Raw genomic sequence first — 396,630 nt, forward strand, 5'->3', positions numbered from 1 at the left:
AAAAGATTTTTTCAATCGATAATTCAATAAACCTAATAGCGCCTCAATCGTCGGAGGTTTTGTGCTTGTATTCACACAAGTCCTCGATCCGGCAGCTCCCGCATCGGGGCTTGCGGGCCAGGCAAACATAGCGGCCGTGAAGGATCAGCCAGTGATGGGAGTCGAGCAGGTACTCCCTGGGCACGAATTTCATCAGTTTTTTCTCGACTTCCACCACATTCTTGCCGGGAGCAATGCCGGTGCGGTTGCTGACCCTGAAAATATGCGTGTCGACGGCCATGGTCAGCTGACGGAATGCAGTATTGAGTACCACATTGGCGGTTTTGCGGCCGACGCCGGGCAGTGCTTCCAGCTCTTCGCGGGTTTGTGGCACTTCACCAGCGTGACGCTCGACCAGCAAGCGGCAGGTTTCGATCACGTTTTTCGCTTTGCTGTTGTACAGACCGATGGTCTTGATGTACTCCGACAGCCCTTCGACACCCAGGGCATGGATCGCCGCCGGTGTGTTGGCGACCGGGAACAGCCTGGCTGTGGCCTTGTTGACGCCGACATCGGTCGACTGCGCCGAGAGAATCACGGCAATCAGCAATTCGAACGCTGAGGAATAGGCCAGCTCGGTCTTTGGTTCCGGGTTGTCCTCGTGCAGTCTGCGGAATATTTCCAGACGTTTTGCGGCATTCATGGGCGGTGCGTTTCCTCGAAGGCAATCAATGTGTGGGCGCGGGGCGCCAAGCCTGCCAGGCGGCGATCAGCAGTCCGAGCAGTATGAACCCGCCAGGGACCAACGTGGCCAGGCGCAGACCGCCATCAGCCACCAGCACCCAGCCTTGCCAGTCAGTTGGCGTTGCGCCGATCGGCCACGATAGATGGTTTCCAAGTGTTCCGTTGCCGAAGAGTTCGCGCAGCAGGCCCAGCGCAATCATCAGCGTGGCAAACAGGCCATTGAGTCGCAGGCGTTGGCGCCAACCGTTCTGAAAGAACCCGGTGTGCTCCAGTACGACGCATTGCAAGGCGATCAGGGCGCCATAAAACCCCAGATGCTGCTGCCATTGCAGCGACCAGACTTGTGCCATGAGTTCCGCGCAACTGGTGAGCGTGGCCGCCAACAGGATGCTGGCCAGCAAGCGGGTCGCCGAGACCAGTCGGGACCGCAGGGCGCCCATGGCCAGGCTGAACAACTGGGTCACCACCATGAACATCAGGCACAGGCCAAGTGCGGCCATCAGCGAGTGGGTGGCGCCGATCAGCGGCGTCAGCATCAAGGCGTTGCGCAGGGTCGATGAGTTATCCATGGGCAGGGATTCCGAGCAGTTGTTGCCGGTGTTCATCGAAGTAGCGCAAGGCATCGTGGACGGCATTGATCACCGCTCTTGAGGTAATGGTCGCGCCTGCGATCTGATCGAACTGTCCCTGATCCTTTTTCAGCGCCCAGCCGCTGTCAACGGGGTCTGTTCGAGACTTGGCGGAAAAAACCTGGAGCCAGGTATTGGGCCAGTCGGCGATCCGTGCCCCCAGTCCTGGTGTTTCCGACTGTTTGAGGGTTTTGACGCCCAGCAACCTGCCGTTGGCGTCGACAGCGATCAACAGGTCGATGGCACCGGCGTAGCCAAGGGTTTGACTGCGCAGCAACACCGCGACGGGTTGATCGGCCCGGGTCGCCAGAAAACCACCCAGCAAGGTGCTGTTGGTCAGGGCGGTTGTTTCGATCCTGATGGGCTGTTCGAGTGGTTGATTGTCGTAGCTGTCCGGTGCGATCAGGTCCAGCAGATGACGGCTGTCGATCAGGCGCTGTTCGGCTGCAATGCGTGGCGCGCTGCCGAGCTGCACGAAGTACGTCACGCCAAGGCCCAGTGCGGCCAAAAGCACCACAAACGCGATGCTTGATGTCCGGCTCATGGCGCCTCCGGCTGTTGCCTGGCCGCCACGAACCGCTCCAGCGCCGGCACGCACAGGTTCATCAACAGCACGGCGAAGGCGATGCCGTCCGGGTAGCCACCCCAGGTACGAATCAGATAAGTCAGAAGCCCCACTCCAGCGCCGAATAGCAGCCGCGCGCCAGGGTTTCTGGCGCCGGACACCGGTTCGGTGATGATGAAGAACGCCCCCAGCATGGTCGCGCCGGTCAGCAGATGAAACAACGGCGAGCCATGGGAGTCGGAACCCGAACCGTTCCAGCACAGCAGGCTGATGATGAACAGACTGGCCAGCATGCCGACCGGTGCATGCCAGCTGATCACCCTTCGTTGCAGGAGAAACATTCCACCCGCCAAAAAGGCCAGGTTCAGCCATTCCACCCCCCGGCCGCCAAAGTGGCCGAATGCCGGGTTGCCGGCAAACAGTTCATCCATGGTCAGGCTTTTGTTGATCCGCAGACTGTCCAGTGCCGTGGCCTGCACCCAGGCATCCGGCGCATGGCCAGCACCGAACACTTGCTGCAAGCCGCTCAGCAGATCCATGCCATGGGATGACGGCCAATGGGTCATTGGTTGGGGAAAGGTCACCAGCACCAGAGCCAAACCGAGCATCGCCGGGTTGAAGGGATTCGAGCCGACACCGCCATACAAGTGCTTGCCAAACACCATCGCAAAAGCGGCAGCACTGAGGGTCAGCCACCATGGGCAGTAAGGCGGCAGCGCCAGAGCGAGCAACGTGGCACTGACCAACGCGCTGCCGTCACTCAAGGTTGGCCCCGGCGGTCGCTTGCGCCATTGCACGATGGCGGCCTCGACGGCCAACGCTGCAGCCGCCGCCAGAACCAGATTGATCAACACGCCCCAGCCATACAGCCAGAACGCCACCAGCATTCCCGGCAGCGTGGCCAACAGCACCAGTTTCATCGCCTGTTGCAGGCGATCATCAACCGCTTCAAGGGCTGGCATGGGCGTCCACCAGGCGTTCGGCTTCACCGAGTGCGCGCTCCAGGGCTTCGATTTGCTCCGCCGGTGCTTCGTTGGCCTGAGCCTTCTTGAGTTCGGCGCGGCGCATGGCCAACTGGATCTTGGCCCGTTTCAGATCGGCATCATTTGACGACACAGCTGCGACCGTCGGTGCAGGAGCCGATGGGGCGACGCTTTCCAGTTGCGCCAGGTTTTGTTCGGCGGCTTCGAACTGTTGTTGCAGGACGATCAACTGCGATTGCTGCTCGAAGGTCGGCGGATGCCCAAAGGCCTTCAGTGATTTGTGCAACTGTGCCCGACTCATCGCCACATCGATCTTGGCCTTTTTCAGCGCGGCATCGGCATTGGCGGTTTTCTGTGCGCGGACGCGTTCGAGGGCCGCCTGCACCGGGTCGGCTGTCGTCTCGGCAGGTTGCGCGGCTCGCTGCCTTGCCTGTCGCTCGGCGATTTTCTGTTGCTCCTCACGCTGCAAGCGGGCATTGCGTTGTTCGAAGCGGCGCCGTGCGTGATCGCGCTTGAGGGTGCGGGCCTGCCGCGCCTGCGGTGTGAGGGCCAGGCCCCCGACAACGGGCAGTACCGTGTTCGGCAGCAGTGGGCGCATTTCGATGCAGTCCACCGGACACGGTGCCACGCAGAGGTCGCAACCGGTGCACTCATCGATGATCACCGTGTGCATCAGTTTGGCCGCGCCGACGATGGCATCGACCGGGCAGGCCTGAATGCACTTGGTGCAACCAATGCACTCGGCCTCGCGGATATAGGCGATCTGCGCAGGTGCCGAGCCGCGAGTGATGTCCAGTTCCAGCACCGGCACCTTCAGCAGCTCGGCCAAGGCATTAATGGTTTCGTTGCCGCCTGGCGGACACTTGTTGATCGGCTCGCCATTGGCGATGCCTTCGGCGTACGGCTTGCACCCGGGGTGGCCGCACTTGCCGCATTGGGTTTGCGGCAAGAGTGCGTCGATGAGTTGAATCAGACTCATGTTTTGATCAGTCCGCTGAATCCGAGAAAGGCCACTGCGATCAGGCCGGCGCCAATCAGGTCGATCGGCAAGCCGCGAAAGGGCAGGGGAACATCGTTGTCGGCCGTGCGTTCACGCAAATCAGTGAACAGGCTCAACACCAGCCAAAAGCCCAGCCCAGCACCGAGGCTCAAGGCTGTGGCGTGAAAGAAGCCCTTGTCTTCCTGAGCATTGAGCAAGGCCAAGCCGAGCACGCCGGCATTGCCCAGCAGCAATGGCCAGAGGCCTTCGAACGGCAGTGCCGAAAACAACCGTGTCAGCAACTTCAGCAGTGGGCTGATCAGTAGCACGCTCAATGGCAGAAACACAAACAGACGCAGTGTCGTCAAATGCAGCGGCACCAGCAGCCATTGATAGAGCGCGTAGCCGAGCATGCCCACGACCAGCATCAGACATGTCGTCGCAATGCCCAAGGCATGGACCTGACGGCGCTGACCGGCCAACAGCGGATCGACGGCCAACGGCCAGTGCAACACGAGGTTGTTGATCAGGGCGGTGCTGATAAGCGTAAGCAGGATTTCGGTCATGATCGTCCATATCCGATGCTGGATAACTCCTACGAGATGAAGCCAGACCTGAGAGACAGTATGGGCCAGACATGAAAATCCCACAGCCGCGCCAGGCACGACTGTGGGATCGATTTGCCGCAGACCTTACTTGATGCGCTGGCCCGGCTTGGCGCCGCTGTCAGGGCTGAGCAGGTAGATCTCTTCACCGCCAGGGCCGGCCGCCATCACCATGCCTTCGGAGATACCGAACTTCATTTTCCGTGGCTTGAGGTTGGCAATCATCATGGTCAGGCGACCATCGAGCTTGGACGGGTCCGGATAAGCGCTCTTGATCCCGGAGAACACGTTGCGTTGCTCGTCACCGATGTCCAGGGTCAGGCGCAGCAGCTTGTCGGCGCCTTCCACGTGTTCCGCCTTGACGATCAGCGCTACACGCAGGTCAACGGCGGCAAAGGTGTCGAACTCGATTTCCGGCGACAGCGGGTCCTTGGCCAGTTCGCCATTGCCGGCAGGTGCGGCTGCGCCGGTGTCGGTCTGGCTGGCGGTCAGGTCTTCTTTCGAGGCGTCGGTCATGGCTTGCACCTTGACCGGGTCGATCCGGGTCATCAACGGCTTGAACTCGTTCAACTGGTGGTTGCTGAGCAAGGTCGCGTGGTCGTTCCAGGTCAGCGGCGCGACGTTCAGGAACGCCTCGGCGTCAGCGGCCAGCAGCGGCAGCACCGGTTTGAGGAAAATCACCAGTTGGCGGAACAGGTTGACGCCAGTGGCGCAGATAGCCTGGACTTCATCCTGCTTGCCTTCCTGTTTGTTCAGCGACCACGGTGCCTTGTCGGCGATCCAGGCGTTGGCGCGGTCCGCCAGGCCCATGATCTCGCGCATGGCGCGGGCGAAGTCGCGGGCTTCATAGGCGTCGGCAATGCCTGGCGCGGCGGCCAGGAAGGCTTCGGTCAGCTCAGGCGCGGCGTTGGTGTCGACCATCACACCGGCATTGCCCTTGTTGATGAAGCCGGCGCAACGGCTGGCGATGTTGACGACCTTGCCCACCAGGTCGGAGTTGACCTTCTGCACGAAGTCTTCGAGGTTCAGGTCGAGGTCGTCGACGCCGCGGCCCAGCTTGGCCGCGTAGTAGTAACGCAGGTATTCCGGCGACAGGTGGTCCAGGTAGGTCCGGGCCTTGATGAAGGTGCCGCGGGACTTGGACATCTTCTGGCCGTTGACGGTCAGGTAGCCGTGCACGTTGATCCCGGTCGGCTTGCGGTAGCCGGCGCCTTCGAGCATGGCTGGCCAGAACAGGGCGTGGAAGTTGACGATGTCCTTGCCGATGAAGTGGTACAGCTCGGCAGTGGAGTCCTTGCCCCAGAACGCGTCGAAGTCCAGCTCCGGCGTGCGGTTGCACAGGTTCTTGAAGCTGGCCATGTAGCCGATCGGCGCATCCAGCCACACGTAGAAGTATTTGCCCGGCTCGTCGGGGATTTCAAAACCGAAGTACGGCGCATCGCGGGAGATGTCCCACTGTTGCAGGCCGGCATCCAGCCATTCGGCGATCTTGTTGGCCACTGCGTCTTGCAGGGTGCCGCTGCGGGTCCAGGTTTGCAGCATTTGCTGGAAGTCTGGCAGCTTGAAGAAGAAGTGCTGGGAATCCTTGAGCACCGGGGTGGCGCCGGAGATTGCCGACTTCGGATCCTTCAGGTCGGTCGGTGCGTAGGTCGCGCCGCATTTTTCGCAGTTGTCGCCGTACTGGTCTTCGGTGCCGCATTTCGGGCAGGTGCCCTTGATGAAGCGGTCGGCCAGGAACATTTTCTTTTCCGGGTCGAAATACTGGGTGATCGAGCGCGTGGCGATGTGCCCGGCGTCACGCAGTTTCAGGTAGATCTGGCTCGACAGCTCACGGTTTTCTTCGGCGTGAGTGGAGTGGAAGTTGTCGAAGTCCACCAGGAACTCGGCAAAGTCGGCGCTGTGTTCAGCCTGGACATTGGCGATCAGTTGTTCCGGGGTGATGCCTTCCTTTTCCGCGCGCAGCATGATCGCCGAACCGTGGGCGTCGTCGGCGCAGACATAAATGCATTGATTGCCACGGTGCTTCTGGAAGCGCACCCACATATCGGTCTGGATGTATTCCAGCATATGGCCAAGGTGGATCGAACCATTGGCATAGGGCAGGGCGCTGGTGACGAGGATCTTGCGTGGCTCGGACATGGGGCTCGGCTACTTGATGAAACGGAGGTCGGCCACTATAAAGCGCCGGCGCATATTTTTCACCCTGTGAGCCTGTTTCATTGGATGAGTAACAGGTGAAGGTTCAACATCCCGCCGAACGCTTAGAACAGGTACGATACCCATCATCTTTTCCAGTCCTGATTTCGGAGTTGCCCATGAGCGCCGTCAATCGCGCAGCGGTGGAAGCCGTCCTTCGCCAATACACCGACCCTTACCTGAACCAGGACCCGGTCAGCGCCGGGTGCGTGCGCAACATCGACATCCAGGGCGAGCGCGTCAGCGTTCAGCTTGAACTGGGTTACGCCGCCGGGCTGTTCAAGAGTGGCTGGGCGCAGATGCTGGAAATGGCCATTCAGGGGCTGGATGGCGTGGCAAGTGCCAGGGTCGAAATCACCAGTGTGATCGCTGCGCACAAGGCTCAGGCGCAGATTCCGGGCCTGGCGAACGTGAAAAACGTGGTGGCCGTGGCGTCCGGCAAGGGCGGCGTGGGCAAATCCACCACGGCGGCCAACCTGGCCCTGGCCCTGGCCCGCGAAGGCGCCAAGGTCGGGATTCTCGATGCGGACATCTACGGCCCGAGCCAGGGCATCATGTTCGGCATCCCCGAGCGCACCCGCCCCGAGGTCAAGGATCAGAAGTGGTTTGTACCGCTCAAGTCCCATGGCGTCGAAGTGATGTCCATGGCCTTCCTCACCGATGACAACACGCCGATGGTCTGGCGCGGGCCGATGGTCTCCGGCGCCTTGCTGCAACTGGTGACCCAGACCGCGTGGGGCGACCTGGATTACCTGGTCATCGACATGCCGCCAGGCACCGGTGACATCCAGCTGACCCTGGCGCAGAAAGTGCCGGTGGCTGGTGCGGTCATCGTGACCACCCCGCAGGACCTGGCATTGCTGGACGCGCGCAAAGGCGTGGAAATGTTCCGCAAGGTCAACATTCCGGTGCTGGGCGTGGTGGAAAACATGGCCGTGCACATCTGCTCCAATTGCGGACATGCCGAGCATCTGTTCGGTGAGGGTGGCGGGGTGAAGCTGGCCAATCAGTACGGCGTCGAGCTGCTGGCCTCGTTGCCGCTGGCGATGGCCATCCGCGAACAGGCCGATGGCGGAAAACCAACTGTGATCGCCGAGCCGGACAGCCCGATTGCCCTGGTTTACCAGGAACTGGCCCGTCACGTTGGCGCACGGATTGTATTGCAGGAAGCATTGACGCCGGCGATGCCGAATATCAGCGTCAGCGACGACTAATAAGCTGAAATACGAATCCCTGTAGGAGCGAGCCTGCTCGCGATGGTGTATCAGTCGACACCGCGGTGCCTGACACACCTTCGCGAGCAGGCTCGCTCCTACAGTTGTTCTTTGTCGCGTCTTAGATCCGTAACCCGCCATCCATCTCCAGAATCCGACCGGTGTAGTAGTCGTTCTCAAAGATGTAAGCCGCCGAATGGGCGATTTCTTCAGGCTTGCCCATGCGCTTGAGCGGAATCCCGGCAGTCATCTTCTCCAGCGCTTCAGGCTTCATGCCCAGGGTCATTTCGGTTTCGATGAAGCCCGGTGCAATGCCGGCGACGCGAATGCCGTAGCGCGCCAGTTCCTTGGCCCAGGTCACGGTCGCCGCAGCAACACCGGCCTTGGCGGCGGAGTAGTTGGTCTGACCGACGTTGCCGGCGCGGGAAATCGACGAGATATTGATGATTGCGCCGCTGTTGTTCAGCTCGACCATCTTCGCCGCGACTTCACGGGTGCACAGGAACACGCCGGTCAGGTTGACGTCGATGACCGCCTGCCACTGGGCCAGGCTCATCTTGGTCATTTCTCCATCCTTGACCTTGAGCAACAGCCCGTCACGCAGGATCCCGGCATTGTTGATCAAGCCATGGATCGCGCCGAAGTCTTCAGCGACCTGGGCAACCATGTGGGTCACTTGCTCTTCGTTGGCCACGTTGCACAGGTAGGCGCGGGCCTCGACACCCTGGGCCTTGCAGGCAGCGACGGCGTCGTCGAGTTTTTCCTGGTTCAGGTCCACCAGCGCCAGCTTCGCGCCCAGGCCTGCGAAATACTCGGCCATGGAGCGGCCTAAACCCTGGCAACCGCCAGTGATAATGATTACTTTGTCAGTGAGTTGCATTCGCATGCCCCGGTAGCAGGTCTGAGTGGTTTCCTTTAGAGAGCCTCTCGATCTGCGCCTGACCTGGCTTGGCTGCACATGAGAACTGCCCCGATGGCGTGCTGGGACTTTCCACCAGCAGCTCGTCCGTTTTTCTGACGGATTCTATATAAGGAGTCATAAATTGAGCGTTGAAGCGGCTAAGCATGCACGAGAATTGCTCCTCAAGGAATACCGTGGGGTGCTCTCGACGCACTCCAAATCGATGCCCGGTTTTCCGTTCGGCTCCGTGGTTCCGTACTGCCTGGACGATCTGGGCCGGCCGCTGATCCTGATCAGCCGCATCGCCCAGCACACTCATAATCTGCAAAAAGACCCTAAATGCTCGCTCTTTGTCGGCGAACGTGGCGCCGAAGATGTTCAAGCCGTTGGTCGACTGACTTACCTGGCTGAGGCGCAGCAGCTCGAAGACGAAGCCGCCATTGACGCTGCTTCCGAGCGTTACTACCGCTACTTCCCGGAGTCGCAGGGTTATCACCGGGCCCACGATTTCGATTTCTGGGTGCTTGAACCTGTACGCCACCGTTACATCGGCGGTTTTGGCGCGATTCATTGGGTCAACGACCTGACCCTGGCCAACCCGTTCGCCGGCAAGGCCGAAGTGAGCATGGTCGAGCACATGAACGCCGATCACGCCAAGGCCATCGCTCATTACGTCGATCTGGCCGGGCTGCCGAAAAACGTGCCGGCGCAAATGGTCGGTATCGATACCGAAGGCATGCACCTGCGCATCGGCCAAAGTCTGTACTGGTTGCCGTTTCAAGCACCTTGTAATACGCCGACACAAGTTCGCGAAGCCTTGGTTTATCTGGCCCACGCCGAGCATTGGCCGAAAAATGAAGTGGCCGACGCTTGAATTCACGAAACGGCGACGTCATCTAAGGTGAACTGGCAAGGCATTCTTGCGTTGAGGAACCATTTGATGCGCCCTTTTTTGTTGCTCTTTCTGCTGTTCCCGGTGTTGGAGCTGTTCGTATTCGTCAAGGTGGCAGGGTCCATCGGGTTTTTCCCGGCCTTGCTGCTGATCATTCTCGGCTCGATGTTCGGCGTGTTCGTGCTGCGCATCGCCGGCCTGGCCACGGCCCTGCGTGCCCGTGAAAGCCTGAGCCGCGGCGAACTGCCGGCCCAGACCATGCTCGAAGGCCTGATGCTGGCATTGGCCGGTGGCCTGCTGATTCTTCCGGGTTTCATCAGCGATGTGATCGGTCTGTTCATGCTGCTGCCGTTCAGTCGTCGTCTGTTGGCCAATAAAATGCGCCAGCGCGCCGAAGAGCAGGCGATGCGTCAGCGAGCGTTCGCCGATGACCTCCAGGCCCGTGGCGGCCCGGCACCTCGCGAGCCGCTGGGCCGCGAGCCCAACGTGATCGAAGGCGAGTTCGAACACCGCGATACCAAGTAACACACACATCGACACGGCACCTTCGGGTGCCGTGTTCGTTTGCGGGGCAGCGAACTGAAAATTTTTCGATCCCAGCCCTTGTAATAAGCTTATGCGCCCTTATGTAACGGTCACCGCAAGGTTTCTGGCGATCACGCCAGACAGACTTCCGCGGTTCGCTTGACGAACCGCAACCGGCACCGCCGGCCTTTGTTAAACCCGCCGGGACTACACCGGCCGATGAAAACCACAATTAGGAGAGATCGACAATGAAGCTTCGTCCTCTGCATGACCGCGTCGTCATCCGTCGCAGCGAAGAAGAAAAGAAAACCGCTGGCGGTATCGTCCTGCCAGGTTCGGCTGCTGAAAAAGCCAACAGCGGCGAAATCCTCGCTGTAGGCCCAGGCAAAGCACTGGAAAGCGGTGAAGTGCGTGCACTGTCCGTGAAAGTGGGCGACAAGGTTGTGTTCGGTCCTTACTCCGGCAGCAACACTGTGAAAATCGACGGCGAAGACCTGTTGGTAATGAGCGAGAACGAAATCCTCGCTGTTATCGAAGGCTGATTTCCCGCTCATTTTCCCGCTACTACAAAGTATTTAAGGAATATCGATCATGGCTGCTAAAGAAGTTCTGTTTGGCGATTCCGCCCGCAAGAAAATGCTCAAAGGCGTCAACGTCCTGGCTGACGCGGTAAAAGCGACCCTGGGCCCGAAAGGCCGTAACGTGATCATCGAGAAGAGCTTCGGCGCTCCGACCATCACCAAGGACGGCGTTTCCGTCGCCAAAGAAATCGAACTCGAAGACCGTTTCGAAAACATGGGCGCGCAGCTGGTCAAAGACGTTGCCTCCCGTGCCAACGATGACGCTGGTGACGGTACTACCACCGCTACCGTTCTGGCTCAGTCGATCGTCAACGAAGGCCTGAAAGCCGTCGCTGCCGGCATGAACCCGATGGATCTGAAGCGCGGCATCGACAAGGCGACCATCGCCATCGTCAAAGAGCTGAAAAACCTGTCCAAGCCATGCGCTGACACCAAGGCAATCGCTCAGGTAGGTACCATCTCTGCCAACTCCGACAACTCCATCGGCGACATCATTGCCGAAGCCATGGAAAAAGTCGGTAAAGAAGGCGTGATCACCGTTGAAGAAGGCACTGGCCTGGAAAACGAACTGTCGGTTGTAGAAGGCATGCAGTTCGACCGTGGCTACCTGTCCCCGTACTTCGTCAACAAGCCGGAAACCATGGTTGCCGAGCTGGACAACCCGCTGGTTCTGCTGGTCGACAAAAAGATCTCGAACATCCGCGAAATGCTGCCAGTGCTGGAAGCCGTTGCCAAAGCCGGCCGTCCACTGCTGATCGTTTCCGAAGACGTTGAAGGCGAAGCCCTGGCGACTCTGGTCGTGAACAACATGCGTGGCATCGTTAAAGTCGCAGCCGTCAAGGCTCCAGGCTTCGGCGACCGCCGCAAGGCCATGTTGCAGGACATCGCCGTTCTGACCGGCGGTACCGTTATCTCCGAAGAGATCGGCCTGAGCCTGGAAGCAGCCACCCTGGAAAACCTGGGCAGCGCCAAGCGCGTGACCATCTCCAAGGAAAACACCATCATCGTTGACGGTGCTGGCGTAGCAGGTGACATCGAGTCCCGCATTGCTCAGATCCGTGCTCAGGTTGCCGAAACTTCCTCGGACTACGACCGTGAAAAACTGCAAGAGCGTCTGGCCAAGCTGTCCGGCGGCGTTGCAGTGATCAAGGTTGGCGCTGGTTCCGAAGTAGAAATGAAAGAGAAGAAAGCCCGCGTTGAAGACGCCCTGCACGCAACCCGTGCAGCCGTTGAAGAAGGCGTGGTACCTGGCGGTGGCGTTGCGCTGATCCGCGCTCTGGAAGCAATCCTCGACCTGAAAGGCGACAACGCCGACCAGGACGTGGGTATCGCCGTTCTGCGTCGTGCCATCGAAGCACCGCTGCGTCAGATCGCTGCCAACAGCGGTGACGAGCCAAGCGTTGTGGTCAACGAAGTCAAGAACGGCAAAGGTAACTTCGGTTACAACGCTGCGACTGGCGAGTACGGCGACATGATCGAAATGGGCATCCTGGACCCAACCAAGGTCACCCGTTCCGCGCTGCAAGCTGCATCGTCGATCGGCGGTCTGATCCTGACCACCGAAGCCGCTGTTGCTGATGCACCGAAGAAAGACGGCGGTGCTGGCGGCGGTATGCCAGACATGGGCGGTATGGGCGGCATGGGCGGCATGATGTAAGCCAGCCTTACCCCTGTACGAAAAAACCCCGCCTGCGAAAGCAGGCGGGGTTTTTTATTGGTGCGCCAGGCATGGCGCGTTGCGCGAAGCGCAACCAGCTTGGCTGTGGTGGCCTCGCTGGTGACTTGGAGGTGTAAGTCCTCTACACACCCGGCAAGGGGAAGTGTTAGCCAGAGGCAAGGGTGTCGCGGGCGACTGCGAATCTGAAGGAAGCCCGAGGCAAAATGCTGGCCTGACGAACAGGAAGCGGATAGAGGCGGCGCAGCGGGGTAAGAAGGCCAATATCTTCAAAGCCCAATACTTGCACGGAACGCTGTGACGTAGATCCGACAGGCATAAGCAGGAAGGTCGCGCGAATTACCCTGGGAGATCTGTTTAGCCTGCCATGTGCTACCGGCGTCGCGAGATGACGGGATGGGCGACAGAAGTCAGCAGAGGCCGTAGTAGTTGCTCGAAACCGGAGTAATGAAGGGCTGAACCTGCCATGAGTGGATAGTCGGGTGTGATCTCTGTTGGAGCGTAAAGCAGAAACTCCGCGTAGCGGAGGTCAAGACCATTAGGAGGTAGGAGCCGGAAGCTCCGAGGGCCGGTCTGGGCGCTTAGATACCGCAGGCGACACATCAACGGAACCAAGCTCGCTGACGTTGTTTGTCAGTAGGCAGGAACCGCCGTATACGGAACCGTACGTACGGTGGTGTGAGAGGACGGCGGGGGCAACCCCGCCTCCTACTCGATCTCGGACTTTGATGGACACATCAATCCCGTGTAGGAGCGAGCCTGCTCGCGATAGCGGTTTTACTGTCAACGAACCTGTTGACTGACACTCCGTCATCGCGAGCAGGCTCGCTCCTACAGGGAACTGCGAAATCCTGTGGGAGATTCTATGTTTGGGGGGAACCCCCAAGCGAGCCTGCTCGCGATGGGGCCGGATCAGACGCCGATAGGTTCAGCATTAGCCTCAGTTTCAGACTTCACAGCCGGCCGATACAGAATCCAGTAATACGACCCCAAACAGATCAGCCAGCAGAACACCGCCGTCCACAGGTTGTGCGAGAAGAAGTGCGCGCCCTGCATCATCCGCCCGATGGAGAACACCGAGCCGAGGGCGAAGGCGAAGACAAACGCTGCGCGAGCCATGCGCGGGCGACGGTCACGCAGTACGAAAAACAGGGCAAACAGGGTGAAACCGGTGGCCGCATGGCCGCCGGGCCAGCAACGCCCCGGTTTTTCGGTGTGCGGGCGAGGGCTCAACAGTTCGCTGTAGGTCTCGTGACCACCGAATTGCTCGAGGCTCCATGGGCATTGCACCGCGGTCACTGCTTTCATGGGCGTGACAAAGGAAGTCGCCAGGCCCAGGGACAACACCAGACAGCCCAGTTCGCGCTTGAGCGGTTTGAGCCTGGCCATGAAGAGCGAAGCGATGAAGCCGAGGATGGCAAACACCGAGAAGGCAATGACCACTTGCTTGGCGCGATCGTGCAGGATGTCCTCGAGGAAGTAACTGTGGCGCCCGATGAATTCCCCGGCGACCGGGTCGTAAAACAGCTTGGCCAGGTCCATGTCCAGACTGGTCAATTCGAGCAATACCAGAATGATCGCAGCTACGGCGGGGACTCCAAGGCACATCCGGAAATTGAGCGGACGAGGGGCAGGGCGGGCAAGGGTCGAAACCATGCTAGTTCCTTGATCAGTGAAATGTTCTCAAATGCGCAGCCGCGCAGAGTTTGAACCCGATTCTGTCGCCAGCGTGTGAATCGCTGGTGAAAAACTCGTTAAGGCTGTAACCGGTCAATTTCCACGCTTTTGCGCTTCACTCAGTCCTAGCCGTGAGCTGAACTTCGCCTTAAGCTGCGCGGGCCACGACGGCCGTTACTGTGGACGGAGAGATACCCATGCGAATTCTATTGGTTGAAGACAACCGCGATATCCTGGCCAATCTGGCCGATTACCTGGGGCTCAAAGGCTATACCGTGGACTGCGCTCAGGATGGTCTGTCTGGTCTGCATCTGGCGGCCACCGAGCACTACGATTTGATCGTGCTCGATATCATGCTGCCGGGCATCGATGGCTACACCCTGTGCAAACGCCTGCGCGAGGATGCCCGTCGCGAAACGCCGGTGATCATGCTCACGGCCCGCGATCAACTGGATGATCGTCTGCAAGGCTTCAAGTCCGGCGCCGATGACTACCTGATCAAACCGTTCGCCCTGTCGGAACTGGCAGCGCGTATCGAAGCGGTCATGCGCCGAACCCAGGGCGGCGGGCGGCGGACCTTGCAGGTCGGCGACCTGAGCTACGACCTCGACACACTGGAAGTCACTCGCGAAGGCCGGTTGCTGAAACTCAACCCGGTCGGCCTGAAGTTGCTGGCCGTGCTAATGCAGAAAAGCCCTCATGTGTTGCGTCGTGAAATTCTTGAAGAAGCGCTCTGGGGTGATGACTGCCCGGACAGCGACAGCCTGCGCAGCCATGTCCACCAACTGCGCCAGGTGATCGACAAGCCGTTCGCCAAGCCATTGCTGCAAACCGTGCACGGTGTGGGGTATCGCCTGGCCGAGGGCCGTGATGGAGTTTAAGCAGAGCCTTGCTCAACGCATCATCATTGCCTTTGCGCTGATGAGCGCACTGGTGGCGGGTGCCTTTGCCATGGGCATCGTGGCGACCGTGCACCTGGTGGAAGAAAAACTGATTTCGGCCGGTCTGGGCGGCGATTTGCAGCGTCTGTTGCTGATGGACAATGTCACGGACTGGAGCCATCGCCCCGAACCGGACCAATTGTTCTACTTCAGCAACGGGCCAGGCGATTTCAGGTTGCCCAAGGATTTGCGGCACCTGGAGCCGGGTTTCCACGAAGTGTTCCGTGAAAACCTGTCGTACCACGCCATGGTCGAAATCGTCGACGGCCGACGTTATGTGCTGTTGCAGGACCAGAGCGACTTCGAAGAGCGTGAGCGGGTGCTGTTTGCCGTGGTGCTGGTGGGTTTCGTGCTGAGCCTGGCACTGGCGGTGTTTCTTGGCTGGGTGCTGGCACGCAAGGTCATGGCGCCGGTGGTGCGGCTGGCCCGCCAGGTGCGCCATCGCGATCAACTGCTGGGTTTGGCTCCCCCTTTGGCGCCGGATTATGCCGCCGACGAAGTGGGCGAATTGGCCGTGGCCTTCGATGCCACCCTCGGGCGCTTGCGTCAGGCCCTGACCCGCGAGCGGTTGTTCACCAGCGACGTCAGCCATGAATTGCGTACGCCCCTGATGATCCTGGCCAGTTCCTGCGAGTTGTTGCTGGAAAACCCCGGTCTCGATCAGCGCGGTCGCGCCCAGGTCGAGCGCATCGCCCGGGCGTGTGAAGAAATGCGTGAGCTGGTGCAAACCTTCCTGATGCTGGCCCGCGCCCAGCGCGAAAACGCCAGCATGTCGCCGCAGCAGTCCCTGGGCCAGGTAGCCGAGGGCCTGGTCGGTCTGTGGCGCGAGCCCATTGAAAGCAAAGGGTTGAAGCTGATCTTCGAACCGGGCAACCCTGAGGCCAAGGGCTACAATGCGACACTCTTGCATGCGGTGATGGGTAACTTGCTGCGCAACGCCTTGCATTACACCGAACGGGGCTTCATCCGCCTGAGCCTGACGGGCACGGGATTTCTGGTCGAAGACAGTGGTGTGGGCATTCCCGAGGAAAAACGCGAGGCGATGTTCGAACCCTTCGTTCGGGGCACTGAAAAACGCGGGGAAGGCTTGGGCCTGGGGCTTTCACTGGTGCAGCGGATCTGTGAAAACCAGGGCTGGAATGTCAGCCTGACTACGATGGAACCCAGTGGCTGCCGTTTTCAGGTGGAGCTGTCCCGAGCTTGATCTGTTGAGTCAGGCGTCCAGCAAACCCTGTCAATTCCGTAAAGCCCTGTAATACTTCCGGGTTTCCCATAACGATATTTTCACAAATGGATGACCAGTCACCGACACCACGAAACCTAAGGTAGTTGCTATCAGAAGTTCAGGAGACCTGATGATGGGCGGCCCGATCAAACTCGATTTTTCCGAAAAGTACGACGATCAACACGCACAACGCTATTTGCGCAAACACCAGGAAGGTCTCGGCCGTCGATTGTCCCATTGGCGTGACGAACAACTGGCGCGCAAGGCGCTGGCTCTGGTTGGCGAGCCTGGTCTGGTCCTTGATTTGCCGTGCGGTGCAGGGCGTTTCTGGCCCTTGTTGGCGGAAAAATCCAACCGCGTGATCATCGGTGCCGATAACTCGCAGTCGATGCTGAAGATCGCAATCCAGGCGCAACCTGCCGACGTGGTGAAACGGGTACAACCCTTGCACACGTCTGCATTCGACATCGCCTTGCCGGACAACGCCGTCGACAGCATTTTTTGCATGCGCTTGCTCCACCACATCGGTGAAGCCGAGCATCGCATGGCTATTTTGCGTGAATTCGAGCGCGTTTGCCGTGACAGCGTGATCCTTTCGCTGTGGGTCGATGGCAATTTCAAGGCCTGGAAACGCAAGCGTTCGGAGAAAACCCGTGGGCAGGAAGGTTACCAAAACCGGTTTGTGTTACCGGCCGCTACCGCAGAGAAGGAATTTGAGCAGGCGGGTTTCCGCATCCAGGAACAACTGGACTTTTTACCGCTCTATGCCATGTGGCGAGTTTACGTATTACGCAAGAGGTAACAGGATGGCAGTGCAGTATGCAGCAGAAACGGAAGTCGCTCCCCAGGACCGCTTCGATTATTTTTGGAATCAGCGCGGTGAATGGGTGGAAGAACCCAACGTCCGTCGCGGTGGGGAAAGCGGCGTTCAACGCCTGATGGGCAGTGATGGTCAGCTGCTTTACGTCAAGCGCCAGACCGGGCATATCCATCGTAGCTTGCAGCACCCTTTCGGGCGGCCTACGGTTATGCGCGAGCATGCTGCGTTCATCGGTGTGACCGAGCTTGGCGTACGGGTTCCGCAAATCGTTTTCTGTGGCGCACAGCGCGATCCTGTACATAAGTGGCGTGCCTTGCTGGTCACCAAGTCACTCGACGGCTTCGAGGAAATCGATCGCTGGTACGCCGGTGGCGATCGCGAGCGTCATGGTGAAGCAATAAACGAACGAGTGCTCAAGGACCTGGCTGAAAACCTGGCTCGCATGCACAAGGGCCGCTGGCAGCACGGTTGCCTTTACGACAAGCACGTATTTGTTCGCGTGACCGGTGAGGGCGAGTCGGCCAAGGTCGAAGTGGCCCTGATCGATCTGGAGAAATGCCGAAAGCGTTTGACGGCCAATCGCGCAGCTGTCCATGACTTGAAGCAGTTGCGTCGCCACTCGTCGTTCAGCGACGCAGACTGGAAAAAGCTCATCTATTTTTATGAGACGGCGTTTGGCAGCGCTATCAAGGTTTTATAGCGATGAAACTCGAAATTGCACGAGGTCTGTTTCTGGTAGGAGCCTTGGCAGTTGCATCGATCGCGATGGCAACCTGGGAGCAACCGCGCCCCCAGGTTCTCAGCTCGATAAGCGCAGAAGAACATTGTCCATTACCACGGGTTGCAAAGGCATCCGTGGCCACCCGACCCGATCATGACTTGTTGTTGTTCATGTTCGGACTCTCTCAGGGATTGAGGCCACAAAGTTGAACCGATTGAAGCCCAAATGAAAGGCCTCGCTGATGCGAGGCCTTTTTTTTCCGTGATCCAGGTTTCAACGCTGACCTGTGTGGGAGCGGGCTTGCTCGCGAAAGCGGTGTGTCAGGCAACATCCTTGTTGAATGTTGAGCCGCATTCGCGAGCAAGCCCGCTCCCACAAGGTTATGGGTGTTCTTGAGGTTTATCCGGTTTAGCCAGAAACGTGTAGACGCAGGGCAAGACAAACAGGGTGAACAACGTCCCGATCGACATGCCCGTTGCGATGACCGTACCGATGTCGAACCGGCTGACCGCGCCAGCACCGGTGGCGATGATCAATGGCACCATGCCGAACACCATTGCCGCGGTGGTCATCAAGACCGGACGCAAGCGGATGGCCGCCGCTTCCTCCACCGCTTCCCGCGCTGTCAGGCCCTTGTCCTTGCGTAGCTGGTTGGCGAACTCGACGATCAGAATGCCGTGCTTGCTGATCAGCCCGATCAACGTCACCAGCCCAACCTGAGTGTAGATGTTCATGCTCGACCAGCCCAGGAACAGCGGAATCAATGCGCCGCAGATAGACAACGGCACGGTGACCAGGATCACCAGCGGGTCGCGGAAGCTTTCGAACTGGGCCGCCAGCACCAGGAAAATGATCGCCAGTGCCAGGGCAAAGGTGACCCACAGGGCACTGCCTTCCTGAACGTACTGCCTCGATGCGCCGGCGTAGTCGAAGGCAAAGCCGGCGGGCGCCTCTTCCCGGGCGATCTGGCGCACGAGGTCGATGGCTTCCCCCATGCTCACCAGCGGCACGCCGGACAGGATGGCCGAGTTGAGTTGCTGGAACTGGTTCAGCTGTCGCGGTCGAGCACGGTCGGTGACGGTGATCAGGGTCGACAACGCCAACAGTTCGCCCTTGGTGTTTTTCACGTAGTAATTGTTCAGCCAGTCCGGATTGTCGCGGAACGGCCGCTCGACCTGGGCAATGACCTTGTAGCTGCGACCTTCAATGGTGAATCGGTTGATCTCGCCTTCACCCAGCAGGGTCGCCAGGGTTCCCCCCAGGTCCTGCATGGAAACCCCCATCTGCGCAGCCTTGGCGCGGTCGATATCCACCACCACTTCCGGCTTGTCGAAGGCCAGGTCAACGTGGACAAACGCAAACTTGCCGGATTCTTTCGCACGTTTTTTTACCCGGTCGACCACCTGCAGCAGCAATTCGTAATCGTTGGCGGAGTTGATGACGAACTGGAACGGCACGCCTTCGCCGGTGCCCGGCAGTGACGGCAGGTTGAAGCCGAAAATCTGCAGCCCCGGGATCTTTTCCAGTTTGGCCTGCACCTCGGGCAGGATCGCCATTTGCGTGCGACTGCGATCGTCCCATGGCTTGAGCAGGAAACCGCCGATGCCCGATTGCACGCCGTTGAAACCGTTGATCTGGAATGACGAGTAGTACTCGGGAAACGCCTTGAAGATCGAGACGAACTCGTCGGTGTAGGTGTTCAGGTAGTCGAGGTTGGTCGGTTGCGGGGCGTTGGCTATCATGAAAATGATGCCCTGGTCCTCATCCGGCGCCAGTTCCGATTTGGTGAAACTGAGAAGGACCGGAATCAGGCACAACACGATCACGGCGAACACCAGCACCACCGGCCGGGTGTTGAGGGTGCCATGAAGCAGGCTCTGGTAGCGGCGCTTGAGGCTTTCGAAAATCATGTCCAGGCGATGGGCCAGGCCACTGGGATTCTCGTCGTGACGCAGCAGAAACGCGCACATCATTGGCGACAGGGTCAGGGCAACGATGCCGGAAATCACCACCGCGCCAGCCAGGGTCAGGGCGAACTCCTTGAACAGCGCCCCGGTCAGGCCGGTCAGGAAACCGATCGGTGCGTACACCGCCGCCAGGGTGATGGTCATCGAAACCACCGGCATGGCGATTTCCCGTGCGCCCTCAATGGCAGCCTCAAGCGGTGTCTTGCCTTCCTCGATGTGACGGTGAATGTTTTCCACCACAACAATCGCATCGTCCACCACCAGGCCGATGGCCAATACCATTGCCAGCAAGGTGAGCAGGTTGATCGAGTACCCCATCATTTGCATGAAGAACATCACGCCGATCATCGACAGCGGGATGGTCACCACCGGGATCACCACCGAGCGCAGGGCACCGAGGAACAGGAACACCACCACGATCACGATCAGCACCGCTTCGAACAGGGTTTTCACCACTTCGTCGATCGAGGCCTGGATGAACAGGGTGGCGTCGTAGGCGATTTCACCTTTCAGGTTCGGCGGTAGCTGGGCCTCCAGGTCCGGCATGATCTTGCGCACTTCCTTGATCACTTCCAGCGGGTTGGCGCCGGGCGTCCCCTTGATGCCGATGTACACCGAAGGGGTGCCACCGAACGAGCTGATGGTGTCGTAGTTTTCCGCACCCATTTCCACGCGCGCCACATCGCGCAGCAGCACACGGCTGTCGCCATCGACCTTGAGTGGAATTGCCCCGAAGGCTTCGGCGGACTTGAGTTCGGTATTGGCGTTGATGCTGGTGACCACGTATTCGCCTTTCACCTCGCCGGCGGCAGAGAGGAAGTTGTATTGGCGCACCGCGTTGGTCACGTCACTGGCACTGAGGCCGAAACCTGCCAGCTTCATCGGGTCCAGCCACAGGCGCATGGCAAAGACCTGGTTGCCGAGGATCTCGGCTTCGGCCATGCCGGGCAAGGTCGCCAGTTTCGGCTGGATCACCCGCGACAGGTAATCGGTAATCTGCGGGTTGCTCAATTCCTTGCTGAAGAAGCTCATGTACATCAGCACTGACGCATCGGCAGATTCTTTGCTCAGCACCGGGTCTTCAGCGTCCTGGGGCAGCTGGCTCTTGACCTCGTTGGCCTTGGCCAGCAGTTCGGTAAACAGACGGTCGCTGTTGGCGCCGACGCGCGCGTAGATCGAGATCACCGAGAAGTTCTGGCGACTGACCGAGGTCATGTAGTCGATGCCCTCGGCGCTGGCCAGGCTTTGCTGCATCGGCTGGGTGATATAGCCCTGGATGGTCTCGGCGTTGGCCCCGGGGTAGGCGGTCGTCACCGTGATCAGGGCGTTTTCCATTTGCGGGTACTGGCGCAGCGGCAGCTTGCTCCAGGCCTGGAAGCCCAGCAGCACGATCAACAGGCTGACCACCGTAGCGAGAACCGGACGGCGGATGAACGGGTCGGTAAAAGCCATGGGGATTCCTTGATCAGTCCGCGCGTGGCGGGCTGTTCTGCCCGGCCAGGGTCTTGTCGTCGCTGATGGCAACGCGTGAGCCGTTATCCAGTTTGAGCTGACCGGCGGTTACCACTTTCTCGCCGCTCTGCACGCCTTTGGTGATCATCACTTGCCCATCGCGGCGTTCGCCGGTCTCGACAAAACGCCGTTCGGCGATCAGCACCGGTTGGCCCTTGTCGTCCTTTACCAGGCTGCCATCCTCGGCCTTCTTTGGTACGGCCACATACACCGAGTTGCCGTAGAGCGTGTAGGTAATCGCGCTTTCCGGCACCACGATGCGCGGCTGCGGGTCGGGCAGGAGCACCTGGAGGCTGGCGAACATGCCTGGGATCAACTTGCCATCGGGATTGGCGAGGGTGGCGCGGACCTGCACGTTACGGGTGCTGTTCTCGACTTTAGGGTTGATTGCACTGATGGTGCCGGGGTACTCCCGGGTCGGATACGCCGCGACAATGACCCGCACTGGCTGGCCGAGCGCAATCTTCGGCACCGACTGCTCGGGCACGAAAAAGTCGACATACAGGCTACTGAGGTCTTGCAGGGTGGCGATCATGGTGCCACTGGCCACATAGTCGCCGACGTCCACCTGACGAATGCCGATGGTGCCGCTGAAGGGCGCGACGATGCTTTTTTTGCCGAGCGCAGCCTTGAGTTGATTGACCGTGGCCTTGCTCTTTTTCAGCACCGCCGAAAGTCGGTCGAACTCGCCTTTGGAAATGGCCTGGCTGCCGACCAGTTGGCTGCCGCGACCGTAATCGAGCTGTGCCAGCCCGAGGTCGGCCTGAGCAGTTTCCAGCAGGGCACTTTCCACGGCGCTGTCGAGGCGCAGGAGTGGTTGACCGGCCTTGACCTTTTGCCCTGACTCGAACTGCAAATCGATGACGGTGCCATCGGTCTCCAGGCTCAGGTCCACGCCCTGCAATGCCTTGAGCGTGCCAACGGTAGGCAGGCGGGCTTGCCATGGGCGCTCGGTGGCGGTGGCCACGGCAACGCTGACGGCCGGTCTGGGCACAGAGAAGCCTTGAACCATCGTGTAGATCGAGAAGGCTTTGTACGCGGCCAGGACCAGCACAATCAGTAGAACAACACCCAACATGATCAGCATGCGGCGACGCAGCATATCCAGTTCCTTGGAGAAAATCAGGTGAGACAGTGGGGGCACATTACCGGGAGTGTAGAGGGTAATCCAACTGCTGTTTTTACAGGTTGCGAGGTATTAGAGAGGTGAAAGCCTGAAAAGATTCGCCGCCTCGGGTCGCGCCAGCGGGGTGTACGTCATCCCGATGCAGGCGCGGCCCAAAGCGGCGACTTTTTCAATGATTCAGGCCATCAGATGCAGATGGTTGTCCCAGAGCCCTGCGGGTAGCTCCAGCGGTTTTGCAACAAGGTTTGTCTGGCGGCAGTCGTAGTAGCGGCAGCGTCCCTGGCCCGAGGTCACGACAAAACCATCGGCCACGGCACCGACCCCGGCGCAATCGGGCAGTGGCGCGTCCAGGCGTACTTCACCGCTGTCCAGGTCCCAGATGAAAAAACGGTTGCCCCGCGGTGCGGTCAACGCCACCAGGCGCAGGTCGCTGTGTACCGCGACGCTGGCGGTGTAGTGCCCCATGGCCTGCAACTGGTGCTCGGGCAGCGGGAACGCGACGAAGGGCTGACCGGGCCGCTTGATCGCCAGCAACTCCGACGACTCGTGGGCAGCACCCATGAACTGCTGGCTGGCGACGATGGTGCCGTCGCTGGCGATGGCCAGATGGCGCACGCTGTTCATCTGCTGGGCAAGGGTTTCCTTGCTCAGCAGGGTGCCGTCGCGGTGCATCAGGACCAGGCTTGGTTCCATGGCGTTGAGGTTCATCTCCACCCGGCTTTCGGCCTCGGTGCGAATCCCGCCGTTGGCCACCACCAGGGTTTCGCCATCGGGCATCCACGACACCTGGTGCGGACCGAGGCCGTGGGTGGAAATCTCACCGCTGTGCACCAGTCGTTCGCCTTCGAACTTATACACGCCGAGCAGGCCGCGACCCGGATCGGTGGTGTCGTTTTCGGTGGTGTACAGCCAATCGCCGCTGTGGTGAATGACCGCGTGTCCGTAGAAGTGCCGGTTCGGCTGTGACACCACGGTTTGCAGGAGCGCGCCGTCGCGCAGATCGATCAGGTAGCTCTCGGTACCCGGACGGCGAGCGACGAACAGCGCAATCGGCAGTGTCGGGTGGTTGACGATGTCGTGGCAACGCTGGCCGACCCGGGTGGCGAACACCTGGGTGCCATCGAGCCGATAACCGACGGCGTAATGCTGGCCGTCGGTATCGTCCCGCGCCGAAAGCAACAACGGACTCCTGTCCTTTTGCTTGAACAGCTTCCAGCCGCCCAGCGTCACTGCACCCAGCAGCAAACTACCTAATGTCAGAACCTGGCGTCGCAGCATGGAACCGGCCCTCATCAGTCACCGTCGTTGGCGTTGAAGCCCAGCTGGATGCCCAATGCCTTGGCCAGGTCGGCCTCGTGCAGGCGATGGACGACGTTGAGGCTGTCATACAGCTCGTTGAGTTGCTGGCGGCCGGCATCGTCATTGAGCATGTCGGTCAGCGAGCGCTGGTTGCCAGCAAACAGTTTCAGCGAGGCGGCATAGGCCGCATCGATCTTGTCGGCCAACGGCTTCTGCTCGCTCGGCAACAGGCTGCGCAGGCCTTTGTTATCCACACCTTCCCAGACGGTCCTGGCGGCCGCGAGGCTGGCTTCAAGGCTGGTCAGGGACGCCTGGCTGCGCCATGCATCGGCCTGGAACGGTTGCGGCACGCCCTTGCTCTGGCGGCCCATTGGCGTGCCGAGTTTTTTCTTCAGGGTGTCGATGGCGGTGACTTGCACGCGTAGCAGATCGGCGATCGCTTCGTGGGAGTCCGCATAGCGCTGGTTCGGGAATTTGCTCATTTGCGCGAGCATGCCGTCGGTGTTGTTCCAGGTTTGCAGAATCTCTTCGGCCAATTGCTTCTGGCGTTCGCCGATGGCGATCAGCAGCGGGCAGTATTTGCTCTTCTGCTCAGCGTTGGCCACGTCAGGCTTGCTGTCGAACAGAATGTATTCGTAGGCCGAGAGGCCCTGTACCACAACGCTGGACTTGGCCAGGGCGGCGGCATCGATTTGCGGCTGGGCGGTGACCAGTTGCTCGACCTGACGGCCGACCAGGTTTTTCTTGTCCGGCCAGAACTGCACTTGCCACGAACGGTTGCCTTCGGCCAGCGGCCCGATCAGCAATGGTTGCAGCTCGGCCCAGGCTTTTTGCGCATGCAGGAAGTCGGCACGGGCAGTTTCCAGGTTTTCCTTGCCTTCGCAGTAGGCGAGGGCGCTGACCGCTAATTGACGATCGGCTTCAACCCAGCGGGTGTAGGTCGGCAGGATCACCGACTTGGCAATGGCCGCCGACGTGACCGCTTGCGGGTCCTGGGGCGAGCAGGCGCCCAAGGCAAGGGCGGCAAGGCTGGTGAACAACAGTTTGGGACGGAACATGTCGGGCTCCCGCGAATGGAATGCGTGTTAAAGGGAATTCAGGAACGCCAGCAACGCAGCGCGTTGCTCGGCATTGAAAGACAAAACCTGTTGCTGCGCCGCTGTTGCCTCGCCGCCATGCCAGAGCACGGCTTCGAGCAGGTTGCGGGCGCGGCCGTCGTGCAGGAACTGGGTGTGGCCGCTGACCGCCTGTGTCAGGCCTATGCCCCACAACGGCGGGGTACGCCATTGGCGGCCGCTGGCCTGGAACTCGGTACGGTTGTCGGCCAGGCCGTCGCCCATGTCATGCAACAGCAGATCGCTGTAGGGGCGAATCACTTGATTGGCCAGTTCAGGTTCGGCGGCGTTGGCGGCGGTGGTGTATTTCGGTGTGTGACAGGACTGGCAACCGGCCTGATAAAACAGGGTCTTGCCGGCCAGCACTTCAGGTGCGCTGACGTCACGACGGGCCGGTACGGCGAGGTTTCGGCTGTAGAACAGCACCAGGCGCAGGATGTTGTCGCTGACTTCCGGCTCGCCATTGGGGCCGTTGCCACTGGGTGCCTGTTTGCAGGCCGTTTGCGCGTCCGTGCAGTCATCAACGGGTCTCAGGCTGGTCGTGAGTCCCATATCACCCGAAAACGCGTGGACATTCTGCTGATTGAGGTTCGGTTGTCCGGCTTTCCAGCCAAATCGTCCCAGAACGGTCTTTTGCTGGGCGTCATCCCAGACCCGGTTCGGGCGTCCGCTGATGCCGTTGTTCGCCTTGGCCTGTGCCTCGGCGTTGGCCTGGATTGCTTCGTCGGGGATCGCTTCGAGCAAGCCCAGGCCAATCATCGGCGGCGCCACGCGGGCCGAGAAACGGGTGTCGGGGTGCATCGGGCCGTAGCCCAGCTGGGTGATGTTCAGGCTCGGTTTGCGCAACTCGACTTCGGTGCCGTCCTTGAAGCGAACCGGCACGGCGGTGTAATCGACCCGCACTTTGCCTTCGGGGGCCACACCGGGGACGGACATGTCCTGGAACTGACCGCCGTAGACGGGCTCCGGCACTACACCGAGCTGTTCGATGACCTTGGCATACACCGGGGCGTCGGGAATCGACAGGCGTACCAGCATCGACACGGCGTTCACATCGTCGGGAGTTGGCGGATGGCCGCGGCCGTCCTTGATGTGGCAACCCTGGCAGGCATTGGTGTTGAACAGTGGACCGAGGCCATCGCGAGCGGTCGTCGTCGACGGGGCGATCACCCAAGGGCTGCGGAAGAAACTGTTGCCGACGCTGAAATCTACGCGCCGTGACGGCGGCAGGTTCGCCGAGGGCATGGAAAACGCGTTCTGATCGGTCTTGCGCACCGTCGCACTGCCGCCGGAGCGGGCTTCACCAGGCTCGGCCTGGGTGAATTTCGGGGCGTCATCGCAGGCACTCAGGCCCAGGGCCAGAAACAGTGCGGACAAGCGAAGAGGCAGCGAGGGCATCAGACATCCTGCAAGACGAGCAAAACAAGGGCGCAAAGTCTAACAGGGGATGGGAATTTGAATAAGAGGAATTATCGTTTGCTTGATGTGGGACAGGTAATTTGGCTTGCCCATAATCCCCTGTAGGAGCGAGCCTGCTCGCGATTGCAATGTGTCATCCAAAACTGATGTCGACTGACATGGCCCCATCGCGAGCAGGCTCGCTCCTACAGTTGTTTGTGTTATGGCCGACAAAAAAGGCGACCCGAAGGTCGCCTGATTACTCACTCAGCCAGCATTGATCAGAATTCGTGATCAGCGTTGTCCGGGTTCAGGTCGTTGATGCCCAGTTTGCCAGCGGCGGCTTCGATCGAACCGGTCTGCTTGACCAGGGAAGCGATGGCGTCACGGACGATCTGGTTGCCCGCGGTGTTGCCGGCAGCGATCAACTGGTCGTAGTGCTCACCCTTGTTGGCGTGGTCGACCATGACCTGAAGCTTGGCTTCGGTGGCGGCCAGGTCGTCTTTGAGCGCGGTGTCGGCAGCCGGGTCGGCTTTGGCCACCAGGGACGACAGGCTGGCGCCGGTCATTTTGGTGCCGTCGACGCGAGTGTATTCACCCAGGTACACGTTACGAATGCCCTTGGCATCGTAGAAGTGCGAGTTGTGGGTGTTGTCGCTGAAGCAATCCTGTTCGTCTTCCGGGGAGTTGGCTTCCAGGGAAACCTTCATGCGCTCGCCCGCCAGTTCGCCCAGGGACAGGCTGCCCATGCCGAACAGCATTTTGCGCAGGCCGGTTTCAGCCGGTTCCGCTTCCAGGGTGGCGCGGTAGTTGTCGGCCACGTTCGGCTTCCAGTTGCCGACCATTTCTTCCAGGTCGCTGACCAGCAGCTGAGTCACGGACTTCAGGTAGGCACGACGACGATCGTTGTGGCCGCCGGTAGCGCCTTTGCCTTCCAGGTAGTCCGAAGCCGGACGGTTGCCGGCGCCAGGGCCGGTGCCGTTCAGGTCCTGGCCCCAGAGCAGGAATTCGATGGCGTGGTAGCCGGTGGCGACGTTGGCCTCGGAACCGCCCAGCTCGTTCAGGCTGGCGAGTTTTTCCGGGGTGATGTCTTTGACATCGACCTTGTCTTCGCCGATCTGCACTTTAGTGTTGGCGATGATGTTGGCAGTGGCGCCCGGGTTGCCCAGGGCGTGTTCGTAGGATTTGTCGACGTAGTCGATCAGGCCTTCGTCCAGCGGCCAGGCGTTCAGCTGACCTTCCCAGTCGTCAACGATGGTGTTACCGAAGCGGAACACTTCGCTCTGCAGGTAAGGCACGCGAGCGGCAACCCAGGCAGCCTTGGCGGCTTTCAGGGTGTTTGCGTTCGGCTTGGCGAGGAAGGCGTCTACGGCGGTTTGCAGGGTCTTCGCGGTGGATTCGGCATCGCTGTAAACGGCGAAAACGATGTCGGCGTAATGGGCGACAACGGCTTTGGCGGCGGCTTCGTCGACTTTACCGGCAGCGGCAGGCGCAGCGGCTGGAGCAGCCGGGGCAGCGGCAGTGCTGGCAGCTGGCGCGGCAGCTTTTTCCTGGTCTTTACCTTCGCCACAACCGGCGAGGGAAATAGCGATGGCCAACAGACTGGCGGTAGCCAGAGGCATACGAATCATGGCGAACATCCTGCTTCGTTAGGGGTGGTGTCGTGCTATGCGCACGCAAAACTGCGACATAATGCAAATCTTTCGCATTATGTGTAAAGGGTTGTACCTGTAAATATTTCTTATTCACGGAGCGTGGCTCGCGGCCTTGTAGGAGCGAGCTTGCTCGCGAAGGACTACAAGGCGACGCGTTTTTTCAGGCCGCACGCGTTATCGTTCACGACCATCGCGAGCACGCTCGCTCCTACAGGAGGGGTGTATTTTTTACAAAATAGCGGCGTTGCTGCGTTGGGCTTGCTTCAGGTATAGGCCCAGTTCTCGTGCCGGCAACGGCTTGCTGTAGTGATAGCCCTGACCTTCGTGGCAGCCTTCGGAGATGATGTAGGCCTCTTGCTCGGCGGTTTCCACGCCCTCGGCAATCACCTGCATGCCCAGGCTCTTGCCCAGCTGGATGATGGCGCGAACGATGGTCGCATCGTCGTCGTCATCGAGCAGGTCCTGAACGAAGCTCTTGTCGATCTTGATCTTGTCCAGCGGCAGGCTCTTGAGATAACTCAAGGACGAATAGCCGGTTCCGAAGTCGTCAATGGCGATCAGCGCGCCGGAGCGGCGCAGGCTGAGCAAGTGCTGGGCCGCGGTGCTGATGTCTTCCATCAGGCCGGTTTCGGTGACTTCCAGTTCCAGGCTGCGCGGCGGCAGGCGATACATCTGCAGCAGGTTGTTGACCACCCGTGGCAGTTCGGCGTGGTGCAGTTGAACCGTAGACAGGTTCACCGCCATGCGCAGGTCGGAGAAGCCCTGGTCATGCCACTCGCGCAGTTGTTTGCAGGCCTGGTCCAGCACCCATTCGCCGATGGCAATGATGGTGCCATTCTGTTCGGCCAGGGGGATGAACAGGTCTGGCGGCACCATACCGTGCTCGGGGTGTTGCCAGCGAATCAGGGCTTCGACACCCACCACACGGTTGTCGCGATAGCTGATCTGCGGCTGGTAGACGAGGTAGAACTGATTGCGGATCAACGCATCGCGCAGGTCTTTTTCCAGCTCGCGGCGGCGGCGCATTTCGGTGTCGACGCTGGCGATATAGAACTGATAGCGGTTGCGCGAACGGGTCTTGGCCAGCGTCATGGTCTGCTCGGCCTTTTGCAGCAACTTTTCGGTGCTGTTGCCGTCCTCGGGAAACAGGGTGATGCCGATGGTGGCGCGCAGGCGGATCTCCTGATGGTCAAGGGCAAACGCCGCTTCCAGATCATCGAGAATGCTTTGCGCCAGCTCGGCGGCTTCGTAGGGCTGTTCGATGTCGGCCTGGACCAGGGCGAACTGGTCGCCACCTAGGCGGGCGAGGGCGCCCAGGCGCCCGCTATGACCGCGCAGGCGATCGGCCAAGGCCAGCAACAACTGGTCGCCGGTCTGATAGCTGAACTGCTCGTTGATGCCCTTGAAGTCATCCAGGCCGACACACAACACAGCGACCCGGCGCTGCAATTTGCCGGCATCGATGAGGATCTTGTCCAGTTGCTGCTGCAATTGCTGGCGGTTCGGCAGCCCCGTCAGGAAATCGTACTGGGACATGCGCACCAGGCTGTTTTCCGCTTCGTGGCGCAGATGGGTATTGCGTTCGATGGATTCGAGCAACTGGTTGGCGGTGTTGATCCAGATGCCCAGTTCGTTATTCTCGTGCCCCTTGAGCAGCGGAATCTTGTGTTCGCTGGGACGATCCGGATTGATTTCCGTGAGGTGCTCGATGATCCGCGACAGCGGCTTGGTCAGCAGCCAGTGGTAGACCAGATACAACACCAGCCCCATGGCGAGCGCGCGCAGTACACCGGAAATGAAGATGATCACCGAGCTGACAATGAACTCTTGGCCGTAGGTGGCGGTATCGAGGGTGATGCTCAGGTCGCCGTAATACTCGCTGTAAGGCCCGCGACCGACCAGCTGGGTGGTGAAGGTGCGTTCCTTGCCAAGAATCAGGTCGGTCAGCCAGCGACTGTTGGAGTGCTGCAATTCGCGGTTTTTTTGCGCGAGCATGGCTTCGTTGGGATGGCCGATGGAGGCCTTGCGCACGGCGGCGTCCTGAAACAGGCCTTCGATCACCTGCATGCCCATTTCCCGGTCCAGGCTATAGACGGCCTGGGTCGAGGGGTCGCGAAACATGTCGAGGATGCGCTCGGCATCGCTGGCGACGGCCTGGCGTGTTTTATAGGCATCGAACACAATCTGCGCACAGCTCAAGACCACGCCGACGATCAATGCCGACAGGAGCACGACCCGGAGCAACTTCACCGACAAGCTGTTCTTGAGTTCCAGCTTCAAAGGGCTATTCCTTGTTCCGTGCGGGTGGCATCAAGTTGCCATGAGTATTGGCAATCCCGTGATGGCAGTCAAAGGGACAATCATCCTTGGGGGATTTTGCCTTCAGCTTGGCCGATTTGCAGTTGTCCTGGCGAGTTAGCCTATTAGCACTGTGTCGGTTGTCGAGTCCTTCAACTTGAGGGGAGGGGGTGGAGATATTTTCCTTTTGTTGATGTTAGTCGTCCGCGGCGGGGGAGCAAGGGCCGGAAGACTTGTTTCATCGTCGAAAAATGCCTGGATTCTGTAGGTTGTTTTGGAGTTTTGACGGAGTACATATCCATTTCTTCGGTAACGGCGGCTTATGGTTTCGCCCTTACGGCGAGTCCCTTTTGGCAAACGCCCCAAAAGGAACCAAAAGGTCTCGCCCCTTACGTACGGCCCCTCGCTTAGGCTCGGGGTTCCTTCGCTCCGGCATTCATCCGGGGGCATCGCCCTCCGGTTGGCTTCGCTGGCACCTACATGCGATGTGTTCGACTGCGTCGAACGGCGCTGCGCGCCCATCCCCGGATGAACACCTCCACTCAGCCTGCCGAGGGGGCGGGTGGATCAAGATCAAAAGCTGCAGGCGAGCTAACGCTCGGCCTGATGAGTGGTGAGAAGCGACGCGGTGGTGTGGGCTGCTCTGCCTTTGCTCTTCTGTGGGAGCGAGCTTGCTCGCGATGGCGGCCTGACAGCCGACCTGGTTTTTGCAGATGTCCCCGATCCCTGTGGGAGCTGGCTCCGCGTTACGTTTTTGCGGGTTAACGCGGTGTAGGAAAGCGCCAGAAGTTTCCCACGCAGTTTTCAGGTTGTCCGTCGGAAGCGGGCTGAATAACCTTTGGTGATCGCTGAAATGCTTCAGCGATCGGGCGTGAGAACCCGCAAGAGAGTGTTAATCCAGCGCCAGTACCACCATAATTGCCGCCAGCTTATCCGCTGCCAGCAATGCTTTATGGCGGCTGTGTGCGGGCAGACCTCGGTCTGGCCGGATTGCTCTCTTGCCGGTTTCTCACTCCGCACATAGCTGCCACCTCTTCGCCCGCGTGAGAAACGGCGAGAGATGGCTCCAATCGATAAGGAGCATATTTTGGATAAGTTAATCCCCGATCCCCCCTACAACACCACCAAACCCTACAGCCCCCGCACCATGTTCACGATCGTCCCCGACATGGACACTGAAAGCCTGCTTGCCCACGCCTGTGAATCACTGGCTTCAGTCAATGTCATGGCGAGTGATTTCGCCACCTGCCTGACTGGCCCCCAGCGAAACACGGCGCTGGCCATTGCGCAGATTGTCATGTTGGCGGAGCTGGCGGTGAATCGCGCGTTGGATAACGTCGATCCACGGTAGTTGGCAGGCTGACCGCGTTATCGTTCTTCGCGAGCAGGCTCGCTCCCACTGGCTCGGTGGTGACCTGTGGGAGCGAGCCTGCTCGCGAAGACGGCGGGACAATCACCACCGTCCCTTTGCTCATATTCCTTCCATAAAAAAACCCGGCACAAGGCCGGGTTTTTGTCTGGCATCGAGCTTAAGCGGTGAAGGTTTTGCCTTCGAACTGCTCAGCCACGAACTTCCAGTTGACCAGGTTCCAGAACGCCTCGACGTACTTCGGACGCAGGTTGCGGTAGTCGATGTAGTAAGCGTGTTCCCAGACGTCGCAGGTCAGCAGCGGGGTGTCGCCGTTGGTCAGCGGGTTGCCGGCGCCGATGGTGCTGGCCAGGGCCAGGGAACCGTCAGCCTTTTTCACCAGCCAGCCCCAACCGGAACCGAAGGTGCCGATGGACGTCTTGCTGAACTCTTCCTTGAACTTGTCGAACGAACCGAAAGCCGCGTTGATGGCTTCAGCCAGAGCGCCGGTTGGTTGACCGCCGGCGTTTGGCGCCAGGCAGTTCCAGTAGAAAGTGTGGTTCCAGACCTGAGCGGCGTTGTTGAAGATACCGCCCGAGGAAGTCTTGACGATTTCTTCCAGGGTCTTGCCTTCGAACTCGGTGCCTGGCACCAGGTTGTTCAGGTTCACGACGTAGGTGTTGTGGTGCTTGTCGTGGTGGAACTCCAGGGTTTCCTTGGAGATGTGCGGCTGCAGGGCATCGTGTGCGTACGGCAGTGGCGGCAATTCGAAAGCCATGATGATTCTCCTAATCAGGTCAGTTGCGGTGAGCGCAAGGCCGATCACGGGCGGCCAGACAAGCGCCGGGGAGTTTGTACTCTTTGCGGCGCAGGGAGTCGGATCATAGCACCGGGGGGGCGGCATAACCACGCAACAACTGTGTGGAATAGAGGTTCCGCCAATCAGCTGGCCATGATCAACTGCAGTGCTACGGCAAACATCATCACCGCCACCAACAGATCGAGAATTCGCCAGGTGCTGGGGCGGGCGAGACACGGTGCCAGCCATGCCGCACCGAGGGCTAGGGTGAAAAACCACAGCAGCGAGGCGCTGGCCGCGCCGACGACATAAGCGCCGGGCTCGGTTTGTTGTGCGCCCAGGGAGCCGATCAGCAAAACGGTGTCCAGATAGACGTGCGGGTTGAGCAAGGTCACCGCCAGCGCACTGAGCATCACCGCCCGCAGTGAGCGTACGGTCTGGTTCTCGCCCTGCTCAAGGCTCTGCTTGGAAAAGGCCCGACGTAGCGCCTGGCTGCCATACCACAACAGGAACGCTGCGCCGCCCCAACGGGCGATGGCCAACAGCGTCGGGTTCTGCGCCAGTACGGTCGCCAGGCCGAACACTCCGGCGGCCACCAACAGGGCGTCGCAGGCCACGCAGAGCGCGGCCACCGGCAGGTGATGTTCACGGCGCAGGCTTTGCGCCAGGACAAACGCATTCTGGGTGCCGATCGCCATGATCAGGCCGAAGGCCACCAACAGGCCGTTCACATAACTTTGCCACATGATTTTTTACTCCGCGTTGGCTGCCAGATCCCGCAGCACTTGCAGGGCACGGTCGGCGTCGGCCTGGCCGACAAACAGATGGTCGTGGTAGTAGCCGGCAATCACGTTGCAGCTGATTCCTGCCTGGCCAAGCGCCGTGGCGAATGCGGCGGTCAGACCGACCGCTTCGAGGGCTGAATGTACGTTCAAGGTGATCCAGGCGGCGATGTAGTCGAAGCTGAACCCGGCCTTTACGGCACGGGAACGTTCGAGAATCACGGTCAGGCCTTCCTGCTCGCGAAAGCTGCCGACAATTTCCAGATCCGTAGGCAACTTGCCGTCGCGCAAAGTGCAGAACACGTATTCGCCGGCGTTGAGTTGCGGGCTCATGCTGCGCAGCAGCGTTGCCAATGAAGTTTCGCCAGCCATGTGGGTGATCCTTGTTCAAGAGTTCATGCTGGTCATTGTCCTTGTGAAGGCTGTATAAGAAAAACCAATCTTGCTGATCGCTCATTAGGAAAACTGATGTTCGACTATAAATTGCTTTCTGCCCTGGCCGCCGTGGTCGAACAGGCCGGTTTTGAACGGGCGGCCCAGGTGCTGGGCTTGTCGCAATCGGCGATCTCCCAGCGCATCAAGCTGCTGGAAGCGCGGGTTGGCCAACCGGTGCTGGTGCGGGCCACGCCGCCAACGCCGACGGAAATCGGTCGGCGGTTGCTCAACCATGTGCAGCAGGTGCGATTGCTTGAACGGGATCTGCAAAGCCTGGTGCCGGCGCTGGATGAAGAGGGCCTGCCGGAACGCCTGCGGATCGCCCTGAACGCGGACAGCCTGGCCACCTGGTGGGCGCAGGCGGTGGGCGAGTTTTGCGCGGAACAGCATCTGCTGATGGATCTGGTGGTCGAAGACCAGACCGTCGGCCTCAAGCGCATGCGCGCTGGTGAAGTGGCGGCCTGTGTCTGTGCCAGCGAGCGCCCTGTGGCTGGCGCGCGCAGCGTGTTGCTGGGGGCCATGCGTTACCGTGCGCTGGCCAGCCCCGCCTTTATTGCCCGGCATTTTCCGCAGGGCGTACGCGCCGATCAGTTGTCCCGGACCCCGGCGCTGGTGTTTGGTCCGGACGACTTCCTGCAGCATCGCTACCTTGCGTCCCTGGGCGTCGAGGGCGGTTTCGAACACCATTTGTGCCCGTCCTCCGAAGGTTTCATTCGTCTGACGGAAGCCGGGCTGGGCTGGGGGCTGGTCCCGGAACTGCAGGTACGCGAGCAACTGCAAAGGGGCGTATTGCAGGAGCTGCTGCCAGATAAGCCGATCGATGTGCCGCTGTACTGGCATCATTGGCGTAATGGCGGTCAGTTGCTGGGGCTGCTCACCGATCAATTGGTCAGCGCATCGAAGCAATGGCTGGTGCCCTTGGACTGACGCGCAGCGTCAAGATCTCACGTAATACGCAAAACGAAATATTCGGAGCAATTCATGAAGATTCTGGTTACCGGCGCAAGCGGCTTCATCGGCGGGCGCTTTGCGCGTTTTGCCCTGGAGCAGGGCCTGGACGTGCGGGTCAACGGTCGCCGGGCCGAGAGTGTGGAGCATCTGGTACGCCGCGGAGCCGAGTTCATCCCGGGCGACTTGAGCGACCCGGAACTGGCGCGCGAGCTGTGTTCGGACGTCGAGGCCGTGGTGCATTGCGCCGGGGCAGTCGGTTTGTGGGGACGTTATCAGGACTTCCATCAGGGCAACGTCCAGGTCACCGAGAACGTGGTCGAAGCCTGCCTCAAGCAACGGGTTCGGCGGCTGGTGCATTTGTCGTCGCCGTCGATCTACTTCGATGGTCGCGATCACCTGGGCCTGACCGAAGAACAGGTGCCCAAGCGCTTCAAGTACCCTTACGCCGCCACCAAGTACCTGGCCGAACAAAAAGTCTTCGGCGCCCAGGAGTTCGGCCTCGAAACCCTGGCCCTGCGCCCGCGTTTCGTCACCGGGGCCGGCGACATGAGCATCTTCCCGCGCCTGTTGAACATGCAGCGCAAGGGGCGCCTGGCAATCATCGGCAACGGTCTGAACAAAGTTGACTTCACCAGCGTGCAAAACCTCAACGAAGCGTTGCTCAGCAGTTTGCTCGCCAGCGGTTCTGCGCTGGGCAAGGCTTACAACATCAGCAACGGCACGCCGATTCCCCTGTGGGACGTAGTCAATTACGTCATGCGCAACATGGAAGTCCCACAGGTAACCCGCTACCGTTCCTACGGCCTGGCCTACAGCGTGGCGGCGCTCAACGAAGGGGTGTGCAAGTTGTGGCCGGGGCGTCCCGAACCGACGTTGTCGCGTCTGGGCATGCAGGTCATGAACAAAAATTTCACCCTGGACATCAGCCGCGCCCGGCATTATCTGGATTACGATCCCAAGGTCAGCCTTTGGACGGCGCTCGATGAATTCTGTGGTTGGTGGAAGGCTCAGGCTATTCGATGATGTCAGGACAACGACCCCTTACTGAACCGGATACGGGACTTCAGGGTCAATGGTTACGGCTGCGGGGTTTATACTGCGCGGCATAAAGCCATCATGTGTTTCACTAAGGTTTATTCAATGTCCATGCGTAACGATGCCAACGACGACTTCGACGATGTACCGAGCTTGCGTGCAGACGTTCTCGATGACGATTTTCCGCCCACTGCCCGCACGGTCGTGCATTCGCGCACGGCGCCAGTGGTGAAGGTCAAGGCGGCGAGCACCGGCCCCCTGTGGGCGTTGGTCGGGGCGCTGATCTTTGCGTTCGCGGGCCTGGCCTGGTGGAGCTTCCAGCAGATCTCCCTGATGGAACAGCAACTGGTGGCGACCCAGGAAAGCTTCGCGCGGATCAGTGAGGAAGCGGCAGGGCGCTTGCAGGATATTTCCGGAAAGGTTGTTGCCAGCCAGACCAACGTCACCACTGACAGCGAGGCCTTGAAACTGCAAATCCGCCAGCTGGAAAGCAAGCTCCAGGACCAGAGCGCCCAACAGCAAGGTGTTGCCGGCCAGGCCTCGGACCTGGACAAGCGACTGGCACAGATGACCGCGCAAACCAGCGAACTGGACAAGCGTCTGGTGCAGTTGACTGCCCAGGACACCGAACATCAGACGGCCAATACGCAATTGCAGGCCCAGGTCAAAGCCTTGAGCGCTGAATTGGCCGCCCTGAAAAGTGCCCCGTCCGACGCTGAAAAACTCGATGCACAGCTGAAAAGCCTGGGCGCCGATATTGTCTCGCTGAAAAAGCAAGGCAACCCGAGCGCTGCCATCGAACGTCTTGAGCAAGACATGATTGTGCTCAAAAGCGAACAGGACAATCGCCCGGCCGCCGCGCAGGGTTCGACCAACACTGCCGAGTTCGATGCCTTCCGCAGTCAGGTCACCCGCAACATCAATACCCTTCAGGCGCAGATCCAGAACCTTCAACAGCAACTGCGCGCCCGGCAGTAATTGACCGCTACAGGAACATCAGAAGGATCCATACAAATCCCATTGCGGTCTACGCTCTTGAAACATCACCAGGAACGAGGGATGCGCAATGGGGTTTCTGCATAGGTTCGCCTTGCTGTGCGGCATGTTTTTGCTGTGCCTGGGCCAGGTGCAAGCCGTCGGGACGGAAAAGGACGACAGCAAGGCGGCCATCGCTCTGCTGGAAAAAGCCCTGGCTTACTACCACGAGAATGGAGACAAGGCCTTTGCTGCGTTCAGCCGCCAGGGTGAGTTTGTCGACAAGGACCGATATGTCTTTGTGCTCGACACCAAGGGCGTGATGCTCGCCAGCGGCGGGCCGTCGTCGGCGTTGATTGGTCGGGACGTGTCGCAAGTGCTCGGGCCGGACTTGCAGAAAACTTTCAAGGACGCCCTGAAAGTGCCGGAAGGCAATGGCATTCAGCAGGCGGAATATCGCTGGCAGAACTGGAGCGACGGCAAGGTCGAGCGCAAGCATGTCTACTACCAGCGCATCGGCCAGCGAATTCTGGCGGTCGGTTATTACCTGCCACGGGCCTCCGCCGAACAGGCCATGGCCTTGCTGAATAAAGCGGCAACCGATCTGGCCAAGGACGAAAAGGGCACTCTGACAGCGATCAACTCCCTCAAGGGCGGCTACCTGCAGGATGATCTGTACGTATTTGTCGTCGACCTGGACACCCAGCGTTACGTGGCCCACGGCACCAACCTGCGGCTGATCAATACCGACTTCAGCAAGATCCTGGACCCGGAAGGCAAACCGGTGGGCGCGCCGATTCTGGCGTTGATGGCCCAGCAGGATGATGGCGAATACGAATATCGCTGGAAAAACCCGGTGACCGGCAAGGTCGAGAACAAACATGCCTACCTGAAGAAGGTCGGGCATTTTCTGGTGGCGGTCGGGTATTACAGCCCTTGAATGGTGGTGGCTGTTAGACAGCCTTCGCGAGCAAGCCCGCTCCCACAGTTGACCGCGTATTCATGAACAACTCGGTCTAATGTGGGAGCGGGCTTGCTCGCGAATACAGGCGACGCGGTCTGCCTAGCGAACCTTGTCCTCGCGCCCGCGCAACAACATGTTCGGCATGGCAATCGCCGCCACCAGCCCCAGCAATGAAACGGCGGCGCTGACCGTCAGCAGATGCCGGAACGTCAGCAACAATTCGGCACGCAAGGCGTTCTGCGCATCACCCGGCGCGGCATTCAACCCGTCCAGCAACACATTCCCCGAACTGCCTTCGGCAATCAGTGACGAACTGGCCAGGTGCGCGAAACTCGAATCCTGCAACAACGCCAACAGCAGCGCCGACATCAACGCCACACCCACGGCACCACCCAGCGAACGGAACAGATTGGTGGTGCTGGTGGCCACGCCGATGTCTCGCTGCTCCACCGAGTTCTGCGTGCCGACCAATGACGTCGGGAACTGCATGCCGGAGGCAATCCCGCAGAGAAGCATGAACAGACTGCTCAAGACGAACGCCTGCGGCGGGCTGAATGCCATGCCGATAATCGAGACAGGCATCAGCGCTGCACCGGCAAGGATCATCGGTTTGTAGCGCCCGGTCACCGAGGTGCGGCGGCCGGCGAAATACGCGCCAATCGGCAAGCCCATGGCCAGCGGCAGCAGGTGCAGGGCGGCGCTGTCGGCACCGGCGCCGGTGACGCTCTGAAAGCGCAGAGGCATCAATACGATCAGCGAGATGGCCTGGAAACTGGTGAAGAAAATCGTGCACCAGCACAGGATCGCGTTGCGGTTGGCGAACAGATGCATGGGCAGCAACGGCTCCCGTGCCCGCCGCTCGTGGACGACGAACAGCCCCAGCACCAGAACTGCACTAGCCAGCAGCGCCAGCACTTCGGCGCTGCGCCACGAGTGGCCCTGACCGACCTGGGTGATGCCCAGCAACAATGCTGTCAGCCCGATGATCATCAGCACGGTGCCCAGGTAATCGATGATCGGTTTGCGTTGCGGAATCGGCAGGCCCACCAGCGTGCGATGGGCCACCAGCCAGGCACCCAGGCCCAGCGGCAGGTTGATCAGGAACACCCAGCGCCAGGACAGGTATTCAGTCATGTAGCCGCCAAGCACCGGGCCGGCCACGCTGGCCACGGCATACATGCTGCTGAAATAGCCCTGATAACGACCGCGCTCCCGTGGCGGTACGATGTCACCGATGATCGCCTGGCTCACCGAAATCATCCCGCCGGCCCCGATGCCCTGGAGGATCCGCGCCAGCACCAGTTGCTCCATGCTCTGGGCCATGCCGCAGAACACCGACGCCAGGGTGAACAGGCCCATGCCAAACAGCATCAGCTTGCGCCGCCCGTACAGGTCGCCCAGTTTGCCGTAGATCGGCACCGCCACGGTCATGGCCACCATGTAGCCGGAAATCACCCAGGCCAGCAGGCTGACGTCCTTGAATTGCGCGGAAATGGCCGGCATCGAAACAGCGACGATGGTCTGGTCCAGCGCCCCGAGAAAGATCGCCAGCATCAGGGCGATCAGTACGCTGCGGATGGCCGGTTTGGGCGATTCAGGCTGGTGGAGATTGGTCACGGGTAAACCTGCGGGCAGTGATTGACCCGCAAGTAGCAAGGCGAGCGGGGATGCTCGCCAGTGTAAGTCGGTAGGAAGCTATTCGATAGCCTCATAAGGAAGCCCGACGTAGTTTTCTGCAATGGTCTTGCGACCCGCTTCGGAGCCGACAAAATACTCCAGCTCCGACTCGGCGATGCGCTGGCTAAAGGCATCGTGGTCATCGAAACGGTGCAGCATCGAGGTCATCCACCAGGAAAACCGCTCGGCCTTCCACACGCGGCGCAGGCAGATTTCCGAGTATTTCTCCAGCAGATCAAGGCGATCGTCGCGGTAAACCTTGACCAGGATGTTGAACAGCGTACTGACGTCACTGGCCGCCAGGTTCAAGCCCTTGGCGCCGGTGGGCGGGACGATGTGCGCGGCATCGCCGACCAGGAACATGCGCCCGTATTGCATCGGTTCGACGACGAAGCTGCGCAGTGGCGCGATGCTTTTTTCGATGGACGGCCCCGTTACCAGTTTGTCCGCCAGCTCTTGTGGCAGTCGCGACTTGAGTTCGTCCCAGAAGCGTTGATCCGACCAGTTATCCACATGATCGCTGGTGGGCACTTGCAGGTAGTAACGGGTGCGTGTCGGTGAGCGCATGCTGCACAGGGCAAAACCGCGCTCATGGCGGGCGTAGACCAGTTCTTCGTGGACCGGCGGGGTATCGGCCAGGATCCCGAGCCAGCCGAACGGATAGATCCGTTCGAAGACTTTCAGGCTGTCGGCGGGAATCGATTGTCGCGCCACTCCATGGAAGCCGTCGCAACCGGTGATGTAGTCGCAATCGAGACGATACCGTTCGCCGTCTTTCTCAAAAGTGACAAACGCTTCGTCGGTTTTCATGCCGTGGGGAACGACGTTGTCGGCTTGATAAATCGTCTGCGCGCCAGCCTCCCGACGAGCGGCCATCAGGTCGCGGGTGACTTCGGTCTGGCCGTAGATCATCACGGTCTTGCCACCCGTCAGGGCGTGCAGATCGATGTGTACCTGGCGTCCGTCGAGGGCCAGTTCGAAGCCGCCATGCACCAGTCCCTCGGCGTCCATGCGCTGACTCACGCCGGCCTGACGCAACAGCTCTACCATGCCTTGTTCAAGCACGCCGGCGCGGATTCGGCCGAGTACATAGTCCGGGGTCTGACGTTCGAGAATGAGGGTGTCGATTCCGGCGTTGTGCAGCAATTGGCCGAGCAACAAGCCAGAAGGGCCGGCGCCAATGATGGCGACTTGGGTTTTCAGCGTTTTCATTGTTCTTATGACTCGCAAGCTTCACGCGACCAGGGCCGGTGAATGATTTTTATGGATCGAGTGCTTGCATTTTTCCCTTGCGGGTCTGTCAATTGAAGGTGAAAACTGAGCCGATAGCTGTACATTCTGCCAATCGGTGCGATTATCGCCCACCATCTACTCCGAGGCCTGGATTGAAGTGATGAACAAGCCTGACCTGCCTTCGATTCCAGTGTTCAAGCTCTACGGTGAAAGCCTGGATTGGCCGACCCCGGACTTGCTGCACTGTGAAACTATTTCCAAACGCAGTCGCGAACATCATTGGGAAATCAAACCTCACCGCCACGCTGATTTGTGCCAGTTACTCTTCGTATTCAAAGGTCAGGCAGAGCTTGAAATCGAAGGCAAGCGAACGCAACTGGTGGAACCGGCGATCCAGATCCTGCCACCGCTATCGGTGCACGGCTTTCGCTTTTCCGAGGACGTGGAAGGGTTTGTCGTGACCCTGGCCGCGCCGCTGATCGCCCACCTGCAGATGCAGTTGGGGCAATCGGTCAATGCCCTGGCCCAGTCTGAAAGCTACCCGGCAGGCAAGGACGCCGAGTACCTCAACAGCCTGTTCAGTGCCTTGCAGAACGAATACACCAGCCATCAACCGGCGCGGGAAATGCTCATGCATTCACTGGTCAGCGTGATCGTGGTGTGGGTCAGCCGCCAGGTGATCCAGCGGCGCACCGCCATGGCGCGACCGCAGCGGGCCCGGGAATACCTCAATGGCTTTATTCAACTGGTGGAAGAGACCTATCGCCAGCACGTCAAGGTCGAGGACCTGGCGCACCGGCTGGGGATTTCCGTGTCCCACCTCAATGGCACCTGCCGTGAGCTGGCGGGGCAACCGGCGTTGCAGATCATGCACGAACGGCAATTGCTGGAGGCCAAGCGTTTGCTGACCTACACCAGCATGACCATTTATGAAATGTCCGACGTGTTGGGGTTTTCCGATCCGACCAACTTCACGCGCCTGTTCCGGCGTCGAGTGGGGATTTCGCCCAAAGCATTTCGTGACCGTTTGAAGGCCGATCAGGACAACGAAGCCTGACCCCCTTCGTTACCGGAGGGTGTTGAAGGTAGCGTTGTGGGGGATGCAGCGCTCGAAGTTGCAGCTCGCGGCTTCACGGGGCAGGTTGCGCAACTGCTCGACGCGCCAGGCCGCAGCGCCATACAGCCCGAGTGTGACCGCACAGGTGATGAAAATCGCGAGGTATCTTCTTGTTCTGATGTTCATGGCGTTGACCTCTGAACGAATACCTGTCGGTATTACTTTGAGCATAGGTCAGCGCCGGTGAGTTACCAGCAAAGCGGGTACGGCAATTGACGCGGTATTCAGAACATTGATGCCCCCCTTGTGGGAGCGGGCTTGCTCGCGAAAGCGGTATTTCACGCGCAAAATCTACGTCGGATGTACCGACCTCTTCGCGAGCAAGCCCGCTCCCACATTTTCGATTCGGTTACAGGCCGATATCCCACGCCGGTTCTTCCGGAAATCTAAGCACCAGAAAATCCAGCAAGCTGCGCAACGCCGCCGGCATGTGCTTGCGTGAGGCATACACCGCATACACGTTCATTTGCCGGGGTTCGGCCGTCGGCAGCAGGCGAATCAATTCGCCGCTGTGGATGTGCACGCCGGCCTGGTACGTGGGCAGCATCGCCACCCCGGCGCCGGCGATCGTTGCGCGCAGCAGCGTGCTGGCCTCGTTGGCGCTGATGTTGCCCTGCACCGGTACAGAAACCTGCTCGCCGTCCTGTTCGAAATGCCACAGGCTTTTGCCGAAGTAGGAGTGGGTCAGGCAATTGTGCAGGCTCAGGTCCTCGACCCGTTGCGGCGCCGGGTGCTCGCGCAAGTAAGCGGGGGACGCGCAGATCACCGAGCGGCAAACCGTCAGGCGGCGGGCGATCAGGTTCGGGTCCAGGTCGTTGCTGGTGCGGATCGCCAGGTCGATGCGCTCATCCACCAGGTTCACGGTGCGGTCGAGCATCTGCATGTCGATGCTGACGCCGGGGTAGCGTCGGACATAGGCGGCCATGGCATCGGCCAGTTGCGCCTGGCCGAAGGAGGTGCTGACGCTGATCCGCAGCAGGCCGCGCGGTGCGTCATCCGGTTCGCTGACGGCGGCCTGCATGTCCGTGGACAAATCGAGCATCTGCCGACAGCGGGGCAGTATCTCGTTGCCGGCGGCGGTGAGGCTCAACTTGCGTGTGGTGCGATGCATCAGGCGCGCGCCGATCCAGTCCTCCAGTTCCGCCAGATACCGCGATACCACTGGCCGTGACAGCTCCAGATGATCGGCAGCGGCCGACTGGCTGCCGAGGTCGACCACCGTGACGAACACGCGCATTGCTTGAAGACGATCCATGATTTGCCCGCTTTCAGAAACAAACTATGTTCAAGCATCGCATTTTTTGTACTGAGTCAGGCAACTAAGCTCTGTTCCTCTGTAGGAGCGAGCTTGCTCGCGATGGACGTTAACGATAACGCGGGTTACCGGTTAAACGCGGCGTCTTTGAGTCCATCGCGAGCAAGCTCGCTCCTACAAGGGACCACGACAGCCATTGGACAACGGAGCAACAGATGATCGGTTTCACCACTTTGAAGCGCATTTTGCTGGCAGGCGCCACCCTCGGTTTCGCCGCCCATGCAGCCGCCTCGACCCTGACGCTGGATGTCTACAACCCCGGCGAAAAAGCCATCTTCCCGGTGACCTCGGTGCTGGTCAGTGGCGAGAAAGAAGCGATCCTGGTGGATGCGCAATTCGGCAAGTCCCAGGCCGAGCAGGTGGTGGAAAAAATCCGCGCCAGCGGCAAGCAACTGACCACCATCTACATCAGCCATGGCGATCCGGATTACTACTTCGGCCTCGATACCCTGACGGCCGCGTTCCCCAAGGCCAAGGTCCTCGCCTCGCAGCCGACCGTTGACCACATCAAGCGAACCGTCGACGGCAAACTGGCGTTCTGGGGCCCGAAAATGGGTGCCGACGTGCCGGCCAAAACCATCGTGCCTGGTGTGCTCAAGGGTGACAGCCTGATCCTTGAAGGGCAGAAGTTGCAGGTGGTGGGTCTTGAGGGCCCGCAGCCGGATCGCAGCTTTGTGTGGATTCCGTCGATCAAGGCAGTCGTGGGTGGTGTCGTGGTGGCGCAAAACATCCACGTGTGGATGGCGGACACGCAAACGCCACAGTCCCATGCCGATTGGTTGGCTACGCTGCATTCCATTGAAACCCTGAAGCCGCAGACCGTGGTGCCGGGTCATTACCTCGGCGAGAGCGATGGCTCCCTGGCAGCCGTGCAGTTCACCGCCGCTTACATCAAGGCCTTCGACGAGGAAACCGCCAAGGCCAAGGATTCTGCCGCGCTGATCGCGGCGATGAAAAAACGCTTCCCGACCCTGGGTGATGAAAGCTCCCTGGAACTGAGCGCCAAGGTCGCCAAGGGCGAGATGAAGTGGTAACCCGCCTCAACTGAAATCCAAGAAGCTCAACCCGCTGGAGAACGTCATGAGCAAAATCGCAATCATCGGTGCCACCGGTCGTGCCGGTAGCCAACTGCTGGAAGAAGCCCTGCGCCGCGGTCACAGCGTTACCGCCATCGCCCGTGATACGTCGAAAATCGACCCGCGTGAAGGTGTGGCCGGCAAGGCCGTCGATGCCCTTGATGCCGCTGCGTTGCAAGCTGCAATTGCGGGCCATGACGTGGTCATCAGCGCGGCGCATTTCGCCACGCTGCCTGCCAGCGCAGTCGTTGGCCCGGTGAAAAAAGCCGGGGTCAAACGTCTGCTGGTGGTGGGCGGGGCGGGTTCGCTGCTATTGCCCGATGGCACTCGAGTGATCGATAGCGAAGGTTTCCCTGAGGCTTACAAGGCAGAGGCCAGTGCCGGTGCCGAATTTCTCGCGAACTTGCGTGAAGAGCGGGATCTGGACTGGACCTTCCTGTCGCCTTCGGCCGAATTTGTCGAGGGCGATCGCAGCGGGAAATTTCGCCTCGGTCAGGATGATTTGCTGGTGAGCAGCGCAGGGCGCAGCTGGATTACCTTTGCCGACTACGCGATTGCGATGCTCGACGAAGTGGAAGCGCCGAAGCATTCGCGGCAGCGGTTTACTGTCGGTTATTGAGTTGACAAGGTACCTGTGGGAGCGAGCTTGCTCGCGATAGCGGTTGATCATTCGGCATAGATGTCGACTGACCTGACGCCATCGCGAGCAAGCTCGCTCCCACAGGGTGATGTGTCAGGAATTTCCGGTTTTACCGCGACTGCGCCTGCTCCACCAACCAGCCCATCAATTCCCTCAACTTCGGCGAAGGCCCGGGTTTTTCGGGGAACACCAGGTAATACGCCAGTCCCGTTGTCACCTTCAATTCGAATGGCATGACCAGCCGCCCGGCGTTCAGGTCATCGCCGATCAGCGACCAGTCGCCAATCGCCACCCCCGTTCCCTGGGACGCCATCGACATCGCCAGGTCCAGTGTCTCGAAATGCTGGCCCTTGCCGACATTGGTCAGATGCACATCCGCGGCTTTCAACCAGGCCTTCCAGTCCCGCTCGTCGCGGGTCGGGTGCAGCAACAGGTGTTGTTGCAGATCCGCCGGTGTCTGCAGGGGCATGGGGCCTTCGAGCATCGGTCTGGAACACACAGGCGTGAGTTGTTCGTCGAAGAGTTTTTGCGACATCAATGAATCGTCCGGCGGTGCGCCGTACATCACCGCTGCATCGAATTGCTCGCGATGAAAATCCACGCCGTGCTTGACCGTGGTGGTCAGTTCCACCGGCACGTCCGGGCGTTCTCTTTGCCATTGCAACAGACGCGGCAGCAACCAGCGCATGACGCAGGTCGGTGCCTTGAGCTGCAGGGTTTCGCGCTTCTCGCCGATCTGTTCAACGGCCTCGTCGATCAGGCCGAAAATCTGCTGGACCCGTGGCAGCCATTCCCGTCCCTCGGCTGTCAGGTCCAGGCCTCGGGCCAGGCGGATGAACAGCTCATAACCCAGATGATCTTCCAGCCCGGCGATCTGCCGACTCACCGCGCCCTGGGTGATGTGCAGCTGTTCGGCGGCCCGGGTGAAATTGCAGCACTGCGCGGTAATCAGAAAAGTGTGCAGCGCCGGCAGGGGAGGCAGTCGTTTCATTGGGATCCAAGGTATGACGTGAGGACATGGCTAGTATGACTTTTTATCCATTGTTGCGGCTACCTGTCGCCCGTTCCAATGAGGCCATTCCCGGGCCTGCGAATCCATCATAAACACAGCGCATGCCCGGCGTCTCAAACGAACAAAAAGGGCAAAGACATGGCGACGTGCGGCGAAGTATTGGTCAAGTTACTCGAAAACTACGGGGTCGAGCAGGTGTTCGGCATTCCGGGGGTGCATACCGTGGAGCTGTATCGCGGGCTGGCCCGTTCGAGCATCAACCACGTCACGCCACGCCACGAACAGGGCGCCGGCTTCATGGCCGACGGCTATGCCCGCACCAGCGGCAAACCGGGTGTGTGCTTCATCATCACCGGCCCTGGCATGACCAACATCACCACCGCCATGGGCCAGGCCTATGCCGATTCGATCCCGATGCTGGTGATCTCCAGCGTGCAATCGCGCAGCCAGTTGGGCGGCGGTCGCGGCAAGCTGCATGAGCTGCCGAACCAGGGCGCACTGTGCGCCGGTGTCGCGGCGTTCTCCCACACCCTGATGTCGGCGTCCGAGCTGCCGGGCGTGCTGGCTCGCGCCTTTGCACTGTTCCAGGCCGGCCGTCCGCGTCCGGTGCACATCGAAATTCCATTGGACGTATTGGTCGAAGAAGCCGATGACCTGCTCAGCAGCCTGCCGGTCAATATCGACCGTGCCGGTGCTTCGCCGAGCGCTGTTTCGCGCATGACCGAATTGCTGGCCGACGCCAAGCGTCCGCTGATTCTCGCCGGTGGCGGGGCCATCGACGCGGCCGTCGAGCTGACTGAGCTGGCGGAACTGCTGGACGCGCCGGTCGCCCTGACCATCAATGCCAAGGGCATGCTCGCCTCCGGTCACCCGTTGCTGATCGGCTCGACCCAGAGCCTGGTCGCCACCCGTGCGCTGGTCGCCGAGGCCGACGTGGTACTGGCCATCGGCACCGAACTGGCCGAGACCGACTACGACGTGACCTTCGCCGGTGGCTTCGAAATTCCTGGCAAGTTGCTGCGCGTCGATATCGACCCGGACCAGACCGTGCGCAACTACCCGCCGCACGTGGCACTGGTGGCCGACTCGCGCAACGCCGCCCAGGCGTTGCTCAGCGCCCTGTCGCACAAGTCCCTGGCCGAGCGCCGCAACGATTGGGGCCAGGTGCGTGCCGCCCGTTTGCGTGAAGACCTGGCCGCGACCTGGGACGCACCGACCCTGGCCCAGACCCGTTTCCTCGAAACCGTTCTGCAGGAATTGCCGAACGCCGTATTCGTCGGCGATTCGACCCAACCGGTGTACACCGGCAACCTGACGTTCAACCCGGAGCGTCCGCGTCGCTGGTTCAACTCGTCCACTGGTTACGGCACCCTCGGCTACGCCTTGCCGGCGGCGATTGGCGCCTGGCTGGGTGGCCGCGTCGAAGGTGGCGCGCGTCCTCCGGTGGTGTGCCTGATCGGCGACGGTGGCCTGCAGTTCACCCTGCCGGAACTGGCCAGCGCCGTTGAAGCGCGCACCCCGGTGATCGTGCTGCTGTGGAATAACCAGGGCTACGAAGAGATCAAGAAATACATGGTCAACCGCGCCATCGAGCCGGTAGGCGTGGACATCTACACCCCGGACTTCATCGGTGTGGCCAAGGCATTGGGTTGCGCCGCCGAAGCGGTCAGCAGTGTCGAGCAACTGCGTGGCGCATTGCGTGTGGCCACCGATCGCCAGGGCCCGACCCTGATTGAAATCGACCAGACCCAGTGGATGCAGGCGGTGTCGAAATGACTTTCCCTACGACCCTGGATGGCCTGTACATCAACGGCCAATGGTTGGCCGGCAACGAACACCTGCGTGTGATCAACCCGGCGACCGAAGCCCTGTTGACCACCGTCAATGGCGGCGATGAAAGCGCGGTTGATCAAGCGGTGAGCGCGGCGACCCAGGCGTTCGCCGACTGGTCGAAAACCACGGGTGCCGAGCGTGGCGCGATCCTGCGCAAAATCGCCGCGGGCGTGCAGGCCAATCGCGAAAAACTGATGCACCTTCAGTCGAGCAACAACGGCAAGCCACAGTTCGAAGCCGCGATCGACGTCGATGATGTGATCGCCACGTTCGAGTATTACGCCGGTCTGGCCGAAGGGCTGGACGCGAAACAGGACAGCGCCATTGAGCTGCCGACCGACGACTTCAGCGCTCGCCTGCGCCGCGAGCCCTGCGGTGTGGTCGGCCTGATCGTGCCGTGGAATTTCCCGATGGTCACCACCGCGTGGAAACTCGCCCCGGCCCTGGCCGCCGGTTGCTGCGTGGTGCTCAAGCCTTCGGAAGTGACGCCGCTGCCGGAGCTGGAACTGGCGGCGATCATCGCTGAAGCCGGGTTGCCTGCGGGCGTGTTCAACCTGGTGTGCGGCACTGGCCTGGCCGTTGGCGCGCCCCTGTCGGCAGACTCGCGTATCGCGAAAATTTCCTTCACCGGTAGCAATGCGGTCGGCGTGCAGGTCATGCAACGAGCGGCTGAAACCGTCAAGGGCGTGAGCCTGGAACTGGGCGGCAAATCCTCGCTGCTGGTGCTGGCCGATGCCGATATCGACTTGGCGGTGGAAGTGGCCTGTGGCGGTGGTTTCTTCAACGCCGGGCAGATGTGCTCCGCCACCAGCCGCGTGCTGGTCGCCGATGAACTGGCCGATGAATTCCTGACTCGTGTGAAAGCCCGTGCCGAAGCTATTCGCGTGGCCGACCCGTTCGACCCGAACGTGGAAATGGGCGCCCTGGTCAATCAGGCGCAATACCAGCGCGTGCTCGGTCACATCGATCGCGGTTTGAGTGCTGGCGCCAAGCTGGTTTGCGGTGGCAATCGCCCGGCCGACCTGCCGCGCGGATATTTTTTGCAGCCGACGGTGTTCACCGAAGTGCCCCTCGACAGTGCGTTGTGGAATGAAGAGATTTTCGGCCCGGTGATCTGCGTGCGCCGTTTCGCCTCTGAAGCCGAGGCGATTGCCCTGGCCAACGACAGCCAGTTTGGCCTGGTCGCCAGTGTGGTGACGCGCAATGCACAGACCGCTGACCGTGTCGCCAACGCTTTGCAGGCGGGGCTTGTGTGGATCAACGCGCCGCAGGTGATCTTCCCGCAGACCGCCTGGGGTGGCTACAAGCAGAGCAGCATCGGCCGCGAATTGGGGCCGTGGGGCCTGCAGGCTTTCCAGGAAATCAAACACGTGATCCGGGCCGTCTGAAGGCACGAAAAAGGTGAGCGCATGCCTCCGGTTGAGGCATGCGCTGGCGTCATGGCTTCAATGAGTTTTTATCGATAGTCAGGTGTTTTACACGACCTCAGGATGAACTCGCTGGCTCAGCCAAGCCCCGAAAATACGAGGGCTAACGCTGGTCCGGTTGCGCGGATGCAACAGTTTCGACCTGCCTTATACCTACAAAAACAAAGGGAGTCCGTAATGGGCGAGCATGATCTGAACAGACGTCAATTTATCAAGACCGTGGGCGTAGCCTCGGTTGCAGCGGCCGCCATGAGCATGCCGTTCATCAAGGCCAATGCCAGCGACACACGTTTTGCCGGCAAAACCCTGCGTTTGCTGACCTGGTCCGATGACACCGGCCTGGCTGCACTGCGCAACATCGCCGCGACGTTCGAAGACAAGTACGGCTGCAAGGTCATCGCTGACCGCACCGGCAGTACCTCGGAAATGGTCGCCAAACTCAAGGCCGGTGGTGATCGTCCGCAGTACGACATCATCACCCTGGCAGGCGTAGGCGCCGAAGGTCTGGCCGCCGCCAACCTGCTGGAAAAGCCCGACCTCAACCGCATTCCCAACCTCGTCGATGTACCGGAGAAATACCGCACCGGCGCCAATGGCCACGGTATCGGTTACCTGCTGTGGTGCAACAGCCTGGTCTACAGCACCCGCACCCAGAAAGAAGCCCCGACCAGCTACGCCTCCCTGTGGGATGCCGACGCGGCGCCGAACATCTTCCTGCCGCCGCCAAACTGGACCGAGGCCATGGACCTGATCATCATCGCCGCCAAACTGGCCGGTGGTGACGAACACAACATCGAACCTGGCTTCAAGAAACTCGCCGAGCTGAAAGATCGTGTGGTGACCCTGGGTGAAAACCCGAACCAGATCGCCGAACTGTTCCGCACCGGTTCCCTGGACATGGGCGGCCTGTACGCACCGGCCTTCTTCCCGAAACAGATCCGCGATCCGGCCTACGGCCTGGGCGCCACGTTCGGCATGAAGGAAGGTTTCTACACCGACCTGATGCTGTCGGTGATGCCGAAGAACCGTCCGGGCGATACCGACATGGCCTACGCCTTCATCAACCACTCCCTGGACCCGCTGGTGCAGGGCAAGATGGCTGAAGACATCTACAACGGCCCGGTCAACGCCAAGGCGATCATCTCTGCCGAAGCACGCAAGAGCCCGTACATCCTCACGCCGGAGCAGATTGCCGAGAAGGCGATCATGCACGACAACGCCTTCCTGGCCAGCGTGCATGACCAATGGATTCGTCGTTACACGGAAATCTTTTCTTCCTGATCGAGTGACGTACACAAGCCCGTAAAGCACCACAAATCAGATGTGGGAGCGGGCTTGCTCGCGAATGCGGTGTGACATTCAACATTGATGTCGGCTGACACGGCCTCTTCGCGAGCAAGCCCGCTCCCACATTGGACATCGGTGTTGTCAGGTCTTGTGTCTGTCAGCTGCTTTCCATTGACGAGACCCTTTGCTATGGAACACCAACCTCTGACTCATCCGGTGAGTGCCGCCCCCGTGCGCGCCGTTCGGGGTGTTTCGCCAACGACGCGCGCCTGGCTTTTCCTCACGCCGTCGATGCTGTTTCTCGGCGTGCTGATCGCCGCGAGCCTCCTGGTACTGCGCATGAGCGTGGGCACCAAGGGCGCGGAATGGTCCGGGTTCAGCCTGGCCAGTTACGCCCAGTTGCTGGAACCCTATTACCTCAAGTCGCTGATGCTGACCCTGCGCCTGGCGTTGATCAGCGCGGTGATCGCAGTGATCCTGGCGATCCCGGTGGCCTACACCATGTCGCGCCTGACCTCGCCGTTCGTGCGACGGATCTTTCTTGCGGCGGTGTTGCTGCCATTGCTGGTCAACCTACTGCTGCAAAGCTACGGCTGGCTGGTGATCCTCGGCCCCGGTGGCATGCTCAACCAGGCGCTGATGGGCCTGGGCCTGATCAAGCGCCCGATCATGCTGTTGTACAACCAGAACGGCGTGTTGATGGGCCTGGTGCAAACCGCCTTCCCGCTGGCCGTGTTGCCGATTGCCAGCGCCATGCGCGGCGTCGCCCGCAGCTACGAAGAAGCTGCCGCCACCCTTGGCGCCAGTCGCTTCCAGGTGTTCCGCCAGGTGGTATTACCGATGAGTCTGCCGGGGATCATTACCGGTGCGACCCTGGTGTTCGCCTACAACGCCAGCAGTTTCGTGGTGCCCTTGCTGCTCGGTGGCCGGCGCGTGCCGATGCTGGCGGTGATGGTGCATGACCAGATCGCCCCGCTGATGAACTGGCCCGCCGCGTCCGCTGCCGGTGTGGTGCTGATCGTCACCACCCTCGCGATCATGACCCTGTCCGAATACATCACTGGCCGCCGTCGCCGCATGCTGGAGGCTTCGCAATGAGTACCCTGATCAAGAAGCGCCAGTTGTTGCCGGGTGATACCGGCAAGTTTGCCGGCATCCTCTCGGGCTTCATCCTGTTGCTGGCGGTGTTGCCGATCCTGACCATGATCGTGATGTCGTTCAGCGGCGCGTCGAACCTCGACTTCCCGCCGAGCAGCTACAGTCTGCAATGGTACAAGGCCGCCTGGCACACGTTTGTGTCGCCGGATTCCAGTGACGTGCTGAGCCTCGGCCAGGCCATGAGCTCCAGCCTGATGGTGTCGTGCCTGACCATGATTTTCGCCACGATCATCGCGGTGCCGGCAGCCTACGCGCTGACTCGTTGCGAGTTCCGCGGCAAGGCCGTGGCGCTGCAACTGATGTCGTTGCCGCTGGTGTTCCCGATGGTGGTGTTGGGGTTGGCATTGCTGCTGGTGTTCGACAGCCTGCCGTTCCACATGACCACCTCGCGCCTGGTGATTGCCCACGTGATCCTCGCGTTGCCGTTCGTGGTGAAGAACTGCACGGCGGCGATGCTCTCCATCGGCAGCGAAGTCGAGGAGGCTGCGCAAATGCTCGGTGCTTCACCGCTGCGGGCGATTGTCGATGTGGTGGTGCCGTTGATGAAGTCGGGGATCCTGGCGGGCATGCTGCTGGCGTTCATCGTCTCGTTCAACGAATTCACCGTGACCTATTTCCTCTACACCATCGACGTCATGACCGTGCCGATCTGGATGTACAGCCGCACCGTGTCTTCGCTCGACCCAACCGTATTTTCGTTTGCCGTACTGATCGTGCTGATCGACTTCGTCCTGATCTGGGCGCTGGAGAAGCTGGTCGGTGAAGGTGGCGTTTCGTTCTGATTTCTTGAGGTGATTCACATGTCTGGTCTGATTCTGGAAAACGTCGAGAAACATTACGGCTCGGCCTGCGCGGTAACGGATGTGAACCTGCATTTGCCCGAGGGCAAACTGGTGTGTTTCCTCGGCCCTTCGGGCTGCGGCAAGACCACCTTGCTGCGCATGATCGCCGGCCTTGAAACCCTGACCGGCGGCGAAATCCGCCTGGACGGCGAAGACATCGGCAACACCCCGGCGCACCTGCGCAACTTCGGCATGGTGTTCCAGTCCCTGGCGCTGTTCCCGCACATGACGGTCGGGGAGAACATCGCCTATCCGCTGAAGCTGCGCGGAGTCAGCAAGGCTGACCAGCAGGCGCGGGTGGTGGAATTGCTGGAGCTGATCCAGCTGCAAGCGATGATCAATCGTCCGGTGGCCAAGCTGTCCGGCGGCCAACGCCAGCGCGTGGCGATTGCCCGGGCGATTGCCTCGCACCCGAAAATCCTCCTGCTCGACGAGCCGTTGTCGGCGCTGGACGCCAAGCTGCGCGAGTCGATGCAGGTGGAAATCCGTCAACTGCAACAGCGCCTGAACATCACCACCATCATGGTGACCCACGACCAGCGCGAGGCCATGACCATGGCCGATATCGTGGTCGTATTGGGTGAGCACAAGGTGCAGCAGGTGGGCACGCCGATTGAGATCTACCGCCATCCGGCCAACGAGTTCGTCGCGGACTTCATCGGCTCGGGCAACATCTTCCCGGCCACGGTGCTGGGTAACGGCAAGGTCAGCTTGCCGGGCGGCGATGCGCTGCAAGTGCCGATCTGCAGCAGCATCGTGGTCGGTGAAAAGGTGAAGATGCTGATTCGCCCGGAAGACCTGCAACTGTCCGCACCCCAGGCGACCGCGGGCAACCGCCTACTGGGCAAGGTGACCTTCGTGCGCGATATCGGCGCGACCATCGAGACCACGGTGGAGTGTTCCGGGGTGTCGTTTACCGCGCTGAGCACGCCTTGCCAGGGCTTTGGCTTGAGCGTTGGTCACCCGGTTTCGGTGACCTTGCCGGTGGAGGCTTGTCGGGTACTTGGGGCCTGATCCAGGATTTGTATTGCCTGAACTGGCCTCTTCGCGGGCAAGCCCGCTCCCACAGGGATCGTCGGTGTTCACACAATTTGGTGACCACCAATAATCCCCTGTGGGAGCGGGCTTGCCCGCGAAGGCGTCAGTAGCCGCACCACTGGACCCGGATCAAACCGACAACCGCAACCGCGCCAGATCCCGCAACGGCGGCGCCCCGAACAACCGGCTGTACTCCCGGCTGAACTGCGAAGGGCTTTCATACCCGACCCGATACCCCGCCGCCGAAGCCTCCAGTCCTTCGGCAAGCATCAACCGCCGCGCTTCCTGCAGGCGCAACTGCTTCTGATACTGCAACGGACTCATCGCCGTCATCGCCTTGAAACGGTGATGCAGCGTCGACACGCTCAGGTTCACTTCCTTGGCCAGATCATCAATGCGCAACGGCTGTTCAAAATTGCCATTGAGCCATTTGATCGCCTGGCTGATGCGATGGCTCTGACTGTTGGCGATGGCGATTTCGTACAGCCGATGCCCCTGTTTGCTGCGCAACAGGCGATAGAGGATCTCCCGGCGAATCAGCGGTGCGAGCATGGCGATGTCTTTGGGCGTATCCAGCAACCGTGCCAGGCGCAGCACGGCGTCGAGCATCGCGGTGTCGAGTTTTTCGACATACAGCCCGCGCCCGGTCGGCCGGGTGGGCACGCCGAGGGGACCGGCTTCGGCGATCAGTGCGGTGATTTCCGTCGGGTCGATGTCCAGGCGCAAGGCCAGGATCGGTTCCTCAGGCGAGACATCCACCACCCGTCCACTGAGCGGCATCGAGACCGAGACCACCAGGTAGTTCAACGGGTCGTAGTTGAAGTACTCGTTGGCCAACTGAACTTCCTTGCGCCCCTGGGCCATGATGCACAGTGCTGGCTGCGCGAGCACCGGGGCGAATTCGTGGTTCTGGCTGTGACGGGACATGAACAGCGAGCCGATGGCCGTGGCATAACTGCCATCTTCGGCGGTGTTGCGGCGGATGATCGCCGCCAGTTCCGCACGCTGCTTTTCCATGTCGGTGTCCAGCGGGGCTTGAAAGTGATCGAGCGACGACATGCGCGGCATCCTCGGCAAGGCATGGAGGGAGTGGTGCAGAGCATAAGTTTGTGCAAGTGGCAGCGGTAGACACATCCTGTCAGATGCTTGCCTGATTCTGCCTGGTGGCGACCGGCGGTGTAGCCACTAGAGCCTCGTGTCGCAAGAACTTGCTTGAAAGTCGTGTGGCAGAACCGTGACAGGGTTTTACAGATTGTTACAGGCTGGCGATGCAGTTTCGCAGGATTGTGCAACGCGCCGGCAGGAATCGACTAACGAGACAGGCGTCGCGGCCCTTAACCTTTGATCCTGTCGCAGCCCGTCCCCCGGCTGCCACGCGACTCCCCGGGAGGGTTGAACATGTCCACGCAGATCCCCGTCAGTCATATGGCCTTCGTTCGAGCGCGCGCCGGGCGCTCGGCGGAACTCGGTGTGCGCCTGAGCGCCCTGATCGAACCGTCCCGCGCAGCGCCAGGCTGCCTGAGCTTTGCCTTGCAGCATTCGCAGTGTGATCCAGAGCTGTGGCTAGTGTCCGGTTTCTGGAGCAATCAACAGGCCATGACGGCGTACTTCAGCACGCCGGCGATGGAGATTTTTGCCGAGCTGGTGCAGGAGCTGGTGGTCAACAGCCTGGATTTCCACACCTTCAAGGATGTCTCGGTGGCGCAGGCCCTGGATCAGTCCGCAGTGGCGGTACACAAACTGGCCGGTTGAGGGTTTAATGACGGCATTCTCAACCAGCCAGGATGCGCGACATGGCACGTAAAGCCTTTGATCACTTCGAAGCTGTTTCCGCTGTAGTACCGGGCGAGGGTGGTTACCACGCCGCTATCGCCGTCAAAGCGCTGGGTGGTGCCGGCGCCCCGCGTTTTCACAAAGTGCTGGAAGGGCAGATTTTCAAGACCGCCCATGACGCCGACCTGGCAGCGGCCAAAGAGCTGACCCACCTCAAGGACGTCAAAGAAGACGCCGACCTGCTCTGGTAGTCACTTCACCGCCCCGGGCGGTACATCTTGAACAAGGCCTCAGGCCCCAGCTGGAAATAATCCGCTGGCCCACCGCCGCGCAGAATCGGTTCTGCCGCGGCGGTGTCGTATACCCCATCCTTCAACAGCCATTTGGCGATATGCACGGCGACCACTTCGCCGAGAATCAGCCAGCTCGGCACTACATTGCCGTCCGCCCGTTGCAGCTGAATGATCTGCGTGACCTTGCACTCGAAGGACACCGGGCTCTCGGCCACCCGTGGCACCTGAATGACCTTCGATGCTGCGGTCGTCAGCCCGGCCAGTTCGAACTCGTTGACCTCAGGTTTGACCATGGCGCTGCTCTGGTTCATCTGCTCGGCCAGCGGCCGGGTGGCCAGGTTCCAGGCGAACTCGCCGGTTTGCTCGATGTTGTTCAGGCTGTCTTTGCGCCCGACGCTGGAAAAACCAATGATCGGCGGAATGTAGTTGAAGGCGTTGAAGAAGCTGTAGGGCGCCAGGTTCAAGCGGCCCTCGGCATCCTGTGAAGAAATCCAGCCGATGGGACGCGGGCCGACGATGGCGTTGAACGGATCGTGGGGCAGGCCGTGGCCGTTGGCGGGTTCGTAGAAGTGGATGTCGTCGGGCATGGGATTTCCAGAGCTTTCGGGAGACGTTCATGGTGCAAGCGCGCGCCGCAGATTTCCAGTCGGATTCGGTACTTGAGTCGATGAGATCCAATGTGGGAGCGGGCAGGCTCGCACACAGGGATTGAGGGTGCACACAAGTTTTGTGACCGACTCAATTTCCTGTGGGAGCGGCGGTGCGACGATTCGACTTGCCCGCGAAGACGGCAGTACAGGCGCTACAAGAGCATCAGAACAACACCTTCGCCACATCTGCAAACTTCTTGGCAAAGTGCACGGTAATGCCTTCCTTCAGATACTCCGGCAGCTCCTCGAAATTGCCCTGATTCGCCTCCGGCAGAATCAGTTCGAAAATCTTCTGCCGCCGCGCCGCAATCACTTTTTCCCGCACTCCGCCAATCGGCAGTACATGCCCGGTCAACGTCAGTTCGCCGGTCATGGCCACGCCTTTTTTCGGTGGCTGATTGCGCGCCAGCGAAAGCAGGGCACTGGCCATGGTCACGCCGGCGCTCGGGCCGTCTTTCGGCGTGGCGCCTTCCGGTACGTGCAGGTGGACGAAGGCCTCGTCGAAGAACTTCGGATCGCCGCCATAGGATTTCAGGTGCGAACTGACGTAGCTGTAGGCGATTTCCGCCGACTCTTTCATCACGTCACCCAGCTGGCCAGTGAGCTTGAATCCACGGTTGAGGGTGTGGATGCGCGTGGCTTCGATCGGCAGGGTCGCGCCGCCCATGCTGGTCCAGGCAAGGCCGGTGATCACGCCGACACCCGACAGCACCTGCTCGTTGCGGAACACTGGTTTGCCGAGCGACGTTTCGAGGTCTTTCGGGCCGAGCTTGATCACAGCCTTTGGATCGTCGAGCAGTTTCATCACCGCTTTGCGCACCAGTTTGCCGAGGTTTTTTTCCAGCTGGCGCACGCCGGATTCACGGGCATAACCGTCGACCAGCGCCTTGAGCGCGCTGTCGCTGATGCTCAGGCTGCCCTTGGACACGCCGGCTTTCTCAAGCTGCTTGGGCCACAGGTGACGCTTGGCGATGGCGACTTTTTCTTCGGTGATGTAGCCCGACAGGCGAATCACTTCCATCCGGTCGAGCAGCGGGCTGGGAATCGAATCGAGGGTGTTGGCGGTGCACACGAACAGCACTTTCGACAGGTCCATCCGCAGGTCCAGATAGTGGTCGAGGAATTCGACGTTCTGCTCCGGATCGAGGGTTTCCAGCAACGCCGAGGCCGGGTCGCCCTGGTAGCTCTGGCCCATCTTGTCGATCTCGTCGAGCATGATCACCGGGTTCATCACTTCGACGTCTTTCAACGCCTGCACCAGTTTGCCCGGCTGCGCGCCGATGTAGGTGCGGCGATGGCCCTTGATCTCGGCTTCGTCGCGCATGCCGCCGACGCTGAAGCGATAGAACGGCCGGCCCAGGGTTTCGGCGATGGATTTGCCGACGCTGGTCTTGCCCACGCCCGGCGGGCCGACCAGCAGCACGATGGAGCCGCTGATTTCGCCTTTATAGGCACCAACGGCGAGGAATTCGAGGATGCGGTCCTTGATGTCGTCGAGGCCGGCGTGGTGTTTGTCCAGCACTTTGCGCGCGTGCTTGAGGTCGAGTTTGTCCTCGCCGTACACGCCCCACGGCACTGAGGTCGCCCAGTCGATGTAATTGCGGGTGACCGCATATTCCGGCGAGCCGGTTTCGAGGATCGACAGCTTGTTCATTTCCTCTTCGAGGCGTTTCTGCACCTGTGCTGGCAGGACTTTGCCCTCCAGCCGCTGTTCGAACTGTTCGAGGTCGGCACTGCGGTCGTCCTTGGTCAGGCCCAGCTCCTGCTGGATGACCTTGAGTTGCTCCTTGAGGAAGAACTCGCGCTGATGCTCGCCGATCTTGCGGTTAACTTCGGCGGAAATCTCTTTTTGCAGGCGCGCGACTTCGACTTCCTTGCGTAGCATCGGCAGGACTTTTTCCATGCGCTTGAGCATCGGCACGCAGTCGAGGATTTCCTGCAGCTCACTACCGGTGGCCGATGTGAGCGCGGCGGCGAAATCGGTCAGCGGCGACGGATCGTTAGGGCTGAAGCGGTTGAGGTAGTTCTTCAGCTCTTCGCTGTACAGCGGGTTGAGCGGCAGCAGTTCCTTGATCGCATTGATCAGCGCCATGCCATAGGCCTTGACCTCGTCGGTCGGCTCGGAGGGCTGATGCGGGTATTCGACTTCCACCAGGTACGGCGGGCGGTGATGCTTGAGCCAGGTCTTGAGGCGTACGCGGGTCAGACCCTGGGCGACGAACTGCAGTTTGCCGTTCTCGCGGCTGGCATGGTGCACCTTGACCAGCGTGCCGTAGAGCGGCAGGGCCGAAGTGTCGAAGTGGCGCGGGTCTTCCTGGGGGCTGTCCATGTAGAACAGGGCCAGGGAATGGTGTTCGGACTTGGCCACCAGGTCCAGGGTCTCGGCCCACGGCTCTTCGTTAACGATGACCGGCAGCACCTGGGCCGGGAAGAACGGGCGATTGTGAATCGGGATGATGTAGACCTTGTCCGGCAGGTTCTGGCCAGGCAGGGCCAGGCCTTTGCCAGGTTTGTGCTGTGGGGCGTTTTCCGGGTCGGCGTATTCGCTTGGGGCTTCGGGGAATTCCTGCTGGTCGCTCATGAGGGCACCTGCGCAATGGGTATGGGTCTTAGATGGGGCAGGTTGGCGGTGGTTTCAACGGTCATTTTCTGCGACGCGGTGTTTCGCAGGTGTGTTCAGCGCAGAGACAGGTTAGCTGAACCATGGCTGTGCGCGGTCGAAATGTGGGAGCGGGCTTGCTCCGGGCGGCGTTCCGACGAAAGCGGTGTGCCAGACAACATTTGCATCGACTGACACACCGCTTTCGCGAGCAAGCCCGCTCCCACAGGGGGGGCGGTGTGGCACAAAAAAAGGCGACGTCCTCACGGGCGTCGCCTTTGTTTTGACTGCCGCTAAAACTTACTCGGACAGTTTGTACGCAATCACATAGTCACCCATCTTGGTGCCCAGTGAGCCGTGGCCACCGACGACCAACAGCACGTACTGCTTGCCGTCCTTGCCGGTGTAGGTCATCGGCGTAGCCTGACCGCCAGCCGGCAGGCGCGATTTCCAAAGCTCGTTGCCGGTGTTGACGTCATAGGCGCGCAGGTATTGATCCAGCGTGCCGCTGAGGAAGCCAACGCCGCCGGCGGTGACCATCGAGCCGCCCATGCTTGGCACGCCGAGTGGCAGGCCGATAGGCAATGGCGAGCTGTCGCGGCTGGTGCCGTTCTTGCGTTTCCACACGACTTTGCTTGTGGTCAGGTCGATGCCCGCGACGTAGCCCCAGGCCGGAGCCTGGCACGGTACGCCGAACGGCGACATGAACGGGTGCATGATCACCGCGTAAGGTGCGCCGGTGTTCGGTTGCACGCCCGCGGTTTCGCTTTCGCGCTTGCTGTCGGCTGCGACTTCGGCACGAGGCACCATTTTCGAAACGAAGGCCATGTAGTTCGGGCTGGTGAACAGCATCTGGCGAACCGGATCGACCGAAACTCCGCCCCAGTTGAAGACGCCGACGTTACCCGGATAGATCAGGCTGCCCTGTTCCGATGGCGGGGTGTACTGGCCTTCGTAGCGCAGTTCCTTGAACTGGATGCGGCACAGCATCTGGTCGAACGGGCTGGCGCCCCACATGGTTTTTTCGGTCAGTTCCGGGGCCAGCAGGTTCAGGTCCGAACGAGCCTGGGTCGCAGCAGTGTGGTCACCTTTCACCGCGCCTTGCGGCACGGGAATTTCGCGGATCGGGATGATTGGCGTGCCGTCGCGACGGTCGAGGACGTACAGGCTGCCCTGTTTGGTCGGGGCGATCAGCGCAGGTTTCACGCCGTCGGCGGTTTTCATGTCCAGCAGGGTTGGCTGGCTGCCGACGTCCATGTCCCACAGGTCGTGGTGAGTGAACTGGTAGTTCCAGCGCACCTTGCCGGTGGCCAGATCCAGCGCGACCAGGCCGGCACTGAACTTCTCGGCGCCCGGGGTGCGGTCGGCGCCCCACTGGTCAGGGGTCTGGTTGCCCAGTGGCAGGTAGACCATGCCGAGTTTTTCGTCGACGCTGGCCAGCGACCACATGTTGGCCGAGTTGCGGCTGTAGTGTTCGCCCTCTGGCAGCGGTTCGGTCGCGTCGGGATTGTTGCTGTCCCAGTTCCACACCAGATGACCGTCGTGTACGTCAAAGGCACGGATCACACCGGATGGCTCGTTGGTCGACTCGTTGTCGGTGACGTGGCCGCCCATGATCACCAGGTCACGGGTGATCGCTGCCGGCGAGGTGGAGTAGTAGCCACCGGGGGTGAACGGCCCGATGCCCTGAGTCAGGTCAACCACACCGTTTTTACCGAAACCTTCGCAGACCTTGCCGGTGTCGGCGTTGAGTGCGATCAGGCGTGCATCGGCGGTTGGCAGGTACAGACGACGCGGGCAGGCCTGGGCGACGGCTTTGCCGGCCTCGGAAATCACTGCGGAGGCAGCGTTTTCAGACTTGGCGTAGGCCGCTTCGTCGTAGTACGACACGCCACGGCAGGTCATGTGGGCGAAACCCTTGAAGCCCACCGGGCTCTTGATCTGCGGGTCGAAACGCCACAGTTCCTTGCCGGTGTCCGGGTCCAGCGCCAGCACCCTGCTATGGGCGGTGCAGGCATAGAGCATGCCGTTGGCCTTGAGCGGGGTGTTTTCGTTGGTCAGTTCCACCGGGTCATCGGCGGTTGGCAGATCGCCGGTCTGGATACGCCAGGCTTCTTGCAGCTTGCCGACGTTAGCCGGGGTGATCTGCTTGAGTGGCGAATAGCGGTCACCGAATTCGCTGCGGCCATAGGCCTGCCAGTCTCCGTCAGGCATTTGTGGCGCAGTGCTGCTCATGTCAGCCGAGTCACGACCCAACTCGCCGAGAGTCTCGCCCGGATGGGTGAACAGGCTGGCCACGGCGGTGACACCGGCCAGGACCACGGCCACGCTCAAGGCGCCAGTGCCCATGGGGGCAGGGCCGTTGATCAGCAATGGACGACGCAACCACGGCAGCAGCATCACCACACCGAGGGCGAACCACAGCGCCAGACGCGGCACCAGTTGCCACCAGTCCAGGCCAACTTCCCACAGCGCCCACAGGGTGCTGGCGAACAGCACCAGTGCGTACAGGCCCAGCGCCGCGCGGCGGGCGGCGATCAGCAGGACGCCGCTCAGTGCAATGCCGATACCGGCCAGCAGGTAATACAGCGAGCCGCCGAGCATGCTCAGCTTGATCCCCCCGGCCAGCATGGCCAGGCCCATCAGTAGAAGCAGAATGCCGAGCAGGGTCGGCAACAGACGGCTTCGACTCAAGGCACTATCAGTGCTCATAGTGTGATTCTCCGTGACGTTTCAAGTAGTCCTGCGCAAGTTCACTGTAGATGACGATCTTGTGCGGGCATGGTTCAGATAAATCGATTCAGTTGACACATACCCTTGTAGGATCGAGCTTGCTCGCGAGAAACCTGAGAACGCCGCGGGGTGTCAGGCTCGAAGCGTTATCGTTGACGTCCATCGCGAGCAGGCTCGCTCCTACAGGGGGTTTGTGGTGTTTTTTAGAACGAGGACTGGACCTTGATCCCGCCGATCAGCGCGTCATCGACCTCGTTCACACCACCGGGGTGGCGGATGTATTGCAGGTTCGGGCGCACGGTCAGCCAGTTGGTCACGTGCACGCCGTAATAAAGTTCGGCGCTGTATTCGGTGTCCTGGGGTGGCAGGTAGGACGGATTGTCGTAGTCGAATACGGCGTTGGCCTGGTTGGTCGCCTTGGCATTCTTGCGAAAGGCCGGGTTGACGTGGACGCGAGCCATGGCGAAACCGATGTCGTCCCGGGCGCGCGCGTCGAACGGGCCTTTGTAGACGAGGCCGGCCTGGGCGTAGTTGTCGATGGCGTTGGTCTTCTTGTCGTGCATCGTGCCGTTGGCGAACAGGCTCAGGCCACGGGAGTGGTCGCTGGCGACGCTGGTGACTTGCTGCTGAAGGCCCAGCCACATGCCGTGTTTGCTCGAGGCGCTGCGGTAGGCTTCGCCAGTCAGGGCGGCAGGTTGGCCATTGCTGTCCTTGTAGACGTCGGTGGCGCTGGCGCTGCTGTAGTAGTAACCGGCGCGGTATTCACCCGGCAGGTCATTGAGTTTCGGCGTCCACACCAGCTCCACCGGCAGGACCGCGCCCTGGGTGCCGCTGCCGCTGAGCTTGAAGCCGTTGTCGCGGTCAAGGTTCGACGGGTTCTGCTCGTACGCGCCGACCTGTGCATAAAGCTCTGGCGTCAGGTGATATTTGACCCGCATCGCCCACTGGCTGACCGGCCAGTTGTACCAGATGTCGCCCGCCCAGTTGCCGACCTGGGAACCGCAGAACGCCAGGTTCTGGAAGTCGCAGGGGAAGCTGTTGAAGTCTTCGCCTTCGCCGAATCGGCCGACCTTGATGTCGAGCTTTTCATCGAGAAATTTCTGCTGATACCACATCTGCGTCAGGCGCCAGGTCTGGCCGCGGCCCCAGACTTCCTGGGCCGAGGTGAAGCCGCCGACACGCGGGTCGTTGATGCGGTCGTTGCTGATGTTGTTGCCGTTGCGTTCGGTGATGGTCAACTGGAACTCGGCGTCGTCCCAGCCGAGGATTTTCTGCAAGTCCAGGTGGGTGCCCAGGCCGAACTGGTCGCTGTAGCGGGCCGTGCGGTCATGGTCGTAGCCGCCGTGCAGATTGCTGCCCATTTCACCGGTGTAATCGACTTTGAAGTCGTAGCCTTTTTCCGCGAGTTCTGTGCGAGTGCCATTCCAGTCACCGAGCATCCACGGTGAATCGCTATCGAAAGCAGGCGCCGCCTGAACGCAGGAGGCCAGGCCCAGCGCGGTAAGGCCGCCGATCAGGGGCAGGAGGTTTCGGTGGGCAGCAGTTGCAAAGACAGCGCTGTCTCGCAAGGATTTAAAGTCAGGCATAGTGACGGAGTTCTTGATCTTTTTCTGGGGAATAAACGGAAAGCAGCAGGCGTGAAGTGAAAGCAGAAGCGTTTCAGCAGGCAGCGGGGCGCAAGGATAATGATCTGTTACAAATAGAGAAAGTGCTTTTGCTGACATGCATCGTTTCGGATTTGGTAACAGTGGCAAAAGATCGCAGCCTGCGGCAGCTCCTACAGGATACGTATTCCAATGTAGGAGCTGCCGCAGGCTGCGATCTTTTCCGTTTCACCTACATTTAACGTAAGGTGCGCGGCTTCCAATTCCCTCTCTGCTCAAAGGCCCGGCATGACCGAACACAACACCGATCCGTTGCATGGCGTGACGCTGGAACAGATCCTCACTGCGCTGGTTGAACACTACGAGTGGTCGGGGCTGGCCGAGCGCATCGATATCCGCTGCTTCAAGAGCGACCCGAGCATCAAGTCGAGCCTGACATTCCTGCGTAAAACCCCGTGGGCGCGGGAGAAGGTCGAACGCCTGTATGTGAAGTTGATGCGCACCAAACGACCGCTTTGAACATGGTCAATCCGTCTGCGTTACGCCGTCATTTTGTGGCCGTGGCCGCCATGCTCGGCTGGGCGGGATTGAGCATCCAGATGTACCTGATTTTCCATTCACGCTGGACGCTGGGTGCCAGCCTGATCGGCGGGCTGATGAGTTTTTTCAGCTATTTCACCGTGCTGAGCAACACCCTGGTGGCGACCGTGCTGACCTGTGAATGGACATCCCGCGAGTCAGCCGCGCGCCGCTGGTTCCTGCAGCCTTGGGTCAGCAGTGCAATTGCCGTGAGCATCGCCGTGGTGAGCCTCGCCTACAACCTGCTGCTGCGCCACTTGTGGCACCCCGAGGGCTGGCAATGGCTGGCCGATGAACTGTTGCACGACATCATGCCGTTACTGTTCCTGGGGTATTGGTGGCGTTGTGTGCCCAAGGGCACATTGCGCGTGTGGCATATCGCGCTGTGGGTGATTTATCCGCTGCTGTATTTCGCCTATGCGCTGTTGCGCGGGCATCTGCTGGCGGTTTACCCGTATCCCTTCGTGGATGTGGACAAACTCGGTTATCCACAGGTGTTCATCAATGCCGGTGGGTTGTTGGCGGGGTTTGTGGTGATTGCGTTGCTGGTGATCGGGCTGGATCGGTGGCTTGGGTCTCGTACCAAGAGTCAGCGTTTGTAGTGTCTGAGGCGCCGCCATCGCGAGCAGGCTCGCTCCCACATTGGACTGCGTACATCCGCCCTTTGTGGGAGCGAGCCTGCTCGCGAAGAGGCCCGCGAGCAGGTCACTCCTCGTCGCTGTTCCCCAACTTCCAGTACCCAACCGCCTTGACGAACTGCTCGTCCAGCCCATGCTCATCGAGCAACACCCGACGAATCTGCCGCGACACTTTGCTCTCGGTCGCCACCCACGCGTACAGGCTGCCGGCTGGCACCTGGATCTGGCGCACGGTGGTCAGCAGATTGTCCTTGCCACCTTCGCGCAACACCCAGATCACATTGACCTCGGCCGCACTGTGCAGCACTTGCTGCTCTTTGCCGTTTTCCACCTCGACAATCACCAACGCACGGCGGTTGGCCGCCAGGCCTTCCAGGCGGCGGGCGATGGCGGGCAGGGCGGTTTCGTCGCCGATCAGCAAATAGCTGTCGAAAATGTCGGGCACGATCATCGAGCCCCGTGGCCCGCCGATGTGCAGGAACTGCCCGGGTTGGGCCTGCTCCGCCCAAGTCGAGGCCGGGCCGTCGCCGTGCAATACAAAATCGATGTCCAGCTCCAGGGTATCGAGGTCGTAGCGGCGCGGGGTGTAGTCGCGCATTTCAGGCAGCGGACCGTTGTCCTTGCCGGCGCCCAGCACCAGGGTTTCCAGCGCCGCCGCTTGCTCGGCGTTCTGCGGGAACAACAGTTTGACGTGATCGTCCGTGCCCAGGCTGACGAAACCTGCCAATTCAGGGCCGCCCAAGGTAATCCGGCGCATGCGCGGGGTCAGGTCGACCACCCGCAGCACTTCCAGGCGACGGCGTTTGATGTCGTGCATGACACGGTGAATGGTGGTGATCACTTCAGTCATTCGGCGTTCTCCTGAACGGGTTGAACGGTGGGGCCGTCGACGATGGCTTTGGCGGTGTTGTTGAGCAGGTCACGTACCCGCAGGATTTCGTCCGGGCTCCAGCGCCCATGGTGCATTTGCAGGGCGTGGCGCAGGTTATGCACAGCCTCATGGATTTCCGCCGGGCGATCATGGCCGCGCAGCGAACGTTTGCTGACGTCGATGCGCATCCGCACGCCATCCAGTGCAACGGCTTGCTCTTGCAGGAACAGACGTCCGGCATCGGTGATGGTGTAGCGTTTTTTTCCGCCTTCGGCGTCGCCCAGGATCAGTTCGCTTTCTTCCAGGAACGTCAGAGTCGGGTAGATCACGCCGGGGCTGGGGCAATAGGCACCCTCGAACATGCCTTCGATCTGGCGGATCAGGTCGTAGCCATGGCACGGCTGTTCGGCAATCAATGCCGGCAGCAACAACTTCAGATCGCCGGGGGCAAACACCCGGGGCCCGCGGCCGCCGCGTTCGCGGGCGGGGCGTTTCTCGAAGCTGTCACGGCCATCGCCATGCTCACGGTGGGGGGAATGATGGTCTCTCATTTTTGCGTTCTCTCGTCGTGTTTAGATACAACTTAAGATATATCTTTACGGGAAGGCAAGACCTCCCGACCAGCGGCCACTCCCGGCAGCGGACTGGAAATCATCTTCAAATCACAAAAAATAAGGGTCAGCAGAGCAGGTGCAAATGCCAAAATTAGTGTTAACTCTCTAATCTGTTGTTTTGGTCCATTGTTTACGGGGAGTGTGGTATTAGTCTTACAGAAGCTACTTTGTTAATATCTCGCAGGTCATGGCGGTTAGAACGCTGTTTGTAGTCTGTCTCTTACAGCCAAACATTGAATTTATAGTTATTTCCGGTTTTTTCTTTCTACGGTCATAGCACTTTGGCTACGCACTTGCAGGAACTTGCCTGCTTACTTTCAAGATAAATTTCTCGATCATCTCTCGGCGTTGAAAGTTCAGCTGGGCAAATGGCTGCTCGTGACGGTTCTGTTCATCATGAACTTTCAGCGCTTATCCTTTTTAATGACAGGTACTGAAAGATGTTCAAGAAAATTGCGTTTGCTGCTCCCCTGGCCGTTCTGACACTGACCTCTTCGATGGCGTTCGCCGCCACTGAAGCCAAGCACTCCATCAGCCTGATCGCCCATGTTCCTTCCGACGACTTCTACGCGGTACCGGTTGATTCCGACCTGGTCAACAAGGACCAGGACATGAGTTACAACCCAGGTATCGACGCCATGAAAACCGTCGACGGGCATTTTGACGTCCTGCATACCGCCGGCAAGGTCAACGCGCGGCTCGAAGGCGTTCCAAAGCTGATTGCCGGTAGCCAAACCATCGATTTGAAAGTCGAACTCAATGGCAAGACGCTGACCACCACTTCGCAGGAGGTCGTTGGAGATACTGAATCCAATACTCGTTATCGTGCACCGTTCAAAATCAGTGCAGTTAATAGCGGCAAACCGGATGCCGGCGACTACACCGGTGTAGTCATGTTGGTCGTTGAACCTTCTGTTTAATTAAGGCATTCGACGTTAAAACGCTTACTTGTTCCAAGTGACGTACCCGGTCGGCAAATTTTCCGGTTTGTCGGCCGTGTTTTGACTTCTTTGTAATCAGAGTATTCGTTCATGTTCCCGATGACGCCCATCGCGGCGGCGCTTGCGCTGCTGTTATGTAGCAGTGCATTTGCGGCGCCCACCTCCATTGATAACACGCCGCGAAGTTTGCTGGCACAGGCCAAGGGCCTGCCGGCCGAGTTCGAGGAGCATTTCTTCGATGTACCATTGGCGGTTCGGGTCGAGCTCGATCAACAACCCCTCGGCGAGTCGATGATCGTGTTGTCCCGCGATGACCGGGTGACGTTGCTCGACTTCACCGACACCAGCGAAAGCCGCTTCAGTGCAAGTGAGCGCGAGACCTGGGCCGATATCCTCAAACCTGGCGTGACGCTGGGCGCCTGCAGCGGACAATGCCCGGAACAGATGCTGGCGGTGCACTACAACCTGGAAAATTCATTGCTGTCGATCGTCACCGAAAATGCCGAGCGCGACAGCGAAGCCAAGCGATATTACGAGCAACCGGAAGGCGGCAGTAGCGGCCTGATGGTGCGTAACCAGCTCAATCTCAATGGTGGCCAGGACCAGGACCTGGGCGGCCGTTTCGGCCTGGAGGCCAGCGGCAGCCTGGGCAACTGGACCCAGACCTTCAACCTGCAGCTGTCTCGTCTTGGCGGTCCGGACGACAAGACCTATCACGCGGTGCATGAGCTCTATAGCCAGCGCGAACTGGAAGGGCGTTTTTTTCGCCTGGGTTACTTCACCCCCAACTCCGAAGGCCTGACGCGTCAGCCCCGTTCGTTCGGCTCCAGCCCCGATACCGCCGTGGGAGTGATGTATGGCAGTTCCGACAGCCTGGCGATCGACAGCCCGAAACCCAGCGTGTACCCGGTTTATGTCACGGCCAACCGGCAAGGCTCCGTGGAAATCTATCGTGATGGCCTGCTGATCAACACCCAGTCAGTCCCGGCCGGTTTGCAAACCCTCGACACCCGTCCGTTGCCGGGCGGTATCTATGAAGTGGAAGTGCGACTGATCGAGGATGGTCAAATCACCTCGACCACTCAGGAGCTGATTTACAAACCAAGTAACTGGCGCAACTTTGATGAGCGCTGGCGCTACAACCTGTTCGCCGGGCAGGAAAGCAAATTGCTCAGCAACTGGGATCAACAGGCCAGTGGTGATGCCACCGTCGGCGCGGCGATCAACTACTTGCTGCATCCACGGGTGATTCTCGGGCTGTCGGCCCGGCAGGTGCGGGAAACGCTGCAATACGGCAGTTCCATCGACTGGACCCTGGGCAACAGCGTCAGTCTCTACGCCAACCTGTACCAGACCGAAGACCACGGCACCGGCGCCGACTTGCAAGGCCTGTACAACTATGGCGCCGGCAGTCTGGTGATCAGCCACAACCGCAGTTGGCTCGACACCACCAACACCTACGACACCTTGCCCGACGGCACTCGCGTGCGTCAGCGCAACGTGTTCACCGGGGAGACCAGCAATTCATCGCTGGCGCTCAATCACCGGATCAGCCGTAAAAGTTCGTTCAACGCGCGGGTGTCTCACAGCGAGGGCAACGTCGAAGGCGTGGGCGCCGACCTGGGCTGGACACAACGCACCGTGTTGTTCGGCAGCGACGCCAACTGGCGGTTGTCGCTGTTTGATCGTCCGGGCAGTTTCAGCAGCGGTGATGCGCGCAATCGTGGCGTCGACCTGAGCATCAACATGGCGTTGGGCGGTCCGGGGCAGCAGATTTCCGGCAGCATCGGCAGCCGCACGGCCCGCGATGGCAGCCGTGACAACAATGGCTCGCTCGGTTATCGCAAGGACCTGCAAGACCACGTGCTGCAAAGCGTCTCGGTGACGGCGCTCAGCGATACCTATGGTGTCGGTCTTTCGAGCCTGGCGAACTTTCGTACCGACGCGATCAACGGCGATGGCTTTATCCAGCGCTCGTCGTTCAACGACAACTTCACCGGCGGCCTGAACCTGGACAGCACGCTGGTGGTTGGTGCCCGGCGCATGGCCTTGACCAGCCAGCATCAGGGACGCGGGGCGGGGATGATCGTCGACGTCGAGTCCGACATCGATGGCATCGCCTTGCGCGCCGACGACCTCAGTGGCGGCAGCGCAGCCTTGCGTCCGGGGCGCAATTTCATCCCGCTCACGGCTTACAAAAACAGCTCGGTGAGCTTCGACTTTGAAGGCAACCATGTGCCGGCGGCAAGCATCGAACCAGCGCGTACCCGCTATCACCTGAACAAGGGCGGTGTGGAGTACCGCAAGGTGCGGGTGATGAAAACCCTGACCGTGCTCGGTCGGCTGGTCGATCCGCAAGGGCGGCCGCTCAAGGGGCACCACGTGATCAATCACGCCAGCCGCGGGGTCAGCGAAGTCGATGGCTTCTTCTCGATGGAAATGAATGCCGGCTCACCCACCCTGGAAGTGCGTTATGCCGACCAGTTGCTGTGCCAGTTCCGACTCGACGTCGATCAGCACCGCAGTGAAAACAACGTGCTGATGATCGGTGATCTGCGTTGTTCGCCGGACACGTTGGCGGATGCCACTTCCAACCGGCGCACGGCAGGTTGAGCGGCCCCGATTCCGATGTTCAAGAGAGTGTGATCATGAAACCAACGTCTACATGTTCCCGCCTGCTGCGACGCAGTCGCTGGTTGGGGATGCTGGCCGTCGTCGCGGCGCCTTCGGCGCAGGCGGTGAATCAGGAGATCCGGGCGCTGTTCACCCCGGACTCTGCCAGCCCGCAACGAAATCTGTTCGTTAATAAAACGCCGGTCAGTGGCTATTGTGCCGACTATCCAAGTGAATGCCGGGACAACGAGACCTTCAGCATTCGCCTGCCCATGCGTTTCGAGTCGGCGAGCCCCATGCAACCCAATGCGTCGCCGCGCAACAGTGCGATGTTCAGCATTCCGGCCCTGTGGCGTCCGTTAACGGTGACGAACAGGGAAACGGGCGAAATGGAAACCGTCGAGGTGCGTATTGCCGGTTTCGGTTCCCGATACATGCTCAGTGATACCGCGGTCAATTTGACAGGTGCCGCGACAGCCATTGAAGGGCATCGCGCCTTATGGGGCGGTCCGGCGGGAGGCTGGGTAAACGCGGCACCTCCGTGTACCTACAGTGGTGTCGGACTGTATTCGGACAACTACTACCGGTTCTTCTGGAAGACTCCGGTACAAGGGACTTGCGTCAAGACTGCGAGTTTTCCGATACCGGCCATGACTTATGACTACCTGGACTTCTCCTATGAACTTAAAACTCCCAATCCGTTGACGATGTCATCCGGTCTCTATACGGGGGACGTGAGTTATCGCATCGGCCCCGGAGGTGACTTCGACATGGGCGATGTGATGCTGCCGAACGATCCCGACCTGACCCTGAATTTTGTCCTGGATGTTCAGCACACCCTCAAAGTCGACATTCCCCCCGGTGGCGAAAAAATCCAGATGATTGCGCAAGGCGGCTGGCAAAACTGGTTGCACTCGGGGCGCAAGCCTGTGCGGATATTCCGTGACCAGACCTTCCACATCTCGGCATCGTCGCGTTTCAAGATGTTCCTGGATTGTCAGTTCGGCCCAGGAACCAGTTGCTACATAAATGACGGCAACAACATCTTCGTTCCCATCGTGGTGAGTGTCAGTTTGCCCGCGGGGTTGATGGACAGCAGTGGCAATCCCGTCAGACAGCAGCTCTTGAAGGTAGGAGAGGCAAACGGTGTCGTATTCCAGCCAAGCCAGTATGTCGATCGACAAAACGGGACGCTGCACTTTGAGCTGCACAAGGATGCAATTGGAATCGTACTCGCGCCAACCACGCCCAAACACTACTCCGGCACTGTCGTTGTGATCTGGGATTCGGAGGTTTAGTGCGCACCAATGAAATGTCCCCAAGCAGCGTTGTCTTGAACGGTCGAGGTCAGAAACAATGAAGTATTTGATGATGTGGATGTGTTGCGTGGTTTTTTCCTGCATGGCCAATGCCGGCCCGCAGATCAATGTCGGAACGGTTTACGACTATCTGGACAGCGACAAGAGCACCTACCTCAAGCGCGTGTTCAACAGTGGTGACAGCACGGCGTTCGTCAAGGTCAACATCCTGGAAATCGTTTACGACGCCGATGGCAGTCATCGTGAAATTCCGGTCAAGAGCCAGGCGGACGGCAGCGGCCGGGATGGCTTGATGGCCAGCCCGGCACGCCTGATCGTGCCGGCCAAAGGCATGCAGGGCACGCGGTTGCTGGTCATGGGCTCACGGGACACCGAACGGTATTTTCGCGTGCGTTTCGTGCCGGTGGTGCCGGAAAAGGAAGATGAGTTCGCCGTGTCGGCTGAAGAACGGGACGCCTACAAAGAGAACCTGTCGGCGGGCGTCAACGTGATGACCGGGTTTGGCACGGTGTTTTTCGTGCGGCCGAAAAACAGTCGCTTCGACACTGTAATCGACGACGGCGCCGGTGTTTACCTACTGCGCAACAATGGCAACACCGTGGTGCTGATCGATGAGTTCCGAAACTGTTCGCTGAAGAATGAAAGCGAGTGCGAGCCGGTCACCAAACATCACATTCTGGCGGGCAAAACCTTCGAGTTCGAAAAGAAACCCGGACGCGAGTATCGCTTCAATCTGGTCGAGGGCGCGTCGAAGAAAACGCTGCGCATTGCCAGCCAATAACACCGCAGAGGCGAGTCGCCCTGGCGCGCTCCCGGCATTTTTTGACGTAGCAGGTAGCAGACATGATCAAGCAATTGGCCGTCGCCATATGCGCAGGTGTTATGGCACTGGTGAGTTCCCTTGCGTTTGCCGCGCGGGAAGAACGCACCTTCGAGGTGTCGGTGGATATCCCGACCCTGGGGTTTTACGTGATACCTGCCGAGACGAACTGGATACATCGCGAACAGATATTGCCATGGAACATTCACACAAAAACGCTGGAGGGGCTGCGCAAGAATTTCGACGTCAAGCACGACACCAGTGCGATCGAGGCGCGGCTGGAGGCCGAGCCTTACTTGTCCAACGGGCGCGACGACCAGAACATCTATTTGCGCGTCAGCTTCAACGGCAAGGAATTGAGTCATGACCCACGACCGCAAGAAGTGGTGCCTGTGGCGCAGGCCATGGCGGGTGGACGCTTCCCGCTGGAGATCCAGCCGAAAGTGCCCGCTGGCGGTTACAAACCGGGCCATTACTACGGCAATGTCCAGTTGATATTCACCGCTGCCGCGCCTTGACGTGAGGCAGACTGACGGAGTTCATATGAACGTCTCGCGTTCTTTCGTTTCACGCCCTTTTTGTTGGTTGGCAGGCGCTTTGCTTGCTTGTGCAGTAGCAAGCCCGGTCGAGGCTCAGGTGGCTACGATCACCGCGTTATTCAAGCCGGACTCGGCGCGTCCGCACCTCAACAAGTTCACCAATACCACTCCGCCCAGCGGCTATTGCGCGAATTACCCGCAGCAATGTGAGGCGAATCAGTTTTTCAGCCTGCAGGTGCCGATTCAATTCAATTCCCGTGCACCGATCCCGGCCAACCATTCTTCCCCCAGGCAAGGGGCAATGTTGAAAGTCCCGGCGCAATGGCGCGAACTGACGGTGCATCACGAAACCACCGGTGACCCTCAGAAGGTCAGGGTGCGTATCGCCGGCATTGGCTCGAAGGCCGTGACGGATGATGTGAAGGAACTGGTGGGGGGCGCCGATGACTACCAGATTGCGCACAATCGATTGTGGGGGGCGAGTTGGGTGTATGCACCGTCACCCTGCCAGGCCAGTGGGAGTGGTTATTACGGCACGTACTTCTACTTGTTCTTCTGGAGAACGCCCATGGTGGGTGCATGTGCAAAACAGGCGAAATTCGACGTCCCCTGGTTGCGTTTCGATTACCTGGATTTCGGCTACGAACTGGAGACTCCCAATCCCTTGGGCATGGCTTCAGGGCAATATACCGGTTCGCTCACCTATAGCGTCGGACCCAATGGCGATTTCGATTTCGGCGATGTCCTGTTGCCGACCGATTCGGCATTGACCCTGGACTTCAACCTCGATGTGCAACACACCCTCAAGGTCGACATTCCTCCCGGTGGCGAAAAACTCCAACTGGTCCCGGCGGGCGGCTGGCAAAGCTGGTTGCACGCGGGACGCAAACCGGTGCGATTGTTCCGTGACCAGACTTTCCATATTTCAGCGTCGTCGCGTTTCAAAATGTATTTCGAGTGTGAGCGATGGAGTACTTATGATTGCGTGATCAAGGATGCAATCGGCAGGCGACCGGTCGAACTGCGGGTCAGCGTGAGCCTGCCCAATGGCTTGACGGATTTGTCCGGTCAACCGGTCAAGCATCAGCGACTCAAGTGGGGACCCGAAGGCGCGCAAATATTCCAACCCGGTTTCTATGTGGACAGGGCACCCGGCGTTCTGCACTTCGAGGTGCCGGAGTATGAGGTGGAGTGGATGCTGCAACAGCCCAACATCGCGAGCCCGTACACCGGTCGTGTCACGGTGATCTGGGATTCGGAAGTCTGACGGGCTGAGTATCAATGGCAAGCAGGCGGCCTGACGCTGTTGCCAGTCGTCAGGCCGCCCGCGGGTCATGTTGGGATGGTCATTGTCCCGCTTTACGCAGGGCCGCTCGGGTCAAGCGTCTGGCCAACTCCTTTTCACTGTCTCCGAGGTCGGAGAGCATCCTGTCGAAATTGGCTTCGCTGATGGGTTCATCGGCAAACACCACGGTCTCTGGAACGGGCAAATCGTTCATGAGTTCCCTGAGCCGGTTGCGCAGGTCGGCTTTCTGAACGTCGGACGTCGACTCGAGCCACTGAAACTGGGTCGTGCGCAGTTCCTCCAGTTTCTCGTATTTGCTCTGGTAGAGATGTTTGTTCGTCTCCGTGTCAACAGGCCACTTTTCACGCAAGTAACTCTCCCAGAAATCCTGTTCAAGTATCTTGTTGATCAGACCATCGCCTTCGCCCAAGGCCAGCACCGTGTCGTATGCCTGATCGATCATGCTGTCGGTGACGCCCGAGACTGGCCGGTAGAGCATGCCTTCCGATTGCCAGGGCAAGCCCAGGCGTTGTGCCAACCCGGTCTGATAAGCCAGATAGATTTCGACCTCGTCAGGATTGCCGCCACGGCTGGCGACGTCAGCCCGGGCAATGTCGTTCACTTGTTCCAGTCGCGCCGCACCTTTGGCCAGGGTCACCAGTTTCTGCTCAAGCTCTGCCGCATCAATGGAGTACGAGTAGGCCTCGGAGGCGAGCACATTGATGCCCATGTGGTTGAACAGCTGTGCGCCGGCATCGGCACAGTCCACGGGGGCGATTGCCATGGTGAACAGCTTTTCCCGCAAGCGGGTGTCGACATGCACGGCATCAAGCATGCGCCAGACCCTTTTTAGCAATTGATCCTGAGCCCGGCCGCCGGCCCGGTAGTCGGCAGTGTCTTTGGTGTTGAGCAGTACAGTCATGAACCGCTCGGCCTTGGGCTCGTCGATCAGTTCAGACCAAAGGTTGGCCCGATCGACGCCCCAGCCAGGCACATCATTCCAGTGGTCAGCGCTGTAGTTCGAGCTGATCATCAGCTCTGCCTGAGTGTTAGAGGGCACGATAGGCTCCGGAGGCAGCTCCATTGAGCGGCGGATTTCCTGGTAGAGCAACTGATTCGGTTCCGACAGATTGCCGACATCCAGCCGGGTACGCCCCACTACCCAGGCTTCTGGGGTGCCGGAGACCACGTTGGGAATCAGGCTTATCGGGTTGTCTCGAAGGTCCAGCAGGAAGCCGCGGGGTCTGGGATTGCTCAAAACGCCTTTGGGCCAGGTCATGATCACGGTGTCTCTCAACCCTACGACTTTCAGCCGGGGCATAAGTGAGATGTCCACAGACCGTCCCAACGGATTTTCATCGAGCTTGAGTATTTCCAAATAGGTCAGGTGCTTAAGTTTCTCCACTGCAGGGGCGTCCAGAACGATCTCGTTGTCACTCAAGCGCAGGCGTTCCAGCCGATGCATGGTGCCAATGTGTTCCGGCAGGCCTGTCAGCTCGCACCGGCTGGCGCTGAGCTCACGAAGGTTGGGGAAGTCTTTCAACAAGCCGTTCGCCTTGCCGGAAAAGCGCGTGTTGTCGAGTTTCAGGATCGTGACCTTGTCCAGGAACCTTTTTAGCTGCGGTCGTTCCGGCCAACCGGATTCGAGGTCCAGGGGCAGCAGGTTCTCTGACAGATCCAGCGCATAACGGTGCGGATCGGTACGGCTACCGAGATTGGTGTTTTTTCGCTCAAAACAGTCGAGCAAGCCCTTGGCAATGTGTTGCCGGACGCCACGCAAAGGAATCGGATTATCGGCATCCAGCCCGGCGGACTGGATCTCCCAGAGATCGACGAGTTTGCGCAGTTGGTCGAGATCGTTTTCTTGTTCTTCCAGAAGCTTCATTGGCTCGCCCTTTTCGATCAGGGCGTTGGCGAACGTATCAACCTCAGCCTCGCTGAAGTGCGGATGAAGATCCTGAATTCGTTCGTGCAGTGTTTTTCCTTCCTTGCTGAGGCCGCCTCCACGAACCAAAAGCATCGTTTCATGCTCGACAATCGGTCGGATGGGGGGCGTGGCGAGGACAGTCCTGCGCTCGCTGGGCGGTGCTGACTTTACAATGACCCACTGCCTGAATTGCTCGGCATCGCCCGGTTTGTATCCCAACGCTCTTTTACCTTCGTTGCCCATGGCATGCAGCAGGGCCTCAAAAAAGATATCAGCATCGTGGATAGATTGATTCGAGGCATCGCGCACCTGATATTTCCCCGAATTGTCTCGAATCAATACCCGAACCTGCGTTGCGTCCTCGGGCCCGGCACTGCAACGAAGTTCGCCATCGAGTGTTCCCTGACGGATTTCTATGCGCAGGTCGCCAAACATATTTGTATGGAGTCGCAACGCTCCGAATGCCAAGCGCTCGGTGTCGATATTGCTCAATGCATCGAGGTACAGACCTTGGGCTGCACGGACCGATTGCACTTCGAACTGGAGCTCTCGTGCCTGTGTTTTGAGACGCAAGGGGAGCCGAAGCTTTCGTTCAATATATTGATGCTCCGAGGGTGTTGCGCCCGCCATGATGTTTTCCACAACTTGGGCAGGCAGCTCGGGGAAGTCGCTGAACAGTAAGGTGATATCGGGAGATAGCGCGACGGGCGGGTTCACCGTTGCACCCAGCTGTTGCAGGGTGTCGGTGAGCAACGGCGGCGGTGGAGTGTTATCCACATGCATCCTGCGCAGCGCCGCTTCTTCAGTTCCGCTAATGAGGCGAATCCGTTCCAGTTGCACGTCATTGAAAGCATCGGTTGTATGGCCCAGTCGACGCATCAATGTCGTGCCTTCCCACTCGCGCGGGTTCTCCGTTTCGCTGACCCAGGCGCCATGGCTGTTGTGCCGCAGGTTCGGGGTATACGCGTCGGGGCGCTGTGGATGTTGAATGCGGTGTTGTCCGGTTACCGGGTCTGTTTGCACGGCGAACAATTGATCGTCCAGTCGAAGAATCTGTTGCCCTTGATGCTGGTAAATCCCCTGTGCATCGGGCTTGGCGTCTGTTGGCAAGGCCAGGTCCGATTGTTGATAGGGGCCGAGATCCGGGTTCCACAGGCGTGTCCGGCCATCGGTCGATTGCACCGGCTTGAGCCCTTCGAAGAACGGCGAGAGTTTCGCCCGCGCGACATTGCCGATCGCGCCTGCGGCGGCGAATGCACCCAACTGGACGATGCTCTCCAGCACGCCGATGGTCTGCTCACCGGCCTCGGCCAGGCGACCTTCAGCCAGATCGACAATGCCCTCGACCACTTCATTGGTGAGTTGATAAGCGGTGTACGCCAGCATCAGTTCACCCATGCCGGGCACCAGCGGCGTGACCACCAGCAACGCGGCGTTGAGGATGTCCGAGAGCATTTTTTCCAGGTTATCCCACCAGGCCCAGCGGGCCATGCGGTCGGTGTACTCGGTGGAAATCGCGATGTCCTGTGCGTCGTTGAGCACCTTGTTGATTTTTTGCCGGTGGAAGTAACCCCATAGATCGCCTTTGAAAACGGTTTCCCGATCGATCCTGACGCTCGACAGGCCAAATTGCAGGTTGGGGTTATCCACAGGCGTTTCACGCCAGCTCGGCAGGTTGGAACCGGGCGCAGCCGGTTGCCATTTGACCTTGCTCAGCCGGTCGTTCAGCCCGGCAAAGAAATGTCCGCGCTGCTGATGGGGCACGAACTGGCTGAAGAATTGTTGGTAGCTCTTGGGGGCACTGGCATCGCGCAACTGGCGCGTCAGTTCGGCCATGAATTCTAGCGACGACGGGTACTGCTTGAGCGGGTGCTGCGGGTCATGGGGAACGTAGGCGATCAAGGGAACGGGGCCGGTCGCGGCGTTTGTATCAGGGATGATCAAGACGATGCCGGTCAGTTGGATGTCCATCATCGACAGGTTGTAGCAGTCGATGGAGCGACCGTTCCAGCGCAGGTCCTTGCGGTCATCGAGCAGGCCCTGCACCACATCAAAGGCGTCCTGCTCGATGTCGTTTTTCATCAGCGCCATGTGCGCTGCGATGTTGAGCGCTGTCTTGTGGCTGAGGGTGACTTTGTGGCGCAGGACGTTGCTGGCCACGCGGTTGTGCGGCAGCAGGAATTCGTTCAGGTGTTGTTGGTACTGGGCGCCGATGTCCAGTTCGCGGCACAACGATTTGAACTGCTCGATGCTCAGTTTGTGCTTGAGATGCACGACGCCGAAATGCCCACGTCCGTCGGGGCGGGTGATGAACTCCGAGTCCTGGGTGAACGTCTCGTCACGGGAAAAGTTGTGCAGGGCAGCATCCAGCAGCGAGACGGTACGGCTGGTGGTCCCGCCGGAAAAGTCATGCACCCACCATGACGTTTTTGCCGGTGCATACAGCCGCAACCAGATCTCTTCGACGTCCTCTTCAACGCCGAAGCGGTCCTTCAGTGCCTGTTGCAACAAGGGTTTGGCGAAGGCGTAAACATCCTGCAGTTCGCTCAGGGCCCGGTCGACATCGTTTTGCGCGGTCCAGCCGAGTTTGATGCCCTGTTTCAAGCGCTCTTGCAGCGCCTGTGCAGCGTTCGCCTGCCAGTCGGGAATGCTCACGCGGTCAGTCTTCAGCGCAGTGATACGAGACAGTGAAGCTTCTGAGAGCCAGGAAGGGATGGTCTTCCTGACCAGGTCGAAATGAATGCTTTGATCCGCCAGGTCGTTGGCGAGCGAGTCTGAAATTCGATGTGGGTGGTGCATGGCCTGATCGTCCGTTGATCATGGATGGATCGAACAGTCTAGGTAGGCGGCAGCCCCAAAAAAAGCGCAAAAACAGGTTGATAAAGACGTCTGTTGCGCCTTGATCCCCGCAAAATCCAGGAGTTAAAAATACATAGTTACCGCCACGCAGGCGCGTCTGTCGATCCTTGCCTAGCGGCGGACGGTTGCCTCGGTTGTCGCGGTTGGTTGGCACATCGTGTGGGTGCCCGGTTGCAGGTACGGCGTCAGAATCGGTGCCATGCCCTTGAGCACCTGCACCGGCAACGCCGAGGTGAAGGTGAAGCTTTCCGCCGAGCGGCCCGGCACGAACGCGGTCAGGGTGCCGAAATGGGTATCGCCGATGTAGAACACGAACGTGGCCGTGCGGTTGAGCGATTTCGAACTCAGGATCCGTCCGCCGGAACCGACGGCCTCGATGCGGTTGTCACCGGTACCGGTCTTGCCGCCCATGGCCAGCGGGCTGCCATCCGGCAGTTTGAAACTGCCGGCCACGCGTTTGGCCGTACCGGCATCCACCACTTGTGAAAGGGCTTCGCGCATGGCGGTCGCCACCTCGGATGGCATCACCCGTTTGCCGACGTCCGGGTCGTTGATCAGTTGGGTTTCAAAGGGGGTGTTCGCGGCGAAATGCAGGCTGTCGATGCGCAGGGTTGGCATGCGCACGCCATCGTTGAGGATGGTGCCGATCAATTCGGCCAGGGCGGCGGGGCGGTCGCCAGAGCTGCCGATGGCGGTGGCCAGCGACGGCACCAGGTGGTCGAACGGATAGCCGACTTTCTGCCAGCGCTGGTGGATGTCGAGGAAGGCTTCGATCTCCAGCATGGTGCGGATGCGACTGTCGCGGGCGCCCTTGTGCCGGCTTTTGAACAGCCAGCTGTAGACCTCCTGGCGCTCGAACTGGCTGGCTTTGACGATGTCGCCCCACTTGGCATCGGGGTGATTGAGCAGGTAGCCAATCAGCCACAGGTCCAGCGGGTGAACCTTGGCGATGAAGCCTTGGTCCGGCAGGTCGTAGGAGCCTGGACCGTAGGCCTCGTAGAGCCGCACGAGACGCTCGTCAGTGAGTTTTTCCGTGAGCTTGGCGCCGGTGAGGTGCGAGCGCACGAAGGCGTTGAAGCTTTCCTGACTGGCCTGTGGCAGCAGGTAGCGGTGCACAGCGGCCATGCGGATCGGGGTTGGCCGCATGCTGTCGAGGAAGGTCTCGAGTCGGTCCTGGGTGTCCTTGTTCTTGTACTTCTTCCAGAACTTGAGCAGAAACGACGTGCCCTCGCGGTCGGCGAATTCGGCCAGGTATTCCTGGCGCCGCGGGTCGCGGTCGTCCTTGAGCAGTTCGGCACTGCTGTTCGGGCCGGAGTAGGTGGTGTAGCGCACCAGGTCACGCATCAGGCGAATGAACGGCAGGTTGATCGACTCGCGCAGGGCGTCGCGCAGGGGCGGTATCCGGCCGTTGTCTTCCTTGCGGAAGTTGTTGAACACGTGCAGGCCGCCACCGGTGAAAAACGCCTCGCCGGGGCTGGCGGAGTATTTGCGGTCCAGGGCTGCGCCGAGCATTTTTTTCAGGTCGCGGTCCTTGTTCTCGATCAGGTAATCGACCGCCCAGCGGCTCAGGCGGTCCTGGTCCGGTACGTCGACTTTCTTCAGTTCCGCAACGGCCATGCCGGCGTATTTGTCGTGCAGCTCGGCGATGATTTGCAGGTAGGTGGTCAGCACGCGCATTTTCGCCGTGGAGCCCAGTTCCAGTTTGCTGCCTTCGTTGATGTCGAATGGCTGGTCGGTGCTGTCGGTCTGTACCCGAACCCGCGAACCGTCCGGGGTCAGTTCGAACAAGGTGAAGCTGTAGCGTACCTGGGTGGTGCTGGTGGTGGTCAGGAGGCGTTCGCCGATCAGGCCGATTTGCGTGGCAAACTCAGGGTCGGCGAGTTTTTTCAGGTACTCGGTGGCCTCGCTTTGCAACTCGCCTTGCAGGGTGCTGGTGGCGGAGAGGTCAAGGCGGTCGAGGTCATACAGCGGACGGTTGAGCATGCCGGCCAGACGGCTGCGCGCGACACTGATGCCCTTGTTGGTTTCGATCGGTTGAATGGTCGGCTGGGTGGCCCAGTCGCGGTAGGTCACTTTGCTGGCCAGAGCTGCTGCGGCGAGCTGAGCATCGATTACATTGTTTTGTGCCAGCAAGCGAATATGGCTGTCGGTGAGGTCGGCCAGTTCATCATGACCCTTGGTCAGGTAATGCGACGGGCGGCGCTGGGCAATCATCAACGACAGCATCTCACGCAGGGCCAGGCCTTTTTCCGCGATGGTTTTTGGATCCGTCGCGGTGCTGGCAAGAGCTTCGTTGGCCTGATTGAAGTCGGAGCCGTACCACACGCGCAACCCTTCAGCCATGCCATGCACTTCACCATGGCCCGGTACGGCCGACAGCGGCACGCTGTTGAGGTAATCGCGAACCACGTTCTGCCGGGTTTCGAGGGTTTGGGGACCGGCCTGATAGGCGCGTACGGTAGCGGAAATCATCTGGCGAATTTTTTCCGCGCTGTTGATCGTCAAGCCATCGGGGGAATGTCGGTACTTCTCCAGTTGCGTGGCCAGGGTACTGCCACCGGCGGATTGGCCAGGCACGTGCAACATCTTGGCCAACTGGGACCACGCCGCCATGCCGAATCGCGGCCAGTCCACCGCCGGGTTGGCCAGCGGTTGCTTGGGGTCGAGCAGGAAGCGGTTCTCAATGAACAGCAGGCTGTTGACCACCACCGGAGGGATCGAGGCAAAGGTTGAATAGAGCTGCTGTGGATAGTTGTACTGGTACAGCGGCGCTGCACGGCAATCGGTGATTGACAGTCCGGCCTGGATTTTCTCGGCATAAGGCACGAACAGGCCCTTGTCGCTGTACTTCAACAGCGCCGGGGAAAAGCGGGTTTGCGCCTCGACGACGAAATCGCGCTTGATCAGGCGCGGCAGGAACTCGTCCAGCGAGCTGTAGCCCAGGCGCCGATCGAACGGACCTTCCCCCGGATAGCGAATCGCATCGCTGGGGCCGGGTTTGAGCTCATAGTTCAGGGACGCGGCGTATTTGCTGACTTCCTGGGCCTGGAACTTCGAGGTACGCATCTCCCTCGCGGCGGCAAGCCCCACGACAACCGCGATTATCAACAGCAATAGCCAGAACGCTCCCCATCCGTGCCTGGAGCGACGGGGTTTTTCAGGAATAGGCGCTTCATCCTCACATTCATTCGGAACCACGGTTTTACTCGAATCGGTTTGCCACAAAGCGCCCATAGTCGACTGATCCATTCACGCAGATTGATCGGACTTCACTGAAGCTTAGACGGTGGTTGGCGAGGGTGAAAAAAAATGTGAAAGGCAAAATGATGCACGGACGCACCGATAATCAGGCTGATTGAAGCACTTGTGATGAGGAGGGCTTGCCTCCTGTGATCGAGAGTCCGGTATTTGCAGTGGGTTTGACGCAACGGGGGGGATCTGATCAAGGGGTCAGTTTCGCAGTCAAACGGGCACTTCGGCAATCCAACATCCCCCTCGCTCCAATTGGCACGGGGGGAACGCGGCAGTTGCCTGTAATGGCCGCAATAGAGCCATTTCGAAAGTGAGTACGGCTTTCGTAGGGGCATGACGATGCACCAATGCTGTGCAATACTCCGCGCCCTTTAAATAGCGAAAATTCCTACATGATCTAGGTGATGCCCCTCCGCAAGTCGGGTTTTTGCCGGGATTTATGGCTGAATTTTGTGATTTATAGAGTGAATATCTCTGTCACCAGCTTTTTATACTGCACGACCCGCTGATCTTGCAGGTTTTGTCCTACAGGACGGTTCTGCTTACAAAGCAGGCCCGGTTACACGAAGCCATTGGCCTATCGGTCGGTGGCTTCAATGCTCGGTGGTCATATCCAACAACAAGATGAGGTGCCCCTTATGCCCGTAGGCAATCACCAGCCCAACGGCGAGACCGCTCAGGGCGGTCCGCTTAAACGTGAACTCGGCGAGCGGCATATTCGCCTGATGGCACTCGGTGCCTGTATCGGCGTCGGCCTGTTCCTGGGCTCGGCCAAGGCCATCGAAATGGCCGGTCCGGCCATCATGCTGTCTTACATCATTGGCGGTCTGGCGATCCTGGTGATCATGCGCGCCCTCGGCGAGATGGCCGTGCACAATCCGGTCGCTGGCTCGTTCAGCCGTTACGCCCAAGACTACCTCGGCCCGCTGGCGGGCTTCCTGACCGGCTGGAACTACTGGTTCCTGTGGCTGGTGACCTGCGTCGCGGAAATCACTGCCGTGGCGGTCTACATGGGCATCTGGTTCCCCGACGTGCCGCGCTGGATCTGGGCGCTCGCTGCGTTGATCAGCATGGGCTCGATCAACCTGATCGCGGTCAAGGCCTTCGGTGAGTTCGAGTTCTGGTTTGCCCTGATCAAGATCGTCACCATCATTGCGATGGTGTTCGGCGGCATCGGCATCATCGCCTTCGGTTTCGGCAACGACGGCGTGGCCCTGGGGATTTCCAACCTGTGGACCCACGGTGGCTTCATGCCCAACGGCGTGCAAGGCGTGTTGATGTCGCTGCAAATGGTGATGTTCGCCTATCTCGGCGTGGAGATGATCGGCCTGACCGCCGGTGAAGCGAAGAACCCGCAAAAGACCATCCCCAATGCCATCGGCTCGGTGTTCTGGCGGATTCTGCTGTTCTACGTCGGCGCGTTGTTCGTGATCCTGTCGATCTACCCGTGGAACGAAATCGGCACCCAGGGCAGTCCGTTCGTGATGACTTTCGAGCGGCTGGGCATCAAGACCGCGGCGGGTATCATCAACTTCGTGGTGATCACCGCGGCGTTGTCGTCCTGCAACGGCGGCATCTTCAGTACCGGGCGCATGCTCTACAGCCTGGCGCAGAACGGCCAGGCCCCGGCCGGCTTTGCCAAGACCTCGAACAACGGCGTGCCGCGTCGTGCATTGCTGCTGTCGATTGGTGCGTTGCTGCTGGGCGTATTGCTCAACTATCTGGTGCCGGAAAAGGTGTTTGTCTGGGTAACGGCGATTGCCACCTTCGGCGCGATCTGGACCTGGGCGATGATCCTGCTGGCCCAATTGAAATTCCGCAAAGGCCTGAGCGCCAGCGAAGCGGCCGGCCTGAAATACCGCATGTGGCTGTACCCGGTCAGTTCCTACCTGGCGCTGGCGTTCCTGGTGCTGGTGGTCGGCCTGATGGCGTATTTCCCGGACACCCGCGTGGCGCTGTATGTGGGCCCTGCGTTCCTGGTGCTGCTGACGGTGCTGTTCTACGTGTTCAAGCTGCAACCGACCAATGTTTCGCAAGGTGCGGCGCGTTCGGTTTCGTAAGTTGTAACGCCTGAAAGACAAAAGCCCCGGTCGAAAGGATCGGGGCTTTTTGGTTTTGAAGAGCAAAAGATCGCAGCCTGCGGCAGCTCCTACAGGGGAATGCGGTCTGATTCTGTAGGAGCTGCCGCAGGCTGGGATCTTTTGATTGTCTGGTTCAACCGCTTGTTGAACTCAAGCCACGCCGCCAGCAGCGCCATCAACCCGGCACCCACCAGCGCCGTGAAGATCTGCATGGCAACAGCGTCGTCGGTCAACGCATTGACCATGTCCGCCAATGGCGCCAGCAGCACGCCCAGACAGAAAATCTCCAGCGAGAAACGGCCCATGCGGCAACTTTGCTGCGCCAGCCAGTTTTGCGTCCATCCGCTGTCGGGAATCAGTTTCGCCGTGACGTAGGCCAGTGCGAGGAAATGCAGCAGGCGCACAGGCGACAGGTCGGTCTTGCTGATGGGGTACAGGACATTTTGCAGGTTCGCCGGCACCACGGCATCGTGTATGTCCGGCCAACGCCACAGCACGGTCAACACACCGGCGACCACGACATACAACGCCGCACCGACAAACAACGGCTGGCGAACCAATGGGCGCGTCTCGGGCAAGCGCGGGCGCTGGCTGTGAATCGCAGCGGCACCGCCGAGCACGAACAGCAACTGCCAGGCGACCGGGTTGAAATACCACACACCGTCCTTGATGGCCGCCAGGTTCCAGCCAGCCAGCGGCACCATCAGGTACAGCGCCAATGACATCGCGACCACCACCCAGGCCTTGCGCACCAGAATCGGCAGCACCAGGGGCAAGCCCGCCAACAGCACGATGTACAGCGGCAACGGGTCCATCAGGTTCGGCTTGAAGCGCAACAGCAGTTCATCGATCAAGGCCTGCTGCGGGTTGCTGATGAAGTGATGCATGCCCATTTCTTCCACCAGATCCCGTGTTTCCACGTGGCTGTTGGCGAAAAACACAATGCCCATCAGCATCGCCAGCAGGAAGATATGCACCACGTAGAGCACCCACGCCCGGCGCAGGATTTTCACGCAGGCGATCAGAAAGCCTTCGCGCGCCAGGACTTTGCCGTACGCCAGCACGGCTGCGTAACCTGCCAGAAACACGAAAACCTCGGCGGCATCGCTGAAACCGAAGTTACGCAGGGTGATTTGCCCCAAGGGGTTGTGGGGCACGTGATCCCAAAAGATGAAGATCAGTGCCAGCCCACGAAAAAAGTCGATCCGGTGATCGCGCGCTAACGTCATGACAGCAGGCTCGTAACAGCGGGTGAAAATGGGATTGGCCGCGGGCGCAAAGGCCGCGCGCCCAAGCAGCGGCGCGCAGGGTGGACTGATTCGCGGGCAATTGCAAAACCGGGATATTACCGGATGTCTCGGGTGTTGCCCCAAGGCTCAACCGCTGGTCTGAAAGGTCCAAAAACCTGCGATTTCTGACAGTAGACAGGCTCAAATAATAATGAGTGCAACGTACTGGAAACGGGAGCCTCACATGAGACTGTTGTGGAAGGGGCTGTCCAGTTACACGGTGATCGGGGTCGCCAACACCCTGATTCACTGGCAGATCTTTTTCCTGCTGAGCGTGGCGGTCGGCCTCAGCCAGGCGGTCAGCAACCTGGCGGCCTTTTGCGTGGCTGCGTCGTTTTCCTTCTACATGAACGCGCAATTTACCTTCGCCGCCAGTGCCACGGTCGCAGGTTACCTGCTGTTTCTGTTGGGCATGGGGACATTGAGCCTGGGGATTGGTCATCTGGGCGACGTCTGGCGATTGCACGGTTTGCTCACGGTGGTCCTGTTTTCGGCGTTGAGCCTGGTGTTCGGTTTCCTGTATTCCAAATACGTGGTGTTTCGCGAGCGTCATCAATGAAAATCTCGCTCATTGTCCCGGTGTTCAACGAAGAGCAGTCCATCAACCTGTTTTATCAGGCAGTGCGACGGGAGTTGAAGCTCAGCGGCGCCGAAGTCGAGATCGTGTTCATCAACGACGGCAGCTCCGACCGCACGGCCGAACAGGCTACGGCACTGGCCCAGACGGACGATCAGGTCATGCTGATCAATTTCTCGCGCAACTTCGGCAAGGAACCGGCACTGTTTGCCGGCCTGGAGCACGCCAGCGGCGATGCCGTGATTCCCATGGATGTCGACCTGCAGGACCCGATCAACGTCATTCCGTTGTTGATCGAGCAATGGCAAAAGGGTGCCGACGTGGTCCTCGCCAAACGCCGCAACCGGGCTGCCGACGGCTACCTCAGGCGCCACAGCGCGTCGATTTTCTACCATGTGCTCAATCGCATCGCCTACACCCGCATCGAGGAAAACGTCGGGGACTTCCGGTTGATGGATCGCAAGGTGGTTGACGTGATCCGCTCCCTGCCCGAGCACCAGCTGTTCATGAAAGGTGTGTTGTCGTGGGCCGGGTTCAACACCGTGGTGGTGGAGTTCGAGCGGCCAGGAAGGGTGGTGGGGAGCAGCAAGTTCAATGTCTGGAAGCTGTGGAACCTGGCACTGGAAGGCGTGACCTCGTTCAGTACCGTGCCGCTGCGCTTGTGGACTTACGTCGGTGGCGGCATTTCGATTTTCGCGGTGCTCTATGCGGTGTACATGGTGCTGGACAAGGTTTTCTTCGGCAACAGCGTCCCCGGTTATCCGTCGCTGATGACCGCCATCCTGTTTCTCGGCGGCGTGCAACTGATCGGCATCGGCATCCTCGGCGAGTACATCGGTCGCATCTACATCGAGGCCAAGCACCGGCCGCGCTATGTGATCAAAGACATCGTCGGCGGTAAAGACCGGGGCAGGCGTTAGCATGGGCCGGTTCAGCGACTTCTTCGTTCGCGAGCTCAGTCGGCATCAGGTCTGGCGGTTTTTTCTGTTCGCCACCCTGGTGTATGTCCTGCCGTTGATCCTCGCGGATTATCCCTACATCGATGACAACTGGCGTTCGCTGTCGGCGGGCATGGCCTGGGCCGAGCAGGGCCGACTCTTCACCCAGCTGTTCTACAACGCGCTGACCTTCAGCCATGCCGCGCCAAACATCTTTCCCTTGCCCTTGTTGATCGCCACGCTGGCCATGGCGTCGGCGCTGACCAGCCTGACGTTCCAATACTTTCACAAGCCAAGCGTCGCTTGTTGCCTGGTGCTGTTGCCGCTCTGGTACAGCCCGTTCTTCCTGCAGAACCTGTCCTATCAATACGACGGTCCCACCACGGCCCTGAGCCTGGTGGCGGTGATCTACGCCATCACCTTTCGTCACCCGTGGCGTAGCGTGCAATGGCTGGTGCCGGCGTTCCTGATTGCACTGGCGCTGGGGTTGTATCAGGTCAGCCTGAATGTGTTCCTGGGCCTGTGTTGCCTGGAGTTGCTCAGGGCTGCCAACGATAAAACGGCCCCGGTTCCATGGCGTGACCTGCTGGGCTGGAAAGCCGCCCAGGTCATCCTCGGCGGGTTGATCTACAGCGTCAGTGCTTATCTGTTCATGGACTCGAATCGCACATTGCTGCTCGATTGGACGGCGCATCCTTTGCTGCAGATCCAGATCAACATCGTCCGGGTCCTGGAAAAAGTCGTGCTGTTGTTCCATGGCGGATGGCTCTGGGTGTTCGGCGGGTTGCTGTTGCTTGCGATAGCCGGGGCGGTGCGGTTGGGATTGAACGTAGCAGCGCGTCAGGAAGGCGGGTCGAAGAAGCTGTTGATCGGCCTGATGTGCTTGCTGACATTGCCCTTGGTGACACTGCTGGTGTCCGGTGTCGCGCTGATTTTCCGCGACTTCAACGAAGGCGCCCGCACCTTGATGGGCTTCGCCGTGCTGCTGGTATTGCTGTTCTACCTGGGGCATCTGGCGCTGGCGTCGATCCATGAGCGCCTGCCGCTGCTGTTGATGATTCCTCTGCTGGCCATGTTGTCGCTGTCGTTCGCCTATGGCCGCGTGCTGACGGTGCAGAAAACCTTTGCGTCCACGGCGCTGGCCGGTCTTGCGTACGACATCGCCAGCCATCAGTCGCTGCGCGAGGCCAAGAGGATCTACATCTCGGTGAGTTATTCCGACTATTGGTTAGTGGCGGCGGCAGGCTCATTCAAGCAGTTGCCGGTGCTGCACTACCTGCTCAATACCGACTTTTACATGCTGGCCGAGAATCTGCCGAAAGCCGGGATCACCAACGTGGTGGCGGAGCGGGAACGGCGCAACGCGACACGGGTCGGTTTTCAGGGTTATCCGGCGCTGGTGGACAGCCAGTTCTACCGGATTTACCTGATCGGTGATTACGGTTTTATCGTGATGAAGGAACCGGCCCCGAGCAAAACACTGCGTTGGTGACACGCGGTTTTGATCGGGGTGGCGAGGTCATGCCGCCGCTATGTCATGGGGCTCGAAACTGTCGGCCCGGGCCATCTGCCACATCCGCGAGTAGAACTCGCCGTTCACTTCGCCGGTCAGCAACTCCCCCGGTTTGAGGAATACGTGCAGCTGCGAGAACAGCTTGATCTCGGTCGCCGACATGCGTCGCACCAGGTGCTTGGCCGACAGTTGCGACGGATGTTCGAGGCCGGCGGCGGCGAGCATTTCCGCCAGGGCCTTGAGGGTGTTGCGGTGGAAATTGAACACGCGCTGGGCCTTGTCCGGCACTACCAGCGCGCGCTGGCGCAGGGTGTCCTGGGTGGCGACGCCAGTCGGGCATTTGTTGGTGTGGCAGCTCTGCGACTGGATGCAGCCGATGGCGAACATGAAACCACGCGCCGAGTTGGCCCAGTCGGCGCCGATGGCCAGCACGCTGGCGATGTCGAAGGCGCTGACGATCTTGCCGCTGGCGCCGAGCTTGATCTTGTCCCGCAGGTTCAAGCCCACCAGGGTGTTGTGCACGAACAGCAGGCCTTCGCGCATCGGCACGCCGATGTGGTCGGTGAATTCCACGGGCGCGGCGCCGGTGCCGCCTTCCTTGCCGTCAACGACGATGAAGTCCGGGAGGATGCCCGTTTCCAGCATGGCCTTGGCAATGCCCATGAACTCCCACGGATGGCCGAGGCAGAACTTGAAGCCCACCGGTTTACCGCCGGACAGCTCACGCAGTTGTGCGATGAAATGCATCATTTCGATCGGCGTGGAAAACGCAGTGTGGCGCGACGGTGACACGCAGTCCTCGCCCATCAGGATGCCGCGGGTTTCGGCGATTTCTTTGGTGACCTTGTGCTTGGGCAGGATGCCGCCGTGGCCGGGCTTGGCGCCCTGGCTCATCTTGATTTCGATCATCCGCACCTGCGGCGTCCGGGCTTGTGCCGCAAAGCGTTCCGGGTCGAAGCGGCCATCGTTGGTGCGGCAGCCGAAGTAGCCGCTGCCCAGTTCCCAGGTCAGGTCGCCACCGTTTTCCCGGTGATAGGGGCTGATGCTGCCTTCGCCGGTGTCATGGGCGAAGTTGCCGAGCTTGGCGCCCTGGTTCAACGCGCGGATGGCGTTGGCGCTGAGGGAGCCGAAACTCATGGCCGAGATATTGAACACCGACGCCGAATAGGGCTGGGTGCACTGTGGGCCGCCGACCGTCACCCGGAAACTGCTCGGGTCGCTCAACGGCGCCGGACGCATGGAGTGGCCAATGAATTCGAAACCCGACTGGTACACGTCAATCAGCGTGCCGAAGGGTTTGTCGGCGGTTTCATTCTTGGCCCGGGAGTAGACCAGCGAGCGCTGGGCCCGGGAGAAGGGCAGGGCGTCGCTGTCGGATTCGAGCAGGTACTGGCGGATTTCCGGGCGGATGCCTTCCACCAGGTAGCGGATATTGCCGAGAATCGGGTAATTGCGGCGCACCGCGTGTGGGCTTTGCAGCAGATCGAACAGGCCGATCAGGCTGAGGACAGCGGTGACGGCGGTGATCGGCCAGAGCCAGTCATAGTCAAGAAAAGGCAGGCTGGCGAGGGTGAAGATCACGCAGACGGCAAAGAAGGCGTAGCGGCTCAGGAGTGACAGGCTCATACGGTTTCCTTGGGTTCGGACTCAATGATTGCAACGCTGCAGGTGCATGGATATGAAGATCCCTGTGGGAGCGAGCTTGCTCGCGATGGCGGCGGGTCAGTCAACATCAATGCTGAATATGAAACCGCTATCGCGAGCAAGCTCGCTCCCACAGAAAAGCAAAGCAATCCACATGCTGTTCAGGCATTTTGTGCCTGGAGAAAAATCGAAAACAGCTCGGACTGGGATTTGATCCCCAGCTTGCTGTACATGTGTTTCTTGTGGACTTTCACGGTTTCGACCGAGATTTCCAGCTTACGGGCGATTTCTTTACTGGAGCAACCGCTGAGCATCAAACGCCCGACATCCAGCTCCCGAGCCGTCAACTGCGCGCCTTTGAGCTGCTGCACCGAGGCCTCCAGTTGTACCCGCCAATCAGCTTGCGGCGTTGCGGGGGCCAGGGCCACGACTTCGTTGATTTCATAGGGTAGACGCTGGCGCAACAGGCCGAGCACCCACGGCTGGATCAACGACAACAAGGCGATCTGCTGGCCGCTGAAGCGCTGCGTGCTGCCCAGGGACAGGCACAGCGTGCGGTCGCCTTCGAGCTGGCAATTGAACTGGATTTCGTCGGCCACCACATTCAGACGAAAGTAGCGCTGGTAATACTCGGTCAGCTCGAAGTGCTCCGGGGCCACTTCCGAAAGGCGATACAGCCCGGTGCGCGACTGCTCGCGGCAGGCGATGTAGAAGGAGTCGAGCAGGTACAGGCCGCGCAGGTAATCCTGGAACAACTGGTCGGGGCTGCCGTCTTCGCCGGGGCATTCGGCGAACACCTGCGGGCGCTGATCGGCACTGAAAAGCAGCGCCACCCAGCTGTCGAAGGGCACGTACTGGTCCAGCAGGCGTACAAGCTGGGTCCAGAAATTGGGCTTGTCCAGGGCGTCGATCAGTTGCCCCACCGAGCGGTGCCAGGCGATGTCGTCCAACGAGAGTGTCATGCATCTACCCCTATCGTGTTACCCCAGCGGCGTAATTCCCCGCCCGGTTGCTTGCTGCGCATACTGGCGCACAGACACCGACCGGGCAATCTTTCTGCCGCCCGGCCCATGACAAGGAATACCCATGAAGGTCGAACTCGCCCAATTGGCAGGCCGTGATAACGACACGGCTTACAACCTCGAACGCACCCTGGCGGCGATGGCTGCGTGCGCAGCCGATACGCAGCTGATCCTGTTCCCCGAAGGCCACTTGATGGGTTTCCCTTCGGCCGAGTCCGTGGCCGAGGTGGCCGAGGCGCTGGACGGCCCGTCCGTCAGCGCGGTAATCGCCGCCGCCCGCGAGCGCAATATCGCCGTGGCCATTGGCATGGCCGAGAACGATAACGGCCGTTTCTACAACACCACGCTGCTGATCACTCCTGAAGGCATCGCGCTGAAATACCGCAAGACTCACTTGTGGGCCTCGGATCGCGGTGTCTACGAGGCGGGCGATCGCTACGCCACCTGCCTGTGGAACGGCGTGCGCGTGGGCCTGCTGATTTGCTACGACATCGAATTCCCCGAAAGCGCCCGCGCCCTGGCGCAACTGGGGGCCGAACTGTTGATCGTCACCAACGGCAACATGGACCCGTACGGCCCGACCCATCGCACCGCGATCATGGCCCGTGCCCAGGAAAACCAGGCGTTTGCGCTGATGGTCAACCGGGTTGAAGAGGGTGACGGTGGATTGTTGTTTGCCGGCGGCAGCGCATTGGTCGATCCGCTGGGCACCCTGTTGTTCGAAGCCGGACGCGAGGAAGGGCAGTTTGCGGTCGAACTGGACCTGAACCTGCTGAAGGCGGCGCGCCAGGATTATCGCTATCTGGATGATCAGCGGCTGAGATTGCCAGGGGAGGTGGTTGAGCATGTTTCCGGGGTGCGGGAGCTGCTGATTCCCAATAGCTGATCCAAATTCTTTTTGGTTTGTGCTGGCCCCTTCGCGAGCAAGCCCGCTCCCACATTGGTTGTGTGAACGCCCGAGATCAAATGTGGGAGCGGGCTTGCTCGCGAAGGGGCCCTGACAGACGACACACCTATTTGCCAGTTAAACCAAGAACAACAACGCAACACCCGTAACTTGCGCCGAACTCGGCTCTGCCATAAATCCAATAAAATCCGGAGTAGTCGCTCATGGCTCGTTTGCAACGCACCCTGTCACTGGGGTCGGTGGTGCTGTTTGGCATCGCCTACATGACGCCGGCCTCCTACCTCGCGGCGCTGGTGGCGATGTTTCCACCGCCACCAGCGCGAAACTCGGGTTCATTGCCTGTTGGGCGGTGCTGCTCGATTACCTGTTCCTGCCGATGGCGATCTGGCTGATCGGCGTGGTGTACCTGGCGGTGTTGACCGGTGGTTTCCGTCGTCAGCCGTCGGAGATAGATTTCCAGGAAGCGGTGTAAGCGAACAGCTTATGAGCTGATCACGCAGCGAAGTGCAAAAAAAAGGCGAACATCCTCAAGGATGTTTGCCTTTTTGTCTCAAGCACGAGTGGCTTGTTGTTTCAGACATTTTTTTCTTCGTGTTTTTGCTTGTCACGGGGAAGGGCGTTGATGCAGTAGTTGACGTAGTAGAAGGTGAAAAGTCCGGTATAGACCAGATTCATGCGCAGTTCGAAGTTGTGTTCAGCCAAGGCATATGCCCTTAACACCCTTCGTACACGGAAACACCAGAGCAGGGTCAGCAGTAAATATAGTATGAACAGAACACCTATAAGGGCGAATGCATAGTAGTGAGGTACCGAGCCGAGAGTTCCGATAGAACCAATGATGATCAGGTAGAAGACAAATAAAGCCGGGCTCATCGTCTTGATGTGAGTGACCTCCTCAAGTGCCGTGAAGGTTTTGTACATCCAGACATTTATATAGAGCCCACCAGACAATAGTCCCAGTAGAAGGAGAGGAAACGTCTTGGTGTTGATTTTTTCTTTCAGCGTTGAAATGTCAGACATGCGAGGCGTTCCAGTGGCGGCGGAGGGCGATTGACCGGTGAAGATCGGCAGAACACGCTACCAAAGTCGCTCGTGGGAAATTTCCGGGCTTGTTGGCGGAGAGTTCTGGATTCACTCTTGGCCGAGTTTTGAAGGCATGGGATTCTGTGCATCCCTCAACATGGACCTGTGGTCAGCGATGTCTTCTTCTATAAATGTTTCACTCAATCATTCCAGGCTCATCCGCATCGCCGCTGCCTTATTGATCGGCCCTGACGGCCGCACGTTGCTGGTGCGCAAGCGCGGTACCACGGCGTTCATGCAACCGGGTGGCAAGATCGAGCCCCACGAATTGCCGGTCCACGCCCTGGCCCGGGAGCTGGAAGAAGAGCTGGGTCTGGAGATCGATCCGGCGCAGGCCGCTTACCTCGGTCACTTCTCGGCACCGGCGGCCAACGAGCCGGGCTTTGTCGTGCACGCCGAGATTTTTCAGCTGCACATCAACGTCGACGTGACGCCCGCGGCAGAGATCGAAGAAGTGATCTGGATCGATCCGTCCAGCGATGGCGGTATCAGCCTGGCGCCATTGACACGGGACCTGATCCTGCCGTTTTATCGAGCATCGCTGACCGCGATCGCCTGATCATCACGCAAAGGACCTCGCCCATGATCCCGCTTCAAGACCTGCTGATTTTTGCCGCTGCCGCGTTGCTGATGGTACTGACGCCGGGGCCGAACATGATCTACCTGATCTCCCGGTCGATCTGCCAGGGACGCCAGGCCGGGGTGATCTCGTTGCTTGGGGTGGTCGCTGGATTCTTCGTGCACTTGTTTGCCGCGGCCGCCGGTTTGACCGCGGTGTTCCTGGCGGTGCCAATGGCCTATGAGGTGTTGAAGTGGGCCGGTGCGCTGTACCTGTTGTGGCTGGCCTGGCAGGCGATCAAACCCGGTGCGCGCTCACCGTTCGAGGCGCAGCAGTTGCCCCCGGATTCGTCCCGAAAGCTGATCACCATGGGCTTTCTGACCAGTGCCTTGAACCCGAAAATCGCGGTGTTCTATCTGTCGGTGTTTCCGCAGTTCATCACGCCGGAGCACGGCTCGGTGTTCAGCCAGAGCATCATCCTCGGCCTGACCCAGATCAGCGTCAGTTTCTGCGTCAACCTGCTGATCGCCATGTTTGCCGCGGGCATCGCCTCGTGGTTCGTCAACAATCCGACCTGGCTGGCGATGCAGCGCTATTTCATGGGCTTCGTGTTGTCGGCGCTGGCGCTGCGGCTGATGCTTGAGCAAAAACGGATGGCTTGAGGATGTGGATCGAACGACTGGATGCCAGCCATGCCCTGGACTACCGGGCGCTGATGCTCGAAGCCTACGACCTGCACCCGCAGGCCTTCACCTCGAGCGTGCGTGAGCGGGCGGTGATGCCGCTGAGCTGGTGGGAGTCGCGCCTGACCGGCAAGCTGGACGTGGTGCTCGGGGCCTTCGAAGAGGGCCAGTTGGCCGGCATCGTCGGCCTCGCGTTCGAGCCTCGGGAAAAGGCCCGGCACAAGGTGACGCTGTTTGGCATGTACGTGACCGCCAAGGTCCGCCAGCGCGGGCTCGGTTATCAACTGGTTCAGGCGGCATTGGCCGAGGCGCAGACCCATGCGGGTTTGCGCCTGATCCAGTTGACCGTCACCGCCGGCAACGATTCCGCGTTCAACCTCTACCAGCGCTGCGGTTTCGTCCAGTTCGGACTGGAACCGATGGCGGTGCGGGTGGATGAGGACTACTTCGACAAGATCCACATGTGGCGCGAACTCTGAAGTCACTGCAGATCCCCTGTGGGAGCGAGCTTGCTCGCGATAGCGGACTGACATTCAACACTTGTATTGACTGACACGCCGCCATCGCGAGCAAGCTCGCTCCCACAGGGATGTATGTCGCTCTATCGAACCGCGCTAACCCCATCCAGCGTCGAAAACGACGTGTCCTTGGCCGTCAGCAAGAAGTCACGCATGTAAGGCGCATCGAGCATGTCGGCGCGGATCGCCGCATACAATGTGGCGAACAAACCTTTCTCACCCAGCCGCTTGGCTTTCACATAACCCCGTGAACTGTATTCATGCAGTGCCCAATGGGGCATGCCGCACACGCCGCGTCCGCTGGCCACCAATTGCATCATCATCACCGTCAGTTCCGAGGTGCGGACCTGGGCCGGTTCGATGTCGGCGGGTTCGAGGAAACGGGTGAAAATGTCCAGCCGATCCCGTTCCACCGGGTAGGTGATCAAGGTTTCCGGGAGCAAGTCTTCGGGGACGATATAGGCCTTGCTGGCCAGGCGGTGCTGGTTGGCCACCGCGAGCATCGCTTCATAAGTGAACAGCGGTACATAGGTGATCCCGGCCAGGTCCACCGGATCGGAGGTCACCACCAGGTCCAGGTCGCCACGGGCCAGGGCCGGCAGCGGGGCGAAGGAAAATCCGGAGGCCAGGTCCAGTTCGACTTCCGGCCAGGCGTCGCGGAACTGGTCGATGGTCGGCATCAGCCACTGGAAGCAACTGTGGCATTCGATGGCCATGTGCAAACGACCGGCGGTGCCACCGGCCAGGCGACTGATGTCGCGCTCGGCGGCGCGCAGCAGCGGCAGGGTGGCGTCGGCCAGTTGCAGCAGGCGCAAACCGGCGCTGGTGAAGCGCACCGGTTTGGTCTTGCGCACGAACAGCGGCATACCCATGCGCTCCTCCAGTTCCTTGAACTGATGGGACAGGGCCGATTGGGTCAGGTGCAGGCGATCGGCCGCATCCACCAGGCTGTCGGCTTCGCGCAAGGCGTGCAGGGTCTTGAGGTGACGGATTTCAAGCACCGGGGGCTCCATGAGGAAAACTTGTCGATAAATCGAAAAGGTTGAGTTTGTCTCATGTTGATGCCGCTGTCGACCACAAGCACGGCGGAGCACATTGCGTGCCCCGCCGTTGTTACGTTACAGCGTGGAAAAGTGTTTGTTGCCCAGCGGTTTGCCGATGTCGCCGCGCCAGATCGCCTCGACCGTACCGCCACTGGCGGCCACGTCCTTCTGCCATTGCAGGCCCAGGTTGCGTTGTTCCGGCAGTTTCAGATGGCCTTTGACGAAGTCGCTGAATTGCGGCTTGGCCGAGGTGTAGTGAAAGTGCGCGTACCACAGGGTTTGCGCCGGTTCGCTGCGCAGGTCGCGCACCTCGTATTCCTGGAGGAAATCCCGTCGTCCGTCCGGGCGTTTGCCCAGGTCGCGCAAACCGCCTTCCTTGCGGATGTCCACCACTTGCTGTTCAAGCAGATAGTCCAGATAACCTTCTGTCGGGGTTTTGCTGTTCATGCTTTGATCGATGCGCAGGGTGCGCCCCGTGCGCAACATTTCATCCGCCCGATTGCGCAATTGCAGCGCCACGGCCTCGGCGGGGGACAAGCGTTCGATCTCCCGGGCACGCATGGTCAACTCCGTGGCCTCGCTGCTCATCATGTGCTCAAGGTCGACCGGCAGCATGTTTTGCTGCGCATAGCCTTTGACTTTGTTGGTATAGGCGTCCGCGGCCCCCAGCCTTTTTCCGGCCTCTGTCAGCAGCGGCCTGACATCGGTCGGCAATACCGGTTGCGTGGAGACAGCTGGTTCACTGAGGTGATATTTACCGTTGGAGCGGGGCAGCCAGGTTTCCGTACGGCCATCGACATCTTCGATGGTGAAGCGCTGTTGCCGAGTCACGACATCGGTACTGGGTTCGCCAATCAGCAATCGGTTGTCTTCAGTCTCGAACAGTTGTTTTCCGGTGCTTTTTGTCGGAGGTGGGGCTGCAGATCGATTTCCGATGGCATGGCGGGCGAGCGCTTCCATCTGGTCGAGGTCGTCTAGAAACGCACGGACTTGTTCCATATCCAGGTGTTGCGGATAGCCTAGCGTCCAAGCGCCAAGCTGGCGGCGGAACTCGCGGTAAGTGGTCAGGCATTCTTCGAAAACGCGGTTGCGCTGGCCGATATTGGAACGGACTTGTGGTAGTTGATATTGGGTGAATAGGACACGCCCGACCTTTTCGCGGGATTGTTTCAATCGCACATGGAAGTAAAGCCACGTAAGGTCGTCAACGGCTTCAAAATGGGGGATGGTCTCCAGGACATACGCCGTCCTCAAGTAACGGTAAGTCGAGTCACTGTGCGTGTCGTTTAGAAGCTGCATGGTCTTGGCCGCCTCCTCTTTTTGCGGGGAGTGAGTGATTCGACGGACCCATTGTCTGGCGTCTTCGACAGCTTGGTGTTGCTGGTCAAACTCTTTGATAAAGTCCATTCGGGCCTCCTTGCGCTCGGCCAGCAGTTTCAAGTGTGTGGAGGTATTGGTGTTAGGCGTTGCGCCCGAACGATCGACCAACTGATCGATCCTTGCGTTGTACTCATTCAGGCGTTCCATGGAGAGGGCGATCCGGTGGTTCTGACGGTAAAAGACAGTCGCGGCGCAAGTACTTTGGTTTCTGTTGATCAAGGCGCGCTTGTTGCCATGGCTTAACACTTTCAACTCGCCCAAAGTCAGGTACAGGGTCTGCGCGGCTTCGATATCTTCCAGAAAGGCACGGTCGACAGTCGCGAGAGGCGGACGCTGAGTACCTTCAGGCTTGGAGTAGCTCTTCAGTAAGGAGTCGGTGTTTCTGGTTTGAGATTTGAGGCGACGGATATTGGCGTCGACGGTGTTGTTCAGGGTCAACTGCCGACGCAAGGCACGATCGGTCCACCAGCGTGGCAGCCAGCGGCGAATGGCGACCGGCCAGAGTGGGTCCAATCCATCGGCCATGTGCCCAAGCACCGCGCCACCTCCGACGCCGCCGCCTTCGATCACGGTGCCGTACACCGCGTAGTGTGTGTTCCAGTGGCCGGATTCATCCAGGGCGATCGGCTGTTTGTAGGTCCGCGTGCTGGTGCCGCTCAAGCGCCAGCGCGGCGGATTGCCCGCCAGTTCGATGCGGTAGATACGGCCCTGGCTGAGCATGAAGTCGCCGTCGGCGTGGCGATACACATTGCGATAAACGCCCTCGGTGCCCGGTTGTAGACTTGCGAGGGAAATCGGTTTTTCGTATTCATAACCCTTGAAACGCTCCAGGGAGCGTCGCGCCTGAAGTGGCGTCGATACCTGCAAGGCACCCGGACTTTTGCCCAGCGCCCGCCACTGACGACTGCGCGTGGCGGCGCGGGCGGCAGCGGGTGCGGCACTGGTGCCGGGGAGAATGTCCATGGCCGCGTCGATCAGCGACAACAGCACCGCTTCCACCTCGGCCAGGCCATGGCCGACATCACCGCGCAGGAAGGCCGCAATGGCCAGGTTGGCGCTGTTCCAGGCGTCGTACAGGGCGATGGCCGTACCGACGAAGGGCAGCATGCCCAGGGCCATTTTCAGGTAATTGAACATTGCGCCGGACTTCAAGGCGACGTGCTCCAGGTACAACGCATCATTGGAGCGCGATGTCGCCCGATGGGCTTCGAGCAAACGGCCCATATGCGCGTTCAGCAGATGCGCCGCCAGGGAGGTGCTGGATGGCCAAGGCGTACCGACGCCGATCAGGCCGTCGAAGTTTCTCACTCGCGCCTCGTTGATTCGGCTGACGTGACGGGCGAACTCTCCGGTCAAGGCCCGTCCGGCGAGATAGGTGACCATCGAGCTGCGCAGGCAATCGTTGAACAGGCGCAGCCGTGCCTGTTCAAGGCTGTCGAACTGGCGCAGAAAAAACCCGTCGGGACTGTCGGGCAGATAAAGCAGGGTCAGGCCGCTGATCCGCTCCACGATAAAGGTGACGCCGTACAGGGTGGTTGGCCCCTGGCCAGAGGTGTCCTTGCCGCCCACCGTCAGGTGTGCCGGCAGCAGCTCGATGCGCTTGCCGTTGCGCGCAAAGGCTTCACGGCTGTTGGCATCGATGGCGATGTCCAGGACCTGTTGGCCATCGGCATTGATGTCTTTGGCGAGCACGGCGAACTCGCCTTGCAAACGCAGCATCAGGCGCCAGGGTTCACTCAGGCATTCGTGCCGGTATTCATTGTTGAACGTCGATGCCGTCGAGGAGCCGAGAAAGGTCTCGCGGATCAGCGTTTCATATTTCCCGGCCACATCCAGCTCGGTGACCAGCTTGCGCAGCCAGGACGTAGTGATGCCGCTTTTCACTTTCTGCCGTTGTACGGCGTCGGCACCGCTGACCTCGACCTGCATCAGCGACAGTCGCCACCACATTTCCTGATCGATGTTGCTCAGCGCCAGGTCGCCGAGAGACAGCTTGCTGCGCTGCTCGCTGGCGACCAGTACATTTTGCTGGGGGGTGCCTGGTGCGGCGCCTTCCATGACGACTTTGCGCCAAGTGGTGGAATCGGGAACGTCGAGCAGCACCTCCACCTGTTGAGTGAGGTCGAAGTCCTGGCGTAATCGGGCGTCGACAGCTTTCTTGCTGAAGGCTTCCCGAGGTGGCAGCTCGCGTTCCAGCCACTCGTGGGAGCGCTTCATCGCAGCGATGTAGGACTTGAACGACACCTTGAGTCGGTCACGCTGCACGGCGGAGAGTTCGCCATGCCACGACGGCAATTGGGCGGCCAGCGCACTGCTGCGGTTTTGTTCGAGGATGTGCGCGTACACCAACTCCCGGGCGGCGGACTGGGGAACGGTCAGGCAGGCAAGGGTCTGTTCGCGCAGCTTTTCCAGCTCTGCCGCGCGTTGGCTGGCATGAGACGGCACAGGATTGGTCGCCATGATCCGGGCAGCCTGTTGTTCACAGCTGTGAAGCTGAGTCTGCAAGGCGTATTCAAACGGCGGGCCGTTCAGCGGCAAGACGTGCAGGGCCAGGGTGTTGTCGTTGGCCGGACGTTTGAACAAGGTCTGTTCCAGTGCCTGTCGAGAGCTGAAACGCTGCAAACCACCGAAGCGCCCGGGCCAGTAGAGCAACAGGCTGTCGGTCGAGTCCGGCACCAACGCCGAGGCCTTGGTAAACAGCAGGACACCATCCAGTTCCTCGGTTTGCGTGCGGTGGGTATCGCCTTCGGTGTCCGTCGCCGACAGCACCAGGCGTGCGACCACCAGATCGGCCGCTGGGGCTTGATCGGGGGCATCCAGCACACGAGTGAGCCACTGATGCTCTTCAGTGTTGATCTGGTTCAGGCTCAGTTGCAGTTCAGCTTCGGCACGCAGACCGTCCAGGCGCGCCTGGTAAAGGGTTGCGTAGTGCGGGCGGTTTTTGTGGCGCAGTTCCAGCATTTTTTGCGCACTGTCGGTGTTCAGCAGCGCGGTTGCGGCGGTGGTGCTGGCCTGCTCGGTCGCGGTGAGGGCATCCATTTGCCGTTGCAGACGTTGCAGGCGCGGGTCAGTGTGGTCGCCCTGAAAGTTCTCGCCCAACAAGGCATCCAGTGCCGTGCGCTGTTGCTCCAGTGCCTGGCGACGGATGCCCAGTGGAATATCGGGGCTTAACTGGCCGAACAGGACATCGTCTTCGTTGGTATCCGCGTCCGGCAAGGTGGCGGGCAAGGCCAGGATCAATTCGTTACGCGGCCGATCGGCAGGGGTGACAGGCAATCGTGCCCACAAGGATTCAGCGCTGGTCTGCAGCACGCTGCGCTCAAGCTCTGTGTAATAAACCCTGAGGGTGCCTGTCGGTAGCCGGGGTTGGTCGAACATCTGCGGCTGATGTTCGAACAGCCAGCTTTCCATATCGACACGGTTCTCAAAGGTCATCCAGGCGGATGGCAGGGAAGGCAAGTACAGCACCTGAGCGACCGGTTGCTTCGTGTCCCGGGTGATGACCAAGGCGCCCGATAGTTCGATTGACAGGTCTTTGTCATCCTTGAACTGCATTTGCTCGACGTAAATCTTTGGAGTGGCAGGCGTTGCTGTCTGCGCGGGCGGGTCGATGATCGCCTGCAATGTCTGGACCTGCTCGGTATCCAGGATGCCCTGGGCAAAAGCCCATTGGCTCGACGCCTCGAAATGCTGGCGGTACAAGCGGTTTGCCTGTGCCTTGCGCGACTGATCCGTACCGCGCGCACGGGCATTCCACCAAGTGCCGGCGAGCGGCGACTGCGGGTTTTGCGCCATAAGTGCCCGCCACTGCTCACAGCATTCGTTCCAGCGTTCCGAGGCGCTCAGGGTCAGACCCTGATCCGGGTTCGCGGGCAAAGGGAAGGCAAGGCCGAAATCGGTCGTTAGGGGTGTGGTTTCGTCAACCATGACGATGAATCTCCAGAAGGCCGGACCGTGCCGGCGGGACGGGCATTAGGAGGCAGTCGCCAAACGGTAGGGTGGTACATAGTTATCGCTAGGCTGAATCTGCCGCCGGATGACCGCCCGGCACTCTTCATCAAACTGTCATGGAACTGTGGCAGCGCGCTTGAACAAACTTCATCAGACTCGCGCTCTACTGGGGTTCTGCGTTTTGGTGTTTTTTCATGGGTGCTTCATTCTTTTCACGAATCGTATTGTTGGCCGCGCTGTTGTTCGGCCTGCCGTCCCTGGCGGCTTCGCGTTGTGACGTCAATGTTCCGACCGAACGGGTGGATCTGGCCCAGGTAAGCCTGGCGTACCAGAGCATCGGCCGTGCGTCGGATCCGGCATTGCTGCTGGTGATGGGCCTGGGTGGGCAATTGATTCACTGGCCGGACGAGGTGGTGGTCGCCCTGTGCCAGCAGGGATTCCGGGTGATCCGCTATGACAATCGCGATGTCGGCCTGTCGACCTGGCGGCAAACACCGGCCGAAGCCAACCTGACCTTCGAAGTGCTGCGCTACAAACTCGGATTGCCGGTGTCGTCGCCGTATTCGCTGACCGACATGGCCGACGATGGCCTGGGCTTGATGGATGCCTTGCACATCGATCAATTCCACGTGTTGGGCGCCAGCATGGGCGGGATGATCGCCCAGCACATGGCGGCCATGGCACCGCAGCGGGTCGAGAGCCTGACCCTGATCATGACCAGTTCCGGTGCCGAAGGCTTGCCGGCACCGAGTGCGGCGCTGGTGCAGTTGTTGGCCCGGCGCGGCGCACCGAACCGCGAAGTGGCCCTGGAGCAACAGGCCGACTTGCTGGCGGCGCTGGGCAGCCCGATGGTCACCGACGATCGCCAGTCGCTGTTGCATCAGGCGGAGCTGTCCTATGACCGGGCGTTCAATCCCGAGGGCGTGAAACGCCAGATCATGGCCATTCTCGCCGAACCGAGCCGGGTGACCCTGCTCAATCAGTTGCGGGTGCCGGCGCTGGTGGTGCATGGCACGGCCGACCCGCTGCTGCCGGTGATGCACGGGGTGCATCTGGCGGCGCATCTGCGCGGCAGTCAGTTGGTCTTGATTCCGGGCCTGGCCCATCGCTTCCAGGAGGCGTTCAAGGCGCCGTTGCTGGGGGCGGTGTTGCCGTATTTGCGTGAGCACCGTGAAGACACTTCACATTGGGCGCAGATCGAGCCTGTGGCCGATCGCAACCTCCTCTAACCCCCGATCACCTGTAGGAGCGAGCCTGCTCGCGAAAGCGGTGTTTCAGCCAGCGATGATATCGACTGATCCGGCGCTATCGCGAGCAGGCTCGCTCCCACAGGAGAATGCATGGTCCATCAGTGGCTCAACCCGTACTTCTTTACCTTGTCGAACAGCGTGGTCTTGGCCATGCCCAGTTCCTGGCTGGCCTGGGTCAGGTTGCCGCCGCTGCGTTGCAAGGCATCGCTGAGCAGGTTGCGCTCGAAGGCCTCCACCGCTTCGGCAAAGGCCAGGCCCTGATTGCCGCCGCCGGCACCGGATTTCTTGAACGCTGGTAGGCCCAGGGCAAAGCGCTCGGCAACGTTGCGCAGTTCACGCACGTTACCCGGCCAGTCGTGGCTCATCAGGTTCGAAACGGTCTGGTTGTCCAATTCCGGCACCGTGCGGTCGAAGCGCAGGGATGACAGCTGCAAAAAGTGTTCGAACAGTTGCAGGATGTCCTCGCGGCGCTCGCGCAGCGGCGGCAGTTCCAGGGTCACCACGTTGAGGCGGTAATACAGGTCGCTGCGGAACTCGCCAGCCTTGCTCGACTCGACGAGGTCGGATTTGGTCGCCGCGATCACCCGGCAATCCACCGCTACGCTCTGGTTCGATCCGAGGCGTTCGAGGGTGCGTTCCTGCAACACCCGCAGCAGTTTGATCTGCAAGGGCAGGGGCATGCTTTCCACTTCGTCGAGGAACAGCGTGCCGCCGTCGGCGTGTTCGATCTTGCCGATCCGCCGTTTGCCGGCGCCGGTAAAGGCGTTGGCTTCGTGGCCGAAAATTTCACTTTCGAACAGGTTTTCCGGCAGGCCGCCGCAGTTCAGCGCGACGAACTGCTTGGTGTGTCGCCGACTGAAATCATGCAGGCAGCGCGCAACCAATTCCTTGCCGGTGCCGGTCTCGCCTTCGATCAGCACGTTGGCCGAGGTATCGGCAACGTTGGCGATCAGTTCCCGCAGGTTCTGCATGGCCGGCGAGCGACCGATGATCCGCCCTTCGAGGGAGTCGCGCTCGGCCAGTTGCCGACGCAACGACGAGACTTCTCGCGCCAGGCTGCGTTGCTCCAGGGCGCGGCGGGCGACGTCCACCAGGCGTTCGGGGGAGAAGGGTTTCTCCATGAAGTCGTAGGCGCCTTTCTGCATCGCGCCGACGGCCATGGAAATGTCGCCGTGGCCGGTAATCAACACCACCGGCAAGCTGCGATCACGCTCCTTGAGTCGTGTCAGCAGTTCCAGGCCATCGATGCCCGGCAGGCGAATGTCGCTGACGACGATGCCGGCGAAGTTGTCGCCGACCCGCTCCAGGGCTTCTTCGGCGCTACCCACGCCAATGCAGGGAATGTCTTCCAGGGTCAGCGCCTGTTGGCAGCCGAGCAGCACATGGGGGTCGTCTTCGACGATCAATACACTAAGGTCGTTGTTCATATTGGCTCGGCGGGAGTGGGGCTTACCAACGGTAAACTGAGGACGAATGCGGTACCACCGCTGGCCGGGTGCTCGACACCCAGGTGACCGCCGGTGGCGGCGGCGAGGCTGGCGGAAAGGGTCAGGCCGAGGCCCAGGCCCTGTTCGCCGGGTTTGGTGGTGAAGAACGGTTCGAACAGGTGCTTGCGCGCTTCGGCGTCGATGCCGTGGCCGTTGTCACGCACCCGCAGGCGATATTTGCCATCGAACGCTTCGCCTTCGAGCCACAGCTCGGGTTGCGGCTGCGCTTGCATGGCGTCGAGGGCGTTGCCGATCAGGTTGACCAGAATCTGCTCCAGGCGGGTCTGGTCGATCTGCACCTGCACATCGGTGAAATCGCGGTGCAGTTGCAGCTGAATGTTTTCCACCCGGCCGCCGAGCAATTGCAAGGCCGCGTCCACGCCTTTGCCGAGGCAGGCCTGGCCCTTGTCGTCCCCGCGCCGGGCGAACGAGCGCAGGCTGGCGGTGATCCGGCCCATGCGGTCGATCAGTTCGTTGATGGTCTTGAGGTTGGTGCTGGCCACGTCGAGCTGGCCGCGTTCGAGGAAGCGCACGGTATTGCCGGACAAGGTGCGCAGCGCCGCCAGCGGCTGGTTCAGTTCGTGGGCGATGCTGGTGGACATCTGGCCGATGGCCGCGAGTTTTCCGGCCTGTACCAACTCATCCTGGGCGCGGCGCAAGGTCTCTTCGGCCTGCCGGCGTTCGCGGATCTGGCCCTTGAGCCGTTCGTTGCTGGCGCGCAGGTCGGTGGTGCGTTCGGTAATCCGACGCTCCAGCTGATTGTTGGCTTCCTGCAAGGCTTCCCGGGCCGCGAGGCGGGTGGCGATCACCTTGCGTCGCTCGTTCCAGGCGATCAAAAGGAACGCCAGGAGGGCAAACGCCACGGCCACCAGGATCCCCTGGTTGATCGCTTCGCGGCGCAAGTCCTGGAGTGGCGTGAGCAGGGTGAAGTTCCACGGCGTATCGCCGAGCGGCCGGGTTTGCGCCAGGTAGCTGATGTTTTCATCGTCGGACACCAGTTCGCTGTTGGCCGGGAACGTGAGTTTTTCCACGCCTTCGGACAGGGTTTCCCGAGCCAGCGGCTGCAGTTCGTTGAGCGGGAACCAGTAGTACTGCAGGCTGCGGGCGAGTTTTTCCTTGGTTTCTTCGCTCAGCGGCACCACTGATTTCAAGCGCCGCGCCGGATCACTGGACAGAATGATGATGCCGTTTTCGTCGCTGACGAAGGCTTCCAGGCGTGCCCGTTGCCAGCGTTCTTCCATGGCTTCCAGGCGGACCTTGACCACCGCGACGCCGATGATCTTGCCGTGTTCTTCCAGGCCATGGGCCAGGTAGTAACCGGGTTCGCCGTTGGTGCTGCCGATGCCATAGAAGCGCCCCGGCTGACCGCGCACGGCGTTCTGGAAATAGGCGCGGAAGGACAGGTCTTCACCCAGGTAACTGTCGACATCGCGCCAGTTGCTGGTGGCCATGACGCGACCGGTGGTGTCCATCACGTAGATGGCCCGACTGCGGCTGCGCCGGTTCAGGCCTTCGAGGTAATCGTTGACCGTCTGCCGGTGTTCCGGGGTCGGGTCGGCCAGCAACTGCGGAACGCTGGTTTCGAGTTCCAGCAGGCTGGGCAGGTAGGTGTATTTGCTGATTTCGCTTTCGACGGCACGGGCGTGCAGTTCCAGCTGACGCTGGCCGTTTTCGCCAAGGCTGCGAATGCCGTAGTGCTCACTGATCCAGAAGCCGATATAGCCCAGGCCGATCATCATGGCGATGATCAGCGGCGGCAGGAACAAATGACGAACCAGACGGGGTTTCACGGCGAGTGATGGCATTGCTGCGCGATAAAGAGTGGGGTCGCATTTCATCACAGATGCCTTGGGTCAACCACAACACAAATCTGCAAGCCACCGCTGTCCCCTGTGGGAGCGAGCTTGCTCGCGATGACTTCATCACAGTCAACATTGATGTTGAATGTCAGTCCGCTATCGCGAGCAAGCTCGCTCCCACAGAGGATCGGTGTGCCTTCGGGCTATTGCCCACTGCTTTTAGTGCTGCAGAATCTTGTTGAGGAAGTGCTGCGTACGCTCGGCGCGGGCGTTGATGTCGCCGAAGAACTCTTCTTTCTTGCAGTCTTCGATGATCTTGCCCTGGTCCATGAAAATCACGCGGTCGGCCACTTTACGGGCGAAGCCCATTTCGTGGGTCACGCACATCATGGTCATGCCTTCGTGGGCCAGTTGCACCATCACGTCGAGCACTTCGTTGACCATTTCCGGGTCCAGCGCCGAGGTCGGTTCGTCGAACAGCATGACGATCGGGTCCATCGCCAGCGCACGGGCAATCGCCACACGCTGTTGCTGACCGCCGGACAGTTGGCCTGGATGCTTGTGGGCGTGGGCCGAGAGACCGACGCGTTCGAGCAGTTGCAGGCCTTTCTTGGTGGCTTCTTCCTTGCTGCGGCCCAAGACCTTGATCTGCGCGATGGTCAGGTTTTCGGTGATGGTCAGGTGCGGGAACAGCTCGAAGTGCTGGAACACCATGCCCACGCGGGAACGCAGTTTCGGCAGGTTGGTCTTCGGGTCGGCGATGGAGGTGCCGTCGACCACGATGTCGCCTTTCTGGAACGGTTCCAGGGCGTTGACGCACTTGATCAGGGTCGACTTGCCGGAACCGGATGGCCCGCACACCACGATCACTTCGCCTTTTTTGACCTCGGTGCTGCAATCAGTCAGTACCTGGAAGTCCCCATACCACTTGTTGATGCTTTTGATAGAGATCATACGGCGAACCTTTTTTGCAGACGCTTGACCAGCTGCGAGGCGGCAAAGCTGATGATGAAGTACACGAGACCCGCGAAAATCAGGAACTCATTGGAGCGGCCAATGATGTCGCCACTGGCGCGCGAAGCATTGAGGAAGTCCACCAGGCCGACGGCGTAGACCAGCGAGGTGTCCTGAAACAGGATGATGCTCTGTTGCAGCAACAGCGGCGTCATCTTGCGGAACGCTTGCGGCAGGATGATCAGGCGCATCATCTGGCTATAGCTCATGCCAAGGGCCTGGGCGGCGCCCATCTGGCCCTTGGGAATCGACTGCACACCGGCGCGGACGATTTCGCAGAAGTACGCCGCTTCGAACATCATGAAGGCCACGATGCACGAGGCGAACGCGCCGATCGGCGTGTCTTCGCCGGTGATCCAGCGCAGCACGAACGGCACCGCCAGGTAGAACCAGGTGATCACCAGCAGCAACGGGATCGAGCGGAAATAGTTGACGTACGCGCCGGCGATGTTCGACAGCAGCTTGCTGTGGGACAGACGCATCAATGCCAGGAGGGTGCCGAGGATGATCCCGCCGACCACGCCCATGGCCATCAGCTTGAGGGTCATGATCATGCCGTTCCACAGGCCCGGCAGGGACGGGATGATGCCCGAGAAGTCGAATTCCATCATTTACCCCCTACGGAGATCAGGCCCGGTACGGCGACTTTCTTCTCGACCAGGCGCATCAGCAACATCAGGCTCATGTTCAGGGTGAAGTAGATCAGCGTTGCCAGGGTAAAGGCTTCGAACAGGTTGGCGGAGAACTCGGCGGTCTGTTTGGTCTGCGCGAGCAATTCCATCAAGCCGATCAGCGAGGCCACGGAGGTGTTCTTGAAGACGTTCAAGAATTCCGAGGTGAGCGGCGGAATGATGATCCGGTAGGCCTGTGGCAGCAGCACGTTCCAGTAGATCTGCGGCAGCTTGAAACCCATGGCGCGGGCCGCGGATTCCTGGCCTTTTGGCAGGGCCTGGATACCGGTGCGCACCTGTTCGCAAACCCGGGCGGTGGTGAACAGGCCCAGGCACACGACGACGCTGAGGAAGGCCGAGGTGGTCGGGTTCAGATCCTGCTTGTACCACTCTTGCAGGTCCGCCGGCAGCAGGTCGGGTACCAGGAAGTACCAGATGAACAGCTGAACCAGCAGCGGCACGTTACGGAAGAGTTCGACGTAGCAGGTGGCGATGCCCGATACGATGCGGTTCGGCACGGTACGCATGACGCCCAGGATCGAGCCCAGTGTCAGGGCGATGATCCAGGCCGCGATGGCGATACCGATGGTCCAGGCCAGACCGGACACGTACCAGTCGAAATAGGTCTCGCTGCCCACGCCGGTGGACTTGAAGAACACGCCCCAGTCCCAGTTGTAATTCATTAGGGTCTCCCCTCAGTTCAATCGATGTACAAGTGCCCGCTTGGGGGAAGCTCCGTTCCCGCCTGACCTTGAGAGTCAGGCACACGCGCTCGGCTCGACAGCCACCGGTTCGAGTGTTTCCAGAAATGCCAGCAGGAAGTGACCACCTCCTGAAAGGGCGAGGGCCCTCTCAGGAGATAAGGTTAGTCAGAAATCAGGATTTCTTGTCGTCAGCCGCTTTATCAGTCGGTTTGGCGATCAGGACCTTGAGTTCTTCGCTCATCGGGAAGTTCAGGTTCAGGCCTTTTGGCGGGATTGGTTGCATGAACCATTTTTCGTAGATCTTGTTGATCTCGCCCGATGCGTAGGTGGCCTTGATGGCGTCATCCACAGCCTTTTTGAACGGCTCGTCGCCTTTGCGCACCATGCAGCCGTAGATTTCGTAGGACTGTGGAGTGCCGGTCACGGCCCAGTCACTGGCCTTCTTGGCCTTGGCAGCTTCACCGGCCAGCAGGGCGTCGTCCATCATGAAGGCCACTGCACGACCGGTTTCCAGCATCTGGAACGACTCGCCGTGGTCTTTGGCGGAGATGACGTTCATGCCCATCTGCTTGTCGGCGTTCATCGCCTTGAGGATGCGCTCGGACGTGGTGCCGGCGGTGGTCACGACGTTCTTGCCTTTCAGATCGTCGAAATCCTTGTACTTGGAGTCTGCCTTGGACAGCAGGCGAGTACCGATTTCGAAGATGCCAACGGAGAAGTCAACTTGCTGCTGACGCTCGACGTTGTTGGTGGTGGAACCGCACTCGAGGTCCACGGTGCCGTTCTGCACCAGCGGGATGCGGGTTTGCGAAGTCACCAGGTTGTATTTGACCTGGAGGTTCGGCATATCCAGGTCTTTTTTGATGGCTTCGACGACTTTCAACTGGATGTCGTGGGAGTAGCCGACCGGTTTGCCGGAAGCGTCTGCAATGTAGGAAAACGGAATGGAAGCGTCGCGATGGCCCAGGGTGATGGTGCCGGAGTCTTTGATCTTCTTCAGGGTGCCGGTGAGTTCGGCGGCGAAAACTGGCGTGCTGATCAGAGCGGCAGCAATGGCTGCGCCCAGGATATGGGGAACGATGCGCATCAAATTTTCCTCGACATTGTTTTTTTTATGGAGCCAGTTCACCGGCCCTTTTGTGCTGCAAAACACCTGAGCGCTACGATGAGTCGGCGCAAAGGACATTCGTCGAAGAAGTGTAGAGCATGACTCGTGCCAGACCAGTGCGAATTGATCAAGTCATTGATTTATAAGTGAATTAAATATTTTTTGCGTTGAGATTTCACTGAGATGATCCGGTTAACCGAACCGACCCGCAGGTCGCGTTCGGAAAACCGAATGGTGGCAGGGTGCTACCCGATCATCAGGTGTACTTGCGCTTGTCGGGAGCCGGCGGGAAGTACTGGTACAACCAGGTTTCACTCAGCGTGCGGTCGTTGGTGCGGATGAACAGGCGCAGCTCGACGGGCTCGACGCTGTCATTGGTCGGGTACCAGTCAAACAGGATGCGGTAGCCCTTGATGTCGTCGAGCTTGAGCACGCTGAAATCCTTGACCTCGCCGTTCGAGCAAGTGACTACCGGCTCGATGCCCGCGCCTTCAGGCAAGCGGTCCAGGCCGCCGCCGGTGAAGTCCACGGCAAAACGACGGGCCCAGACTGGCGGGTAATGCTCGCCTGGCGCCCAGCCTTCGGTGAAGCCGCCCATGCCCGAACGGGTCGCGTTGACCCGTGCCAACGGCGTTCCGACTGGCGGCAATGCGCTCCAGTAGAGCTTGTAGCCGTAGTTCAACGAATCCCCCGCAGCTACCGGTTTCTTCGGCGTCCAGAAGGCGACGATGTTGTCCATGGTTTCTCCGGTGGTCGGGATCTCCAGCAGATCGACCGAGCCTTCGCCCCACGCGGTGGTCGGTTCTACCCACAGGCTCGGGCGGCGGCTGTACCAGTCGACGGTGTCCTGATAACTGGCGAACTCGTGGTCGGTCTGCACCAGGCCGAAGCCCTTCGGGTCGGTATCGGCAAAGGCATTGAATTGCAGGGTCGCCGGGTTGTTCAGCGGGCGGCAGATCCACTCGCCGTTACCGCGCCACATGGCCAGGCGGTCGGAGTCATGGATTTGCGGGTGAATGGTGTCGCACATGCGGCGCTCGTGGGTGCCGCAACTGAACATGCTGGTCATCGGCGCAATGCCCAACTGGTCGATGGCGGTACGGGCGTTGACGTGGGCATCGACCTCCATCACCACGCGCTCGGCCTGGCAGTCGATATCGAAGCGGTAGGCACCGGTGGCGCTCGGCGAGTCGAGCAGGGCGTAGACCACGAAGCGGGTGCTGTCCTTGTTCGGTGTCTCGAACCAGAACTTGGTGAAGTCAGGGAATTCTTCACGCTTCTTGGCGTAGGTGTCGATCGCCAGCCCGCGGGCCGACAAACCGTACTGGCCGGTGGCGTCTACCGCACGGAAGTAACTGGCGCCGAGGAAGGACACGACATCGTGCTTGTCCAGTTCCGGGGCCTTGAACAGCTTGAAGCCGGAGAAACCCAGGTCGCCCTTGAGCTGTGCGGTGTCGACCGTGGTGTTTTCATAGTTGAACAGCGATGGGCGGAAATGCACCTCGCGGGCCATCCGGGTTTTCGGATCGACGCTGTACATGCGCACCGGCTGCTTGAACCCCATGCCGACGTGGAAGAACTGCACGTCCAGCTGGCCCTTGAGCTCTTTCCACAACGAATGATTGCCGTCGTAGCGGATCGCATTGAAGTTCTGCGGCGTCATGGTCGCCAGGGTCGGCGGCAACTGTTGCTTGGTGTCCTGGTAGCGATTGCTGGCGAGCTGTTTGGCCTGGAGCTTCAGCGCCTCGAAATCGAACGCGGTGGCTTCGCCGTCAGCGGTGCCACCGCCGGCGGCCCAGGCCTTGGCGGCCAACAGGCCCGTGGCGGACAAACCGGTGTAGGCCGCGATGGCCATGGAGGCTTTGAGCAAGTTCCTGCGGTGCATAAATACAACCTGTCGTGAACAATCCCGCGCCGTTCCTGGCACGTGCTGGATCAGAAATATCGGTTCGGACATGCCTTCGGCCAAACACAACGGACTTTTACACAGATGCCCGACAGCTTAAACCGTTCGATTGAAGAGCAAAATTGATTGGTGGCACTGCGCCGTCTCAGCAATGAAACAAGACATGTCGGGAAACAATTCCGACAGGGGTTTCTGATTTAGAGGGCATTTCTGCTTTTTTCGACTAATTACTCTAAAAACCGCTTTTCAGCGCCCGGAATATTTCTATTCTGTGCACATGACCGGTTTATGCCCGAAAGACCGGTGCGGTTCAGTCGGCACTATGCGGCTGCTGAAAAGGGGGAGGGCGATGCGGTTTTTTGCAGTTTTCTTTGACGTTTAGAAGGACATCGTCCATGTCGAAAGTACAAGGCATCACCGAAATGTTGGGAATCTTTCCGTGTCTGGCCCTGGGGCGACGAAGACGCCGACTCAATAGCGAGGAAATGAAACTGGTGGAACGCTATCGGGAGCTGTCGGAGAGCGACAGGATCGCGATGAGGTATCTGGTGGATGCGATGAGGAGTGTTTCGAGGTTTTAATAAGGCAAACCAAAGGGATGGACTGTGAAGTCTGTCCCTTTTTTATCAGCTCGATTTTTCCCTTCAGCGGCAAGTGCCAGCGATTGGGAAGGGACGCTGCACCTGCATCAACTCAGGCATGTCTCGCCACTTGATCCAGGCGTGATGTTGGTAATGCAGCAAGGGCACCGAGACTCCGGCCCAATTCAAGGAGCTCAGGCTTGGCAGGTTTTCCACAGGCTCTGATTTCGCATCACGCAACGAGGGTTTGACTTCGTTGCTCAACCACTGGCGCAGGTTGCGGTTTTCCGGGACGAAGTGGTGAACCAGCAAGGCGTACATGCCTGATTCGCTGACCATCAGGGTTTCGATTGTTTTGCCGTCCTTGCGCAGCCAGACGGTGCGACGTTGGTCGGGATCGAGTTTCAGGGTGAGCCGTTCATTCAGGGGTTTGCCCATCAGGCGCCCAAGGTCCTGAACACAGAACCAGGCTTGGTTGTCTTGCATAAAGGCGTGGAGGAAACGGTTGTGGCGGGTGAAGACGGCGGGGATGAAGCAGGAAGGAGTTTCAGTCGGATGTGATGTGTGCTTGTGCATTTCTCGACTCCATGTTGAAGAAAGGAGCCGCCACTAATCCTTCGAAAGATTTGGGTGGCGGACCGTGGGGCGTTCGAAGTCGGAACATTCTCGATCAACATGGAAGCCGAGAGGCCCGCGCCACACGGCCCGCCATAACGCGAAACTGAAAGGCTAAAAAATGCCCCAGCTCATATGGGGGCGCGGATGCGCCATGTTGATATGTTCCGGCTTCGACTCCGGGCCGCTGATTTGGCAGCGACGGAGCAAAGCCTATCGGTCAGGCGCTCGCGGCGCCAAGTCTACTCTGGGGACGCTTGTTGTAGGAATCGAGGGTTTTTCAGGAAGGCTGTATCTGTAGGAATTTCCTGTTTTTGCATCTAGCGAGGTGACATAGCGTTGCGCCCCTGATTTTTCCTATAACTTTTCCGGGTTCAAGAATGGACTGCAGATTTTTCTGCATTGATCGAGTTTCCAGCTAGTGCTTCTTCTATAAAACGCTTGTGGGAGGCGCGAGTTTTTTCAGAAGAGTCCAGCGAAAAAAACGTTCTTTCTACAAGTCAGGGAAGCAAATGCAGACGATCGTTGTCCGTTATCTCGAAACGGTGATCAATAAAACTACCGGAGGATCCAGCCAAGTCGTTCTGGGAACGGAAATTTACGAAGATATCCGTGAAACACTGATTCCAGGGATGCCGCGCTCCAAGCCGGGGACAGCCCCACACCCGGTTTTCCTGACCAAATGCTTCATCAATGACAGCAATCACCTTTGGCGACTCGAATCGATAAAGTCGACCGCCGCCACGGCAATGCGGCCCGCTGTTTTTTCGGTGCTGATTCAAAGACAGGATGTTTCTAAAGAGATTTTTCTGAATCAGACGCTGAAAAAAGACAAAAGCTTGAAGCTACAGAAACTTCTGGGGCGCCAAGGGAAACTGGTCGAAGTGGACTATGGGTTCGTGCAGCGAAGCGCACGCACAGATGCGTCGAGCAAGTCCAACAAGCGGTACATGGACACGCTGCTTGAGGCCGAGATGCATAAGCGCAGGCTTGCTGTCGTTGTGAAGGTGATATCAAAAAATCTTGTTCAGGTTGCCCCTGTGACATCAAGGGCTATTGCCGTCGAAGACAGGTCAGCCTTCAAGCTGGAACAGGCTACCTTGGACAAAATGCCTCGCTACCAAAACAGCGGAAAAGAAAGCTATGTGCTTTGCAGCATGCTTGAGTGCGTTTCGACCCAACGAATTTTGCCTCCAATCAGCTATTTCGGCGACGGGAGGGATACAGGGAGGAGCGTTAAGTACCCTGTTGCGCTGAGTGTCACCGAGAGCAAGTTGCTGAGGTCAGCGCTGATTCACGCCGTGGGAGCCTCCGGTTATGTTCCGTACAACGATTTACTTCAGGCTCAGCTTAAAGCTCAAAAGCTGCAGGAAGTCGTCGACCAACTCAATACAGAGTTGGACATTCGCAATACCGCATTGAGGCAGCTTGTTGCTGTCCAGGAGCTAGCCAAAAGGTGGGCGGCGGAAATGGGGCTTGAGTATGAGGATGAGCTCGAATTTCAACGAAATCTGGATGCTGAAAATGAAGTCGCGGCCACTGTTTTTTAACAAGCAAAACGAATTGACACCGCCTTCATCGGTTAATATCATTGGCTCACATGGCCTGGCAAAGAGAGCAGAACTCTACCCAGGCGACAGGGTTAATACCCTCTTCTGTGAAAGTAAAACCGCCTTTAGGGGCGGTTTTTTTATGTCTGTTCAAATGCTCAATATGTTTTAGCAACCTCAACCCTGCCCGCATCGCTGCGGGCAGCGCGTCCGATCAACGAACTATTACCGACTAACCTTCCACGCATCCCCCGCAGGCGCCTTCCCGTGGTCATACGGCTTGGCGATCCACATGTAGAGCAAACCCAGACCAATCACGATGGCAGTGCTCAGCACCATCGCGTAGTTGATGTACCACGCGGCGTCCGGGGTGCGTGGCCAGGCCATGTTGATGATGGCGCCGACACCATAGACCAGCGCGCCGATGTTCACCGCCCAACCCCAGGCGCCGAGGGTGAATTTGCCGCTCGGTTTCCAGCCCTTCATACGGGCGTACAGGGCCGCGAGCACGATCATCTGGAACGCCAGGTAGATGCCGATTGCCGCGAAGCTGACGATGGTGGCGACCGCGTCTTGCAGGAAGAAGCCGAGGATGATGATCAGTGCCGGCAGGACACCGGACACGAACAGCGCGGCAACTGGAACCTGAGTCGTAGGGGAAATCTTCTTCAGTAGTCGGCTGCCGATGACCATTTCATCACGGGCGTAGGAATACAGCAGACGACTGGCCGCCGCTTGCAGGCTGATCACGCAGGAGATGAAAGAAATCATCACCACACCCATCACTACTTTCGAACCCACCGGACCAAACGCGTTGCTGAGGATGGTGGTGACCGGGTCCTTGTCGGTGCCGTTGATCACCGCTTGCATGTCCGGCACGGCGAGGATCAGCGCCAGGCAGGCGAACATCGCCGCGATCCCGCCGATGTAGATGGTCATGCGCATGGCCACCGGGATTTTCTTGCTCGGGTTCGGGGTTTCTTCGGCCACATCGCCGCAGGCCTCGAAACCGTAATACAGGAACATCCCCGCCAGCGACGCGGTGAGGAAGGCCGGCAGGTACGAGCCGTCGACGCTGATATCGAAGGTGTTGAACAACACGCTGATGGGTTGATGACGCTCGAAAATCAGCAGGTAAACGCCGACGATCACCGCGCCCACCAGTTCGCAGAGGAATCCGAACATGGCGATCCGCGCCAGTACCTTGGTGCCGCTGAGGTTGACCAAGGTGGCGAACAGCGTCAGGAACAGGGCGATGATGATGTTGGTGTTGTTGCTCGGTTCAAAGCCCATCATGGCGGCGAGGTACGGACCGGCACCCACGGCAACCGCCGCGATGGTCACGCACAATGCGATGGAGTAGATCCAGCCGACCATCCACGCCCAGCGCTTGCCCACCAAGCGGCGAGCCCACGGGTACACGCCGCCGGAAATCGGGAATTGCGAAACCACTTCACCGAAGATCAGGCACACCAGCAACTGGCCGCAACCGACCAGCAAGTAAGCCCAGAACATCGGTGGCCCGCCCGCAGCCAGGCACAGGCCGAACAGGGTATAGACCCCGACGACCGGGGACAGGTAGGTGAAGCCCAGGGCGAAGTTTTCCCACAGGCTCATGCTGCGATTGAAGTTGGAGGTGTAACCCAGTTTGCGTAGTTGCTCGGCATCGCTGTCGGCAAGGGCTGGAGAGAGATCGGGTGATGCACTCATGTGTGATTGCTCCGGAAAATCGGCAGATTTCGGATGTCCGAAACCGTGGCGGAGCCTTGGGGGCGCCGCCCGGATCGGTGGTTATTGTTTTGTCTTCTTTGGGGTGGAGCCTGGTGGTGCCGGGTGTCGGTTTCTTCCTTGGAACCGTGGTGACCCATTTCGCGAGCAGGCTCGCTCCCACAGGGGAATGCATTCCAAATGTGGGAGCGAGCCTGCTCCGGGCGGCGATCCGACGAAGCTTTTAGTGCTTGAACATCACATGCCGTACAACGGTGTAGTCCTCCAGCCCGTACATGGACATGTCCTTGCCATAGCCGGACAGTTTCTGACCGCCGTGGGGCATTTCGCTGACCAGCATGAAGTGCGTATTCACCCAGGTGCAGCCGTACTGCAGACGAGCCGACAGGCGATGGGCGCGGCCGACGTCGGCGGTCCACACGGAGGAGGCCAGGCCGTAGTCCGAATCGTTGGCCCAGCCCAGCACTTGCGCTTCGTCGCTGAATTTAGTCACCGAGACCACCGGCCCGAACACTTCACGGCGCACGATTTCGTCGTCCTGCTGCGCATCGGCCAGTACCGTCGGTTCGAAGAAGTAGCCGTTGCCCTCGACAGCCTTGCCGCCAGTGATCAAACGAATGTGCGGCTGGGCGATGGCGCGCTCGACGAAACCGGCCACGCGGTCGCGGTGTTGCGCGGTGATCAGCGGGCCGAGTTCGGTCGACGGATCATCCTGTAAGCCGTACTTGATGCTGCTGACCGCCGCGCCGAGTTTCTCCACGAACTTGTCGTAGATGCCTGCCTGGGCATAGATGCGGCAGGCGGCGGTGCAGTCTTGCCCGGCGTTGTAGAAACCGAAGGTGCGGATGCCTTCGACGGCGGCGTCGATGTCGGCGTCGTCGAAGATGATCACCGGGGCTTTGCCGCCCAACTCCATGTGCATGCGTTTGACGCTGTCGGCGGTGCTGGAAATGATGTTCGAGCCGGTGGCAATCGAACCGGTCAGCGACACCATGCGCACTTTCGGGTGGGTGACCAATGGGCTACCGACGGTAGGACCACGGCCGAACACCAGGTTGAGTACACCGGCCGGGAAAATGTCCGACGCCAGTTCGGCCAGGCGCAGGGCGGTCAGCGGGGTTTGTTCCGACGGCTTGAGCACCACGGTATTACCGGCGGCCAGGGCTGGGGCGATTTTCCAGGCGATCATCATCAGCGGGTAGTTCCACGGCGCGATGGAAGCGATCACGCCCACCGGGTCGCGGCGGATCATCGAGGTGTGGCCGGGCAGGTACTCGCCGCCAGCCGAACCGCTCATGCAGCGGCTGGCGCCGGCGAAGAAACGGAACACGTCGGCAATCGCCGGGATCTCGTCGTTCAGCGCGGCGCTGTAGGGCTTACCGCAGTTGTCCGATTCCAGTTTGGCCAGCTCTTCGCCGTGGGCTTCGATGGCATCGGCGAGTTTGAGCAGCAGCAGCGAGCGCGCTTTCGGCGGGGTATGCGACCAGCTGTCGAACGCGGCGTCGGCGGCGCGTACGGCGGCATCGACCTGGGCTGCGCTGGCTTCGTTGATTTCCACCAGCACACGACCCAGCGCCGGGTTGAACACCGGTTGGGCGGGGCCTTCGCCGTCGAGCAGTTGGCCGTTGATCAAGAGTTTGGTTTGCATGGCTTTGTCCTCACTAACACTTTTATTTTTCTGCTGAAACCTGGCCCCCTGTAGGAGCGAGCCTGCTCGCGATGGACGTGAACGATGACGCGTTCAGTCTGGTTAAGCGCGGTGTGTTTGAGATCATCGCTAGCAAGCTCGCTCCTACAGGGGATCGGGTTCCTCCAGTTATTCGGTTACTTACCGCCACTACCCGCAACGCTCTCACCACCCCGCGTCAGGTAATAGGCGCCGAGAATCGGCAACATGGTCACGATCATCACCAGCATCGCCACTACGTTGGTCACCGGTACGTCCCGTGGGCGGCTGAGCTGGTTGAGCAGCCACAGCGGCAGGGTGCGTTCATGGCCGGCGGTGAAGGTGGTGACGATGATTTCGTCGAACGACAGGGCAAACGCCAGCATGCCGCCGGCCAGCAACGCCGAGCCGAGGTTCGGCAGGATGATGTAGCGGAAGGTCTGCCAGCCATCGGCGCCGAGGTCCATCGAGGCTTCGATCAAACTGTGGGAGGTGCGACGCAAGCGAGCGATGACGTTGTTGTAGACGATCACCACGCAGAAGGTCGCGTGGCCGACGATGATGGTGAACATCCCCGGCTCGATTCCCAATGTCTTGAAGGTCGCCAGCAGCGCGATCCCGGTGATGATCCCCGGCAGGGCAATCGGCAGGATCAGCATCAGCGAGATGCCTTGCTTGCCGAAGAAGTCCCGGCGGTACAGCGCGGCGGACGCCAGTGTGCCAAGGACCATGGCGATCAGGGTGGCAATCGAGGCGATCTGCAACGACAGCTTGATCGCTTCGAGCACGTCCGGCCGAGAGAACGCCACGCCGATCCACTTCCAAGTGAAACCCTTGGGCGGAAAGCTGAACGCCGCGTCTTCGGTGTTGAAGGCGTACAGGAAGATGATCAGGATCGGGAAGTGCAGGAACACTAGCCCGCCCCAGGCTGCGATGCGCAGACCCAATGAAGCCTTTTCAGAGTGCATCGAAGGCCCCCATTCGTTTGACGATGGACAGGTAGATGGCGATCAGCACGATCGGCACCAGGGTGAAGGCGGCAGCCATCGGCATGTTGCCGATCGCGCCTTGCTGGGCGTACACCATGCTGCCGACGAAGTAGCCGGGCGGGCCGACCAGTTGCGGCACGATGAAGTCGCCCAGGGTCAGCGAGAAGGTGAAGATCGAGCCTGCGGCAATGCCCGGGATCGACAGCGGCAGAATCACCTGCATGAAGGTCTGGCGCGGCTTGGCACCGAGGTCGGCGGAGGCTTGCAACAGCGAGGGTGGCAGGCGTTCCAGCGAGGCCTGGATCGGCAGGATCATGAACGGCAGCCAGATGTAGACGAACACCATGAAACGCCCCAGGTGCGAGGTCGACAAGGTACTGCCGCCGACGCCCGGAATGCCCAGCACGAACTGCAGGATCGGTTCCAGCCCCAAATGCTGCACGAACCACTGCGCCACGCCGCCCTTGGCCAGCAGCAGCGTCCAGGCGTAGGCCTTGACGATGTAACTGGCCCACATCGGCATCATCACCGCGATGTAGAAAAACGCCTTGGTCTTGCCGGTGGTGTAGCGCGCCATGTAGTAGGCAATCGGGAACGCGACAATGGCACTGGCGATGGACACCACAACCGCCATGCCCAGGGTGCGCAGGATGATGTCGAAGTTCGACGGCTGGAACAGCGCGGTGAAGTTCGCCAGGGTCAGGTCGGGGGTGACCGCCATGGTGAAGTCGTCGAAGGTGTAGAAGCCTTGCCATAGCAGCGTCAGCAACGAGCCCAGGTAGATCGCGCCGAACCACAGCAGCGGCGGCACCAGCAGCATCGACAGGTACAGGTTCGGCCGGCGATACAACAGGTTGGAAAACCTGCGCAACGGCGAGCCGCCTGACGAGGTTTGAGAAATGGCCAAGGTGCTCATCTCACACCCCGCCTGCAAGGGTGTCGCGCAACTGGACCATTGCTTCCCGCGCCCAGCGTGCGCTGAGGCGCTGCCCGGTCTGGTGTTGCGCGCTGCTGTCGATCCACTGATTGTTGGCCTGGCTGATGTTCAGGGTCTGGCCGTTTTCCAGTTTCAACTCATAACGGGTGGCGCTGCCCTGGTACTGGATGTCGTGGAGCAAACCGCTGACTTCGATCTCGTGGCTGGCCAGCGGTCCTTCGGCGAAACGCACGTGTTCCGGGCGAATCGAGAACGGCTGCGGATTGCCGCTGAGCTGCCAGGCCAGCTCGCCGCGAATCACGTTGGAGGTGCCAACGAATTCCGCCACGAAGGTGGTGGCCGGCTTCATGTACAGGTTGCGCGGGCTGTCGACCTGTTCAATGCGGCCTTTGTTGAACACGGCCACGCGGTCGGACATCGATAGCGCTTCGGTCTGGTCGTGGGTGACGAAGATGAAGGTGATGCCGAGCTGGCGTTGCAGCTTTTTCAGCTCGCCCTGCATTTGCTCGCGCAGCTTCAGGTCGAGGGCACCGAGCGGTTCGTCGAGCAGCAGCACCCGTGGACGGTTGACCAAAGCGCGGGCCAGGGCCACGCGCTGGCGCTGACCGCCGGAGAGCTGCACCGGCTTGCGCTCGCCGTAGCCGCCGAGGGCGACCATTTCCAGGGATTCCTCGGCGCGCTTGAGGCGTTCGGCCTTGCCGATGCCTTTGACTTTCAAGCCGTAGGCGACGTTGTCGCGAACGTTCATGTGCGGGAACAGCGCGTAATCCTGGAACACGGTGTTCACGTCGCGCTGGTACGGCGGCAGGCCGGTGGCCTCTTCGCCATGAATACGGATGGAGCCTGCGCTCGGTTGTTCAAAGCCGGCGATCAGACGCAAACAGGTGGTTTTGCCAGAGCCGGACGGCCCCAGCATGGAGAAGAACTCGCCGTCCTGGATGTCGATGGAAACCCGGTCTACGGCTTTCACTTCGCCGAATAGACGGGAGACGTTGGTGAACTGGACTGCAAGCGTCATGGTGCGGTGCTCCAAAAAGGCGAAGGCCGTCGCAGCGGCCCTGCCTGGACTTCTGAAAAAACGAACATCTTTTATCTGCCAGCCGAGTGCGGAAGCGGCAACGACGGTGATCAATTGTGGGAGCGAGCTTGCTCCGGGCGGCGTTCCGACGATGGCGGAGTGTCAGTCGATAGAAATACTGACTGTAATGCCCTCATCGCGAGCAAGCTCGCTCCCACAGGGGAGGGCGGGTTATCTACCGCCCATGATCGCGATGTAATCCTGGGTCCAGCGGCTGTACGGCACGAACTTGCCGCCTTCAGCCTGCGGGGTTTTCCAGAAGGCGATCTTGTCGAACTGGTCGAAACCGTTGGTCTTGCAGCCTTCGGCGCCAAGCAGTTCGCTCTCCTTGCACGCCGCCGGAACCGCTGGCAACGAGCCGAACCACGCTGCTACGTCACCCTGGACTTTCGGTTGCAGCGACCAGTCCATCCACTTGTAGGCGCAGTTCGGGTGCTTGGCCTCGGCATGCAACATGGTGGTGTCGGCCCAACCGGTGGCGCCTTCTTTCGGGATGGTCGAGGCGATTGGCTGCTTCTCGTTCATCAGGCCGTTGACCTGATACGGCCAGGCACCTGAGGCGACCACGCCTTCGTTCTTGAAGTCACTCATTTGCACGGTGGTGTCGTGCCAGTAGCGGTGGATCAACGGCTGCTGGGCGCGCAGCAGATCGAGCACGGCCTTGTACTGGGTTTCGGTCAGTTCGTACGGACTCTGGATGCCCAGTTCCGGTTTGGCGGTCTTCAGGTACAGCGCCGCGTCGGCGATGTAGATCGGGCCGTCATAGGCCTGCACGCGGCCCTTGTTCGGCTTGCCGTCCGGCAGGTTTTCCGCCTTGAACAGCACGCCCCAGCTGGTGGGCGCGGTCTTGAACACGTTGGTGTTGTACATCAGCACGTTCGGGCCCCACTGATAGGGGGCGCCGTAGGTCTGATTGTTGACCACGTACCACGGCGCATCTTTCAGGCGTGGGTCGAGGTTCTTCCAGTTCGGGATCAACGCAGTGTTGATCGGCTGCACACGCTTGCCGACGATCAGGCGCAGGGAGGCGTCGCCGGACGCCGTGACCAGGTCGTAGCCGCCCTTGGCCATCAGGCTGACCATTTCATCGGAGGTGGCAGCGGTCTTGACGTTGACCTTGCAGCCGGTCTCCTTCTCGAAACCGGTCACCCAGTCGTAGGCCTTGTCACTCTCGCCACGTTCGATGTAGCCGGGCCAGGCCACAATATCCAGTTGGCCTTCGCCCGCCCCGACAGCTTTGAGCGGCTCGGCGGCCTGGACACTGGCACTGGCCAGCAGCACGGTGGTGATTGCACTGAGCAGTGCGGTCTTGTGCACGAACATGGGAATTCCCTCTTCTTTAAATTATGGTCGGGGCAGTTGTGAACGTGGTGAAGCATGCCGTTGGCGGCTTGTTATTAGCGTAGTCAGAGATGCTCGCCATGGCGGGCCATGATGTGCCGCACCACGCTGTAGTCCTGAAGCGAATCGCTGGACAGGTCTTTGCCGTAGCCCGAACGTTTCAGGCCGCCATGGGGCATTTCGCTGACCAGCATGAAGTGGCTGTTGATCCAGGTGCAGCCGTACTGCAAGCGCGCCGCGACCTGCATGGCCTTGTCGAGGTTCTGGGTCCAGACCGACGAGGCCAGGCCGTATTCCGAATCGTTGGCCCAGTCCACCGCTTGTTCGAGTTCATCGAAGCGGGTCACGGTGACCACCGGCCCGAACACTTCGCGCTGGACGATCTCGTCACTTTGCTTACAGCCGGCGAGCAGGGTCGGCTGGTAATAGAAGCCGGCGCCGGAATGCACCGCCGCGCCGGTCACCCGCTCGATGTGCGGCTGGCCGAGGGCACGCTCGACAAAACTGGCCACGCGGTCGCGCTGGCGGGTGCTGATCAGCGGGCCGATTTCGTTGTCGGCGTCGCGTTTGCCGGCGAAGCGCAGGCTGCTGACGGCTGCGCCGAGCTCGGCCACCAGACGGTCATGTATCCCGGCCTGGGCATAAATGCGGCAAGCGGCGGTGCAATCCTGGCCGGCGTTGTAATAGCCGTAAGTGCGCACACCTTCGACCACGGCCTGAATGTCGGCATCGTTGCAGACGATCACGGGGGCCTTGCCGCCGAGTTCGAGGTGGGTGCGTTTTAGCGTTTTCGATGCCGCCTGGAGAATCTTCTGGCCGGTGACGATATCGCCGGTCAGCGACACCATGCGCACTTTAGGGTGATTCACTAGATGGCTGCCGACGCCTTCGCCACCACCGCAAACGATGTTGATCACACCCCGTGGCAGGATCTCGGCCAGCGCCGGGGCCAGGGCCAGGATCGAAAGAGGCGTGTGTTCCGACGGCTTGAATACCAGGGTGTTGCCGGCGGCCAGGGCCGGGGCGATTTTCCACGCGGCCATCATGATCGGGTAGTTCCACGGCGCAATCGACGCTACGACCCCGATAGGATCGCGCCGGACCATGCTGGTGTAGCCCGGCAGGTATTCGCCGCTGAGCTGGCCGGTCTGGCATCGCACGGCACCGGCGAAGAAGCGGAATACGTCGACCGTGGCATTGAGGTCATCCTGACGGGCCAGGTGCAACGGCTTGCCGCAGTTCATGGATTCGAGGCGGGCCAGCAGGTCGGCGTTTTTTTCGATGGCATTGGCGATCTCCAGCAACAGGTTCGAACGTTGTTGTGGCGTGGTCCGTGACCAACCGGCAAAGGCACGGTGGGCGGCGAGGATAGCGGCTTCGACTTGCTCGGTGCTGGCTTCGGCGATCCGGGTCAGGACTTCGCTGGTGGCGGGGTTGAGAATCGGCTCGACACAGCCTTGACCGGCAACCAATTCACCATCGATCAACAATGCGGTGAACAACGGGGTCTGCGCGCCAGTCATTTTTCGGGTTCTCGTTTTTTGTGTGGCTTCTTGTGTAGACATGGCAGCGCTCCCTGTGACTGGGGCCCGGCCGTCTTTATTGGATGCAACAAGACTAGTTCGCGGACCCGAGGACAACAAATACTAAATACTGAAGGTGGCGTTCGATTAAATAGATGGCTTGCGCCCGCCGTGGGGTTGTTCGCGGGCAACCGTGAGAAACGGGTCCACCAGCGCCGGTCGCGCGGTGCCGCGGCGCCAGGCCAGGCCGACATCGAGGGTCTGGCTGAGGTCGGCAATCGGCCGTGCTTCGATGATGTCGCCCTCCAGTGACCACGGGCGATAGGTCATGTCAGGCTGGATCGACACGCCCAATCCGGCGGCCACCAGGCTTCGCACCGCTTCGGTCGAGGCCGTGCGCAGGGTGATGCGCGGCTGCAAGGAGGCTGCCGACCACATGCGTTGGGCGTTGCGGTCCATTTCATCGACGTTCAGTTGAATCAATGGCTCGCGGGCCACGTCGGCGAGGTTGATGCTGTCGTGTTCCAGCAGTGGGTGCTGGGCGGGCAGCCATAGCCGGTGCGGCGAATGGGTCAACACTTCGGTCTGCAGGGCGTGGCGGTCTTCGAGGTTGGAGAGGATCAACACGCCGACATCGATCTCGCCGCTGACCAGCAAATGCTCGATGTACGGGCGCTCATCTTCCATCACGCGGATTTCCACGTTGGGGTAGGCGCGCTGGAAGCGGGTGAGCAGATCCGCCAGGTAATAACCGGCCACCAGGCTGGTCACGCCGACGATCAGTTGCCCGGCGACCTGGTCGGTGCTCTGTTGCAGGCTGCGCTTGGCGTTATCCACCGTGGCCAGGATCAAGTGCGCCTGACGCAGGAATTGATGCCCTTGGTGGGTCAGGGTCATGCCCTTGGCGTGGCGGCTGAACAGGCTGACGCCGATTTCCTCCTCCAGTTGCTGGATCGCCAGGGTCAGGGTCGATTGGGAAATGAACGCGGTTTGTGCGGCGGCCGAGATCGAGCCGGTCTCGGCCACGGCGATGAAGTGACGGATCTGACGCAAGGTCATCATGGGAAAGCACCCGGTGGGCTGTTTTTATCGATTGGCGAGAGTGTATATCGTTTTTTCTGATAGTCAGGTGCAAGCGGCAGCGCGGGCATTGAGGCAATGCAACATCTGGAAGCACTCTCGCCCACGGGACGTGGGCACTTTCGTTTTAGGCTGGTGGTCTTGGTTTCAGGTTAAACGTCTTGTGGAGGCGGTAAATGAACACCCGTGGATTGCTCGATCAACTACTCAAGTCCGGCCAGGAGCTGTTGCAGAGCAAGGCCGGCAGCTCACAGCAAAAGGGCGCGAGCGGTGGCAACGGTGCCCTCGGCAGCTTGCTCTCCGGCGCGAGTGGCGGGGCATTGGCGGCAGGCGCCATGGGTCTGCTGCTCGGCAGCAAAAAGGCCCGTAAAGTCGGGGGCAAGGTCGCGGTCTACGGCGGTCTCGCCGCGTTGGGCGTGCTGGCCTATAAAGCCTATGGTAACTGGAAGGCGCAGCAGGGCGGTGCAGCCGGTACGGAGCCGCAAACCCTGGACCGCGTGCCGGCTGCGCAAGTCGAGCTGCACAGTCAGGCGATTCTCAAGGCGCTGGTGGCCGCGGCCAAGGCTGACGGTCATGTCGATGAGCGCGAGCGTGCCTTGATCGAAGGCGAATTCACCCGGCTCGACAGCGACCAGGAGCTGCAACACTGGCTGCACGCCGAGCTCAACAAGCCGCTGGACCCGAGCGATGTCGCCCGCGCCGCCCGTTCTCCGGAAATCGCCGCCGAGATGTACATCGCCAGCGTGATGATGGTGGACGAGGAAAACTTCATGGAGAAGGCCTACCTCGACGAACTGGCGCGCCAGCTCAAGCTGGAGCCGGGGTTGAAAGCCGAGCTGGAGAAGCAGGTTCGCCAGGCTTCCCTGTAAACCGTCAGACTGCATTCGCGAGCAGGCTCGCTCCCACATCAGGTCTTCAGTGATCACAGATTCTGCGTACGCCAGAGATTCAATGTGGGAGCGAGCCTGCTCGCGATGGCGTTTTCAGTCACACCACCGCCCCAATGGCCATTCCACGGCCCCTTTCTACCCAATCACCCCTGGCACCCATCCCCTTCAATAGCGGACAGTCCCGCTCCAGAGCCCATCCCGCCTTTTTTCAACGGGATGAGAAGTGGCGCGCAACCGTCTTATAAATGAAACACCGCCCTCAGCTATACTCCCCGCATTTCGAATCAGGCCCGAGGATTGACTGTGAAGAACTGGACGTTACGCCAACGCATTTTGGCGAGCTTTGCGGTAATTATCGCCATCATGTTGCTGATGGTCGTCGTGTCGTATTCCCGTTTACTGTCGATTGAGTCCAGTGAGAACGTTGTGCGCTCGGACAGTGTTCCCGGGATTCACTACAGCTCCCTGATTCGCGGTGCCTGGGTCGATGATTACGTGCTGACCCAGCAACTGATCGGGCTGGGGGGCGGTCGAGGCATGACCCAGACTGACAAGGATATGTACCAGGGGATTGAGGAACGGCTGCAACGCGCGATGGCCAGCTACCAGGGTACCATCTTCGAAAAAGATGATCGGGCAAGGTTCGAGGAGTTTGAAAAGCTGCACGATCAATATGACAAGCTGCTCGAAGAGGTACTCGATGCCTACCAGCAAAAGGACTTCGAACAGGCCCGTCGCATCCTCGCCGAACAGATGACCCCGGCATGGGCTGCCGGCCGCAAACAGCTGGATGAACTCATTGAGTTCAACAGGGAGGCGGCTGAGGCGGCCACTGACTCGATCATTTCATCGGTAGCGGTGGCGAAGCTGATCATGGGCATTTCGTTGCTGGTCGCAGTCATTAGTGCCGGGTTGTGTGGTCTTTTGTTGATGCGCGCGATCATGGCGCCGATGAACCGCATCGTGAGAATCCTCGAAATCATGCGCACTGGCGACCTCAGCAGCCGCCTGAATCTGGAGCGCAAGGACGAATTCGGCGCGGTAGAGACCGGTTTCAACGACATGATGACCGAGCTCACTTCTCTGGTGTCCCAGGCCCAGCGGTCGTCGGTGCAGGTGACCACGTCGGTGACCGAGATCGCCGCGACATCCAAGCAGCAACAAGCCACCGCCACCGAAACTGCCGCCACCACCACGGAAATCGGCGCGACCTCCCGTGAGATCGCCGCCACTTCCCGGGATCTGGTGCGCACCATGACCGAGGTCTCCACCGCCGCCGATCAGGCTTCAGTGGCCGCCGGCTCCGGACAACAGGGCCTGGCGCGCATGGAGGAAACCATGCACTCGGTGATGGGCGCGGCCGATCTGGTCAACGCCAAGCTGGCGATCCTCAACGAGAAGGCCGGCAACATCAATCAGGTGGTGGTGACCATCGTCAAGGTTGCCGACCAGACCAACCTGTTGTCGCTCAACGCCGCCATCGAGGCCGAAAAGGCCGGTGAGTACGGCCGCGGTTTTGCCGTGGTCGCCACTGAAGTGCGGCGTCTGGCGGACCAGACCGCCGTCGCCACGTACGACATCGAGCAGATGGTGCGCGAGATCCAGTCGGCGGTGTCGGCCGGGGTGATGGGCATGGACAAGTTCTCTGAAGAAGTGCGCCGCGGCATGTCCGAGGTGCAGCAAATCGGCGAGCAGTTGTCGCAGATCATCCATCAGGTTCAGGCGTTGGCGCCGCGGGTGTTGATGGTCAACGAAGGCATGCAGGCCCAGGCCACGGGCGCGGAGCAGATCAACCATGCGCTGGTGCAGTTGGGCGATGCCAGCAGCCAGACGGTCGAGTCTCTGCGCCAGGCCAGTTTCGCCATCGATGAGCTGAGCCAGGTGGCCGTCGGGCTGCGCAGCGGCGTTTCGCGATTCAAAGTCTGATGAGCGAAATCACGGCCAAACGCTCTGTCGTGACGCAGGCGCTACATGCATTGTTTCTGGTGTTTCGCATCGGCAACGAGCGCTATGCCTTGAAGGCTATCGAAGTGGCTGAAGTGCTGCCGCGCCTGCCCTTGAAGCCCATTGCCCATGCCCCCGCCTGGGTCGCCGGGGTGTTCGCCTATCGGGGCACCGTGGTGCCGGTGATCGACTTGAGCGCACTGACCTTTGGTACGCCTGCACAGGCCCGTACCAGCACGCGACTGGTGCTGGTCAACTATCACCCGGATGAATCCGCCGAGTCGCAGCTACTCGGGCTGATTCTGGAACAGGCGACTGACACCTTGCGCTGCGATCCGGCGGATTTTCAGCCCTACGGCCTGGACAATCGCCAGACGCCTTACCTCGGGCCGGTGCGCAAGGACGAGCAGGGTTTACTGCAATGGGTACGCGTCGGCGATCTGCTGGACGATCAGGTGCGCGCATTGTTGTTCCCCTCGCCGCCAATGGATCCCGCGCTGCTGCAGGAGCGGCCATGAACAGCGACCAGCGTTTTTTCGACTTCCTCAAGGAAACCATCGGACTCGACGTGACCTCGGTAGGGCCTGCGATCATCGAGCGAGCGGTGCGCCAGCGCAGCATCGCTGCGCAAGCACCCTCGGCCGATGAATATTGGCGAACCTTGCAGGGCTCGCGGGACGAGCAGCAGGCGTTGATCGAAGCGGTGATCGTTCCGGAAACCTGGTTCTTCCGGTATCCGGAGTCCTTCGTCACCCTGGCGAAACTGGCGAGCAAGCGTCTGTCCGAGATCAACAGCCTGCGCGCACTACGGATTCTCAGCCTGCCATGCTCCACTGGCGAAGAACCGTACTCGATCGCCATGGCGTTGCTCGATGCCGGGCTCAAACCGCACCAGTTCAAGGTCGACGGCCTGGACGTCAGCCCGTTGTCAGTGGAAAAAGCCCGGGGGGCGTTGTACGGCAAGAATTCCTTTCGGGGTGACGACATTACGTTTCGCGACCGTCATTTCATTGTCGAAGGCGAGAGCTATCGCCTCGATCAGCGCGTGCTTGAGCAAGTGCGCCTGCAGGTCGGTAATCTGCTGGATCCGGCCTTGCTGGCCGGTGAGCCGCCCTTCGATTTCGTGTTTTGTCGCAACCTGCTGATCTATTTCGACCAGCCGACCCAGAAGCAAGTCTTCGAAGTCCTCAAGTGCCTGACCCACGTTGACGGTGTGCTGTTTATCGGGCCGGCCGAGGGCAGTCTGCTGGGGCGTTTGGGGATGCGCTCGATCGGTATCGCACAGTCCTTCGCGTTCAGCCGGCAAGGGATGCCGGACCCTGAACCCTTGCCGGCATTCGTTCCAGCGCCATTGCCAGTGCCGCAACCGCTGCGCAATCCACCGCCTGCGCCAGTGCGCAGCCGTCCGTTTGCCCGGGTTGCGCCGCTGCAGGCTGCGCCTGCAATCTCAGGTGCCGACACTGCCGCGCTGCTGGCCAATATCGCCGTGCTGGCCGATGAAGGCAAAAGCGCCGATGCGCGAGCGGCGTGTGAAAGCTACTTGTGCAGCCATGAGCCGGTGGCTCAAGTCTTTTATTGGTTGGGACTGCTTAGCGATGTGGCCGGCAATACCCTTGAAGCCCAGGGTTTTTACCGCAAGGCGTTGTACCTCGAACCGCAACATCCTGAGGCGTTGATGCACCTGGCCGGGTTGCTGCAGGCCCAGGGCGACGCGATGGGAGCCAGACGATTGCAGGAACGTGCCGCCCGCAGCGCACGCGCCGCCGACAGTGAGCGTAAACGATGATCGCCGCCGACACCTTTAGCGTCACCCGGGATGCCCAGGCCATCGACGATTGCTGGAACCGCATCGGTATCCACGGCGACAAGTCCTGCCCGCTGCTCAGCGAGCATATTCATTGCCGCAATTGTACGGTGTATTCCGCGGCCGCCACACGCTTGCTCGATCGCTATGCATTGCAGCAGGAAGATCGCGGGCCAGTGTCCGTCGCGGTCGAGAGCGAGGTGAAAACCCGCTCGCTGTTGATGTTCCGTTTGGGGGAGGAGTGGCTGGGGCTCGCGACCCGTAGTCTGGTAGAGGTGGCGCCGCTGCAAGCGATTCACTCTTTGCCGCATCAACGTTCACGGGCCTTGCTCGGTGTGGCGAATGTGCGCGGTGCGCTGGTCGCCTGCCTGTCGCTGGTGGAGCTGCTCGACCTCGACGGCACCAGCAACGTGGCACCCGGCGCGCGGGTCATGCCACGCATGTTGATCATCGCTGCTGATGGCGGGCCGGTGGTGGTGCCGGTGGACGAGGTCGACGGGATTCATGCCATCGATGAGCGCATCCTCGATGCCGCGTCGCGCTCGGGTGCTCAGGCCAGCGCCAAATACACCCGTGGCGTGTTGCAATTCAAAGGTCGCAGCCTGCGTTGGCTGGATGAAGAACAGCTGCTGTCCGCCGTGACCCGGAGCCTCACATGACCCCCGAGCAAATGCGCGACGCCTCTCTGCTGGAGCTGTTCAGCCTGGAGGCCGAAGCCCAGACCCAGGTCTTGAGCGCCGGCCTGCTGGCGCTTGAGCGCGATCCGACCCAGGCCGATCAACTTGAATCGTGCATGCGTGCGGCGCACTCGCTCAAGGGGGCGGCGCGGATCGTTGGCGTCGATGCCGGGGTCAGCGTTGCCCATGTGATGGAAGATTGCCTGGTCAGTGCCCAGGAAGGCCGCCTGTTGCTGCGCCCCGAGCACATCGATGCGTTGCTGCAAGGCACCGATTTGCTGATGCGCATCGCCACGCCGAACAGCACGCCGGGGGCCGCGGACATCGACGCCTATGTGGTATTGATGGCGGGGTTGCTGGACCCGGCGGCGTTCCTGATTGCGGCTGCTGCACCGGTGATGGCCGAGCTACAACTCGAGGCACCCGTGCCCAAGGTCGAGCCGCCGGCGCCTGCCATCGAACCGCCACCGGCACCAGCCCCGAGCAAGACCAAACGCACCACCGAAAACGGTGAACGTGTGCTGCGTGTCACCGCCGAGCGGCTGAACAGCCTGCTCGATCTGTCGAGCAAATCCCTGGTGGAAACCCTGCGGCTCAAACCGCACCTGGCGACTATGCAGCGACTCAAACGCATGCAGAGCAACAGCCTGCGCGCACTGGAGAATCTCAATGTGCATCTCAAGGATCACGTCTTGAGCCTGGAGGCTCAGGAGACCCTTGAGGATGCGCGGCGATTGCTCGCGCAATCCCAGCAACTGCTCATGGAAAAGAACGCCGAACTCGATGAGTTCGCCTGGCATGCCAGCCAGCGGGCACAGGTGTTGTACGACACGGCGCTGGCCTGTCGCATGCGGCCGTTTGCCGATGTGCTGACCGGGCAGGTGCGGATGGTCCGGGATCTGGGGCGCGATCTGGGCAAACAGGTGCGGCTGGAAATTGAAGGCGAAAAAACCCAGGTCGATCGCGACGTACTGGAAAAGCTCGAAGCACCGCTGACTCACCTGTTACGCAATGCGGTCGACCACGGCATCGAAACCCCGGAACAACGCCTGCTGGCCGGCAAGCCGGCTGAAGGTTTGATTCGCCTGCGCGCTTCTCATCAGGCCGGTTTGCTGGTGCTCGAATTGAGCGATGACGGCAATGGCGTGGATCTGGAAAAGCTCCGCCGAAGCATCGTTGAACGAAGTTTGTCGCCCGCGCAAACCGCTGCTCAGTTGAGTGAAGAGGAGTTGCTGACGTTCCTGTTCCTGCCCGGTTTCAGTCTGCGCGACACGGTCACCGAGGTGTCCGGTCGCGGCGTCGGCCTGGATGCAGTGCAGCACATGGTCCGGCAGTTGCGCGGCGCGGTGGTGCTGGAGCAGGCGGCAGGCGAGGGCAGTCGTTTCCACCTTGAGGTACCGCTGACCCTGTCGGTGGTGCGCAGCCTCGTGGTGGACGTCGGCGACGAAGCCTATGCCTTCCCGTTGGCCCATATCGAGCGCATGTGCGACCTGGAGCCGGCGGATATCGTGCAGGTCGAAGGCCGCCAGCATTTCTGGCACGAAGGCCGGCATGTCGGCCTGGTGGCAGCCAGTCAGTTGCTGCAACGTCCGGCCAGCCAGAACAGCGGGCAAACCCTGAAAGTCGTGGTGATTCGCGAGCGCGATGCCATCTACGGGGTGGCGGTGGAACGGTTTATCGGTGAGCGGACATTGGTGGTGCTGCCGCTGGATGAGCGTCTGGGCAAGGTGCAGGACATTTCCGCCGGGGCCCTGCTCGACGACGGCTCGGTGGTGCTGATCGTCGATGTCGAAGACATGCTGCGTTCAGTGGAGAAGCTGCTCAACACAGGTCGCCTGGAGCGCATTGCCCGTCACAGCAATCAGGTGGTCGAGGCGGCCCGCAAACGCATTCTGGTGGTGGATGATTCTCTGACCGTGCGAGAGTTGCAGCGCAAGCTGTTGCTCAATCGCGGCTACGACGTGGCGGTTGCGGTGGACGGCATGGACGGCTGGAACGCGCTGCGTTCGGAGGATTTCGACCTGCTGATCACCGACATTGATATGCCGCGCATGGATGGCATCGAACTGGTCACGCTGCTGCGTCGGGATAATCGCCTGCAATCGCTGCCGGTGATGGTGGTGTCCTACAAGGATCGTGAAGAGGACCGGCGCCGTGGACTGGATGCCGGGGCCGACTATTATCTAGCCAAGGCCAGTTTCCATGACGACGCCTTGCTCGATGCAGTGGTCGAGCTCATCGGAGGAGCACGAGCATGAGGATCGCAATCGTCAATGACATGCCCATGGCGGTGGAGGCCCTGCGCCGCGCCTTGGCATTCGAGCCGGCCCACGAGGTGGTCTGGGTCGCCGGCAATGGTGCCGAGGCGGTGCGCCAGTGCGCGCTGGACACGCCGGACCTGATTCTGATGGACCTGATCATGCCGGTGATGGACGGCGTCGAGGCTACGCGGCGGATCATGGCCGAGACCCCCTGTGCCATCGTCATCGTCACCGTGGATCGCCAGCAGAACGTGCACCGGGTGTTCGAGGCCATGGGTCACGGTGCGCTGGACGTGGTCGACACCCCGGCCCTCGGCGCCGGCAATGCCCAGGAAGCGGCCGCGCCGTTGTTGCGCAAGATCCTGAATATCGTCTGGCTGATCGGCGACAAGGGCAACCGCCCGCGCCCGGCGCCGGTACCGTTGCGCAGTTCGGGCTCTCGTCAGAGCCTGATCGCCATTGGCTCATCCGCCGGTGGGCCCGCAGCGCTGGAAGTCTTGCTCAAGGGACTGCCGCGTGATTTCTCTCCGGCCATCGTGCTGGTGCAGCACGTTGACCAGGTGTTTGCCGCCGGCATGGCCGAGTGGCTCGGCAGCGCCAGCGGCCTCGACGTGCGGCTGGCCCAGGAAGGCGAACCGCCGCAAAGCGGCGCGGTGTTGCTGGCCGGCACCAATCATCATATTCGCTTGCTGAAAAACGGCACGCTGGCCTACACCGCCGAACCGGTCAACGAGATCTACCGGCCCTCCATCGATGTGTTCTTCGAGAGCGTGGCCAGTTACTGGAGCGGTGACGCCGTGGGGGTTTTGCTCACCGGCATGGGACGTGATGGCGCCCAGGGGCTTAAACTCATGCGCGAACAGGGCTACCTGACCATCGCACAAGACCAAAGCAGCAGTGCGGTGTACGGCATGCCGAAGGCGGCCGCGGCCATCAATGCTGCCGTGGAGATTCGCCCGCTGGACAAGATAGCACCACGATTGCTGGAGATTTTCGCCAAATGAGCACCTTTTTCCTCATTCCTGGCTCAGGTAGTACTCAGGTGACCGCACATGACTGAATTACAGCTCGACGACTTCAAGACCGACGAAAACGCCGCCATGGTGTTGCTGGTGGACGATCAGGCCATGATCGGCGAAGCCGTGCGCCGCGGCCTGTCGAACGAAGAGAATATCGATTTCCACTTCTGCGCCGACCCGCACCAGGCCATCGCCCACGCGGTGCGCATCAAGCCGACGGTGATCCTGCAGGATCTGGTGATGCCCGGTCTTGATGGCCTGAGCCTGGTGCGTGAATACCGCAATCACCCGGCGACCAAGGACATTCCGATCATTGTCCTGTCGACCAAGGAAGACCCGCTGATCAAGAGCGCGGCCTTTGCGGCCGGGGCCAACGATTATCTGGTCAAGCTGCCGGACAACATCGAACTGGTCGCGCGCATCCGCTATCACTCGCGCTCCTACATGACCCTGCTGCAACGGGACGCAGCGTACCGCGCGTTGCGGGTCAGCCAGCAGCAACTGCTCGACACCAATCTGGTGCTGCAACGCCTGATGAACTCCGATGGCCTGACGGGATTGTCGAACCGTCGGCACTTCGATGAATACATGGAGCTGGAGTGGCGCCGTTCGCTGCGTGAGCAGAACCAGTTGTCGTTGTTGATGATCGACGTGGACTACTTTAAAGCCTATAACGACAGCTTCGGCCACCTGGAGGGTGATGAAGCCCTGCGCAAGGTCGCCGCGGCGATCAAGGATGCCAGCGCCCGGCCCTCGGACCTGCCGGCCCGCTACGGCGGCGAAGAGTTTGCCCTGGTACTGCCCAATACCTCCCAGGGCGGGGCACGGCTGGTGGCGGAAAAGCTGCGCATGACCGTGGAAGCCCTGAAGGTCCCGCACATTTCACCGAGCGAAGGGTCGAGCCTGACCATCAGTATCGGCCTGTCGACCATGACGCCGACAGCGGGCAGCAATTGCCGCGAATTGATCTCGGCGGCGGACAAGGGGCTGTATTCGGCGAAGAACAATGGGCGTAATCAGGTGGGGATCGGGTAACGGTACAACGCTTCGTAGCGCTGTAGCAGCTGCGGAGCCCGCGAGGCTGCGTCCGAAGACGAAGCCCTCGCAAACCCTGTGCATGAAGTTTGACTAAAGAAGCTTGTTGCATGATTTACGAGGGTTTTTGTACGGATAGTCGCTCCATACAATTATTGGTTGTTATTTAAGAATGCTGGCAGGTTTGCTTTCGAGTGTCTGAAAATAATCATGTCAGCTATTCATAAAGGTTTGGGGGTAGTGTCGTGTTTAATAAAAATAAAAGTGAATCTCACAATAAGTATTCTTATTCAAAATCTTCTTTTGGCATCTGACAATCTGGGCATAACCAATCTTCGGGCAGATCGTCCCAAGGCGTGCCTGGTGGTATTCCATTCTCAGGATCGCCCAGAGCGGGATCATACTCATAGCCGCAAACAGTACAACTCATTATTTTTTCTTTGTTTGACATGACTTTTCCTGAGGGGGGTTAAAGTGTGACGGTGGCGATCAAGCCAGTTGCTCCTAAGATGAAACCAATTAGAGCGCCTCTTTCTGGCAACTCCTTTAGCATTGCGTATATCACAATTGGTTCAAGAATAAGAAGGAGCGTCAAGGAAGCAACAGTTACTACCCAGATGTTTCCGGTTGCTTGATATCCTAGCCAGTACGCAAAAACTAGACTTATGCCAGCAATGCTGATAAGGACTATAGGTTTTACAAATATTAAAGGGTTTTCCAATGATCGGTCGGGAAGCTTGGAGGCATATACTTCGCTGTAAATCGTTAGTATCTCACCGAAAACCATCAGTATTAAGGAGGCAGCCATGTAGCAGTGATTTTTCATTTTTAACCTTTAGCTAGTATGGATAAAATGTCATTTACTACAGGGTCTCCGAGTTCGCTTGATTTTAGCAAAAAGTGAGGGCCGTCGTGATCAAAAAGAAATGTGTTCTGATAGGGCATATTTTCAAGCTTGGCAATGTTGTGAAGTATGTCTTCGGCTTTATGTAAGTTTGAAGAATGTTTGTGTTTTAGTATTTTTATTGCATTCCCGAAGTGTATGGCCTCGTCCGCAATCAGATTTTTAATCCATATGTTGAAGTTTTCGTGCCCGAACTCATTGTAGAATGTGTCTTTTTTATATGTTTTGACTGATGTGTATTCATCGTAAGCCAATAGAAGTAGTAGGTTGAATTCGCTTGTAAACATTTCTTGTAGTTGATCGAAATTCCCGGTTCTTGTTTTTAGTTGATCTATCAGTTCTTCCTCGGTTGAGCCAAATAAAAGGCGAATAAGCTCAAAAAAACCGTCGGAATGATTTTTTTCATCTGCAAACCATAGGTCGAGATACTGGACGAAGTATGGCGAGAATTTTGCTCTCTGTTGGTGTAAATTATGATAAAGATTGATGGCGTCATACTCAGAAAATAAGTCTGCCATAAAAAATTCTTTGTACTTTAAGTCAATTCCAGGGTTTGTCCATTCGCCACCAGATATTTCATTGAAAAGTGCTCTTGAACTCCAGTGTCTTTTTGTTAGAAAAAATGGGTTCATTTTTTTCTCCTGTAGTCCGGTTTATGCATTTATTTTTTTTATGATGGTGGGGATTATGAAGTCTCTAATTTCTTGTTTTTGAATAGGGAAGTCTGGCGTGTTGTGGTCCAGAACAAATGTTCCAGAGTAGTTTGGTTTCTCGAAGTCTATAGCGAAGATTTCTTCCAGGATTGAAGCGGTTTCATTAATCCTCTCGGGGAATAATTTTTTGGCTTTTTCGATAAAAGAGAAGAAATGATTGATTTCATCTTTTTTTGTTTTTCTGATCCAGTTCGAAAGCTGTGGAGATTCGAATTTATCGTACTTCACTATGCTGCGGTGGTAAACGTGTGTGGTAATAATTTCGTCGTAGGCCAGCATGATGAGAAGTTTGAATGTGTCATCAGTTATTGGGTTGATTGCACTGAAGTCTGGGTTTCTAACTTCAGCCTCCAGAGTAACTTGATCAAGGGGGATGCCTGTGAATGATGAATAGATAAGAGCAAAACCATAGGCATGGTCAATTTCGTCCCTGAGCCAAGGGTTTAGTACTCCCACTAGTGACGGAAAGTAAGTCGGGTATTTTGTCTTTAAATGCCAATAAAGTCGCCGTGCATCGTACTCAGTAATTATTGAGTCGAATAATATTTCCTTCCATTCAGTGCGCTCGATATTGCTTAATTTTGTATCAGGGAATCGGAAGTTTGCCAGCACCACGGCAGCATCCGGGGTCGAACGGGGGGGGATTCTGGGTTCTGTTGTTCTTGTTGTGTTCATGGTGTTTGACTTCCATTGTTTTATCAGTTTTTTTGGTGTACCCTAAAATTATGAAATTGTAGAGTGTCGCTGCAGTTTGGGCGCCAGTCAGTTTCTTGGATAATTATTGGCTGCCAGTACGGCTCTACGAAGTCGTAGATGTATTCCCAGTCTAGACTTTCGGATTCTAGAACCCCGGATTCTGAATTTTGCTCGGCCCACTTCATGCCGGCAAGGATGCTTGATGTGACTTGTAGGCTCGTCGCACTGTTGTGTTTTGCCATTTTTCTTGCCTTGCCTATTGAAAGATTAGAACCGAGCCAAAGTGATTTGTATTTTTTGCTGATCAGGAAAATGCCGAGTTCGTCGATGCCGGAAACTATATCGTCTTTCATTACTTCCTTTGATTCGATCTGATCTTCACTCCCACTGCAAAGTAAATGCATTGAATCTACTGCTTGGTCGCAAGGATGATATGCGTAGTATACGGTTGGTCGATATTTGGGTGCTGATGGGGTGTCTGAAGTTAAATATTCGGCGATTGATAGCGATTCATTATGTGTTAGTAGATATGCGTTAAATTCTAAGTAATTGGGAGACCAGCTTTTTACGATGACATTTCGGCCTTGTTCAATCAGTTCGAGTGAGTATCCGTTGTTCTTGGCGTTCAATGGAGCGTCTACTTCGTGAGATCCCCAGCCCAGCTCCGACGGTTGCAAGCACTCTGTAATCAGTCCGTCCACAGACCACGTGCAGATAAAGCTTTTTGGTTCGCGCTTTTTGGACGAAGTTTGTGTGTCTCGTTCTGATATTTGTATGACCTGTAATTCTAAGCGTTCTGATAGTTTGGCCCACTCGGGTTGTGTTGTTGGTTGTTCATGTATTCCATTTTTCAGTGCCATTTCAAGCATTGCTTTTTTTAGCAATATAGATATAAATCCAGGGTTTGCTCCGTGCCCAACAATTGCTGTTGTTGTGCTGGTCTGGGTTTGCGCATATTGCTTCAGGCTTTCCCTTAGCGAGTGATTGCTTTTTAAGTTGTTGTTGTTTTGATTTACGTACTCCCAAGGCTCTATGCACGTGTCTAAATATAGTGTGTTGAATTGCTGGGCTAAATTTATCAGAGCTAAGCTGGAAACAGATACCGCCAGATTTAAGAGAAAGCTGCTGTCACTTAATAATGGTGACAAAACACTGTGGAAGTTATTTGGGGTTATCAGCTTTTTGTTTAATATTGCGGAATACTCACTCGCGATATTTTTTCGAATTGTGTCGATTTCTTTATCGAAAATAATGATTTCTGAATTGTAGTTCTCTGAAAGTAGCGGTAGCAAAGCTTGGGCGATACTTCCAAAGCCTACAATTATTATTCTGTCGATTTTTTTCATGGTAGTCCTTTAATTGGTAAGTTGAGGTGACATATCCATGTTTTTCGGTGGTGCTGTAGCTTGCTTGGGTTTCTGATGATTAAGGTTTTCGATGATGGTGTTAGTAAAGTGTTGGTGGTTTTTTTGTGTTGCATAGTTATAGGGAAAGCAAGTGCATTGCGCAATTGCGAATTAAGTAGGATTGGTCCGTAATTTTTGAGGTTGTTTTCCTACAGATCGGTCGAGGTCTTAATCTTGTTGTTGATTAGTACTCTGGGAGATGTTTACGGCATCATCCTCAAGGACGAGTTGTTTGCAGCCATGGCAGTTGCGCGAGCCATACAGCCGCGCGACAGCGGTGCTATCGTGCAAACCGGCTGGTTGTGGGCCCAGCAGGCCATCAGAACCACACTGTCGGCGGATTACTTGGTCGTGAATGCCGGTGTGTATGTACAGCCGCGCAACCAGGCCCTCGAACGGGCTTCACCAAGCATTTGCATCAACTCAGTGGCCCCGGCCATGGTTGAATCTCTAGTCTAGGGCGCCTTCCTGGGAGTCGAGCCGGTCAAGGACGTTGCCAACCTTTAACCCTTTCCATCAACTGCGGCATAACGGTCAGCCCGCTGATGTAGCTTGGGTCATTCCGTTTCTGGTATCGAATCAGCCTTCGGGGATCACCGGCACTGTGCTTCCAATCGACAGCGGCATCACTGAAAGACATTAGCAGGGTGATGGCAGCGTTGATGGTTAATGTAAGGCAGGAAAAACTGAAACCATTCGCCGGTAAACCCGCCATGCGGGCTGCCGGGACCGCTTGATTACGGTATACTCGCCGGCTTTCAAAAGTTCGCCAACGAGTGCTGCCCGTCATGGAAATCAACCCGATCCTGAACACCATCAAGGACCTGTCCGAGCGCTCCGAAACTATTCGGGGGTATCTTTGACTACGATCAAAAGCATGAGCGTCTGACCGAAGTCAATCGCGAGCTTGAAGATCCGAGTGTCTGGAACAAACCTGAATACGCCCAGGAACTGGGCCGCGAGCGCGCTGCGCTGGCGCAGATCGTCGATACCCTGGACGAATTGAACACGGGTCTGGCCGATTGCCGCGACCTGCTGGACATGGCTGTTGAAGAGAACGACGAAGGCGCAGTGGGCGATGTCGTCGCCGAGCTGGCCCGTCTCGAGGAAAATCTGGCGAAGCTGGAATTCCGACGCATGTTCAGCCACGAAATGGACCCGAACAACGCCTATCTGGACATCCAGGCCGGCTCCGGCGGCACCGAAGCCCAGGACTGGGCCAACATCCTGTTGCGCATGTACCTGCGCTGGGCCGACAAACGCGGTTTTGACGCGACCATCATGGAACTGTCCGCCGGTGAAGTCGCCGGGATCAAGGGCGCCACCGTGCACATCAAGGGCGAATACGCGTTTGGCTGGTTGCGGACCGAGATCGGCGTGCACCGTCTGGTGCGCAAGAGCCCGTTCGACTCCGGCAACCGTCGCCACACCTCGTTCTCTGCAGTGTTCGTCTCGCCAGAGATCGATGACAAGGTGGAAATCGAAATCAACCCGGCAGACTTGCGGATCGACACCTATCGCTCCTCCGGTGCCGGTGGTCAGCACGTAAACACCACCGACTCGGCCGTACGTATCACCCACGTACCGACCAACACCGTGGTCAGTTGCCAGAACGAACGGTCCCAGCACGCCAACAAAGACACCGCCATGAAAATGCTGCGGGCCAGGTTGTACGAGCAGGAAATACAGAAGCGCAACGCGGCGTCCCAGGCGCTGGAAGACACCAAGTCCGATATCGGCTGGGGTCATCAGATCCGTTCGTACGTGCTCGATGCCTCGCGGATCAAGGATCTGCGCACCAACATCGAACGCAGCGACTGCGACAAGGTACTCGACGGCGATATCGACGAATACCTGGAAGCGAGCCTGAAGTCCGGGCTGTAAGTTACTGACACACCGCGATCCCCTGTAGGAGCCGGCTTGCCGGCGATCCCCGGCCGCAGGCCGGGGAAAACGAACCAGATGGAATATTTAAAGACATGAGCGACCTAGAACTCGACCCGCAAGCCCTGCAACAGGAAGAAAACTCCCTGATCGCCCTGCGCAAGGAAAAGCTTGCTGCCGAGCGCGCCAAGGGCAATGCCTTCCCGAACGACTTCCGCCGCGAAAACTACTGCGAACAACTGCAGAAACAGTACGCGGACAAGACCAAGGAAGAGCTGGCAGAGGCTGCGATCCCGGTCAAGGTTGCCGGTCGCATCATGCTCAACCGTGGTTCGTTCATGGTGATCCAGGACATGACCGGGCGCATCCAGGTCTACGTCAACCGCAAGACCCTGTCCGAAGAAACCCTGGCTGCGGTGAAAACCTGGGACATGGGCGACATCATTGCCGCCGAAGGCACCTTGGCCCGTTCCGGCAAGGGCGACCTGTACGTTGAAATGACCAACGTGCGCCTGCTGACCAAATCCCTGCGCCCGCTGCCGGACAAGCACCACGGCCTGACCGACACCGAACAGCGCTACCGCCAGCGCTACGTCGACCTGATCGTCAACGAGGACGTGCGCCAGACTTTCCGCGTGCGTTCGCAAGTCATCGCCCACATCCGCAGCTTCCTGATGCAGCGTGATTTCCTGGAAGTGGAAACGCCGATGCTGCAGACCATACCTGGCGGCGCGGCAGCCAAGCCGTTCGAAACCCACCACAATGCGCTGGACATGGGCATGTTCCTGCGTATTGCGCCGGAGCTGTACCTCAAGCGCCTTGTTGTTGGCGGGTTCGAGAAAGTGTTCGAGATCAACCGCAACTTCCGTAACGAAGGCGTTTCGACTCGTCACAACCCTGAATTCACCATGTTGGAGTTCTACCAGGCCTACGCCGACTACGAAGACAACATGGACCTGACCGAAGAACTGTTCCGCGAGCTGGCGCAGCTGGTTCTGGGCAGCACCGACGTGCCGTACGGCGACAAGGTGTTCCACTTCGGCGAGCCGTTCGTGCGTCTGTCGGTGTTCGACTCGATCCTCAAGTACAACCCTGAACTGACCGCCGATGACCTGAACGACATCGACAAGGCTCGCGCCATTGCCAAGAAGGCCGGCGCCAAGGTGCTGGGCTTCGAAGGCCTGGGCAAGCTGCAGGTGATGATTTTCGAAGAGTTGGTCGAGCACAAGCTGGAACAGCCGCACTTCATTACCCAGTACCCGTTCGAAGTGTCGCCGCTGGCCCGTCGCAACGACGACAACCCGAACGTCACCGACCGTTTCGAGCTGTTCATCGGTGGTCGTGAAATCGCCAACGCCTACTCCGAGTTGAACGACGCGGAAGACCAGGCCGAGCGCTTCATGGCCCAGGTGGCCGACAAGGACGCCGGCGACGACGAAGCCATGCACTACGACGCCGACTTCGTTCGTGCGCTGGAGTACGGCATGCCGCCAACGGCGGGTGAAGGCATCGGTATCGACCGTCTGGTGATGCTGCTGACCAACTCTCCGTCGATCCGCGACGTGATCCTGTTCCCGCACATGCGGCCGCAAGCGTAAGTGTTTCAAATAAAAAGCCGCCTTTGAGGCGGCTTTTTATTGCCTGTCTGGTACAAACGTATCAACTTGTTACTTTCATCTGAGAGGAAATACCTGTCGTGATTCGTGCAATAGCTCAAGAAGGTGCAGCGGGTGTCGCCACTGCGGTCGCTGAAAGTGTTCAGTACCAGGGCCGCAAGGCCAGCCGACAGGGCAGCGAACAGCGACGACAGGAAATCCTGGACGCCGCGATGCGCATTGTCGTGCGTGACGGTGTACGGGCCGTACGGCACCGTGCGGTGGCCGCCGAGGCGCAAGTGCCGTTGTCGGCGACCACTTACTATTTCAAGGATATCGATGACCTGCTCACCGATACCTTCGCCCAATACGTGGAACGCAGTGCGGCGTACATGGGCAAGCTTTGGGTGAACAACGAGGGCCTGCTGCGCGACATGATCGACAGGGGCGATGGCAGCCCGCAGGCGCGCTCGAAACTGGCGGACGACATTGCACGGCTGATGACCGATTACGTTCACCGGCAACTGGTCAATCGTCGCGAACATTTGATGGCCGAGCAGGCGTTCCGTCAGGAGGCATTGCTCAACCCGCGCCTGGCCGAACTGGTGCGCTCGCATCAGCAAATCCTGTTGCAGGGCTCTTGCCAGCTGTTCCAGGTGTTGGGCTCGCGCGAGCCGCATCAGGATGCCAAGGTGTTGACGGCGATTATCGGCCGGATGGAATATCAGGGCCTGCTCAACGTAGACGAGCCTGCCGCCGAAGAGGAAATGCTCGGCATCCTGACGCGCTACATGCACCTGGTGCTGGCGTCAGTGTAGGCCCTCCTGACTGGAGGCTACCCCTGTGGGAGCGAGCCTGCTCGCGAATACGGTCTGACATTCAACATCTCTGTTGCCTGACACTCCGCTTTCGCGAGCAGGCTCGCTCCCACAGAAGGGCGGTGTCCACCTCAGGGCGACGTATGTTCATAGGGAGTATTGAATGAAAGCCTGGCGTGTCGTTGTGATCGCCTTGTCGTTCCTGCTGCTCAGTGGCTGTCTGGTGACCTTCAAGGAGCCGCTGCCCACGAGCGAGCCCGCGCCCAAAGGGTTGCTCGGCAGGTGGACCAGCACCAGCGCCTGGGGCGAGCCCGTCAATCTGGAGTTGACCCGCATCGGCGACAATCGCTACCAGGCCGTCAGCTACTTCAAGGCCAATCCCAAGGAGCGTGAAGCCTACCCCTTCACCGTGTCGCGTCATGGCAACCGTTGGTACCTGTCAGCGAAGGTGCCGGCGCAGTTCGGCGGGCATTTCATCATCGGCGGCTTCGAGCTGACCGACCAGCGTGAACTGGTGCTGTACAACCTCGACCTCGAACAGATCAACCAGGCGCTGAAGCAAAACGCCCTGAGCGGCGAAGCGTTTCAGACTGACGACGGCGCAGGCGTATTGATCGACAGCAACATGGATCAAGTCGCTGCCTACCTCGACGACCCGGCCAATTCCGATGTGTTCGTCGAAGCCGTACGCTACCAGCGTCAGGCCAAATCCAAATAAGCAGCACAAACAGGTTTCTACAGGAGTTTCGCGTGGACGATTACCAACAGTCGATACGCATTTTGTCCGATCGCATCGTGTTGGCGCAGACGCCGATCCGCGTCCTCGATGCGGTCAAATGGGACGACAACATTCGTAAGGGTTTCCTCAAGGCCAAGGGCAAGGAAATGCCGGCGGTGGACCGCGACTACTACCTCAACCGGCCGCTGGCGTTCGACTCCAGCAAAGTGAAGCTGGAGTTCCAGAACATCGAGCGCGACATCACCCGCCAGCTCGGCCAGTTCAACCCGGTCGGCCAGATCATGCGCCGCATGTGCAAGGAATACCGCATGGTGGTGCGCATGCTCGAAGCGCGCGGCACCGAGGATTTCGGCCTGATTTCCCAGGAGTTGTACGGCGCCGCGTCCGACGCGTTCCACGCAGGTGACCCGACACTGTCCGACCTGGGCATGATGTTGTCCGAATACCTGAACAACATCGACGGCCGTGGCGACCTCAAGGATGAGCCGAAGACCCTGACTGCCAAGGATGCGGTCGACATGCTCCAGCATCGCTTGAACAAGGTTTTTGGCGAAGCCGAGGAAACCATCCGGGTGTTCGAGTCCGACGGCATCGTCGCCGATGCGGCGGCCGGCGCCGACTACATCAAGATCCGCTCCGACGCGATGTTCAACGACCGCGACGTGCGGGCGCTGGAAGTTCATGAAGGGCTGGTGCATGTCGGCACCACCCTCAACGGCCTGAACCAGCCGATCTGTACCTTCCTCTCCAAGGGGCCGCCCTCGTCGACGGTGACCCAGGAAGGCCTGGCGATCCTGATGGAAATCATCACCTTCGCCTCTTACCCGAGCCGCCTGCGCAAACTGACCAACCGCACCCGCGCCATCCACATGGTGGAGGAGGGTGCTGACTTCCTGCAGGTGTTCGAGTTCTTCCGTGAGCAAGGCTTTGAAATGCCCGAGAGCTACAGCAACGCCAGTCGCGTTTTCCGCGGCTCGGTGCCGACAGGTCTGCCATTTACCAAAGACTTGTCCTACCTCAAGGGCTTCATCATGATTTACAACTACATTCAACTGGCCGTGCGTAAAGGCAAGCTGGAGCAGATACCGCTGTTGTTCTGCGGCAAGACCACCCTGGAAGACATGCGTACCTTGCGCCAGTTGGTGGACGAAGGCCTGGTGGTGCCGCCCAAGTACCTGCCCGAACAGTTCCGCGACATGAACGCGCTGTCGGCGTGGATGTGCTTCTCCAACTTCCTCAACCACCTGAGTCTGGACCGGATAGAGGCGGATTACTCCAACATTTTGTAGGTCCGATGGGGTCACCTGTGGGAGCGAGCCTGCTCGCGAAAGCGGTGTGTCAGATAATAGAAGTGTTGAATGTCAGACCGCATTCGCGAGCAGGCTCGCTCCCACATTTGCTCCGTGTTTCAACTCCACACTGCGAGGTTTCAACGGATGAGAATCCTCGGCATCCTCTGCCTTTTCCTGGCCTTGAACGGTTGCAGTTCACTGCTGTTCTACCCCGAACCCGGCCAGTTGTTCACCCCGGAAAAAGCCGGGCTCGAATACCGCACCGTCACCCTGATCACCGCAGATGGCCTCAAGCTGAACGCCTGGTTGCTGCCGGCGAAGAAGGGGGTCGAGGTCAAAGGCACGGTGCTGCACCTGCACGGCAACGGCGGAAACCTGCCCATGCACCTCGGAGGGAGCTTTTGGTTGCCGAAAAATGGTTACCAGGTGTTGCTTGTGGACTATCGCGGTTATGGCCTTTCCGAAGGCGAACCCAGCCTGCCGGCGATCTATCAGGACATCGACGCGGCCTTCAAATGGCTCGACCAGGCGCCGGAGGTCAAAGGCAAGCCGCTGATCCTGCTCGGCCAGAGCCTCGGTGGCTCGATGGCCGTGCATTACCTGGTCCAGCACCCGGAACGGCAGAAACAACTGAAGGCTATTGTCCTCGACGGTGTGCCCGCCAGTTACCGAAGCATCGGTCAGTTTGCCTTGAGTACATCATGGTTGACCTGGCCGGTGCAGGTTCCGTTGTCGTGGCTGGTACCGGACGGCGACAGTGCGATCAACTCCATGGCGCAACTCAAGGACGTGCCGAAACTGATCTACCACAGCATCGACGATCCGATCGTGCCTCTTTCCAACGGCATCCGACTGTATCAAGCTGCGCCGCCGCCACGGGTGCTGCAACTGACCCGTGGCGGTCATGTGCAGACGTTCGCCGACCCGGTCTGGCGCAAAGTCATGCTGCGTTATCTCGATGACCCGCAACATTTCAACGGCCTGCGCCGCCTGGGTGAGATTCCCAATTACCCGGCACCCCCGAATTCAGAAAATGAACCACCAGAGAGCCCGCAATGAGTGAAGAACGCAACGCCATCCCGCTGATCATCACCGGTATCTGCAGCATCCTCGGCACCGTCGGTGCCCTGTGGTGGTACGGCTACCTGCACTTCGCCAAGCCTGAGGATGCGTTGCTGCTCAACGAATTCACCATGCTCAAGACCGTGCCGGGTGAAGACTACAAAGTCTCCCTGGAACCGGCCGCCCAAGTGGCGCAGTGCATCGATGGCGTGCTGGTGCTGTTCGACATGGAGCAGAAAGGCCTGACCGGCGTGCTGGTCGACAGCAAGAAAAAAGCCGTGCGCTGCATGGGGCAGGAGACGCCGCAGAAGCTGGAGCAGTAATCCGATTCTCACAGGCAACACAGAACCAATGTGGGAGCCAGCCTGCTGGCGATAGCGATTGTGCATTCAACATTGATGTTGACTGATACACCGCTATCGCCAGCAGGCTGGCTCCCACAGGTTTTTGTGTGATGTCGACTTATTGAGTGTATGAACTCACCGCCGAACGCGGCATCACCGGCTGACTGTCATTGGAAATGGTCACCTCCACCCGACGGTTCATCGCCCGGCCCGAGGTACTGCTGTTATCCGCCACCGGATACTCCTTGCCGTAACCCTGGGCGACGATACGCGCCGGATCAACGCCCATCTTCACCAGTGCCGCACGCACGGAGCCTGCGCGACGTTCCGACAGCGACTGGTTGTGCGACGCCGTACCGGTGCTGTCGGTATAGCCCTCGACAATCACTTTGCGCTCGGGGTTTTCCTGGAGGTACTGCGCCAGTTTGTTGATGTCCGCCAGGCCGTTGGGTTTCAGTTCGGCCTTGTCGGTGGCGAACAGCACATCACCGAAGGTCACCAGCGTCCCGCGATCGGTCTGCCTGGCGTTGAGGCTGTCCTTCAACTGTTTTATCTGCTGGTCCCGGGCGTCGAGGCGCGCCTGAGCCCGTTGCGCCGAGGCATCTTTCAGACTGGCCTCGGCGGTGCGCAGGGCAATGGTCTGCTTGGCCACTTCGACACGCTGGTTGGTCAGATAGGCAAGCTGGTCAACCTTGGCCGTGTCCTCCTTGTCCCTGTAGGCCTTATCGGCCAAATCCAGATAGTCGCTGGCCTCCTTGGTTTCCAGCGCAGCGACTTTACTGGCCTGCGGGTCGGCTTGCAGGCCGCTGTAGTTGCTGCGGGCCTGTTCGAGGTTGGCGTTCGGTGGTGTGGAGCAGGCCGCCAGGGCTACGGTGACAGCCAGCAGGGCAGGGATCATCAGTTGTTTACGTTTCATGATTTCGTCCTTTTAGTCGAGTGGGAATGCGTGGCGCCGCGCCGCTTACTGAACGGTGCGCTGGCTTTCCTGGCGCATTTCCTGGACGCCTTTCTGAGCGTCCTTCACTGATTGTTCGGCCTTCATCGCCTGGGCTTTGCGCTCGGCCACGCGAGCGTCCCATTCGGCCTGTTCGGCGAGCATCCGGGCCTGGTCGTATTTCTTGTCGTGCATGGCGATTTCGGCTTGCTTGAGCTTGTCCTGGGCCGACTTCATTTCCACGGCGGCAAACTCGGTGCCGCCGGCGCTCACGGCGTCGTTGACGGCCGATTGGGTGACAGCGTACTGCTCGGTCGGCGGGTTACCGGCGCAGCCGGCCAGGACCAGGCAGCTGCCCAGGGCCAGCGCCGCCAGTTTCAGGCTTTGTGAACAGGTAAATGAGGGGGTTCCGGTTCGGGTTTTCATGGTCTTCAACTCCATTGGGCCAGTTCCTGAAAAACGTCGAAGTCCACCCTGGGCAAGGCGCTGAAACCATCAATTGCGGGTTTTTTTGAAACGCTCGTCCCAGGCGTGGTTACTTGGGTTGACCCGAGGCTTTTTTTGAAAGTTCAGAGAATTTAGTCAGCTATTGAAAAAGCCGTGATCGAATGGACAGGGCTCTAAGACGGGGATTTACAGGACGCGAAGCGCTATGCCGGGCCTTTTACAGGTCCGGAGAAGCGCAATTTTCGAAGTGAAATACAGGCCAATGTGGGAGCGGGCTTGCTCGCGAAAACGGTGTATCAGTCAACGTAGATATCGAATGTTAAACCCCTTTCGCGAGCAAGCCCGCTCCCACAGGTTCTGCGGAAAGTCAGTGTTTCTGTTTGTCGTCAGGCATCGACAAATCATGCAAATGCCGACGGGACAGCGCCAGAAAGCGCGGGGTCGGCCCGATGTCTTCGTACAGCGGATCGCCTTCTTCATCGGTGGCGACCACGGTCGTGCCTTTGACGTACGGGAAGCTTCTTTCCAGCTCTTCCAGTGCGGCGCCGAGCAGATCGCCGAGCAGTTCTTCGGGATGCCGCTTGGGGTACATCTCGACGAGCGCGGCCAGGCGTGCGGCAGATTCCACGTCCAGATGAATCGAGTAGCCAGTGTCGGTCAGGCGACCCTTGGCGTTTTCTTCCCAGTGGTGGGCAAGCTCGCGGATTTTCATATTGACCTCATTGCGCGCCCGCTCGTGGCAGGCAGGGTGAGTGTCCGGCATTGGCCGGCGACAAGCGTTGTACGGCTTACCGTTCAGACTAGCCTCAACAGGCAAGGTTTACAGTCCCTTCGTCGTCTTGCTTGTAAGAACCTGTCTGGGGCGGCACTCTCTAGGTTCTTAGCCGCCCGGATTTTTTGCTGGAGACCTGCTGATGACCGATATTGATGCACGCTTGCGCGAGGACGTTCACCTGTTGGGTGAGCTGTTGGGCAACACCATTCGTGAGCAATATGGCGACGGTTTTCTCGACAAGATCGAGCAGATCCGCAAGGGCGCCAAGGCTGACCGACGCGGCTCCATGGACGCCGAACTCAGCGCCAGCCTCAACCAGCTGAGCGAAGACGAGTTGCTGCCGGTCGCGCGGGCGTTCAACCAGTTTCTCAACCTGGCCAACATCGCCGAGCAGTATCAGTTGATTCACCGTCGCGAGGAATCCCAAGAGGCGCCGTTCGAAGCCCGGGTGTTGCCGGAATTGCTCGCGCGCCTACGCGCCGAGGGGCATGGCGCCGACGCGCTGGCCCGGCAACTGGGTCGGCTGGAGATCGAGCTGGTACTCACGGCGCATCCCACCGAAGTTGCACGCCGCACACTGATCCAGAAGTACGACGCTATCGCCGCGCAACTGGCGGCTCAGGATCACCGCGACCTGACCAGTGCCGAGCGCGAGCAGATCAAAACCACCTTGCAGCGTCTGATCGCCGAAGCCTGGCACACCGAGGAAATCCGCCGCACGCGCCCGACACCGGTGGACGAAGCCAAGTGGGGTTTCGCGGTGATCGAGCATTCGCTGTGGCAGGCCATTCCCAATTACCTGCGCAAGGCCGATCAGGCCCTGCACGCCGCCACCGGCCTGCGCTTGCCTCTGGAGGCGGCACCGATTCGCTTTGCCTCGTGGATGGGGGGTGACCGCGACGGCAACCCGAACGTGACGGCGGCGGTTACCCGAGAGGTTTTACTGTTGGCGCGCTGGATGGCGGCCGATTTGTACCTGCGCGATGTCGATCGCCTGGCCGCTGAGCTGTCGATGCAGCAGGCCAGCGATGAGTTGAAGGCCAAGGCAGGAGACAGCGCCGAACCTTACCGGGCAGTGCTCAAACAGCTGCGCGAACGCCTGCGGGCAACGCGTAACTGGGCACATGCCGCCTTGTCGACGCCAGCGCCGGCACCCGCCGATGTGCTGCAAGACAACCGCGAACTGCTCGATCCACTGGAGCTTTGCTACCGCTCCTTGCACGAGTGCGGCATGGGTGTGATCGCCGACGGGCCGTTGCTCGATTGCCTGCGTCGGGCAGTGACATTCGGTCTGTTCCTGGTTCGTCTGGATGTACGCCAGGACTCGTCGCGTCACACCGCGGCGATGACCGAAATCACCGACTACCTCGGCCTGGGTCGCTACGAGGACTGGAGCGAGGAAGAGCGCATCGCCTTCCTGATGCGCGAATTGAGCAATCGTCGACCTTTGTTGCCGACGTACTTCAAACCCTCCGCCGACACCGCCGAGGTGCTGGCGACCTGCCGGGAAATCGCCGCTGCGCCGTCGGCATCCCTCGGTTCCTATGTGATTTCCATGGCCGGTGCGGCTTCCGATGTACTCGCCGTGCAGTTGCTGCTCAAAGAGTCTGGTGTGTTGCGGCCGATGCGCGTGGTGCCGCTGTTCGAAACCCTGGCCGACCTCGACAACGCGGGTCCGGTGATCGAGAAGCTGCTGCTGTTGCCGGGCTATCGCGCGCGCCTGCAAGGGCCGCAGGAAGTGATGATCGGCTACTCCGACTCGGCCAAGGACGCCGGCACCACCGCGGCGGCCTGGGCGCAGTACCGGGCGCAAGAGCGATTGGTGGATATCTGCCGTTCGCACGACGTCGAACTGCTGTTGTTCCACGGTCGCGGCGGCACTGTCGGGCGAGGCGGCGGCCCGGCCCACGCGGCGATCCTGTCGCAGCCACCGGGTTCGGTGGCGGGGCGTTTTCGTACTACCGAACAGGGCGAAATGATTCGATTCAAGTTTGGCCTGCCGGACATCGCCGAACAAAACCTCAATCTGTACCTGGCCGCCGTGCTGGAGGCGACCTTGCTGCCTCCGCCACCACCTACGCCTGAGTGGCGCCATTTGATGGACGAGTTGGCCGCAGACGGTGTCAGCGCCTACCGTGCCGTGGTGCGGGAAAACCCGCAGTTCGTGGAGTATTTCCGCCAGTCGACACCGGAGCAGGAACTCGGTCGCTTGCCGCTGGGCAGTCGTCCGGCCAAGCGCCGGGCCGGGGGGATCGAAAGCCTGCGGGCGATTCCGTGGATCTTCGGCTGGACCCAGACGCGCCTGATGCTGCCGGCCTGGCTGGGTTGGGAAGCGGCCCTGAGCAAGGCACTGGAGCGTGGCGAAGGCGAACTGCTGGGGCAAATGCGTGAGCAGTGGCCGTTCTTCCGCACCCGCATCGACATGCTGGAAATGGTCCTGGCCAAGGCCGATGCCGACATTGCACAGTCCTACGATGAGCGTCTGGTGGAGCCGAATCTGTTGCCATTGGGTGCGCACTTACGCGACCTATTGTCGCAGGCGTGCACCATCGTTCTCGGCCTGACCGGGCAGTCGCAGCTGCTGGCACATAGCCCTGCGACCCTTGAGTTCATCCGCTTGCGCAACACCTACCTCGACCCGCTTCATCTATTGCAGGCCGAGTTGCTGGCCCGTTCAAGAGTGCAGGACGTGGCGCAGGGCAGCCCGGTAGAACAGGCCTTGCTGGTGTCTGTGGCGGGGATTGCCGCCGGTTTGCGTAACACCGGCTAAGGTTTTTGCCGTGGGGTCAGGCATCCGGCAGGTGAGCCGGATGCCGCCGTTTGACGGGTGGAAAAGTGCTGTCAGGCGACAGTTAATGATGGGGTTGCGACTTGGGAAACTGTGCGCAATGGTCGCAAGAGGCAGCGGTTTCTCCGACTTTTGGCGTCTTGTGTGGGCGCAGCCTGCTGTGTATCTTGAGCAGCCTTTGACCGTTTGGGCGGTCACGACCCTATTTTTGAGATTGGCCCCACGAGGCGAATCTGACGTTATCCATATAAAAATTGAGGAGCACATCGATGCGCGTCATTCTGCTGGGAGCTCCCGGGGCCGGTAAAGGTACTCAGGCTAAGTTCATCACCGAAAAATTCGGCATTCCGCAAATCTCCACCGGCGACATGTTGCGTGCAGCGGTCAAGGCCGGCACCGAGCTGGGCATCAAGGCCAAGAGCATCATGGATGCCGGCGGCCTGGTGTCCGATGACCTGATCATCGCACTGGTCAAGGACCGCATCGCCCAGTCCGACTGCGCCAACGGTTTCCTGTTCGACGGCTTCCCGCGCACCATTCCCCAGGCTGAAGCCCTGGTGACGGCCGGCGTCGAGCTGGATGCAGTGGTGGAAATCGCCGTTGAAGACGAAGAGATCGTCCAGCGTATCGCCGGTCGCCGTGTTCACGAGGCCAGCGGCCGCGTGTACCACATCGTCTACAACCCGCCGAAAATCGCTGGCAAAGACGACGTCACCGGTGAAGAGCTGGTGCAGCGCAAGGACGACACCGAAGAAACCGTGCGTCATCGCCTGTCGGTCTACCACTCCCAGACCAAGCCGCTGGTGGATTTCTACCAGAAGCTGTCGGCTGCCAATGGCAAGCCGCAGTACAGCCACATCGAAGGCGTCGGTTCGGTTGAAGCGATCACCGCCAAGGTGCTTGCAGCCCTGAGCTGAAAAACCTGATCCGCTGCATCATCATCCACGGCCCGCTTGCGGGCCGTAGTTGTTTATACTGACGCACTTTTTTCTGATCTCTCTTGTGGATACATCGATGAGCACCTTGCTGGCCCTGGACACCGCGACCGAAGCTTGCTCCGTTGCCTTGCTGCATGACGGCAAGGTCACGAGCCATTACGAGGTGATCCCGCGCCTGCACGCGCAGAAGCTGTTGCCGATGATCAAGCAATTGCTGGCCGATGCCGGGACCACGCTGCAAGCGGTCGATGCCATTGCGTTCGGCCGTGGCCCGGGCGCCTTCACCGGCGTGCGCATCGCCATTGGTGTGGTGCAAGGCCTGGCGTTTGCCTTGGATCGCCCGGTGTTGCCGGTGTCGAACCTGGCCGTACTGGCGCAACGTGCGCTGCGCGAACATGGCGCCACTCAGGTCGCCGCTGCCATCGATGCGCGCATGGATGAAGTGTATTGGGGTTGCTACCGCGAAACGGCCGGGGAGATGCGCCTGATGGGTGCGGAAGCGGTACTGCCACCGGAGTCCGCTGGATTGCCGGCCGATGCCAGCGGCGAATGGTTCGGCGCAGGCACCGGTTGGGGTTATGGCGAGCGTATCGCCGTCAGCCTGAGCGGGCAGGACGCGGGCATGCTGCCCCACGCCGCAGACCTGCTGACCCTGGCGCGTTTTGCCTGGGAGCGCGGCGAGGGGATCGTGGCCGATGAGGCGCAGCCGGTTTATCTGCGCGATAAAGTGGCGACGCCTAAAGCTCGATAGTATTCAGGACCGAGTCGGTCCAATCGCGAGCAGGCTCGCTCCCACAGGTTCAGCGCAAATCCCTGTGGGAGCGAGCCTGCTCGCGATGCGATCTACCGGTTTTCACCAATCATCAGTTTCTAACCTCAGCTTTTAAACCTTTTGCCTTTTATGTGTTCTAGTTATCACTCGGCGGTTTGCGAAGTGGGTAATGCGCCACTAAACTGCCATCACTGATTCCGAGTATGCACCTATGCGTATAGACGGCGTTTCCTCTCAGTCCTACCCCATCAAACGCAAGCCTCGCAAAGGCCGTGTGGTGGAAGACGACGCCATTGATATCGAAGGCGAGCTGGAATTTCCGACTGAAGAGCAACTGGCTGCCCGCGCCGCCAAAGCCTCTGCGCAAAAATTGAGCAATCTTCCCGCCCGTCAGCAAGACATGATTTACCACCGTGCCATGAGCAAAAGCGTGGCGACAGCCCTGGCCAGCTACCTGAGCACCGCCGGTTTCGTCGATTGGGAAGCGGATGTGCTGGGTCTCGACCTGTACATCTGATGTTGCTGCCGTATTACCTCGGATGCCCGTCCTGGAGCGAAAACGCCTGGCGCGACTACCTGTATCCGCCGGACGCCAAACCCGCCGATTTTCTTGATCTCTATTCCCAGGTTTTCAATGCCGTAGAAGGCAACACGACCTTCTACGCGAGCCCGGCTGCCAGCACCGTGCAGCGTTGGGCCGACACCATGCCCGAACACTTTCGCTTCACCGCCAAGTTTCCTGGCGAGATCAGCCACGGCGGTGACCTGCGCGAGCAGCTGACCGCCGCCGAGACCTTCACTCAGTTACTCAGCCCGCTGGGTGAGCGAGTGTCGCCACTCTGGTTACAGCTGTCGAAAAGCTTCACGCCCCAACGTTTGCCCGAGCTGGCCGGATTTATCGATGCCCTGCAGCGACCGCTGGCCGTTGAAGTGCGGCATGACGAGTTTTTCGCCAAGGGTGACAGCGAGCGAATGCTCAACCGCCTGCTGCTGGATCGCGGAGTCGAACGCATCTGTCTCGATCCCCGTGCGCTGTTCAGTTGCACCTCGACCGAGCCCTCGGTGCTCCACGCCCAATCGAAGAAGCCCCGGGTGCCGCCGCGCCCTGCGGCATTCACGCAATTTCCGCAGGTGCGTTTTATCGGTCATCCGACGCTTGAGGCCAACGATACGTTCCTGGAGCCATGGGTCGAGAAAATCGCGTTATGGATCGAAGAAGGTCGCACGCCGTACATCTTCCTGCACACCGCCGACAACCTGCTGGCCGCGAAACTGGCGCAGCGTTTTCACGCCAGGCTGATGCTGCGTTTGCCTGGCTTGCCGGCGCTGCCTGAGCTATACAGAGAGCCCGTCGCCGAGCAACTTGGCCTGCTCTGAGGCGGATTCTTTCCCCTCTTCAGGAGCCTGCCCAATGGATGCGCAAACCCTTCGAGCCCAGGCGTTCAAAGCCCTTCATGAACGCCCCGGGGCTTTTGTGATTCCCAATCCGTGGGATGCAGGTTCGGCGAAAATGCTCGCCAGCCTCGGCTTTGAGGCGCTGGCGACCACCAGCGCCGGTTATGCCTTTTCCCAGGGCCGTGCCGATGGCGGATTGACCCTCGACGACACCCTGATGAACGTTCAGGCGATTGTCGCCGCCACCGACCTGCCAGTTGCCGTGGACCTGGAAAACGGCTTTGCCGACAACCCGGCCGACTGCGCGAAAAGCATCTTGCGCGCAGCAGAGGCCGGCGCCGTCGGTGGTTCGATCGAAGATGCCACCGGCCGCGAAGAAGGCCCGATCTATTGTTTCGAACACGCCGTGGCGCGCATCGAAGCCGCTGTGGCTGCCGCTCGCAGTTTGCCGTTCCATTTTACGTTGACTGCCCGGGCGGAAAACTTCCTGCATGGCAATCTCGACCTGGCCGACACCATCCGCCGTTTGCAGGCATTCGCCGAGGCCGGTGCCGATGTGCTCTACGCACCCGGCTTGCGCAGCGCCGAGGATGTGCTGGCGGTGGTGCGCGCCGTGGCGCCAAAGCCGGTGAATGTGTTGATGTCGGGCGGCTTGAAGCTGACGGTCGCGCAGTTGGGTGAGATGGGCGTCAAACGCATTAGCGTCGGTTCGGCGCTGGCATTGGCGGCCTATGGCGAATTCTTCCGCGCCGCCGAAGAAATCCAGACGTCAGGTACGTTCGATTTCACGTCCCGGTCGATGCCGTACCAGAAGGCCAATCAGTTTTTCAAAGGCTGAGGGAAGAGGGCGCGGCTGAGGATCAGGCGGCGATGCGCAGGTTCTGCAGGATGATCGGGCGCGCCCAGCCATTGTCGAAATCGAGTTGTTTCTGCTGCTCCCCCCGTTCTTCCAGTGAGAACGGCGGGAACGGCTTGTCGAGCAGGTCGAGTTCGAACTCAGCGATGGGCAGGTGCAGCGGGCGCGGTTGCGGGGCAGGGCCTGCTTCGTATACCGGCTGACCGGCTTTCAGCACAATCGGGCGAACCCAGCCGCTTTCGAAGTCCTGCTGTTTTTGCTGGGCGACGATTTCATCCGCCGGGAACGGTGGGCGTGGTTTGTCGGCCAGGTCCATTTCGAATTCGGCAATCGGCAGGAACAGTGGCTCGGGCGGGCGGATTACGTTGTCCTTCACCTCGCATTCACGCTGGGACACGATGTGCGCCAGCAGGTCGCTGCCAGCGGTGGGTTCAACCGGGCTTTCGAGATCGACCGGTGGGAAATTCAGCGATTGCGGCAGCACTTCACCCGACTGTTCGGCCAGCGCCCGGGCAAAGAAATCCTGCCAGATGTGGCTGACGCCGCTCAGTGCCTGGGTGTTTCGCAGGTTGTAGTCGCCGTAGGGCGAGATAAAACCTGTGATTGTGGGTTGAATGTCTGACATTTCTCTCGGTCGACGCTCAGCTCTGGCAAAATGCTCGATAGTTTTGTTATCGGCAGTTTTTGCCGATCATTAATTTTTTGAGCGTGTTTTCCGATGATTGATCAACCTGCGGCCTGCCGCATCCATGTCCAGGCCCTCGACGCGGCTTTCGAGCCACAAGCCGAGCAATGGGCTGAGCGCCTGGGCTTGCCAATGCAAGTGGCGGACGGCGAATTTGCCTTGCAGGTGGGTGACATGGGCTTGCAATTGCAACAGCTGGGGCCGGATGCGCCGGGGCCGGTGCGGGTGGACTTCGTCGAGGGCGGTGCGGCCCATCGCCGGTTGTATGGTGGTGGCAGCGGACAGATGATCGCCAAGGCCGTCGGCGTCGCCCAAGGCGTGCGCCCGCGGGTGCTGGACGCCACGGCGGGGCTGGGCAAGGACGCGTTCGTGCTGGCCAGCCTTGGTTGTGAGATGAGCCTGATCGAGCGTCAGCCGTTGATTGGTGCCTTGCTGGAAGACGGCCTGGCCCGTGGCGCGGAAGATTTCGACGTGGCGCCGATCGTGGCGCGCATGCGCTTGCTCAAGGGCAATTCGATCGAGGTCATGCGCAACTGGGAAGGCGAGCCACCGCAGGTGATCTACCTTGACCCGATGTTCCCGCATCGCGAGAAAACCGCGCTGGTGAAGAAGGAAATGCGCCTGTTCCGACCGCTGGTGGGCGATGACCCGGATGCGCCGGCATTGCTTGAGGCCGCGTTGGCTTTGGCCAGCCACCGGGTGGTGGTCAAGCGTCCGCGCAAGGCGCCGTGCATCGAAGGGCCGAAGCCGAGTCATGCGCTGGATGGCAAGTCCAGTCGGTATGACATTTATCCGAAGAAGGCTTTGAAGCCTTAAGACCGAGTCGCCTTCATCGCGGGCAAGCCACGCTCCCACAGGTTTTGTGTCGAGCCCAAGACTTGGGAGCAACTCGGACCCTGTGGGAGCGAGCTTGCTCGCGATGACGTCAGATCAGCCAGCCAATATCTGTCGGGCCTACTCAGGCCGATAAGCCCGCATAAACAACCCCACTACTTCCCGCACATGGCTCTCCGCCTCTTCGCCAACCAGAGGCTCGCCGCAGCCGTACAGCAAACGGAAATTCCCGGCGCCCTTGAGCAGGCAGAAGAAGTGCTCGGCCGCGTTGTGCGGCTTGTCGATGCGCAGCACGCCACTTTCATCGATCTTGCTCAGCAGGCGCTCCATGCCATGCAGCATGCGCTCCGGCCCGGCTTCGAAGAATATCTGCGACAGCTTAGGGTCCTGGCTGCCCAAGGTCATCATCAAGCGGTGCAGGTTCACCGATTCATCACTGTTGATCAGCTGGTGAAAACCGCGCGCGATATTCAGCAGCACGGTTTCCACGGCCACACCTTCCGGCAACTCGAAGAACAGCGGTGGCAACTGTTCCTCGCACTTGGCCATCACCGCAGAGGAGAACAGCGTCTCCTTGTCGTTGAAGTGGCTATAGACCGTCAGCTTCGACACACCGGCCTCGGCCGCGACGGCATCCATGCTGGTATTGGCATAACCCTTACTCAGAAACAGCGCTTTGGCCGCATCGAGAATCGCCTGGCGCTTGACCAGGTCCTTGGGTCTGCCTGGGCCATTGGGTGCTGAAAGATTGTTTGGCATATTCTTTTTTATTACTGGACTGGTGAGTTTGCTATTAATAACATACTGCTCAGTATAATTATTTAAAGCACCATTAGCGAAAGGTCCTTCACCATGTTCCGCTATGCCTTGCCCCTCGCGTTGCCAGTCACCCTGGCTTTTTTATTGTCTGCGTGTGGTCACGAAGAGGCACCGCAGGTCAGCGTGCGCCCGGCCATGGTGGTCCAGCCAGAGCCTTCGGCGCAGGCCATGGAAAGCTATCCCGGTGAAGTTCGCGCGCGGTATGAGCCGGACCTGGCGTTCCGTATCGGCGGCAAAGTCAGCCGACGACTGGTCGAGGAAGGGCAGCGGGTCAAGGCCGATCAACCCTTGGCGGAACTCGATCCCCAGGATGTGCGCCTGCAACTGGAGGCCACACGCGCTCAGGTCGCTGCCGCCGAAGCCAATTTGAGCATGGTGCGTGCCGAGCGCGATCGCTATAAAACCCTGATGGAGCGTCAACTGGTCAGTCGTTCGCAGTACGACAATCATGAAAACCTCTACCGCTCCGGTGAAGCGCGCCTCAAGCAGATCAAAGCCGAATTCAACGTCTCCAATAACCAGGCCAGTTACGCCGTGTTGCGTGCGCCGCAGGACGGCGTCGTGGCCAAGCGTCTGGTGGAAGTTGGGCAAGTTGTGGCCGCCGGGCAAACGGTGTTCACACTGGCAACCGATGGCGAGCGTGAAGTCTTGATCAGCCTGCCGGAGCAGAACTTCGGTCGCTTCAAGGTCGGTGAGCCGGTGTCGGTGGAACTCTGGACCCAACCCGATCAGCGATTCGAAGGGCGTATCCGTGAACTGTCGCCGTCGGCTGATCCAAAATCGCGCACCTTCGCGGCCCGCATTGCCTTCAGTTCCGGCAAGGCTCCTGTCGAACTGGGCCAGAGCGCCCGAGTGTTCGTGCAGGCCGCCGACGTCGTTCCTCTGTCCGTTCCTCTGTCTGCGCTGACGGCGGAAAACGGCGTGACCTATGTCTGGGTCGTCAGCGCCAACAACACCTTGAAAAAAGCCCCGGTGCGGGTCGGTGCCTTCGGTGAGAAAACCGTACCGGTGCTTGAAGGGCTCAACGCCAGCGACTGGGTGGTGGCCGCTGGTGTCCATGTGCTTCTCGAAGGGCAGCAGGTGCGCCCGGTGGATCGCTCCAATCGCGTGGTCAATCTGGCGGACAAGGAGTAAGCCCCGATGCGCTTCAACGTTTCCGAGTGGGCGCTGCGTAATCGCCAGATCGTCCTTTTCCTGATGCTGTTGCTGGCCGTTGTCGGCGCACTTTCCTACACCAAGCTCGGCCAAAGCGAAGACCCGCCGTTCACTTTCAAAGCGATGGTGATTCGCACCAACTGGCCGGGAGCGACTGCCGAGGAAGTCTCGCGCCAGGTCACCGAACGCATCGAAAAGAAGCTGATGGAAACCGGCGAATACGAACGCATCATGTCGTTCTCCCGCCCCGGCGAATCCCAGGTGACCTTCATCGCGCGCGACTCCATGCACTCGGTGGAGATACCGGAGCTCTGGTATCAGCTGCGCAAGAAAATCAGCGACATCCGCCATACCCTGCCGCCGGGGATTCAGGGGCCGTTCTTCAACGATGAATTCGGCACCACGTTCGGCAATATCTACGCCCTGACCGGTGAGGGTTTCGACTACGCCGTGCTCAAGGATTATGCCGACCGCATCCAGATCCAGCTGCAGCGGGTCAAGGATGTGGGCAAGGTCGAACTGCTGGGGGTGCAAGACGAGAAAATCTGGATCGAGCTCTCCAATGTCAAGCTCGCCACCCTCGGCTTGCCGCTGGCGGCCGTCCAGCAAGCCCTTGAAGAGCAGAATGCGGTGTCCACGGCAGGTTTCTTCGAAACCAGCAGCGAGCGATTGCAGCTACGGGTAACGGGGAATTTTCAGACGGTCGAAGAGATCAAGAACTTCCCGATCCGCGTCGGTGATCGCACCTTCCGCATCTCCGACGTGGCCGACGTGCGCCGTGGTTTCAACGATCCACCGGCGCCGCGCATGCGCTTCATGGCGCAGGACGCCATCGGCCTCGCGGTGGCGATGAAGGACGGCGGTGACATTCTGGTACTGGGCAAGGCGCTGGAAATCGAGTTCGCCCGCATCCAGAAAAACCTCCCGGCCGGTATGGAGCTGCGCAAGGTTTCCGACCAACCGGCTGCGGTGAAAACCGGTGTTGGCGAGTTCGTGCAAGTGCTGGTCGAGGCGCTGGCCATTGTGTTGCTGGTGAGCTTCTTCTCCCTCGGCGTGCGCACTGGCATGGTGGTGGCCCTGGCGATTCCGCTGGTGCTGGCGATGACGTTCGCCTGCATGTATTACCTCGGCATCGGCCTGCACAAGATCTCCCTCGGCGCGCTGGTACTGGCACTGGGCTTGCTGGTGGACGACGCGATCATCGCCGTGGAAATGATGGCGATCAAAATGGAGCAGGGCTTCGACCGGGTCAAAGCGGCGAGTTATGCCTGGACCAGTACCGCGTTCCCGATGCTCACCGGTACGCTGATCACCGCGGCCGGCTTCCTGCCGATTGCCACGGCGCAATCGGGTACGGGCGAATACACCCGTTCGATCTTCGAGGTGGTTACCATCGCGCTATTGGCGTCGTGGGTGGCCGCGGTGGTGTTCGTGCCGTACCTCGGGGAAAAACTTCTTCCGGACCTGGCGAAGATTCATGCCGCCAAACACGGTGCCGGCCAGCCCGATCCGTATGCCACGCCGTTTTATCAGCGCGTCCGGCGTCTGGTGGAGTGGTGCGTGCGCTGGCGCAAAACCGTGATCCTGGCGACCGTGCTGTTGTTCATTGGCTCCATCGTGCTGTTCCGCTTTGTGCCGCAGCAGTTCTTCCCGGCATCGGGTCGCCTGGAGTTGATGGTCGATCTGAAACTGGCCGAAGGCGCTTCGCTGAGCAACACCGCCGACGAGGTCAAGCGCCTCGAAGCGCTGCTCAAGGACAAGGCCGGGATCGACAATTACGTGGCCTATGTCGGTACCGGTTCGCCGCGTTTCTACCTGCCGCTGGATCAACAGCTGCCGGCGGCGAGCTTCGCCCAGTTTGTCGTCCTGGCGAAAACCATCGAAGAACGGGAAACCCTGCGAACCTGGTTGATCGCAACCCTCAACGAGCAATTCCCGGTGCTGCGTTCGCGGGTCACGCGCCTGGAAAACGGTCCGCCGGTTGGCTATCCGGTGCAGTTCCGCGTGACCGGGGAGCACATCGAGGAAGTGCGGGCGCTGGCGCGCAAAGTCGCAGCCAAGGTTCGCGAGAACCCGCATGTGGTCAACGTCCACCTGGATTGGGAGGAGCCGAGCAAGGTTGTCTACCTGAACATCGATCAGGACCGCGCGCGGGCGCTGGGCGTGAGCACGGCGAACCTGTCGAGGTTCCTGCAAAGCTCCCTGACCGGTTCCAGTGTCAGCCAGTACCGTGAAGACAACGAGTTGATCGAGATCCTGTTGCGCGGCACCTTGCATGAACGCACCGAGTTGTCATTGCTGCCGAGTCTGGCGGTACCGACCGATAACGGTCGCAGTGTCGCGCTGTCGCAGATCGCGACCCTGGAATACGGCTTCGAGGAGGGCATCATCTGGCACCGCAACCGTCTGCCCAACGTGACCGTTCGCGCTGACATCTATGGCAAGGAGCAACCGGCGACGCTGGTACAGCAGATCATGCCGACCCTCGATTCGATCCGCGCTGAATTGCCGGATGGCTACTTGCTGGATGTCGGTGGCACGGTGGAAGACTCGGCGCGCGGACAGAACTCGGTGAAGGCCGGGGTGCCGTTGTTCATTGTGGTGGTGTTGACCTTGCTGATGCTGCAGCTGCGAAGTTTTTCGCGCACGGCGATGGTGTTCCTGACGGCGCCGCTGGGGTTGATCGGGGTGACGCTGTTTCTGTTGGTGTTTCGCCAGCCGTTCGGTTTCGTGGCCATGCTGGGGACCATCGCGTTGTCGGGGATGATCATGCGTAACTCGGTGATTCTGGTGGATCAGATCGAGCAGGATATCGCGGCGGGGTTGAAGCCTTGGCAGGCGATCATCGAGGCGACGGTGCGGCGGTTCCGGCCGATTGTGCTGACGGCGATGGCGGCGGTGTTGGCGATGATTCCGTTGTCGCGCAGTGTGTTTTTCGGGCCGATGGCGGTGGCGATCATGGGGGGGTTGATTGTGGCCACGGCGTTGACGCTGCTGTTTTTGCCGGCGTTGTATGCGGCTTGGTTCCGGGTCAGGAAGGAGACCGTTTGACCGAGTGCATATCCATTTCTTCGGTAACGGCGGCTGGTGGTTTCGCCCTGACGGCGACTCACTTTTTTTACAAGCGCCTAAAAAAAGTAAGCAAAAAAACGCTCGCCCCGAACGTACGGCCCCTCGCCTGGGCTCGGGGTTCCTTCGCTCCGGTATTCATCCGGGGGCATTGCCCTCCGGTCGGCTTCGCTGCGACCTACATGCAATGAGTTCGACTGCGTCGAACGGCGCTGCGCGCCAATCCCCGGATGAACACCTCCACTCAGCCTCCCGAGGGGGCGGGTGGATCAAGATCAAAAGCTGCAGGCGAGCTAACGCTCGGCCTGATGAGTGGTGAAGAGCGACGCGGTGGTGTGTGCTGCTGTGCTTTTGCTTTTCTGTGGGAGCGAGCTTGCTCGCGATGGCGGCCTGCCAGCCGACCAATCCCTCACAGATGTACCCGATCTAATTGTGGGAGCGAGCCTGCTCGCGATGACGGCTTATCAGTCAAAAGTGTTTATCGTCCAATCAAACATTCAGACCATTCCCACAAGACTTTCAGCTTGCCCGTCGGAAGCACGATCTCTAGCCTTTGTCCGTCGCTGCCAATTCAGCGGCCGGGACTGCAAGCCCGCGAATAGTCGTTAGGCGCCTACTTTGGGAGCTTCGCAATGATCAATGACAGTCCTGATTACTCTGCCTCCGAATCCGAAAAGCAAACGAGAACTTCATACCGCCCCTGCCCAATTTTCACCATCCGCCCAGGCGTCAATTCCGAAACTCTCCTAGTCCATGCCTACGAAACCCTTGCCTCAGCGAATGTGATGGCAACCGAACTGTCGTCCATCCTGAGCGGCCCAACCTGCAATCTTGCACTCGGCATTCAGCAGATGATTGTTCTGGCGCAGCTATCAGTGAACCGCGTCCTCGATCAGCTGGATCCGCAGCAATAGCCAAGGGAAGAAGCCCGCTGAACCTGTACCAACCAGCGGGCCTTCATTGTTCCTACATTGATCTCGGACCCGTCTGATATTGAGGCTAAAAAGCTCAGGTGTTGTACTCAGGACCCAGTTTCACGCATGTTTGAGACAGCGCCATGAAAAATCCACCCACATTGAGGGGGCGGTCCGATCCGGTGTTTGATCGGCTGTTGCGATCGCCCCACAAGGAACGCCTTTCGCAATACCTCGCTTTGCTCAAGCCCCTGGACGATCAGGGGCGTTACCTGCCGTTCGATTCATTGCGCTACCGCTGGGCACCTGGACTGGATTCGAACCTGTGCTGGGCCTTGGTCAAGAAAGCGCGGACTGCACAGTATTCGAACCTTTTGCCATTGGGTGAACCGGCGTGCTGGCTGAAATTCATGCTGACGCCGCAGGCGCAAAAAGCCATTTCCGTAGTGGATCGTCAGGCGACAACCGCAGTGCTGGAATACATGACCGGCCAGATCGGCGAGCGTGCTCATTTCAGCTATCTGCTCAATGATCTGATCGAAGACGAGGCCATCAGCAGCAGCCAGCTCGAAGGTGCGGCCACCACGATGCGGGTGGCCAAGGACATGCTTAAGCGCCATCGTTCGCCGCGCACGCCGGATGAGCGAATGGTCATCGGTAACTTCAAGATGATGAACTTCGCCTGGGAGCAGCGTTACGAGCCACTGAGCCTTGAACTGATTGCAGCCATGCATCGAGTTGGCGTCGAGGGAATCGACGATTCGCAGTACTCGCCAGGAGCGTTCAGGGCCAACGATGACGTCGTAGTCCAGGATGGCGAGGGCAACACCGTACATTCGCCACCGCCTGCAACAGGGCTCGTGTCACGTTTGCAGGTGCTGGCCAAGTGGATCAACCAACCCCACAACAACCCTCATCAAGCGGACTACCTTCATCCATTGATCAAAGCCATCGCGCTGCATTTTGTCTTGGGTTACGAGCATCCCTTTCGCGACGGTAACGGTCGGGTAGCGCGCGCGTTGTTTTACTGGTTCATGTTCAAAAATGACTTCTCGGCATTTCGCTACATCGCCATCAGTGTTTTGTTGCGCAATGCACCGTTGAAGTACGGGCGGTCGTATTTGAATACCGAGGCGGATGACCTGGATCTGACGTACTTCATCGATTTCCAGTGTTCGGTGGTGTTGCGGGCTGTGGGCAGTTTTACCGGGACGTATCGGAAAAGTCTGGACGATGCGCAGCAATTTGATTGCTGGTTGCGTGAAAGTGGTTTTCTCGACCAGCTCACCGAGAAACAGCGGGCGTTGTTTCAAGTGGCCAGAAGCGGAATGGCCAAGGAGTTCACGGCGGTCAATGTGAAGGAGAATCTGGGTTGTTCCTACAACACAGCATCAGCCACGCTAAATGGGCTGGTCGCGTTGAAGCTGTTCGAGAAACGCAAGATGGGGCGCGAGTGGGTGTTCTTTCTAAGGCCCGTATCAGCGGTCTGAACCTTTGTGGGAGCAAGCCTGCTCCCACAGGGTTTGTATCGCGGCTCAGAGCGTGCCAAACACCTTCTTCGCCAAACTGGTCGCCGCAGCCGCCGGGTTCTGGCGGATGGTTTCTTCCTGTTTGCCGATCATCTCGAACAAGCCATTCAACGCCTGCTCGGTGACGTAGTTTTCGACGTTGGCATTCTTCGCATCCACTACGCCCATGGTCGCCGCTTGTCCGGCGAACGAGTTGTACTGCTGGGCCAGGCCAACCTTGTCAGTGGCTTGCTTGACGATGGGCAGGAACCTGGCACGGATCTGTTCGCGGCTGGTCTTGTTCAGGTACTGAGTGGCCGAGTCGTTGCCGCCGCTGAGGATGCCCTTGGCATCTTCCACGGTCATTTTCTTCACGGCATCGACGAGGATTGGCTGGGCCTGGGTCACGGCGGTTTCGGCCGCTTTGTTCATGCTGGCTTCCAGTTCATCGACCTGGTCGCCCATGCCGAACTGTTTCATCTTGCTCGCGACCTTGCCCAGCTTGCCCGGCAGTTCGATTTTCACGTCCGGGTCGTTGCTGAAACCACCCGGGGTGCCGAGTTGTTTTACGGCCAGTTGTGCGCCTTGGGTCAGCGCGTCCTTGAGCCCGCCGGTGGCGTCTTTCTGCGACAAGTCGCTGAGGGACAGCGCCAGGGCGCTGGCGGAGATCATCAAGCCTGCGCACAGGCCAGCAAAGCGAAGTGTAGGGCGGAGCATGAGAGCTTCCTTGTTCGAAGGATGAATTTAGCGGACGGCGTCGACGCGGATTTTCAGGGGCTGCGGGTCTTTGTCGTCGAGCTGCACGGCATGATGTTCGGTGGTGATGAACAGCAACTTGCCGTCAACTTCAATACGCGCGCTGACGGAGTAGCGATGACCCGGTTTGACCAGGGCCGGATCGTAACTCAGATGGAATGGCAGGGGCACCTGACCTTTGACCTGAGACTTCTGTTCGTCGATGACCACTGCCGGCGCGTCGGCCAGGGACACGTCCTGCAAGCTCACGCTCAGGATGGCGGTGGGGGGCAGGGCGCTGCGTTGCAGGTAAAAGACTTCGCCGTCGAGGCTGGCCTTCGGAGCAGATTGCATGGATTGACAGGCGCTTAGCAAGACAGCAAGTCCGAGTACGGAGAGTTTTTTCATGAAGCGGATCCTTGTCATTGGCGTTTGAAGAAGATCGGCGCCGACATTCGCCAGTTTGCAGATAAAAAACTTTACCATCCAGCGATACTTCAAGTCCGGATGTTGGGTGTTACCAGGCCGTTTTCGTCGATAGTCTTTTCAACCAGCGTCACAGACAACTTTGAATCGGCGGGTTAACCAGTCCAGGGCATCCAGTTTTTTTCGACTGCAATGCAGTCCACGGGACTCAAGAAGATGTCGGTATCTTCTTGGGCAATTGGTTTGTAGTGTGAATAAAACGGAAATATCCATGCTTTCCGTCAATTATCAGGAAAATGTCAGGTTTCAGGTGCTATTGCTGTTTTCGTCGCATCAATTGTCCAATGACCGGCGTGTCCAACTCAGGCCGTGTTGGACACGGGTTGTCGTTGGCACCTGGGGACGGGCGGCGCCAACGACAATTTCAGCAAAACTGCCGGTTATGCGCCTGGCGAAACACTAACGATGCTCACCACCACATCTTTGACCCACAAAAACTCCGCGCTCAAATCCAGCGGGGCATGTTCCGTGGAGGTGAAGACCACTTGGTCTTCATAGAGGATGCTTGCACTGATGGAGTAGGTGTGCCCGTACTGCAGTTTTGCAAGCTCGCAACTCAATGTGTAGTCCATGGCATCTTGATTCACATTGGAATAGATCTCTGTAGCCAGTGTTTTTAGAGCATTTGGCTGAGTGACATCCACTAAGCTGACATGGAGGGTCGAGCCAGGCAGAAGGCCAACTTTTTCGAGATAAATCACGTTGCCGGTAATTTCTTTTTCGCTATTCATTTTGATTTCCCTTTCAAAGAACCGTCGGTATTGACGAGTGCTAACCGTAGAATCGATACCAAGATTTTTATGTAGGGCAATTCCTGCAATCTGGGACGAAGAGCGGGTTTGATCTGGGAGAAATGTTCTTACTTCTGCCAAATACTCGAGGGGCATAGTGGCGTCACCAACTCCGCCGCATCTTCACTGCGATGTAACGCAAAAAAAACCGCTGGCCTTCACAGGTTCAGGGGGCTTCTCTGGTGTTGCCGTCAGCTAAAAATTACAACGTCCCAAATATCTTCTGCGCCAGGCTGGTCGCCGCAGCCGCCGGGTTCTGGCGGATGGTTTCTTCCTGTTTACCGATCATTTCAAATAAGCCGCTAAAGGCCTGTTCGGTGACGTAGTTTCCGATGTTTACCGGAGGCTGTTGATGTTCTGCTCCGCCGCATCCTCACTCCGATGCAACGCCACCTGCCGAATCGACAAGCGAATCTCCGCTGGCAACACCCGTTTGGCCGCACCTTCAGCCAGTTCACCGAGCAGTTCGTGATAGCTCAGCTTGCCCGCTTCATCACGTTTGAGCACGTCGAGGTCGAGCATGGTCTGGATGAAGTGGCGGAACAGGCTTTTGTCGAAGAATTCGGGGGCGTTCAGGCCATGCAGGATCGACAGGCGCTGGGCCATGACCGTGCACAAGTCCTCCAGCTCTTCGGCGCTGATGCTGTTCTGGCCACTGTTGAGCAGCAGGGACACGGTCATGTAGAAGCGCTGCAAAGTCTGGGCGATGCTTTTCGACAGCAGTGTCAGCAACACGAAATGCCGCGAGCTTGGCGCCGGACGCAGGTACACGTCGTTTTCGAAACGCAGCAGGCCTTGCTCGACGAACGCCTCCAGCCATTGATCGATCACCGCATCCAGTTCGTCCAGCGACCAGCGAATGAACAGCTCCGCTTGCAGGTACGGGTACAGCGCGCGGGTGTAGCGCAGGATCTGTTCGCGGCTCATGCGCGAAGCGCTCTGGAAGAAGCTTGCCAATAGCGCCGGCAGGGCGAAGATGTGCAGCACGTTGTTGCGGTAGTAGGTCATCAGGACGGCGTTCTGCTCGTCCAGGTACAGGATCTTGCCCAACGCATCGCTCTGCTCGGACAGCAGGTCCATGTCCTTCACGTGCTCGATCAGCGCCCGGCCATCGCCTTCCGGCAGGGTGGTGTGCGGCGAGTACGGCACCTTGCGCAGCAGCGCCAGGTACAGGTCCAGCACCCGCGCCATAGCCCGGTCATCCAGCGCTAGTCGGGTGGTCGACAGCAGCGCCAGTGCCACCAGGTTGACCGGGTTGATCGCCGCCGCTTCGTTCAGATGCCGGGCGACTTTCTCGCCAAGACGATTGGTGGTTTCGTTGAGCCAGGCGGGTCTGAATTGCGGGCCGAGTTCCTGTTGGCGCCAGTCCGGCTGTTCGCCGTCGAGGAATTCCGCCAGTTTGATCGGCTCGCCGAAGTTCACCGCCACCTGGCCGAAGCGCTGTTTGAGCGCGCCGATGACTTTGAAAATATCGAAGATCGACTCTTTCTTCTTGGCCGCACCGCGCAACTCGCCAAGATAGGTTCGACCTTCCAATACGCGCTCGTAGCCGATGTACACCGGCACGAACACGATGGGCATGCGTGATGAGCGCAGGAAGCTGCGCAGGGTGATCGCCAGCATCCCGGTCTTCGGTTGCAGCATGCGCCCGGTGCGCGAGCGGCCACCCTCGACGAAATATTCCACCGGGAAACCCTTGGTGAACAGGGTGTGCAGGTATTCGTTGAACACCGAGGTGTACAGCGGGTTGCCCTTGAACGTGCGGCGCATGAAAAACGCGCCGCCGCGACGCAGCAGGCCGCCGATCACGGGCATGTTCAGGTTGATGCCCGCGGCAATGTGCGGAGGGGTCAGGCCGTTGCGGAACAGTAGATAGGACAGCAGCAGATAGTCGATGTGGCTGCGGTGGCACGGCACGTAGATCACTTCGTGACCCTGGGCGACCTTCTGCACGCCCTCGATGTGGTTGACCTTGATGCCGTCGTAGATCTTGTTCCAGAACCAGCTCAGCACCACTTCCATAAAACGGATCGCAGTGTAGGTGTAGTCCGAGGCGATTTCGTTACCGTAGCGCAGCGCCTGGGCTTTGGCTTTCTCCGGCGAGATGTTCTCGCGCTCGGCTTCGTCGAGGATCGCTTGTTTGACCTGTGGCTGGTTGAGCAAGCCTTTGACCAGATTGCGGCGGTGGGAAATGTCCGGGCCGATCACCGCGGCCTTCAGGTTGCGAAAGTGCACCCGCAGGATGCGCTGGGCCATGCGCACGGTGCGCTCGTGGCCTTTGTCGTGTTCGATCAGTTCGCGCAGGTGGATCGGCGCGGAGAACTGCACGCGGGTCTTGCGTCCCAGCACGATGACGCTCAGCAAGCGCCGCAGGCGCCCGGTAACGGCCCAGCTGTCGGCGAACAGGAGTTTCCATGGGCTGTTTTCGCTGTCTGGCGACTGGCCCCAGAACACGCTGACCGGAATGATCTGCGCGTCTTCGGCGGCGTTCTGGCTCAGGGCGCTGACCAGGCGGGTCAGTGTCGGCGGTGCGCCGCGCTTGTCCTGGCGGCCGAGCCAGTCCGGGTCCGGCGTCAGGTAGAAGAACGCGGCAGGCTCCAGCAGGTTGCCCACCGACACCGGCAGCACCGGGCGTGGCAGGCCGGCCTTGCTGCACTCGGTGTCGACCACGGCGAGGTCGGTCAGCGAAGGGTTTTGCAGGACGTAGAACACCGGACGACTGCGGTCGAGGTTGAGGGTGAACGACGACTGGTTGATCGTCTCGGAGCGAACCCAGAGGTACAACAGTCGGCGCAGGGTGCCAAACACAAGACGGCGGAACGGGGAGCGGGTCATACGGCTTCTGCGTGAGTGAATAAAACCAAGCAAATGCTCGGGCGGCCGATAGTGTGCCGGATTCGTCGAAAATCGGCAAAAAAGCGCGGAAGTAAACTCCTGTTGAGAGTTTTAACGTCTGTCATATACTCGGCGCTCTGTCGCCGTTGCCCTCATGGGACCGGTATGCGCAGGCTGACGTTCCCGAGGCTTTCCTGCGAAAAGCCCAATCAATAATAAAAAGGGAGTATGAACAAATGGCAACACGCGAAACCGGCAATGTGAAGTGGTTCAACGACGCCAAGGGCTACGGCTTCATTCAGCGCGAGGACGGGGTGGACGTATTCGTGCACTACCGCGCGATTCGCGGTGAAGGCCACCGTTCATTGGCCGAGGGCCAGCAGGTTGAATACGCGGTGGTGGAAGGGCAGAAGGGGTTGCAGGCTGAGGATGTTGTAGGTCTGTAATCACACAAAACCACTGTGGGAGCGAGCAGGCTCGCTCCCACAGTGGACCTTCTTTGGGCAGGCCATTTGAGGCATACCCAAATCAGTTGTTAAGCTGTTTTCCAGGTGATCTCTTCTTCACCATCGACGCTGATGCGAATCCAGCGATCGGCGGTCTCTTCACCTTCTTCCTCGACCCAGGTGCCCGGTGCGCAACGCACTTCCACGTTCAGCGCGGCAAACGCGGCGCGGGCGCAGGCGATGTCGTCGTCCCACGGGGTCTGGTCGCTTTCCAGGTACAGGCTGTTCCACTTGCCGACGGCTTTTGGCAGCCAGGTCACTGGCACGTTGCCGGCCTTGCACTTGTAGGTTTGGCCCTTCTGGACCCAATCGGTGCACGGGCCCAATGCCGCACCGAGCCAGGCGGAAATGGCCTTGTGGTCGACGTCGGCGTCTTTCAGGTAAATCTCGATATCGGGTTGGCGCATGGATGTCCTCACTGCGGGTCTGAAAAATCCATTCGCGGATTTAGCCGGTCTCGGGCACTCGCCCGGAACCAAAAGTTATTGAAGAACGAAATAATCGTAGCGCATTGATACGGTGGTCTCGAACGGCTCGGCCTGTTCGATAACCGCTGTCCGGCGCTCGGCGCTGGCACGCCAGCCATGGGGCGTCATCGCCAGCAGGTTGGCGCGGTCCTGCGGCTTGTCCAGCGTCAGCTTGAACGTCAACGTCTCGCTGTGCGCCAGCGCCATGCCTTTCGGTACCAGGTCCAGATGCTTGTCGTCAATGTACTCGCGGACTTCGTCGTACAGCCGCTCACGCAGTTCCATCAGGTGGCCGCTGGTAGGCCCGACCTTCATCAGGCCGCCGCCGGGGCTGAGCAGGCGCTTGGCTTCTTCCCAATCCAGGGGGCTGAAGACACTGGCGAGGAACTGACAGCTGCCTGGCGCCAGTGGAACTCGTGCCATGCTGGCGATCAACCAGGTGAGCTGCGGGTTGCGTTTGCAGGCGCGTTTGACCGCTTCGCGGGAGATGTCCAGGGCATAACCTTCGGCATCCGGCAGGGCTTCGGCGATTTGCGCGGTGTAGTAACCCTCGCCACAACCGATGTCCAGCCAGTGCTGCGGTGCATAACCAGCAGCCAGCTCCGCCAGACGCTTGGCCACCGGGGCGTAGTGCCCGGCATTCAAAAAGTCGCGGCGGGCTTCGACCATCGCCTGGTTATCCCCAGGGTCGCGGCTGTTCTTGTGCTGCACCGGCAGCAGGTTCAAGTAACCCTGGCGCGCGCGGTCGAAACGATGCCCGGCGGGGCAGGCCACGCCGTTGTCCACCGCATTCAGCGGCTCACTGCAGATCGGGCACGCAAGCATCAGGCGAGCAACTTGATCAGGGTCTGGTAGTAGATCTCGGTCAGCACGTCGAGATCGGCGGCCAGCACGCGTTCGTTGACCTGGTGGATGGTCGCGTTGACCGGGCCCAGCTCAACCACTTGGGTACCCATGGTCGCGATGAAGCGGCCGTCGGAGGTACCACCGCTGGTGGACGCCTTGGTTTCACGACCGGTGATGTCCTTGATGCTCGCCGACACCGCGTCGAGCAGCGCGCCCGGTTCGGTGAGGAACGGCAGGCCGGACAGCGCCCAGTCGATGTGCCAGTCCAGGCCATGCTTGTCGAGGATGTCGGCGACGCGCTTTTGCAGGCCTTCGACGGTGGACTCGGTGGAGAAGCGGAAGTTGAACACCGCCACCAGGTCACCGGGGATCACGTTGGTCGCGCCGGTGCCGGAATTGACGTTGGAGATCTGGAAACTGGTCGGCGGGAAGAAATCGTTACCGTGATCCCAGTGCTCGGCAGCCAGTTCGGCCAGGGCCGGGGCAGCGAGGTGGATCGGGTTCTTCGCCAGGTGCGGGTAGGCCACGTGGCCCTGCACACCGTGCACGGTCAGCTTGGCGCCAAGGGAGCCGCGACGGCCGTTCTTGACCACGTCACCCACCAGGGTGGTGCTCGACGGTTCGCCGACGATGCACCAGTCCAGACGTTCCTTGCGCGCGGCGAGGCGTTCGACCACGGCCTTGGTGCCGTGGTGCGCCGGGCCTTCTTCGTCGCTGGTGATCAGGAAGGCGACTTTGCCCTTGTGATTCGGGTAGTCGGCGACAAAACGCTCGGAGGCGACGGTCATGGCGGCGAGGCTGCCTTTCATGTCGGCGGCGCCACGGCCGCAGAGCATGCCGTGTTCGTCGATCAGCGCGTTGAACGGTTCGATCTGCCAGGCCGTCACCGGGCCGGTCGGGACCACGTCGGTGTGGCCGGCGAAGCACAGCACCGGACCGTCGTCCTGGCCATGGGTGGCCCAGAAGTTATCCACATCTTCGATGCGCATCGGTTCCAGGGTGAAACCGGCATCGCCCAGGCGCTGCATCATCTGCTTCTGGCAATCGGCGTCGATCGGCGTCACGGACGGACGGCGGATCAGGTCGATGGCGAGTTGGAGGGTCGGCGAAAGGTCGGCGTGGGCCGTCATGGAAAACTCCGGAAGCTGTAAATGTGGGAGCGAGCCTGCTCGCGATAGCAATGTCACTGTCAACATAATGGTTGAATGTGACGGCCTCATCGCGAGCAGGCTCGCTCCCACAGGTATTGGGTCTGGCCCTAAGCCAAGCCCCGCAAAATGGCGCTTATCTTAAAGCAAAACGGCGACCATTGGCCGCCGTTTAGTGCATCCGCGCAGATTTAGACGACAGGTGCCGTTTCAGGCTCGGCGGTCGGTTTCGGCAGCGACGACAGGAACGCCATGATCAACGCCGCCAGGTACGGCAGCGACTGCACCAGCAGCATGGTCACCCAGAAGCGCATGTCGTTGCTCGGCATGCCGTTCACCAGGAAGATCCCCAAGGCAGCGCCCCACAACAGCAACATGATGAACATCTCTTCCCGGGCTTCCGAAATCGCCACCCAGAAGCCGTGGTTATCGGCATTCTTCGGCGTGCGGAAGAACGGAATGCTGCTGGTGAAGAAGCCGTACAACACCGCTTTGGCGATGGTGTGGGACAGCGCCAGACCGGCCAGCGCCGCGCAGAAGGCGTCCTTCAGGTTCACTCCGACCGCACGACGGTAGAGGAAGATGATCTTGGCGACCTTGAACACGAACAGCGCCAATGGCGGGATTGCGAAAATCAGCAGCGGCGGATCGACCCGTTGCGGCACGATGATCATCGCCGCCGACCACAACAGCGCGCCAACGGTGAAGAAGATGTTCATGCCGTCCGCCACCCACGGCAACCAGCCAGCGAGGAAGTGGTAACGCTGGCCACGGGTCAGCTCGGTGTCCTTGCCGCGCAGCAGGCTGGCGGTGTGGCGCTTGATGATCTGAATCGCGCCGTAGGCCCAGCGGAAACGCTGTTTCTTGAAGTCGATAAAGGTATCGGGCATCAGGCCTTTGCCGTAGCTGGTGTGGTAATACGCCGCCGACAGGCCTTTTTCGAATACCCGCAGACCCAGTTCGGCGTCCTCACAGATGCACCAGTCGGCCCAGCCCAGTTCTTCGAGCACCGAGCGACGGGTCATGGTCATGGTGCCGTGCTGGATGATCGCGTCACGGTCGTTGCGGGTGACCATGCCGATGTGGAAGAAACCCTTGTATTCCGCGTAGCAGAGCTTCTTGAAGGTGCTTTCGTTCTGGTCGCGGTAATCCTGCGGCGACTGCACCACGGCGATTTTCGGGTCGGCGAAGTGCGGCACCATGTGCTTGAGCCAGTTCGGGTGCACGCAGTAATCGGAGTCGATCACCGCGATCACTTCGGCATCCTTGGCGGTGTGCGGGATCAGGTAGTTCAGCGCGCCGCCCTTGAAGCCGGCCAGCGGTGCCACGTGGAAGAACTTGAAGCGCGGGCCGAGGGTTTCGCAATAATCGCGCACCGGTTCCCAGACCGCCGGGTCCTTGGTGTTGTTGTCGATGATCAGGACTTCGAAGTCCGGATAGTCGAGGTTGGCCAGGGCGTTGAGGGTCTGTTTGACCATCTCCGGCGGCTCGTTGTAGCAAGGCACGTGAATCGACACTTTCGGGCGATAGCTGGAGTCGCCTTCGACCGGCAGGAACTCGCGCCGGCGCTTGTGCACCCACACTGCTTCGGCCAGTTCATGGGCTTCGGTCAGCAGCACGATAAACACCCCGAGCGCACCGAGGGCGAGCAAAAAGCCCACCGTCAGGCTGAACCAGGTGCTGTATTGCTGGCTGTAGTCGTAACCGATCCACACCAGCACCGAACCGCACAGGAACGCAATGAAGGTCAGGAAGGTACGGCCACGCTGGCGCAGGGCCGAGCCGTCGATCATCAGCAGGGTCAGCGACAACAGCGCCAATACCACCGAACCAATGGCCAACACGCGCCATTGCGGAATCGCTACCACCGGGCCTTCGAAGTTGAACTTCTGCTGGCGCGCGGCGTTGAACACGCCCCAATAGGCGCCGACGGAACCTTCGTCGCTGGCTTTCCACGGCTGGTCGAACGCTTCGATCACGAAGTAGTTGAAACCCTGGCGGTTGAGCTTGTTGACCAGGGTTCGCAGGTAGATCGCCTGGTCCGCCGGGGAGGCATCGGCGCCACCGCGCATGCGGCCGTTGCTCGGCCAGCCCACCTCGGACAGCAGCAGTGGTTTTTTCGGGAACATCTTTTTCAGGTCGCGGGCGCGGTCGAGGACGAACTGCCCGGCCTTGTCCATCGGGACGAACTCCCAGTAAGGCAGGATGTGCGCGGCGATCAGGTCGACGTGCCTGGCCAGTTCCGGGTGTTCTTCCCACACGTGCCACTGTTCGGACGTGGTCACCGGCACTTTCACGGCAGCACGCACGCGATCGAGCATGACGCTGAGTTCCTGGGCGGTGATTTCCTTGCGGTAAATGGCCTCGTTGCCGACCACCACGCGAACCACGCTGCGCGAGGAGTTGGCGATTTCAATGGCGCGGGTGATTTCCCGTTCGTTGCGTTCCTGGTCCGGGCTGATCCAGATCCCCAGGGTCACCCGCAAGCCGAACTCTTCCGCCAGTTTCGGGATGTTCTGCAGGGTGCCATCGACCGAGTAGATGCGGATGTTGTCCGTCAGCTTGCTCATGATCTCCAGGTCGCGACGCATTTGATCGTCGGTCGGGTACTGGTCTTTCTGCGGGAACTGGCCCTGCTGGAATGGCGAGTACGAGAAGCCGGAGATCTGTTCAGGCCAGTTGGGGGCGGTGACCGGGCGGTTGATCAGCGCCCAGAAGCCGGTAAACAAGGCAGCGATGGCGAGCACCACGACCAGGTTGAGTCCAAATTTACGCGATGACATAGCTATTTCGGGTTCCAAAGGCTGTGGAACGAGGGGACGGTCGGCGGCCGTAAAGGGCGCGCATCCTACACCGGCGGTTCTCTGACCGTACAGCGGACAGGGAAATGCCGGACGTTGGGCAATCTGTATTCGCTAAAGTTCTGTCATTTTTGCTGTAGGGCTTATCGCCATCGATTTGTAGGCTATGTCGCCGCTCTGTGTAGGACTTGTTACCGTCTGGCCGTATAATACGCGCCGGTTTTTTAGGTAATGGTCATGAGTACAGAAGATCCGCGGTTTGCCGGCATCGCCCGCTTGTATGGCATCGAAGGGCTGGAGCGACTGCGGGCTGCCCATGTGGCGATCGTTGGTGTCGGTGGTGTCGGTTCCTGGGCGGCGGAAGCCATGGCTCGCTGTGGGGTGGGCGAGATTTCGCTGTTCGACCTGGATGACGTCTGCGTGAGCAACGTCAACCGTCAACTGCATGCGCTGGACAGCACGGTGGGCAAGCCCAAGGTCGAGGTGATGGCCGAGCGTCTGCGCGGGATCAATCCGGACTGCACGGTGCACGCGGTGCCTGACTTCGTCACCCGCGACACCATGGCCGAGTACATCACGCCGAACATCGACTGCGTGATCGACTGCATCGACAGCGTCAACGCCAAGGCCGCGCTGATCGCCTGGTGCAAGCGGCGCAAGATCCAGATCATCACCACCGGCGGCGCGGGCGGGCAGATTGACCCGACGTTGATCCAGGTCTGCGACCTCAATCGCACGTTCAACGATCCGTTGGCGTCGAAAGTGCGCTCCACACTGCGCCGCGACTACGGCTTCTCACGCACCGTGACCCGCCATTACAGCGTGCCGTGCGTGTTTTCCACCGAGCAACTGCGCTACCCGAAACCGGATGGCAGCATTTGTTTGCAGAAGAGTTTTGTCGGTGATGGGGTGAAGCTCGACTGTGCCGGCGGGTTTGGCGCAGTGATGATGGTGACGGCGACGTTCGGCATGGTCGCGGCGACCAAGGCTGTGGACAAGATCGTGGCGGGTGTGCGGCGGCCGGCGGAGCGGGTCAAGCCGCAGGCCTGATCTGTAAGGCTGATGGCCCCATCGCGAGCAGGCTCGCTCCCACAGGGATTTCGGTGATCCTGTAGGAGCGAGCCTGCTCGCGATGGGCTGCGAAGCAGCCCCTTTATAGAGCCAACTCCCGCATCCGCTGTAGCACTGCATTCAAACCATTGCTACGAGACTCGGACAACTGCCGCCCCAGTCCAAGCTGATTGAACCAGTCCGGCAAATCCACCTGTTGCAGCTCAGCCGCGGACAACCCGTTGACCCGCGCCAGCAGCAACGCCACTAACCCGCGAATCAACCGCGCGTCGCTATTGGCGCTGAATCGCCAATGGCCATCGCGCAACTCACCCATCAGCCACACCTGGCTTTCACAGCCGTGCACCCGATTGGCATCGCACATCTGCGCATCACTCAAGGCCGGCAGGCGCTCGCCCCATTGCATCAGCAGGCGTGCGCGTTGTTCCCAGCCGGCCGCTTTCTGAAAGGTCTCGAGTGCCACCACGGCATCGGCAGGCAGGTTCATCGCAATAGCTCCAGCGCCTGATCCAGGGCTTCAAAGAACCGCTCCAGGTCTTCGGAATCGTTGTACAGCGCCAACGACACCCGAATCGCCCCGGCCAGTTCGAAGCGCTTGAGCAGCGGCATGGCGCAGTGATGGCCGGCACGCACCGCGATCCCTTGTTCGGTCAGCAAATGCGCAAGATCGGAGTTATGCACACCCTCGACGGTGAAACTGGCCAGTGCCACTTGTGGCTTGCCCAGCAGGCGAATGCCGTTGCGCGCTTCCAGGCCCCTGAGCAGACAGGCATGCAGCGCCGCTTCATGGAGGGACACGGCGTCATGATCGAGCCCGGCGAGGTAATCCAGGGTCGCTCCCAGGCCGATCACACTGGCAATCGGCGGCGTCCCTGCCTCGAAACCCAGCGGTGCCGGGCGAAAGCGTGCGTCGTGGTAATTGGCATCGAGCACCATTTCACCGCCGAACTGCCAGGGACGCAGCTGCTGCAACGCTGTATTGCGCCCGAACAGCACGCCCAATCCATCGGGGCCGTAGAGCTTGTGGCTGGAAAATACATAGAAGTCGCAGCCCAGCGCTTGCACGTCGTGGCGGCCATGGACCACGCCCTGGGCGCCGTCGATCACGGTCAGGGCATTGTGCGCCTTTGCCAGTGCCAGTAATTCAGGCAGCGGCTGCCACGCGCCAATCACGTTGGACAGTTGACTGACGGCCAACAGACGCGTGCGTGGGCCGATCAAGCCGGTGGCGGCTTCAAGGTCGATCACGCCGTCGGCATCCAGCGGCAGGATCACCAATTTCAGCTCGCGACGGTGCGCCAGTTGCTGCCACGGCAGCAGGTTGGCGTGATGCTCCAGGGCGCTGATGACAATTTCGTCGCCCGGATTGAAAAGATGTTCCAGGCCGTAGGCCAGGAGATTCAGCGCGGACGTCGCGCCGTGGGTAAAGATGATCTGCCCGCAATCGCCAGCATTGAGCCATTGTGCGACTTTGCGGCGGCTGTCCTCGAACGCCTGGGTGGCGTGGGCGCCGGGCAAATGCTGCGCCCGATGCACGTTGGCCGCGCCGTTGGCGTAGTAATGCGCCAGGGCATCGAGCAGGGCTTGAGGTTTTTGCGTGGTGGCGGCGTTGTCCAGATAGGTCTGGTCTTGCCGTTGCAGGGCGGCGATGGCCGGAAAATCGGCACGCCAGGGAGAGAGAATCATCATGTGTTCAGCCCTGTGAACTTGGGCGGATGTACACCGGACCTTGTGGGAGCGAGCTTGCTCGCGATGGCGTCCGCAAGGGCGCCAAAAAGCATCGCGAGCAAGGCGAATCGTCGCACCGTCGCTCCCACAGGTGCCTGCGGCACTTAGTTGTGAGCGTGCAGCGCTTCGTTCAGTTCGATGGCCGATTTGTGGGTTTTGCATTCCACGGCACCGGTCTCCGAATTGCGACGGAACAGCAGGTCCGGCTGGCCGGCCAGTTCACGGGCCTTGACCACTTTGACCAGCTGATTGTTTTCGTCCAGCAGCGCAACTTTGGTGCCAGCGGTCACGTACAGGCCCGACTCGACGGTGTTGCGGTCGCCCAACGGGATACCGATACCGGCGTTGGCGCCGATCAGGCAGCCTTCGCCGACCTTGATCACAATGTTGCCGCCACCCGACAGGGTGCCCATGGTCGAGCAGCCGCCGCCCAGGTCCGAACCCTTGCCGACGAAGACGCCAGCGGATACGCGGCCTTCGATCATGCCCGGGCCTTCGGTGCCGGCGTTGAAGTTGATGAAACCTTCGTGCATCACGGTGGTGCCTTCGCCCACGTAAGCACCCAGTCGCAGACGCGCAGCGTCAGCGATACGCACGCCAGCCGGAACCACGTAGTCGGTCATTTTCGGGAACTTGTCCACCGAGAACACTTCCAGCAGCTCGCCGCGCAGACGGGCTTCGAGTTGCAGTTCGGCCAGTTCGCTCAGGTCGACCGCGCCCTGGCTGGTCCAGGCCACGTTTGGCAGCAGCGGGAAGATCCCGGCCAGGTTCAGGCCGTGGGGCTTGACCAGGCGATGGCTCAGCAGGTGCAGCTTGAGGTAGGCCTCAGGGGTGGACGACAACTGGGCGTCTTCAGCCAGCAAGGTGGCAACCAGCGGCTTGTGGCTCTCGGCCAGGCGGGTCAGCAGGGCAGCCTGGGCAGCGTCGACGCTTTTCAGCGCTTCAGCCAGTTGCGAGGCCTGGGCGGTGCTGAACGCGATGGCCTGATTGCCTTCGGTGTAGCCCAGGATCGGTGCGATAGCGGCGAGGATTTCAGCCGATGGCTTGAGTACCGGGGCGGCGTAGAACACTTCCAGCCATGCGCCTTGACGGTTTTGAGTGCCGACGCCGAAGGCCAGGCTGAACAGGGTAGTGGACATGTGTATACCTCTAACAAAATTGAACGGGCTGCTTACTTGAGCGCGGCCGCGTAGATATCTGGCTTGAAGCCAATCAGGGTTCGGTCACCGAGATCGAGCACCGGGCGCTTGATCATCGAGGGTTGTGCGAGCATCAGTTCGATGGCTTTCGTCTGGTCGAGATCGGCTTTGCGTTCGTCGTCGAGTTTGCGAAAGGTCGTGCCTGCACGGTTCAACACCACTTCCCAGCCGTGCTCGTTGCACCATTGGGTCAGGTGTTCACGGTCGATTCCGACCGCTTTGTAATCATGAAAGTCATAGCTGGCAGCGTGTTCATCGAGCCAGGTGCGCGCCTTTTTCATGGTGTCGCAGGCTTTGATGCCGAAAAGGTGCAACGTTTTGCTTGAAACGGTCAAGGAATTGCCCCCCTTGCAGGTGCCGTAAATATAAAGGTGACGGATTATGCCATGGGCATTGAGTTAAAACGCAAAACCTGTGGGAGCGAGCTCGCTCCCACAGGGATTGGCGCGGTCCGGGTGCGACATATGTGCAAGGGCCACCGGTAGTCTAAGCGGCTAATATGGCACTTCGATGCTGTCGATTGTCCGGGAACCACGCTTTATGCAAACCGCCTACACCGTCCTGATCCTGTTGATGCTGGTCGGCGTTTCGCGTCTGATCGGACGGGTGGTACCGCTGCCGTTGCCGTTGGTGCAGATTGCCGCTGGGGCCTTGCTTGCCTGGCCGACACTGGGCCTCCATATAACCCTTGATCCCGAACTGTTTCTGTTTCTGTTCCTGCCGCCACTGTTGTTCTCCGACGGCTGGCGCATGCCCAAGCGCGAATTCTGGCACCTGCGCGGCCCGATCCTGACCCTGGCAGTGGGGTTGGTGCTGTTTACCGTGGTCGGCGCCGGCTATTTCATTCATTGGTTGCTTCCCAGTGTGCCCTTGCCGGTGGCGTTCGCCCTGGCGGCCGTGCTGTCGCCAACGGATGCGGTGGCGGTGTCGGCCATTTCCCGCAATCGACTGCCGATCCCGTTGATGCACATTTTGCAGGGCGAGGCGCTGATGAACGACGCCTCGGGCCTGGTGACGTTCAAGTTTGCGCTGGTGGCGGCGGTGACCGGTGTTTTTTCACTGGCCAATGCCAGCCTGACGTTCGTGATGGTCGCCGTGGGTGGTCTGGCCATTGGGGTGGCCTTGAGCTGGCTGGTCGGCCGTTTGCGGGCGTGGATGATTGCGCGTGGCTGGGATGATCCGGCGACGCACGTGGTGTTCATGTTGCTGCTGCCGTTTGCGGCCTACGTGCTGGCCGAGCGCATGGACGTGTCGGGCATCCTCTCGGCAGTGGCGGCGGGAATGATGCAGAGCTGGCTCGACCTGCTGCCGCGCCAGACCAACACACGCTTGCTCAACCGTAGCGTCTGGTCATTGCTGGAGTTCGCCTTCAACGGTTTGATCTTCCTGCTGTTGGGTTTGCAGTTGCCGGACATCATCAAGGCGGTGGCCAGTCACGAAACTTCGCTATGGCCGACGTTGCTGTATCGCGGGCTGGACGTGGTGGCGATTTTCCTGGTGCTGCTGGCTTTGCGGTTCGTCTGGGTGCAGAGCATTTGGCGGTTGTCGGTACTGCTGCGGCGCTTGCGCGGCAAGGGTGAAGTGACCCAGGTACCGACGGCGCGATCCTGCTGGTTGTTGACCGTCGGCGGCGTGCGCGGGGCCGTGACGCTGGCGGGTGTGATGTCGGTGCCGATGCTCATTGGGGGCGGTGCGTTTCCCGAGCGCGACCTGCTGATATTCATCGCCGCCGGGGTGATTCTGCTGTCGTTGATTGCGGCCTGCATCGCGCTGCCACTTTTGTTGCGTGGCATCGAAGCCAGCCCGGACGACAAGCGGCGCAACGAAGTGCGCGACGCCTGGCGCAAAACCGCCGAGGCGGCCATTCATGCGCTTGAGACAGAAGAGGTCAACCCACAGGACGCCGCCCAATCCGCGCTGGCCGCTGAACTCAAGGCGCGGATCATGTCCGAGTATCGGCATCAATTGGAGGTGTTCAACGATTCCGCTGAAGCCCAGGCCTTGGCGTTTCAGATGGACTTGCTGGAACGGCGCTTGCACTTGAAGGCGCTGCGGGCGCAACGCCTGGAGTTGTATAGCCTCAGTCGTCATCACCAGATTGGTGATGACGTGTTGCGTGAGGTGTTGGGGGAACTGGATCTGAGTGAGGCGAAGCTTGGGGTGGTTAAGTAATTAAACACTACTGGATTTTTTTCATTGTTGTATAGCGGTGTATACCGAGGAATTGCTGAGACGAACTGGATCTGAAAGCGGTGGTTTGAAAACCTTACGTTCTAGCGAGAATTGCCGGTCAATGGCGCTTTCAGATGGTTAAGTAGTTCTGAAAATATCGTGAATATAGTTTTGTGAGGGTAAATTTTGCGAATTGTCTCCTTGTCTTTTTCGCTCAACGTACGATTTCTAGCTTGCTCCCAATTGTCTATGGTGACTTCGCCATCTATCTCGTAATGCATAATTGATAGGGGGTCGTAATCACTGTAGGTGACATTTGAATAGTAAGGAAGCGGCAGGACATCGGAATCAACACTCTTGCGGTCAAAGTTGTATTCTTTTTCATACCAGTCGTAGATTTTATCCAAATCCCATGGAATGGTTGCGTCTGGATGCTGGTGTTCATGATGAAGTCCCAGTGCGTGACCAAATTCATGCAGGACAGTCCCTTCGAATTCGTCGTCTTCCAGGGATAAACTTATGCGCATGGTTGGTTCTTCAGGGAGGTATTTCAAAGAGTCTGTGCCGAGCAAGGAATAAGAAAACCGGTCTTCACTTTCCTCGATCTTCAAGCGAATATCACCTGTCGCACCTGGTATGAATTCAAATTTTAAGTTGGCGTGCTCTAGCCATTGGCTGGCAATGTTTTTTACGATGTCGACGGTTTTTTGGTCCGTGTCATATGTCGCAATTTTCAGGGTGCGCCCGGGCTCCCAAAAACGCGTATGGAAAGCAACGCTTCTTTTCGTGCGTCTGGAGTTGCTGCGTTTTACATTGTCACTGCGCTCATTGATTGCGGCCTCATAAGAGGCAACGGGATCAATGCTTTTAACGATGCTGCAAATTCCATTTTTCATAGGGGGCGGTCCATACCTTTTATCGGTTGTGGTTTGATGAAAAACCGGTTTGTTGGTTTTTTATTTGCTCATTATTGGGGTGTAAAGATTTTTTGATATGACTTTTCAAGATTTTGAGTGTGGTGTTATCACTCGCCTTCTCGAAGTTTTAATTTGGTCAATGAATTGGTTTGGAGTTGGAGAATATTTAAATGAAAGCCGCGCTGTAAAGTTGCTGCTTGTTAGATGTTGTTGCCGGTGGGCGGCCTGTACTGCGTTGCACAGTACAGGCCTTGTTAGTGTCAGTTGCGGCGAGTGATGAAGTCGCGAATACGTTCTGCCGCTTCAACGCACTCGGATAATGGCGCAACCAGTGCCATGCGTACTCGACCCGCGCCTGGATTTAAACCATCAACATCGCGGGACAGGTAAGAGCCTGGTACCACGGTCACGTGCTCCTGCTCGAACAGGTCGCGGCAGAACACTGCGTCGTCACCGGCCACGTTCGGCCACAGGTAGAAGCTGCCATCCGGCCGCTGTACGTCCATGACCGGGCTGAGGATTTCCAGCACCGCATCGAACTTCTCGCGATACAGCGCACGGTTGGCGCGAACGTGCACTTCGTCATTCCACGCAGCAACGCTGGCCAGCTGGGTTTGAACCGGCATCGCGCAGCCGTGGTAGGTACGGTAGAGCAGGAAGCCCTTGAGGATGTCGGCGTCACCGGCAACAAAACCTGAACGCAGGCCTGGCAAGTTCGAACGCTTGGACAGGCTGTGGAACACCACGCAGCGCTTGAAGTCCTTGCGACCCAGTTCCACGCAAGCGCTGAGCAGGCCCGGCGGCGGGGTTTGTTCGTCGAAGTACAGCTCGCTGTAGCACTCATCGGCCGCAATCACGAAGTCGAACTCATCGGCCAGGGCGATCAGCTTTTTCAGGGTTTCCACCGGAATCAATGCGCCGGTCGGGTTGCCTGGCGAGCACAGGAACAGGATCTGGCAGCGTTTCCAGGTGTCCGGCGACACGGCGTCGAAATCCGGGTTGAAGCCGTTTTCGTCCAGGCATGGCAGGTAATGCGGCTTGGCCCCGGCGAGGAACGCGGCGCCTTCGTAGATCTGGTAGAACGGGTTCGGGCTGACCACCAGCGCGTCATCGCCACGGTTGACCACGGTCTGGGTGAAGGCGAACAGCGCCTCGCGGGTACCGTTGACCGGCAGCACGTTGCGCGCCGGGTCGATCCAGCCCTTGGGGACGTCGAAGCGACGCTCGCACCATGCCGCGATGGCTTCACGCAGCTCCGGGATACCGAGTGTGGTCGGGTACACAGCCATTTTTTCCAGATTGCTGGCCAGGGCCTCGGCGACAAAGCTTGGCGAACGGTGTTTCGGCTCGCCGATGGACAGCGCGATCGGGCGCTTGTCCGGGTTTGGCGTCACGCTGCCGAGCAGGGCGCGGAGTTTCTCGAACGGGTAGGGCTGGAGCTGGGACAGAGCGTTGTTCATGGTGGCCTCGTTCAATGTGGGAGCAGCGGTGCGGCGATCCGACTTGCTCGCGAAAGCGGTGTATCAGTGAAGTGTGTGTTTACTGACACACCGCTTTCGCGAGCAAGCCCGCTCCCACAGGGGAAAATTGTTTAGTTCAGATGCTGATGCGCGACAGTTTGATATCGGGTTCCTGGTTGACGCTCAGTTGTTCGACGATCGCATCCTGCAGGCGGCTGCACAGCAGCGGGTCGGACAACGGCTGATTATTGGCGTCGGTGATGAAGAACACGTCTTCCACGCGCTCGCCGAGGGTGGCGATCTTGGCGTTCTGCAGCGACAGATCGAACTCCAGGAATATCGTGCCAATCCGCGCCAGCAGGCCCGGGCGATCGGGCGCCGTGAGTTCCAGCACCGTCACCGGGCGCTGGGCATCGTTGTGGATCGTCACCTGTGGCGCAAAGGCGAAATGCTTGAGTTGACGTGGCACTCGGCGCTGGATGATGGTCGGGTAGTCGTCCGGGTTGCGCAGGGCTTCGGTCAGGCCGTCGCGGATCTGTTTGACCCGCGCCGGATTATCGCCAATCGAGTCGCCGTCAGTGTCGAGCACGATATAGGTGTCGAGGGTGAACTGGCTGCTGGAGGTGATGACCCGGGCGTCGTGAATGTTCAGGTTGAGCTGGTCCATCGCGGCCACGGTCACGGCAAAGAAGTCGTGCTGGTCCGGGGCATAGATGAAGATCTGCGTGCCACCTTCGAACTCACGCTGGGTGGTTTCCTTGATCAGCACCAGTGGCCCGCCGTCGACCGGTTGCTGGAGGATCGCGTCACTGTGCCAGGCCACGTCGCCGGCGGTGTGGCGCAGGAAATAGTCATCACCCAACTGCGCCCACAGTTGCTCGACATCGTCCGGGTCGGTGCCGCCGCGCACCAGGATATCCAGGGCGGCGCTCTGGGTCTGGCGGATCTGCTCTTCGCGATCCACCGGGTTTTCCAGGCCGCGACGCAGGGCGCGCTTGGTCTCGGTGTAGAGCTGGCGCAGCAGGCTGGCGCGCCAGGAGTTCCACAGGGTCGGGTTGGTCGCGTTGATGTCGGAGACGGTCAGCACATACAGGTAGTCGAGGCGGGTTTCGTCACCGACGATCTGGGCGAAATCGTGGATCACCTGCGGGTCGGACAAATCCTTGCGCTGGGCGGTGGTCGACATCACCAGGTGGTTTTGCACCAGCCACACGATCAGGCGGCTGTCCCACACTGGCAGCTGATGGCGCTGGCAAAACGCCTCGGCATCGACCGCGCCGATGTCCGAGTGGTCGCCATGCCGGCCTTTGCCTATGTCGTGGTACAGGCCGGCCATGTAAATCAGCTCGGGTTTGGGCAGCTTGCCCATGAGCTTGCTGGCCAGCGGGAATTTTTCCGACACCTGGGTGTACTGCAACTTACGCAGGTGTTTGATCAGGTTCAGGGTGTGGGCATCGACCGTATAGATGTGGAACAGGTCGTGCTGCATCTGCCCGACGATGAATCCGAATTCGGGCAGATAACGCCCAAGAATGCCGTAACGGTTCATTCGCCGCAGGTTGCGGTGGATGCCGATCTTGCATTTGAACAATTCGATAAACAGGCTGGTATTGCGAATGTCGTTGCGGAAGTCGTCGTCGATCAGGTGACGGTGTTCCCGCAGCAAACGGATGGTGTCGGCGCGAACGCCTTTGATTTCCGGCTGCTGTGCCATCAGCACGAAGATTTCGAGCATGGCGAACGGGGTGCGGCGGAAAACGTTGTCGTTGCGTGCCTCAATGTAGCCGTCATGCAACTGGAAGCGCGAGTTGATTGGCTGCGATGGCGCTTCGTCTTCCGGTGCGAGGATGACTTCCTCGAAGTGCTGGATGATCAGGTCGCTGAGCTGGGCGATGCTCATGACCACCCGGTAATATTGCTGCATGAAGTTTTCGATGGCTTGCTTGGCGTCGTCGCCTTTGAAGCCCAGCAGCCCGGCAATGGTGCGCTGGTGATCGAACAGCAGGCGGTCTTCGGAGCGGCCAGCCAGCATGTGCAGGGCATAGCGAACCTTCCACAGGAACTCCTGGGAGGAGGCGAGCAGGGCGTTTTCACTCTCGACCAGGAATCCTTCGCCAGCCAGTGCCCGCAGGTTCAGGGTGCCGTACTCGCGACGGGCCACCCACAGAATCGTCTGGATATCCCGCAGGCCGCCGGGTGAACCTTTGACGTTGGGTTCCAGGTTGTATTCGGTGTCATTGTACTTGTGGTGGCGGGCCTTTTGTTCGGCGCGCTTGGCCAGGAAGAAGTCCTTGCTCGGCCACATGTGCCCGGTGCTGGTGACGTCCAGCATGCGCTGGCGCAGATGCTCGGGGCCGGCGATGGTGCGGCTTTCCATCAGGTTGGTGACGACTGTCAGGTCGGCGCGGGCCTCGACGGCGCATTCGTCGACCGAGCGAACGCTCTGACCGACCTCCAGGCCGATGTCCCACAGCAGCGTCAGAAAACGCTCGATGGAATCGCGGAAAACCTCGTGGTCGGCACTGTCCAGCAGGATCAGCAAGTCGATATCGGAATAAGGGTGCAATTCGCCACGGCCGTAGCCGCCGACTGCGACCAGCGCGATGTCGGCGTCCTCGCTCCAGCTGAACTGCTCCCAGGCCTTTTGCAGGATGTTATCGACGAACCAGGCGCGATCCTCGATCAGCCGGCGAATGTCCCGGCCGTTGCGAAAGCGCGTGTCGAGCACCTCGCGGGCCTGGCGGATCGCCTTCTTGAAGGCCGCGATCGGGCTTGCCTTCAGGGCCAGTTCAGCCTGGAACTGGCCTCGGTCGAAGAGTTCGGGATCCACCTGCGGCATCGATTGGCTTTCCTTTCTATAGGCGAGGTTCGGTGTCGGGATCAGGCCGAAACGCGAGGGATGGTGTCATCGCCGCGCAGGGTGAAGATCTCGTAACCGGTTTCAGTCACCAGCAGGGTGTGTTCCCACTGTGCCGAGAGCTTTCGGTCCTTGGTGATCGCGGTCCAGCCGTCGCCCAGTACCTTGGTGTCGGCACGGCCCTGGTTGATCATCGGCTCGATGGTGAAGGTCATGCCGGCCTTGAGTTCCATGCCGGTGCCAGCGCGGCCGTAGTGCAGGATCTGCGGCTCTTCGTGGAACACCTTGCCGATACCATGACCGCAGAATTCGCGAACCACCGAAAATCCGTTCTTTTCCGCGTGCTTCTGGATGATTTCGCCGATGTCGCCCAGGCGGCAGCCGGGCTTGACGATTTCAATCGCCTTGTACATGCATTCCTGGGTCACCTGGGACAGGCGCTCGGCCCAGACCGGCACGTTGCCGACGTGGAACATGCGGCTGGTGTCGCCGTGGTAGCCGTCCTTGATGACGGTGACGTCGATGTTCAGGGTATCGCCATCTTTCAGCGGCTTGTCGTTCGGGATGCCGTGACAGACCACATGGTTGATCGACGTGCAGATCGACTTCGGATAGCCCTTGTAGTTGAGCGGGGCAGGGATGGCTTTCTGCTCATTGACGATGTAGTCGTGGCAGATCTGGTTCAGTTGATCGGTGGTAACGCCCGGCTTGACATATTCGGCAATCATTTCCAGCACATCGGCGGCCAGTTTGCCGGCGATACGCATTTTGGCGATATCCTCGGGGGTTTTGAGGGTGACGGTCATACAGGCTCTCTCTGCGCCCGACGGCGCTTACTAAACGGAAAGGGCATTGCGCGATCAAACTTCGCGGCCCTGAAAAATGCGATTCTACCAGACGATCAGCGCAAATCTGCGCCTGTGTGCATCGCTTCTCTCTATAGAATGGTGCATTCTTGGCGGATTCCTAGGGATGGAGCAAAGCACTCGCCAGGATTTCAGAATCCGGGTTCCGTTTTGCCCTGCCTTGTGATATAAAATGCGCCGCTTTCCGGGGATGTCCCGTAAAGCCTAAATCCACACACGTGTCGACACGATGACCTGGGTGCCTTCAGCTGATGCTGCTGGTTGGTCATTGGGATACGTGGAGGCCAAACCCGACTTATTAAGGAACTATCATGTCCCAAGTCAACATGCGCGATATGCTGAAGGCCGGTGTGCACTTCGGTCACCAGACCCGTTACTGGAACCCGAAAATGGGTAAGTACATTTTCGGCGCGCGTAACAAGATCCACATCATCAACCTTGAAAAAACCCTGCCAATGTTCAACGAAGCTCTGACTTTCGTAGAGCGTCTGGCCCAGGGCAAAAACAAGATTCTGTTCGTCGGCACCAAGCGTTCCGCTGGCAAGATCGTTGCTGAAGAAGCAGCACGTTGCGGTTCGCCGTACGTCGATCACCGCTGGTTGGGCGGCATGCTGACCAACTTCAAAACCATCCGTGCTTCCATCAAGCGTCTGCGTGACCTTGAAGTTCAAGCCGAAGACGGTACTTTCGCCAAGCTGACCAAGAAAGAAGCGCTGATGCGCACTCGTGACCTGGAAAAGCTGGATCGTTCCCTGGGTGGTATCAAGGACATGGGCGGTCTGCCAGACGCTCTGTTCGTTATCGACGTTGATCACGAGCGCATCGCGATCACCGAAGCCAACAAGCTGGGCATCCCGGTTATCGGCGTAGTCGATACCAACAGCAGCCCGGAAGGCGTTGACTACATCATCCCAGGCAACGATGACGCAATCCGCGCTATCCAGCTGTACATGGGTTCGATGGCTGACGCTGTAATCCGCGGTCGCAACAACGTTGCCGGCGGCACCGTAGAGTTCGCAGCTGAAGAAACTCAGGCTGCAGCTGAGTAATTGACGCCCTGGCGTTGACTCAGTAAGCAAAAAGGGGGCTTGGCCCCCTTTTTGCCACCTCGAAAACCATTTGTCGGCGCCCACCGCTCTATCTGTAACGTGCGGCAGCTAACAAGGGTGGTTGGGGAAGAATTGATCGCCCGTTCGATCGGGTGGAATGGTTGAAAACCTATCCAAGAGGATTTTGAAATGGCAGAGATTACTGCAGCGTTGGTCAAAGAACTGCGCGAGCGTACTGGCGAAGGCATGATGGACTGCAAAAAGGCCTTGACCAAGGCTGGCGGCGACATCGAGAAAGCCATTGATGACATGCGCGCTTCGGGCGCCATCAAGGCTGCCAAGAAGGCCGGCAACGTTGCCGCTGAAGGCGCTATCGCTCTGAAGGAAGACGGTAAGTCCGCCGTTCTGCTGGAAGTGAACTCGCAGACCGACTTCCTGGCCCTGCAGGACGACTTCAAGGAATTTGTTGCAGCAAGCGTTGAAAAAGCGTTCGCCGACAAGTTGACTGATGTTGCTCCGCTGATCGAAGCTCAAGAAACTGCTCGCCTGGTACTGGTCGGCAAGGTTGGCGAAAACGTCAACATCCGTCGTCTGGCACGCGTTGAGGGTGACGTTGTCGGTGGCTACCTGCACGGCAACAAGATCGGTGTTGCAGTTGTCCTGAAAGGCGGCAGTGTCGAGCTGGCCAAGGACATCGCTATGCACGTAGCGGCTACCAATCCTGAATTCCTGCTGCCATCGGAAGTTTCCGCTGAAGCGATCGAGCGCGAGAAAGGCGTGTTCCTGACGCTGAACGCTGACAAGATCGCCGGCAAGCCGGAAAACATCGTTGAAAACATGGTCAAAGGCCGTATCAGCAAGTTCCTGGCCGAAGCCAGCCTGGTTGAGCAGGCTTTCGTCAAGAACCCTGAAATCAAGGTCGGCGAACTGGCCAAGAAAGCCGGCGCTGAAATCGTTTCCTTCACTTACTTCAAGGTAGGCGAAGGCATCGAGAAGCCAGTGGACAACTTCGCAGAAGAAGTTGCTGCCCAGCTGGCTGCCGCCAAGCAATAAGACGGTTTTTTAACTGTCGCCCAGAAGAGGCTGCCCGCTCACGCGCGCAGCCTCTTTTCAGATGGGGCACCAATTTTTATTTGGTTTCCTTTTGGAACTGGCTTACAAAGCCATGTTCCGATGGCGCTGAAGCAGCGCCAAGCTAGAGTGAGCGCCAGCTGTAAACAGCTCGCAAAGAATTTTTAAAATACGCCGCAGGAGAGATTCGCAATGGCTCAGCAGGGCAGTGGTTATCAGGCTCGCTATAAACGCATTCTACTCAAGCTTAGCGGCGAGGCCCTGATGGGCTCGGAAGAGTTCGGGATCGACCCGAAAGTTCTGGATCGCATGGCATTGGAAGTTGGCCAACTGGTCGGCATCGGTGTTCAGGTCGGTCTGGTCATCGGTGGTGGCAACCTGTTCCGCGGCGCGGCGCTCAGCGCGGCGGGCATGGATCGGGTTACCGGTGACCACATGGGCATGCTGGCCACTGTGATGAACGCCCTGGCAATGCGCGACGCGCTGGAACGTGCCAACATCTCGGCCATCGTGATGTCCGCTATTTCCATGGTTGGCGTGACCGATCACTACGATCGTCGCAAGGCCATGCGTCACTTGAACTCCAAGGACGTGGTGATTTTCGCGGCCGGTACCGGCAACCCGTTCTTTACGACGGATTCGGCTGCCTGCCTGCGTGCAATCGAAATCGATGCCGATGTCGTGCTCAAGGCGACCAAGGTCGATGGCGTCTACACCGCTGACCCGTTCAAAGACCCGCATGCCGAGAAGTTCGATCATCTGACCTACGATGAAGTGCTGGATCGCAAGCTGGGTGTGATGGATCTGACGGCCATTTGCCTGTGCCGCGACCACAAGATGCCGCTACGCGTATTTAACATGAACAAGCCCGGCGCCCTGCTGAACATCGTGCATGGCGGCGCTGAAGGAACCCTGATCGAGGAAGGCCAACAATGATCAACGAAATCAAGAAAGACGCTCAAGAGCGCATGCAGAAGTCCGTGGAGTCGCTGGCGCACAACTTCGGCCGCATTCGTACCGGCCAGGCGCACCCGAGCATCCTGGAAGGCGTGATGGTGCCGTACTACGGTTCCGACACCCCGATCAAGCAAGTGGCCAACATCACCGTCAAGGACGCCCGTACCCTGCAAGTCGTTGCTTTCGAACGCAACATGCTGGGTGCCGTCGACAAGGCGATCGGTAGCGCGGGTCTGAACCTGAACCCGACCAACCTCGGCGAGCTGCTGTTGATCTCCATGCCTGCCCTGACCGAAGAAACCCGCAAGGGTTTCACCAAGCAGGCTCGTGACGTCGCTGAAGATGCCCGTGTTGCCGTGCGCAACATCCGTCGTGATGCCAACAGCCAGCTCAAGGATCTGGTGAAGGAAAAAGAGATCAGCGAAGACGAAGAGCGTCGTGCGACTGGCGAGATTGACGATCTGACCAAGAAGTTCGTGGCTAAAATCGACGCGGATCTGGCGCAGAAAGAAAAAGACCTGATGGCCGTATAAGGGTCGCGTTTTCATGGATAAGACAAAGCAGACTGCACCGTCCGCGGTGCCGCGCCATGTCGCGATCATCATGGATGGTAACAATCGCTGGGCGAAAAAACGCTTTATGCCGGGTGTCGCCGGGCATAAAGCGGGCGTGGATGCGGTGCGTGCGGTCATCGAGGTTTGTGCCGAGGCCAAGGTCGAAGTGCTGACCTTGTTCGCCTTTTCCAGCGAGAACTGGCAACGTCCGGCCGATGAGGTCAGCGCTTTGATGGATCTGTTCTTCAGGGCGCTACGTCGTGAGGCCAAGCGCCTCAACGACAACAACATCAGCCTGCGCATCATTGGTGACCGTTCGCGTTTTCATCCCGAGCTGCAGGCCGCCATGCGTGAAGCAGAAGCCATGACGGTTGGCGCCAATCGTTTTGTGCTGCAGATCGCTGCCAATTACGGCGGTCAGTGGGATATCGCGCAAGCTGCGCAACGACTGGCGCGAGAAGTTCAGGCCGGACACTTGCGTCCGGAGGACATCACGCCTGGTCTGCTGCAGACCTGCCTGGTCACAGGCGACCTGCCGTTGCCGGACTTGTGTATCCGTACCGGTGGTGAGCACCGCATCAGCAACTTCCTGCTCTGGCAACTTGCCTATGCCGAGTTGTATTTCTCCGACCTGTTCTGGCCGGACTTCAAACACGATGCCATGCGCAATGCGCTGGCCGATTTTGCTTCCCGCCAGCGCCGCTTCGGTAAAACGAGCGAGCAGGTCGAGGCTGGAGCCCGGGTTTAATGCTTAAACAACGAATCATCACCGCACTGATCCTGCTGCCGATTGCCCTGTGCGGGTTTTTCCTGCTTGAAGGTTCCGGTTTTGCACTGTTCATCGGGCTGGTCGTAACCCTGGGTGCCTGGGAGTGGGCGCGCCTGGCGGGTTTCGCCGATCAGGCGTTCCGCGTCGGTTATGCCGCTGTGGTCGCCTTGATGCTGTTCGTCATGTACATCCTGCCCGGCCTCGCGCCTTGGGTATTGGGCGCTTCGGTGCTGTGGTGGGTGGTGGCGACGTATCTGGTGCTGACCTATCCGCGTTCGAGCGAGCATTGGTCCAATGCGGCGACCAAGTTGGTGATCGGTCTGTTGATTCTCCTGCCGGCGTGGCAAGGTCTGGTGCAGATCAAGCAATACCCGCTGGGTAACTGGCTGATTATGGCGGTGATGGTGTTGGTCTGGGGGGCCGATATTGGCGCCTACTTTTCCGGTCGGGCCTTCGGCAAGCGCAAGCTCGCACCACAGGTCAGTCCGGGCAAAAGCTGGGAAGGCGTTTACGGTGGTCTGGCGCTGAGCCTGGTGATTACCACAATCGTTGCTCTGGTACGCGACTGGACGGTGGCCGAGCTGCTCAAAGGGCTGATCGGCGCTGCGCTTATCGTGTTTGTCTCGGTGGTGGGCGATCTCACTGAAAGCATGTTCAAGCGTCAATCCGGGATCAAGGACAGCAGTAATCTGCTTCCGGGTCACGGCGGCGTGCTGGATCGTATCGACAGCCTGACAGCAGCGATTCCGGTGTTTGCCGTGTTGCTGTGGATGGCGGCGCCATGAGCCGCCCGCAACAGATTACCGTTCTGGGTGCGACCGGCTCGATTGGCCTGAGTACGCTCGATGTCATCGCTCGTCATCCTGACCGTTATCAGGTCTTTGCCTTGAGTGGCTTCACTCGCTTGAGTGAATTGCTGGCGTTGTGCGTGCGGCATGTCCCGCGATTTGCCGTGGTGCCTGAGGTCGCGGCTGCCCGTACCTTGCAGGATGATTTGCGCGCGGCGGGACTTTCGACCCGTGTTCTGGTGGGTGAGGAGGGTTTGTGTCAGGTCGCTTCCGATCCGGAAGTCGAGACGGTCATGGCGGCCATCGTCGGTGCGGCGGGATTGCGCCCGACATTGGCGGCGGTCGAGGCTGGCAAGAAGATTCTCCTGGCCAATAAAGAAGCGCTGGTCATGTCCGGTGCGTTGTTCATGCAGGCGGTGCGCAAGAGCGGTTCGGTGTTGCTGCCGATCGATAGCGAGCACAACGCGATTTTTCAGTGCATGCCGCTCGATTATGCCCGTGGCCTTGAGGCGGTCGGCGTACGTCGGATTTTGCTGACGGCTTCCGGCGGTCCGTTCCGCCAGACGCCTATGGCTGAACTGGCGCATGTTTCTCCCGATCAGGCGTGTGCTCACCCGAACTGGTCCATGGGGCGAAAAATCTCCGTTGACTCGGCCAGCATGATGAACAAGGGGCTTGAGTTGATCGAAGCCTGCTGGCTGTTCGACGCCAAGCCATCCCAGGTCGAGGTGGTGATTCACCCGCAAAGCGTGATTCATTCGCTGGTCGACTATGTCGATGGTTCTGTCCTGGCGCAGTTGGGTAATCCGGACATGCGCACGCCCATCGCCAATGCCCTGGCCTGGCCTGAGCGGATCGATTCGGGTGTGGCACCGCTGGATCTGTTCGCCATTGCGCGCCTGGATTTCCAGGCGCCCGATGAAGAGCGTTTCCCATGCCTGCGTCTGGCCCGTCAGGCGGCCGAGGCGGGTAACAGTGCGCCGGCCATGCTCAACGCGGCGAACGAAGTGGCGGTGGCGGCATTTCTCGACGAACGGGTTCGTTACCCGGAAATCGCGAGTATCATCGAGGAAGTACTGAATCTGGAGCCCGTAGTGGCAGTGGATGACCTCGATGCAGTGTTCACGGCAGACGCGAAGGCGCGATTGCTGGCCGGACAATGGTTGAGCCGTCACGGGCGGTAAATGCTGCGGATAGTTGACACAGGCAGCAGCGGATAGGAATGCGGAGAAAGTAGATGAGCGCGCTCTATATGATTGTCGGCACCCTGGTCGCTCTGGGTGTGCTGGTTACCTTCCACGAGTTCGGCCATTTTTGGGTCGCGCGTCGCTGTGGGGTCAAAGTGCTGCGCTTCTCCGTAGGCTTCGGCACGCCTTTGCTGCGCTGGCACGACAAGCAAGGTACCGAATTCGTCGTCGCGGCGATCCCGTTGGGCGGCTACGTCAAAATGCTCGACGAGCGCGAGGGTGAAGTACCACTCGATCAGCTCGACCAGGCCTTCAATCGCAAATCCGTTCGTCAGCGCGTTGCCATCGTAGCGGCAGGGCCGATAGCCAACTTCCTGCTGGCATTTGTGTTTTTCTGGGCATTGGCAATGCTCGGCAGCGAGCAGGTGCGTCCGGTCATCGGGGCTGTCGAGTCTGGCAGTATCGCGGCCAGGGCGGGATTGAGCTCCGGCCAGGAAATCGTGGCCATTGATGGCGAGGCGACTTCCGGCTGGGCAGCGGTGAATCTGCAACTGATTCGTCGCCTGGGCGAAAGCGGTTCGTTGCAGATATTGGTTCGCGAGCAAGGCTCCACGGCCGATTCTCCTCGTGAACTTGCGCTGGACAAATGGCTCAAAGGGGCTGACGAGCCTGACCCTATCCATTCATTGGGGATTCGTCCGTGGCGTCCGGCATTGCCGCCTGTCCTGGCCGAACTCGATCCAAAGGGGCCGGCTCAGGCTGCCGGCCTGAAGACCGGTGACCGGTTGCTGGCGCTCGATGGTCGTACGCTGGATGACTGGCAGCAGGTCGTCGATACCGTCCGTATGCATCCTGATACCAAAATCATGCTGCGGGTTGAGCGCGACGGTGCTCAAATCGACGTCCCGGTGACGCTGGCCGCTCGCGGCGAGCGCAAGTCACCCAGCGGATACCTGGGGGCGGGGGTGAAGGCTGTCGATTGGCCGCCGGAGATGATCCGCGAAGTCAGTTACGGGCCGTTGGCAGCGATTGGCGAGGGGGCTCGACGCACCTGGACCATGAGCGTACTGACCCTTGATTCACTGAAGAAAATGTTGTTCGGTGAGCTCTCGGTAAAAAACTTGAGTGGACCGATAACCATTGCTAAAGTGGCGGGCGCTTCGGCCCAGTCGGGTGTTGCTGATTTCCTGAATTTCCTTGCTTATCTGAGTATTAGCCTGGGCGTTCTGAATTTGTTGCCCATTCCGGTACTGGATGGGGGGCATTTGTTGTTTTATCTGATCGAGTGGGCGCGTGGTCGTCCCTTGTCAGATCGGGTGCAAGGTTGGGGGATACAGATCGGTATCAGTTTGGTGATCGGGGTGATGTTGCTTGCTCTGGTCAATGATCTGGGTCGACTGTAACGCTTCGCTGAATTGCGAATCTGCCGCATTTTGCGGCAGTTTGTTTATTGCCAGTTGGAATAAGAAAGGACTTCATGAAACGTCTGCTGCTAACTGCGGTTCTCACCGTATTGATGATCGCCGAAGTTCACGCCGAGTCCTTCACTATCTCTGATATTCGCGTCAATGGCCTCCAGCGGGTCTCCGCGGGTAGCGTCTTTGGTGCTTTGCCGTTGAACGTCGGTGAACAGGCGGATGATCGCCGCCTGGTGGAATCCACTCGTGCGTTGTTCAAAACCGGTTTCTTTCAAGATATCCAGCTGGGCCGTGATGGCAACGTCCTGGTCATCACTGTAGTCGAGCGCCCGTCGGTCGCCAGTATCGAGATCGAAGGTAACAAGGCGATCTCTACCGAAGACCTGATGAAAGGCCTCAAGCAATCCGGTCTGGCCGAAGGCGAGATCTTCCAGCGTGCCACCCTTGAAGGTGTGCGTAACGAACTGCAGCGCCAGTACGTCGCCCAGGGTCGCTACTCGGCTACCGTCGACACTGAAGTGGTGCCACAGCCGCGTAACCGCGTCGGCCTGAAGGTCAATATCAACGAAGGTACCGTTGCGGCTATCCAGCACATCAACGTAGTGGGCAACACGGTCTTTCCCGATGAAGACCTGATCGACCTGTTCGAACTCAAGACCACCAACTGGTTGTCGTTCTTCAAGAACGACGACAAGTACGCCCGTGAAAAACTGTCCGGTGACCTGGAACGCCTGCGTTCCTACTACCTGGACCGTGGCTATATCAACATGGATATCGCTTCGACCCAGGTCTCCATTACGCCAGACAAAAAGCACGTCTACATCACCGTCAACGTCAACGAAGGCGAGAAGTACACCGTTCGTGACGTCAAGCTCAGCGGTGACCTGAAAGTCCCTGAAGACCAGGTCAAGTCCCTGTTGCTGGTGCAAAAAGGGCAGGTGTTCTCGCGCAAGCTGATGACCACGACTTCCGAGCTGATCACCCGTCGCCTGGGTAACGAAGGTTATACCTTCGCCAACGTCAACGGCGTGCCTCAACCGCACGATGAAGATCACACCGTAGACATCCTGTTCGCGGTCGATCCGGGCAAGCGTGCATACGTGAACCGCATCAATTTCCGTGGCAACACCAAGTCCGAAGACGAAGTGTTGCGTCGTGAAATGCGTCAGATGGAAGGCGGCTGGGCTTCGACCTACCTGATCGACCAATCCAAGACCCGTCTGGAGCGTCTGGGCTTCTTCAAGGAAGTCAACGTCGAGACCCCGGCCGTGCCAGGTGTCGATGACCAGGTGGACGTCAACTACAGCGTTGAAGAGCAAGCCTCCGGTTCGATTACCGCCAGCGTCGGTTTCGCCCAGAGCGCCGGACTGATCCTCGGTGGTTCGATCACCCAGAACAACTTCCTGGGTACCGGTAACAAGGTCAGCGTCGGCTTGACCAAAAGTGAATACCAGACGCGTTATAACTTCGGCTTTGTAGACCCCTACTGGACCGCCGACGGCGTGAGCCTGGGTTACAACGCGTTCTACCGCACGACTGACTACGATGATCTCGATACCGACGTCGCCAGCTACGCCGTGGACAGCCTGGGTGCCGGTGTGAGTGTCGGTTATCCAATCAGCGAGACTTCGCGTCTGACCTTCGGCCTGAATGCGCAACAGGACACGATCAAGACTGGCGTTTACACAGTCGACGAGATCTTCGACTTCGTTAACCAGGAAGGCGACAAGTATCTGAACTTCAAGGCTTCGGCCGGTTGGTCCGAGTCCACCCTGAACAAAGGCGTTTTGGCGACTCGTGGTCACTCTCAAAGCTTGACGGCGGAAGTCACCGTGCCGGGTAGTGACTTGTCGTTCTTCAAACTCGATTACCGTGGTCAGTTGTTCCAGCCGCTGAGCGAAAACTACACCATGCGCCTGCACACCGAATTGGGTTATGGCGACGGCTACGGTTCGACCGAAGGCTTGCCATTCTATGAAAACTACTATGCTGGTGGTTTCAACTCGGTTCGTGGCTTCAAGGACAGTACACTGGGGCCGCGTAGTACTCCGAGCCGCGGCGCACTCGAAACGGGCAACCCGGGTACTCTTGCTGACCCGGACCAGGATCCACTGCCGTTCGGTGGTAACGTCCTGATCCAGGGTGGTGCAGAGATTCTGTTCCCGCTGCCGTTCGTCAAGGATCAACGATCCCTGCGTACCTCGGTATTCTGGGATGTGGGTAACGTATTCGACTCCAAGTGCGAGCAGACGACCAATACCAACCCTGCGTCGAAGTCCAATACGCAGTGTAACGATGTCAGTCTGAGCAACCTGGCCAGTTCCGTCGGTGTGGGTGTGACCTGGGTCACCGCACTGGGGCCTCTGAGTTTCGCCCTGGCCATGCCAGTCAAGAAACCGGATGACGCTGAAACTCAAGTGTTCCAATTCTCTCTCGGCCAGACGTTCTAAGCGTCTGACCCAAGATAACGACAATGGATTTTGTAGGAGTGCATCGTGCGTAAGTTGACTCAATTGGTTCTCCTGGCAACCGTACTGGTAGCAGGTCCGGCGTTCGCCGACATGAAAATTGCTGTTCTGAACTATCAGATGGCTCTGCTGGAGTCCGACGCGGCCAAGAAATACGCCGTGGATGCCGAGAAGAAGTTCGGTCCTCAGCTGACCAAGCTCAAGTCGCTGGAAACCAGCGCCAAGGGCATTCAGGATCGCCTGATGGCCGGTGGCGACAAAATGCAGCAGGGCGAGCGCGAGCGTCTGGAGCTTGAATTCAAGCAAAAGGCCCGTGACTTCCAGTTCCAGTCCAAGGAGCTGAACGAAGCCAAAGCCGTTGCCGACCGTGAAATGCTGAAGCAGCTCAAGCCGAAACTGGACAGCGCTGTGGAAGAAGTCATCAAGAAAGGTGCTTTTGACCTGGTCTTCGAGCGTGGCGCAGTGATTGATGTCAAGCCTCAGTACGACATCACTCGCCAGGTTATCGAGCGCATGAATCAGCTGAAGTAACCCATGACCGTGACCATTAAGCTCGGCCAGCTGGCCGAGTTCCTCGGCGCCACGCTACGTGGCGACCCCGAGAAAGCAATTACTGGGCTAGCCACCTTGCAGGAGGCTGGCCCAGCTCAGTTGAGCTTTCTCGCAAACCCCCAATACCGCAAGTACCTGGCAGGCAGTCAGGCTGCAGCCCTGTTGCTCAAGGCCGCTGACGCCGAAGGTCATTGCGGGGATGTGCTGGTGGTACCGGATCCGTACGCAGCCTACGCGCGTGTTTCTCACCTGTTCGATCCCAAGCCCAAGGCGGCAGCCGGGATTCATCCGACGGCGGTGATCGCGGCGGATGCGGTTGTCGATCCAGCGGCGAGTATCGGCGCTTTTGTGGTGATCGAAAGCGGTGCGCAGGTTGCAGCCGGTACGACTGTCGGCGCGCATTGCTTCATTGGCGCTCGCAGCGTGGTGGGTGAGGGTGGCTGGCTCGCACCGCGGGTGACCTTGTATCACGACGTTCGCGTCGGCAAACGGGTTGTCATTCAGTCGGGTGCAGTGCTCGGCGGTGAAGGCTTCGGCTTTGCCAATGAAAAAGGTATCTGGCAGAAAATCGCCCAGATCGGTGGTGTGCTGATCGGCGATGATGTTGAAATCGGCGTGAACACGGCTATAGATCGCGGTGCGTTGGCCGATACGGTCATCGGTAACGGCGTGAAGCTCGATAACCAGATTCAGATTGCCCACAACGTTCAGGTGGGCGATCACACTGCCATGGCGGCGTGCGTCGGGATCTCCGGCAGTACCAAAATCGGCAAGCATTGCATGCTCGCCGGTGGCGTCGGGCTGGTGGGACACATCGACATTTGTGACAACGTTTTCATTACCGGGATGACCATGGTGACCCACTCGATTACCGAGCCAGGCGCCTATTCTTCCGGTACGGCTATGCAGCCGGCAGCCGAGTGGCGCAAAAGCGCGGCACGTATTCGTCAGCTCGATGACATCGCGCGGCGTCTGCGACAGCTGGAAAAGCAGGTAGGGGAAGTGACCCCTGACGGTAATGCTTCATCAGATGGCTGATACCATTTCCATATCAAGTGTGCACAGCCGCTAGACTGCCTCCTTGATTTGCTAGAGGAGTGCGCGTCAGTCGCGCGCTCCCAATCTTTACATAGGCTTCCCCCCGAAATGATGGACATCAACGAGATTCGCGAATACCTGCCTCACCGTTACCCGTTCCTGCTGGTGGACCGGGTAGTGGAGCTGGATGTTGAAGGCAAGCGCATTCGTGCCTACAAGAATGTCAGCATCAACGAACCGTTCTTCAATGGTCACTTCCCTGCGCATCCAATCATGCCGGGCGTATTGATCATCGAGGCAATGGCTCAGGCTGCCGGGATCCTTGGTTTCAAAATGCTCGACGTGAAACCGGCCGACGGCACCCTCTATTACTTCGTCGGTTCCGACAAGCTGCGCTTCCGCCAGCCGGTATTGCCGGGTGATCAGCTGATCCTTGAAGCCAAGTTCATCAGCTGCAAGCGTCAGATCTGGAAATTCGAATGCCAGGCTTCGGTCGATGGCAAGCCGGTCTGCTCGGCTGAAATCATCTGTGCGGAACGCAAACTATGAGTTTGATTGACCCTCGCGCAATCATCGATCCGACAGCCGTTCTGGCTGACGGCGTCGAGGTCGGCCCATGGTCGATCGTCGGCGCAGGTGTGGAAATCGGCGAGGGGACAGTCATCGGGCCGCACGTGATTCTCAAGGGCCCGACCCGAATCGGTAAGCACAATCGCATCTACCAGTTTTCCTCGGTGGGTGAAGACACGCCTGACCTGAAGTACAAGGGCGAGGAAACCCGCCTGGTGATTGGTGATCACAACATCATCCGTGAAGGCGTGACGATTCACCGTGGCACCATCCAGGACCGTTCGGAAACGACCCTGGGCGATCACAACCTGATCATGGCGTATGCCCACATCGGCCACGACAGCGTTATTGGCAACCACTGCATCCTGGTGAACAACACCGCTCTGGCGGGCCATGTGCATGTGGAAGACTGGGCAATCCTCTCCGGTTTTACCCTGGTTCACCAGTATTGCCACATTGGTGCCCACAGCTTTTCAGGCATGGGTACGGCGATCGGCAAGGATGTTCCTGCGTATGTCACGGTGTTCGGTAACCCTGCCGAAGCCCGTAGCATGAACTTCGAGGGCATGCGCCGTCGGGGTTTCAGCGAAGATGCGATCCACGCGCTACGTCGTGCCTACAAGGTGGTGTACCGCCAGGGCCTGACCGTGGAACAGGCGCTCGTCGAACTGGCCGAGCCTTCTGCGCAGTTCCCGGAAGTAGCGGTGTTCCGCGACTCCATCCAGTCTTCGACCCGCGGCATCACCCGCTAATCATGGCCAATCTGCGTATTGCGCTGGTAGCGGGTGAGGCTTCCGGTGACATTCTGGGTGCGGGTCTCATGCGCGCGCTCAAGGCTCGTCACCCTGCTGTCGAGTTCATCGGTGTCGGTGGTCCGTTGATGCAGGCTGAAGGCCTGACCTCGTATTTCCCGATGGAGCGTCTGTCCGTCATGGGCCTGGTGGAAGTGCTGGGCCGGTTGCGCGAGTTGCTGGCTCGGCGCAAAAAACTGGTCGCCGACCTGATCGAGGCGAAACCCGATGTGTTCATCGGTATCGACGCACCGGACTTCAACCTCAATATCGAACTCAAGCTGCGCCAGGCCAGGATCAAGACTGTGCATTACGTCAGCCCGTCGGTCTGGGCCTGGCGGCAGAAACGCGTGCTGAAGATTCGCGAAGGCTGCGACCTGATGCTCACGCTGTTCCCGTTCGAAGCCAGATTTTACGAAGAGAAAGGCGTGCCGGTGCGGTTCGTCGGCCATACCCTGGCCGATGCCATTCCACTCCAGGCCGATCGCGCTGCTGCGCGGGCCGAACTCGGTTTGCCCGACGGGCCGCTGGTGGCGTTGATGCCTGGCAGCCGTGGCGGTGAAGTTGGCCGGCTCGGTGCTTTGTTTCTCGATACAGCGCAGCGCCTGCGGGCAATGCGTCCGGGTGTGCGATTTGTCATGCCTTGCGCCAGTCCTCAACGCCGGACCCAGATCGAAGCATTGCTGGCCGGTCGCGATTTGCCACTGACCTTGCTCGATGGCAAATCCCATCTGGCCCTGGCCGCGTGCGATGCGGTGTTGATTGCCTCTGGTACCGCGACGCTTGAAGCGCTGCTGTACAAGCGACCGATGGTGGTCGCCTATCGCCTGGCGCCGCTGACGTTCTGGATTCTCAAGCGCATGGTGAAAAGCCCCTACATTTCGTTGCCGAACCTGTTGGCCCAGCGTCTGTTGGTGCCCGAGTTATTGCAAGACGACGCCACGGTTGAAGCGCTGGCCCAGACCTTGTCGCCGTTGATCGAGGGTGGGGAAGAGCAGACCCGCGGTTTTGACGAGATTCACCGGACCCTGCGTCTGGATGCCTCCAACCAGGCTGCGGACGCAGTGCTGAACCTGATCGGCCAAGTAAAATGAGTAAAACGAATATGCAGATGGGGCTGGATTTTACCTTGGTGGCTGAAATCGAAGAGTTGGTTGCCGGCGTCGATGAAGTTGGTCGCGGCCCGCTCTGTGGCGCGGTGGTGACAGCGGCGGTGATCCTCGATCCGAACCGCCCGATCCTTGGCCTGAACGACTCGAAGAAACTCACCGAAGCCCGCCGCGAAAAGCTCTACGACGAAATCTGCGAAAAAGCCCTGAGCTGGTGCATCGCGCGCGCCGAAGTCGAAGAAATCGACGAGCTGAATATCCTGCACGCCACCATGCTGGCCATGCAGCGCGCGGTCGCCGGGCTGCATGTCCAGCCGAAGCTGGCGATGATCGACGGCAACCGATGCCCGAAGCTGCCGATGCGCTCCGAGGCTGTGGTCAAGGGCGATAGCAAGGTTCCAGCCATCGCCGCCGCATCGATTCTGGCCAAGGTCAGCCGTGATCGTGAAATGGCTGCGTTCGAATTGATCTACCCGGGTTACGGCATCGGTGGGCATAAAGGCTACCCGACGCCCGTTCATCTGGAAGCGCTGGCACGGCTTGGGCCGACCCCGATTCATCGGCGTTCGTTTGCCCCGGTGCGGCTGGCATATGAGGCGCGGGAAGGTCTCACCGAGAGTTAGTCGCGAGGCTGATTTTTTTTACCAAGGCCCGGTACAATCCGGGCCTTGTTGTCTTCACGCTTACAGACAGGATCACTATGCCGGCTTCATTCGTTCACCTACGCCTGCACACTGAATACTCCCTGGTCGACGGTCTGGTGCGGATCAAACCGCTGGTCAAGACCCTGGTCGGCATGAACATGCCTGCCGTAGCGGTCACCGACCAGAACAACATGTGTTCCCTGGTCAAATTCTATAAAAACGCCATGGGTGCCGGGATCAAGCCGATCTGCGGTGCCGACCTGTGGCTGTCGAACAAGGATCCGGACAACCCGCTGAGCCGGATCAGCCTGCTGGTGATGAACGCCGAAGGCTATCGCAACCTTACCGAACTTATTTCCCGCGGCTTTATCGATGGTCAGCGCAATGGCGCGATCATCATCGAGCGCGAATGGGTTGCTGAAGCCAACTCGGGCTTGATCATGCTGTCGGCGGCCAAGGAAGGCGAGATCGGCCAGGCCATGCTCAGCGGAAACTCCGCCGAGGCCGAAACCCTGGCCCGCGAATGGATGGAAGTGTTTCCGGATCGTTTCTATCTGGAAATCCAGCGCACCAACCGCCCCAACGATGAAGAACAACTGCACGGCGCCGTGGCCCTGGCCGAGAAGCTCGGTGCGCCGCTGGTGGCGACCAACGATGTGCGCTTCATCAAGCAGGAAGACTTCGCCGCCCACGAAACCCGCGTTTGCATCGGCGAGGGCCGCGCCCTCGACGATCCGCGGCGTTCGAAGAATTACAGCGACCAGCAGTACCTCAAAAGCGCCGAGGAAATGGCCGAGCTGTTCAGCGACATTCCCGAGGCGCTGGAAAACACCGTCGAGATTGCCAAGCGCTGCAACATCGAAGTGAAGCTGGGCACGCACTTCCTGCCCAACTTCCCGATCCCCGATGGCATGACCATCGACGAGTACTTCCGCAAGGTGTCCTTCGACGGTCTGGAGGAGCGGCTTAGTGTACTGCTGCCCAAAGACACCACCGAAGACTACGAGGCCAAGCGTCAGGTCTATGTCGACCGGCTGAATTTCGAGCTGGATATCATCATCCAGATGGGGTTCCCCGGTTACTTCCTGATCGTGATGGACTTCATCCAGTGGGCCAAGAGCAACGGTGTACCCGTGGGCCCTGGCCGTGGATCGGGTGCCGGATCGCTGGTGGCCTACGTACAGAAGATCACCGACCTCGATCCGCTGGAATATGACCTGCTGTTCGAACGATTCCTCAACCCGGAACGGGTATCCATGCCCGACTTCGACGTCGACTTCTGCATGGACGGTCGTGACCGGGTAATCGACTACGTAGCCGAGAAGTACGGCCGCAACGCGGTAAGCCAGATCATCACCTTCGGTTCCATGGCGGCAAAGGCCGTGGTCCGCGACGTGGCGCGGGTGCAAGGCAAGTCCTATGGCCTGGCGGATCGTCTGTCGAAGATGATTCCGTTCGAAGTCGGCATGACCCTGGAAAAGGCCTACGAGCAGGAAGAGATCCTGCGCGACTTCATCAAGGTCGATGAAGAGGCCGCGGAAATCTGGGAGATGGCCCGCAAGCTCGAAGGCGTTGTGCGTAACGTCGGCAAGCACGCCGGTGGTGTGGTGATCGCGCCGACCAAGCTGACCGACTTCTCGCCGATCTATTGCGACGAAGCCGGTGATGGCCTGGTAACCCAGTTCGACAAGGATGACGTCGAGGCGGCTGGCCTTGTGAAGTTTGACTTCCTGGGTCTGCGGACCCTGACGATCATCGACTGGGCGCTGAAAACCATCAACCGTGACCGCGCCAAGGTCAACGAACCACCGCTGGATATCGCGTTCATCCCGCTGGATGACAAGCCGACCTACACCTTGCTGCAAAAAGCCGAAACCACGGCCGTGTTCCAGCTCGAATCCCGGGGCATGAAAGAGCTGATCAAAAAGCTCAAGCCCGACTGCCTGGAAGACTTGATCGCACTGGTGGCACTGTTCCGTCCGGGGCCGCTGCAATCGGGCATGGTGGACGACTTCATCAACCGTAAGCACGGCCGCGCCGAGCTGGCGTATCCGCACTCGGACTACCAGTACGAAGGCCTCAAGCCGGTACTGGCACCGACTTACGGCATCATCCTGTATCAGGAACAGGTGATGCAGATTGCCCAGGTCATGGCCGGTTACACCCTCGGTGGTGCGGACATGCTGCGTCGAGCCATGGGTAAGAAAAAACCCGAGGAAATGGCCAAGCAGCGTGGTGGCTTCATTGAAGGTTGCGCCACCAACAACATCGATGCGGACCTCGCCGGTAACATCTTCGACCTGGTAGAAAAATTCGCCGGTTACGGCTTCAACAAATCCCACTCCGCCGCCTATGGCCTGGTGTCGTACCAGACCGCGTGGCTGAAGGCGCACTACCCGGCGCCGTTCATGGCCGCGGTACTCTCGGCGGATATGCACAACACCGACAAGGTCGTGACCTTGATCGAAGAAGTGCGGACCATGAAGCTGCGTCTCGACGCGCCGGACGTGAACACCTCGGAGTTCAAGTTCACGGTGAACGACGAAGGCCGGATCATTTACGGCCTGGGCGCCATCAAGGGCGTGGGTGAGGGCCCGGTCGAGGCGATCACCGAAGCACGTCTGGCCGGTCCGTTCAAGGATCTGTTCGATTTCTGTGCCCGGGTCGACCTCAAGCGTATCAACAAGCGCACCCTCGACGGTTTGATCCGCAGCGGTGCCCTGGATCGCCTCGGGCCGTATTTCCACGACGAGCAGAAAGCCTACCAGGCCAACATCGACCGCAATCGCGCGGTGCTGCTGACCGCCATGGAGGAAGCGATCAAGGCGGCCGAACAGACCGCGCGCACCCAGGACAGCGGTCACTCCGACCTGTTTGGCGGTCTGTTCGTCGAAGAGGACGCCGACGTCTACGCCAATCACCGCAAGGCCAAGGAGCTGACCCTCAAGGAGCGCCTGAAAGGGGAAAAAGATACCCTCGGCCTGTACCTGACCGGTCACCCGATCGACGAATACGAAGGTGAAATCCGTCGCTTCGCCCGTCAGCGCATCATCGACCTGAAACCGGCGCGTGATACCCAGACTGTTGCCGGGATGATCATCGCCTTGCGGGTGATGAAGAACAAAAAGGGCGACAAGATGGGGTTTATCACCCTCGACGACCGCTCCGGACGGATCGAGGCCTCACTGTTTTCCGAGGCGTTCCATTCCGCGCAGTCGCTGTTGCAGACCGACGCGATGGTGGTGGTCGAGGGCGAGGTCAGCAATGACGACTTCTCCGGTGGCCTGAAGTTGCGAGTCAAGCGGGTGATGAGCATGGAGGATGCGCGCACCAACCTGGCCGAGAGCCTGCGCCTGAAGTTGCATGCCAAGGACCTCAAGGGCGATCAGCTACGCTGGCTGGGTGAACTGTTGAAGCGTCACCGCGGCGCGTGCCCGATCACCATGGACTACACCAGCCCCGATGCGAAGGCCTTGCTGCAATTCGGCGAAGGCTGGCGAATCGATCCGGCGGATGCGTTGATTCAAGCCCTGCGTGACCAGTTCGGGCGAGACAACGTCTTCCTCCAATACCGTTGACGGTCAGTGCTATCAGATTGCCCTGACCTTGACCTGAATTTTTAATCTCGACCTCAACGCGCCTGTCCCTTAAGGTAGGGCGCGAATAGACAACCGGCCGGCCCAAGAACCCTTGGGACTCGACCCAAGACGGACGCCTATGAACCCGAATTTTCTAGATTTCGAACAGCCGATCGCCGACCTGCAAGCCAAGATCGAAGAGTTGCGCTTGGTCGGTAATGACAATTCGCTGAATATCGGCGATGAGATCTCCCGCCTGCAGGACAAGAGCAAAACGCTGACCGAAGACATCTTCGGCAAGCTGACCAGCTGGCAGATCGCACGTCTGGCGCGTCACCCGAAACGTCCGTATACCCTGGACTACATCGAACACATCTTCACCGAGTTCGACGAACTGCACGGTGACCGTCACTTCTCCGACGACGCTGCCATCGTTGGCGGTATTGCCCGCCTGGATGACAAGCCGGTGATGATCATCGGTCACCAGAAAGGCCGTGAAGTGCGCGAGAAGGTTCGCCGCAACTTCGGCATGCCGCGTCCGGAAGGCTACCGCAAGGCTTGCCGCCTGATGGAAATGGCCGAACGTTTCAAAATGCCGATCCTGACCTTCATCGACACCCCGGGCGCTTACCCTGGCATCGACGCTGAAGAGCGTAACCAGAGCGAAGCAATTGCCTGGAACCTGCGTGTCATGGCCCGCCTGAAAACCCCAATCATCGCCACCGTGATCGGTGAGGGTGGTTCCGGTGGTGCATTGGCGATCGGTGTCTGCGATCAGTTGAACATGCTGCAATACTCGACCTACGCGGTGATCTCGCCGGAAGGTTGTGCTTCGATTCTGTGGAAAACCGCCGAGAAGGCACCGGATGCCGCAGAAGCGATGGGCATCACCGCCGAGCGCCTCAAAGGCCTGGGCATCGTGGACAAGGTGATTGGCGAGCCACTGGGCGGCGCGCACCGCGACCCGGCCACCGCAGCCGCATCGATCCGCGCCGAGCTGAGCTCGCAATTGGCGATGCTGAAGAAGTTCGATAACGATGCGCTGCTCAAGCGCCGCTACGATCGACTGATGAGCTACGGTCTCTAACTGACCTCGGCTTTAATGTGGGAGCGGGCTTGCTCGCGAAAGCGGTATAACAGTCAACCGGTATGTTGAATGTTCAGCCGCCTTCGCGAGCAAGCCCGCTCCCACATTTGGTTTGTGCTGAGTGATTGATATGAGCCATCCCATGAACGATCTTCCTGCCAGGCTTCTGCTGAGCTTGAACCCTTGGCGCAACGTTCCGACCTGGCACATCGCCTTCTCCGGCGGCCTGGACTCTACCGTCCTGCTGCACCTTCTTGCACACCTCGCAAAAACCGAATCCCTGCCGGCGCTCAACGCCATCCATGTCCATCACGGCCTTCAAGCCGTGGCCGATGCGTGGCCGGAACATTGTCGTGCCGTGTGCGCTGCGCTGGGCGTGCCGCTGCAAGTGGTTCGCGTGCAGGTGCAACCGGGTGCCAGCCTTGAACGTGCAGCTCGGGATGCGCGGTATCACGCCTTCACTGAAACCGTTCAGGCCAACGAAGTGCTGCTGACTGCCCAGCACCGCGACGATCAGGCGGAAACCCTGTTGTTTCGCTTGTTGCGCGGAGCGGGCGTGCGCGGATTGTCCGGGATGCCGCGTCAGCGCCCGTTGGGCAAGGGGCATCTGCTGCGGCCATTGCTTGATGTCACGCGGGCTGAACTGGAGGCTTATGCCAGTGCGCATGGCTTGAGCTGGATCGAAGATCCCTCGAACCAGGATCGGCAGTACTCGCGCAATTACCTGCGGCATCAAGTCATGCCCGTGCTGATCCAGCGCTGGCCGCAAGCGGTTGCAACCATGGCCCGCAGCGCGGCGCATTTGACTGAAGCGCAGGGGCTGCTCGAAGAACTGGCGGACATGGATTTGCGTGAGGCCAGCTCTGCCAGTGAGTTTGCCTGGCTGGGCTTGCGATCCCTTGAACTGGCGCCGCTTGCGCAATTGTCTGATGCCCGGCAGCACAATGCCTTGAGTCATTGGCTCGAACCGCTCACCCGCCTGCCGGACACTGACCATTGGTCGGGTTGGGAGGATTTGCGCGACGCTACCGGCGATGCCTGCCCGGTGTGGCGGCTGGCCGATGGCGAACTGCACCGTGCAGGCGGACGCATCTGGTGGCTGTCCGGTTGCTGGCTGCGCACTGTGCCTTCTGCTGGAGCGTGGCAAAGTCCAGCATCGCCGCTGATATTGCCGGATAACGGTGTACTGAGTGTCACCGGCCAAATCCCCGATGGCCCGCTGCATATCCGCTATCGTGAAGGGGGAGAGGTCATGGCATTGCCAGGCCGCGGCCATCGGGACCTGAAACGTTTGCTCAATGAAAGCGCTGTACCGTCCTTCGTACGCGGCAGATTGCCGCTGCTCTACAAAGACGGGCAATTGCTGGCGGTAGCGAACCTCAAGGGGCTCGATGGTGGTGCGCTCGGCGACTGGCATTTGCATTGGCAGCCACTGAACGAAGATCAAGGTTTGAGCTGAAAGGGGCTTTCCGGTAGACTACGCTCCCTTCTTGATACAACTTCTGTGGATTCGCCTGAATTGCAGGAGTTGCCGATTACCAAGCAGTCTTTGCTGGGCGATTCCAAAAAATGTGTAGCGAGCAACGAACCGGTGTTTCATTTTCCGGTCTGTCCCAACGCGGCGGTTTTTTCGAAAGGTGCACTGTGATTAATGCAGGTGATCGGGGGCTTCGGCCTTCCTTCGCTTTCCCCGGCGGCTCGGACCGCTTTAACGCAGACTTCTAGGGTTTTTCATGACGCGCTACATATTCGTCACGGGCGGTGTTGTTTCTTCATTGGGGAAAGGCATTGCATCGGCATCATTGGCGGCCATCCTGGAGGCGCGGGGACTTAAGGTCACCATGCTGAAGCTGGACCCGTACATCAACGTCGACCCGGGCACCATGAGCCCGTTCCAGCACGGTGAAGTGTTCGTCACTCACGACGGCGCCGAGACCGACCTGGACCTGGGCCACTACGAGCGGTTCATCCGCACGACCATGACCCAGAACAACAACTTCACCACTGGCCGTGTCTACGAACACGTCCTGCGCAAGGAGCGCCGTGGTGACTACCTGGGTGCAACCATCCAGGTGATCCCGCACATCACCGACGAAATCAAGCGCCGCATCATCAAGGGTGCCGGCGACGCTGACGTGGCAATGGTCGAGATCGGTGGCACCGTGGGTGACATCGAGTCGCAACCGTTCCTCGAGGCCATCCGCCAGCTGCGTTTCGAAGTCGGCGCCAAACGCGCGATGCTGATGCACCTGACACTGGTGCCGTACATCGCCACTGCCGGCGAAACCAAGACCAAGCCAACCCAGCACTCGGTGAAGGAACTGCGTTCCATCGGCCTGCAACCAGACGTGCTGGTCTGCCGCTCCGACCACCCGATCGATGTGTCGTCGCGTCGCAAGATCGCGCAGTTCACCAACGTTGAAGAACGTGCGGTGATCGCGCTGGAAGACGCCGACACCATCTACAAAATCCCGGGCATCCTGCATTCCCAGGGCCTGGACGATTTCGTCGTCGAGCGTTTCGGCCTGCAATGCGGCGGTGCCGATCTGTCCGAGTGGGAAGCCGTGGTCGACGCCAAGCTCAATCCTGAGCACGAAGTCACCATCGCCATGGTCGGCAAGTACATGGAACTGCTGGACGCCTACAAGTCGCTGATCGAAGCGATGAGTCACGCCGGCATCAGCAACCGTACCAAGGTCAACCTGCGCTACATCGATTCCGAAGACATCGAGAACCAGGGCACCGCGCTGCTGGAAGGCGTCGATGCCATCCTGGTACCTGGCGGCTTCGGTCTGCGTGGCGTTGAAGGCAAGATCACTGCCGTTCAATACGCTCGCGAAAACAAGGTTCCATACCTGGGTATCTGCCTGGGCATGCAAGTGGCCGTTATCGAGTTCGCACGTAACGTGATGGGCTGGAAAGACGCCAACTCCACCGAGTTCGATCGTGCAAGCGGTCACCCGGTCGTGGGCCTGATCACCGAGTGGGAAGATGCCACCGGCGCTGTCGAAACCCGTACCGAAACCTCCGATCTGGGCGGCACCATGCGCCTGGGTGCGCAGGATTGCCTGCTGGAGCCGGGTTCCCTGGTACACGGTTGCTACGGCAAGGACGTGATTGTCGAGCGTCATCGTCATCGCTACGAAGTGAACAACAACCTGCTGCCGCAAATCATGGAAGCCGGTTTGAAAATCTCCGGTCGTTCCGGTGATGGCGCACTGGTTGAAGTGGTTGAAGCTCCGGATCACCCATGGTTCGTCGCTTGCCAGTTCCACCCTGAGTTCACCTCGACGCCACGCGACGGTCACCCGCTGTTCAGCGGTTTCGTCAAGGCAGCGTTGGTTCAACACCAGAAGAAGGCGTAACCCCGATGGCACAGAAGATCATCCGCGTCGGCGACATCGAGATTGCCAACGACAAACCCATGGTGCTGTTCGGCGGCATGAACGTGCTGGAAAGTCGTGACATGGCCATGCAGGTTTGCGAAGAGTATGTGAAGGTCACCGAAAAGCTCGGTATCCCTTACGTGTTCAAGGCCAGTTTCGACAAGGCCAACCGCTCTTCTGTGACCTCCTATCGTGGTCCTGGCCTGGAAGAAGGCATGCGCATCTTCCAGGACATCAAGCAAGCCTTCGGCGTGCCGATCATCACCGACGTCCACGAGCCTGATCAGGCCGCGGTCGTCGCTGAAGTCTGCGACATCATCCAGTTGCCAGCCTTCCTGTCGCGCCAGACCGACCTCGTGGTCGCGATGGCCAAAACGGGCGCTGTGATCAACATCAAGAAAGCCCAGTTCCTCGCCCCTCAGGAAATGAAGCACATCCTGAACAAGTGCGTGGAAGCGGGTAACGATCAGTTGATCCTCTGCGAGCGTGGTTCGAGCTTCGGCTACAACAACCTGGTCGTCGACATGCTCGGCTTCGGCATCATGAAGCAGTTCGAATACCCGGTGTTCTTCGACGTGACCCACGCGCTGCAAATGCCTGGTGGTCGCTCCGATTCCGCCGGCGGTCGTCGCGCCCAGGTCCTCGATCTGGCAAAAGCCGGCATGAGCCAGTCCCTGGCTGGCTTGTTCCTCGAAGCTCACCCGGATCCGGACAACGCCAAATGCGACGGTCCTTGCGCCTTGCGCCTGGACAAACTGGAGCCATTCCTGGCCCAGCTCAAGGCTTTGGACGAACTGGTGAAGAGTTTTCCGACGGTAGAAACCGCGTAATCCTCAATTCTCCGGTAAAGTACCGCACGATTTAACGCTCGGGCCCTCGGGCCTGAGCCTTGTCGTCTGCAAGACTGCCCGCTGCACCCACTTGCCGACGATCAAAGATTTCCTACAGCTGCGTCGTTTTCGTCAACTTTGGAGTGTTTACAACAATGGCTAAAATCGTCGACATCAAAGGTCGTGAAGTTCTCGACTCCCGTGGCAATCCCACCGTGGAAGCGGACGTGCTTCTCGACAACGGCATCATCGGCAGTGCCTGCGCGCCGTCCGGTGCTTCCACTGGCTCGCGTGAAGCGCTCGAGCTGCGTGATGGCGACAAGAGCCGTTACCTGGGCAAGGGCGTCCTGAAGGCCGTAGCCAACATCAACGGTCCGATCCGCGACCTGTTGAAAGGCATGGACCCAAGCGACCAGAAAGCGCTCGATCTGGCAATGATCAAGCTCGACGGTACTGAAAACAAAGGTTCCCTGGGCGCCAACGCGATCCTCGCCGTTTCCCTGGCCGCGGCCAAGGCAGCAGCACAGGACCAGGACCTGCCGCTGTACGCTCATATCGCCAACCTGAACGGCACCCCGGGTGTCTACTCGATGCCGGTTCCGATGATGAACATCATCAACGGCGGCGAGCACGCCGATAACAACGTCGACATCCAGGAATTCATGGTTCAGCCGGTTGGCGCCAAGTCTTTCTCGGAAGGCCTGCGCATGGGCACCGAGATTTTCCACCACCTCAAGGCTGTACTGAAGGCCCGTGGCCTGAGCACTGCCGTGGGTGACGAAGGTGGTTTCGCACCGAATCTGGCGTCCAACGAAGACGCTTTGAAAGTGATCTCCGAAGCCGTGGCCAACGCCGGTTACAAGCTGGGCACCGACGTGACCCTGGCCCTGGACTGCGCGGCCAGCGAATTCTACGAAGACGGCAAGTACAACCTGTCCGGCGAAGGCCAGGTGTTCACCGCTGAAGGTTTCGCCGATTACCTGAAAGGTCTGACCGAGCGTTACCCGATCATCTCCATCGAAGATGGCCTGGACGAGTCCGACTGGGCTGGCTGGAAGATCCTCACCGACAAGATCGGCGAGAAGACCCAACTGGTAGGCGACGACCTGTTCGTGACCAACACCAAGATCCTGAAAGAAGGCATCGACAAGAAGATCGCCAACTCGATCCTGATCAAGTTCAACCAGATCGGTACCCTGACCGAAACCCTGGAAGCCATCCAGATGGCCAAGGCTGCTGGTTACACTGCCGTGATCTCGCACCGCTCCGGCGAAACCGAAGACTCGACCATTGCCGACCTGGCCGTGGGCACCTCGGCTGGCCAGATCAAGACCGGCTCCCTGTGCCGTTCCGACCGCGTTTCCAAGTACAACCAACTGCTGCGTATCGAAGAGCAGTTGAACGGCAAAGCCAAGTACAACGGTCGCAGCGAGTTCCGCGGTTAAGCGGTAACTGGTAAAAAGACACCGGATTGTGTCGAAAAAATCGCTATAGCGACGTTTTTGCCACTAATCTGATGCCTTATATGCACAAGCCTGGTTCTTCCAGGCTTCGTGCTATCAGAAGCTTCACGTTTTGGCATGGCTGTCTTTTTTCACTGGATACCTGATATTCGATGCGCAGTCCCAATTGGTTGTTCCTCGTCTTGCTCCTGCTGCTGGCTGGCCTGCAGTACCGCCTGTGGGTGGGTAATGGCAGCCTGGCGCAAGTGGCCGAGTTGACTCAGCAGATTGCGGATCAGCAGGCTGAGAACCAGGCATTGCTGGAACGCAATCGGGTGATGGACGCCGAAGTCAGTGAATTGAAAAAGGGCATGGAGACCGTCGAAGAGCGGGCTCGCCATGAGTTGGGCATGGTCAAGGACGGTGAAACCCTTTACCAGTTGGCCCAATGATTAATTCGTTACCGGCCTTCTGGGCCGTGATTCCTGCCGCGGGCGTCGGTGCCCGTATGGCTGCGGACCGTCCCAAGCAGTATCTGCAGCTGGGCGGGCGCACTATTCTCGAACACAGCCTTGGCTGTTTCCTTGATCATCCATGCCTGAAAGGGTTGGTGGTCAGTCTTGCTGTTGATGATCCTTATTGGCCGAACCTGGCGTGTGCCAGTGATCCGCGTATTGCCCGGGTCGAGGGCGGCGCCGAACGTTCCGGGTCGGTGCTCAATGCGTTGCTGCACTTGCATGCGCAGGGCGCCGACGATGAGGATTGGGTACTGGTTCACGATGCCGCACGGCCGAACCTCAGTCGTGACGATCTGGACAAGCTGCTGGCTGAACTGGCTGACGATCCCGTTGGCGGACTGCTGGCGGTTCCGGCGCGGGATACGCTCAAGCGAGTCGACAAACACGGTCGCGTGGTCGAAACCGTGGATCGCAGCGTGATCTGGCAGGCCTACACGCCGCAGATGTTCCGCCTTGGGGCGCTGCATCGGGCTTTGGCTGACAGTCTGGTGGCCGATGCCGTTATTACCGACGAAGCCTCGGCGATGGAGTGGGCCGGTTCGGCACCGCGCCTGATCGAAGGGCGGTCCGACAACCTCAAGGTCACGCGTCCTGAAGACCTCGAGTGGTTAAGACAGCGTTGGGCTAATCGCCGCTGATTGACCTTGGTTCTATGTTGTCCCCAATCGCGAGCAAGCTCGCTCCCACAGGGTTCAATAGTGTTCCCAGGATTTTTGGTCGACTCGAACCACTGTGGGAGCGAGCTTGCTCGCGATGGCGGTAGTCTGGGCACCGGTATCTTGCTGACACGCCAGCTAGCTTCGATACTCCGGCCTTTGAGCCAACCCCTCCTTTAAAAAGTCCACCAACTTGCGCACCTTCGGCGACAGATGCCGCTGCTGAGGATACAGCGCCCAAACCGCCGTGTTCGGTGGTTGATGCGCTTCCAGCAATGAAATCAACGCGCCGCTATTCAAATGCTCCAGCACGTAATAGTCCGGCAACTGACACAGCCCTACGCCTTGCAGCGCGGCATCCAGCACCGCTTGCCCACTGTTGCAGCGCCAGTTTCCCTGCACCCTCTGCGAAAACTCCCTCCCGTTCTGTTCCAGTTGCCAGAGGTCCGAACTGCCGATCAGGCAGTTGTGGCGGCTCAGCTCCGACAGGCTGTGCGGGCGACCGTAGCGTTCAAGGTAGGAAGGCGATGCACAGAGAAACATACGCCGCGGCGCGAGGCGGGTGGCGACTAGCCGTGAATCCTGCAAGCGCCCGAGGCGAATCGCCAGATCCAGGCCTTCGTGCACGAGGTCAAGCTGGCGATTGCTCAGTTCGATGTCGATGCGCAGTTGCGGATATAGCCCCATGAAACGGGTCACCAGCGGCACGATGAACCGTTCGCCGTAAGCCACGGCGCAGGTCATGCGCAGCATGCCCTTGGGTTCGCTGGTCAGGTCGCCGACCGCGCGCAGCGCTTCTTCGCGACCATCCTGCAAACGCTGGCAATGTTGCAGGAAGGTTTGCCCGGCCTCGGTCAGCGTGACCCGACGGGTACTGCGGTAGAGCAAACGAGTCTGCAAACGCTCTTCCAGGCGTACAATTTGTCGACTGATATGGGAAGAAGAAACCCCCAGGCGTTGCGCAGCAGCGGTGAACTGGCTGCATTCGGCAACCGCGACAAACTCGTCGATCCCTTCCCAGCGATTTTCGGACATCAATGATTATCCCTGTGCAGCAATAATATTTTGCATTTGCATCGATTATTCATCGTTGAGCCATGTATTACACTCCCTGTCTCGTTTAAATTCACCGGAGAATCACCATGATCAAGTCGCGCGCCGCCGTTGCCTTCGAGGCCAAGAAGCCCCTCGAAATCGTTGAAGTCGATGTCGCCATGCCCAAGGCCGGTGAAGTATTGCTGCGCGTGGTGGCCTCCGGTGTTTGCCATACCGATGCCTACACGTTGTCCGGCGCAGATCCGGAAGGCATCTTCCCGTCGATTCTCGGTCATGAAGGTGGCGCGATTGTCGAGGCCATTGGCGAGGGCGTGACCTCCGTTGCGGTGGGCGATCATGTGATCCCGCTGTACACCCCGGAATGCCGTCAGTGCAAATTCTGCCTTTCGGGTAAAACCAACCTCTGCCAGGCGATTCGCGCGACCCAGGGCAAAGGCTTGATGCCCGACGGTACTTCGCGTTTTTCCTACAAGGGCGAAACGATTTTCCACTACATGGGTACTTCCACCTTCTCCGAGTACACCGTGCTTCCGGAGATTTCCGTGGCGAAAATCGCCAAGGAAGCGCCACTGGAAAAGGTCTGCCTGCTGGGTTGCGGTGTCACCACCGGCATCGGCGCGGTACTCAACACCGCCAAGGTGAAGCCGGGTGACACCGTGGCCATTTTCGGCCTCGGCGGCATCGGTCTGTCGGCTGTCATTGGCGCTGTCAAAGCCAAGGCTGCCCGCATCATCGCCATCGACATCAACCCGGCGAAATTCGAAATCGCCAAACAGTTGGGCGCAACCGACTGCGTGAACCCGAAAGACTTCGATCGTCCGATCCAGGAAGTTATCGTCGACATGACCGATGGCGGCGTGGATTTTTCCTTCGAGTGCATCGGCAACGTGCAACTGATGCGCGCGGCGCTGGAGTGCTGCCACAAGGGCTGGGGCGAGTCGGTCATCATCGGCGTTGCCGGTGCCGGTCAGGAAATCTCGACCCGTCCGTTCCAGTTGGTCACCGGCCGCGTCTGGCGGGGTTCGGCGTTCGGCGGCGTGCGTGGCCGTACCGAGTTGCCGAGCTATGTGGAGATGGCCGAGACCGGTGAGATTCCGCTGGATACCTTCATCACCCACACCATGGGCCTGGAAGATATCAACAAGGCGTTTGACCTGATGCATGAAGGAAAAAGCATCCGCTCCGTCATCCATTTCTGAGGTCCGCCATGAGCCTGGAAAACATCTCCTGCCAGAAAAGCTTCGGCGGCTGGCACAAACGCTATCGCCATCGCTCGGAAGTGCTCGGCTGCGACATGGTGTTCGCCGTGTACCTGCCTCCTCAAGCGGAGCAGGGTGGCAAGCTGCCGGTGTTGTACTGGTTGTCCGGCCTGACCTGCACCGACGAGAACTTCATGCAAAAGGCTGGTGCCATGCGCATGGCCGCCGAGTTGGGGCTGATCATCGTCGCACCGGACACCAGCCCTCGCGGTCCTGATGTGCCGGGCGATCCGGATGGCGCCTGGGACTTCGGCCTCGGCGCCGGATTTTACCTGAATGCCACCCAGGAGCCTTGGTCGCGCCACTATCGGATGCATGACTATGTCGTGCAGGAATTGCCGACATTGGTCGAAGCCCATTTCCCGGCGTCGGACAAGCGCGGTATCAGTGGCCATTCCATGGGCGGCCATGGTGCGCTGGTCTGCGCATTGCGCAATCCGGGGCGCTATCTGTCGGTGTCGGCGTTCTCGCCGATCAACAATCCGATGGATTGCCCGTGGGGGCAGAAAGCCTTCTCCCGCTATCTGGGAGAGGACCGTTCGAAATGGCGCGAATGGGATGCCTGCGCGTTGATTGCCGAGGCCGATGAAAAGCTGCCGCTGTTGGTCGACCAGGGTGATCGCGACGATTTCCTCGCCAACCAGCTCAAGCCTGAAGCCTTGCAGCAGGCGGCCAAACTGGCCGGTCACCCGCTGACGTTGCGCCTGCAACCGGGCTATGACCACAGCTATTTCTTCATCGCCAGTTTCATCGATGAGCACTTACGGCATCACGCGCATGCTCTAGGTGCCTAATGCAGGTAGAATCACGCCCTGACAAAAATCGGGGCGTTTTTTTATGCGTATTGGCCACGGCTATGATGTGCACCGTTTCGCTGAAGGCGATTTCATCACTCTGGGCGGCGTGCGCATTGCACACAGCTTCGGGCTGCTCGCTCACTCTGACGGTGACGTCCTCTTGCACGCCTTGAGCGATGCCTTGCTCGGCGCCGCGGCGCTGGGCGACATCGGCAAGCATTTCCCGGATACCGACCCGCAGTTCAAGGGCGCCGACAGCCGTGCGCTGCTGCGTCACGTCGTTGCACTGGTCCATGCCAAAGGCTGGAAAGTCGGCAACGTCGATAACACCATCGTCGCCCAGGCGCCGAAAATGTCCCCGCATATCGAATCGATGCGCGCGCTGATTGCCGCGGATCTTCAAGTAGAGTTGGATCAAGTGAACGTGAAAGCTACCACCACCGAAAAGCTCGGCTTTGTCGGTCGCGAAGAAGGTATTGCCGTGCATTCCGTTGCCTTGTTGCTGCGCGCATGAACGAACTGCAACTGCTCGGCCCGCGGGCCTATGGTGAGCCCCTCGGTACAGCGGTACTGAAAGCCATTGCGGAAGATTTCCAGGTCGACGAAGTCCTCGACATTCCCCTCAGTGGCGAAGGCGAACACCTGTGGATCTGGGTGGAAAAGCGTGGTTTGAACACAGAAGAAGCGGCGCGGCGGATTGCCAAGGCTGCCGGCGTGCCTTTGCGCACCGTCAGTTATGCCGGGCTCAAGGACCGTCAGGCGTTGACTCGCCAGTGGTTCAGCGTGCAATTGCCGGGCAAGGCCGACCCTGATCTGTCGGCCGCGCAAAACGATACGCTGAAGATCCTCAAGACCGCCCGCCACAAACGCAAATTGCAACGCGGTGCCCACTCGGCCAACGGTTTTACGTTGCGCCTGACGCAATTCGCCGGCGACAAGGCTGCGCTTGAAGAGCGTCTGCAACTGATTGCCAAACAAGGCATCCCCAATTATTTCGGCGCCCAGCGTTTCGGCCATGACGGCGGCAACGTCGTCGATGCTCGCGCCTGGGCCGCGCGCAAGGCCTTGCCGGAGCAGCGCAACGTGCGCTCGCGTCTGCTCTCCACGGCGCGCAGTTTTCTGTTCAATCAGGTGCTGGCCGCGCGTGTCGCCGATGGCACCTGGCAGCGTGCCCAGGTGGGCGATCTGCTGGCGTTCACCGACAGCCGCAGCTTTTTTCCGGCAGGCGAAGCCGAGTGCAGCGACCCGCGCCTGGCGATTCTCGATCTGCACCCGACCGGTCCGCAGTGGGGCGAAGGTGACTCGCCGGCCACGGGCGTTGTCCATGAACTGGAGCAGGCCATCGCCGCACGCGAAGCGGATTTGCGTGACTGGTTGATCAACGCCGGTATGAGCCACGAACGTCGCATCCTGCGGCTGCCCATTGGCGGGCTGACGTGGCATTATCCCGAGCCTGACATTCTGCAACTGGAATTCATCCTGCCGGCCGGATGCTTCGCCACCGTATTGGTGCGTGAGCTTGTTGATCTGGTGCCGGTGGGGCAGACGGACAGCCCATGCGTATTCTGATTTCTAACGACGATGGGGTAACCGCACCCGGTCTCGCCGCGCTTTATGCTGCGCTGGCGGATTACACCGAATGCGTGGTTATCGCCCCGGACCAGGACAAAAGCGGCGCCAGCAGTTCGCTGACGCTCGACCGTCCGTTGCACCCGCAAACCCTGGCCAACGGCTTTATCAGCCTCAACGGCACGCCCACCGATTGTGTGCACCTGGGCCTCAACGGCCTGCTGGAGCGCGAAGCGGACATGGTGGTTTCAGGGATCAACCTGGGCGCGAACCTGGGGGACGATGTCCTGTATTCCGGCACGGTGGCGGCGGCCCTCGAGGGGCGTTTCCTGAAACACCCCTCGTTTGCCTTTTCGCTGGTCTCACGCCAGGTAGATAACCTTCCCACAGCTGCCTATTTCGCGCGCAAACTGGTTGAAGCCCATGCTGACCTGGATCTGCCACCGCGTACGGTACTGAACGTGAACATTCCCAATTTGCCGCTGGACCGCATCCGCGGTATCCAGCTGACCCGCCTGGGCCATCGCGCCCGGGCCGCGGCACCGATGAAAGTGGTGGATCCGCGGGGCAAGTCCGGTTACTGGATCGCTGCGGCCGGGGATGCCGAAGACGGTGGCCCGGGTACCGATTTCCATGCAGTGATGCAGGGTTATGTTTCGATCACGCCGCTGCAACTGGATCGCACCTTCAATGATGCCTTCAGAAGTCTGGACGGCTGGCTGGAGGGGCTGCGCTGATGGGTCGCGAACAAGACGATATGCTGCGTCGCGGCATCGGCATGACCTCCCAGCGAACCCGGGAGCGGCTGATCCAGCGCCTGTACGAAGAAGGTATCTCCAACGCCAGGGTGCTGGAGGTCATTCGCCGGACCCCGCGCCACCTGTTCGTCGACGAAGCGCTGGCGCACCGTGCCTATGAAGACACGGCGCTGCCGATTGGTAACAACCAGACCATCTCCCAGCCTTATATGGTGGCGCGCATGAGCGAGCTGCTGCTGGAGGCCGGTCCCCTCGACAAGGTGCTGGAGATCGGCACCGGGTCGGGTTATCAGACGGCGGTGCTGTCGCAACTGGTCGAGCGTGTGTTCTCGGTCGAGCGCATCAAGGTTCTGCAGGATCGGGCAAAGGAACGTCTGGTCGAGCTGAACCTGCGCAACGTGGTGTTCCGCTGGGGCGACGGCTGGGAAGGCTGGCCGGCACTGGCGCCGTACAACGGGATTATCGTCACCGCAGTGGCCACCGATGTGCCCCAGGCTCTGCTTGATCAGTTGGCACCGGGAGGCCGGATGGTGATCCCTGTCGGGGCCGGCGAAGTCCAGCAATTGATGCTGATCATCCGCGAGGAACAAGGTTTTTCCAGGCATGTTCTGGGGGCGGTGCGCTTCGTGCCATTGCTCAATGGGCCACTGGCCTGAGCATTTGTTTCGACACGCTGAATTCTCTTCGATTGCCTTTGTCTTACAGCGGCATCGTTTGGTTGAACGGGATTCATCGTCAGGCAGCAAACGTGTGCGCGACACCGATTCGCCACATTAAAGGTAAAGCGTGCACGGCTCGTTATACTTGCGACAGTTCATTGCCGGACTCCGGTATTTCACATTTTCAGCCACCACAGAGGGAGCGGCGGGTGAGTCTCACAGTCATTGCGCAGCGTATGAGTAAAACGAGCTTTCAGCGCCTGGTGACTGGCCTTGTCTTGAGCACCTTGCTGGTCGGTTGTTCCAGCAACAAATCCAGCGATGTTCGTGTCCTGGACCGCAACAATGCCGCGGCCCAGCGTCCAGCCGTAACCACCGGACAATACGTCGTTCGGCCCAAGGACACCCTGTTCTCCATCGCCTTCCGTTACGGCTGGGACTACAAGGCCCTGGCTGCGCGTAACAACATTGCTGCGCCTTACACCATCCGTCCAGGTCAGACGATTCGCTTTGATGGTCGTACCGATTCAACGTCGACGGCGGTGGTCAGCTCGTCCAGTTCAACACCTTCGTCGTCGAGTAAAACCACGGTCATCCGTCGTCCGGTAAACGGTGCGACCACCAGCACAACGACGGTTTTACCGTCCGTCGCCAATAAGCCAGCACCCGCTCCGTTGCCCCCTCCCGGGCCAGCCCCGACGGGCTGGGGATGGCCATCTAATGGCATTCTGATCGGGAAATTCTCTTCAAACGGTAGTTTGAATAAAGGAATTGATATCGCCGGAGATTTGGGACAGCCTGTTTTAGCTGCGTCTGATGGGACGGTGGTGTACGCCGGGAGTGGCTTAAGGGGCTACGGCGAATTAGTGATCATCAAACACAGCGAAACTTACGTCAGTGCCTACGGACATAACCGCAGGCTGTTGGTTCGGGAGGGGCAGCAGGTCAAAGTCGGACAGACAATTGCCGAAATGGGGTCAACGGGTACAGACCGGGTGAAACTGCATTTTGAAATTCGCCGCCAGGGTAAACCTGTAGATCCGCTGCAATTCCTGCCACGTCGTTGATCGCTTACCAGCCTGTTCCGTCGCGTAGAGGGGACAGGCTCCAGCGTTGCCAGGGATGAAGGCGCCGCTTGAGCTTGAGGTCGAACTCACCAAAGGACTATAACAATGGCTCTCAGTAAAGAAGTGCCGGAGTTTGACATCGACGATGAGGTTCTCCTGATGGAGAGCAGCATCGATACGGATTCGATGTCGAATGATGAAGGGGCGGCTCCACCTTCCGTTCGTGCCAAATCCAAACACTCCGCATCGTTGAAACAACACAAGTACATTGACTACACGCGGGCACTTGATGCCACGCAGCTGTATCTCAATGAAATTGGTTTCTCCCCCCTGCTGTCACCCGAAGAAGAAGTTCATTTTGCGCGCCTGTCGCAAAGTGGCGATCCTGCCGGGCGTAAACGCATGATTGAAAGTAACCTGCGGCTGGTGGTGAAAATCGCCCGGCGTTACGTCAATCGTGGGCTGTCGCTGCTGGACCTGATCGAAGAGGGCAACCTCGGCTTGATCCGGGCGGTGGAGAAGTTCGATCCGGAACGCGGTTTCCGCTTCTCGACCTATGCGACCTGGTGGATTCGCCAGACCATCGAACGCGCAATCATGAATCAGACCCGGACCATCCGGCTACCGATCCATGTGGTCAAAGAGCTGAATGTGTACCTGCGGGCTGCGCGGGAGCTGACGCAAAAACTCGACCATGAACCCTCTCCCGAAGAAATCGCCAACCTGCTGGAAAAACCGGTGGGAGAGGTCAAGCGTATGCTCGGCCTTAACGAACGGGTTTCTTCGGTCGACGTCTCGCTGGGTCCGGATTCGGATAAAACCCTACTGGATACCCTGACTGACGACCGTCCAACCGATCCATGTGAACTGTTGCAGGACGACGACCTGTCCCAGAGCATCGATCAATGGCTCTCGGAACTGACCGACAAGCAACGCGAAGTGGTTGTACGCCGCTTCGGCCTGCGCGGCCATGAAAGCAGCACCCTTGAAGACGTAGGCCTGGAAATCGGCCTGACCCGGGAACGGGTCAGACAGATTCAGGTGGAAGGCTTGAAGCGGCTGCGCGAGATCCTGGAAAAAAATGGTCTGTCGAGCGAGTCGCTGTTTCAATAACGCGCTCACTGCGATGGCATGAAAAACCCCGACTGGCTCGGGGTTTTTTATTACCTGGCCAGGAGGCCGAATCCCCTCGGGATTTTGGTTTCCTGCTGTAAGCCTTGGCTTACTCTTGCGTAAGTGTTCGTTATTTTTACACTCTGGCAGTCGTCCATGTTGAACGCTGACCGTTTCTATCTTTTTGATTTATATAAATATTTTCTATTATTAATGACGTGTGACAGTTGGATTTTGCGCCAAAGGGCGATTGATCCAGGCGGGGAAAGGTCTAGTATTCAGGTTGTGTCGACGGACAGACACGTCCTTCATGGATGAGGGAAATGGATATCGCAGGACGCGATTCATCAGGACGATGAAAAGGAACACAGGGAATAGGGAAAAAATGTGGGCGGGTCAAACCGCCCCTTTTTTTGCCTGCAGAAAAGCAAAAAGGCCCTTGTGGGGCCTTTTTCGCGAACGCGGGGGTAATCAGCGTTCGAGGTCTGCGATCTTGCCTTTCTTGCCATCCCACTCTTCAGCGTCGGGCATCGAATCTTTCTTCTCGGTGATGTTTGGCCAGATATCGGCCAACTCAGCGTTCAGCTCGATGAAGTTTTCCATGCCGGCCGGAACCTCATCCTCGGAGAAGATAGCCACGGCAGGGCATTCAGGTTCGCACAGCGCGCAATCGATGCACTCATCCGGGTGAATCACCAGGAAATTCGGGCCTTCGTAAAAGCAGTCCACCGGACAGACTTCTACGCAGTCGGTGTACTTGCACTTGATGCAGTTGTCGGTGACGACGAAGGTCATTTCTAATTTTCTCCTCAGGCGCGGCTTGCTGCGCCCCTTCTCGTAGGGGTCGCCAGGTTCGGGAGCGATAGTCTGCTGGCCAGGCTATTAGCCAGCAGCATCCCAAACCGCGCGAGATTCTAACAGCTTGCAAGCCGCTGCGTTAGATCCGTGTCTTTAGTGTATAGAGCATTTCGAGAGCACGACGTGGCGTCATGTCGTCCAGATCGAGCTTGGCCAGGTCATCCAGCACCGGGTGCGGCAGGCTGGCAAACAGGTCGCTTTGCAGCGGTGCGGCCGGTTTGCCTTTGGCCGGTGCCGGTGTTTCATGGGGCAGGGCGGTGTCTTCCAGGCGGCTCAAATGCTCGCGAGCACGGGTGATGACCTCGCTCGGTACGCCTGCCAGCTGCGCAACGGCCAGGCCATAACTCTGGCTGGCCGGCCCGGGCAGCACGTGGTGCAGGAACACGATGCGCTCGTTGTGCTCGGTGGCATTGAGGTGCACGTTGGCCACCAGCGGCTGGGCTTCCGGCAGGACGGTCAGTTCAAAGTAGTGGGTGGCGAACAGCGTGTAGGCACGCAGATGCGCCAGGCGCTCGGCCGCCGCCCATGCCAGGGACAGACCGTCGAAGGTGCTGGTGCCGCGTCCGACTTCGTCCATCAGCACCAGGCTGCGCTCGGTGGCGTTGTGCAGGATGTTCGCGGTTTCGCTCATTTCCACCATGAAGGTCGAGCGCCCGCCGGCCAGGTCATCACTGGAGCCGATCCGGGTGAAGATGCGGTCGACCAGCGACAATTCGCAACTGGCTGCCGGCACGAAGCTGCCGATGTGTGCCAGGAGCACGATCAAGGCGGTCTGACGCATGTAGGTGGATTTACCGCCCATGTTCGGACCGGTGATCACCAGCATGCGGGTGTTGTCGTCCAGGCTCAGGTCGTTGGCCACGAACGGTGTGGTCAGCACTTGTTCGACCACCGGGTGGCGACCCTGGGTGATGCGCATGCACGGTTCACTGACGAAGCGCGGGCAGTTCAGGTCGAGGTTCAGCGCGCGTTCGGCCAGGTTGCTCAAGACGTCCAGCTCGGCCAGAGCACCGGCGGTGTCCTGCAGCGGTGGCAGCTGGCTGATCAGGTCTTCGAGCAGCGCTTCGTACAGCATCTTCTCGCGGGCCAGAGCGCGGCTCTTGGCTGACAGTGCCTTGTCTTCGAACGCCTTGAGTTCCGGCGTAATAAAACGCTCGGCGCCTTTGAGCGTCTGGCGGCGAATGTAGTCGGCCGGTGCCGATTCCGCCTGCTTGCTTGGCAGCTCGATGAAATAACCGTGGATGCGGTTGTAACCGACCTTCAGGTGCGACAGGCCGGTGCGGGCCTTTTCCCGTGCCTCGAGGTCGATCAGGAATTGCCCGGCGTTTTCGCTGAGTGACTGCAGATCGTCGAGTTCGCTGTCGTAGCCGGTTTTCAGCACGCCGCCGTCACGAATGACTGCGGGCGGATTGTCGATGATGGCTTTTTCCAGAAGGGCCGCCAGTTCCGGGTAGGTGCTGGTGATGGTGGCGAGTTGCTGGAGGTGCGGGGCTTCGAGCTCCGTCATTGCCACTTGCAGTTCGGGCAGTGCGCCGAGGGCGTCACGCAAACGGGCGAGGTCGCGGGGGCGGGCATTGCGCAGGCCGATCCGCGCAAGAATCCGTTCGATGTCACCGATTTCCTTGAGCTGCGGTTGCAGCCTTTCGAAGCGGTAACCGTCGAGCAGGCAAGTGATCGAGGTCTGACGCGCCAACAGCACCGTCAAATCGCGTAATGGGCGATTCAGCCAGCGGGTCAGCAGGCGGCTGCCCATGGCGGTCTGGCAGCGGTCCACCACCGATTGCAGGGTGTTGTCGCGGCCGCCGGCCAGGTTGGTGTCGAGCTCCAGGTTACGACGGCTGGCGCCATCGAGCACCACGGTGTCGTCCAGGCGCTCATGACGCAGGCTGCGCAAATGAGGCAGGGCGGTGCGCTGGGTTTCTTTGGCGTAGGCCAGCAGGCAACCGGCGGCGCCGATGGCCAGGGTCAGGTTTTCGCAGCCAAAGCCTTTGAGATCCTGGGTCGAGAATTGCTGGCACAGGCTTTTGAGCGCCGAATCGCGCTCGAAATCCCACGGCGCACGACGACGCACACCACGGCGTTTTTCCGCCGGCAAGTCCTTGGGCCAGTCATCCGGAATCAGCAGTTCTACCGGGTTGACCCGCTCCAGTTCCGCCAGCAGGTTTTCCCAACCCTTGATTTCCAGCACGCTGAAGTTGCCGCTGGTGATGTCCAGCACCGCCAGGCCGAACAGGCGCTCATCGCCCAGGACGGCGGCGATCAGGTTGTCCCGACGCTCGTCGAGCAGCGCCTCGTCACTCACCGTCCCCGGCGTGATGATGCGCACCACCTGCCGCTCCACCGGCCCTTTGCTGGTGGCCGGGTCGCCGACCTGCTCGCAGATCACCACCGATTCGCCAAGCTTCACCAGCTTTGCCAGGTAACCCTCGGCGGCGTGGTATGGAATCCCGCACATCGGAATCGCCTGGCCAGCCGATTGCCCTCGGGCCGTCAGGGTGATGTCCAGCAACTTGGCGGCCTTCTTCGCGTCTTCGTAGAAGATCTCGTAGAAGTCGCCCATGCGGTAGAACATCAGCTGGTCCGGGTGCTGGTTTTTCAGGCGCCAGTACTGCTGCATCATCGGGGTGTGGGAGGACAGGTCGGAGACGGCTTTATTCATCGGATTGTCAGGAAGCTCGTTGAAAGAGATGGGGCAAAAGCGGGGCAACGGCCGGGCTTTTCCGCGATGGGCGCAAGGTTACCATGGGCGGTCTACCCGACGCAGGCATCACGGCCGGGTGACTCCTTTGCCATTTAAAATCTGGATATGCATGGGTTATGCAAATCGGCATTGTCTTCTTCGGGAAGAGCAAGCACTATGCGCATTATGCAAAAACGCAACGTATCTACCGTATTAAGAGCATTGCTCGATCAGCACGGGATCTCCCCCACGGAGCTTCACCGTCGCACCGGCGTGCCTCAATCCACGCTCTCGCGCATTCTCAGCGGGAAAATCGTCGATCCTTCGGATAGGCACATTTCGAAAATTGCCGACTATTTTTCCGTGAGCACCGACCAGTTGCGAGGTCGCGCGGACGTCGCGTCTGCCGCTAATGCCGGGCGCGCTCCTGTGCATTCGGAACTCAAGGATATAAGTCTGTGGGACGACGATACCCCTGTCGATGACGACGAGGTGTCGGTCCCCTTTCTTCGCGAGGTTGAATTGGCCGCGGGATCAGGAAGATTCGTCATCGAGGAGAGCGAGCGCTCTAGCCTGCGCTTCGGCAAACGAAGCCTGCGCCATAACGGCGTGCAGTTCGACCAGGCCAAATGCGTGACAGTGCGGGGCAACAGCATGTTGCCGGTACTGCGCGATGGCGCCACGGTCGGGGTCAATGCCGGCAAGTGCGGCATTGGCGATATCGTTGACGGCGACCTTTATGCAATCAATCACAACGGCCAATTGCGGGTGAAACAGCTGTATCGCCTGCCGACCGGGATTCGCTTGCGCAGCTTCAATCGCGACGAGCATCCGGACGAAGATTACACCTTTCAGGAAATCCAGGAGGAGTCGATTGTTATCCTCGGTCATGTCTTCTGGTGGGGTATGTACGCCCGCTAACACCCCTGCGTTCAGATAAAACCCGCACTTCCCGAGCGGGTTTTTTTCGTGTGCTGAAAACATTGGATCATCTTTTTGATGCGTTAATGCATTGACTGAATATGCATCAATGCATAATCTGTTTGCCTATCTATTCAAGAATACGGAATGACCGTTCACTCAAGGAGTCATGAAATGACCGCTGAGCAATATGCGTTGCTGGACATGCCTCTTTGGCTGGTCATCAGCCTGCCAGTACTCGGTGGCGTTACCGGTGAAATGTGGCGCGCCGATAAAGAGGGCGTTCGTGGCTGGCCCCTTATCCGGCGCCTGAGCCTGCGGTCTGGCTCCAGCATGATCTGCGGCGCCTCGGTCATCATGCTGCTGCACGCCGCCAATGTTTCCATTTGGGCAGCTTGTGCGGGTGGTTGTTTAACGGCGATGGCCGGGACAGACGTCGTTTTAGGGCTGTATGAGCGTTGGGCGGCCAAGCGCATGGGTATCGGTCATGCTCCGTCCGGTGACGTGGAAGATTGATTCCCCGACAGGCCTTTTCCAGAGCCTCTGATTCCTTACATTTTGATCGGTCCTGTAGCTTGCAAGTGCGGTCTGCTCGTGTACGGTTAACCTCATCCCGCCCGATCAGGAGATGACCGTGAACGAAATCACCCAACTCGCCGCCGAACTCGGCAGACGCCTGCAGGTTCTCAATGCCCACGTCACCACGGCGGAGTCCTGCACCGGCGGAGGCATCGCCGAGGCAATCACCCGTATCCCCGGGAGTTCGGCCTGGTTCGAGGCCGGTTATGTCACCTACTCCAACCGGCAGAAAACCCTGCAACTGGATGTCCCGGTGGAGTTGTTCACCACCGTGGGCGCGGTCAGCCGCGAGGTGGTCGAGGCCATGGTCCGGGGGGCGCAGAAGAAAAACAGCGCGTATTTCTCCGTGGCGGTCAGTGGCATCGCCGGGCCGGATGGTGGAACGGCGAACAAGCCGGTTGGCACGGTCTGGCTGGCCTGGGGCGTTGGAGATCAGGTGTTCTGCGAGCGGCAGCACTTCCCGGGTAATCGCGACGACGTCCGCCGACAAACGGTGAAGGCCGCGCTAGAGGGGCTGCTGCGGTATGCCGCGGCAGAAATCTCAAATCAGGGGTAGGCGATCCGGAAACGCTGTGGAATAATACTGGCTACTTATACAGGTGTTGGCCGTCAGGCCTTATTGATTACGTGAGGACTTTAATGGACGACAACAAGAAGAAAGCCTTGGCTGCGGCCCTGGGTCAGATCGAACGTCAATTCGGCAAGGGTGCCGTAATGCGTATGGGCGATCAGGACCGTCAGGCGATCCCGGCCATCTCCACTGGCTCTCTGGGTCTGGACATCGCTCTCGGCATCGGCGGTCTGCCAAAAGGCCGTATTGTTGAAATCTACGGTCCTGAATCTTCCGGTAAAACCACGTTGACCTTGTCCGTGATCGCCCAGGCTCAAAAAGCCGGCGCGACCTGCGCATTCGTCGACGCCGAACACGCCCTCGACCCTGAGTACGCCGGCAAGCTGGGCGTCAACGTCGACGACCTGCTGGTTTCCCAGCCGGACACCGGCGAGCAGGCCCTGGAAATCACCGACATGCTGGTGCGCTCCAACGCGGTTGACGTGATCATCGTCGACTCCGTGGCCGCCCTGGTGCCAAAGGCTGAAATCGAAGGCGAAATGGGTGACATGCACGTGGGCCTGCAAGCCCGTCTGATGTCCCAGGCGCTGCGTAAAATCACCGGTAACATCAAGAACGCCAACTGCCTGGTGATCTTCATCAACCAGATCCGCATGAAAATCGGCGTGATGTTCGGTAGCCCGGAAACCACCACCGGTGGTAACGCACTGAAGTTCTACGCATCGGTTCGTCTGGACATCCGTCGTACCGGCGCGGTGAAAGATGGTGATGAAGTCGTCGGTAGCGAAACCCGCGTCAAGGTTGTGAAGAACAAGGTAGCTTCGCCGTTCCGCCAGGCTGAGTTCCAGATTCTTTACGGCAAGGGCATCTACCTCAACGGTGAGATGATCGACTTGGGTGTTCTGCACGGTTTCGTTGAGAAGTCCGGTGCCTGGTATGCCTATGAAGGCACCAAGATCGGTCAGGGCAAGGCCAACTCGGCCAAGTTCCTGGCAGACAACCCGGAAGTCGCGACAAAGCTGGAGAAGCAACTGCGTGACAAGCTGCTGTCCCCTTCGTCGGTAGCAGACGCCAAAGCTTCTGCGGTCAAAGAGACCGAAGACGACCTGGCTGATGCTGATATCTGATCGAAGCGATGACCGCCGTACTCGATACACTCGTCGCGGTGCGGCGAACCGCAATGGACCTGCTCGCCCGACGCGAGCACGGTCGTGTCGAGCTGACGCGTAAGCTGCGTCAGCGCGGCGCCATTCCTGAAATGATCGAAACAGCACTCGACCGATTGACGGAAGAGGGGTTGTTGTCCGAAACCCGTTATCTCGAAAGTTTCGTTTCCTACCGCGCCCGTTCCGGTTATGGCCCTTTACGCATTCGTGAAGAGTTGGGCCAGCGTGGCCTGCAGCGCACCGATATTGAACTCGCCCTGCGTGAGAGCGGTATCGACTGGCAGGAGCAACTGGCTGATACCTGGCGGCGCAAGTTCTCCGGGCAATTGCCGGCAGACGCCCGGGACCGAGCCAAACAAGGCAGGTTCCTGGCGTATCGGGGATACTCCATGGAAATGATCAACCGCCTGTTCAGCGGTCGAGGGATGGACGATTGAACTGAAACGGCCCGCTATTTCGATAGCGGGCCGTTTTTTTATGCCTCACGAAACCTTTGACGGCTCCCGGGTGCGTTGTTGTACCTGGGGTTTTGATTGTGCCCAGTTTTCCGGCAGGTTGATGTAGTCCACAAGCTCGCGCAGGCGGCCATGATTGCGGGCGTTGAAGTTGAAGACCAGCCGCGCCAGATGGCTGAATTCGGCTTCGTTGTGTTCCTCGGTGTTGTAGGTGTGCTGATGGAAATGATCACTCAGGCACAGGTCGGCGAAAGCCTCCTGCATGTGTTCGAGTGCGTGGTCGCTGAGTGTGTGATTCATGCGCATCAGGAACTGATGCTTGAGCCAGCGACTGGAGTGGAAGTTGCTGTAGAACTGGTTGATGTGCTCTACCGCTTCTTCGACGTTGTAGACCAGTTTCACCAGCTTCATGTCAGTGGGCAGGATGTAGTGGTTTTCTTCCAGTTGCTGGTGAATGAAGTCCAGTGCGCCTTGCCAGAATTTGCCACCCGGCGCGTCGAGCAGCACCACGGGCACCAATGGACTCTTGCCGGTCTGGATCAACGTCAGCACTTCCAGCGCCTCATCCAGCGTACCGAAGCCACCCGGGCACAGCACCAGGGCGTCGGCTTCCTTGACGAAGAACAGCTTGCGGGTGAAGAAAAAGTGGAAGGGCAGCAGGTTGGTCGTGCCGTCGACAGTAGGGTTGGCATGCTGTTCGAAGGGCAGGGTGATGTTGAAACCCAGGCTGTGTGTCAGGCCGGCGCCCTCATGGGCGGCGGCCATGATGCCGCCACCGGCACCGGTAATGACCATCATGTCCGAGCGCGTCAGAGCGGCGCCGAGTTCCCGGGCCATGCTGTAGAGCGGATGTTCCATGGGGGTACGGGCCGAGCCGAAAACAGTGACCTTGCGCCGCCCCTTGAATTGTTCGAGTACGCGGAAAGCCTGTTCCAGTTCGCGCAGGGCCTGCAGGGTGATTTTGGCATTCCAGCGGTTGTGGTCTTCCTGGGCCATGCGCAGCACGGTCAGGATCATGTCGCGGTAGATCGGGGTGTTCGGGCTGTTGGGTGAAATCAGCTTGAGCTGTTCTTCGACCTTGCTGATGAGGTCATGGCCGCTTTCTTCAAAATGACGGCTCAGGAGGTCATTCGGTTGGTAAGGCATTCAACTTCTCCTTCTGCACAGAACCCTCGGCCCGACAACGTACGTCGGTGCCACGACACTTCATGTGTCGCTGTCTGCCCAGGCCCATGCCTGGGCGATCTACTTGACCCGAAAGGTATCGGATCATCCAAACAGGCTCTGTTTTCCCTTGGATGAAAGAAACGTTCGCACAACACGACAAGCGACGGCCAGCCCCTTTCCAGCCTGAAAGAGTGAACGTGGATACCCTGAAATCTAGACCTTCACAGTGATTTGCGCTGTCTTGATCATTGCGCCACAAAGTCTTTCCTGGCAACCGCTTATTGACGATTTGCAAGGTGCTTTCACCGCTCGTCTGAACGTACGTCGCATGTGCGGCACTCTGATTTACTAAGTTACAGGTGTCACACGACAGCTTTGCGTCAACGGCAGGGCGCACGGTACAAGCGGTTCAAGGATTTATCGCTCAAACATGAGTGAAGTGCAGGGAGGCGGGAAACCATGACCAGAGTCGTTCTGGAGATCGATACGCAACTGTATCGATTGCTGAAGGCATCAGCCGAGACCCATCAGTTAAGTCTCGAAGAGGAGTGCTGCCGACGTTTGCGCGGTGGCGAACGTCGTTCGCATTACTTGCAGGCGCTGCTGGCGGAATTGCGCGCCGAAGATGAACAACGACGCGCCAATACCCGGTGATTACTTTTTCTTCTTCGCCGGTTGCAGGCAATCCGATTCCTGGAAGCTCGCGGAGCCGACCGGGCGGTTGGTCTTCACCTCGGTGAAGTCGTAACGCATGATCGCGCCCTTGGCCATCAGCTTGCGAAACCCTTCGTTCCTGCAGACAGAAGCTCCCAACTGGAAGTACACGGCTTTCGGGTCTGCACGCATCTTGTCGGCGTGGCTGCTCTGCACGCTCAGATGGTTGATCAGCTGTTTGCCTTCAACGGTGTAGCCTTGATCGAGTATGTCTTCGTTGATCGCTCGTGGAGTACCGACGCTGCTCTGGGTGGCGACGTTTTGCAGCATTTTGCTCAGTTCCGTGTCTTTCAAGGACGCAGCCTGAGCGTTGAAGGACGACGCCAGCAAAATGGCCGCGGTAGGAACGATAAGGCGCAGCATGAAACTCTCCTGGTTCAGTGATGGGGGTTGGACCCGTCACGTGACTGTGCGTTCAGTGGCGGCGAATTATAGGGGAGGTGGGCTGGACGGTACAGGCTTGCGCCGGGCGCTCTGGTAAACTGCTGGCACTTTTTACCCTGTCGAGTGTTTTTCGTGTCGATTTCCCTTCTCTGTGGGCATTGCCCGCCATGAGTCATACCCCAGCGCGCTTTGCTTTGAACGCCGTAGCCCGCTTGCGCGATCAGCGCGAGGAGGAGGGCATCAAGCCGATTCAGGCCCGCGGCTGGCGCGCGCCGCGCTGCCGTGACTGCCGGGTGATCGAGAGCCATTGCCTGTGCGCATGGCGTCCGCAGGTCGCTACCCGCTCCGGCGTGTGCCTGATCATGACCAACAAGGAAGTGTTCAAACCGAGCAACACCGGTTGGCTGATCGCCGACGTGGTGCCTGACAACCATGCCTTCATCTGGTCCCGTACCGAGATCGATCCGATGTTGCTGGCGCTGTTGTCCGACCCGCAATGGCAGCCTTACCTGGTGTTTCCGGGTGAGTACGTCGAGCCCGAGCGCGTGACAAACAGCGTGGACGTCGATGGCACGAAGCGCCCGTTGTTCATTCTGTTGGATGCGACCTGGACCGAAGCACGAAAGATCTTTCGCAAGAGCCCCTATTTCGACCGACTGCCGATCCTCAGCCTGCTGCCAGAGAAACTCTCCCGCTACCGGTTGCGCCGCTCGACCCGCAGCGAGCATCTGTGTACGGCGGAAGTGGCGGCGCTGTGCCTCGACCTTGCAGGCGATGTCGCCGCAGCATCGGCGCTGGATGCCTACTTTGATGTGTTCAGCCAGCATTACCTCGACGCCAAACACCAGTTGGACATGAACGTTTCGACCCCGGCGCACGCCGAGTTGATGCCCTATGTCCGGTCGGTCGTCCCATTGATGGACTGATTGTCGCGCATACTGCAATAAAGTGTACCGGCCATGCTGCTTGACCACCCCGGTTTCGCTGGGCATGCTTGGCGCCGATTAGGGTGCGGCCGTAGTTTTCAACGCCGTTTTTTACGTTGAGCGTGCCTTGTCAATGCAGCTCCGTGGCTGTGTCTTGACTTGCTTTGGCAAGGTCCGAATGCATCGGGCGTCCCATGAAAAACAGGATCATTTGAAAAATGGCCACATACGAAATCCTGATTGCCGATGACCACCCACTTTTTCGTAGTGCCTTGCATCAAGCGCTGACTCTGGGCCTTGGCCCGGATGTCCGCCTGGTGGAAGTGGCGAGCATCGCCGAACTGGAAGTGCGCCTGACGGAAAAGTCCGATTGGGATCTGGTACTGCTGGACCTGAACATGCCAGGGGCCTACGGTTTTTCCGGGCTGGTCCTGCTGCGCGGGCAGTACCCGCAGATTCCGGTGGTCATGGTCTCGGCCCAGGAAGAACCGACCATCATGGTCAAGTCTCGTGAGTTCGGCGCCAGTGGCTTCATTCCCAAATCCAGCGACTTGAGTGTGATTCAGAAGGCCGTGAGTGCGGTTCTCGATGGCGACGTGTTCTGGCCGCCGCAGGCGTTCGAAGCGGTCAGCGTCTCGGATGAGGCCAAGGCGGCCAGCGAAGGCCTTGCCAGTCTGACGCCGCAGCAATTTCGGGTGCTGACCATGGTCTGCGAAGGCTTGCTGAACAAGCAGATCGCCTACGAGCTCAGCGTTTCCGAGGCAACTATCAAGGCGCACGTGACCGCGATTTTCCGTAAACTGAATGTGCGGACCCGGACCCAGGCCGCGCTGCTCCTGCAACAACTTGAGTCAATTTCCAGCCATTGAAGGCTGGCAAATTCACGCTTTTTTGACTTTGGTTGAACTAGCTTTCCCACTTCTTTTTTGCCAGTTGCCCACTCTATGTCACCTTTCAAAGGCCAGACCGGCCTGAAACGTATTCTCAATGCTTCCGGTTATTCGCTGGACGGTCTGCGCGCAGCCTTCACCGGTGAAGCCGCCTTTCGGCAATTGGTATTGCTCAACGTCATCCTGATTCCTTTGTCGTTCTTCCTGAATGTCAGCCGGGTCGAACGGGCGTTGTTGATCGCGGTATGCCTGTTGGCGTTGATTGTCGAGTTGCTCAACTCGGCCGTGGAAGCGGCCATCGACCGCATTTCCCTTGAGCGGCACCCGCTGTCCAAGAATGCCAAGGACATGGGCAGTGCCGCCCAGGCCGTGGCATTGAGCATGATTGCCCTGGTGTGGGCGGTGATTCTGCTCTAGGCGATCGTCGGCAGCACGATCTCGTCGCTGCGCTGGACCCCGGCGGTGAAGGCGCGGCACAGATCGAGGAACTCGCGCATCGCCGAGGTCTGATATTTCTGTTTATGCCAGATGAAATAGAACTGTCGCGCCAGATCCAGATCCGGCGTTTCGACAGGCACCAGGCTGCCGCGGCGGAATGCGTCGCGCAAAGCCAGCCTGGAAATACAGCCAATCCCCAAACCTGATTCCACCGCGCGTTTGATCGCTTCGGTGTGTTCAAGCTCTAGCCGGATGTTTAACGAAGTGCGGTGATGGCGCATGGCTTGATCGAAGGTCAACCGGGTGCCTGAGCCCTGTTCGCGCAAGATCCAGGCTTCGTGGCTCAACTCGTCCATGGTGGCCGTGCCGCGCTTGGCCAACGGATGCTGAGGGGCACAAAACACCACCAGTTCGTCCTCGACCCAGCTTTGCACTTCGATGTCCGGGTGGCTGCAGTCGCCTTCGATTAGACCCAGATCAATTTCATAGTGGGCCACTTGCTGCACGATATTGGCCGTGTTCTGCACATGCAGCTTCACTTGGCTTTCCGGGTGGCGCTGCATGAAGCTGCCGATCAACAACGTGGCCAGGTAATTGCCGATGGTCAGGGTCGCGCCCACGGCCAGCGAGCCGAAACCGGACTTTCCATTGAGCAGGTCCTCGATTTCCTTGGCCTGGTCCAGCAGGGCGACCGCTTGCGGCAACAGTTGTTTACCGAGGGCGTTCAGGCTCAACCGTTTGCCGGCACGGTCGAACAACTGGCAGCTGCACTGGCGCTCCAGTTCGGTGATCGAGGTGCTCGCCGCCGATTGCGAGAGGTTGAGCAGGCCCGCAGCACGGGATACGCTTTCCTGCTGGGCGACGGCGACGAAGACTTGTAGTTGACGAAGAGTAAATCGCATATCGATATAACCGATAACCCTTATCTTAATAATCCAGTTAACAGATATTGTCGTCGCTATTAGAATGCGATGCAATTGCGCGCCGCAGCGCTTGTCCTAATGAGCTAGCGCAGACCTAATCTCCAGGAGTCCCACGTACATGAGCAACATGAACCACGAGCGTGTCCTCAGTGTTCACCACTGGAACGACACTCTGTTCAGCTTCAAGTGCACCCGTGATCCGGGCCTGCGCTTCGAGAACGGTCAGTTCGTGATGATCGGCCTGCAACAGCCCAACGGCCGCCCGCTTATGCGCGCTTACTCGATTGCCAGCCCGAACTGGGAAGAGCATCTCGAGTTCTTCAGCATCAAGGTGCCTGATGGTCCGCTGACTTCGCAGTTGCAGCATCTGAAGGAAGGCGACGAGATCATCATCAGCAAGAAGCCTACCGGCACGCTGGTACTGGATGACCTGAAGCCTGGCAAACATTTGTACCTGCTCAGCACCGGTACCGGCCTGGCGCCGTTCATGAGCGTCATCCAGGACCCGGAAACCTACGAGCGTTTCGAAAAAGTGATCCTGTGCCACGGCGTGCGTTACGTCAACGAAGTCGCTTACCGCGAGTTCATCACCGAGCACCTGCCGCAGAACGAATTCTTCGGCGACTCGCTGCGTGACAAGCTGATCTACTACCCGACCGTGACCCGTGAGCCGTTCGAGAACGAAGGTCGCCTGACCGACCTGATGCGCAGCGGCAAGCTGTTCAGCGACATCGGTCTGCCACCGATCAACCCGCAGGACGACCGCGCCATGCTGTGCGGCAGTCCGAGCATGCTCGACGAGACCAGCGAAGTGCTGAACAGCTTCGGCCTGAAGGTTTCGCCGCGGATGCGCGAACCAGGTGATTACCTGATCGAGCGTGCGTTCGTCGAGAAGTAAGCAGCCGCTCAACGGCTCTGCTTTCCCGCAGTTGTTTCTGTCGTTCAGCTTATTGCGGGAATGACTTCCAGGACGCGGATCAGCTCTGGTGTCGGATAGTGCCAGCGCACATCGACATCCCAGAACTGCGCGCCGTACTCCCGCTCCGGTGCAGGCGTTTGATAGGCCGGGCGTGGATCTTGCGCCAGGCATTGCTCGATCAACTCGACCAAAGGCTCTGCAAGGCGCTGGGCATGCTCGTGAGCCTGTTGCAGCGCTGTGTCTGTCCACTGCACGGGGATCAACTGCGGCGCAGCGCTGGCGATGCTGTTGGCGGCGGTGTCGATGATGTCGGCGTAGGGCACGTAGGGTTTGATATCGAGAATCGGCGTGCCGTCCAGCAGATCGATGCCCGAGATCCAAAGCCGGCCGGCTTCGACCTTGTCCAGTTTCACCACCGACTGCCCGATGCCATTGGGGCGGTGGGTGGCGCGGGTGGCGAACACGCCCATGGACTTGTTGCCGCCGAGGCGAGGAGGGCGGACCTTCAAGCGAGGCTTTTCTTCCAGTGCCTGGTGGAACAGGAACAGCAGCCACACGTGGCTGACCTGCTCCAGGCCCTGCACCGCGTCCCCTTGATCGAACGGCGCCACCAGTTCCAGCACGCCACGGGCGGCTGGGGCCAGTTGCGGCTGACGCGGAATGGCGAACTTCTCCTTGAAGCAGGAGCGCACGAAGCCGATGGGGGAAACGCGGTAGGTCATGGTTTGGGGTCGAGGCGGGATTAAGGCAGGCATGATAACCCACACGGCCTCTGGCCCGGTGGCGCCTATCAGTCCGTCATCGCGAGCAGGCTCGCTCCCACATTGATTCGGGGGTGCTCATCTGTTTCCTGTCCACCACAAATCCCCTGTGGGAGCGAGCCTGCTCGCGATGGCCGCACCGCTGATCTAGAGGCTGAACCCGCCATCCAGCGGAATGATATTCCCGGTCATGTAGGCACCCGCGGTACTTGCCAGACTGATCGCCAGCGCCGCCATCTCTTCCTCGCGGCCCCAACGCTTCATCGGGATCAACGCCGTATCCTGCGCCAGCGCCTGTTCATCATTGCCAATGTGCTGGGTCATCTTGCTCGGAAAACGCCCTGGGGCTATCACATTGACGTTGATGTGCTGGCTCACCAGTTCGCGCGCCAGAATCCTCGACAGTTGGTGCAACGCAGCCTTGCTCGGGCCGTAGGCATACGCCTGCTCGCCGAAGGAGGATATCCCCGCCACCGATCCAATGTTGATGATCCGCGCCGGATTCGCTTCGGAACCGGCCTTGCGCAGCAGGGGCAGGAATTGCTGGATGCAGTTGAACACCGAGGTCACGTTGAGCTGCATGACCTTCTCCCAGCCCTTGATCGGGTAGCTCGCCAGTGGCGCGCCCCAAGTGGTGCCGGCATTGTTCACCAGAATGTCCAGATGAGTGATCTGCTCGCCCAGGCGGGTGGCCAGTTGCAGGACTCCCTCTTCGGTGGCGAGGTTCGCCGCGATGGCGCGGCAGCGGCCAAGTGCACCGAGTTCGTCAGCGGTTTGCTGGCAGGCTTCGACGTCGCGGGCGCAGACGTACACGGTGGCACCCGCCTCGACGTAGGCCTTGGCGATCATCTTGCCGATACCACGGGTGCCGCCGGTCACCAGGGCGGTGCGGCCTTGCAGGGAAAAGTAGGGATGCATGGCGAATCCTGAGAACTGAGGTCTTTACACCCTAGTCGTCAGCCGCCAGAAGCGGAGCCACTATTTTTGCGCGGAATGAGGGGCCATATGGCCCGGCCTTGAACTGCATGCGTGCAGTTCAAGGCCAGTGGGCGTTTATTGCGGGCGAACGCGCAGGGTCAGGCCCTTGAGGAAGTTGCGCAGCAGCTGGTCACCGCAAGGGCGATAGTTGGTGTGGCCGAATTTGCGGAACAGTGCGCTCAGTTCAGGCTTGGACACCGGGAACTCGGCAGCCTTGAGGATCGCGTGCATGTCGTCTTCTTTGAGCTCGAACGCCACCCGCAGTTTTTTCAGGATGATGTTGTTGGTCACCGGCACTTCGATCGGCTGCGGCGGACGGCTTTCGTCCTTGCCGCGCTTGAAGATCACCAGACCGTCGAGGAAGTGCGCCATGACTTCGTCCGGGCAGCGTACGAAACCTTCCTCGTCTTCCTCTTTCTTGTCGAGGTAGGTCAGCAGGTCGGGCAGGGTCACGTTCATGCCGCCGAGCTTGATGATCTCGATGACTTTCTTGTCGCTGATGTCGAGCATGTAGCGCACGCTGCGCAGTACGTCGTTATGAATCATGTGTGCAGTCCTGATATTCAGCTGTGGGCGTCGCGGCCAGGCGCGGCGCCGAAATGTGTGGCGGCGAGAAAAGCCTTAGAACTTCTCTTTGCCGGACAGGTAGCGCCATTGCCCCAGCGGCACTTTGCCGATGGACACGCCGCCGATGCGGATGCGACGGATGGCGATGACCTTGAGGCCGACCGCCTGGCAGAGCAGGGCGATGATGCCCGGTTGCGGGTTCTTCATGGCAAAGCGCAGGCGGTTCTCGTTCTGCCAGCTGGCCTTGACCGCCGGCAACTCCTTGCCCTTGTAGGTCAGGCCGTGGTTCAGGCGGTTCAGGCCGTGAGCCACCATCTCGCCTTCAACCTCGACCACATACTCCTGCTCGATCTTGCTGGAGTCGGCGGTGAGTTTGCGCAGGATTTTCCAGTCCTGGGTGAACACCAGCAGACCGCTGGCGTTGGCCTGCAGGTCGGTGCTGGCGGTCAGGCGCAGGAAGTGCCCGCGCAACGGTCGCTTGCCGTAGCGATGTTCTTCGCTCAGGGTTTCGGCGCCGAGGGTGGCCATGGCGGTGTCTGCGTCCATGCCGGCGGGCACATTGAGCAGCAGGGTCACCGGTTCCGGAGCGGTGGCCTTGGCTTCGGGATCAAGCTCGACTTTCTGGGTGTCGACCTTGAATTGCGGCTCGTCGATAACCACACCGTCGACGGTGACCCAGCCGCCCTCGATGAACAGCTCAGCCTCCCGACGGGAACAGCCGACGAGTTCGATGAGGCGTTTGGAGAGACGAATCGGGTCAGTCATGTCAGGGCCGTAACAAAAAGGGGGTGGGCATTGTACCTGCCTGGCGCCGGTTAATCCCGGTTCCATTTACGCCGTGAGGCTTTTTGTGGGAGCGGGCTTGCTCGCGAAAGGGCCATCAGCCTCAACATGTATGTTGGCTGGCACACCGCCTTCGTCGGAACGCCGCCCGGAGCAAGCCCGCTCCCACATTTGATCTGTGTTGTGTCAGCCGTGATGTGAAAGTTTGTGGTTCTGGCGCATACGCATGTGCAACAACGGATACGGCTGCCCCATGCCATCGACTTCCGAGCGACCGATGACCTCGAAGCCCTGCTTGAAGTAAAAGCCGAGGGCTTGCGGGTTTTGTTCGTTGACGTCAAGTTCGCAGGCGTTCAGGTGTTCCAGCGCATAGCGCAACAACTTCTTGCCCAGGCCCTGGCCGCGATGGTCCGGGTCGATGAAGAGCATTTCGATCTTACCAGCCGCGACGCCGGCGAACCCGGTGATGCGTTGGTTCGAATCCTTGGTGCAGATCAGCATCACCGAGTCGAGGTAGCGGGTCAGCACCAGGTTTTTCAGCAGCTCGATGTAGCTGTCCGGCAGAAAGTCGTGGGTGGCACGTACCGAGGCCTCCCAGACCCGGGTCAATTCTTCATAGTCGCCGAGTTTCGGCGTGTGGATGACCGAATGCTGACGCATGCCCGTCTGCCTCTTGTGCAGTGGTTGATAGGAATCCTTTCAACCTCAAACAATAGCCGTAAAAAAGCCCCGCATCTCGTCAAGAGAGCGGGGCTTTTCGTATTTTTTACGTTAGATCTGTTCAGCCCACAGATCGTATTCGTCGGCGTCGGTCACTTTGCACCAGACCTTGTCGCCCGGCTTGAGGTTGCTGCCGTTGTCGATGAATACGTTGCCGTCGATTTCCGGGGCATCGAAGAAGCAGCGGCCCACCGCGCCTTGCTCGTCGACTTCATCGACCAGCACTTCGATCTCACGGCCGATGCGCATTTGCAGGCGCGCCGAGCTGATGGCCTGCTGGTGCGCCATGAAGCGCTCCCAACGGTCTTGCTTGACGTCGTCCGGGACGACTTCAAGGTCCAGGTCATTGGCCGGCGCGCCTTCTACCGGCGAGTACTGGAAGCAGCCGACGCGGTCGAGCTGGGCTTCGGTCAGCCAGTTCAGCAGGTACTGGAAGTCTTCTTCGGTCTCGCCGGGGAAGCCGACGATGAAGGTCGAACGGATGATCAGGTCCGGGCAGATTTCGCGCCAGTTCTTGATCCGTGCCAGGGTCTTGTCTTCGAAGGCCGGGCGTTTCATCGACTTCAGCACTTTCGGGCTGGCGTGCTGGAACGGGATGTCCAGGTACGGCAGGATCTTGCCGGCGGCCATCAGCGGGATCAGCTCGTCAACGTGCGGGTACGGGTAAACGTAGTGCAGGCGAACCCAGACGCCGAGGGTGCTCAGGGCTTCGCAGAGTTCGGTCATGCGGGTTTTCACCGGCGCGCCGTTCCAGAAACCGGTGCGGTATTTCACGTCGACGCCATAGGCGCTGGTGTCCTGGGAGATCACCAACAGCTCTTTGACACCGGACTTGACCAGGCGCTGGGCCTCGTCGAGCACGTCGCCCACCGGACGGCTGACCAGTTTGCCGCGCATCGACGGGATGATGCAGAAGCTGCAGCTGTGGTTGCAGCCTTCGGAAATCTTCAGGTAGGCGTAGTGGCGCGGGGTCAGTTTGATGCCTTGTGGCGGCACCAGGTCGATCAGCGGGTTGTGGTCCTTGCGTGGCGGCACGACTTCGTGCACGGCGTTGACCACTTGCTCGTACTGCTGCGGACCGGTCACGGCCAGCACACTCGGGTGTACGTTGCGAATGTTGCCTTCTTCGACGCCCATGCAGCCGGTCACGATGACCTTGCCGTTTTCCTTGATGGCTTCGCCGATCACTTCCAGGGACTCGGCCTTGGCCGAATCGATGAAGCCGCAGGTATTGACCACTACAACATCGGCGTCCTGATAGGTGGATACGACGTCATAGCCTTCCATGCGCAGCTGGGTAAGGATGCGCTCGGAGTCGACCAGTGCTTTGGGGCAACCCAGGGATACGAAGCCAACCTTTGGATTGGCCGGCGCAGGAGTGGTGGACATGTCTAACCTCGGTATTTTGTGACGCCGCTTGCCGGGCAGGGCAAAACCGACGGACGGGCGCTTGAACTGCGCCTCTGATCAAAAAGTGCGCAATTCTAGCGATGAGTCGTTCACTTGACCAGCTTTATGCAGGGAAATACGACGAGTGCTGCGCTATGCTTCGCGCCGTTACGCTTTACTGATTTTTTACTGTCAACAAAACGTCTGTAACGTGAAGTAAAACAGCGCATGCTGCACGACAAAGCATAGTGCTTCTTTCAAAGAAGCCCGGGTCTGAGAATCAGGAGTGGTGGATGGGTCAGGCAAGTAGTCAGGCTGCCGGTGCCGAACATTCGGCGGTGAAGCCGATTGGCATGCTGGTCGCGGCAGTCGGGGTTGTTTATGGCGATATCGGCACCAGTCCGTTGTACACCCTCAAGGAAGTGTTTTCCGGCGGCTATGGCGTGCCGGTCAACCATGACGGGGTGCTGGGGATCCTGGCACTCATTTTCTGGTCGCTGATCTGGGTCGTGTCGATCAAGTACATGATGTTTGTGCTGCGCGCCGACAACCAGGGGGAAGGCGGGATCATGGCCTTGACCGCACTGGCCCGGCGGGCGGCGGCGGGGCACGCCAAATTGCGTACGTTGCTGGTGGTCTGCGGACTGATCGGCGCGGCGTTATTCTATGGCGACAGCATGATTACCCCGGCGATTTCCGTGCTGTCGGCGATTGAAGGCCTGGGGCTGGCCTTCGAAGGTATCGACCATTGGGTCGTGCCGCTGTCGGTGGTGGTGCTGGTCGCGCTGTTTCTGATCCAGCGTCACGGCACGGCGCGCATCGGCATTCTGTTCGGGCCGATCATGGTCACCTGGTTCCTCGTGCTGGGTGCGTTGGGCGTCTATGGCATCAGCCAGCATCCGGAAGTCCTGCAAGCGATGAACCCTGTGTGGGGTGTACGTTTCTTCGTGGTCCATCCGGGCATGGGTGTGTCGATTCTCGGCGCCGTGGTGCTCGCGCTGACCGGTGCCGAGGCGCTGTACGCGGACATGGGCCACTTCGGCCGCAAGCCAATCGCTCGTGCCTGGTTCATCCTCGTGCTGCCGGCGCTGGTGCTGAATTATTTTGGCCAGGGTGCTTTGCTGCTGGGCGACCCGGAAGCTGCCCGCAACCCCTTCTATCTGTTGGCGCCAAGTTGGGCGTTGATCCCGCTGGTGGGGCTGTCGACCCTGGCGACGGTGATTGCCTCGCAAGCGGTGATTTCCGGTGCGTTCTCCCTGACCCGTCAGGCGATCCAGCTTGGGTACATTCCGCGCATGCACATCCAGCACACCTCCAGCGCCGAACAGGGCCAGATCTACATCGGCGCGGTGAACTGGGCGCTGATGGTCGGCGTGGTGCTGCTGGTGCTGGGCTTCGAATCCTCCGGAGCCCTGGCCTCGGCCTACGGTGTGGCGGTGACCGGGACCATGCTGATGACCAGCATTCTGGTGTCCGCGGTGATCCTGCTGCTGTGGAAGTGGCCTCCGGTCCTTGTGGTGCCGATCCTGTTGGGTTTCCTGTTGGTAGACGGTGTGTACTTCGCCGCCAACGTGCCGAAAATCGTTCAGGGCGGTGCATTCCCGGTCATCGCCGGTTTCGCGCTGTTTGTGCTGATGACCACCTGGAAACGCGGCAAGCAGTTGCTGGTCGAACGTATCGATGAGGGTGGATTGCCGCTGCCGATCTTCATCAGCAGCATTGCCGTACAACCACCCCATCGAGTTCAGGGCACTGCCGTGTTCCTGACGGCGCGGCCGGATGCCGTACCCCACGCGCTGTTGCACAACCTGCTGCATAACCAGGTACTGCACGAGCAAGTGGTGCTGCTGACGGTGGTGTACGAAGACATCCCGCGGGTGCCGCCAACACGACGGTTCGAGGTCGATGCCTATGGCGAAGGTTTCTTCCGGGTGATCCTGCACTTCGGCTTTACCGACGAGCCGGACGTACCGAAAGCGCTGAAGCTGTGCCATCTCGATGAGCTGGACTTCAGCCCGATGCGCACCACGTACTTCCTCAGCCGCGAAACGGTCATCGCCTCCAAGCTCGAAGGCATGTCCCGTTGGCGTGAGGCGCTGTTTGCGTTCATGTTGCAGAACGCCAACGGCAATCTGCGTTTCTTCAATCTGCCGCTGAACCGGGTGATTGAGTTGGGGACGCAGGTGGAGATGTAAGCGACCCACAAAAAGCCCCCGTTGCCATTGCGGCAGCGGGGGCTTTTTTGTGCTCAATGCAAATTCTGAGGCCGGTGGCGATCCCTTGTGGGAGCGAGTCTGCTCGCGAAGGCGGACTGACATTCAGCATTTAAGGTGCCTGAAAGACTGCTATCGCGAGCAGGCTCGCTCCCACAGGGGATGTGTGGTGCACGCAAGAATGAAAAAGCCCCCGCTACCGTGAAGTAGCGAGGGCTTTTGTTCAGTGGGTCCGGATCATTCCTGAGCAGCCGTTTCCTTCGCCTGCCGCTTCTCGATCACATCCACCAGGCGCTTAGCCAGCGCCGGGTAGTTCTCGTCGAAGTGGTGGCCGCCAGGCAGCTTGATGGCTTCGCCCACCGCCGTCTTGTCGGTGCAGCCACTCTCGTCGGTTTCTTCTTCGCCGTAGATGCACACCACTTTGGCGGCTGGCAGCTTGGCCATTTCCGGGCCGGTGGCGGCTTCCTTGCCGGCGTTGCCGAGCCAGCCTTCGACTTCGATCTCGAAGCTGCCGGTGCGGGCGAAGGCCAGCAGGATAATGGCGTCGACGCGTTGCTGCTCCGACTCGGCCAGACGGTTGTAGATCGCCGGCAGTACGTCGGCGCCGAACGAGTAACCGGTCAGGATGAAGCGCTTGGTGCCCCATTGCTGCCGGTAGTGTTGCATCAGTTCGGCCAGGTCCAGCGCGCTTTGCTCCGGGCTCTTGTGCTGCCAGTAGTAGCGCAGGGTGTCGATGCCGACCACCGGGTAGCCGATCTTGGCCATCTCGCCCGCCACGTCGCGGTCGAGGTCGCGCCAGCCGCCGTCACCGGACAGGAACAGGGTCACGGTGTCGCTGGCCTGACCCGCTGGCACTTCGACCACCGGGATCTGCAGGCCGCCAGCAGCTTTGTCGCCGCCGACGAGGATCTTGCGCAGTTCGTTGTTCAGCACTTGCGGCAGGTTGATGTCGTAGTCGCTGATGCTGGTTTCGGCGTTCGGTTGATCACGCACGAAACCGGCACTGGTGTCGTCCGGGTTGTCGTTCCACGCCACCAGCCAGTGGCCATGGGCGGCGCTTTTCGGCAGCAGGTGAGTGCAGCCGCCGGGTTTCTCCAGTGCCAGGTCGACCGAGACGGCCTGGGCCTTGTCATCCTTCTGCTCGGACAACCAGCGCCAGGCCAGCACCGCGCCAGGGCCGATGCCGCTGACCAGCGTCGCCGGGCCTTTCAGTTCCCGCAGGCCCGATTGCAGGGCGCGGCTTTGCAGCAGGCAGTCCTTGGGCAGGATCACCTGGACAATCTGCGCCGAAGCACTGCGGCTCAGGGTCATCAATTGCTTGTCGCTGAGTTTCTGGTCTTCGTTGACCGCCACCAGCACCTGGGCGCGCGGCGAGGTGCCGGGGATGACACGGGTCATCGCCGCACCATCGGCCGGAGTCAGCAATTCGAGGGTCGGTTCCGGTGCCGGGCGTTTCAGGTACCAGAAACCGCCACCGAGAATCAGGGCCACTATCACCAGTGTGCCCAATACATACCGCAAGGAGCGTTGAATCATCAGCGTTTCACCAATCCGGTCAAGCCGCCCGCGATCAGGGCAGCAGTGTCGGCCAGCGCAACCAGCGGATCGAGTCCGGCGGGCACGGCCATATAACGGGGTTCCCAATCAGGCTGGAACTTGTCTTTGAAGCGGCGCAAGCCCTGGAAGTTGTACAGCTGCTCACCACGGCGGAATACCATCGAACCCAGGCGCTGGGTCAATGGCGCGCCGCGACGGGGTTGCAACCCCGACAACGGCACCATGCCCAGGCTGAAACGCGCGTATCCATGGTTTTTATAATGTTGAATCAGGCCGACCATCATGAACTCCATGGTCAGCTTCGGGGCGTCCGGATGCGCGCGCATCAGGTCGAGGCTGGCCAGGTCATGGCCGTAGGTCTCGAGCAGGTTGGCGAACGCCACCGGGCGTCCTTCGAAACGAATCACCGCGATGCGAAAATGCTTGAGGTACTCATCGCTGAAGCGGCCCAGCGAGAAGCCTTTCTCCCGGACGTTCTTGCCGGTCAGCCAGGCATCGGAAATCACCTTGAGTTCATCCATCGGCGCGTGGCCCGGCTCATGGATTTCCAGGGACAGGCCGTCACGGGTGCCACGGTTCCAGGTGTAGCGCAGGTCCTTCATCTCTTTGCCCTTGGCTTCGAGATCAAAACGCTTGAGGTCTACCCGGGCTTCTTCACCGAGCTTGATCGCAGTCAGGCCGATGTCCATGTAGTACGGCAGGTTCTCTGCGCGTACTTGATAGAACACGGGACGGGCGTGGTGGATGTCGCACAGGTCGCGGAACTGCCAGATCATTTCCGCCCGTTGCTGGCCCGGGCCGATCGGGTCATACAACGCCACCAGGCTGCGACCGCGACGGGCGTACATCAGGAACGCTTCGTCATTGGGGTGAAACAGCAGCGCCTTGTCACCGGTCAGGGCCAGGCCGCCATCCGGTTGGGCCGATGCCAAGAGGATCTTGCTGGCGCGCTCCAGTTCGTCGGGCGTCGGCAGGTGAATGACCGGCCGCGCGGTGCGCAGCAGCCAGGTCAGGGACACCACCACCAGCAGCACAGCGGCGCCGAGCAGCGAACGCAGGCCGCGAGGGGCATCGGCGTCGAGGGTGAACTGCCACCAGAGTTGGTGGCTGTACGGAACGTCCTGATAGGCGAACAGCAGCAGCCAGATCGATGCACCGAGCACGCACAGGCTGGCCACCAGGTACAGCGGCGAGAACGGTACTTCAGTCAGGCGGCTGGGGCGATAGAACGAGCGGCGGAATACCCCGAGCAGGCTCGCCGTCAGCACCATCAGGCTGGCTTCTTCCCAGTCGAAGCCTTTGAGCAGTGAGAGCAGGGCACCGACCAGCAACAGAATGGTGGTCAGCATCCACGCGGCCGACAGCCGGCGACGCAACCCCTGGGCCAGCAACAGGCAAAGAACGCCGACCAGGCTGGCGCCAAAGTGCGAAGCATCAACCAGTCGATGGGGGATCAGGAAACCGATGTGTTCCAGGCGGGTATCGATTTCCGGGGTGGCACCGGAGAACAGCAGGACAACACCGGACAGGAATACCAGCAGCGCCAGTATCGGGGCCGCCAGGCCTGAGGCCGCGCGCAACGTCTGGCGTGTCTGGAACAGGCGCTGGCCTTCGTTGATCAGCAACAGCAGGCAGGCCACCAGCAGGGGAAGGACCACGTAGATCAAGCGATAGAGCAGCAGGGCGGCCGCCAGTGGCGCAGCGCCAAGAGTGTCGGAAAACGCCGCCAGCAAAATCGCCTCGAACACCCCGACGCCGCCCGGCACATGGCTGAGCACACCGGCGGCCAGAGCCAACAGGTAAACCAACAGGAACGCACCGAAGGGTGGTGCTTCCGGCAGCAGCAGATAGAGCACGGTCGCGGCGGCTGCTACGTCGAGGGCGGTGATGATCAATTGCAGGAACGTCAGGCGACGCCCGGGCAGGCGCAAGGTGCGGCGCCCGACCCTGACCAGCAGGTTGTCCGGGTAAGGCTGTTCCGGCAGCCGACGACGGTAGATGCCGATGGCCAGCATCGCAAACAGCACGAGCACGGCGCTCGCCACCACGCCCAGCAACGTCTCGGAGAGCCCCAGGGCGACGGAGGCGGCTGGCAGGTCGCTGAGCGTCGCCAGGGCGGCCAGCGGCGGCAGGGCGCAACCCAGCGAGAGGCTGGCGAACAACGTCATGCGGGCGACTTCAGCCGCTCCCAGGCCATGACGGGCATAGAGGCGATAGCGGACCGAACCGCCCGACAACATTGAAAGACCAATGGCGTTGCCGATGGCAAAGGCCGTGAAGCCACCCAGCGCCAACTCGCGCGGTGCCAGGCTCACCCCGGCATAGCGGCTGGCGGACCATTCGTAGCCGAGCAGAATGATGAAGCCCACCACGGTTGCGGCCAGTGCGCCCATCAAGGCGGGTTTCGGAACTTCGAGGATCGAGTCGTGCAGCGCGTAAAGGTCGAGTTCGCTCAACAGGTGGTGACAGGCAATCAGCGCGATCGCGAACAACAGCAGGGTGACCGCCAGGCCAATGGGTTGACGGTATTTGCTCAATCGATCAAGCAGGCGCAGGCGCTCGGCATTGATCGGTTGTGTTGCTGTGACAGTGTCTTGTGAATCAGACGAGTTGGCGCGCATCAATCACCTCTTGGATTGTGCGCGACAGGATGGAGGTATCCAGCCAAGTTACCAATCCCTGTAGAAAAAAATAATCACAAATATCAACGCCTATCACCGGGCAACGGAGACGGCGCGTTATCAGTCGTGAAGGCTTCAGCCTGTGATAGAGCATAGTCTGACCCCGGCGCATGGGGGCTCCCCTAACGGCTTGCTACACAGTGGCAGGTCATTGTTGCGAAAGGACTTTTTCAACAGATACAAAAAAGGCCACTCTTTCGAGTAGCCTTTTTTGATGTTTGGTTGCGGGAGCCGGATTTGAACCGACGACCTTCGGGTTATGAGCCCGACGAGCTACCAGACTGCTCCATCCCGCGTCTGTGTGGCGGCATTCTATAGAGATACGCCGGGGTGTCAACCGTTAATCCTGAAGCAGGTCAAATAAACGTTGAATCGCGGCAAGCGGTCGCAGGAATGGCCTAAGTTTCGGAATCAGAACGATTTCCGGTTTCGGTTTCGTTGTGTGTCCAGGTCTTGTTTGGCGTTCGGTGCTACAAAACGAGCGCGCACAAAAAAGGCCACTCTTTCGAGTAGCCTTTTTTGATGTTTGGTTGCGGGAGCCGGATTTGAACCGACGACCTTCGGGTTATGAGCCCGACGAGCTACCAGACTGCTCCATCCCGCGTCTGTGTGGCTCATTCTATAGAGATGCGCTCGGGTGTCAACCTCAAATTCCGATAAAACCTCTTCCCGTTCAATCGCTTAGCGTTCAATAGGGGAGGTCGACCGGTCTGTGAGGCAGGCAGGACAAGGCCTGCGCGTCTATTGAAAGTAATTTTTCGATTGAAAAAATAAATTCACAATCGACTCTTCCTACGATTGGAAAAGAACATTCAGACTACTGGTGCTATATACAGGTGTCGGTGAGATACTGTTTGTCCGGCACGCCATGACGCCTTTTCTTTGCCATGAACACGGCTTTGCTATGACCCAACGCAAGATCATCCACGTCGATTGTGACTGCTTCTATGCAGCCATCGAGATGCGCGACGACCCACGCCTCGCCGGTAAGCCACTGGCGGTAGGTGGGTCGGCGGACCGGCGCGGGGTGATCGCCACCTGCAATTATGAGGCGCGAGCGTATGGGGTTCGTTCGGCGATGTCCTCCGGGCATGCCTTGAAGCTGTGCCAGGACCTGACCATCGTCAAGCCACGCATGGATGCCTATAGAGAAGCGTCCAGGGAAATTCACACGATCTTTCGCGATTACACCGAGATCATCGAGCCGCTTTCACTCGATGAGGCGTACCTCGATGTGTCGGACAGCGCGCATTTCGGTGGTAGCGCAACGCGCATCGCCCAGGACATCCGGCGCCGGGTCTCCAACCAGTTGCATATCACCGTGTCGGCGGGCGTGGCGCCGAACAAGTTTCTGGCCAAGATCGCCAGTGACTGGAAAAAGCCAAATGGCCTGTTCGTCATTACTCCGGACCAGGTCGAGGACTTTGTCAGCGGTTTGCCCGTGAGCAAATTGCACGGGGTCGGCAAAGTCACCGCTGACAAGCTCGGCAGGCTGGGTATCACCGATTGCCTGCAGTTGCGCGAGTGGGACAAGTTGGCGCTGGTGCGTGAATTCGGCAGCTTTGGCGAGCGACTCTGGAGCCTGGCCCGTGGGATCGATGACCGTGTGGTGCACAACGACAGTCGTCGTCAGTCGATCAGTGTTGAAAATACCTACGACGTTGACCTGCCGGACCTCAAGAGCTGCCTGGATAAATTGCCCGAGCTGTTGGAGACCCTGGCTGGCCGTATGGCGCGAATCGACAGCAGTTATCGTCCGGGCAAGCCATTCGTCAAAGTGAAGTTCCACGACTTCACCCAGACTACATTGGAGCAGGCCGGGGCAGGGCGGGATCTGGGGAGTTATCAGTTGATGCTGACCCAGGCCTTCAATCGCGGCGGTAAACCGGTGCGGTTGTTGGGGGTCGGCGTGCGGCTGGAGGACTTGCGGGGCGGGTTTGAGCAGATGGAGTTGTTTGAGCGGTAGTTGGGTGGTGAATGTGAGGGCGCCATCGCGAGCAAGCTCGCTCCCACATTGGATTTGTGAACACCTGAAATCCTGTGTGGGAGCGAGCCGGCTCGCGAAGGCTTCTGGCTTTTTAGTTCAGCCCCGGATTTGCCACCAGTCGCTCGCCATTCTGGGCCAGTGACTTCAGGAATTCGGTCTGCAATTCGGGATCATTGCGCGTCAGTTCGATCAGGCTCTGTTCCAGTTCGCTGGCTTCTTCTTCAAGACCCAGCTCCGACAGGCGTTTGACCCGGTGGACCCACTGATTGACTTCGTCGCCTTCGAGATCGTCATAAATCAACCCGTGGGCTTCATAGAGCTTGCTGCGTAAGTTGCTGCTGATGGCCAGGGTGGAATCGTTGTGCACGTTGCCCTTGGCATCCTCAACACGGATCAGCAACCGGCTCAGATGATTGATGTCATGTTCGGCGAACGGGTTGTCCAACAGATTCAGGCGCAATACGCCGTTTTTGTCGGTGGTCAGTTCGAAGGTTTCCTTGCCGGCCTTGACCTCGACCGGACGCTCGCTCCAGGGCAGGCTTGAGTACTCCGTGCGTTTGTCGCGCTGGACTTCACCAATAGCGGCCAGGTTTTGCTGCGCGCGGCCGTGGGACTGCACGTTCATGAACGGGTTGAGCCCGGCGAAACCGTAGCTCAGCCAGTCCTTGGTCACGCTGTCCGGCAGATTGCCGAGGGCGAACACATTGACCACGTTGGCACCGACACCCGCCACCACGGCCACCGCGCCCAGCGGGATTTCGTAAATCTCCCGCCAGGGTTGGTACGGCGTATAGCGATCGTAATGACGCGTGACTTCGTACTCGGTGACTTCGAAAGTCTTCTGCTCGAGAATTTTCACCCGCCGTTGCGGCAGCTCAAGCACCTTGGGCTCACCGACATCGATCTGCAGGCTGTGATCGAGCAATTTGCGCTCGATCCGCTCCTCTTGCTCGCTGCGTTGCGACATGTGGTTGGCACAGCCGCTGACCAGCAGTGCGCCGCACAAGGCGGCACTACCGAGGCCTAAGGTGTTTCGCTTGAACATGACGTCTCTATATCTGGTATCAGCGGCGGATGCGGGCCTGAAGGAACGACAGCACGTCGGCGACCGGCAGCGCTTGTGCGTCGGCCTCGGTACGGCTCTTGTATTCCAGGTTGCCTTCGGCCAGGCCGCGGTCGCTGACCACGATCCGGTGTGGAATGCCGATCAGCTCCATGTCCGCGAACTTGATGCCCGGGCTGGTTTTCTTGTCGCGGTCGTCCAGCAGCACTTCGAAGCCGGCAGCGGTGAGTTCCGCGTACAGCTTGTCGGTGGCTTCACGAACCTGTTCGGTTTCGTAGCGCAGTGGCACCAGGGCAATCTGGAACGGCGCGAGGGTGTCGCTCCAGATGATCCCGTTTTCGTCGTTGTTCTGCTCGATGGCAGCTGCCACCACGCGGGACACGCCGATGCCGTAGCAACCCATTTCCAGGGTGACCGGCTTGCCGTTCTCGCCCAGCACTTCGCACTTCATCGCTTTGCTGTACTTGTTGCCCAGCTGGAAGATGTGCCCGACTTCGATGCCGCGCTTGATCTCCAGGGTGCCCTTGCCGTCCGGGCTCGGGTCGCCGGCTACGACGTTGCGCAGGTCGGCAACGGTCGGAACAGGCAGGTCGCGTTCCCAGTTCACGCCGAAGTAGTGTTTGTCATCGATGTTGGCACCGATGCCGAAGTCGCTCATCAGCTCGACCGATCGGTCGATGATGATCGGCAGTGGCAGGTTCAACGGGCCGAGGGAACCGGCACCGGCACCAATGGCGTCGCGCAGTTCGCTTTCCGAAGCCATGACCAGAGGGCTGGCAACGCCAGGCTGGTTGGCGGCCTTGATTTCGTTCAGCTCATGGTCGCCACGGATGATCAGGGCAATCAGCTTGCCTTTCTCTTCTGCGTGCACCACGAGGGTCTTGATGGTCTTCTCGATCGGCAGGTTGAAGCCTTCAACCAGTTGCGCGATGGTCTTGGCGTTCGGCGTGTCGACCAGGCGCAGCTCTTCGGTCGCAGCGGCGCGCGAGGTTTCGCGCGGCACAGCTTCGGCTTTTTCGATGTTGGCGGCGTAGTCGGAGCCGTTGCTGAAAACGATATCGTCTTCACCGGACTCGGCCAGCACGTGGAATTCATGGGAACCGGCGCCGCCGATGGAGCCGTTGTCGGCTTCAACAGGGCGGAACTTCAGGCCCAGGCGAGTGAACACGTTGCAGTAAGCCTGGTGCATGCGGTCGTAGGTGACCTGCAGCGAAGCCTGGTCAGCGTGGAACGAGTAGGCGTCCTTCATGATGAATTCGCGGCCGCGCATCAAGCCGAAGCGTGGGCGGATTTCGTCACGGAATTTGGTCTGGATCTGGTACAGGTTGATCGGCAGCTGCTTGTAGCTGCTCAACTCGTTGCGCATCAGATCGGTGATGACTTCTTCGTGGGTCGGGCCTGCGCAGAAGTCGCGACCGTGGCGATCCTTGAAGCGCAGCAATTCAGGGCCGTACTCTTCCCAACGCCCGGACTCCTGCCACAGCTCAGCCGGTTGCGTGCTCGGCATCAACACTTCGAGAGAGCCGGCGGCGTTCATTTCTTCACGAACGACGGCTTCGACCTTGCGCATTACCCGCAAGCCCATCGGCAGCCAGGTGTACAGGCCCGAGGCGAGTTTGCGGATCATGCCGGCGCGCAGCATCAGCTGGTGGCTGATCACGACCGCGTCGGAAGGCGTTTCTTTTTGTGTGGCGAGCAAAAATTGACTGGTGCGCATGGTTGGCCGTTATCGATTGCTGATGACGAGAAATGACGGAGCATTGTACGGGCGAGTTCCGCTGGCGTACAGGCATGCGGTCGGTGGTGTGGCAGGAGGGCGCGATTTACTCGGCCCTCTGCGATTCTTCCTGCGTAAAGAGCCTACGATTCTTCGGCGACCGGGGTTTGCACCGGTTCCGGTGTCGGTGTCGGGCCTGCGCGGCGGTTCTCCTGGAACCAGTGCAAGGCGATCAACAGCAGGGTCGGGACGCCCAGCAGGGCGGTAATCAGGAAGAAGTCGTGGTAACCGAATTTTTCCACCATGACCCCGGAGTAGCCGCCGATCAGGCGTGGCAGCAACAGCATGATCGAGCTGAGCAGGGCGTATTGGGTGGCGGAGAACTTGAGGTTGGTCAGGCTCGACAGGTAGGCCACGAAGGCCGAGGTCGCCAGGCCTGAACTGAAGTTGTCCAGGGAGATGGTCAGAACCAGCATGTTCAGGTTGGGGCCCATGTCGGCGAGCATCAGGAACAGGATGTTGGTCGCCGCGGATGCGATACCGCCGATGAACAGGATCGGCAGGATACCGAAACGCACGATCAGCAGGCCGCCCATGCCGGCGCCGACCAGTGTCATGATCAGGCCGAAGATTTTACTGACGCTGGCGATCTGGTCCTTGGTGAAGCCCTGGTCGATGTAGAACACGTTGGCCATCACACCCATGACCGTATCGGACATCCGATAGGTGGCGATCAAGCCGAGCAGCAGCAGCGCTTGCCAGCGGTATCGCAGGATGAAGTCGTTGACCGGCGTCAGCACTGGCGCCAGGCCACGGCGGCCCATGGCCGAAAGGCACAGGGCGGTGAGGGTGGTGTAGAGGATCGCGCGCAGGAAGGCGCGGTCTTCGAGCAGCAGGTCAAGCAGGCTCACGCCCTGGAACAGCACGCTGGCGAAGTCGGTGTTGTAGAACTGGGTGAACATCGCCGGTACCGAAACCAGCAGCACGATCAGCACGAAGACCGACGCCAATTGATGCACGAAGCTGTAACGACCGGCCTGCAGTTGCGTGCGCAATGGCACCGGTGGTTCGCGCATGAACATGGAGGTCAGCAGTGCCGGGACCATCAGCACTCCGAACAGGATGTAAGTGCCGGCCCAGGCCGAATGCTTGTAGTTGAAGCCGGTGGAGCCAAAGCCTTCGGCGAAGTACAGCGCGCCTGCAGTAGCCAGCAGCGCAGCGACCCGGTAACCGGACATGTAACTGGCGGCGAGTGCGGCCTGGCGGTTGTCTTCGGCGATTTCCAGGCGATAGGCGTCTACCGCGATGTCCTGCGTCGCTGATGCGAAAGCGACGACGACGGCAATGGCGATCAGCCAGGACAAATGCTTTTGCGGGTCGCAGAAACCCATCCCGATCAGGCCAAGGATGACCAGTGCCTGGGACAGCACGAGCCAGGATCGTCGTCGACCGAGCTTGCCGAGCAATGGCAGTCGCCATTGGTCAAGCAAGGGTGACCAGACCCATTTGAAGGCATACGCCAGGCCAATCAGGCTTGCATAGCCAATGGTTTCACGCGCCACGCCGGCTTCACGCAGCCAGACCGAAAGCGTCGAAAACACCAGCATGTAGGGCAGGCCGGCGGCGAAACCAAGCAGCAACAGCACGAGTGTCGAAGGGCTGGCATAAGCGGCGAGCGCGGCGCGCCAGGTTTTACGGGGCATGGGCTGGAGTCTGCCTCAAGAAATACGGAAACAAAGCGCGCACTCTAACCGCTGTGCTCTACCGGACGCCAGCCATGGCGCTGAATATCAACACGATTATTCAGGATACTGATGCCTTCCATGCGTAATCGTGCGCGCTGCTCATCACCCGAAGGACTGCCCACCGGCAGGCTGATACGCCCGTTTGCACCCAGAACGCGATGCCAGGGCAATTTGCTGTCGCTCGGCAACTGACTGAGGGTGCGGCCTACCCAGCGGGCGGCGCGACCCAGTCCTGCAAGCTCGGCCAGTTGGCCGTAGCTGACGACTTTGCCCTCCGGTACTTGGGCGAGTGTCAAATACAGCGCCGTGCGTCGGATTTGCGCTGCGCTCTCGGATTCATCGGTTGGATCGGTCACGTCCGTCAGTCCTGAAGAGGTTTGCTTTACCATCTGTAGAGTAATTCCTGCGCAGGAAGTTGAGAAATGAACTCAACAGAAATAGTCGGGTCAGTCCTTGTCAGCGTCTTGTTCCTACGGATAATGCCGACTTTTCTCGCAAGCCTGAGCCTGTATTTTGTTTATGTTGTCCAGATCCCTGCTGTGTCTCGCCGTCTTTGGCGCATCCTCTCCCTTGCTGGCCGATACCGTGTGGTTGAAGAACGGTGACAAACTGAGCGGCAAGATCACGCTGTTCGATGGCGGCAAGCTGCTGATCCAGACCGAGTACGCCGGTGCGGTGACGATCGACTGGAAGCAGGTCAAGACCCTGGGCAGCGATCAGGAGTTGCTGGTCAAGCAGGATGCCTACAGTGGCGAGAGAGCCAAGTCGCTGAAAGCGGCGGACGCCGGCAAGGTCACGTTGGCCAACGGCGAGGCACCGAAGACGGTCGAGCTGGCAAGCATCCAGCAGATTCTCAAGCCAAAACCGGTGGTCGAGGATCTGGTGTGGAAAGGCAACGTCGATGTCGCGCTGGATTACCAGCGGGCGGAAAACGACACCGATGACTACGGCATCGATTTCAAGACCAGTGCGCGACACGGTCGCTGGCGGCACACCGCTGAAGGTGAATACAACCGTGAGTTCCAGGACGAAGTGGTGACCACGGACAACTGGCGGGCGGAGTACTCCATCGACCGATTCCTGACCGACCAATGGTTTTGGCAGGGGCGCCTGGTCTACAAGCGCGACAAGGTCGAAGACCTTTCCCGGCAACGCACCGTCGGTACCGGTCCCGGCTATCAGTTCTGGGATAACGAACTCGGGGCGTTCTCCCTTGGCTCGCTGATCAACCGCACGGACTATGAATTCTCCGATGGCAGCAAGGACAATTTCTACGCCCTGGCCATGAAGTGGGACTACAACCGCTACCTGGTCGGCAAGCGTGTCGAGTTCTTCACCAATGGTGAGGTCGGCAAGCCGCTGTCGGGGGTGGCCGACTACGCACTCGATGCCGAGTTGGGGTTGCGCTACAAGGTGACTGACTGGGCTTCGCTGAACCTGAAGGCGGAGCGGGACATCATCAGCGGCACCGACGATGCGGATCTGGACAAGACACGCTACACCGCAGGGTTTGGCGTGACCTGGTAAGAGCATCAAAAGATCGCCGCCTTCGACAGCTCCCGGGTTGATACTGCAGGAGCTGTCGAAGGCGGCGATCTTTTTTTGCGTGAACAAAACACTCGCCCACAAAAAAGCCCCGCTGTTGAGGGCGAGGCTTTTTACTAAAGCAAGTACAAGTTAGATAACTTGAACTTCTTCAGCTTGCATGCCTTTCTGACCGCGGGTAGCGATGAAAGAAACCTGTTGGCCTTCTTTCAGGCTTTTGAAGCCGTCGGATTGGATAGCTTTGAAGTGAACGAACAGGTCGTCACCGGATTGTGGAGTGATGAAGCCGAAGCCTTTTTCATCGTTGAACCACTTAACGGTACCGGTTTGGCGATTAGACATGGTGTAACTCCTTGAACAAAGATAACTGCGACTCAGGAAGAACCCTGGCCGAGACTGAGTGCAAAGAGCAGGAAAAATTCTTGTAGATGGTTGGATCGAAATTCAACATATCGTGTAGAGATTCTCAGTGACACAAGCAGCACAGTGACGCCACCTTAACCCTTTTTCCTGAACGTGCCAATGCTTCTTGCGAAGGTTTCTCTGTTTTAAGGATCGGCGGTGTGACGGTTCGTCGCCAGCGCAGGTAATTCCAGCCTGTTCGGCGAGAATTGCACCGCGGACTTTGAACCCGGCGGCGCGACCGGTAAGATGCCGGACAGAATTTTTCGACCTCGCTATTCAGGACACCCGCCATGAGCATCAAATCGGACAAGTGGATTCGCCGCATGGCGCAGGAACACGGCATGATCGAGCCTTTCGTCGAGCGCCAGATGCGCGGCAGCGACGATAGCCGTGTGATCTCCTACGGGGTGTCGAGCTACGGCTACGATGTGCGTTGCACCAATCATTTCAAGGTGTTCACCAACATCAATTCGGCCATCGTCGATCCGAAGAACTTCGATGCCGGCAGCTTCGTCGACATCCACAGCGACGTGTGCATCATTCCGCCGAACTCCTTCGCCCTGGCCAGCACCGTCGAATATTTCCGCATTCCGCGTAATGTATTGACCATTTGCCTGGGTAAAAGCACCTACGCGCGCTGCGGCATCATCGTCAACGTCACGCCGCTCGAGCCTGAGTGGGAAGGTCACGTGACCCTGGAGTTCTCCAACACTACCAATCTGCCGGCGAAAATCTACGCGAACGAAGGCGTGGCGCAGATGCTGTTCCTTGAGTCTGACGAAGAATGTGAAGTGTCCTACAAGGACCGTGGTGGCAAGTATCAGGGCCAGCGTGGCGTGACCCTGCCGCGCACCTGAGTCAACCGTCCGGCAAATGCCGGGAATTCCTGAGCGGGCGTACACTCTATGGGGTGTACTGTTCCGATCCGCGCAAGGCGGGTCGGGTCATCGCTCAGGAGTGCCGAATGAAGATCGATCCGCGAATCAGTGCCGAACTGGCAAGGCTTGAACCCAATCAGGTTGGCATTCTGGCCTGGTCCTTGTTGGCACATCCGCCCGTCAGCATGGCAGGGGGTATCCCCGGCCAGCCTGATCCTGATACCCCGAACGAACAGCCTAATGAACCGGGCGAGCCTACGCTGCCGGATGAGCCGCCGCCTGCGCCTGTTGTCTGATTTTCGATTTCCGCTACCCATGGCCGGTGAACTGCGGTTGTCGTCTTCAGCAAGCAGGCGTGCAACCAATCAGCCTGCACATATTCGGAAGTAACTGTGTCTGTCGTGGAAACCAACCGACGGGCACGGCTGTGGTTCTATTCAGGAGCTGCGTGCCCTTGGGCCGTTAGCAGAGGGCGTCAGGCAGTTAACTTCGAATATGAAAAGGAACATTCAGATGAGCGCAAATCGATCGGGACATTTGAGTGCTGATGTAATCACGACAGACGGCTCCATGCAGTTTCGCGTAACGGATGGACTCGATTTCTATCAGCGGTCAGACATTCATTGCATTGAGGCGGATAACGGTCAGGGGACTGCGTTCTACGTGTACTTGCCGATGAGCATCCAGAGTGGCAGCTTCAGCCTGGGGCTCAACGAGGGATCTCCCATGGTCATCCATGTGATCGGCAACTCGGAGGCAGAGCTTTACCCAGGAACGCTCGAGTTGACGGTGGGAGGTGACGCGCAGTTTGCCGGGCGCTTCAGTGGGACGGACGCTAATGGTCTGCAAGTGGAAAATGGCAGTTTCAGGCTGGAAAACGAGGCGGCGGCATAGCGGTTGACTGATGTTGGAAGCCGGCAACCCGGCTTCCACTTCTCCTCCCGGCGGCTATTTCAGGTTGCCACTCAGGAACTGCTTCAACCGCTCGCTTTTCGGATTGCCCAGCACCTCTTCCGGTGCGCCTTCTTCCTCAACCAGGCCCTGGTGCAGAAACAGCACCTGGCTCGACACTTTGCGGGCGAAGCTCATTTCATGGGTCACCATGATCATGGTCCGGCCTTCTTCGGCCAGGCCCTGGATCACCTTGAGCACTTCACCCACCAGTTCCGGGTCCAGCGCCGAGGTCGGTTCGTCGAACAACATGACTTCCGGCTCCATGGCCAGTGCGCGGGCAATCGCTACCCGCTGTTGCTGGCCGCCGGACAGGAAGGCCGGGTATTGGTCCGCCACACGGGACGCCAGCCCCACCTTGTCGAGGTAGCGCCGGGCGCGGTCCTCGGCTTCTTTCCTGTCGCAGCCCAGCACCCGGCGCGGGGCCATGGTGATGTTTTCCAGCACCGTCATGTGGCTCCACAGGTTGAAGTGCTGGAACACCATGGCCAGGCGGGTGCGAATCCGCTGCAGTTCATCGGCGTCGGCCACGTGCATGCCGTGACGATCCTTGATCATGCGGATGTTCTGCCCGTCGAGGCTCATGGCGCCGTCGTTGGGTTGTTCCAGGAAGTTGATGCAGCGCAGAAAGGTGCTTTTACCCGAGCCGCTGGCGCCGATCAGGCTGATGACGTCGCCGGTCTTGGCCTTGAGCGAAACACCTTTGAGAACTTCATGGTCGCCGTAGCTTTTATGCAGGCCTTCGATGGTCAATTTGTACATGGGGCGTGCATCCTCAAGGCGAAAGTAGATAGCCGCTGCGATAGGCTTCGGTGCCCGCGACGTGGGCGATCACCATGCCGGCAGTGGCCATGCGGCGCAGCGAACGGGCGTACATCAGCCCGGCTGTGGCGCAATGAACGGGAGTGACCAGATCGTTGACCGGATCAATGATCTCGGCGATCAGTTGCCCGGCTTCCAGGTACTGGCCCGGCCGCGCGGTGAACACCAGCAGGCCGCCGACGGGCGTGGTCACCGGTTCTACACCGGCCAGCGGTGTCGCCGGATAGGGCAGGTCAGGCAGGGGCGCGGGTTCGCCGGCGATCGCGCCGAAATGGATCAGGTAATCGATCAGTGCCTGGCAATCGAGGCTCGCCAGCGGGTGATTGACGTCGCCCTGGCCGCGCAATTCGACGGTCACCGAAAAACTGCCCGGCGGAATGTCGAAGTGCTCGCCGAAGCGCTCCTTCAACTGCCACCAGAGCAGGGTGAAGCATTCGTCGAACGACTGACCGCCGGAATCGGTTGCCAGCAGGCTGGCTTCAGCGCCGATATAACGGGCCAGCGGCTCGACCTGCGGCCAGGCATCCGGCGTGGTGTAGAGGTGAGCGACCGCTTCGAAATCGCAATGCAGGTCGAGCACCATATCGGCGTCGCAGGCCAACCGTTGCAGGGTCAGGCGCTGGGATTGCAATTGGGTGGCGGCGCTCTGCCGGGCCAGCGCATCACGCAGGCTGCTGCGGATCAGTTGCAGGTTGTGCTGCGGATCGTCACCGAGCTTGCCCTCTATCACGTTGCCGACTTCCTCACTGAGGTCGACGAACCAGCGGTTGAAGTTCTGGCCGCTTTCCAGCTCGTAGCGGCCCAGCGGCACATCCATCAGCACCTGTTCCAGACCCACCGGGTTGGCGATGGGCACCAGCACGATTTCGCTGCGCAGGCGTCCGGCGGCTTCCAGCTCCGCCAGGCGCTGCTTGAGGTGCCAGGCCACCAGCATGCCGGGCATTTCGTCGGCGTGCAGGGAGGCCTGGATGTAGATCTTGCCGTTGGCCGGTTGAGGGCCGAAGTGAAAACTGTGGATCTGTCGTGCGGTCCCCGGCAGCGGGGCCAGCAGGTCATGTTTCAGGTGGCGCATCTGTTGTTTCCTGAAGCAGGTTGAGTGCTAGTGGGTCGGCCCGAGGAAGGCCAGCCATCGGCGTTCGGCGAGGCGGAACAGACCGACCAGCGCAAAAGTGACGGTCAGGTAGATCAGCGCGGCGATGCCGAACGACTGGAAGGTCAGGAAGGTCGCCGAGTTGGCGTCCCGAGCAACTTTGAGTACGTCCGGGATGGTCGCGGTGAAGGCCACGGTGGTCGAGTGCAGCATCAGAATCACTTCGTTGCTGTAGTACGGCAACGAGCGACGCAATGCCGATGGCATGATCACGTAGGCATACAGCTTCCAGCCGGTCAGGCCGTAAGCCTTGGCCGCTTCGACTTCACCGTGGTTCATGCTGCGAATGGCCCCGGCGAAGATCTCCGTGGTGTAGGCGCAGGTGTTCAGGGCGAATGCCAGGATCGTGCAGTTCATCGCATCGCGAAAGAATGCGTCCAGTACTGGCTGAGCCCGAATGGCGGCCAGGCTGTAGATCCCGGTGTAACAGATCAGCAGCTGGATATAGAGCGGCGTACCACGGAACAGGTAGGTATAGAACTGCACCGGCCAACGGATGTAGAAGTGCGGCGATACACGGGCGATGGACAGCGGGATCGACACGATGAAACCGATGAAGATCGACGCGCTGAGCAGCCACATGGTCATGGCCAGGCCGGTGATGTTGCTGCCGTCGCTATAGAGGAAGGGTTTCCAGTATTCCTGCAGGAGTTCGATCATCGTACGGCCTCCCGGGTCCCGGCGGAGTAACGACGTTCGAGCCAGCGCAGGATGACGTTGGACGCGCTGGTGATCACCAGGTAGATCAGCGCGGCAAGCACCAGGAAATAAAACAGCTGATAGGTACTTTTACCGGCGTCCTGGGCAGCCTTGACCAGGTCGGCGAGGCCGATGATCGACACCAGGGCCGTGGCCTTGAGCATCACCATCCAGTTGTTACCGATACCCGGCAGGGCATAACGCATCATCTGCGGGAACACCACGATCCAGAAACGCTGGCCGCGCTTGAGACCATAGGCGGTGGCCGCTTCGACCTGACCCCTTGGGACCGAGAGAATCGCGCCACGGAAGGTTTCAGTGAAATACGCACCGTAGATGAAGCCAAGGGTGATGACCCCGGCGCTGAACGGGTTGATCTCGATGTATTCCCATTCCATGTAATCGGTAAACGAAGTCAGCCAGGTTTGCAGGCTGTAGAAGATCAGCAGCATCAGGACCAGGTCCGGAACGCCGCGAATGAGTGTGGTGTAGAGCTGGGCAGGCACGCGCATCAGTTTGACTTTTGACAACTTGGCACTGGCGCCGAGCAGCCCGAGCAACACGGCCAGCAACAGCGACAACGCCGACAGCTTGATCGTCATCCAGGTGCCTTGCATCAGCAGCGGACCGAAGCCCTTGAGGCTGAAGGCAGAGAGCCCCAGATTTTCTAATAAGGTTTCGAACATAAATCAGCAACCTGATCGGATGAAAAAAGCGCCCATCGAGAGATGGGCGCCGGGCATTATTTGCCGCTGTACAGATTCAGATCGCCAAAGTGTTTCTTCTGAATGGTGGCGTAGGTGCCATCATCGTGTAACGCTTTGATACCTTTATCCAAAAGTGCTTTCAGCTCGGTGTTACCTTTCTTAATACCGACCGCTGTTTTGGCAGGCAGCAGTTCGCTGTCGACGGGCTTGCTGACTTCGTAGCCTTCACCTTTTGGTGACTTCAAGAAGCCCAGTTCGGCTTGCAGCATGTCCTGGATCGCTGCATCGAGACGGCCGGAAGTCAGGTCGGAATACACCTGATCCTGATTCTGATAGGCCTGGGTTTTCACGCCGGCCTTGTCGAGAACGGCTTTGGCGTAGGCTTCCTGGATGGTGCCTTGCTCGTAGCCTACGGTTTTGCCCTTCAGCGAAGCGACGTCCTCGGTCAGGCCGGAGCCTTTCTTGAACACGTAGGCGGTTGGGCCGGAGAACAACTCGCTGGAGAAATCGATGACTTTTTCACGGGCCGGGGTAACGGTCATCGAAGAGATCACACCGTCGAATTTATTGGCTTTCAGGCCCGGAATCATGCCATCGAAGTCACTTTCGACCCACTTGCACTTGACCTTCAGCTCGGCGCAGATCGCGTTCCCCAGATCGATGTCAAAGCCTACCAGGCTGCCATCGGCCGCTTTCGACTCGAACGGTGCGTAGGAAGGGTCAACGCCGAAACGCAGTTCTTTGTACTCCTTCGCCATGGCGGAGCCAGCAGCCATGCACAACGCCAGTGCAGAAAGGGTCAGCAATGCTTTTTTCATTATTCAATCCCTAAAAACCAATATGAGCGCTTGTGGCGCAGAATTATTGTTACTGGAAAGCGTAAGACCTGTTGAAAGTAGCAATTTCCGAACCAGAGTGCCGAACAAGCGTTTTAAAAGGTGCTTGGAAATGGCCGGAGACAGATTTATGCACGAAAACGGGCGCAGGGAAATGGGTGCACCAAATCATCTCGCCACAAAAAACGGTTTGACTGAGCAAGGTCACCAGGCTCTCTACCTCGTCGACTTGTCCTTGCGCCATCGCGAGCGAGTAAAGGGCTGGGTTACTTTCCTGGAGTCAGCGTCAACCGCGCCTTGCCATAGGCGTTGTCGAAGTTCTGCGGCTGCATCGGCAGGCTCATGTACTGGCCCTTGAGCCACGGTTCGATGCTGTTGAGGTAATTCGGGCTGGCCGGGTTGCCGGATTGACCGGTGCCGTTCTGCGCCATCAGCGGTTCGGACTGGCCGAAGTCGACGAAAAAGCGCATCGCTGGCGCCAGCGTGGTGTTGAAGTCCTGGCCCCAGGCGAAGGCGGCGGTGTTGAGCGTGGTGTGATCGCCACCGGCCGGCAGCGGTCCGCGTACGGTCTGGCCGCTGCTGTTTTTCCATTCATAGCGATGCAGTTTGCCCCACTGCCAGGCTTTGTGATCGCCGCCCAACTGGCTGTCGCCTGTACTGATCGCGGCGGCGAGGCTGCGAGCGAGGATCGCCGGTTTGTCTTCTTTCTGCGCGGTGCGCACGTCATCCCAGAACGGGCTGTCCTCACGCCCGAGCAAGTGATCGGCCTGGGTCGCGTAGGACAACTTGCCGTCGGCAACAAAAGCTTTCCACGCCGGGCTGCTTTGCGGGCCCAGTTCATCGAGGAAGATCTGCCGCGCGCTTTCCTGCAGGAACAGTTCGTAGATGGCCGCATCGGTGGAGGTCGGGCCGAGCTTGCCGTCGAACGCCATCAAGCGGCTGTAGGCTTCGTGTGCCTTGGCGCGATCGGCCGCCGGCAAGGCGTCCATGGCTTGTTTGAGCGGCTGGGCCATGCCCGGCGCTTCGAACATTTTCTTCAGCTTGGCAGCGAAAGTGGTGGTCTGGTCGTATTGCATGGCGATCAGGCTGCGGCTGTCGTGTTTGCCTGCGCCGGCCAGTTCGGCCAGGCGCTCGCCACGCTCCGGAGCTGCCCAGGAGTTGGACAACTGCATGCCGTAGCCATGGGGAATGACCCGCTGGTTGGCGGTGCCGAGCCAGCCCTGGGCCGGGTCCTGGTCGTACGGGTGCAGCATCGGGTCGGCGTAACCGTCCCAATCGTATCGACCTTCCCAGCCCGGCGAGGGCAGCAGGCCTTCGCCTTCTCGGCGGTTCGGGTAACGACCGGTGACTTGCCAGCCGATGTGGCTGGCATCGGCGAACACCAGGTTCAGCGCAATGGCGCGGATTTCGCGGCTGGCATCTGAAGCTTTCTCGACGGTCTGGGCGCGGGACAGGTCGAAGAACGCGTCCAGGGTCTTGTCGTCGGTGAAGTTCGGCGTCTGCAAGGCCAGGCCGAAACCATTGGCCAGCGTGGTGCCCTGGGCGCTGTTGAGCAGCGGGCCATGGCGGGTTTCGTACACCGCTTCGCGAATCGACCGCTGGCCTTTGACGAAATAGGTTTCGTTGCGCACGATCGCCGGCTGCCACTTCCCGGCGTTTTCGTAGGTAAGCCCGCTGCCCTGGCGCTTGATCTTCTCCAGGAACAGGTCCTGGTTGTCGCCCATCACGGACGTCATGCTCCACGCCACCTTGCCGTTGAAGCCGCCAAGCACCATCGGCAGGCCCGCGATGGTCACGCCGGACGCCTGATATTTCGGCGTGCGAATCTGCACGTAACTGAACAGCGAAGGCACGCCCAGCGGGCCGTGACTGTCACTGGCCAACAGGCTCTTGCCGCTGCGGCTGCGTTGCGGGGCGATGGCCCAGTTGTTCGACGAGGTGGCGCCCAGCAGGTTGAGGTCCGACAGTTGGCCAGTGGCCTTGCTGAGTTCGGCCAGCCCCGGTACTTGCCCGTTGAGCTTGAGACCTTGCAGTTTTTCGCTTTCGGCGGCCGGCAGTTTTTCGTCGGGAGCCGACGGCGTCAGCCACGCCAGTTTGTCGGTGGTAACGGTCTGGGCCAGTACCAGCGAGGAAATTTCTTCCGGCAGGTTGGTCGACTGGCTGAAGTTCAACAGGCAGAAAATCAGCGCCGAATCTTCCGGCTGCCAGTACTCAGGCTTGTAGCCGGTGGCTGCCAGATCCGCCGGCAGTTTGTCGCGGTAGCGGAACAGGTAGGCGTTGACCCCGCGCGCATAGACTTCGAAGAAACGCTTGAGGCGCGGCGAAGAAGCCTTGTACAACTCGCCAGCACTTTTCTTCAGGTTGACCGCCCGCATGTAACGGTCGGCATCCAGCAGTTCGGCGCCGTGCATCTCGGCCAAACGGCCCTGGGCCAGCAGGCGCAGGGTGGACATCTGCGTGATGCGGTCGCTGGCATGCACGTATCCGAGGGTAAACAGCGCGTCGTGGAAGCTGTTGCTTTCGATCAGCGGCATGCCCATGGCATTGCGACGCACCGAAACGTTCTGCGCCAGGCCCTTGAGCGGTTGTACGCCGGAGGTTGGCGGGAGGGTGTCCTGGGCGTTGAAGTTCTGACAACCGGTCAGGCTCAAGACACCGGCCACTGCTGCGGCAACGCCGAACCGGGGTAGAAAATGAGTAAGGGCTGGCGAGGCCATGGCAAAGCTCCTGCGGGGGTAGAGGCGGCGCGAAATAAAGGCGCTACGTTAGTGAGCGGGAGGTGGCCGCGCAAGCGGGGTACAAGGTTATTTCAGGATTTGTCTGATAAACCGGAAAGATCGCAGTCTTGCCAGTCGCAATGGGGGATGTTGAAGTGCGACACGCTCAACAATCCTGGAGAAAAGTCGGCATGGAGCTCAAGGCAAACGCGGCACTGATCATCATCGATCAACAAAAAGGCATCCTTCACCCCAGGCTCGGCCGCAGGAATAACCCTCAGGCTGAAGAGCGCATGCTGGAGTTGCTCAGCCATTGGCGGCGCACCGCCCGGCCGGTGATCCATGTGCAGCACCTGTCCCGCTCGGAAGACTCAGTGTTCTGGCCGCAGCAGTCGGGGGTGGAGTTTCAGGAACGGTTTCAGCCAATGGCCGGTGAACGCTTGATCCAGAAGCAGGTGCCGGATGCGTTTTGTTCAACCGGGCTGGAGGCGCAGTTGCGCGAGGCGGGGATCGGGCAGTTGATCATCGTCGGTGTCGCGACCCACAACTCGGTGGAATCCACGGCGCGTACCGCGGGCAACCTGGGGTTTGATACGTGGGTGGCCGAGGATGCGTGCTTTACCTTCGACAAGGCTGATTTTTTCGGCCATGCCCATAGCGCCGAAGAGGTGCATGCGATGTCGCTGGGGAATTTGCACGGCGAGTATGCGACGGTCACTGGCAGCGCAACAATTCTCTCGGCTGACTGAAAACACTGTGGGAGTGGGCTTGCTCGCGATGGCGTCAGGTCTGTCGACCTCTATGTTGAATGTGATACTGCAATCGCGAGCAGGCTCGCTCCCACAAGGGATCTGCATTCACAGGACAGTTGTCTGGCGCAGTTTAAATGTGGGAGCGAGCCTGCTCGCGAAGGCGATTCAACAGGCGAAGAATGACTTCGCCCGAAGCATCAAGCGCCGTGGCACTTCTTGAATTTCTTGCCGTTGCCGCATGGGCACGGATCGTTGCGGCCGACGTCTTTCAGGGCGTTGCGCACCGGTTCCTGGTGAGCGTGGCCGCAGTTCGGACCGTGGACATGGCCGTGGTCGTGATCATGGTGGTGATGGTCATGATCATGATCGTGGTTGCAGTCAGGGCCGTGGACATGGGGTTGCTGGGTCATCGGTGTTGCTCCGGAATTAAATCGGCGGCGATTATCACGCCATTGCGCGTCAGGTGCACGTAGTGGGCGATGAATATACCGGTTTCCAGTTCACCTTCCAGACGATAGGGAATGGGCTGATCGGATTTTTTCAGCAGTTTGGCCATTTCACGGACCTTGGACCACAGGTTGGTGCGGATCGGCACCTTTAAGTAAGCGCTGTGCCTGGGGCCGATGGTGAACCAGTGTTCGTACTCGCCGTCGGCCAGCAGTATGTCACCCAAGTGAACGCGGTACTCCAGACTGCGCACCGTCAGGTCGCTGTCGTTGGGGTTGTCGATGCGAAAGTGCAGGAGGAATTTCTGTTCCAGCAGTTTGGCGCTGACCACCTCGATCTTCACCAGATGGACCTCGGGGTCCGGCAAGTCGTCGCCGAACCACGATGCACAGCCACCGAGTCCCAGTGTCAGGAGCAGCGTGAGCAGGCAGAGTGCGCAGCGGCGGAGGATCATCGTGGTGTTTCTCCCTTGAGCCCTAGTCTAGACCCAAAGGATCGCAGCCTTCGACAGCTCCTGCATGGCGGGCAGTCTATGCATGCCCTAACTGCTGAAGTATCCCGCACAACACTTTTTGAACTTCTGCCCACTGGCACACGGGCAGGCGTCATTGCGCCCGAGTTTGAGTTGCACGGTGGGGTCGATGAAATACCAGCGCCCGGTGTTCTGTACGAACGATGAGCGCTCTCGATGACTGTGCTCGCCATTGCTGTCGTGCCAGCGCGCAGTGAAGGTCACGAAAGCGTGTTCAGGCTGGCCGCCCAGCACTTCGGAGCTTTCCACCTCAAGGCCCAGCCATGTGCTTTGCGTGCTCCAGTCGCTGATCGATTGACGGTCGAGGCCGGCCTGTTGGGCGGGCAGAGTGGTGGCCACCAGATAGTCGATCAACCCCAGCACATAGGCGCTGTAGCGCGAGCGCATCAAGGCTTCCGCACATGGTGCCGGGTGTCCGGCATGGTAGTGACCGCAGCAGGCGTCGAGCAGGGTGCCGCTGCCGCATGGGCAAATGGATGTACTCATTGCATCACCACCAGTATTTCCCGAAGTTTTCCGGATTGGCCCAGAAGCGCGAATTGAGCCAGTCGGGGACTTGTTTGTATTCAAGCAGATCGTAGGTGAACAGGGTCAGGACCTGTTCGTCCCGTTGAAAGCGTTCACTGGCTTGCAGGGCCAGGGAGAAAAAGTCCGTTTCCTGCCAGCCACAGGCCGGCAGATCCGCCAGCACCGCGATGCGGCTGGCGTTGAGGTTGCGGATGCCGCCCAGCAGGTTCAGGCCGTCGCGCTTGGGCAAATGCTCCAGGCAATCGACCACCAGGGCCAGGTCGAAACGGCGGGCCGCCAGCTCGGCGGGCAACGGTCCGGGGGCAGCGAAAGCGACGCAGCTTTCCGGGTGGGCGAGTTTGAAAGCTTCCAGTGCCGGGAACTCGCTGGCGCCGATCAACAACAGGCGCGCGGGGGCATATCGGTCGAGTAACGCGGCCAGTGCCTGTTGTGGCGTGCGTGAAGAAACACCTGCAATCATCGAAGATCCTCAATCAGATCTGCCAAGACTAGCCTGCCCGAACGTTTGGGCCTAGAGCGCCCTGGCGACAAAAGCGCCAAGCTACCGTTAATACGCGACTAAACAGCGTGGCCTATTGCTGGCGGAGTTTAAAACTCGGGTCTTTACTACCTGAATCGGTTCTAAGCCGATCCCTCAGGAGAAAACTAGATGAGCATAGTTCGGACAGCATTACCCTTGGTTCTGCTAACCAGTGTCTTGACTGGTTGCGCAGGTTTGCAGAAAACCGACTGGCCGACCTGTGCGGCGGTTGGTGGCGTTGTGGGGGCGGGCCTCGGTGCGACCGAAAGCTCGGCATGGGCAGGGTATGGTGCTCTACTCGTCGGCGGTACGGCAGCGGCTTATTGCTGGGTGCACGGTGATGGCGACGAAGACGGCGATGGTGTACTGGATAGTCGCGACAAGTGCCCTGGCACGCCTAAAGGTGTTCAGGTCGATGCCAACGGTTGCCCACCACCAGCGCCTGTGGTCGAAGAGGTGGTTGTGGTCCAGGAGGAAACCATCGTCATCCGCGATGTTCACTTCCAGTTTGATAAAGCCACACTTACCTCGTCCGACAAACAGGTACTCGACAAGATTGCCACTCGCCTGAAAGCCGAAGCCCCGACTGCTCAACTGACCGTAACCGGCCATACCGACAGCGTTGGCAGCGACACCTACAACCAGAAACTCTCGGATAAACGCGCCCACTCGGTGGTTGAATACCTCATCGAGCAAGGCGTACCTCGCAGCAACTTCGTGTCGGTTGTCGGTGCCGGTGAAAGCCAGCCGGTTGCTGACAACAAAACCGCTGACGGTCGTGCACAGAACCGTCGTACCGAAATCAAAATCCAGCGTTAAGCCCCCTCGCATCCGCGCCTTGTGCAGTCGCGGATGCGGGTCTTTACTCCTGTGTAACCGGTATTGGCCGGTACACAGGAGCTTTCAATATGATCGTTCTCACAAGGACCGTCTTGCCGGTTCTGCTAATTGGCAGCCTGTTGACCGGTTGCGCGACCCACAGCGATGGCACTGCCCCCCTCAATCAACGCACCTGGCCAATTTGCAGCCTCATCGGCGGCCTGGTCGGTGGTGGTCTGGGCGCAATCGAGAGTGGCGGTTGGGCCGCGGGTGGGGCGGCGCTCGGTATCTTGTCCGGCGGCTTGATCTGCTATGCCCTGGATGGCGACGAAGACGGCGACGGCGTTTTCGACCGACGCGACCGTTGCCCTGAAACCCCTGCCAATACCCCGGTCGACCATCGCGGTTGCCTGGTGCCGCAGTATCCGGACAGCGTCCAGGCCGAACCTGCGCAATCCGAAGTCATTACTCTGAGCGATGTACTGTTTGTCTTCAATCAATCCGAGCTGACCCCGACGGCGAAGAGTCAACTGGATGCGTTGATGAGCAAGTTCGAGGATGCCGATGTGGTCAGCATCAAGGTGGTCGGTCATACCGACAGCGTCGGTTCGGATGCCTATAACCAGGCCTTGTCGGAGCGGCGTGCCAGCAGCGTGGCGGAATACCTGTTGAGCCAGGGTGTGGCGCCGAACAAAGTCACCAGTGAAGGCAAGGGCGAAAGCCAACCGATTGCCGACAACGAAACAGAAGAAGGCCGTGCGAAAAACCGTCGCGTGGACCTGCATATAAACCGCTGAGCCAAGAGATAGAGCCGTCGGGCGACAGTTGTGAGCGCTGCGACGGCCGTTTGGCGGCCTCCATGAAGATTTTTCCGTTGCCCTCTGGCTTATCCCGCGTGGAAGCCGTTACTGTGCGCGCAAACAATAATTCTCATTGGGGGCGCGTATGAAAGTCTTATGGGGGCTGGGGCGGTTACTGACCTTGCTGTTCTGGTCGGTAGTGCTGGTCAATCTGCTCACACCGTTCGTCTTTCCGCTGCACCCGTTGGTCAACATGGCCGGTGGCCTGTTGGGGGGCATTCATCTTCTGGAAGCGTTGCTGTGCTATCGCAGCCTTCGAGGTCGTGCCCATCCCTGGCTTGACCGCCTGAAGATCGTCATTTTTGGCGTATTCCACCTGCAAACCATTCCAGCCCCCACCGCTTCGAAGGCTTCCCATGCGTAAACTCTGTCTGCTCGCCGCACTCATCAGCCCATTGGCCAGCGCACAGGTGGTGAGTGTCGAACCCAACTCGCTGATGCGCTTGCCCAACACCGCCAGCACCCTGCAACTGGAACGCCTGGAAGTGGCCGATTACGGCACCTTGCTGATTCCTTCGAACGTCACCGAAGTCACCGTGGGTGAATTGCATCTGGGGCGTGAAGCGCGCATCGCCATCGTGCCGGGGGAACAGGCGCTGGCCCTGAAGGTCCGTCGCGCTGATTTGTCCGAAGGCAGCCAGATCACCTCCCGTGGCGCCCCCGGGACTTACCAGAAGGCTGCTCGATCCGGGCGCAACCTTGATTTGCAGATCAAGACACTGAACGCAGCGCAATTGATCGTTGATGCTCGCGGTGGTGCGGGTGCACCGGGGTTCGTTGGTCTTGATGGGGCCAACGGCCAGGAACCGGGCTGCACCTGGGGTCAGGCGGGGCGCGGTGCCGATGGTAGTGATGGCAGCAATGGTCAACCGGGAGCACCGGGGGCGCTGGTCAAACTGGCAGTGCCGCACGACTTCCCGGCAGACCGGATCAAGGTTCAGGTGGCTGGCGGTGCCGGTGGCCTGGCTGGCCCAGGCGGCAAACCGGGCGCGGGTGGCAAAGCCAAGGGCTGCCTGATTTACAAAACCGATGGCGGCAAGAGCGGTAAACCCGGGGCCGATGGTCAGCCTGGTCCAGAAGGCGCGGCGGGTTCGGTGACAGTGCAGCGGATGTAAGCATCACCGAGAGCCCCTCCGGCTACATTTGCTTCAAAACATCGGCCGAGCCGCAGCAATCGCCACCACCGCCGACCCCACCAGCAGATTGATCCCCACCAATCGGCGAATTCGCCCCAGTACCGCTGCCCCGGCTGGCCAGTCCTGCTCGGCCACGGCGGTGCGCAGTTCCGGCAGCATCAGCGCCTGAATGCGGATAAACAGCGCGGTCATCACCACATACAGGCCCATCATCACCTGTACATAACGCGGCGCGGCTTCAAAACCATTGAATTGCATGTGCAGCATGCCCACACCGCTGACCGGCAACAGCACCACCGCCACCCAGACCCAGCGGAAAAAACCTTGAAACACTTCTATCCATAACTTCAGCCGGGCTGGGCCTTCAAGTGCCTTGATCGCGGCGGGGCGCAGGACCATCCAGGCGAAAAACATGCCGCCGACCCAGACCAGGGCCGCCAGTACATGCAGGCTATAAATGAGGCTAAAAGGTGTCATTGGGTTACTCCGTTCTGCGCGGGATTCATTAGCGGGGTATGATAGCGGCCGAACCGAACTACTGAAAATTTATCCAGCATTTTTGCGCCCGACAAACCATGATCAGCACTGAACTCAAAACCACGATCCAGGGCGCCTACTCGCGTTTTCTCGAAGCCAAGAGCCTCAAGCCGCGCTACGGCCAACGCCTGATGATCGCCGAAGTTGCCAAGGTCCTGGGTGATATCGACACCGACGACGAAGGCCGGCGCAGTGGCGACCCCGCGATTGTCGCGGTGGAAGCCGGCACCGGTACTGGCAAGACCGTGGCTTACAGCCTGGCCGCGATCCCGACCGCCAAGGCCGCCGGCAAACGCCTGGTGATCGCCACGGCCACCGTGGCCCTGCAAGAGCAGATCGTCTACAAGGACTTGCCCGACTTGATGCGCAACAGCGGGCTGAATTTCAGCTTCGCCCTGGCCAAGGGGCGCGGGCGCTACATGTGCCTGTCCAAGCTCGACATGTTGCTCCAGGAAGGTCACGCGCAGACCGCCACGGCGCAGTTGTTCGAAGAAGAAGGTTTCAAGATCGAGGTCGACGAGGCCAGCCAGAAGCTGTTCACCAGCATGATCGAAAAACTCGCCGGCAATAAGTGGGACGGCGACCGCGACAGTTGGTCAACCGCCCTGGAAGACGCCGATTGGGCGCGCCTGACCACCGACCACAGCCAGTGCACCAACCGTCATTGCCCGAACTTCGGCCAGTGCGCCTTCTACAAGGCCCGTGAAGGCATGGGCAAGGTCGACGTGATCGTCACCAACCACGACATGGTCCTGGCCGACCTGGCCCTGGGCGGCGGTGCCGTGCTGCCGGACCCGCGCGATACCATCTACGTGTTCGACGAGGGCCATCACCTGCCGGACAAGGCCATCGGCCACTTCGCCCATTACACGCGCCTGCGCTCCACCGCCGACTGGCTGGAAACCACCGCCAAGAACCTCACCAAGCTTCTGGCCCAGCACCCGCTGCCGGGAGACCTGGGCAAGTTGATCGAGCAGGTGCCGGAGCTGGCGCGGGAGATCAAGACCCAGCAGCAGTTCATGTTCACCGCGTGCGAGCAGATTGCCGATTTCAAACCCGGCGAAGACGTCGAAGGCCGCGAGCGCCCGCGTCACCGATTCGTCGGCGGGGTGATTCCCGAGCACATGCGTGAAATGGGCATCGAACTGAAAAAAGGCTTCGCACGGCTGACCGATTTGTTCACCCGCCTGACCGAGCTGCTCAAGGAAGGCATGGACGGCGAGGTCAACATTGGCATCGCCAGCAACCAGGCCGAAGAGTGGTATCCGCTGTTCGGCAGCCTGTTGTCGCGTTCTTCCGGCAACTGGGAGTTGTGGACCGCCTTCACCGTCGAAGACCCGGAAGACAACCCGCCCATGGCCCGCTGGCTGACCCTGGCCGAGAGTGGCTCGCTGTTCGACATCGAGGTCAACGCAAGCCCGATCCTTGCGGCGGAAATGCTTCGCCGCAATCTGTGGAACGTGGCGTATGGCTGCCTGGTGACGTCGGCGACCTTGACGGCCCTCGGCACCTTCGACCGCTTCCGCATGCGCGCCGGCCTGCCTAAAAAAGCTGTGACAGCGGTGGTGCCGAGCCCCTTCCATCACGCTGACGCCGGTGTGCTGCGGGTGCCGAACCTGAACGCCGATCCCCGTGATGCAGCGGCGCATACCGCCGCGATCATTCGTGACCTGCCTGAATTGGTCGAAGGCTCGCGGGGCACGCTGGTGCTGTTTTCCTCGCGTAAACAGATGCAGGACGTGTTCGACGGCCTCGACCGCGACTGGCGCAAGCAAGTGTTCATCCAGGGCAACCTGTCGAAACAGGAAACCCTCAACAAGCACAAGGCGCGGGTCGATGGCGGAGATTCCAGCGTGTTGTTCGGCCTGGCGAGCTTCGCCGAAGGGGTCGACTTGCCCGGCGCCTATTGCGAGCACGTGGTCATTGCCAAGATTCCTTTCTCGGTACCCGATGATCCGGTCGAAGCGGCGCTGGCCGAGTGGATCGAAGCCCGGGGCGGCAATCCGTTCATGGAAATCTCCGTGCCGGACGCCTCGCTGAAGCTGGTCCAGGCCTGCGGTCGCTTGCTGCGCACCGAAGAAGACCGCGGCACCATCACCTTGCTCGACCGGCGCCTGGTGACCCAGCGCTATGGCAAAGCCATCCTCAACGCGTTGCCGCCGTTCCGTCGAGAAATTTCCTGAAGCACCGGTGGGCAGTTTTGCCCACCGCGTTGTCTATCTCTCTGCCATCGCTTTTCCACTGGCCCACTGAAGGTCGTTAGGGAGAATTTCGTTCTCATGATTTGCCGTTCGTTGTCTGCTGTTTTTGCCCTGCTGTTCGCAACACCGCTGTTGGCCGCCCCCGCCAGCCAGCAGACGCTGTTCAACTTTGTGCGCCCCGCCGACGTGGTCCAGGTGGCGACTCAGGACGCCAGCCTGCCGCAATCCAACGCCGAGCAAACCCCCGAGGGCGAAGTGCTGCGCCGGGTGACGTTCAACCCGGTTGCCCGGCCGACTTTGCGCCTGACCCCGCAAACAGGTTCCTGGGACTGGTCGCAGTCGGGCGTCATGAGCCTGCGGATCCAGAGCGCGATGAACTGGGCCTTGACCCTGTACGTGACCATCCAGAGCAACGACGGCAAGACACTGGTCAGCCGCGTCGATCTGCCGGCGGGGCCTGCGCAAACCCTGTTGGTGCCTTTGCAAGCGACATCACCGCTGAGCCAGGGCATGAAGGCTGGTCCGCCGATGCCGATGACCGTTGAGGGGCAGCGTGTGTTTGTGGCCAGCAGCGCTGGTGAACTGGATCGCAGCCAGGTGGTATCGGTGAGCTTGTCGATGGACCAGCCCAAAGCCGCACAAAGCATCCTGCTGGAGCGTTTTGGTGTGCAGGACGGCGAGTCGGTCACCCAAGCCGTGTATGGCGGGTTGGTGGATGCTTACGGCCAGTCGACCCGGGACAAGTGGCCGGAAAAAGTCAGCAGTGACGAACAATTGAAAAGCGCCGCCAGCAAGGAGCAGCAACAACTGAAAACCTGGCTGGCCGAACGTCAGAAGTCTTCTCTGGATAAGTTCGGCGGGTTAGCCAAAGGCCCGTCGTTCAAGGCCAGTGGTTTTTTCCGAACCGAAAAACGTGACGGTCGCTGGTATCTGGTGACGCCCGAGGGGCACCCGTTTTATTCCCTGGGGGTCAATACCGTGGCTCCGGATGTCAACCAGACCTACGTTGCCGGTCGCGAATGGATGTTCGAATCCCTGCCCAAAGCAGATGACGCACTCGCCAGCCACTACGGCGAAGGCGACAACCGTGGCGGCAACGGCGCCGATCAGGGGCGTGGGTACAGTGCAGGTCGCTGGTACGATTTCTACGGCGCCAACTTGCAGCGCCTTCATGGCAACCCTTGTGACTCGAGGAGCGACAGCAAGGCCGATGCGGTTGAAGCAACGGCGGAAAAAGCTGCCGAGCAACCGGTCGTGCCTGCGACTGCCGAATCCGGTGTCGCCGAAGCGGCCAAAACTGAGGCAAAAGCAGCAACGCCAACACCTGTAGAACCCTGCAAAGCCGCGTTCGACGAGCAGCGCTGGGCCAGTCACTCCCTTGATCGCTTGCAGGCCTGGGGCTTCAACACCATTGGCAACTGGAGCGCCCCCGTACTGGGCAATGCCGATCGCGTGCCTTACACCTTGCCGCTGTCGATCGTCGGCGACTACGCCAGCATCAGCACCGGCACCGACTGGTGGGGCGGCATGCCCGACCCGTTCGACCCGCGTTTCGCCATGGCCACCGAGCGTGCAGTGGCGATTGCTGCCCGCGACCATCGTGACGATCCATGGCTGATCGGTTACTACGCCGACAACGAACTGGCCTGGACCGGTCCCGGCGACGACCCGAAAGCTCGTTATGCCTTGGCCTACGGCACCTTGAAAATGACCACCGACGTGCCGGCCAAGCGCGCATTCCTCAAGCAGCTGCGTGACAAGTACCGCAATCAGGCCGGCCTGTCGAAAGCCTGGGGCATTGATCTGCCAGCCTGGGAGTTGATGGAAGATCCGGGGTTCGTACCGCCGTTGCCGAGCGCCGAGCATCCGGAAATCGAAGCCGACTTCAAATACTTCCAGAAGGTCTTTGCCGACACTTACTTCAAGACCATCTCCGACTCACTCAAGTGGCACGCGCCGAACCAGTTGCTGCTCGGCGGCCGATTCGCGATCAGCACGCCGGAAGCCGTGGAGTCCTGCGCCCAGTACTGCGACGTGTTGAGCTTCAACATGTACACCCTGCAACCCCAGGATGGTTACGACTTCGCCAAACTGCGCAGTCTCGATAAACCGGTGTTGATCACCGAGTTCAATTTCGGCTCGGCTGATCGTGGCCCGTTCTGGGGCGGCGTCACGCCATTGGCGAAGGAAGAGGACCGCGGTCCGGCGTACGCCAACTTCCTCAAACAGGCATTGAGCGAGCCGTCGATTGTCGGCGTGCATTGGTTCCAGTACCTCGATCAACCGGTCACCGGGCGCTTGCTTGACGGTGAAAACGGTCACTTCGGGTTGGTAGGCATCACTGATCTGCCGTTCCAGGGTTTTGTCGACAGCGTGCGCAAGAGCAACCTGGCGACAGTCGAGCAACTGGGCAAAGAGGCCGAGAAGGCTGCGGCCGCCGCCGACAAAGCCAGCCACGACGCCGAGGGCGGCCGCAAGGCCGAGGCCGGCAAGGGGCCGGGGAAGGGCGCCGGTGGGCATTCCGGTAAAGGCCATTAATCGCTGAAACCCCTCGCCACAAAAGCTTGGTGGCAAGGCAACCATCCAGCCCAACCCTGTTCCCAAAACCCTCAAGGGCTGGAACAATGCCGACCACTTTGTAGAGCGTTAATCCGGGGAGTTGCGGGTGCAGATTCAGGGTCATTACGAGCTTAAGTTCGAAGCGGTGCGAGAGGCGTTCGCGGCGCTGTTCGACGATCCCCAGGAGCGTGGCGCAGCGTTGTGCATCCAGGTCGGCGGCGAAACCGTCGTCGATCTGTGGGCCGGCACTGCCGACAAGGACGGGGCCGAGGCCTGGCACAGCGATACCATCGCCAACCTGTTCTCCTGCACCAAGACCTTTACCGCCGTCACCGCGCTGCAACTGGTGGCTGAAGGCAAGCTGCAACTGGATGCCCCGGTTGCGCGCTACTGGCCCGAATTTGCCGCTGCCGGCAAAGCGTCCGTCACCCTGCGCCAACTGCTTTGCCATCAGGCCGGTCTTCCGGCATTGCGCGAGCTGCTGGCCCCTGAAGCCCTCTACGACTGGCAAACCATGGTCAACGCCCTGGCCGCCGAAACACCGTGGTGGACGCCGGGCGAAGGCCACGGTTACGCGGCGATCACCTATGGCTGGCTGGTCGGTGAATTGCTGCGCCGTGCCGACGGTCGCGGGCCGGGTGAATCGATCGTTGCGCGGGTCGCCAGACCGTTGGGCCTGGACTTCCATGTGGGCCTGGCCGACGAAGAGTTCCACCGCGTGGCCCACATTGCGCGGGGCAAGGGCAATGTCGGCGATGCCGCCGCCCAGCGCCTGCTGCAAGTGACCATGCGCGAGCCAACGGCCATGACGACCCGGGCGTTCACTAACCCGCCGTCGATCATGACCAGCACCAACAAGCCCGAGTGGCGACGCATGCAACAGCCTGCCGCCAATGGCCATGGCAACGCCCGTAGCCTGGCCGGGTTTTACGCCGGCCTGCTTGACGGCAGCCTGCTGGAAAGCGAAATGCTCGATGAACTGACTCGCGAGCACAGCCTCGGCGAGGACAAGACTTTACTGACCCGGACCCGTTTCGGCCTGGGCTGCATGCTCGATCAACCGGACGTTGCCAATGCCACCTTCGGCCTTGGCCCGCGGGCGTTTGGTCATCCGGGTGCCGGCGGCTCCATCGGTTTTGCCGACCCGGAGCACGATGTAGCTTTCGGATTTGTGACAAATACCCTGGGGCCGTACGTCTTGATGGACCCGCGCGCGCAAAAGCTGGTGCGGGTTCTGGCCACTTGTCTGTAAAAACGACTATCGAGTTCCAGGGTTGGAACCCGTTAGCCTTTCCAGTTTCAAAACATCTGCTTCTACCGGCCAATGTGGCCTGATTTTTTTGACTTCATTTTTGTGGATATCCAATGTCATCCAATAAAACCCTCGCCTTGGCCCTGTGCTTCGCTATTACCGGTTGCGCACAGACTCCACAGAAAGACGCGACGGCACCTGTCGCCAAGACTGAAAGCGGCAGCCACTGGTACTGGCCGTTCGGTTCCGCCGACAGTGACGGCAAGCCCGTGGCCAAGCCGGAGGTTAAACCGGTAGTCAAACCGGTTGCGGTGGCCAAGGCCGAAGCCGATAGCGCCAGCAAGTGGTGGTGGCCGTTCGGCGGTAGCGAGCAGAGCACCGCCAAGGCTGTGCCGATGCCAGACCCGAAAGTCACCCAGGCCTGGCTTGACGATTACGAACCGCGACTGCGCGAGGCGGTCAAGGGCAGCAACATGCAACTCGAGCGTCGCGAAAACGTGCTGGTGGTGACTGCGCCGGTCGAAGGCTCGTTCAACCCTGATCGTCCGGCCATGCTGCTGCCGGTTACGCTCGGTCCGTTTACCCGCGTTGCGAAAATCCTTGAAGCCGATCCAAAGACTGCTGTGTTGATCCTCGGCCACAGCGATACGTCCGGCGCTGCGCCTGCCAACGTCAAACTGAGCCAGGAGCGTGCCCAGTCCGTTGCGGCGATTTTCCGTCTCAGCGGTTTGCAGCGTGATCGCTTGATGCTGCGCGGCCTGGGCGGTGATGCGCCGCGTGCAGCCAACGACAGCGTGCAAGGGCGTGCACTGAACCGTCGTGTGGAACTGCTGGTGACCCCGCAAAACACCATGGTCGCGCTGCTGAGCAAGTACAACATGCCGGCTCCGGCGCCTGTGGCCTTGGTCGCTGCCGCTGACGCCAAACCGGTCGCCAAGCCTGTGACACCGGCCCCGGCGACTAAAAAGGCTGCTGTTCCAGCGACGAAAAAAGCCGCGGCGAAAAAATCTCCGGCCAAGAAAGCACCTGCGAAAACTGCAACGCCGGTGAAGAAAACCACGCCAGCCAAAGCCTCCACGGCTGACAAGAAAGTCGCCGCCACCGATACTGCAAAGCAGTGATTCGTTAACCAAAAGGAATGCGCCATGACCCAGGGCCTGGCTGATATGCGTCGTGACTACACCCGTGATGGCCTGACCGAGGTACAAGCCCCGGCCGAGCCGTTTGCGCTGTTCCACCAGTGGTTCGCCGACGCGGTGAAAACCGAACAGGTGCCGGTGGAAGCCAACGCCATGACCCTGGCCACCGTTGACCAGGACGGTCGGCCGCACTGTCGCATTCTGTTGCTCAAGGGCCTGGACGAACTGGGCTTCACCTTTTTCACCAACTACGAAAGCGCCAAGGGCCAGCATCTGGCCGCGAATCCGTTCGCGGCCATGACGTTTTTCTGGCCGGCGCTGGAGCGCCAAGTGCGTATTGAAGGGCGGGTGGTGAAGGTCACGCCTGAGGAATCCGACGCCTATTATCAGGTCCGTCCGCTGGGCAGCCGCCTGGGAGCCTGGGCGTCGCCGCAGAGCCAGGTGATCGCCGATCGTAGCGAGCTCGAAGCGCTGCTCAAGGATACCGAGCAACGTTTCACCGACACCCAGCCGCATTGCCCGGAACACTGGGGCGGTTATCGCCTGCTGCCGGACCGCATCGAATTCTGGCAGGGCCGCCCAAGCCGCCTGCACGACCGCCTCAATTACCGCCAGCAGGGCGCCGACTGGATTCTTGAACGTCTGGCACCCTGAGCAGTCTACCGACCGGGATAGCCTGCCGCAGCGGCCTCCAGCCACTTCGGCAGGTCTCGACGCTTGATCTTCTGCACCTGAGCACTCGCCAATTGTTCGAGCATGAAGGCTTTTTTCTGCTCGTCCTTGCCCGCCAGCGCTAGCGCCAGGTCGCGGTCCATCCAGCGTTTGATCCGCACGTACAGCCACCAGTGGAAGTACAAACCGGCAACAGTCGTGACGACGATGATAAAGTAGTCCATTGAAATCCTTGGCCAGTGGGGCAGCTTTGCGAATTTGCCGCTACTGTGTGAGTTCGTGGAGGCGCCTTAACGGAGCCTGAATCAAACCAATTTTACCCGGGCTGTGCCGTGACAGGCGTCAAGCTGCGGAGTTTAATGGATATCTGTTTTTTTGGAGTTGATGCTATGCGTAAGTCTGTTCTGCTGGTTGCTTCCTTTTCCACGATGGCGATGTTGCTCACTGGTTGCCAATCGAGCCTGACCGGTGACTCCTATTCCCGTGACGAGGCGCGTCGGGTGCAGACGGTTCGCATGGGCACCATCGAAGCATTGCGTCCGGTGAAAATCGAAGGCACCAAAACCCCGATCGGCGGCGCTGCAGGCGCAGTGGTCGGCGGCGTTGGCGGCAGCACCATTGGTGGCGGCAAAGGCAGCGTCGTCGCTGCCGTCATTGGTGCCGTGGCCGGCGGTCTGCTCGGTTCGGCCGCTGAAGAAGGCCTGACCCGCACCCAGGGCGTGGAAATCACCGTACGCGAAGACGATGGCAGCATGCGCGCCTACGTTCAGGAAGTTCAGCCGAACGAAGTGTTCCGTGTTGGCGAGCGTGTGCGCATCTCCAGTGTGGGTGGCACCAGCCGCGTTTCGCATTAAGCGCAAACACCGGATAAACAAAAAACCCGATCAGGTGACTGATCGGGTTTTTTGTTTTTCAGCTCAGGCGAGTCTTGATTGGCGCCAGGCGTTATCGCGGTTTATCAGGAGGCCAGCGCGGTGTTCTTGCGGCTCGCCATCGCCGTCACCACATAACCGATCAGCGCGGCCAGAATCGAACCGGTCAAGATCCCCATGCGGTCCATCCCGGCGAAATCACTCACGCCCGGCTCAAAGGCCAGCGAGCCGACAAACAGACTCATCGTGAAACCAATGCCGCAGAGAATCGCCACGCCCAGTATCTGGCCCCAATTGGCACCTTGGGGCAGGGCGGCGATACCGGTTTTGACGGCCAGCCAGGTCAGCCCGAAGACTCCGACGGTCTTGCCCAGCAGCAGCCCGATGGCGATACCCATGGGGACGTGGTGAGTGAAGCTTTCGACGGTGACACCGCTCAGGGACAGGCCGGCATTGGCAAATGCGAACAGCGGCAGGATGCCGTAGGCGACCCACGGATGCAGGGCGTGTTCCAGGGTCAGCAATGGCGAAGGCTCGGCATTTTTCGTGCGCAGCGGAATGCAGAATGCCAGGGTCACGCCGGCCAGCGTGGCGTGGACACCGCTCTTGAGCACGCAGACCCAGAGGATCAAGCCAATGATCATGTACGGCCCGAGCTTGACCACGCCAAGCCGGTTCATCCCGATCAGCGCCGCAATACAGGTCGCGGCCAGCGCCAGGGACAGGGTCGACAACGCGCCGGAATAGAAGATCGCAATGATGATGATCGCGCCGAGGTCGTCGATGATCGCCAAGGTCATCAGGAACAGTTTCAGCGATACCGGAACCCGTTTGCCCAGCAGCGCCAGCACGCCAAGGGCGAAAGCGATGTCGGTGGCGGTCGGGATTGCCCAGCCGTTGAGGGCCGGTGGCGTGTCGCGATTGAGGTACCAGTAGATCAGCGCCGGCACCACCATTCCACCAATGGCGGCGGCGCCGGGCAGGACGATTTGCGACGGTTTGGACAACTGGCCGTCGAGGACTTCGCGCTTCACTTCCAGGCCGATCAGCAGGAAGAACAGCGCCATCAGGCCGTCGTTGATCCACAGCAGCAACGGCTTGGCGATTTTCAGTGCGCCGATCTGCGCCACCACGGGGGTGTCCAGCAGGCCGTTGTACAGCCACGACAGCGGCGAGTTGTTGATAATCAGAGCTAGAACGGCAGCGGCGATCAGTAACAGACCGCTGGCAGCTTCCAACTGAAAGAAACGCGTGAAAGTGCTACGCAGAGGCAAGGTCGCTCTCCATCTGTGAATTCAAAAGGTGTTACACCCTAACAAGTACTGTTAGTTGTTAAAACAAAAGTTATATTCTTTTTTGTTATATGTCGTTACAGAGTGATCCGCCAGCACCGACCTGAGCCTAGCAGTTGCCGGGCGTATTGGATCTCAGCTGTACCTGTGCTGGATGCAGGTTTTTTCCTAAGCTTGTTGGATGAGCCTTGTTAAAGGCCGACTCCTGCCCGATTCAACGAGAAAACCATCATGAGCGACAATCGACAGTGGTCCCGCGAAGCGATCCGGATCATCGAAGCCGATTTCCAGCGCAGCGCCGACACCCACTTGATCCCCTTGCCGCTGCCAGGTTTTCCGGGCATCGAGTTGTACTTCAAGGATGAATCCAGCCACCCCACGGGCAGTCTCAAGCACCGTCTGGCCCGTTCGCTGTTCCTTTATGCGCTGTGTAACGGCTGGCTTAAACCCGGCGCGCCGGTCATTGAAGCCTCCAGCGGTTCGACGGCGATTTCCGAAGCGTACTTCGCGCGCATGCTGGGCTTGCCGTTCATTGCGGTGATGCCGGCGACCACGTCCAAGGAAAAGATCGCGCAAATTGCCTTCTACGGTGGCCAAAGCCACCTGGTAGACGATCCGACCCAGATCTACGCCGAGTCCGAGCGCCTGGCTCGCGAACACGACGGGCACTTCATTGACCAGTTCACCTACGCCGAGCGCGCCACCGACTGGCGGGCAAACAACAACATTGCCGAGTCGATCTTTCAGCAGATGCGTTTCGAGCAGCATCCCGAGCCGAGCTGGCTGATTTCCAGCCCCGGTACCGGCGGCACCACGGCCACCCTGGGCCGATACGTGCGTTATCGCCAGCATGGCACCCGCGTGCTGTGTGCCGATGCCGAGCGTTCGGTGTTCTTCGATTACTACCAGACCGGCGATGCCAGCCTGCGACTGGACCACGGCTCGCGGATCGAAGGCATTGGCCGGCCGCGCGTGGAAGCGTCGTTTCTGCCCAAGGTGATCGACGCGATGGTCAAGGTGCCGGATGCCTTGTCACTGGCGGCCATGCACTACCTTGCGGAGCGTCTGGGACGGCATGTGGGCGGATCGAGCGGGACCAACCTGATCGGCGCACTGATGGCCGCCCAGCACATGAAGGCGGCGGGGGAGACGGGGTCGATGGTGGCGATTCTGTGTGACAGCGGCGAGCGCTATGCCACGACCTATTACGATCAGGACTGGCTCAAGGCTCAGGGGTATGAGCTGAGTGGTTTGATGGCTGCGGTGGCGGCGACGGTGGAGCGGGGTGAGCTGCTGCCAGACTCGGTTCTGCGCGCCAATATCTGAGATCTTTCAGACACTGAGTACTAATGTGGGAGCGAGCCTGCTCGCGATGGCGGCATAACATTCAGCACATATGTTGACTGATTTACCGCTATCGCGAGCAGGCTCGCTCCCACAGGGTTTTGTATTGTTTCAGATGGTGTGTATCAGGCCTCGATACCGAGGATATCCCGAGCCACAGCCTCGGCAATGCGAATCCCGTCAACACCCGCCGACAGAATCCCGCCCGCATATCCCGCACCTTCACCGGCCGGGAACAAGCCCTTCACGTTCAGGCTCTGCAACGCCTCGTTCCGGGTAATGCGCAGCGGCGAGGAGGTGCGGGTCTCGATCCCGGTCAACACCGCGTCGTGCAGCGAGTAACCACGAATCTGCTTCTCGAACGCCGGCAGGGCTTCGCGAATCGCTTCGATGGCGAACGCCGGCAGCGCCAGCGCCAGATCACCCAGGGCAACGCCCGGCTTGTAGGACGGCTCGACGCTGCCCAGTTCGGTGGACGGTTTGCCCGCGATAAAATCGCCGACCAATTGCGCCGGCGCTTCGTAGTTGCTGCCGCCCAGCACGAATGCGTGGGATTCCAGGCGTTCCTGCAACTCGATACCGGCCAGCGGGCCGCCCGGATAATCGACTTCCGGGGTGATGCCGACGACGATGCCGGAGTTGGCATTGCGCTCGTTACGCGAGTACTGGCTCATGCCATTGGTAACCACGCGGTTCGGCTCGGAAGTCGCTGCCACCACGGTGCCGCCCGGGCACATGCAGAAGCTGTAGACCGAACGGCCGTTCTTGGCGTGGTGCACCAGTTTGTAGTCGGCGGCGCCCAGTTTCGGGTGGCCGGCGTACTTGCCCAGGCGCGCACGGTCGATCAGCGACTGTGGGTGTTCGATGCGGAAACCCACCGAGAACGGCTTGGCTTCCATGAATACGCCACGGCCGTGGAGCATGCGGAAGGTGTCTCGGGCGCTGTGGCCGAGGGCCAGGATCACGTGTCTGGAGTGGATCTGCTCGCCGCCGTTGAGCTCGACGCCGACCAGTTGGCCGTCCTCGATCAATACGTCGGTGACACGCTGCTGGAAGCGCACTTCACCGCCCAGGGCGCGAATCTGCTCACGCATGTTTTCCACCACGCCGGTCAGGCGGAACGTACCGATGTGCGGCTTGCTGACGTAGAGGATTTCTTCCGGGGCACCGGCCTTGACGAATTCGTGCAGGACTTTACGGCCGAGGAATTTCGGGTCCTTGATCTGGCTGTAGAGCTTGCCGTCGGAGAATGTCCCCGCGCCGCCTTCACCGAACTGCACGTTGGATTCCGGGTTGAGTACGCTTTTGCGCCACAGGCCCCAGGTGTCCTTGGTGCGCTGGCGTACTTCGGTGCCGCGTTCGAGGATGATCGGCTTGAAGCCCATTTGCGCCAGCAGCAGCCCGGCGAAAATCCCGCACGGACCGAAGCCGACGACGATCGGACGCGCACTCAAATCGACCGGCGCCTGGCCTACCGCTTTGTAGCTGACATCCGGCGCCACGCTGACGTTACGGTCATCGGCGAACTTGTGCAGCACCGCCGCCTCATCGCGAACTTCAAGGTCGATGGTGTAGATGAAGCACAGTTCGGAGGACTTTTTACGCGCATCGTAGCTGCGCTTGAACAAGGTGAAATCGAGCAGATCATCGCTGGCAAGCCCTAAGCGCTGCACGATGGCAGGGCGCAGGTCTTCTTCGGGATGGTCGATCGGCAACTTGAGTTCGGTGATTCGTAACATGGCGGGATCCGGTTCGCGGGGCGCACAACTGCGCCAGGGCGTTTGAAGCCCGCGATTATAAGCCTCAAAGGCGCAGGCCCGTGAGGCTTAAACGATCAGTCGTCGCGCGATCCGCCGAAATACCCGCAGCCGCGCTGTACCTGACCGTCGATGCGCAGTTCGGCGCTCATGTGCTGGATGCTGCCGGTGCTGCTGTCGACGCAACGTTGCGGCGCAACCCACAGTTCGATGTGCTGGTTGTTGGCTTCGGTGCTGAGGTTGAAACGGCCATCGCCCAGTTGCTCCTCGACGTAAGGCACGGCCAACGGCGGCTGGCCAGCCCGGTCGAGGACCATGCCTTTGCCGCTGACTTTCACGCTCCACTGCGGAGTGTGGCCGGCGGCGCGCAGGATCAGCAGCTTGAAATTCGGATCCTCGCACGCGTTGCTCGAGCGCTCGACGCGGTACAACTGCTCCAGATCGAGCCGGCCGTCACCACCGCTGCCTGCCACAACCCGCCCGCGCACGTCGGCAAACAGCTTGCCCTGCTTGTCCGCCAGGTTTGCGGCCTGCTGCAGAACGCTGGTACCGCCCGTGTCGTTGACCACGTAGCGGTTTGCCTGGTTGCACGGCTGGAACAGCAGTTTGCCGTCTGCCGCGGTCAACTGGCCTTGCATGCGTGTCTGGCCGATATGGGAGTCGCTCTGCCGTTCACCCTCGAACAGCTGGCAAGCGGCGAAAAGCGGAAGCAGGGCAACGAGGACTAAGGAACGGGCAACACGCATCTTGGGGTCTCCTGACAAGTGCCGCCACGTTACTCAGCCTGACCGTTCATCACAACCCGTTATCGTCTCCACTTTGTATTGGCGCTGACGCAGGTTGCGATTTTTTATCTTCAGATGTGAAAGGTCTGACCTGTTTGCAGGCCTTCCACGCTTTTGGCGTAGGCCAAAGCCACATCTGCCGCGGGAACCGGCTTGAAGCCACGGAAGTACGGCGCGTATTTGCCCATGGCTTCGACGAGGACGTTCGGGCTGATCGAGTTCACGCGCAAGCCGGGCGGCAGTTCGATGGCGGCGGCCCGGACGAAGCTGTCCAGTGCACCGTTGACCAGTGCTGCCGAGGCACCGCTGTAGATCGGATCGTGACTGAGCACGCCGGTGGTGAAGGTGAACGATGCGCGGTCATTGGCGAACTCGCGGCCGATCAGCAGCAGGTTGACCTGGCCCATGAGCTTGTCTTTCAGGCCCAGGGCAAAGCTCTCTTCGGTCATTTCGTTGAGCGGTGCGAAGGTCACGTTGCCGGCGGCACACACCAGTGCATCGAATTTGCCGGTCTGCTCGAACAGTTTGCGAATCGAGGCGCTGTCACTGATGTCCACCTGAAAGTCGCCGCTGGTGCGGCCGATGCGGATGATTTCGTGGCGTTGCGACAGTTCCTTGTCGACTGCCGAACCGATGGTGCCGTTTGCGCCGATCAAAAGAATTTTCATGGAGGCTGATCCTCGTTGTGGGTTGAACGAGGTATCAGTTTAGGGTGGTTTTTTCCGTAGATAAGCGCACTAATAGGCAACCTTTGGTTTTCAAATGGAAACAATCCATGAGCGAGATGGATGACCTGGCCGCGTTCGCCGTACTGATCGAAGCGGGAAGTTTCACCCTGGCGGCGCAGCAGCTCGGTTGCAGCAAAGGCCAGCTGTCCAAGCGCATCAGCCAGTTGGAAGCGCGGTTCTCCGTGGTGCTGTTGCAACGTACCACTCGCCGCTTGAGTCTGACCGCGGCCGGTGCTGCGTTGTTGCCACAGGCCCAGGCGCTGGTGGTGCAAGTCGAGCGGGCGCGCCAGGCCCTGGCGCGTCTGAAGGACGACATGGCCGGCCCGGTGCGGATGACGGTACCGGTGTCGCTCGGGGAAACCTTCTTCGATGGCCTGTTGCTGGAGTTCTCCGCCAAGTATCCCCAGGTACAGATCGAACTGGAGCTCAACAACAGCTACCGCGAACTGTCTCGCGACGGCTTCGATCTGGCAATTCGTTCCGACGTGGCCATTGACCAGCGACTGGTGGCGCGCCCACTGCTGGCGTGGCAAGAGCTGACCTGTGCCAGCCCGGCCTATCTGGAGCAATACGGTGAACCGCAAACACCCCAGGCGCTGGCCGAGCATCGTTGCCTGCTCAACAGCCATTACAGCGGTCGCGAAGAATGGCTGTATCACCAGCAGCACGAGTTGTTGCGGGTGCGGGTGTCGGGGCCGTTCGCCAGCAACCACTACAACCTGTTGAAGAAAGCCGCACTGGTCGGCGCCGGTATTGCGCGCCTGCCGTCCTACTGTTTGCCAACAGAATTGGCCGATGGGCGTTTACGATGGCTCCTGCGCGACTATCAGACCCGCAGCATGCCGATGTACCTGGTGCATCCGTATCAGGGCGGTTTGCCCAAGCGCACGCAGGTACTGGCGGATTATTTGATTGGGTGGTTCAAGCGTAGTGGGGAGGCGTTGGACCGGCTTTAACGTTAAAGCCTGGCACGACACAAACCCTGTGGGAGCGGGCTTGCTCGCGAATACGGTTTCACATTCAGCCTTAATGTTGGCTGATGCCCCGCATTCGCGAGCAAGCCCGCTCCCACAATGGATCTTCATTGTTAGCGAGGTTGTGGCAGATATAAAAAAACGGCCCGCAAAGGCCGTTTTTTTGTTTACCGCAATGGCTCAACCACCGAGGTACGCTTCGCGCACTTTCGGGTCGGTCAGCAGTGCTTCACCGGTGCCTTGCATCACCACCCGGCCGTTCTCCAGAACGTAGGCACGGTCAGCGATCTTCAGCGCCTGGTTGGCGTTTTGCTCGACCAGGAACACCGTCACACCGTCCTTGCGCAGTTGTTCGATGATGTCGAAGATCTGCTGGATGATGATCGGTGCCAGGCCCAGGGAAGGCTCGTCGAGCAGCAGCAGCTTGGGCTTGCTCATCAGCGCACGGCCGATGGCGAGCATTTGCTGTTCGCCGCCGGACATGGTGCCGCCACGCTGGCTGAAGCGTTCTTTCAGGCGTGGGAAAAGTCCGAGAACCTTGTCCATCTGTTCCTGATAATCGCCCTTGGCGGTGAAGAAGCCACCCATGGACAGGTTTTCTTCCACGGTCAGGCGGGAAAACACCCGGCGACCTTCCGGTACCACGGCGATGCTCTTGCGCATGATCTGCGAGGAGTCCTGGCCGACCAGTTCCTCACCCATGTAGCGGATGCTGCCGCTGTGGGCGCGCGGCGAACCGCAAAGCGTCATCAGCAGCGTGGACTTGCCGGCACCGTTGGCACCGATCAGGGTCACGATTTCGCCCTGGCGGACTTCGACGTTGACGCTGTGCAGGGCCTGGATCTTGCCGTAGAAGGTGGAAACGTTTTCGAACTGCAGCATTTACGCTTCCCCCAGGTAGGCTTTGATCACTTCAGGATTGTCGCGGATCTGTTCCGGCGTGCCGTTGGCCAGGGGGGTGCCCTGGTTGATCACGACGATGTGGTCGGAAATGCTCATGACCAGTTTCATGTCGTGTTCGATCAGCAGCACCGTCACGTTGTGCTCTTCACGCAGCACGCTGATCAGCGCCTTGAGGTCTTCGGTTTCCTTCGGGTTCAGGCCGGCGGCCGGTTCGTCGAGCATGAGGATCCGCGGGCGGGTCATCATGCAGCGGGCGATTTCCAGGCGACGTTGCTGACCGTAGGCCAGGGTGCCGGCCGGACGGTTGGCGAACTCCTTGAGGTTGACCTTTTCCAGCCAGAACTCGGCAAAGTCCATGGCCTCGCGTTCGCTTTTGCGGAACGCCGGGGTCTTGAACAGGCCGGACAGGAAGTTGGTGTTCAGGTGACGGTGCTGGGCGATCAAGAGGTTCTCGACCGCGGTCATGTCCTTGAACAGCCGCACGTTCTGGAAGGTACGCACCACGCCCTTGAGGGCGATCTTGTGGCCGGGCAGGCCCTCGATCGATTCGCCATCGAGCAGGATGCTGCCGCCGCTCGGCTTGTAGAAGCCGGTCAGGCAGTTGAACACGGTGGTCTTGCCGGCGCCGTTGGGGCCGATCAGTGCCACGACCTGTTTTTCCTTCACGCTCAGGGCTACGCCATTGACCGCCAGCAAGCCGCCGAAGCGCATGCTCAAATTTTCTACTTTCAGGATCTCGCGGCTCATTTGCGCAGCTCCATGTGAGGGCGTTGCATGGGCAGCAGACCTTGAGGACGCCAGATCATCATCAGCACCATCAAGGCGCCGAACATCAACATGCGGTACTCACTGAACTCACGCATCATTTCCGGCAACAGGATCATCACTGTGGCGGCGAGCACGACACCCAGTTGCGAGCCCATGCCACCCAGCACAACGATGGCGAGGATGGTCGCCGACTCGATGAAGGTGAAGGACTCCGGTGTCACCAGGCCCTGACGCGCGGCGAAGAAGCTGCCGGCGAAACCGGCGAAGCAGGCGCCCAGGGTGAAGGCTGAAAGCTTGATGATCGTCGGGTTCAGACCCAACGCACGGCAGGCGATTTCATCTTCACGCAGCGCTTCCCACGCACGACCCAGGGGCATGCGCAGCAAGCGATTGATGACGAACAGTGCGAACAGCGCCAGGAACAATGCGACCAGGTAAAGGAAAATCACCTTGTTGATCGAGTTGTATTCCAGGCCGAAGTACTCGTGGAACGTCTGCAGGCCTTCAGCGGCTTTACGTTCGAAGGTCAGGCCGAAGAACGTCGGCTTCTCGATGTTGCTGATGCCGTTCGGGCCGCCGGTGATGTCGGTCAGGTTACGCAGGAACAGACGGATAATTTCACCGAAGCCCAGGGTCACGATCGCCAGGTAGTCACCGCGCAGGCGCAGTACCGGGAAACCGAGCAGGAAGCCGAAAGTGGCCGCCATCATCCCGGCGATCGGCAGGCAGATCCAGAAGCTCAGGCCGTAGTAATGAGACAGCAGGGCATAACTGTAGGCGCCGACGGCATAGAAGCCGACGTAACCGAGGTCGAGCAGACCGGCCAGGCCGACCACGATGTTCAGGCCGAGGCCGAGCATCACGTAGATCAACACCAGCGTCGCGATATCCACCGCCCCGCGGGAACCGAAGAACGGCCAGACCAGCGCGCCGGCGATCAGCGCGATGATGATCCAGCGCTGGGTGGTCGGCAGGGTCAGGAAGTTGCTGGCCTTGGCCGGAATCAGCGGCATGCTCGGCGAGGAACGCCAGGCCGAGCTGATTTGCTGGTCGAACAGTACGCGCAGGAACATCAGCACCGAGCACACGGCGATGGTGATCAGGGTGGCGTCGCTGGTGCCATGAACTTCGAGGTTGATGCCGACGATGGTCAACTTCAGACCCAGTACCGGGTAGGCGACGGCCCACACCAGCAAGGCACTGAACAGTGCCTGTTTAAGATTCCTAGTCATACTTTCTCAACCTCCGGACGGCCCAACAGGCCGGTTGGCCGGAACAACAACACCAGAACCAATAGACCGAACGCCACGACGTCCTTGTACTGGTCGCCGAAAATATCGGCACCAAAGGCTTCCGCCACCCCCAGCACGATCCCGCCGAGCATGGCGCCGGGGATGCTGCCGATACCACCCAGTACCGCGGCGGTGAAGGCCTTGAGGCCGACCAGGAAACCGGCGTTCGGGTTGATCACGCCGTATTGCATGCTCAGCAACACGGCCGCGATGGCCGCCAGTGCGGCACCGACGACGAAGGTCAGGGCAATGATGTTGTTGGTGTTGATACCCAGCAGGTTGGCCATCTTGATGTCTTCGGCACAGGCGCGGCAGGCGCGACCCAGGCGAGAACGGGAGATGAACAGCGTCAGGCCGAGCATGGCGACAAAGGTCACCACGAACACCACGATTTGCATGTAGGAAATCAGCACTTCATGTGCACCACCTGGCCCAAAGGCAAAGTTGCCCGGAATCAGGTTGGAGATGGATTTGTCCTTGGAGTCTTGCGCCAGCAGAACGGTGTTCTGCAGGAAGATCGACATGCCGATGGCGGAAATCAGCGGGATCAGACGGTTGCTGCCGCGCAGGGGGCGGTAGGCGATCCGTTCGATGCTGTAACCGTAGGCACTGGTGACGACGATGGTCGCCAGGAAAGCGGCGGTCATCAACAACGGAACACTGTCGAGTCCCAGCATGGCCAGCCCGGCGATGGCGATGAACGCCACGTAGGAGCCAATCATGTATACCTCGCCGTGGGCGAAGTTGATCATTCCAATGATGCCGTAAACCATCGTATAGCCGATGGCGATCAGGGCATACGTGCTGCCAATGGTCAGACCATTAACCAGCTGTTGGAAGAAGTGATAGATGTCAGGCATTACAGCGCTCCTAAAAACCTGATACGCATTTCACTGGTGGAGTCATTTTCCCGCCCGAGCCCCGTGGATCTGCATCCACTTCGAATTCGGGGTTTGCCAGCGAACCGCTGATGACGGTTTTGAGATTTTCAGGTGGGGAGACTGGCGGATCACGCCAGCGCGGCCCAATACGTTCGTAAAATAAAGCCCACGGCACGCCGTGGGCTTTATTGGCAGTCAGTCAGGCAACGCCTTACTGAGGCTTGGCTTCAGTTTTTGGTTTGCCGAAGTGCCACTCGTAAACCACGAATTTGAAGTCTTTCAGGTCGCCTTTCTCGTCGAAGCTCAGGTCGCCGGTAGGCGTCTTGAAGGTGCCGGCGTGGATGGCTTCAGCCACTTTGGCAGTGTCTTCGGACTTGGCAGCCTTGATGCCGTCGGCGATCACGGTCACAGCCGAGTAGGCCGGGAACACGAACGGACCGCTTGGATCTTCTTTCTTGGCTTTGAACGCATCAGCCAGGGCAACGTTGGCCGGATCCTGGTCGAAGGATTTCGGCAGGGTCACCAGCAGGCCTTCGGAAGCGTCCTTGGCGATCTGCGAAATGGAGTCGTTACCCACGCCTTCCGGACCCATGAACTTGGCTTTCAGGCCTTTTTCCGCAGACTGACGCAGGATCAGGCCCAGCTCCGGGTGGTAGCCGCCGTAGTAGACGAAGTCGACGTTGGCTTGCTTGAGCTTGGCGATCATCGACGAGAAGTCCTTGTCGCCGGCGTTGATGCCTTCGAACACGGCAACCTTGACGCCTTTGCCTTCCAGGGTTTTCTTCACGGCGCTGGCGATGCCTTCACCGTATTGCTGTTTGTCGTGCAGGACGGCAACGATTTTCGGTTTTACGAAATCGGCAATGTAGTTACCGGCGGCAGGACCCTGGGCGCTGTCCAGGCCGATGGTGCGGAACACCATTTTGTAACCGCGTGCGGTGATGTCCGGGCTGGTGGCAGCCGGGGTGATCATGATCACGCCTTCGTCTTCGTAGATGTCCGAAGCCGGTTGAGTGGAGCTGGAGCACAGGTGACCGACCACGAACTTGACGCCGTCGTTGACGACCTTGTTCGCGACCGCAACGGCTTGTTTCGGATCACAGGCGTCATCGTATTCAACGGCTACGAGTTTCTTGCCGTCTACGCCGCCTTTGGCGTTGATCTGTTCGATGGCCATTTTGGCGCCACTGAACTGCATGTCGCCGTATTGGGCTACAGGGCCGGTTTTAGGGCCGGCGATGCCGATCTTGATGGTATCAGCTGCAAACGAATGGCTGGCAACCCCGGCCAGAACCATAGCGGCAAACAGTTTGGAAATCTGCTTAGTAGCCTTAGTCATAGTGCTCCACTCTTACTGTTGTAGTTTTTATAGTCCTGGCGCCGAAAGCAGCAGAACCGGGTCAGATATCTGCGACATTCCCCGGAAAAGCCCCTCGGCAACTGTACCGGTACAGTGTAGAGCGCCGATTGTCAGCCTGGGAAGGCGGCGCCGGGGGACAAAACCTGCAAGTGTCGCTTTATTGAAAGTAAAAGACAGAATTGCGGCGGGGTGTTGAGGGGCTTATAGCCGGATTCAGTGCATTCCCTGGCTTTCCTGCGCTTTTCATTTCGGTCACTCAATTGCATCCGGGTTTTTCTGCCAGGCCACCGACGTTATCATTCGCGTCGATTTCTTTTCCGGACAGTCCCATGAATCAAGAACCTAGCACCCTCTATGCCAAGCTGCTTGGTGAAACCGCATCTATTACATGGAAAGAGCTGGAGCCGTTCTTCGCCAAGGGTGCCCTATTGTGGGTCGATCCTGGCCTGGATTTGATCGCCGCCGCCGAGGCCGTGGCCCAGGATGAAGGGGAGAAAGTGGCTGCCTGGCTGGCCGCTGACAAGCTCGCCAAGCTGTCTGAAACACGGGCGCTGGATCTTTTCGAGCGTGATCCGCAGTTGTGGGCCGTGGTTGTTTCGCCGTGGATTCTGGTCCAGGAAAGGACGCAAGCTTAATGGTTGCACCTGATTGGTGCGTTCCTTTGCGCGGGAAAAGTGTGTAGCCGAGTAGCGTGATGGCAGGTTGCCGTAGAGAAAGGCCACAGCTTCACGGTGACGTAAACGTAACGGGAACAGTTGAGAGAGCAACTGAACGTCTGCTCAATTGTTTCTGGATGTTGAATTGCGGTGATTGTGGGGCCGCCTTCGCGAGCAGGCTCGCTCCCACAGGGATCGCATTCTTCAGAGGGAACACGGTCAACTGTGGGAGCGAGCCTGCTCGCGATAGGGGCGACGAGTTTTCGTGTCTTGTTAAGCCGTCTTGCCCGTATGGTTATTCAACGAAATAACCTTGGTCTTACCGATCCGGTGACGGTAGATCTCGCGCAGGTACTTGATCGATTTCTTCACGCAATCCCGGGACAGGCGGATGTCGTTGATCGAGACGAACTTTTCCTTGTCGTTGATCAGCTCACGGTACTTCTTCTCGTACATCGGCTTGATCGCGTACCAGTTGGTGTCGAGGATCTTCGCCGGGTTCTCGAATTCGTTGAGCAAGTCGTCGATGCGGCCTTCGTCGAATTCCTCCTGGACGATGAAGTCCAGGATCGAGTTGTCCAGGGTCTCGTCGAAACGGTATGCCGACTTCGCAAAGCAGCGCTTGATGAACGCCACGATCAGCGTCAGGAAGTCGTCCGACAGGCACGGGCTCTTGGCGATCAGGGTGGTCAGCGACAGGTTGGCCGAGGCGCCGATCACCAGCGCGTAGCGCTTGAGCGTGGTGTTGGGGAACAGGCTGTTGAGGTGGGTCTTCAACCGGTTCAGGTCCATGTAGGACAGCTTGTAGTCCTTCGGCAACGAGACGATAGACACCACCGACGAGCAATTCTTGAAGAAGTGCAGGTCGTGCAGGGCCGCCGCGTCGTAACCCGAGTTCTTGTACTGCTCCAGCGACGCGCGATAGCGCTTGGATTCGATCGGCAACAGGCTGATGCCTTCGATGGCCTGGGTGACCTTGTTGAAGTGCGGCAGGTCGATCGAACGGAAGAACAGGTCGTCGATGTTCAGGCGCTGCGGCTCTTTCTCGAACACCTTGAATTTGTCGCTGCTCGGCGCTGGGGTTTCCGGCACCACGGACTCGGCGTAGGCAATCGCCACCGGGCCAGCCAGGCTCATGAACAGGTCGTTGGCGTCCAGGCGGATGGTTTCGCCGATGTCGATGCCGGCGCGACGGAAATAGTTCTGGTCGTAGTCGGTGGTCACCGCCTGGGCCGTCAGAATGTTGAAGATCTGCTGCGAGATGTACTGGTTGGCATGCTTTTCCATGGCATTGACATCAATGTTCTGGATATTGCCGTCATCGTTCTCTTCGGCGTAACGCATGATGTCGTTGGAGATCAGCATCATCGCGTTCCATGGGCGGATGCGGCCCATGACGCTGGCTTCGCTGCTGTCTTCGTTGGCGAAGTTGTAGGAGAAGTCCCACTCTTCCGACAGGTATTTGCACAGCAGGCGGCCGGCGTTGATGTGCAGCGCCTCGGACATTTCACTGCGGTGATCGGAAATGTTCGGCAGTACACAGATGCCACTGGTGAAGATCGGTTCGAAGACGAAGGAGTGGCCGCTCTTGCTGTCGTGCTCGTCCATCGGTTTGGTGTCGAACGTCTTGTTCATGTACGAGTGCTGCTGGGCCAGGCCGAATTCCGAGGCCATGCCCGAGCCGGTACCGCCGCCAGCACTGAAGATCGAGAAGTACAGGCGCGACTGGTTGGCCTTGATGCCGCAGCTGTCGATCAGGTACGAGTGAATCATTTTCCAGTCAGGGCTGGAGAAACGCTGGGTGTCCTTGTTCAGGATGATCTTGGCCAGGTACTGGCCGAGGATCGGCGCGTTGCCGGCGCCACCGGCGTGGACTTCCGACAGGTCCATGATTTTCATCTTGCTGTAGTCGCGCAGGAAGCCGCTTTTTTCGCCCTTGCGCGAGAAGCGGATGCGTCCGGCGATGTCCTTGTCCAGGTCGCCGAGCATCACCAGCGGCTCGACCAGAAACACCGGCTTGGTGTTTTTGTTCTGGCCCAGGCGCAGGTTGTTGAGGATCCACTGGGCCGGGCTGTAGCCCTTTTCGGCAAAACGCTTGTCCGGCGACAGGCGATCTTCGTTGTTGAATTCGTTGAGGTAGAACTTGCGGGCGTTGTACACCAGCTCCGCCACGTCCAGCGCAATGTTCGAGCCGCAGCGGCCCAGGCCGATCAGGCATACCGACGGGAATTCCTGATCGCTGTGCTGTTCGCTGTCGCCTTCCAGGTGTGGTGCGCGCGGGAACACCATGTCGCGCAGGCCGTCGAGGTTGTCGAGGATGCGGTCGGTGTTGGTTTCGGTGAAGTACAGGTATTGCTGGGTCGCCAACGGACGGGATTGGATCAATGGCTTCGGTGATGACGGGCTGTTGGCCGCGGGGCTCAACGTCAGATCGTTTACCGCAGTGGCCGGGTTGTTTTTAGAAGTCATGGTTCGCCATCTACCTGGGCTGATTGGTTGGCCGACTCGCTGTCGTCGAACCGTCACGGAATACAATCGCGTCTTTTTTCAGCGCGTACCTGGACCATGCCTTGGTCTCTGGCCTGAGCATTGCTCGGGGGGGAATCCTTTCCTAAGTCATGATGAATCGGCCAATATTCGGTGATCTTTAATCAAGAAGAGGCAAAATGATGTCAACGCTACCTTCGCTAGGGTTTGCCGGGATCGGCCTGATGGGGCTGCCGATGTGCCGGCGCCTGCTGGCCGCGGGTTATCCGCTGGCGGTATGGAATCGCAATCCGGACAAGTGCAAGCCGCTGGTGGAGGTCGGCGCGCGCCAGGTCGCCAGCCCGGCCGAGCTGTGCCAGCACGCTGACGTGGTGATGCTGTGCCTGGCGGATACGTCGGTGGTACGCGAGGTAGTGTTTGGTCCGACAGGCATTATCGAAGGGGCAGGAAAAGGCCAGCTGCTGGTGGATTTTTCCAGCCTGGAGCCCAACGCCACGCGGGAAATGGCCGCAGAACTTGCTGGTAAAACCGGCATGGGCTGGCTCGACACGCCGGTATCCGGCGGCGTGGTCGGTGCCGAGGCTGGAAGCCTGGCGATCATGGTCGGCGGTGACGTACAGGATCTGGAGCGGGTCCGGCCTGTGCTGTTGAACCTGGGGCAGCGTGTGACACACATGGGCGGCGTCGGGGCAGGGCAGGTGACCAAGGCGTGCAATCAGATGATCGTCGCTTGCAATGCATTGGTGATTGCCGAAGTGGTCGCGCTGGCGGAGCGTTCCGGGGTTGATGCCAGCCTGATCGCTGAAGCGCTGGCCGGCGGCTTTGCCGATTCGAAGCCGTTGCAGATCCTCGCCCCGCAGATGGCGGAAAACCGTTTTGAGCCGGTCAAGTGGCACGTACGGACGTTGCTCAAGGATCTGGATACAGCGGTGAAGTTTTCCCGTGAACAAGGCTCGGCGACACCGATCAGCGGTCTGGCCGCGCAATTGATGCGCCTGCATGGGAGTCAGGGTTTCCTTGAGAAAGACCCGTCTACATTAGTGCAGATGTACCGTGAGCCAGGCTCAGCGTCGTGACGGTGTAGGCGTGCTGGCGCTGGTTGATTTCGTTCAGCACCGGATGCAACTCGGCCAGTGGCACCGGCCGGCTCAGCAGGGATGAGTCGCCGGTGCCGAAGCCATCGATTGGTGCTATTACTCAGGCGATTTTCTTCTGAGGCGTCTCGAAGGCGGGTTGCAGGGCCGGCAAGCCGAAAGCGGCACGGGCCGCGTCGCAATCGGGATTGGCCACGCCATCGACCCACGAAGCGTCGAACTCCCGACAGGTGCTGGAGCGTTTTTCGTAAATCGAGCACTGCACCGTACTGCCCACGTCTCCCACCAGGCTGGTGCAGCGTACGGGTTTGCAGCCCGTGCCGAGCATCGCGACCCGACTGGGGCTGATCTGTTCGACAAGCTCATCGGGTACCGTCCCCCCGGACGAGGCGCATTCACCCCAGAAAAATGACACGCGAAAATGAGAACAGCAGGCACCGCAATTCAGACACGGACTGGCTTCGGACATGGGCGATTATCTAAGGAGGAGTGGAGACACAGGGGGGAAACAAGGCCGCTATTCTAGGCTTCGCCAACGGCTTGGGAAGGGGGGCTCAAAGGTATTTTTCATCGACCGGACGGGCTGCGAAATACCCGCCCTGCGAAAGCTGCGATCCTGTGGGAGCAGGCTGTGCGCCATGGGCAGGTATCAGCCTGGCGAATAATGAAAGACAGGTGCGGCCGCCGTGTCTAGATTGCAAAGTCCGGGGGCAGTGACGCCCCAAAAACAATAAAAGAGACGGACCCATGCAGAACTCGACCCAAGTGGCCAATGCCTGGCGCATCCTGTTCCTGTTGTTCCTGGCCAACCTGTTCAATTTTTTCGACCGCACCATCCCGGCCATCATCATCGAGCCCATTCGCATGGAGTGGCACCTCAGTGATTTCCAGTTGGGGATCATCGGGACGGCATTCACCATCGTCTACGCCATTGCCGGCTTGCCGCTGGGGCGCATGGCCGATACCGGCTCGCGCAGCAAGCTGATGGGTTGGGGATTGGTGGTGTGGAGCGGGTTGACCGCCGTCAACGGCATGGTGGGCAGTTTCTGGAGCTTCCTGATCGTGCGCATGGGCGTCGGCATCGGCGAGGCCAGTTACGCGCCAGCCGCCAACTCGCTGATCGGCGACTTGTTTCCGGCTCACCGCCGGGCGCGGGCCATGGGGATCTTCATGCTGGGGCTGCCATTGGGGTTGTTGCTGGCGTTCTTCACCATCGGCGCGATGGTCAAGGCCTTCGATAGCTGGCGCGCGCCGTTCTTTATCGCCGCGGTGCCCGGGCTGATCCTGGCGATCTTCATGTTTTTCATCAAGGAACCGAAGCGCGGCGCCGCGGAGAGCGTTCAGGTTTCGCAGGAAAAGATCGATCGGCCGATCCGTCGTGTGTTGGCCGTGCCGACCTTCCTGTGGCTGGTGATGGCCGGCCTGTGTTTCAACTTCGCCACCTATGCCTGCAACTCGTTTCTGGTGCCGATGCTGCAACGGTATTTCCTGATGCCGTTGCAAGAAGCGGCGGTCGCCACCGGGGTTATTGTTGGCGTGACCGGGTTGGTCGGCCTGACCCTCGGTGGCTGGATCGCGGACAAGATTCACCAACGGGTCGCCAACGGGCGGCTGTTGTTTGCGGCCTTCAGCCTGGTGATTTCGACGGTCTGCACCGCGTGGGCGCTGCATTCCGGGCGAATCGAGATCGGTGTGTTTGTTGCGGCGTTTAGCCTGGGTTGGTTGTTCGCCTACAACTTCTATACCTGCGTGTACACGGCGATTCAGGATGTGGTCGAGCCGCGGTTGCGGGCAACGGCGATGGCGCTGTTCTTTGCCGGGCTGTACCTGTTGGGCGGTGGCCTGGGGCCGGTGGTGGTCGGGGCCTTGTCAGATCACTTTGCCCACACGGCGATGCTCGCGGCGGGTGCGCAACAGATGACTGAGGCGTTTAAAGCGGTCGGCCTGCATGACGCGATGTACCTGATTCCGGTGGCGCTGTTGTTCACCGTAGTGTTTCTGTTCCTGGCTTCGCGGTGTTTCGTGCGCGATGCCAAGCGGATGAAGGAAGGGTTGGTGGCGGTTGTTGAGCCTGATAGTTCTGCAGTGACTGCCTAACCGCCATCGCGAGCAAGCTCGCTCCCACAGTGGTTAGTGGTGTTCACAGGTTATGTGGTCAACACTAAACCTGTGGGAGCGAGCTTGCTCGCGATGAGGCCATCAGCAGCACTACTGAAATTGAAGTAAACAAAAAAGGCCCGCATCGCTGCGGGCCTTCTTTTTAAGCAGGGTGGAGCAGGGGATTAACCCGCCACCAGCACCCGAATCGCTTCCAGTCGCAGCGCAGCCTTGTCGAGCATGGCCAGGCCTTGTTCGCGTTGATTGCGCAGGGCTACCAGTTCACTGTCGCGCACGGTCGGGTTGACCGCTTGCAACGCGGTCAAGCGCGCCAGTTCTTCCTCGGTATCGGCGGCCAGGCGGCGCTGCGCCTCGGCGACACGCTCAGTGTGGCGCGGCAGGATCTTCGCTTCACCGGCATTGATCCGTGGCGTCAGTTGGTCACGCTGTGCCTGGATGAACTTGTTGGCGCTGGCACGCGGCACGCTTTCGAGCTGATCGTTCAAGGTTTCGAACGACACGCGGGCCGACAGGTCGTTGCCGTTGGTATCGAGCAGGCAGCGCAGGGCGGCCGGTGGCAGGTAGCGGCCCAGTTGCAGCGAACGCGGGGCAACCACTTCGCTGACATACAACAGTTCCAGCAACACGGTGCCCGGCTTCAGCGCCTTGTTCTTGATCAGCGCCACGGCGGTGTTGCCCATGGAACCGGACAGCACCAGGTCCATGCCGCCTTGAACCATCGGGTGCTCCCAGGTAATGAACTGCATGTCTTCGCGAGACAGCGCCTGGTTACGGTCGTAAGTGATGGTCACGCCTTCGTCGTCGCCCAGCGGGAAACTGGCGTCGAGCATTTTTTCGCTCGGCTTGAGGATCAGCGCATTTTCCGAATGGTCTTCGCTGTCGATGCCGAAGGCGTCGAACAGGGTTTCCATGTAGATCGGCAGCGCGAACTGATCGTCTTGCTCAAGGATATCTTCCACCAGCGCATCGCCTTCGCCCGCGCCACCGGAGTTCAGCTCCAGCAAACGGTCACGACCGGTGTGCAACTCGGCTTCCAGACGCTCACGCTCGGTGCGGGCTTCGTCGATCAGCGCCTGCCATTCGCCATCGTCGGCTTCTTCGAGCAGCGGCAGCAGGCGCGGGCCGAACTGGTGCTGCAAGGCGTTGCCGGTCGGGCAGGTGTTGAGGAATGCGTTCAGCGCTTCGTGGTACCACTGGAACAGGCGCTCTTGCGGGCTGGTTTCCAGGTACGGCACGTGCAGTTCGATGATGTGCTTCTGGCCGATCCGGTCCAGACGACCGATACGTTGTTCCAGCAGGTCCGGGTGGGACGGCAGGTCGAACAGCACCAGGTGATGGGAGAACTGGAAGTTGCGACCTTCACTGCCGATTTCCGAGCAGATCAACACCTGCGCACCAAATTCTTCGTCGGCGAAGTAGGCGGCGGCGCGGTCACGCTCGAGGATGTTCATGCCCTCATGGAACACCGTGGCCGGGATGCCGGAGCGCACGCGCAGGGCGTCTTCCAGGTCCATGGCGGTTTCGGCGTGGGCGCAGATCACCAGCACTTTGGTGCGCTTGAGCATCTTCAGTTGATCGATCAGCCACTCGACGCGCGGGTCGAACTTCCACCAGCGTTCTTCTTCGCTGGCATCCGGCTGCGCCTGGAAGCTGACTTCCGGGTACAGCTCGGCGTGATCGCCCAACGGCAGTTCGAGGTATTCGTCCGGGCACGGCAGCGGGTACGGGTGCAGCTTGCGCTCCGGGAAACCCTGCACGGCGGCGCGGGTGTTACGGAACAGCACGCGGCCGGTGCCGTGGCGGTCGAGCAATTCACGCACGAGGCGCGCGCTGGCTTCGGTGTCGCCATCGTTGACGGCGGCCAGCAGGGCTTCGCCTTCGTTGCCGAGGAAGCCGTGGATGGTCTTGTGGGCTTGCGGCGACAGGCGCCCCTTGTCCAGCAACTCCTGAACGGCTTCAGCCACCGGGCGATAGTTTTCGCTCTCGGCGCGGAAGGCTTGCAGGTCGTGGAAGCGGTTCGGGTCGAGCAGACGCAGACGGGCGAAGTGGCTGTCCTGGCCCAGTTGTTCCGGGGTCGCGGTCAACAGCAGCACGCCGGGAATGGTTTCGGCGAGTTGCTCGACCAGGGAATACTCAGGGCTGACCTGATCTTCGTGCCACACCAGGTGGTGAGCTTCGTCGACCACCAGCAAGTCCCAGCCCGCCGCGAACAGCGCGTCCTGGGCTTTCTCGTCGTCCACCAGCCACTCAAGCGCAACCAGTGCGAGCTGGGTGTCTTCGAACGGGTTGCTGGCATCGCTTTCGATGAAGCGTTCTTCGTCGAACAGCGCGACCTGCAGGTTGAAGCGGCGGCGCATTTCTACCAGCCACTGGTGCTGCAGGTTCTCCGGAACCAGGATCAGCACGCGGTTGGCGCGGCCCGAGAGCAATTGGCGATGGATCACCAGGCCGGCTTCGATGGTTTTACCCAGGCCCACTTCGTCGGCCAGCAGAACCCGTGGCGCGATACGGTCGGCGACTTCGCGGGCAATGTGCAACTGGTGCGCGATCGGTTGCGCACGCACGCCACCCAGGCCCCAAAGGGAGGACTGCAACTGGCGGCTGGTATGTTCCAGTGTGTGATAACGCAGGGAGAACCAGGCCAGCGGGTCGATCTGGCCGGCGAACAGACGGTCGCTGGCCAGGCGGAACTGAATGAAGTTCGACAGTTGGGTTTCCGGCAGGGTGACCACTTCGTTATGCCCGTTGAGGCCGTGGTAAACCAGCAGGCCATCAACGTCATCGACTTCGCGGACGGTCAGCTTCCAGCCTTCGAAGTGAGTGATGGAGTCACCCGGCGAAAACCGCACACGGGTGAGGGGCGCATTCCTTAGCGCGTACTGGCGAGTGTCGCCAGTGGCCGGATAGAGCACGGTCAACAAGCGGCCGTCCTGTGCCAGAACGGTGCCTAAACCCAGCTCGGCTTCGCTGTCACTGATCCAGCGTTGCCCCGGTTGATACTGCTGCGCCATGCTGCCTGACTCCCACCTGAAAAAGCGGGCTATCTTAACGGAATGAGGGCTTCAGGGCCAAAGGACTCTCAGAAAAACTCACAGTCATACGTTAGCCCACCTGTGCATGACGCGCCGCCCGGTGCACTAATGAGTGCCAAATGAGTCACAGTTTGCGACCGATGGCTCAAGACGCCATCCCCGCAGCCGACAGCCTGCTGACAGGAGACTGAAAACCATGCTGCCACCGATGCTCCCCCTGAGTGCCGTGCCGATCACTTCACAGACCGACCCGATCCGCCTGCGTCCGGACATTCCACCGGTGGTGCCGGTGCAGGAAAGCTCCAGTGAAAGCACCATCGACCTGCAAAAGCGCAATCCTGAAGAGGACGGGCTGGTGCTGCGCGAGGAGCAGCGCCGCAGGCAGGAGCAGGAACGACGCCGCCACGAGGCTGATAATGATCCCGAGGCTCACCTGGCGATTCCCGGCGATGAACTCAATGCCGACAACACCGTGCCGGTGGCGCCGCTGATGGAAGATCAGCCGCGGCAGGGGCTGTGGGTCGATATCGAGATTTGAGCACAGGCTGGTCAGCGCGGCCGTCAGGCCGCATTATTGGCGCAGGGTTGCCGAACGCTACGACGGCTTAAACTCATTTCAAGCGATGCACTGACCGCCATGAGCCAAGACGACAAACTGATTGACCTCAATGCTGAACGCGCCAAGCGTGTTCATGACCTCAATGACAAGCGACTCAATGAAGTTCGCCAGGCGTTCGAGCAGGCCATGCCGTTGGGCAAGTCCGGGAAAAAGCCGAAAAACAAACCGAAAAAGCGCTGAAGTCCCCCGCATTCATTGATGCGGGTCAAATTTTTCCCTTCCTCTTGCCCAGTCTCGGGCGACATTGATCCCGGTCAATATTCTCTCCTGCCCGTTTGGTTAACTTAGCCCTATCGCAACAGGGCAAGTACAGGAGACGCGTCATGTTTTTCGACAACGTGGTGATCGCCGGAGTGCTGACTGTCAGCCTCATGTTTGTATTTTTTGCAGGGTTCGGACTTTTTATCTGGAAGGATTCGCACAAGCGGAAATAACCGTAGTTCTTTCTGGATGTAATGAGCACGCAAGGCATTTTGGGCAACTTCGGTTGCCCTTTTTTTTGTCTGCAAAAAACTGTTGGAGTGCATAAAGCCACTGTGGGAGCGGGCTTGCTCGCGAAGGCGGTGGATCAGTCAACATCTTCGTTGAATGTAAAGCCGCCTTCGCGAGCAAGCCCGCTCCCACATTAATTGTGTAATGTCGGAAGTAGGCGGCAATAAAAAAGGCGCGTTCCTTGCGGAGCGCGCCTTTTTTGGTTTGGCTGCTTATCAGCTGCCAAGGGCCTTCGATGCCAGCCAGAACAACCCGGCCGACAGGGTCACGGTGGCTGGCAGGGTCAATACCCAGGCCAGCAGGATGGTTCTGACGGTGCCGCTTTGCAGGCCGCTTTTGTTGGCGACCATGGTGCCCGCCACGCCCGAGGACAGCACGTGGGTGGTGGAAACCGGCAGGCTGAAGATGTTCGCCATGCCGATCAGGCTGGCGGTGGTGATCTGCGCCGACATGCCTTGGGAGTAGGTCATGCCTTGCTTGCCGATCTTCTCGCCAATGGTCAGTACCACGCGTTTCCAGCCGACCATGGTGCCCAGGCCCAAGGCCAGTGCAACCGCCAGGATCACCCAGAACGGAGCGTATTCGGTGGTGGTGGTCAGGTCCTTGCGCAGCTTGTCCAAGTCAGCCTTTTCGCGGGGGGCGAGCGTTGGCAGCTTGCTGACTTTCTTCGCCGTGTCGTCCAGGCAGAGCAGGTAGCGACGTACTTCGATGCGGCTTTCCGACGGCAGCGAGTGGTAGTCGGCTACACCCTTGAGGGTGCCGAGCAGGGCGGTGATGGTCGGTTCGGTCTGTTGCGGGTTGCAACGGAATTTCTCCGGCAGATCGCCATCCAGGCTTTTGCCCAGGGCCAGGAACTCGCCCAGTGTTTCGGAATTACGCTGGTAGAACTGGCTCAGGTGCAACGTGGCGTCGCGAGTCCGCTCGATCTGGTAGGTCGTGCTGTTCAGGTCGAGGACGAACTGCGCCGGCACGATACCGATCAGGACCAGCATGATCAGGCCGATACCTTTCTGGCCATCGTTGGAACCGTGCACGAAACTCACGGCCATGGCCGAGATCACCAGTACCAGGCGATTCCAGAACGGCGGGTGTTTCTTGTCGTCGATCTTGCGGCGCTGTTCCGGCGTCTTGTGCATCTTCGACAGCGGGCGCCACCATTTAAGGCCGATCAGGATCAGCGCGGCGATCAGGAAACCGGCCATCGGCGAGAACACAAGCGACATGGCGATATCGATCGCCTTCTGCCAGTTCACGCCATCGGCCAACGGTATGTCGTTGATCAAGGCGTTCGCCAGGCCCACACCGAGGATCGAACCGATCAGCGTGTGAGAACTGGACGCGGGAATACCGAAGTACCAGGTGCCCAGGTTCCAGGTAATGGCGGCGGCTAGCAACGAGAACACCATGGCCAGTCCGTGACCGGTGTTCACATTGATCAGCAGTTCTACCGGCAGCAGGTGGACGATGGCATACGCCACGCCGACCCCGCCCAGCAGCACGCCGAGGAAGTTGAACACACCGGAGAAGAACACCGCCAGATGAGGCGGCATGGCTTTGGTGTAGATAACGGTCGCCACCGCGTTAGCGGTGTCATGAAAGCCGTTGATGAACTCGAATGCGAGGACAAAGGCCAGGGCGAGCAAGAGGCTCACAAGCACCCAAGCATCCAGTCCGCTGAATAAATCGATCATGAAGGTTTTCTGACCCGGTCATAAGGGGGCGCGATTATGCCAGAAAAGACTGCTAATCAATGCACTAGCTGCTCATCGGTAACATTCTTCAACGAATTTCTTTGCCGCAGCACCGGAAAACCCAGGGTTTTGCTGAGTTTTTTAAGTTATTGATTTTATTGAAAAAATACGCTGTCACAAAACCTTCACGACCCGGTAAGAGGGGCTTGAACGGTTGTGCGAAAAATCTGAGAAATAGGTCAGATACCGGAAATCTGCCTGATTCAACGACGGTAATGGCCGCTGCCCGCTCATAGCGGGCACGCAAGGCAACATCAATACATCCCGCTTTTAACGGGTGCAGAGGCAGGCCTTTGTAAGGATCAGGCCAAAGCAGTCACGGCTCTTCGGCTTTGAGTTCCTTTTCCATTTTTTGAAGTTCTTGCTGGAAAACCTGATCCTGAACGGTGGCGCGTTTACGCCAGGGTTTGCGTTCCGGTTCGGGTTGAGCGGCGTAAGTGGTGACTTCTCCGCCGTAAACTTCCTTGTAACGTTGTTCCTGGCGCTCTAGTTCCGCGCGCAGTTCGTCTTTCGTCACAGTGCTACCTGTTTGAGTTGGGATAAATTCTGGTGAAAACGCGCTGCATCAAATCGATCGATCACGTTCGTCGAATGGGCAATGCCCATCAAGGCATCGTTTTTTGGCAACGACGTGATCAATACTTCCATGTCACAGGCGGCCACGGCACCAGAGATAAACAGCTGACGTAGCTTCAGTTTCCTGTTTCAGCAAGCGCACTGGCAAGGCTGTGCAATGCGGATCTGGCGCTTGCAACGGGCAACGGCGATGGAACATCGCATTGCCGGGCAGCGGGTTCGGCAAGTAAAAAACCGAAGCGCTACTGAATTGTATTATAGCGGCCGATTTGAAGAACACTATCTCCAAAGAGTTAAAAGTGGATCCTGGTGTGTGACCGTTTTGTTGCTCGATACTTTGCGATTAACTAGAACGTCGACGGATACCACATCGCTGCGGTGCCTTTCTGACACCATTAAGTCGGGCAAGTTACGGTAATTGGATTGCCCCATTAAGTCCTGTGTCGAGTCGAGGTAAACATGAGGGTCGCGAGTCAGCGAAAATCCGGACACCGGCGGATCGGGCGATTTATCCGGTGGATTGCGATTATCGGTCGAGCGTTCGATAATCGCACGGACTTGGCAGGCCGGGCTTGAGCGTCAGGCGCTGGCCCTTTGTAATAGTCGCTGATCCGAGTGGGTAAAAGGACCTTGTATGAACGATCAAATGCGCAATTCCTTCGCTTCAGTAGCTCCGCCCATCGTTGCTTCACCGGCCAAACGGATCCAGGCACTGACCGGCGACCCGGATTTCATGACGTCCCTGGCCCGTGGCCTGGCCGTGGTGCAAGCGTTCCAGGAGCGCAAGCGGCACCTGACCATCGCCCAGATCAGCCACCGCACGGAAATTCCCCGCGCCGCCGTGCGCCGTTGCCTGCACACCCTGATCAAACTCGGCTACGCCACCACCGACGGCCGCACCTATTCGTTGCTGCCCAAAGTGCTGACCCTCGGCCATGCCTACGTGTCATCGACGCCACTGGCGGTTTCCGCCCAACCTTACCTGGACCGCATGAGCGAGCAACTGCACGAGGCCTGCAACATGGCCACGCTGGAAGGTGATGACATTTTGTACATCGCCCGCTCTGCGACCACGCAGCGGCTGATTTCGGTGGACCTGTCGGTGGGCGGGCGCTTGCCGGCCTATTGCACGTCGATGGGGCGGATCCTGCTGGCCGCGCTGGATGACACGTCGCTGGGCGAATACCTCGACCACGCCGAATTGCAAGCCAAGACCAGCCGCACGATTCACACCCCCGAGGCATTGCTCGAATGCCTGCAAGAAGTACGACTGCAAGGCTGGTGCATCGTCGACCAGGAACTCGAGCAAGGGCTGCGTTCGATTGCCGTCCCGGTGTACGACGCTTCCGGGCAGGTAGTTGCGGCCCTCAACGTCAGCACCCATGCGGGGCGGGTCAGCCGCAATGAACTTGAACAGCGTTTCCTGCCCGGTTTGTTGAGCGCCAGCCGCGACCTCAGTGCCCAGCTGTTTGCCTAAGCTGTTCGATAAACGCACAGAGTTGCGTTTATCGAATTGACGCTGTTTCCTGCGGATCATTACTGTCGCGGCTTCGTCAGCATCTGCTGACACCGTTCGACTGCGATCCGTGGAATAAAAATAATGAACCAGCCTCAGTCTGCTGTAGGTAACTGCCTCGACGTGCAGTCCTTCATCAATGCCCAACCCATTTCGCGCTACCAGTGGCGCGTGGTGATCCTGTGTTTCCTGATTGTCTTCCTCGATGGCCTCGACACCGCAGCCATGGGTTTCATCGCCCCGGCCCTGTCCCAGGACTGGGGTATCGACCGCGCCAGCCTTGGTCCGGTGATGAGTGCGGCGCTGATCGGCATGGTCTTCGGCGCACTGGGCTCGGGCCCGTTGGCTGACCGCTTCGGGCGAAAAGTCGTACTGGTCGGTGCGGTGCTGTTGTTCGGCGCCTTCAGCCTGGCCTCGGCCTACAGCAGCAATGTCGATCAGTTGCTGGTGTTGCGCTTCCTGACCGGCCTGGGGTTGGGCGCTGGCATGCCGAACGCCACCACGCTGCTGTCGGAGTACACGCCGGAGCGCAAGAAGTCCCTGCTGGTGACCAGCATGTTCTGCGGCTTCAACCTCGGCATGGCCGGCGGCGGATTTATCTCGGCCAAGCTCATTCCGGCCTTTGGCTGGCACAGCCTGCTATTGATTGGTGGAGTTCTGCCGCTGATCCTCGCCGTCGTTTTGCTGTTCTGGCTGCCGGAGTCGGCGCGTTACCTGGTGGTGCGCAACCGCGGTACGGACAAAGTGCGCAAGGCACTGGCGCCGATTGACCCGACGGTGGTGGCCCAGGCATCCAGTTTCAGCGTGCCGGAACAGAAGACCGTGAAGGCACGCAATGTGTTCGCGGTGATCTTCTCCGGCACCTACAGCACCGGCACCTTGTTGTTGTGGCTGACCTACTTCATGGGCCTGGTGATTGTTTACCTGTTGACCAGTTGGCTGCCGACCCTGATGCGTGACAGTGGCGCGAGCATGGAGCAGGCCGCCTTCATCGGCGCGCTGTTCCAGTTTGGTGGTGTGCTGAGTGCGGTAGGCGTGGGTTGGGCGATGGACCGGTTCAATCCGCACAAGGTCATCGGAATTTTCTACCTGCTGGCCGGGGTGTTTGCCTACGCGGTAGGGCAGAGCCTGGGCAACATCGCGCTGCTGGCGACGCTGGTGCTGGTGGCCGGGATGTGTGTCAACGGTGCGCAATCGGCAATGCCGTCACTGGCGGCGCGGTTCTATCCCACTCAAGGGCGTGCTACCGGTGTGTCATGGATGCTCGGGATCGGCCGTTTCGGCGCCATCCTCGGGGCGTGGATGGGCGCGACGTTGCTGGGGCTGGGCTGGAACTTCGAGCAAGTGCTGACGGCGCTGGTGATTCCGGCGGCACTGGCAACCACGGCGGTGGTGATCAAGGGCATGGTCAGTCATGCGGATGCGACCTGATTCCGGTTTGAAATAGTGGTGTAGCAGGAAAAGATCGTAGCCTTCGGCAGCTCCTACAGGGGAATGTGTAAATCCGTAGGAGCTGCCGCAGGCTGCGATCTTTTGGGGGCAGCCTATAAAGATAGCCAAGCAACAATATGTTCGATAATCGAACGGTTAGTCGATTATCGGATTGTTTGGCGTTTTGCACGGGCTTAATCTTCAGTCATTCCGGCGCTGCGCATCGGCGCCTTCTTCCACTGTCGGTTAACAATAAACGGGAGCCTGCCCCAATGGCTGAAATCCTTTCGCTGCACGACGCGGTGAAGCAATTCGTAAACGACGGCGATACGGTCGCGCTCGAAGGCTTTACTCACCTGATCCCGACGGCGGCGGGTCACGAAATCATTCGCCAGGGCAAGAAAGACCTGACCTTGGTGCGGATGACCCCTGACCTGATCTACGACCAGTTGATCGGTGCCGGTTGTGCCCGCAAGCTGATTTTCTCCTGGGGTGGTAACCCTGGCGTAGGTTCGCTGCACCGTCTGCGTGACGCCGTAGAGAAGCAGTGGCCCCACGCGCTGGAAATCGAAGAACACAGCCATGCCGACCTGGCCAATGCCTACGTCGCCGGCGCTTCTGGCCTGCCATTCGCGGTGCTGCGTGCCTACGCCGGTTCCGACTTGCCGAAGGTCAACCCGCTGATCAAATCCGTCACTTGCCCGTTCACTGGCGAAGTGTTGGCCGCCGTGCCTTCGGTGCGCCCCGACATTACCGTGATTCACGCGCAGAAAGCCGACCGCAAGGGCAACGTGCTGCTCTGGGGCATCCTCGGCGTGCAGAAAGAAGCTGCGCTGGCGGCCAAGCGCTGCATCGTCACCGTTGAGGAAATCGTCGACGACCTCAATGCGCCGATGAACTCCTGTGTATTGCCAACCTGGGCCTTGAGCGCGGTTTGCCACGTACCTGGCGGCGCGCATCCGTCCTACGCCCATGGTTACAACGAGCGCGACAACCGCTTCTACCAAGCCTGGGACCCGATTGCCCGCGACCGTGAAACCTTCACCGCCTGGATCAACGAATACATCCACGGCAGCGCTGACTTCAGCGAGTTCCAGGCCAAACTGGCCGCCGCTTCGGAGGCGAAGTAATGACTTACACGACAAATGAAATGATGACCGTCGCCGCCGCTCGCCGTCTGAAGAATGGCTCGGTGTGCTTCGTCGGTATCGGCCTGCCGTCGAAAGCGGCCAACCTGGCGCGCCTGACTTCCTCGCCTGATGTCGTCCTGATCTACGAATCGGGTCCGATCGGTGCCAAGCCAAGCGTATTGCCGCTGTCGATCGGTGACGGTGAACTGGCGGAAACCGCCGACACCGTAGTCCCGACCGGCGAGATTTTCCGTTACTGGCTGCAGGGCGGGCGCATTGACGTCGGCTTCCTCGGCGCGGCGCAGGTCGACCGTTTCGGCAATATCAACACCACTGTGGTCGGTGATTACCACGCGCCGAAAGTCCGTCTGCCGGGTGCCGGTGGCGCACCGGAGATTGCCGGTTCCGCCAAGAGCGTGTTGATCATCCTCAAGCAGTCGTCGCGCTCCTTTGTCGATAAACTCGATTTCATTACCTCGGTCGGCCACGGCGAGGGCGGCGATTCGCGCAAGCGTCTCGGCCTGCCAGGCGCCGGTCCGGTGGGGATCATCACCGACCTGTGCATCATGGAACCGGAGGAAGGCACCCACGAATTCGTGGTCACCGCACTGCACCCGGGCGTGACCCGCGAGCAAGTGGTTACTGCCACCGGTTGGGCGATTCGCTTTGCCGACCATGTCGAGCAAACTGCTGAACCGACTGAAGTCGAACTGACCGCGCTGCGCGACCTCGAAGCCCGCACCGCCGCGGCACACGGCCAAGCCCCCGGAGAAGCGTGATGCGTGACGTTTATATCTGCGACGCGATTCGTACCCCCATCGGCCGTTTCGGCGGTGGCCTGTCGACGGTGCGTGCCGACGATCTGGCCGCGGTGCCGATCAAGGCACTGATGGAGCGTAACCCGTCGGTGGACTGGAACGCCGTGGACGAGGTGTTCCTCGGCTGCGCCAACCAGGCCGGTGAAGACAACCGCAACGTTGCGCGTATGGCACTGTTGCTGGCCGGCCTGCCGGAAACCATTCCCGGCGTGACCCTCAACCGCCTCTGCGCTTCGGGCATGGATGCCATCGGCACCGCGTTCCGCGCTATCGCCAGCGGCGAGATGGAGCTGGCGATTGCCGGTGGCGTCGAGTCGATGTCCCGCGCACCGTTCGTGATGGGCAAGGCCGATGCCGCGTTTTCGCGCAACATGAAGCTCGAAGACACCACCATCGGCTGGCGTTTCATCAACCCGTTGATGAAAGCCCAGTACGGTGTGGATGCGATGCCGCAGACCGCTGACAACGTGGCCGACGATTACAAGGTGTCCCGCGCCGATCAGGACGCGTTCGCCCTGCGCAGTCAACAACGCACGGCCGCCGCGCAAGCTGCCGGGTTCTTCGCCGAAGAAATCGTTGAAGTGCGCATAGCCCACAAGAAGGGTGAAACCGTGGTCAGCCAGGACGAGCATCCTCGCGCCGACACCACCCTGGAAGCCCTGACCAAGCTCAAACCGGTCAACGGCCCCGACAAAACCGTAACCGCCGGCAATGCTTCGGGTGTGAACGACGGCGCCGCCGCGTTGATCCTGGCCTCGGCCGAAGCGGTGAAGAAACACGGCCTGACTGCCCGCGCCAAAGTGCTGGGCATGGCCAGCGCCGGTGTCGCCCCGCGGGTGATGGGCATTGGCCCGGTGCCGGCGGTGCGTAAACTGATCGAACGCCTCGGTGTGGCGGTCAGCGATTTCGACGTGATCGAACTCAACGAAGCCTTCGCCAGCCAAGGCTTGGCGGTGCTGCGTGAACTGGGGATCGCGGACGACGCGGCCCAGGTCAACCCGAACGGTGGCGCGATTGCCTTGGGTCATCCGTTGGGCATGAGCGGCGCGCGGCTGGTGTTGACCGCGTTGCATCAGTTGGAAAAAACCGCTGGCAAGAAAGGTCTGGCGACCATGTGCGTCGGTGTCGGTCAGGGTCTGGCCCTGGCGATCGAGCGCGTCTGACGCGCTCTGAAGACTTATAAGAACTGAGGAATGCTTCATGACTGACAAGCCTGGTTACCGTCGCCCGCAGGCGGGCACTCAGCCGGAGTACCTGCACCCGGCCTATCAATCCACCAACCTGCGCTCGCCGTCGAAACCGTTGGTGTTCCTGCCTCATTCGTTGTCGGAAATTACCGGTCCGACCATCGGTGCCGAGCGCGTCAACGAGAAGGACAGCGACCTGACCGCCCAGCACGAGGGGCAGCCACAGGGTGAGCGCATCATCATCCACGGCCGTGTGCTGGATGAAAACGGTCTGCCGGTGCCGGGGATTCTGGTGGAGATCTGGCAGGCCAACGCCGCCGGTCGCTACGCCCATGCCCGCGACCTGCACGACGCGCCGCTGGACCCGAATTTCACCGGCACCGGCCGCACCGTGACCGACGCCGATGGCTGGTATCAGTTCCAGACCATCAAGCCCGGCGCCTATCCGTGGGGCAACCACCACAACGCCTGGCGCCCGGCGCATATCCATTTCTCGCTGTTCGGGCCGAGCATCCTGACGCGCCTGGTGACGCAGATGTATTTCCCGGGCGACCCGTTGCTGGCGTACGACCCGATCTACAACTGCGTGCCCGATACCAGTGCCAAAGAGCGCTTGATCGCCACGTTCGATCTGGAAAAAACCATCCCTTCCTATGCCCTCGGTTATCGCTGGGACATCGTTTTGCGCGGCCGCGACGCCACGCCGATGGAGAAATAAGATGACGCTGACTGCGACCACGTCCCACACCGTCGGGCCGTACTACCACATCGGCCTGACCTGGCTGAACCGCGAAAACCTGACCGTCGAACAAACCCTGGGCGAGCGCGTGGCGATCACCGGGCAAGTGGTCGATGGCAACGGTGATGTCGTCAATGACGCGATGCTGGAAGTCTGGCAGGCCAACGCCGCTGGCAAGTACGACCACCCGGAGGACGACCAGGACAAACCCCTGGACCCGAACTTCGAAGGTTTTGGCCGGGTGCCGGTGGATGCCGAAGGGCGTTTCCGTTTCACCACCATCAAGCCGGGCACGGTCGAGGGGCTCAAAGGCACGACCCAGGCACCGCACCTGGTGGTACTGGTGTTTGCCCGTGGCCTGGTCAAGCACCTGCTGACGCGGATTTACTTTGATGGCGAAGCGGCGAACGTGAATGATCCGTTGCTGGAGTGCGTGCCGGCCGAGCGCCGCAGTACGCTGCTGGCCAAGCAGGATGCTTCGGGCGTGTACCAGTGGAACGTGATTCTGCAGGGCACCGATGCCGAGACGGTGTTCTTTGATTACTGAGTGAACACCATCCCCTTGTGGGAGCGGGCTTGCTCGCGAAGGCGGTATGTCAGGCAACATTTTTATCGACTGACACTACGCCTTCGCGAGCAAGCCCGCTCCCACAGTGGATTTTTGTTGCTGACGTATTGCGGAACGGGAGTGTTGCAAAGTGTGTCTAGACTCTCACTGTCCCCATTGAGTGAAAAAATAATGACAACACCCGCAGCGCCTATAGCCCTTTATACGAGCGAAGAACGCAGCAAGCGGATCTTCGCCATTGTCGGTGCCTCGTCCGGCAACCTGGTCGAATGGTTCGACTTCTACGTCTACGCCTTCTGTGCGATCTATTTCGCACCGGCGTTTTTTCCGTCCGATAACCCCACCGTGCAACTGGTCAACACCGCTGGCGTGTTCGCCGCCGGGTTCCTGATGCGGCCGATTGGTGGCTGGATTTTCGGGCGCTTGGCGGACAAGCACGGACGCAAGAATTCGATGTTGATCTCGATTCTGATGATGTGTTTCGGCTCGCTGCTTATCGCCTGCCTGCCGACCTACAACAGCATCGGGGTCTGGGCGCCGATCCTGTTGCTGTTCGCCCGTTTGCTGCAAGGCTTGTCGGTGGGCGGCGAGTACGGCACTACCGCGACCTATATGAGTGAAGTGGCGCTCAAGGGCCAGCGCGGTTTCTTCGCCTCGTTCCAGTACGTGACCCTGATCGGCGGCCAGTTGCTCGCGGTGTCGCTGGTGGTGATCCTGCAACAGTTCCTCACCGAAGATGACCTGCGTGCCTACGGCTGGCGGATTCCCTTCGTGGTGGGTGCCATGGCGGCGCTGGTTTCGCTGTATCTGCGTCGTTCGCTGAAAGAAACCACCAGCAAGGAAATGCGCGAAAACAAAGACGCCGGCAGTATCCGCGCGTTGTTTCGCGACCATAAAGCTGCGTTCATCACCGTGCTCGGATACACCGCCGGTGGCTCGCTGATTTTCTACACCTTCACCACGTACATGCAGAAGTACCTGGTGAACACCGCCGGCATGCCGGCCAAGACCGCCAGCTACATCATGACCGGCGCGCTGTTCCTCTATATGTGCATGCAACCGATTTTCGGCATGCTCGCCGACAAGATCGGCCGGCGTAACTCGATGCTCTGGTTCGGCGCCCTCGGCACGCTGTTCACTGTGCCGATCCTGTTGAGCCTGAAAAGCGTGACAAGTCCGTTCCTGGCCTTTGTGTTGATTACCCTGGCGCTGGTGATCGTCAGTTTCTACACCTCGATCAGCGGTTTGGTAAAAGCCGAAATGTTCCCGTCGCAAGTACGTGCCTTGGGCGTTGGCCTGGCGTATGCGGTGGCGAATGCGATCTTCGGTGGTTCGGCGGAGTATGTGGCCTTGAGCCTCAAGGCCGTGGGCATGGAAAACTCCTTCTACTGGTACGTCACGGTGATGATGGCGGTGGCATTCCTGTTCAGCCTGCGCCTGCCGAAACAGGCGAAGTATCTGCAGCACGACCTTTGATCTTCACGCGCGGGTCGCAAAGGCCCGCGCCTTCAGGAACTGTTTATGAACCAGCGACCGGGCAATCAATTGTTCGATGCCTATTTCACGGCCCGCGCTATGCGTGAGGTGTTCTGCGATCAGGGCCGCGTCCAGGCCATGCTCGACTTCGAAGCGGCACTGGCCCGGGCCGAAGCGCGGGTCGGGATGATTCCGTCGAGTGCTGTCGCGCCGATTGAAGCGGCTTGCAGCGCCGGGCTTTACGACTTTGCGGCGTTGGGCGAGGCGATTGCCACGGCCGGTAACTCGGCGATTCCGTTGGTCAAGGCGCTGGGCAAACAGATCGCTGCCACCGATGCCGAAGCCGAACGCTATGTGCATCTGGGCGCGACCAGCCAGGACGTGATGGACAGCGGCCTGGTGCTGCAACTGCGCCGCGCACTGGAATTGATCGAGAGCGACCTGGCACAACTGGGGCAGACCCTCGCGTCCCAGGCCCGGCGCTACGCGACCACGCCATTGGCCGGACGCACCTGGCTGCAGCATGCGACGCCGGTCACCCTCGGCATGAAAATCGCCGGCTGGCTGGGGGCGGTGACCCGCAATCGCCAACGCTTGGCCGAACTCAAGCCGCGCCTGCTGGTGCTGCAATTCGGCGGTGCGTCCGGAACCCTTGCAGCCCTTGGCGACCAGGCCATGCCGATTGCCCAGGCGCTGGCCGAAGAACTGCAACTGACCTTGCCCGATCAGCCATGGCATACCCAGCGTGATCGCGTGGTGGAGTTCGGCGCCGTGCTCGGCCTGATCGCCGGCAGCCTCGGCAAGCTTGGGCGCGATATCAGCCTGTTGATGCAGACCGAGGCCGCGGAAGTGTTCGAACCCTCGGCGCCGGGCAAGGGCGGTTCCTCGACCATGCCGCACAAACGCAATCCGGTGGGCGGGGCGGTGCTGATCGGCGCGGCGACGCGTGTACCCGGTTTGCTCTCGACGTTGTTCAGCGCCATGCCCCAGGAACACGAGCGCAGCCTCGGCCTGTGGCATGCCGAGTGGGAAACCCTGCCGGAGATTTGCTGCCTGGTGTCGGGCAGCCTGCAGCAATCATTGTTGATCGCCCAAGGGCTGGAAGTGGATGCCGAGCGCATGGCGCGCAACCTCGATTTGACCCAGGGCCTGGTACTTGCCGAAGCGGTGAGCATCGTCCTCGCGCAACGGGTCGGCCGCGATACCGCGCACCATCTGCTCGAACAATGCTGCAAACGCGCCGTGGCTGAACAACGTCATCTGCGTGCGGTCCTCGGCGACGAACCGCAAGTGACCGCCGAACTGTCGGCGGCTGAACTCGATCATCTGCTGGACCCCGCCCACTATCTCGGTCAGGCCAAAACCTGGGTCGAGCGGGCGGTGGCTGAACATTCTGCATTGACTGCCTGAAGGAGACTTGCTGTGGCTTTTGTACAACTCGCCGAGGGCGAACTGCATTACCAACTCGATGGACCGGTCGATGCGCCGGTACTGGTGCTGTCCAACTCCCTGGGCACGGACCTGCACATGTGGGACGCGCAGATCCCGGCGTTCACCGAGCATTTTCGCGTGCTGCGTTTCGACACCCGTGGTCACGGCCAATCGCTGGTGACGCCGGGCCCGTACAGCATCGAGCAACTGGGCCACGACGTGCTTGCCTTGCTGGATGCCTTGCACATCGAGCGCGCGAATTTCTGCGGATTGTCCATGGGCGGGTTGATCGGCCAGTGGCTGGGCATCAATGCCGGCGAGCGCCTGAACAAACTGATCGTGTGCAACACCGCAGCGAAAATCGGCGATCCGTCGGTGTGGAACCCGCGTATCGAAATGGTGCTGCGTGATCGTCAGGCGGCCATGGTTGCCCTGCGCGATGCGTCAATTGCCCGCTGGTTTACCCCGGACTTCTCCGAAGCCAACCCGGCGGCAGCCAAGCAGATTACCGACATGCTCGCGGCTACTTCGCCCGAAGGTTATGCGGCCAATTGCGCGGCGGTGCGCGATGCCGATTTCCGTGAACAGTTGTCTGCGATCAAAGTGCCGTTGCTGGTGGTTGCCGGTACCGAAGATGCGGTGACGCCACCGTCCGGAGGGCATTTCATTCAAGAGCATGTGCGCGGGGCCGAGTACGCCGAGTTCTACGCAGCGCATTTGTCCAACGTCCAGGCTGGCAATGCGTTCAGCGAGCGCGTGCTGGCGTTTCTGTCGGCTGATTGAGGGTATTGCAGTGGATGAGAAACAACGTTACGACGAGGGCATGGAAGTCCGTCGCGCGGTCCTCGGCGACGCCCACGTCGACCGCAGCCTGAACGCCCTGACCGAGTTCAACTCGGAGTTTCAGGAGATGATCACCCGCCACGCCTGGGGCGACATCTGGACCCGCCCGGGCCTGCCGCGCCATACCCGCAGCCTGATCACCATCGCCATGCTGATCGGCATGAATCGCGAGGGTGAACTCAAACTGCACCTGCGCGCCGCCGCCAACAACGGCGTCAGCCGTGGCGAGATCAAGGAAGTGATCATGCAGAGTGCAATCTACTGCGGGATTCCGGCGGCCAATGCGACGTTCCACCTGGCCGAGTCGGTGTGGGATGAGTTGGGGGTTGAGTCGCGGGAGTGATCCCGGTGATTTTGCGTTGATTGAACTGACGCCATCGCGGGCAAGCCCGCTCCCACAGGTTTTGTGTGTGCCCCCAAGATTTGGGCATGACATAAAACTTTGTGGGAGCGGGCTTGCCCGCGATGGCGTACTTGAGATTTACAACAAGCTGATCGGATAGCTGATGATCAAGCGGTTCTCATCGAACTCGTTATTGCTGTAATCCCGGCGCATGGTCGAGTTGCGCCATTTCAGGTTCAGGTCTTTCAGCGCACCGCTCTGCACGGTGTAGCCCAGTTCCGATTCCCGTCCCCATTCCTTGCCGTCGGTGATAGTGCCGGTGTGCACGTTGTCACCGCTGATGTAGCGGTTCATCAGGGTCAGGCCCGGTACGCCCACGGCGGCGAAGTTGTAGTCGTGGCGCACTTGCCAGGATTTCTCCCGGGCATTGTCGTAGCTGGAGTTGTAGCTGTCGTTGGCCAGGGTGCCGCCGCTGGTGCCGTTGACCCGCATCCAGGCATTGTCACCAGTGAGTTTTTGCAGGCCGACGTAGAAGGTGTTGCCGCCGTGCTTGGCCGAAAACAAGCCGTACATGGTCTTGTTGTCCAACTCGCCGGCCCGGGCGCTGCCGTCATCCTTGCCGTAGAAGAAACCCAGGTTGGCGCCCAGGGTCCAGTCGCCGATCGGCTGGTTGTGGGTCAGGTTGATGAATTGCTGGCTGTAGATGTCCTTGAGCTCGGCATTCCACAGACCGACCTGGGTGCGCTTGTCGTTGAACACGTACTCGCCGCCCTGGAAGTTGAAACGGTCGGAGGTGAACGCGGCTTTGCCGGTCATCGACATGTCGTTCATGCTGCTGTCGTCCCGTGGGCTGTTCTGGCGGAACTGGCCGCCGTAGAGCGTCAGGCCACTGATTTCCTTCGAGGTGATCTGGCCGCCACGGAAGGTTTGCGGCAGCGAACGACCGTCGTCCGAACGCAGGATTGGCAGCACCGGCATCCACTCGCCGACTTTCACTTCGGTCTGCGACAGCTTGGCCTTGAACGCGACGTTGGTGCGCCCGAAGTTATCCGCCGGGCGACCGTCATGATCCAGCGGCAGCAGTTGCGTACCACCTGTGCCTTTGCCGCCGTCGAGTTTCACCGAATACAAACCGAGCACATCCATGCCGAACCCGACTGTGCCCTGGGTGAAGCCGGACTTGGCGTCGAGGATGAAACTCTGCGTCCACTCTTCAGCCTTGCCCTGGGCTTTGGTCGGGTTGGTGAAGTTGCGGTTGATGTAGAAGTTGCGCAGGTTCAGGTTGACTTTGGCCCCTTCGACAAAACCCGACTCTTCGGCGTAGGCGGGCAGGGCGGCACTGGCCAGGGCGGCGGCGATCAGGCTGGGAACGAAATACTGCGCGGTGGAAGACGTCATGAGCTCGGGTCTCTCTAATTCTTGGGGATGAAGCGGGGTGATGCCGCAACCCGGGGTTGCAGACGAATATTCGAAATCAGCACAAAACGAAGCAGGTCAGCCGGAGAGGGCAGGGCGCGGGGGCATGGTGTCGAACCTGTTGTTATTGGTTTTGTGGTTCGGATGGTGCGTGGAATGTACTGGATGGTTCAATCGTGAAAAGCGGGTTTTGGGCGATTATCGAACGTAACATTGATTGGGGTTCTGTGTTGACTGCACTGGCCTTATCGCGAGCAGGCTCGCTCCCACATTCGACTGCATTCTATCTGTAAGAACTCGGTTACCTGTGGGAGCGGGCTTGCTCGCGAAGGGGCCATAACCGACAACACAAATTTTCAGGCAGCCAACAAAAAGCCCACCAATCGGTGGGCTTCGTGTTTTCACAGCACTATCAGAAATACTTCATCTTCGGTGCTTCTTCTTTCAACGGCTTATTCTTCGCCGTCTGTTCATTCCAGCCACCACCCAGGGCCTTGTACAGGTTGACCTGGCTGACCAGTTGCGCCAGACGGTCGGTGATCAACACCTGCTGCGCACTGAACAGCTGACGCTGGGCGTCGAGGAAGGTCAGGTTGCTGTCGACACCGATGCGGTAGCGACGCTCGGCCAGGCGGTAGTAGTCCTGGTTGGCACTGACGAAATCTTTCTGTGCCTGCAACTGCTGGACGTAGGTCTGGCGGGCGGCCAGGCCGTCGGCGACTTCCTGGAAGGCCGTTTGAATGGACTTCTCGTAGTTCGCCACGCCGATGTCTTTCTGGATTTTCGAGTAATCCAGACTGGCGCGCAGGCTGCCGGCGTTGAAGATCGGCAGGTTGATCTGCGGCTGGAACAACCAGGTGCCCGAACCACCCTTGAACAGACCGGACAGGTCCGGGCTCAAGGTGCCCGCATTGGCCGTGAGGCTGATGCTCGGGAAGAACGCCGCCCGCGCCGCGCCGATGTTGGCGTTGGCAGCCTTTAGGTTGTACTCGGCCTGAAGGATGTCCGGACGACGATGCAGCAGGTCCGACGGCAGGCCAGGCGGAACGTCGCTCAGCAGGTCGTCGTCAAGCGGTTTGGCTGCTTGCAGGTTGGCCGGGATACCGGTGCCGAGCAGCAGTACCAGGCTGTTCTCGTCCTGGGCGACCTGACGGGTGTACTTGGCCAGTTGCGCACGGGCGTTTTCCACCGAGGTGCGCGACTGCGCCAGGTCCAGGGCCGAGGCGACCCCGACTTCGTTGCTGCGGGCGGTGAGCTTGTAGCTCTCCTCGAAGGCGGCCAGGGTGTCCTGGGTCAGCTTGTACAGTTCCTTGTCGGCCTGCCAGGTCAGGTAGGCATTGGCCACACTGGCCACCAGGCTGATCTGCGTGCTGCGGCGGCCTTCTTCAGTGGCGAAGTACTTCTGCAACGCTTCTTCGTTCAGGCTGCGAACCCGACCGAACAGGTCGAGTTCGTAGGCGCTGATGCCAACAGTTGCCGAGTAGGAACTGGTGATGCCGGCTTCGCCGGTCTGTGAAGCGTCAGCCGGAAGCCGCTGACGGCTGCCGGTGCCGTTGGCCGAGACGGCCGGGAACAGATCGGCACGGGAGATGCGGTACTGAGCCGCAAACGCATCGATGTTCAGGGCCGCGACACGCAGGTCACGGTTGTTTTCCAGGGCCACCTGGATCAGCTGTTGCAGCGCCGGGTCATGGAAAAACTGCTTCCAGCCCTGCTCGGCAGCCGCTTGCGCCGGTGCCTGGGCCGGCGAGTACGCCAGGCCCTGCGGGTACTGGCCCGCCACCGGCGCTTCGGGCTGCTGATAATCAGGTATCAGCGAGCAGCCACCGAGCACAAAGGCGGCGACTGCCAGGGAGAGTAGCGACTTGCTCATTAGCCAGCCTCTTTAGGAGTTTCAGTAGCATCATCCTGGTCGGCGATTTTACGCTGGCCAATGGACGACACGGTGACGAAGAACAGCGGGACCCAGAAGATCGCCAGCACAGTGGCCGTGATCATACCGCCGATCACGCCGGTACCGATTGCATGTTGGCTACCCGAACCTGCACCGGTGGATATCGCCAGTGGTACCACACCGAGGACGAAGGCGAGCGAGGTCATGATGATCGGTCGCAGACGCATGCGGGACGCCTCGATCGCCGCATCGCGCAGGCTACGCCCTTGTTCATGCAGTTCCTTGGCAAATTCGACAATCAGAATGGCGTTTTTCGCCGCCAGACCGATAGTCGTCAACAAGCCTACCTGGAAGTACACGTCGTTGGACAAACCACGCAGGCTGGTGGCCATCAGTGCACCGATGATCCCCAGCGGTACCACCAACATCACCGCGATCGGAATCGACCAGCTTTCATACAACGCCGCCAGACACAGGAACACCATCAGCAGCGACAGGGCGTACAGCGCTGGCGCTTGCGAACCGGACAGACGTTCTTCGTACGACAGTCCGGTCCAGGAAATACCGACACCCGCCGGCAGTTTCTTGGCGATGGCTTCGACTTCGAGCATGGCTTCACCGGTGGAATAGCCTGGCGCCGGGGCACCGAGGATTTCCATCGCTTCCACGCCGTTGTAACGGGCCAGTTTCGGCGAACCGTAAATCCACTCGCCCTTGGCGAACGCGGAGAACGGAACCATGGTGCCGACGCTATTGCGCACGTACCACTTCTGCAGGTCTTCAGGGCCCATTCGAGCGCCTGGCTGGCCTTGCACGTAAACCTTCTTCACCCGACCACGGTCGATGAAGTCGTTGACGTAGCTACTGCCCAGGGCAATCGACAGGGTGTTGTTGATGTCGGCGATGGTAATGCCCAGGGCACTGGCCTTCTCGTCATCGATTTCCAGCTGGTATTGCGGTTCGTCGTTCAGGCCGTTCGGACGCACCTGAGCCAGAATCTTGCTTTGTGCGGCCATGCCGAGGAACTGGTTGCGCGCTTCCATCAGTTTTTCATGGCCGATACCGGCACGGTCCTGCAGGAACACGTCGAAACCGGTGGCATTACCCAGTTCCAGTACCGCCGGTGGTGCGAAGGCGAACACCATGGCATCGCGGAAGGTGAAGAAGTGCTGCTGGGCACGGGCCGCCACCTTGAACACGTTGTTGTCGGCGTTACGTTCGTCCCACGGACGCAGCATGATGAACGCCATACCCGAACTCTGGCCACGGCCGGCGAAGTTGAAGCCGGTCACGGTAAACACCGAGTTCACCGCATCGCCTTCGCCGCCATCCTTGCCCGGACGCAGCAGGAATTCGCGCATTTCGTCGACGACCACCTGGGTGCGCTGGGACGTCGAGCCGGCCGGGGTCTGCACCTGGGCGAACAGTACACCCTGGTCTTCTTCCGGCAGGAACGCCGTTGGAATGCGGGTGAACAGCCAGATCATGCCAACCACGATCAGCAGGTACGCCAACAGGTACGGGATCTTGCGCTGCAGGATATTGCCGACACCGCGTTCGTAGCTGCGAACGCCGCGGTCGAAATTGCGGTTGAACCAGCCAAAGAAACCGCGCTTGGGTACGCCGTGCTCGCCTTTCGGGATCGGCTTGAGCATGGTGGCGCAAAGCGCCGGGGTGAAGATCAGCGCGACCAGTACCGACAGGGCCATGGCCGAGACGATGGTGATCGAGAACTGCTTGTAGATCACACCGGTGGAACCGCTGAAGAACGCCATTGGCAGCAGAACCGCCGACAGCACCAGGGCGATACCGACCAGTGCGCCCTGGATCTGGCCCATGGACTTCTTGGTGGCTTCCTTGGGTGACAGGCCTTCTTCGCTCATCACCCGTTCGACGTTTTCCACCACGACGATGGCGTCGTCCACCAGCAAGCCGATGGCCAGCACCATGCCGAACATGGTCAGGGTGTTGATGCTGAAACCCGCTGCCGCGAGGATCCCGAACGTACCGAGCAATACCACCGGCACGGTCATCGTGGTGATGATGGTGGCGCGGAAGTTCTGCAGGAACAGGAACATCACCAGGAACACCAGCGCGACCGCTTCGACCAGGGTGTGAACCACGCCCTTGATCGATTCCGTTACTACCGGAGTGGTGTCATACGGGAACACCACTTCCATCCCTTCAGGGAAGAACGGCTTGAGGCTGTCGATGGTCGTGCGCAGGGCCTTGGCGGTATCGAGAGCGTTGGCACCGGTGGCCAGTTTCACCGCCAGGCCGGAAGCCGGGGCGCCGTTGAACTGGGCGTTGATGCTGTAGTTCTCGCCACCCAGACCAACTTCGGCGACATCTTTGAGGCGAACCTGGGAACCGTCCTTGTTGACCTTGAGCAGGATCTTGTCGAATTGCTCCGCGGTCTGCAGGCGGGTCTTGCCGATGATCGTCGCGTTCAACTGGGTGTCGGGCAGGGCAGGCAGGCCGCCGAGCTGGCCGGACGACACCTGGACGTTTTGCGCAGCGATGGCGGTTTTGACGTCGATCGGGGTCAGGTTGTAGTTGTTCAACTTGGCCGGGTCGAGCCAGATACGCATGGCGTACTGGGAACCGAACACCTGGAAGTCGCCGACACCGGCGGTCCGCGAGATCGGGTCCTGCATGTTCGACACGATGTAGTTGGACAGGTCGTCCTTGGTCATGCTGCCGTCACGCGACACCACGCCGATCACCAACAGGAAGTTCTTCACCGCCTTTGTGACGCGGATACCTTGCTGTTGCACTTCTTGCGGCAGCAGCGGGGTGGCCAGGTTCAGCTTGTTCTGGACCTGAACCTGCGCGGTGTCGGAGTTGGTGCCTTGCTCGAAGGTCGCGGTAATGGTCATGGTGCCGTCGGAGTTACTTTCCGACGAGACATAACGCAGGTTGTCGATACCGTTGAGCTGTTGCTCGATCACCTGAACCACGGTGTCCTGAACCGTTTGTGCCGAAGCACCCGGGTAGGCCACGGAGATGGCGATCGCTGGAGGTGCAATGCTCGGGTACTGGTTGATCGGCAACCGGAGGATCGATAGTGCCCCGACCAACATGATCACCAGGGCAATTACCCAGGCGAAAATCGGACGGTCGATAAAAAATTTCGACATGGTTTACTCCCCTTTGCCGCCGGAGGCTTTATTAGCTGCCTGGGCGGGGGCCGGGTTCTTTGCGGCTACGTTGGTCGCTTCACTGGCCTTGACTTCGACGCCGGGTTTGACGAATTGCAGACCTTCGGTGATCAGGCGATCGCCGGCCTTCAGGCCGTCTTCGATCAGCCATTGATTGCCGACGGTGCGGTTGGCCTTGAGTTGACGCAGTTCGACCTTGTTGTCCGGGCCGACAACCAGTGCGGTCGGCGTCCCTTTGAGGTCGCGGGTCACACCTTGCTGCGGGGCCAGGATCGCCGCGCTGTTCACACCGGCCAGCAACTTGGCGTGCACGAACATGCCTGGCAGCAGGGTGTGATCAGGGTTCGGGAAAATCGCGCGCAGGGTGACGGAACCGGTGGTCTGGTCAACCGAGATTTCGGAGAACTCCAGCTTGCCGTCCAGCTTGTACTCGCTGCCGTCTTCGAGGGTCAGCTTGACCGAGGCTGCGTTGTCGCCAGCCTTTTGCAGGCGACCGCTTTCCAGCTCACGGCGCAGTTGCAACAGCTCGACCGAGGACTGCGTCACGTCGACGTAGATCGGGTCGATTTGCTGGATCACCGCCATCGCGTCGACCTGGGCATTGCTGACCAGCGCGCCTTCAGTCACCGAGGAGCGGCCGATGCGGCCGGTCAGCGGGGCATAGACCTTGGTGTAGCGCACGTTGATCTGTGCGGTTTGCAACGCGGCTTCCGATTGCAGGCGGTTGGCCACGGCGGTGTCGTATTCCTGACGGCTTACGGCTTGTTCGTCGACCAGTTGCTTGTAGCGGTCGGAAATCGACTTGGTCGAACGCAGGTTGGCTTCGGCGCTGGCGAGCGTTGCTTCATAGATCGACGGGTCGATCTGATAGAGCTGCTGGCCAGCCTTGACGTCACTGCCTTCCTTGAACAGGCGCTTGAGAATGATGCCGTTGACCTGCGGGCGGACTTCGGCAATGCGGAACGCACTGGTACGGCCGGGCAGATCGGATGTCAGGGTGAAAGCTTGCGGTTGCAGAGTCACGACGCCGACCTGAGGCGGTGGGGCGGCCGGTGCTGCCTCTTCCTTTTTGCATCCGCTGAGTAGCGATGCCAGGGCGACGGCGGCGACCAGAGCGGTAACAGCTGGCTTGAATTGCATGAAAATCCTCGGGTCAGGCGCGCAAGGAGCGCACTAGAAAGGTGGAAGGTTGAAAAGTGTTTGCCGAGTGGATAAGTAGCTTGCTAAGGAATATACTTACGTACATGGCTGTTTGTAAATACCCAGGCTGCGTATCAACGTCGTTACATGGGCCGTTACACAAGCCGTTGAAAGGTTGGAATTGTAGGCCGGGGACGCACCCCCAGAACGTTCGCCCCACTTTTATTCAGCTGATGTTCAGGCATCGCTGAAGCACCCCGATTGAGGTTGTACTGCCATGGTCCGTCGTACCAAAGAGGAAGCTCAGGAAACCCGCGCGCAAATTCTCGTGGCGGCCGAAAAGGCCTTCTACGAGCGGGGCGTGGCGCGCACGACCCTGGCGGACATCGCGACTCTGGCTGGCGTCACTCGAGGGGCCATCTACTGGCATTTCAGCAACAAGGCGGATCTGGTGCAGGCGATGCTCGACACCCTGCATGAGCCGCTGGAAGAAATGGCCAAGGCCAGCGAGAGCGAAGACGAACTCGATCCCCTGGGCTGCATGCGCAAACTTTTGATTCATTTGTTTCATCAGATTGCGCTGGACCCGAAAACCCGACGCATTAACGAGATTCTTTTTCATAAGTGCGAATTCACCGATGAAATGTGCGACCTGCGCCAACAACGGGTGTCAGCCAGCCTCGAATGCAATGTGCGGATCGGCCTGGCCCTGAGTAATGCCGTGAATCGTGGCCAGTTGCCGGAAAACCTCGACACCGCCCGCGCAGCGATCAGCTTGCATGCTTATATTGATGGCATCCTGTACCAGTGGTTGCTGACCCCTGACAGTTTTGAATTGCACGCCGAAGCCGAGCGTTGGGTCGATACCGGGCTGGATCTGTTGCGCTTCAGCCCCAGCCTGCGCAAATAAAGCAAAATGCGTAATCGGCGCCTTGTGTGTCAACCGTTGAAGCCGAAGATGAACAGTTCTTCACGCGCCCTTCGACAATGGGGTGCTTTTATATACTTACGCTCGGCAGGTTGACAGGTAGCAAGCTCAGTAATTTGTAGGGAATTTGTGTCAAGTCTTTGAGAAGCCCACATATTTCCCCTGTAGGAGCGAGCCTGCTCGCGATGGCGGTGGGTCAGTTACATCAATGTTGAATGTACCGCCCTCATCGCGAGCAGGCTCGCTCCTACAGTGGATAGTGTTAATGCGTCCAGATACTAAAAAGCCCCGGCTCTTTCGAGTCGGGGCTTTTGCGTTTCAGCCGTTACTGATTACAGCGTCGGGTAGTCGATGTAACCGACCGGGCCCTTGGCGTAGAACAGTTCCGGACGCGCGTCGTTCAGCGGCGCGTCAGCCTGCAAGCGTGCTGGCAGGTCAGGGTTGGCAATGAAAGGTACGCCGAAGGCGACTGCATCGGCCTTGCCGCTGGCGAGCAACGCGTTGGCGCTGTCCTTGGTGAAACGCTCGTTGGCAATGTAAGGGCCGCCGAAGGCTTCCTTGAGTTGTGGGCCGAGGCTGTCGGCACCTTCTTTCTCCCGCGAGCAGATGAAGGCAATGCCACGCTTGCCCAGTTCGCGAGCGACGTAGGTGAAGGTCTCGGCCAGGTTGTCGTCGCCCATGTCATGCAAGTCGGCGCGTGGCGACAGGTGCACGCCCACACGACCGGCACCCCAGATTTCGATCGCCGCGTCAGTCACTTCCAGCAGCAGGCGGGCACGGTTTTCCAGGGAGCCGCCGTAGTTGTCGGTGCGCTGGTTGGTGCTGCTTTGCAGGAACTGGTCGAGCAGGTAACCGTTGGCGGCATGGATTTCCACACCGTCGAAGCCAGCGGCCTTGGCGTTTTCGGCACCGACGCGGTAAGCGTCGACGATGTCGGCGATTTCAGCGGTTTCCAGGGCGCGCGGCACCGGGAAGTCGGCCAGCGGACGCACCAGGCTGACGTGCCCCTTGGGCTGGATGGCGCTCGGGGCGACCGGGGCTTCATCGTTCAGGTACAAACCGTGGGAAATGCGACCCACATGCCACAGTTGCAGGAAGATCTTGCCGCCCGCGCCATGGATAGCCTTGGTCACGTTGGACCAGCCACGCACCTGATCGTTGGACCAGATGCCCGGGGTGTCCGGGTAGCCGACGCCCATCGGCGTCACCGAAGTGGCTTCGCTGAGGATCAGGCCGGCGGAGGCACGTTGCACGTAGTACTCGGCCATCAGCGCGTTGGGCACGCGACCTTCGTCGGCGCGGCAGCGGGTCAGTGGCGCCATGATGATGCGGTTGGCCAACTCGAGGTCGCCCAGTTTGATCGGATCGAAAATAGTCGTCATTTAGTGGCTCTCTTTTGGAGATCAGTTAGAAGTAGCTGGGGCCAGATCGGGATTACCGCTCTGACGGAAAGTAATCAGGGTCACCAGCAGGGCGAGTACCGCCAGTACGGCTGCCGCGAGGGGCACGCTGGTCAGGCCGAAGCCGTGGGCAATCACGCTGCCGCCGACCCAGGCACCCAGGGCGTTGCCGATGTTGAAAGCGCCGATGTTCAGGGTCGACACCAGGTTCGGTGCGGCCTTGCCGAAGGTCACCACGTTCACTTGCAGCGCCGGCACGGCGGCGAAGCACGCGGTGGCCCAGAGGAACAGGGTGATTTCGGTCGGGATCAGCGCGACGCTGGTCCAGGTCAGCACGGTGGACACCACGGCCATGGTGATGAACACGCCGATCAGCGTCGCGGCCATGCCTTTGTCGGCCAGCTTGCCGCCGATGATGTTGCCGACCGTCAGGCCCAGGCCGATGAGCATCAAGGTCCAGGTCACGCCACGGGGCGAGACGCCGGTGACTTCGCCCAGCAGCGGGGCGACGTAGGTGAACAGGGTGAACACCGAGGCGGCGAACAGTGCGGTCATGCTCAGGGACAGCCAGATGCCGCCGCCCTTGAGCGCGGCCAGTTCGGCGCGCATGTCGAGTTTTTCTTCATCACGCTTGGCCGGCAGGAAGCGGATCAGACCGATCAGTGCGATCACACCGATCACGGTCACGGCCCAGAAAGTCGAACGCCAGCCGGCTTCCTGACCGAGGGCGGTGCCCAGAGGTACGCCGAGTACGTTGGCCAGGGTCAGGCCGGTGAACATCAGGGCCACGGCCGAAGCGCGTTTGTTCGCAGGCACCAGGCCGGCGGCTACCACTGAACCGATACCGAAGAAGGCGCCATGGCACAGGGCGGTGACCACACGGGCGAACATCAGCACGTTGTAGTCGCCGGCCACTGCGCAGAGCACGTTGCCGACAATGAAGATGCCCATCAACGCCACCAGGGCTGCCTTGCGCGGCAGTCTGGCGGTGGCCAGCGCCATGAACGGCGCGCCGATGGCCACGCCCAGGGCGTAACCGGTCACCAGCCAGCCGGCACCGGGAATCGATACACCGAGGTCAGCCGCCACGTTGGGCAGCAGGCCCATGATGACGAACTCGGTGGTGCCGATGGCGAAGGCGCTCAAGGCCAGGATGAGTAGCGAGAGGGGCATGGGGTAATTCCTTTTTTAGCCGACTGACGTGGGGGGCGTTCTCAATTGGTTTTCCCCACGCTGTGTGAAAACCAATTGAGAACGCCCCCACAGGGTCAGAGCTCTTTACTGAAGGTTTTGAGGAACTCCTGAATGGTTTCCTCGTTGCGTTTGAAAAAATGCCACTGGCCGACTTTGCGGCTGCTGATCAGGCCGGCGCGTTGCAGGGTCGCCAGGTGTGCGGACACCGTGGACTGCGACAGGCCGCAACGTTGATCGATCTGCCCGGCGCAAACGCCGTGCTCGTTACTGTGGGACTGGTCGGGAAATTCGACGGTCGGGTCCTTGAGCCAGTGCAGGATTTCTCGCCGTACTGGGTGTGCCAGGGCTTTTATTATTTCGTCGAGATTGATGGTCATGATGTGGGCTCGTGATGTTTAAAACGCTATATCGCGATGAGGCGAATTTTAAATCGGTATTTCGCGATATACAAATATGATTTGGCTCTGACCAGCTCACATTTCGGTATATCGAGTTATAGCGATATGTTGAGTGTAACAAGACAAGAGGGCAGTGCTAAGCTGCGCCCATGAACTATCTCGCACATCTTCACCTCGGTGGCCAGCGTCCCGGCCAATTGCTCGGCAGTCTGTATGGCGATTTCGTCAAGGGACGGCTGCAAGGGCAGTTCGCACCGGAAATCGAGGGGGCTATCCAGTTGCACCGCAGCATCGACGTGTTCACCGATCGCCATCCGCTGGTCGACGTCGCGCTGTCGCGTTTCTCCCTGACCCGGCGTCGCTACGCGGGGATCGTGCTCGACGTGTTTTTCGACCATTGCCTGGCTCGTGACTGGACGCTGTACGCCGACCGACCGCTGGAGCTGTTCACTTCAGACGTGTACCGCGTGCTGTCCAGCGAACGACAACTGCCGGAGCGGCTGGCGAAGATTGCGCCGTACATGGTGGCCAATGACTGGTTGGGTTCGTATCAGGAGTTCGAAGTGCTGGAGCAGGTATTGCGCGGGATTTCGCGGCGCCTGACCCGGCCGGAAGAGCTGGCGGCGGCGATGCAGGAGTTGCGGCGGTTGTATGAACCGTTGAGCGAGGATTTTCGGTTGTTCTATCCGCAGCTACAGGATTTTGCCCGGAACTATTCAACACCATAAAACCACTGTAGGAGCGAGCCTGCTCGCGATTGCGGTCTGTCATTCAGCATCATCGTTGAATGTTAATCCGCTATCGCGAGCAGGCTCGCTCCTACAGGGGGGGGTTTTTATGCCGCAATGGCAGGACGCATCGGTGCCCGCTGAGGTTCAACGACAGCACCAAACAACACCTTCTGCACCGCCTGCTGAGCCTCGAACGCCAATGCCGCGCGCTCCCGACCTTCGCAAGCGATCGGCTTGAGCAGATGAATCTCCACGCCGCCACGGTCATTGGCAAACAACCGCATCAGATGCGACAGCAAGTCATCGTCGCCAATGAACGGCGCCAACGTGCAAGGCTCGCCGTCACGCACATAACGAATCGCCACCGGCTGCATGGCCACTTCGGAATCGATGGCGGCGGACAGCAGGCGGCCATGGAAAGTACGCAGCGAACGGCCATCGGTGGTGGTGCCTTCCGGGAACATCAGCAGGGGGTGTGCCTGTTCCAGGTGACGGGTCATCTGCTTGCGGATCAACTGGCTGTCACCCGAGCCACGGCGGATAAACAGGCTGCCGGCCTTGGCCGCCAACCAACCCGCTACTGGCCAGGTGCGCACTTCGGCCTTGGACAGGAACGACAGCGGCGTGAGCATGCCCAGCAGCGGGATGTCGGTCCAGGACACGTGGTTGCTGACCCAGAGCATCGGCGTCTTCGGCAGCTCGCCGTGCACGGTCACGTCAAAGGGCAGGGCGTTGCTCAGGCGGGCCATGAAAAACCGCGACCAGCGCTGACGACGTGCCATCGAATGGGCCATGCCCAGGCGCTCGAACACCCCGAACACGCTGGCCATGCCCAGGCCCAGCGTCACCACCACCAGCACTCGCGCGATTCGCGCGTACACCCGCAACCGGCTCATTACACAGCCGCCTTGAAGTGTTTGGCGTAACGCGGGCAGAGTTCGTCGCGCTTGAGCAGGATGAACACGTCGGCGACCTGGAAGTCTTCGTCCCAGCATGGCTCGCCACAGATCTTCGCGCCCAGGCGCATGTAGGCCTTGAGCAGCGGTGGCATTTCGGCAATCACGTTCGACGGGATGTCCAGGCTCGGCAGCGGGTTTTTCGGCTCGGCGCGCAGGTGTTCGGTGCATAGGTAGCGTTCGCGCAGACGCTGCATGATCGCGTGGGCCTGCACGCCGCCATCCTGCATCGGAATACTCGCGCAGCCCATCAGGTAGCTGTAGCCGCCCTGGTTCAGGACTTCCGCCAGTTCGCCCCAGAGCACGGCGATGGTGCCGCCGTTGCGGTAGGCCGGGTCGACGCAGGTGCGACCGATTTCCAGGATCGGGCCTTGCAGGTGCACCAGGCCGTGGAGGCTGAATTCTTCTTCGCTGTAGAACTTGCCCAGGCTGCTGGCCGCCGTGTGATCGAGCAAACGGGTGGTTGCCACCAGACGGCCGGTATTCAAGTCACGCACGCCGATGTGGGCGCAGTGAACGTCGTAGTCGTCCATGTCCAGACCCAGTTCAGCACCCTTGAGTCTGGCGTTGAATTCGCCGCTGAACACGTTGAAGCGCAAGGCCTGGGCTTCCTGCAAAGCCTCGGCACCCACCAGGCGTTCGGCTTGCAGGCGGCGTTCGTTGCCGGTGTCGCTGATGCGGGCGATCTGAGTCATGACGAATCTCCGTGCGGGCTGCTCACCCGTCTTTGGGCTACAGCGAATCGACTTTCTTTGTCTAGCCGTGTTGTGCAAAGTCAGGCTATGTAGCCCCGGTGTCATCGCCATTAAGCTTTGGTGATGCTTATATGACAGCCCTCGAGGAGCCTCTTATGCCCTGGCAAACCCTGTTGAACCGCCGTGATCGCTTGCCCGCCAACCCGGATCTGGCCGAAGGTTTCGCGACTTTGTTGCAGCAGTTGGGCACGGTCGCGCCGTTTGAATTGGCGGTGCTTGGCGGGCGGTTGATGGCGACGCCGGGGCTAGCGTTCCTGGTGGGGTATCAGGCGGCCTTGCGCATGCTCTGGCCGAGCGCGCCACTGAGCCTGGGCGCGCTGTGTGCCACCGAACAACGCAGCCTGCGCCCGGCCGACATGCAAACCCGACTGAGCGGTTTGCGCCTGAGCGGACGCAAGGATTTCGTCACCGCAGGTCATGCCGCCGACTGGCTGCTGGTGGCGGCGCGCAGCGAGGATCCCGGCGCCGATCCACGCTTGAGCCTGGCGGTGATCTATCGCGATGAGCCGGGTGTGCGGGTGGAAAAACTGGCGCCGATCCCGTTGATGCCGGACATCAGCCATGGCCGTTTGTTTCTGGATAACGCGCTGTGCGAATTGCTGGCGGGGGATGGTTGGGATGCGTATGTCAAACCGTTCCGCACGCTGGAAGACATCTATGTGCTGAGCGCCATGACGGCGTGGTTGTATGGCGTCGGTCAGGAATGCGATTGGCCGCAAGGCTTGCAACTGCGGTTGCTGGGGGTATTGGCGGGGTGCGCGGAAACCAGCCGCCAGCCACCGACCCATCCGGCCGGGCATGTGTTGCTTGGCGGGTTGTTTGCACAGTTCGATGGGCTCAAGGCTGAGGTGAGTGAGGCGCTGGCTGGAGGGCCTCCAGAGTGGGCGACGATGTGGCAGCGGGATCAGGCGGTGATGGAGTTGGCGGCGGGGGCTCGGGGGAAGAGGTTGGCCAAGGCATTGGCGGAATCTTCACTGCCCTGACTGGCCTCTTCGCGAGCAAGCCCGCTCCCACATTGGATCTTCGGTGTTAGCCAGATCCCTGTGGGAGCGGGCTTGCCCGCGAAGACGGACTGATTGGCAGCACAAATTTCTGAACTGTCATCAACCTCGACTAGGCTCAGCAGGTTCAATCTCCGAGCCCCCGCCATGCCCAAAGGCTTGTCCCTGATTTTCCTGCTGTTGCTCAGCCTCACGGCCCGGGCCGAAAGCTGGCCCGCCGAGCAATGGCCGACCGCCCCGACGCCGACCGGCCCGGGGCTTCAAGCCTTGGAAGCCTATGCCTTCCCATCCCGCGATGACACTACTCGTCAGGGCATCCGCACCGATGCCTTGTTGGTGATCCGCGACGGCCAGTTGATTTACGAACGCTACGCCAGTCCGACGACGGCCGAGACGCCGCACCTGACCTGGTCGATCAGCAAGAGCCTGATGGCTACGGTCCTCGGTGTGGCCTACGGCGAAGGGCTGTTCAAACTCAGCGACCCTGTGGCGAAGTTTTATCCGCCCCTGCAAAAATACCCCGACATGACCATGGCCGACCTGCTGCACTGGGCCTCGGGCCTGGATTGGCAAGAGGACTATGAATACGCACCGCTGAAGTCTTCGGTGGTGGCCATGCTCTACACCCGCGGTCACCACGACATGGCCGCGTTCACCGCGGCCCATGCGGAGTACGCAGCGCCCGGCCAGGCATTTCGCTACTCCAGCGGTGACAGCAACCTGTTGTCCGCCGCGCTGAAAACCATCGTCGGTCCCAGCCGCTATCCCGACTATCCGTGGACTGCGCTGTTCGAACCGCTGGGCATTCGCCATGCCGTTTGGGAAACCGATGCCACGGGCACTTTCGTCGCTTCGTCCTATGCCTACCTCACCGCACGGGATCTGGCCCGGGTCGGTCTGTTGATGGCCCGCGAGGGTCGCTGGGCAGACAAGCAACTGCTGCCCAAGGACTGGGTGGCGTTCAACCGTGAGCCGTTCGCTCACTATCACGCCGATCAAGACGATGCCGTCCCCGGCGGTCAGTGGTGGCTCAATCGAGCCGTAGAGGGCGCCGCACGACCCTGGCCCGATGCCCCCGCCGATACCTTCGCCGCACTGGGTCATTGGGGCCAGGCGATGTACGTGATCCCCAGTGAACAACTGGTGATCGTCCGCTATGGCGATGACCGCGACGGCAGTTACCGGCACAACCAATTGCTCCAGCTCGCGCTCAAGGCCTTTGCCGGGAAGGTGCAGCCATGAGCAGTTTCATTCGCCGTCGACCAGTCAGTTCCCTGTTGCTGATCCTGCTGATCGCCTTGCTCGGCTGGGTCTGGCACGAGCGGGTGGCGCTGTTGGCGTTCCCCGACATCATCAGCGCCTACACCGCCAAGGAATACTGTTCGTGCCGCTACGTGATGAACAACGACGCCGAGTACTGTCAGGGTTATGTGAAACAGTGGCTGCCCGCCAGCGGCTTTACCGATGACCCGGCCGGCAAACGCGTCACGGTCAGTGGCATGGGGCGCAGCAACAGCGCGGTGTGGATCGGCGAGCGCCAGGGCTGTCGCTTGCAGCCTTGACTGAGACCGGGCGCGGGCTTCTGTGGCGAGGGGGCTTGCCCCCGTTCGGCTGCGAAGCAGACGCAAAGCCATCCTCCCCGATGAATCAGACTTAATGCGTTGTAGATTTCAGCACTGCTTCGCAGCGCAACGGGGGCAAGCCCCCTCGCCACAAAAGCTCACTTGCCCCAGGGAATGTGTTCAAAGAGCAACAGAAAGTTTGCAACCTGTGACAAGCCAGTTAAGGTTCAGCACAGGTTTATCTGCCCCACGAGTCTCTATGTTCAAGCGCTCCACCTTCCAAACCCTCACGTTCCTGCTGCTGGCCGGCGCCGCGTTGTCGGCCCGTGCCGATTGGTACCTGGATGGCGAATCCTCACGCCTGTCGTTCGTCAGCACCAAGAATGCCAATGTCTCTGAAGTGCAGCGCTTTCTGGTGTTGCACGGCAAGGTCGACCCCGAGGGGCTGGCGCAGGTCGAAGTCGAACTGGAGTCGATCAACAGCGGCATCCCGTTGCGCGATGAGCGCATGCGCAAGGAACTGTTCCAGATCGACCGGTTTCCCGACGCCTTGATCACCACGAAAATCGATCTGCGCCCGATCAACGACCTCGCTCCCGGCGCACAGCTGGAGTTGCGCCTGCCGCTGACTGTCGACCTGCACGGCAAGCAACACGAGTACCACGCCGAACTGCTGGCGACCCGTCTCGATGATCGACGCTTTCAGGTGGTGACCCTCGAACCGCTGGTGATCAACGCCGAAGATTTCGATTTGGCTCCCGGCCTGGATTCGTTGCGCAAACTGGCCGGTTTGTCGGCGATCAGTCTTTCAGTACCGGTGAGTGCGGTACTGATATTCACGGCGCGCTGACATGGCCGGAGCGATTTTTCCATGGCGTGAAGGCAACCACTTCGAACTGCTGGTCGACGGTCCGCAGTTTTTCCCGCGCATGCTGGTAGCGATTGCCCGCGCCGAAGAACAGGTTGAATTGGAGTTGTATCTGGTGGAGGCGGGCGCCTGCGCCGAAGCCATGGTCCAGGCCTTGGTGCAGGCCGCCGAGCGCGGTGTGCGGGTACGCTGCCTGTTCGATGATTACGGCAGCCTCGCTTTTACCCTGACCTTGCGCCAGCGGCTGATGGCTGCCGGGGTGGAACTGCGTTTCTACAACCGGCTGAGCTGGCGGCGCTGGGTCGGCAACTTCTACCGCGATCACCGCAAGCTGTTACTGGTGGACCAGAGCCTGGCCGTGGTCGGCGGCACCGGAGTCACTGATGAATTCTGGACGCCGGGCGAAGACGTCAGCGAATGGCACGAAGTGATGGTGGAGATCACCGGCCCACTGGTGCTCGACTGGCAACTGCTGTTCGATCGTCAGTGGATTGCCAACCGCCATCGACGTGCCTGGCGATCGGCCTCGCATTTCGGTTTGCCGCGCCTGCCACGAGTGCCGTCGATAGGCGAGGGCATGGGCCGGGTAGCGTATGCCGACGCCCGTCAACACCGGGACATTCTGCAGTCGCTGGTGCGAGCCCTGAACAGCGGTCAGCGACGGATCTGGCTGGCCACGCCGTACTTTTTGCCGACCTGGAAAGTCCGTCGCTCCCTGCGCCGGGCGGCTGCCCGGGGCGTCGATGTGCGGTTGCTGCTGACCGGCCCCCGTACCGATCACCCATCCGTGCGCTATGCCGGCCATCGCTACTACCCGCGACTGCTCAGGGCCGGGGTGACGATTTACGAATACCAGCCGTGTTTCCTGCACCTGAAAATGGTCCTGATCGATGACTGGGTGAGCATCGGCTCGTGCAACTTCGATCACTGGAACCTGCGCTTCAACCTGGAAGCCAACCTGGAAGCACTGGACCCCGGATTGACCCGAGCGGTAGCCGCGAGTTTCGAACGGGACTTCGGGTTGAGTGAGCAAGTCAGTCTGGAAGAATGGAAGCGTCGGCCACTGTGGCGGCGGGTCAAACAGCGAGTGTGGGGATGGGTGGATCGGCTGGTGGTGAATCTGCTGGATCGACGGGGTTGACGCCGATCTTTTAGACACCAGAAACCAAATGTGGGAGCGGGCTTGCTCGCGAAAGCGATCTGTCAGTCGACATCATCATTGACTGACACTCCGTCTTCGCGAGCAAGCCCGCTCCCACATTTGTATTGCGTTGTTGCCGGGATTACAGCAACTCAAAACTCTGCTGCGTCACGTCCTCTGAATCCAGGCCGATCTGCACGTTGAACTTGCCCGGCTCCGCCGCGTACTTGAGCTGGGTGTTGTAGAACTTCAGGTCGTCCTCAGTGATGGTGAAGTGCACGACTTTCTGCTCGCCAGCCTTGACCATTACTTTCTGGAAGTTCTTCAGTTCCTTGATCGGGCGGATCATCGAGCCTGCCACGTCCTGGATGTACAACTGCACCACGGTTTCGCCGTCGCGCTTGCCGGTGTTTTTCACCGTGACGCTGGCGTCGAGCTTGCCGGTCTTGTTCAGTGTGGTCGACGACAGGGCCATGTCGCTCAGGCTGAACTCGGTGTAGCTCAGGCCATAGCCGAACGGGTACAGGGGACCTGTAGTGTCATCGAAGTACTGCGAGGTGTAGTTGCCCGGCTTGCCCGGAGTGAACGGCCGGCCAATGGTCAGGTGGTTGTAGTAGGTCGGAATCTGGCCTACCGAGCGCGGGATGCTGATCGGCAGTTTGCCCGACGGGTTGTAGTCGCCGAACAGCACGTCGGCGATGGCGTTGCCGCCCTCGGTGCCGGTGAACCAGGTTTCCAGGATCGCGTCAGCCTGTTCCTTCTCTTCGAGGATCGTCAGTGGACGGCCGTTCATCAACACCAGTACCAGCGGTTTGCCGGTGGCTTTCAGGGCACGGATCAGCTCGCGCTGGTTTTCCGGGATGTTCAGGTCGGTGCGGCTCGACGATTCGTGGGACATGCCACGGGACTCGCCGACGGCGGCAACCACCACATCAGCATCCTTGGCCGCTTTCACCGCTTCGTCGATCAGCACGTTCGCCGGGCGCGGGTCATCCACCACTTCCGGGGCGTCGAAGTTGAGGAAGTTCAGGTAGCCGAGGATGTTCTTGTCGCTGGTGATGTTGGCGCCACGGGCGTAGATCAGTGTCGATTTGTCGCCCAGGGCGTTGGTCATGCCGTCGAACAGGGTTACCGATTGCGCCGGCTTACCGGCGGCGGCCCAGCTGCCCATCATGTCGATGGGTGCCTTGGCCAGCGGACCGACCAGGGCGATTTTCGCGGTTTTCTTCAGTGGCAGAGTGTCATTCTGGTTTTTCAGCAGCACCTGGCTGCGACGCGCCACATCACGGGCCTCGGCGCGGTGCAGGCGGCTGTCGGCGTAGGGTTCGACCGGATCATCCTCGGCCTTGCCGATGCGCAAGTACGGGTCCTTGAACAGACCCATGTCGTACTTGGCGCCCAGTACCGCACGCACGGCGTTGTCGATATCGCTCTGCTGGATCTCGCCGGCCTTCAGCAGCCCTGGCAGCTCTTTGCCGTACAGGGTGTCGTTCATGCTCATGTGGATGCCGGCCTTGATCGCCAGCTTCGCCGCTTCGCGACCGTCGGCGGCGACGCCGTGCTTGATCAACTCGAAAATCGCCCCGTGGTCGCTGACCGCCAGGCCCTTGAAGCCCCACTCCTTGCGCAGCAGGTCGTTCATCAGCCAGGTGTTGGCGGTGGCCGGCACGCCGTTGATCGAGTTCAGCGCGACCATGACCCCGCCAGCGCCGGCATCGATGGCGGCGCGGTACGGTGGCAGGTAGTCCTGGTACATCTTGATCGGGCTCATGTCGACCACGTTGTAGTCGCGGCCACCTTCGACCGCGCCGTACAGGGCGAAGTGCTTGACGCTGGCCATGATGCTGTCGGCTGCGTTCGCCCCCGTGCCCTGGAACGCCTTGACCATCACGCCGGCAATGCGCGACACCAGGTAGGTGTCTTCGCCGAAGCCTTCGGAGGTGCGGCCCCAGCGCGGGTCGCGGGAGATGTCGACCATCGGCGCGAAGGTGATGTCGAGGCTGTCAGCCGCGGCTTCCTTGGCGGCAATGCGCCCGGACAGGCCGATGGCGTCCATGTCCCAGCTCGAGGCCAGGGCCAGCGGGATCGGGAAAATGGTGCGGTGGCCGTGGATCACGTCGTAGGCGAAGAACATCGGGATCTTCAGGCGGCTGCGCATGGCCGCGTCCTGCATCGGCCGGTTTTCCGGGCGGGTGATCGAGTTGAACGTACCGCCGATGTTGCCTGCCGCGATTTCCTTGCGGATCATTTCGCGCGGCATTTCCGGGCCGATGCTGATCAGGCGCAGCTGGCCGATTTTTTCATCGAGGGTCATTTGCTTCATCAGGTTGCTGACAAAGGCTTCCTTGTTCTCCAGGGGTGCGGGCGTCGTGGCGGCCAAAACGTTATGACTGGCCAGGCTGACGAACAGGCCCAGCAAACACAGCTTCTTCATGAATAGTTTTCTCAAGGGCCCAAACGGCGATGCACACGCCGGCCAGCCAAAATTTAGGGAGCGTCTATTGTTGTTCGGGTGCCGGCTCAAAAGACCAGAGCCAAAAAACCACAGCCAGATGGCGGATGCGTTTTCGCGCAGGGCCTCTTTTTAGCCCATCGGCCCGTTGCAATCCAGAGGCGCGGGCGATTATGCCCCAAGAGCCGGCTCAGTAGGTTTCACGGTCGGTTTTTTCATGAAATGTACAAGGGAGCGTCAGCCTGATGAATGTAAGTCCAACCTACCGTTCGCGCCTGCAGGTCGCCACGCTGCTGGTGCTGGCCACTTTGCTGACCGCCTGCGGCATCAACAACATCCCCACCCTCGATGAACAGGCCAAAGCCGCCTGGGGCCAGGTGCAGAACCAGTATCAGCGGCGCGCCGACCTGATTCCCAACCTGGTGGAAACCGTCAAGGGCTATGCGGCCCACGAGAAGGAAACCCTGACCGCCGTCATCGAGGCCCGGGCCAAGGCCACGTCGATCCAGGTGGATGCCTCGACCCTCGACAACCCGGAAAAGCTCAAGCAGTACCAACAGGCCCAGGACCAGCTCAGCGGCGCCTTGAGCCGATTGATGGTGGTCTCCGAGCGGTATCCGGACCTGAAGGCCAACCAGAACTTTCTCGCCTTGCAGTCGCAACTGGAAGGCACCGAGAACCGCATCAGCGTGGCCCGGCGCGATTTCATCCTCGCGGTGCAGAAGTACAACACCGAGATCCGCACGTTCCCCGGTCGCCTGTGGCACACCGTGATGTACAGCGACCTGCCGGTGCGCGAGACCTTCGAAGCCACACCGGGGTCGGAAAAGGCCCCCGAGGTCAAATTCTGAACAGCGTTAATCGGCGTCACCACGCAAGAGGTTGCCAATGCGCGTCCTGAAAACAGGCCTGTTGCTGTTGTTGTGGGTGGTGGCGATCACGGCCCGGGCCGAGCTGAGCTTCCCGGCGCTGACCGGGCGGGTGGTCGACAACGCGCAGATGATCGAGCCATCGGTGCGCCAGCAGCTCACCCAACAACTTCAGGCCCATGAGCAAGCCACCGGCGAGCAGCTTGTGGTCGTGACTTTGCCGGATTTGCAAGGCACCGACATCGCCGACTTCGGTTACCAACTCGGCCGCCACTGGGGCATCGGGCAGAAGGACAAGAACAACGGCGCCTTGCTGATCATCGCCCGGGACGAGCGCCGGTTGCGTATCGAAGTCGGTTACGGCCTGGAGGATCGCCTGACCGATGCCCAGAGTTCGGTGATCATCAACCAGGTCATCACCCCGGCGTTCAAGACCGGCAATTTCAGTAAAGGCATCAGTGACGGCGTGGCAGCAATGCTGGTGGTGCTGGGCGGCAATCCCTTGGACGAACCCTCCACGGCGTATGAATCCAGAGGTGATCCGGGGGACGATTTCATCGCGCGACATCCCGGTTTGTTCGTGTTTTTGGTGATGTTGTTCATCCTGACTGTTTTTGTGTCCCAGATGCTCGGTATCCTTCCCGCCGGCCGGGGCGGCTCCGGTGGATCCGGGGGCGGCTTTGGCGGTGGTGGGTTTGGCGGCGGCGGTGGAGGGGGAGGCTTCAGCGGCGGCGGGGGCAGTTTCGGCGGGGGCGGTTCGTCCGGCGGCTGGTGATAATAAAAATGAGCAGGCACTTCACGACATGGCATTACTGACTGAACACGAACAACGCAAAGTGGCCGAGGCCATTGCCCGGGTCGAGCGCGAGACCGACGCAGAACTGGTGACCGTACTCGCGGCCCGTGCCGACGACTATGCGTACATCCCGTTGCTGTGGGCCAGTCTGCTGGCGCTGCTGGTACCGGGCATCGTGCATTACTTCACCGGTTGGCTGACCCTGCACAGCCTGCTGCTGGTGCAATGGGCCATCTTCATCGTGCTGTGCCTGGTGTTCCGTCTGCCGAAAGTCACCACCCATCTGATCCCGCGCTCGGTGCGCCACTGGCGTGCCTCGAACCTGGCGCGCCGGCAGTTTCTGGAACAGAACCTGCACCACACCGAGGGCAGCACCGGCGTGCTGATTTTCGTTTCCGAAGCTGAGCGTTACGTGGAGATCCTGGTGGATGAAGGGATTTCCAGTCGCCTGGACAACAAGAACTGGGACGCGATCGTCGCCACGTTCACTCAGCAGGTAAAGCAGGGGCAGACGCTGCAAGGGTTTGTCAGCTGCGTCGAAGCCTGTGGCGAGCTGCTCAAGGTGCATGTGCCGGTGACCCATGTGCGCAATGAATTGCCGAACCGGTTGGTGGTGCTCGGCTAAGACTTTTCATCGCGTTATGTAGCGCGCGCCGCTACAACTCCCGTTAATTGTCCGGGTTCGGCCTTGCCATCAGTATTTCTCTCTAATCAGTGGACGCCCAGCGACGGGCGTTCCCGCGAAGAGGGATTCTTATGTCAACCCAACAATCGAATGACTCTTTGGCACGGGTAGTTCCTGACGGAGAGGGAAGTACGCCAACGGCGAAGCTGACGGCGAAAGAAACTCAAATCCTGATGTGGTGTTTCAAGGGCAAGACTTCCTGGGAAATCGCCAGGATCGAGAATTGCGCGGAATCTACCGTCAATTTTCACTTCGCCAATATTCGCCGAAAGTTCGCTGTCAGTTCGCGCAGTTCCGCCTTGCTCAAGGCCATCGAGTCGGGAGCGATCATCGTGGACTCGGTCGTTGCGCGAGGTGCGCATGAGCCTGACTGATTCGACCTACAACGGTATCAGTGGGCTCATGTTGGGAATGGGGATTGCAACGCTGCCAGTCGTTGATGGCGAGGCACTGTTCGGTGCAATGCTCGGAGCGTGGCTGGTCACGACCACTCGCACTGACTTCAAGGCCTGGCAGCGCATTGGTTCCTGGTTGCTGTCTGCAGGTGTCGGTTACCTCTTTACACCTGTCGCACATCCGCTGGCGCCTTTTCTGACAGGAGGTGTGACAGCCTTTCTTTGCGCACTGGTCGTTATTCCTATCAGCATCAAGCTCATGCAATGGATCGATAGCGCCGGTATTGGCGAAATCATTCGACACCTGAGAGGGCGAAAATGATGGTTCGTCAAAGGCTTGCCCTGGTGTGGGTACAGGCTGGCGTGTTATCAGCGCATTTATACCTGTTGCCCGTGGCACGTCTTGAAGCAATGAAACTTCTGATGACATATGTCATCAAGTTTCAGTTGAGGTTTTAAGTGTTGCAAGAATAGAGGCCATTTCGGAAAGTCTGAGTTCCATATCACGCAGTCGTTGCTTTTCCTCGAGTGCGTTTTGTATGGCGCAGCGATCAGCTTCGTCGAGCAACCGCCAGAGCGCGAGAATGGTGTCTTCCCGTGTTGTGCTTGCCTGATCAGCCTCCGAAGAATCAGTAACTGTTTGTCTCAGGACCGGCCCTTCACCCAGCAGCAACCAGTCAAGGGAGATTCCCCGCGTTTGTGCGATTTCTACGCATAATGAGTATGGCGTGCTATCGCGGCCTCTCCAGCTACTAAGTGTCTGCGGGCTGATCTGTAGCGCGGAAGATAAAGAAGCATCGGTTTTTGTGCCAGTAACTTGCTTTAGTCGAGCCAAAACGGCTTGTGATTTTTTGCTACGCAATTTGAGCCTCTTCCTTTTGACATATGCTTTTTGAGTGCCTAATTTATGCGTAATGAGTACTTTTTTTCATAATAAGTAATCAATCATCAAAGATGAGTCAGAAGAATACGATGTCGAAACTTCTTAATGGTATCAGGGTGATTTCCTACGAGCATGGCTCGAACCCATTACGCGTCTGCCCGATGCACTTCCTTATGTCTGGCAGACACTATCCGCAAGTCCGCAGCGCCACGATGAACGTCTCAAGTAGTATTGCGTTTGATCAGGTTGATTGCCACCCAATGACCCTCGGGAATCAAGCATGAGTACTTATAAAATGGTGTGCCCGCACTGCTTGAGCAGGATGCGCATCCGCACCAGCGAAGGCCGGCATATTTTCCTGCGGGTGGCGTATCTGCAATGCACGTCGGAAGCTTGCGGCTGGTCCGTTCGTGCCGAATTTGAAATGACCCATGAACTTTCGCCCAGTGGCATGCCCAATCCGGCCGTGCGCCTGCCTTGCGCCGGGCCCGATTTGCGTCGTGCCGCCCGGCCCGTTGCAGTCAGTCCTGCCACGACAGAAGTGCCGCAGGAGACGTGAGCATGAAGATTACCGATGAAAATGCAGGTCTGAATGAGGAGCTATTGGCGATAGCCCAGGCGTTTCTGGGGCGTCATGAAAGTGAAGGGGGGATCGATGATCAGATCCTGTTTTGTCGAGCGGTGAAGCATCTGCAGAATATGGATGTGCCGATGCACCTGGCGGAAAGGCTGGTCAGCCGTGCCTATGGCGTACTCAAGTCGTGCAACGACCGGCGGCGCCTGGACATCGATGCCAGTTCCGAAACGGTCGCCGTGGTGACTGATCCTGCCAATGGCCTGACCTGGGCAGTGCCAGTGGGGCTGATCGTCAAACACATCATTAACTCACCGAATAACCGCAGGCTTCGCCTGGTGGAACCCTGAGGTTTCAACGCTTGTATTGAGGTCCTGGGCTGCATGACTGGGACCTGCCGCAAAATAACCCCGTGCCCAAAGTCCTCGTCCCCCTTAAAATACCGGCATTCTCCGATTTGCATCGCCTGAGGCCGTTTTTCCATGTCCGTCACCGCCACTCCCGCCAGCCTCGCGCCGGATCATCACGCTCAGTTCATCGACCTGCTGCAAACCAGCCTCGAGCACAATGCGTTCATCAAACTGGTGCTGGCCAAGTACGTGGGCGATGAAACGGACCTGCAGCGAATCATCATCAAACCGGTGACGGTCAAGGCGCAGCCTTGCCTGTCTTTTGTCTACCGCTACAAGACCCGCGATATCACCAAGAACCTGCCGCTGGCCGACGGCGTGGCGAGTATTGCCGGGCTGCTGCCGGCGTCGTTCAAAAATGCGCATTTGTTGTCGTTGACTGACGAAGCCCAGCTCGAATACAGCAAAAAAGGCAAGTCATCACTGTTCAAGAGCCAACCTCAGCAATTGCGCGAAGTGCCATCGGCCGAGCACAACCGTGAGAAAAACCGTTTTCTTGACCTGAGCCGGCCGTTTCTCGCCGACCTCGGTGTGACAAACAGCAAGCACGAGCTGATCCCGGCGATGTCGCGCAAGTGGAAGCAGATCAACAAGTTCATCGAAGTGTTCAGCCATGCGCTGACGTCGTCACCCCTGGCGCTGGACAAGCCGGTGCGGGTGGCGGACTTCGGTTCGGGCAAGGGCTACCTGACCTTCGCCATCCACGATTACCTGCGCAACACCTTGAAGGCCGAAGGCGAAGTGACCGGTGTCGAGCTGCGTGAAGACATGGTCACCCTGTGCAACACCGCGGCTGCCAGGCTTGAACACCCCGGCCTGGTGTTCAAGTGCGGTGACGTGCGCAGCGTGGCGCCGAGCGAGCTGGACGTGATGATCGCCCTGCATGCCTGCGACATCGCCACCGACTATGCGATCCACACCGGCATCCGTTCCGGCGCGGCGATCATCATGTGCTCGCCGTGCTGCCACAAACAGATCCGCCTGCAGATCCAGAGCCCGGCGCTGCTCAAGCCGATGCTGCAATACGGCTTGCACCTGGGCCAGCAGGCGGAGATGGTCACCGACAGTCTGCGCGCGCTGTTCCTCGAGGCCTGCGGCTACGAGACCAAGGTGTTCGAGTTCATCTCGCTGGACCACACCAACAAGAACAAGATGATCCTGGCGGTCAAACGCGCCGAGCCGGTGGACCCGGCCCAGTTGCTGGCGAAGATTCAGGAGCTGAAGGACTTCTATCACATCAGCGAACATTGTCTGGAAACGTTGCTGCGCGCTGACGGTTATTTGAGCTGACCCTCTGTGGGAGCGAGCTTGCTCGCGATTGCGGACCGACATTCAACACCTATGTTGGATGTGACGACCCCTTTGCGAGCAGGCTCGCTCCCACACTTGGTTTGATCGCTGTCTTGCGTCCGAGCATCACCGTCACGATCACCCCGCCAGCAAACAGCCAGGTAATCGGCTCCACATGTTCACCGAAGAACAGCGCCGAGAAGGCGATGGTGAAGAAGATCTGCAGCAACTGGATCTGACTGACCCGGGCAATGCCGCCCATGGCCAGCCCGGCGTACCAGGCGAAGAAGCCGATGAACTGTGAAAATAGCGAGACATAACCGAAGGCCCACCAGGTCTTGGCGGAAATCTCGCCCTGATGCTGCAGCGCCAGATACACCACCGGGCCGATCAGCAGCGGCGTCGACAGCACCAGCGCCCAGCAGATCACCTGCCAGCCGCCCATCTCCCTGGCCAGTCGGCCTCCCTCGGCGTAGCCCAATCCGCCCACTGCAATGGCGCCAAGCATCAGCAAGTCACCGGCCTGGATACTGCCGGCACCGCTGATCAGTGCATAACCGAGCACCAACGCACTGCCCAATGCGGCGCAGGCCCAGAAGGCTTTCGAAGGCCGCTCATGGGACAACCACGCGGCGTACAGCGCCACGCACAGCGGCTGCAAACCGTTGACCAGCGCACCGTGGGATGCCGGCAAGGTTTGCATGGCCCAGGCCGACAATACCGGGAAACCGAGGATCACCCCGGCCATCACCAGCGTCAGGCCTTTGACCTGCTTCCAGGTCGGCCATTTTTCCCGGCGCCACAACAGCAGCAACGCCGCCGGAACAGCCGCAAACAGTGCCCGGCCCAGGCCATTGAGCAGCGGGTGCAGTTCCTGCACGACGATCCGCGTGAAGGGCAGGGTGAGGCTGAAGATCACAACGCCGAGCAGGCCCAGGGCCATGCCGGTGTTTTCGCGCGAAGACATGATGGCAACCGGAATATTGGGAAATGGGGTAGGGCTTCATATAGCCATAAACCGTGGGTTGTCCGCTGTTACAGCTAGGCACAGACTTATCCGTACAGTTTGCGGGCCTCTTCGCGAGCAGGCTCGCTCCCACAGGGATTGTGTCGTCCTTGTGGGAGCGAGCCTGCTCGCGAAGAACGATTACACGGTAGTAGCTGGTTATTACCCACACCTGCGCAATGGGACTACCTTGAATACTCCTGCAAGCCCACTTCCAGAGGAGTCCTCCCCATGGCTGCGAAAAAAATTCTGATGCTGGTCGGTGATTACGTCGAAGACTATGAAGTGATGGTGCCGTTCCATGCGCTGCTGATGGTCGGCCACACGGTGCACGCCGTTTGCCCGGACAAAGCCGCCGGCCAGACCGTGCGCACGGCGATCCATGACTTTGAAGGCGACCAGACCTACAGTGAAAAACCCGGTCACCTGTTTGCCCTGAACTTCGATTTCGCCAAGGTCGACGCCGCCGATTATGACGCCGTGCTGATTCCGGGCGGCCGTGCGCCGGAGTACCTGCGCCTGAACGAAAAGGTCCTGGAGCTGGTGCGCGCATTCGACAAGGCCGGCAAGCCGATCGCTGCCGTGTGCCATGGCGCGCAGTTGCTGGCGGCCGCGGGTGTTCTCGAAGGTCGCGAATGCAGCGCTTATCCGGCCTGTGCTCCGGAAGTGCGACTGGCGGGCGGTACGTATATCGATATTCCGGTGACGGACGGCCATGTTCAGGGCAATCTGGCCACGGCGCCGGCCTGGCCTGCGCACCCGAACTGGCTGGCCGGTTTCCTGGGGTTGCTGGGCACCAAAATCACGCTGTAACGAAGGATAGGTCCATGTGCGAGCTGTACGTCAAAGCCGACCCGATTCTCTACGAATCGCGCTCCCGCTCGCTGCGCATCTGCGGGGTGGTCACCACCCTGCGGCTGGAGAATCAATTCTGGGACATCCTCAGTGAAATCGCCGAAGTCGATGGCATGACCACCAATCAGTTGATCGCCAAGCTGTATGAAGAGGTGATGGACTATCGCGGCGAGGTGGTCAATTTCGCGTCATTCCTGCGGGTGAGTTGTACGCGGTACCTGAGCCAGCGGCGGACGTCGGCGCCGGAATTGTCGGTGGTGCGGGCAGTGGTGAAGTAGTCAAAACTGCGTCTACCCCTTCGTCGGAACGCCGCCCGGAGCAAGCCCGCTCCCACAGGGATTACGCTGAACCTGTGGGAGCGGGCTTGCCCGCGATGGGGCCGGTACAGGCGACAGAAACACCAGGCTGGTCTTTACTGTGAAGCGCACAACCTCTCAATCGCCAAGGAGAAAGAGCATGTCCGGATGGTATGAAGTGAGCAAAAGCAGCAATGGCCAGTTCAGGTTTGTCCTCAAGGCGGCCAACGCCGAGACCATTCTGACCAGCGAGCTGTACACCACCCACGCCGCCGCCGACAAAGGCATCGCCTCGGTCCAGGCCAACAGCCCGCTGGATGAGCGTTACGAGAAGAAAACCACCAAGGATGGCCACCCGTATTTCAACCTCAAGGCAGGCAACCACGAGATCATCGGCAGCAGCGAGGCCTATTCCTCTGATGCCGCCATGGAGAAAGGCATTGCCAGCGTGAAGGCCAACGGTTCGTCCACGGTGGTCAAGGACAAGACGTTGCCGGTGCTTTGAGTACAGCTTTCAAAGCCAACACAAATCCCTGTGGGAGCAAGCTCGCTCCCACATTCGACCGCATTTTATCTGAAGGAACTCGGTCACCTGTGGGAGCGGGCTTGCTCGCGAAAGCGTCAGATCGGCCAGTACTAAACTTCGACTGGAACAGATAACTTCGTGCCACCCAACGCATGGCTCTTGGAGTCAAAAAAACGCAACTCAACCCCCGTCCCCTCAAACACCTTCGCGTAATGCCGCTTCTGGTGCTGGATGAACGCCTTGCTGCGCGGGTAAATCGAGATCGCCAGCACCTGCGGTTTCGCCAGGCGCAAGGCATGGATGATGTGGCTGTCCTGCTCCCCCAACGCATGGCCGAAGATGCACAGCGCCTGGCCGTGACCGAGTAATTGCTCGTAGCAGAACGACAGATAGTCCGAACTGCGAATGGTCTTGAGCTTGTCTGCACTCGGCCCTTCGTTGACGAACAGCGGCACGTCGTCGAGGGTCTTGATCGTGTTGTTGATGGCGAAATTGCCCAGCAACGTGCCCTCGGTCGACATCAGCTTGCGCGCTGTACCGTCCTGGTTGCGTACCAGATGCAGACCGCCGTGCAGGTACAGCAAACGGGTTTTATCGGTGGCCGTGTCGCTCAGGTCGAAACCGGGCTCGGTGCCCAGGAACAGATCGGTGATCGCCTCAGGCTGGTGTTGCACTGCCCAATAGTTGAGCAAGTCGTAATTGGTGGTGAACACCGTGCGGTAACTGGCCAGTTCCTGATTGATGGTAACCAGTGTCGAGGGCACCACCAGCCGCCACGGAATATGCACCGCATGCACCGTGTTGATCAGCGCTTCCTTGATCGCGTAGTAGCGATTGCGCGGGGCAGCGGAGCTGACAGCCAGGGCCTTGTTGACCCGGCTGGTGGTTTTCAAGGCGCTCAGTACCTGCTCGAAACTGCGGGTCTGCATCGCATCGAACACACTCAGCTCGGACGGGCTCAGGGGTTTTTCTTCAACGGTACGGGCGTTGTCGAACAGTGACTCGTAGCCGAAATCGTCCCACACCGCGCGACTGGCACCGTTGCCCACCAGCAAACCACTGAACGAAGTGGTGCTGCGCAAGGCGTTCCAGTCTTCAAGTTGAGCATCGACATCCTGGAAATCGGTCATTGCGGTCTTCGTCTCACGGCAAAAGGTCTGTGGGCGGCGACTTTATCACGACCGGTGCCCGGACCACGGCACGACGCGGGCGAAGAACGCTATGCTGCGGTTTCGCCTGAGCCGACTTCGCCGAGTACCCGATGCTGCAAAAAAGCCTGATCCGCCGTCTCGACCTGATCACCCTGCAACTGTTCGTCGCCGTGCATGAAGAAGGCACACTGACCCGTGCCGCCTCGCGCGAAGCGATTGCAGTCTCGGCGGCGAGCAAGCGCTTGATGGAACTTGAGGAGGCGCTGGGCATCAGCCTGTTCGTGCGCCAGGCCAAGGGCATGTCCCTGACACCGGCCGGTGAAACCCTGCTGCACCATGCCCGGCAGATGTTGTTCAACGTCGAGAAAATGGGGCTTGAACTGGGCGAGCACAGCCACGGTGTGCGCGGCTATGTGCGGATGCTCGCCAACCTGTCGGCGATCATTCAGTTTTTGCCCGAGGACCTGCGGGATTTTTCCGAGCGTCACCCACAGGTCAAGACCGACCTCGAAGAACGCCCCAGCGCCGGGGTGATTCAGGGCGTGCTCGACGGGGTGGCCGACCTCGGGATCTGTTCCATCGACAGCGACATCAAGGGCCTGCACAGCGTGCTGTATCGCCAGGACAAACTGGTGGTGTTGATGCCGCCGCACCATCCATTGGCGAGCCGGTCGAGCGTGGCGTTCGCCGATACGCTGGGCAGTGATTACGTTGGGTTGCATGCGGCCAGTTCGATCAACATGCGCACCCACGCGGCGGCGCGCCAGGCCGGCAAGGTTTTGCGTTTGCGCATTCATGTGCCGGGGTTTGATGCGATGTGCCGGATGGTCCAGGCCAACATGGGCATCGGCATTTTGCCGCACAAGGCTTATGAACTGTTCGGTCGGGCGCTGGGTTTGCACGCGGTGCCGTTGACGGACGAATGGTCGGACCGGGCGTTGATTCTGGTGGTGCGCGATGAGGCGTTATTGTCGCCGGTGAGCCGGATGTTGTTTGAGCATTTGCGAGGGGGTGCCTGATATTGTTGTGTTGATTGGGCCGGCCTCATCGCGAGCAAGCTCGCTCCCACAATGGCTCTGTGGTGCGCTGAAGATCCCTGTGGGAGCGAGCTTGCTCGCGATGACTGACCTGAGGTCGCAACAAGCTTCCAGAGCGTTCGCATTTCGCGAACGCCCGTTGCCAACTGAAGGTTGGATTCCCGAGCCCCCTGTCCTCTAGCCTTGGCACATATTCCAAGAACAAGAGGTACCCCGCGATGACTGCCCCCTTGAGTGCGATCAAAGTGATCGAGATTGGCACGCTGATCGCTGCGCCGTTTGCGGCGCGCATGCTGGCCGAGTTCGGCGCCGAGGTGATCAAGATCGAAGCCATGGGCCAGGGCGATCCCCTGCGCAAATGGCGCAAGCTGCACGAAGGCACCTCGCTGTGGTGGTACCTGCAATCGCGCAACAAGAAGTCCCTGGCGCTGAACCTCAAATCCCCTGAAGGCATCGAACTGGTCAAGCAACTGGCGACCAGCGCCGATGTGCTGATCGAGAATCTGCGCCCCGGCGCCCTGGAGAAACTCGGCCTCGGTTGGGACGTGTTGCACGCGCTCAATCCCAACCTGACGCTGGTGCGGATTTCCGGTTACGGCCAGACCGGCCCATACCGTGATCGTCCGGGTTTCGGTGCCATAGGCGAAGCCATGGGCGGGATTCGCTACACCACCGGCACCCCCGGTTCGCCACCGGCGCGGGTCGGCGTGAGCCTCGGCGATTCCCTGGCGTCGCTGCACGCGGTGATCGGCGCGCTGATGTCGCTGCTAAGGGTCAAGACCGGGCAGGGTGGCGGGCAAATCGTCGATGTGTCCCTGGCCGAAAGCGTGTTCAACGTCATGGAAAGCCTGGTGCCGGAATACGACATGCTTGGCCATGTGCGTGAACGCAGCGGTGGCGCCTTGCCGGGCATCGCGCCGTCCAACACTTACCTGACCGCCGACGGCGCCTACGTGGTGATTGCCGGCAACAGCGATCCGATCTACAAGCGTCTGATGCAAACCATCGGCCGCGCCGATCTGGCGGAGGCTCCGGAGTTCGCCCACAACGACGGGCGTGCAGCCAAGAGTAATCTGCTCGACGCCGCCATCACCCACTGGACCAGCAGCCTGCCAATCGATGAGGTGCTGGCCGCTCTGGAGGCCGCCGAAGTCCCGGCCGGACGTATCTACTCGGTGGCCGACATCGTCGCCGATCCGCACTATCAGGCGCGGGACATGCTGCTCAATGCCGAGTTGCCCGGTGGTGCCACGGTGAAGATGCCGGGCATCGTGCCGAAACTCTCCGAGACGCCCGGCGGCGTGAACTGGTCCGGCCCCGGACTGGGCCAGCACACCGACGGCATCCTCGCGCAACTGGGCCTGACCGCGATGGACATCGAACGGCTGAAAGTCGAAGGAGTAGTGCAATGATCACCGATTATTCCGACAGCCTGATCGTGCAGGAAGTGTCCCCGCGCGACGGTTTGCAAATCGAGCCGACCTGGGTTGAAACCCACGACAAGATTGCTCTGATCGATCAATTGTCGCAGGCCGGATTCAGCCGCATCGAAGCCGGTTCGTTCGTGTCGCCCAAGGCCATTCCTGCACTGCGCGATGGCGAACTGGTGTTCAAGGGCATCACCCGGCAACCGGGGGTGATCTACGTCGCGTTGATCCCCAACCTCAAAGGCGCGCAACGGGCACTGGCGTGCCGTGCCGATGAGCTGAACCTGGTGATGTCCGCCAGCCAGACCCACAACCTGGCGAACATGCGCATGCGCTGTGAAGATTCATTGGCCGCGTTCGGCGAGATTGTGCAGTTCGTTGGCGACAGTCCCGTGCGACTCAACGCCAGCATCGCCACCACCTTCGGCTGCCCGTTCGAAGGCAAGATCGATGAGGACCGCGTGGTGCAAATCGTCGAGGCCTATCAGGAACTCGGCATCCAGGGCATCACCCTGGCCGACACCACGGGCATGGCCAATCCGCGTCAGGTCGACCGGCTGGTGCGCCGGGTGTTGCAGCGGGTGTCCCCGGCGGACCTGACCCTGCATTTTCACAACACCCGCGGCCTTGGCCTGTGCAACGTGCTGGCCGCCTACGAGGCCGGTGCCCGCCGCTTCGACGCGGCCCTTGGTGGCCTAGGCGGCTGCCCGTTTGCGCCGGGGGCGTCGGGAAACATCTGCACCGAGGATCTGGTGAACCTGTGCGATGAAGTCGGCATTCATACCGGCATCGATTTGCCGCTGCTGCTGAAACTGTCCCGAGGACTGCCGGCGCTGCTCGGCCATGAAGTGCCTGGTCAACTGGCCAAGGCTGGACGCAATTGTGACTTGCATCCGATCCCGACCTGACACCAATCCCCTGTAGGAGCGAGCCTGCTCGCGATAGCGGTGAGGCAGTCGACATCAATGTTGGATGTGACTCAGTCATCGCGAGCAGGCTCGCTCCTACAGTAAAAAGCACCTCAACCAGACAACAAAAACAATCGGACACCCACGGGAAGTCCGCCTGGAGAACTGCAATGAGCCTTAATGCACTGGAGGCCGGCGCGAGCCCGGCCGTTAGCCACGACGAAGAAAAAGCCCTGGTCAGCAAAGTCGCCTGGCGTCTGATGCCGCTGATCATGGTCTGCTACCTGTTCGCCTTTTTCGACCGCATCAACATCAGCTTCGCCAAGTTTCAACTGCAGGCCGACCTGAGCCTGAGCGACACCGCTTACGGCCTCGGTGCCGGGTTGTTCGTGGTCGGCTATGTGATTTTCGAAGTGCCGAGCAACATGATGCTGTACAAGGTCGGCGCCCGGCGCTGGATCGCCCGGATCATGATGTCCTGGGGCCTGGCCACGGCGGCCATGGTGTTCGTCAACAGCGAATGGCAGTTCTATGTATTGCGCTTCGTGATCGGTGCGATGGAGGCGGGGTTTGCCCCGGGCGTGCTGTATTACCTGACCCTGTGGTTCCCGCAGCACTATCGCGGGCGCATCACCTCGATGCTGTTCCTGGCGTCGGCGTTCGCCGGCCTGGTGGGCGCGCCGTTCTCGGGCCTGGTGCTGCAACACCTCGACGGCGTGCTGCAAATGCGTGGCTGGCACTGGCTGTTCCTGCTCGGTGGCGTGCCGTGCATCGGCCTCGGTTTGCTGGTGCTGACCCTGCTCAAGGATCGCATCGAAGATGCTCATTGGCTGACGCCTTCGGAGAAGACCTTGCTGGCCAGCCGCATCGCCCAGCATGAGCCGCACAAGAGCGGTGGTTCGCTGCTCGCCGCACTTAGGATTCCGGGTTTCCTGACCTTGGGCCTGATCTATTTCCTGATTCAGGTGGCGTCCTACGGCTTGAATTTCTGGGCGCCGCAACTGATCCGCAGCGCAGGGACCGAGAGTCCGGTGATGATCGGCTTGCTGACAGCCATCCCTTATATCTGCGGTGCCATCAGCATGGTGGTGATCGGACGCCTGTCCGATGCTACTGGCGAGCGACGCAAGTTTGTCGCCGGTCTGGTGGCGGTCGGTGCGATCGGGTTCTTTTGCGCGGGGATCTTCGCCAACCACACGACCTTCCTGATTGTCGCGTTGGGCCTGCTCGGTGCCGGGATCATCGCCTCCATCCCGAGCTTCTGGACCTTGCCGCCGAAACTGCTGGCCGGTGCCGGCGCGGGCGCTGCCGGCGGGATCGCGGTGATCAACACCCTGGGCCAGTTTGGCGGCATCGTCAGCCCGGTGATGGTCGGCCGGATCAAGGACCTGACCGGCAGCACCACGCCGGCGCTGTATGTCATTGGTGTGTGTGCGCTGATCGCGGTGGCGCTGTTGCTGTGGGGGTTGCCGCAGAAGTTGCGGACTTTGGACAAGGCTTGATTGCTGCGGTGTCAGATGAATAGCTTTCGCGAGCAAGCCCGCTCCCACAGGGACCGTGTACTCCCTGTGGGAGCGGGCTTGCCCGCGAAGACTGACTGAAAAACACCATAGTACTTTCGGTTTTCCCCTCAACCCGCCGCCGTCGCCCCCCCCTTGGCCGGTGCATCAAAAAACTGAATCAACACCACCCCGGCCATCAACAGCACCACCCCAAACACCTTGGGCAAGGTGACCTGTCGCTCCACCAACCCAAACCAGCCGAAATGATCCAGCAACAACGACGCCACCACTTGTCCCGCCAGCGCCAATGCCATGAACCCCGCGGCACCCAGCTTGGGCAGCAGCACCAATGCCAGGGAAATAAAGATCACCCCAAAAGCGCCACCGGCCCACATCCAAAGCGGCGCCTTGCTGATGAATGCCAGAGACGGCAAAGGCAAGCGCATCGCCACGATGATCGGCAACAACACCAAAACGCTCACCAGCAACGAGGCGAGCGTCGCCCACAACGGGTGGCCCAACCCGCGCCCGAGGTTGACGTTGATCGCGCTCTGAAACGGCACCACCGCCCCGGCGATTATCGCCAGCCCCATCAGACCGGCCCAATGCAACGTACTCATGATCGATCTCCAACAGGTTTTGCTGGACTCTAGGGTATTCGTCGCGCAGATTTAAATTCCGTTTTGTTATCCAGAACATGCAGCAGATGAATGATCTACGACGTATCGACCTCAACTTGCTGGTGATCCTCGACGCCTTGCTCAGCGAGCAACACGTGACCCGGGCGGCCGAGCGTCTGCACTTGAGCCAGCCAGCGGTCAGTCATGCGCTGGCGCGATTGCGTGACCTGCTCGGCGATCCCCTGCTGGTGCGCGCTGGTGCCGGCCTTGTACCAACTCCGCGAGCGCTGGAACTGGTGGCGCCGCTGGCCGAAGCCCTGGCCCAGGTGCAAGCGCTGCTGGCGCCGAACGCCTTCGATCCTGCGACCACCCAGCGGACCTTCCGCCTGGCGATGTCCGACTACGGCGCCGCCATTGTCTTGCCGGGACTGATCCGGACGTTGCGCCGCGAAGCGCCGGGCATTGACCTGCAAATCAGCCATGGCAGCCGCGAAAGCATGCTCGAAGGGGTGCTCAACGGTGACATTGATGTCGCCGCCGGTGTGTTCCCGGAAATGCCCAACGAATTGCGCAGCACGCCGCTGTTCGAAGAGCACTATGCCTGCCTGGTGGACCACAAAACCCTGCCCGCCGATGGTGTGCTCGACCTACCCACTTATCTGGAACGCCCTCACGTCCTGCTGGAGATGCGCGGCAGCGGCACCCCGGAAATCGAGCGGGCGCTGACGGCTTTGCGCGAACGCCGGCGTGTCGCCATCAGCCTGCCGCACTGGAGCGTGGCCCCGGAACTCATCCGCGGCACCGACCTCATCCTTACCGTCGCATCGCGAGGATTGCGCGAAATCGATGAGTCCTCATTGGTTGTCGTGCCACCGCCGTTTCACATTCCATCGTTCACCTTTGTGTTGGCGTGGCATAAACGGCGGGGTGGGGATCAGGCGTTGAACTGGTTGAATCGCAGGATTGGGGAGGGGATCGAACGCTAGAGGTTTTTCTAAAATGGCCTTTACCAATTGGACGGTGGCAGGCGACGCGTATGAAAAATTCGTAGTACCTGAAGCCGACCTTGGCGAACCCGGTAGGGAATCAAATAGGGTCGATCAGGCATGACCCATTCCCGGGTACCGGGTAAGCGTCCTTCACGACCCGTCGCTGGAAATCGGGCAAGGTGATCAACACTGGCGAGAATCGCCTGGACAAAATCTGCTGCAGCTTCTGGATTTTCGATGGCGATGTACGCGGCTTCGTCATCCAGATTCTTTAACGCCGTACGCAACCACTCAACGCGCATTCGCCGTCCACTTGTCAGCCATTGCGTTCACTTCTTCTTGTGTCGCGAAGTCACCTTCATCGGCTTCTTTCAAGGCTTTCTGAATCTCCTCGATTTGCCACGCTTCACGGGCCAGGTATTCACGCAGCGCATCCAAGGCCAGAAATGACTTGCTGCGGCCCGTTGCTTTGGAAAGACTCGCGAGAGTATCGGCGATTTCGTCTGGTATGCGCAGGGACATAACTGACATGGTGGTCTCGATGTAGTGGTTTGTAATACAACATACTACACCGTCATCAGTGAGGCGGGACCAGCCCGTTCGTCTGTCGAGATGTTTCAGTCGACAGGCAATGACCTGATATAGACTGGCGACCATTCACCAAACCGTTCAAAAGGGCTTCCCATGACCCCATCGTTGCTAATGGCCGTGCTTGCCTCGGGTTTTATCTACGGCATTACCCCGGGGCCGGGTGTGCTGGCGGTGTTCGGCATTGGCGCGGCCCATGGGCGACGGGCCGGGGCGGGGTTTCTGTGCGGGCATTTGCTCGGCGATGTGATCTGGTGCAGCACGGCGCTGATCGCGATTGTCGGTGCGCGGGAGATCGGCAGTACCGCGTTCGACGTGCTCGGTGTGCTCAGTGGCCTGTACCTGTTCTGGCTCGGCTGGCGTGCGGTGCGCGCCCGGCGCAGCAGCGCTGATGCGCCGCAGGGCCCGGCGCGGCAGCCGTTCTGGCACGGCATTCTGTTTGGTTTGACCAATCCCAAGGCTTATCCGGTGGCGGTGGCGACGTTCACGGCGCTGTTGTCGAGCCGCGCGGAACTGCTCAACTGGTCAATGCTGCCGACGCTGATCGCCCTGAGTTTCGTCGGCGGGTTGCTCGCCTACGCTATTCTCATTGGCGTTGTCGGTGCGCGGCGAGTGCGCAGCTTGTACCAGCGTCATGAACTGGCAATCACCCGGTTGTGCGGGGTGATGTTCATCGGTTTCGCCATCAACGCGCTGGTCCATGCGTTGCCGGGGCTGATGCCGAGCAAGGCTTGAATATGATCACAAGGATGCAAGGCCGACAGGGCAGGGATGATTGATAAGCGCTGCATTATCAGGACACCCACGCTGAACCATGGAAAACCGAAACTCCGCGCCGCTGGCGAGCTATATCGATCTGTTGCTGGACGCCGTCTGTGCGGTGGATAAACAGGGCCGCTTCGTCTTTGTCAGTGCGGCGTGCGAGCGCATTTTCGGCTACAGCGCCGATGAGATGATCGGCCAGCCGATGATCGACATGGTGCACCCGGGCGATCGCCAGCGCACCCTCGACGCCGCCCGGGAAATCATGGGCGGCGAACCCAAGCTCAACTTCGAAAACCGTTACTTGCGCAAGGATGGCCGCGTGGTGCACATCCTCTGGTCGGCGCGTTGGTCCGAGGACGATCAGTTGCGCATCGCGGTAGCCCGCGACATCACCGAACGCAAGCAGGCCGAATCCCGGCAGGCAGCGTTGTATGCGATTTCCGAGGCGGCCCATGCGGCAGAGGATCTGCTGGCGTTGTTTAAACGCATCCACATGATCATCGGCGAATGGCTGCCAGCACTGAATTTTTCCGTGGCGCTGTACGACGAGCACTGCGCGCAGCTGAATTTCCCTTATCACGTCGATGACCACGAGCCACGGCCCGAACAGCCCGGAACCATGACCGGGCGCTTGTGCACCGAGGTGATCCGCACGGGACAGCCGATCCTGTTGACCCCGGACCAGTGCACACCTCCTGCCGGCTTCGAAGTGCTGTTGACCGAGCAGAACGCTCCGTGTTGGCTGGGTGTGCCGCTGAACTCGCAAAACGGCACCATCGGCGCGTTGATCGTCAAAAGCATTCCGGGCGGCGAGCGCTACACCGAGCAAGACATGGAACTGCTGCAATACGTCTGCGCCCAGGTCGCGACCGCCATCGAGCGCAAGCAACTGCATGCCCGCTTGCAATACATGGCCCAGTACGACCAACTGACCCAGTTACCCAACCGTGAACTGCTGCGCGACCGGCTCAAGGCATCACTGCAAGTGGCCCGGGAGAACCGCGGGCGCATGGCGCTGTTGTACGTCGACCTCGACCGCTTCAAGCACGTCAATGACACCCATGGCCACGCGGTCGGCGACATGCTGCTGCAAGCGGTGGCCAACCGGCTCAAGGGCTGTGTGCGGGAAACCGACACCGTGGCACGCATCGGCGGCGATGAGTTCGTGGTGTTGCTGCACAGCATTCGCGCTGCGGGCGATACCGACATCGTGGTCGAGAAAATCCGTCAGATCCTGGTCCAGCCCCTGCGCCTGGACGGGCACAGCGTGAACATCCAGCCAAGTATCGGCGTCGCCCGATACCCCGATCACGGCACTGAAGAGAAGCAATTGTTCCGGCATGCCGACGAGGCAATGTACTGCGCCAAACGCGAGCATCACCTGCGACTGGTCTGAAAACCCGGGCACCGTTCGTCGTGGTATCCACGTAATTTTCTAAACCTTTTGGGATGCGCAACTTCAGATTCTATGGGGGCTACAGCTCGCCGCGATCATCACCAAGAGGAAGAGAATCATGCCTAATTCAAGAAACTCGAACTCGGGAAACTTCACCAACGATCGAACGAAGGCCTCTGAAGCCGGTCGCAAGGGTGGGAAAACCACCACCACGACCGTCGATAAAGACCCGGCGAAACCCGACATGGGTCGCAAGGGCGGTCAGAAATCCCGCTAAAGGATGCAGGTGGTTTTGATTGAGAGGCGGGGGCGAAAGCTCCCGTTTGAACTTTTCAAGGAGGGCGCGACCATGAACCGGATGGCCACCCGATTATGTAATGCCAGTTTTGCCACGTTACTGGGCCTGTTTGCCAGCAGCACCTTTGCCCAGTCGCCCGCCGAATTCATCGACGAGGCCTCGGCAAAAGGGATCGCCGATATCGAAGCGAGTCGTCTGGCGCACCAGAAAGCCGAGTCCAAAGAGGTCAAGGACTACACCATTATTGTCATCAATGACCGCACCACTGCGAACCAGCACCTGGCGAAAATCGCCAGGAAACTGGATTTACCGGTCGCCCCGCGCGAAGAAATTGTCGAAAAGGCCAAAACCCTGATGCCACAAGTCATGGATGGGGCGACTTTCGATGAGGCCTATGCCGCCAGTCAGGTGAAGACCACCCAGGAAGCCATCGATCAGTTGCAGCAGGAGGCGCAGACCACCGACGTGCCGGAAATCAAGGCGTTCGCCGAAGAAACCCTGCCCAAATTGCAAAATCATCTGCAAATGGCCAAGGCGTTGCAGGCCAGTCGTTGACCTGAAGGTTTGAACACAAACGGCGCGGGACTTCACTCACGCGCCGTTTTTCTTTTCCGCACTGATCCAGATGCGGTTTGGGGTTGTGCGTTGGATTCAGGCCATTGAGGTCGAACACTTCGTTTTCAGCCATGGTGCGGTAATGGATGCGCAGCATCTCCAGGAACGTCCGGGGTTGCCGATCCGGTAGGTGAGTTTCTTCGCTTTTTTTCCGAATTTCATGACCGTGTTCTTTGTAGGGGATGAACCTGAAGTTCGGGCAACGGTGGCGAGATGAAAGTTAGGCTGGGGTTGCAACCCAATGAAGCACGGCGGTGGGCAAGATCTTAATTCTTGGTGGAATTCTTCCTTTGTGTCGGTTTGTGTCTAGTATCAATGGCAGTCAATTTGCCAGCATGTGTTCACACGGATCGAAACCGGAAAAGAGGCTACTCATGGAATTCTTCGAAAAGTTAGCAAGTCTCGCTGCCAAAGTTCGTTTGCAGAGCGCTGCCATTCAAACGGAAGAAGCGACCAAGAATGCTTTTGTCATGCCCTTTATCAGCACGGTACTGGGCTACGATGTTTTTGATCCGACGGAAGTGACACCTGAATTCGTTTGCGATATTGGAACGAAGAAAGGGGAGAAAATTGACTACGCAATCATGAAGGCAGGAGAGGTACAGATCCTCATCGAGTGCAAGAAAATAGGCGAGCCACTGCACATCAATCATGCCTCCCAACTGTTTCGCTATTTCCATGTCACCAGTGCTCGAATTTCCATTCTCACTAACGGTCAGGTCTATAAGTTTTTCACTGATCTGGATGCACCGAACAAGATGGATGAGAAGCCATTCCTTGAACTCGACCTGCTGGATATCGACGAGTATTCCGTCCCAGAGTTGGTGAAACTCACCAAATCTGCATTTGATGTGGATTCGATCATCAGCGCCGCAGGTGAGTTGAAGTATGTCAGCCAAATCAAAAAGGTGATTGCTTCTCAGGTCAGCAAGCCGGACGACGATTTTGTGAAAGTCTTCGCTTCACGTGTTTACGACGGGGTGATTACTCAAAAGGTCCGCGAGCAGTTCCATGAACTCACGAGAAAGGCTGTGGTGCAGTTTCTCAACGAGCAAATCAATGACAGGCTCAAGTCGGCAATGAGTGGCGCCATCCAGCCTGCGCTCGCCTCTTTACCGGTCGCTACCAGTGACACTGAACAATCAGATGTTCGAGACGAGTCAGAGGACAAGGTACTGACGACATTGGAAGAACTGGAGGGCTATCACATCGTCCGGGCCGTGGTTCGGTCGGTTGTTGATGCCAAGCGGATTGTTCAGCGCGACACACAGAGTTACTTCGGCATCCTGCTCGATGACAACAACCGCAAACCGATCTGCCGACTGCACTTCAACCGATCGCAGAAATACATCGGCATATTTGACGAAGAGAAGAATGAAACACGGCATGCAATAAATTCCGTCGATGACATTTACGAGTACTCGGATCATTTGAAGAAGACTGTCGGCTACTACGATTAAGATCGCTGCCTAACGACGAAAAAAACTAGTCAATAGAGCCTAGGCCGATCAGTTAAGGTGAAAAATCTGTGGGAGCGAGCTTGCTCGCGATAGCGCCATGTCAGTCGACGACGATGTTGACTGTGCAATCGCCATCGCGAGCAAGCTCGCTCCCACAGAAGTTTTCGCGCCAAAGGTGGAATAGTGCAGAACCTATTGGCCGATGTATCGTAGTGAACTGGTTGTCTGCCCAGATCACGACAACACACCGACAGGAGAACGCAATGAGTTGGTCCGCCAAACAATACGTCGCTTTTGAAGATGAACGCACCCGTCCCGCCCGTGACCTGCTGGCGGCCATCCCCGCCGGGGACGTGCGTTCGGCCATCGATATCGGTTGTGGGCCCGGTAACTCCACCGAGTTGCTGGTAGAGCGTTTTGCCGATGCCAGGGTGCGTGGGCTGGACAGTTCCAGCGACATGATCGATGCCGCTCGCAAGCGCTTGCCGCAGGTGCAGTTTGATATCGCGGACATCGACACCTGGAATGACAGCGGCCCGTTCGATGTGATTTTCGCCAACGCGGTGTTGCAGTGGCTGCCCGATCACGCCACGTTGCTACCCTCGCTCATTAGCAAACTGGCGCCGGGTGGCAGCCTGGCCGTCCAGATGCCTGACAACCTGAATGAACACTCGCACCGTTTGATGCGTGAAGTCGCCGCTGATGGCCCATGGGTCGGCAAACTGGCGGGCGCCGCCGGGCAACGGACGGAAATGGCCGATGCCAGTGGCTACTATTCGATACTCAAAGCCTGTTGCACCCGCGTCGATGTGTGGCGCACCACTTACCACCATCCGCTGGCGGGTGGCGCGTCTGGCGTGGTGGAGTGGTTCAGGGGCAGTGGCTTGCGGCCGTTTCTCGATCCGCTGGATGAGGCGGAGCGGGCTCAGTATCTGAAGCAGTATCAGGCTGCTATTGAGCGGGCGTATCCGGCCTTGGCCGATGGGTCCGTGCTGCTGCCGTTTCCGCGACTGTTTATCGTCGCGACCCGCTGACGCGAAAAAGGGACAGTTGATGAGCGTCAACTGTCCCTTTTTTACCGCTTGGAAAAATCACTGTGGCTTGTTCTTTTTTGAGCGCCGGGCACTCAAGTACTCAAAGGCAAACGAGGCAAAGCCGAATAACCCGATCATTGAAATGATCATGATTCCCAACTCTGAATTGTGCATGTTGATCTCGGGGCGAAGGGTGAGCCGGGAGAATAAGGGATCAATTGCCGGGCTCAACGCAGCTCTACGGCTTCTTTACTCGCTTGCGGTGATCTATACGCAAAAGATATGAGCGTCTGGGTGGCGACGAGTAATTGCAACCTGTGGCGAGGGAGCTTGCTCCCTCGCCACTATCGCCCACGCTATCTCTTGACTGGCCGCGTTTGGCCGATGTGACGTCAGGACGGTTCTGCGTCCATTCGGCGAGCGATCACATCCAGTACATCGCAACCGTCACGCAAGGGCACACAGCACAGCAACGCAAAGTCACTGAGTACAACTGAGTCAGAGGTCAGGTCCCCGCGCATCGCGAGGTTTTCAAGAAGCTGCGTCACGGCGCGAATTCTGTAGCTGGCGGTGCTGAGCAGGGAGTGCAGGGGTTGGGTAGTGTTGACGAACAGCGAGGGTAGATCGTCGGCGTTGCTGGTTAAAGCCATGAACTCTTTCATGAGTGATTCCTTGAATTGAGGTGAACTACCACTCAGTGTCGCCAAACAAAGGGTGGCAGCTGTACGCAGGTTGGCGAACCGGGACAAGGCAAACCGGCAGACCCATAGGTCTCCCACGCACAGCCACCATAAACAGGTAGCCAAGTGCGTTCAGAAACGCTCCGAGATAGCTCGGAGGTTTCTATGCTTTGCCATCGAGTCGCCAAACCCGATACGCCATTTGGGCGCGGTCGGACTATAGGTCTCATGACAAAGGCACAGCAATGCGCAAGTCTACGGACATTTCCTGGCATCGTGTAGGACGCGGCCTTTTTGGAGGTTGTCCTCGCTCCCGGTCCAGTATGGCAATGGAGACGTTGTAATCTTGAGCCGGGTAAAACATGAGTGAGTCATTGATGACGCCAGAAGAGATGGCTATAGAGAAAGCCGCTTTTGAGTTCGCCCGAGAGAATCGGGCGGCTTTGGCTCGGCAGATCGCGGACACTGCTGCGTACTTCAGCGAGGAAACGCCATTTACGGTGTTCATGGCTGGTTCCCCCGGAGCTGGCAAGACAGAAGTATCCAAAGCCATGGCCGAGGATTTGGACGAGCGGAACATGAGCCTTCACGCCAAGCGTGTGCTTCGTATAGACCCTGACGACTTCAGAAATCTGATTCCAGGCTATGCCGGAGGTAACTCGTACTTGTTTCAGCGTGCGGTTACCAAAATTCTGGAAAGAGTCCTGGACCGGGCATTTGAAAAACGCCTCTCGTTTATTCTGGACGGGACAATGGCCAACCTGGATGTTGCGAGGCGCAATATCGAGCGGGTCTTGGGAAGTAGCAGGAATGCCCAGATTATGTACGTTTACCAGAGACCAGAACTTGCTTGGCAGTTCGTTCAGGCAAGAGAGCTTACGGAAGGCAGGAATATTCCGTTGCAGGAGTTTGCGAGACAGTTTATCGCAGCGAGGAGGAACGTGATTGAGCTCAAACGTTTGTACGGTGATCAAATCCATATCGATTTATTGATCAAAAACTTTGATGGCGGCAGTCAATGGGTAGAGCTCGACGCCAGTGGCGATACGATTGACGCTCTGGTCCCTCAGACCTATGATCAGGTTCAGCTCGTTGAGCTGTTAACAGAGGCATGAAATCAATGAGTACAGCCAAGGCCAAAAAAACCAGTGCGTTGACTGATTTTTTTTCTAACACTCCAGCCGAAGCAAGGCGAGAGATCTTGATGGGCGTGATTAGCAAGGCTAACGCCTCTCAACGTGATGTCGTGCAGAAAGCAGAAGCTATAAAAGCCGCTAAGGCCGCTGCCCCGACGGGCTGATCTTTCTTCACCGCGCCAATTCAAAGCCCAGCTCAATGCTGGGCTTTTCTGCATATGACTTCCTGGTAAATCCACCTTAGTTCAGTCAGATCGTTACCAGGTCGTACATCGGCCTGTACCACCCAAATCCCACCCACAAAAAAACCGGCCACTTGGACCGGTTTTTTCTGTCTCTACATCCCCCGTCAAAACCACCCTGACGTGAGATCAAAATTCGATTGGAGCGGGTGAAGGGAATCGAACCCTCGTTATCAGCTTGGGAAGCTGGAGTAATGCCATTATACGACACCCGCTCAGAGCGGTGACTTTGTACCAGATACGGCCGCGGATTTGAAGTTTTTCTTTACGTGGAGCGGGTTTAACGCAGATGTAACAGAAAAACGTGGAGCGCATGACGGTCGATCGCGGGCAAGCCTCGCGCCTGCAGAATGCGTTTAACGCAGCAGGGCGGGGCTTGCTCGCGATGACGCTACTTCAGCTTGCCAATGCATGGTGTTCCTGGACGTTGTGGTAACGCGGTCGGCTTTCGAGTTGAGCTGGTTTCAGGAAGCCCATCAGTGCGTTGCGGCTATCTCGGCAGGCGGCTTTGTGCTCCATGTCGAGAAAGTGGCCGGTGGCCTGAAGGGTGCTGAACGTGCTGTGTTGCACGTGGCCGGCGAACAACCGGGCGTCGTCGGCGGCGGTGTATTCGTCCCATTCGCCGTTGAGGAACAGCACCGGCACGTCGATTTTTTTCGCCGCGTGCAGGTAGCACTGGCGATCGCTGTGCAGCACGTCGTTGATGTGGAAGTGCATCTGCCCGTACTCATGTTCGGCCAGGGAGCTGACGTGGCGATAGTTGAAGCGCTTGAACAACGACGGCAGGTGTTTGCCGATGGTGTCGTTCACCAGGTGTCCGACCCGGTCGCGGTCCAGGTTGCCGAGGTGTTCGACACCGCGCTCGAGGTAGTCGAGCATGTGCGCGTTGATCACCGGGGAGAACGAGCTGATCACGGCTTTTTCGATGCGCCGTGGCCGTTGCGACAACGCCATCATGGTCGCGGCACCGCCCCAGGAAAACGACAGCACGTGTTCGGCGGCGAAGTGGTCGATCAGCTCAAGGAGGATCTGCCCTTCGATTTCCTTGGTGAGCATTTTTTCATGCAGGTTGTGGGCTTTTGACCGGCCCGCGTAGGGCTGGTCGTAGCAGACGACGTTGAACTGCGGATGGAGGTTTTTCACGGTTTGTGCAAACGACGCAGTCGTGGCCATCGAGCCGTTGACCATAATAATGGTCTTCTCTGCGGCGTCTGCGCGATAGAACTCCGTGTAAACCCGATACTGACCCTGTATATCCAACACAGCGATTTCTGGCCTCATGTCATAAGACTCCTGGCAAGCGGGTATGCGCGCAAATGAGATTGCACGAGCTTTGTGACAGGTAGGCATACGCCTGGAATTTGAGAGGCCCATGTCGATCCATTGCAGTCCGGTCGACGGGTATTGTTATTGGCGGGCAGTCTGCCGGATGAGGCCGGAACCCTTGGGTTCCTACCGGCAAAAAGTTTCTTAGAAGTATGTGGTGACTCGTCGGTCACATTTCGGCCGACGTCCTGATTCAAGCAGGGGTCACGTCATCGCGCAAGTGCCGTTGGTAAATTGTTCGACAACTTTCTGCTCGGCGGTCGCCTGTTTAGATCAATCCGATCTCTTCATCGCTCAGCGGGCGGTATTCGCCCGGTTTCAACGTGTCGTCGAGTACCAGCGGCCCCATGCATTCGCGGTGCAGGCGCATCACCTTGTTGTTGAAGTGGCCGAACATGCGCTTGACCTGGTGATAGCGGCCTTCGACGATGCTCAGGCGTGCGCATTTTGGCCCGATCAGCTCTAGCCCGGCCGGTTGCGTGGTGAGGTCTTCGAAGGCGAAGTACAGCCCTTGGCTGAACGTGATCGCGTATTCGGGGCCGATGTCCTGCTCGGTTTCGACGTAATAGACCTTGGGCAGTTTGGTCTGCGGTTGGGTCAGACGCCGCGACCAGCTGCCGTCGTTGGTGATCAGCATCAGGCCGGTGGTGTTGAAGTCCAGGCGTCCGGCGATGTGCAGTTCGTCCTTGTCCGGTTCATGGATCAAATCGAGCACGGTCGGGTGCTGCGGATCCCGGGTGGCGCTGACGCATCCGGCGGGCTTGTGCAACATGAAATGGCGCAGGGGTTTGCCGACTTGCAGCACGTCGTTGTCGACTTCGACGCGGCTGAATTCGCGGACTTCGCTGTGCGGGTCGCTGACGACTTCTCCGTCAACCCGGACGCGTTTTTCCACCAGCAACAGGCGCACCTGCTTACGGTTGAAGCACGGCAGGTTGCTGAGAAAACGGTCGACACGCATGACTTAAGGATCGGTAGGGAAAGGGGCGCGCATCTTACTAGATCGATTCGGACGCTGCTTGCAACTGCGCCTCGACCTCGGCGCAGCGCGGGCACAGGCATGAGACGTCGCGCAGTTCCGCCGGCAGCGCCTGGAGCACGGCCGGGTCGATGCTGACGCCGTAGCACCAGCAGGCGCGGTCAGCGGTTCGCGGATCGGCCAGGGTGCAGTCGTTGGGGGCGCCGCAGGCGGGGCAGAGGTCAGGCAGGTTCATGGACGGAGTGAGACTTCTCTACGCAGGTTCGGTTGCGGCCACTTTGTTTGGCCCGATACATCGCATGATCCGCCCGCGACAGCAGGCTGTGCAAGGTTTCATCGGGCTGCAGGGTGGTGAGACCGATGCTCACGGTCAGTTGCAAGGCTTCGTGCAGGACCTTGTGGGAGCGAGCTCGCTCCCACAAGGGATGTGTGTTTATCGCAGGGTTTTCAGGTACATCCGCCAGCCGCCAAAGTGGCTGATGTTTACCGCGCCCTCCAATCCATACGCCTCGCAGATAAACCCGCTCTCCCAGTGACCATCCGCCAGTTGCACCTTGCCCAACCCCAGCGGCGCTGGAATCCCGGTCAGGAACGAACCCAACTCGCTGCTCGGCAACTCCCAGACTTCCACCGCAATCGCCACGCCGCCATCCTTCACACGGACCATGCCCGGACGAAACGGCGGGCCGCCGGCCAGGGCATAGAGCTGATAATCCGGCGAGCTGAATGTCGACTCCAGCAACCGGGCGCCGCGCTGCTTGAGCTGCCAGTTCAACGCCAACCCGTCCAGGTGCGCACCACAGACCACCAGGCGCGCCCGATCGTGGCGGGCAACCGTCGCCGGTGCAGGCGCGGCCAGGCCTTGCTGACGCTGCAAGGCATCCGCCACGCTCAACAGATACTGATCGGTAAAGGCGCGGCCAAACAGCGTCACGCCCCACGGCATGCCGTTGTCCATGAACGCGCTGGGCACGGCGACGGCGGCGTAGTCGAGCAGGTTCATGAAATTGGTGTAGTAGCCCAGTTCCGAATTGCGCAGCACCGGTTCGGCCTCGAGCTCCGCCAGCGTCACCGGGCGGCCGATGGTCGGCGTGACGACGCAATCCAGGCCTTCCAGCGCTGTGTCGCACAGGGCTTTGAGCGCTTGCAGCCGATAGTGGGCGCGGAAGGTTTGTACGCCGTCGACGGCGGGTGCCTTGGCCAACACGGCGCGAATCACCGGCAACACGGCCTCAGGATTTTGCGCCATCAACTCCCCGGCCACGCTGTAGCGTTCGGCCACCCACGGACCTTCATAGAGCAAGCGTGCGGCCTCCAGAAACGGTGACAGGTCCAGTTCCACCGCTTCGCCGCCCAGGGCCTTGAGGCGGTCGATGGCATCACCGAACAACAGCGGGCCTTCAGGGCAACCGAAGAATTGCAGGTCCTGTGCACGGGGTACGCCGAAGCGGAAGGGGCGCGGTGTACCGAACGCCGAGCCGTCGTTCCACAGCGGGTTGCTGCGGCTGTATTCGTCCCGAGGGTCGAGGCGTGCGGTGAGCGCCAGCAACTGACTGGCTTCCCGCGCCGTGGCGGTGAAGGTGGTGACGCAATCCAGCGTACGACAGGCCGGAACCACGCCAGCCGTCGAGATCAGGCCCTTGGTGGCCTTCATGCCGACCAGATTGTTCAACGCCGCCGGCACACGCCCGGAGCCGGCGGTGTCGGTGCCCAGCGCAAAACTCGCGACCCCGAGCGCCACCGCCAGCGACGATCCGGCGCTGGAACCGCCCGACGGATACTCCGGCAACACGCTGTTGGGGCACGCGCCATACGGTGAGCGGCTGCCGTTGAGCCCCGTGGCGAACTGGTCGAGATTGGTCTTGCCCAGCGGGATCGCACCAAGGGCCAGCAATTGTTCGACGATGGTCGCCGAACGCTCCGGCACGTAGGCGAATGCCGGGCACGCCGCCGTGGTCGGAATGCCCGCCAGGTCGATGTTGTCCTTGATCGCGAACGGCACGCCAAACAGCGGCAGGCTATCGAGGTCGCGACCGTCGAGGGCGGCGAGGTATGGCTCCAGTTCATCGACACTGAGCAAGTGGATGAACAGGTGATAGTCCGGGTTCAGCGCGGCGGATTTGTCCCGCAGTTGCAGCAGCAATTGCCGTGGCGTGGTGCGGCCGTCGCGATAAGCGCCGCGCAGGGTGTCGAGTTGCAGATCGATGTTCATGGCGTTAGTCCTTTTCAAAATGGGTTCAGTCGAGTTCCAGCACCACGACGCGCTGTCCGGCGCGCACCGCCGAACCCGGTTGCACGCGAATCTCGCGTACCACGCCGGCCATTGGCGCGAGCAGGGGGATTTCCATCTTCATCGACTCCAGGATTACCAGCACATCACCGGTCTCGACGCGGCTACCGGTCGCTACCTGAACCTGCCAGAGGTTGCCGGCAATGTGGCTGTCGATGCTTTGTTGACCGCTGGTCAGCGGTGCATCCTCGGTGGCCTCCGGGGCCAGTTCTTCACTGTCGAAATGCGCCTGGCCACTGGCGATCCAGCGTTCGCGCTCGGCATTGAATGCGCCTTTTTGCTGATCGCGAAACGCGCCGATGGTCTCGGCTTCCCGGGCCAGGAAGGCCTGGTAATCCGCCAGGTTCAACTGACTGTGCTCGATGTTCAGGTCGAAGCGCCCGAGGGGGAAATCCCGGCGGATGCGCAGCAGTTCATCGGCGCTGACCGGGTAGAAACGGATCTGGTCGAAAAACCGCAGCAACCACGGTTTGCCATCGAAGGCTGCGACTTCGCGGTAGCGGTTCCACATCTGCAGCGTGCGCCCGACAAACTGATAACCGCCGGGGCCTTCCATGCCGTAGACGCACATGTAGGCGCCACCGATGCCCACCGAGTTTTCCGCGGTCCAGGTGCGCGCTGGGTTGTACTTGGTGGTCACCAGGCGATGGCGCGGGTCGAGCGGGGTGGCGACCGGTGCGCCGAGGTAGACGTCGCCCAGGCCCATCACCAGATAGCTGGCGTCGAACACTGTGCGTTGCACTTCATCGAGGTTCGGCAGGTCGTTGATGCGACGGATGAATTCCAGGTTGCTCGGGCACCACGGCGCATCCTTGCGCACCGTGGTCATGTATTTCTCGATGGCCAACTGGCACGCCGGGTCATCCCAGGACAGTGGCAGATGGACGATGCGCGAGGGCACTTGCAGGTCCTTGGCGGCGCACACGGCGTCCCATTCGCCGGCGACGATGCCGAGCAGGTCGGACAGCGGCAGTTGCTCGGGCTGATAGTGGACCTGCAGTGAGCGGATGCCGGGGGTGAGGTCGATCACGCCGTGCAGGTCTTTGCTTGCCAGCGCCTGCATCAGGGCGTGGGCGCGGAAGCGCAGGACCAGATCGAGTTCCGGAGCGCCGATTTCCAGCAGCAGGTGGGTGTCGCCGGACAGTCTTGCCACCAGCCGGGTGTCGTCCTGACCCAAATCCAATACCACAGGCGACACAACCCTCTGTGGGAGCGAGCCTGCTCGCGAAGGGGACGGGTTTGACACCGCATCAACTTCTTCGCGAGCAGGCTCGCTCCCACAAGGATTCCATTTCAAGGCGAGTGATCGGGCAGTTCTTAGGTCAACAGGCAAGAACTGCACCTTGTCCCCAGCCTTGAGCTGTCCCAGCTGCCAAAGATCCGCCTCGATCACCGTCACCGGGCATACGAACCCGCCGAGGCTCGGGCCATCCGGGCCGAGGATCACCGGCATGTCTCCGGTAAAATCCACCGCGCCGATTGCATACGGATTGTCATGGATGTTCGACGGATGCAAACCGGCTTCACCACCGTCGGCACGCACCCACTCAGGCTTCGGTCCGATCAAGCGAACGCCCGTGCGGCTGGAGTTGAAATGCACTTCCCACTGCGTGGCGAAGAAGGTGCCGATGTAGTTTTGCGTGAAGTATTCCGGGGCGCCGTGGGGGCCGTAGATCACCCGAATCTGCCGAACTGCCGGCAACTCGGTGACCTGCTCGTCAGCCAGTTGCTGACCGGCACGGCGGTCATTCAGGGCTGGCAGGTGCAACACATCACCGGCTCGCAACGCGCGGCCACCGTGGCCGCCAAACTGGCCGAGGGTGAAGGTGCTTTTGCTGCCCAGATACTCCGGTACTTGCAGGCCGCCACGCAGGCACAGATAGCTGCGCGCACCTGCGCCTGCGATGGTGCCAAGGCTCAACGTCGCGCCCGCTGGAATCAGCAGTGCCGTGTTCATCGGTACGCTTTCGCCGTTCAAAGCCAACGGAGTCACCGCGCCAGTCACCGCCACCACCGCCTCGCAATTGAAGCGCAACAACGGCCCGCTCATGGTGATTTCCAGCGCCGCCGCGCCTTCGTCATTGCCCAGCAAACGGTTCCCCAGACGCAGCGCCCGACTGTCCATCGGCCCCGATGGCGGCACGCCAACCGCCCAGTAACCGAGGCGCCCGGGATAGTCCTGAATGCTGGTTTGCGTACCGGCGCTGAGCACTTCAAAGGTGTTGGCCTGATAGACCAGTCCTTCCAGGCAACGGGTCCATGGCTGGCCGCTGGCGAAAGGCACATCGAGCAGAATCTGCCGCAGGTAATCGCGGTTGGTTTCCACGCCGTAGAGCAGGCTGGCACCCAGCGCCTGATGCAGATCCGCAGCGGCCTCCTCGCGAGTCGACGCCCAACTGATGACCTTGGCGATCATCGGGTCGAAGTACGGCGGAATCTCGCAGCCCGCCTCGACCCAGGTGTCGATACGCAGTTCAATGCCATTGGCCACGGGGAAATCCACGGCGGTGAGCAAGCCCGGGCTCGGTTGAAAGTCGCGACCCGGATCTTCGGCATACAACCGCGCCTGAATCGCATGGCCCACCGGTTTCAAACCCTGCATCAGTTCGCTCAGGGGCGGCAGGTCACCGGCCGCCAGTTGCACCATCCAGCGCACCAGGTCGACACCCCACACCTGTTCGGTGACACCGTGTTCCACCTGCAAACGGGTATTCACTTCCAGGAAGTAAAAGCGCTGGGCCTCGCTGTCGAATACAAACTCCACAGTGCCGGCGCTGCGGTAATTCACTGCCTTGGCCAGTTTGATCGCTGCCGCGCACAGCTCCTCGGCCATGGCGTCGGGCAGGTTCGGCGCCGGGGTTTCTTCGAGGACTTTCTGGTTGCGCCGTTGCACCGAGCAATCACGCACGCCGAGGGCGATCACTTCACCGTGACCGTCGCCGAACACCTGCACTTCCAGATGGCGGGCGCGCTGGATGTACTTCTCGATGAACACCCCGGCGTCGCTGAAGTTGTTCTGGCCCAGGCGTTTGACCGCTTCGAAGGATTCGCTCAACTCGGCCGCGCTGCGGCACACGCGCATGCCGATGCCGCCACCGCCGGCGGTGCTCTTGAGCATCACCGGGTAGCCGACCTGTTCACCGGCCAACAGCGCGGCATCAAGGCTGTCGAGCAGTTCGGTGCCTTCGAGCATTGGCACGCCGTGTTGTTTGGCCAGGGCGCGGGCGGTGTGCTTGAGGCCGAACACCCGCAGTTGTTCAGGTGTCGGGCCGATGAAGGCAATGTTGGCGGCCTCGCAGGCTTCGGCGAACGCGGCGTTTTCCGAAAGAAAGCCGTAGCCGGGATGGATCGCGGTGGCGCCGGTGGATTTGGCGATGGCGAGGATTTTATCGACCGCCAGGTAAGTGCCGGCGGCCGCGCCTTCACCGAGGCTGTGGGTCTCATCGGCTTGCAGGATGTGCAGGCTGGCGGCATCGGCTTCGGAGTACACGGCAACGCCCTGCACTTGCAGCTCCCGCAGGGTCCGCAGGATGCGGCAGGCAATGGCGCCACGGTTGGCAATCAGGACTTTTTCGAACATGGCATAACCCCCGGAGGCGATAGCGCATCAGCCTCGACTGGGATGCGGGCCGTCCCGCAGTTTTTCGACAGGCACCGGGGTCGTCCCCGATGGCAGAATCAGATTTCTTCAAATCACCGCCGAACCCCTGTGGGAGCGGGCTTGCTCGCGAAGGGGGCGTGTCAGTCGACTTCGATGTGTCTGATACACCGCTTTCGCGAGCAAGCCCGCTCCCACATAGGGATTTGTGGTGTTTTTACTGTTTCAGGCACTGCCCGGAACGGGCCTGGCACAAGACAAACAACCAGCGGCGCAACCGCGAAAGTTTCAGTTCCATACCAGCAGCTCCGCAGGGGTGGGGTTGTAGGCATTGCAGGGGTTGTTCAGTTGCGGGCAGTTGGAGATCAGCACGATCACGTCCATCTCGGCTCGCAGGTCGACGTACTTGCCCGGTGCCGAGATGCCGTCTTCGAAGGTCAGGCCGCCGTCAGCGGTGACTGGCACGTTCATGAAGAAGTTGATGTTCGGCCCGATGTCGCCCTTGCCCAGGCGGCCATCGTGAGAACAGGCGCGCAGGTAGTTGTCGCGGCAGCTGTGCATGTAGCGTTTTTCCAGGGCGTAGCGCACGGTGTTGCTCTCTTGCGCACAGGCACCGCCGAGGGTGTCGTGACGCCCGCAAGTGTCGGCGACGATGGTCAGCATCGGCTTGCCGAGGTTGGAATACAGCACGCTGCCGGTGCTCAGGTACACGCTGTTCTGCCGACGCAGGGTGCGCTGCACGTCGTAGCGCTCCCTGGGATTGGCAACGCTGTAGAACAAGGTGTCGACGGCCTGATTGCCTTCAAGGTCGAGGATGCGCAAAGTCTGGCCCGCCTTGACCTCCATCAGCCAAGGCTCGCCGGCGGGGATGGTGGCGCGGTAGATCGCGGTGTCTGGTTGCTTGTGAACGGTAGCGATAGCGAGTGACATGGCAGCGATCCTCAGGCAAACAAACGGTCGGTGTTGATGAAGCCGCGCTCGTTCTCCGGGCGCGAGGTGCGGCAGTGTTCGGCGATGCTGGCGTCGGCGTTCATCCAGCTGAGCTTCAGCGGTTTCGGTGCATATTCCGGCGACGGGTCCATCGGGTGCTGCAGGGCGGTGAGCACCACCAGGGTGTCCATCGGCGCGTACAACTCGATGTAGTCGCCAGCCTTGGAATTGCCCCCGACGAAATGGAAGCGCCCGGCGTCATCGACGTTCACGCGGCTGAACAGGTTGAGGGTCATCAGCAGGTCGGACAGGCCCAGCCCCCACTTGCCCAGCTCCACCAACAGGTTGTCGGTACCGTTGCGGAAAAAGCCGTTGCGCAGTTCCTGATAGCGGCCCGCGCCGTACTTTTGCGCCACTTCTTCAGCGCAGAGCACGCCGCCGAGGCTGTCGCTCCAGCCGCAGGTGTCGGCGGTGATGGCGGCCAGCACGCGGCCCATGTCCGAGTACAGGCAGTGGCCGGCGGTGAGCTTGGCGGTGTGTTGGCATTTGAGGCTGTCGGGCAGGTTCAGGCGTTCGGTTTTTTCATTGGCGTTGAGCAACGTCAGGCTGACGTTGGCGCCGCCACGCAGGTCGGTCAGGCGTAGCAATTGGCCGCGTTTGAGCACGAAGGAGCGGTGGCCGCCGCCGGGGAGCATTTCCTCGGCGAAGGGCGGGAACAGTTGGGTCGAATCAGTCATGGGCAAAAACCTCTCAAGCGGTTCGAAGTGAGCCCGCCAGTTGCACTGGCAGGGCATCGACGGCGGCACGGTGGGTGCGGCGGTCGCTGTTCAAAGGGATGTCGTAGGTGATGCGTGCGCCATAGCGGCCGGGCGCATGCGGATCGAGGCGGACCTTGTCGAACACCAGCAGGCGTGTGCCCAGGCTGAAGCCTTCGGACAGGTCATGGGTGACCATGAACACCGTCAGTCGGGTCTCGCGCCACAACTCCAGGAGCAAGGCGTGCATGTCTTTGCGGATGCCCGGGTCGAGGGCGCCGAACGGTTCGTCGAGCAGCAACACCCGCGGCTTCATGATCAGCGCCTGGGCAATGGCCAGCCGTTGTTGCATACCGCCGGAAAGCTGCGCCGGGTACTTGTCCAGCGAGTGGCCAAGGCCGACTTTGTGCAGCAGCGCCGAAGCCTGTTCGCGAGCCTCTTTTTTCGCACTGCCGAACAAGCGTCCGAGCAAATACGAGCGGGGCAGTTCGAGGCCGAGGGCGACGTTGTCCAGCACGCTCAGATGCGGGAACACCGAGTAGCGCTGGAACACTACGCCACGGCTGGCGTCCGGCTCTGCGGCCAAGGGCTGACCGTCGAGCAGGATCTCGCCGCGACTGGCGCGTTCCTGGCCGAGCAGCAGGCGCAGGAAGGTCGATTTGCCGCAACCGGAAGCGCCCACGAGAGTGCAGAACTCACCTTCGTTGACGTTCAGGTTGAGGCCTTCGAGCACCACCTGATCGGCGTATTGCTGCCAGACGTTTTTGACGGTGATGAAGCTCATTTGGCCGCTCCTTCATACCAGGGAAAAGCACGGCGGGTGAGGTACTTGAGGCCCCAATCCATCAACCAGGCGAGCAGGGTGATCCACACCACGTACGGCAAAATCACGTCCATCGCCAGGTAGCGGCGCACCAGGAAAATCCGGTAGCCGAGGCCGTCGGTGGAGGCGATGGCTTCGGCGGCGATCAGGAACAGCCACGCCGAACCGAGCATCAAGCGCAACGAGATCAACAGGCGTGGCAGCAGTTGCGGCAACACCACCCGCAGCATCAGGGTCCAGGTAGACGCGCCGAGGGTCTGGGCCTTGATCAGCAACTCCACGGGAATTTCCCGGGCGCGCTGTTCCAGGTCCCGGGCCAGCGCCGGAGTAATGCCGATCACGATCAGCATCACTTTCGACAACTCACCCAAACCGAAGACGATGAACAGGATCGGCAGGATCGCCAGCGGTGGCACCATCGACAGCACGGTCAGCAAGGGTGACAACGGCGCACCGAACAGCGGCAGGGTACCGGCGGCGATGCCCAGGCACAGCCCGGTCAGGGCGCTGATGCCCAGGCCAATGGCCAGACGCTGCAGGCTGGACGCCGTGTCCTGCCAGAGCAGGTATTCGCCAGTGCGGCTGTCGGCGACGAAGGCCAGGCGTTTCACCGCATCGGTCATCTGCATGGCGCTGGGCAGCAGCTTGTCGTTGGGGTTTTCCGCCAGTCGCTCGGCCGAGCCCATGAGGTAGGCGAACAGCACCAGGGCGAACGGCAGGATCACCAGCAACAGGCGACTCGGGCGGTCCGGGTGACGGTTGATCAGGCGCATGGCCAGTTCTCCTGATTACAGCTTGGCGTCGGCGGCCATCTGCACGTAACTCGGGTCGAAGCGCAGCTTGAGGTTGCCCTTGTCGCCGCTGGTCACGCCGTTGGCGAAGGCCATGCCGACCGCGCTGGTGTCCTTGGCGCCTTCACCCAGCAAGCCGTGCTGGAAGGAGAACTCGGCGACCTTGCGCATGGTTTCCGGCAGTTGCTTACTGGTACTGAACGCCAGGGCTTCTTTCGGGGTGGTGAACAATTTGGTGGTGTCCAGTTGCGCCTGGAAACCCGCCAGGTCAGTGCCCGAGGCCTTGGCCATGTGCTCCAGGGCGGCTTTGCTGGCGGCGTTTTTCGCGTTCATCAACTCGACCACTTCGAACCAGGCGCCGGTCAGTGCCTTGCCGAGGGCCGGGTTGTCTTTGAGGGTCTGGGAGTTGACCACCATCATGTCCATGATTTCGCCGGGGATCTGGCTGGAGTTGAACACCTCGGTCACCGCAGGCTTGGCCTTGATGTCCGAGAGCATCGGGTTCCAGGTGGTGACGGCGTTGACCTGATCGGTGTTGAAGGCGGCCGAGATATCGGCGTCGGAGGTGTTGACCACTTTCAGGTCTTTCTCGGTCAGGTCCACCGAATCCAGGGCCCGGGCCAGCAGGTAGTGGGAAACAGACAGCTCCACCAGGTTGACGTCCATGCCCTTGAGGTCGGCGACGTTCCTGCCTTCGCCCTTGAGCACGATGCCGTCGTTGCCGTTGGAGAAATCGCTGACGATCAGCGCGGTGCTGTCGACGCCGCCGGCGGCCGGAATGGTCAGTGCGTCCATGTTGGTCATGGTGCAACCGTCGAACTGGCCGGCGGTGTACTGGTTGATGGATTCGACGTAGTCATTGAGCTGCACCACGTCGATCTTGATGCCGTACTTCTTCGCCCATTTGTCGACGATGCCCTGGCTGCCGGCATATTCCCAGGGCATCCAGCCGGCGTAGATCGTCCAGCACACGCTGAAGTGGTCTTTCTGTGCAGCCTGGGACGAGAAGCTCACGAAGGCGGCGAACGCAGCGGCGAGCAGGGCGGGTAAACGAAGCTGAGACATGGTGGTTCTCCAGTTGATCAAGGACGGACAGGACGGCAGCGGCACCGCTAACGGTGGCTTGTCTCCCGGGCTTTTGTCCCGCCGTGTAACCTCAACTGGAGGTCGCCAACTCTCGGACCAGTCACTCGCGATTGCGAGCCGGAACCCTAGTCAGCCATTGCAAATTGTGGTGCCGCGAACCTGTAGTGACTCCTGCACGGTTTTAATAAAGCGAGAGGCGTGCCAAGTTGGCCCGAGCGCTCTAGCGTGGGGGACAGGGAGGTCGACGGTGTTGATTGGAAAGACGCACTGCCTTGTGATGGTGCGCTGGTGCACCGCATTGGAACCTGCCCGCCGCTGATCAGAAGGTGGGTGCAACGTCGCACTTGGCAGGGGATTGCCAGTCAAAACAGGTGTCAGTCGGTGTGTTCCGACTGCTGTTACAGGTCTTTACGGAGGCCGCCATGTTGCGTCGATTGTTGTTAGGTGCAGTACTTGGTCTTGGATTGTCTGGCTGCTACTACTACGCCGGTCCCGCCGACGTCTACGGGGGACCTTACTACTACCCCGGCTACTACTCGCCTTATTACTACGGTTACTACGGTCCACGTTATTACGGTGGTTATCGCTCCTATTACTACGGTGGGCATGGTTACTACCGTGGCCACGGCGGTGGATATCATGGCGGTGGACATCGCGGTGGCCACCGTTAATCAGGGCGTGAATGGATGAAAAACCTTTCATCGGCCAGATGTTTCTACTTGTTTCGGGGACGCACCAGATTCCGAATTCGGTGTCTGATCTTTCGACAGTCACCGAACATTTGACTGTCGCCTGCCAGCGTCGCTGGCGTGGCTTACCCGCGGTCCAGGAGGCCGCCATGCTCTGTCGAATTCTTCTGCTAGCTGTGTTGGGATTATCCCTAGGTGGGTGCGTGCCTTATTACGATGAAGGAGGCAGCTACTACAGTTCCGAGGTCTATACCTCGCCATCGCCAACCTATTACGCCGGGGGTAGTTCCTACTATTCCAATGGTTACTACACACCGCCACCTCGGTATTACGTGCCGCCGGCGCGGTATTACCAGCCAACACCGCGCTATTACTCACAGCCACGGATCTATCATCCGTCGCGCTATTACTCGCAGCCGCGGATGTATCAACCATCGCGCCATTACCAAATGGCCCCTCGTCACTATCAGCCGTCGCGGGGCGACTACCGCACGCATCAGAACCATGGCTGGGACGGCCGTAACCGCGGGAACTGGAACAACGACTATCGCGGTAACGGTCGCGGCTATCGCAGCGGGCGGGGCGGCCACCGCTAATCATTAAACTGAATACAAAACCTGTGGGAGCGAGCCTGCTCGCGAAGGCGGTGTGTCAGACAGCAATAACGTCGACTGACACGCCCTCATCGCGAGCAGGCTCGCTCCCACATTTTTTTGCCCGGACTTCAGTATTCGGACAAATCCGCCAGCGGATGCCGACCTTCCCACGCCTTGTGAAAATGCGCCTCTACCACCGCGTCCGGCACGTTGTTGATGTCCGGCCAGTGCCAGTGCGGCTTCTGATCCTTGTCGATCAGGCGGGCACGTACGCCTTCGCTGAATTCCGGATGCCGACAGCAGTTGAGGCTCAGGGTGTATTCCATCTGGAAGACTTCGGCCAGCGACAGGTGCCGGGCACGGATGATCTGCTCCCACACCAGATGAGCGGTCAGCGGCGCGCCTTCGCTCAGGGTCCTGGCTGCGCGGCTCAGCAACAGATCGGTGTGATCGCGCAAGGCGCTGATGGCCTTCCAGGCGCAACGTACGTCGCTGACATCCAACAGCTCGTCGATCTGCTGGCGCCGCGGCAGCCACTGGGCTTCGGGCATCTGCGCCACGGCTTCCTGCTGCAAGGCCTTGAGCAGGCTGTTGAGTTGCATCGGTGTCTGTTCCTGCCAGTTCAATTGCAACAGGCCTTCGATCAATTCCGGCTGCTGCTCATCGAGCAGGAAACGATCGGCCAGGTCCAGGTCGATGGCATCGCGGCCGTTCATGTGCGCACCGCTCAGGGCCAGGAACAACCCTAGCTTGCCGGGCAGGCGCGACAGAAACCAACTGGCGCCAACGTCCGGGTACAGGCCGATGCTGATCTCGGGCATGGCCAGGCGGCTGCTCGGCGTAACGATGCGGATGCCTGCCCCTTGCAACAGTCCCATGCCTCCGCCCAGCACATAGCCGTGGCCCCAGCAGATCAGCGGTTTCGGGTAGGTGTGAAGTTTGAAGTCCAGGCGATACTCCGCCGCAAAAAACTGCGCAGCCAGTGGCGGTACTTCGCCTGGATGGACGCGACAGGCTTCCACCAGGCTGCGCACTTCGCCGCCGGCGCAAAAGGCCTTGGCGCCATTGCCGCGCAACAGGACGCAGACGATCTGCGGGTCCTTGGCCCAGGCTTCCAGGCGGTCGCGCAGGGCGTTGATCATCGGCAGGGACAGGGCGTTCAGGGATTTTTCGGCATCCAGGCTGGCGATGCCGATGCGTGCGCCGTCGGTGCCGGTGAGTTCTTCGAAGTGCAGATTCATCGTGACCTCGATCGGGAATTTGAGGGTTAAGTATGATCGCTGTGTGGGAAAGTGCCGGATCTGCGACAGATCAATTGACAAGCGTGATGCGCTTTCCTAGGGTTCGCCCCATTGTTTTTGCCGGATGTAACCATGACTGCTGACGACCGTATCAAACTCGAACCGGGCTGGAAGGAGGCACTGCGTGCCGAATTCGACCAGCCCTACATGGCAGAGTTGCGAAACTTCCTGCAACAGGAGCGGGCGGCGGGCAAGGAGATCTATCCGCCGGGGCCGATGATTTTCAATGCGCTCAATTCCACGCCGCTGGACAAGGTCAAGGTGGTGATCCTAGGTCAGGATCCTTATCACGGCCCGGGCCAGGCCCATGGTTTGTGCTTCTCGGTGCAACCGGGCGTACCGGCACCGCCGTCGCTGGTGAACATTTACAAAGAACTCAAGCGCGACCTGAACATCGACATCCCCAACCATGGCTACCTGCAGAGCTGGGCCGATCAGGGCGTGCTGATGCTCAACACCACCATGACCGTGGAGCGGGCCAATGCCAATGCGCACAAGGACAAGGGCTGGCAGTTTTTCACCGATCGAGTCATTGAAGTGGTCAGCCAACAGCAACCGCACCTGGTATTCATGCTGTGGGGCGCCCATGCCCAGAGCAAGCAGAAACTGATCGATGCCACCAAGCATCTGGTGCTGACCTCGGTGCACCCGTCACCGCTGTCGGCCTATCGCGGCTTCCTCGGTTGCGGGCACTTCAGCAGGACCAACAAGTTTCTGGAACAGAATGGCGAGACGCCAATCGAGTGGCGTCTTCCACCTGTTTGAAAAAAGCATCGCGAGCAGGCTCACTCCTACATTGAAATGCGTTCCCTGTAGGAGTGAGCCTGCTCGCGATGAAGTCGACTCGGTCTTTACTCTGGATCGCGGTTCCAATACTTGAACAACGGCTCCGCCAGAAACAACACAAACAACAGCCGCATCACCTGCATCGCCGTCACCAGCGGCACCGACAACTGCAGGGTTTCCGCCGTCAGGCTCATCTCGGCAATACCGCCCGGCATCATGCCCAATGTCAGTGAACGCAGATCCAGATGGGTCAGTGCACTCAAACCCAATGCCGCCGCCGTAGCGATCAACATGGTCAACACCGTGCCAATCAAGGTGCGCCCCATGAACGATGGCGCACGCCGGAAAAACTGCCGGTTGAAGTGACAGCCCAGACCGCTACCGATCAACCATTGGCCAATCTGGCTACCGCCATTGGGCAAACCGATGTGCAGATCCCAGCCGATGCTGACTGCCGCGCTGACCAACAGCGGCCCGAACAGCCAGGGGTTGGGTTGACGCAGGCGCTCCCAGATCCAGGCCGCCAACGCACCCGCGGGAAACAACACCGCCAGCCAGCGCCAATCGATGCTGCCAACGTGGGAAATCGGCGCACCGTCGCCCAACAGATACTTGAAGGCTGCCGGTACGCAGAGTACGACCACCAACACCCGCAAACTCTGCCCCGCCGCCACACGGCTGAGCACCGCACCATTGCGGGCGCCGAGGTTGACCATCTCCCCGGAACCGCCGGGCATGCTGGAAAAGAACGCCGTGGCGCGATCTTCACCGGTGCGGCGCATCAGCCACACGCCGACGACCGCCGACAGGCTGGTGACCAACGCACCGAAGAAGATCAGACCGAAATGACTGAGTACCTGCTCCATCACCACTGGAGTGAAGTGCAGGCCGATACCGATACCGACGATCCACTGGCCGCACTTGCGGCCGCCAGGGATTTCGGCCAATTGCCAGGGTGTCAGGCAGCGCACGAGGATGATCGCCAGCAACGAGCCGACCATCCACGGCAAAGGCCAGCCGACCTGGCTGGCGAGGTAACCGCCAAGCAGGCCGACCAGCGGGGTTCCCCACCAGAGCTTGAGGGGGGACCGATCAGACATCGGCGATAACGCTTTGGGCGGCCGAACGTTTGCGCCAGATGCGGATGAGCGGCATCAGCAGCATGATCGCCGTCAGCACCCAGCAACCGAAGGTGATCGGGCTCGACCAGAGGATTTCCAGCGCACCGTTGGAAATCGACAGGGCGCGGCGCAGGTTCTGCTCCATCAAACCTCCGAGGATGAAGCCCAGCAATACCGGCGACAGCGGGAAGTCCAGCTTGCGCAGGATATAACCGAAGATGCCGATGCCGATCATCAGGAACAGGTCGAACGTTGTCGCGTGCACCGCGTAGACGCCAATCCCGGTAATGATCGCAATTACCGGTACCAGTGCCCAGTTTGGCACGGCGAGGATGCGGGTAAAGATGCGGATCATCGGGATGTTGAGGATCACCAGCATCACGTTGGCGATGAACAACGAAGCGATCAGGCCCCAGACGATGTCCGGTTGCTGTTGGAACAGCAGCGGGCCCGGAGTGATGTTGTACAGCGACAGTGCGCCGATCATCACCGCTGTGGTGCCGGAACCTGGAACGCCGAGGGTCAGCATCGGCACCAGCGCACCGCAAGCTGCGCCACCGATGGCGGTTTCTGGCGCCGCGAGGCCGCGCATGTCGCCTTGGCCGAAAGTACCCTTGGCACCCGCCATGCGTTTTTCGGTCATGTAGGCCACGGCACTGGCCAGGGTCGCACCGGCACCCGGCAACACGCCCATGATGAAACCCAGTACGCCGCAACGGATATTCACCGCGAACACCGACGCCGCTTCCTTGAAGTTGAACATCATGCGGCCGGTGGCTTTCACTGCTTCCTGGCCGTGATGGGTTTTTTCCAGCAGCAGAAGGATTTCGCTGATGGAGAACAGGCCCAGCACCAGCACGACGAACTGGATGCCGTCGGTCAGGTGGATGTTGTCCCCGGTGAAGCGATACACACCGCTGTTGGCGTCGATGCCGACGGTCGACAGGAACAGGCCGATCAGCGCCGCGATGAACGTCTTCAGCGGACGGTCACCGGCCATGCCGCCGAGGCAGACAATCGCAAATACCATCAGTACGAAATATTCCGCCGGGCCGAAGGCAATCGCCCATTTCGCCAGCAGCGGGGCGAACAGCACCATGCCGCAGGTGGCGATAAATGCACCGATGAACGAACTCCATGCCGACAGCGACAGCGCCACACCGGCCAGGCCTTTGCGGGCCATCGGGTAACCGTCGAGGGTGGTCATCACGGTGGACGCTTCGCCCGGGATGTTCAGCAGGATCGAGCTGATCCGGCCGCCGTATTCGCAACCCAGGTACACCGCCGCCAGCAGGATAAGCGCCGACTCCGGTGGCAGGCCGAGGGCGAATGCGATCGGGATCAACAGTGCCACGCCGTTGATCGGCCCCAGGCCCGGCAACAGGCCGACCACGGTGCCGATCAGGGTGCCGCACAGCGCGGTCACCAGGTTGTACGGGCTCAGCGCGACGCCGAAACCCTGACCCAAATAGCCAAGAGTATCCATATCAGTTCTCCAGAACGTCGAGCACGCCAAGCGGCAGCGGCACGTCCATCAACTTGTCGAACAGCAGGTAGAGGCCGACGGCCATCAGGCTGATGATCACGATGCTTGGCACCCAGCGACCGCCATACAGACGGGCCATGGGCACGCCGATCAAGATGCTGGCGACGATGAAACCCAGGGGTTCGAAAGTGCCGGCGAACACCAGCAACAGCGCCACGCAGATGCCGATTTTGGTCAGGGTTTCGCGGTCCAGTGGCGGCTCGTCATCGCTGTGCTTGATCGGCGCCGGACGGAACACCATGTACAGCAGGGCCGAACCCATCAGGCCGAGCATCAGCAATGGAAAGGCCCGAGGCCCCACCGGTTCGTAGGAAAAAGCCGCTTGATACGGCCATGCCATCAGTGCGAGGCCGAGGCAGGCCAGCAACAGCACCGAAGCAAAAATGCGTTGTAAGAGCATGGGGAACTCCTGTGCCGCGACTCCGCCAAACGGAGTCGCAGCCGCTAGACAGAGGCGATCACTGGATCAGGCCGAACTCTTTGGCCAGCACTTTGTAGTCCGCAACCTGCTTCTTCACGTAGGTGTCCAGTTCCGGGCCGGTCATGGCAAACGGGAACAGTTCACGCTGATCGCGCAGCTTGGCGAACTCGGGTGATGCCAATAGCTTGTCGAAGGAGTCCTTCCACCAGGCATAGTCTTCATCGCTGACTTTCGGCCCGAGGTAGAAGCCGCGCACCACTGGCCAGACAATGTCGTAGCCTTGCTCGCGTGCTGTCGGAATGTCCTTCATTTCCGGCTCGTCCAGGCGCTTGTCGGAGAACACCGCCAGCAGGCGCATGTCGCCGCTCTGGATGTGCGGCATGGAGTCGGAGATGTCGGTGCTGCCAACCTGGATGTGGCCGCCGAGCAGGGCGGTGGCAATTTCGCCGCCACCTTCGAGGGCAACGTAACGCAGGTCACGGGGGTTGATCCCGGCGGCCTTGGCGATCAGCGCGGTTTGCATCCAGTCCTGACTGCCGACAGTGCCGCCGGAACCGATCACCACTTTGCTCGGATCTTTCTTCAGTGCCTGCACGAGGTCGTCGAGGGTTTTGTAGGGCGAATCGCTCTTCACCGCGATGGCGCCGTAGCTGGTGCCGACGGCAGCGAGCCAGCGCACGTTGGTTTCATCGAAACGACCGAACTTGCCTTGGGCCAGGTTCAGCAGCGAACCACTGGACCAGGCCACCAGGGTGCCGGCATCAGCCGGACGCTGGGCGACCACCGCGTTGTACGCCACCGCGCCGACACCGCCGGGCATGTAGGTTACGCGCATCGGTTTGGTCAGCAGTTTTTCGTTGACCAGCGCGCTTTGCGCCAGTTTGCAGGTCAGGTCGAAACCACCGCCGGGCGAGGCCGGGGCGATGCATTCCGGGCGTTTTGGCTCGGCCATGAGTTGGCCGGCGAACAGCACACAGCTGGCGGCGAGGGCGAAACGGCGCATTGAACGGCTCATTTTTGTCTCCATTGGAGTTGTTGTTTTTCGGGATGATTCAGGTGCGACGATTTCGCACGGTGCTGGCGCGTTCGAGTCCGTACGGACTGAACGACGAGCAGCCGGCTTCGGCGCTGGCAAGCGTAAACATCGGGGAGCGAGAGAAAGGGCGGGGCGGGCAAGCCTGAAGCTGTGTGGACAGCATGGTGCAATACCTCGTTTATTGTTTTTATTGGCGAAAACGCTTCTAGGCGTTTTTCGGTAGTTACATGTCAAAGCACGTTTTCAAACTACGATTCGATGGTCGCAGTCGAACCCATCCGTGGGCCGACTCTAACGTCCCAACCTTTCGCTAACCTTTCAGCGGGCTTTCACGGTTTTTCGGGCTTCACAGTGGCGATTGCGGCTGTAAACTCCGCGCCAAAGAATGGCGTCGGCCATCCCTGAACGAGGTAAAGATCCATGCGTGTCCTGCTCGTCGAAGACCATCTGCAACTCGCCGAAAGTGTTGCCCAGGCACTCAAGAGCACCGGTTTGACTGTGGACGTGTTGCACGATGGCGTCGCCGCCGATCTGGCGCTGGGCAGCGAGGACTACGCCATGGCGATCCTCGACGTCGGCTTGCCGCGCATGGATGGTTTCGAAGTGCTGGCGCGCCTGCGGGCGCGGGGCAAGAACCTGCCGGTGTTGATGCTGACCGCGCGCAGCGACGTCAAGGATCGGGTCCACGGCCTGAACCTCGGCGCTGACGATTACCTGGCCAAGCCGTTCGAGCTGACCGAACTCGAAGCCCGGGTCAAAGCCTTGTTGCGCCGCAGCGTGCTGGGCGGTGAGCGCATTCAGCGTTGCGGTGTGCTGGCCTATGACCTGGAAACCCGGCGTTTCAGCCTCGGCGAAGAATTGCTGACCCTGACCTCCCGCGAACAGGCCGTGCTCGAAGCCCTGATCGCGCGCCCCGGTCGGGTGATGAGCAAGGAGCAGCTGGCTTCTCAAGTATTCGGTCTCGACGAAGAAGCTAGCCCCGATGCGATCGAAATCTACGTGCACCGCCTGCGCAAGAAGCTCGACGGCCAGCCGGTCGCCATCGTGACCTTCCGCGGCCTCGGTTATTTGCTGGAAAGCCGCGATGCATAAGCCCAGCAGCCTGCGCTGGCGGTTGTTGTGGAACCTGGCGCTGCTGCTGGTGGTGTTGATGCTGGCCAGTGGTTTGAGCGCCTACTGGAACGGCCGCGAAGCTGCCGATACGGCCTATGACCGGACCCTGCTGGCCTCGGCGCGAACCATCGCCGCCGGCGTCTCCCAGCGCGACGGCACCCTGAGTGCCGACGTGCCCTACGTGGCCCTCGATACTTTTGCCTACGACAGTGCCGGGCGAATTTTCTACCTGGTCAACGACATCAATCAGAAGCTGATTTCCGGTTACGAAAACCTGCCCGCGCCGCCGCCGGGGACGCCGCGCACCGATGACTATCCGGCGCTGGCACGTTTCTACAACGCCCAGTATCGCGGGCAGAACGTGCGCGTGGTGAGCCTGCTCAAACCCGTGAGCGAGCCGAACATGAACGGCATGGCGGAAATTCGCGTGGCGGAAACCGATGAAGCGCGCGTCAGCATGGCCCGCAGTCTGGCGGCGGATACTTTGCTGCGCCTGGGCATGCTGGCAATCGGTGCGTTGATGCTGGTGTGGTTCGCGGTGAGTGCCGCGTTGCGCCCGCTGGAGCGCTTGCGCACGGCGGTGGAAGAGCGCCAGCCGGACGATCTGCGGCCCTTGCCGCTGGTGGAAGTGCAGCGCGAATTGTGGCCGTTGGTGCGCGCACTCAATCACTTTACCGAGCGCTTGCGCGGGCAGTTCGAGAAGCAGGCGCAATTTATCGCCGATGCCGCCCACGAACTGCGCACGCCGCTGGCGGCGCTCAAGGCGCGCCTGGAACTTGGCATGCGCTCGGCCGAGCCCGATACCTGGCGCAGCACGCTGGAAACCGCCGCCCAGGGCACTGATCGCTTGACCCATCTGGCCAATCAGCTGCTTTCCCTGGCACGGGTCGAAAACGGCGCCCGGGCGATTGCCGAGGGTGGCGCGCAGTTACTCGACCTGAGTCAGTTGGCCCGGGAACTGGGCATGGCCATGGCGCCGTTGGCCCACAAGCGTGGCATCGCGCTGGCGCTGGAGGCGGATGAACCGGTCTGGTTGCGGGGCGAGCCGACGTTATTGAACGAACTGCTGAGCAATCTGGTGGATAACGCACTGGCTCACACGCCGCCGGGTGGCAACGTGATTCTGCGGGTCTCGACGCCCGCCGTGCTGGAAGTCGAAGATGATGGCCCCGGCATACCGCTTGAAGAGCGGGATCGGGTATTCGAGCGCTTTTACCGACGCAATCAGCAAGTGGCCGGTTCCGGATTGGGGTTGGCGATTGTCGGTGAGATCTGCCGCGCGCATCTGGCGCAGATCAGCCTGCATGATGGTGAGCACGCAGGGTTGAAGGTGCGGGTGAGTTTTGTTGCGGGGGATTGATGGCGTTTTTTCTGGCCTCTTCGCGAGCAGGCTCGCTCCCACATTGAATCGAGTCGTTCGCTACTGTGGGAGCGAGCCTGCTCGCGATTGAGGCAACGCGGTTCCAGGTCAGTAAAACATCGTGCGTGTTTCTTCCAGGTCAGCGCACATCGCCTTGTCGTCAAAGTCGACTCCGAGTGCCTTGTAGGCCGGTACATTCAACGAATCGGCACGGGCGAGCGGGTGATCGGTGTCCTGCAGGCAATACAGGCTGGCCACCTGCACCAGATCCACATAGTCGACCTGTGCAGACTGACGCTTGAAGTTCAGGTATAGCTGCGGCACTTGCACCAGCATGTCGGGAAATTCCCAGACCTTGAGCAGTTTTTCGCCGATCAGCGGATGAATCCGGTCGATCACATGGTTGAGGCTGACCGGGTCGGACAGCAGCTCATAGTGATCTTCGGCGTAGGTCAGGATCGGCAATACGCCGATCTGGTGCACCAGCCCGCCAAGGGCCGCCTGATCAGGCTTGAGTCGGGTGTAGCGGCGGCACAGGGCGTAGCTGACGCCGGCGATTTCCAGGCTTTTACGCCAGACATCGCGCATCTTCTGTTCCACCACGTCGGAGCGGGCATGGAAAATCTGCTCCATGACCAGGCCGATCGCCAGATTACAGCTGTAGTTGATGCCCAGGCGGGTGATCGCGGTATGCAGATCGGTCACTTCCTGGGTCGCACGCAACAGTGGGCTGTTGACCACTTTGATCAGGCGTGCTGACAACGCGGCATCACGGCCGATCACTTTGCTCAGGGTACTGACACTGACTTCCGGGTTTTCCGCGGCCTTGCGAATCTGCAGGGCCACTTCCGGTAACGTTGGCAGAACCAGGTCATCGTTATTGATGGCCTCAACCAAATCCTTTTGGACCTTTTCCGCCAGCTCGCTCATTTAGTCTCTCTAGGTGTTGCGCCAAGTGCTGCCGTTATTGCTGGATTTCGCGATCGCGGTCCAGTTCATAAGGCAGGTCGAGCAGCTGCAAGGACGGCCCTTCGAGCGCGCCCAGGTGGATGTCCCCACTGTCTGCTGCTTCGGCTTGCAACACCGCCAGGAGTTCAATGTTTTGCCCGGCGCGGGCAGCCAGCACCACTTCGCCGATGGAGCTGCCGTGGGTCGGGGAAAACAGCGGGGTACCCGGTTCAGGCAGTTCACTGGCAGCCAGTTGCAGGCGATACAAACGGCGCTTGAGTTTGCCCAGGTACTGCATCCGCGCGACGATTTCCTGTCCGGTGTAGCAACCTTTCTTGAAGCTCACGCCACCGACCGCTTGCAGGTTGAGCATCTGCGGGATGAACAACTCGCGGGTGCCGGGCATGACCTGGCCGATCCCTGCGCGGACCTGGCCCAGCAGCCATTGATTCAGATCGCCTTCGCTCAGTACTGCCGAAAGCTTGCCCTTGATCGCGTCGGCTTGACCGACGGCGACCCACAGTTCGGCACGTTCAGGCGAGACACGGATGGCGATCAGCCCATCGTTGCGCACGACGCTGTCGGTTTCTGCCGGCAGGTCCAGGCCGAAGCTGACCAGCGCGGCGTCGCCATGGTCAACGCCGAAGCGGACCCAGACGGCACTTTCATCGGTCAGTTTCGACTTGGAAAACACCGCGTATTTTTTCAGGTCCGCCAGTTGCGGTTCGAGCAATTCGGTGGCCATGGACAGGACCACGCCGTCACTCTCGAGCAGGATGCGGAAACTCGATTGCATCCGGCCTTTTTGCGTGCAGCGCGCACCGAGGCTGGCCCGGGAATCGCTCAGGTAGTTGAGGTTGCAGGTCAGTTGGCCCTGCAGGAATTTGCTGGCGTCCGCGCCGCGGACCGCGAGAACGCCTTCATGAGAAAGGGTGCAGAAAAAAGCAGAATCGGCCATGGGTCATCGCAGGGTAAAGAGTCTGGCGGACATCATAAGGGGGCGCCTTGGAAATGGGTAGTTCACAAAGGATCACCGGCGCCCGACCAAAGCCGACTGTTCGACGGGACGCGGGGCTGTATACTTGCGGCCTATTTGAGGAGCGCTCCATGGTCGAAGATGTTGAACTGAACCGCCTCTACTGGCACAGCCGCCGCGGCATGCTTGAGCTTGACGTGTTGCTGGTGCCGTTTGTGAAAGAGGTTTATCGGCACCTCAACGAGGTTGATCGCGCCTGCTACGTCAGGTTGCTCGAATGCGAAGATCAGGACATGTTCGGCTGGTTCATGGAACGCAGCGAATCGGAAGATCCTGAGCTGCAACGCATGGTTCGCATGATCCTGGATCGTGTCCAGCCCAAGTAATGGGTTCGAATGCCGCTGGCATGCCTCACGGCAGTTGCTGGCGGCGTATCTTCTGGCCCAGCTGTTCGCGTTGGGTTCGTTGTCTTTACTGTCAATTCCGGTCTGGGCCAGCGCGCTCGGCGTCGTGCTGTGCGTGGCTCACGGAGTCTGGCTGTTGCCCCGGCAAATCCTGCTGACCCACCCGCAGGCCTTTTGCGGCTTGCGGCGCGATGCCGATGGCTGGCAGTTGTGGAGTCGGGCCAAGGGTTGGCAGCCCGTGCAATTGAGGCCGGACAGCCTGGCGCTGCCGTTGGTGGTGGTACTGCGTTTCCGACTACCTGGTGAGCGCCGGGTCCGGGCCATTTGCGTGCCCCGGGACGCGCAGGCGGCGGATGTGCACCGACGCCTGCGGGTCCGGCTCAAATTCAGCCGACGTAGGTGGGTGGCACCAGAATAGTGTCCAGCGCGACCGGCAACAGGTTCGGGTAGTCGAGGGTGTAATGCAGGCCACGGCTTTCCTTGCGCTCCATGGCTGAGAGAATCATCAGCTCGGCCACTTGGGCCAGGTTGCGCAGCTCGATCAAATCCCGGCTGACCTTGTAGTTGCTGTAGAACTCGTCGATTTCATCCAGCAACAGTTGCACGCGGTGTTGCGCCCGTTGCAGACGCTTGTTGGTGCGCACGATGCCAACGTAGTCCCACATGAATCGCCGCAGTTCATCCCAGTTGTGCGCAATGATCACGTCTTCATCGGAATCGGTGACCTGGCTCGCATCCCAGGCGGGAAGGGGAGTTGGCATCGGAATCAGGGGCAGCTGTTCGAGAATGTCCGCTGCCGCCGAGCGGGCATAGACGAAACATTCCAGCAGCGAGTTGCTGGCCATGCGGTTGGCGCCGTGCAGGCCGGTGAAACTGGTTTCGCCAATGGCGTACAGCCCCGGCACATCGGTGCGGCCCTGTTGATCGACCATCACGCCGCCGCAGGTGTAGTGCGCCGCCGGGACCACCGGAATCGGTTGTTTGGTGATGTCGATGGAAAATTCCAGGCAGCGTTCGTACACCGTCGGGAAGTGCGTCTTGATGAAGGCTTCGGGCTTGTGGCTGATGTCCAGATAGACGCAATCGATACCCAGACGCTTCATTTCATGGTCGATGGCCCGGGCGACGATATCCCGTGGCGCCAACTCGGCCCGAGGATCGAAGCGCTGCATGAAGCGCTCGCCGTTGGGCAACTTGAGGTGGGCACCTTCGCCTCGCAGGGCTTCGGTGACCAGGAAGCTCTTGGCTTGCGGGTGATACAGGCAAGTAGGGTGGAACTGGTTGAATTCCAGGTTCGCCACCCGGCAGCCCGAGCGCCAGGCCATGGCAATGCCATCGCCACAGGCGCCGTCAGGGTTACTGGTGTACAGGTAAACCTTGGCCGCACCACCGGAGGCGAGGATCACAAAGCGCGCGCCGTAGGTATCGACTTCGCCGGTGCCGCGATTGAGCACGTAGGCACCGAGGCAGCGATCACCTTCGAGTCCCAGGCGTTTCTCGGTGATCAGGTCAACCGCAACCCGCTGTTCCAGCAGTTCGATGTTCGGTCTTTTCCTGGCCTGGTCGAGCAGGGTGGTGAAAATGGCCGCGCCGGTGGCATCGGCGGCGTGGATGATGCGCCGATGGCTGTGACCGCCCTCGCGGGTCAGGTGGAATTCGAACCCGCCATCTTCGGTACTCGACTGTTCATCGCGGGTAAAGGGCACGCCCTGGTCGATCAGCCATTGAATCGCTTCCCTGCTGTGCTCGACGGTGAAGCGCACGGCGTCCTCATGACACAGGCCGCCGCCGGCATTGAGTGTGTCATCGACATGGGATTCAACGGTGTCGGTGTCGTCCAGCACGGCCGCAACGCCGCCCTGGGCCCAGAAAGTCGAGCCATTGGCGAGGTTGCCCTTGCTCAGTACGGCAATGCGCAAATGACCGGGCAAGGTCAGCGCAAGGCTCAAGCCGGCAGCGCCGCTGCCAATTACCAGAACATCGTGTTGAAACTGTTGGCTCATTTCAGGATTCCGCTCAAAGCGACCCGGATCGGGGGTGGCGCAGCTGGACAGGCGAGTCAAGGCAGCCGCACAACCACTAGTATATAGAGGGGGGGAGCGGCACAATACCCGAGCTAGCATGGCATTGTGAAACTACTGTGACGCAAAACATCGGTCGCTTCGTCGGATGTTTTTCTGCCCGTTGGGCGCGAGAATGACTGTATCGCCGATTTAACAGTCTTTTTCCCTTCACGGTTGCACAATGTCGGTTCGGTGCAACTATAAATATTTGGAACTTTTGCCAAAGGGCCAAGATCAATAGACGGTTGCCTGAAACAAGGGACAGTGTCGGCTTCAGTGGAGGATTGCAGTTCGATCCCTGCTGAAGAATCCGATGACAAGATTATCCGCGCAGCCGGGTCAACTCGTGCTGCGCTTTTCGTGCGTGCCAAATCAGAGCCCGCAGGAAACTTGCCTGGAGGGGGAGAACTTTTGCGAAAAGCCCGAGTCTATGTTTGCAAGTCTGGTGGTTTACTTCTGCAATCCTCCTCCGAGCTCATCGAGGAGTGTTCATGCTAACCCAGGAAGAGGATCAGCAACTGGTCGAGCGCGTTCAGCGCGGCGACAAGCGTGCTTTCGATCTGCTAGTGCTGAAATACCAGCACAAAATTCTCGGGTTGATCGTGCGTTTCGTGCACGACACCCATGAAGCCCAGGATGTGGCACAAGAAGCCTTTATCAAGGCATACCGTGCACTTGGAAATTTTCGCGGAGACAGCGCGTTTTATACGTGGCTTTACCGTATCGCCATCAACACGGCGAAAAACTATCTGGTTTCACGCGGCCGTCGGCCGCCGGATAGCGATGTCAGTTCCGAGGATGCAGAGTTCTACGATGGCGATCATGGCCTCAAGGATCTCGAGTCGCCAGAGCGGGCCTTGCTGCGGGATGAGATCGAAGGCACCGTCCATCGAACCATTCAGCAACTGCCGGAAGATTTACGTACGGCTTTAACTTTACGTGAGTTTGATGGTCTGAGTTACGAGGACATTGCGAGTGTCATGCAATGTCCGGTAGGCACCGTGCGCTCCCGGATCTTCCGCGCCCGGGAGGCCATCGACAAAGCCCTGCAGCCGTTGTTGCAGGAAAACTAAAGACAGCGGCGACAGCCAAGAGAGGAACGCCATGAGTCGTGAAGCCCTGCAGGAATCGCTGTCCGCAGTGATGGATAACGAAGCGGACGAATTGGAATTGCGTCGGGTATTGAATGCCTGTGACGATGTTGAAACCCGTGAAACCTGGGCTCGTTATCAGATCGCTCGGGCAGTGATGCACAAGGATCTGCTGCTTCCACGCCTGGACATCGCGGCGGCTGTTTCTGCTGCCCTGGCTGACGAAGCCGTACCGGCAAAAGCCTCCCGTGGTCCATGGCGCAGCCTGGGTCGTCTGGCGGTCGCAGCTTCCGTGACCCTGGCGGTGCTGGCCGGTGTGCGTCTATACAACCAGGATGAGATCGCCGGTGTCGAACTGGCCCAGCAATCCAGTCAACCCGCGCTGGCCGCTCCTCAAGTAAAAGGCCCAGCCGTTTTGGCAGGCTACAATGAGAGTTCGGATGCTACCGGCCCAATGGCCAACGGCGTATTGCAAGGTCAACCAGGCTGGCATGATCAGCGTCTGCCAGGTTACTTGCGCCAACACGCACAACAGGCTGCACTGAAAGGCACTGAGAGCGCTCTGCCTTACGCTCGTGCCGCAAGCCTGGAAAACCGTTAAGGAGGATCATGCGCGCCATACCTCTACTTTCGCTTCTGCTCAGCGGCTGGTTCATCGTTCCAGCCCAAGCCGATGAAGCTCAGGACTGGTTGACCCGCCTGGGCCAGGCAGAGCAGCAGCAAAGCTTTCAGGGTGCTTTCGTCTACGAGCGTAACGGTAGTTTTTCTACCCATAACATCTGGCACCTCGTCCAGGATGGAAAGGTCCGCGAGCGATTGATCCAGCTTGACGGTTCCGCTCAGGAAGTCGTTCGCATTGATGGGCAAACCCAATGCGTCAGCGGCACACTGATAGCAGGGCTTGGGGACTCCCCGAACTCCGCTGCCCGTGCACTCGATCCTCAAAAGCTCAAGAATTGGTATGACCTCGCCGTCATCGGCAAGTCGCGTGTCGCCGGGCGTCCGGCGGTGATCGTATCGCTGAAGCCCCGCGATCAGCACCGCTACGGCTTTGAACTGCATCTGGACAAAGAGACCGGCCTGCCTCTGAAGTCCTTGCTGTTGGACGACAAGGGGCGGTTGTTGGAGCGCTTCCAGTTCACGCAACTGGATACCGCTGACGTTCCTTCCGAAAAAGACCTGCAGGCCAGTAATGATTGCAAGCCAGTCAATCTCGAAAGTGACAAGGCATCTGCCGTCAAGTCTGCCCAGGTCTGGCGTTCCGACTGGTTGCCGCCCGGCTTCGAGCTGACCAGCAGCACTGCTCGCAAGGATCCGCAGACCAAGACCCAGGTCAATAGCCTGATGTATGACGATGGTCTGACGCGCTTTTCGGTATTCCTCGAGCCGTTGAATGGCGCAACAGTCACCGACACCCGTACTCAGTTGGGGCCGACCGTTGCGGTTTCCCGGCGCCTGGCCACGGCACAGGGTGACATGATGGTCACCGTCGTCGGCGAGATACCGGTGGGTACTGCTGAACGGATAGCGCTTTCGATGCGCACCGACGCCGCTGCAACCAAGCAGTGAGCTGAATTCGAAATGTTTCGTGAGCATTTCAATTTGCAAAAATCCCGTAAATTTCTTATAGGTCAGAGCCCCTCGGCTCTGGCCTTGTTTGTTGTTCCCGGAACAAAAATACCGGCGTATTGTTCCCGGTGTTCCTTGCTCCATATCGCTTAACCCTGCTCGTCGTAACGGGAGCCGTATGTCGATACCTCGCTTGAAGTCCTACCTTTCCATTATTGCCACCGTGCTGGTGCTCGGTCAGGCGGTCACCGCCCAAGCGGTCGAGTTGCCTGACTTTACGCAACTGGTCGAACAGGCCTCGCCTGCGGTCGTGAACATCAGTACCACGCAAAAGCTGCCGGATCGCAAAGTCAGCCAGCAAATGCCCGACCTCGAAGGCTTGCCGCCGATGCTGCGCGAATTCTTCGAACGGGGCATGCCGCCACAATCGCGCTCACCTCGCGACCGCCAGCGCGAGGCGACTTCCCTGGGCTCGGGTTTCATCATCTCTTCCGATGGCTATATCCTGACCAACAACCACGTGATCGCCGATGCTGACGAAATCCTCGTCCGTCTGGCTGATCGCAGCGAAATGAAAGCCAAGCTGATTGGTACCGATCCACGTTCCGACGTGGCGCTGCTGAAAATCGAAGGCAAGGATCTGCCCGTGCTCAAGCTCGGTAAATCCCAGGACCTGAAGGCCGGCCAATGGGTTGTCGCGATCGGTTCGCCATTCGGCTTTGACCACACAGTGACCCAAGGCATCGTCAGCGCCGTCGGTCGCAGCCTGCCGAACGAAAACTATGTGCCGTTCATCCAGACCGACGTGCCGATCAACCCGGGTAACTCGGGCGGCCCGCTGTTCAACCTGAACGGTGAGGTGGTCGGGATCAACTCGCAGATCTATACCCGCTCCGGTGGCTTCATGGGCGTGTCGTTTGCAATCCCGATCGACGTGGCCATGGATGTTTCCAATCAGCTGAAATCCGGTGGCAAGGTCAGCCGTGGCTGGCTGGGCGTCGTGATTCAGGAAGTGAGCAAGGACCTGGCCGAGTCGTTCGGTCTGGAGAAACCGGCCGGTGCGCTGGTTGCCCAAATCCAGGATGATGGTCCGGCTGCCAAGGGTGGTCTGCAAGTGGGCGACGTGATCCTGAGCATGAACGGTCAGCCAATCGTTATGTCGGCCGACCTGCCGCACCTCGTTGGCGCGTTGAAGGCTGGCACCAAGGCCGATCTGGAAGTGATTCGTGACGGCAAGCGCAAGAATGTCGAATTGACGGTCGGCGCGATTCCGGAAGAAGGCAAGGAGCTGGACGCGCTGCCAAAATCCAGCATCGAGCGCAGCAGCAATCGCCTCGGAGTTTCCGTGGTCGAGCTGACTGACGAGCAGAAGAAAACCTACGACCTCAAGGGTGGTGTGCTGATCAAGGAAGTGCAGGACGGCCCGGCCGCCATGATCGGCCTGCAGCCGGGTGATGTGATCACCCACCTGAACAACCAGGCCATCGGTTCCACCAAGGAGTTCGCGGACATCGCCAAGGCGCTGCCAAAGAACCGCTCGGTGTCGATGCGGGTACTGCGTCAGGGGCGTGCGAGCTTCATCACCTTCAAGCTGGCTGAATAACCCGGTTGTTGTTGGTTGAATAAAAAACCGCCTCGAAAGAGGCGGTTTTTTTGTGTCCGGACTTCTTGTCTCCAGGGCTTCAGCCCATCATGTCCTTGATCATGCGCTCCTGTTCCATCAGTTCGCGTTGCCGCGCGTCGATCCGCGAAGACAGCGGGAAGTTGCTGCCAGCCCTGCGTTTGGCGAAGTCCAGTTGTTGAATGGCCTGTTTGTAGTCGCCGACCAGCGCAAAGTATTCGGCGCGAGCCTGATGCAGGCCGATGATATTGCCCGACAGGCCGCGCGTCTCGGCAACCTGATACCACACGTCCGGATCATCCGGACGCGACTTGAGCAGGCCTTCGAGGGCTTTCTCCGCATCCGCAGTACGGTTCTGCTTCAGCAGCAGGTCGACGCGCATCTGGTTCAGTGGGTAGTTGCCAGGGTACTGGGCCATCAACCGCTCAACCCGGGACTGGGCATCCGGCAGGCGGTTGTTGGTGATGTCCAGGTCGACCTGAGCCAGGTTGTAGATGATTTCGTTGGGTGCCTTGGCCAGCAGCAGCTTGAGGTTTTCCCGTGCTTCGTTCAGTTGACCGCCCTTGATCTGGGCAATTGCCAGGCCGTAGCGCGCCACGTCGTTTTTCGGGTTTTCGTCGAGCTGGGCGCGGAAGCGCTTGGCACCGAGCCCCGGGGTTTCTTCATAGATCAACTGGACGCGCGCGCGGATCAGTTGATAGCGCATGCTGTCTTCGATGCCACCCTGTGGCGCTAGTTCGGCGCGGTTGCGGGTGTCGGCGATACGCGATTCGGTGACCGGGTGAGTCAGCAGGAATTCCGGTGGCTTGGCATCGTAGCGGTACTGACGCCCCAGGCGCTCGAACATGGTGGGCATCGACCGGGGGTCATAACCGGCCTTTTCCAGATTGAGAATGCCGATGCGGTCAGCTTCCTGTTCGTTCTGGCGGGAGAATCGACGCTGTTCCTGAATGGCCGCAGCCTGTGTGCCGGCAATGGCCGCGATTCCTGCGTCACCGGCGCCCGCGGCGGCAATCACGATACCGGCCAGCAATGCAGCCATCATGGGTACTTGCATGCGTTGCTGCGCTTCGACGCCCCGGGCAAAGTGGCGCTGCGACAAGTGAGCCAATTCGTGCGCCATTACCGAAGCGTATTCGCCTTCGGTCTGGGCGTTGAGGAACAAACCTCCGTTCACCCCGACGATCCCGCCCGGCGCCGCAAAGGCGTTGAGTTGCGGGCTGTTAATCAGGATGAATTCCAGGCGCCGGTCAGTGACCTGGCTGGTCTCGACCAGTCGGTAGACGCTGGATTCCACGTAATCCTTGAGCTGCGGATCGTTGAGCTGCGAAACCTGGCTGCGCAACATGGCCAGCCAGGCCCGGCCGAGCTGGTATTCCTGTTGCGGTGAGACAATGGCAGAACTGGCGTCGCCGAGTGACGGCAGGTCGTCGGCGAAGCCCGGTGAGGCGAGCAGGCAAGCGAGCGTCAGCAGGGTAGGGCGCAAAAATGTCATGCACAAAGCCTTAGTCGACAAAGACCTTACTGTAGCCGGACACCGGCGTTGCGACCAGATATTCTAGGCAACTCAACCACCTGACCCGGAGTGATGCAATGACCGACGCTGTAGAGCATGACGTTGAACTGGACGCCAGTGGCCTGAACTGTCCGTTGCCGTTGCTCAAGGCCAAGATGGAGCTCAACCGGCTGGCCAGTGGTGCGGTACTCAAGGTCATCGCCACCGATGCGGGTTCGCAGCGCGACTTTCGCACCTTTGCCCGATTGGCCGGTCATACCCTGCTTCGTGAAGAAGATGACGCGGGTGTTTACCGCTACTGGTTGAAAAAAGCCTGAATTCGGCTGCGTTTACTCCTAAGGATTATTGATGTTCAAAGTGTTACGCGACTGGATTCAGCGCTATTTCTCCGATGAAGAAGCGGTGGTGCTGGCTGTGCTGCTGTTTCTGGCATTCACCGTCGTACTGACCCTGGGCGGTATGCTGGCGCCGGTGCTCGCGGGCATGGTGCTGGCATACCTGATGCAGGGGTTGGTGGTGACCCTCGAGCGCCTGCGCGTGCCGGGTTGGGTCGCGGTGGGGCTGGTCTTTGCGTTATTCATGGGGTTGTTGTTGGTATTCATCGTGGTTGTCGTGCCGTTGCTGTGGCACCAACTGATCACTTTGTTCAACGAGTTGCCCGGCATGCTTGCCAAGTGGCAGTCACTCTTGTTGCTGCTGCCTGAGCGCTATCCGCACCTGGTATCCGATGAGCAAGTGCTGCGGGCCATTGAAGTGGCGCGGGGCGAAATCGGCAAGTTTGGTCAGTGGGCGCTCACGTTCTCGCTATCGAGCCTGCCATTGCTGGTGAACATCATGATCTATCTGGTGCTGGTGCCGATCCTGGTGTTTTTCTTCCTCAAGGATCGGGCCATGATCGGCCAGTGGGTGCGCGGTTACCTGCCCCGTGAACGGGCGTTGATCACCCGGGTCGCCCATGAAATGAACCGGCAGATCGCCAACTACATTCGCGGCAAAGTCATCGAGATCTTCATTTGCGGTGGCGTGACCTACATCGCCTTTGTCGTTCTTGAGCTCAACTACGCGGCGCTGCTGGCATTGTTGGTGGGGATTTCGGTGGTGGTGCCTTATGTCGGCGCCGTGGTGGTGACCGTGCCCGTGTTTCTGATTGCGCTGTTCCAGTGGGGCTGGAGCGATCAGTTCATTTACTTGATGGCGGTCTACGGGATCATTCAGACGCTGGATGGCAACGTGCTGGTGCCATTGCTGTTCTCGGAGGCGGTCAACCTGCACCCGGTGGCGATCATTTGCGCGGTGCTGCTGTTTGGCGGGTTGTGGGGCTTCTGGGGGGTGTTCTTCGCGATTCCCCTGGCGACGCTGTTCAAGGCCGTGCTGGACGCTTGGCCGCGCAAGGAGCCGGTGGTGGCGCCGTTGCTTTAGTGGTCAGCCTTTATTTTTCAGTGAGGCTGATGGCCTCTTCGCGAGCAGGCTCGCTCCCACAGTGATTTGTGCCAAGTACAAAACCAATGTGGGACCGAGCCTGCTCGGGAAGGCGTCTGAGCAGACGCCACATACATCAGGCTTTATTCAGTGCCTGAGCTGCAGCCAAAACGGCATCAACATGCCCCGGCACCTTCACGCCGCGCCATTCCTGACGCAGCACGCCTTTGGCGTCGATCAGGAACGTGCTGCGATCTACGCCCATGTATTCCTTGCCGTAGAGCTTTTTCAGCTTGATCACGTCGAACAGTTGGCAGATGGCTTCGTCCTTGTCGCTGATCAGCTCAAAGGGGAATTCCTGTTTGCACTTGAAGTTTTCGTGGGATTTCAGGCTGTCGCGAGACACGCCGAACACTTCGGTATTGGCGGCCTTGAACGCAGCGTACTGATCACGAAAACCCTGCCCCTCGGTGGTGCAGCCCGGCGTGCTGTCCTTGGGGTAGAAGTAGATCACCACCTGCTTGCCTTTCAGGCCGGCGAGGCTGACGGCTTGCCCGCTGGTGGCGGGGGCTTCGAAATCGGCAACCGGTTGGTCGATGGCAACGGCCATGAAAGCTTCCTTACATTGGGTTCTGTGGGCGCCAGGGTTCGATCAGGGCATCGAGGTTCAGCGCGTCGGCAAAATCCAGGAACTGATCGCGCAGCCAGCTGATTTGCACGCCGGCCGGCAAGGTCACGGTAAACGTGGCGTTGAGCATGGTGCCGCCGGTCTGCGGAGCCTGGTAGGTGTCGCAGGTCAGGTTTTCCAGCTCGACATTGTGGTCCATGAAGAACTGGCACAGCTCGTTGATGATGTCCGAGCGGTAGGCCGAGCTGACATAAGCGACGTACGGCAGGGCCTGGGGGCGGTTTTCCAGGGCGGCGCTGCGCACCACGTTGACCGTGAACGCATGCCGCTTGGCCAATACTGGCAGGCTGCCTTCCAGGCGCGCCAGGGCATCCCAGCTACCGGAGATTTCCAGCACCAGGGCACTGCATTCGCCATGGCGGGTCAGGCGAGAGGTGACAACGGCGCAGCGGTTTTCATGGCTGGCGCGGCACAGGACGTTGGTCAGCTCCATGGGGTTGGCGCCGAGGGCACTGATGACAAGGAATTGTTCGCGAACTGTGGGGGTGGACATGCAGCATTCCTAAAGCGATGAGCGGTCGATACGTCCAGAGGGCGTTTTGTCGGGAGCCAGCCTGCGGATGCGAATTCAGAAAACCCCAAGCGGCAGGTTGCGACGTGCTCCGGCGGGGCGGGAGCGAGAGGCGGCAACGCTGGATCAGGGCTTGTGATGCCGAAAATGGAGGCTGAAACCCGACGGACGAGCTTGTCTGTACCGATCAAAGTCTGAAGGGTAGCGAAAACCGGCGCCAAGGGGAATGGCGGCAGCACAGTACTTCGCTTGTGCAAGCAACTTGGCGCCAGTACCATTACGGCTCTCTTTTTCCGGCAGGAGCGGTTTCATGATTGCGGGCAGTATGGTGGCACTGGTCACACCCATGGATGCACAGGGGCGTCTTGACTGGGACAGCCTCAGCAAACTCGTGGACTTCCACCTTGAAAACGGCACCCATGCCATTGTCGCCGTCGGCACCACCGGCGAATCGGCAACCCTCGACGTCAACGAGCACATCGCAGTCATCCGTGCCGTGGTCAAGCAGGTCAATGGCCGAATTCCGGTGATCGCCGGTACCGGCGCCAATTCGACCCGCGAAGCCGTCGAATTGACCCGAAATGCCAAGGAAGCCGGCGCAGATGCCTGCCTGCTGGTCGTGCCGTACTACAACAAGCCGACCCAGGAAGGCCTGTACCTGCACTTCAAGCACATCGCAGAAGCGGTCGACATCCCGCAGATTCTCTATAACGTTCCCGGCCGCACCTCCTGCGACATGCAGGCCGAAACCGTGATCCGCCTGTCCACCGTGCCGAACATCATCGGTATCAAGGAAGCGACCGGCGACCTCAAGCGCGCCAAGGCCATCCTCGATGGCGTAAGCAAGGACTTCATCGTCCTTTCCGGCGATGATCCGACCGCCGTCGAGCTGATTCTGATGGGCGGCAAGGGCAACATCTCCGTCACCGCCAACGTCGCTCCACGTGAAATGGCCGATCTGTGCGAGGCCGCCCTCAAGGGCGATGCCGAGACCGCCCGGGCAATCAACGAAAAACTGATGCCACTGCACAAGGACCTGTTCATCGAAGCCAACCCGATTCCGGTGAAGTGGGCTTTGGTTGAAATGGGCCTGATGCACGAAGGCATTCGCCTGCCGTTGACCTGGCTGAGCGCACCTTGTCACGCAACGCTGCGCACGGCCCTGCGCCAGTGCGGCGTCCTGGTTTAATTGAGGAAGTACAACGCATGAAGCGAATGGCCGGACTTTCCGCACTTGCCTTGATTATCTCCAGCACCAGTGGCTGTGGATGGATCTGGGGCCCGGAAGGTTATTTCCGTGACCGTGGTAGCGATTACCTGGAAGCGCAACAGACTGCACCGATGCAAATACCGCAGGATGTCCGTACCGCCAAGCGTCTGGATCCGCTGTTGCCGATCCCGCGCAACGTGGCCGATGACACCGTCAAGGGCGAATACATCGTTCCTCGTCCGCAACCATTGACGGCTGGGGCCGACGCCAGTCCGTACTCCCTGCAGAAGAGCGGTGATTCGCGCTCGATCCTGGCGCAAAATCCACCGGCCGAAATCTGGCCTGTGGCCGTTCAGTTCTTCCAGGACAACGGTTTCCGTCTGGATGAACAGCGTCCGCAAACCGGTGAATTCACTACGACCTGGCAGCATTCCGATGAGCTGTCTGCGGCCATGGCCAAGCGCTTGAGCGCGGCCGGCGTCAGCACGGACAGCGAAACCCGCGTGCGGGTGCGCATCGAGCCGGGCGTGCAGCGCAACACCAGTGAAGTCTATGTGGTCAGCGCTGAACGTCCTGCCGGCAGCACCGCCGACGTGGCCTTCACCAACCGTTCGGTCAACACTGGCCTGGACGCGGCACTGGTCGACGACATGCTCGCGAGCATGAGCCGCATCTCGGAGAAGGGCGGTTCGGTCTCCATGCTGGCTTCGCGTGATTTCGACGCGCCTAGCCGTGTCAGCCTGAGTGAAGACGGCAGCGGCAACCCTGTGCTGAACGTCGGTACCGACCTGGATCGTGCCTGGTCGAGCGTCGGTCGTGCGTTGGAACAAGGCGAATGGCGTGTTGAAGACATCAACCGCAGCCTGGGCCTGTACTACATCAACCTGGCCGAAAAAGCCGAGAACAAAGACGACAAGCCAGGCTTCTTCAGCAGCCTGTTCGGCAGCGCGCCGAGCAAGGAAGAGCTTGACGCCCGCGCCGAGCGTTACCAGGTTCGCCTGAGCAAGGTTGGCGAGAACGTCCAGGTCACCGTCGAGAAAAACATCAACACCGTGGCGCCGGCAGATGTGG

At 59.9% G+C, this 396,630-nt stretch carries 365 protein-coding genes, 3 tRNA genes, 4 pseudogenes and 1 riboswitch (1 of these 373 running past the window's edge); of the genes and pseudogenes, 203 read left to right on the top strand and 169 right to left on the bottom strand.

Annotation, left to right across the window (positions count from 1 at the left end; translation table 11 throughout):
• Positions 1 to 43 precede the first annotated feature (43 nt).
• The 7 genes from nth to metG all read right to left on the bottom strand — a co-directional run bounded on the left by nth (position 44) and on the right by metG (position 6,623).
• Positions 44 to 682: an endonuclease III gene (gene nth / locus AC3IT9_RS04975; RefSeq protein WP_150728295.1), complete on the bottom strand. Its 639-nt coding sequence runs from the start codon at positions 680 to 682 to the stop codon at positions 44 to 46.
• A 25-nt stretch (positions 683 to 707) separates the two neighbouring features.
• Positions 708 to 1,292, bottom strand: a complete 585-nt coding sequence (locus AC3IT9_RS04980) for an Rnf-Nqr domain containing protein (protein ID WP_489272239.1) — start codon at positions 1,290 to 1,292, stop codon at positions 708 to 710.
• Positions 1,285 to 1,896: an RnfABCDGE type electron transport complex subunit G gene (locus AC3IT9_RS04985; RefSeq protein WP_489272241.1), complete on the bottom strand. Its 612-nt coding sequence runs from the start codon at positions 1,894 to 1,896 to the stop codon at positions 1,285 to 1,287. The genes AC3IT9_RS04980 and AC3IT9_RS04985 overlap by 8 nt, the downstream gene beginning before the upstream one ends.
• Positions 1,893 to 2,879: an RnfABCDGE type electron transport complex subunit D gene (locus AC3IT9_RS04990; RefSeq protein ID WP_489272242.1), complete on the bottom strand. Its 987-nt coding sequence runs from the start codon at positions 2,877 to 2,879 to the stop codon at positions 1,893 to 1,895. The genes AC3IT9_RS04985 and AC3IT9_RS04990 overlap by 4 nt, the downstream gene beginning before the upstream one ends.
• Positions 2,866 to 3,879 (bottom strand): electron transport complex subunit RsxB, encoded by a 1,014-nt coding sequence (gene rsxB / locus AC3IT9_RS04995; protein ID WP_489272243.1) that lies wholly within the window; start codon positions 3,877 to 3,879, stop codon positions 2,866 to 2,868. The genes AC3IT9_RS04990 and rsxB overlap by 14 nt, the downstream gene beginning before the upstream one ends.
• Positions 3,876 to 4,445, bottom strand: a complete 570-nt coding sequence (locus AC3IT9_RS05000) for an electron transport complex protein RnfA (protein ID WP_489272244.1) — start codon at positions 4,443 to 4,445, stop codon at positions 3,876 to 3,878. The genes rsxB and AC3IT9_RS05000 overlap by 4 nt, the downstream gene beginning before the upstream one ends.
• Before the next feature lie 126 nt (positions 4,446 to 4,571).
• Complete coding sequence (gene metG / locus AC3IT9_RS05005) at positions 4,572 to 6,623, bottom strand: methionine--tRNA ligase (RefSeq protein ID WP_150728301.1); 2,052 nt, start codon at positions 6,621 to 6,623, stop codon at positions 4,572 to 4,574.
• Positions 6,624 to 6,799: 176 nt separating this feature from the next.
• On the opposite strand from metG, the gene apbC reads away from it, so the two are divergent.
• Positions 6,800 to 7,894, top strand: a complete 1,095-nt coding sequence (apbC, locus tag AC3IT9_RS05010; protein WP_489272245.1) for an iron-sulfur cluster carrier protein ApbC — start codon at positions 6,800 to 6,802, stop codon at positions 7,892 to 7,894.
• A gap of 121 nt (positions 7,895 to 8,015) precedes the next feature.
• On the opposite strand, the gene AC3IT9_RS05015 is transcribed toward apbC, so the two are convergent.
• The gene (locus AC3IT9_RS05015; protein WP_102671225.1) at positions 8,016 to 8,774 is read right to left on the bottom strand and encodes an SDR family oxidoreductase; all 759 of its coding nucleotides are present in this window, start codon (positions 8,772 to 8,774) and stop codon (positions 8,016 to 8,018) included.
• 163 nt (positions 8,775 to 8,937) lie between these two features.
• On the opposite strand from AC3IT9_RS05015, the gene AC3IT9_RS05020 reads away from it, so the two are divergent.
• From AC3IT9_RS05020 to groL, 4 genes are all read left to right on the top strand, one after another.
• Complete coding sequence (locus AC3IT9_RS05020; RefSeq protein WP_150728304.1) at positions 8,938 to 9,669, top strand: HugZ family pyridoxamine 5'-phosphate oxidase; 732 nt, start codon at positions 8,938 to 8,940, stop codon at positions 9,667 to 9,669.
• A 66-nt stretch (positions 9,670 to 9,735) separates the two neighbouring features.
• On the top strand, positions 9,736 to 10,212 hold the full coding sequence (locus tag AC3IT9_RS05025) for an FxsA family protein (protein ID WP_008053539.1): 477 nt from the start codon (positions 9,736 to 9,738) through the stop codon (positions 10,210 to 10,212).
• A 248-nt stretch (positions 10,213 to 10,460) separates the two neighbouring features.
• A complete protein-coding gene (locus AC3IT9_RS05030; RefSeq protein WP_056726128.1) occupies positions 10,461 to 10,754 on the top strand; it encodes a co-chaperone GroES in 294 nt (97 codons plus the stop codon).
• A gap of 49 nt (positions 10,755 to 10,803) precedes the next feature.
• On the top strand, positions 10,804 to 12,450 hold the full coding sequence (gene groL, locus AC3IT9_RS05035; protein ID WP_150728305.1) for a chaperonin GroEL: 1,647 nt from the start codon (positions 10,804 to 10,806) through the stop codon (positions 12,448 to 12,450).
• Between the two features lie 930 nt (positions 12,451 to 13,380).
• Here groL and AC3IT9_RS05040 read toward each other — a convergent pair.
• The gene (locus AC3IT9_RS05040; protein ID WP_489272246.1) at positions 13,381 to 14,124 is read right to left on the bottom strand and encodes a phosphatase PAP2 family protein; all 744 of its coding nucleotides are present in this window, start codon (positions 14,122 to 14,124) and stop codon (positions 13,381 to 13,383) included.
• Between the two features lie 218 nt (positions 14,125 to 14,342).
• Between AC3IT9_RS05040 and colR the strand changes: the two genes are divergently transcribed.
• From colR to AC3IT9_RS05065, 5 genes are all read left to right on the top strand, one after another.
• Complete coding sequence (colR, locus tag AC3IT9_RS05045) at positions 14,343 to 15,026, top strand: two-component system response regulator ColR (RefSeq protein ID WP_007985839.1); 684 nt, start codon at positions 14,343 to 14,345, stop codon at positions 15,024 to 15,026.
• Positions 15,016 to 16,290 (top strand): sensor histidine kinase, encoded by a 1,275-nt coding sequence (locus tag AC3IT9_RS05050; RefSeq protein ID WP_489272247.1) that lies wholly within the window; start codon positions 15,016 to 15,018, stop codon positions 16,288 to 16,290. The genes colR and AC3IT9_RS05050 overlap by 11 nt, the downstream gene beginning before the upstream one ends.
• 154 nt (positions 16,291 to 16,444) lie before the next feature.
• Positions 16,445 to 17,113 (top strand): class I SAM-dependent methyltransferase, encoded by a 669-nt coding sequence (locus tag AC3IT9_RS05055; RefSeq protein ID WP_489272248.1) that lies wholly within the window; start codon positions 16,445 to 16,447, stop codon positions 17,111 to 17,113.
• Between the two features lie 4 nt (positions 17,114 to 17,117).
• Entirely contained in the window at positions 17,118 to 17,831 is a 714-nt protein-coding gene (locus AC3IT9_RS05060) for a lipopolysaccharide kinase InaA family protein (protein WP_489272249.1), read from the top strand.
• A gap of 2 nt (positions 17,832 to 17,833) precedes the next feature.
• Positions 17,834 to 18,061 (top strand): hypothetical protein, encoded by a 228-nt coding sequence (locus tag AC3IT9_RS05065; RefSeq protein WP_015096670.1) that lies wholly within the window; start codon positions 17,834 to 17,836, stop codon positions 18,059 to 18,061.
• A 171-nt stretch (positions 18,062 to 18,232) separates the two neighbouring features.
• Here the strand turns inward: AC3IT9_RS05065 and AC3IT9_RS05070 are convergent, their stop codons facing one another.
• The 7 genes from AC3IT9_RS05070 to AC3IT9_RS05100 form a co-directional block, all read right to left on the bottom strand.
• Positions 18,233 to 21,271: a multidrug efflux RND transporter permease subunit gene (locus AC3IT9_RS05070; RefSeq protein WP_150757227.1), complete on the bottom strand. Its 3,039-nt coding sequence runs from the start codon at positions 21,269 to 21,271 to the stop codon at positions 18,233 to 18,235.
• Between the two features lie 13 nt (positions 21,272 to 21,284).
• On the bottom strand, positions 21,285 to 22,433 hold the full coding sequence (locus tag AC3IT9_RS05075; protein ID WP_150728311.1) for an efflux RND transporter periplasmic adaptor subunit: 1,149 nt from the start codon (positions 22,431 to 22,433) through the stop codon (positions 21,285 to 21,287).
• A gap of 201 nt (positions 22,434 to 22,634) precedes the next feature.
• Positions 22,635 to 23,735 (bottom strand): DUF1513 domain-containing protein, encoded by a 1,101-nt coding sequence (locus tag AC3IT9_RS05080; protein WP_489272251.1) that lies wholly within the window; start codon positions 23,733 to 23,735, stop codon positions 22,635 to 22,637.
• A 14-nt stretch (positions 23,736 to 23,749) separates the two neighbouring features.
• A complete protein-coding gene (locus tag AC3IT9_RS05085) occupies positions 23,750 to 24,814 on the bottom strand; it encodes an imelysin family protein (RefSeq protein ID WP_489272253.1) in 1,065 nt (354 codons plus the stop codon).
• Between the two features lie 27 nt (positions 24,815 to 24,841).
• A complete protein-coding gene (locus AC3IT9_RS05090; RefSeq protein ID WP_489272254.1) occupies positions 24,842 to 26,269 on the bottom strand; it encodes a di-heme oxidoreductase family protein in 1,428 nt (475 codons plus the stop codon).
• Between the two features lie 281 nt (positions 26,270 to 26,550).
• A complete protein-coding gene (locus tag AC3IT9_RS05095; RefSeq protein ID WP_489272256.1) occupies positions 26,551 to 27,900 on the bottom strand; it encodes an imelysin family protein in 1,350 nt (449 codons plus the stop codon).
• Between the two features lie 252 nt (positions 27,901 to 28,152).
• Positions 28,153 to 30,204 (bottom strand): putative bifunctional diguanylate cyclase/phosphodiesterase, encoded by a 2,052-nt coding sequence (locus tag AC3IT9_RS05100; RefSeq protein ID WP_150728316.1) that lies wholly within the window; start codon positions 30,202 to 30,204, stop codon positions 28,153 to 28,155.
• A gap of 1,105 nt (positions 30,205 to 31,309) precedes the next feature.
• On the opposite strand from AC3IT9_RS05100, the gene AC3IT9_RS05105 reads away from it, so the two are divergent.
• Positions 31,310 to 31,573, top strand: a complete 264-nt coding sequence (locus AC3IT9_RS05105) for a DUF6124 family protein (protein ID WP_489272258.1) — start codon at positions 31,310 to 31,312, stop codon at positions 31,571 to 31,573.
• A 178-nt stretch (positions 31,574 to 31,751) separates the two neighbouring features.
• Here AC3IT9_RS05105 and AC3IT9_RS05110 read toward each other — a convergent pair whose 3' ends face one another.
• The 3 genes from AC3IT9_RS05110 to AC3IT9_RS05120 all read right to left on the bottom strand — a co-directional run bounded on the left by AC3IT9_RS05110 (position 31,752) and on the right by AC3IT9_RS05120 (position 33,523).
• Positions 31,752 to 32,348, bottom strand: coding sequence for a superoxide dismutase (locus AC3IT9_RS05110; protein WP_008022038.1), 597 nt, complete (start codon positions 32,346 to 32,348; stop codon positions 31,752 to 31,754).
• 164 nt (positions 32,349 to 32,512) lie between these two features.
• Positions 32,513 to 33,115: a LysE/ArgO family amino acid transporter gene (locus AC3IT9_RS05115; protein WP_489272260.1), complete on the bottom strand. Its 603-nt coding sequence runs from the start codon at positions 33,113 to 33,115 to the stop codon at positions 32,513 to 32,515.
• A gap of 6 nt (positions 33,116 to 33,121) precedes the next feature.
• Positions 33,122 to 33,523, bottom strand: coding sequence for an ACT domain-containing protein (locus AC3IT9_RS05120; protein WP_150754837.1), 402 nt, complete (start codon positions 33,521 to 33,523; stop codon positions 33,122 to 33,124).
• 96 nt (positions 33,524 to 33,619) lie between these two features.
• Here AC3IT9_RS05120 and AC3IT9_RS05125 point away from each other — a divergent pair, with 96 nt between their 5' ends.
• From AC3IT9_RS05125 to AC3IT9_RS05140, 4 genes are all read left to right on the top strand, one after another.
• Positions 33,620 to 34,513: a LysR family transcriptional regulator ArgP gene (locus AC3IT9_RS05125; RefSeq protein WP_150754836.1), complete on the top strand. Its 894-nt coding sequence runs from the start codon at positions 33,620 to 33,622 to the stop codon at positions 34,511 to 34,513.
• 54 nt (positions 34,514 to 34,567) lie between these two features.
• Positions 34,568 to 35,560: an NAD-dependent epimerase/dehydratase family protein gene (locus AC3IT9_RS05130; RefSeq protein ID WP_489272262.1), complete on the top strand. Its 993-nt coding sequence runs from the start codon at positions 34,568 to 34,570 to the stop codon at positions 35,558 to 35,560.
• Between the two features lie 117 nt (positions 35,561 to 35,677).
• On the top strand, positions 35,678 to 36,550 hold the full coding sequence (locus AC3IT9_RS05135) for an ATPase (protein ID WP_150754834.1): 873 nt from the start codon (positions 35,678 to 35,680) through the stop codon (positions 36,548 to 36,550).
• Between the two features lie 88 nt (positions 36,551 to 36,638).
• Entirely contained in the window at positions 36,639 to 37,487 is an 849-nt protein-coding gene (locus AC3IT9_RS05140) for a cache domain-containing protein (RefSeq protein ID WP_489272263.1), read from the top strand.
• A 123-nt stretch (positions 37,488 to 37,610) separates the two neighbouring features.
• Here the strand turns inward: AC3IT9_RS05140 and AC3IT9_RS05145 are convergent, their stop codons facing one another.
• A complete protein-coding gene (locus AC3IT9_RS05145; RefSeq protein WP_489272265.1) occupies positions 37,611 to 39,128 on the bottom strand; it encodes an MDR family MFS transporter in 1,518 nt (505 codons plus the stop codon).
• Positions 39,129 to 39,206: 78 nt separating this feature from the next.
• Positions 39,207 to 40,391 (bottom strand): 4-hydroxybenzoate 3-monooxygenase, encoded by a 1,185-nt coding sequence (gene pobA, locus AC3IT9_RS05150; protein WP_489273481.1) that lies wholly within the window; start codon positions 40,389 to 40,391, stop codon positions 39,207 to 39,209.
• Positions 40,392 to 40,581: 190 nt separating this feature from the next.
• Here pobA and AC3IT9_RS05155 point away from each other — a divergent pair, with 190 nt between their 5' ends.
• Complete coding sequence (locus tag AC3IT9_RS05155) at positions 40,582 to 41,478, top strand: helix-turn-helix domain-containing protein (protein WP_090457497.1); 897 nt, start codon at positions 40,582 to 40,584, stop codon at positions 41,476 to 41,478.
• A gap of 9 nt (positions 41,479 to 41,487) precedes the next feature.
• Here AC3IT9_RS05155 and AC3IT9_RS05160 read toward each other — a convergent pair whose 3' ends face one another.
• Both AC3IT9_RS05160 and AC3IT9_RS05165 read right to left on the bottom strand, forming a co-directional pair.
• A complete protein-coding gene (locus AC3IT9_RS05160; RefSeq protein ID WP_191624890.1) occupies positions 41,488 to 41,664 on the bottom strand; it encodes a hypothetical protein in 177 nt (58 codons plus the stop codon).
• Positions 41,665 to 41,887: 223 nt separating this feature from the next.
• Positions 41,888 to 42,793 carry a LysR family transcriptional regulator gene (locus AC3IT9_RS05165; RefSeq protein ID WP_224789730.1) on the bottom strand — a complete coding sequence of 302 codons (906 nt, stop codon included), beginning with the start codon at positions 42,791 to 42,793 and terminating at the stop codon, positions 41,888 to 41,890.
• Positions 42,794 to 43,008: 215 nt separating this feature from the next.
• On the opposite strand from AC3IT9_RS05165, the gene AC3IT9_RS05170 reads away from it, so the two are divergent.
• Together AC3IT9_RS05170 and AC3IT9_RS05175 are read left to right on the top strand one after the other, a co-directional pair.
• The gene (locus AC3IT9_RS05170; protein WP_489272266.1) at positions 43,009 to 43,887 is read left to right on the top strand and encodes an MBL fold metallo-hydrolase; all 879 of its coding nucleotides are present in this window, start codon (positions 43,009 to 43,011) and stop codon (positions 43,885 to 43,887) included.
• 46 nt (positions 43,888 to 43,933) lie between these two features.
• Positions 43,934 to 44,548: an NAD(P)-dependent oxidoreductase gene (locus tag AC3IT9_RS05175; protein WP_489272268.1), complete on the top strand. Its 615-nt coding sequence runs from the start codon at positions 43,934 to 43,936 to the stop codon at positions 44,546 to 44,548.
• Positions 44,549 to 44,678: 130 nt separating this feature from the next.
• Here AC3IT9_RS05175 and AC3IT9_RS05180 read toward each other — a convergent pair whose 3' ends face one another.
• Positions 44,679 to 45,560: a LysR substrate-binding domain-containing protein gene (locus AC3IT9_RS05180; protein ID WP_150728056.1), complete on the bottom strand. Its 882-nt coding sequence runs from the start codon at positions 45,558 to 45,560 to the stop codon at positions 44,679 to 44,681.
• A gap of 159 nt (positions 45,561 to 45,719) precedes the next feature.
• Between AC3IT9_RS05180 and AC3IT9_RS05185 the strand changes: the two genes are divergently transcribed.
• From AC3IT9_RS05185 to AC3IT9_RS05210, 6 genes are all read left to right on the top strand, one after another.
• The gene (locus AC3IT9_RS05185; protein ID WP_489272270.1) at positions 45,720 to 47,357 is read left to right on the top strand and encodes a 5-guanidino-2-oxopentanoate decarboxylase; all 1,638 of its coding nucleotides are present in this window, start codon (positions 45,720 to 45,722) and stop codon (positions 47,355 to 47,357) included.
• Positions 47,354 to 48,802 carry an aldehyde dehydrogenase family protein gene (locus AC3IT9_RS05190; protein WP_489272271.1) on the top strand — a complete coding sequence of 483 codons (1,449 nt, stop codon included), beginning with the start codon at positions 47,354 to 47,356 and terminating at the stop codon, positions 48,800 to 48,802. Before AC3IT9_RS05185 ends, AC3IT9_RS05190 begins: the two co-directional genes overlap by 4 nt.
• A 216-nt stretch (positions 48,803 to 49,018) precedes the next feature.
• The gene (locus tag AC3IT9_RS05195) at positions 49,019 to 50,122 is read left to right on the top strand and encodes an extracellular solute-binding protein (protein WP_095057092.1); all 1,104 of its coding nucleotides are present in this window, start codon (positions 49,019 to 49,021) and stop codon (positions 50,120 to 50,122) included.
• 195 nt (positions 50,123 to 50,317) lie between these two features.
• Positions 50,318 to 51,226, top strand: a complete 909-nt coding sequence (locus AC3IT9_RS05200) for an ABC transporter permease (protein ID WP_150757245.1) — start codon at positions 50,318 to 50,320, stop codon at positions 51,224 to 51,226.
• Entirely contained in the window at positions 51,223 to 52,068 is an 846-nt protein-coding gene (locus AC3IT9_RS05205; protein ID WP_489272273.1) for an ABC transporter permease, read from the top strand. The genes AC3IT9_RS05200 and AC3IT9_RS05205 overlap by 4 nt, the downstream gene beginning before the upstream one ends.
• Positions 52,069 to 52,086: 18 nt before the next feature.
• Positions 52,087 to 53,142 carry an ABC transporter ATP-binding protein gene (locus AC3IT9_RS05210; RefSeq protein WP_223529079.1) on the top strand — a complete coding sequence of 352 codons (1,056 nt, stop codon included), beginning with the start codon at positions 52,087 to 52,089 and terminating at the stop codon, positions 53,140 to 53,142.
• Between the two features lie 153 nt (positions 53,143 to 53,295).
• On the opposite strand, the gene AC3IT9_RS05215 is transcribed toward AC3IT9_RS05210, so the two are convergent.
• A complete protein-coding gene (locus AC3IT9_RS05215) occupies positions 53,296 to 54,225 on the bottom strand; it encodes an AraC family transcriptional regulator (RefSeq protein ID WP_489272275.1) in 930 nt (309 codons plus the stop codon).
• A gap of 339 nt (positions 54,226 to 54,564) precedes the next feature.
• Here AC3IT9_RS05215 and AC3IT9_RS05220 point away from each other — a divergent pair, with 339 nt between their 5' ends.
• Together AC3IT9_RS05220 and AC3IT9_RS05225 are read left to right on the top strand one after the other, a co-directional pair.
• Positions 54,565 to 54,918 carry a putative quinol monooxygenase gene (locus tag AC3IT9_RS05220; RefSeq protein WP_489272277.1) on the top strand — a complete coding sequence of 118 codons (354 nt, stop codon included), beginning with the start codon at positions 54,565 to 54,567 and terminating at the stop codon, positions 54,916 to 54,918.
• Between the two features lie 41 nt (positions 54,919 to 54,959).
• Positions 54,960 to 55,190 carry a hypothetical protein gene (locus tag AC3IT9_RS05225; protein ID WP_056726096.1) on the top strand — a complete coding sequence of 77 codons (231 nt, stop codon included), beginning with the start codon at positions 54,960 to 54,962 and terminating at the stop codon, positions 55,188 to 55,190.
• Between the two features lie 5 nt (positions 55,191 to 55,195).
• On the opposite strand, the gene AC3IT9_RS05230 is transcribed toward AC3IT9_RS05225, so the two are convergent.
• The 4 genes from AC3IT9_RS05230 to AC3IT9_RS05245 all read right to left on the bottom strand — a co-directional run bounded on the left by AC3IT9_RS05230 (position 55,196) and on the right by AC3IT9_RS05245 (position 62,800).
• On the bottom strand, positions 55,196 to 55,819 hold the full coding sequence (locus tag AC3IT9_RS05230) for a flavin reductase family protein (RefSeq protein WP_150728063.1): 624 nt from the start codon (positions 55,817 to 55,819) through the stop codon (positions 55,196 to 55,198).
• Positions 55,820 to 56,045: 226 nt separating this feature from the next.
• A complete protein-coding gene (lon, locus tag AC3IT9_RS05235; RefSeq protein WP_150728064.1) occupies positions 56,046 to 58,463 on the bottom strand; it encodes an endopeptidase La in 2,418 nt (805 codons plus the stop codon).
• A 318-nt stretch (positions 58,464 to 58,781) separates the two neighbouring features.
• Positions 58,782 to 61,193: a glucose/quinate/shikimate family membrane-bound PQQ-dependent dehydrogenase gene (locus tag AC3IT9_RS05240; protein ID WP_489272279.1), complete on the bottom strand. Its 2,412-nt coding sequence runs from the start codon at positions 61,191 to 61,193 to the stop codon at positions 58,782 to 58,784.
• 224 nt (positions 61,194 to 61,417) lie between these two features.
• Positions 61,418 to 62,800 (bottom strand): carbohydrate porin, encoded by a 1,383-nt coding sequence (locus AC3IT9_RS05245; RefSeq protein WP_489272280.1) that lies wholly within the window; start codon positions 62,798 to 62,800, stop codon positions 61,418 to 61,420.
• Positions 62,801 to 62,856: 56 nt separating this feature from the next.
• On the opposite strand from AC3IT9_RS05245, the gene AC3IT9_RS05250 reads away from it, so the two are divergent.
• From AC3IT9_RS05250 to AC3IT9_RS05260, 3 genes are read left to right on the top strand one after another with little or no spacing between them, the layout of a single operon-like run.
• The gene (locus AC3IT9_RS05250) at positions 62,857 to 63,060 is read left to right on the top strand and encodes a hypothetical protein (RefSeq protein ID WP_489272282.1); all 204 of its coding nucleotides are present in this window, start codon (positions 62,857 to 62,859) and stop codon (positions 63,058 to 63,060) included.
• Positions 63,061 to 63,106: 46 nt separating this feature from the next.
• Complete coding sequence (locus AC3IT9_RS05255; RefSeq protein ID WP_489272283.1) at positions 63,107 to 63,337, top strand: VF530 family protein; 231 nt, start codon at positions 63,107 to 63,109, stop codon at positions 63,335 to 63,337.
• Between the two features lie 2 nt (positions 63,338 to 63,339).
• Positions 63,340 to 63,999, top strand: coding sequence for a Pr6Pr family membrane protein (locus tag AC3IT9_RS05260; RefSeq protein ID WP_489272285.1), 660 nt, complete (start codon positions 63,340 to 63,342; stop codon positions 63,997 to 63,999).
• Between the two features lie 103 nt (positions 64,000 to 64,102).
• Here AC3IT9_RS05260 and AC3IT9_RS05265 read toward each other — a convergent pair whose 3' ends face one another.
• Together AC3IT9_RS05265 and AC3IT9_RS05270 are read right to left on the bottom strand one after the other, a co-directional pair.
• Positions 64,103 to 64,885, bottom strand: a complete 783-nt coding sequence (locus tag AC3IT9_RS05265) for a siderophore-interacting protein (RefSeq protein WP_489272287.1) — start codon at positions 64,883 to 64,885, stop codon at positions 64,103 to 64,105.
• Positions 64,882 to 65,457: a PadR family transcriptional regulator gene (locus tag AC3IT9_RS05270; protein WP_489272288.1), complete on the bottom strand. Its 576-nt coding sequence runs from the start codon at positions 65,455 to 65,457 to the stop codon at positions 64,882 to 64,884. The genes AC3IT9_RS05265 and AC3IT9_RS05270 overlap by 4 nt, the downstream gene beginning before the upstream one ends.
• Before the next feature lie 503 nt (positions 65,458 to 65,960).
• Here AC3IT9_RS05270 and AC3IT9_RS05275 point away from each other — a divergent pair.
• From AC3IT9_RS05275 to AC3IT9_RS05300, 6 genes are all read left to right on the top strand, one after another.
• Positions 65,961 to 66,440, top strand: a complete 480-nt coding sequence (locus AC3IT9_RS05275) for a CS1 type fimbrial major subunit (RefSeq protein ID WP_150728071.1) — start codon at positions 65,961 to 65,963, stop codon at positions 66,438 to 66,440.
• A gap of 111 nt (positions 66,441 to 66,551) precedes the next feature.
• Positions 66,552 to 69,074 (top strand): CS1-pili formation C-terminal domain-containing protein, encoded by a 2,523-nt coding sequence (locus AC3IT9_RS05280; RefSeq protein WP_489272289.1) that lies wholly within the window; start codon positions 66,552 to 66,554, stop codon positions 69,072 to 69,074.
• A gap of 89 nt (positions 69,075 to 69,163) precedes the next feature.
• Positions 69,164 to 70,372 (top strand): hypothetical protein, encoded by a 1,209-nt coding sequence (locus tag AC3IT9_RS05285; protein WP_489272290.1) that lies wholly within the window; start codon positions 69,164 to 69,166, stop codon positions 70,370 to 70,372.
• Between the two features lie 58 nt (positions 70,373 to 70,430).
• Positions 70,431 to 71,174 (top strand): molecular chaperone, encoded by a 744-nt coding sequence (locus tag AC3IT9_RS05290; protein ID WP_489272291.1) that lies wholly within the window; start codon positions 70,431 to 70,433, stop codon positions 71,172 to 71,174.
• A gap of 62 nt (positions 71,175 to 71,236) precedes the next feature.
• Positions 71,237 to 71,731, top strand: coding sequence for a CS1 type fimbrial major subunit (locus AC3IT9_RS05295; protein WP_150728074.1), 495 nt, complete (start codon positions 71,237 to 71,239; stop codon positions 71,729 to 71,731).
• Positions 71,732 to 71,756: 25 nt separating this feature from the next.
• Entirely contained in the window at positions 71,757 to 73,019 is a 1,263-nt protein-coding gene (locus AC3IT9_RS05300) for a hypothetical protein (RefSeq protein WP_489272293.1), read from the top strand.
• A gap of 79 nt (positions 73,020 to 73,098) precedes the next feature.
• On the opposite strand, the gene AC3IT9_RS05305 is transcribed toward AC3IT9_RS05300, so the two are convergent.
• Together AC3IT9_RS05305 and AC3IT9_RS05310 are read right to left on the bottom strand one after the other, a co-directional pair.
• Positions 73,099 to 77,763 (bottom strand): dermonecrotic toxin domain-containing protein, encoded by a 4,665-nt coding sequence (locus tag AC3IT9_RS05305; RefSeq protein ID WP_489272294.1) that lies wholly within the window; start codon positions 77,761 to 77,763, stop codon positions 73,099 to 73,101.
• A 171-nt stretch (positions 77,764 to 77,934) separates the two neighbouring features.
• Positions 77,935 to 81,057 (bottom strand): transglycosylase domain-containing protein, encoded by a 3,123-nt coding sequence (locus AC3IT9_RS05310; protein WP_489272296.1) that lies wholly within the window; start codon positions 81,055 to 81,057, stop codon positions 77,935 to 77,937.
• A gap of 656 nt (positions 81,058 to 81,713) precedes the next feature.
• On the opposite strand from AC3IT9_RS05310, the gene AC3IT9_RS05315 reads away from it, so the two are divergent.
• On the top strand, positions 81,714 to 83,135 hold the full coding sequence (locus AC3IT9_RS05315) for an amino acid permease (RefSeq protein WP_223444136.1): 1,422 nt from the start codon (positions 81,714 to 81,716) through the stop codon (positions 83,133 to 83,135).
• An 89-nt stretch (positions 83,136 to 83,224) separates the two neighbouring features.
• Here the strand turns inward: AC3IT9_RS05315 and AC3IT9_RS05320 are convergent, their stop codons facing one another.
• Positions 83,225 to 84,385 (bottom strand): OpgC family protein, encoded by a 1,161-nt coding sequence (locus tag AC3IT9_RS05320; protein WP_489272298.1) that lies wholly within the window; start codon positions 84,383 to 84,385, stop codon positions 83,225 to 83,227.
• A gap of 244 nt (positions 84,386 to 84,629) precedes the next feature.
• Between AC3IT9_RS05320 and AC3IT9_RS05325 the strand changes: the two genes are divergently transcribed.
• From AC3IT9_RS05325 to AC3IT9_RS05335, 3 genes are read left to right on the top strand one after another with little or no spacing between them, the layout of a single operon-like run.
• Positions 84,630 to 85,004 carry a GtrA family protein gene (locus AC3IT9_RS05325; RefSeq protein WP_489272299.1) on the top strand — a complete coding sequence of 125 codons (375 nt, stop codon included), beginning with the start codon at positions 84,630 to 84,632 and terminating at the stop codon, positions 85,002 to 85,004.
• Entirely contained in the window at positions 85,001 to 85,942 is a 942-nt protein-coding gene (locus tag AC3IT9_RS05330) for a glycosyltransferase family 2 protein (protein ID WP_489272301.1), read from the top strand. Before AC3IT9_RS05325 ends, AC3IT9_RS05330 begins: the two co-directional genes overlap by 4 nt.
• A 1-nt stretch (position 85,943) precedes the next feature.
• Positions 85,944 to 87,452, top strand: coding sequence for a glucosyltransferase domain-containing protein (locus tag AC3IT9_RS05335; protein WP_489272303.1), 1,509 nt, complete (start codon positions 85,944 to 85,946; stop codon positions 87,450 to 87,452).
• A gap of 27 nt (positions 87,453 to 87,479) precedes the next feature.
• Here AC3IT9_RS05335 and AC3IT9_RS05340 read toward each other — a convergent pair whose 3' ends face one another.
• Both AC3IT9_RS05340 and AC3IT9_RS05345 read right to left on the bottom strand, forming a co-directional pair.
• Entirely contained in the window at positions 87,480 to 89,099 is a 1,620-nt protein-coding gene (locus tag AC3IT9_RS05340; RefSeq protein ID WP_489272305.1) for an FMN-binding glutamate synthase family protein, read from the bottom strand.
• 179 nt (positions 89,100 to 89,278) lie between these two features.
• A complete protein-coding gene (locus AC3IT9_RS05345) occupies positions 89,279 to 90,079 on the bottom strand; it encodes a helix-turn-helix transcriptional regulator (protein WP_489272307.1) in 801 nt (266 codons plus the stop codon).
• Between the two features lie 124 nt (positions 90,080 to 90,203).
• On the opposite strand from AC3IT9_RS05345, the gene AC3IT9_RS05350 reads away from it, so the two are divergent.
• Together AC3IT9_RS05350 and AC3IT9_RS05355 are read left to right on the top strand one after the other, a co-directional pair.
• Positions 90,204 to 91,025, top strand: coding sequence for a carbon-nitrogen hydrolase family protein (locus AC3IT9_RS05350; protein ID WP_489272308.1), 822 nt, complete (start codon positions 90,204 to 90,206; stop codon positions 91,023 to 91,025).
• Positions 91,026 to 91,249: 224 nt separating this feature from the next.
• Positions 91,250 to 91,455, top strand: a pseudogene (locus AC3IT9_RS05355) (amino acid permease); the annotation flags it as partial.
• A 164-nt stretch (positions 91,456 to 91,619) separates the two neighbouring features.
• Here AC3IT9_RS05355 and AC3IT9_RS05360 read toward each other — a convergent pair.
• Positions 91,620 to 92,066 (bottom strand): hypothetical protein, encoded by a 447-nt coding sequence (locus tag AC3IT9_RS05360; protein WP_489272309.1) that lies wholly within the window; start codon positions 92,064 to 92,066, stop codon positions 91,620 to 91,622.
• 178 nt (positions 92,067 to 92,244) lie between these two features.
• On the opposite strand from AC3IT9_RS05360, the gene AC3IT9_RS05365 reads away from it, so the two are divergent.
• From AC3IT9_RS05365 to AC3IT9_RS05375, 3 genes are read left to right on the top strand one after another with little or no spacing between them, the layout of a single operon-like run.
• Positions 92,245 to 92,688 carry an NUDIX hydrolase gene (locus AC3IT9_RS05365; RefSeq protein ID WP_489272311.1) on the top strand — a complete coding sequence of 148 codons (444 nt, stop codon included), beginning with the start codon at positions 92,245 to 92,247 and terminating at the stop codon, positions 92,686 to 92,688.
• A gap of 23 nt (positions 92,689 to 92,711) precedes the next feature.
• Positions 92,712 to 93,350: a LysE family translocator gene (locus AC3IT9_RS05370; protein ID WP_489272313.1), complete on the top strand. Its 639-nt coding sequence runs from the start codon at positions 92,712 to 92,714 to the stop codon at positions 93,348 to 93,350.
• 2 nt (positions 93,351 to 93,352) lie between these two features.
• Positions 93,353 to 93,850 (top strand): GNAT family N-acetyltransferase, encoded by a 498-nt coding sequence (locus tag AC3IT9_RS05375; protein ID WP_489272314.1) that lies wholly within the window; start codon positions 93,353 to 93,355, stop codon positions 93,848 to 93,850.
• A gap of 122 nt (positions 93,851 to 93,972) precedes the next feature.
• Here AC3IT9_RS05375 and metR read toward each other — a convergent pair whose 3' ends face one another.
• On the bottom strand, positions 93,973 to 94,890 hold the full coding sequence (gene metR, locus AC3IT9_RS05380; protein ID WP_007985733.1) for a transcriptional regulator MetR: 918 nt from the start codon (positions 94,888 to 94,890) through the stop codon (positions 93,973 to 93,975).
• 117 nt (positions 94,891 to 95,007) lie between these two features.
• Positions 95,008 to 100,239, bottom strand: coding sequence for a dermonecrotic toxin domain-containing protein (locus tag AC3IT9_RS05385; protein ID WP_489272316.1), 5,232 nt, complete (start codon positions 100,237 to 100,239; stop codon positions 95,008 to 95,010).
• A 218-nt stretch (positions 100,240 to 100,457) separates the two neighbouring features.
• On the opposite strand from AC3IT9_RS05385, the gene AC3IT9_RS05390 reads away from it, so the two are divergent.
• Positions 100,458 to 101,492: an alpha/beta fold hydrolase gene (locus AC3IT9_RS05390; RefSeq protein WP_489272318.1), complete on the top strand. Its 1,035-nt coding sequence runs from the start codon at positions 100,458 to 100,460 to the stop codon at positions 101,490 to 101,492.
• Between the two features lie 119 nt (positions 101,493 to 101,611).
• On the opposite strand, the gene aauR is transcribed toward AC3IT9_RS05390, so the two are convergent.
• The 7 genes from aauR to AC3IT9_RS05425 all read right to left on the bottom strand — a co-directional run bounded on the left by aauR (position 101,612) and on the right by AC3IT9_RS05425 (position 110,181).
• The gene (gene aauR, locus AC3IT9_RS05395; RefSeq protein ID WP_489272319.1) at positions 101,612 to 102,940 is read right to left on the bottom strand and encodes a two-component response regulator AauR; all 1,329 of its coding nucleotides are present in this window, start codon (positions 102,938 to 102,940) and stop codon (positions 101,612 to 101,614) included.
• Positions 102,937 to 104,838: a two-component sensor histidine kinase AauS gene (gene aauS, locus AC3IT9_RS05400; RefSeq protein WP_489272321.1), complete on the bottom strand. Its 1,902-nt coding sequence runs from the start codon at positions 104,836 to 104,838 to the stop codon at positions 102,937 to 102,939. The genes aauR and aauS overlap by 4 nt, the downstream gene beginning before the upstream one ends.
• A 180-nt stretch (positions 104,839 to 105,018) precedes the next feature.
• Entirely contained in the window at positions 105,019 to 105,753 is a 735-nt protein-coding gene (locus tag AC3IT9_RS05405) for an amino acid ABC transporter ATP-binding protein (RefSeq protein ID WP_057716227.1), read from the bottom strand.
• Entirely contained in the window at positions 105,750 to 106,421 is a 672-nt protein-coding gene (locus tag AC3IT9_RS05410) for an amino acid ABC transporter permease (RefSeq protein ID WP_150757395.1), read from the bottom strand. The genes AC3IT9_RS05405 and AC3IT9_RS05410 overlap by 4 nt, the downstream gene beginning before the upstream one ends.
• Positions 106,421 to 107,167 carry an amino acid ABC transporter permease gene (locus AC3IT9_RS05415; RefSeq protein ID WP_111281261.1) on the bottom strand — a complete coding sequence of 249 codons (747 nt, stop codon included), beginning with the start codon at positions 107,165 to 107,167 and terminating at the stop codon, positions 106,421 to 106,423. Before AC3IT9_RS05415 ends, AC3IT9_RS05410 begins: the two co-directional genes overlap by 1 nt.
• 193 nt (positions 107,168 to 107,360) lie before the next feature.
• Complete coding sequence (locus AC3IT9_RS05420; protein WP_489272322.1) at positions 107,361 to 108,275, bottom strand: glutamate/aspartate ABC transporter substrate-binding protein; 915 nt, start codon at positions 108,273 to 108,275, stop codon at positions 107,361 to 107,363.
• Between the two features lie 277 nt (positions 108,276 to 108,552).
• Positions 108,553 to 110,181 carry a glucan biosynthesis protein D gene (locus AC3IT9_RS05425; RefSeq protein ID WP_150757271.1) on the bottom strand — a complete coding sequence of 543 codons (1,629 nt, stop codon included), beginning with the start codon at positions 110,179 to 110,181 and terminating at the stop codon, positions 108,553 to 108,555.
• Positions 110,182 to 110,597: 416 nt separating this feature from the next.
• Between AC3IT9_RS05425 and AC3IT9_RS05430 the strand changes: the two genes are divergently transcribed.
• A complete protein-coding gene (locus AC3IT9_RS05430) occupies positions 110,598 to 110,783 on the top strand; it encodes a hypothetical protein (RefSeq protein WP_046041279.1) in 186 nt (61 codons plus the stop codon).
• A gap of 63 nt (positions 110,784 to 110,846) precedes the next feature.
• Here AC3IT9_RS05430 and AC3IT9_RS05435 read toward each other — a convergent pair whose 3' ends face one another.
• Positions 110,847 to 111,359 carry a BRO-N domain-containing protein gene (locus AC3IT9_RS05435; RefSeq protein WP_489272325.1) on the bottom strand — a complete coding sequence of 171 codons (513 nt, stop codon included), beginning with the start codon at positions 111,357 to 111,359 and terminating at the stop codon, positions 110,847 to 110,849.
• 551 nt (positions 111,360 to 111,910) lie between these two features.
• Here AC3IT9_RS05435 and AC3IT9_RS05440 point away from each other — a divergent pair.
• A complete protein-coding gene (locus AC3IT9_RS05440) occupies positions 111,911 to 112,948 on the top strand; it encodes a hypothetical protein (RefSeq protein ID WP_489272326.1) in 1,038 nt (345 codons plus the stop codon).
• A 225-nt stretch (positions 112,949 to 113,173) separates the two neighbouring features.
• Here AC3IT9_RS05440 and AC3IT9_RS05445 read toward each other — a convergent pair whose 3' ends face one another.
• The 8 genes from AC3IT9_RS05445 to AC3IT9_RS05480 form a co-directional block, all read right to left on the bottom strand.
• Positions 113,174 to 114,658 carry an APC family permease gene (locus AC3IT9_RS05445; protein ID WP_489272327.1) on the bottom strand — a complete coding sequence of 495 codons (1,485 nt, stop codon included), beginning with the start codon at positions 114,656 to 114,658 and terminating at the stop codon, positions 113,174 to 113,176.
• A gap of 241 nt (positions 114,659 to 114,899) precedes the next feature.
• A complete protein-coding gene (locus AC3IT9_RS05450; protein ID WP_489272329.1) occupies positions 114,900 to 116,324 on the bottom strand; it encodes a gamma-aminobutyraldehyde dehydrogenase in 1,425 nt (474 codons plus the stop codon).
• 176 nt (positions 116,325 to 116,500) lie between these two features.
• A complete protein-coding gene (locus AC3IT9_RS05455) occupies positions 116,501 to 117,310 on the bottom strand; it encodes an ABC transporter permease (protein ID WP_015093712.1) in 810 nt (269 codons plus the stop codon).
• Positions 117,300 to 118,247 (bottom strand): ABC transporter permease, encoded by a 948-nt coding sequence (locus tag AC3IT9_RS05460; protein WP_489272331.1) that lies wholly within the window; start codon positions 118,245 to 118,247, stop codon positions 117,300 to 117,302. The genes AC3IT9_RS05455 and AC3IT9_RS05460 overlap by 11 nt, the downstream gene beginning before the upstream one ends.
• Position 118,248: 1 nt before the next feature.
• Complete coding sequence (locus AC3IT9_RS05465; protein WP_150757277.1) at positions 118,249 to 119,286, bottom strand: ABC transporter ATP-binding protein; 1,038 nt, start codon at positions 119,284 to 119,286, stop codon at positions 118,249 to 118,251.
• A 231-nt stretch (positions 119,287 to 119,517) separates the two neighbouring features.
• Positions 119,518 to 120,669, bottom strand: a complete 1,152-nt coding sequence (gene ydcS, locus AC3IT9_RS05470; RefSeq protein WP_489272333.1) for a putative ABC transporter substrate-binding protein YdcS — start codon at positions 120,667 to 120,669, stop codon at positions 119,518 to 119,520.
• 83 nt (positions 120,670 to 120,752) lie between these two features.
• Positions 120,753 to 122,210, bottom strand: a complete 1,458-nt coding sequence (locus tag AC3IT9_RS05475; protein WP_489272335.1) for a gamma-aminobutyraldehyde dehydrogenase — start codon at positions 122,208 to 122,210, stop codon at positions 120,753 to 120,755.
• Positions 122,211 to 122,357: 147 nt separating this feature from the next.
• Entirely contained in the window at positions 122,358 to 123,272 is a 915-nt protein-coding gene (locus tag AC3IT9_RS05480) for a LysR family transcriptional regulator (protein ID WP_007975056.1), read from the bottom strand.
• 194 nt (positions 123,273 to 123,466) lie between these two features.
• On the opposite strand from AC3IT9_RS05480, the gene AC3IT9_RS05485 reads away from it, so the two are divergent.
• From AC3IT9_RS05485 to AC3IT9_RS05525, 9 genes and pseudogenes are all read left to right on the top strand, one after another.
• Positions 123,467 to 124,159: a tellurite resistance TerB family protein gene (locus tag AC3IT9_RS05485; RefSeq protein WP_489272337.1), complete on the top strand. Its 693-nt coding sequence runs from the start codon at positions 123,467 to 123,469 to the stop codon at positions 124,157 to 124,159.
• 384 nt (positions 124,160 to 124,543) lie between these two features.
• Positions 124,544 to 124,963: pseudogene (locus tag AC3IT9_RS05490) on the top strand (MCP four helix bundle domain-containing protein); the annotation flags it as partial.
• Between the two features lie 69 nt (positions 124,964 to 125,032).
• Positions 125,033 to 126,106 (top strand): annotated as a pseudogene (locus AC3IT9_RS05495) (methyl-accepting chemotaxis protein); the annotation flags it as partial.
• Positions 126,106 to 126,642 carry a chemotaxis protein CheW gene (locus AC3IT9_RS05500; protein WP_150728230.1) on the top strand — a complete coding sequence of 179 codons (537 nt, stop codon included), beginning with the start codon at positions 126,106 to 126,108 and terminating at the stop codon, positions 126,640 to 126,642. The pseudogene AC3IT9_RS05495 and the gene AC3IT9_RS05500, both read left to right, overlap by 1 nt.
• Positions 126,639 to 127,910, top strand: coding sequence for a CheR family methyltransferase (locus AC3IT9_RS05505; RefSeq protein ID WP_489272338.1), 1,272 nt, complete (start codon positions 126,639 to 126,641; stop codon positions 127,908 to 127,910). Before AC3IT9_RS05500 ends, AC3IT9_RS05505 begins: the two co-directional genes overlap by 4 nt.
• A complete protein-coding gene (locus AC3IT9_RS05510; protein ID WP_150673026.1) occupies positions 127,907 to 128,587 on the top strand; it encodes a chemotaxis protein CheW in 681 nt (226 codons plus the stop codon). The genes AC3IT9_RS05505 and AC3IT9_RS05510 overlap by 4 nt, the downstream gene beginning before the upstream one ends.
• On the top strand, positions 128,584 to 130,863 hold the full coding sequence (locus AC3IT9_RS05515; RefSeq protein WP_150728233.1) for a hybrid sensor histidine kinase/response regulator: 2,280 nt from the start codon (positions 128,584 to 128,586) through the stop codon (positions 130,861 to 130,863). Before AC3IT9_RS05510 ends, AC3IT9_RS05515 begins: the two co-directional genes overlap by 4 nt.
• Complete coding sequence (locus AC3IT9_RS05520; RefSeq protein WP_150728234.1) at positions 130,860 to 131,870, top strand: chemotaxis response regulator protein-glutamate methylesterase; 1,011 nt, start codon at positions 130,860 to 130,862, stop codon at positions 131,868 to 131,870. Before AC3IT9_RS05515 ends, AC3IT9_RS05520 begins: the two co-directional genes overlap by 4 nt.
• Before the next feature lie 48 nt (positions 131,871 to 131,918).
• Positions 131,919 to 132,920: a diguanylate cyclase gene (locus AC3IT9_RS05525; protein WP_489272339.1), complete on the top strand. Its 1,002-nt coding sequence runs from the start codon at positions 131,919 to 131,921 to the stop codon at positions 132,918 to 132,920.
• Positions 132,921 to 133,206: 286 nt separating this feature from the next.
• On the opposite strand, the gene AC3IT9_RS05530 is transcribed toward AC3IT9_RS05525, so the two are convergent.
• The 5 genes from AC3IT9_RS05530 to AC3IT9_RS05550 are packed head-to-tail and all read right to left on the bottom strand — an operon-like array spanning position 133,207 to position 136,579.
• Positions 133,207 to 133,371 carry a rubredoxin gene (locus AC3IT9_RS05530; RefSeq protein ID WP_150754229.1) on the bottom strand — a complete coding sequence of 55 codons (165 nt, stop codon included), beginning with the start codon at positions 133,369 to 133,371 and terminating at the stop codon, positions 133,207 to 133,209.
• Positions 133,372 to 133,389: 18 nt separating this feature from the next.
• Positions 133,390 to 133,728: a hypothetical protein gene (locus tag AC3IT9_RS05535; protein WP_489273482.1), complete on the bottom strand. Its 339-nt coding sequence runs from the start codon at positions 133,726 to 133,728 to the stop codon at positions 133,390 to 133,392.
• Positions 133,729 to 133,748: 20 nt separating this feature from the next.
• The gene (locus AC3IT9_RS05540; protein WP_489272341.1) at positions 133,749 to 134,456 is read right to left on the bottom strand and encodes a hypothetical protein; all 708 of its coding nucleotides are present in this window, start codon (positions 134,454 to 134,456) and stop codon (positions 133,749 to 133,751) included.
• Positions 134,457 to 134,477: 21 nt separating this feature from the next.
• Positions 134,478 to 135,212 (bottom strand): ferritin-like domain-containing protein, encoded by a 735-nt coding sequence (locus AC3IT9_RS05545; protein WP_489272342.1) that lies wholly within the window; start codon positions 135,210 to 135,212, stop codon positions 134,478 to 134,480.
• A gap of 23 nt (positions 135,213 to 135,235) precedes the next feature.
• Positions 135,236 to 136,579, bottom strand: a complete 1,344-nt coding sequence (locus tag AC3IT9_RS05550; RefSeq protein WP_489272343.1) for a saccharopine dehydrogenase NADP-binding domain-containing protein — start codon at positions 136,577 to 136,579, stop codon at positions 135,236 to 135,238.
• 234 nt (positions 136,580 to 136,813) lie between these two features.
• On the opposite strand from AC3IT9_RS05550, the gene AC3IT9_RS05555 reads away from it, so the two are divergent.
• From AC3IT9_RS05555 to AC3IT9_RS05595, 9 genes are all read left to right on the top strand, one after another.
• A complete protein-coding gene (locus AC3IT9_RS05555; protein ID WP_489272344.1) occupies positions 136,814 to 137,098 on the top strand; it encodes a hypothetical protein in 285 nt (94 codons plus the stop codon).
• A 34-nt stretch (positions 137,099 to 137,132) separates the two neighbouring features.
• Entirely contained in the window at positions 137,133 to 137,282 is a 150-nt protein-coding gene (locus AC3IT9_RS05560) for an SDR family oxidoreductase (RefSeq protein WP_489272345.1), read from the top strand.
• Positions 137,283 to 137,427: 145 nt separating this feature from the next.
• Positions 137,428 to 138,523 (top strand): peptide chain release factor 2 gene (gene prfB / locus AC3IT9_RS05565; RefSeq protein WP_115947770.1). Its coding sequence is split into 2 segments (ribosomal slippage): positions 137,428 to 137,499 and positions 137,501 to 138,523, totalling 1,095 coding nucleotides; the frame shifts between segments, so codons are not numbered across the junction.
• A 95-nt stretch (positions 138,524 to 138,618) separates the two neighbouring features.
• Positions 138,619 to 140,121, top strand: a complete 1,503-nt coding sequence (gene lysS, locus AC3IT9_RS05570; RefSeq protein ID WP_150717887.1) for a lysine--tRNA ligase — start codon at positions 138,619 to 138,621, stop codon at positions 140,119 to 140,121.
• Positions 140,122 to 140,219: 98 nt separating this feature from the next.
• Entirely contained in the window at positions 140,220 to 140,936 is a 717-nt protein-coding gene (locus tag AC3IT9_RS05575) for a TetR/AcrR family transcriptional regulator (RefSeq protein WP_150728237.1), read from the top strand.
• Positions 140,937 to 141,099: 163 nt separating this feature from the next.
• Positions 141,100 to 141,654, top strand: coding sequence for a hypothetical protein (locus AC3IT9_RS05580; RefSeq protein WP_150754224.1), 555 nt, complete (start codon positions 141,100 to 141,102; stop codon positions 141,652 to 141,654).
• A 32-nt stretch (positions 141,655 to 141,686) separates the two neighbouring features.
• Positions 141,687 to 142,964 (top strand): flavohemoglobin expression-modulating QEGLA motif protein, encoded by a 1,278-nt coding sequence (locus tag AC3IT9_RS05585; RefSeq protein WP_150728239.1) that lies wholly within the window; start codon positions 141,687 to 141,689, stop codon positions 142,962 to 142,964.
• A 147-nt stretch (positions 142,965 to 143,111) separates the two neighbouring features.
• A complete protein-coding gene (locus AC3IT9_RS05590; protein ID WP_489272347.1) occupies positions 143,112 to 144,026 on the top strand; it encodes an alpha/beta hydrolase in 915 nt (304 codons plus the stop codon).
• Positions 144,023 to 144,352: a PA3694 family proteiin gene (locus tag AC3IT9_RS05595; protein WP_046041078.1), complete on the top strand. Its 330-nt coding sequence runs from the start codon at positions 144,023 to 144,025 to the stop codon at positions 144,350 to 144,352. Before AC3IT9_RS05590 ends, AC3IT9_RS05595 begins: the two co-directional genes overlap by 4 nt.
• A gap of 139 nt (positions 144,353 to 144,491) precedes the next feature.
• Here the strand turns inward: AC3IT9_RS05595 and lptF are convergent, their stop codons facing one another.
• From lptF to AC3IT9_RS05610, 3 genes are all read right to left on the bottom strand, one after another.
• Positions 144,492 to 145,289 carry a lipotoxin F family OmpA-related lipoprotein LptF gene (gene lptF / locus AC3IT9_RS05600; protein WP_150728241.1) on the bottom strand — a complete coding sequence of 266 codons (798 nt, stop codon included), beginning with the start codon at positions 145,287 to 145,289 and terminating at the stop codon, positions 144,492 to 144,494.
• Positions 145,290 to 145,334: 45 nt separating this feature from the next.
• Positions 145,335 to 145,748, bottom strand: a complete 414-nt coding sequence (locus tag AC3IT9_RS05605) for a DUF4398 domain-containing protein (RefSeq protein WP_150728242.1) — start codon at positions 145,746 to 145,748, stop codon at positions 145,335 to 145,337.
• Between the two features lie 373 nt (positions 145,749 to 146,121).
• A complete protein-coding gene (locus tag AC3IT9_RS05610) occupies positions 146,122 to 146,466 on the bottom strand; it encodes a pilin assembly protein (protein WP_353742199.1) in 345 nt (114 codons plus the stop codon).
• Between the two features lie 202 nt (positions 146,467 to 146,668).
• On the opposite strand from AC3IT9_RS05610, the gene ppc reads away from it, so the two are divergent.
• The 6 genes from ppc to AC3IT9_RS05640 all read left to right on the top strand — a co-directional run bounded on the left by ppc (position 146,669) and on the right by AC3IT9_RS05640 (position 153,260).
• A complete protein-coding gene (ppc, locus tag AC3IT9_RS05615; protein WP_489272349.1) occupies positions 146,669 to 149,299 on the top strand; it encodes a phosphoenolpyruvate carboxylase in 2,631 nt (876 codons plus the stop codon).
• A 287-nt stretch (positions 149,300 to 149,586) separates the two neighbouring features.
• Positions 149,587 to 150,234, top strand: a complete 648-nt coding sequence (adk, locus tag AC3IT9_RS05620; protein ID WP_223442674.1) for an adenylate kinase — start codon at positions 149,587 to 149,589, stop codon at positions 150,232 to 150,234.
• 97 nt (positions 150,235 to 150,331) lie between these two features.
• Positions 150,332 to 151,006, top strand: coding sequence for a tRNA (adenosine(37)-N6)-threonylcarbamoyltransferase complex dimerization subunit type 1 TsaB (gene tsaB / locus AC3IT9_RS05625; protein WP_150728246.1), 675 nt, complete (start codon positions 150,332 to 150,334; stop codon positions 151,004 to 151,006).
• A gap of 232 nt (positions 151,007 to 151,238) precedes the next feature.
• Complete coding sequence (locus AC3IT9_RS05630; protein WP_057716196.1) at positions 151,239 to 151,544, top strand: hypothetical protein; 306 nt, start codon at positions 151,239 to 151,241, stop codon at positions 151,542 to 151,544.
• Positions 151,544 to 152,404 carry a DUF72 domain-containing protein gene (locus AC3IT9_RS05635; protein ID WP_150757289.1) on the top strand — a complete coding sequence of 287 codons (861 nt, stop codon included), beginning with the start codon at positions 151,544 to 151,546 and terminating at the stop codon, positions 152,402 to 152,404. The genes AC3IT9_RS05630 and AC3IT9_RS05635 overlap by 1 nt, the downstream gene beginning before the upstream one ends.
• Before the next feature lie 34 nt (positions 152,405 to 152,438).
• Positions 152,439 to 153,260, top strand: coding sequence for an isocitrate lyase/PEP mutase family protein (locus AC3IT9_RS05640; RefSeq protein WP_489272351.1), 822 nt, complete (start codon positions 152,439 to 152,441; stop codon positions 153,258 to 153,260).
• A gap of 22 nt (positions 153,261 to 153,282) precedes the next feature.
• Here AC3IT9_RS05640 and AC3IT9_RS05645 read toward each other — a convergent pair whose 3' ends face one another.
• Positions 153,283 to 153,903, bottom strand: a complete 621-nt coding sequence (locus AC3IT9_RS05645) for an energy transducer TonB (RefSeq protein ID WP_489272352.1) — start codon at positions 153,901 to 153,903, stop codon at positions 153,283 to 153,285.
• Positions 153,904 to 153,996: 93 nt separating this feature from the next.
• Here AC3IT9_RS05645 and AC3IT9_RS05650 point away from each other — a divergent pair, with 93 nt between their 5' ends.
• Positions 153,997 to 154,779, top strand: a complete 783-nt coding sequence (locus AC3IT9_RS05650; protein WP_057716192.1) for a class I SAM-dependent methyltransferase — start codon at positions 153,997 to 153,999, stop codon at positions 154,777 to 154,779.
• 138 nt (positions 154,780 to 154,917) lie between these two features.
• Here AC3IT9_RS05650 and AC3IT9_RS05655 read toward each other — a convergent pair whose 3' ends face one another.
• The gene (locus AC3IT9_RS05655; protein ID WP_150754216.1) at positions 154,918 to 155,556 is read right to left on the bottom strand and encodes a TetR/AcrR family transcriptional regulator; all 639 of its coding nucleotides are present in this window, start codon (positions 155,554 to 155,556) and stop codon (positions 154,918 to 154,920) included.
• A 93-nt stretch (positions 155,557 to 155,649) separates the two neighbouring features.
• On the opposite strand from AC3IT9_RS05655, the gene AC3IT9_RS05660 reads away from it, so the two are divergent.
• From AC3IT9_RS05660 to AC3IT9_RS05675, 4 genes are all read left to right on the top strand, one after another.
• Complete coding sequence (locus AC3IT9_RS05660; protein ID WP_150728251.1) at positions 155,650 to 156,750, top strand: efflux RND transporter periplasmic adaptor subunit; 1,101 nt, start codon at positions 155,650 to 155,652, stop codon at positions 156,748 to 156,750.
• 6 nt (positions 156,751 to 156,756) lie between these two features.
• Entirely contained in the window at positions 156,757 to 159,822 is a 3,066-nt protein-coding gene (locus AC3IT9_RS05665) for an efflux RND transporter permease subunit (RefSeq protein WP_489272353.1), read from the top strand.
• Positions 159,823 to 160,472: 650 nt separating this feature from the next.
• Complete coding sequence (locus tag AC3IT9_RS05670) at positions 160,473 to 160,754, top strand: DUF6124 family protein (RefSeq protein WP_223458798.1); 282 nt, start codon at positions 160,473 to 160,475, stop codon at positions 160,752 to 160,754.
• 143 nt (positions 160,755 to 160,897) lie between these two features.
• Complete coding sequence (locus AC3IT9_RS05675) at positions 160,898 to 162,244, top strand: Fic family protein (RefSeq protein ID WP_489272355.1); 1,347 nt, start codon at positions 160,898 to 160,900, stop codon at positions 162,242 to 162,244.
• Between the two features lie 45 nt (positions 162,245 to 162,289).
• On the opposite strand, the gene AC3IT9_RS05680 is transcribed toward AC3IT9_RS05675, so the two are convergent.
• From AC3IT9_RS05680 to plsB, 5 genes and pseudogenes are all read right to left on the bottom strand, one after another.
• On the bottom strand, positions 162,290 to 162,979 hold the full coding sequence (locus tag AC3IT9_RS05680; protein ID WP_489272356.1) for a DUF4197 domain-containing protein: 690 nt from the start codon (positions 162,977 to 162,979) through the stop codon (positions 162,290 to 162,292).
• Positions 162,980 to 163,006: 27 nt separating this feature from the next.
• Positions 163,007 to 163,405: a YbaY family lipoprotein gene (locus AC3IT9_RS05685; protein WP_489272357.1), complete on the bottom strand. Its 399-nt coding sequence runs from the start codon at positions 163,403 to 163,405 to the stop codon at positions 163,007 to 163,009.
• A gap of 458 nt (positions 163,406 to 163,863) precedes the next feature.
• Complete coding sequence (locus tag AC3IT9_RS05690) at positions 163,864 to 164,214, bottom strand: YbaY family lipoprotein (protein ID WP_489272358.1); 351 nt, start codon at positions 164,212 to 164,214, stop codon at positions 163,864 to 163,866.
• Positions 164,215 to 164,476: 262 nt separating this feature from the next.
• Positions 164,477 to 164,611 (bottom strand): annotated as a pseudogene (locus tag AC3IT9_RS05695) (DUF4197 family protein); the annotation flags it as partial.
• On the bottom strand, positions 164,611 to 167,109 hold the full coding sequence (gene plsB, locus AC3IT9_RS05700; RefSeq protein ID WP_489272359.1) for a glycerol-3-phosphate 1-O-acyltransferase PlsB: 2,499 nt from the start codon (positions 167,107 to 167,109) through the stop codon (positions 164,611 to 164,613). The pseudogene AC3IT9_RS05695 and the gene plsB, both read right to left, overlap by 1 nt.
• A gap of 236 nt (positions 167,110 to 167,345) precedes the next feature.
• Here plsB and AC3IT9_RS05705 point away from each other — a divergent pair, with 236 nt between their 5' ends.
• Positions 167,346 to 167,555, top strand: a complete 210-nt coding sequence (locus tag AC3IT9_RS05705) for a cold shock domain-containing protein (RefSeq protein ID WP_053159625.1) — start codon at positions 167,346 to 167,348, stop codon at positions 167,553 to 167,555.
• 89 nt (positions 167,556 to 167,644) lie between these two features.
• On the opposite strand, the gene AC3IT9_RS05710 is transcribed toward AC3IT9_RS05705, so the two are convergent.
• The 4 genes from AC3IT9_RS05710 to AC3IT9_RS05725 form a co-directional block, all read right to left on the bottom strand.
• Positions 167,645 to 168,022 (bottom strand): hypothetical protein, encoded by a 378-nt coding sequence (locus AC3IT9_RS05710; RefSeq protein WP_008052800.1) that lies wholly within the window; start codon positions 168,020 to 168,022, stop codon positions 167,645 to 167,647.
• Between the two features lie 75 nt (positions 168,023 to 168,097).
• Positions 168,098 to 168,907, bottom strand: coding sequence for a putative RNA methyltransferase (locus tag AC3IT9_RS05715; RefSeq protein WP_489272360.1), 810 nt, complete (start codon positions 168,905 to 168,907; stop codon positions 168,098 to 168,100).
• Positions 168,907 to 170,058: a succinyl-diaminopimelate desuccinylase gene (gene dapE / locus AC3IT9_RS05720; protein WP_477763894.1), complete on the bottom strand. Its 1,152-nt coding sequence runs from the start codon at positions 170,056 to 170,058 to the stop codon at positions 168,907 to 168,909. The genes AC3IT9_RS05715 and dapE overlap by 1 nt, the downstream gene beginning before the upstream one ends.
• Before the next feature lie 209 nt (positions 170,059 to 170,267).
• Positions 170,268 to 172,859 (bottom strand): glycosyltransferase, encoded by a 2,592-nt coding sequence (locus AC3IT9_RS05725; protein ID WP_489272361.1) that lies wholly within the window; start codon positions 172,857 to 172,859, stop codon positions 170,268 to 170,270.
• Positions 172,860 to 173,108: 249 nt separating this feature from the next.
• Here AC3IT9_RS05725 and tcdA point away from each other — a divergent pair, with 249 nt between their 5' ends.
• Entirely contained in the window at positions 173,109 to 173,927 is an 819-nt protein-coding gene (tcdA, locus tag AC3IT9_RS05730) for a tRNA cyclic N6-threonylcarbamoyladenosine(37) synthase TcdA (RefSeq protein WP_150673043.1), read from the top strand.
• Positions 173,928 to 174,030: 103 nt separating this feature from the next.
• On the opposite strand, the gene AC3IT9_RS05735 is transcribed toward tcdA, so the two are convergent.
• The 4 genes from AC3IT9_RS05735 to AC3IT9_RS05750 all read right to left on the bottom strand — a co-directional run bounded on the left by AC3IT9_RS05735 (position 174,031) and on the right by AC3IT9_RS05750 (position 177,156).
• Positions 174,031 to 174,435 carry a SufE family protein gene (locus tag AC3IT9_RS05735; RefSeq protein WP_489272362.1) on the bottom strand — a complete coding sequence of 135 codons (405 nt, stop codon included), beginning with the start codon at positions 174,433 to 174,435 and terminating at the stop codon, positions 174,031 to 174,033.
• Positions 174,432 to 175,637, bottom strand: a complete 1,206-nt coding sequence (locus AC3IT9_RS05740; RefSeq protein WP_489272363.1) for an aminotransferase class V-fold PLP-dependent enzyme — start codon at positions 175,635 to 175,637, stop codon at positions 174,432 to 174,434. The genes AC3IT9_RS05735 and AC3IT9_RS05740 overlap by 4 nt, the downstream gene beginning before the upstream one ends.
• Before the next feature lie 143 nt (positions 175,638 to 175,780).
• Complete coding sequence (gene dapD / locus AC3IT9_RS05745; protein ID WP_150757296.1) at positions 175,781 to 176,815, bottom strand: 2,3,4,5-tetrahydropyridine-2,6-dicarboxylate N-succinyltransferase; 1,035 nt, start codon at positions 176,813 to 176,815, stop codon at positions 175,781 to 175,783.
• Between the two features lie 32 nt (positions 176,816 to 176,847).
• On the bottom strand, positions 176,848 to 177,156 hold the full coding sequence (locus AC3IT9_RS05750) for an arsenate reductase (RefSeq protein ID WP_263296537.1): 309 nt from the start codon (positions 177,154 to 177,156) through the stop codon (positions 176,848 to 176,850).
• A 259-nt stretch (positions 177,157 to 177,415) separates the two neighbouring features.
• Between AC3IT9_RS05750 and AC3IT9_RS05755 the strand changes: the two genes are divergently transcribed.
• The gene (locus AC3IT9_RS05755; protein WP_489272365.1) at positions 177,416 to 179,047 is read left to right on the top strand and encodes a Na+/H+ antiporter; all 1,632 of its coding nucleotides are present in this window, start codon (positions 177,416 to 177,418) and stop codon (positions 179,045 to 179,047) included.
• A gap of 101 nt (positions 179,048 to 179,148) precedes the next feature.
• Here AC3IT9_RS05755 and AC3IT9_RS05760 read toward each other — a convergent pair whose 3' ends face one another.
• The 4 genes from AC3IT9_RS05760 to map form a co-directional block, all read right to left on the bottom strand.
• Positions 179,149 to 179,943 (bottom strand): M12 family metallopeptidase, encoded by a 795-nt coding sequence (locus AC3IT9_RS05760; RefSeq protein ID WP_489272366.1) that lies wholly within the window; start codon positions 179,941 to 179,943, stop codon positions 179,149 to 179,151.
• A gap of 281 nt (positions 179,944 to 180,224) precedes the next feature.
• Positions 180,225 to 181,424, bottom strand: coding sequence for a succinyldiaminopimelate transaminase (gene dapC / locus AC3IT9_RS05765; RefSeq protein ID WP_489272368.1), 1,200 nt, complete (start codon positions 181,422 to 181,424; stop codon positions 180,225 to 180,227).
• A 136-nt stretch (positions 181,425 to 181,560) separates the two neighbouring features.
• A complete protein-coding gene (locus tag AC3IT9_RS05770; protein ID WP_353742212.1) occupies positions 181,561 to 184,263 on the bottom strand; it encodes a [protein-PII] uridylyltransferase in 2,703 nt (900 codons plus the stop codon).
• 41 nt (positions 184,264 to 184,304) lie between these two features.
• Positions 184,305 to 185,087 carry a type I methionyl aminopeptidase gene (gene map / locus AC3IT9_RS05775; protein ID WP_150727688.1) on the bottom strand — a complete coding sequence of 261 codons (783 nt, stop codon included), beginning with the start codon at positions 185,085 to 185,087 and terminating at the stop codon, positions 184,305 to 184,307.
• A gap of 371 nt (positions 185,088 to 185,458) precedes the next feature.
• Between map and rpsB the strand changes: the two genes are divergently transcribed.
• The 23 genes from rpsB (at position 185,459) to ispD (ending at position 211,591) form a co-directional block, all read left to right on the top strand.
• Positions 185,459 to 186,196, top strand: coding sequence for a 30S ribosomal protein S2 (gene rpsB / locus AC3IT9_RS05780; protein WP_008052780.1), 738 nt, complete (start codon positions 185,459 to 185,461; stop codon positions 186,194 to 186,196).
• 189 nt (positions 186,197 to 186,385) lie between these two features.
• On the top strand, positions 186,386 to 187,249 hold the full coding sequence (gene tsf, locus AC3IT9_RS05785) for a translation elongation factor Ts (RefSeq protein ID WP_108216655.1): 864 nt from the start codon (positions 186,386 to 186,388) through the stop codon (positions 187,247 to 187,249).
• 210 nt (positions 187,250 to 187,459) lie between these two features.
• A complete protein-coding gene (gene pyrH / locus AC3IT9_RS05790; RefSeq protein ID WP_095077480.1) occupies positions 187,460 to 188,203 on the top strand; it encodes a UMP kinase in 744 nt (247 codons plus the stop codon).
• Positions 188,200 to 188,757: a ribosome recycling factor gene (frr, locus tag AC3IT9_RS05795; RefSeq protein ID WP_008000041.1), complete on the top strand. Its 558-nt coding sequence runs from the start codon at positions 188,200 to 188,202 to the stop codon at positions 188,755 to 188,757. The genes pyrH and frr overlap by 4 nt, the downstream gene beginning before the upstream one ends.
• Before the next feature lie 13 nt (positions 188,758 to 188,770).
• Positions 188,771 to 189,526: a polyprenyl diphosphate synthase gene (gene uppS / locus AC3IT9_RS05800; RefSeq protein ID WP_150727687.1), complete on the top strand. Its 756-nt coding sequence runs from the start codon at positions 188,771 to 188,773 to the stop codon at positions 189,524 to 189,526.
• Positions 189,526 to 190,332 (top strand): phosphatidate cytidylyltransferase, encoded by an 807-nt coding sequence (locus tag AC3IT9_RS05805; protein ID WP_489272370.1) that lies wholly within the window; start codon positions 189,526 to 189,528, stop codon positions 190,330 to 190,332. Before uppS ends, AC3IT9_RS05805 begins: the two co-directional genes overlap by 1 nt.
• Positions 190,329 to 191,519, top strand: a complete 1,191-nt coding sequence (gene ispC / locus AC3IT9_RS05810) for a 1-deoxy-D-xylulose-5-phosphate reductoisomerase (RefSeq protein WP_150727685.1) — start codon at positions 190,329 to 190,331, stop codon at positions 191,517 to 191,519. The genes AC3IT9_RS05805 and ispC overlap by 4 nt, the downstream gene beginning before the upstream one ends.
• Before the next feature lie 53 nt (positions 191,520 to 191,572).
• A complete protein-coding gene (gene rseP / locus AC3IT9_RS05815; protein ID WP_150754196.1) occupies positions 191,573 to 192,925 on the top strand; it encodes a sigma E protease regulator RseP in 1,353 nt (450 codons plus the stop codon).
• Between the two features lie 74 nt (positions 192,926 to 192,999).
• Positions 193,000 to 195,390 carry an outer membrane protein assembly factor BamA gene (bamA, locus tag AC3IT9_RS05820; protein ID WP_150727683.1) on the top strand — a complete coding sequence of 797 codons (2,391 nt, stop codon included), beginning with the start codon at positions 193,000 to 193,002 and terminating at the stop codon, positions 195,388 to 195,390.
• A 45-nt stretch (positions 195,391 to 195,435) separates the two neighbouring features.
• A complete protein-coding gene (locus AC3IT9_RS05825) occupies positions 195,436 to 195,939 on the top strand; it encodes an OmpH/Skp family outer membrane protein (RefSeq protein WP_150727682.1) in 504 nt (167 codons plus the stop codon).
• Between the two features lie 3 nt (positions 195,940 to 195,942).
• Positions 195,943 to 196,998, top strand: coding sequence for a UDP-3-O-(3-hydroxymyristoyl)glucosamine N-acyltransferase (gene lpxD, locus AC3IT9_RS05830; protein WP_489272372.1), 1,056 nt, complete (start codon positions 195,943 to 195,945; stop codon positions 196,996 to 196,998).
• Positions 196,999 to 197,106: 108 nt separating this feature from the next.
• Complete coding sequence (gene fabZ, locus AC3IT9_RS05835) at positions 197,107 to 197,547, top strand: 3-hydroxyacyl-ACP dehydratase FabZ (protein ID WP_007978374.1); 441 nt, start codon at positions 197,107 to 197,109, stop codon at positions 197,545 to 197,547.
• The gene (gene lpxA / locus AC3IT9_RS05840; RefSeq protein WP_150727680.1) at positions 197,544 to 198,320 is read left to right on the top strand and encodes an acyl-ACP--UDP-N-acetylglucosamine O-acyltransferase; all 777 of its coding nucleotides are present in this window, start codon (positions 197,544 to 197,546) and stop codon (positions 198,318 to 198,320) included. Before fabZ ends, lpxA begins: the two co-directional genes overlap by 4 nt.
• 2 nt (positions 198,321 to 198,322) lie before the next feature.
• The gene (gene lpxB / locus AC3IT9_RS05845) at positions 198,323 to 199,453 is read left to right on the top strand and encodes a lipid-A-disaccharide synthase (RefSeq protein WP_489272374.1); all 1,131 of its coding nucleotides are present in this window, start codon (positions 198,323 to 198,325) and stop codon (positions 199,451 to 199,453) included.
• 11 nt (positions 199,454 to 199,464) lie between these two features.
• A complete protein-coding gene (rnhB, locus tag AC3IT9_RS05850) occupies positions 199,465 to 200,091 on the top strand; it encodes a ribonuclease HII (protein ID WP_150757396.1) in 627 nt (208 codons plus the stop codon).
• A 77-nt stretch (positions 200,092 to 200,168) separates the two neighbouring features.
• Positions 200,169 to 203,690, top strand: coding sequence for a DNA polymerase III subunit alpha (gene dnaE, locus AC3IT9_RS05855; protein ID WP_489272375.1), 3,522 nt, complete (start codon positions 200,169 to 200,171; stop codon positions 203,688 to 203,690).
• Between the two features lie 139 nt (positions 203,691 to 203,829).
• Positions 203,830 to 204,777 carry an acetyl-CoA carboxylase carboxyltransferase subunit alpha gene (locus AC3IT9_RS05860; RefSeq protein ID WP_150718431.1) on the top strand — a complete coding sequence of 316 codons (948 nt, stop codon included), beginning with the start codon at positions 203,830 to 203,832 and terminating at the stop codon, positions 204,775 to 204,777.
• Positions 204,778 to 204,907: 130 nt separating this feature from the next.
• Positions 204,908 to 206,236 (top strand): tRNA lysidine(34) synthetase TilS, encoded by a 1,329-nt coding sequence (tilS, locus tag AC3IT9_RS05865; protein ID WP_489272376.1) that lies wholly within the window; start codon positions 204,908 to 204,910, stop codon positions 206,234 to 206,236.
• Positions 206,237 to 206,510: 274 nt separating this feature from the next.
• The gene (pyrG, locus tag AC3IT9_RS05870; RefSeq protein WP_150727676.1) at positions 206,511 to 208,142 is read left to right on the top strand and encodes a CTP synthase; all 1,632 of its coding nucleotides are present in this window, start codon (positions 206,511 to 206,513) and stop codon (positions 208,140 to 208,142) included.
• Between the two features lie 5 nt (positions 208,143 to 208,147).
• Entirely contained in the window at positions 208,148 to 208,993 is an 846-nt protein-coding gene (gene kdsA / locus AC3IT9_RS05875) for a 3-deoxy-8-phosphooctulonate synthase (protein ID WP_056720954.1), read from the top strand.
• 155 nt (positions 208,994 to 209,148) lie between these two features.
• Entirely contained in the window at positions 209,149 to 210,438 is a 1,290-nt protein-coding gene (eno, locus tag AC3IT9_RS05880; protein ID WP_056720952.1) for a phosphopyruvate hydratase, read from the top strand.
• 170 nt (positions 210,439 to 210,608) lie between these two features.
• The gene (ftsB, locus tag AC3IT9_RS05885) at positions 210,609 to 210,887 is read left to right on the top strand and encodes a cell division protein FtsB (RefSeq protein ID WP_007996937.1); all 279 of its coding nucleotides are present in this window, start codon (positions 210,609 to 210,611) and stop codon (positions 210,885 to 210,887) included.
• Complete coding sequence (ispD, locus tag AC3IT9_RS05890) at positions 210,884 to 211,591, top strand: 2-C-methyl-D-erythritol 4-phosphate cytidylyltransferase (RefSeq protein ID WP_489272379.1); 708 nt, start codon at positions 210,884 to 210,886, stop codon at positions 211,589 to 211,591. Before ftsB ends, ispD begins: the two co-directional genes overlap by 4 nt.
• 156 nt (positions 211,592 to 211,747) lie before the next feature.
• Here the strand turns inward: ispD and AC3IT9_RS05895 are convergent, their stop codons facing one another.
• Positions 211,748 to 212,644, bottom strand: a complete 897-nt coding sequence (locus tag AC3IT9_RS05895) for a LysR family transcriptional regulator (protein ID WP_489272381.1) — start codon at positions 212,642 to 212,644, stop codon at positions 211,748 to 211,750.
• Between the two features lie 107 nt (positions 212,645 to 212,751).
• Between AC3IT9_RS05895 and AC3IT9_RS05900 the strand changes: the two genes are divergently transcribed.
• The 8 genes from AC3IT9_RS05900 (at position 212,752) to rpoS (ending at position 219,887) form a co-directional block, all read left to right on the top strand.
• On the top strand, positions 212,752 to 213,864 hold the full coding sequence (locus tag AC3IT9_RS05900; protein WP_015093777.1) for an S-(hydroxymethyl)glutathione dehydrogenase/class III alcohol dehydrogenase: 1,113 nt from the start codon (positions 212,752 to 212,754) through the stop codon (positions 213,862 to 213,864).
• Between the two features lie 8 nt (positions 213,865 to 213,872).
• Complete coding sequence (gene fghA / locus AC3IT9_RS05905; RefSeq protein ID WP_150727672.1) at positions 213,873 to 214,718, top strand: S-formylglutathione hydrolase; 846 nt, start codon at positions 213,873 to 213,875, stop codon at positions 214,716 to 214,718.
• A 43-nt stretch (positions 214,719 to 214,761) separates the two neighbouring features.
• Positions 214,762 to 215,235, top strand: coding sequence for a 2-C-methyl-D-erythritol 2,4-cyclodiphosphate synthase (gene ispF, locus AC3IT9_RS05910; RefSeq protein ID WP_150727671.1), 474 nt, complete (start codon positions 214,762 to 214,764; stop codon positions 215,233 to 215,235).
• Complete coding sequence (gene truD / locus AC3IT9_RS05915; protein WP_150727670.1) at positions 215,232 to 216,290, top strand: tRNA pseudouridine(13) synthase TruD; 1,059 nt, start codon at positions 215,232 to 215,234, stop codon at positions 216,288 to 216,290. Before ispF ends, truD begins: the two co-directional genes overlap by 4 nt.
• A complete protein-coding gene (gene surE, locus AC3IT9_RS05920; protein WP_150727669.1) occupies positions 216,278 to 217,027 on the top strand; it encodes a 5'/3'-nucleotidase SurE in 750 nt (249 codons plus the stop codon). The genes truD and surE overlap by 13 nt, the downstream gene beginning before the upstream one ends.
• A 41-nt stretch (positions 217,028 to 217,068) precedes the next feature.
• Complete coding sequence (locus tag AC3IT9_RS05925) at positions 217,069 to 217,704, top strand: protein-L-isoaspartate(D-aspartate) O-methyltransferase (protein ID WP_172435346.1); 636 nt, start codon at positions 217,069 to 217,071, stop codon at positions 217,702 to 217,704.
• Positions 217,705 to 217,916: 212 nt separating this feature from the next.
• The gene (locus tag AC3IT9_RS05930) at positions 217,917 to 218,774 is read left to right on the top strand and encodes a peptidoglycan DD-metalloendopeptidase family protein (RefSeq protein WP_150727668.1); all 858 of its coding nucleotides are present in this window, start codon (positions 217,917 to 217,919) and stop codon (positions 218,772 to 218,774) included.
• Positions 218,775 to 218,879: 105 nt separating this feature from the next.
• Positions 218,880 to 219,887: an RNA polymerase sigma factor RpoS gene (rpoS, locus tag AC3IT9_RS05935; RefSeq protein WP_007990225.1), complete on the top strand. Its 1,008-nt coding sequence runs from the start codon at positions 218,880 to 218,882 to the stop codon at positions 219,885 to 219,887.
• A gap of 471 nt (positions 219,888 to 220,358) precedes the next feature.
• Here rpoS and fdxA read toward each other — a convergent pair whose 3' ends face one another.
• Positions 220,359 to 220,682: a ferredoxin FdxA gene (gene fdxA, locus AC3IT9_RS05940; RefSeq protein WP_150727667.1), complete on the bottom strand. Its 324-nt coding sequence runs from the start codon at positions 220,680 to 220,682 to the stop codon at positions 220,359 to 220,361.
• A 142-nt stretch (positions 220,683 to 220,824) separates the two neighbouring features.
• Positions 220,825 to 223,404 carry a DNA mismatch repair protein MutS gene (mutS, locus tag AC3IT9_RS05945; protein ID WP_353742220.1) on the bottom strand — a complete coding sequence of 860 codons (2,580 nt, stop codon included), beginning with the start codon at positions 223,402 to 223,404 and terminating at the stop codon, positions 220,825 to 220,827.
• A gap of 207 nt (positions 223,405 to 223,611) precedes the next feature.
• On the opposite strand from mutS, the gene AC3IT9_RS05950 reads away from it, so the two are divergent.
• The 5 genes from AC3IT9_RS05950 (at position 223,612) to recX (ending at position 227,099) form a co-directional block, all read left to right on the top strand.
• The gene (locus tag AC3IT9_RS05950; RefSeq protein WP_489273483.1) at positions 223,612 to 224,346 is read left to right on the top strand and encodes an XRE family transcriptional regulator; all 735 of its coding nucleotides are present in this window, start codon (positions 223,612 to 223,614) and stop codon (positions 224,344 to 224,346) included.
• 174 nt (positions 224,347 to 224,520) lie between these two features.
• Positions 224,521 to 224,862, top strand: coding sequence for a phage holin family protein (locus tag AC3IT9_RS05955; RefSeq protein WP_150727665.1), 342 nt, complete (start codon positions 224,521 to 224,523; stop codon positions 224,860 to 224,862).
• 118 nt (positions 224,863 to 224,980) lie between these two features.
• On the top strand, positions 224,981 to 225,481 hold the full coding sequence (locus AC3IT9_RS05960; protein WP_056722269.1) for a CinA family protein: 501 nt from the start codon (positions 224,981 to 224,983) through the stop codon (positions 225,479 to 225,481).
• 83 nt (positions 225,482 to 225,564) lie between these two features.
• Positions 225,565 to 226,623: a recombinase RecA gene (gene recA, locus AC3IT9_RS05965; protein WP_150754188.1), complete on the top strand. Its 1,059-nt coding sequence runs from the start codon at positions 225,565 to 225,567 to the stop codon at positions 226,621 to 226,623.
• A gap of 8 nt (positions 226,624 to 226,631) precedes the next feature.
• Positions 226,632 to 227,099 (top strand): recombination regulator RecX, encoded by a 468-nt coding sequence (recX, locus tag AC3IT9_RS05970; protein ID WP_489272385.1) that lies wholly within the window; start codon positions 226,632 to 226,634, stop codon positions 227,097 to 227,099.
• Positions 227,100 to 227,144: 45 nt separating this feature from the next.
• Here the strand turns inward: recX and AC3IT9_RS05975 are convergent, their stop codons facing one another.
• Positions 227,145 to 228,263, bottom strand: a complete 1,119-nt coding sequence (locus AC3IT9_RS05975; RefSeq protein ID WP_489272386.1) for an LOG family protein — start codon at positions 228,261 to 228,263, stop codon at positions 227,145 to 227,147.
• 480 nt (positions 228,264 to 228,743) lie between these two features.
• Here AC3IT9_RS05975 and AC3IT9_RS05980 point away from each other — a divergent pair, with 480 nt between their 5' ends.
• Positions 228,744 to 228,938 (top strand): hypothetical protein, encoded by a 195-nt coding sequence (locus tag AC3IT9_RS05980; protein ID WP_150754186.1) that lies wholly within the window; start codon positions 228,744 to 228,746, stop codon positions 228,936 to 228,938.
• Here AC3IT9_RS05980 and AC3IT9_RS05985 read toward each other — a convergent pair whose 3' ends face one another.
• On the bottom strand, positions 228,939 to 229,361 hold the full coding sequence (locus AC3IT9_RS05985) for a quorum-sensing-regulated virulence factor family protein (RefSeq protein WP_150727660.1): 423 nt from the start codon (positions 229,359 to 229,361) through the stop codon (positions 228,939 to 228,941).
• Between the two features lie 188 nt (positions 229,362 to 229,549).
• Between AC3IT9_RS05985 and AC3IT9_RS05990 the strand changes: the two genes are divergently transcribed.
• The 3 genes from AC3IT9_RS05990 (at position 229,550) to AC3IT9_RS06000 (ending at position 231,615) form a co-directional block, all read left to right on the top strand.
• Positions 229,550 to 230,308 (top strand): tRNA-uridine aminocarboxypropyltransferase, encoded by a 759-nt coding sequence (locus AC3IT9_RS05990; protein ID WP_150754185.1) that lies wholly within the window; start codon positions 229,550 to 229,552, stop codon positions 230,306 to 230,308.
• A 218-nt stretch (positions 230,309 to 230,526) separates the two neighbouring features.
• The gene (erdR, locus tag AC3IT9_RS05995) at positions 230,527 to 231,177 is read left to right on the top strand and encodes a response regulator transcription factor ErdR (RefSeq protein WP_150727658.1); all 651 of its coding nucleotides are present in this window, start codon (positions 230,527 to 230,529) and stop codon (positions 231,175 to 231,177) included.
• 75 nt (positions 231,178 to 231,252) lie between these two features.
• Positions 231,253 to 231,615 carry a diacylglycerol kinase gene (locus tag AC3IT9_RS06000; protein WP_150754183.1) on the top strand — a complete coding sequence of 121 codons (363 nt, stop codon included), beginning with the start codon at positions 231,253 to 231,255 and terminating at the stop codon, positions 231,613 to 231,615.
• On the opposite strand, the gene AC3IT9_RS06005 is transcribed toward AC3IT9_RS06000, so the two are convergent.
• Complete coding sequence (locus AC3IT9_RS06005) at positions 231,612 to 232,538, bottom strand: LysR family transcriptional regulator (RefSeq protein ID WP_046041182.1); 927 nt, start codon at positions 232,536 to 232,538, stop codon at positions 231,612 to 231,614. The genes AC3IT9_RS06000 and AC3IT9_RS06005 overlap by 4 nt on opposite strands.
• A 139-nt stretch (positions 232,539 to 232,677) precedes the next feature.
• Between AC3IT9_RS06005 and fpr the strand changes: the two genes are divergently transcribed.
• Positions 232,678 to 233,457 carry a ferredoxin-NADP reductase gene (gene fpr, locus AC3IT9_RS06010; protein ID WP_150727656.1) on the top strand — a complete coding sequence of 260 codons (780 nt, stop codon included), beginning with the start codon at positions 232,678 to 232,680 and terminating at the stop codon, positions 233,455 to 233,457.
• 44 nt (positions 233,458 to 233,501) lie between these two features.
• Here fpr and tsaA read toward each other — a convergent pair whose 3' ends face one another.
• The 6 genes from tsaA to rimO form a co-directional block, all read right to left on the bottom strand.
• On the bottom strand, positions 233,502 to 234,200 hold the full coding sequence (gene tsaA / locus AC3IT9_RS06015) for a tRNA (N6-threonylcarbamoyladenosine(37)-N6)-methyltransferase TrmO (protein WP_489272389.1): 699 nt from the start codon (positions 234,198 to 234,200) through the stop codon (positions 233,502 to 233,504).
• 186 nt (positions 234,201 to 234,386) lie between these two features.
• Entirely contained in the window at positions 234,387 to 235,157 is a 771-nt protein-coding gene (locus tag AC3IT9_RS06020) for an SDR family oxidoreductase (protein WP_489272390.1), read from the bottom strand.
• Between the two features lie 135 nt (positions 235,158 to 235,292).
• A complete protein-coding gene (locus AC3IT9_RS06025; RefSeq protein ID WP_108216691.1) occupies positions 235,293 to 235,763 on the bottom strand; it encodes a YehS family protein in 471 nt (156 codons plus the stop codon).
• 75 nt (positions 235,764 to 235,838) lie between these two features.
• On the bottom strand, positions 235,839 to 236,549 hold the full coding sequence (locus AC3IT9_RS06030) for an rRNA pseudouridine synthase (protein ID WP_489272391.1): 711 nt from the start codon (positions 236,547 to 236,549) through the stop codon (positions 235,839 to 235,841).
• Between the two features lie 204 nt (positions 236,550 to 236,753).
• On the bottom strand, positions 236,754 to 237,227 hold the full coding sequence (locus AC3IT9_RS06035) for an acetyltransferase (RefSeq protein ID WP_150757313.1): 474 nt from the start codon (positions 237,225 to 237,227) through the stop codon (positions 236,754 to 236,756).
• Positions 237,228 to 237,338: 111 nt separating this feature from the next.
• Positions 237,339 to 238,676, bottom strand: coding sequence for a 30S ribosomal protein S12 methylthiotransferase RimO (gene rimO / locus AC3IT9_RS06040; protein WP_150727651.1), 1,338 nt, complete (start codon positions 238,674 to 238,676; stop codon positions 237,339 to 237,341).
• A gap of 293 nt (positions 238,677 to 238,969) precedes the next feature.
• On the opposite strand from rimO, the gene AC3IT9_RS06045 reads away from it, so the two are divergent.
• Positions 238,970 to 240,871, top strand: coding sequence for a potassium transporter Kup (locus tag AC3IT9_RS06045; protein WP_150757314.1), 1,902 nt, complete (start codon positions 238,970 to 238,972; stop codon positions 240,869 to 240,871).
• A gap of 255 nt (positions 240,872 to 241,126) precedes the next feature.
• Here the strand turns inward: AC3IT9_RS06045 and AC3IT9_RS06050 are convergent, their stop codons facing one another.
• The 4 genes from AC3IT9_RS06050 to AC3IT9_RS06065 all read right to left on the bottom strand — a co-directional run bounded on the left by AC3IT9_RS06050 (position 241,127) and on the right by AC3IT9_RS06065 (position 245,731).
• Positions 241,127 to 242,425: a virulence factor family protein gene (locus tag AC3IT9_RS06050; RefSeq protein ID WP_489272392.1), complete on the bottom strand. Its 1,299-nt coding sequence runs from the start codon at positions 242,423 to 242,425 to the stop codon at positions 241,127 to 241,129.
• A complete protein-coding gene (gene mprF / locus AC3IT9_RS06055) occupies positions 242,425 to 245,067 on the bottom strand; it encodes a bifunctional lysylphosphatidylglycerol flippase/synthetase MprF (protein WP_489272393.1) in 2,643 nt (880 codons plus the stop codon). Before mprF ends, AC3IT9_RS06050 begins: the two co-directional genes overlap by 1 nt.
• 279 nt (positions 245,068 to 245,346) lie before the next feature.
• Positions 245,347 to 245,423, bottom strand: a tRNA-Met gene (locus AC3IT9_RS06060).
• 231 nt (positions 245,424 to 245,654) lie between these two features.
• Positions 245,655 to 245,731: transfer RNA gene (locus AC3IT9_RS06065), tRNA-Met, on the bottom strand.
• A gap of 300 nt (positions 245,732 to 246,031) precedes the next feature.
• On the opposite strand from AC3IT9_RS06065, the gene dinB reads away from it, so the two are divergent.
• Complete coding sequence (dinB, locus tag AC3IT9_RS06070; RefSeq protein WP_489272394.1) at positions 246,032 to 247,093, top strand: DNA polymerase IV; 1,062 nt, start codon at positions 246,032 to 246,034, stop codon at positions 247,091 to 247,093.
• Between the two features lie 112 nt (positions 247,094 to 247,205).
• Here the strand turns inward: dinB and AC3IT9_RS06075 are convergent, their stop codons facing one another.
• The 4 genes from AC3IT9_RS06075 to AC3IT9_RS06090 all read right to left on the bottom strand — a co-directional run bounded on the left by AC3IT9_RS06075 (position 247,206) and on the right by AC3IT9_RS06090 (position 251,995).
• Positions 247,206 to 248,159 (bottom strand): hypothetical protein, encoded by a 954-nt coding sequence (locus AC3IT9_RS06075; RefSeq protein WP_150727646.1) that lies wholly within the window; start codon positions 248,157 to 248,159, stop codon positions 247,206 to 247,208.
• A gap of 19 nt (positions 248,160 to 248,178) precedes the next feature.
• Complete coding sequence (locus AC3IT9_RS06080) at positions 248,179 to 249,894, bottom strand: proline--tRNA ligase (RefSeq protein ID WP_353742226.1); 1,716 nt, start codon at positions 249,892 to 249,894, stop codon at positions 248,179 to 248,181.
• Between the two features lie 143 nt (positions 249,895 to 250,037).
• Positions 250,038 to 251,597, bottom strand: a complete 1,560-nt coding sequence (locus AC3IT9_RS06085) for an AmpG family muropeptide MFS transporter (RefSeq protein WP_150727644.1) — start codon at positions 251,595 to 251,597, stop codon at positions 250,038 to 250,040.
• A 44-nt stretch (positions 251,598 to 251,641) separates the two neighbouring features.
• A complete protein-coding gene (locus tag AC3IT9_RS06090; RefSeq protein ID WP_150727643.1) occupies positions 251,642 to 251,995 on the bottom strand; it encodes an MGMT family protein in 354 nt (117 codons plus the stop codon).
• Between the two features lie 163 nt (positions 251,996 to 252,158).
• Here AC3IT9_RS06090 and AC3IT9_RS06095 point away from each other — a divergent pair, with 163 nt between their 5' ends.
• Complete coding sequence (locus AC3IT9_RS06095; protein WP_489272397.1) at positions 252,159 to 253,166, top strand: DUF481 domain-containing protein; 1,008 nt, start codon at positions 252,159 to 252,161, stop codon at positions 253,164 to 253,166.
• Between the two features lie 150 nt (positions 253,167 to 253,316).
• Here AC3IT9_RS06095 and AC3IT9_RS06100 read toward each other — a convergent pair whose 3' ends face one another.
• Complete coding sequence (locus AC3IT9_RS06100; RefSeq protein ID WP_002554837.1) at positions 253,317 to 253,526, bottom strand: cold-shock protein; 210 nt, start codon at positions 253,524 to 253,526, stop codon at positions 253,317 to 253,319.
• A gap of 353 nt (positions 253,527 to 253,879) precedes the next feature.
• Between AC3IT9_RS06100 and dcd the strand changes: the two genes are divergently transcribed.
• The 3 genes from dcd (at position 253,880) to AC3IT9_RS06115 (ending at position 255,361) form a co-directional block, all read left to right on the top strand.
• Positions 253,880 to 254,446 (top strand): dCTP deaminase, encoded by a 567-nt coding sequence (gene dcd / locus AC3IT9_RS06105; RefSeq protein WP_007940589.1) that lies wholly within the window; start codon positions 253,880 to 253,882, stop codon positions 254,444 to 254,446.
• A 107-nt stretch (positions 254,447 to 254,553) separates the two neighbouring features.
• On the top strand, positions 254,554 to 254,763 hold the full coding sequence (locus tag AC3IT9_RS06110; RefSeq protein ID WP_150727641.1) for a hypothetical protein: 210 nt from the start codon (positions 254,554 to 254,556) through the stop codon (positions 254,761 to 254,763).
• Positions 254,764 to 254,980: 217 nt separating this feature from the next.
• Positions 254,981 to 255,361, top strand: coding sequence for a hypothetical protein (locus AC3IT9_RS06115; protein WP_353742227.1), 381 nt, complete (start codon positions 254,981 to 254,983; stop codon positions 255,359 to 255,361).
• A 54-nt stretch (positions 255,362 to 255,415) separates the two neighbouring features.
• On the opposite strand, the gene AC3IT9_RS06120 is transcribed toward AC3IT9_RS06115, so the two are convergent.
• The 6 genes from AC3IT9_RS06120 to AC3IT9_RS06145 all read right to left on the bottom strand — a co-directional run bounded on the left by AC3IT9_RS06120 (position 255,416) and on the right by AC3IT9_RS06145 (position 262,349).
• Positions 255,416 to 256,180: an ABC transporter ATP-binding protein gene (locus AC3IT9_RS06120; RefSeq protein WP_150727640.1), complete on the bottom strand. Its 765-nt coding sequence runs from the start codon at positions 256,178 to 256,180 to the stop codon at positions 255,416 to 255,418.
• A gap of 13 nt (positions 256,181 to 256,193) precedes the next feature.
• On the bottom strand, positions 256,194 to 257,312 hold the full coding sequence (locus AC3IT9_RS06125; protein WP_489272398.1) for a succinylglutamate desuccinylase/aspartoacylase family protein: 1,119 nt from the start codon (positions 257,310 to 257,312) through the stop codon (positions 256,194 to 256,196).
• Positions 257,313 to 257,339: 27 nt separating this feature from the next.
• Entirely contained in the window at positions 257,340 to 258,050 is a 711-nt protein-coding gene (locus AC3IT9_RS06130; protein ID WP_150754170.1) for an ABC transporter permease, read from the bottom strand.
• Complete coding sequence (locus AC3IT9_RS06135; protein WP_489272400.1) at positions 258,047 to 258,775, bottom strand: ABC transporter permease; 729 nt, start codon at positions 258,773 to 258,775, stop codon at positions 258,047 to 258,049. The genes AC3IT9_RS06130 and AC3IT9_RS06135 overlap by 4 nt, the downstream gene beginning before the upstream one ends.
• Before the next feature lie 56 nt (positions 258,776 to 258,831).
• Positions 258,832 to 259,614, bottom strand: a complete 783-nt coding sequence (locus AC3IT9_RS06140; protein ID WP_057716127.1) for a transporter substrate-binding domain-containing protein — start codon at positions 259,612 to 259,614, stop codon at positions 258,832 to 258,834.
• Positions 259,615 to 259,898: 284 nt separating this feature from the next.
• Positions 259,899 to 262,349, bottom strand: coding sequence for a penicillin acylase family protein (locus AC3IT9_RS06145; RefSeq protein WP_489272401.1), 2,451 nt, complete (start codon positions 262,347 to 262,349; stop codon positions 259,899 to 259,901).
• A gap of 191 nt (positions 262,350 to 262,540) precedes the next feature.
• On the opposite strand from AC3IT9_RS06145, the gene AC3IT9_RS06150 reads away from it, so the two are divergent.
• Positions 262,541 to 263,098: a cysteine hydrolase family protein gene (locus AC3IT9_RS06150; RefSeq protein ID WP_489272402.1), complete on the top strand. Its 558-nt coding sequence runs from the start codon at positions 262,541 to 262,543 to the stop codon at positions 263,096 to 263,098.
• Positions 263,099 to 263,298: 200 nt separating this feature from the next.
• Here AC3IT9_RS06150 and AC3IT9_RS06155 read toward each other — a convergent pair whose 3' ends face one another.
• The 4 genes from AC3IT9_RS06155 to AC3IT9_RS06170 form a co-directional block, all read right to left on the bottom strand.
• Entirely contained in the window at positions 263,299 to 263,511 is a 213-nt protein-coding gene (locus AC3IT9_RS06155; protein ID WP_015093814.1) for an SEC-C metal-binding domain-containing protein, read from the bottom strand.
• Positions 263,508 to 264,002: an LEA/WHy family protein gene (locus tag AC3IT9_RS06160; protein WP_489272404.1), complete on the bottom strand. Its 495-nt coding sequence runs from the start codon at positions 264,000 to 264,002 to the stop codon at positions 263,508 to 263,510. The genes AC3IT9_RS06155 and AC3IT9_RS06160 overlap by 4 nt, the downstream gene beginning before the upstream one ends.
• 87 nt (positions 264,003 to 264,089) lie before the next feature.
• Positions 264,090 to 264,566 carry a YchJ family protein gene (locus AC3IT9_RS06165; protein ID WP_150757323.1) on the bottom strand — a complete coding sequence of 159 codons (477 nt, stop codon included), beginning with the start codon at positions 264,564 to 264,566 and terminating at the stop codon, positions 264,090 to 264,092.
• A gap of 4 nt (positions 264,567 to 264,570) precedes the next feature.
• The gene (locus tag AC3IT9_RS06170; RefSeq protein WP_489272406.1) at positions 264,571 to 265,068 is read right to left on the bottom strand and encodes a DUF6231 family protein; all 498 of its coding nucleotides are present in this window, start codon (positions 265,066 to 265,068) and stop codon (positions 264,571 to 264,573) included.
• 189 nt (positions 265,069 to 265,257) lie between these two features.
• Between AC3IT9_RS06170 and AC3IT9_RS06175 the strand changes: the two genes are divergently transcribed.
• The 4 genes from AC3IT9_RS06175 (at position 265,258) to AC3IT9_RS06190 (ending at position 267,922) form a co-directional block, all read left to right on the top strand.
• Positions 265,258 to 265,947, top strand: coding sequence for a PA1041 family peptidoglycan-binding anchor lipoprotein (locus AC3IT9_RS06175; RefSeq protein ID WP_150727632.1), 690 nt, complete (start codon positions 265,258 to 265,260; stop codon positions 265,945 to 265,947).
• Positions 265,948 to 266,036: 89 nt separating this feature from the next.
• The gene (locus AC3IT9_RS06180; protein ID WP_150754163.1) at positions 266,037 to 266,744 is read left to right on the top strand and encodes a PA1041 family peptidoglycan-binding anchor lipoprotein; all 708 of its coding nucleotides are present in this window, start codon (positions 266,037 to 266,039) and stop codon (positions 266,742 to 266,744) included.
• A gap of 148 nt (positions 266,745 to 266,892) precedes the next feature.
• Positions 266,893 to 267,171 (top strand): DUF1145 domain-containing protein, encoded by a 279-nt coding sequence (locus tag AC3IT9_RS06185; RefSeq protein ID WP_150727630.1) that lies wholly within the window; start codon positions 266,893 to 266,895, stop codon positions 267,169 to 267,171.
• Positions 267,164 to 267,922: a collagen-like triple helix repeat-containing protein gene (locus tag AC3IT9_RS06190; RefSeq protein ID WP_150754161.1), complete on the top strand. Its 759-nt coding sequence runs from the start codon at positions 267,164 to 267,166 to the stop codon at positions 267,920 to 267,922. Before AC3IT9_RS06185 ends, AC3IT9_RS06190 begins: the two co-directional genes overlap by 8 nt.
• A gap of 33 nt (positions 267,923 to 267,955) precedes the next feature.
• Here AC3IT9_RS06190 and AC3IT9_RS06195 read toward each other — a convergent pair whose 3' ends face one another.
• The gene (locus AC3IT9_RS06195) at positions 267,956 to 268,420 is read right to left on the bottom strand and encodes a CopD family protein (RefSeq protein WP_150727628.1); all 465 of its coding nucleotides are present in this window, start codon (positions 268,418 to 268,420) and stop codon (positions 267,956 to 267,958) included.
• Between the two features lie 98 nt (positions 268,421 to 268,518).
• Between AC3IT9_RS06195 and dinG the strand changes: the two genes are divergently transcribed.
• The 5 genes from dinG to pdxH all read left to right on the top strand — a co-directional run bounded on the left by dinG (position 268,519) and on the right by pdxH (position 276,285).
• Positions 268,519 to 270,663: an ATP-dependent DNA helicase DinG gene (dinG, locus tag AC3IT9_RS06200; RefSeq protein WP_007992389.1), complete on the top strand. Its 2,145-nt coding sequence runs from the start codon at positions 268,519 to 268,521 to the stop codon at positions 270,661 to 270,663.
• A gap of 96 nt (positions 270,664 to 270,759) precedes the next feature.
• Complete coding sequence (locus AC3IT9_RS06205) at positions 270,760 to 273,219, top strand: beta-galactosidase (RefSeq protein ID WP_489272409.1); 2,460 nt, start codon at positions 270,760 to 270,762, stop codon at positions 273,217 to 273,219.
• A 127-nt stretch (positions 273,220 to 273,346) separates the two neighbouring features.
• Positions 273,347 to 274,492: a serine hydrolase domain-containing protein gene (locus AC3IT9_RS06210; protein ID WP_489272411.1), complete on the top strand. Its 1,146-nt coding sequence runs from the start codon at positions 273,347 to 273,349 to the stop codon at positions 274,490 to 274,492.
• Between the two features lie 113 nt (positions 274,493 to 274,605).
• Positions 274,606 to 275,613, top strand: a complete 1,008-nt coding sequence (locus tag AC3IT9_RS06215) for an OmpA family protein (protein ID WP_489272412.1) — start codon at positions 274,606 to 274,608, stop codon at positions 275,611 to 275,613.
• Positions 275,614 to 275,637: 24 nt separating this feature from the next.
• Positions 275,638 to 276,285, top strand: coding sequence for a pyridoxamine 5'-phosphate oxidase (pdxH, locus tag AC3IT9_RS06220; RefSeq protein ID WP_353742232.1), 648 nt, complete (start codon positions 275,638 to 275,640; stop codon positions 276,283 to 276,285).
• Positions 276,286 to 276,290: 5 nt separating this feature from the next.
• Here the strand turns inward: pdxH and AC3IT9_RS06225 are convergent, their stop codons facing one another.
• Positions 276,291 to 276,527 carry a hypothetical protein gene (locus tag AC3IT9_RS06225; protein ID WP_150727623.1) on the bottom strand — a complete coding sequence of 79 codons (237 nt, stop codon included), beginning with the start codon at positions 276,525 to 276,527 and terminating at the stop codon, positions 276,291 to 276,293.
• A 165-nt stretch (positions 276,528 to 276,692) separates the two neighbouring features.
• Here AC3IT9_RS06225 and AC3IT9_RS06230 point away from each other — a divergent pair, with 165 nt between their 5' ends.
• The gene (locus AC3IT9_RS06230) at positions 276,693 to 277,157 is read left to right on the top strand and encodes an outer membrane lipoprotein (protein ID WP_150727622.1); all 465 of its coding nucleotides are present in this window, start codon (positions 276,693 to 276,695) and stop codon (positions 277,155 to 277,157) included.
• Between the two features lie 104 nt (positions 277,158 to 277,261).
• Here AC3IT9_RS06230 and nhaA read toward each other — a convergent pair whose 3' ends face one another.
• The gene (gene nhaA / locus AC3IT9_RS06235; RefSeq protein WP_489272414.1) at positions 277,262 to 278,449 is read right to left on the bottom strand and encodes a Na+/H+ antiporter NhaA; all 1,188 of its coding nucleotides are present in this window, start codon (positions 278,447 to 278,449) and stop codon (positions 277,262 to 277,264) included.
• A 246-nt stretch (positions 278,450 to 278,695) separates the two neighbouring features.
• On the opposite strand from nhaA, the gene AC3IT9_RS06240 reads away from it, so the two are divergent.
• Complete coding sequence (locus AC3IT9_RS06240; RefSeq protein ID WP_489273484.1) at positions 278,696 to 279,793, top strand: PLP-dependent cysteine synthase family protein; 1,098 nt, start codon at positions 278,696 to 278,698, stop codon at positions 279,791 to 279,793.
• 143 nt (positions 279,794 to 279,936) lie between these two features.
• Here the strand turns inward: AC3IT9_RS06240 and AC3IT9_RS06245 are convergent, their stop codons facing one another.
• From AC3IT9_RS06245 to AC3IT9_RS06255, 3 genes are all read right to left on the bottom strand, one after another.
• Positions 279,937 to 281,550 (bottom strand): NAD(P)/FAD-dependent oxidoreductase, encoded by a 1,614-nt coding sequence (locus AC3IT9_RS06245; RefSeq protein WP_489272416.1) that lies wholly within the window; start codon positions 281,548 to 281,550, stop codon positions 279,937 to 279,939.
• A 95-nt stretch (positions 281,551 to 281,645) separates the two neighbouring features.
• Complete coding sequence (locus AC3IT9_RS06250; protein WP_150727618.1) at positions 281,646 to 282,314, bottom strand: COG3650 family protein; 669 nt, start codon at positions 282,312 to 282,314, stop codon at positions 281,646 to 281,648.
• A gap of 110 nt (positions 282,315 to 282,424) precedes the next feature.
• The gene (locus AC3IT9_RS06255) at positions 282,425 to 283,021 is read right to left on the bottom strand and encodes a short chain dehydrogenase (protein WP_489272417.1); all 597 of its coding nucleotides are present in this window, start codon (positions 283,019 to 283,021) and stop codon (positions 282,425 to 282,427) included.
• Positions 283,022 to 283,128: 107 nt separating this feature from the next.
• On the opposite strand from AC3IT9_RS06255, the gene AC3IT9_RS06260 reads away from it, so the two are divergent.
• The gene (locus AC3IT9_RS06260) at positions 283,129 to 284,037 is read left to right on the top strand and encodes a LysR family transcriptional regulator (protein WP_423502845.1); all 909 of its coding nucleotides are present in this window, start codon (positions 283,129 to 283,131) and stop codon (positions 284,035 to 284,037) included.
• Between the two features lie 198 nt (positions 284,038 to 284,235).
• Here AC3IT9_RS06260 and AC3IT9_RS06265 read toward each other — a convergent pair whose 3' ends face one another.
• The 5 genes from AC3IT9_RS06265 to AC3IT9_RS06285 form a co-directional block, all read right to left on the bottom strand.
• Positions 284,236 to 284,937 carry an ABC transporter ATP-binding protein gene (locus AC3IT9_RS06265; protein ID WP_034146751.1) on the bottom strand — a complete coding sequence of 234 codons (702 nt, stop codon included), beginning with the start codon at positions 284,935 to 284,937 and terminating at the stop codon, positions 284,236 to 284,238.
• Positions 284,938 to 285,705: a high-affinity branched-chain amino acid ABC transporter ATP-binding protein LivG gene (gene livG / locus AC3IT9_RS06270; protein WP_150727616.1), complete on the bottom strand. Its 768-nt coding sequence runs from the start codon at positions 285,703 to 285,705 to the stop codon at positions 284,938 to 284,940. It abuts the gene before it with no gap.
• Positions 285,702 to 286,958: a high-affinity branched-chain amino acid ABC transporter permease LivM gene (locus AC3IT9_RS06275; protein WP_150727615.1), complete on the bottom strand. Its 1,257-nt coding sequence runs from the start codon at positions 286,956 to 286,958 to the stop codon at positions 285,702 to 285,704. The genes livG and AC3IT9_RS06275 overlap by 4 nt, the downstream gene beginning before the upstream one ends.
• On the bottom strand, positions 286,955 to 287,878 hold the full coding sequence (livH, locus tag AC3IT9_RS06280; protein ID WP_150727614.1) for a high-affinity branched-chain amino acid ABC transporter permease LivH: 924 nt from the start codon (positions 287,876 to 287,878) through the stop codon (positions 286,955 to 286,957). Before livH ends, AC3IT9_RS06275 begins: the two co-directional genes overlap by 4 nt.
• Positions 287,879 to 288,110: 232 nt before the next feature.
• A complete protein-coding gene (locus AC3IT9_RS06285; protein ID WP_489272419.1) occupies positions 288,111 to 289,238 on the bottom strand; it encodes a branched-chain amino acid ABC transporter substrate-binding protein in 1,128 nt (375 codons plus the stop codon).
• A gap of 350 nt (positions 289,239 to 289,588) precedes the next feature.
• Between AC3IT9_RS06285 and AC3IT9_RS06290 the strand changes: the two genes are divergently transcribed.
• Entirely contained in the window at positions 289,589 to 289,894 is a 306-nt protein-coding gene (locus AC3IT9_RS06290) for a DUF2288 domain-containing protein (RefSeq protein ID WP_150727612.1), read from the top strand.
• Positions 289,895 to 290,188: 294 nt separating this feature from the next.
• Here AC3IT9_RS06290 and AC3IT9_RS06295 read toward each other — a convergent pair whose 3' ends face one another.
• Positions 290,189 to 292,384 carry a hypothetical protein gene (locus AC3IT9_RS06295; protein WP_489272420.1) on the bottom strand — a complete coding sequence of 732 codons (2,196 nt, stop codon included), beginning with the start codon at positions 292,382 to 292,384 and terminating at the stop codon, positions 290,189 to 290,191.
• A gap of 197 nt (positions 292,385 to 292,581) precedes the next feature.
• Here AC3IT9_RS06295 and AC3IT9_RS06300 point away from each other — a divergent pair, with 197 nt between their 5' ends.
• On the top strand, positions 292,582 to 293,478 hold the full coding sequence (locus AC3IT9_RS06300) for an NAD(P)-dependent oxidoreductase (RefSeq protein WP_489272421.1): 897 nt from the start codon (positions 292,582 to 292,584) through the stop codon (positions 293,476 to 293,478).
• Positions 293,479 to 293,599: 121 nt separating this feature from the next.
• Here AC3IT9_RS06300 and AC3IT9_RS06305 read toward each other — a convergent pair whose 3' ends face one another.
• Entirely contained in the window at positions 293,600 to 293,965 is a 366-nt protein-coding gene (locus tag AC3IT9_RS06305; RefSeq protein WP_489272422.1) for a YkgJ family cysteine cluster protein, read from the bottom strand.
• Between the two features lie 278 nt (positions 293,966 to 294,243).
• Here AC3IT9_RS06305 and AC3IT9_RS06310 point away from each other — a divergent pair, with 278 nt between their 5' ends.
• The gene (locus AC3IT9_RS06310; RefSeq protein WP_489272423.1) at positions 294,244 to 295,593 is read left to right on the top strand and encodes a spinster family MFS transporter; all 1,350 of its coding nucleotides are present in this window, start codon (positions 294,244 to 294,246) and stop codon (positions 295,591 to 295,593) included.
• Positions 295,594 to 295,778: 185 nt separating this feature from the next.
• Here the strand turns inward: AC3IT9_RS06310 and rapA are convergent, their stop codons facing one another.
• On the bottom strand, positions 295,779 to 298,625 hold the full coding sequence (gene rapA, locus AC3IT9_RS06315; RefSeq protein WP_150727606.1) for an RNA polymerase-associated protein RapA: 2,847 nt from the start codon (positions 298,623 to 298,625) through the stop codon (positions 295,779 to 295,781).
• 217 nt (positions 298,626 to 298,842) lie between these two features.
• Between rapA and AC3IT9_RS06320 the strand changes: the two genes are divergently transcribed.
• The 3 genes from AC3IT9_RS06320 to ccoM all read left to right on the top strand — a co-directional run bounded on the left by AC3IT9_RS06320 (position 298,843) and on the right by ccoM (position 299,699).
• Complete coding sequence (locus AC3IT9_RS06320) at positions 298,843 to 299,184, top strand: aspartate-semialdehyde dehydrogenase (protein WP_489272425.1); 342 nt, start codon at positions 298,843 to 298,845, stop codon at positions 299,182 to 299,184.
• Positions 299,185 to 299,283: 99 nt separating this feature from the next.
• Positions 299,284 to 299,445: a hypothetical protein gene (locus AC3IT9_RS06325; RefSeq protein WP_191624892.1), complete on the top strand. Its 162-nt coding sequence runs from the start codon at positions 299,284 to 299,286 to the stop codon at positions 299,443 to 299,445.
• 143 nt (positions 299,446 to 299,588) lie between these two features.
• On the top strand, positions 299,589 to 299,699 hold the full coding sequence (gene ccoM, locus AC3IT9_RS06330) for a cytochrome c oxidase subunit CcoM (protein WP_007976669.1): 111 nt from the start codon (positions 299,589 to 299,591) through the stop codon (positions 299,697 to 299,699).
• Between the two features lie 273 nt (positions 299,700 to 299,972).
• On the opposite strand, the gene AC3IT9_RS06335 is transcribed toward ccoM, so the two are convergent.
• Together AC3IT9_RS06335 and AC3IT9_RS06340 are read right to left on the bottom strand one after the other, a co-directional pair.
• The gene (locus tag AC3IT9_RS06335; protein ID WP_150754143.1) at positions 299,973 to 301,448 is read right to left on the bottom strand and encodes an inorganic phosphate transporter; all 1,476 of its coding nucleotides are present in this window, start codon (positions 301,446 to 301,448) and stop codon (positions 299,973 to 299,975) included.
• A gap of 376 nt (positions 301,449 to 301,824) precedes the next feature.
• Positions 301,825 to 302,025 carry a hypothetical protein gene (locus tag AC3IT9_RS06340; protein ID WP_007986337.1) on the bottom strand — a complete coding sequence of 67 codons (201 nt, stop codon included), beginning with the start codon at positions 302,023 to 302,025 and terminating at the stop codon, positions 301,825 to 301,827.
• 693 nt (positions 302,026 to 302,718) lie between these two features.
• Between AC3IT9_RS06340 and pcaR the strand changes: the two genes are divergently transcribed.
• The 11 genes from pcaR (at position 302,719) to pcaC (ending at position 313,566) form a co-directional block, all read left to right on the top strand.
• Entirely contained in the window at positions 302,719 to 303,561 is an 843-nt protein-coding gene (pcaR, locus tag AC3IT9_RS06345) for a pca regulon transcriptional regulator PcaR (protein ID WP_008054175.1), read from the top strand.
• Between the two features lie 123 nt (positions 303,562 to 303,684).
• Positions 303,685 to 305,031 carry a 4-hydroxybenzoate transporter PcaK gene (gene pcaK / locus AC3IT9_RS06350; RefSeq protein WP_489272426.1) on the top strand — a complete coding sequence of 449 codons (1,347 nt, stop codon included), beginning with the start codon at positions 303,685 to 303,687 and terminating at the stop codon, positions 305,029 to 305,031.
• Positions 305,032 to 305,303: 272 nt separating this feature from the next.
• Entirely contained in the window at positions 305,304 to 306,161 is an 858-nt protein-coding gene (locus tag AC3IT9_RS06355; protein ID WP_008054173.1) for a CoA transferase subunit A, read from the top strand.
• Positions 306,161 to 306,940 carry a CoA-transferase subunit beta gene (locus AC3IT9_RS06360; protein ID WP_150757335.1) on the top strand — a complete coding sequence of 260 codons (780 nt, stop codon included), beginning with the start codon at positions 306,161 to 306,163 and terminating at the stop codon, positions 306,938 to 306,940. The genes AC3IT9_RS06355 and AC3IT9_RS06360 overlap by 1 nt, the downstream gene beginning before the upstream one ends.
• Positions 306,937 to 308,142 carry a 3-oxoadipyl-CoA thiolase gene (gene pcaF, locus AC3IT9_RS06365; protein WP_191624893.1) on the top strand — a complete coding sequence of 402 codons (1,206 nt, stop codon included), beginning with the start codon at positions 306,937 to 306,939 and terminating at the stop codon, positions 308,140 to 308,142. Before AC3IT9_RS06360 ends, pcaF begins: the two co-directional genes overlap by 4 nt.
• Positions 308,143 to 308,179: 37 nt before the next feature.
• Positions 308,180 to 308,884: a protocatechuate 3,4-dioxygenase subunit beta gene (gene pcaH / locus AC3IT9_RS06370; RefSeq protein ID WP_150727601.1), complete on the top strand. Its 705-nt coding sequence runs from the start codon at positions 308,180 to 308,182 to the stop codon at positions 308,882 to 308,884.
• 1 nt (position 308,885) lies between these two features.
• A complete protein-coding gene (pcaG, locus tag AC3IT9_RS06375; protein ID WP_150727600.1) occupies positions 308,886 to 309,452 on the top strand; it encodes a protocatechuate 3,4-dioxygenase subunit alpha in 567 nt (188 codons plus the stop codon).
• Between the two features lie 192 nt (positions 309,453 to 309,644).
• Complete coding sequence (locus tag AC3IT9_RS06380) at positions 309,645 to 310,949, top strand: MFS family transporter (protein WP_489272428.1); 1,305 nt, start codon at positions 309,645 to 309,647, stop codon at positions 310,947 to 310,949.
• Between the two features lie 45 nt (positions 310,950 to 310,994).
• On the top strand, positions 310,995 to 312,359 hold the full coding sequence (locus AC3IT9_RS06385; RefSeq protein ID WP_489272429.1) for a 3-carboxy-cis,cis-muconate cycloisomerase: 1,365 nt from the start codon (positions 310,995 to 310,997) through the stop codon (positions 312,357 to 312,359).
• 12 nt (positions 312,360 to 312,371) lie between these two features.
• On the top strand, positions 312,372 to 313,163 hold the full coding sequence (gene pcaD, locus AC3IT9_RS06390; RefSeq protein ID WP_489272431.1) for a 3-oxoadipate enol-lactonase: 792 nt from the start codon (positions 312,372 to 312,374) through the stop codon (positions 313,161 to 313,163).
• 10 nt (positions 313,164 to 313,173) lie between these two features.
• The gene (pcaC, locus tag AC3IT9_RS06395; protein ID WP_150754136.1) at positions 313,174 to 313,566 is read left to right on the top strand and encodes a 4-carboxymuconolactone decarboxylase; all 393 of its coding nucleotides are present in this window, start codon (positions 313,174 to 313,176) and stop codon (positions 313,564 to 313,566) included.
• Positions 313,567 to 313,704: 138 nt separating this feature from the next.
• Here pcaC and AC3IT9_RS06400 read toward each other — a convergent pair whose 3' ends face one another.
• The 4 genes from AC3IT9_RS06400 to AC3IT9_RS06415 all read right to left on the bottom strand — a co-directional run bounded on the left by AC3IT9_RS06400 (position 313,705) and on the right by AC3IT9_RS06415 (position 321,177).
• Positions 313,705 to 314,964, bottom strand: a complete 1,260-nt coding sequence (locus AC3IT9_RS06400; protein WP_489272433.1) for an OprD family porin — start codon at positions 314,962 to 314,964, stop codon at positions 313,705 to 313,707.
• A gap of 430 nt (positions 314,965 to 315,394) precedes the next feature.
• Positions 315,395 to 316,855, bottom strand: a complete 1,461-nt coding sequence (gene emhC / locus AC3IT9_RS06405) for an efflux RND transporter outer membrane subunit EmhC (RefSeq protein WP_489272434.1) — start codon at positions 316,853 to 316,855, stop codon at positions 315,395 to 315,397.
• On the bottom strand, positions 316,855 to 320,016 hold the full coding sequence (gene emhB, locus AC3IT9_RS06410; protein ID WP_150757342.1) for an efflux RND transporter permease subunit EmhB: 3,162 nt from the start codon (positions 320,014 to 320,016) through the stop codon (positions 316,855 to 316,857). Before emhB ends, emhC begins: the two co-directional genes overlap by 1 nt.
• A gap of 3 nt (positions 320,017 to 320,019) precedes the next feature.
• Positions 320,020 to 321,177 carry an efflux RND transporter periplasmic adaptor subunit gene (locus tag AC3IT9_RS06415; RefSeq protein ID WP_150727592.1) on the bottom strand — a complete coding sequence of 386 codons (1,158 nt, stop codon included), beginning with the start codon at positions 321,175 to 321,177 and terminating at the stop codon, positions 320,020 to 320,022.
• 277 nt (positions 321,178 to 321,454) lie between these two features.
• Between AC3IT9_RS06415 and emhR the strand changes: the two genes are divergently transcribed.
• Positions 321,455 to 322,087: an efflux system transcriptional repressor EmhR gene (emhR, locus tag AC3IT9_RS06420; protein WP_150754131.1), complete on the top strand. Its 633-nt coding sequence runs from the start codon at positions 321,455 to 321,457 to the stop codon at positions 322,085 to 322,087.
• Positions 322,088 to 322,437: 350 nt separating this feature from the next.
• Here the strand turns inward: emhR and AC3IT9_RS06425 are convergent, their stop codons facing one another.
• From AC3IT9_RS06425 to AC3IT9_RS06435, 3 genes are all read right to left on the bottom strand, one after another.
• On the bottom strand, positions 322,438 to 323,487 hold the full coding sequence (locus tag AC3IT9_RS06425) for an alkene reductase (RefSeq protein ID WP_150754129.1): 1,050 nt from the start codon (positions 323,485 to 323,487) through the stop codon (positions 322,438 to 322,440).
• A gap of 21 nt (positions 323,488 to 323,508) precedes the next feature.
• Positions 323,509 to 324,678: an MFS transporter gene (locus tag AC3IT9_RS06430; protein WP_150727589.1), complete on the bottom strand. Its 1,170-nt coding sequence runs from the start codon at positions 324,676 to 324,678 to the stop codon at positions 323,509 to 323,511.
• A gap of 95 nt (positions 324,679 to 324,773) precedes the next feature.
• On the bottom strand, positions 324,774 to 325,076 hold the full coding sequence (locus AC3IT9_RS06435) for an ArsR/SmtB family transcription factor (RefSeq protein ID WP_007983055.1): 303 nt from the start codon (positions 325,074 to 325,076) through the stop codon (positions 324,774 to 324,776).
• Positions 325,077 to 325,246: 170 nt separating this feature from the next.
• Here AC3IT9_RS06435 and AC3IT9_RS06440 point away from each other — a divergent pair, with 170 nt between their 5' ends.
• Positions 325,247 to 325,825, top strand: coding sequence for an acyl carrier protein phosphodiesterase (locus AC3IT9_RS06440; RefSeq protein ID WP_489272435.1), 579 nt, complete (start codon positions 325,247 to 325,249; stop codon positions 325,823 to 325,825).
• 107 nt (positions 325,826 to 325,932) lie between these two features.
• Here the strand turns inward: AC3IT9_RS06440 and AC3IT9_RS06445 are convergent, their stop codons facing one another.
• Together AC3IT9_RS06445 and olsB are read right to left on the bottom strand one after the other, a co-directional pair.
• A complete protein-coding gene (locus AC3IT9_RS06445) occupies positions 325,933 to 326,724 on the bottom strand; it encodes a lysophospholipid acyltransferase family protein (protein WP_150757347.1) in 792 nt (263 codons plus the stop codon).
• On the bottom strand, positions 326,724 to 327,479 hold the full coding sequence (gene olsB / locus AC3IT9_RS06450; protein WP_057400777.1) for an L-ornithine N(alpha)-acyltransferase: 756 nt from the start codon (positions 327,477 to 327,479) through the stop codon (positions 326,724 to 326,726). The genes AC3IT9_RS06445 and olsB overlap by 1 nt, the downstream gene beginning before the upstream one ends.
• A gap of 155 nt (positions 327,480 to 327,634) precedes the next feature.
• Here olsB and AC3IT9_RS06455 point away from each other — a divergent pair, with 155 nt between their 5' ends.
• The 5 genes from AC3IT9_RS06455 to AC3IT9_RS06475 all read left to right on the top strand — a co-directional run bounded on the left by AC3IT9_RS06455 (position 327,635) and on the right by AC3IT9_RS06475 (position 332,111).
• Entirely contained in the window at positions 327,635 to 328,522 is an 888-nt protein-coding gene (locus AC3IT9_RS06455; protein ID WP_489272436.1) for an acyl-CoA dehydrogenase family protein, read from the top strand.
• Positions 328,523 to 328,687: 165 nt separating this feature from the next.
• Positions 328,688 to 329,782: a serine hydrolase domain-containing protein gene (locus AC3IT9_RS06460; RefSeq protein ID WP_489272437.1), complete on the top strand. Its 1,095-nt coding sequence runs from the start codon at positions 328,688 to 328,690 to the stop codon at positions 329,780 to 329,782.
• Positions 329,779 to 330,102, top strand: a complete 324-nt coding sequence (locus tag AC3IT9_RS06465) for an amidase (protein ID WP_489272438.1) — start codon at positions 329,779 to 329,781, stop codon at positions 330,100 to 330,102. The genes AC3IT9_RS06460 and AC3IT9_RS06465 overlap by 4 nt, the downstream gene beginning before the upstream one ends.
• A 259-nt stretch (positions 330,103 to 330,361) precedes the next feature.
• Complete coding sequence (locus AC3IT9_RS06470; protein ID WP_150727583.1) at positions 330,362 to 330,952, top strand: YceI family protein; 591 nt, start codon at positions 330,362 to 330,364, stop codon at positions 330,950 to 330,952.
• A gap of 1 nt (position 330,953) precedes the next feature.
• The gene (locus AC3IT9_RS06475) at positions 330,954 to 332,111 is read left to right on the top strand and encodes a phospholipase D-like domain-containing protein (protein WP_150757351.1); all 1,158 of its coding nucleotides are present in this window, start codon (positions 330,954 to 330,956) and stop codon (positions 332,109 to 332,111) included.
• Between the two features lie 142 nt (positions 332,112 to 332,253).
• Here AC3IT9_RS06475 and bglX read toward each other — a convergent pair whose 3' ends face one another.
• On the bottom strand, positions 332,254 to 334,545 hold the full coding sequence (bglX, locus tag AC3IT9_RS06480) for a beta-glucosidase BglX (protein WP_489272439.1): 2,292 nt from the start codon (positions 334,543 to 334,545) through the stop codon (positions 332,254 to 332,256).
• 263 nt (positions 334,546 to 334,808) lie between these two features.
• On the opposite strand from bglX, the gene AC3IT9_RS06485 reads away from it, so the two are divergent.
• From AC3IT9_RS06485 to AC3IT9_RS06505, 5 genes are all read left to right on the top strand, one after another.
• The gene (locus AC3IT9_RS06485; protein WP_150754120.1) at positions 334,809 to 335,414 is read left to right on the top strand and encodes a LemA family protein; all 606 of its coding nucleotides are present in this window, start codon (positions 334,809 to 334,811) and stop codon (positions 335,412 to 335,414) included.
• A 37-nt stretch (positions 335,415 to 335,451) separates the two neighbouring features.
• Positions 335,452 to 336,207 carry a TPM domain-containing protein gene (locus AC3IT9_RS06490; RefSeq protein ID WP_150754119.1) on the top strand — a complete coding sequence of 252 codons (756 nt, stop codon included), beginning with the start codon at positions 335,452 to 335,454 and terminating at the stop codon, positions 336,205 to 336,207.
• A gap of 28 nt (positions 336,208 to 336,235) precedes the next feature.
• Positions 336,236 to 336,853 (top strand): TPM domain-containing protein, encoded by a 618-nt coding sequence (locus AC3IT9_RS06495; protein WP_150727578.1) that lies wholly within the window; start codon positions 336,236 to 336,238, stop codon positions 336,851 to 336,853.
• Between the two features lie 131 nt (positions 336,854 to 336,984).
• A complete protein-coding gene (locus AC3IT9_RS06500) occupies positions 336,985 to 337,287 on the top strand; it encodes a helix-turn-helix transcriptional regulator (protein WP_150727577.1) in 303 nt (100 codons plus the stop codon).
• Complete coding sequence (locus tag AC3IT9_RS06505) at positions 337,274 to 337,630, top strand: putative holin (RefSeq protein ID WP_150727576.1); 357 nt, start codon at positions 337,274 to 337,276, stop codon at positions 337,628 to 337,630. The genes AC3IT9_RS06500 and AC3IT9_RS06505 overlap by 14 nt, the downstream gene beginning before the upstream one ends.
• Positions 337,631 to 337,744: 114 nt before the next feature.
• On the opposite strand, the gene AC3IT9_RS06510 is transcribed toward AC3IT9_RS06505, so the two are convergent.
• Entirely contained in the window at positions 337,745 to 338,170 is a 426-nt protein-coding gene (locus tag AC3IT9_RS06510) for a helix-turn-helix domain-containing protein (RefSeq protein WP_489272441.1), read from the bottom strand.
• A gap of 301 nt (positions 338,171 to 338,471) precedes the next feature.
• Between AC3IT9_RS06510 and AC3IT9_RS06515 the strand changes: the two genes are divergently transcribed.
• The 3 genes from AC3IT9_RS06515 to AC3IT9_RS06525 all read left to right on the top strand — a co-directional run bounded on the left by AC3IT9_RS06515 (position 338,472) and on the right by AC3IT9_RS06525 (position 340,465).
• Positions 338,472 to 338,750 carry an Ogr/Delta-like zinc finger protein gene (locus AC3IT9_RS06515; RefSeq protein ID WP_150727575.1) on the top strand — a complete coding sequence of 93 codons (279 nt, stop codon included), beginning with the start codon at positions 338,472 to 338,474 and terminating at the stop codon, positions 338,748 to 338,750.
• Between the two features lie 2 nt (positions 338,751 to 338,752).
• Positions 338,753 to 339,115 (top strand): hypothetical protein, encoded by a 363-nt coding sequence (locus tag AC3IT9_RS06520; protein ID WP_150727574.1) that lies wholly within the window; start codon positions 338,753 to 338,755, stop codon positions 339,113 to 339,115.
• A 132-nt stretch (positions 339,116 to 339,247) separates the two neighbouring features.
• Positions 339,248 to 340,465: a class I SAM-dependent methyltransferase gene (locus tag AC3IT9_RS06525; RefSeq protein ID WP_489272443.1), complete on the top strand. Its 1,218-nt coding sequence runs from the start codon at positions 339,248 to 339,250 to the stop codon at positions 340,463 to 340,465.
• Positions 340,466 to 340,514: 49 nt separating this feature from the next.
• Here AC3IT9_RS06525 and AC3IT9_RS06530 read toward each other — a convergent pair whose 3' ends face one another.
• The gene (locus AC3IT9_RS06530; RefSeq protein ID WP_353742252.1) at positions 340,515 to 341,432 is read right to left on the bottom strand and encodes a DMT family transporter; all 918 of its coding nucleotides are present in this window, start codon (positions 341,430 to 341,432) and stop codon (positions 340,515 to 340,517) included.
• 270 nt (positions 341,433 to 341,702) lie between these two features.
• Here AC3IT9_RS06530 and AC3IT9_RS06535 point away from each other — a divergent pair, with 270 nt between their 5' ends.
• From AC3IT9_RS06535 to AC3IT9_RS06545, 3 genes are all read left to right on the top strand, one after another.
• Complete coding sequence (locus tag AC3IT9_RS06535; protein ID WP_489272445.1) at positions 341,703 to 342,284, top strand: DJ-1/PfpI family protein; 582 nt, start codon at positions 341,703 to 341,705, stop codon at positions 342,282 to 342,284.
• Positions 342,285 to 342,298: 14 nt separating this feature from the next.
• Positions 342,299 to 342,604: a ribbon-helix-helix domain-containing protein gene (locus AC3IT9_RS06540; protein ID WP_008051823.1), complete on the top strand. Its 306-nt coding sequence runs from the start codon at positions 342,299 to 342,301 to the stop codon at positions 342,602 to 342,604.
• A 178-nt stretch (positions 342,605 to 342,782) separates the two neighbouring features.
• On the top strand, positions 342,783 to 343,127 hold the full coding sequence (locus AC3IT9_RS06545) for a YegP family protein (protein WP_489272446.1): 345 nt from the start codon (positions 342,783 to 342,785) through the stop codon (positions 343,125 to 343,127).
• A 131-nt stretch (positions 343,128 to 343,258) separates the two neighbouring features.
• Here the strand turns inward: AC3IT9_RS06545 and AC3IT9_RS06550 are convergent, their stop codons facing one another.
• Positions 343,259 to 344,278, bottom strand: coding sequence for a DUF4917 family protein (locus AC3IT9_RS06550; protein WP_489272448.1), 1,020 nt, complete (start codon positions 344,276 to 344,278; stop codon positions 343,259 to 343,261).
• A gap of 131 nt (positions 344,279 to 344,409) precedes the next feature.
• Between AC3IT9_RS06550 and AC3IT9_RS06555 the strand changes: the two genes are divergently transcribed.
• From AC3IT9_RS06555 to AC3IT9_RS06570, 4 genes are all read left to right on the top strand, one after another.
• The gene (locus AC3IT9_RS06555; protein ID WP_150757357.1) at positions 344,410 to 345,318 is read left to right on the top strand and encodes a LysR family transcriptional regulator; all 909 of its coding nucleotides are present in this window, start codon (positions 344,410 to 344,412) and stop codon (positions 345,316 to 345,318) included.
• Positions 345,319 to 345,554: 236 nt separating this feature from the next.
• Positions 345,555 to 346,748 carry a CaiB/BaiF CoA transferase family protein gene (locus AC3IT9_RS06560; protein WP_057716050.1) on the top strand — a complete coding sequence of 398 codons (1,194 nt, stop codon included), beginning with the start codon at positions 345,555 to 345,557 and terminating at the stop codon, positions 346,746 to 346,748.
• Positions 346,745 to 347,671 carry a hydroxymethylglutaryl-CoA lyase gene (locus AC3IT9_RS06565; RefSeq protein WP_489272450.1) on the top strand — a complete coding sequence of 309 codons (927 nt, stop codon included), beginning with the start codon at positions 346,745 to 346,747 and terminating at the stop codon, positions 347,669 to 347,671. Before AC3IT9_RS06560 ends, AC3IT9_RS06565 begins: the two co-directional genes overlap by 4 nt.
• A 170-nt stretch (positions 347,672 to 347,841) precedes the next feature.
• Positions 347,842 to 349,173 (top strand): MFS transporter, encoded by a 1,332-nt coding sequence (locus AC3IT9_RS06570; RefSeq protein WP_150727565.1) that lies wholly within the window; start codon positions 347,842 to 347,844, stop codon positions 349,171 to 349,173.
• Positions 349,174 to 349,301: 128 nt separating this feature from the next.
• Here the strand turns inward: AC3IT9_RS06570 and AC3IT9_RS06575 are convergent, their stop codons facing one another.
• Positions 349,302 to 349,793, bottom strand: a complete 492-nt coding sequence (locus AC3IT9_RS06575; RefSeq protein WP_489272451.1) for a DMT family transporter — start codon at positions 349,791 to 349,793, stop codon at positions 349,302 to 349,304.
• Positions 349,794 to 349,870: 77 nt separating this feature from the next.
• Between AC3IT9_RS06575 and AC3IT9_RS06580 the strand changes: the two genes are divergently transcribed.
• On the top strand, positions 349,871 to 350,779 hold the full coding sequence (locus AC3IT9_RS06580; RefSeq protein WP_489272452.1) for a LysR family transcriptional regulator: 909 nt from the start codon (positions 349,871 to 349,873) through the stop codon (positions 350,777 to 350,779).
• A 20-nt stretch (positions 350,780 to 350,799) separates the two neighbouring features.
• On the opposite strand, the gene AC3IT9_RS06585 is transcribed toward AC3IT9_RS06580, so the two are convergent.
• Complete coding sequence (locus tag AC3IT9_RS06585) at positions 350,800 to 351,084, bottom strand: type II toxin-antitoxin system RelE/ParE family toxin (RefSeq protein WP_116262211.1); 285 nt, start codon at positions 351,082 to 351,084, stop codon at positions 350,800 to 350,802.
• Complete coding sequence (locus AC3IT9_RS06590; protein WP_489272453.1) at positions 351,074 to 351,313, bottom strand: CopG family ribbon-helix-helix protein; 240 nt, start codon at positions 351,311 to 351,313, stop codon at positions 351,074 to 351,076. Before AC3IT9_RS06590 ends, AC3IT9_RS06585 begins: the two co-directional genes overlap by 11 nt.
• Before the next feature lie 153 nt (positions 351,314 to 351,466).
• Between AC3IT9_RS06590 and AC3IT9_RS06595 the strand changes: the two genes are divergently transcribed.
• From AC3IT9_RS06595 to AC3IT9_RS06625, 7 genes are all read left to right on the top strand, one after another.
• Entirely contained in the window at positions 351,467 to 352,105 is a 639-nt protein-coding gene (locus AC3IT9_RS06595; protein ID WP_150756264.1) for a LysE family translocator, read from the top strand.
• Positions 352,106 to 352,184: 79 nt separating this feature from the next.
• Entirely contained in the window at positions 352,185 to 353,531 is a 1,347-nt protein-coding gene (locus tag AC3IT9_RS06600; protein WP_489272454.1) for a sensor domain-containing protein, read from the top strand.
• A gap of 118 nt (positions 353,532 to 353,649) precedes the next feature.
• On the top strand, positions 353,650 to 353,808 hold the full coding sequence (locus AC3IT9_RS06605; RefSeq protein WP_150727559.1) for a KGG domain-containing protein: 159 nt from the start codon (positions 353,650 to 353,652) through the stop codon (positions 353,806 to 353,808).
• A 72-nt stretch (positions 353,809 to 353,880) separates the two neighbouring features.
• The gene (locus AC3IT9_RS06610) at positions 353,881 to 354,384 is read left to right on the top strand and encodes a DUF4142 domain-containing protein (protein WP_150727558.1); all 504 of its coding nucleotides are present in this window, start codon (positions 353,881 to 353,883) and stop codon (positions 354,382 to 354,384) included.
• Between the two features lie 434 nt (positions 354,385 to 354,818).
• Positions 354,819 to 355,904: a type I restriction endonuclease gene (locus AC3IT9_RS06615; protein WP_489272456.1), complete on the top strand. Its 1,086-nt coding sequence runs from the start codon at positions 354,819 to 354,821 to the stop codon at positions 355,902 to 355,904.
• A 263-nt stretch (positions 355,905 to 356,167) separates the two neighbouring features.
• Positions 356,168 to 356,938: a trans-aconitate 2-methyltransferase gene (gene tam, locus AC3IT9_RS06620; protein WP_489272457.1), complete on the top strand. Its 771-nt coding sequence runs from the start codon at positions 356,168 to 356,170 to the stop codon at positions 356,936 to 356,938.
• 19 nt (positions 356,939 to 356,957) lie between these two features.
• Positions 356,958 to 357,224 carry a hypothetical protein gene (locus AC3IT9_RS06625; protein ID WP_489272458.1) on the top strand — a complete coding sequence of 89 codons (267 nt, stop codon included), beginning with the start codon at positions 356,958 to 356,960 and terminating at the stop codon, positions 357,222 to 357,224.
• 106 nt (positions 357,225 to 357,330) lie between these two features.
• Here AC3IT9_RS06625 and AC3IT9_RS06630 read toward each other — a convergent pair whose 3' ends face one another.
• Positions 357,331 to 357,600: a short-chain dehydrogenase gene (locus AC3IT9_RS06630; RefSeq protein ID WP_150756261.1), complete on the bottom strand. Its 270-nt coding sequence runs from the start codon at positions 357,598 to 357,600 to the stop codon at positions 357,331 to 357,333.
• A 395-nt stretch (positions 357,601 to 357,995) separates the two neighbouring features.
• On the opposite strand from AC3IT9_RS06630, the gene AC3IT9_RS06635 reads away from it, so the two are divergent.
• Both AC3IT9_RS06635 and AC3IT9_RS06640 read left to right on the top strand, forming a co-directional pair.
• Positions 357,996 to 358,733 (top strand): zeta toxin family protein, encoded by a 738-nt coding sequence (locus AC3IT9_RS06635; RefSeq protein ID WP_489273485.1) that lies wholly within the window; start codon positions 357,996 to 357,998, stop codon positions 358,731 to 358,733.
• A 5-nt stretch (positions 358,734 to 358,738) separates the two neighbouring features.
• On the top strand, positions 358,739 to 358,918 hold the full coding sequence (locus tag AC3IT9_RS06640; protein WP_150757367.1) for a hypothetical protein: 180 nt from the start codon (positions 358,739 to 358,741) through the stop codon (positions 358,916 to 358,918).
• Between the two features lie 219 nt (positions 358,919 to 359,137).
• Here AC3IT9_RS06640 and AC3IT9_RS06645 read toward each other — a convergent pair.
• From AC3IT9_RS06645 to AC3IT9_RS06700, 12 genes are all read right to left on the bottom strand, one after another.
• A tRNA-Gly gene (locus tag AC3IT9_RS06645) sits at positions 359,138 to 359,211 on the bottom strand.
• A 181-nt stretch (positions 359,212 to 359,392) separates the two neighbouring features.
• Complete coding sequence (locus AC3IT9_RS06650; protein ID WP_150727553.1) at positions 359,393 to 360,277, bottom strand: alpha/beta fold hydrolase; 885 nt, start codon at positions 360,275 to 360,277, stop codon at positions 359,393 to 359,395.
• A 313-nt stretch (positions 360,278 to 360,590) separates the two neighbouring features.
• Entirely contained in the window at positions 360,591 to 361,283 is a 693-nt protein-coding gene (locus AC3IT9_RS06655; protein WP_489272460.1) for a pseudouridine synthase, read from the bottom strand.
• 37 nt (positions 361,284 to 361,320) lie between these two features.
• A complete protein-coding gene (locus AC3IT9_RS06660; protein ID WP_150727551.1) occupies positions 361,321 to 361,536 on the bottom strand; it encodes a cysteine-rich CWC family protein in 216 nt (71 codons plus the stop codon).
• On the bottom strand, positions 361,523 to 361,834 hold the full coding sequence (locus AC3IT9_RS06665; RefSeq protein ID WP_489273486.1) for a diguanylate cyclase: 312 nt from the start codon (positions 361,832 to 361,834) through the stop codon (positions 361,523 to 361,525). Before AC3IT9_RS06665 ends, AC3IT9_RS06660 begins: the two co-directional genes overlap by 14 nt.
• Positions 361,735 to 363,513, bottom strand: coding sequence for an allophanate hydrolase (gene atzF / locus AC3IT9_RS06670; RefSeq protein WP_489272461.1), 1,779 nt, complete (start codon positions 363,511 to 363,513; stop codon positions 361,735 to 361,737). Before atzF ends, AC3IT9_RS06665 begins: the two co-directional genes overlap by 100 nt.
• 25 nt (positions 363,514 to 363,538) lie before the next feature.
• Positions 363,539 to 367,171 (bottom strand): urea carboxylase, encoded by a 3,633-nt coding sequence (gene uca / locus AC3IT9_RS06675; RefSeq protein WP_489272462.1) that lies wholly within the window; start codon positions 367,169 to 367,171, stop codon positions 363,539 to 363,541.
• Positions 367,172 to 367,477: 306 nt separating this feature from the next.
• Positions 367,478 to 368,119, bottom strand: coding sequence for an urea amidolyase associated protein UAAP2 (locus AC3IT9_RS06680; protein ID WP_150756254.1), 642 nt, complete (start codon positions 368,117 to 368,119; stop codon positions 367,478 to 367,480).
• Positions 368,120 to 368,130: 11 nt separating this feature from the next.
• Entirely contained in the window at positions 368,131 to 368,856 is a 726-nt protein-coding gene (locus AC3IT9_RS06685) for an urea amidolyase associated protein UAAP1 (protein WP_150756253.1), read from the bottom strand.
• A gap of 13 nt (positions 368,857 to 368,869) precedes the next feature.
• Positions 368,870 to 369,658 carry an ABC transporter ATP-binding protein gene (locus AC3IT9_RS06690; protein WP_489272463.1) on the bottom strand — a complete coding sequence of 263 codons (789 nt, stop codon included), beginning with the start codon at positions 369,656 to 369,658 and terminating at the stop codon, positions 368,870 to 368,872.
• Entirely contained in the window at positions 369,655 to 370,470 is an 816-nt protein-coding gene (locus tag AC3IT9_RS06695; protein WP_489272464.1) for an ABC transporter permease, read from the bottom strand. The genes AC3IT9_RS06690 and AC3IT9_RS06695 overlap by 4 nt, the downstream gene beginning before the upstream one ends.
• A 15-nt stretch (positions 370,471 to 370,485) precedes the next feature.
• Complete coding sequence (locus tag AC3IT9_RS06700; RefSeq protein WP_489272465.1) at positions 370,486 to 371,553, bottom strand: putative urea ABC transporter substrate-binding protein; 1,068 nt, start codon at positions 371,551 to 371,553, stop codon at positions 370,486 to 370,488.
• Between the two features lie 60 nt (positions 371,554 to 371,613).
• A riboswitch (guanidine-I (ykkC/yxkD leader) is annotated at positions 371,614 to 371,714 on the bottom strand.
• Between the two features lie 282 nt (positions 371,715 to 371,996).
• On the opposite strand from AC3IT9_RS06700, the gene AC3IT9_RS06705 reads away from it, so the two are divergent.
• Positions 371,997 to 372,245 (top strand): hypothetical protein, encoded by a 249-nt coding sequence (locus AC3IT9_RS06705; RefSeq protein WP_489272466.1) that lies wholly within the window; start codon positions 371,997 to 371,999, stop codon positions 372,243 to 372,245.
• Between the two features lie 167 nt (positions 372,246 to 372,412).
• Positions 372,413 to 372,859, top strand: a complete 447-nt coding sequence (locus tag AC3IT9_RS06710) for a hypothetical protein (protein WP_489272467.1) — start codon at positions 372,413 to 372,415, stop codon at positions 372,857 to 372,859.
• Between the two features lie 128 nt (positions 372,860 to 372,987).
• Here the strand turns inward: AC3IT9_RS06710 and AC3IT9_RS06715 are convergent, their stop codons facing one another.
• Entirely contained in the window at positions 372,988 to 374,100 is a 1,113-nt protein-coding gene (locus tag AC3IT9_RS06715; RefSeq protein ID WP_353742264.1) for an enoyl-CoA hydratase/isomerase family protein, read from the bottom strand.
• 132 nt (positions 374,101 to 374,232) lie between these two features.
• Here AC3IT9_RS06715 and ung point away from each other — a divergent pair, with 132 nt between their 5' ends.
• Positions 374,233 to 374,925, top strand: coding sequence for a uracil-DNA glycosylase (ung, locus tag AC3IT9_RS06720; RefSeq protein ID WP_008050720.1), 693 nt, complete (start codon positions 374,233 to 374,235; stop codon positions 374,923 to 374,925).
• Positions 374,926 to 375,011: 86 nt separating this feature from the next.
• Here ung and AC3IT9_RS06725 read toward each other — a convergent pair whose 3' ends face one another.
• The 4 genes from AC3IT9_RS06725 to AC3IT9_RS06740 are packed head-to-tail and all read right to left on the bottom strand — an operon-like array spanning position 375,012 to position 379,049.
• Positions 375,012 to 376,046: an AbrB family transcriptional regulator gene (locus tag AC3IT9_RS06725; protein ID WP_150757379.1), complete on the bottom strand. Its 1,035-nt coding sequence runs from the start codon at positions 376,044 to 376,046 to the stop codon at positions 375,012 to 375,014.
• Positions 376,039 to 377,553, bottom strand: coding sequence for a tripartite tricarboxylate transporter permease (locus AC3IT9_RS06730; protein WP_150727539.1), 1,515 nt, complete (start codon positions 377,551 to 377,553; stop codon positions 376,039 to 376,041). Before AC3IT9_RS06730 ends, AC3IT9_RS06725 begins: the two co-directional genes overlap by 8 nt.
• Position 377,554: 1 nt before the next feature.
• Entirely contained in the window at positions 377,555 to 378,013 is a 459-nt protein-coding gene (locus AC3IT9_RS06735; protein WP_095945109.1) for a tripartite tricarboxylate transporter TctB family protein, read from the bottom strand.
• Between the two features lie 58 nt (positions 378,014 to 378,071).
• Positions 378,072 to 379,049 (bottom strand): Bug family tripartite tricarboxylate transporter substrate binding protein, encoded by a 978-nt coding sequence (locus AC3IT9_RS06740; protein WP_150727537.1) that lies wholly within the window; start codon positions 379,047 to 379,049, stop codon positions 378,072 to 378,074.
• 441 nt (positions 379,050 to 379,490) lie between these two features.
• Here AC3IT9_RS06740 and AC3IT9_RS06745 point away from each other — a divergent pair, with 441 nt between their 5' ends.
• Together AC3IT9_RS06745 and AC3IT9_RS06750 are read left to right on the top strand one after the other, a co-directional pair.
• A complete protein-coding gene (locus AC3IT9_RS06745; RefSeq protein WP_150756245.1) occupies positions 379,491 to 380,162 on the top strand; it encodes a response regulator in 672 nt (223 codons plus the stop codon).
• Positions 380,155 to 381,543 (top strand): sensor histidine kinase, encoded by a 1,389-nt coding sequence (locus tag AC3IT9_RS06750; RefSeq protein WP_150727536.1) that lies wholly within the window; start codon positions 380,155 to 380,157, stop codon positions 381,541 to 381,543. Before AC3IT9_RS06745 ends, AC3IT9_RS06750 begins: the two co-directional genes overlap by 8 nt.
• Before the next feature lie 108 nt (positions 381,544 to 381,651).
• Here AC3IT9_RS06750 and AC3IT9_RS06755 read toward each other — a convergent pair whose 3' ends face one another.
• The gene (locus AC3IT9_RS06755) at positions 381,652 to 382,473 is read right to left on the bottom strand and encodes an HDOD domain-containing protein (protein WP_489272468.1); all 822 of its coding nucleotides are present in this window, start codon (positions 382,471 to 382,473) and stop codon (positions 381,652 to 381,654) included.
• A 34-nt stretch (positions 382,474 to 382,507) separates the two neighbouring features.
• The gene (ygfZ, locus tag AC3IT9_RS06760; protein WP_489272469.1) at positions 382,508 to 383,449 is read right to left on the bottom strand and encodes a CAF17-like 4Fe-4S cluster assembly/insertion protein YgfZ; all 942 of its coding nucleotides are present in this window, start codon (positions 383,447 to 383,449) and stop codon (positions 382,508 to 382,510) included.
• 149 nt (positions 383,450 to 383,598) lie between these two features.
• Here ygfZ and AC3IT9_RS06765 point away from each other — a divergent pair, with 149 nt between their 5' ends.
• Together AC3IT9_RS06765 and AC3IT9_RS06770 are read left to right on the top strand one after the other, a co-directional pair.
• On the top strand, positions 383,599 to 383,853 hold the full coding sequence (locus AC3IT9_RS06765; protein WP_057716026.1) for an FAD assembly factor SdhE: 255 nt from the start codon (positions 383,599 to 383,601) through the stop codon (positions 383,851 to 383,853).
• The gene (locus tag AC3IT9_RS06770) at positions 383,837 to 384,289 is read left to right on the top strand and encodes a protein YgfX (protein WP_489272470.1); all 453 of its coding nucleotides are present in this window, start codon (positions 383,837 to 383,839) and stop codon (positions 384,287 to 384,289) included. The genes AC3IT9_RS06765 and AC3IT9_RS06770 overlap by 17 nt, the downstream gene beginning before the upstream one ends.
• Here AC3IT9_RS06770 and nadB read toward each other — a convergent pair.
• A complete protein-coding gene (gene nadB, locus AC3IT9_RS06775; protein WP_150727532.1) occupies positions 384,258 to 385,874 on the bottom strand; it encodes an L-aspartate oxidase in 1,617 nt (538 codons plus the stop codon). The genes AC3IT9_RS06770 and nadB overlap by 32 nt on opposite strands.
• Before the next feature lie 551 nt (positions 385,875 to 386,425).
• Between nadB and rpoE the strand changes: the two genes are divergently transcribed.
• The 4 genes from rpoE (at position 386,426) to AC3IT9_RS06795 (ending at position 390,197) form a co-directional block, all read left to right on the top strand.
• A complete protein-coding gene (rpoE, locus tag AC3IT9_RS06780) occupies positions 386,426 to 387,007 on the top strand; it encodes an RNA polymerase sigma factor RpoE/AlgU (protein WP_003172477.1) in 582 nt (193 codons plus the stop codon).
• 31 nt (positions 387,008 to 387,038) lie between these two features.
• The gene (locus tag AC3IT9_RS06785; RefSeq protein ID WP_150727531.1) at positions 387,039 to 387,626 is read left to right on the top strand and encodes a sigma-E factor negative regulatory protein; all 588 of its coding nucleotides are present in this window, start codon (positions 387,039 to 387,041) and stop codon (positions 387,624 to 387,626) included.
• Between the two features lie 8 nt (positions 387,627 to 387,634).
• Positions 387,635 to 388,594, top strand: a complete 960-nt coding sequence (locus AC3IT9_RS06790; RefSeq protein ID WP_150727530.1) for a MucB/RseB C-terminal domain-containing protein — start codon at positions 387,635 to 387,637, stop codon at positions 388,592 to 388,594.
• 178 nt (positions 388,595 to 388,772) lie between these two features.
• Positions 388,773 to 390,197: a DegQ family serine endoprotease gene (locus AC3IT9_RS06795; protein ID WP_150727529.1), complete on the top strand. Its 1,425-nt coding sequence runs from the start codon at positions 388,773 to 388,775 to the stop codon at positions 390,195 to 390,197.
• Between the two features lie 79 nt (positions 390,198 to 390,276).
• Here the strand turns inward: AC3IT9_RS06795 and AC3IT9_RS06800 are convergent, their stop codons facing one another.
• On the bottom strand, positions 390,277 to 391,710 hold the full coding sequence (locus AC3IT9_RS06800) for a M48 family metalloprotease (protein ID WP_150727528.1): 1,434 nt from the start codon (positions 391,708 to 391,710) through the stop codon (positions 390,277 to 390,279).
• 98 nt (positions 391,711 to 391,808) lie between these two features.
• Here AC3IT9_RS06800 and AC3IT9_RS06805 point away from each other — a divergent pair, with 98 nt between their 5' ends.
• Both AC3IT9_RS06805 and AC3IT9_RS06810 read left to right on the top strand, forming a co-directional pair.
• Positions 391,809 to 392,048 (top strand): sulfurtransferase TusA family protein, encoded by a 240-nt coding sequence (locus AC3IT9_RS06805; protein WP_007996208.1) that lies wholly within the window; start codon positions 391,809 to 391,811, stop codon positions 392,046 to 392,048.
• Positions 392,049 to 392,079: 31 nt separating this feature from the next.
• Entirely contained in the window at positions 392,080 to 393,150 is a 1,071-nt protein-coding gene (locus AC3IT9_RS06810) for an AI-2E family transporter (RefSeq protein ID WP_489272472.1), read from the top strand.
• 136 nt (positions 393,151 to 393,286) lie between these two features.
• Here AC3IT9_RS06810 and AC3IT9_RS06815 read toward each other — a convergent pair whose 3' ends face one another.
• Together AC3IT9_RS06815 and AC3IT9_RS06820 are read right to left on the bottom strand one after the other, a co-directional pair.
• The gene (locus AC3IT9_RS06815) at positions 393,287 to 393,760 is read right to left on the bottom strand and encodes a peroxiredoxin (RefSeq protein ID WP_489272473.1); all 474 of its coding nucleotides are present in this window, start codon (positions 393,758 to 393,760) and stop codon (positions 393,287 to 393,289) included.
• Between the two features lie 10 nt (positions 393,761 to 393,770).
• Positions 393,771 to 394,331: a glycine cleavage system transcriptional repressor gene (locus AC3IT9_RS06820; RefSeq protein ID WP_007979776.1), complete on the bottom strand. Its 561-nt coding sequence runs from the start codon at positions 394,329 to 394,331 to the stop codon at positions 393,771 to 393,773.
• Positions 394,332 to 394,659: 328 nt separating this feature from the next.
• Here AC3IT9_RS06820 and dapA point away from each other — a divergent pair, with 328 nt between their 5' ends.
• Both dapA and bamC read left to right on the top strand, forming a co-directional pair.
• Positions 394,660 to 395,538 carry a 4-hydroxy-tetrahydrodipicolinate synthase gene (gene dapA / locus AC3IT9_RS06825; RefSeq protein ID WP_150756238.1) on the top strand — a complete coding sequence of 293 codons (879 nt, stop codon included), beginning with the start codon at positions 394,660 to 394,662 and terminating at the stop codon, positions 395,536 to 395,538.
• A gap of 17 nt (positions 395,539 to 395,555) precedes the next feature.
• Positions 395,556 to 396,630, top strand: partial view of an NlpB/DapX family lipoprotein gene (gene bamC, locus AC3IT9_RS06830; RefSeq protein WP_150756237.1) — the 5' portion only. 41 nt of this gene lie beyond the right edge of the window; 1,075 of the gene's 1,116 nt are visible here — the first part of the coding sequence; its start codon is at positions 395,556 to 395,558; the stop codon falls past the right edge of the window.

It is taken from the genome of Pseudomonas sp. KH_046_1 (assembly GCF_057839025.1).

Excerpts from the sequence above, each read along its gene's own strand:
- nth (WP_150728295.1), bottom strand. The coding sequence starts at position 682 with ATGAATGCCGCAAAACGTCTGGAAATATTCCGCAGACTGCACGAGGAC.
- AC3IT9_RS04980 (WP_489272239.1), bottom strand. The coding sequence starts at position 1,292 with ATGGATAACTCATCGACCCTGCGCAACGCCTTGATGCTGACGCCGCTG.
- AC3IT9_RS04985 (WP_489272241.1), bottom strand. The coding sequence starts at position 1,896 with ATGAGCCGGACATCAAGCATCGCGTTTGTGGTGCTTTTGGCCGCACTG.
- AC3IT9_RS04990 (WP_489272242.1), bottom strand. The coding sequence starts at position 2,879 with ATGCCAGCCCTTGAAGCGGTTGATGATCGCCTGCAACAGGCGATGAAA.
- rsxB (WP_489272243.1), bottom strand. The coding sequence starts at position 3,879 with ATGAGTCTGATTCAACTCATCGACGCACTCTTGCCGCAAACCCAATGC.
- AC3IT9_RS05000 (WP_489272244.1), bottom strand. The coding sequence starts at position 4,445 with ATGACCGAAATCCTGCTTACGCTTATCAGCACCGCCCTGATCAACAAC.
- metG (WP_150728301.1), bottom strand. The coding sequence starts at position 6,623 with ATGTCCGAGCCACGCAAGATCCTCGTCACCAGCGCCCTGCCCTATGCC.
- apbC (WP_489272245.1), top strand. The coding sequence starts at position 6,800 with ATGAGCGCCGTCAATCGCGCAGCGGTGGAAGCCGTCCTTCGCCAATAC.
- AC3IT9_RS05015 (WP_102671225.1), bottom strand. The coding sequence starts at position 8,774 with ATGCAACTCACTGACAAAGTAATCATTATCACTGGCGGTTGCCAGGGT.
- AC3IT9_RS05025 (WP_008053539.1), top strand. The coding sequence starts at position 9,736 with ATGCGCCCTTTTTTGTTGCTCTTTCTGCTGTTCCCGGTGTTGGAGCTG.
- AC3IT9_RS05030 (WP_056726128.1), top strand. The coding sequence starts at position 10,461 with ATGAAGCTTCGTCCTCTGCATGACCGCGTCGTCATCCGTCGCAGCGAA.
- groL (WP_150728305.1), top strand. The coding sequence starts at position 10,804 with ATGGCTGCTAAAGAAGTTCTGTTTGGCGATTCCGCCCGCAAGAAAATG.
- AC3IT9_RS05040 (WP_489272246.1), bottom strand. The coding sequence starts at position 14,124 with ATGGTTTCGACCCTTGCCCGCCCTGCCCCTCGTCCGCTCAATTTCCGG.
- colR (WP_007985839.1), top strand. The coding sequence starts at position 14,343 with ATGCGAATTCTATTGGTTGAAGACAACCGCGATATCCTGGCCAATCTG.
- AC3IT9_RS05050 (WP_489272247.1), top strand. The coding sequence starts at position 15,016 with ATGGAGTTTAAGCAGAGCCTTGCTCAACGCATCATCATTGCCTTTGCG.
- AC3IT9_RS05055 (WP_489272248.1), top strand. The coding sequence starts at position 16,445 with ATGGGCGGCCCGATCAAACTCGATTTTTCCGAAAAGTACGACGATCAA.
- AC3IT9_RS05060 (WP_489272249.1), top strand. The coding sequence starts at position 17,118 with ATGGCAGTGCAGTATGCAGCAGAAACGGAAGTCGCTCCCCAGGACCGC.
- AC3IT9_RS05065 (WP_015096670.1), top strand. The coding sequence starts at position 17,834 with ATGAAACTCGAAATTGCACGAGGTCTGTTTCTGGTAGGAGCCTTGGCA.
- AC3IT9_RS05070 (WP_150757227.1), bottom strand. The coding sequence starts at position 21,271 with ATGGCTTTTACCGACCCGTTCATCCGCCGTCCGGTTCTCGCTACGGTG.
- AC3IT9_RS05075 (WP_150728311.1), bottom strand. The coding sequence starts at position 22,433 with ATGCTGCGTCGCCGCATGCTGATCATGTTGGGTGTTGTTCTACTGATT.
- AC3IT9_RS05080 (WP_489272251.1), bottom strand. The coding sequence starts at position 23,735 with ATGCTGCGACGCCAGGTTCTGACATTAGGTAGTTTGCTGCTGGGTGCA.
- AC3IT9_RS05085 (WP_489272253.1), bottom strand. The coding sequence starts at position 24,814 with ATGTTCCGTCCCAAACTGTTGTTCACCAGCCTTGCCGCCCTTGCCTTG.
- AC3IT9_RS05090 (WP_489272254.1), bottom strand. The coding sequence starts at position 26,269 with ATGCCCTCGCTGCCTCTTCGCTTGTCCGCACTGTTTCTGGCCCTGGGC.
- AC3IT9_RS05095 (WP_489272256.1), bottom strand. The coding sequence starts at position 27,900 with ATGATTCGTATGCCTCTGGCTACCGCCAGTCTGTTGGCCATCGCTATT.
- AC3IT9_RS05110 (WP_008022038.1), bottom strand. The coding sequence starts at position 32,348 with ATGGCTTTCGAATTGCCGCCACTGCCGTACGCACACGATGCCCTGCAG.
- AC3IT9_RS05115 (WP_489272260.1), bottom strand. The coding sequence starts at position 33,115 with ATGTGGCAAAGTTATGTGAACGGCCTGTTGGTGGCCTTCGGCCTGATC.
- AC3IT9_RS05120 (WP_150754837.1), bottom strand. The coding sequence starts at position 33,523 with ATGGCTGGCGAAACTTCATTGGCAACGCTGCTGCGCAGCATGAGCCCG.
- AC3IT9_RS05125 (WP_150754836.1), top strand. The coding sequence starts at position 33,620 with ATGTTCGACTATAAATTGCTTTCTGCCCTGGCCGCCGTGGTCGAACAG.
- AC3IT9_RS05130 (WP_489272262.1), top strand. The coding sequence starts at position 34,568 with ATGAAGATTCTGGTTACCGGCGCAAGCGGCTTCATCGGCGGGCGCTTT.
- AC3IT9_RS05135 (WP_150754834.1), top strand. The coding sequence starts at position 35,678 with ATGTCCATGCGTAACGATGCCAACGACGACTTCGACGATGTACCGAGC.
- AC3IT9_RS05140 (WP_489272263.1), top strand. The coding sequence starts at position 36,639 with ATGGGGTTTCTGCATAGGTTCGCCTTGCTGTGCGGCATGTTTTTGCTG.
- AC3IT9_RS05155 (WP_090457497.1), top strand. The coding sequence starts at position 40,582 with ATGAACAAGCCTGACCTGCCTTCGATTCCAGTGTTCAAGCTCTACGGT.
- AC3IT9_RS05160 (WP_191624890.1), bottom strand. The coding sequence starts at position 41,664 with ATGAACATCAGAACAAGAAGATACCTCGCGATTTTCATCACCTGTGCG.
- AC3IT9_RS05165 (WP_224789730.1), bottom strand. The coding sequence starts at position 42,793 with ATGGATCGTCTTCAAGCAATGCGCGTGTTCGTCACGGTGGTCGACCTC.
- AC3IT9_RS05170 (WP_489272266.1), top strand. The coding sequence starts at position 43,009 with ATGATCGGTTTCACCACTTTGAAGCGCATTTTGCTGGCAGGCGCCACC.
- AC3IT9_RS05175 (WP_489272268.1), top strand. The coding sequence starts at position 43,934 with ATGAGCAAAATCGCAATCATCGGTGCCACCGGTCGTGCCGGTAGCCAA.
- AC3IT9_RS05180 (WP_150728056.1), bottom strand. The coding sequence starts at position 45,560 with ATGAAACGACTGCCTCCCCTGCCGGCGCTGCACACTTTTCTGATTACC.
- AC3IT9_RS05185 (WP_489272270.1), top strand. The coding sequence starts at position 45,720 with ATGGCGACGTGCGGCGAAGTATTGGTCAAGTTACTCGAAAACTACGGG.
- AC3IT9_RS05190 (WP_489272271.1), top strand. The coding sequence starts at position 47,354 with ATGACTTTCCCTACGACCCTGGATGGCCTGTACATCAACGGCCAATGG.
- AC3IT9_RS05195 (WP_095057092.1), top strand. The coding sequence starts at position 49,019 with ATGGGCGAGCATGATCTGAACAGACGTCAATTTATCAAGACCGTGGGC.
- AC3IT9_RS05200 (WP_150757245.1), top strand. The coding sequence starts at position 50,318 with ATGGAACACCAACCTCTGACTCATCCGGTGAGTGCCGCCCCCGTGCGC.
- AC3IT9_RS05205 (WP_489272273.1), top strand. The coding sequence starts at position 51,223 with ATGAGTACCCTGATCAAGAAGCGCCAGTTGTTGCCGGGTGATACCGGC.
- AC3IT9_RS05210 (WP_223529079.1), top strand. The coding sequence starts at position 52,087 with ATGTCTGGTCTGATTCTGGAAAACGTCGAGAAACATTACGGCTCGGCC.
- AC3IT9_RS05215 (WP_489272275.1), bottom strand. The coding sequence starts at position 54,225 with ATGTCGTCGCTCGATCACTTTCAAGCCCCGCTGGACACCGACATGGAA.
- AC3IT9_RS05220 (WP_489272277.1), top strand. The coding sequence starts at position 54,565 with ATGTCCACGCAGATCCCCGTCAGTCATATGGCCTTCGTTCGAGCGCGC.
- AC3IT9_RS05225 (WP_056726096.1), top strand. The coding sequence starts at position 54,960 with ATGGCACGTAAAGCCTTTGATCACTTCGAAGCTGTTTCCGCTGTAGTA.
- AC3IT9_RS05230 (WP_150728063.1), bottom strand. The coding sequence starts at position 55,819 with ATGCCCGACGACATCCACTTCTACGAACCCGCCAACGGCCACGGCCTG.
- lon (WP_150728064.1), bottom strand. The coding sequence starts at position 58,463 with ATGAGCGACCAGCAGGAATTCCCCGAAGCCCCAAGCGAATACGCCGAC.
- AC3IT9_RS05240 (WP_489272279.1), bottom strand. The coding sequence starts at position 61,193 with ATGAGCACTGATAGTGCCTTGAGTCGAAGCCGTCTGTTGCCGACCCTG.
- AC3IT9_RS05245 (WP_489272280.1), bottom strand. The coding sequence starts at position 62,800 with ATGCCTGACTTTAAATCCTTGCGAGACAGCGCTGTCTTTGCAACTGCT.
- AC3IT9_RS05255 (WP_489272283.1), top strand. The coding sequence starts at position 63,107 with ATGACCGAACACAACACCGATCCGTTGCATGGCGTGACGCTGGAACAG.
- AC3IT9_RS05260 (WP_489272285.1), top strand. The coding sequence starts at position 63,340 with ATGGTCAATCCGTCTGCGTTACGCCGTCATTTTGTGGCCGTGGCCGCC.
- AC3IT9_RS05265 (WP_489272287.1), bottom strand. The coding sequence starts at position 64,885 with ATGACTGAAGTGATCACCACCATTCACCGTGTCATGCACGACATCAAA.
- AC3IT9_RS05270 (WP_489272288.1), bottom strand. The coding sequence starts at position 65,457 with ATGAGAGACCATCATTCCCCCCACCGTGAGCATGGCGATGGCCGTGAC.
- AC3IT9_RS05275 (WP_150728071.1), top strand. The coding sequence starts at position 65,961 with ATGTTCAAGAAAATTGCGTTTGCTGCTCCCCTGGCCGTTCTGACACTG.
- AC3IT9_RS05280 (WP_489272289.1), top strand. The coding sequence starts at position 66,552 with ATGTTCCCGATGACGCCCATCGCGGCGGCGCTTGCGCTGCTGTTATGT.
- AC3IT9_RS05285 (WP_489272290.1), top strand. The coding sequence starts at position 69,164 with ATGCTGGCCGTCGTCGCGGCGCCTTCGGCGCAGGCGGTGAATCAGGAG.
- AC3IT9_RS05290 (WP_489272291.1), top strand. The coding sequence starts at position 70,431 with ATGAAGTATTTGATGATGTGGATGTGTTGCGTGGTTTTTTCCTGCATG.
- AC3IT9_RS05295 (WP_150728074.1), top strand. The coding sequence starts at position 71,237 with ATGATCAAGCAATTGGCCGTCGCCATATGCGCAGGTGTTATGGCACTG.
- AC3IT9_RS05300 (WP_489272293.1), top strand. The coding sequence starts at position 71,757 with ATGAACGTCTCGCGTTCTTTCGTTTCACGCCCTTTTTGTTGGTTGGCA.
- AC3IT9_RS05305 (WP_489272294.1), bottom strand. The coding sequence starts at position 77,763 with ATGCACCACCCACATCGAATTTCAGACTCGCTCGCCAACGACCTGGCG.
- AC3IT9_RS05310 (WP_489272296.1), bottom strand. The coding sequence starts at position 81,057 with ATGGGCGCTTTGTGGCAAACCGATTCGAGTAAAACCGTGGTTCCGAAT.
- AC3IT9_RS05315 (WP_223444136.1), top strand. The coding sequence starts at position 81,714 with ATGCCCGTAGGCAATCACCAGCCCAACGGCGAGACCGCTCAGGGCGGT.
- AC3IT9_RS05320 (WP_489272298.1), bottom strand. The coding sequence starts at position 84,385 with ATGACGTTAGCGCGCGATCACCGGATCGACTTTTTTCGTGGGCTGGCA.
- AC3IT9_RS05325 (WP_489272299.1), top strand. The coding sequence starts at position 84,630 with ATGAGACTGTTGTGGAAGGGGCTGTCCAGTTACACGGTGATCGGGGTC.
- AC3IT9_RS05330 (WP_489272301.1), top strand. The coding sequence starts at position 85,001 with ATGAAAATCTCGCTCATTGTCCCGGTGTTCAACGAAGAGCAGTCCATC.
- AC3IT9_RS05335 (WP_489272303.1), top strand. The coding sequence starts at position 85,944 with ATGGGCCGGTTCAGCGACTTCTTCGTTCGCGAGCTCAGTCGGCATCAG.
- AC3IT9_RS05340 (WP_489272305.1), bottom strand. The coding sequence starts at position 89,099 with ATGAGCCTGTCACTCCTGAGCCGCTACGCCTTCTTTGCCGTCTGCGTG.
- AC3IT9_RS05345 (WP_489272307.1), bottom strand. The coding sequence starts at position 90,079 with ATGACACTCTCGTTGGACGACATCGCCTGGCACCGCTCGGTGGGGCAA.
- AC3IT9_RS05350 (WP_489272308.1), top strand. The coding sequence starts at position 90,204 with ATGAAGGTCGAACTCGCCCAATTGGCAGGCCGTGATAACGACACGGCT.
- AC3IT9_RS05360 (WP_489272309.1), bottom strand. The coding sequence starts at position 92,066 with ATGTCTGACATTTCAACGCTGAAAGAAAAAATCAACACCAAGACGTTT.
- AC3IT9_RS05365 (WP_489272311.1), top strand. The coding sequence starts at position 92,245 with ATGTCTTCTTCTATAAATGTTTCACTCAATCATTCCAGGCTCATCCGC.
- AC3IT9_RS05370 (WP_489272313.1), top strand. The coding sequence starts at position 92,712 with ATGATCCCGCTTCAAGACCTGCTGATTTTTGCCGCTGCCGCGTTGCTG.
- AC3IT9_RS05375 (WP_489272314.1), top strand. The coding sequence starts at position 93,353 with ATGTGGATCGAACGACTGGATGCCAGCCATGCCCTGGACTACCGGGCG.
- AC3IT9_RS05385 (WP_489272316.1), bottom strand. The coding sequence starts at position 100,239 with ATGGTTGACGAAACCACACCCCTAACGACCGATTTCGGCCTTGCCTTC.
- AC3IT9_RS05390 (WP_489272318.1), top strand. The coding sequence starts at position 100,458 with ATGGGTGCTTCATTCTTTTCACGAATCGTATTGTTGGCCGCGCTGTTG.
- aauR (WP_489272319.1), bottom strand. The coding sequence starts at position 102,940 with ATGAACAACGACCTTAGTGTATTGATCGTCGAAGACGACCCCCATGTG.
- aauS (WP_489272321.1), bottom strand. The coding sequence starts at position 104,838 with ATGAAATGCGACCCCACTCTTTATCGCGCAGCAATGCCATCACTCGCC.
- AC3IT9_RS05405 (WP_057716227.1), bottom strand. The coding sequence starts at position 105,753 with ATGATCTCTATCAAAAGCATCAACAAGTGGTATGGGGACTTCCAGGTA.
- AC3IT9_RS05410 (WP_150757395.1), bottom strand. The coding sequence starts at position 106,421 with ATGGAATTCGACTTCTCGGGCATCATCCCGTCCCTGCCGGGCCTGTGG.
- AC3IT9_RS05415 (WP_111281261.1), bottom strand. The coding sequence starts at position 107,167 with ATGAATTACAACTGGGACTGGGGCGTGTTCTTCAAGTCCACCGGCGTG.
- AC3IT9_RS05420 (WP_489272322.1), bottom strand. The coding sequence starts at position 108,275 with ATGCGCATCGTTCCCCATATCCTGGGCGCAGCCATTGCTGCCGCTCTG.
- AC3IT9_RS05425 (WP_150757271.1), bottom strand. The coding sequence starts at position 110,181 with ATGCACCGCAGGAACTTGCTCAAAGCCTCCATGGCCATCGCGGCCTAC.
- AC3IT9_RS05430 (WP_046041279.1), top strand. The coding sequence starts at position 110,598 with ATGTCGAAAGTACAAGGCATCACCGAAATGTTGGGAATCTTTCCGTGT.
- AC3IT9_RS05435 (WP_489272325.1), bottom strand. The coding sequence starts at position 111,359 with ATGCACAAGCACACATCACATCCGACTGAAACTCCTTCCTGCTTCATC.
- AC3IT9_RS05440 (WP_489272326.1), top strand. The coding sequence starts at position 111,911 with ATGCAGACGATCGTTGTCCGTTATCTCGAAACGGTGATCAATAAAACT.
- AC3IT9_RS05445 (WP_489272327.1), bottom strand. The coding sequence starts at position 114,658 with ATGAGTGCATCACCCGATCTCTCTCCAGCCCTTGCCGACAGCGATGCC.
- AC3IT9_RS05450 (WP_489272329.1), bottom strand. The coding sequence starts at position 116,324 with ATGCAAACCAAACTCTTGATCAACGGCCAACTGCTCGACGGCGAAGGC.
- AC3IT9_RS05455 (WP_015093712.1), bottom strand. The coding sequence starts at position 117,310 with ATGCACTCTGAAAAGGCTTCATTGGGTCTGCGCATCGCAGCCTGGGGC.
- AC3IT9_RS05460 (WP_489272331.1), bottom strand. The coding sequence starts at position 118,247 with ATGAGCACCTTGGCCATTTCTCAAACCTCGTCAGGCGGCTCGCCGTTG.
- AC3IT9_RS05465 (WP_150757277.1), bottom strand. The coding sequence starts at position 119,286 with ATGACGCTTGCAGTCCAGTTCACCAACGTCTCCCGTCTATTCGGCGAA.
- ydcS (WP_489272333.1), bottom strand. The coding sequence starts at position 120,669 with ATGTTCGTGCACAAGACCGCACTGCTCAGTGCAATCACCACCGTGCTG.
- AC3IT9_RS05475 (WP_489272335.1), bottom strand. The coding sequence starts at position 122,210 with ATGACTGGCGCGCAGACCCCGTTGTTCACCGCATTGTTGATCGATGGT.
- AC3IT9_RS05480 (WP_007975056.1), bottom strand. The coding sequence starts at position 123,272 with ATGATGACCTTGCGTCAGATCCGTCACTTCATCGCCGTGGCCGAGACC.
- AC3IT9_RS05485 (WP_489272337.1), top strand. The coding sequence starts at position 123,467 with ATGAACACCCGTGGATTGCTCGATCAACTACTCAAGTCCGGCCAGGAG.
- AC3IT9_RS05500 (WP_150728230.1), top strand. The coding sequence starts at position 126,106 with ATGAGCGAAATCACGGCCAAACGCTCTGTCGTGACGCAGGCGCTACAT.
- AC3IT9_RS05505 (WP_489272338.1), top strand. The coding sequence starts at position 126,639 with ATGAACAGCGACCAGCGTTTTTTCGACTTCCTCAAGGAAACCATCGGA.
- AC3IT9_RS05510 (WP_150673026.1), top strand. The coding sequence starts at position 127,907 with ATGATCGCCGCCGACACCTTTAGCGTCACCCGGGATGCCCAGGCCATC.
- AC3IT9_RS05515 (WP_150728233.1), top strand. The coding sequence starts at position 128,584 with ATGACCCCCGAGCAAATGCGCGACGCCTCTCTGCTGGAGCTGTTCAGC.
- AC3IT9_RS05520 (WP_150728234.1), top strand. The coding sequence starts at position 130,860 with ATGAGGATCGCAATCGTCAATGACATGCCCATGGCGGTGGAGGCCCTG.
- AC3IT9_RS05525 (WP_489272339.1), top strand. The coding sequence starts at position 131,919 with ATGACTGAATTACAGCTCGACGACTTCAAGACCGACGAAAACGCCGCC.
- AC3IT9_RS05530 (WP_150754229.1), bottom strand. The coding sequence starts at position 133,371 with ATGTCAAACAAAGAAAAAATAATGAGTTGTACTGTTTGCGGCTATGAG.
- AC3IT9_RS05535 (WP_489273482.1), bottom strand. The coding sequence starts at position 133,728 with ATGGCTGCCTCCTTAATACTGATGGTTTTCGGTGAGATACTAACGATT.
- AC3IT9_RS05540 (WP_489272341.1), bottom strand. The coding sequence starts at position 134,456 with ATGAACCCATTTTTTCTAACAAAAAGACACTGGAGTTCAAGAGCACTT.
- AC3IT9_RS05545 (WP_489272342.1), bottom strand. The coding sequence starts at position 135,212 with ATGAACACAACAAGAACAACAGAACCCAGAATCCCCCCCCGTTCGACC.
- AC3IT9_RS05550 (WP_489272343.1), bottom strand. The coding sequence starts at position 136,579 with ATGAAAAAAATCGACAGAATAATAATTGTAGGCTTTGGAAGTATCGCC.
- lysS (WP_150717887.1), top strand. The coding sequence starts at position 138,619 with ATGAGCGACCTAGAACTCGACCCGCAAGCCCTGCAACAGGAAGAAAAC.
- AC3IT9_RS05580 (WP_150754224.1), top strand. The coding sequence starts at position 141,100 with ATGAAAGCCTGGCGTGTCGTTGTGATCGCCTTGTCGTTCCTGCTGCTC.
- AC3IT9_RS05590 (WP_489272347.1), top strand. The coding sequence starts at position 143,112 with ATGAGAATCCTCGGCATCCTCTGCCTTTTCCTGGCCTTGAACGGTTGC.
- AC3IT9_RS05595 (WP_046041078.1), top strand. The coding sequence starts at position 144,023 with ATGAGTGAAGAACGCAACGCCATCCCGCTGATCATCACCGGTATCTGC.
- lptF (WP_150728241.1), bottom strand. The coding sequence starts at position 145,289 with ATGAAACGTAAACAACTGATGATCCCTGCCCTGCTGGCTGTCACCGTA.
- AC3IT9_RS05605 (WP_150728242.1), bottom strand. The coding sequence starts at position 145,748 with ATGGAGTTGAAGACCATGAAAACCCGAACCGGAACCCCCTCATTTACC.
- AC3IT9_RS05610 (WP_353742199.1), bottom strand. The coding sequence starts at position 146,466 with ATGAAAATCCGCGAGCTTGCCCACCACTGGGAAGAAAACGCCAAGGGT.
- ppc (WP_489272349.1), top strand. The coding sequence starts at position 146,669 with ATGACCGATATTGATGCACGCTTGCGCGAGGACGTTCACCTGTTGGGT.
- adk (WP_223442674.1), top strand. The coding sequence starts at position 149,587 with ATGCGCGTCATTCTGCTGGGAGCTCCCGGGGCCGGTAAAGGTACTCAG.
- tsaB (WP_150728246.1), top strand. The coding sequence starts at position 150,332 with ATGAGCACCTTGCTGGCCCTGGACACCGCGACCGAAGCTTGCTCCGTT.
- AC3IT9_RS05630 (WP_057716196.1), top strand. The coding sequence starts at position 151,239 with ATGCGTATAGACGGCGTTTCCTCTCAGTCCTACCCCATCAAACGCAAG.
- AC3IT9_RS05635 (WP_150757289.1), top strand. The coding sequence starts at position 151,544 with ATGTTGCTGCCGTATTACCTCGGATGCCCGTCCTGGAGCGAAAACGCC.
- AC3IT9_RS05640 (WP_489272351.1), top strand. The coding sequence starts at position 152,439 with ATGGATGCGCAAACCCTTCGAGCCCAGGCGTTCAAAGCCCTTCATGAA.
- AC3IT9_RS05645 (WP_489272352.1), bottom strand. The coding sequence starts at position 153,903 with ATGTCAGACATTCAACCCACAATCACAGGTTTTATCTCGCCCTACGGC.
- AC3IT9_RS05650 (WP_057716192.1), top strand. The coding sequence starts at position 153,997 with ATGATTGATCAACCTGCGGCCTGCCGCATCCATGTCCAGGCCCTCGAC.
- AC3IT9_RS05655 (WP_150754216.1), bottom strand. The coding sequence starts at position 155,556 with ATGCCAAACAATCTTTCAGCACCCAATGGCCCAGGCAGACCCAAGGAC.
- AC3IT9_RS05660 (WP_150728251.1), top strand. The coding sequence starts at position 155,650 with ATGTTCCGCTATGCCTTGCCCCTCGCGTTGCCAGTCACCCTGGCTTTT.
- AC3IT9_RS05665 (WP_489272353.1), top strand. The coding sequence starts at position 156,757 with ATGCGCTTCAACGTTTCCGAGTGGGCGCTGCGTAATCGCCAGATCGTC.
- AC3IT9_RS05670 (WP_223458798.1), top strand. The coding sequence starts at position 160,473 with ATGATCAATGACAGTCCTGATTACTCTGCCTCCGAATCCGAAAAGCAA.
- AC3IT9_RS05675 (WP_489272355.1), top strand. The coding sequence starts at position 160,898 with ATGAAAAATCCACCCACATTGAGGGGGCGGTCCGATCCGGTGTTTGAT.
- AC3IT9_RS05680 (WP_489272356.1), bottom strand. The coding sequence starts at position 162,979 with ATGCTCCGCCCTACACTTCGCTTTGCTGGCCTGTGCGCAGGCTTGATG.
- AC3IT9_RS05685 (WP_489272357.1), bottom strand. The coding sequence starts at position 163,405 with ATGAAAAAACTCTCCGTACTCGGACTTGCTGTCTTGCTAAGCGCCTGT.
- AC3IT9_RS05690 (WP_489272358.1), bottom strand. The coding sequence starts at position 164,214 with ATGAATAGCGAAAAAGAAATTACCGGCAACGTGATTTATCTCGAAAAA.
- plsB (WP_489272359.1), bottom strand. The coding sequence starts at position 167,109 with ATGACCCGCTCCCCGTTCCGCCGTCTTGTGTTTGGCACCCTGCGCCGA.
- AC3IT9_RS05705 (WP_053159625.1), top strand. The coding sequence starts at position 167,346 with ATGGCAACACGCGAAACCGGCAATGTGAAGTGGTTCAACGACGCCAAG.
- AC3IT9_RS05710 (WP_008052800.1), bottom strand. The coding sequence starts at position 168,022 with ATGCGCCAACCCGATATCGAGATTTACCTGAAAGACGCCGACGTCGAC.
- AC3IT9_RS05715 (WP_489272360.1), bottom strand. The coding sequence starts at position 168,907 with ATGCTTGCGTGCCCGATCTGCAGTGAGCCGCTGAATGCGGTGGACAAC.
- dapE (WP_477763894.1), bottom strand. The coding sequence starts at position 170,058 with ATGACGGCCCACGCCGACCTTTCGCCGACCCTCCAACTCGCCATCGAC.
- AC3IT9_RS05725 (WP_489272361.1), bottom strand. The coding sequence starts at position 172,859 with ATGTCATCGCGTAAATTTGGACTCAACCTGGTCGTGGTGCTCGCCATC.
- tcdA (WP_150673043.1), top strand. The coding sequence starts at position 173,109 with ATGGTCATGAGTACAGAAGATCCGCGGTTTGCCGGCATCGCCCGCTTG.
- AC3IT9_RS05735 (WP_489272362.1), bottom strand. The coding sequence starts at position 174,435 with ATGAACCTGCCTGCCGATGCCGTGGTGGCACTCGAGACCTTTCAGAAA.
- AC3IT9_RS05740 (WP_489272363.1), bottom strand. The coding sequence starts at position 175,637 with ATGATGATTCTCTCTCCCTGGCGTGCCGATTTTCCGGCCATCGCCGCC.
- dapD (WP_150757296.1), bottom strand. The coding sequence starts at position 176,815 with ATGTCCACTACCCTGTTCAGCCTGGCCTTCGGCGTCGGCACTCAAAAC.
- AC3IT9_RS05750 (WP_263296537.1), bottom strand. The coding sequence starts at position 177,156 with ATGAAAAAGGCGCGCACCTGGCTCGATGAACACGCTGCCAGCTATGAC.
- AC3IT9_RS05755 (WP_489272365.1), top strand. The coding sequence starts at position 177,416 with ATGCAAACCGCCTACACCGTCCTGATCCTGTTGATGCTGGTCGGCGTT.
- AC3IT9_RS05760 (WP_489272366.1), bottom strand. The coding sequence starts at position 179,943 with ATGAAAAATGGAATTTGCAGCATCGTTAAAAGCATTGATCCCGTTGCC.
- dapC (WP_489272368.1), bottom strand. The coding sequence starts at position 181,424 with ATGAACAACGCTCTGTCCCAGCTCCAGCCCTACCCGTTCGAGAAACTC.
- AC3IT9_RS05770 (WP_353742212.1), bottom strand. The coding sequence starts at position 184,263 with ATGCCGCAGGTGGATCCCGAACTCTTCGACCGAGGCCAGTTCCAGGCT.
- map (WP_150727688.1), bottom strand. The coding sequence starts at position 185,087 with ATGACCGTCACCCTCAAAACCCCCGAGGATATCGCCAAAATGCGTATC.
- rpsB (WP_008052780.1), top strand. The coding sequence starts at position 185,459 with ATGTCCCAAGTCAACATGCGCGATATGCTGAAGGCCGGTGTGCACTTC.
- tsf (WP_108216655.1), top strand. The coding sequence starts at position 186,386 with ATGGCAGAGATTACTGCAGCGTTGGTCAAAGAACTGCGCGAGCGTACT.
- pyrH (WP_095077480.1), top strand. The coding sequence starts at position 187,460 with ATGGCTCAGCAGGGCAGTGGTTATCAGGCTCGCTATAAACGCATTCTA.
- frr (WP_008000041.1), top strand. The coding sequence starts at position 188,200 with ATGATCAACGAAATCAAGAAAGACGCTCAAGAGCGCATGCAGAAGTCC.
- uppS (WP_150727687.1), top strand. The coding sequence starts at position 188,771 with ATGGATAAGACAAAGCAGACTGCACCGTCCGCGGTGCCGCGCCATGTC.
- AC3IT9_RS05805 (WP_489272370.1), top strand. The coding sequence starts at position 189,526 with ATGCTTAAACAACGAATCATCACCGCACTGATCCTGCTGCCGATTGCC.
- ispC (WP_150727685.1), top strand. The coding sequence starts at position 190,329 with ATGAGCCGCCCGCAACAGATTACCGTTCTGGGTGCGACCGGCTCGATT.
- rseP (WP_150754196.1), top strand. The coding sequence starts at position 191,573 with ATGAGCGCGCTCTATATGATTGTCGGCACCCTGGTCGCTCTGGGTGTG.
- bamA (WP_150727683.1), top strand. The coding sequence starts at position 193,000 with ATGAAACGTCTGCTGCTAACTGCGGTTCTCACCGTATTGATGATCGCC.
- lpxD (WP_489272372.1), top strand. The coding sequence starts at position 195,943 with ATGACCGTGACCATTAAGCTCGGCCAGCTGGCCGAGTTCCTCGGCGCC.
- fabZ (WP_007978374.1), top strand. The coding sequence starts at position 197,107 with ATGATGGACATCAACGAGATTCGCGAATACCTGCCTCACCGTTACCCG.
- lpxA (WP_150727680.1), top strand. The coding sequence starts at position 197,544 with ATGAGTTTGATTGACCCTCGCGCAATCATCGATCCGACAGCCGTTCTG.
- lpxB (WP_489272374.1), top strand. The coding sequence starts at position 198,323 with ATGGCCAATCTGCGTATTGCGCTGGTAGCGGGTGAGGCTTCCGGTGAC.
- rnhB (WP_150757396.1), top strand. The coding sequence starts at position 199,465 with ATGCAGATGGGGCTGGATTTTACCTTGGTGGCTGAAATCGAAGAGTTG.
- dnaE (WP_489272375.1), top strand. The coding sequence starts at position 200,169 with ATGCCGGCTTCATTCGTTCACCTACGCCTGCACACTGAATACTCCCTG.
- AC3IT9_RS05860 (WP_150718431.1), top strand. The coding sequence starts at position 203,830 with ATGAACCCGAATTTTCTAGATTTCGAACAGCCGATCGCCGACCTGCAA.
- tilS (WP_489272376.1), top strand. The coding sequence starts at position 204,908 with ATGAGCCATCCCATGAACGATCTTCCTGCCAGGCTTCTGCTGAGCTTG.
- pyrG (WP_150727676.1), top strand. The coding sequence starts at position 206,511 with ATGACGCGCTACATATTCGTCACGGGCGGTGTTGTTTCTTCATTGGGG.
- kdsA (WP_056720954.1), top strand. The coding sequence starts at position 208,148 with ATGGCACAGAAGATCATCCGCGTCGGCGACATCGAGATTGCCAACGAC.
- eno (WP_056720952.1), top strand. The coding sequence starts at position 209,149 with ATGGCTAAAATCGTCGACATCAAAGGTCGTGAAGTTCTCGACTCCCGT.
- ftsB (WP_007996937.1), top strand. The coding sequence starts at position 210,609 with ATGCGCAGTCCCAATTGGTTGTTCCTCGTCTTGCTCCTGCTGCTGGCT.
- ispD (WP_489272379.1), top strand. The coding sequence starts at position 210,884 with ATGATTAATTCGTTACCGGCCTTCTGGGCCGTGATTCCTGCCGCGGGC.
- AC3IT9_RS05895 (WP_489272381.1), bottom strand. The coding sequence starts at position 212,644 with ATGTCCGAAAATCGCTGGGAAGGGATCGACGAGTTTGTCGCGGTTGCC.
- AC3IT9_RS05900 (WP_015093777.1), top strand. The coding sequence starts at position 212,752 with ATGATCAAGTCGCGCGCCGCCGTTGCCTTCGAGGCCAAGAAGCCCCTC.
- fghA (WP_150727672.1), top strand. The coding sequence starts at position 213,873 with ATGAGCCTGGAAAACATCTCCTGCCAGAAAAGCTTCGGCGGCTGGCAC.
- ispF (WP_150727671.1), top strand. The coding sequence starts at position 214,762 with ATGCGTATTGGCCACGGCTATGATGTGCACCGTTTCGCTGAAGGCGAT.
- truD (WP_150727670.1), top strand. The coding sequence starts at position 215,232 with ATGAACGAACTGCAACTGCTCGGCCCGCGGGCCTATGGTGAGCCCCTC.
- surE (WP_150727669.1), top strand. The coding sequence starts at position 216,278 with ATGCGTATTCTGATTTCTAACGACGATGGGGTAACCGCACCCGGTCTC.
- AC3IT9_RS05925 (WP_172435346.1), top strand. The coding sequence starts at position 217,069 with ATGACCTCCCAGCGAACCCGGGAGCGGCTGATCCAGCGCCTGTACGAA.
- rpoS (WP_007990225.1), top strand. The coding sequence starts at position 218,880 with ATGGCTCTCAGTAAAGAAGTGCCGGAGTTTGACATCGACGATGAGGTT.
- fdxA (WP_150727667.1), bottom strand. The coding sequence starts at position 220,682 with ATGACCTTCGTCGTCACCGACAACTGCATCAAGTGCAAGTACACCGAC.
- mutS (WP_353742220.1), bottom strand. The coding sequence starts at position 223,404 with ATGAATAAAGCCGTCTCCGACCTGTCCTCCCACACCCCGATGATGCAG.
- AC3IT9_RS05950 (WP_489273483.1), top strand. The coding sequence starts at position 223,612 with ATGCAAAAACGCAACGTATCTACCGTATTAAGAGCATTGCTCGATCAG.
- AC3IT9_RS05955 (WP_150727665.1), top strand. The coding sequence starts at position 224,521 with ATGACCGCTGAGCAATATGCGTTGCTGGACATGCCTCTTTGGCTGGTC.
- recA (WP_150754188.1), top strand. The coding sequence starts at position 225,565 with ATGGACGACAACAAGAAGAAAGCCTTGGCTGCGGCCCTGGGTCAGATC.
- recX (WP_489272385.1), top strand. The coding sequence starts at position 226,632 with ATGACCGCCGTACTCGATACACTCGTCGCGGTGCGGCGAACCGCAATG.
- AC3IT9_RS05975 (WP_489272386.1), bottom strand. The coding sequence starts at position 228,263 with ATGCCTTACCAACCGAATGACCTCCTGAGCCGTCATTTTGAAGAAAGC.
- AC3IT9_RS05980 (WP_150754186.1), top strand. The coding sequence starts at position 228,744 with ATGACCAGAGTCGTTCTGGAGATCGATACGCAACTGTATCGATTGCTG.
- AC3IT9_RS05985 (WP_150727660.1), bottom strand. The coding sequence starts at position 229,361 with ATGCTGCGCCTTATCGTTCCTACCGCGGCCATTTTGCTGGCGTCGTCC.
- AC3IT9_RS05990 (WP_150754185.1), top strand. The coding sequence starts at position 229,550 with ATGAGTCATACCCCAGCGCGCTTTGCTTTGAACGCCGTAGCCCGCTTG.
- erdR (WP_150727658.1), top strand. The coding sequence starts at position 230,527 with ATGGCCACATACGAAATCCTGATTGCCGATGACCACCCACTTTTTCGT.
- AC3IT9_RS06000 (WP_150754183.1), top strand. The coding sequence starts at position 231,253 with ATGTCACCTTTCAAAGGCCAGACCGGCCTGAAACGTATTCTCAATGCT.
- AC3IT9_RS06005 (WP_046041182.1), bottom strand. The coding sequence starts at position 232,538 with ATGCGATTTACTCTTCGTCAACTACAAGTCTTCGTCGCCGTCGCCCAG.
- fpr (WP_150727656.1), top strand. The coding sequence starts at position 232,678 with ATGAGCAACATGAACCACGAGCGTGTCCTCAGTGTTCACCACTGGAAC.
- tsaA (WP_489272389.1), bottom strand. The coding sequence starts at position 234,200 with ATGACCTACCGCGTTTCCCCCATCGGCTTCGTGCGCTCCTGCTTCAAG.
- AC3IT9_RS06020 (WP_489272390.1), bottom strand. The coding sequence starts at position 235,157 with ATGCATCCCTACTTTTCCCTGCAAGGCCGCACCGCCCTGGTGACCGGC.
- AC3IT9_RS06025 (WP_108216691.1), bottom strand. The coding sequence starts at position 235,763 with ATGATTCATAACGACGTACTGCGCAGCGTGCGCTACATGCTCGACATC.
- AC3IT9_RS06030 (WP_489272391.1), bottom strand. The coding sequence starts at position 236,549 with ATGACTGACCCGATTCGTCTCTCCAAACGCCTCATCGAACTCGTCGGC.
- AC3IT9_RS06035 (WP_150757313.1), bottom strand. The coding sequence starts at position 237,227 with ATGCGTCAGCATTCGGTCATCCACACGCCGAAACTCGGCGACTATGAA.
- rimO (WP_150727651.1), bottom strand. The coding sequence starts at position 238,676 with ATGTCCACCACTCCTGCGCCGGCCAATCCAAAGGTTGGCTTCGTATCC.
- AC3IT9_RS06045 (WP_150757314.1), top strand. The coding sequence starts at position 238,970 with ATGGGTCAGGCAAGTAGTCAGGCTGCCGGTGCCGAACATTCGGCGGTG.
- AC3IT9_RS06050 (WP_489272392.1), bottom strand. The coding sequence starts at position 242,425 with ATGATTCAACGCTCCTTGCGGTATGTATTGGGCACACTGGTGATAGTG.
- mprF (WP_489272393.1), bottom strand. The coding sequence starts at position 245,067 with ATGCGCGCCAACTCGTCTGATTCACAAGACACTGTCACAGCAACACAA.
- dinB (WP_489272394.1), top strand. The coding sequence starts at position 246,032 with ATGACCCAACGCAAGATCATCCACGTCGATTGTGACTGCTTCTATGCA.
- AC3IT9_RS06075 (WP_150727646.1), bottom strand. The coding sequence starts at position 248,159 with ATGTTCAAGCGAAACACCTTAGGCCTCGGTAGTGCCGCCTTGTGCGGC.
- AC3IT9_RS06080 (WP_353742226.1), bottom strand. The coding sequence starts at position 249,894 with ATGCGCACCAGTCAATTTTTGCTCGCCACACAAAAAGAAACGCCTTCC.
- AC3IT9_RS06085 (WP_150727644.1), bottom strand. The coding sequence starts at position 251,597 with ATGCCCCGTAAAACCTGGCGCGCCGCGCTCGCCGCTTATGCCAGCCCT.
- AC3IT9_RS06095 (WP_489272397.1), top strand. The coding sequence starts at position 252,159 with ATGTTGTCCAGATCCCTGCTGTGTCTCGCCGTCTTTGGCGCATCCTCT.
- AC3IT9_RS06100 (WP_002554837.1), bottom strand. The coding sequence starts at position 253,526 with ATGTCTAATCGCCAAACCGGTACCGTTAAGTGGTTCAACGATGAAAAA.
- dcd (WP_007940589.1), top strand. The coding sequence starts at position 253,880 with ATGAGCATCAAATCGGACAAGTGGATTCGCCGCATGGCGCAGGAACAC.
- AC3IT9_RS06110 (WP_150727641.1), top strand. The coding sequence starts at position 254,554 with ATGAAGATCGATCCGCGAATCAGTGCCGAACTGGCAAGGCTTGAACCC.
- AC3IT9_RS06115 (WP_353742227.1), top strand. The coding sequence starts at position 254,981 with ATGAGCGCAAATCGATCGGGACATTTGAGTGCTGATGTAATCACGACA.
- AC3IT9_RS06120 (WP_150727640.1), bottom strand. The coding sequence starts at position 256,180 with ATGTACAAATTGACCATCGAAGGCCTGCATAAAAGCTACGGCGACCAT.
- AC3IT9_RS06125 (WP_489272398.1), bottom strand. The coding sequence starts at position 257,312 with ATGCGCCACCTGAAACATGACCTGCTGGCCCCGCTGCCGGGGACCGCA.
- AC3IT9_RS06130 (WP_150754170.1), bottom strand. The coding sequence starts at position 258,050 with ATGATCGAACTCCTGCAGGAATACTGGAAACCCTTCCTCTATAGCGAC.
- AC3IT9_RS06135 (WP_489272400.1), bottom strand. The coding sequence starts at position 258,775 with ATGTTCGAAACCTTATTAGAAAATCTGGGGCTCTCTGCCTTCAGCCTC.
- AC3IT9_RS06140 (WP_057716127.1), bottom strand. The coding sequence starts at position 259,614 with ATGAAAAAAGCATTGCTGACCCTTTCTGCACTGGCGTTGTGCATGGCT.
- AC3IT9_RS06145 (WP_489272401.1), bottom strand. The coding sequence starts at position 262,349 with ATGGCCTCGCCAGCCCTTACTCATTTTCTACCCCGGTTCGGCGTTGCC.
- AC3IT9_RS06150 (WP_489272402.1), top strand. The coding sequence starts at position 262,541 with ATGGAGCTCAAGGCAAACGCGGCACTGATCATCATCGATCAACAAAAA.
- AC3IT9_RS06155 (WP_015093814.1), bottom strand. The coding sequence starts at position 263,511 with ATGACCCAGCAACCCCATGTCCACGGCCCTGACTGCAACCACGATCAT.
- AC3IT9_RS06160 (WP_489272404.1), bottom strand. The coding sequence starts at position 264,002 with ATGATCCTCCGCCGCTGCGCACTCTGCCTGCTCACGCTGCTCCTGACA.
- AC3IT9_RS06165 (WP_150757323.1), bottom strand. The coding sequence starts at position 264,566 with ATGAGTACATCCATTTGCCCATGCGGCAGCGGCACCCTGCTCGACGCC.
- AC3IT9_RS06170 (WP_489272406.1), bottom strand. The coding sequence starts at position 265,068 with ATGATTGCAGGTGTTTCTTCACGCACGCCACAACAGGCACTGGCCGCG.
- AC3IT9_RS06175 (WP_150727632.1), top strand. The coding sequence starts at position 265,258 with ATGAGCATAGTTCGGACAGCATTACCCTTGGTTCTGCTAACCAGTGTC.
- AC3IT9_RS06180 (WP_150754163.1), top strand. The coding sequence starts at position 266,037 with ATGATCGTTCTCACAAGGACCGTCTTGCCGGTTCTGCTAATTGGCAGC.
- AC3IT9_RS06185 (WP_150727630.1), top strand. The coding sequence starts at position 266,893 with ATGAAAGTCTTATGGGGGCTGGGGCGGTTACTGACCTTGCTGTTCTGG.
- AC3IT9_RS06190 (WP_150754161.1), top strand. The coding sequence starts at position 267,164 with ATGCGTAAACTCTGTCTGCTCGCCGCACTCATCAGCCCATTGGCCAGC.
- AC3IT9_RS06195 (WP_150727628.1), bottom strand. The coding sequence starts at position 268,420 with ATGACACCTTTTAGCCTCATTTATAGCCTGCATGTACTGGCGGCCCTG.
- dinG (WP_007992389.1), top strand. The coding sequence starts at position 268,519 with ATGATCAGCACTGAACTCAAAACCACGATCCAGGGCGCCTACTCGCGT.
- AC3IT9_RS06205 (WP_489272409.1), top strand. The coding sequence starts at position 270,760 with ATGATTTGCCGTTCGTTGTCTGCTGTTTTTGCCCTGCTGTTCGCAACA.
- AC3IT9_RS06215 (WP_489272412.1), top strand. The coding sequence starts at position 274,606 with ATGTCATCCAATAAAACCCTCGCCTTGGCCCTGTGCTTCGCTATTACC.
- pdxH (WP_353742232.1), top strand. The coding sequence starts at position 275,638 with ATGACCCAGGGCCTGGCTGATATGCGTCGTGACTACACCCGTGATGGC.
- AC3IT9_RS06225 (WP_150727623.1), bottom strand. The coding sequence starts at position 276,527 with ATGGACTACTTTATCATCGTCGTCACGACTGTTGCCGGTTTGTACTTC.
- AC3IT9_RS06230 (WP_150727622.1), top strand. The coding sequence starts at position 276,693 with ATGCGTAAGTCTGTTCTGCTGGTTGCTTCCTTTTCCACGATGGCGATG.
- AC3IT9_RS06245 (WP_489272416.1), bottom strand. The coding sequence starts at position 281,550 with ATGTTACGAATCACCGAACTCAAGTTGCCGATCGACCATCCCGAAGAA.
- AC3IT9_RS06250 (WP_150727618.1), bottom strand. The coding sequence starts at position 282,314 with ATGCGTGTTGCCCGTTCCTTAGTCCTCGTTGCCCTGCTTCCGCTTTTC.
- AC3IT9_RS06255 (WP_489272417.1), bottom strand. The coding sequence starts at position 283,021 with ATGAAAATTCTTTTGATCGGCGCAAACGGCACCATCGGTTCGGCAGTC.
- AC3IT9_RS06260 (WP_423502845.1), top strand. The coding sequence starts at position 283,129 with ATGAGCGAGATGGATGACCTGGCCGCGTTCGCCGTACTGATCGAAGCG.
- AC3IT9_RS06265 (WP_034146751.1), bottom strand. The coding sequence starts at position 284,937 with ATGCTGCAGTTCGAAAACGTTTCCACCTTCTACGGCAAGATCCAGGCC.
- livG (WP_150727616.1), bottom strand. The coding sequence starts at position 285,705 with ATGAGCCGCGAGATCCTGAAAGTAGAAAATTTGAGCATGCGCTTCGGC.
- AC3IT9_RS06275 (WP_150727615.1), bottom strand. The coding sequence starts at position 286,958 with ATGACTAGGAATCTTAAACAGGCACTGTTCAGTGCCTTGCTGGTGTGG.
- livH (WP_150727614.1), bottom strand. The coding sequence starts at position 287,878 with ATGCCTGACATCTATCACTTCTTCCAACAGCTGGTTAATGGTCTGACC.
- AC3IT9_RS06285 (WP_489272419.1), bottom strand. The coding sequence starts at position 289,238 with ATGACTAAGGCTACTAAGCAGATTTCCAAACTGTTTGCCGCTATGGTT.
- AC3IT9_RS06290 (WP_150727612.1), top strand. The coding sequence starts at position 289,589 with ATGAATCAAGAACCTAGCACCCTCTATGCCAAGCTGCTTGGTGAAACC.
- AC3IT9_RS06295 (WP_489272420.1), bottom strand. The coding sequence starts at position 292,384 with ATGACTTCTAAAAACAACCCGGCCACTGCGGTAAACGATCTGACGTTG.
- AC3IT9_RS06300 (WP_489272421.1), top strand. The coding sequence starts at position 292,582 with ATGATGTCAACGCTACCTTCGCTAGGGTTTGCCGGGATCGGCCTGATG.
- AC3IT9_RS06305 (WP_489272422.1), bottom strand. The coding sequence starts at position 293,965 with ATGTCCGAAGCCAGTCCGTGTCTGAATTGCGGTGCCTGCTGTTCTCAT.
- AC3IT9_RS06310 (WP_489272423.1), top strand. The coding sequence starts at position 294,244 with ATGCAGAACTCGACCCAAGTGGCCAATGCCTGGCGCATCCTGTTCCTG.
- rapA (WP_150727606.1), bottom strand. The coding sequence starts at position 298,625 with ATGGCGCAGCAGTATCAACCGGGGCAACGCTGGATCAGTGACAGCGAA.
- AC3IT9_RS06320 (WP_489272425.1), top strand. The coding sequence starts at position 298,843 with ATGCTGCCACCGATGCTCCCCCTGAGTGCCGTGCCGATCACTTCACAG.
- AC3IT9_RS06325 (WP_191624892.1), top strand. The coding sequence starts at position 299,284 with ATGAGCCAAGACGACAAACTGATTGACCTCAATGCTGAACGCGCCAAG.
- ccoM (WP_007976669.1), top strand. The coding sequence starts at position 299,589 with ATGTTTTTCGACAACGTGGTGATCGCCGGAGTGCTGACTGTCAGCCTC.
- AC3IT9_RS06335 (WP_150754143.1), bottom strand. The coding sequence starts at position 301,448 with ATGATCGATTTATTCAGCGGACTGGATGCTTGGGTGCTTGTGAGCCTC.
- pcaR (WP_008054175.1), top strand. The coding sequence starts at position 302,719 with ATGAACGATCAAATGCGCAATTCCTTCGCTTCAGTAGCTCCGCCCATC.
- pcaK (WP_489272426.1), top strand. The coding sequence starts at position 303,685 with ATGAACCAGCCTCAGTCTGCTGTAGGTAACTGCCTCGACGTGCAGTCC.
- AC3IT9_RS06355 (WP_008054173.1), top strand. The coding sequence starts at position 305,304 with ATGGCTGAAATCCTTTCGCTGCACGACGCGGTGAAGCAATTCGTAAAC.
- AC3IT9_RS06360 (WP_150757335.1), top strand. The coding sequence starts at position 306,161 with ATGACTTACACGACAAATGAAATGATGACCGTCGCCGCCGCTCGCCGT.
- pcaH (WP_150727601.1), top strand. The coding sequence starts at position 308,180 with ATGACTGACAAGCCTGGTTACCGTCGCCCGCAGGCGGGCACTCAGCCG.
- pcaG (WP_150727600.1), top strand. The coding sequence starts at position 308,886 with ATGACGCTGACTGCGACCACGTCCCACACCGTCGGGCCGTACTACCAC.
- AC3IT9_RS06380 (WP_489272428.1), top strand. The coding sequence starts at position 309,645 with ATGACAACACCCGCAGCGCCTATAGCCCTTTATACGAGCGAAGAACGC.
- AC3IT9_RS06385 (WP_489272429.1), top strand. The coding sequence starts at position 310,995 with ATGAACCAGCGACCGGGCAATCAATTGTTCGATGCCTATTTCACGGCC.
- AC3IT9_RS06400 (WP_489272433.1), bottom strand. The coding sequence starts at position 314,964 with ATGACGTCTTCCACCGCGCAGTATTTCGTTCCCAGCCTGATCGCCGCC.
- emhC (WP_489272434.1), bottom strand. The coding sequence starts at position 316,855 with ATGAGCAAGTCGCTACTCTCCCTGGCAGTCGCCGCCTTTGTGCTCGGT.
- emhB (WP_150757342.1), bottom strand. The coding sequence starts at position 320,016 with ATGTCGAAATTTTTTATCGACCGTCCGATTTTCGCCTGGGTAATTGCC.
- AC3IT9_RS06415 (WP_150727592.1), bottom strand. The coding sequence starts at position 321,177 with ATGCAATTCAAGCCAGCTGTTACCGCTCTGGTCGCCGCCGTCGCCCTG.
- emhR (WP_150754131.1), top strand. The coding sequence starts at position 321,455 with ATGGTCCGTCGTACCAAAGAGGAAGCTCAGGAAACCCGCGCGCAAATT.
- AC3IT9_RS06425 (WP_150754129.1), bottom strand. The coding sequence starts at position 323,487 with ATGACGACTATTTTCGATCCGATCAAACTGGGCGACCTCGAGTTGGCC.
- AC3IT9_RS06430 (WP_150727589.1), bottom strand. The coding sequence starts at position 324,678 with ATGCCCCTCTCGCTACTCATCCTGGCCTTGAGCGCCTTCGCCATCGGC.
- AC3IT9_RS06435 (WP_007983055.1), bottom strand. The coding sequence starts at position 325,076 with ATGACCATCAATCTCGACGAAATAATAAAAGCCCTGGCACACCCAGTA.
- AC3IT9_RS06440 (WP_489272435.1), top strand. The coding sequence starts at position 325,247 with ATGAACTATCTCGCACATCTTCACCTCGGTGGCCAGCGTCCCGGCCAA.
- AC3IT9_RS06445 (WP_150757347.1), bottom strand. The coding sequence starts at position 326,724 with ATGAGCCGGTTGCGGGTGTACGCGCGAATCGCGCGAGTGCTGGTGGTG.
- olsB (WP_057400777.1), bottom strand. The coding sequence starts at position 327,479 with ATGACTCAGATCGCCCGCATCAGCGACACCGGCAACGAACGCCGCCTG.
- AC3IT9_RS06455 (WP_489272436.1), top strand. The coding sequence starts at position 327,635 with ATGCCCTGGCAAACCCTGTTGAACCGCCGTGATCGCTTGCCCGCCAAC.
- AC3IT9_RS06460 (WP_489272437.1), top strand. The coding sequence starts at position 328,688 with ATGCCCAAAGGCTTGTCCCTGATTTTCCTGCTGTTGCTCAGCCTCACG.
- AC3IT9_RS06465 (WP_489272438.1), top strand. The coding sequence starts at position 329,779 with ATGAGCAGTTTCATTCGCCGTCGACCAGTCAGTTCCCTGTTGCTGATC.
- AC3IT9_RS06470 (WP_150727583.1), top strand. The coding sequence starts at position 330,362 with ATGTTCAAGCGCTCCACCTTCCAAACCCTCACGTTCCTGCTGCTGGCC.
- AC3IT9_RS06475 (WP_150757351.1), top strand. The coding sequence starts at position 330,954 with ATGGCCGGAGCGATTTTTCCATGGCGTGAAGGCAACCACTTCGAACTG.
- bglX (WP_489272439.1), bottom strand. The coding sequence starts at position 334,545 with ATGAAGAAGCTGTGTTTGCTGGGCCTGTTCGTCAGCCTGGCCAGTCAT.
- AC3IT9_RS06485 (WP_150754120.1), top strand. The coding sequence starts at position 334,809 with ATGAATGTAAGTCCAACCTACCGTTCGCGCCTGCAGGTCGCCACGCTG.
- AC3IT9_RS06490 (WP_150754119.1), top strand. The coding sequence starts at position 335,452 with ATGCGCGTCCTGAAAACAGGCCTGTTGCTGTTGTTGTGGGTGGTGGCG.
- AC3IT9_RS06495 (WP_150727578.1), top strand. The coding sequence starts at position 336,236 with ATGGCATTACTGACTGAACACGAACAACGCAAAGTGGCCGAGGCCATT.
- AC3IT9_RS06500 (WP_150727577.1), top strand. The coding sequence starts at position 336,985 with ATGTCAACCCAACAATCGAATGACTCTTTGGCACGGGTAGTTCCTGAC.
- AC3IT9_RS06505 (WP_150727576.1), top strand. The coding sequence starts at position 337,274 with ATGAGCCTGACTGATTCGACCTACAACGGTATCAGTGGGCTCATGTTG.
- AC3IT9_RS06515 (WP_150727575.1), top strand. The coding sequence starts at position 338,472 with ATGAGTACTTATAAAATGGTGTGCCCGCACTGCTTGAGCAGGATGCGC.
- AC3IT9_RS06520 (WP_150727574.1), top strand. The coding sequence starts at position 338,753 with ATGAAGATTACCGATGAAAATGCAGGTCTGAATGAGGAGCTATTGGCG.
- AC3IT9_RS06525 (WP_489272443.1), top strand. The coding sequence starts at position 339,248 with ATGTCCGTCACCGCCACTCCCGCCAGCCTCGCGCCGGATCATCACGCT.
- AC3IT9_RS06530 (WP_353742252.1), bottom strand. The coding sequence starts at position 341,432 with ATGTCTTCGCGCGAAAACACCGGCATGGCCCTGGGCCTGCTCGGCGTT.
- AC3IT9_RS06535 (WP_489272445.1), top strand. The coding sequence starts at position 341,703 with ATGGCTGCGAAAAAAATTCTGATGCTGGTCGGTGATTACGTCGAAGAC.
- AC3IT9_RS06540 (WP_008051823.1), top strand. The coding sequence starts at position 342,299 with ATGTGCGAGCTGTACGTCAAAGCCGACCCGATTCTCTACGAATCGCGC.
- AC3IT9_RS06545 (WP_489272446.1), top strand. The coding sequence starts at position 342,783 with ATGTCCGGATGGTATGAAGTGAGCAAAAGCAGCAATGGCCAGTTCAGG.
- AC3IT9_RS06550 (WP_489272448.1), bottom strand. The coding sequence starts at position 344,278 with ATGACCGATTTCCAGGATGTCGATGCTCAACTTGAAGACTGGAACGCC.
- AC3IT9_RS06555 (WP_150757357.1), top strand. The coding sequence starts at position 344,410 with ATGCTGCAAAAAAGCCTGATCCGCCGTCTCGACCTGATCACCCTGCAA.
- AC3IT9_RS06560 (WP_057716050.1), top strand. The coding sequence starts at position 345,555 with ATGACTGCCCCCTTGAGTGCGATCAAAGTGATCGAGATTGGCACGCTG.
- AC3IT9_RS06565 (WP_489272450.1), top strand. The coding sequence starts at position 346,745 with ATGATCACCGATTATTCCGACAGCCTGATCGTGCAGGAAGTGTCCCCG.
- AC3IT9_RS06570 (WP_150727565.1), top strand. The coding sequence starts at position 347,842 with ATGAGCCTTAATGCACTGGAGGCCGGCGCGAGCCCGGCCGTTAGCCAC.
- AC3IT9_RS06575 (WP_489272451.1), bottom strand. The coding sequence starts at position 349,793 with ATGAGTACGTTGCATTGGGCCGGTCTGATGGGGCTGGCGATAATCGCC.
- AC3IT9_RS06580 (WP_489272452.1), top strand. The coding sequence starts at position 349,871 with ATGCAGCAGATGAATGATCTACGACGTATCGACCTCAACTTGCTGGTG.
- AC3IT9_RS06585 (WP_116262211.1), bottom strand. The coding sequence starts at position 351,084 with ATGCGCGTTGAGTGGTTGCGTACGGCGTTAAAGAATCTGGATGACGAA.
- AC3IT9_RS06590 (WP_489272453.1), bottom strand. The coding sequence starts at position 351,313 with ATGTCAGTTATGTCCCTGCGCATACCAGACGAAATCGCCGATACTCTC.
- AC3IT9_RS06595 (WP_150756264.1), top strand. The coding sequence starts at position 351,467 with ATGACCCCATCGTTGCTAATGGCCGTGCTTGCCTCGGGTTTTATCTAC.
- AC3IT9_RS06600 (WP_489272454.1), top strand. The coding sequence starts at position 352,185 with ATGGAAAACCGAAACTCCGCGCCGCTGGCGAGCTATATCGATCTGTTG.
- AC3IT9_RS06605 (WP_150727559.1), top strand. The coding sequence starts at position 353,650 with ATGCCTAATTCAAGAAACTCGAACTCGGGAAACTTCACCAACGATCGA.
- AC3IT9_RS06610 (WP_150727558.1), top strand. The coding sequence starts at position 353,881 with ATGAACCGGATGGCCACCCGATTATGTAATGCCAGTTTTGCCACGTTA.
- AC3IT9_RS06615 (WP_489272456.1), top strand. The coding sequence starts at position 354,819 with ATGGAATTCTTCGAAAAGTTAGCAAGTCTCGCTGCCAAAGTTCGTTTG.
- tam (WP_489272457.1), top strand. The coding sequence starts at position 356,168 with ATGAGTTGGTCCGCCAAACAATACGTCGCTTTTGAAGATGAACGCACC.
- AC3IT9_RS06625 (WP_489272458.1), top strand. The coding sequence starts at position 356,958 with ATGAGCGTCAACTGTCCCTTTTTTACCGCTTGGAAAAATCACTGTGGC.
- AC3IT9_RS06630 (WP_150756261.1), bottom strand. The coding sequence starts at position 357,600 with ATGAAAGAGTTCATGGCTTTAACCAGCAACGCCGACGATCTACCCTCG.
- AC3IT9_RS06635 (WP_489273485.1), top strand. The coding sequence starts at position 357,996 with ATGACGCCAGAAGAGATGGCTATAGAGAAAGCCGCTTTTGAGTTCGCC.
- AC3IT9_RS06640 (WP_150757367.1), top strand. The coding sequence starts at position 358,739 with ATGAGTACAGCCAAGGCCAAAAAAACCAGTGCGTTGACTGATTTTTTT.
- AC3IT9_RS06650 (WP_150727553.1), bottom strand. The coding sequence starts at position 360,277 with ATGAGGCCAGAAATCGCTGTGTTGGATATACAGGGTCAGTATCGGGTT.
- AC3IT9_RS06655 (WP_489272460.1), bottom strand. The coding sequence starts at position 361,283 with ATGCGTGTCGACCGTTTTCTCAGCAACCTGCCGTGCTTCAACCGTAAG.
- AC3IT9_RS06660 (WP_150727551.1), bottom strand. The coding sequence starts at position 361,536 with ATGAACCTGCCTGACCTCTGCCCCGCCTGCGGCGCCCCCAACGACTGC.
- atzF (WP_489272461.1), bottom strand. The coding sequence starts at position 363,513 with ATGAACATCGATCTGCAACTCGACACCCTGCGCGGCGCTTATCGCGAC.
- uca (WP_489272462.1), bottom strand. The coding sequence starts at position 367,171 with ATGTTCGAAAAAGTCCTGATTGCCAACCGTGGCGCCATTGCCTGCCGC.
- AC3IT9_RS06680 (WP_150756254.1), bottom strand. The coding sequence starts at position 368,119 with ATGTCACTCGCTATCGCTACCGTTCACAAGCAACCAGACACCGCGATC.
- AC3IT9_RS06685 (WP_150756253.1), bottom strand. The coding sequence starts at position 368,856 with ATGACTGATTCGACCCAACTGTTCCCGCCCTTCGCCGAGGAAATGCTC.
- AC3IT9_RS06690 (WP_489272463.1), bottom strand. The coding sequence starts at position 369,658 with ATGAGCTTCATCACCGTCAAAAACGTCTGGCAGCAATACGCCGATCAG.
- AC3IT9_RS06695 (WP_489272464.1), bottom strand. The coding sequence starts at position 370,470 with ATGCGCCTGATCAACCGTCACCCGGACCGCCCGAGTCGCCTGTTGCTG.
- AC3IT9_RS06700 (WP_489272465.1), bottom strand. The coding sequence starts at position 371,553 with ATGTCTCAGCTTCGTTTACCCGCCCTGCTCGCCGCTGCGTTCGCCGCC.
- AC3IT9_RS06705 (WP_489272466.1), top strand. The coding sequence starts at position 371,997 with ATGTTGCGTCGATTGTTGTTAGGTGCAGTACTTGGTCTTGGATTGTCT.
- AC3IT9_RS06710 (WP_489272467.1), top strand. The coding sequence starts at position 372,413 with ATGCTCTGTCGAATTCTTCTGCTAGCTGTGTTGGGATTATCCCTAGGT.
- AC3IT9_RS06715 (WP_353742264.1), bottom strand. The coding sequence starts at position 374,100 with ATGAATCTGCACTTCGAAGAACTCACCGGCACCGACGGCGCACGCATC.
- ung (WP_008050720.1), top strand. The coding sequence starts at position 374,233 with ATGACTGCTGACGACCGTATCAAACTCGAACCGGGCTGGAAGGAGGCA.
- AC3IT9_RS06725 (WP_150757379.1), bottom strand. The coding sequence starts at position 376,046 with ATGTCTGATCGGTCCCCCCTCAAGCTCTGGTGGGGAACCCCGCTGGTC.
- AC3IT9_RS06730 (WP_150727539.1), bottom strand. The coding sequence starts at position 377,553 with ATGGATACTCTTGGCTATTTGGGTCAGGGTTTCGGCGTCGCGCTGAGC.
- AC3IT9_RS06735 (WP_095945109.1), bottom strand. The coding sequence starts at position 378,013 with ATGCTCTTACAACGCATTTTTGCTTCGGTGCTGTTGCTGGCCTGCCTC.
- AC3IT9_RS06740 (WP_150727537.1), bottom strand. The coding sequence starts at position 379,049 with ATGAGCCGTTCAATGCGCCGTTTCGCCCTCGCCGCCAGCTGTGTGCTG.
- AC3IT9_RS06745 (WP_150756245.1), top strand. The coding sequence starts at position 379,491 with ATGCGTGTCCTGCTCGTCGAAGACCATCTGCAACTCGCCGAAAGTGTT.
- AC3IT9_RS06750 (WP_150727536.1), top strand. The coding sequence starts at position 380,155 with ATGCATAAGCCCAGCAGCCTGCGCTGGCGGTTGTTGTGGAACCTGGCG.
- AC3IT9_RS06755 (WP_489272468.1), bottom strand. The coding sequence starts at position 382,473 with ATGAGCGAGCTGGCGGAAAAGGTCCAAAAGGATTTGGTTGAGGCCATC.
- ygfZ (WP_489272469.1), bottom strand. The coding sequence starts at position 383,449 with ATGGCCGATTCTGCTTTTTTCTGCACCCTTTCTCATGAAGGCGTTCTC.
- AC3IT9_RS06765 (WP_057716026.1), top strand. The coding sequence starts at position 383,599 with ATGGTCGAAGATGTTGAACTGAACCGCCTCTACTGGCACAGCCGCCGC.
- nadB (WP_150727532.1), bottom strand. The coding sequence starts at position 385,874 with ATGAGCCAACAGTTTCAACACGATGTTCTGGTAATTGGCAGCGGCGCT.
- rpoE (WP_003172477.1), top strand. The coding sequence starts at position 386,426 with ATGCTAACCCAGGAAGAGGATCAGCAACTGGTCGAGCGCGTTCAGCGC.
- AC3IT9_RS06785 (WP_150727531.1), top strand. The coding sequence starts at position 387,039 with ATGAGTCGTGAAGCCCTGCAGGAATCGCTGTCCGCAGTGATGGATAAC.
- AC3IT9_RS06790 (WP_150727530.1), top strand. The coding sequence starts at position 387,635 with ATGCGCGCCATACCTCTACTTTCGCTTCTGCTCAGCGGCTGGTTCATC.
- AC3IT9_RS06795 (WP_150727529.1), top strand. The coding sequence starts at position 388,773 with ATGTCGATACCTCGCTTGAAGTCCTACCTTTCCATTATTGCCACCGTG.
- AC3IT9_RS06800 (WP_150727528.1), bottom strand. The coding sequence starts at position 391,710 with ATGACATTTTTGCGCCCTACCCTGCTGACGCTCGCTTGCCTGCTCGCC.
- AC3IT9_RS06805 (WP_007996208.1), top strand. The coding sequence starts at position 391,809 with ATGACCGACGCTGTAGAGCATGACGTTGAACTGGACGCCAGTGGCCTG.
- AC3IT9_RS06810 (WP_489272472.1), top strand. The coding sequence starts at position 392,080 with ATGTTCAAAGTGTTACGCGACTGGATTCAGCGCTATTTCTCCGATGAA.
- AC3IT9_RS06815 (WP_489272473.1), bottom strand. The coding sequence starts at position 393,760 with ATGGCCGTTGCCATCGACCAACCGGTTGCCGATTTCGAAGCCCCCGCC.
- AC3IT9_RS06820 (WP_007979776.1), bottom strand. The coding sequence starts at position 394,331 with ATGTCCACCCCCACAGTTCGCGAACAATTCCTTGTCATCAGTGCCCTC.
- dapA (WP_150756238.1), top strand. The coding sequence starts at position 394,660 with ATGATTGCGGGCAGTATGGTGGCACTGGTCACACCCATGGATGCACAG.